This is a genomic window from Streptomyces sp. NPDC006739, from assembly GCF_042869815.1.
Taxonomy (GTDB): domain Bacteria; phylum Actinomycetota; class Actinomycetes; order Streptomycetales; family Streptomycetaceae; genus Streptomyces.
In genome coordinates this window covers 57,672-505,356 of record NZ_JBIAGM010000003.1, presented here as the reverse complement: position 1 = coordinate 505,356, position 447,685 = coordinate 57,672, and the positions used below count along the sequence as shown (strand labels likewise).

At 71.8% G+C, this 447,685-nt stretch carries 454 protein-coding genes, 4 tRNA genes and 6 pseudogenes (2 of these 464 only partly in view); 292 read left to right on the top strand and 172 right to left on the bottom strand.

The genetic code is table 11. The features are described from left to right. A protein-coding gene (locus tag ACFYMM_RS09135; protein ID WP_388385163.1) for a DUF6158 family protein crosses the window boundary here: on the top strand, positions 1-177 show its 3' portion. The gene continues 108 nt to the left of window position 1, outside the view; only the last 177 of its 285 coding nucleotides appear in the window; its start codon lies off the left edge, out of view; it ends in the stop codon at positions 175-177. 147 nt (positions 178-324) lie between these two features. Here the strand turns inward: ACFYMM_RS09135 and ACFYMM_RS09130 are convergent, their stop codons facing one another. The 5 genes from ACFYMM_RS09130 to ACFYMM_RS09110 form a co-directional block, all read right to left on the bottom strand. Then, positions 325-2,430 (bottom strand): catalase, encoded by a 2,106-nt coding sequence (locus ACFYMM_RS09130; protein WP_388385162.1) that lies wholly within the window; start codon positions 2,428-2,430, stop codon positions 325-327. Next, positions 2,430-2,972 (bottom strand): type 1 glutamine amidotransferase domain-containing protein, encoded by a 543-nt coding sequence (locus tag ACFYMM_RS09125; protein ID WP_388385302.1) that lies wholly within the window; start codon positions 2,970-2,972, stop codon positions 2,430-2,432. Before ACFYMM_RS09125 ends, ACFYMM_RS09130 begins: the two co-directional genes overlap by 1 nt. Next, positions 2,972-3,634, bottom strand: a complete 663-nt coding sequence (locus ACFYMM_RS09120; RefSeq protein ID WP_388385161.1) for a diguanylate cyclase — start codon at positions 3,632-3,634, stop codon at positions 2,972-2,974. Before ACFYMM_RS09120 ends, ACFYMM_RS09125 begins: the two co-directional genes overlap by 1 nt. Beyond that, entirely contained in the window at positions 3,631-4,008 is a 378-nt protein-coding gene (locus tag ACFYMM_RS09115) for a DUF2795 domain-containing protein (protein ID WP_388385160.1), read from the bottom strand. The genes ACFYMM_RS09120 and ACFYMM_RS09115 overlap by 4 nt, the downstream gene beginning before the upstream one ends. A gap of 88 nt (positions 4,009-4,096) precedes the next feature. Further along, positions 4,097-5,893, bottom strand: a complete 1,797-nt coding sequence (locus tag ACFYMM_RS09110; RefSeq protein ID WP_388385159.1) for a thiamine pyrophosphate-requiring protein — start codon at positions 5,891-5,893, stop codon at positions 4,097-4,099. Between the two features lie 528 nt (positions 5,894-6,421). Here ACFYMM_RS09110 and ACFYMM_RS09105 point away from each other — a divergent pair. The 3 genes from ACFYMM_RS09105 (at position 6,422) to ACFYMM_RS09095 (ending at position 9,236) form a co-directional block, all read left to right on the top strand. Further along, positions 6,422-6,751, top strand: a complete 330-nt coding sequence (locus ACFYMM_RS09105; RefSeq protein WP_388385158.1) for a hypothetical protein — start codon at positions 6,422-6,424, stop codon at positions 6,749-6,751. Positions 6,752-6,876: 125 nt separating this feature from the next. Further along, positions 6,877-8,124 carry an aminotransferase class I/II-fold pyridoxal phosphate-dependent enzyme gene (locus tag ACFYMM_RS09100; protein WP_388385157.1) on the top strand — a complete coding sequence of 416 codons (1,248 nt, stop codon included), beginning with the start codon at positions 6,877-6,879 and terminating at the stop codon, positions 8,122-8,124. Next, positions 8,121-9,236, top strand: coding sequence for an MBL fold metallo-hydrolase (locus ACFYMM_RS09095; protein WP_388385156.1), 1,116 nt, complete (start codon positions 8,121-8,123; stop codon positions 9,234-9,236). Before ACFYMM_RS09100 ends, ACFYMM_RS09095 begins: the two co-directional genes overlap by 4 nt. A 3-nt stretch (positions 9,237-9,239) precedes the next feature. Here the strand turns inward: ACFYMM_RS09095 and ACFYMM_RS09090 are convergent, their stop codons facing one another. After that, entirely contained in the window at positions 9,240-9,851 is a 612-nt protein-coding gene (locus ACFYMM_RS09090; protein WP_388385155.1) for a DedA family protein, read from the bottom strand. An 11-nt stretch (positions 9,852-9,862) separates the two neighbouring features. Next, positions 9,863-10,645, bottom strand: coding sequence for an MBL fold metallo-hydrolase (locus ACFYMM_RS09085; RefSeq protein WP_388385154.1), 783 nt, complete (start codon positions 10,643-10,645; stop codon positions 9,863-9,865). Between the two features lie 84 nt (positions 10,646-10,729). On the opposite strand from ACFYMM_RS09085, the gene ACFYMM_RS09080 reads away from it, so the two are divergent. From ACFYMM_RS09080 to dnaK, 4 genes are all read left to right on the top strand, one after another. Then, the gene (locus ACFYMM_RS09080) at positions 10,730-11,131 is read left to right on the top strand and encodes a hypothetical protein (RefSeq protein ID WP_388385153.1); all 402 of its coding nucleotides are present in this window, start codon (positions 10,730-10,732) and stop codon (positions 11,129-11,131) included. A gap of 104 nt (positions 11,132-11,235) precedes the next feature. After that, the gene (locus ACFYMM_RS09075; protein ID WP_388385152.1) at positions 11,236-13,374 is read left to right on the top strand and encodes a phage holin family protein; all 2,139 of its coding nucleotides are present in this window, start codon (positions 11,236-11,238) and stop codon (positions 13,372-13,374) included. A 16-nt stretch (positions 13,375-13,390) separates the two neighbouring features. Continuing rightward, positions 13,391-13,816 (top strand): OsmC family peroxiredoxin, encoded by a 426-nt coding sequence (locus tag ACFYMM_RS09070; RefSeq protein ID WP_388385151.1) that lies wholly within the window; start codon positions 13,391-13,393, stop codon positions 13,814-13,816. A gap of 92 nt (positions 13,817-13,908) precedes the next feature. Continuing rightward, positions 13,909-15,786, top strand: a complete 1,878-nt coding sequence (dnaK, locus tag ACFYMM_RS09065; RefSeq protein ID WP_388385150.1) for a molecular chaperone DnaK — start codon at positions 13,909-13,911, stop codon at positions 15,784-15,786. A gap of 31 nt (positions 15,787-15,817) precedes the next feature. Here the strand turns inward: dnaK and narI are convergent, their stop codons facing one another. The 4 genes from narI to ACFYMM_RS09045 form a co-directional block, all read right to left on the bottom strand. Continuing rightward, on the bottom strand, positions 15,818-16,450 hold the full coding sequence (narI, locus tag ACFYMM_RS09060) for a respiratory nitrate reductase subunit gamma (RefSeq protein WP_388385149.1): 633 nt from the start codon (positions 16,448-16,450) through the stop codon (positions 15,818-15,820). Further along, positions 16,450-16,941: a nitrate reductase molybdenum cofactor assembly chaperone gene (gene narJ, locus ACFYMM_RS09055; protein ID WP_388385148.1), complete on the bottom strand. Its 492-nt coding sequence runs from the start codon at positions 16,939-16,941 to the stop codon at positions 16,450-16,452. The genes narI and narJ overlap by 1 nt, the downstream gene beginning before the upstream one ends. A 100-nt stretch (positions 16,942-17,041) precedes the next feature. Continuing rightward, positions 17,042-17,902, bottom strand: a complete 861-nt coding sequence (locus ACFYMM_RS09050; protein ID WP_388385147.1) for a helix-turn-helix domain-containing protein — start codon at positions 17,900-17,902, stop codon at positions 17,042-17,044. 70 nt (positions 17,903-17,972) lie between these two features. Then, positions 17,973-18,824, bottom strand: a complete 852-nt coding sequence (locus ACFYMM_RS09045) for a helix-turn-helix domain-containing protein (RefSeq protein WP_388385146.1) — start codon at positions 18,822-18,824, stop codon at positions 17,973-17,975. A gap of 85 nt (positions 18,825-18,909) precedes the next feature. Between ACFYMM_RS09045 and ACFYMM_RS09040 the strand changes: the two genes are divergently transcribed. Both ACFYMM_RS09040 and ACFYMM_RS09035 read left to right on the top strand, forming a co-directional pair. Next, positions 18,910-19,215, top strand: a complete 306-nt coding sequence (locus tag ACFYMM_RS09040; protein ID WP_388385145.1) for a 4a-hydroxytetrahydrobiopterin dehydratase — start codon at positions 18,910-18,912, stop codon at positions 19,213-19,215. 4 nt (positions 19,216-19,219) lie between these two features. Continuing rightward, positions 19,220-19,981, top strand: a complete 762-nt coding sequence (locus ACFYMM_RS09035; protein WP_388385144.1) for a class I SAM-dependent methyltransferase — start codon at positions 19,220-19,222, stop codon at positions 19,979-19,981. Here ACFYMM_RS09035 and ACFYMM_RS09030 read toward each other — a convergent pair. Next, on the bottom strand, positions 19,960-22,623 hold the full coding sequence (locus tag ACFYMM_RS09030) for a cellulose binding domain-containing protein (protein ID WP_388385143.1): 2,664 nt from the start codon (positions 22,621-22,623) through the stop codon (positions 19,960-19,962). The two genes, ACFYMM_RS09035 and ACFYMM_RS09030, sit on opposite strands and share 22 nt — an antisense overlap. Before the next feature lie 155 nt (positions 22,624-22,778). Beyond that, positions 22,779-25,697: a glycoside hydrolase family 48 protein gene (locus ACFYMM_RS09025; RefSeq protein WP_388385142.1), complete on the bottom strand. Its 2,919-nt coding sequence runs from the start codon at positions 25,695-25,697 to the stop codon at positions 22,779-22,781. A gap of 270 nt (positions 25,698-25,967) precedes the next feature. On the opposite strand from ACFYMM_RS09025, the gene ACFYMM_RS09020 reads away from it, so the two are divergent. From ACFYMM_RS09020 to ACFYMM_RS09010, 3 genes are all read left to right on the top strand, one after another. Further along, entirely contained in the window at positions 25,968-27,440 is a 1,473-nt protein-coding gene (locus ACFYMM_RS09020) for a cellulose binding domain-containing protein (RefSeq protein ID WP_388385141.1), read from the top strand. Positions 27,441-27,483: 43 nt separating this feature from the next. Further along, positions 27,484-29,232 (top strand): glycoside hydrolase family 6 protein, encoded by a 1,749-nt coding sequence (locus ACFYMM_RS09015; RefSeq protein ID WP_388385140.1) that lies wholly within the window; start codon positions 27,484-27,486, stop codon positions 29,230-29,232. A gap of 165 nt (positions 29,233-29,397) precedes the next feature. Next, on the top strand, positions 29,398-30,264 hold the full coding sequence (locus ACFYMM_RS09010; RefSeq protein ID WP_388385139.1) for a class I SAM-dependent methyltransferase: 867 nt from the start codon (positions 29,398-29,400) through the stop codon (positions 30,262-30,264). 39 nt (positions 30,265-30,303) lie between these two features. Here the strand turns inward: ACFYMM_RS09010 and ACFYMM_RS09005 are convergent, their stop codons facing one another. Next, entirely contained in the window at positions 30,304-31,017 is a 714-nt protein-coding gene (locus tag ACFYMM_RS09005) for a glycoside hydrolase family 75 protein (protein ID WP_388385138.1), read from the bottom strand. Between the two features lie 226 nt (positions 31,018-31,243). On the opposite strand from ACFYMM_RS09005, the gene ACFYMM_RS09000 reads away from it, so the two are divergent. Then, positions 31,244-31,855 carry a hypothetical protein gene (locus ACFYMM_RS09000; protein WP_388385137.1) on the top strand — a complete coding sequence of 204 codons (612 nt, stop codon included), beginning with the start codon at positions 31,244-31,246 and terminating at the stop codon, positions 31,853-31,855. 121 nt (positions 31,856-31,976) lie between these two features. On the opposite strand, the gene ACFYMM_RS08995 is transcribed toward ACFYMM_RS09000, so the two are convergent. Further along, the gene (locus ACFYMM_RS08995; protein WP_388385136.1) at positions 31,977-32,813 is read right to left on the bottom strand and encodes an aldo/keto reductase; all 837 of its coding nucleotides are present in this window, start codon (positions 32,811-32,813) and stop codon (positions 31,977-31,979) included. Positions 32,814-33,111: 298 nt separating this feature from the next. On the opposite strand from ACFYMM_RS08995, the gene ACFYMM_RS08990 reads away from it, so the two are divergent. The 9 genes from ACFYMM_RS08990 to ACFYMM_RS08950 all read left to right on the top strand — a co-directional run bounded on the left by ACFYMM_RS08990 (position 33,112) and on the right by ACFYMM_RS08950 (position 44,921). Continuing rightward, positions 33,112-33,252, top strand: a complete 141-nt coding sequence (locus ACFYMM_RS08990; protein ID WP_388385135.1) for a pyrroloquinoline quinone precursor peptide PqqA — start codon at positions 33,112-33,114, stop codon at positions 33,250-33,252. Between the two features lie 100 nt (positions 33,253-33,352). Further along, on the top strand, positions 33,353-33,994 hold the full coding sequence (pqqC, locus tag ACFYMM_RS08985; RefSeq protein ID WP_388385134.1) for a pyrroloquinoline-quinone synthase PqqC: 642 nt from the start codon (positions 33,353-33,355) through the stop codon (positions 33,992-33,994). Beyond that, positions 33,991-34,245, top strand: a complete 255-nt coding sequence (pqqD, locus tag ACFYMM_RS08980) for a pyrroloquinoline quinone biosynthesis peptide chaperone PqqD (RefSeq protein WP_388385133.1) — start codon at positions 33,991-33,993, stop codon at positions 34,243-34,245. Before pqqC ends, pqqD begins: the two co-directional genes overlap by 4 nt. Continuing rightward, a complete protein-coding gene (gene pqqE / locus ACFYMM_RS08975; protein WP_388385132.1) occupies positions 34,242-35,366 on the top strand; it encodes a pyrroloquinoline quinone biosynthesis protein PqqE in 1,125 nt (374 codons plus the stop codon). The genes pqqD and pqqE overlap by 4 nt, the downstream gene beginning before the upstream one ends. Next, positions 35,363-36,562: a glycoside hydrolase family 105 protein gene (locus ACFYMM_RS08970; protein ID WP_388385131.1), complete on the top strand. Its 1,200-nt coding sequence runs from the start codon at positions 35,363-35,365 to the stop codon at positions 36,560-36,562. Before pqqE ends, ACFYMM_RS08970 begins: the two co-directional genes overlap by 4 nt. Positions 36,563-36,566: 4 nt before the next feature. Then, positions 36,567-37,349, top strand: a complete 783-nt coding sequence (locus ACFYMM_RS08965; RefSeq protein ID WP_388385130.1) for a Tat pathway signal sequence domain protein — start codon at positions 36,567-36,569, stop codon at positions 37,347-37,349. An 11-nt stretch (positions 37,350-37,360) separates the two neighbouring features. Next, positions 37,361-40,597, top strand: coding sequence for a glycosyl hydrolase family 28 protein (locus ACFYMM_RS08960; RefSeq protein WP_388385129.1), 3,237 nt, complete (start codon positions 37,361-37,363; stop codon positions 40,595-40,597). Then, positions 40,594-42,879, top strand: a complete 2,286-nt coding sequence (locus ACFYMM_RS08955; protein ID WP_388385128.1) for an alpha-galactosidase — start codon at positions 40,594-40,596, stop codon at positions 42,877-42,879. The genes ACFYMM_RS08960 and ACFYMM_RS08955 overlap by 4 nt, the downstream gene beginning before the upstream one ends. An 11-nt stretch (positions 42,880-42,890) precedes the next feature. Beyond that, a complete protein-coding gene (locus ACFYMM_RS08950; RefSeq protein ID WP_388385127.1) occupies positions 42,891-44,921 on the top strand; it encodes a PQQ-dependent sugar dehydrogenase in 2,031 nt (676 codons plus the stop codon). A 7-nt stretch (positions 44,922-44,928) separates the two neighbouring features. Here ACFYMM_RS08950 and ACFYMM_RS08945 read toward each other — a convergent pair whose 3' ends face one another. Further along, positions 44,929-46,755 (bottom strand): AMP-dependent synthetase/ligase, encoded by a 1,827-nt coding sequence (locus tag ACFYMM_RS08945; protein WP_388385126.1) that lies wholly within the window; start codon positions 46,753-46,755, stop codon positions 44,929-44,931. A gap of 319 nt (positions 46,756-47,074) precedes the next feature. Then, complete coding sequence (locus tag ACFYMM_RS08940) at positions 47,075-47,560, bottom strand: GNAT family N-acetyltransferase (RefSeq protein ID WP_388385125.1); 486 nt, start codon at positions 47,558-47,560, stop codon at positions 47,075-47,077. A gap of 86 nt (positions 47,561-47,646) precedes the next feature. Between ACFYMM_RS08940 and ACFYMM_RS08935 the strand changes: the two genes are divergently transcribed. The 7 genes from ACFYMM_RS08935 to ACFYMM_RS08905 are packed head-to-tail and all read left to right on the top strand — an operon-like array spanning position 47,647 to position 54,984. Then, complete coding sequence (locus tag ACFYMM_RS08935) at positions 47,647-48,426, top strand: SCO2525 family SAM-dependent methyltransferase (protein WP_388385124.1); 780 nt, start codon at positions 47,647-47,649, stop codon at positions 48,424-48,426. A gap of 24 nt (positions 48,427-48,450) precedes the next feature. Beyond that, entirely contained in the window at positions 48,451-50,292 is a 1,842-nt protein-coding gene (locus ACFYMM_RS08930) for an SCO2524 family protein (RefSeq protein WP_388385123.1), read from the top strand. Between the two features lie 3 nt (positions 50,293-50,295). Then, positions 50,296-51,213, top strand: a complete 918-nt coding sequence (locus ACFYMM_RS08925; protein ID WP_388385122.1) for an SCO2523 family variant P-loop protein — start codon at positions 50,296-50,298, stop codon at positions 51,211-51,213. Next, the gene (locus ACFYMM_RS08920; protein WP_388385121.1) at positions 51,210-52,175 is read left to right on the top strand and encodes an SCO2522 family protein; all 966 of its coding nucleotides are present in this window, start codon (positions 51,210-51,212) and stop codon (positions 52,173-52,175) included. Before ACFYMM_RS08925 ends, ACFYMM_RS08920 begins: the two co-directional genes overlap by 4 nt. Further along, positions 52,176-53,150 (top strand): SCO2521 family protein, encoded by a 975-nt coding sequence (locus tag ACFYMM_RS08915; RefSeq protein WP_388385120.1) that lies wholly within the window; start codon positions 52,176-52,178, stop codon positions 53,148-53,150. It abuts the gene before it with no gap. A gap of 1 nt (position 53,151) precedes the next feature. Beyond that, complete coding sequence (locus tag ACFYMM_RS08910) at positions 53,152-54,084, top strand: hypothetical protein (RefSeq protein ID WP_388385119.1); 933 nt, start codon at positions 53,152-53,154, stop codon at positions 54,082-54,084. A gap of 9 nt (positions 54,085-54,093) precedes the next feature. Then, positions 54,094-54,984 carry a DUF6879 family protein gene (locus ACFYMM_RS08905; RefSeq protein ID WP_388385118.1) on the top strand — a complete coding sequence of 297 codons (891 nt, stop codon included), beginning with the start codon at positions 54,094-54,096 and terminating at the stop codon, positions 54,982-54,984. Between the two features lie 15 nt (positions 54,985-54,999). Here ACFYMM_RS08905 and ACFYMM_RS08900 read toward each other — a convergent pair whose 3' ends face one another. Further along, on the bottom strand, positions 55,000-55,884 hold the full coding sequence (locus tag ACFYMM_RS08900) for a LysR substrate-binding domain-containing protein (RefSeq protein ID WP_388385117.1): 885 nt from the start codon (positions 55,882-55,884) through the stop codon (positions 55,000-55,002). Between the two features lie 129 nt (positions 55,885-56,013). Between ACFYMM_RS08900 and ACFYMM_RS08895 the strand changes: the two genes are divergently transcribed. Together ACFYMM_RS08895 and ACFYMM_RS08890 are read left to right on the top strand one after the other, a co-directional pair. Further along, positions 56,014-57,054 carry a bile acid:sodium symporter family protein gene (locus ACFYMM_RS08895; protein WP_388385116.1) on the top strand — a complete coding sequence of 347 codons (1,041 nt, stop codon included), beginning with the start codon at positions 56,014-56,016 and terminating at the stop codon, positions 57,052-57,054. Positions 57,055-57,222: 168 nt separating this feature from the next. Further along, a complete protein-coding gene (locus ACFYMM_RS08890) occupies positions 57,223-57,750 on the top strand; it encodes an isochorismatase family protein (protein WP_388385115.1) in 528 nt (175 codons plus the stop codon). Here ACFYMM_RS08890 and fdhD read toward each other — a convergent pair. Together fdhD and ACFYMM_RS08880 are read right to left on the bottom strand one after the other, a co-directional pair. Then, complete coding sequence (gene fdhD, locus ACFYMM_RS08885) at positions 57,737-58,591, bottom strand: formate dehydrogenase accessory sulfurtransferase FdhD (RefSeq protein WP_388385114.1); 855 nt, start codon at positions 58,589-58,591, stop codon at positions 57,737-57,739. The two genes, ACFYMM_RS08890 and fdhD, sit on opposite strands and share 14 nt — an antisense overlap. Before the next feature lie 7 nt (positions 58,592-58,598). After that, positions 58,599-58,712: pseudogene (locus ACFYMM_RS08880) on the bottom strand (Fe-S-binding domain-containing protein); the annotation flags it as partial. An 89-nt stretch (positions 58,713-58,801) separates the two neighbouring features. Between ACFYMM_RS08880 and ACFYMM_RS08875 the strand changes: the two are divergent. The 7 genes from ACFYMM_RS08875 to ACFYMM_RS08845 all read left to right on the top strand — a co-directional run bounded on the left by ACFYMM_RS08875 (position 58,802) and on the right by ACFYMM_RS08845 (position 64,245). Then, positions 58,802-60,130 (top strand): OFA family MFS transporter, encoded by a 1,329-nt coding sequence (locus ACFYMM_RS08875; protein WP_388385113.1) that lies wholly within the window; start codon positions 58,802-58,804, stop codon positions 60,128-60,130. Next, positions 60,105-60,233, top strand: coding sequence for a hypothetical protein (locus ACFYMM_RS08870; RefSeq protein WP_388385112.1), 129 nt, complete (start codon positions 60,105-60,107; stop codon positions 60,231-60,233). Before ACFYMM_RS08875 ends, ACFYMM_RS08870 begins: the two co-directional genes overlap by 26 nt. A 122-nt stretch (positions 60,234-60,355) precedes the next feature. Then, positions 60,356-61,294: a beta-ketoacyl-ACP synthase III gene (locus tag ACFYMM_RS08865; RefSeq protein ID WP_388385111.1), complete on the top strand. Its 939-nt coding sequence runs from the start codon at positions 60,356-60,358 to the stop codon at positions 61,292-61,294. A 95-nt stretch (positions 61,295-61,389) separates the two neighbouring features. After that, positions 61,390-62,088 (top strand): GntR family transcriptional regulator, encoded by a 699-nt coding sequence (locus tag ACFYMM_RS08860; RefSeq protein WP_388385110.1) that lies wholly within the window; start codon positions 61,390-61,392, stop codon positions 62,086-62,088. Between the two features lie 87 nt (positions 62,089-62,175). After that, positions 62,176-62,260, top strand: a tRNA-Leu gene (locus ACFYMM_RS08855). 157 nt (positions 62,261-62,417) lie between these two features. After that, a complete protein-coding gene (locus ACFYMM_RS08850) occupies positions 62,418-63,779 on the top strand; it encodes a hypothetical protein (protein WP_388385109.1) in 1,362 nt (453 codons plus the stop codon). Between the two features lie 130 nt (positions 63,780-63,909). Continuing rightward, positions 63,910-64,245 carry a hypothetical protein gene (locus ACFYMM_RS08845; protein WP_388385108.1) on the top strand — a complete coding sequence of 112 codons (336 nt, stop codon included), beginning with the start codon at positions 63,910-63,912 and terminating at the stop codon, positions 64,243-64,245. A gap of 67 nt (positions 64,246-64,312) precedes the next feature. Here ACFYMM_RS08845 and ACFYMM_RS08840 read toward each other — a convergent pair whose 3' ends face one another. From ACFYMM_RS08840 to ACFYMM_RS08820, 5 genes are all read right to left on the bottom strand, one after another. After that, the gene (locus tag ACFYMM_RS08840) at positions 64,313-65,245 is read right to left on the bottom strand and encodes a hypothetical protein (protein ID WP_388385107.1); all 933 of its coding nucleotides are present in this window, start codon (positions 65,243-65,245) and stop codon (positions 64,313-64,315) included. Between the two features lie 116 nt (positions 65,246-65,361). After that, the gene (locus tag ACFYMM_RS08835) at positions 65,362-65,940 is read right to left on the bottom strand and encodes a fasciclin domain-containing protein (protein ID WP_388385106.1); all 579 of its coding nucleotides are present in this window, start codon (positions 65,938-65,940) and stop codon (positions 65,362-65,364) included. A gap of 245 nt (positions 65,941-66,185) precedes the next feature. Beyond that, the gene (locus tag ACFYMM_RS08830) at positions 66,186-67,160 is read right to left on the bottom strand and encodes a CorA family divalent cation transporter (protein ID WP_388385105.1); all 975 of its coding nucleotides are present in this window, start codon (positions 67,158-67,160) and stop codon (positions 66,186-66,188) included. Positions 67,161-67,217: 57 nt separating this feature from the next. Beyond that, positions 67,218-67,643, bottom strand: coding sequence for a hypothetical protein (locus tag ACFYMM_RS08825; protein WP_388385104.1), 426 nt, complete (start codon positions 67,641-67,643; stop codon positions 67,218-67,220). Positions 67,644-67,695: 52 nt separating this feature from the next. Then, positions 67,696-68,160, bottom strand: a complete 465-nt coding sequence (locus ACFYMM_RS08820) for an SHOCT domain-containing protein (RefSeq protein ID WP_388385103.1) — start codon at positions 68,158-68,160, stop codon at positions 67,696-67,698. Positions 68,161-68,519: 359 nt separating this feature from the next. Here ACFYMM_RS08820 and ACFYMM_RS08815 point away from each other — a divergent pair, with 359 nt between their 5' ends. Further along, positions 68,520-69,017 carry an ion channel gene (locus tag ACFYMM_RS08815; RefSeq protein WP_388385301.1) on the top strand — a complete coding sequence of 166 codons (498 nt, stop codon included), beginning with the start codon at positions 68,520-68,522 and terminating at the stop codon, positions 69,015-69,017. Between the two features lie 57 nt (positions 69,018-69,074). On the opposite strand, the gene ACFYMM_RS08810 is transcribed toward ACFYMM_RS08815, so the two are convergent. The 7 genes from ACFYMM_RS08810 to ACFYMM_RS08780 form a co-directional block, all read right to left on the bottom strand. Further along, a complete protein-coding gene (locus ACFYMM_RS08810) occupies positions 69,075-69,272 on the bottom strand; it encodes a hypothetical protein (protein ID WP_388385102.1) in 198 nt (65 codons plus the stop codon). Between the two features lie 173 nt (positions 69,273-69,445). Continuing rightward, a complete protein-coding gene (locus ACFYMM_RS08805; protein WP_388385300.1) occupies positions 69,446-72,106 on the bottom strand; it encodes a LuxR C-terminal-related transcriptional regulator in 2,661 nt (886 codons plus the stop codon). A 194-nt stretch (positions 72,107-72,300) separates the two neighbouring features. Then, complete coding sequence (locus ACFYMM_RS08800; protein WP_388385101.1) at positions 72,301-72,654, bottom strand: hypothetical protein; 354 nt, start codon at positions 72,652-72,654, stop codon at positions 72,301-72,303. A 269-nt stretch (positions 72,655-72,923) separates the two neighbouring features. After that, positions 72,924-73,619 (bottom strand): glycerophosphodiester phosphodiesterase, encoded by a 696-nt coding sequence (locus ACFYMM_RS08795; RefSeq protein ID WP_388385100.1) that lies wholly within the window; start codon positions 73,617-73,619, stop codon positions 72,924-72,926. A gap of 186 nt (positions 73,620-73,805) precedes the next feature. After that, a complete protein-coding gene (locus ACFYMM_RS08790) occupies positions 73,806-75,230 on the bottom strand; it encodes a M1 family metallopeptidase (protein WP_388385099.1) in 1,425 nt (474 codons plus the stop codon). Continuing rightward, on the bottom strand, positions 75,227-79,186 hold the full coding sequence (locus ACFYMM_RS08785) for a Pls/PosA family non-ribosomal peptide synthetase (RefSeq protein WP_388385098.1): 3,960 nt from the start codon (positions 79,184-79,186) through the stop codon (positions 75,227-75,229). The genes ACFYMM_RS08790 and ACFYMM_RS08785 overlap by 4 nt, the downstream gene beginning before the upstream one ends. Positions 79,187-79,414: 228 nt before the next feature. Then, positions 79,415-80,470 carry an alpha/beta hydrolase gene (locus ACFYMM_RS08780; protein WP_388385299.1) on the bottom strand — a complete coding sequence of 352 codons (1,056 nt, stop codon included), beginning with the start codon at positions 80,468-80,470 and terminating at the stop codon, positions 79,415-79,417. Between the two features lie 269 nt (positions 80,471-80,739). Between ACFYMM_RS08780 and ACFYMM_RS08775 the strand changes: the two genes are divergently transcribed. Both ACFYMM_RS08775 and ACFYMM_RS08770 read left to right on the top strand, forming a co-directional pair. Beyond that, positions 80,740-81,609, top strand: a complete 870-nt coding sequence (locus ACFYMM_RS08775) for a polysaccharide deacetylase family protein (protein WP_388385097.1) — start codon at positions 80,740-80,742, stop codon at positions 81,607-81,609. A gap of 327 nt (positions 81,610-81,936) precedes the next feature. Further along, positions 81,937-85,284: a lectin gene (locus ACFYMM_RS08770; protein WP_388385096.1), complete on the top strand. Its 3,348-nt coding sequence runs from the start codon at positions 81,937-81,939 to the stop codon at positions 85,282-85,284. 114 nt (positions 85,285-85,398) lie between these two features. On the opposite strand, the gene ACFYMM_RS08765 is transcribed toward ACFYMM_RS08770, so the two are convergent. Both ACFYMM_RS08765 and ACFYMM_RS08760 read right to left on the bottom strand, forming a co-directional pair. Further along, positions 85,399-86,631, bottom strand: coding sequence for an FAD-dependent oxidoreductase (locus tag ACFYMM_RS08765; protein WP_388385095.1), 1,233 nt, complete (start codon positions 86,629-86,631; stop codon positions 85,399-85,401). 81 nt (positions 86,632-86,712) lie between these two features. After that, positions 86,713-87,921, bottom strand: coding sequence for an Ig-like domain-containing protein (locus ACFYMM_RS08760; protein ID WP_388385298.1), 1,209 nt, complete (start codon positions 87,919-87,921; stop codon positions 86,713-86,715). A gap of 301 nt (positions 87,922-88,222) precedes the next feature. Here ACFYMM_RS08760 and ACFYMM_RS08755 point away from each other — a divergent pair, with 301 nt between their 5' ends. Further along, positions 88,223-89,809: a Na+/H+ antiporter gene (locus ACFYMM_RS08755; protein WP_388385094.1), complete on the top strand. Its 1,587-nt coding sequence runs from the start codon at positions 88,223-88,225 to the stop codon at positions 89,807-89,809. Between the two features lies 1 nt (position 89,810). Here ACFYMM_RS08755 and ACFYMM_RS08750 read toward each other — a convergent pair whose 3' ends face one another. The 3 genes from ACFYMM_RS08750 to ACFYMM_RS08740 all read right to left on the bottom strand — a co-directional run bounded on the left by ACFYMM_RS08750 (position 89,811) and on the right by ACFYMM_RS08740 (position 95,324). Next, positions 89,811-90,902 (bottom strand): alpha/beta fold hydrolase, encoded by a 1,092-nt coding sequence (locus ACFYMM_RS08750; RefSeq protein ID WP_388385093.1) that lies wholly within the window; start codon positions 90,900-90,902, stop codon positions 89,811-89,813. A 59-nt stretch (positions 90,903-90,961) separates the two neighbouring features. Next, positions 90,962-92,632, bottom strand: a complete 1,671-nt coding sequence (locus ACFYMM_RS08745) for a hypothetical protein (RefSeq protein ID WP_388385092.1) — start codon at positions 92,630-92,632, stop codon at positions 90,962-90,964. A 271-nt stretch (positions 92,633-92,903) separates the two neighbouring features. Continuing rightward, positions 92,904-95,324 carry a pectinesterase family protein gene (locus ACFYMM_RS08740; RefSeq protein WP_388385091.1) on the bottom strand — a complete coding sequence of 807 codons (2,421 nt, stop codon included), beginning with the start codon at positions 95,322-95,324 and terminating at the stop codon, positions 92,904-92,906. A gap of 273 nt (positions 95,325-95,597) precedes the next feature. Between ACFYMM_RS08740 and ACFYMM_RS08735 the strand changes: the two genes are divergently transcribed. The 8 genes from ACFYMM_RS08735 (at position 95,598) to ACFYMM_RS08700 (ending at position 104,621) form a co-directional block, all read left to right on the top strand. Beyond that, complete coding sequence (locus ACFYMM_RS08735; RefSeq protein ID WP_388385090.1) at positions 95,598-96,269, top strand: GntR family transcriptional regulator; 672 nt, start codon at positions 95,598-95,600, stop codon at positions 96,267-96,269. Positions 96,270-96,277: 8 nt separating this feature from the next. Next, positions 96,278-97,255, top strand: a complete 978-nt coding sequence (locus ACFYMM_RS08730; RefSeq protein ID WP_388385089.1) for a dihydrodipicolinate synthase family protein — start codon at positions 96,278-96,280, stop codon at positions 97,253-97,255. A gap of 165 nt (positions 97,256-97,420) precedes the next feature. Then, positions 97,421-98,665: an extracellular solute-binding protein gene (locus ACFYMM_RS08725; protein ID WP_388385088.1), complete on the top strand. Its 1,245-nt coding sequence runs from the start codon at positions 97,421-97,423 to the stop codon at positions 98,663-98,665. Between the two features lie 14 nt (positions 98,666-98,679). Beyond that, positions 98,680-99,858, top strand: coding sequence for an ABC transporter ATP-binding protein (locus tag ACFYMM_RS08720; protein WP_388385087.1), 1,179 nt, complete (start codon positions 98,680-98,682; stop codon positions 99,856-99,858). After that, a complete protein-coding gene (locus tag ACFYMM_RS08715) occupies positions 99,855-100,763 on the top strand; it encodes an ABC transporter permease (protein WP_388385086.1) in 909 nt (302 codons plus the stop codon). The genes ACFYMM_RS08720 and ACFYMM_RS08715 overlap by 4 nt, the downstream gene beginning before the upstream one ends. Continuing rightward, complete coding sequence (locus ACFYMM_RS08710) at positions 100,760-101,641, top strand: ABC transporter permease (RefSeq protein WP_388385085.1); 882 nt, start codon at positions 100,760-100,762, stop codon at positions 101,639-101,641. Before ACFYMM_RS08715 ends, ACFYMM_RS08710 begins: the two co-directional genes overlap by 4 nt. Positions 101,642-101,670: 29 nt before the next feature. Beyond that, entirely contained in the window at positions 101,671-103,122 is a 1,452-nt protein-coding gene (locus tag ACFYMM_RS08705) for a glycoside hydrolase family 28 protein (RefSeq protein WP_388385084.1), read from the top strand. After that, entirely contained in the window at positions 103,119-104,621 is a 1,503-nt protein-coding gene (locus ACFYMM_RS08700; RefSeq protein WP_388385083.1) for a glycoside hydrolase family 28 protein, read from the top strand. The genes ACFYMM_RS08705 and ACFYMM_RS08700 overlap by 4 nt, the downstream gene beginning before the upstream one ends. A 22-nt stretch (positions 104,622-104,643) precedes the next feature. Here ACFYMM_RS08700 and ACFYMM_RS08695 read toward each other — a convergent pair whose 3' ends face one another. After that, entirely contained in the window at positions 104,644-105,879 is a 1,236-nt protein-coding gene (locus ACFYMM_RS08695) for an MFS transporter (protein ID WP_388385082.1), read from the bottom strand. A 485-nt stretch (positions 105,880-106,364) separates the two neighbouring features. Here ACFYMM_RS08695 and ACFYMM_RS08690 point away from each other — a divergent pair, with 485 nt between their 5' ends. Both ACFYMM_RS08690 and ACFYMM_RS08685 read left to right on the top strand, forming a co-directional pair. Beyond that, entirely contained in the window at positions 106,365-107,018 is a 654-nt protein-coding gene (locus tag ACFYMM_RS08690; protein ID WP_388385081.1) for a hypothetical protein, read from the top strand. Positions 107,019-107,064: 46 nt separating this feature from the next. Next, positions 107,065-107,784: a YcnI family protein gene (locus ACFYMM_RS08685; RefSeq protein WP_388385080.1), complete on the top strand. Its 720-nt coding sequence runs from the start codon at positions 107,065-107,067 to the stop codon at positions 107,782-107,784. 181 nt (positions 107,785-107,965) lie between these two features. On the opposite strand, the gene ACFYMM_RS08680 is transcribed toward ACFYMM_RS08685, so the two are convergent. Further along, entirely contained in the window at positions 107,966-108,727 is a 762-nt protein-coding gene (locus ACFYMM_RS08680; RefSeq protein ID WP_388385079.1) for a CDP-alcohol phosphatidyltransferase family protein, read from the bottom strand. A gap of 121 nt (positions 108,728-108,848) precedes the next feature. Here ACFYMM_RS08680 and ACFYMM_RS08675 point away from each other — a divergent pair, with 121 nt between their 5' ends. From ACFYMM_RS08675 to ACFYMM_RS08655, 5 genes and pseudogenes are all read left to right on the top strand, one after another. Then, positions 108,849-109,838 (top strand): zinc-binding alcohol dehydrogenase, encoded by a 990-nt coding sequence (locus ACFYMM_RS08675; RefSeq protein WP_388385078.1) that lies wholly within the window; start codon positions 108,849-108,851, stop codon positions 109,836-109,838. 112 nt (positions 109,839-109,950) lie between these two features. Beyond that, positions 109,951-110,349 carry a 6-pyruvoyl tetrahydropterin synthase family protein gene (locus tag ACFYMM_RS08670; protein WP_388385077.1) on the top strand — a complete coding sequence of 133 codons (399 nt, stop codon included), beginning with the start codon at positions 109,951-109,953 and terminating at the stop codon, positions 110,347-110,349. Next, a complete protein-coding gene (locus ACFYMM_RS08665; protein WP_388385076.1) occupies positions 110,346-111,527 on the top strand; it encodes a glycosyltransferase family 4 protein in 1,182 nt (393 codons plus the stop codon). The genes ACFYMM_RS08670 and ACFYMM_RS08665 overlap by 4 nt, the downstream gene beginning before the upstream one ends. Next, positions 111,524-112,582: a trans-aconitate methyltransferase gene (locus ACFYMM_RS08660; protein ID WP_388385075.1), complete on the top strand. Its 1,059-nt coding sequence runs from the start codon at positions 111,524-111,526 to the stop codon at positions 112,580-112,582. Before ACFYMM_RS08665 ends, ACFYMM_RS08660 begins: the two co-directional genes overlap by 4 nt. Next, positions 112,579-113,553 (top strand): annotated as a pseudogene (locus ACFYMM_RS08655) (lysylphosphatidylglycerol synthase domain-containing protein); the annotation flags it as partial. The gene ACFYMM_RS08660 and the pseudogene ACFYMM_RS08655, both read left to right, overlap by 4 nt. Before the next feature lie 50 nt (positions 113,554-113,603). Here ACFYMM_RS08655 and ACFYMM_RS08650 read toward each other — a convergent pair. Further along, positions 113,604-114,386, bottom strand: a complete 783-nt coding sequence (locus ACFYMM_RS08650; RefSeq protein WP_388385074.1) for a creatininase family protein — start codon at positions 114,384-114,386, stop codon at positions 113,604-113,606. Positions 114,387-114,424: 38 nt separating this feature from the next. Here ACFYMM_RS08650 and ribA point away from each other — a divergent pair, with 38 nt between their 5' ends. Continuing rightward, the gene (gene ribA, locus ACFYMM_RS08645) at positions 114,425-115,084 is read left to right on the top strand and encodes a GTP cyclohydrolase II (RefSeq protein ID WP_388385073.1); all 660 of its coding nucleotides are present in this window, start codon (positions 114,425-114,427) and stop codon (positions 115,082-115,084) included. Between the two features lie 21 nt (positions 115,085-115,105). Here the strand turns inward: ribA and ACFYMM_RS08640 are convergent, their stop codons facing one another. Further along, a complete protein-coding gene (locus ACFYMM_RS08640) occupies positions 115,106-116,329 on the bottom strand; it encodes a serine hydrolase domain-containing protein (RefSeq protein WP_388385072.1) in 1,224 nt (407 codons plus the stop codon). 140 nt (positions 116,330-116,469) lie between these two features. On the opposite strand from ACFYMM_RS08640, the gene ACFYMM_RS08635 reads away from it, so the two are divergent. Continuing rightward, the gene (locus ACFYMM_RS08635) at positions 116,470-116,916 is read left to right on the top strand and encodes a PPOX class F420-dependent oxidoreductase (RefSeq protein ID WP_388385071.1); all 447 of its coding nucleotides are present in this window, start codon (positions 116,470-116,472) and stop codon (positions 116,914-116,916) included. Positions 116,917-116,928: 12 nt separating this feature from the next. Here ACFYMM_RS08635 and ACFYMM_RS08630 read toward each other — a convergent pair whose 3' ends face one another. Next, positions 116,929-118,290, bottom strand: coding sequence for an MFS transporter (locus tag ACFYMM_RS08630; protein WP_388385070.1), 1,362 nt, complete (start codon positions 118,288-118,290; stop codon positions 116,929-116,931). A gap of 199 nt (positions 118,291-118,489) precedes the next feature. After that, complete coding sequence (locus tag ACFYMM_RS08625) at positions 118,490-119,155, bottom strand: TetR/AcrR family transcriptional regulator (protein ID WP_388385069.1); 666 nt, start codon at positions 119,153-119,155, stop codon at positions 118,490-118,492. A 141-nt stretch (positions 119,156-119,296) separates the two neighbouring features. Here ACFYMM_RS08625 and ACFYMM_RS08620 point away from each other — a divergent pair, with 141 nt between their 5' ends. Both ACFYMM_RS08620 and ACFYMM_RS08615 read left to right on the top strand, forming a co-directional pair. Next, positions 119,297-120,175 (top strand): shikimate dehydrogenase, encoded by an 879-nt coding sequence (locus tag ACFYMM_RS08620; protein WP_388385068.1) that lies wholly within the window; start codon positions 119,297-119,299, stop codon positions 120,173-120,175. 12 nt (positions 120,176-120,187) lie between these two features. After that, positions 120,188-121,969 (top strand): bifunctional sugar phosphate isomerase/epimerase/4-hydroxyphenylpyruvate dioxygenase family protein, encoded by a 1,782-nt coding sequence (locus tag ACFYMM_RS08615; protein WP_388385067.1) that lies wholly within the window; start codon positions 120,188-120,190, stop codon positions 121,967-121,969. Here the strand turns inward: ACFYMM_RS08615 and ACFYMM_RS08610 are convergent. Genes ACFYMM_RS08610 through tkt form a run of 7 tightly spaced genes read right to left on the bottom strand, consistent with a single transcriptional unit; the run spans position 121,966 to position 130,814 of the window. Then, a complete protein-coding gene (locus tag ACFYMM_RS08610) occupies positions 121,966-122,559 on the bottom strand; it encodes a histidine phosphatase family protein (RefSeq protein ID WP_388385066.1) in 594 nt (197 codons plus the stop codon). The genes ACFYMM_RS08615 and ACFYMM_RS08610 overlap by 4 nt on opposite strands. Positions 122,560-122,565: 6 nt before the next feature. Continuing rightward, positions 122,566-123,450 (bottom strand): phosphogluconate dehydrogenase (NAD(+)-dependent, decarboxylating), encoded by an 885-nt coding sequence (gene gnd, locus ACFYMM_RS08605; protein ID WP_388385064.1) that lies wholly within the window; start codon positions 123,448-123,450, stop codon positions 122,566-122,568. 5 nt (positions 123,451-123,455) lie between these two features. Then, entirely contained in the window at positions 123,456-125,096 is a 1,641-nt protein-coding gene (pgi, locus tag ACFYMM_RS08600; RefSeq protein WP_388385063.1) for a glucose-6-phosphate isomerase, read from the bottom strand. 1 nt (position 125,097) lies between these two features. After that, a complete protein-coding gene (gene opcA / locus ACFYMM_RS08595) occupies positions 125,098-126,024 on the bottom strand; it encodes a glucose-6-phosphate dehydrogenase assembly protein OpcA (RefSeq protein WP_388385061.1) in 927 nt (308 codons plus the stop codon). Continuing rightward, positions 126,021-127,562, bottom strand: coding sequence for a glucose-6-phosphate dehydrogenase (zwf, locus tag ACFYMM_RS08590; protein WP_388385060.1), 1,542 nt, complete (start codon positions 127,560-127,562; stop codon positions 126,021-126,023). The genes opcA and zwf overlap by 4 nt, the downstream gene beginning before the upstream one ends. After that, positions 127,559-128,704, bottom strand: coding sequence for a transaldolase (gene tal, locus ACFYMM_RS08585; protein WP_388385058.1), 1,146 nt, complete (start codon positions 128,702-128,704; stop codon positions 127,559-127,561). The genes zwf and tal overlap by 4 nt, the downstream gene beginning before the upstream one ends. Before the next feature lie 19 nt (positions 128,705-128,723). After that, on the bottom strand, positions 128,724-130,814 hold the full coding sequence (gene tkt, locus ACFYMM_RS08580) for a transketolase (RefSeq protein WP_388385057.1): 2,091 nt from the start codon (positions 130,812-130,814) through the stop codon (positions 128,724-128,726). Positions 130,815-130,959: 145 nt separating this feature from the next. On the opposite strand from tkt, the gene ACFYMM_RS08575 reads away from it, so the two are divergent. Further along, positions 130,960-131,886, top strand: a complete 927-nt coding sequence (locus ACFYMM_RS08575) for a helix-turn-helix domain-containing protein (protein ID WP_388385297.1) — start codon at positions 130,960-130,962, stop codon at positions 131,884-131,886. A 50-nt stretch (positions 131,887-131,936) separates the two neighbouring features. On the opposite strand, the gene ACFYMM_RS08570 is transcribed toward ACFYMM_RS08575, so the two are convergent. The 3 genes from ACFYMM_RS08570 to ACFYMM_RS08560 form a co-directional block, all read right to left on the bottom strand. Continuing rightward, positions 131,937-133,343 carry a glycoside hydrolase family 16 protein gene (locus tag ACFYMM_RS08570; RefSeq protein ID WP_388385056.1) on the bottom strand — a complete coding sequence of 469 codons (1,407 nt, stop codon included), beginning with the start codon at positions 133,341-133,343 and terminating at the stop codon, positions 131,937-131,939. Between the two features lie 166 nt (positions 133,344-133,509). Continuing rightward, a complete protein-coding gene (locus ACFYMM_RS08565; protein WP_388385055.1) occupies positions 133,510-134,271 on the bottom strand; it encodes an IclR family transcriptional regulator in 762 nt (253 codons plus the stop codon). Then, positions 134,268-134,687: a MarR family winged helix-turn-helix transcriptional regulator gene (locus tag ACFYMM_RS08560; protein WP_388385054.1), complete on the bottom strand. Its 420-nt coding sequence runs from the start codon at positions 134,685-134,687 to the stop codon at positions 134,268-134,270. The genes ACFYMM_RS08565 and ACFYMM_RS08560 overlap by 4 nt, the downstream gene beginning before the upstream one ends. 240 nt (positions 134,688-134,927) lie before the next feature. On the opposite strand from ACFYMM_RS08560, the gene ACFYMM_RS08555 reads away from it, so the two are divergent. From ACFYMM_RS08555 to ACFYMM_RS08540, 4 genes are read left to right on the top strand one after another with little or no spacing between them, the layout of a single operon-like run. Further along, a complete protein-coding gene (locus tag ACFYMM_RS08555; protein ID WP_388385053.1) occupies positions 134,928-135,845 on the top strand; it encodes an SDR family NAD(P)-dependent oxidoreductase in 918 nt (305 codons plus the stop codon). Between the two features lie 11 nt (positions 135,846-135,856). After that, a complete protein-coding gene (locus tag ACFYMM_RS08550; protein ID WP_388385296.1) occupies positions 135,857-136,732 on the top strand; it encodes an amidohydrolase family protein in 876 nt (291 codons plus the stop codon). Between the two features lie 10 nt (positions 136,733-136,742). Further along, on the top strand, positions 136,743-138,245 hold the full coding sequence (gene menE / locus ACFYMM_RS08545; protein ID WP_388385052.1) for an o-succinylbenzoate--CoA ligase: 1,503 nt from the start codon (positions 136,743-136,745) through the stop codon (positions 138,243-138,245). 8 nt (positions 138,246-138,253) lie between these two features. Next, positions 138,254-138,709, top strand: coding sequence for a MaoC family dehydratase (locus ACFYMM_RS08540; RefSeq protein WP_388385051.1), 456 nt, complete (start codon positions 138,254-138,256; stop codon positions 138,707-138,709). Between the two features lie 16 nt (positions 138,710-138,725). Here the strand turns inward: ACFYMM_RS08540 and ACFYMM_RS08535 are convergent, their stop codons facing one another. From ACFYMM_RS08535 to ACFYMM_RS08490, 10 genes and pseudogenes are all read right to left on the bottom strand, one after another. Then, positions 138,726-139,568, bottom strand: coding sequence for a hypothetical protein (locus tag ACFYMM_RS08535; protein ID WP_388385050.1), 843 nt, complete (start codon positions 139,566-139,568; stop codon positions 138,726-138,728). Then, positions 139,568-141,241 (bottom strand): PHP domain-containing protein, encoded by a 1,674-nt coding sequence (locus ACFYMM_RS08530; protein ID WP_388385049.1) that lies wholly within the window; start codon positions 141,239-141,241, stop codon positions 139,568-139,570. Before ACFYMM_RS08530 ends, ACFYMM_RS08535 begins: the two co-directional genes overlap by 1 nt. Positions 141,242-141,267: 26 nt before the next feature. Next, a complete protein-coding gene (locus ACFYMM_RS08525) occupies positions 141,268-143,097 on the bottom strand; it encodes a LamG-like jellyroll fold domain-containing protein (RefSeq protein WP_388385048.1) in 1,830 nt (609 codons plus the stop codon). A 48-nt stretch (positions 143,098-143,145) separates the two neighbouring features. Beyond that, positions 143,146-146,082 carry a glycoside hydrolase family 2 TIM barrel-domain containing protein gene (locus ACFYMM_RS08520; protein WP_388385047.1) on the bottom strand — a complete coding sequence of 979 codons (2,937 nt, stop codon included), beginning with the start codon at positions 146,080-146,082 and terminating at the stop codon, positions 143,146-143,148. Continuing rightward, positions 146,079-146,513, bottom strand: a complete 435-nt coding sequence (locus tag ACFYMM_RS08515; RefSeq protein ID WP_388385046.1) for an alkaline phosphatase family protein — start codon at positions 146,511-146,513, stop codon at positions 146,079-146,081. The genes ACFYMM_RS08520 and ACFYMM_RS08515 overlap by 4 nt, the downstream gene beginning before the upstream one ends. A gap of 215 nt (positions 146,514-146,728) precedes the next feature. Then, positions 146,729-147,172 (bottom strand): annotated as a pseudogene (locus tag ACFYMM_RS08510) (alkaline phosphatase family protein); the annotation flags it as partial. Positions 147,173-147,257: 85 nt separating this feature from the next. Beyond that, positions 147,258-148,127: a carbohydrate ABC transporter permease gene (locus ACFYMM_RS08505; RefSeq protein ID WP_388385045.1), complete on the bottom strand. Its 870-nt coding sequence runs from the start codon at positions 148,125-148,127 to the stop codon at positions 147,258-147,260. Further along, the gene (locus tag ACFYMM_RS08500) at positions 148,124-149,053 is read right to left on the bottom strand and encodes a carbohydrate ABC transporter permease (protein WP_388385295.1); all 930 of its coding nucleotides are present in this window, start codon (positions 149,051-149,053) and stop codon (positions 148,124-148,126) included. The genes ACFYMM_RS08505 and ACFYMM_RS08500 overlap by 4 nt, the downstream gene beginning before the upstream one ends. A gap of 88 nt (positions 149,054-149,141) precedes the next feature. Next, on the bottom strand, positions 149,142-150,419 hold the full coding sequence (locus tag ACFYMM_RS08495) for an ABC transporter substrate-binding protein (RefSeq protein WP_388385044.1): 1,278 nt from the start codon (positions 150,417-150,419) through the stop codon (positions 149,142-149,144). Between the two features lie 47 nt (positions 150,420-150,466). Further along, on the bottom strand, positions 150,467-151,519 hold the full coding sequence (locus tag ACFYMM_RS08490) for a carbohydrate kinase family protein (RefSeq protein WP_388385043.1): 1,053 nt from the start codon (positions 151,517-151,519) through the stop codon (positions 150,467-150,469). 127 nt (positions 151,520-151,646) lie between these two features. Between ACFYMM_RS08490 and ACFYMM_RS08485 the strand changes: the two genes are divergently transcribed. Genes ACFYMM_RS08485 through ACFYMM_RS08470 form a run of 4 tightly spaced genes read left to right on the top strand, consistent with a single transcriptional unit; the run spans position 151,647 to position 158,105 of the window. Beyond that, positions 151,647-152,411, top strand: coding sequence for a DeoR/GlpR family DNA-binding transcription regulator (locus tag ACFYMM_RS08485; protein WP_388385294.1), 765 nt, complete (start codon positions 151,647-151,649; stop codon positions 152,409-152,411). Next, entirely contained in the window at positions 152,408-153,745 is a 1,338-nt protein-coding gene (locus tag ACFYMM_RS08480; protein ID WP_388385042.1) for a 6-phospho-beta-glucosidase, read from the top strand. Before ACFYMM_RS08485 ends, ACFYMM_RS08480 begins: the two co-directional genes overlap by 4 nt. Before the next feature lie 55 nt (positions 153,746-153,800). Beyond that, positions 153,801-156,851 (top strand): alpha-mannosidase, encoded by a 3,051-nt coding sequence (locus ACFYMM_RS08475; RefSeq protein ID WP_388385041.1) that lies wholly within the window; start codon positions 153,801-153,803, stop codon positions 156,849-156,851. A 3-nt stretch (positions 156,852-156,854) separates the two neighbouring features. After that, a complete protein-coding gene (locus ACFYMM_RS08470) occupies positions 156,855-158,105 on the top strand; it encodes an alpha-L-fucosidase (protein WP_388385039.1) in 1,251 nt (416 codons plus the stop codon). 64 nt (positions 158,106-158,169) lie between these two features. Here the strand turns inward: ACFYMM_RS08470 and ACFYMM_RS08465 are convergent, their stop codons facing one another. Together ACFYMM_RS08465 and ACFYMM_RS08460 are read right to left on the bottom strand one after the other, a co-directional pair. Then, positions 158,170-159,858, bottom strand: a complete 1,689-nt coding sequence (locus ACFYMM_RS08465; RefSeq protein WP_388385038.1) for a carbohydrate binding domain-containing protein — start codon at positions 159,856-159,858, stop codon at positions 158,170-158,172. Positions 159,859-160,032: 174 nt separating this feature from the next. Next, the gene (locus tag ACFYMM_RS08460) at positions 160,033-161,166 is read right to left on the bottom strand and encodes an ATP-grasp domain-containing protein (protein ID WP_388385037.1); all 1,134 of its coding nucleotides are present in this window, start codon (positions 161,164-161,166) and stop codon (positions 160,033-160,035) included. Positions 161,167-161,420: 254 nt separating this feature from the next. Here ACFYMM_RS08460 and ACFYMM_RS08455 point away from each other — a divergent pair, with 254 nt between their 5' ends. Further along, positions 161,421-162,326: a metallophosphoesterase family protein gene (locus ACFYMM_RS08455; protein WP_388385036.1), complete on the top strand. Its 906-nt coding sequence runs from the start codon at positions 161,421-161,423 to the stop codon at positions 162,324-162,326. Continuing rightward, on the top strand, positions 162,274-162,954 hold the full coding sequence (locus ACFYMM_RS08450; RefSeq protein WP_388385034.1) for a 4'-phosphopantetheinyl transferase: 681 nt from the start codon (positions 162,274-162,276) through the stop codon (positions 162,952-162,954). Before ACFYMM_RS08455 ends, ACFYMM_RS08450 begins: the two co-directional genes overlap by 53 nt. A gap of 46 nt (positions 162,955-163,000) precedes the next feature. On the opposite strand, the gene ACFYMM_RS08445 is transcribed toward ACFYMM_RS08450, so the two are convergent. The 3 genes from ACFYMM_RS08445 to ACFYMM_RS08435 form a co-directional block, all read right to left on the bottom strand. After that, entirely contained in the window at positions 163,001-163,228 is a 228-nt protein-coding gene (locus tag ACFYMM_RS08445; protein ID WP_388385033.1) for a hypothetical protein, read from the bottom strand. Positions 163,229-163,307: 79 nt separating this feature from the next. Then, a complete protein-coding gene (locus ACFYMM_RS08440) occupies positions 163,308-163,847 on the bottom strand; it encodes a toxin-antitoxin system, toxin component (RefSeq protein WP_388385293.1) in 540 nt (179 codons plus the stop codon). A gap of 44 nt (positions 163,848-163,891) precedes the next feature. Then, positions 163,892-164,548, bottom strand: a complete 657-nt coding sequence (locus tag ACFYMM_RS08435; protein WP_388385032.1) for a helix-turn-helix domain-containing protein — start codon at positions 164,546-164,548, stop codon at positions 163,892-163,894. 231 nt (positions 164,549-164,779) lie between these two features. Here ACFYMM_RS08435 and ACFYMM_RS08430 point away from each other — a divergent pair, with 231 nt between their 5' ends. Then, positions 164,780-165,451, top strand: coding sequence for a hypothetical protein (locus ACFYMM_RS08430; RefSeq protein ID WP_388385031.1), 672 nt, complete (start codon positions 164,780-164,782; stop codon positions 165,449-165,451). A 76-nt stretch (positions 165,452-165,527) separates the two neighbouring features. On the opposite strand, the gene ACFYMM_RS08425 is transcribed toward ACFYMM_RS08430, so the two are convergent. The 8 genes from ACFYMM_RS08425 to ACFYMM_RS08390 all read right to left on the bottom strand — a co-directional run bounded on the left by ACFYMM_RS08425 (position 165,528) and on the right by ACFYMM_RS08390 (position 174,078). Then, positions 165,528-166,463 carry a PDR/VanB family oxidoreductase gene (locus ACFYMM_RS08425; protein WP_388385030.1) on the bottom strand — a complete coding sequence of 312 codons (936 nt, stop codon included), beginning with the start codon at positions 166,461-166,463 and terminating at the stop codon, positions 165,528-165,530. After that, on the bottom strand, positions 166,460-166,633 hold the full coding sequence (locus ACFYMM_RS08420; RefSeq protein ID WP_388385029.1) for a hypothetical protein: 174 nt from the start codon (positions 166,631-166,633) through the stop codon (positions 166,460-166,462). The genes ACFYMM_RS08425 and ACFYMM_RS08420 overlap by 4 nt, the downstream gene beginning before the upstream one ends. Then, complete coding sequence (locus tag ACFYMM_RS08415) at positions 166,630-167,694, bottom strand: Rieske 2Fe-2S domain-containing protein (protein ID WP_388385028.1); 1,065 nt, start codon at positions 167,692-167,694, stop codon at positions 166,630-166,632. The genes ACFYMM_RS08420 and ACFYMM_RS08415 overlap by 4 nt, the downstream gene beginning before the upstream one ends. 128 nt (positions 167,695-167,822) lie before the next feature. After that, the gene (locus ACFYMM_RS08410) at positions 167,823-168,185 is read right to left on the bottom strand and encodes a DUF952 domain-containing protein (RefSeq protein ID WP_388385027.1); all 363 of its coding nucleotides are present in this window, start codon (positions 168,183-168,185) and stop codon (positions 167,823-167,825) included. A gap of 82 nt (positions 168,186-168,267) precedes the next feature. After that, positions 168,268-169,425, bottom strand: coding sequence for a C40 family peptidase (locus tag ACFYMM_RS08405; RefSeq protein ID WP_388385025.1), 1,158 nt, complete (start codon positions 169,423-169,425; stop codon positions 168,268-168,270). A 184-nt stretch (positions 169,426-169,609) separates the two neighbouring features. Next, positions 169,610-170,146 carry an RNA polymerase sigma factor gene (locus ACFYMM_RS08400; RefSeq protein WP_388385024.1) on the bottom strand — a complete coding sequence of 179 codons (537 nt, stop codon included), beginning with the start codon at positions 170,144-170,146 and terminating at the stop codon, positions 169,610-169,612. Positions 170,147-170,242: 96 nt separating this feature from the next. Next, entirely contained in the window at positions 170,243-170,908 is a 666-nt protein-coding gene (locus ACFYMM_RS08395; RefSeq protein WP_388385023.1) for a M15 family metallopeptidase, read from the bottom strand. 98 nt (positions 170,909-171,006) lie between these two features. Continuing rightward, positions 171,007-174,078, bottom strand: coding sequence for a BTAD domain-containing putative transcriptional regulator (locus tag ACFYMM_RS08390; RefSeq protein WP_388385022.1), 3,072 nt, complete (start codon positions 174,076-174,078; stop codon positions 171,007-171,009). 488 nt (positions 174,079-174,566) lie between these two features. On the opposite strand from ACFYMM_RS08390, the gene ACFYMM_RS08385 reads away from it, so the two are divergent. The 4 genes from ACFYMM_RS08385 to ACFYMM_RS08370 all read left to right on the top strand — a co-directional run bounded on the left by ACFYMM_RS08385 (position 174,567) and on the right by ACFYMM_RS08370 (position 179,146). Continuing rightward, positions 174,567-175,469, top strand: coding sequence for a hypothetical protein (locus ACFYMM_RS08385; RefSeq protein ID WP_388385021.1), 903 nt, complete (start codon positions 174,567-174,569; stop codon positions 175,467-175,469). 186 nt (positions 175,470-175,655) lie between these two features. After that, positions 175,656-176,114: a hypothetical protein gene (locus tag ACFYMM_RS08380; RefSeq protein ID WP_388385020.1), complete on the top strand. Its 459-nt coding sequence runs from the start codon at positions 175,656-175,658 to the stop codon at positions 176,112-176,114. Positions 176,115-176,289: 175 nt separating this feature from the next. Beyond that, positions 176,290-178,338, top strand: coding sequence for a phosphocholine-specific phospholipase C (locus tag ACFYMM_RS08375; RefSeq protein WP_388385019.1), 2,049 nt, complete (start codon positions 176,290-176,292; stop codon positions 178,336-178,338). Positions 178,339-178,357: 19 nt separating this feature from the next. Next, a complete protein-coding gene (locus tag ACFYMM_RS08370) occupies positions 178,358-179,146 on the top strand; it encodes a phospholipid scramblase-related protein (RefSeq protein WP_388385018.1) in 789 nt (262 codons plus the stop codon). 48 nt (positions 179,147-179,194) lie between these two features. Here ACFYMM_RS08370 and ACFYMM_RS08365 read toward each other — a convergent pair whose 3' ends face one another. Continuing rightward, positions 179,195-180,160 (bottom strand): hypothetical protein, encoded by a 966-nt coding sequence (locus tag ACFYMM_RS08365; RefSeq protein WP_388385017.1) that lies wholly within the window; start codon positions 180,158-180,160, stop codon positions 179,195-179,197. Then, on the bottom strand, positions 180,157-180,957 hold the full coding sequence (locus ACFYMM_RS08360) for a phosphatase PAP2 family protein (protein WP_388385016.1): 801 nt from the start codon (positions 180,955-180,957) through the stop codon (positions 180,157-180,159). Before ACFYMM_RS08360 ends, ACFYMM_RS08365 begins: the two co-directional genes overlap by 4 nt. Positions 180,958-181,161: 204 nt before the next feature. Here ACFYMM_RS08360 and ACFYMM_RS08355 point away from each other — a divergent pair, with 204 nt between their 5' ends. Further along, positions 181,162-181,776 carry a TetR/AcrR family transcriptional regulator gene (locus ACFYMM_RS08355; protein WP_388385015.1) on the top strand — a complete coding sequence of 205 codons (615 nt, stop codon included), beginning with the start codon at positions 181,162-181,164 and terminating at the stop codon, positions 181,774-181,776. Positions 181,777-182,015: 239 nt separating this feature from the next. Here ACFYMM_RS08355 and ACFYMM_RS08350 read toward each other — a convergent pair whose 3' ends face one another. Both ACFYMM_RS08350 and ACFYMM_RS08345 read right to left on the bottom strand, forming a co-directional pair. Then, the gene (locus tag ACFYMM_RS08350) at positions 182,016-183,407 is read right to left on the bottom strand and encodes an integrase (protein ID WP_388385014.1); all 1,392 of its coding nucleotides are present in this window, start codon (positions 183,405-183,407) and stop codon (positions 182,016-182,018) included. 439 nt (positions 183,408-183,846) lie between these two features. After that, complete coding sequence (locus ACFYMM_RS08345) at positions 183,847-184,290, bottom strand: hypothetical protein (RefSeq protein WP_388385013.1); 444 nt, start codon at positions 184,288-184,290, stop codon at positions 183,847-183,849. A 173-nt stretch (positions 184,291-184,463) separates the two neighbouring features. Between ACFYMM_RS08345 and ACFYMM_RS08340 the strand changes: the two genes are divergently transcribed. The 28 genes from ACFYMM_RS08340 (at position 184,464) to ACFYMM_RS08205 (ending at position 198,172) form a co-directional block, all read left to right on the top strand. Beyond that, entirely contained in the window at positions 184,464-184,766 is a 303-nt protein-coding gene (locus ACFYMM_RS08340) for a helix-turn-helix domain-containing protein (RefSeq protein WP_388385012.1), read from the top strand. After that, positions 184,717-185,052 (top strand): hypothetical protein, encoded by a 336-nt coding sequence (locus tag ACFYMM_RS08335; protein WP_388385011.1) that lies wholly within the window; start codon positions 184,717-184,719, stop codon positions 185,050-185,052. The genes ACFYMM_RS08340 and ACFYMM_RS08335 overlap by 50 nt, the downstream gene beginning before the upstream one ends. Positions 185,053-185,130: 78 nt before the next feature. Further along, positions 185,131-185,988 carry a hypothetical protein gene (locus ACFYMM_RS08330; protein ID WP_388385010.1) on the top strand — a complete coding sequence of 286 codons (858 nt, stop codon included), beginning with the start codon at positions 185,131-185,133 and terminating at the stop codon, positions 185,986-185,988. Between the two features lie 38 nt (positions 185,989-186,026). Then, a complete protein-coding gene (locus ACFYMM_RS08325) occupies positions 186,027-186,389 on the top strand; it encodes a hypothetical protein (RefSeq protein WP_388385009.1) in 363 nt (120 codons plus the stop codon). After that, entirely contained in the window at positions 186,386-186,952 is a 567-nt protein-coding gene (locus ACFYMM_RS08320) for a hypothetical protein (RefSeq protein ID WP_388385008.1), read from the top strand. Before ACFYMM_RS08325 ends, ACFYMM_RS08320 begins: the two co-directional genes overlap by 4 nt. Further along, positions 186,952-187,200, top strand: a complete 249-nt coding sequence (locus ACFYMM_RS08315) for a hypothetical protein (RefSeq protein ID WP_388385007.1) — start codon at positions 186,952-186,954, stop codon at positions 187,198-187,200. Before ACFYMM_RS08320 ends, ACFYMM_RS08315 begins: the two co-directional genes overlap by 1 nt. Then, a complete protein-coding gene (locus tag ACFYMM_RS08310; protein ID WP_388385006.1) occupies positions 187,197-187,565 on the top strand; it encodes a hypothetical protein in 369 nt (122 codons plus the stop codon). The genes ACFYMM_RS08315 and ACFYMM_RS08310 overlap by 4 nt, the downstream gene beginning before the upstream one ends. Then, positions 187,562-187,795, top strand: coding sequence for a hypothetical protein (locus ACFYMM_RS08305; protein WP_388385005.1), 234 nt, complete (start codon positions 187,562-187,564; stop codon positions 187,793-187,795). Before ACFYMM_RS08310 ends, ACFYMM_RS08305 begins: the two co-directional genes overlap by 4 nt. After that, positions 187,792-187,995 (top strand): hypothetical protein, encoded by a 204-nt coding sequence (locus tag ACFYMM_RS08300; protein ID WP_388385004.1) that lies wholly within the window; start codon positions 187,792-187,794, stop codon positions 187,993-187,995. The genes ACFYMM_RS08305 and ACFYMM_RS08300 overlap by 4 nt, the downstream gene beginning before the upstream one ends. Next, positions 187,992-188,231 carry a hypothetical protein gene (locus ACFYMM_RS08295; RefSeq protein WP_388385003.1) on the top strand — a complete coding sequence of 80 codons (240 nt, stop codon included), beginning with the start codon at positions 187,992-187,994 and terminating at the stop codon, positions 188,229-188,231. The genes ACFYMM_RS08300 and ACFYMM_RS08295 overlap by 4 nt, the downstream gene beginning before the upstream one ends. Further along, positions 188,231-189,145: a hypothetical protein gene (locus ACFYMM_RS08290; RefSeq protein WP_388385002.1), complete on the top strand. Its 915-nt coding sequence runs from the start codon at positions 188,231-188,233 to the stop codon at positions 189,143-189,145. The genes ACFYMM_RS08295 and ACFYMM_RS08290 overlap by 1 nt, the downstream gene beginning before the upstream one ends. After that, positions 189,145-190,257 carry a hypothetical protein gene (locus ACFYMM_RS08285; protein WP_388385000.1) on the top strand — a complete coding sequence of 371 codons (1,113 nt, stop codon included), beginning with the start codon at positions 189,145-189,147 and terminating at the stop codon, positions 190,255-190,257. The genes ACFYMM_RS08290 and ACFYMM_RS08285 overlap by 1 nt, the downstream gene beginning before the upstream one ends. After that, a complete protein-coding gene (locus tag ACFYMM_RS08280; protein WP_388384999.1) occupies positions 190,254-190,871 on the top strand; it encodes a hypothetical protein in 618 nt (205 codons plus the stop codon). The genes ACFYMM_RS08285 and ACFYMM_RS08280 overlap by 4 nt, the downstream gene beginning before the upstream one ends. After that, the gene (locus ACFYMM_RS08275) at positions 190,868-191,617 is read left to right on the top strand and encodes an exonuclease domain-containing protein (RefSeq protein WP_388384998.1); all 750 of its coding nucleotides are present in this window, start codon (positions 190,868-190,870) and stop codon (positions 191,615-191,617) included. Before ACFYMM_RS08280 ends, ACFYMM_RS08275 begins: the two co-directional genes overlap by 4 nt. Next, positions 191,614-191,886 carry a hypothetical protein gene (locus ACFYMM_RS08270; protein WP_388384997.1) on the top strand — a complete coding sequence of 91 codons (273 nt, stop codon included), beginning with the start codon at positions 191,614-191,616 and terminating at the stop codon, positions 191,884-191,886. Before ACFYMM_RS08275 ends, ACFYMM_RS08270 begins: the two co-directional genes overlap by 4 nt. After that, complete coding sequence (locus tag ACFYMM_RS08265) at positions 191,883-192,194, top strand: hypothetical protein (RefSeq protein ID WP_388384995.1); 312 nt, start codon at positions 191,883-191,885, stop codon at positions 192,192-192,194. Before ACFYMM_RS08270 ends, ACFYMM_RS08265 begins: the two co-directional genes overlap by 4 nt. Continuing rightward, positions 192,194-192,682, top strand: a complete 489-nt coding sequence (locus tag ACFYMM_RS08260; protein WP_388384994.1) for a hypothetical protein — start codon at positions 192,194-192,196, stop codon at positions 192,680-192,682. Before ACFYMM_RS08265 ends, ACFYMM_RS08260 begins: the two co-directional genes overlap by 1 nt. Further along, positions 192,679-192,981: a hypothetical protein gene (locus ACFYMM_RS08255; protein WP_388384993.1), complete on the top strand. Its 303-nt coding sequence runs from the start codon at positions 192,679-192,681 to the stop codon at positions 192,979-192,981. The genes ACFYMM_RS08260 and ACFYMM_RS08255 overlap by 4 nt, the downstream gene beginning before the upstream one ends. Then, positions 192,974-193,339, top strand: coding sequence for a hypothetical protein (locus tag ACFYMM_RS08250; RefSeq protein WP_388384992.1), 366 nt, complete (start codon positions 192,974-192,976; stop codon positions 193,337-193,339). The genes ACFYMM_RS08255 and ACFYMM_RS08250 overlap by 8 nt, the downstream gene beginning before the upstream one ends. 577 nt (positions 193,340-193,916) lie before the next feature. Further along, on the top strand, positions 193,917-194,507 hold the full coding sequence (locus ACFYMM_RS08245) for a hypothetical protein (protein WP_388384991.1): 591 nt from the start codon (positions 193,917-193,919) through the stop codon (positions 194,505-194,507). Next, positions 194,504-195,196 (top strand): WhiB family transcriptional regulator, encoded by a 693-nt coding sequence (locus tag ACFYMM_RS08240; protein ID WP_388384990.1) that lies wholly within the window; start codon positions 194,504-194,506, stop codon positions 195,194-195,196. The genes ACFYMM_RS08245 and ACFYMM_RS08240 overlap by 4 nt, the downstream gene beginning before the upstream one ends. Then, the gene (locus ACFYMM_RS08235) at positions 195,193-195,684 is read left to right on the top strand and encodes a hypothetical protein (RefSeq protein WP_388384989.1); all 492 of its coding nucleotides are present in this window, start codon (positions 195,193-195,195) and stop codon (positions 195,682-195,684) included. Before ACFYMM_RS08240 ends, ACFYMM_RS08235 begins: the two co-directional genes overlap by 4 nt. Further along, positions 195,681-196,421, top strand: coding sequence for a VWA domain-containing protein (locus ACFYMM_RS08230; protein ID WP_388384988.1), 741 nt, complete (start codon positions 195,681-195,683; stop codon positions 196,419-196,421). The genes ACFYMM_RS08235 and ACFYMM_RS08230 overlap by 4 nt, the downstream gene beginning before the upstream one ends. After that, on the top strand, positions 196,418-196,555 hold the full coding sequence (locus tag ACFYMM_RS08225; protein ID WP_388384987.1) for a hypothetical protein: 138 nt from the start codon (positions 196,418-196,420) through the stop codon (positions 196,553-196,555). The genes ACFYMM_RS08230 and ACFYMM_RS08225 overlap by 4 nt, the downstream gene beginning before the upstream one ends. A 117-nt stretch (positions 196,556-196,672) precedes the next feature. Further along, positions 196,673-196,876 carry a helix-turn-helix domain-containing protein gene (locus ACFYMM_RS08220; RefSeq protein ID WP_388384986.1) on the top strand — a complete coding sequence of 68 codons (204 nt, stop codon included), beginning with the start codon at positions 196,673-196,675 and terminating at the stop codon, positions 196,874-196,876. 23 nt (positions 196,877-196,899) lie between these two features. Then, on the top strand, positions 196,900-197,589 hold the full coding sequence (locus ACFYMM_RS08215; protein ID WP_388384984.1) for a Bro-N domain-containing protein: 690 nt from the start codon (positions 196,900-196,902) through the stop codon (positions 197,587-197,589). Next, positions 197,586-197,984 (top strand): hypothetical protein, encoded by a 399-nt coding sequence (locus ACFYMM_RS08210; protein WP_388384982.1) that lies wholly within the window; start codon positions 197,586-197,588, stop codon positions 197,982-197,984. The genes ACFYMM_RS08215 and ACFYMM_RS08210 overlap by 4 nt, the downstream gene beginning before the upstream one ends. A 17-nt stretch (positions 197,985-198,001) precedes the next feature. After that, positions 198,002-198,172 carry a hypothetical protein gene (locus ACFYMM_RS08205; RefSeq protein ID WP_388384981.1) on the top strand — a complete coding sequence of 57 codons (171 nt, stop codon included), beginning with the start codon at positions 198,002-198,004 and terminating at the stop codon, positions 198,170-198,172. An 85-nt stretch (positions 198,173-198,257) separates the two neighbouring features. Here the strand turns inward: ACFYMM_RS08205 and ACFYMM_RS08200 are convergent, their stop codons facing one another. Then, complete coding sequence (locus ACFYMM_RS08200) at positions 198,258-198,449, bottom strand: hypothetical protein (protein ID WP_388384980.1); 192 nt, start codon at positions 198,447-198,449, stop codon at positions 198,258-198,260. A gap of 189 nt (positions 198,450-198,638) precedes the next feature. On the opposite strand from ACFYMM_RS08200, the gene ACFYMM_RS08195 reads away from it, so the two are divergent. The 22 genes from ACFYMM_RS08195 to ACFYMM_RS08090 all read left to right on the top strand — a co-directional run bounded on the left by ACFYMM_RS08195 (position 198,639) and on the right by ACFYMM_RS08090 (position 211,180). Next, entirely contained in the window at positions 198,639-199,526 is an 888-nt protein-coding gene (locus tag ACFYMM_RS08195; RefSeq protein WP_388384979.1) for a hypothetical protein, read from the top strand. Then, positions 199,523-200,884: a replicative DNA helicase gene (locus ACFYMM_RS08190; RefSeq protein ID WP_388384978.1), complete on the top strand. Its 1,362-nt coding sequence runs from the start codon at positions 199,523-199,525 to the stop codon at positions 200,882-200,884. The genes ACFYMM_RS08195 and ACFYMM_RS08190 overlap by 4 nt, the downstream gene beginning before the upstream one ends. Before the next feature lie 2 nt (positions 200,885-200,886). Further along, the gene (locus ACFYMM_RS08185; RefSeq protein ID WP_388384977.1) at positions 200,887-201,537 is read left to right on the top strand and encodes a hypothetical protein; all 651 of its coding nucleotides are present in this window, start codon (positions 200,887-200,889) and stop codon (positions 201,535-201,537) included. A gap of 88 nt (positions 201,538-201,625) precedes the next feature. Beyond that, positions 201,626-201,949: a hypothetical protein gene (locus ACFYMM_RS08180; protein WP_388384976.1), complete on the top strand. Its 324-nt coding sequence runs from the start codon at positions 201,626-201,628 to the stop codon at positions 201,947-201,949. Further along, positions 201,946-202,170 (top strand): hypothetical protein, encoded by a 225-nt coding sequence (locus ACFYMM_RS08175; protein WP_388384975.1) that lies wholly within the window; start codon positions 201,946-201,948, stop codon positions 202,168-202,170. The genes ACFYMM_RS08180 and ACFYMM_RS08175 overlap by 4 nt, the downstream gene beginning before the upstream one ends. Before the next feature lie 58 nt (positions 202,171-202,228). After that, a complete protein-coding gene (locus tag ACFYMM_RS08170) occupies positions 202,229-202,756 on the top strand; it encodes a hypothetical protein (RefSeq protein WP_388384974.1) in 528 nt (175 codons plus the stop codon). Beyond that, a complete protein-coding gene (locus tag ACFYMM_RS08165; RefSeq protein WP_388384972.1) occupies positions 202,753-203,229 on the top strand; it encodes a hypothetical protein in 477 nt (158 codons plus the stop codon). The genes ACFYMM_RS08170 and ACFYMM_RS08165 overlap by 4 nt, the downstream gene beginning before the upstream one ends. After that, positions 203,226-203,642: a hypothetical protein gene (locus tag ACFYMM_RS08160; protein WP_388384971.1), complete on the top strand. Its 417-nt coding sequence runs from the start codon at positions 203,226-203,228 to the stop codon at positions 203,640-203,642. Before ACFYMM_RS08165 ends, ACFYMM_RS08160 begins: the two co-directional genes overlap by 4 nt. Then, positions 203,639-204,823, top strand: coding sequence for a hypothetical protein (locus ACFYMM_RS08155; protein ID WP_388384970.1), 1,185 nt, complete (start codon positions 203,639-203,641; stop codon positions 204,821-204,823). The genes ACFYMM_RS08160 and ACFYMM_RS08155 overlap by 4 nt, the downstream gene beginning before the upstream one ends. Beyond that, positions 204,820-205,215 (top strand): DUF4326 domain-containing protein, encoded by a 396-nt coding sequence (locus tag ACFYMM_RS08150; RefSeq protein ID WP_388384969.1) that lies wholly within the window; start codon positions 204,820-204,822, stop codon positions 205,213-205,215. Before ACFYMM_RS08155 ends, ACFYMM_RS08150 begins: the two co-directional genes overlap by 4 nt. Then, positions 205,212-205,694, top strand: a complete 483-nt coding sequence (locus ACFYMM_RS08145) for a hypothetical protein (protein ID WP_388384968.1) — start codon at positions 205,212-205,214, stop codon at positions 205,692-205,694. Before ACFYMM_RS08150 ends, ACFYMM_RS08145 begins: the two co-directional genes overlap by 4 nt. Beyond that, positions 205,691-205,954 (top strand): hypothetical protein, encoded by a 264-nt coding sequence (locus ACFYMM_RS08140; protein WP_388384967.1) that lies wholly within the window; start codon positions 205,691-205,693, stop codon positions 205,952-205,954. The genes ACFYMM_RS08145 and ACFYMM_RS08140 overlap by 4 nt, the downstream gene beginning before the upstream one ends. Then, positions 205,945-206,175, top strand: a complete 231-nt coding sequence (locus ACFYMM_RS08135) for a DUF6011 domain-containing protein (protein WP_388384966.1) — start codon at positions 205,945-205,947, stop codon at positions 206,173-206,175. Before ACFYMM_RS08140 ends, ACFYMM_RS08135 begins: the two co-directional genes overlap by 10 nt. Next, positions 206,172-206,417: a hypothetical protein gene (locus tag ACFYMM_RS08130; RefSeq protein ID WP_388384965.1), complete on the top strand. Its 246-nt coding sequence runs from the start codon at positions 206,172-206,174 to the stop codon at positions 206,415-206,417. The genes ACFYMM_RS08135 and ACFYMM_RS08130 overlap by 4 nt, the downstream gene beginning before the upstream one ends. Positions 206,418-206,451: 34 nt before the next feature. Continuing rightward, on the top strand, positions 206,452-206,823 hold the full coding sequence (locus tag ACFYMM_RS08125; RefSeq protein ID WP_388384963.1) for a hypothetical protein: 372 nt from the start codon (positions 206,452-206,454) through the stop codon (positions 206,821-206,823). 37 nt (positions 206,824-206,860) lie between these two features. Continuing rightward, positions 206,861-207,322, top strand: coding sequence for a hypothetical protein (locus ACFYMM_RS08120; RefSeq protein ID WP_388384962.1), 462 nt, complete (start codon positions 206,861-206,863; stop codon positions 207,320-207,322). Between the two features lie 50 nt (positions 207,323-207,372). After that, a complete protein-coding gene (locus tag ACFYMM_RS08115; RefSeq protein WP_388384961.1) occupies positions 207,373-207,999 on the top strand; it encodes a hypothetical protein in 627 nt (208 codons plus the stop codon). A 32-nt stretch (positions 208,000-208,031) separates the two neighbouring features. Further along, positions 208,032-208,568, top strand: coding sequence for a hypothetical protein (locus ACFYMM_RS08110; protein ID WP_388384959.1), 537 nt, complete (start codon positions 208,032-208,034; stop codon positions 208,566-208,568). 83 nt (positions 208,569-208,651) lie between these two features. Continuing rightward, on the top strand, positions 208,652-208,966 hold the full coding sequence (locus ACFYMM_RS08105; RefSeq protein ID WP_388384958.1) for a hypothetical protein: 315 nt from the start codon (positions 208,652-208,654) through the stop codon (positions 208,964-208,966). Between the two features lie 29 nt (positions 208,967-208,995). Beyond that, complete coding sequence (locus ACFYMM_RS08100) at positions 208,996-210,183, top strand: hypothetical protein (RefSeq protein WP_388384957.1); 1,188 nt, start codon at positions 208,996-208,998, stop codon at positions 210,181-210,183. A 2-nt stretch (positions 210,184-210,185) separates the two neighbouring features. Continuing rightward, positions 210,186-210,443 (top strand): helix-turn-helix domain-containing protein, encoded by a 258-nt coding sequence (locus ACFYMM_RS08095; RefSeq protein ID WP_388384956.1) that lies wholly within the window; start codon positions 210,186-210,188, stop codon positions 210,441-210,443. Beyond that, positions 210,440-211,180, top strand: a complete 741-nt coding sequence (locus tag ACFYMM_RS08090) for a hypothetical protein (RefSeq protein WP_388384955.1) — start codon at positions 210,440-210,442, stop codon at positions 211,178-211,180. The genes ACFYMM_RS08095 and ACFYMM_RS08090 overlap by 4 nt, the downstream gene beginning before the upstream one ends. A 304-nt stretch (positions 211,181-211,484) precedes the next feature. Here the strand turns inward: ACFYMM_RS08090 and ACFYMM_RS08085 are convergent, their stop codons facing one another. The 4 genes from ACFYMM_RS08085 to ACFYMM_RS08070 form a co-directional block, all read right to left on the bottom strand. Continuing rightward, positions 211,485-211,703 carry a hypothetical protein gene (locus ACFYMM_RS08085; RefSeq protein ID WP_388384954.1) on the bottom strand — a complete coding sequence of 73 codons (219 nt, stop codon included), beginning with the start codon at positions 211,701-211,703 and terminating at the stop codon, positions 211,485-211,487. Further along, entirely contained in the window at positions 211,700-211,867 is a 168-nt protein-coding gene (locus ACFYMM_RS08080) for a hypothetical protein (protein WP_388384953.1), read from the bottom strand. Before ACFYMM_RS08080 ends, ACFYMM_RS08085 begins: the two co-directional genes overlap by 4 nt. Beyond that, positions 211,864-212,487: a GntR family transcriptional regulator gene (locus ACFYMM_RS08075; RefSeq protein WP_388384952.1), complete on the bottom strand. Its 624-nt coding sequence runs from the start codon at positions 212,485-212,487 to the stop codon at positions 211,864-211,866. Before ACFYMM_RS08075 ends, ACFYMM_RS08080 begins: the two co-directional genes overlap by 4 nt. 63 nt (positions 212,488-212,550) lie before the next feature. Then, complete coding sequence (locus tag ACFYMM_RS08070) at positions 212,551-212,847, bottom strand: hypothetical protein (protein WP_388384951.1); 297 nt, start codon at positions 212,845-212,847, stop codon at positions 212,551-212,553. A 174-nt stretch (positions 212,848-213,021) separates the two neighbouring features. Between ACFYMM_RS08070 and ACFYMM_RS08065 the strand changes: the two genes are divergently transcribed. The 10 genes from ACFYMM_RS08065 (at position 213,022) to ACFYMM_RS08020 (ending at position 217,020) form a co-directional block, all read left to right on the top strand. Next, a complete protein-coding gene (locus ACFYMM_RS08065; protein WP_388384950.1) occupies positions 213,022-213,159 on the top strand; it encodes a hypothetical protein in 138 nt (45 codons plus the stop codon). Further along, entirely contained in the window at positions 213,156-213,392 is a 237-nt protein-coding gene (locus ACFYMM_RS08060) for a hypothetical protein (RefSeq protein ID WP_388384949.1), read from the top strand. Before ACFYMM_RS08065 ends, ACFYMM_RS08060 begins: the two co-directional genes overlap by 4 nt. Before the next feature lie 130 nt (positions 213,393-213,522). Further along, positions 213,523-213,732, top strand: a complete 210-nt coding sequence (locus tag ACFYMM_RS08055) for a hypothetical protein (RefSeq protein ID WP_388384948.1) — start codon at positions 213,523-213,525, stop codon at positions 213,730-213,732. Between the two features lie 141 nt (positions 213,733-213,873). Beyond that, positions 213,874-214,680: a MerR family transcriptional regulator gene (locus ACFYMM_RS08050; protein WP_388384947.1), complete on the top strand. Its 807-nt coding sequence runs from the start codon at positions 213,874-213,876 to the stop codon at positions 214,678-214,680. A gap of 5 nt (positions 214,681-214,685) precedes the next feature. Continuing rightward, the gene (locus ACFYMM_RS08045) at positions 214,686-215,246 is read left to right on the top strand and encodes a hypothetical protein (protein ID WP_388384946.1); all 561 of its coding nucleotides are present in this window, start codon (positions 214,686-214,688) and stop codon (positions 215,244-215,246) included. Continuing rightward, positions 215,243-215,755: a hypothetical protein gene (locus tag ACFYMM_RS08040; protein ID WP_388384945.1), complete on the top strand. Its 513-nt coding sequence runs from the start codon at positions 215,243-215,245 to the stop codon at positions 215,753-215,755. Before ACFYMM_RS08045 ends, ACFYMM_RS08040 begins: the two co-directional genes overlap by 4 nt. Continuing rightward, complete coding sequence (locus ACFYMM_RS08035; protein ID WP_388384944.1) at positions 215,752-216,366, top strand: hypothetical protein; 615 nt, start codon at positions 215,752-215,754, stop codon at positions 216,364-216,366. Before ACFYMM_RS08040 ends, ACFYMM_RS08035 begins: the two co-directional genes overlap by 4 nt. A gap of 135 nt (positions 216,367-216,501) precedes the next feature. Further along, the gene (locus ACFYMM_RS08030) at positions 216,502-216,642 is read left to right on the top strand and encodes a hypothetical protein (RefSeq protein ID WP_388384943.1); all 141 of its coding nucleotides are present in this window, start codon (positions 216,502-216,504) and stop codon (positions 216,640-216,642) included. Positions 216,643-216,646: 4 nt separating this feature from the next. Next, positions 216,647-216,880, top strand: coding sequence for a hypothetical protein (locus ACFYMM_RS08025; RefSeq protein ID WP_388384942.1), 234 nt, complete (start codon positions 216,647-216,649; stop codon positions 216,878-216,880). A 2-nt stretch (positions 216,881-216,882) separates the two neighbouring features. Continuing rightward, entirely contained in the window at positions 216,883-217,020 is a 138-nt protein-coding gene (locus tag ACFYMM_RS08020; protein WP_388384941.1) for a hypothetical protein, read from the top strand. 56 nt (positions 217,021-217,076) lie between these two features. Here the strand turns inward: ACFYMM_RS08020 and ACFYMM_RS08015 are convergent, their stop codons facing one another. From ACFYMM_RS08015 to ACFYMM_RS07990, 6 genes are read right to left on the bottom strand one after another with little or no spacing between them, the layout of a single operon-like run. Continuing rightward, a complete protein-coding gene (locus ACFYMM_RS08015; protein ID WP_388384940.1) occupies positions 217,077-217,250 on the bottom strand; it encodes a hypothetical protein in 174 nt (57 codons plus the stop codon). After that, positions 217,247-217,618, bottom strand: coding sequence for a hypothetical protein (locus ACFYMM_RS08010; RefSeq protein WP_388384938.1), 372 nt, complete (start codon positions 217,616-217,618; stop codon positions 217,247-217,249). The genes ACFYMM_RS08015 and ACFYMM_RS08010 overlap by 4 nt, the downstream gene beginning before the upstream one ends. A gap of 11 nt (positions 217,619-217,629) precedes the next feature. After that, a complete protein-coding gene (locus tag ACFYMM_RS08005) occupies positions 217,630-217,890 on the bottom strand; it encodes a hypothetical protein (protein WP_388384937.1) in 261 nt (86 codons plus the stop codon). After that, positions 217,887-218,057, bottom strand: a complete 171-nt coding sequence (locus tag ACFYMM_RS08000) for a hypothetical protein (protein ID WP_388384936.1) — start codon at positions 218,055-218,057, stop codon at positions 217,887-217,889. The genes ACFYMM_RS08005 and ACFYMM_RS08000 overlap by 4 nt, the downstream gene beginning before the upstream one ends. Positions 218,058-218,064: 7 nt before the next feature. Further along, positions 218,065-218,538 (bottom strand): GIY-YIG nuclease family protein, encoded by a 474-nt coding sequence (locus ACFYMM_RS07995; RefSeq protein ID WP_388384935.1) that lies wholly within the window; start codon positions 218,536-218,538, stop codon positions 218,065-218,067. Between the two features lie 13 nt (positions 218,539-218,551). After that, a complete protein-coding gene (locus ACFYMM_RS07990; RefSeq protein WP_388384934.1) occupies positions 218,552-218,839 on the bottom strand; it encodes a hypothetical protein in 288 nt (95 codons plus the stop codon). 148 nt (positions 218,840-218,987) lie between these two features. Here ACFYMM_RS07990 and ACFYMM_RS07985 point away from each other — a divergent pair, with 148 nt between their 5' ends. The 14 genes from ACFYMM_RS07985 (at position 218,988) to ACFYMM_RS07920 (ending at position 224,622) form a co-directional block, all read left to right on the top strand. Then, the gene (locus ACFYMM_RS07985) at positions 218,988-219,281 is read left to right on the top strand and encodes a hypothetical protein (protein ID WP_388384933.1); all 294 of its coding nucleotides are present in this window, start codon (positions 218,988-218,990) and stop codon (positions 219,279-219,281) included. Between the two features lie 67 nt (positions 219,282-219,348). Beyond that, positions 219,349-219,690: a DUF6011 domain-containing protein gene (locus tag ACFYMM_RS07980; protein WP_388384932.1), complete on the top strand. Its 342-nt coding sequence runs from the start codon at positions 219,349-219,351 to the stop codon at positions 219,688-219,690. Positions 219,691-219,707: 17 nt separating this feature from the next. After that, positions 219,708-219,893 (top strand): hypothetical protein, encoded by a 186-nt coding sequence (locus tag ACFYMM_RS07975; RefSeq protein ID WP_388384931.1) that lies wholly within the window; start codon positions 219,708-219,710, stop codon positions 219,891-219,893. Positions 219,894-220,002: 109 nt separating this feature from the next. Further along, positions 220,003-220,404 carry a hypothetical protein gene (locus tag ACFYMM_RS07970; protein WP_388384930.1) on the top strand — a complete coding sequence of 134 codons (402 nt, stop codon included), beginning with the start codon at positions 220,003-220,005 and terminating at the stop codon, positions 220,402-220,404. 11 nt (positions 220,405-220,415) lie between these two features. Next, positions 220,416-220,760, top strand: coding sequence for a ParB N-terminal domain-containing protein (locus ACFYMM_RS07965; RefSeq protein WP_388384929.1), 345 nt, complete (start codon positions 220,416-220,418; stop codon positions 220,758-220,760). 83 nt (positions 220,761-220,843) lie between these two features. Next, positions 220,844-221,182 (top strand): hypothetical protein, encoded by a 339-nt coding sequence (locus ACFYMM_RS07960; protein ID WP_388384928.1) that lies wholly within the window; start codon positions 220,844-220,846, stop codon positions 221,180-221,182. A 36-nt stretch (positions 221,183-221,218) separates the two neighbouring features. Then, on the top strand, positions 221,219-221,374 hold the full coding sequence (locus ACFYMM_RS07955; RefSeq protein ID WP_388384927.1) for a hypothetical protein: 156 nt from the start codon (positions 221,219-221,221) through the stop codon (positions 221,372-221,374). A 26-nt stretch (positions 221,375-221,400) separates the two neighbouring features. Further along, on the top strand, positions 221,401-221,643 hold the full coding sequence (locus ACFYMM_RS07950) for a hypothetical protein (RefSeq protein WP_388384926.1): 243 nt from the start codon (positions 221,401-221,403) through the stop codon (positions 221,641-221,643). Beyond that, entirely contained in the window at positions 221,640-222,194 is a 555-nt protein-coding gene (locus ACFYMM_RS07945) for a hypothetical protein (protein ID WP_388384925.1), read from the top strand. Before ACFYMM_RS07950 ends, ACFYMM_RS07945 begins: the two co-directional genes overlap by 4 nt. A 285-nt stretch (positions 222,195-222,479) precedes the next feature. Further along, a complete protein-coding gene (locus ACFYMM_RS07940) occupies positions 222,480-222,986 on the top strand; it encodes a hypothetical protein (RefSeq protein ID WP_388384924.1) in 507 nt (168 codons plus the stop codon). A 196-nt stretch (positions 222,987-223,182) separates the two neighbouring features. Further along, a complete protein-coding gene (locus ACFYMM_RS07935) occupies positions 223,183-223,467 on the top strand; it encodes a hypothetical protein (RefSeq protein WP_388384923.1) in 285 nt (94 codons plus the stop codon). Then, positions 223,464-224,210 carry a hypothetical protein gene (locus ACFYMM_RS07930; RefSeq protein ID WP_388384922.1) on the top strand — a complete coding sequence of 249 codons (747 nt, stop codon included), beginning with the start codon at positions 223,464-223,466 and terminating at the stop codon, positions 224,208-224,210. The genes ACFYMM_RS07935 and ACFYMM_RS07930 overlap by 4 nt, the downstream gene beginning before the upstream one ends. Further along, on the top strand, positions 224,207-224,407 hold the full coding sequence (locus ACFYMM_RS07925; protein WP_388384921.1) for a hypothetical protein: 201 nt from the start codon (positions 224,207-224,209) through the stop codon (positions 224,405-224,407). The genes ACFYMM_RS07930 and ACFYMM_RS07925 overlap by 4 nt, the downstream gene beginning before the upstream one ends. Beyond that, positions 224,404-224,622, top strand: coding sequence for a hypothetical protein (locus tag ACFYMM_RS07920; RefSeq protein WP_388384920.1), 219 nt, complete (start codon positions 224,404-224,406; stop codon positions 224,620-224,622). Before ACFYMM_RS07925 ends, ACFYMM_RS07920 begins: the two co-directional genes overlap by 4 nt. Before the next feature lie 52 nt (positions 224,623-224,674). Here the strand turns inward: ACFYMM_RS07920 and ACFYMM_RS07915 are convergent, their stop codons facing one another. After that, complete coding sequence (locus ACFYMM_RS07915; protein WP_388384919.1) at positions 224,675-224,860, bottom strand: hypothetical protein; 186 nt, start codon at positions 224,858-224,860, stop codon at positions 224,675-224,677. A gap of 52 nt (positions 224,861-224,912) precedes the next feature. Here ACFYMM_RS07915 and ACFYMM_RS07910 point away from each other — a divergent pair, with 52 nt between their 5' ends. The 42 genes and pseudogenes from ACFYMM_RS07910 (at position 224,913) to ACFYMM_RS07705 (ending at position 260,696) form a co-directional block, all read left to right on the top strand. Then, positions 224,913-226,067, top strand: coding sequence for an RNA-guided endonuclease InsQ/TnpB family protein (locus ACFYMM_RS07910; RefSeq protein ID WP_388384917.1), 1,155 nt, complete (start codon positions 224,913-224,915; stop codon positions 226,065-226,067). A gap of 227 nt (positions 226,068-226,294) precedes the next feature. Next, complete coding sequence (locus ACFYMM_RS07905) at positions 226,295-226,453, top strand: hypothetical protein (RefSeq protein ID WP_388384916.1); 159 nt, start codon at positions 226,295-226,297, stop codon at positions 226,451-226,453. A gap of 179 nt (positions 226,454-226,632) precedes the next feature. After that, complete coding sequence (locus ACFYMM_RS07900) at positions 226,633-227,196, top strand: hypothetical protein (protein ID WP_388384915.1); 564 nt, start codon at positions 226,633-226,635, stop codon at positions 227,194-227,196. Between the two features lie 114 nt (positions 227,197-227,310). After that, a complete protein-coding gene (locus tag ACFYMM_RS07895; protein WP_388384914.1) occupies positions 227,311-227,535 on the top strand; it encodes a MerR family transcriptional regulator in 225 nt (74 codons plus the stop codon). 93 nt (positions 227,536-227,628) lie between these two features. Continuing rightward, positions 227,629-228,438 (top strand): glycoside hydrolase family 16 protein, encoded by an 810-nt coding sequence (locus ACFYMM_RS07890; RefSeq protein ID WP_388384913.1) that lies wholly within the window; start codon positions 227,629-227,631, stop codon positions 228,436-228,438. A 155-nt stretch (positions 228,439-228,593) separates the two neighbouring features. Further along, positions 228,594-229,052, top strand: coding sequence for a hypothetical protein (locus tag ACFYMM_RS07885; protein WP_388384912.1), 459 nt, complete (start codon positions 228,594-228,596; stop codon positions 229,050-229,052). Between the two features lie 66 nt (positions 229,053-229,118). Continuing rightward, positions 229,119-229,376, top strand: a complete 258-nt coding sequence (locus tag ACFYMM_RS07880) for a hypothetical protein (protein ID WP_388384911.1) — start codon at positions 229,119-229,121, stop codon at positions 229,374-229,376. Continuing rightward, positions 229,373-229,567, top strand: a complete 195-nt coding sequence (locus ACFYMM_RS07875; protein WP_388384910.1) for a hypothetical protein — start codon at positions 229,373-229,375, stop codon at positions 229,565-229,567. The genes ACFYMM_RS07880 and ACFYMM_RS07875 overlap by 4 nt, the downstream gene beginning before the upstream one ends. A 136-nt stretch (positions 229,568-229,703) precedes the next feature. Beyond that, positions 229,704-230,108: a hypothetical protein gene (locus ACFYMM_RS07870; protein WP_388384909.1), complete on the top strand. Its 405-nt coding sequence runs from the start codon at positions 229,704-229,706 to the stop codon at positions 230,106-230,108. A 28-nt stretch (positions 230,109-230,136) separates the two neighbouring features. After that, on the top strand, positions 230,137-230,382 hold the full coding sequence (locus tag ACFYMM_RS07865) for a hypothetical protein (protein WP_388384908.1): 246 nt from the start codon (positions 230,137-230,139) through the stop codon (positions 230,380-230,382). A gap of 5 nt (positions 230,383-230,387) precedes the next feature. Continuing rightward, positions 230,388-230,540, top strand: coding sequence for a hypothetical protein (locus ACFYMM_RS07860; RefSeq protein WP_388384907.1), 153 nt, complete (start codon positions 230,388-230,390; stop codon positions 230,538-230,540). 23 nt (positions 230,541-230,563) lie between these two features. Then, entirely contained in the window at positions 230,564-230,755 is a 192-nt protein-coding gene (locus ACFYMM_RS07855; protein ID WP_388384906.1) for a hypothetical protein, read from the top strand. Positions 230,756-230,771: 16 nt separating this feature from the next. Further along, positions 230,772-231,143, top strand: a complete 372-nt coding sequence (locus ACFYMM_RS07850) for a hypothetical protein (protein ID WP_388384905.1) — start codon at positions 230,772-230,774, stop codon at positions 231,141-231,143. A gap of 11 nt (positions 231,144-231,154) precedes the next feature. After that, positions 231,155-233,692 carry a hypothetical protein gene (locus tag ACFYMM_RS07845; protein WP_388384904.1) on the top strand — a complete coding sequence of 846 codons (2,538 nt, stop codon included), beginning with the start codon at positions 231,155-231,157 and terminating at the stop codon, positions 233,690-233,692. 138 nt (positions 233,693-233,830) lie between these two features. Continuing rightward, a complete protein-coding gene (locus ACFYMM_RS07840) occupies positions 233,831-234,382 on the top strand; it encodes a hypothetical protein (RefSeq protein ID WP_388384903.1) in 552 nt (183 codons plus the stop codon). A gap of 18 nt (positions 234,383-234,400) precedes the next feature. Next, entirely contained in the window at positions 234,401-235,876 is a 1,476-nt protein-coding gene (gene terL / locus ACFYMM_RS07835; protein ID WP_388384901.1) for a phage terminase large subunit, read from the top strand. 65 nt (positions 235,877-235,941) lie between these two features. Then, on the top strand, positions 235,942-238,614 hold the full coding sequence (locus tag ACFYMM_RS07830; protein WP_388384899.1) for a phage portal protein: 2,673 nt from the start codon (positions 235,942-235,944) through the stop codon (positions 238,612-238,614). A 44-nt stretch (positions 238,615-238,658) separates the two neighbouring features. Next, a pseudogene (locus ACFYMM_RS07825) lies at positions 238,659-238,850 on the top strand (endonuclease domain-containing protein); the annotation flags it as partial. A gap of 72 nt (positions 238,851-238,922) precedes the next feature. Beyond that, a complete protein-coding gene (locus tag ACFYMM_RS07820) occupies positions 238,923-240,620 on the top strand; it encodes a hypothetical protein (protein ID WP_388384898.1) in 1,698 nt (565 codons plus the stop codon). Between the two features lie 65 nt (positions 240,621-240,685). Then, a complete protein-coding gene (locus tag ACFYMM_RS07815) occupies positions 240,686-242,404 on the top strand; it encodes a hypothetical protein (RefSeq protein ID WP_388384897.1) in 1,719 nt (572 codons plus the stop codon). A gap of 70 nt (positions 242,405-242,474) precedes the next feature. Beyond that, a complete protein-coding gene (locus tag ACFYMM_RS07810) occupies positions 242,475-242,744 on the top strand; it encodes a hypothetical protein (RefSeq protein WP_388384896.1) in 270 nt (89 codons plus the stop codon). After that, the gene (locus ACFYMM_RS07805) at positions 242,744-243,001 is read left to right on the top strand and encodes a hypothetical protein (protein ID WP_388384895.1); all 258 of its coding nucleotides are present in this window, start codon (positions 242,744-242,746) and stop codon (positions 242,999-243,001) included. The genes ACFYMM_RS07810 and ACFYMM_RS07805 overlap by 1 nt, the downstream gene beginning before the upstream one ends. Positions 243,002-243,046: 45 nt before the next feature. Continuing rightward, entirely contained in the window at positions 243,047-243,916 is an 870-nt protein-coding gene (locus tag ACFYMM_RS07800) for a hypothetical protein (protein ID WP_388384894.1), read from the top strand. A gap of 4 nt (positions 243,917-243,920) precedes the next feature. Beyond that, positions 243,921-244,454, top strand: a complete 534-nt coding sequence (locus ACFYMM_RS07795) for a hypothetical protein (RefSeq protein ID WP_388384892.1) — start codon at positions 243,921-243,923, stop codon at positions 244,452-244,454. Between the two features lie 50 nt (positions 244,455-244,504). Beyond that, positions 244,505-244,855, top strand: coding sequence for a hypothetical protein (locus tag ACFYMM_RS07790; protein WP_388384891.1), 351 nt, complete (start codon positions 244,505-244,507; stop codon positions 244,853-244,855). Between the two features lie 3 nt (positions 244,856-244,858). Next, positions 244,859-246,103, top strand: coding sequence for a hypothetical protein (locus tag ACFYMM_RS07785; protein WP_388384889.1), 1,245 nt, complete (start codon positions 244,859-244,861; stop codon positions 246,101-246,103). A gap of 77 nt (positions 246,104-246,180) precedes the next feature. Then, on the top strand, positions 246,181-246,576 hold the full coding sequence (locus ACFYMM_RS07780; protein WP_388384887.1) for a hypothetical protein: 396 nt from the start codon (positions 246,181-246,183) through the stop codon (positions 246,574-246,576). A gap of 38 nt (positions 246,577-246,614) precedes the next feature. Next, a complete protein-coding gene (locus ACFYMM_RS07775) occupies positions 246,615-246,797 on the top strand; it encodes a hypothetical protein (protein WP_388384886.1) in 183 nt (60 codons plus the stop codon). Between the two features lie 13 nt (positions 246,798-246,810). Further along, positions 246,811-247,269, top strand: coding sequence for a hypothetical protein (locus tag ACFYMM_RS07770; RefSeq protein WP_388384885.1), 459 nt, complete (start codon positions 246,811-246,813; stop codon positions 247,267-247,269). A gap of 24 nt (positions 247,270-247,293) precedes the next feature. Beyond that, a complete protein-coding gene (locus ACFYMM_RS07765; protein WP_388384883.1) occupies positions 247,294-251,052 on the top strand; it encodes a phage tail tape measure protein in 3,759 nt (1,252 codons plus the stop codon). Positions 251,053-251,099: 47 nt separating this feature from the next. After that, positions 251,100-254,534: a hypothetical protein gene (locus ACFYMM_RS07760; protein WP_388384881.1), complete on the top strand. Its 3,435-nt coding sequence runs from the start codon at positions 251,100-251,102 to the stop codon at positions 254,532-254,534. Positions 254,535-254,576: 42 nt separating this feature from the next. After that, positions 254,577-255,113, top strand: a complete 537-nt coding sequence (locus ACFYMM_RS07755) for a hypothetical protein (RefSeq protein ID WP_388384880.1) — start codon at positions 254,577-254,579, stop codon at positions 255,111-255,113. 7 nt (positions 255,114-255,120) lie between these two features. Beyond that, entirely contained in the window at positions 255,121-255,369 is a 249-nt protein-coding gene (locus ACFYMM_RS07750; protein WP_388384879.1) for a hypothetical protein, read from the top strand. Positions 255,370-255,436: 67 nt separating this feature from the next. Continuing rightward, positions 255,437-256,390 carry a hypothetical protein gene (locus tag ACFYMM_RS07745; protein WP_388384878.1) on the top strand — a complete coding sequence of 318 codons (954 nt, stop codon included), beginning with the start codon at positions 255,437-255,439 and terminating at the stop codon, positions 256,388-256,390. A gap of 2 nt (positions 256,391-256,392) precedes the next feature. Beyond that, positions 256,393-256,644, top strand: coding sequence for a hypothetical protein (locus ACFYMM_RS07740; protein ID WP_388384877.1), 252 nt, complete (start codon positions 256,393-256,395; stop codon positions 256,642-256,644). Further along, a complete protein-coding gene (locus ACFYMM_RS07735; protein ID WP_388384876.1) occupies positions 256,644-257,186 on the top strand; it encodes a phospholipase D-like domain-containing protein in 543 nt (180 codons plus the stop codon). The genes ACFYMM_RS07740 and ACFYMM_RS07735 overlap by 1 nt, the downstream gene beginning before the upstream one ends. Beyond that, positions 257,186-257,404, top strand: coding sequence for a hypothetical protein (locus tag ACFYMM_RS07730; protein ID WP_388384875.1), 219 nt, complete (start codon positions 257,186-257,188; stop codon positions 257,402-257,404). Before ACFYMM_RS07735 ends, ACFYMM_RS07730 begins: the two co-directional genes overlap by 1 nt. Further along, entirely contained in the window at positions 257,401-257,625 is a 225-nt protein-coding gene (locus ACFYMM_RS07725; protein WP_388384874.1) for a hypothetical protein, read from the top strand. The genes ACFYMM_RS07730 and ACFYMM_RS07725 overlap by 4 nt, the downstream gene beginning before the upstream one ends. 14 nt (positions 257,626-257,639) lie before the next feature. Then, positions 257,640-259,133 carry a glycoside hydrolase family 25 protein gene (locus tag ACFYMM_RS07720; protein ID WP_388384873.1) on the top strand — a complete coding sequence of 498 codons (1,494 nt, stop codon included), beginning with the start codon at positions 257,640-257,642 and terminating at the stop codon, positions 259,131-259,133. Next, complete coding sequence (locus ACFYMM_RS07715; protein ID WP_388384872.1) at positions 259,133-259,399, top strand: hypothetical protein; 267 nt, start codon at positions 259,133-259,135, stop codon at positions 259,397-259,399. Before ACFYMM_RS07720 ends, ACFYMM_RS07715 begins: the two co-directional genes overlap by 1 nt. 49 nt (positions 259,400-259,448) lie before the next feature. Continuing rightward, positions 259,449-259,817 (top strand): hypothetical protein, encoded by a 369-nt coding sequence (locus ACFYMM_RS07710; protein ID WP_388384870.1) that lies wholly within the window; start codon positions 259,449-259,451, stop codon positions 259,815-259,817. Between the two features lie 723 nt (positions 259,818-260,540). Further along, on the top strand, positions 260,541-260,696 hold the full coding sequence (locus ACFYMM_RS07705; RefSeq protein WP_388384868.1) for a hypothetical protein: 156 nt from the start codon (positions 260,541-260,543) through the stop codon (positions 260,694-260,696). Between the two features lie 755 nt (positions 260,697-261,451). On the opposite strand, the gene ACFYMM_RS07700 is transcribed toward ACFYMM_RS07705, so the two are convergent. Beyond that, the gene (locus tag ACFYMM_RS07700) at positions 261,452-261,634 is read right to left on the bottom strand and encodes a hypothetical protein (protein WP_388384867.1); all 183 of its coding nucleotides are present in this window, start codon (positions 261,632-261,634) and stop codon (positions 261,452-261,454) included. Between the two features lie 71 nt (positions 261,635-261,705). Between ACFYMM_RS07700 and ACFYMM_RS07695 the strand changes: the two genes are divergently transcribed. Continuing rightward, positions 261,706-262,368 (top strand): HAD family hydrolase, encoded by a 663-nt coding sequence (locus ACFYMM_RS07695; protein ID WP_388384866.1) that lies wholly within the window; start codon positions 261,706-261,708, stop codon positions 262,366-262,368. Here the strand turns inward: ACFYMM_RS07695 and ACFYMM_RS07690 are convergent. Continuing rightward, complete coding sequence (locus ACFYMM_RS07690) at positions 262,349-263,569, bottom strand: helix-turn-helix transcriptional regulator (RefSeq protein WP_388384865.1); 1,221 nt, start codon at positions 263,567-263,569, stop codon at positions 262,349-262,351. The genes ACFYMM_RS07695 and ACFYMM_RS07690 overlap by 20 nt on opposite strands. A 193-nt stretch (positions 263,570-263,762) precedes the next feature. Between ACFYMM_RS07690 and ACFYMM_RS07685 the strand changes: the two genes are divergently transcribed. After that, on the top strand, positions 263,763-264,161 hold the full coding sequence (locus tag ACFYMM_RS07685) for a hypothetical protein (RefSeq protein ID WP_388384864.1): 399 nt from the start codon (positions 263,763-263,765) through the stop codon (positions 264,159-264,161). 340 nt (positions 264,162-264,501) lie between these two features. Next, the gene (locus ACFYMM_RS07680; protein ID WP_388384863.1) at positions 264,502-264,972 is read left to right on the top strand and encodes a hypothetical protein; all 471 of its coding nucleotides are present in this window, start codon (positions 264,502-264,504) and stop codon (positions 264,970-264,972) included. Between the two features lie 598 nt (positions 264,973-265,570). Here the strand turns inward: ACFYMM_RS07680 and ACFYMM_RS07675 are convergent. From ACFYMM_RS07675 to ACFYMM_RS07665, 3 genes are all read right to left on the bottom strand, one after another. Next, positions 265,571-265,801 (bottom strand): helix-turn-helix domain-containing protein, encoded by a 231-nt coding sequence (locus ACFYMM_RS07675; protein ID WP_388384862.1) that lies wholly within the window; start codon positions 265,799-265,801, stop codon positions 265,571-265,573. Between the two features lie 664 nt (positions 265,802-266,465). Beyond that, the gene (locus ACFYMM_RS07670) at positions 266,466-267,479 is read right to left on the bottom strand and encodes a DUF2510 domain-containing protein (protein ID WP_388384861.1); all 1,014 of its coding nucleotides are present in this window, start codon (positions 267,477-267,479) and stop codon (positions 266,466-266,468) included. A gap of 67 nt (positions 267,480-267,546) precedes the next feature. After that, positions 267,547-268,695, bottom strand: coding sequence for an anhydro-N-acetylmuramic acid kinase (locus ACFYMM_RS07665; protein ID WP_388384859.1), 1,149 nt, complete (start codon positions 268,693-268,695; stop codon positions 267,547-267,549). Positions 268,696-268,905: 210 nt separating this feature from the next. On the opposite strand from ACFYMM_RS07665, the gene ACFYMM_RS07660 reads away from it, so the two are divergent. Continuing rightward, the gene (locus ACFYMM_RS07660; RefSeq protein ID WP_388384858.1) at positions 268,906-271,590 is read left to right on the top strand and encodes an ATP-binding protein; all 2,685 of its coding nucleotides are present in this window, start codon (positions 268,906-268,908) and stop codon (positions 271,588-271,590) included. A gap of 57 nt (positions 271,591-271,647) precedes the next feature. Here ACFYMM_RS07660 and ACFYMM_RS07655 read toward each other — a convergent pair whose 3' ends face one another. The 8 genes from ACFYMM_RS07655 to ACFYMM_RS07620 all read right to left on the bottom strand — a co-directional run bounded on the left by ACFYMM_RS07655 (position 271,648) and on the right by ACFYMM_RS07620 (position 279,011). After that, positions 271,648-272,439 carry an SDR family NAD(P)-dependent oxidoreductase gene (locus ACFYMM_RS07655; RefSeq protein ID WP_388384857.1) on the bottom strand — a complete coding sequence of 264 codons (792 nt, stop codon included), beginning with the start codon at positions 272,437-272,439 and terminating at the stop codon, positions 271,648-271,650. Between the two features lie 98 nt (positions 272,440-272,537). Continuing rightward, a complete protein-coding gene (gene pcaD, locus ACFYMM_RS07650; RefSeq protein WP_388384856.1) occupies positions 272,538-273,671 on the bottom strand; it encodes a 3-oxoadipate enol-lactonase in 1,134 nt (377 codons plus the stop codon). Then, positions 273,668-274,999 carry a 3-carboxy-cis,cis-muconate cycloisomerase gene (gene pcaB / locus ACFYMM_RS07645; RefSeq protein ID WP_388384855.1) on the bottom strand — a complete coding sequence of 444 codons (1,332 nt, stop codon included), beginning with the start codon at positions 274,997-274,999 and terminating at the stop codon, positions 273,668-273,670. Before pcaB ends, pcaD begins: the two co-directional genes overlap by 4 nt. Beyond that, on the bottom strand, positions 274,996-275,601 hold the full coding sequence (gene pcaG / locus ACFYMM_RS07640; RefSeq protein ID WP_388384854.1) for a protocatechuate 3,4-dioxygenase subunit alpha: 606 nt from the start codon (positions 275,599-275,601) through the stop codon (positions 274,996-274,998). The genes pcaB and pcaG overlap by 4 nt, the downstream gene beginning before the upstream one ends. A gap of 5 nt (positions 275,602-275,606) precedes the next feature. Then, complete coding sequence (gene pcaH, locus ACFYMM_RS07635) at positions 275,607-276,380, bottom strand: protocatechuate 3,4-dioxygenase subunit beta (protein ID WP_388384853.1); 774 nt, start codon at positions 276,378-276,380, stop codon at positions 275,607-275,609. Between the two features lie 20 nt (positions 276,381-276,400). Beyond that, positions 276,401-277,603, bottom strand: coding sequence for a thiolase family protein (locus ACFYMM_RS07630; protein ID WP_388385292.1), 1,203 nt, complete (start codon positions 277,601-277,603; stop codon positions 276,401-276,403). Positions 277,604-277,608: 5 nt separating this feature from the next. Beyond that, positions 277,609-278,256 carry a CoA transferase subunit B gene (locus ACFYMM_RS07625; protein WP_388384852.1) on the bottom strand — a complete coding sequence of 216 codons (648 nt, stop codon included), beginning with the start codon at positions 278,254-278,256 and terminating at the stop codon, positions 277,609-277,611. Further along, the gene (locus ACFYMM_RS07620; protein ID WP_388384851.1) at positions 278,256-279,011 is read right to left on the bottom strand and encodes a CoA transferase subunit A; all 756 of its coding nucleotides are present in this window, start codon (positions 279,009-279,011) and stop codon (positions 278,256-278,258) included. Before ACFYMM_RS07620 ends, ACFYMM_RS07625 begins: the two co-directional genes overlap by 1 nt. Before the next feature lie 184 nt (positions 279,012-279,195). Between ACFYMM_RS07620 and ACFYMM_RS07615 the strand changes: the two genes are divergently transcribed. Then, positions 279,196-279,660 (top strand): MarR family winged helix-turn-helix transcriptional regulator, encoded by a 465-nt coding sequence (locus ACFYMM_RS07615; RefSeq protein ID WP_388384850.1) that lies wholly within the window; start codon positions 279,196-279,198, stop codon positions 279,658-279,660. Between the two features lie 99 nt (positions 279,661-279,759). Further along, a complete protein-coding gene (locus ACFYMM_RS07610; RefSeq protein WP_388384849.1) occupies positions 279,760-280,950 on the top strand; it encodes a zinc-dependent alcohol dehydrogenase in 1,191 nt (396 codons plus the stop codon). Between the two features lie 34 nt (positions 280,951-280,984). Here ACFYMM_RS07610 and ACFYMM_RS07605 read toward each other — a convergent pair whose 3' ends face one another. Continuing rightward, on the bottom strand, positions 280,985-282,049 hold the full coding sequence (locus tag ACFYMM_RS07605) for an ATP-dependent DNA ligase (RefSeq protein WP_388384848.1): 1,065 nt from the start codon (positions 282,047-282,049) through the stop codon (positions 280,985-280,987). A 94-nt stretch (positions 282,050-282,143) separates the two neighbouring features. On the opposite strand from ACFYMM_RS07605, the gene ligD reads away from it, so the two are divergent. Both ligD and ACFYMM_RS07595 read left to right on the top strand, forming a co-directional pair. Continuing rightward, entirely contained in the window at positions 282,144-283,166 is a 1,023-nt protein-coding gene (ligD, locus tag ACFYMM_RS07600; protein WP_388384847.1) for a non-homologous end-joining DNA ligase, read from the top strand. A 70-nt stretch (positions 283,167-283,236) separates the two neighbouring features. Next, complete coding sequence (locus ACFYMM_RS07595; RefSeq protein WP_388384846.1) at positions 283,237-284,262, top strand: LacI family DNA-binding transcriptional regulator; 1,026 nt, start codon at positions 283,237-283,239, stop codon at positions 284,260-284,262. Between the two features lie 28 nt (positions 284,263-284,290). Here the strand turns inward: ACFYMM_RS07595 and ACFYMM_RS07590 are convergent, their stop codons facing one another. Next, on the bottom strand, positions 284,291-285,082 hold the full coding sequence (locus ACFYMM_RS07590; RefSeq protein ID WP_388384845.1) for a VOC family protein: 792 nt from the start codon (positions 285,080-285,082) through the stop codon (positions 284,291-284,293). Between the two features lie 201 nt (positions 285,083-285,283). Here ACFYMM_RS07590 and ACFYMM_RS07585 point away from each other — a divergent pair, with 201 nt between their 5' ends. Continuing rightward, positions 285,284-285,529 carry a WhiB family transcriptional regulator gene (locus tag ACFYMM_RS07585; protein ID WP_388384844.1) on the top strand — a complete coding sequence of 82 codons (246 nt, stop codon included), beginning with the start codon at positions 285,284-285,286 and terminating at the stop codon, positions 285,527-285,529. A 10-nt stretch (positions 285,530-285,539) separates the two neighbouring features. Here the strand turns inward: ACFYMM_RS07585 and ACFYMM_RS07580 are convergent, their stop codons facing one another. The 4 genes from ACFYMM_RS07580 to ACFYMM_RS07565 all read right to left on the bottom strand — a co-directional run bounded on the left by ACFYMM_RS07580 (position 285,540) and on the right by ACFYMM_RS07565 (position 290,020). Then, positions 285,540-286,514, bottom strand: coding sequence for an acyl-ACP desaturase (locus ACFYMM_RS07580; RefSeq protein WP_388384843.1), 975 nt, complete (start codon positions 286,512-286,514; stop codon positions 285,540-285,542). A 237-nt stretch (positions 286,515-286,751) separates the two neighbouring features. Then, on the bottom strand, positions 286,752-287,528 hold the full coding sequence (gene ddaH / locus ACFYMM_RS07575; RefSeq protein ID WP_388384842.1) for a dimethylargininase: 777 nt from the start codon (positions 287,526-287,528) through the stop codon (positions 286,752-286,754). 156 nt (positions 287,529-287,684) lie between these two features. Next, positions 287,685-289,310 carry an ABC-F family ATP-binding cassette domain-containing protein gene (locus ACFYMM_RS07570; protein WP_388384841.1) on the bottom strand — a complete coding sequence of 542 codons (1,626 nt, stop codon included), beginning with the start codon at positions 289,308-289,310 and terminating at the stop codon, positions 287,685-287,687. A 293-nt stretch (positions 289,311-289,603) separates the two neighbouring features. Then, on the bottom strand, positions 289,604-290,020 hold the full coding sequence (locus tag ACFYMM_RS07565; protein ID WP_388384840.1) for an SsgA family sporulation/cell division regulator: 417 nt from the start codon (positions 290,018-290,020) through the stop codon (positions 289,604-289,606). 204 nt (positions 290,021-290,224) lie between these two features. Here ACFYMM_RS07565 and ACFYMM_RS07560 point away from each other — a divergent pair, with 204 nt between their 5' ends. Genes ACFYMM_RS07560 through ACFYMM_RS07550 form a run of 3 tightly spaced genes read left to right on the top strand, consistent with a single transcriptional unit; the run spans position 290,225 to position 292,479 of the window. Further along, positions 290,225-291,328, top strand: a complete 1,104-nt coding sequence (locus ACFYMM_RS07560) for a WD40/YVTN/BNR-like repeat-containing protein (protein ID WP_388384839.1) — start codon at positions 290,225-290,227, stop codon at positions 291,326-291,328. A gap of 58 nt (positions 291,329-291,386) precedes the next feature. Continuing rightward, a complete protein-coding gene (locus tag ACFYMM_RS07555) occupies positions 291,387-291,716 on the top strand; it encodes a plasmid stabilization protein (protein WP_388384838.1) in 330 nt (109 codons plus the stop codon). Positions 291,717-291,762: 46 nt separating this feature from the next. Beyond that, positions 291,763-292,479: an endonuclease V gene (locus ACFYMM_RS07550; RefSeq protein ID WP_388384837.1), complete on the top strand. Its 717-nt coding sequence runs from the start codon at positions 291,763-291,765 to the stop codon at positions 292,477-292,479. Between the two features lie 244 nt (positions 292,480-292,723). Here the strand turns inward: ACFYMM_RS07550 and ACFYMM_RS07545 are convergent, their stop codons facing one another. Then, the gene (locus ACFYMM_RS07545; RefSeq protein ID WP_388384836.1) at positions 292,724-293,914 is read right to left on the bottom strand and encodes a saccharopine dehydrogenase family protein; all 1,191 of its coding nucleotides are present in this window, start codon (positions 293,912-293,914) and stop codon (positions 292,724-292,726) included. A gap of 186 nt (positions 293,915-294,100) precedes the next feature. Here ACFYMM_RS07545 and ACFYMM_RS07540 point away from each other — a divergent pair, with 186 nt between their 5' ends. The 3 genes from ACFYMM_RS07540 to ACFYMM_RS07530 all read left to right on the top strand — a co-directional run bounded on the left by ACFYMM_RS07540 (position 294,101) and on the right by ACFYMM_RS07530 (position 298,764). Continuing rightward, on the top strand, positions 294,101-295,249 hold the full coding sequence (locus tag ACFYMM_RS07540) for a CaiB/BaiF CoA transferase family protein (RefSeq protein WP_388384835.1): 1,149 nt from the start codon (positions 294,101-294,103) through the stop codon (positions 295,247-295,249). Positions 295,250-295,326: 77 nt separating this feature from the next. Further along, entirely contained in the window at positions 295,327-296,541 is a 1,215-nt protein-coding gene (locus ACFYMM_RS07535) for an acetyl-CoA C-acetyltransferase (protein WP_388384834.1), read from the top strand. 39 nt (positions 296,542-296,580) lie between these two features. Beyond that, positions 296,581-298,764, top strand: coding sequence for a 3-hydroxyacyl-CoA dehydrogenase NAD-binding domain-containing protein (locus tag ACFYMM_RS07530; protein ID WP_388384833.1), 2,184 nt, complete (start codon positions 296,581-296,583; stop codon positions 298,762-298,764). Here ACFYMM_RS07530 and ACFYMM_RS07525 read toward each other — a convergent pair. Next, positions 298,750-299,457: a MerR family transcriptional regulator gene (locus tag ACFYMM_RS07525; RefSeq protein WP_388384832.1), complete on the bottom strand. Its 708-nt coding sequence runs from the start codon at positions 299,455-299,457 to the stop codon at positions 298,750-298,752. The genes ACFYMM_RS07530 and ACFYMM_RS07525 overlap by 15 nt on opposite strands. A gap of 210 nt (positions 299,458-299,667) precedes the next feature. Here ACFYMM_RS07525 and ACFYMM_RS07520 point away from each other — a divergent pair, with 210 nt between their 5' ends. Further along, the gene (locus ACFYMM_RS07520; RefSeq protein WP_388384831.1) at positions 299,668-301,134 is read left to right on the top strand and encodes an amino acid permease; all 1,467 of its coding nucleotides are present in this window, start codon (positions 299,668-299,670) and stop codon (positions 301,132-301,134) included. 28 nt (positions 301,135-301,162) lie between these two features. Here the strand turns inward: ACFYMM_RS07520 and ACFYMM_RS07515 are convergent, their stop codons facing one another. Then, the gene (locus ACFYMM_RS07515; RefSeq protein WP_388384830.1) at positions 301,163-302,659 is read right to left on the bottom strand and encodes a M1 family metallopeptidase; all 1,497 of its coding nucleotides are present in this window, start codon (positions 302,657-302,659) and stop codon (positions 301,163-301,165) included. A gap of 183 nt (positions 302,660-302,842) precedes the next feature. Between ACFYMM_RS07515 and ACFYMM_RS07510 the strand changes: the two genes are divergently transcribed. From ACFYMM_RS07510 to ACFYMM_RS07500, 3 genes are all read left to right on the top strand, one after another. Beyond that, positions 302,843-304,795 (top strand): Xaa-Pro dipeptidyl-peptidase, encoded by a 1,953-nt coding sequence (locus ACFYMM_RS07510; RefSeq protein WP_388384829.1) that lies wholly within the window; start codon positions 302,843-302,845, stop codon positions 304,793-304,795. Positions 304,796-304,926: 131 nt separating this feature from the next. Then, positions 304,927-305,955 carry an oxidoreductase gene (locus ACFYMM_RS07505; protein WP_388384828.1) on the top strand — a complete coding sequence of 343 codons (1,029 nt, stop codon included), beginning with the start codon at positions 304,927-304,929 and terminating at the stop codon, positions 305,953-305,955. A gap of 48 nt (positions 305,956-306,003) precedes the next feature. Beyond that, positions 306,004-307,644 (top strand): ABC-F family ATP-binding cassette domain-containing protein, encoded by a 1,641-nt coding sequence (locus ACFYMM_RS07500; protein WP_388384827.1) that lies wholly within the window; start codon positions 306,004-306,006, stop codon positions 307,642-307,644. 48 nt (positions 307,645-307,692) lie between these two features. Here ACFYMM_RS07500 and ACFYMM_RS07495 read toward each other — a convergent pair whose 3' ends face one another. Both ACFYMM_RS07495 and ACFYMM_RS07490 read right to left on the bottom strand, forming a co-directional pair. After that, a complete protein-coding gene (locus ACFYMM_RS07495) occupies positions 307,693-310,101 on the bottom strand; it encodes a Tex family protein (RefSeq protein WP_388384826.1) in 2,409 nt (802 codons plus the stop codon). Between the two features lie 132 nt (positions 310,102-310,233). Further along, on the bottom strand, positions 310,234-310,989 hold the full coding sequence (locus ACFYMM_RS07490) for an enoyl-CoA hydratase/isomerase family protein (protein ID WP_388384825.1): 756 nt from the start codon (positions 310,987-310,989) through the stop codon (positions 310,234-310,236). Between the two features lie 208 nt (positions 310,990-311,197). Between ACFYMM_RS07490 and ACFYMM_RS07485 the strand changes: the two genes are divergently transcribed. Continuing rightward, positions 311,198-311,692 (top strand): ATP-binding protein, encoded by a 495-nt coding sequence (locus ACFYMM_RS07485; RefSeq protein ID WP_388385291.1) that lies wholly within the window; start codon positions 311,198-311,200, stop codon positions 311,690-311,692. A gap of 3 nt (positions 311,693-311,695) precedes the next feature. On the opposite strand, the gene idi is transcribed toward ACFYMM_RS07485, so the two are convergent. Together idi and ACFYMM_RS07475 are read right to left on the bottom strand one after the other, a co-directional pair. Next, a complete protein-coding gene (gene idi, locus ACFYMM_RS07480) occupies positions 311,696-312,289 on the bottom strand; it encodes an isopentenyl-diphosphate Delta-isomerase (protein WP_388384824.1) in 594 nt (197 codons plus the stop codon). Between the two features lie 201 nt (positions 312,290-312,490). Continuing rightward, a complete protein-coding gene (locus ACFYMM_RS07475) occupies positions 312,491-313,432 on the bottom strand; it encodes a cation diffusion facilitator family transporter (protein WP_388384823.1) in 942 nt (313 codons plus the stop codon). Positions 313,433-313,867: 435 nt separating this feature from the next. Here ACFYMM_RS07475 and ACFYMM_RS07470 point away from each other — a divergent pair, with 435 nt between their 5' ends. From ACFYMM_RS07470 to ACFYMM_RS07375, 20 genes are all read left to right on the top strand, one after another. Continuing rightward, a complete protein-coding gene (locus ACFYMM_RS07470) occupies positions 313,868-315,664 on the top strand; it encodes a DUF5941 domain-containing protein (RefSeq protein ID WP_388384822.1) in 1,797 nt (598 codons plus the stop codon). Then, positions 315,661-316,413, top strand: a complete 753-nt coding sequence (locus tag ACFYMM_RS07465) for a sugar phosphate nucleotidyltransferase (protein ID WP_388384821.1) — start codon at positions 315,661-315,663, stop codon at positions 316,411-316,413. Before ACFYMM_RS07470 ends, ACFYMM_RS07465 begins: the two co-directional genes overlap by 4 nt. Continuing rightward, positions 316,401-317,462: an iron-containing alcohol dehydrogenase family protein gene (locus ACFYMM_RS07460; protein ID WP_388384820.1), complete on the top strand. Its 1,062-nt coding sequence runs from the start codon at positions 316,401-316,403 to the stop codon at positions 317,460-317,462. Before ACFYMM_RS07465 ends, ACFYMM_RS07460 begins: the two co-directional genes overlap by 13 nt. Continuing rightward, on the top strand, positions 317,440-318,219 hold the full coding sequence (locus ACFYMM_RS07455) for a CDP-alcohol phosphatidyltransferase family protein (protein ID WP_388384818.1): 780 nt from the start codon (positions 317,440-317,442) through the stop codon (positions 318,217-318,219). The genes ACFYMM_RS07460 and ACFYMM_RS07455 overlap by 23 nt, the downstream gene beginning before the upstream one ends. A 5-nt stretch (positions 318,220-318,224) precedes the next feature. Next, entirely contained in the window at positions 318,225-319,097 is an 873-nt protein-coding gene (locus ACFYMM_RS07450) for a glycosyltransferase family 2 protein (protein ID WP_388384817.1), read from the top strand. 55 nt (positions 319,098-319,152) lie between these two features. Continuing rightward, a complete protein-coding gene (locus tag ACFYMM_RS07445) occupies positions 319,153-320,082 on the top strand; it encodes an ABC transporter permease (protein WP_388384816.1) in 930 nt (309 codons plus the stop codon). Next, entirely contained in the window at positions 320,075-320,854 is a 780-nt protein-coding gene (locus ACFYMM_RS07440; RefSeq protein WP_388384815.1) for an ABC transporter ATP-binding protein, read from the top strand. Before ACFYMM_RS07445 ends, ACFYMM_RS07440 begins: the two co-directional genes overlap by 8 nt. A gap of 330 nt (positions 320,855-321,184) precedes the next feature. Then, positions 321,185-322,111: a squalene synthase HpnC gene (gene hpnC / locus ACFYMM_RS07435; RefSeq protein ID WP_388384814.1), complete on the top strand. Its 927-nt coding sequence runs from the start codon at positions 321,185-321,187 to the stop codon at positions 322,109-322,111. Further along, the gene (gene hpnD / locus ACFYMM_RS07430; protein WP_388384813.1) at positions 322,108-323,070 is read left to right on the top strand and encodes a presqualene diphosphate synthase HpnD; all 963 of its coding nucleotides are present in this window, start codon (positions 322,108-322,110) and stop codon (positions 323,068-323,070) included. Before hpnC ends, hpnD begins: the two co-directional genes overlap by 4 nt. Further along, a complete protein-coding gene (locus tag ACFYMM_RS07425) occupies positions 323,070-323,210 on the top strand; it encodes a DUF6380 family protein (RefSeq protein ID WP_388384811.1) in 141 nt (46 codons plus the stop codon). Before hpnD ends, ACFYMM_RS07425 begins: the two co-directional genes overlap by 1 nt. Beyond that, a complete protein-coding gene (hpnE, locus tag ACFYMM_RS07420) occupies positions 323,207-324,688 on the top strand; it encodes a hydroxysqualene dehydroxylase HpnE (RefSeq protein ID WP_388384810.1) in 1,482 nt (493 codons plus the stop codon). Before ACFYMM_RS07425 ends, hpnE begins: the two co-directional genes overlap by 4 nt. Positions 324,689-324,756: 68 nt before the next feature. Beyond that, positions 324,757-325,821 (top strand): polyprenyl synthetase family protein, encoded by a 1,065-nt coding sequence (locus ACFYMM_RS07415; RefSeq protein ID WP_388385290.1) that lies wholly within the window; start codon positions 324,757-324,759, stop codon positions 325,819-325,821. A 118-nt stretch (positions 325,822-325,939) separates the two neighbouring features. After that, a complete protein-coding gene (shc, locus tag ACFYMM_RS07410; protein ID WP_388384808.1) occupies positions 325,940-327,931 on the top strand; it encodes a squalene--hopene cyclase in 1,992 nt (663 codons plus the stop codon). Beyond that, complete coding sequence (locus ACFYMM_RS07405) at positions 327,928-328,587, top strand: 1-hydroxy-2-methyl-2-butenyl 4-diphosphate reductase (RefSeq protein ID WP_388384806.1); 660 nt, start codon at positions 327,928-327,930, stop codon at positions 328,585-328,587. The genes shc and ACFYMM_RS07405 overlap by 4 nt, the downstream gene beginning before the upstream one ends. A 5-nt stretch (positions 328,588-328,592) precedes the next feature. After that, positions 328,593-329,615 (top strand): adenosyl-hopene transferase HpnH, encoded by a 1,023-nt coding sequence (gene hpnH / locus ACFYMM_RS07400; protein WP_388384804.1) that lies wholly within the window; start codon positions 328,593-328,595, stop codon positions 329,613-329,615. A gap of 4 nt (positions 329,616-329,619) precedes the next feature. Then, positions 329,620-330,738: a flavodoxin-dependent (E)-4-hydroxy-3-methylbut-2-enyl-diphosphate synthase gene (gene ispG, locus ACFYMM_RS07395; RefSeq protein ID WP_388384802.1), complete on the top strand. Its 1,119-nt coding sequence runs from the start codon at positions 329,620-329,622 to the stop codon at positions 330,736-330,738. A gap of 36 nt (positions 330,739-330,774) precedes the next feature. Then, entirely contained in the window at positions 330,775-332,673 is a 1,899-nt protein-coding gene (gene dxs, locus ACFYMM_RS07390) for a 1-deoxy-D-xylulose-5-phosphate synthase (RefSeq protein WP_388384800.1), read from the top strand. Then, positions 332,670-334,055: an aspartate aminotransferase family protein gene (locus tag ACFYMM_RS07385; RefSeq protein ID WP_388384798.1), complete on the top strand. Its 1,386-nt coding sequence runs from the start codon at positions 332,670-332,672 to the stop codon at positions 334,053-334,055. Before dxs ends, ACFYMM_RS07385 begins: the two co-directional genes overlap by 4 nt. A gap of 94 nt (positions 334,056-334,149) precedes the next feature. Then, complete coding sequence (locus ACFYMM_RS07380; RefSeq protein WP_388384796.1) at positions 334,150-334,761, top strand: helix-turn-helix domain-containing protein; 612 nt, start codon at positions 334,150-334,152, stop codon at positions 334,759-334,761. Then, a complete protein-coding gene (locus ACFYMM_RS07375) occupies positions 334,758-334,883 on the top strand; it encodes a DUF6126 family protein (protein ID WP_388384794.1) in 126 nt (41 codons plus the stop codon). Before ACFYMM_RS07380 ends, ACFYMM_RS07375 begins: the two co-directional genes overlap by 4 nt. A gap of 7 nt (positions 334,884-334,890) precedes the next feature. Here ACFYMM_RS07375 and ACFYMM_RS07370 read toward each other — a convergent pair whose 3' ends face one another. Continuing rightward, a complete protein-coding gene (locus ACFYMM_RS07370; RefSeq protein WP_388384793.1) occupies positions 334,891-335,688 on the bottom strand; it encodes a tyrosine-protein phosphatase in 798 nt (265 codons plus the stop codon). A 172-nt stretch (positions 335,689-335,860) separates the two neighbouring features. Here ACFYMM_RS07370 and ACFYMM_RS07365 point away from each other — a divergent pair, with 172 nt between their 5' ends. Both ACFYMM_RS07365 and ACFYMM_RS07360 read left to right on the top strand, forming a co-directional pair. Then, complete coding sequence (locus ACFYMM_RS07365; RefSeq protein ID WP_388385289.1) at positions 335,861-337,933, top strand: alpha-galactosidase; 2,073 nt, start codon at positions 335,861-335,863, stop codon at positions 337,931-337,933. 186 nt (positions 337,934-338,119) lie between these two features. After that, positions 338,120-338,905, top strand: coding sequence for an SGNH/GDSL hydrolase family protein (locus tag ACFYMM_RS07360; RefSeq protein ID WP_388385288.1), 786 nt, complete (start codon positions 338,120-338,122; stop codon positions 338,903-338,905). Between the two features lie 66 nt (positions 338,906-338,971). Here ACFYMM_RS07360 and ACFYMM_RS07355 read toward each other — a convergent pair whose 3' ends face one another. Both ACFYMM_RS07355 and ACFYMM_RS07350 read right to left on the bottom strand, forming a co-directional pair. After that, positions 338,972-339,577 (bottom strand): TetR/AcrR family transcriptional regulator, encoded by a 606-nt coding sequence (locus ACFYMM_RS07355; protein WP_388384791.1) that lies wholly within the window; start codon positions 339,575-339,577, stop codon positions 338,972-338,974. Positions 339,578-339,624: 47 nt separating this feature from the next. Continuing rightward, positions 339,625-340,794, bottom strand: coding sequence for a Glu/Leu/Phe/Val dehydrogenase dimerization domain-containing protein (locus tag ACFYMM_RS07350; RefSeq protein WP_388385287.1), 1,170 nt, complete (start codon positions 340,792-340,794; stop codon positions 339,625-339,627). Positions 340,795-340,939: 145 nt separating this feature from the next. On the opposite strand from ACFYMM_RS07350, the gene ACFYMM_RS07345 reads away from it, so the two are divergent. From ACFYMM_RS07345 to ACFYMM_RS07290, 12 genes and pseudogenes are all read left to right on the top strand, one after another. Beyond that, on the top strand, positions 340,940-342,127 hold the full coding sequence (locus tag ACFYMM_RS07345) for an MBL fold metallo-hydrolase (protein WP_388384789.1): 1,188 nt from the start codon (positions 340,940-340,942) through the stop codon (positions 342,125-342,127). A gap of 52 nt (positions 342,128-342,179) precedes the next feature. Beyond that, positions 342,180-342,314: pseudogene (locus ACFYMM_RS07340) on the top strand (zinc ribbon domain-containing protein); the annotation flags it as partial. Between the two features lie 166 nt (positions 342,315-342,480). Next, positions 342,481-342,888: a hypothetical protein gene (locus ACFYMM_RS07335; RefSeq protein ID WP_388384787.1), complete on the top strand. Its 408-nt coding sequence runs from the start codon at positions 342,481-342,483 to the stop codon at positions 342,886-342,888. A gap of 201 nt (positions 342,889-343,089) precedes the next feature. Further along, a complete protein-coding gene (locus tag ACFYMM_RS07330; protein ID WP_388384785.1) occupies positions 343,090-344,874 on the top strand; it encodes a sensor histidine kinase in 1,785 nt (594 codons plus the stop codon). A 71-nt stretch (positions 344,875-344,945) separates the two neighbouring features. Continuing rightward, positions 344,946-345,380, top strand: a complete 435-nt coding sequence (locus ACFYMM_RS07325; RefSeq protein WP_388384784.1) for a roadblock/LC7 domain-containing protein — start codon at positions 344,946-344,948, stop codon at positions 345,378-345,380. A 2-nt stretch (positions 345,381-345,382) separates the two neighbouring features. Beyond that, a complete protein-coding gene (locus ACFYMM_RS07320; protein ID WP_388384782.1) occupies positions 345,383-345,754 on the top strand; it encodes a DUF742 domain-containing protein in 372 nt (123 codons plus the stop codon). Next, on the top strand, positions 345,732-346,331 hold the full coding sequence (locus ACFYMM_RS07315; protein WP_388384780.1) for an ATP/GTP-binding protein: 600 nt from the start codon (positions 345,732-345,734) through the stop codon (positions 346,329-346,331). Before ACFYMM_RS07320 ends, ACFYMM_RS07315 begins: the two co-directional genes overlap by 23 nt. Positions 346,332-346,400: 69 nt before the next feature. Continuing rightward, the gene (locus ACFYMM_RS07310) at positions 346,401-346,979 is read left to right on the top strand and encodes a GAF domain-containing protein (protein WP_388384778.1); all 579 of its coding nucleotides are present in this window, start codon (positions 346,401-346,403) and stop codon (positions 346,977-346,979) included. A gap of 173 nt (positions 346,980-347,152) precedes the next feature. Then, complete coding sequence (gene tdh, locus ACFYMM_RS07305) at positions 347,153-348,181, top strand: L-threonine 3-dehydrogenase (protein ID WP_388384777.1); 1,029 nt, start codon at positions 347,153-347,155, stop codon at positions 348,179-348,181. Positions 348,182-348,200: 19 nt separating this feature from the next. Beyond that, positions 348,201-349,394, top strand: a complete 1,194-nt coding sequence (locus ACFYMM_RS07300) for a glycine C-acetyltransferase (RefSeq protein ID WP_388385286.1) — start codon at positions 348,201-348,203, stop codon at positions 349,392-349,394. Positions 349,395-349,442: 48 nt separating this feature from the next. Beyond that, positions 349,443-350,342 (top strand): LysR family transcriptional regulator, encoded by a 900-nt coding sequence (locus ACFYMM_RS07295; protein WP_388384775.1) that lies wholly within the window; start codon positions 349,443-349,445, stop codon positions 350,340-350,342. 46 nt (positions 350,343-350,388) lie between these two features. After that, the gene (locus tag ACFYMM_RS07290; RefSeq protein WP_388384773.1) at positions 350,389-350,748 is read left to right on the top strand and encodes an MmcQ/YjbR family DNA-binding protein; all 360 of its coding nucleotides are present in this window, start codon (positions 350,389-350,391) and stop codon (positions 350,746-350,748) included. 24 nt (positions 350,749-350,772) lie between these two features. On the opposite strand, the gene ACFYMM_RS07285 is transcribed toward ACFYMM_RS07290, so the two are convergent. Both ACFYMM_RS07285 and ACFYMM_RS07280 read right to left on the bottom strand, forming a co-directional pair. Continuing rightward, a complete protein-coding gene (locus ACFYMM_RS07285) occupies positions 350,773-351,690 on the bottom strand; it encodes a transketolase family protein (RefSeq protein WP_388384771.1) in 918 nt (305 codons plus the stop codon). Positions 351,691-351,733: 43 nt separating this feature from the next. Further along, complete coding sequence (locus ACFYMM_RS07280; RefSeq protein ID WP_388384770.1) at positions 351,734-352,441, bottom strand: transketolase; 708 nt, start codon at positions 352,439-352,441, stop codon at positions 351,734-351,736. 125 nt (positions 352,442-352,566) lie between these two features. On the opposite strand from ACFYMM_RS07280, the gene ACFYMM_RS07275 reads away from it, so the two are divergent. Beyond that, a tRNA-Pro gene (locus tag ACFYMM_RS07275) sits at positions 352,567-352,640 on the top strand. A 177-nt stretch (positions 352,641-352,817) separates the two neighbouring features. On the opposite strand, the gene ACFYMM_RS07270 is transcribed toward ACFYMM_RS07275, so the two are convergent. Together ACFYMM_RS07270 and ACFYMM_RS07265 are read right to left on the bottom strand one after the other, a co-directional pair. Continuing rightward, entirely contained in the window at positions 352,818-353,615 is a 798-nt protein-coding gene (locus ACFYMM_RS07270) for a hypothetical protein (RefSeq protein ID WP_388384768.1), read from the bottom strand. A gap of 193 nt (positions 353,616-353,808) precedes the next feature. Then, a complete protein-coding gene (locus ACFYMM_RS07265) occupies positions 353,809-354,336 on the bottom strand; it encodes an NUDIX hydrolase family protein (protein ID WP_388385285.1) in 528 nt (175 codons plus the stop codon). A 186-nt stretch (positions 354,337-354,522) separates the two neighbouring features. On the opposite strand from ACFYMM_RS07265, the gene ACFYMM_RS07260 reads away from it, so the two are divergent. Next, complete coding sequence (locus tag ACFYMM_RS07260; protein WP_388385284.1) at positions 354,523-355,386, top strand: Cof-type HAD-IIB family hydrolase; 864 nt, start codon at positions 354,523-354,525, stop codon at positions 355,384-355,386. Positions 355,387-355,447: 61 nt separating this feature from the next. Here ACFYMM_RS07260 and ACFYMM_RS07255 read toward each other — a convergent pair whose 3' ends face one another. From ACFYMM_RS07255 to ACFYMM_RS07235, 5 genes are all read right to left on the bottom strand, one after another. Further along, positions 355,448-356,275 carry an SAM-dependent methyltransferase gene (locus ACFYMM_RS07255; RefSeq protein ID WP_388384766.1) on the bottom strand — a complete coding sequence of 276 codons (828 nt, stop codon included), beginning with the start codon at positions 356,273-356,275 and terminating at the stop codon, positions 355,448-355,450. 45 nt (positions 356,276-356,320) lie between these two features. Further along, positions 356,321-356,980 carry an endonuclease gene (locus ACFYMM_RS07250; RefSeq protein ID WP_388384764.1) on the bottom strand — a complete coding sequence of 220 codons (660 nt, stop codon included), beginning with the start codon at positions 356,978-356,980 and terminating at the stop codon, positions 356,321-356,323. A gap of 6 nt (positions 356,981-356,986) precedes the next feature. Further along, on the bottom strand, positions 356,987-357,319 hold the full coding sequence (locus ACFYMM_RS07245; protein ID WP_388384762.1) for a DUF3140 domain-containing protein: 333 nt from the start codon (positions 357,317-357,319) through the stop codon (positions 356,987-356,989). Between the two features lie 50 nt (positions 357,320-357,369). Further along, positions 357,370-357,855, bottom strand: coding sequence for a Dps family protein (locus ACFYMM_RS07240; protein ID WP_388384760.1), 486 nt, complete (start codon positions 357,853-357,855; stop codon positions 357,370-357,372). Positions 357,856-357,938: 83 nt separating this feature from the next. Next, positions 357,939-358,748 (bottom strand): alpha/beta hydrolase, encoded by an 810-nt coding sequence (locus ACFYMM_RS07235; protein WP_388384758.1) that lies wholly within the window; start codon positions 358,746-358,748, stop codon positions 357,939-357,941. A 120-nt stretch (positions 358,749-358,868) separates the two neighbouring features. On the opposite strand from ACFYMM_RS07235, the gene ACFYMM_RS07230 reads away from it, so the two are divergent. Together ACFYMM_RS07230 and ACFYMM_RS07225 are read left to right on the top strand one after the other, a co-directional pair. Continuing rightward, positions 358,869-360,056 carry a thiolase family protein gene (locus tag ACFYMM_RS07230; protein WP_388384756.1) on the top strand — a complete coding sequence of 396 codons (1,188 nt, stop codon included), beginning with the start codon at positions 358,869-358,871 and terminating at the stop codon, positions 360,054-360,056. 76 nt (positions 360,057-360,132) lie between these two features. After that, entirely contained in the window at positions 360,133-360,906 is a 774-nt protein-coding gene (locus tag ACFYMM_RS07225) for a sulfite exporter TauE/SafE family protein (RefSeq protein WP_388384755.1), read from the top strand. On the opposite strand, the gene ACFYMM_RS07220 is transcribed toward ACFYMM_RS07225, so the two are convergent. Continuing rightward, positions 360,895-361,695 (bottom strand): HAD-IIA family hydrolase, encoded by an 801-nt coding sequence (locus ACFYMM_RS07220; RefSeq protein ID WP_388384753.1) that lies wholly within the window; start codon positions 361,693-361,695, stop codon positions 360,895-360,897. The two genes, ACFYMM_RS07225 and ACFYMM_RS07220, sit on opposite strands and share 12 nt — an antisense overlap. Positions 361,696-361,718: 23 nt before the next feature. Between ACFYMM_RS07220 and ACFYMM_RS07215 the strand changes: the two genes are divergently transcribed. Then, a complete protein-coding gene (locus tag ACFYMM_RS07215) occupies positions 361,719-362,462 on the top strand; it encodes a cobalt-precorrin-6A reductase (RefSeq protein WP_388384751.1) in 744 nt (247 codons plus the stop codon). A gap of 45 nt (positions 362,463-362,507) precedes the next feature. On the opposite strand, the gene cobF is transcribed toward ACFYMM_RS07215, so the two are convergent. Continuing rightward, positions 362,508-363,302, bottom strand: a complete 795-nt coding sequence (cobF, locus tag ACFYMM_RS07210) for a precorrin-6A synthase (deacetylating) (RefSeq protein ID WP_388384749.1) — start codon at positions 363,300-363,302, stop codon at positions 362,508-362,510. A 55-nt stretch (positions 363,303-363,357) separates the two neighbouring features. Then, positions 363,358-363,885 carry a DUF309 domain-containing protein gene (locus tag ACFYMM_RS07205; RefSeq protein ID WP_388384748.1) on the bottom strand — a complete coding sequence of 176 codons (528 nt, stop codon included), beginning with the start codon at positions 363,883-363,885 and terminating at the stop codon, positions 363,358-363,360. Between the two features lie 103 nt (positions 363,886-363,988). Between ACFYMM_RS07205 and ACFYMM_RS07200 the strand changes: the two genes are divergently transcribed. Together ACFYMM_RS07200 and ACFYMM_RS07195 are read left to right on the top strand one after the other, a co-directional pair. Then, positions 363,989-364,062: transfer RNA gene (locus tag ACFYMM_RS07200), tRNA-Pro, on the top strand. Between the two features lie 143 nt (positions 364,063-364,205). Next, positions 364,206-365,015, top strand: a complete 810-nt coding sequence (locus tag ACFYMM_RS07195; protein WP_388384746.1) for a DUF427 domain-containing protein — start codon at positions 364,206-364,208, stop codon at positions 365,013-365,015. Here ACFYMM_RS07195 and ACFYMM_RS07190 read toward each other — a convergent pair. From ACFYMM_RS07190 to iolD, 7 genes are all read right to left on the bottom strand, one after another. After that, positions 365,012-367,030, bottom strand: a complete 2,019-nt coding sequence (locus ACFYMM_RS07190; RefSeq protein WP_388384744.1) for a beta-galactosidase — start codon at positions 367,028-367,030, stop codon at positions 365,012-365,014. The genes ACFYMM_RS07195 and ACFYMM_RS07190 overlap by 4 nt on opposite strands. Next, entirely contained in the window at positions 367,027-368,340 is a 1,314-nt protein-coding gene (locus ACFYMM_RS07185; RefSeq protein ID WP_388384742.1) for a glycoside hydrolase family 36 protein, read from the bottom strand. The genes ACFYMM_RS07190 and ACFYMM_RS07185 overlap by 4 nt, the downstream gene beginning before the upstream one ends. A 28-nt stretch (positions 368,341-368,368) precedes the next feature. Then, on the bottom strand, positions 368,369-369,262 hold the full coding sequence (locus tag ACFYMM_RS07180) for a carbohydrate ABC transporter permease (protein ID WP_388384740.1): 894 nt from the start codon (positions 369,260-369,262) through the stop codon (positions 368,369-368,371). Then, on the bottom strand, positions 369,259-370,239 hold the full coding sequence (locus ACFYMM_RS07175) for a carbohydrate ABC transporter permease (protein ID WP_388384738.1): 981 nt from the start codon (positions 370,237-370,239) through the stop codon (positions 369,259-369,261). The genes ACFYMM_RS07180 and ACFYMM_RS07175 overlap by 4 nt, the downstream gene beginning before the upstream one ends. Continuing rightward, positions 370,236-371,549, bottom strand: a complete 1,314-nt coding sequence (locus ACFYMM_RS07170; RefSeq protein ID WP_388384736.1) for an ABC transporter substrate-binding protein — start codon at positions 371,547-371,549, stop codon at positions 370,236-370,238. Before ACFYMM_RS07170 ends, ACFYMM_RS07175 begins: the two co-directional genes overlap by 4 nt. 209 nt (positions 371,550-371,758) lie before the next feature. Further along, the gene (locus tag ACFYMM_RS07165) at positions 371,759-372,523 is read right to left on the bottom strand and encodes a GntR family transcriptional regulator (RefSeq protein ID WP_388384734.1); all 765 of its coding nucleotides are present in this window, start codon (positions 372,521-372,523) and stop codon (positions 371,759-371,761) included. Between the two features lie 26 nt (positions 372,524-372,549). Then, positions 372,550-374,439, bottom strand: coding sequence for a 3D-(3,5/4)-trihydroxycyclohexane-1,2-dione acylhydrolase (decyclizing) (iolD, locus tag ACFYMM_RS07160; RefSeq protein ID WP_388384732.1), 1,890 nt, complete (start codon positions 374,437-374,439; stop codon positions 372,550-372,552). Positions 374,440-374,614: 175 nt separating this feature from the next. Between iolD and ACFYMM_RS07155 the strand changes: the two genes are divergently transcribed. The 5 genes from ACFYMM_RS07155 to ACFYMM_RS07135 all read left to right on the top strand — a co-directional run bounded on the left by ACFYMM_RS07155 (position 374,615) and on the right by ACFYMM_RS07135 (position 378,890). Next, positions 374,615-375,634 carry a sugar ABC transporter substrate-binding protein gene (locus ACFYMM_RS07155; protein WP_388384730.1) on the top strand — a complete coding sequence of 340 codons (1,020 nt, stop codon included), beginning with the start codon at positions 374,615-374,617 and terminating at the stop codon, positions 375,632-375,634. Continuing rightward, positions 375,634-376,710 (top strand): ABC transporter permease, encoded by a 1,077-nt coding sequence (locus ACFYMM_RS07150; RefSeq protein WP_388384727.1) that lies wholly within the window; start codon positions 375,634-375,636, stop codon positions 376,708-376,710. The genes ACFYMM_RS07155 and ACFYMM_RS07150 overlap by 1 nt, the downstream gene beginning before the upstream one ends. A 4-nt stretch (positions 376,711-376,714) precedes the next feature. Then, on the top strand, positions 376,715-377,632 hold the full coding sequence (locus ACFYMM_RS07145) for an ATP-binding cassette domain-containing protein (protein ID WP_388384725.1): 918 nt from the start codon (positions 376,715-376,717) through the stop codon (positions 377,630-377,632). A gap of 2 nt (positions 377,633-377,634) precedes the next feature. Beyond that, a complete protein-coding gene (locus ACFYMM_RS07140) occupies positions 377,635-378,537 on the top strand; it encodes a sugar phosphate isomerase/epimerase family protein (RefSeq protein ID WP_388384723.1) in 903 nt (300 codons plus the stop codon). 170 nt (positions 378,538-378,707) lie between these two features. Continuing rightward, a complete protein-coding gene (locus ACFYMM_RS07135) occupies positions 378,708-378,890 on the top strand; it encodes a hypothetical protein (protein ID WP_388384722.1) in 183 nt (60 codons plus the stop codon). A gap of 63 nt (positions 378,891-378,953) precedes the next feature. On the opposite strand, the gene ACFYMM_RS07130 is transcribed toward ACFYMM_RS07135, so the two are convergent. From ACFYMM_RS07130 to ACFYMM_RS07120, 3 genes are all read right to left on the bottom strand, one after another. Further along, positions 378,954-379,958, bottom strand: coding sequence for a Gfo/Idh/MocA family oxidoreductase (locus ACFYMM_RS07130; RefSeq protein ID WP_388384720.1), 1,005 nt, complete (start codon positions 379,956-379,958; stop codon positions 378,954-378,956). Between the two features lie 60 nt (positions 379,959-380,018). Further along, positions 380,019-380,795 carry an SDR family oxidoreductase gene (locus ACFYMM_RS07125; protein ID WP_388384719.1) on the bottom strand — a complete coding sequence of 259 codons (777 nt, stop codon included), beginning with the start codon at positions 380,793-380,795 and terminating at the stop codon, positions 380,019-380,021. 133 nt (positions 380,796-380,928) lie between these two features. After that, on the bottom strand, positions 380,929-382,095 hold the full coding sequence (locus ACFYMM_RS07120; protein ID WP_388384718.1) for a phytanoyl-CoA dioxygenase family protein: 1,167 nt from the start codon (positions 382,093-382,095) through the stop codon (positions 380,929-380,931). Positions 382,096-382,243: 148 nt separating this feature from the next. Here ACFYMM_RS07120 and ACFYMM_RS07115 point away from each other — a divergent pair, with 148 nt between their 5' ends. Continuing rightward, the gene (locus ACFYMM_RS07115) at positions 382,244-383,275 is read left to right on the top strand and encodes a LacI family DNA-binding transcriptional regulator (RefSeq protein WP_388384716.1); all 1,032 of its coding nucleotides are present in this window, start codon (positions 382,244-382,246) and stop codon (positions 383,273-383,275) included. On the opposite strand, the gene ACFYMM_RS07110 is transcribed toward ACFYMM_RS07115, so the two are convergent. Then, positions 383,238-384,416: a Gfo/Idh/MocA family protein gene (locus ACFYMM_RS07110; protein WP_388384714.1), complete on the bottom strand. Its 1,179-nt coding sequence runs from the start codon at positions 384,414-384,416 to the stop codon at positions 383,238-383,240. The two genes, ACFYMM_RS07115 and ACFYMM_RS07110, sit on opposite strands and share 38 nt — an antisense overlap. Positions 384,417-384,557: 141 nt before the next feature. Here ACFYMM_RS07110 and ACFYMM_RS07105 point away from each other — a divergent pair, with 141 nt between their 5' ends. From ACFYMM_RS07105 to ACFYMM_RS07085, 5 genes are all read left to right on the top strand, one after another. Next, positions 384,558-385,592 carry a LacI family DNA-binding transcriptional regulator gene (locus ACFYMM_RS07105; RefSeq protein ID WP_388384711.1) on the top strand — a complete coding sequence of 345 codons (1,035 nt, stop codon included), beginning with the start codon at positions 384,558-384,560 and terminating at the stop codon, positions 385,590-385,592. An 11-nt stretch (positions 385,593-385,603) separates the two neighbouring features. Beyond that, complete coding sequence (locus ACFYMM_RS07100; RefSeq protein ID WP_388384708.1) at positions 385,604-386,116, top strand: hypothetical protein; 513 nt, start codon at positions 385,604-385,606, stop codon at positions 386,114-386,116. Positions 386,117-386,175: 59 nt separating this feature from the next. Continuing rightward, the gene (locus tag ACFYMM_RS07095) at positions 386,176-387,048 is read left to right on the top strand and encodes a dioxygenase (protein ID WP_388384706.1); all 873 of its coding nucleotides are present in this window, start codon (positions 386,176-386,178) and stop codon (positions 387,046-387,048) included. Then, the gene (locus tag ACFYMM_RS07090) at positions 387,045-388,130 is read left to right on the top strand and encodes a maleylacetate reductase (RefSeq protein ID WP_388384704.1); all 1,086 of its coding nucleotides are present in this window, start codon (positions 387,045-387,047) and stop codon (positions 388,128-388,130) included. Before ACFYMM_RS07095 ends, ACFYMM_RS07090 begins: the two co-directional genes overlap by 4 nt. Before the next feature lie 85 nt (positions 388,131-388,215). Next, positions 388,216-388,289, top strand: a tRNA-Pro gene (locus ACFYMM_RS07085). 142 nt (positions 388,290-388,431) lie between these two features. On the opposite strand, the gene ACFYMM_RS07080 is transcribed toward ACFYMM_RS07085, so the two are convergent. The 6 genes from ACFYMM_RS07080 to ACFYMM_RS07055 all read right to left on the bottom strand — a co-directional run bounded on the left by ACFYMM_RS07080 (position 388,432) and on the right by ACFYMM_RS07055 (position 394,090). Further along, on the bottom strand, positions 388,432-389,127 hold the full coding sequence (locus tag ACFYMM_RS07080; RefSeq protein WP_388384703.1) for a GntR family transcriptional regulator: 696 nt from the start codon (positions 389,125-389,127) through the stop codon (positions 388,432-388,434). A 41-nt stretch (positions 389,128-389,168) separates the two neighbouring features. After that, entirely contained in the window at positions 389,169-390,170 is a 1,002-nt protein-coding gene (locus tag ACFYMM_RS07075) for a proline racemase family protein (RefSeq protein ID WP_388384701.1), read from the bottom strand. Between the two features lie 32 nt (positions 390,171-390,202). Next, positions 390,203-391,108 carry a dihydrodipicolinate synthase family protein gene (locus ACFYMM_RS07070; RefSeq protein ID WP_388384700.1) on the bottom strand — a complete coding sequence of 302 codons (906 nt, stop codon included), beginning with the start codon at positions 391,106-391,108 and terminating at the stop codon, positions 390,203-390,205. A gap of 105 nt (positions 391,109-391,213) precedes the next feature. After that, positions 391,214-392,641: an NAD(P)/FAD-dependent oxidoreductase gene (locus tag ACFYMM_RS07065; protein ID WP_388384698.1), complete on the bottom strand. Its 1,428-nt coding sequence runs from the start codon at positions 392,639-392,641 to the stop codon at positions 391,214-391,216. Beyond that, on the bottom strand, positions 392,631-392,933 hold the full coding sequence (locus ACFYMM_RS07060; RefSeq protein WP_388384697.1) for a (2Fe-2S)-binding protein: 303 nt from the start codon (positions 392,931-392,933) through the stop codon (positions 392,631-392,633). Before ACFYMM_RS07060 ends, ACFYMM_RS07065 begins: the two co-directional genes overlap by 11 nt. Further along, positions 392,930-394,090 (bottom strand): NAD(P)/FAD-dependent oxidoreductase, encoded by a 1,161-nt coding sequence (locus tag ACFYMM_RS07055; protein WP_388384695.1) that lies wholly within the window; start codon positions 394,088-394,090, stop codon positions 392,930-392,932. The genes ACFYMM_RS07060 and ACFYMM_RS07055 overlap by 4 nt, the downstream gene beginning before the upstream one ends. 137 nt (positions 394,091-394,227) lie before the next feature. On the opposite strand from ACFYMM_RS07055, the gene ACFYMM_RS07050 reads away from it, so the two are divergent. From ACFYMM_RS07050 to ACFYMM_RS07010, 9 genes are all read left to right on the top strand, one after another. Beyond that, on the top strand, positions 394,228-394,335 hold the full coding sequence (locus tag ACFYMM_RS07050) for a putative leader peptide (protein ID WP_388384693.1): 108 nt from the start codon (positions 394,228-394,230) through the stop codon (positions 394,333-394,335). A gap of 76 nt (positions 394,336-394,411) precedes the next feature. Then, the gene (locus tag ACFYMM_RS07045; RefSeq protein WP_388384691.1) at positions 394,412-395,308 is read left to right on the top strand and encodes a glutathione S-transferase C-terminal domain-containing protein; all 897 of its coding nucleotides are present in this window, start codon (positions 394,412-394,414) and stop codon (positions 395,306-395,308) included. Between the two features lie 142 nt (positions 395,309-395,450). Beyond that, the gene (locus ACFYMM_RS07040) at positions 395,451-395,603 is read left to right on the top strand and encodes a hypothetical protein (RefSeq protein WP_388384689.1); all 153 of its coding nucleotides are present in this window, start codon (positions 395,451-395,453) and stop codon (positions 395,601-395,603) included. A 179-nt stretch (positions 395,604-395,782) separates the two neighbouring features. After that, positions 395,783-396,781, top strand: a complete 999-nt coding sequence (locus tag ACFYMM_RS07035) for an amino acid ABC transporter permease (protein ID WP_388384687.1) — start codon at positions 395,783-395,785, stop codon at positions 396,779-396,781. After that, positions 396,778-397,566 (top strand): amino acid ABC transporter ATP-binding protein, encoded by a 789-nt coding sequence (locus tag ACFYMM_RS07030; protein WP_388384685.1) that lies wholly within the window; start codon positions 396,778-396,780, stop codon positions 397,564-397,566. The genes ACFYMM_RS07035 and ACFYMM_RS07030 overlap by 4 nt, the downstream gene beginning before the upstream one ends. A gap of 16 nt (positions 397,567-397,582) precedes the next feature. After that, positions 397,583-398,602: an ABC transporter substrate-binding protein gene (locus ACFYMM_RS07025; RefSeq protein ID WP_388384683.1), complete on the top strand. Its 1,020-nt coding sequence runs from the start codon at positions 397,583-397,585 to the stop codon at positions 398,600-398,602. A 124-nt stretch (positions 398,603-398,726) separates the two neighbouring features. Beyond that, entirely contained in the window at positions 398,727-398,813 is an 87-nt protein-coding gene (locus ACFYMM_RS07020) for a putative leader peptide (RefSeq protein WP_388385283.1), read from the top strand. A gap of 113 nt (positions 398,814-398,926) precedes the next feature. Further along, the gene (locus tag ACFYMM_RS07015) at positions 398,927-400,168 is read left to right on the top strand and encodes an LLM class flavin-dependent oxidoreductase (RefSeq protein WP_388384682.1); all 1,242 of its coding nucleotides are present in this window, start codon (positions 398,927-398,929) and stop codon (positions 400,166-400,168) included. 19 nt (positions 400,169-400,187) lie between these two features. Continuing rightward, on the top strand, positions 400,188-401,561 hold the full coding sequence (locus tag ACFYMM_RS07010; RefSeq protein ID WP_388384680.1) for an NtaA/DmoA family FMN-dependent monooxygenase: 1,374 nt from the start codon (positions 400,188-400,190) through the stop codon (positions 401,559-401,561). 25 nt (positions 401,562-401,586) lie between these two features. Here the strand turns inward: ACFYMM_RS07010 and ACFYMM_RS07005 are convergent, their stop codons facing one another. Beyond that, positions 401,587-404,151 carry a CHAT domain-containing protein gene (locus tag ACFYMM_RS07005; protein WP_388385282.1) on the bottom strand — a complete coding sequence of 855 codons (2,565 nt, stop codon included), beginning with the start codon at positions 404,149-404,151 and terminating at the stop codon, positions 401,587-401,589. A 160-nt stretch (positions 404,152-404,311) separates the two neighbouring features. Between ACFYMM_RS07005 and ACFYMM_RS07000 the strand changes: the two genes are divergently transcribed. The 3 genes from ACFYMM_RS07000 to ACFYMM_RS06990 are packed head-to-tail and all read left to right on the top strand — an operon-like array spanning position 404,312 to position 406,934. Next, positions 404,312-405,748 (top strand): S8/S53 family peptidase, encoded by a 1,437-nt coding sequence (locus tag ACFYMM_RS07000; protein ID WP_388384678.1) that lies wholly within the window; start codon positions 404,312-404,314, stop codon positions 405,746-405,748. Continuing rightward, positions 405,745-406,383 carry an RNA polymerase sigma factor gene (locus tag ACFYMM_RS06995; RefSeq protein WP_388384676.1) on the top strand — a complete coding sequence of 213 codons (639 nt, stop codon included), beginning with the start codon at positions 405,745-405,747 and terminating at the stop codon, positions 406,381-406,383. The genes ACFYMM_RS07000 and ACFYMM_RS06995 overlap by 4 nt, the downstream gene beginning before the upstream one ends. Beyond that, entirely contained in the window at positions 406,380-406,934 is a 555-nt protein-coding gene (locus tag ACFYMM_RS06990; RefSeq protein ID WP_388384674.1) for a hypothetical protein, read from the top strand. The genes ACFYMM_RS06995 and ACFYMM_RS06990 overlap by 4 nt, the downstream gene beginning before the upstream one ends. A gap of 102 nt (positions 406,935-407,036) precedes the next feature. Here ACFYMM_RS06990 and ACFYMM_RS06985 read toward each other — a convergent pair whose 3' ends face one another. The 3 genes from ACFYMM_RS06985 to ACFYMM_RS06975 all read right to left on the bottom strand — a co-directional run bounded on the left by ACFYMM_RS06985 (position 407,037) and on the right by ACFYMM_RS06975 (position 411,643). After that, the gene (locus ACFYMM_RS06985; RefSeq protein WP_388384672.1) at positions 407,037-408,320 is read right to left on the bottom strand and encodes a cytochrome P450; all 1,284 of its coding nucleotides are present in this window, start codon (positions 408,318-408,320) and stop codon (positions 407,037-407,039) included. Between the two features lie 94 nt (positions 408,321-408,414). Beyond that, the gene (locus tag ACFYMM_RS06980; RefSeq protein WP_388384671.1) at positions 408,415-409,281 is read right to left on the bottom strand and encodes an N-formylglutamate amidohydrolase; all 867 of its coding nucleotides are present in this window, start codon (positions 409,279-409,281) and stop codon (positions 408,415-408,417) included. A gap of 142 nt (positions 409,282-409,423) precedes the next feature. Next, a complete protein-coding gene (locus tag ACFYMM_RS06975; RefSeq protein WP_388384669.1) occupies positions 409,424-411,643 on the bottom strand; it encodes an NADP-dependent isocitrate dehydrogenase in 2,220 nt (739 codons plus the stop codon). Positions 411,644-411,851: 208 nt separating this feature from the next. Between ACFYMM_RS06975 and ACFYMM_RS06970 the strand changes: the two genes are divergently transcribed. Next, positions 411,852-413,423, top strand: a complete 1,572-nt coding sequence (locus ACFYMM_RS06970; RefSeq protein ID WP_388384668.1) for a M1 family metallopeptidase — start codon at positions 411,852-411,854, stop codon at positions 413,421-413,423. A 4-nt stretch (positions 413,424-413,427) separates the two neighbouring features. Here ACFYMM_RS06970 and ACFYMM_RS06965 read toward each other — a convergent pair whose 3' ends face one another. Beyond that, positions 413,428-414,522: a mechanosensitive ion channel family protein gene (locus ACFYMM_RS06965; protein WP_388384666.1), complete on the bottom strand. Its 1,095-nt coding sequence runs from the start codon at positions 414,520-414,522 to the stop codon at positions 413,428-413,430. Between the two features lie 274 nt (positions 414,523-414,796). After that, a complete protein-coding gene (locus ACFYMM_RS06960; protein WP_388384664.1) occupies positions 414,797-415,771 on the bottom strand; it encodes a YbhN family protein in 975 nt (324 codons plus the stop codon). 195 nt (positions 415,772-415,966) lie between these two features. On the opposite strand from ACFYMM_RS06960, the gene ACFYMM_RS06955 reads away from it, so the two are divergent. From ACFYMM_RS06955 to ACFYMM_RS06920, 8 genes are all read left to right on the top strand, one after another. Then, on the top strand, positions 415,967-417,844 hold the full coding sequence (locus ACFYMM_RS06955) for an ABC transporter ATP-binding protein (protein ID WP_388385281.1): 1,878 nt from the start codon (positions 415,967-415,969) through the stop codon (positions 417,842-417,844). Between the two features lie 302 nt (positions 417,845-418,146). Next, positions 418,147-418,689, top strand: coding sequence for a (2Fe-2S)-binding protein (locus ACFYMM_RS06950; RefSeq protein WP_388384662.1), 543 nt, complete (start codon positions 418,147-418,149; stop codon positions 418,687-418,689). Continuing rightward, a complete protein-coding gene (locus tag ACFYMM_RS06945) occupies positions 418,686-419,684 on the top strand; it encodes an FAD binding domain-containing protein (RefSeq protein WP_388384660.1) in 999 nt (332 codons plus the stop codon). Before ACFYMM_RS06950 ends, ACFYMM_RS06945 begins: the two co-directional genes overlap by 4 nt. A 20-nt stretch (positions 419,685-419,704) precedes the next feature. After that, the gene (locus tag ACFYMM_RS06940) at positions 419,705-421,807 is read left to right on the top strand and encodes a xanthine dehydrogenase family protein molybdopterin-binding subunit (RefSeq protein WP_388384659.1); all 2,103 of its coding nucleotides are present in this window, start codon (positions 419,705-419,707) and stop codon (positions 421,805-421,807) included. A gap of 93 nt (positions 421,808-421,900) precedes the next feature. Then, positions 421,901-422,692 (top strand): LytR/AlgR family response regulator transcription factor, encoded by a 792-nt coding sequence (locus ACFYMM_RS06935; protein WP_388384657.1) that lies wholly within the window; start codon positions 421,901-421,903, stop codon positions 422,690-422,692. 95 nt (positions 422,693-422,787) lie between these two features. Next, positions 422,788-423,171, top strand: a complete 384-nt coding sequence (locus ACFYMM_RS06930) for a hypothetical protein (protein WP_388384654.1) — start codon at positions 422,788-422,790, stop codon at positions 423,169-423,171. Continuing rightward, the gene (locus ACFYMM_RS06925) at positions 423,168-424,901 is read left to right on the top strand and encodes a cation acetate symporter (RefSeq protein WP_388384652.1); all 1,734 of its coding nucleotides are present in this window, start codon (positions 423,168-423,170) and stop codon (positions 424,899-424,901) included. Before ACFYMM_RS06930 ends, ACFYMM_RS06925 begins: the two co-directional genes overlap by 4 nt. Then, positions 424,898-426,103: a sensor histidine kinase gene (locus ACFYMM_RS06920; RefSeq protein ID WP_388384651.1), complete on the top strand. Its 1,206-nt coding sequence runs from the start codon at positions 424,898-424,900 to the stop codon at positions 426,101-426,103. The genes ACFYMM_RS06925 and ACFYMM_RS06920 overlap by 4 nt, the downstream gene beginning before the upstream one ends. A 55-nt stretch (positions 426,104-426,158) precedes the next feature. Here ACFYMM_RS06920 and ACFYMM_RS06915 read toward each other — a convergent pair whose 3' ends face one another. The 4 genes from ACFYMM_RS06915 to ACFYMM_RS06900 form a co-directional block, all read right to left on the bottom strand. Next, a complete protein-coding gene (locus ACFYMM_RS06915) occupies positions 426,159-428,738 on the bottom strand; it encodes a CBM35 domain-containing protein (RefSeq protein WP_388384649.1) in 2,580 nt (859 codons plus the stop codon). A gap of 60 nt (positions 428,739-428,798) precedes the next feature. Continuing rightward, positions 428,799-429,611 carry a carbohydrate ABC transporter permease gene (locus tag ACFYMM_RS06910; protein WP_388385280.1) on the bottom strand — a complete coding sequence of 271 codons (813 nt, stop codon included), beginning with the start codon at positions 429,609-429,611 and terminating at the stop codon, positions 428,799-428,801. 56 nt (positions 429,612-429,667) lie between these two features. Then, positions 429,668-430,618: a carbohydrate ABC transporter permease gene (locus tag ACFYMM_RS06905; RefSeq protein WP_388384647.1), complete on the bottom strand. Its 951-nt coding sequence runs from the start codon at positions 430,616-430,618 to the stop codon at positions 429,668-429,670. Between the two features lie 78 nt (positions 430,619-430,696). Continuing rightward, positions 430,697-432,007 (bottom strand): ABC transporter substrate-binding protein, encoded by a 1,311-nt coding sequence (locus tag ACFYMM_RS06900; protein ID WP_388384645.1) that lies wholly within the window; start codon positions 432,005-432,007, stop codon positions 430,697-430,699. Between the two features lie 201 nt (positions 432,008-432,208). Here ACFYMM_RS06900 and ACFYMM_RS06895 point away from each other — a divergent pair, with 201 nt between their 5' ends. After that, positions 432,209-432,385 carry a hypothetical protein gene (locus ACFYMM_RS06895; RefSeq protein WP_388384643.1) on the top strand — a complete coding sequence of 59 codons (177 nt, stop codon included), beginning with the start codon at positions 432,209-432,211 and terminating at the stop codon, positions 432,383-432,385. A 198-nt stretch (positions 432,386-432,583) separates the two neighbouring features. Here ACFYMM_RS06895 and ACFYMM_RS06890 read toward each other — a convergent pair whose 3' ends face one another. Further along, positions 432,584-433,654, bottom strand: a complete 1,071-nt coding sequence (locus ACFYMM_RS06890) for a LacI family DNA-binding transcriptional regulator (protein ID WP_388384642.1) — start codon at positions 433,652-433,654, stop codon at positions 432,584-432,586. A 168-nt stretch (positions 433,655-433,822) separates the two neighbouring features. Here ACFYMM_RS06890 and ACFYMM_RS06885 point away from each other — a divergent pair, with 168 nt between their 5' ends. Then, positions 433,823-435,922: a glycoside hydrolase family 36 protein gene (locus ACFYMM_RS06885; protein WP_388384640.1), complete on the top strand. Its 2,100-nt coding sequence runs from the start codon at positions 433,823-433,825 to the stop codon at positions 435,920-435,922. Between the two features lie 45 nt (positions 435,923-435,967). Here the strand turns inward: ACFYMM_RS06885 and ACFYMM_RS06880 are convergent, their stop codons facing one another. Beyond that, positions 435,968-437,494 (bottom strand): FAD-dependent oxidoreductase, encoded by a 1,527-nt coding sequence (locus ACFYMM_RS06880; protein ID WP_388384638.1) that lies wholly within the window; start codon positions 437,492-437,494, stop codon positions 435,968-435,970. Positions 437,495-437,612: 118 nt separating this feature from the next. Here ACFYMM_RS06880 and ACFYMM_RS06875 point away from each other — a divergent pair, with 118 nt between their 5' ends. Both ACFYMM_RS06875 and ACFYMM_RS06870 read left to right on the top strand, forming a co-directional pair. Next, a complete protein-coding gene (locus ACFYMM_RS06875; RefSeq protein ID WP_388384636.1) occupies positions 437,613-438,089 on the top strand; it encodes an SRPBCC family protein in 477 nt (158 codons plus the stop codon). A 162-nt stretch (positions 438,090-438,251) separates the two neighbouring features. After that, a pseudogene (locus ACFYMM_RS06870) lies at positions 438,252-438,419 on the top strand (SDR family NAD(P)-dependent oxidoreductase); the annotation flags it as partial. A gap of 78 nt (positions 438,420-438,497) precedes the next feature. Here ACFYMM_RS06870 and ACFYMM_RS06865 read toward each other — a convergent pair. The 10 genes from ACFYMM_RS06865 to ACFYMM_RS06820 form a co-directional block, all read right to left on the bottom strand. Beyond that, positions 438,498-438,920, bottom strand: a complete 423-nt coding sequence (locus ACFYMM_RS06865) for a CBS domain-containing protein (protein WP_388384634.1) — start codon at positions 438,918-438,920, stop codon at positions 438,498-438,500. Positions 438,921-439,377: 457 nt separating this feature from the next. Further along, on the bottom strand, positions 439,378-440,367 hold the full coding sequence (locus ACFYMM_RS06860; protein WP_388384632.1) for a glycosyltransferase family 9 protein: 990 nt from the start codon (positions 440,365-440,367) through the stop codon (positions 439,378-439,380). Positions 440,368-440,381: 14 nt separating this feature from the next. Continuing rightward, entirely contained in the window at positions 440,382-441,815 is a 1,434-nt protein-coding gene (gene rfaE2 / locus ACFYMM_RS06855; protein ID WP_388384630.1) for a D-glycero-beta-D-manno-heptose 1-phosphate adenylyltransferase, read from the bottom strand. Further along, positions 441,812-442,441 carry an SIS domain-containing protein gene (locus ACFYMM_RS06850; protein WP_388384628.1) on the bottom strand — a complete coding sequence of 210 codons (630 nt, stop codon included), beginning with the start codon at positions 442,439-442,441 and terminating at the stop codon, positions 441,812-441,814. Before ACFYMM_RS06850 ends, rfaE2 begins: the two co-directional genes overlap by 4 nt. After that, the gene (locus ACFYMM_RS06845) at positions 442,438-443,673 is read right to left on the bottom strand and encodes a glycosyltransferase (RefSeq protein WP_388384627.1); all 1,236 of its coding nucleotides are present in this window, start codon (positions 443,671-443,673) and stop codon (positions 442,438-442,440) included. The genes ACFYMM_RS06850 and ACFYMM_RS06845 overlap by 4 nt, the downstream gene beginning before the upstream one ends. Then, complete coding sequence (locus ACFYMM_RS06840) at positions 443,670-444,632, bottom strand: glycosyltransferase (RefSeq protein ID WP_388384625.1); 963 nt, start codon at positions 444,630-444,632, stop codon at positions 443,670-443,672. The genes ACFYMM_RS06845 and ACFYMM_RS06840 overlap by 4 nt, the downstream gene beginning before the upstream one ends. After that, positions 444,629-445,636 carry a glycosyltransferase family 9 protein gene (locus tag ACFYMM_RS06835; protein ID WP_388384623.1) on the bottom strand — a complete coding sequence of 336 codons (1,008 nt, stop codon included), beginning with the start codon at positions 445,634-445,636 and terminating at the stop codon, positions 444,629-444,631. Before ACFYMM_RS06835 ends, ACFYMM_RS06840 begins: the two co-directional genes overlap by 4 nt. After that, positions 445,633-446,163 carry a D-glycero-alpha-D-manno-heptose-1,7-bisphosphate 7-phosphatase gene (locus tag ACFYMM_RS06830; RefSeq protein ID WP_388384621.1) on the bottom strand — a complete coding sequence of 177 codons (531 nt, stop codon included), beginning with the start codon at positions 446,161-446,163 and terminating at the stop codon, positions 445,633-445,635. Before ACFYMM_RS06830 ends, ACFYMM_RS06835 begins: the two co-directional genes overlap by 4 nt. Continuing rightward, positions 446,160-447,215 (bottom strand): glycosyltransferase family 2 protein, encoded by a 1,056-nt coding sequence (locus tag ACFYMM_RS06825; RefSeq protein ID WP_388384618.1) that lies wholly within the window; start codon positions 447,213-447,215, stop codon positions 446,160-446,162. The genes ACFYMM_RS06830 and ACFYMM_RS06825 overlap by 4 nt, the downstream gene beginning before the upstream one ends. Then, positions 447,212-447,685: the 3' end of a carbamoyltransferase gene (locus ACFYMM_RS06820; RefSeq protein WP_388384616.1), read on the bottom strand. It continues 1,161 nt past the right edge of the window; 474 of the gene's 1,635 nt are visible here — the last part of the coding sequence; its start codon lies beyond the right edge, outside the window; it ends in the stop codon at positions 447,212-447,214. The genes ACFYMM_RS06825 and ACFYMM_RS06820 overlap by 4 nt, the downstream gene beginning before the upstream one ends.

Genomic DNA, 447,685 nt, shown 5'->3' with positions numbered 1-447,685 from the left:
ACTCTGCTGTACGGCTCGAACGACGCCCTGCGGGCCCACAACGAGCGCATGGCGCAGCTCGAGGGCGAGTATCTGCGCCGCAATCCGCGCCGTCTGGTCAGCGCCGCCCGCACTCGGGAGGGCGCCCGGGAGCGCGGCTGCGGCGAGGCGGCGACCCCCGGCCCGTCCGGCACCTGAAACGCCCGTCCGGCACCTGAAACGCCCGTCCGGCACCTGAAACGCCCGTCCGGCACCTGAACGCCCGTCCCGCCCCTCAGGCGACCCGAGACCCGAACGGCGCGGGCCGGCCCCCGGACGTCCGGGGGCCGGCCCGCGGGGACGGGTTCAGCAGCGCGTCGGCGGGCGGTCCCAGTGCCGGTGGGCCGCGATCGCCGATACGAACGCCTGCACGAAATCCGCACCGGCCGTGCCCGGCGCGGTGTCCGTGACCACGCCCCGGTCGCTGACCACGTGGTGGAACTCCGCGGACAGCCTCAGTCCCGCGGGCTCCAGCGACGACAGGATCCCCACGCCCGAACCGAGCGCCCCGACCGGCTTGCCGTGCCGGTAGGCGTCGCGGACGAACCGCACCACGTCCGGATCGGCGGCGAGCGCCGGGGTGCCCGTCGGGCCACCGGGCAGCAGGACCGCGTCGTACAGCACCGACGCGACCGTCGGCAGCGCCCGGTCGACCGCGTACCGTTCCCCGTCGGCCCCCGTCACCGTGCCGTCCTCGGCCGCCAGCGCCTCCACGACCGCGCCCTCGGCGGCCAGCGCCTCGCGCACCGACGTCACCTCCTCGGCGGCCACCCCGTCGGCCACCAGCACCGCGATCTGCCGGGTCCGGATCGAGCCGTCACCGCCCAGCGCCCGAAGGCTCAGTGCCGGCGAGACCTTCTTGCCCGGCTCCACGCCGTTCGCCGACGGGGCGGGCACTCCGATGCCACGTGCCACCTGCTCCGCCAACTCACCGTCCACCTTGGCCAGTTCACCGACCGTCCGGGCCCGCACCGCCCGCGCGTCGACCTTGCCCAGCTCGAACCGGAAGGCCGCCACGATGTGCTGCTTCTCCCAGTCGGACATGCTGTTCCAGAACATCGCCGGCTGGCTGTAGTGGTCCTTGAAGCTCTCGCTGCGCCGCCGGATCGTCGCACCGTCCACCCGCTCGGCATAGTGCGTGTACGCCGAGCCGCCTGCCCCGGCATGCGCCGGGCAGCCGCCGCCGAGCGAGTTGGGGAAGTAGTTGGTGCCCCGGTGGATGGCGCTCTGGTGGTAGCCGTCGCGCTGGTTGGTGCGCACCGGCGCCACCGGCCGGTTCACCGGGATCTGCGCGAAGTTGGGCCCGCCCAGCCGGATCAGCTGGGTGTCCAGGTAGGAGAAGTTACGGGCCTGCAGCAGCGGATCGTTGGTGAAGTCGATGCCCGGCACCACGTTGGCCGTGTGGAAGGCGACCTGCTCGGTCTCGGCGAAGAAATTCTCCGGGTTGCGGTCCAGCACCATCCGGCCGATCGGCCGCACCGGCACCAGTTCCTCCGGGATAATTTTCGTGGCGTCCAGCAGGTCGAAGTCGAACGCGAACTCGTCCTCCTCCGGCACCAGCTGGACCCCCAGCTCCCACTCCGGGAACTCGCCCGCCTCGATAGCGTTCCACAGGTCCCGCCGGTTGAAGTCCGGGTCGCGGCCCTGGCACTCCTGCGCCTCGTCCCACACCAGCGAGTGCACACCCAGCTTGGGCTTCCAGTGGAACTTCACGAACGTGCCACGCCCGTCGGCGTTCACGAACCGGAACGTGTGCACGCCGAAGCCCTGCATCATCCGGTAACTGCGCGGGATCGCCCGGTCCGACATCAGCCACATGATCGCGTGCAGCGTCTCCGGCTGCAGCGAGACGAAGTCCCACAGCGTGTCGTGCGCGGACGCGCCGGTCGGGATGTCGTTGTGCGGCTCCGGCTTCACCGCGTGCACGAAGTCGGGGAACTTGATGCCGTCCTGGATGAAGAAGACCGGGAAGTTGTTCCCCACCAGGTCGTAATTGCCCTCCGACGTATAGAACTTGGTGGCGAAACCGCGCACGTCCCGCACCGTGTCGGCCGAGCCCCTGGGACCCTGCACGGTGGAGAACCGCACGAACACCGGAGTACGGACCGACGGGTCCGCCAGGAAGGCCGCCCGGGTGAACTCCGCGCAGGACTCGTACGGTTCGAAGAAGCCGTACGCTCCCGCGCCCCGCGCGTGCACCACCCGCTCCGGGATCCGCTCGTGGTCGAAGTGGGTGAGCTTCTCGCGGAAGTGGAAGTCCTCCATCAGCGTCGGCCCGCGCTCGCCGACGGTCAGCGAGTCGTCCGTGTGGTCGACCTCGACGCCCTGGTCCGTGGTGAGCGGACCGGCCGCCGGATCGCCGGCCCGGAACTCCTCGCGCTGCTCCTGCTTGCGGTTCGCCGGGGTGCCCATCAGCCGGCCCCCTCGGAGAAGACGTGCAGGAACGCGTCGCAGAACGCCTTCAGATCGTCCGGCTTGCGGCTGGTGACCAGCGTGTTGGACCCGTGGTCGCAGATTTTCACCTGCTCGTCCACCCAGGTGCCGCCCGCGTTGCGGATGTCGGTGCGCAGACTCGGCCACGAGGTCAGCACCCGGCCCCGTACGACGTCCGCCTCCACCAGCGTCCACGGCGCGTGGCAGATCGCGGCGACCGGCCGGCCCTGCTCGAAGAAGTCCTTCACGAACGCGACGGCCTTCTCGTCCGTCCGGAGGAAGTCCGGATTGGCCACACCGCCCGGCAGCACCAGCCCGGTGAACGAACCGGCCGAGGCCTCGCCCACCACCTCGTCGACGGGGAACGTGTCCGCCTTGTCCAGATGGTCGAAGGCCTGGATCTCCCCGGCCTCGGTCGACACCAGCACCGGTTCGTGCCCGGCGTCCAGGGCGGCCTTCCAGGGCTCGGTCAGCTCCACCTGCTCGACGCCCTCGGGCGCCGTCAGAAACGCGATACGCATCATGTCCTCTTTCCGTCGCCGGCCCGCCGCTGCGGGCTCTCGCCCCGGGCGCGCCTCTTCCTTGCCTTGGCCGCGCGCCGGCAGCGCAGCAGTTCCTCGCCGTACGGCAGCAGCACACAGGCGCCGACGGCCACACCGATCCCCGCCAGATAACCCGGCGACAGCGGGCGCCGGCGCGGCACGAGCCGCCAGGCGTCCGGGTCCCCGCGGCCGCCGCGCAGCAGCGACCGCACCTGGTCGGCGTGCAGACACATCAGCGAGGCCAGCCCGCCGAACGGCAGCGACTCCAGAAAGCTGTGGACGTGCTGCTCGACGGGCCTGACCTCACGGTCGCTGTGCACGGCCGTGCGGACGTCCCACAGCGCGGTCGCCTCGTGCACCGCCGCCGCGCCCAGCTGCACGCTCAGCAGCAGCGGGTTGACCTCGTAACGCAGGGTCAGCGCGATGGGGACGCCCACCTCGGCCATCATCAGCGAGTGGATCAGGGACTCCCTCGTCCCCGCCGTCTCCTCGATGCGGGTGCGCCGGTGCATCGCCCAGTCCGCCAGCCCCGGCAGGAACCAGCCCGGCAGCAGCCCGTACAGCAGGAACCGGGTGGTGGCGTCGCCGACGTCGACTGCGCGGCCGGTGGCGCCGGTGCCGGCGGCCTGCCCCTGGCTCATTCGCCGCCCACCAGCGCCTCCGCCAGTTGCTGCGCGTTGGTGTACCGGTCCGAGTGCGGCAGCCGCGCCACCGCGTCGGCCAGCGCCCCCGGCGCGTTGCGGCGGCGCAGCGCCCGCGCCAGCTCGGCCGGCCCGGCCGGGAAGGCGCCGCGCCCCAGGATCCTGCCCAGTTCCAGCCGCACGGTCGCCAGTGACGCACCGGACTGGCCGGGGGCCACCGAACCCGCCCACAGCTCGGGGTCGTCGTCGGCGGTGGGTTCCGGGTCGTGCCACTCCTCGGTCCGCGTCGGGTGCCCGGACCTCAGCAGGCCCTGCAGCTCGTGTTTCATCTCGTCGTCCCGGTGGACGCTCAGCCGGTCGCTGCCTCGCTGCATGTCTCCCTCCAGATCCTCTTGGGTCCGCACCGCGTACCCGAGGACCGGACCCCGACACGGACCGCGCCGGTCGGAATCCGGTCCGTCGCTACTGCTTCTCCCGGCCCGGCAGGAACTCCTGCACCTTGGCCTTCAGACCCTGCTTGATCATCGAGCCGCGGTCGGCGTCGCCCTTGAGGATCGAGGCGGCCGTGGCCTCCATCTGCTCCCAGGTGGCGTGCGGCGGAATGGGCGGTACGGCGGGGTCGGTGAGGAACTCGATCACCACGGGCCCGTCCGCCTCCAGCGCCGCGCGCCAGCCCGCCTCCACGTCGCCCGGCTTCTCCACCCGGATGCCGGTCAGGCCGAGGGTGCGGGCGAAGGCCGCGTACTGCACGTCCGGGATCTCCTGCGAGGGCAGGAACGACGGGGCGCCCTCCATCGCGCGCATCTCCCAGGTCACCTGGTTCAGGTCGTGGTTGTTCCACACCGCGAACACCAGACGCGGATCCTGCCAGCGGTCCTGGTACTTCGCCGCCGTGATCACCTCGGCCAGCCCGTTCATCTGCATCGCGCCGTCCCCGACCAGTGCGATCACCGGCCGGTCGGGGTGGGCGAACTTCGCGCCGATGGCGTACGGGACTCCGGCGCCCATCGTCGCCAGCGTCCCGGACAGCGAGCCGCGCATGCCCGGCCGCATGGTGATGTGCCGCGCGTACCAGTTGGCCACCGAGCCGGAGTCGGAGGTGAGGATCACGTCGTCGGGCAGCAGCGGGTCCAGAGCGGCGGCCACGTACTCGGGGTTGATCGGGTCGGCCGACTGCCGCGCCCGCCGGTCCATCACCTCGTGCCAGCGCCGTACGTTCGCGCACACGGTGTCGTACCACTCGCGTCCGCCGCGATCGGTCTCCAGCATGGGGATCAGCTTCTGCAGGGTCGCCCTGGCGTCACCGACGAGGTTCACCTCGTACGGGTAGCGCATGCCGACCATGTGCGGGTCGATGTCGATCTGCACGGCCCGCGCCTTGCCGAACTCCGGCATGAACTGGGTGTACGGGAAGGAGGAGCCGATGGTCAGCAGCGTGTCGCAGTCCCGCATCAGCTCGTACGAGGGCCGGCTGCCCAGCAGACCGATCGGGCCGGTGACGTACGGCAGCTCGTCGCTGAGGGCGTCCTTGCCCAGCAGCGCCTTGGCGACGCCCGCGCCCAGCAGCTCGGCGATCCGCTCCACCTCCGCCGCCGCGTGCGCGGCACCCTGGCCGATCAGGATCGCCGGCTTGTCCCCGGCGTTGAGGACGTCCGCCGCCCTGCGCAGCGCTTCGTCGGCCGGGGTCATCGTCCACTCGCTCAGGCCCAGGCTGGAGGGCACCATCTTGAACTCGTGCGTCGGCGCCGAGTAGTCCAGCTCCTGGACGTCACCGGGGATGATGACCGCGGTCGGGCAGCGGCGGGCGTAGGCGGTGCGGATGGCCCGGTCCAGCACGTTGGGCAGCTGCTCGGGCACGGTCACCGTCTCGACGAACTCCGAGGCGACGTCCTTGAACAGCGTGTGCAGGTCGACTTCCTGCTGGTAGGAGCCGCCCATCGCGGTGCGGTGCGTCTGGCCGACGATCGCCAGCACCGGTACGTGGTCGAGCTTGGCGTCGTACAGGCCGTTGAGCAGGTGGATCGCGCCCGGCCCGCTGGTCGCCGCGCACACCCCGAGCCGCCCGCTGAACTTGGCGTATCCGACCGCCTGGAACGCGGACATCTCCTCGTGGCGGGACTGGATGAAACGGGGCTTGTCCTCGGCCCGGCCCCAGGCGGCGAGCAGCCCGTTGATGCCGTCGCCCGGATAGCCGAAGACCTGCTCCACGCCCCATTCGCGCAGTCGCTGCAGGACGTGGTCGGAGACCTTGGTGCTCATGAAGGGACCTCCCGGGGGAGTGCGGGGCGGACGATGCGGTCAGCAGGGTCCGAGTCACCTGCGGGGAGGGCGGAAAACCTGTGCGGGCCGGGGACCGTGCCGTCGGCCGTGCGTCCCGCGGGTCACCCGCCCGGCCGTTCGCGTCCCGCTAATGGGGTCCGGCGGCGCGCGGGGCCCGGCCGGGCGGGCTGTGATGGCAACGGAGGCACGACCGCTGTCCCCACTCCCTGTCGCCGAGGAGCTCCCGTCATGCGCCGCACCGCTCACGCCCTGTCCGTCGCCGTCCTGGCCGGTGCGGCCCTCGCCATAGCCACACCGTCGGCGGCCCCCGCGGACGTCCGCCCCGGCACCACCGCCACGGCTCCGGGGGGAGGGGGACGGCAGGGGAGCGCCGTGCCCGGAACGGTGGGCGGTGGCGAGCAAGGCGGACAAGGTCGGCAAGGCGGGCAACCGGGCCAAGGTGATCAAGGGGGACCAGGCGGGCAAGGGGGTGCTGGTGTGCAAGAGGGCCCGGCTGGGCAGGGTGGCATGGATGGCCCGGGCGGACTGGGCGGGCTGGAGGGGCTGGGTGGACAGGACGGGCAAGGGGGTCACGACGGCCTGGAGGGCCGGAACGACCAGGGTGTCCAGGACGGCCAAGGCGGCCAGGGTGGGCGTACCGGTGAGACACCGGAGTGCCGCGACTCGCGGGACGCCTCCTGCGCGCCGCCCACCGTGCAGCGCGGCGTGGAGGCGGGGGAGGGCGGCACCTTCACCGGCTCCGTACCAGCGCTGGTCGCCGGCGGCGTGCTGATGGCGGCGGCCTGCGCCGGCGCGCTGTACCGGCTCTTCGGCCGCAGGACCGGCGCCGAGGGCTGAGACGGGGCACGGCCGGGAGTGTGACGCGGGCGACTCGCACCGGCCGCCATGGACCGGCCGGACCCCGGGTACCAGCGGCCCGGACGAGGACAGCACAGGGCACCACGGACTGCGCGGAGGCGAACATGCGGCGGACGGACCCCGAGGGCCATGGTCCCGTCCGCTACGGGCCGCACCTGCCCGACGACGGCCTCCCCGTCCTGCCCGAACTCTCCGCCGTACTCGCCGCGGCGGCGAACCGCACCCGGGAACAGCCCGTCGGAGGCGGACCCGCCCTGCTGGAGGCCGCCTGCGGCTACTGGGAGCGGCGCGGACTGCCCTGCCCTCCCGCCGGCGTGGCCTGCGGCCCCGGCGCCCCCTCGCTGCTGCTCGCGCTCACCGCCGCGCTCGGCGGCGACGTCCTGGTGCCCCGCCCCTGCGCCGCCTGGTGGGCACCGTACGCCCGGCTGCTGGGCAGGCCGGTCTTCCACGTGCCCACCCCGGCCGAGAGCGGTGGCGTCCCCGACCCGTACGCCCTGCTGGAAACCGTCCGCCGGGTCCGCGCCGAGGGCGGCGAACCGCGCCTGCTGGTGCTCTCCGTGGCCGACGACCCCACCGCCACCGTCGCTCCGCCCGAACTGCTGCACGAGACCCTGGAGGCGGCCGCCGCCGAGGGACTGCACCTGGTCAGCGACGAGACCTGGCGCGACACGCTGCACGCCCCGCACGACACCGTGCTGCTCAGCCCCGCCGAGATGCTGCCCGACCGGGTCACCGTCGTCACCGACCTGGCCGGCTCCCTGCTGCCGCCCGGCTGGCCGGCCGCCGTCGCCCGTTTCCCCGAGGACGAGACGGGCCGGGCACTCCACGCGCGTGTGCTCGACATCCTCACCGCCCTGGGCGCGCGCGTCGCCGGCCCGGTCGCCGCCGTGGCCGGGTACGCGCTCGGCGAACCCGAGCCGGTCACCGAACGCCGCGCCGCCACCGTGCGCCTGCACGCGCGCGTGGCCGCCGCCGCGCACGCCGCGGTCGTCGCGGCCGGCGCGCCGGCCCGCCCACCGCAGGCCGGCCGCCACCTGTACGCCGACCTCGGCCCGCTGCGCTCCGCGCTGGAGGCCCGGGGCGTCGGCGACGCCCAGGAACTGGAGGACTTCCTCACGGCCCGCCTCGGCATGCCCGCGCCCGGCGGCCACCGCTTCGGCGACGACCTCGGTGCGCTGAGGGTGCGGCTCGCCACGGGGCCGCTGCTGGGCGGCACGGACGAGGAACGCATGGAATGCCTCGATTCACCCTCGCCGTTGGAACTGCCACACGTGCAACGCGCGTTGATCTCCTTGAGGTCGGCCTTCGACGATCTCCGCGACGACGCTCAGCGACGGGAGCCCCCTCGATGACGCAGCAGACGGAACAGACGCAGCACCGGGAACGGGGGGAGCAGGGGGAGCAGGGAGAGCGGTCCGGGCCCGCCGTCCCGACGACCGCGGTCGCCACCACCCCCGCGCCACCCCCGCTCGCCGCCCCCCGCCCCCTGGCCGAACACCGGGTCTGGCCGCGGTCCTTCCACGACCGGCTCACCGCCCCGCTGCCCGGCCTGAAGGCCCTCGCCCGCTTCGCCCGCGAGGGCGCCGTACGCCCGGGCCCGGAAGGCCTCGCGGACATCCCCCGACTCCCTTACGAACCCGGCCCGCTGCCCCGCGTCGACGCCCGCACCCTCGCCGTCTCCTGGGCCGGGCACGCCAGTTGGGTCGTGCGGATCGGCGGCCTGACCGTCCTCACCGACCCCGTCTGGTCCCGCCGTATCCTCGGCACCCCGGCCCGCATCACGCCCGTCGGCATCCCCTGGGACGCCCTGCCGCCCGTCGACGCGGTGGTCATCAGCCACAACCACTACGACCATCTGGACGCCCCGACCCTGCGCCGGCTCCCGCGCGAGACCCCGGTGTTCGTGCCGGCGGGCCTCGGCCCCTGGTTCCGCCGCCGGCGCTTCACCGCCGTCACCGAACTGGACTGGTGGGAGGCGGCCGAACTGCGCGGCGTCCGCTTCGACTTCGTCCCCGCCCACCACTGGTCCAAGCGCACCCTCACCGACACCTGCCGCTCCCTGTGGGGCGGCTGGGTCCTCACGGCACCCGACGGCCGGCGCGTGCACTTCGCCGGCGACACGGGCTACGGCCACTGGTTCTCCCGCATCGGCGCCCGTTACCCCGGCATCGACCTCGCCCTCCTGCCCATCGGCGCCTACGACCCCCGCTGGTGGCTCAGCGACGTCCACTGCGACCCGGAGGAGGCGGTACGGGCGGCCCAGGACCTGGGCGCGCGGAGGATGGCGCCGATGCACTGGGGCACGTTCGTGCTGTCGGCGGAGCCGGTCCTGGAACCGCTCACCCGCGTCCGCACGGCCTGGGAGAAGGCGGGACTGGCCAGGGAGGACCTGTGGGACCTGCCGGTGGGCGGATCACGGGTGCTGGAATCCGGCGGCGGGCAGGACGGCGGCAGGCCCTGGTAGACCCTAGGCGGTCGTCGTACGGCGGATCCGGCGCCAGAGGCTGGGCAGCGCGCTGACCAGCACGGTCAGCGCGATCGCCGCCACCACGCCCTCCCACGGCTCGCTGAACAGCGACCCGCCCAGGATCCCGATCAGCTGGTACGTCGCCGCCCAGGCCACACAGGCCGGCAGGTTGCCGCGGGCGAACCGACGCATCGGCCACTTCGCCATCAGACAGGCCAGCATCACCGGTATCCGCCCGGCGGGCACCAGCCGGGACAGCACGAGCACCGCCACCCCGTGCTCGGTGAGCTTCTCCTGGGCCTGCGCGAGCCGGTCCTCGGGCGCCCGCGACCGGATGGCCGCCAGCCACCGGGAGCCGTTCTCCGACTTCATGCCCCGGCGCCCCAGCCAGTACAGCGCCGCGTCCCCGAGGAACGCCGCCACCGACGCGGTGACGAGCAGCAGCACCAGCGTGAACGGCGCCGTCCGGTGGAAGGCGACCACGGCCGCCGAACTCACCAGCGCCCCCGTCGGCACCACCGGGACCAGCGCCCCGAACAACACCAGCAGGAACAGCGACGGATAGCCGACCGCCTGCTGGGTGGACTCGGTCGGCACCAGCGTCGCGCCCACCGCGAGCCACCTCACTTCACGCCCCCCAGCCGCACGCTCTGCCCGTGCCCCAGCTTGTGCACCCGCACGCCCGGCGCGTACTGCGCCGCAAGGCGCACGAACTCATCGCCCGGCGCGTGGAATTCATGGGGGCGCACGGCGTCCATGCCGATCGGCCAGTACGTGCCGTAGTGCACCGGCACCGCACCGCGCGGCGCCAGCCGGGCCAGCGCCCGCGCCGCCCGCCCCGCGTCCAGATGCCCCTCGCCGAGGAAGGGCCCCCAGCCGCCGACCGGCAGCAACGCCACGTCGACCGGCCCGACCTCCTCGGCCATCTCCTCGAACAGACCGGTGTCCCCGGCGAAGTAGGTCCGTGCCCGGCCCTCGACGACGTACCCGAGCGCGGGCGAGCGGTGCGGCCCGACCGGCAGCCGCCGCCCGTCGTGCCGCGCGGACACCGCCCGAACGACGAGGTCACCGACCTGAGTCAGGTCCCCGGGGACCACCTCGCCGATCCGCAGCCGGCGCAGCCGGGCCAGCCGGCGCAGTCCCCCGACCGCCCGGGACGCGCCCCGGGGGACGAGCAGGCGGGTGCCCGGGGCGAGCGCCGCCAGCGAGGGCAGATGCAGATGGTCGGCGTGCAGATGGGAGACGAGCACCAGGTCCGCGCGGCGGGCCTCGGGCGGGGGCGGGGCGCCCCGCCGACGGCGCAGATGGGCGAGCCTGCGGGCGAACAGGGGATCGGTCAGCACACGTATGCCCGAATCCTCGACCGTGCAGGTGGCGTGACCCCACCAGGTGATCTCCACCGGCACCCTCTTTGCCTCCTTCGCGTGACTCCCCGAAGCCTACGGGCAGGAGTAGGGTCGGCGGCGAAACCCGGAGGTGAGGGGGACGCCATGGGACCGGTTCGGGTAACGGCGATCGCGAGTCTGACGCCGCTGGAGGAGCTGGAGGCCGATCCCTTCCTCGTGGACTCCCGCAGCCAGCACGCGATGTGCGGGCGCTGGGCCGCCGAGCGGGGCTACGTCGTCGTACGGGAGCTGCTGGTGCGCGGGCTGCGCGCCGACCACTGTGTGCTCTGGGACGGGGTGCGGCCCGGGACCGACCTGTTCGTCGCGCCGAGCCGGCGGGTGCTGGAGAGCGCGCTGTCCTCCGTCGAGGAGTTCACCGCCGAGTGCGCCCGGCGCGGGGTGCGGGTCGAGACGGTCGGCCGTGCCGAGCCGCTGTACGACGCCCAGATGAAGGCCCGGGTGCACCGGCGCCTGTCCATGCCGACGGCGGGATACGACGGCCGTTAGCCACTGGGCGCGACCGCCCCGGGGGCCGAAGGCCCCGATCGGACGTGTGACAGGGTGGACCCGGCCCGCACCGGCGACGGGCCGGGACGTGAGGTGTGGGGGGCGTGGGCGGCGGGCGGTGGCGGCGGATCGCCGGTCAGATCGGTCGGAGCATCGCGGTGTGGGCGGTCTCCACGCTCACCATGCTCGTGCTCGCCGGTCTGCTGCCCGACTTCCGGCTGCAGTCCTCCGACGGCGCCAGCGCCACCCGCATCGGCGTCACCGCCGCCCTCGGCGCGGGCGCCTTCGGGGTCCTGTCGGCCGTCGTCTGGCCCCTGCTCGTACGGCTGTTGCTGCTGGTGCCCGCCCTGGTCGTCGGTCTGCTGGTGTTCTTCCTCAACGGCTCGCTGCTGCTGCTCGCGCTGCGCGTGGACCCCTCCGGCCAGAGCGAGGCCGCGCCCGAGACCGCCGTCATCGTCGCCGCGGTGATGTCCGCGGTCGCCTCGGCCACCGGCGGCGCCCTCGCCGTACGCGACGACGAGGCCTACCGGCGCAGGCTCCACCGGCTCGCCGACCGCCGCCGCGGATCCCACCCGCCCTGCCCGCCCACCCCGGGCGTGGTCTTCGTCCAGCTCGACGGAGTCGGCCACGACGTGCTCACCGGCGCCGTCGCCAAGGGGCTCATGCCCACCGTCGGCCGCTGGCTGGCCGCCGGCGTCGGGCAGCGCCCCACCCACCGGCTCACCCCCTGGCGCACCGACTGGTCCAGTCAGACCGGCGCCAGTCAGCTCGGCATCCTGCACGGCAGCACCTTCGACGTCCCCGCCTTCCGCTGGTACGAGAAGGACAGCGGTGAGGTCATGGTCTGCAACCGGCCCACCAGCGCCGCCGAACTCCAGCGCCGCGCCGTCGAACGCACCGGCGACGGCGGTCTGCTCGCCCTGGACGGTGCCAGCCGCGGCAACCTGTTCAGCGGCGGCGCCGCCGAACAGGCCCTCGTCCTGTCCATCGCCACCCGCCGCCGCGGCCGGGAGAACCGGTCCCGGGCCGGCTACTTCGCCTACTTCTGCGACCCGGCCAACGCCGTGCGCACCGCCTTGTCCTTCACCGCCGAGGTGGCCCGCGAGATCGGCCAGTCCACCCGGACCCGGCTGCGCAAGCGGCGCCCGCGCGTCAGGCGGGGTGGGCTGTACCCCCTGGTGCGGGCCTTCGCCACCGTGGTCGAACGGGACGTCGTCGTCGCCGCGGTGATGGGCGACATGCTGGCCGGCCGCACCGCCGTCTACGCCGACCTCGTCGCCTACGACGAGGTCGCCCACCACTCCGGTCCGCGCAGCCGGGACGCCGAGAAGGTGCTGCACCGCCTCGACCGGTCGCTCGCGCTGATCGAGAACGTCGCCGGACACGCCCCGCGCCCGTACCGGATCGTCGTCCTGTCCGACCACGGCCAGAGCCCCGGCGAGACTTTCCACGCCCGCTACGGCCTCACCCTCGCCGACCTCGTCCGGGCCGGCTGCGGGCTGCCCGTGCCACGCCGGGCCGAGCGGACCCGCAGCGGCGCCGAGGCCCGCGCCGCCGTGCGCGCCGCCCTGGGCCGGCCCGTCGAGGAGGGCGGCGGCCGGCACCGCTCGGCCGGACACCCGGAGCCGGTCGTGCTGGCCTCCGGCAACCTCGGCCTGGTCTCCTTCCCGGACGTGCCCCACCGCATGTCGAAGGAGGAGATCGACGCCCGCCACCCCGCGCTGCTCGGCACCCTCGCCAACCACCCCGGCATCGGCTTCCTGCTGGTGCGCAGCGAACGCCACGGCGGTGTCGTCCTCGGCGCGCACGGCGCGGAGATCCCCCTGGACCGGCTCGACGAGGAGCCCGGCCCGCTGGCCGGGTTCGGGCCCGGTGCCGCCGACGCCGTCCGCCGTACGCACTCCTTCCCGCACACCGCCGACATCATGGTCAACTCCTTCCACGACCCGGCCGACGGCGAGGTCCTCGCCTTCGAGGAGCAGATCGGTTCCCACGGCGGCCTCGGTGGCGCCCAGGCCCACCCGTTCCTGCTCTCGCCCCTCACCCTGTCCGGCCCCGCCGACGACGGGGCGGACCTGACCGGCGCCGAGCAGGTGCACCGGGTGCTGCGGCGCTGGCTGCGCGAGTCCGAGGGACCGCGGGTGCCGCTCGCCGCGCCGCGCGCCGAGGCTGACCCGTCCTCTGGGTGCGGGGCGCCGGAATGTGATCGGATGGAGGTCACGGAACTCGGAAACGGGCCCTGACGCGAAAGGAACAACCGTGGCTACCACGCGCACCGCTCACACGGTCTGGGAAGGCAATCTGCTGGAGGGCAACGGCGTCGTCACCTTCGACTCCTCCGGCATCGGCGCGCAGCCGGTGTCGTGGCCCTCGCGCGCCGAGCAGGCGAACGGGAAGACCAGCCCCGAGGAGCTGATCGCCGCCGCCCACTCCAGCTGCTTCTCCATGGCCCTCTCGCACGGCCTGGCCGGCGCGGGCACCCCGCCCACCAAGCTCGTCACCGCGGCGGACGTGACCTTCCAGCCGGGTGAGGGCATCACCGGCATCCACCTGACCGTCGAGGGCACCGTCCCCGGCCTGGACGACGACGCCTTCGCCGCCGCGGCCGAGGACGCCAAGAAGAACTGCCCGGTCAGCCAGGCCCTGGCCGGCACGACCATCACCCTGTCGGCCAAGCTCACCTGAGCCGGACGACGGCCGGCCGCACGTCCCATTGACAAGAGCCCACTCAAGTTTTGTGCTGGAGTGGGACAGTGCCCTGACGGAAGGGGACGGCGATGGGACGTGCGGTCGGTATCGATCTCGGGACCACGAACTCGGTCGTGGCGGTACTGGAGGGCGGTGAGCCCACCGTCGTCGCCAATGCCGAGGGAGCGCGGACCACACCGTCGGTCGTGGCCTTCGCGAAGAACGACGAGGTGCTGGTCGGCGAGGTCGCCAAGCGGCAGGCCGTGACCAACGTGGACCGCACCGCCCGCTCGGTCAAGCGGCACATGGGCGACGCGGCCTGGCGCTTCCCGGACCAGGGTTCCGTCGGCGGCACCCGGTTCCGGGCCCAGGAGCTGTCGGCGCGGGTGTTGCAGAAACTGAAGCGGGACGCCGAGGCGTACCTCGGGGAGGACGTCACGGACGCGGTGATCACTGTGCCCGCGTACTTCGACGACACCCAGCGGCAGGCCACCAAGGAGGCCGGCGAGATCGCCGGCCTGAAGGTGCTCAGGATCATCAACGAGCCGACGGCCGCCGCCCTCGCCTACGGCCTGGACCGGGGCGAGGAGCAGACCGTCCTGGTCTTCGACCTGGGCGGCGGCACCTTCGACGTGTCCCTGCTGGACATCGGCGACGGTGTGATCGAGGTGAAGGCCACCAACGGCGACACCCACCTGGGCGGCGACGACTGGGACCAGCGGATCGTCGAGCACCTGGCCAAGCGGTTCAAGGGCCAGTACGGCATCGACCTCACGGGCGACAAGATGGCGGTGCAGCGGCTGCGCGAGGCCGCCGAGAAAGCCAAGATCGAGCTGTCGTCCTCCTCCGAGACCAGCATCAACCTGCCCTACATCACCGCCTCCGCCGAGGGTCCGCTGCACCTGGAGGAGAAGCTGACCCGGGCCCAGTTCCAGGAGCTGACGGCCGACCTGCTGGACCGCTGCCGGACGCCCTTCCATCAGGCGGTCAAGGACGCCGGCGTGAAGCTGTCCGCGATCGACCACGTGATCCTGGTGGGCGGTTCGACCCGGATGCCAGCGGTCACCGACCTGGTCAAGGAACTCACCGGCAAGGATCCGCACAAGGGCGTCAACCCCGACGAGGTGGTGGCGGTCGGCGCGGCCCTCCAGGCGGGCGTCCTGCGCGGCGACGTCAAGGACGTCCTCCTGCTCGACGTCACCCCGCTGTCCCTGGGCATCGAGACCAAGGGCGGCATCATGACCAAGCTGATCGAGCGCAACACCACGATCCCGACCCGGCGTTCGGAGATCTTCACCACCGCCGACGACAACCAGCCCTCCGTCGGCATCCAGGTCTACCAGGGCGAACGCGAGATCGCCGCCTACAACAAGAAGCTCGGGGTCTTCGACCTGACCGGTCTGCCGCCCGCCCCGCGCGGGGTCCCGCAGATCGAGGTGGCCTTCGACATCGACGCCAACGGGATCATGCACGTCTCCGCCAAGGACCTGGCGACCGGCCGGGAACAGAAGATGACCGTCACCGGCGGATCCGCCCTCCCCAAGGACGACATCGACCGGATGATGCGGGAGGCGGAGCAGTACGCGGAGGAGGACCGCAAGCGCCGCGAGGCCGCCGAGACCCGCAACCAGGCCGAGCAACTCGTCTACCAGACCGAGCGGTTCCTGCGGGAAAACGGGGAACGCGTGCCCGCCGAGACCCGCACCGAGGTCGAGACGGCGGTCACCGAACTCAAGGGCCTGCTGGAGCGCAACGCCGAGACGGCCGCCCTGCGCACGGGAACCGAGAAGCTCGCCACCGTCAGCCAGCGGATGGGCCAGGCCATGTACGCCGCGGCCTCCGGCGGTGAGACCGGCGAGGCCGGGGCGCGGAGCACGGCCGGCGCACCGGGCGCGGCCGAGGAGGAGGGCGTGGTCGACGCCGAGATCGTCGACGACGAGCCCGACGCCAAGGGCGGCGCGGCATAGGGCCCGCCCAGCCGCCCAGCCGCTCAGCCGTTCAGCCGCTCAGCCGTTCCCAGCCCCGGCGGTCCGGGCACGGGTCCGGCCGCTGCGGGTCCCGCACCCGGTACACCACGTACGGCCTGGTCAGATACTGCACGGGCGCGCTGAACATCCGCACCAGCCGGCTGTACGGCACGAACGCGATCAGGGACATGCCGAGCACCGCGTGCACCTGGTGCAGCACCGGCGCGCCCGCCATCAGACGCGTCTTCGGCCGCAGGGTGAACAGGCTGCGGACCCACGGGGCGATCGTGGCGCGGTAGTCGTAGCCGTCCCCGACGACATGGGCCAGCTTGGCCGCCATGCCCAGCACGATGGCCGCGAGCAGGACGGCGTACATCGTCCTGGTGCGTCGGCGGTGGATCAGCACCAGGAGGCCGGCGACCGTCAGCAGTCCGGCCGCGTTCGTCCATGACATCGGCACGTACACGCCGAGCAGATGTCCGGCGAGCACGCACAGGACGCCGTAGTGGAAGACGGGGGAGGCGACGGTCAGCAGCCTCGGCTCACCCGTCTGCGAGGAGCGCGGGGCCCGGCCGAACCTGTCGTAGCGGTAGCGCCAGACGAGGCCCGCCACCAGCAGGGTGACGACGACGTAGGGCAGGGCGCCCCACAGCAGGGTGGTCATCAGGGCACTCCGGTGTGTGCGGTCGGCACGGTGGCGCACACCGCGTCCAGGACGGAGGCGTACGGCGTGCCGAAGTCGGTCAGCCCGGAACGCAGCCGCTCCAGGCCGTCGCGGTACTCGGTCAGCAGGCCCGTCTCGCCGGTGCGGGCGGTGAACTCCAGCACCGCCGGCAGGAAGTCCGGCAGCTCCTTGCCGCTGAACTCCAGGCCGTGCGCCCGGTAGACGCCCTCCAGACGGACCAGGGACACACCGCGCCGGGCGGTGTCGCCGTCGTGCCACCGGCTCAGATGCAGGCTGTGCCGGCGCCCGGTGTCGAAGACCCGCACATAGTGCGCGGCCAGCTCCTCGGGCCGGGTGAGTGCCGCGTGGTCGACGAACTCCCGCAGTTGCGGCGCCGCTTCACGAAGCAGCGGCAGCCGGGCGCGGAAGTCGTCGTCGGGATAGGTCAGGCAGAGCGCGGCCGCCTGGTACAGCACGGCGTCCGAGGGCATCAGGCCTCCTTCGCGTCGGCGGGATCGTCCGCCCGCTTCGACGGTAGGGCGACACGCCGCAGCGCACCCGTCCACGGCACCCGTACGGGTCAGCGGGAGGTCAGCGTGCGCGGCACTCGCGCAGGATCTCCCTGGTGCGCCGGGCGGACGCGGCCTGCGCGGTCATGTGGTCGAGGACCTCCAGATGCGTGGAGACCTCGCTGCGCGAGTCCAGGTACAGGGCGCCGGTGAGGTACTCCGTGAAGACCATGTCCGGCAGCTCGGGCTCGGCGAACCGGAACAGCGAGAAGGGCGCGTACGTCCCCGGGTGCGGGCCGCTCGCGAACTCGGCGACCTGGAGGGTGACCCGGTCCCGGTCGGCGTACTCCAGCAGCTTGTCCAGCTGCTCGCGCATCACCTCGGCGCGCACGCTCACCGGCCGCCGCAGCACCGTCTCGTCCATGATCACCCACAGGTGGGGCGGGTCGTCCCGGTCCAGCAGCCGCTGGCGCTCCATGCGCAGCGACACGTGCCGCTCGATGGTCCGCGGGTCGCCGTGCCCGATCGTGCCGGCCTCCATCACGGCCCGCGCGTAGTCCTCGGTCTGCAGCAGGCCGGGCACGAAGTGCGGCTCGTAGGAGCGGATGATCCGGGCGGCCCCCTCCAGGCTGACGTACAGGCTGAACCAGTCCGGCAGCACATCGTGGAAGCGCTGCCACCAGCCCGGCTGGTTGGCCTCCTCGGCCAGCTCCACGAAGGCGGCCGACTCCTCCTCGGACACCCCGTAGGTGGTCAGCAGCACCTGCACGTAGGGGATCTTCAGCGCGACCTCGGCCATCTCCATCCGCCGTACGGTCGCCGACGCCACCCGCACCACCCGGGCGGCCTCCTCGCGGCTCAGCCCGGCCGCCTCCCGCAACTCCTGCAGCCGCTTGCCGAGCACCACCTGGCCGACGGTGGGCGCAGCCCGCCGCTCACTCACGCCACGCCTCCCCTACGCGCCGAAGTACGCGAGCAGTGTGCCACGCCCCGCCGCGTCGCACACGTGCTCGTCACACCACGAGTGAGTGCAGGTACTTGGCGGTGGCAGGGTCGGCGGGCAGGAACGTCTCGATGGCCAGCTCGGCGACCGTCACGTCCATGGGCGTGTTGAAGGTGGAGATCGACGACACGAAGGACAGGGTCCGGCCGGCGTGCTCGATCAGCAGCGGCAGCGCGAAGTAGGCCACGGGCTCTTCCGGTTCCCCGCCGGGCGCCTCCTCCGGCACCGGATAGGCCGCCACCTCCTCGTACAGGGCGCGCAGGGTGTCCGACCGGTGCAGGGCGATCTCCCGCTCCATCTGGGCGAGCAGGTGCCCGCGCCACTCGCGCAGGTTGCGGATGCGCGGCGCGAGGCCCTCGGGGTGCAGGGTCAGCCGCATCGCGTTGGGCGCGGGCCGGAACAACGACTCCGCCACGCCCTCCAGCAGCATGGCGATGCCCCGGTTGGCGGCGACCACCGTGTACGTTCCGTCGACCACCAGCGCCGGATACGGCTCGTAGCCCTGGATCAGCCGTTCCATGCCGTCGCGCAGCGCGTCCAGCGCCGGGTCGCCGAGCGGGGTCTCCGGGTAGCGCGGGGCGTAACCGGCCGCCAGCAGCAGGGAGTTGCGCTCCCGCACCGGCACGTCCAGGTGCTCGGCCAGCCGCAGCACCATCTCCTCGCTCGGCCGGGACCGGCCCGTCTCGATGAAACTGATGTGCCGGGCGGAGGAGTCGGCGCGCAGGGCCAGTTCCAACTGGCTGACCCGGCGCCGCTCCCGCCAGGCGCGCAGCAGTCGGCCGACCCCCTTGTCGGCGGAGGCGGTGCCCGCGGGGCCCGCGGGGCCGGCAGGGGCGGCTGGGCCCGTGGTGAGCGTGGTCATACGGACGACCGTAGTGGAGGAGCGCGCCCGTCGGAGAGCGTGGCAGGCTGGACGGGTACCCGACACCGAGGCAGGGAGCCTGGTCATGGCCGTCGAACCACTGTCGCAGAAAGAGGTCGAGGACCGGCTGGCCGAGCTGCCGGGCTGGTCGCTGGACGGCGACCGCATCACCCGCTCGTACCGGCTGGAGTCGCACTTCGCGGCCGCGGCCCTGGTCGTGCACATCGCGCAGGTCCAGGACGAACTCGACCACCACTCCGACCTCACCCTCGGCTACCACACCGTCTCGCTCTCCGTGCACACCCACAGCGCCGGCGGCGCGATCACCGACAAGGACCTGGCGCTGGCCCGCAGGGTGGAGGACATCGCCCCAGGCCACGGGGCAAACTGAGGGTGTGCTCGACTACGAGAAGGAAGCCGACGGCTACGACGCCTCGCGCGGCGGCGAACCCCGGGCCGAGGCGGCCGCCCGCGCCGTCCTCGGCCTGATACCCGACCGGCCCGGCCGGCTCCTCGACATCGCCTGCGGCACCGGGATCGTCACCCGGCTGCTGGCGGCGGCCCGGCCCGCACTGCGGGTGACCGGCGCCGACCTCAGCCCCCGTATGGCCCGTACGGCGGCTGCCCGGCTGCCCGGCGCGATCCTGCTGGCCGACAGCCGCCGGCTGCCCTTCGCCGACGGCACCTTCGACGCCGTCACCAGCGTCTGGCTGCTGCACCTGATGGACGGTCCCGCCGACGTCCGGGCCATCGTCGGCGAGTGCGCCCGGGTCCTCAGGCCCGGCGGTGTGTACGTCACCACCGTCGACAAGGCCGCCGCGCACGACGTCGGCAGCGACATCGACGCCGTTCTCGCCCCGCGTCCCCGGCGCGCCGCGCAGGACGCGGCCGGCACCGTCACCGCGCACGCCGCCGCCCACGGGCTGCGCCCCGCCGGCCGGGCCTCCTTCCCCGGCCTGGGCCAGGGCCGCAGCCCCCGCGCCACCATCGCCGACCTGCGCCGGGGCTGGTTCACCATGCTGCCGCCCGGCGAGCGGCGCACCGAGGACTTCGCGGAGCGTCTGGCCCGCCTGCCGGACCAGGACCGCCGCCGCCCCGATCCCCGGTTCGGCGTGCGGTCCTTCGTCATGCCGGGTCAGCCCGCGCCGCAGGTCTGACCGCCCAGTTGGAACGACGCCGGCCTGGTGTTCGCACCCGACCAGCTCCCGGTGAATCCGAAGGCCACCGACGCGCCCGGCGCCACCGCGCCGTTCCAGCCGACGTTCTTCGCCGTCACCGCCGTGCCCGACTGGGTGGAGTCGGCGTTCCAGGCCTGGGTGACCTTCTGGCCGTCCGCGAAGGTCCAGCCCAGTGACCAGCCGCTCCAGGCCGCCGAGCCGGTGTTGGTCAGCTGGACGTCGGCCTGGAAACCGCCGGCCCACTGGTTGGTGATCTTGTAGGTGACCGTGCAGGCGCCGCTGGGCGGGGGGTTCGTACCGCCCCCGCCCCCGGTGCCCCCGCCGCCGGTGTCGGAGGTGTCGCCGTAGATGACACCCCGTCCGTTGGTGGAGATGTACACGCGTCCGTACACCCTCGGGTCACCCGTGATGGCCGCGCCCGTCCAACCCCACTGGTGGGCGTCGTCGTTGATTCGGGTCCAGCTCGCTCCCTCGTCGGTCGAGCGGAAGATGCCGCGCACCCCGCCGATCCTCGCGCTCGTGTACAGCGTCTGGTAGGAGGCTCCCGCCGCTGCCTTGCCGAAGCCGACCGTGTCGGCCTGCTCGACGTTCGACAGCTTGGTGAAGCTGGTCCCGCCGTCCGTCGAGTGCCACAGGCCGTACGCGCCGTCCGTGGCACCGCCCGCCAGCCACACGTCGCCCCGCGCGCCCGGCAGCGCCTTGAAACGCACGCTGTCGCCGCTGGGCAGGCCGGTCGCGGGAGAGGCGGTGAAGGTGGCGCCGCCGTCCGTACTGACGTAGAACTTGCCGGACTTGAAACCGTAGAAGGTCTTCGGGTCGACCCGGTCCGACTCCACGCGCGCGCCGGCCGGGATGCCGGACGACGCCGACCAGGACGAGCCGAAGCCCGTCGTGTACTGCACACCGGTGCCTGCCGGGCTCCACACGAACCGGCCGCCGTCCGGCGCGGACGCCACCGTGCCGCCGCCCGAGACGCCCGAGGGGTCCGTGCCGGCGAACCAGTTGGCGCCGTTGTCCGTCGAGAACGCGATGTGCGGGCCGGAGTCGAGGTTGCCGACCCGCACGACGGTGTTCGGGTTCGTCTCGGCGAAGTCCAGACCGGTGGTCGTGGTGAAGGTGGGGGAGGTGTACATCAGCGGGGGGACCTTGGTGAGGTCCGTGTGCCGGAAGCCGCCGATGTCCCCGAGCGCGCTGAACAGCTGGGCGCCGCCGGACGGTGGCGCGGCCAGGTCGTTCACCGACGTCTCCTCCAGCCCCTGCACCATCGGCTTGACGGTGAACTGGCCGCCGCTGTCCCAGTTCGTGAGGTTCTCGGTGCCGTAGAGCGTCGCCCCCGTGCCGTACATCATCCGCGCCGAGTCGAACGGGTCGATCTCCAGCGACTCCGTCATCCACCCCAGTTTGGGGGTCTGCTCGGGCGGGGAGGGGTTGGCGCCGAAGGTCAGCCAGGGGGACGAGGACACGTCGATCGTGTAGCGGTTGGCGCGGTTGGGGTACGACGTGTAGTCCCAGGCCTTCGTCCAGGTGGCGCCGCTGTCGGTGGAGCGGAAGATCTGGGTGTCCGGCCACCAGGAGCTGGCGGCCGTGGCCATGACCGTGCCCGGGTGCTGCCGGTCGACGGTCAGGCCGCTGAAGCCGTAGGAGGTGTCCGCCTCCGCGACCGGACTGATGTTCGTCCAGGTGCCGGTCGCCGTGGCGTACCGCCACAGTTGGCCCTTGCCGCCGTCGTACGGGCCGCCCTTGTCGCTGTAGGCGAGGTACAGGTAACCGTTCCTGGCGTCGAGCACGCCCTTGTGGGCCAGGTAGCCGGTGGGCTGCCCGGGCAGCCGCGACCAGGTGGCGCCCGCGTCCGTCGAGCGGTACACCGCGTTGTCCTTGTCGGCGACCCCGACGTAGATCGTCCGGGTGGCGCTGCCCGAGCTGCCCGTGGACTCGTCGAAGGTGACCCAGACGACGCCCTGGTTGTCACTGGCGTATCCGGTCGTGTCGGTCGGGTCCTGCTGGTAGTTGCCGGGATCGGGGAAGGCCGTCACCTGCGACCAGGTCACCCCGGAGTCCGTCGAGCGCCACAGGCCCTTGCCGCTGGGCGCGCCCAGGTACAGCACGCTGTCCTTGTTCGGGTCGATCGCGAGGCGCTCGCCCATGCCCCGGCCGGGCATGTTCCCGCCCAGCTTGAACGGCAGGTCCGTCTTCTGCCAGCTGGCGCCCCGGTCGGCGGAGCGCAGCACCGCCCCGTTCCCGGGATCCCAGCTGTTGGTGTACGTGCCAGCCGCCACGTACACCTTGTTCGGGTCCACGGAGTCGGAGGCCAGGCTGACGACCCCGGTGTGCCCCCAGTCGTTCCAGCCGACCGAGTCCAGCAGCGGGGTCCAGGTCTTCGTCGACTCCTGCCAGCGGTAGGCACCGCCGATGTCCGTGCGGGCGTACACCAGGTTCTTCTCGGAGCGGTTGAAGACGATGCCGGGGACGAAACCGCCTCCGTCGATGCGGGCGTTGTGCCAGCTGTACGTGTCGGCCGCGACCGTGGTCCTCGGGGCGGAGGCGGCCAGTGCGGGCGGGGTGCCCGCGAGCAGGCCGGCGGCCAGCGCCAGCACGGCCGTGAGGATGCGGGTTCTGCGCACGGTGGGGGTCCTCTCTCACACGGGCGGCTCAGGGTCCTGTCGTCACATCGGAGGAGTACATGACGACCGGGCGGCCCCCTGTGCGGGAGGGGACCGCCCGGTCCGGTGGCCCCGCCGTCAGGTGGCGGGACCTGCACGCGGAGCGTCAGCGGGGACTATTCGAGCAACTCCGCATACGAACCCATGGCCATGGCGATGTCCGCCTGGGCCCAGAACCGGTGGTACGTGAAGCTGGGCGCGGCGCCGCCCTTGAGGTAGGCCTCGATCTTCGACCAGGCCGGGTCGTTCTTGTAGAAGGACCGCAGGGAGCTGAACGTCGAGGACGAGTTGATCGCGTCGCCGTTCGGCATCTTGCCGCTCCAGCCGCTGGGCACGTACACGCTGTCGCCGAACCGGCTGTAGTCGGTGCGGGTCTCCGGGACGGCGATGCCCAGGCTGTCCTGGTAGTTGTTCCACATGCCGTCGAGCAGTGCCTTGGCGGTGGACTTGGCGGTCGCGTCACCGGACTTGGCGCCGTAGTACGTCAGTGTCTTGGCGTACGCGGCGGCCACGCCGACGTCGTTGGTGTAGTCGGCGACGGTGACGTGCAGCCCGCTGTTGGAGCCGGGGCTCGACGGGTTCCAGGTGTCGGGCTGGCCGGACCACTGCAGGGTGGAGGGGATCTGGTAGGTGCCGTCCGGGTTGATCGTGGTCTTGGACAGTGCCCACTTGACCCACTTGTCGAGGATCGACTTCGCCGTGGTGTCGCCGGTCTGCTGGTAGTACTCGGCGACCCGTTCCATCGACCACGCCTGGAAGCCGAACCACTGGTTGGAGGGCGGGTCGTGGTAGACGGGCTCCCAGTCGTAGTACATGCCGTAGAAGGTCGACGTACCGGCCGGCGGGCTGGCGTACCGGCCCTGCCAGCTGTTGGTCGCGCCGCCCGCGATGGCACCCTCGGACGACTGCAGCCACTGGTAGAACTCCAGCTGCCGCTGCAGCGACTTGCTCCAGTCGGTGGCGCCGGTCGCCGACTTGGGCTTCAGGTCGGCGTAGGAGCTGAGCGCGTAGGCCGCCAGGGGGTTCTGGTAGCCGCCGTGGACGTGGCTGGAGCCGATGCGCCAGGCCCAGCCCGAGTTGGTGTCGGTGGCGCCGCCCCAGGCGTAGTACCAGGACAGCAGGTAGTCCGAGGCGTCCTTGCCGGTGCCGGCCGGGCAGGTGGACGGTCCGACGCAGTTGCCGATCTTCTTGAAGTACTTGTCGTACATGGCGTAGCGCAGATAGTCGCCCATCTTCGCCGCCTTGCCGACGGTGGCCGACACGTCGCCGCCCTTGCCCTGCGCCTTCGCCCACACGTCCGCCCAGTAGGCGGCCTGCACCGCACGCGCGTCGGCGTCCGGGGCGTCCGTGTACTTCCACTGCTTGGAGTAGGAGTTGTCGCCGGTGAACAGGTCCAGGTAGCCGTTGGTGCCGCCGTACTTGAAGGCGTCACAGGTCGGCTGCGGGACCGTCTCCCAGACCGACTCCTGGGGTCCGCGCTGGAAGGTGTTGATGTACGACGGTCCGCTCGCCGTCGGCCCGCCCTCGCAGGTGCCGCCGGGAGTGTCGCCGTAGCCGTAGACGTTGTCGACGTCCTCCAGCCAGTGCATGCCGTAGACGTCGTCCGTGCCGTACGCCGACTTCAGTTCACCGGCGATCGGGTCGGAGCCGACCGGGACCGACGTGTCCAGCTTCGCCGGGTACTGGTTCGGGGTGTCCTCCTCGGGCGCGTAGGTCGCCGGCTTGGAGGCGTTGTAGAAGGAGTTGGTGGGCTGGTCGGCGTGGGTGGGGATCATGTACTTCTCCATGAGGCCCCACGCCCCGTTGAACTTCGACCAGTCACCGGTCACCTTGCCGTACATCGCCTGGAGCCACAGCAGGTAGCTGTAGGCCTCCGACGTGGTCTCATGACCCTGGTCCGGGGCCTCGACGATCAGCGTCTCCACCGAGTGGTAGGGGATGCCCTGGGGGGAGAAGTAGCCGTTGGCCGGGTTGGTGATCTTCCCGTAGAGGTCCAGGAAGCGGGCGTCGTACGCCTTCTGTGCGGCCAGCTCCGTCACCGCCACCGCCGCCTTGGCGTAACCGGTCGCCGACGCGGTGAAGGTCGCCACCCCGGTGCCCGAGGAGTCGGCCGTCACGGTCACCGTCTGCGCGGTGTTCCAGTTGGCGGGGGTGAAGGTCAGCGACGAGCCGCCGGTCACCGACAGGCCGGTGTTGCCGTCGGTGCGGGCCACGCCCACCGTCACACTGGCGCTCGGCTGCGTCGACAGCTTCACCGAGAACGTGCCCGTCTTGCCCTGCTGGACGCCCAGCTGGGACGGGGAGGCGACGATCGCGGGACCCGAGGCCACGGTGATGCCGACCGGCGTCGACTCGGCGGAGGCGCCCAGGCTGTCGTACGCCTTCGCCACCAGCGAATGACTGCCCACGGACAAACTGGAGACCGGGAGCGTGAACGGCGCGCTCGTGTCCGTGCCCAGCAGCGTGGTGTCGTCGTAGAACTCCACCTTGCTGATGGTGGCGTTGTCGGCCGCCGCCGCGGTCGCCGCCAGCGGGACGGCGTCCCCCTGCGTGTAGACGGCGCCCGCCGCCGGGCTGGTCAGCACGGTGACCGGCGGCTGGTGCGCGCCGGCACAGGTGGTGCCGTTGACCGCGAAGCTCGTCGGGGCGGTGTTGGTGCCGCTGTAGGTGAACTGGGCGCCCGTGGAGACGGCGGCGCCCGCGGCGATGGTGCCGTTGTACCCGGCGTCCTTCACGGTGATCGACTGACCGGACTGCGACCAGGTGCCGTTCCAGCCGTTGCTGAGCTTCTGGTTGCCGCCGTAGGCGTACGCCAGCGTCCAGCCGTTGATCGGGTCCGTACCGCGGTTGGTGATCGTGAGGTCGGCGGTGAAACCGGAGCCCCAGTCGTTGGTCTTGTAGTCGACGCTGCACTGCAGCGAGGCGGCCTGGGCGGTGGTCGTGCCCGCCGCGAGCATCGACAGGGGCAGGGCCAGCGCGGCCACCACGGCGGTCCACAACCGCCGTACGGCTCTGCGTCTGCGTCCGGGATCCATGTGCTGGTTCCTCCTTGTGCGGCTGGATTGCGGCTCGGGGGGAGAAGTCAAGGCTTGAACCAGTGGGAGCGCTCCCATAGTGCGGACGGGGGTAGGAACGGTCAAGGTGCTTGAAGAGTCGAAATGATTCGACGGATCCGGTTGAGGAAAAGTCAAGCGGCTCCCCTGTCCTTCGCGGGCACTTGGCGATACCTTCCTTCGCACCAGTGGGAGCGATTCCAATCAGTCGACGCGTCCGTCACGGCGCGCCCGAGCTGCAAGGAGTCGCTCATGCGACACCCCCCGCGTTCAGTACTTTTAGCCGTCGCCGGCGCGGTCGCGCTCCTCGGGAGCGTGGCCGTACCGGTGGTGTCGGCGCAGGGAGCCACGCCCGCCTGCACGGTGGAGTACTCGGTCACCAGCCAGTGGGACACCGGCTTCCAGGCTTCCGTGCAGATCACCAACAACATGGCGGCGCTGAGTGGTTGGAGCCTCGGCTTCGACTTCGCGGGCGGCCAGAAGGTCACCCAGGGCTGGAACGCCAAGTGGTCCCAGTCCGGCACCACCGTGACCGCCGCCAACGAGAGCTACAACGGCTCCCTCGGCTCGGGCGCCAGCGTCAGCGCGGGGTTCCTCGGCTCCTGGTCGGGGAGCAACGCCGTACCGACGACGTTCAAGCTCAACGGCACGACCTGCAACGTCGACACCCAGCCGACGCCCCCGCCGACCGACCCGCCCCCGGCGAGCGGCTCGGCACCCGCGCTGCACGTGTCCGGCAGCAAGCTCGTGGACGCCGCCGGCCGGACCCGCAGGCTGCTCGGCGTGAACCGCTCCGGCGGCGAGTTCATGTGCGTGCAGGGCAAGGGCATCTGGGACGGGCCCGTCGACGACGCGGCGATCAGGGCGATCGCCGACTGGAAGGCGAACGCGGTCCGCATCCCGCTCAACGAGGAGTGCTGGCTGGGACTTTCGAACGTCAAGCCGGAGTACGGCGGCACCAACTACATCAACGCCGTCAAGGACCTGGTGGCCCGCGTCGAGGCGCACGGGCTGACCCCGATCCTGGACCTGCACTGGTCCTACGGCCAGTACACCGGCAACTCGGCCGGCTGCTCCGACGTGCACGCCACCTGCCAGAAGCCGATGCCCGACCGGCAGTACGGCCCGGCCTTCTGGTCCTCGGTGGCCGGCACCTTCAAGAACGACCAGGCAGCGGTGTTCGACCTGTTCAACGAGCCCTACCCGGACCGGGCGACCTCCACCACCGCCCAGGCCTGGCAGTGCTGGAGGGACGGCGGCACCTGCCCCGGCATCTCCTACCCGGTGGCCGGCATGCAGGACCTGGTCGACGCCGTCCGCGGGGCCGGGGCGAGGAACGTGATCCTCGCCGGCGGACTCGCCTACTCCAACGACCTGAGCCAGTGGACGGCCTACCGGCCCACCGACCCCACGGGCAATCTGGCCGCCTCGTACCACGTGTACAACTTCAACACCTGTTCCACCGAGAGCTGCTGGAACTCGACCATCGCGCCGGTCGCGGCCCAGGTGCCGCTGATCGCCGGGGAGATCGGCGAGAACACCTGCTCGCACGGGTTCGTCGACGGGGTCATGAAGTGGTTCGACGACCACGACCTGTCCTACCTGGGCTGGACCTGGAACACCTGGGACTGCTCCTCCGGTCCGTCCCTGATCTCCGCCTACGACGGCACCCCCACCGCCTACGGCGCCGGTCTGCGTGACCACCTGCGCGCCGTCAACCCCTGATCCCCCACGCAATCCTCCCGACGGAAGAAGGAAACCCGCACTCATGAGTCGTACCAGAACACCGTTGCTCGCCGCCCTGGCGCTGGTCGCCGGGGCCTCCGGGACGGCACTGACCGCCGCGCCGGCGACCGCCCAGACCTCCGCCATCCCCTGCACCGTCGACTACAAGGTGCAGAACCAGTGGGACACCGGCTTCACCGCCGCCGTGACCGTCACCAACAACGGTGCCGCGAAGTCCAGTTGGGCCGTGAAGTGGTCGTACGCCGGCAACCAGCAGGTCACCAGCGGCTGGAACGCCCAGATCAGCCAGAGCGGAAGCGCCGTCACCGCGGCCAACGAAAGCTACAACGGCTCGCTGGCGACCGGCGGTTCGGTCAGCTTCGGATTCAACGGCAGCTACAGCGGCACCAACGCGATCCCGGCCACGTTCACCCTCGACGGCGTCACCTGCAACGTCGACGACGGTGGCGGCACCGGCGGGGGTACCGGCGGCGGCACCGGCGGAGGCACCGGTGGCGGCACAGGCGGAGGCACCGGCACCCGGGTCGACAACCCGTACGCCGGCGCCAAGGTGTACGTGAACCCCGAGTGGTCCGCCAACGCCGCCGCCGAGCCGGGCGGCAGCCGCGTCTCCAACCAGCCCACCGGCGTCTGGCTCGACCGCATCGCCGCCATCAACGGCGCCGACGGCAAGATGGGCCTGCGCGCCCACCTGGACGCGGCCCTCGCCCAGAAGGGCAGCAGCCCGGAGGTCGTCCAGCTGGTCGTCTACGACCTGCCCGGCCGTGACTGTTCCGCCCTCGCCTCCAACGGCGAACTCGGCCCGACGGACATCGACAAGTACAAGACGCAGTTCATCGACCCGATCGCGACGATCCTGTCCGACCCCAAGTACGCCTCGCTGCGGATCGTCACCACCGTCGAGCTGGACTCGCTGCCCAACCTCGTCACCAACACCGGCAGCCGGGCCACCGCCACCCCCAACTGCGACACCATGCTCGCCAACGGCAACTACGTGAAGGGCGTCGGCTACGCCCTCGCCAAGCTGGGCGCCATCCCCAACGTCTACAACTACCTCGACGCCGGGCACCACGGCTGGCTCGGCTGGGACGACAACTTCGCCCCCTCCGCCAACGTGCTGAAGCAGGCGGCCACCAGCGAGGGCGCCACGGTCGACGACGTGGCCGGGTTCATCACCGACACCGCCAACTACAGCGCCCTGAAGGAGGACAACTTCACCGTCAACGACACCGTCAACGGCACCACGGTGCGCCAGTCGAAGTGGGTGGACTGGAACCGGTACGTCGACGAGCTGTCCTTCGCCCAGGCCTTCCGCAACGAGCTGGTGTCGGTCGGCTTCAACTCCGGCATCGGCATGCTGATCGACACCTCCCGCAACGGCTGGGGCGGCAGCGCCCGCCCGACCGGCCCGGGCCCGAAGACCAGTGTGGACGCCTACGTCGACGGTGGTCGCTACGACCGCCGTATCCACGTCGGCAACTGGTGCAACCAGGCCGGTGCCGGTCTCGGTGAACGCCCGCAGGCCAGCCCGGCTCCCGGGATCGACGCCTACGTGTGGATGAAGCCCCCGGGTGAGTCCGACGGTTCCAGCACCGCCATCGCCAACAACGAGGGCAAGGGCTTCGACCGCATGTGCGACCCGACGTACACGGGCAACCCCCGCAACAACAACAACATGTCCGGCGCCCTGCCCAACGCACCGCTGTCCGGGCACTGGTTCTCCGCCCAGTTCCAGCAGCTGATGCAGAACGCCTACCCGCCGCTGCCGTAGCACGGTGAGCCTTCGCCGGGGCCGGGCCGGAAAGGCCCGGCCCCGGCGGACCGCGAACCCGGGGAGGCGAGCCGCGTCCGGTTTTTTGCCGTACCGGCAACAGGAGTGGCCCTCGTCCGGTGCGTCGGCGCACGCTGACGGCACCCGGACGAGAGGCTGACTCCCATGGCGCACGACCACCACCACACGGATCTCGACTGGAGCGAGATGGCCCCCCTGCTGGAGGCGCAGGCGGAGCTGTTCACGCCGCTCTACGAGCGGGCCATCGCCTGGCTGGCGCGGGAGGTGACCGAGCCGGGGCTGATCGTCGACGCGGGCAGCGGACCGGGTGTGGTGTCCTGTCTGTTCGCCGAGGCCTTTCCCGGGGCGCGGGTCCTCGCCGTCGACAGCGCGCGGCCGCTGCTGGAACGCGCCCGCGACCGGGCCGCCCGCCGGGGCTTCGCCGACCGCTTCGACACCCTCTCCGGTGAACTGCCGCAGGTGCTAGCCGAGTTGGAGTATCCGGCCGACCTGATGTGGGCCAGCCGAAGCCTGCACCACCTGGGCGACCAGCGGGCCGCGCTCGCCGCCTTCGCCGCCCGGCTGGCGCCCGGCGGCACCCTGGCCCTCCTCGAAGGCGGTCTGCCCTCCCGCTTCCTGCCCCGCGACCTCGGCATCGGCCGGCCGGGACTGCAGGCCCGGCTCGACGCGGTGCAGGAGGAGTGGTTCACCCGGATGCGGGCCGACCTGCCCGGCTCCGTCGCCGAGACCGAGGACTGGCCGGCGCTGCTGACCTCCGCCGGCCTCAAGCAGACCCGCACCCGCAGTTTCCTCCTCGACCTGCCGGCCCCGGCCTCCGACCGCACCCGCGCCTACGTCGCCGCGCACCTGTCACGACTGCGCGCCGACGTTGGCGCCGAGAGCCTGGACGCCGACGACCTCGCCACCCTGGACCGCCTCCTCGACGCGGCCGACCCGGCGAGTGTGCACCGCCGCCCGGATCTGTTCGTCCTGACGGCGTACACGGTGCACACGGCTGTCCGTCCGGTGTAGCGGCATCGGGCCGTCCGGTCCCTGGCCCGGCCCGCGCCTTCAGTTGTTGGCGAGGAACTGCTGGGCCAACTGGTCGCCGAGGGACACCGCCGCGCTGTGGCTCTCGATGGGGGACACCTTGGAGTTCTTGAACAGGATGTAGGTCACGCCGGAGTCCGCGCCGCCGGTCGCCGGGTCGGGGTCGATGCCGAGCGCCTTGGCGGTGGCGTACGACGCCTCACCGATGATCTTCGTGGGGCCGGTGTCGCCGACGACGGCGTACTCGACCTTGTTGTTGTAGATGACGGCGACCACGCCACCGCCCTTGATGCCGGCGCTGGAGTAGTTCCAGATGCCGCTGGAGCTGGGCACGACGATGTACGGGAGCGACTCGGCCTTCAGCGGCTTGCCGTCGGACTGGTGGAAGGCCGTGTCGTTCTGGTACCAGGGGTCGCGGTTCTCGTTGCAGTTGGTGGTGCGCTGGCCGTCGCAGTCGATGTCCATGTCGGCCTTCCAGAACACCGCGCCGTTCTTGCCGCACACGGGAACGGTGGCCGAGGTCTCGTCGTCGGTCTTGTACTTGCCGTTGGATATCTGCGAACAGGACTTCACCTTGGCGAGCAGGTCGGCCGCGCTGACCGAGCCCTCCTGGGCGGACGCCGGGGTCTTCGTGCCGGTGGTGGCGCCGGTGCCGCTGGCGTGCGCGGGCAGCACTCCGGCGGCGAGCAGGGCGGCCCCGGAGGCCGCGGCGAGGGTCAGTGTTCGAAGGCGCACTGTGGGGGACCCTTCTGTTAGGAAAGTTTCCTTACCGGGTGCCGTACAAGGTGGCCCCGACTGCATGTCCGCGTCAAGCCCTGGGTGTGAACTCCCGCCCACAGGTGCGGATTCGAGCCTATTCCGGCGTATTGCGACGATTTGTTCGCAGGAGAAGACTGGAAGGGGCGGATGTCTCGCGCCAGGTCCGCCCCGAACTCCGGCCGTTTCCGGGAGGCGAGGCGTGATGTTCGTACGCAGCGTGTACGTGACCGGTGATCCCACGAAGATCGACTCGGCTCTCCGCGCCCTGAACAGCGAGGGGCGCGATCTGCTCGAAGACCGTCCCGGCTACCGTGGCGCGGGCGTCTTCGTCGACCGGGAGCTGGGCAAGCTGCTGGCGATCAGCTGGTGGGACTCGCGGCACGCCCGGCGCAACAGCGACGAGGTGATGCGCGAGCGGCGGCCGGCCCTGCTGGAGCCGTTCGCCGGGACGGTCTCGGTCGAGAACTACGAGGTGCCGGTCTTCCACGCCGCCCAGCACCCACGGGTGGGCGGCGGACTGCGCCTGACCCGGCTGGACTTCGACCCGGCGGACGCCGATCTGCTCGCCGACACCTTCCGGGCGACGGTGGTGCCCCGGCTGGAGACGTTCTCCGGGTTCGCCAGGACCGTCCTGTTCGTGGACCGCGAACGCGGGCGCGGCATGGTCGGCGTGCTCTTCGTCGACCGAGATTCCCTCGCCGCGTCCCGCGCGGGACAGGCGGCGGCCCGGCGCGGAGGGGCGGACAAGGCGCAGGTGACGGTGACCGGGCTGGAGGAGTTCGAGGTCGTCCACGCGGACGTGTGGCCCGACTGAATCGACCGGTTCGGGGGAGCTGCGGCGCAAGCGAGGTGCGGGCGCGAGAACGGCGGCGGTCCGTCCCGGCCGGGACGGACCGCCGCCGCTTTCGCGCGGGCCTCAGCGCACCGTGCGGGCCTCAGCCCACGTCGAAGGTGGCCGGGTCCGGGCCCAGGCGCCGGTCCTCGTTCAGCGCGCTGATCGCCGCGAGGTCCTCGGGGTCCAGGGTGAAGTCGAAGACCTCGATGTTCTCCTTGATCCGGGACGGCGTCACGGACTTGGGGATCACGATGTTGCCGAGCTGCAGATGCCAGCGCAGCACGATCTGGGCCGGGGTGCGGTTGTGCTTCTGCGCGATGGCGACGATCGCCGGCACCTCCAGCAGGCCCTTGCCCTGGCCGAGCGGGGACCACGCCTCGGTCGCGATGCCCTGCGCCGAGTGGAAGTCCCGCGCGGCGTGCTGCTGGAGGTGCGGGTGCAGCTCGATCTGGTTGACCGCCGGGACGACCGACGTCCCGGCGATCAGCCGCTCCAGGTGCTCCGGCAGGAAGTTGGAGACGCCGATCGCCCGCACGCGGCCTTCGGCGAGCAGCTTCTCGAACGCCTTGTACGTGTCGAGGTACTGGTCACGGGCGGGCAGCGGCCAGTGGATCAGGTACAGGTCCAGGTACTCCAGGCCCAGCTTCTCCAGCGACGCGTCGAAGGCGCGCAGCGTGGAGTCGTACCCCTGGTCGCTGTTCCAGAGCTTGGTGGTGACGAAGATGTCCTCGCGGGACAGGCCGGAGGCGGCGATGGCCTTGCCGGTGCCCTCTTCGTTGCCGTAGATCGCCGCTGTGTCGATGCTGCGGTACCCGGCCTCCAGAGCCGTGGTGACGGCGGACTCGGCCTCGTCGTCCGGCACCTGCCAGACGCCGAAGCCCAGCTGGGGCATCTCGACGCCGTTGTTGAGGATGATCGGGGGGACCTTGCTGCTCACGAGCTCTTGATCCTTCGGTTGTCGACAGGTGGTACTCCCATCGTCAACGATCACGAGCCGTGATGCATTCCTGACCGGGAAATCCACCGTCACTGACTGGCGAGTCAGTGACGGGTACCACGAGATTGGCCAGAAATGCATCGGACCTCATCGGTCCGGACCATTGACCGCGGGCCGTCATGCCGCGACTCTGTATCGCGCCACCGAACGTTCTGCTGAACTCGGTGCAGGGATGTGAACAGCCGTGCCTATCTGGCCCGGAAACCCTCCCCACCCTCGGGAAAGCAGGTACTCCCACATGAACGAGACCCTGGTCGAGGACCCTCAGACGGAGCCGTCGGTTCAGGAAACATCGGATGAAAAAGTCTGGCAAAGCCCCGGTTTCCATGTGGTGGAGACCGCCCTCGAAGTGACCGCCTACGCCCTCGCCGACCGCTGACCCCTCGGCGGCCGCACCATGACCACGACACCCCTGCGGGACGGCGGCGCCACCGTCGCCCCCCTGGACGAACGAGGAGTTCACGGGGCGGCTGCGCGCCGTGACCGGGGAGCGCTACCACGACCGGCACCCCTTCAACGTCCGTATGCACCGCGGCGAGCTGACCACCGCCGAACTGCGTCGCTGGATCGCCGCCCGCTTCCACTACCAGCGGCACATCCCCGTCAAGGACGCCCTGATCCTCGCCAAGCTCGACCGGCCGGAGCAGCGCCGCGCCTGGCTGCGCCGCATCCGCGACCACGACGGCACCGCCGAGGGGGAGGGCGGCATCGAACGCTGGCTGCGGCTCGGCGAGGCGGCCGGCCTGACCCGCGGGGAACTGTGGGACGGCTCCCGGGTGCCGCCCGGGGTGCGGTTCGCGGTCGACGGGTACGTCACCTTCTGCCGGCTGCGCCCCGCCCTGGAGGCCGTCGCCGCCTCACTGACCGAACTGTCCGCGCCGGACCTGATGCGCACCCGCATCGCCGCCTTCGAACGCCACTACCCGTGGATCGACCCGGCCGGACTCGACTACTTCCGCACCCGCGTCACCCAGGGTGCCCGTGACGGCGAGGAGGCGCTCGCCCTCGTCCTGTCGTGGGCCCGCACCCGGGAGCAGCAGGAGCGGGCGGTGTCCGCGCTGGCCTTCAAGTGCGAGGTGCTGTGGGCACTGCTGGACGCCGTGGACCGGAGCGGGCCATGACCTGGTGTCCAGCCCTCCGCCGTGGCGTGGTCCTGCGGTACGACCGGGTGCGCGGCCGTGACCTGTTGCTGCTGCCGGAGCGGGTGGTCGTGCTGCACGGCCGGGCGGGCGGTGTGCTCGGGCTGTGCGACGGCAGCCGGGAGGTCGGCGAGATCGTCGCCGAGCTGTCCGCGCGGTTCCCCGGCGCGCCGGTCGCCCGCGAAGTACCGGAGTTCCTCGGACGGTTGCGCAAGGAGGGCTGGCTGACATGACCGTCGCCCCCATCGGTCCCCCCGGCCCCCCGTGGGCGCTGCTGGCCGAGCTGACGCACGGCTGTCCGCTGCGCTGCGGGTACTGCGCCAACCCCGTCGAACTGGTCGGTCGGTCAGCCGAGCTGGACACCGGGCAGTGGGCCTCGGTGTTCCGGCAGGCGGCCGCCCTCGGCGTCGTACAGACCCATCTGTCCGGCGGCGAGCCCCTGCTGCGCCGGGACCTGCCCGGCCTGGTCGCCGCCGCCGACACGGCGGGCCTGTACGCACAGCTGGTCACCAGCGGGGTGGGACTGACCGAGCGGCGGCTCACGGAACTGGTCGACGCGGGTCTGCGCAGCGCGCAGCTCTCGGTCCAGCACACGGACGCGGCGCGTGCCGAACACATCGCGGGCGCCCGCTCCGCCGGGGCGAAGGAGCGGGCCGCCCGCCTGCTCCGCGCGGCGGGCCTGCCCTTCGGTCTGAACGTCGTCCTGCACCACGGCAACCTGGACGCCATCGACGACCTGATCGCCCTGGCCGTGGCCTGGGGCGCGGACCGCGTCGAGCTGGCCAACACCCAGTACCACGGCTGGGCCCTGCGCAACCGCGCGGCACTGCTGCCCACCCGCGCCCAGCTCGAACAGGCCCGGCGAAAGGTGCTGCGCTGGCGCCGGCGTCTCGGTGGCGACCTGGAGTTGATCTGGGTGACCCCCGATCTCCTGGACGCCACGGCGAAACCCTGCATGGGCGGCTGGGGCCGCGTCTCCCTCACCGTCACCCCCGACGGCACGGTGCTGCCCTGCCCGTCGGCGGCCGCCCTGCCGGACCTCGACCCCCCGAACGTGAAGAGCCACCGACTCGACTGGATCTGGCGGGACTCCAAGGCCTTCAACGCCTTCCGCGGCGAGTCCTGGATGCCCTCCCCCTGCCGCGACTGCGCCCTGCGCACCACGGACCACGGTGGCTGCCGCTGCCAGGCCCACGCCCTGACCGGCGACCCCGCCCGCACCGACCCGGCCTGCCGCCACGCCCCCGACCACCACCTCGTGGCAGACCTGGTGCGGGGGCGGGGCGGCGCGGCCGACGATCCTCCGCTCGCGGGCCGACGGCCCGCCTACGTCTACCGAGAAGGAGCAAAATGAGCCGTCGACGTCCGCGCGCGGCGATGACCGCGCTCGGGTTCGCCGCCGTCGTGCTGGCGGCCCTGCCCACGGCGGTCCCGGCGCCCGCCGCCGCGGCGAACGCCTCGCGCCCGGCCGCCCGGCGCACGGTGGCCCCCGACTGGTCCACCGCCGTGGTCGACTCCACCATGGCCCGCTACACGCCGAGCGACATCGGCGGCTGGTCGTACCCGGTCGGGCTGTACCTGTACGGGCAGTACCTCACCTACCGGCGCACCCACGACACCCGCTACCTCACCTACATCAAGAGCTATGTCGACCGCTTCGTGAAGAGCGACGGATCGATCGGCCAGTCCTTCGACAGCCTGGACAGCATGCAGGCCGGCCGGCTGCTGGTGATCCTGCACCACGAGACCGGCCAGGACCGCTACCGCAGGGCGGCCCAGAAGATCCGCGACCGCCTCACCGCCTACCCGCGCACCGCCGACGGCGGCTTCTGGCACGCCGACAGCTCGAGCCGCGCCCACCAGCTGTGGGCGGACGGCGCCTACATGGTGAACCCGTTCCTCGTCGAGTACGGAAAGGAGTTCGGCGACAGCGCCTACACCGACGACGAGGCGGCCGAGCAGCTGTACGTCTACGGCACTCATCTGCAGGTCGCGAACGGACTGCTCCGGCACGCCTACGACGAGTCCAGGACCGCGAGCTGGGCCGATCCGCAGACCGGGCTCGCTCCCGAGCACTGGTGCCGGGCCGTCGGCTGGTACTCCATGGCGGTGGTCAACGTCCTGGACGCCATCCCGGCGAACCAGCCCCGCCGTCGTCCCCAACTCCTGTCGATCTTCCGCAAGTTGGCCGCCGCTCTGGAGAAGTACCAGGACCCCGCGACCGGGCGCTGGTTCCAGGTGATGGACAAGGGGGACCGGTCCGACAACTGGACCGAGACCTCCTGCTCCAGCATGTTCACCTACGCCCTCTCGCGCGGCGCCCAGCAGGGCTACCTCGACCCGCACTACGCCGCCGTCGCGCAGCGCGGCTACCAGGGCGTGCTGGCGAGGCTCTCGGTCGGCCCCGACGGCCGCACCAACCTCGCCGACATCTCCGTCGGCACCAACGTCGGCGACTACGCGTACTACGTGGGCCGCACCCGGGCCACCAACGACTTCCACGGCCTGGGCGCCTTCCTGATCATGAACGAACAACTGCGAGGAGATTAGTGTCATGAGCACGTCTAGAAGGGCACTGCTGGGTGCCGCGGTCGCGGGCGCGGCCGGGACGGCGCTGGGACTGCCCGCCACCGCCGACGCCGCCTCCTGGCAGCAGAAGTGGGCTCCCTCGGCGAGCCGCGACGGCCTCGGCGCCTTCGAGACCGTCGAGGACGACCGCGCGGACTCGCACCCCGCCGGGCATCCCCACATCTTCGCCACCGGCGCCAACTGGCGCTTCAACATGCACATGGTCGACCGGGACACCATGACCGACCGGCAGCGCCAGGAGGTCACCGGTCTGCGCACGAGTTCCAGCGGCTACCTCACGTGGAACCAGGGCCAGACCTGGCGGGTCACCTACTCGATGTACATCCCCGGCTCGCTGAAGGCGACCACCACCTTCACCCACATCATGCAGATGAAACAGCCCGGCACCGGCTCCTCCCCGATCGTCACGCAGTCGCTGCGCCGGGTGAACGGGAAGCAGACCATCGAGCTGAACCTCGCCACGGACGGCATCGTCGTCGGCCGCGCCGACCTGGACCCGCTGCACGACAAATGGACCGACGTCGACTTCCAGATCAGGGTCGGCAACGGCTCGGCGGGCTCGGTCCGCTGGATCCTCAGGTCCGGCGGCTCCACCGTGATCGACGTGTCGAAGACCGGCGTCGACACCTTCCTCGCCGACCGGGTGCGCCCGAAGTGGGGCATCTACCGCTCCCTCGGTGACACCTCCGGGTCCCTGCAGGACACCTACCTGCTGCTCACCAACCTCCGTGGTTACCAACTGGTGTGAGGAGCCGTCCCATGAAGTCCCCCACCGGTTCGCGCCGTCGAGCGGCGGCCGTCCTTCTGTTCGTCGTGGCCGTCGTCCTCGGCCTCGCCCACCCCGCGGCGCTCGCCGCCCCGCACTCCGCCGCTCGCGCCGCCGCCGAGTACAACGTCCGCGACTACGGCGCCAAGGGCGACGGCTCCACCAACGACAGCCCGGCCATCGACAAGGCGATCACGGCCGCGAGCGCGGCGGGCGGCGGCACCGTCCGCTTCCCCTCCGGCACCTACAAGTCGAAGAACACCCTCCACATGAAGAGCCATGTGACGCTCCAGCTCGACAAGGGCGCCACCCTCCAGGGCTCCAACGCCGGCACCTACGACAAGGCCGAGGCCAACCCGTACGACGCCTACCAGGACTACGGGCACAGCCACTTCCACGACGCGATGATCTACGGGGACAGGCTGACCGACATCGGCTTCGTCGGTCAGGGCGTCATCGACGGAGCGGGCAACCTGATCACCGGCAACCCCAAGTCCGGCCAGGCCGACAAGATCATCTCGCTGACCCGGTGCGACGGGCTCAGGATCGGCGACGGTCTCACCCTGCGCCGGGGCGGCCACTTCGCCGCCCTCACCAACGGCTGCACCAACGTGACCTCCGACCACCTGACCATCGACACCGCGAGCGACCGCGACGGCTGGAACGTCATCTCCACCACCGACGCCACCATCACCAACGCCACGATCCACGCCAACGACGACGCCCTCGTCTTCAAGAGCGACTACGCGCTCGGCGCCAAGCTGCCCAACGGCCGTGTGCGGGTGAGCGGTTCGACCCTCGGGGCCAGGTGCTGCAACGCCCTGATGTTCGGCTCGGAAACCTGTGGCGACTTCTCGGACTACCAGTTCGACAACATTGTCATCGACGGCGCCGACAAGTCCGGCCTCGGCATGGTCTCGATGGACGGCTCGAAGATCTCCGACGTCCACTACCGCGACATCACGATGACGAACGTCCACTCGCCGATCATGCAGAAGATCGGCACCCGCGAGCGCTGCGGCAACAGTCCGGGTGTCGGCTCGATCAGCGACGTCACCTACGACAACATCACGGCGACCGGCAACAGCCCCTCCTTCAGCCCGACCCTGTGGGGCGAGACCGGCCACCGCATCAACGGCGTGACCTTCACCGACGTCAACATCACCGTCCCCGGCGGCAACGGCACCCTGTCCACCGGCGTGCCCAGCAACACCGCGACCGACTACAACCCGAACAGCATCGGCACCCGGCCCGCCTACGGCTGGTACCTGCACGACGCCGACAACGTCCAGTTCACCGACAGTTCGGTGAGATTCGCCGCGGACGACGGTCGGCCCGCGTTCATCGCCGACGCGGCCGACGGCATCCGGCTCACCCGGTTCACCGCGCAGAAGGGCGGCAACTCCCCGTTCGACGTGGGCCTCAAAAGCGTCACCGGCGCGTGCCTGACGGACAGTCACAACACCTCCGGCGGCGCCCTGCGGGTCTCGGGGAGTCAGGACTGCGGCACTGCGGCGGCCAAGCCGCTCGACCTGGAGAACCCCCGCCAGGACTTCCTCCGCAACTCCGTCGGCGGCCTCTTCCTGCACTGGGGCCTGCGCACCGCCCCCGCCCACACCAACTGCTCCGCCTGGGAGAACGACGTCACCAGCGGCGGCTGGACCCCCGACTACTGGGTGAACGAGGCCCGGAAACTGCACACCCAGTACCTGGTCCTCGCCACCTTCCACAGCCGCCTCGGCTACGCCCGCCCCTGGCCGTCGAAGATTCCCGGCTCCTGCTCCACCAAGCGGGACTTCCTCGGCGAGCTGATCACCGCCGCCAAGGCCAAGGGGATGAAGGTCATCCTCTACATGACCAACGACCCCCAGTGGCACGCCGAGGGCGGCCACGAGTGGCTCGACTCGGCCGCGTACTCCGCCTACAAGGGCAAGAACGTCGACCTGACCACCAACGACGGCTTCGGGCAGTTCAGTTACGACAACTTCTTCGAGGTCATGGACCGCTATCCCGACCTCGGCGGCTTCTGGATCGACAACGACAACCCCTACTGGGAGAGCCACAACCTCTACCAGCAGATCTACGACAAGCGCCCGAACTACACGCTCAGCAACAACAACGAAGACACGCCCATCATGGACATGATCAGCAATGAGCAGAAGACGGGCATGACCCCGGCCTACGACTACCCGCAGGCTCTCTACACCGCCCAACCCCGCCTGACCGAGGCCGACTTCAAGCTGCCCTCGACCGGCGCCTGGTGGTACGACGGCTCCGACCCGACCGTCGACAAACAGCTCACCCTCGGCCGCCTGATCACCAACGCCGGCTCCTCGGTGAAGGCGCTGATGGCCGAAACAGCCCAGGTCAACGGCAAGTTCCCGTCGAACCAGGCCTCCTTCAACAACTTCGCGAACTCCTACCTCGACCCCGTCTGGGAGTCCCTGCACGGCACCGAGGGCGGCGGCTACATGTACGGCGGCCTCAAGCCCGGCGCCTGGAACGACGGCGCGTACGGCGTCACGACCATCGCCAAGGACGACGCGAACCGGCAGTACGTCCACGTCCTGACCCCGCCCAGCACCAGCACCCTGCGCGTCCGGGACAACGGCTACCGCGTCGCCTCCGTCACCAACCTCCGCACGGGCCAGGCGGTTTCGTGGTCGCAGTCGGGCGGTGCGCTGACCCTGAGCGGGCTCGGCTCCTGGGACCCGTACGACACCGTCTTCAAGGTCACCACCGCCGGCCGCGAGGGCATCCTCACCGGCGTCAAGGTCACCGCGAGCGCCTCCGCGAGCGGACACGCCGCAGCGGCGGCCGGTGACGGCGACTACCTCACCTACTGGGACAACGGCAAGACGCTGCCGGTGAACCTCACCTTCGACCTCGGCTCGGCGAAGAAGGTGCAGTACATCGGGCTCAACCAGCGCGAGGACTCCGTCGCCTACGCCCGCTCCGCCACCGAGCAGTCGGCGCGGATCAAGGACTACAAGGTCTTCCTGAGCGACGACGGCTCGACCTGGGGCAGCGCGGTCAGGACCGGACAGTTGCCCAGCCGCCGAGGAGTGCAGGGCATCGACCTGACCGCCGCGGGCGCCCGCTATGTCCGGCTCGAGGTCGACACCACCTGGGCCGCCTCCACCGACACCACCCGCTACCAGCGACTGCGGATCGACGAGGCGTGGATCGGTACGTCGTACGCCACACCCGCGAACGGGGGACAGTCATGATCCGGGTCAGATCGCTCACGGCCGCTGCGGCGGGCCTGCTTCTCGCTGCGGCGGTGCCGCTCGTGGGCACCGCCCATCCGGCCGCCGCCTCCGACAACGGCCGGTCCGTGCGGCCCGCGATGGGCTGGTCCAGTTGGAGCTTCGTGCGTCGCTGGCCGACCGAGGCGAAGATCGAGGCGCAGGCCGACGCGCTGGCCTCCAGCGGCCTGAAGGACCACGGCTTCGTCTACGTCAACCTCGACGACTTCTGGCAGAAGTGCGACGGCAACGGCTTCGTCGTCGACGACTACGGCCGCTGGGCCGTGGACACCGGCAAGTTCCCCGACGGCATCAAGGGGGTGGCGGACTATGTCCACTCCAAGGGCCTGAAGTTCGGTTTCTACGTCACTCCGGGCATCGCGAAGAACGCCGTCACCAGGAACACGCCGATCGAGGGGACCTCGTACCACGCGAAGGACATCGCGGACACCTCCACGGCCGAGAAGAACTACAACTGCAAGAACATGTACGCCATCGACTACTCCAAGCCGGGCGCGCAGGAGTTCGTGAACTCCTGGGCCAGGCAGTTCGCGTCCTGGGGAGTCGACTACCTGAAGATCGACGGCGTGGGCAGCGCCGACATCCCCGACGTCCAGGCCTGGGACACGGCGCTGCGGGCGAGCGGACGGCCCATCAACTTCGCGCTGTCCAACAACCTCCCGATCGCCGACGCCGCCACCTGGCGCAAACTGGCCAACAGCTGGCGCACCCAGGGCGATGTGGAGTGCTACTGCGGGCCGGGGAGCAACGGCAGCGGCTATCCGCTGACCGACTGGTCCCACGTCTCCAAGCGGTTCGACTCGGCCGCCTCCTGGCAGCCGTACGCCGGCCCCGGCGGCTGGAACGACCTGGACTCGCTGGAGATCGGCAACGGCGACCAGGTGGGCCTGACGGCCGACCAGCGCCGCTCGCACTTCACGCTGTGGTCGATGGCGGCGGCCCCGCTGCTGCTCGGCACCGACCTCACACAACTCGACCCCGTCGACAAGGCGATGCTGACCAACGACCGGCTGATCGGGGTCGACCAGGACGGGGTGGCCGCGAAGCGGGTTGTGAACAGCGGTGTCAAGCAGGTCTGGAGCAAACGGGAGAACAGCGGCGACTACGTGGTGGCACTGTTCAACACCGGGACCTCCGGCACCAGCACGGTCGGTGTGAACTGGTCGCAGGTCGGTTTCACCGGTTCCGGCGATGTCACCGACCTGTGGTCCGGCTCCGACAAGGGCGTGATCGCGGACTCGTACAGCGCGACCCTGCGACCGGGCGAAACACGGCTGATCCGTGTGAAACCGGTTAACAACGTGAACGTTTCCGCGGCATCCGCGGCATCTGAGTCATCCGCGGCAGCCGCGGCCTCCCCCGGTTTCGCCGTGGCCCCCTACGAGTACCTCGGCTGGGGCAACCCCCAGAACCCCACCTCCGTGATGTCCGCGACCGGCGTCAAGTGGTTCACCCTCGCCTTCGTCCTCTCCGACGGCACCTGCAACCCGAAGTGGGACGGCTCCCGCCCGCTGACCGGCGGCAGCGACCAGTCCACGATCAACGCGATCAGAGCGGCCGGCGGTGACGTCGTCGTCTCCGTCGGCGGCTGGAGCGGGAACAAGCTCGGCGAGAAGTGCTCCAGCGCCTCCGCGCTGGCCGGCGCCTACCAGAAGGTGGTCAACGCCTACAAGCTGAAGGCGCTCGACATCGACATCGAGAACACCGAGTGGTCCAACGCGACCGTGCGTCAGCGGGTCGTCGACGCGCTGAAGACGGTGAAGGCGAACAACCCGGGCCTGAAGACCGTCATCACCTTCGGCACCACCTCCAGCGGCCCGGACTCCACCGGCGTCGACATGATCAAGCGGGCGGCGAACTCCGGTCTGGCGAACGACGTCTGGTGCGTCATGCCGTTCGACTTCGGCGGCGGCACCACGAACATGGGCAGTCTCACCACCAAGGCCATGGAGGGCCTCAAGGCCCAGGTGAAGTCGGCGTACGGCTACAGCGACGCCACCGCCTACGCGCACATCGGGCTGTCGTCGATGAACGGCAAGACGGACGACTCCGGTGAGCTGGTGCGGCCGGCCGACTTCAGGACCATGCTCGCGTACGCCCAGCAGCACCACATCGGGCGGCTCACCTACTGGGCCGTCAACCGTGACCGGGGCTGCGGCTCGGGCACCGCCGGGGACTCCTGCAGCGGCGTGACGCAGCAGCCGTACGACTACCTCAAGGTCTTCACCCAGTACACGGGCTGAGGGGAACATCCGTGAACATCAGAAGAGTTCTGCCGTACGGCGTCGCGGTGGCCCTGGCGCTGCCGCTCGCCGGTCTCGGCCAGGGCACCGCCCTCGCCGCCACCGACTACCAGGCCGAGGACGCCCAGATCTCGCAGGGCACCGTCTCCACCAGCCACACCGGGTACACCGGCACCGGCTTCGTCGACTACACCAACGTCAAGGGCTCCTACGTGGAGTTCACGGTGAGCGCGGCCTCCGCCGGCACCTCCGCCCTCACCCTGCGCTACGCCAACGGCACCTCCGTCGACCGGCCGATGGACATCTCCGTGAACGGCACGGTCGTCGCCCCGGCCGTGTCCTTCCCGGCCACCGCCGACTGGAACACCTGGGTCACCAAGACCGTCGACGTCCCGCTGACCGCGGGCACCGACAAGATCCGGGCCACCGCCACCACCGCGGGCGGCGGCCCCAACCTCGACCGCGTCAGCCTCGACGCGGCCACCGACACCCAGGCCCCGACCCGCCCCGGACAGCCGAGCTGCTCGGACATCGGCGAGAACGCGCTGACCCTGGCCTGGGGCGCGTCCACGGACAACGTGGGCGTGAGCGCGTACGACATCTACGAGCACGGCAACAAGATCGGTGAGGCGCCCGGGAGTTCGACATCCAAGGCGCTGACCGGGCTCACGCCGAACACCGACTACAACCTCACGGTGATCGCCCGGGACGCGGCGGGCAACACCTCCCTCGCCAGCCCGGTCGTCGACTGCACCACCGAACCCAGCTCCGACACCACTCCGCCCAGCAAGCCGGGCACGCTCTCCGCGAGCAACGTCACCGCGAACAGCGCCGATCTGAAGTGGGGCGCCTCGACCGACGACAAGGGGGTCGTCGCCTACGACGTGCGCAGCGACACCACCGTCTACGACACGGTCACCAGCGGCACGTCGACCACGCTCACCGGGCTCGCCTGCGACAGCCCGTACAGCCTGAACGTCGTCGCCCGCGACGCGGCCGGCAACGTCTCCGAACCCAGTGACACGGTCACCTTCACCACGAAGGCGTGCGCGACCGACGGCGGAGTACCGTCCTCGATCGCGCCGCTCTCCACCGGCTGGACCATCCCCTGGGGCACCTACTGGATGCCCGACGGCAAGACCGCCCTGGTCACCGAGCGGGACGACTTCCGGGTCTTCAAGGTCACCAAGGACGGCACGAGGACACAGGTCGGCACCGTCCCCAATGCCGTCACCACCAACGGGGAGGGCGGGCTCCTCGGCGTCGCCGTCGACCCCAAGTGGGACACGAACCACTACGTCTACTTCATGCACACCGCGTCCGAAGGCAACCGCGTGGTCCGCATGACCTACGACGGCACCAAGCTCAGCGACTACAAGATCCTGCTCCAGGGCATCAAGAAGAACCGCTATCACAACGGCGGCCGTCTGGTCTTCGGCCCCGACGGCTACCTCTACGTCTCCACCGGTGAGGCCCAGACGCCCGACCTGGCGCAGGACAAGACCTCACTCAACGGCAAGATCCTGAGGATGACGACGGACGGCAAGCCGGCCCCCGGCAACCCGTTCGGGAACTACGTCTACAGTCTCGGTCACCGCAATCCGCAGGGTCTCGCCTTCGACCGCAGCGGGCGCCTGTGGGAGGCCGAGTTCGGCAACAGCTCCAAGGACGAGCTGAACCTCATCAAGCCCGGCGCCAACTACGGCTGGCCCACCTGCGAGGGCATCTGCGGTGTCGCCGGCATGACGAACCCCAAGGCCACCTGGAACGTCTCCGAGGCATCTCCGAGCGGCATCGCCATCGTCCGCAACGTCGTCTACATGGCGTCCCTGCGCGGCGAACGGCTGTGGCGCATCCCGATCAACGGCGACACCGAGAGCGTCGGCACCCCGAGCGCGTACTACGTGGGAACGTACGGCCGGCTGCGCACGGTGACCAAGGTGCCGGGCGCCGACCAGCTGTGGCTGTCCACCACCAACTGCGACAACAACGGCAACCAGCCGGACGGATCCGACCAGATCTTCCGCGTGAACATCGGCTGACGGGCCCTCACGCCCGGTAGAGCGCCTCGACCTCGTTGGCGTAGGCGTTCTCGATGGCCTTGCGCTTCAGCTTCAGGGACGGGGTCAGCAGACCGTGTTCCTCGGTGAAGGGCTGGGCCAGTATCCGGAACGTGCGGATCGACTCGGTCTGCGAGACGAGGGTGTTGGCGGCGACCACCGCGCGCCGCACCTCCGTCTCCAGGTCGGCGTCGCGCACCAGCTGGACCGGGGACAGCTTCGGCTTGCCGCGCATCTGCAGCCAGTGCTCCACCGCATCCTGGTCGATGGTGACCAGGGCGGCGATGTAGGGGCGGTCGTTGCCGACCACGATGCACTGGTTGACCAGCGGATGGTCGCGGACCCGCTCCTCCAGCACCCCGGGCGAGACGCTCTTGCCGCCGGAGGTCACCAGGATCTCCTTCTTGCGGCCGGTGATGGTGAGGAAGCCGTCCTCGTCGAGGGAGCCCAGGTCGCCGGTGGCCAGCCAGCCGTCGTGCAGGGTCGCGTCGGTGGCCTTCTGGTTGTTGAGGTAGCCCTGGAAGACGTTCTGGCCGTGCAGCCAGATCTCCCCGTCGTCGGCGATGTGCACGGTGACGCCCGGGATGGCCTGGCCGACCGTGCCGTAGCGGGTGCGGTCCGGCGGGTTGGCGGTCGCCGCCGCCGTCGACTCGGTCAGACCGTAGCCCTCGTAGATCTGCACGCCCGCGCCCGCGAAGAACAGACCCAGCCGGCGGTCCATGCCGGAACCGCCGGACATCGCGTTGCGGATCCGGCCGCCCATCGCCGCACGAACCTTGGAGTAGACCAGCTTGTCGAACAGCTGGTGCTGCATCCGCAGGCCCGCGGAGGGTCCAGGACCGGTGCCCCAGGCCTTCGCCTCCACCGCGTCCGCGTACCTGACCGCGATCTCGACGGCCTTCTCGAACGGGCCGCCCTTGCCCTCCTTCTCCGCCTTCCGCCGGGCCGCGTTGAACACCTTTTCGAAGATGTACGGCACCGCCAGGATGAACGTGGGCCGGAAGGCCGCCAGGTCGGGCAGCAGGGCGGCGGCGTTCAGCTGCGGCTGGTGACCGAAGCGGACGCCGTGACGGATCGCGGCCACCTCCACCATGCGGCCGAAGACATGGGCCAGCGGCAGGAACAGCAGGGTCGAGACGTCGTCGCCCTTCCTGGCGTGGAACACCGGCTCCCAGCGGTCGACGACCGTGTCCGCCTCGAACATGAAGTTGCCGTGCGAGATCACACAGCCCTTGGGACGGCCCGTGGTGCCCGAGGTGTAGATGATCGTGGCGACGGAGTCGGGGGTGACCGCCTGCCGGTGGCGGTGCACCAGGTCGTCCTCGATGTGGGCGCCCGCGTCGTACAGCTCCTGCACGGCTCCCGAGTCCAGCTGCCACAGCTGGTGCAGCCGGGGCAGCCGGTCGATGACGGTGGCGATGGTCATCGCGTGGTCCTCGTGCTCCACGACGGCCGCCGTGCACTCGGCGTCGTAGAGCATCCAGAAACACTGTTCGGCGGAGGAGGTGGGATAGACCGGCACCACCTGGGCACCTATGGTCCACAAGGCGTAGTCGAACAGGGTCCACTCGTAGCGGGTGCGGGACATGATCGCGACCCGGTCGCCGAACCGGATGCCCCGCGCGAGCAGGCCCTTGGCCAGGGCGAGGACCTCGTCACGGAACTCGGCGGCGGTCACGTCCCGCCACTGCCCGGAGTCGTCCTTGCGGCCGAGCGCGATGTGCAGCGGGTCCGACTGGGCACGCTCGAAGACGGTGTCGGCCAGACCGCCCACCGGCGGCGCCGACGCCAACGGAGGGTTGGTGAACTCGCGCAAACCCGCTCCCCGCTTCTGCTCCTCAGTGGCGCTCCGCACAGCGCCGTGAAAGCTACCCCACCGACCGAGCGGGCGGGAGGGGGTGCGAAACCGAGCAATCCTCACCTTTGGGGCCGTCAGCGCCCCGTAAATGCGCTTGTACGCGGAGGAGTCGGGCAGATTACTTACGGTGCAGTAAGTTCCGGTGCCGTAATCTCCACCGAATCTGCCCGACCCGATTACCGGGCGCGTCCCGTCGCGATCGCCTCGCCGGGGCCGGGCGCCCGGCCGGGGTGTCCTCTCGGTCAGCGTCGCGGCGGCGGATTCCGTCACTCCGGTTTCACACCGGGCGGACCATGATCAGGCGGTGCTGGCCGGGGCCGAAATAGTCCGCGCGGTCGTCGGTCTGGACGAAACCGAACGAGCCGTACAGCGCGAGGGCGGGCGCGTTGGCCGGATCCACCGTCAGGGCCGCCTCCACCACGCCCTCCGCGCGCATCATCTCCAGCGCGGCCTCCATCAGCCGGCGCCCCATGCCCTGCCCGCGCAGCCGCTCGTCCACGCCCAGCCCGAGGATCCAGCTCCGCTTGCGGTCCGAGCGGGTGCCGGCGAGCACGTATCCGAGCAGGTCGGTGCCGTCGTCGAGGACGAGGAAGTCGTCCCCGCAGACGTCCATCAGCTGCCGCAGCACGAAGAACGGGTAGGCGAACTCGGTGAAGATGTGGGCGTCGAGGCGGGCCAGCCGGGGCAGGTCCTGCTCGGTCGCGGCGCGCATCCGCACCTGGGCGGGATCTGCGGCGACGGTGTCACCGATGGGTCGAATCATTGCCGTTCCTCGAAGCGTGAGTTGATTGTGGCCCCGAACGGGGCATTCCCTCATACCATGAGACGATCGATGCGAGGGGGCAGAGAGTGCGTGAGCCGCTTGTACAGGTGCTCAATGACGACGCTCCGTGGGATTCATTCGACGCACGTGCGTACGTGGATGTCAACTACCGCTGCGTGACCGCCGAGGATTCCTTGATCCTCGCGATCGTACGTGATCATTTCGCCACTCATTTCGACGCTGACGGGCGTATTCCGTTACGCGGAATCGATGTCGGCACCGGCGCGAACCTCTATCCCGCGCTCTCCCTGCTGCCCTGGTGTCACGAGATCACCTTGTGCGACCGGTCGGCGGCGAACGTGGAGTGGCTCAAGCGGCAGGACTGGGCGCTGATGTCGGAGCGGGGGGAGTGGCTGTGGAGCCAGTTCTGGGACATCCTCGCCGAGCGCCCGGCCTACGGCGCCATAGCCGAACCCCGCTCCCTGCTGGGCTCGTTGAGCCGGGTGGAGCACGGCAACCTGTTCGACCTGCCCCGGGCCGGCTGGGAGATCGGCACCATGTTCTTCGTGGCCGAGTCGATGTCCACCTCCCGCGAGGAGTTCGAACGGGCCGTGGCCTGTTTCCTCGGCTCGCTGGAGCCCGGCGCGCCGTTCGCCGCCGCTTTCGTACGGGGTTCCGCCGGATATGACGTCGGCGCCGAGTCGTATCCGGCCTGCGACGTGGCGGAATCCGATGTGCACGCCACGCTCGCCCGGTACAGCGAGCGGTGCGAGATCACCGTCGTGGATCCCTCGGTCCCCCCATTCCGTTCCGGATACAGCGGAATGATCGTCGCCTGCGGGCGGCGGAACTCCCATTCCGCATAAGCGAAAGAGAAAGGGGGGTGGCAGGTGCAGATCGATCCGCGCCGGCAACTGCTGGACATCTGGTCGAGTATCGCGCGGCATTCCGTGGCCGACGGGAAATGGGCCTGGGGTCCGCAGCGCGGGCGCAGCAGCGTCGAGGACGCCGAGCGCCTGCTGTGCCTCATGTATCCCGCCACCGAGATCCGCGCCTTCCAGCTCAGCGACCCCGATCTGCTGCAGGGCGACGTGGAGGCCGTCCTCAGGGGCCTGGGCGGCCGGCTCGACCTCGCGGAGGTCTTCTGCCGCATCCTGCGGGAGTTCACCGAGACCCACACCGCCGACGACGGACGGCCCACCTTCCACGGCGGCAGCTACTTCACCTCCCTCGACCCGCGGCGCGCGCCCACCGGGGAACAGCGCGCGCTCGGTGTCGTGGACTCGTTCTCGATGTCCATCACCCTCTGCCTCGCCGCCCTCGGCTTCCTCAAGGACCTGGCCGGCCGAGGCCCCTGGGGGAGGTTCGGCGCCCTGGCCGCCGAACTGCGGGAGGCGGCCCGGACGCGGCTCACCGCCGCCATGGCCAGCCTGCTGCGCTGCTTCACCGTCGACGTCTTCGCCGCCGACTCCGAGCGCGGCCGCCGACTGTGCGGACTGCTCGGCCAGGGCAAGGTCGCCGACCGGATCGTGCTGGAGGAGTTCCAGCGGCTGTTCGGCCCGCTGCGGGCCACCCTCCGCGACCACTTCGACCTCGGCGCCGACGTCGTCGGCAGCCTCGACCAGCGCAACCAGCTCTTCGAGTGCGGCTGGACCTGGGGCATCGTCCGGGGCGCCCCGCCGGTGGTGACCGGCGAGGACATCGGCGTCCAGCCCGAGGGATGCGCCACGGCCGTCCCCTCCCCGTACTTCACCGTCGTCGCCCTGGACGGCATCGTGGACCTGTTCTCCGACCGCACCCTGCGGCTCGGGCTGCTCACCCCCGAACAGCAGCGGCTCGCCGAGGAGCTCAGGCTGCGCCGGCAGGTCGCCCAGCAGTACTGGTCGGGCATCGCGCGCTTCCAGCCCGCCGGCTGGCCGCTCGCCGACATCCCCTGGCGCTGCGCCGCCGACGGGCCCGTCGCCGAGTACTCCACCCTCGCCGTCACCTCGATCCTGGTGCACGGGCTCGCCCGGGAACGCACCGCCGACGACGACGTCCCCCGCGTCGCCGACGTCCTCGAACGCCTCGCCGAGCGCGGGCGCGTCACCAGCCGCATGACCCGCGACGCGGACACCGCCCTGCGCCTGCACAGCCCCGGCGTCACCCTGCCGCTGGACGGCAGCGATCTGCTCGGTCCGCCGCTGGCCTGGACCGTCAACGACTTCTCCGCCCAACTCCTCAAACGCGCCGTCCAGTTGTGCGTCCTCGGCCGTGCCCTGCCGGCCCAGGAACGGCTGCTGCGGCTGGCCGAGCAGACCATGGAACACCTGTGGCGCCGACGCAGGCGGGACGGCACCGGCGCCGGCCTGTGGGACGACCCGCGCGGCGTCCACCCCGGCGCACCGGCGCCGGCCGAACCCTCCTGGGGCCTGACCGAACGCGTCGTCGAGGCCATGGTCGCCGCCGGCCTGCTGCTGGCCCAGCAGCCCATCCGCAGCATCGACCTCCTGGAGATCGCCCGCGACCTGATCAGCGAGGCCGGCCACATGCTCGGCGTCGAACGGCAGGGCCCCTCGGTGCGCGCCGACGGCCCGCAGGGCCTCGAACTGGCCGGCATCGAGGCCAGGCTGCGCCGGGCCGGCCGTATAGCCGAGGAGAAGCCGGGGACCGCCGCCGCCCTCGCCCTGCGCGCCCTCGACGACCTGGACGCGCTGGCCCGGGCCCGGCAGAGCGCACTCGGAGGCGGATGAGCCGTGATCCTCTTCGCCGCGTCCGACAAGGGCGGCACCGGCCGCTCGGTCACCACCGCCAACCTCGCCTACCGCCGGGCCCTGCGCGGCGACGACGTCGTCTACGTCGACTTCGACTTCGGCTCGCCCACCACCGCCGCGGTCTTCGACGTCCCCCTCGCCCAGCGCGGCGTCACCCACGCCGGACTCCACTCCTACCTGCGCGGCGACAGCGGCGAACCGACCCGGATCGACGTCTGGGCGCACACCCAGCACCCGGCGCTCAGGCTGCGCCCGCCAGGCTCCGGCCGGCTGGAGCTGCTCCCCGGCGACCGGGGCGGCGGCGAGTTCGCCGTCGACGCGGACGCCCTGCGCCGCTGCGCCGATCTGCTGCTCTCCCTCAGCGGCGAGTTCGACCTGGTCATGGTCGACCTCAGCGCGGGCCGCAGCTTCGCCCTCGACATGGTCCTCGCGGTGACCTCCCGGCCCGAACTGGACGGCCTCCAGGCCCGCTGGCTGGTCTACCACCGCTGGACCCGTCAGCACGTCATGGCCGCCGCCGGGCTGGTCGACGGCGACCGGGGCATCGTCGCCGCGGGCATGCGGCGGGGCCACGACGGGGAACGCCTGCGCGCCGCCATCCGGTTCGTACGGGCCGCCGTACCCGACCTGGACGCGCCGCCCTGGTCCCAGCTGCCACCCACCCAGTCGGCGTGGATGCGCCTGTGCGACCAGACCCTCGCGGCGCTCGCGGCCGAACTGGGCGTGGGCTGGGCCAGAGTGCTCGGCTGCACCCCGCTGGAGCCCGTCCTGCAGTGCCGCGAGCAGCTCATCACCGACGAGGACGTCTTCGACAGCGGCATCGTCGCCGTGCAGACCCGGCAGGCGTTCGAGGACCTGGCCGGCCGGCTGACCGACGCCGAGGCCTGGGGGCGGCCGTGACCGGGCCGGCCGCCCGCGTGTTCCAGGAGACCGGCGCGGGCCCGCGCACCCGGTCCGTGCCGCTCGCCCATGTCTCCCTGGAGGTCGGCCACCTGTACGCCGAGGACCACCTGGCGGGCCCCGAGCGGCTGCGCGCCCACTTCGCCGCCGTACGGCCGTGGATCGACGCGGTGCGCGCCTCGGTGACCGGTCCGGCTGGCCGGCCCCGGATCAGCACCTGTTTCCTGGTGGACGACTACTTCACCCCCTTCTCCTCGCCCGCCGAGGTGCTGCCCGTGCTGCTGGCCGAGGCCGAGCGGGCCGGGGTCACCATCGACTACCTGGCCCGCGAATCGGCCTGCGCCGAGGCCGACGGCGTCCCCCTGGCGCAGCACACCCTCCAGCGGCTGGTCGAGTCCCCGGTGCCCGGCAGCGACGGCTCCCGGCCGCCCGCCCGGCAGACCGGCTGGCTGGCCAACGGCGCCCGCGGTCCCGGCGGCGCGCCGGCCCAGGCGATGGCCGAGGCGCCCGGCTGGCGGCCGCCCGCCGAGACCGCCGCCCGCCGGCACTCGATCTTCACCGACGTCGAACTCTGGGACGACCGCGAGGGACGGCGCACCTGGTCCTGCCCCTTCCTGGCCGCCGTCTGGCAGCTGGCCCGCCTCGGACTGCTCCGCGAGGACGGCAGGCCCGTTCCCGAGCCGGCCGGCCCCGGCGACCGGCCCTGGCCCGACCACTGGTCCGCCCTGCCGCCGCTGACCCGGCTGGTACCGGACGCGGCCCCGTTCACGGCCTACCTGACCTGGTCCGTGCTCGGCGCCCGCTTCCTGCCGGTGGAGAACGCGGTCCGGGTCGTCCTGGACCAGGTCGCCGTGGACCCGCAGGCGCTGGCCCAGACCGCCGAACGCTCCGCGAGGGAGGGCCTGCCCGTCCCCGCCTCCGTCGCGGAGCGGGCCTCCTACGTCTTCTACCGGGAACCCTGAATGGCGCCCGGGAGGGAGGTCACCGTACTGGCCTGGGGCGAGGTGCGCACCGGTCTGCTGGCCACGTCCCGCTCGCTGACCGGGCCGGAGGCGGAGCGGGTGCTGGCGCTGCGGCCGGGGGAGCGGGTGCGGGTGTCGGCGCGGCCGTCGCCGTACGCCGTCTCGCCCGACGTGCTCACCGGTGTGGACTGCGTGCTGCCCGCCGCGTCCGGGGCCCGGGTCCGCGGGGTCGGCACCGTGGTCGCCCGTGCCGCCCTGACCGCGGGGCGCGTCCTGCAGTCCTCCGCCCGGGTGAGCGCATGCGCGGCCGGCCCGCACGAACGGACGCCCTGGGGACGCCACTTGGCCGAACCAGGGGTCGTACGGCCCTGGGGGCGGCTGTCCGCCGAGGAGGTCGCCGGGGGCTGGCTCGGCGGCGGACACCGGCCCGGGGAACTCGCGCTCGGCGCAGTCGCCGAGCGGCTGGTGGCGGAGGTGACCCGGCATCCGCTGCTGGACCGCCGGCCGCCCTTCGTCTCCCGTCCCACCCGGCTGCGCTGGGCCGCCCTGCGCGAACCCACCGGATCCGAGCCGTCGTTGGCGGCCTTCACCCTCGCCGAGGGCGGGCTGCGCACCCTGCGCCTCCGGCTGCCCGAGGACCTGGACTGGGAGGCGGCGGCCGGGTTCGGCGAGGACCTCGCCCTGCACGACTGGCTCCTGACCACCCTCGTGACGCTGATCGACCGCAGCCGGCTGGGCTCGGTCGAGGGGCCGCGGGCACTGCCCGTCCTGCGGCTGGCCGTCGACCATCTGCTGCACCTGTGGATGCCGGCCGCGCGCGTCGACCCGGCGCTGGCACCGCTGTGGCGGCCCCTGGAGGAGGCGCCCGGTTTCAGCAGGCAGTGGCAGGCGCTGGCACAGCGGATCAGGGACCAGATGGCGTTGCTCGCGGTCGCCCACCTCACGGGCCGCCCGATGACCGGAAGCGGGGGATGAGATGGCGGAGTCCGGCGGGACACAGTCGGTGCTGCTCAAGGTCGCCGTCACGGGCGCCCTGGGCACGGGGACGTACGTGGTCACCAACCTCTTCCAGGCCTCCGAGGTCGCGAAGATCACCCTGACCTTCCTGATCGCGGGCTCGGCGCTCATCGTCCAGTTCATGATCGACTTCGAGAAGGGCACCAGACGGCTCGCGGAGGCCCTGGAGGCGCACGAGAGGGCCGTGGAGACCCGGGTCCGGGACGGCTTCGTCCGCATGGGCGACATCTCCGAGTTCCTGGGACGGCTCGACGACGACACCGACCGGTTCAAGGAGGTCGAGCGGCTCGTCCGCAACGTCGCCGCCCTGGACCCCCGGCCCGACCCCCTGGTCCAGGCCTTCGCCGACGCCGAACTCAAACGGGTCGCCAAACTCATGGGCGACCTGTCCGGCAGCCATGTCGACTACGAGGGGGAGGACCGGGACTGGCTGCTGACGCTGGTGACCAAGGTCCGCCGGACCATCGACGCCGCCAGCACCCACGACGACCTCGACTTCTGGAAGACCGACCTCGGGCGCCGCTATCTGATCGAGCAGCACCGCGCGATCCGCACCCGCGAGGTGGAGATACGCCGGCTGATCATCGTCGACTCGCCCGACCGCATCGACGACATGCTGCGCAGACTGAGGGAGCAGCAGGAACTGCTGGGCATCAAGGTGAAGTTCGCGGCGCTGTCCACACTGCCGCACCACCTGCGCATCTCCCCGGTGCACAACTTCGTCGTCTTCGACGGGGCGATCAGTTACGAGGTGAGTCCCGAACTGGAGGGGCGGGGCGCCGAGGCGGATCCGGTGCCGCCGCTGATCGCCAGCACGAAGCTCGTGCTCGGCCTCGACGAGGTCGCCACGCGGGTCGTCCGCTTCGATGAACTGTGGGCCGAGGGGAACTAGGGAGGCGAGATGAGCACCAGGTTGGCGCTGACGTCGAAACTGCTGGTCACCGTGATCGTCGGCGGCGCGGTCTATCTGATCGCCGGTGCCTCCGGCCGGCCCGAGGAGTGGCGGATCACCCTGGCGGTCGTCGGCGGTGTCGCGGTGCTGATCATCCAGTACATGATCGGCCTGGACCGGCGGCTGACCGCCCTCGGCGCGGAGCTGCGCACCGACCGCGGGGACACCTTGCGGGTCATCGAGGACAGCTTCGCCCGGATCAGCGAGGCGACCGAACTCTACGGACAGGTGGAGACCTCCCCGCTGCGCCGGCACGGGGTGGCCAAACTGGTCAGCAACGCGACGAACGTGCTCTCCAGCGGGCCCGACATCGTGCGCGTCTTCGCCCGGGAGGAGGTGAACCGGGTCGCCGGGCTGCTGGAGGCCATGAGCGACAGCTCGGTCGAACGCGCGGGCGAGGACCACGACTGGATCGTGGCCCTGACCGAGTGCGCCGCCTCGACCGTCGACGCGATCAGCACGTCGATGGACAAGGACTTCTGGGAGACCGAGACGGCGGCCCGTTATCTGCGCGCCCAGCGCGAGGCGATCCAGCTGCGCGGAGTGCGGATCAGGCGCCTCTTCCTGCTCACCGAGGCCGGTATCGACGCCGAACTCGAACGCCAGCGCGACATCCAGCAGGGTCTGGGCATCAACGTCCGCGTCCTGGCGCTGGAGGAGACACCGCACGCCACGCTGCTCGGCGCCACGAACGACTTCATCCTCTTCGACCAGGAGCTGTCCTACGAGGTCGTCTTCGATCCCGGCGGCTTCAACGCCACCACCAGCCTCAACTTCGAACCGGAACGCGTCTCCCAACGGGTCCGCCGCTTCGACGCCCTGTGGGCCGCCGCCCGCTGACCGGGCGGGCCGGGATCAACGCCCCCCGGCCCGCCCGCCCACCGGCACCAGCCGGTTCCCCCCGGCCAGGATCGCCGCCGCCAGGGCGTCCGCCGCCTCCTGGGCCGGGGCACGGCGCTCGGCGTGCAGCAGGACGAAGTCGACCGTGCCCAGCTCCGGCAGGGCCGCGCGGTCCGCCACCCGGAACAGACCGGGCGGGATCACACCGCGGGAGTGGGCCATCACGCCGAGGCCCGCTCGGGCCGCCGCCACCAGGCCGTTGAGGCTGCCGCTGGTACAGACGACACGCCACTCGCGGCCCGCCCGCTCCAGCGCCTCCAGGGCCAGCGCGCGGGTGATGCCGGGCGGCGGATACACGATCAGCGGCACCGGACGGTCGGCGTCCAGGCGCAGCCGCTCGGCGCCGATCCACACCAGGTCGTCGCGCCACACCAGCTCACCGCGCCGGTCCCGGGCGCGCCGCTTGGCCAGCACCAGGTCCAGCTTCCCGGCGGCCAGCTGCTCGTGCAGGGTCCCGGACAGCTCCACCGTCAGCTCCAGGTCGACCTCGGGATGGTCGTGGCGGAAGGCCTCCAGGATCTCCGGCAGCCGGGTGAGCACGAAGTCCTCCGACGCGCCGAAGCGCAGCCGGCCCCGCAGCCGGGTGCCGGTGAAGAACGCCGACGCCTGCTCGTGCACCTCCAGGATCCGGCGGGCGAAGCCCAGCATGGCCTCGCCGTCCTCGGTCAGCTCCACCGAGTGGGTGTCCCTGGAGAACAGCTGCCGCCCGGTCGCGTCCTCCAGCCGGCGCACATGCTGGCTGACGGTCGACTGACGCAGCCCGAGCCGCCCGGCGGCCTGCGTGAAGCTGAGCGTCTGCGCCACCGCCAGGAAGGTGCGCAGGTGGGAAGGGTCGTACATAGCGCCAGGTTATCGCGGAACGTGATGACAGTCAGAGTGGTGTACGGGATTCCCGATCGGCTCGACGGACAGGAGGATGGAAAGGGCCCCCGGGCCCGACAGAGACCACAAGAGAGAAACCGGAGCACCGTGAAACGCCTGCGCTGGCCGAGCCGGCTGCCGATCGACCCGTACATCCTGCTGCTGCTCGGTACGGTCGGCCTCGCGGCGCTCCTCCCGGCCCGGGGCACGGCCGCCGATGTCGCCTCCGGAGCCTCCACGGCCGCGATCGCCTTCCTGTTCTTCCTCTACGGCGCCCGGCTCTCCACCCGCGAGGCGCTGGACGGATTGCGCCACTGGCGGCTCCATGTCGCCGTCCTGGGCTGCACCTTCGTGATCTTCCCGTTGCTCGGCCTGGCCGCGCGCGGGCTGGTGCCGACGCTGCTGAACCAGCCGCTGTACGAGGGGCTGCTGTTCCTCACCCTGGTGCCGTCGACCATCCAGTCGTCGATCGCGTTCACCTCGATCGCCCGCGGAAACGTCCCTGCGGCGATCTGCGCGGGCTCCTTCTCCTCCCTGGCCGGCATCGTGCTCACCCCGCTGCTGGCGGCCGTCCTGCTCGGGAACAGCGGCGGGGGCTTCTCGGCCGACTCCCTGATGAAGATCGTGCTCCAGCTGCTGGTGCCGTTCCTCGCCGGGCAGCTGCTGCGCCGGTGGATCGGGGGCTTCGTCGCCCGGCACAAGAAGGTCCTCGGACTGGTGGACCGGGGCTCGATCCTGCTGGTCGTCTACACCGCGTTCGGCGAGGGCATGGTCCAGGGCATATGGCACCAGGTCAGCGTCGTGCGGCTGGCGGGACTGATGGCCGTCGAGGCCGTGCTGCTGGCCGTGATGCTCGCCCTGACCTGGTACGGCGGGAGGGCGCTCGGCTTCGGCCGGGCGGACCGGATCGCCATCCAGTTCGCCGGCTCGAAGAAGTCCCTCGCCTCCGGCCTGCCCATGGCGAGCGTCCTGTTCGGCGCCCACGCCTCGCTGGCCGTACTGCCGCTGATGCTCTTCCACCAGATGCAGCTGATGGTGTGCGCGGTCATCGCCAAGCGCCGGGCCAACGACCCGCGGGAGGCCGCGCCGCGGCCCGCACCGCCCCCGGCGGCGCACCCCGCGACCGGCACGGGCGCCCACGCCCGTTGACCGCTGACCGCTGACCACTGACCGCTGACCGCAGAGGGCTGACCGCTGACCGCAGAGGGCTGAGGGCTGACCGCTCACGGCGGGTCCTTCCGCCCGAACGCGTCCCTTTCCCCGGCCTGTTGAGCCGGATCACCGGTACGGAGCGCTGACGGCGGCTAACGTTCCGTCATGACCGCTCCGCTCGCGCTCGATCCGGCGCGCACCGCCCTCGTTCTCGTCGACCTGATGGACCGCGTCGTCGCGCTGCCGGTCGAACCCCGCGAAGGCGCCGACGTCCTCTCCGCTGCACGGGAACTGGCCGACGCCTTCCGCTCGGCCGGCGCACCCGTCGTGCTGGTCCGCGTCGAACGCCCCGGCGTCGCCGAACAGCCGCCCGGCAGCGGTCTCGTCGCGGGTCTGGCACGGGAGGGCGACATCGAGATCGTCAAGCACACCGTCGGGGCGTTCCAGGGCACGGGCCTCGACGACCGGCTGCGCGCACACGGGGTCACCACCCTGGTCCTCGGCGGCATCGCCACCAACCTCGGCGTCGAGTCCACCGCCCGCGCGGCCGCCGACCTCGGCTACGACCTGGTCTTCGCCGAGGACGCCATGGCGGCGCTCACCGCACCCGAGCACGAGGCGTCGGTGCGGCTCGACTTCCCCCGCCTGGGCACGGTGGCCCGCGCCGCCGACGTGCGCCTCACCCCTGGCTGAGCGCGGTCGGACTGCCCACCGCCACGCGGTCCTCGCCCGCGTACACGTTCATGGAGGCGCCGCGCAGGAAGCCCACCAGGGTCAGACCGGTCTCGGCGGCCAGGTCCACCGCCAGCGAGGACGGTGCCGACACGGCCGCCAGCACCGGGATGCCCGCCATCACGGCCTTCTGCACCAGCTCGAAGGAGGCCCGGCCGGAGACCAGCAGGATCGCGCGGGACAGCGGCAGGTCCTCGTTGCGCAGCGCCCGGCCCACCAGCTTGTCCACCGCGTTGTGCCGGCCCACGTCCTCCCGTACGTCCAGCAGCTCCCCGTCCTCGGAGAAGAGGGCCGCCGCGTGCAGCCCGCCGGTCCGGTCGAACACCCGCTGGGCGGCCCGCAGCCGGTCGGGAAGGCTCGCCAGCAGGGCCGGGGTGATCCGGAGCGCGGGTGTGTCGGCGATCGGCCAGCGGGCGGTCGTCCGCACGGCGTCCAGGCTCGCCTTGCCGCACAGACCGCACGACGACGTGGTGTACACGTTCCGCTCCAGCGTGATGTCGGGCAGCACGACATCCGGAGCCGTCCGCACGTCCACCACGTTGTACGTGTTCGAACCGTCCACGGTTGCGCCCGCGCAGTACACGATGTTCCGCAGCTCGTGCGCACCGCCCAGCACCCCCTCGCTCACCAGGAACCCCGCGGCGAGCGCGAAGTCGTCGCCGGGCGTACGCATGGTGATCGCGAGGGGCTTGCCGTTGAGCCGGATTTCCAGGGGCTCCTCGGCGACGAGCGTGTCCGGGCGGCTGGAGACGGCCCCGTCCCGGATGCGGAGCACCCTGCGTCGTTCCGTGACTCGTCCCATGTCCTGATCAGTCCCGGTTCTGTACGTGCTGGTGGCCGAAACGGCCCCTGATGCGAGGACCGCCGTGGGTCACCGGGCCGTCGTACGGGCAGGTGACCCTCACGATCTCATTGTCCCGCATGAACCGCTCGGCGCGTTCTGCATGTCGTTCACCGCATACGGCAGACCGGTTTCCTTCCCAACTCCCTTGCCGCGCCCTACCGTCCGGGCATGAGCAGTCCCCCCCTCGCCCCACCGGGCTGGAGCCGCTGGCTCGTGCCGCCCGCCGCCCTCTCCGTCCACCTCTCCATCGGCCAGGCCTACGCCTGGAGCGTGTTCAAGGTGCCGCTGCAGTCCGCGCTCCATCTCGACGGCACCCAGAGCGCCCTGCCCTTCCAGCTGGCGATCGTCATGCTCGGCCTGTCCGCCGCGTTCGGCGGCACGCTCGTCGAGCGCAACGGGCCCCGCTGGGCCATGACCGTGGCCCTGATCTGCTTCTCCTCCGGCTTCCTGATCTCCGCGCTCGGCGCCGGGACGAGGCAGTTCTGGCTGATCGTCCTCGGCTACGGCTTCGTCGGCGGGATCGGCCTCGGCATCGGCTACATCTCGCCCGTCTCCACCCTGATCAAGTGGTTCCCGGACCGGCCCGGCATGGCCACCGGCATCGCCATCATGGGCTTCGGCGGCGGCGCGCTGATCGCCTCGCCCTGGTCGGCGCAGATGCTCCAGTCCTTCGGCACCGGCCACTCGGGGATCGCGCTCGCCTTCCTCGTGCACGGACTGTCGTACGCCGTCTTCATGACGCTCGGCGTGCTGCTCGTGCGCGTGCCGCGCACCGCGAAGCCGGTCGAGAGCGGACCGAGCGCCGTCGAGGGCGTGCAGGTGTCGGCCCGCGGTGCCGTGCGCACCCCGCAGTTCTGGCTCCTGTGGATCGTCCTCTGCACGAACGTCACCGCGGGCATCGGCATCCTGGAGAAGGCCGCCCCGATGATCACGGACTTCTTCTCCGGCACCTCCACCCCGGTCTCGGCCGCCGCCGCGGCCGGCTTCGTCGCCCTGCTGTCGGCGGCCAACATGGCCGGCCGCATCGGCTGGTCGTCCACCTCCGACCTCATCGGGCGCAAGAACGTCTACCGCGTCTACCTCGGCGTCGGCGCGCTGATGTACCTGCTCATCGCCCTCCTCGGCGACTCCTCCAAGCCGCTGTTCGTCCTGTGCGCGCTGGTGATCCTCTCGTTCTACGGCGGCGGATTCGCGACCGTCCCCGCCTACCTGAAGGACCTCTTCGGCACCTACCAGGTCGGCGCGATCCACGGCCGGCTGCTCACCGCCTGGTCCACGGCCGGCGTCCTCGGACCGCTGATCGTGAACTGGATCGCCGACCGGCAGGCGGCGGCCGGCAAGCACGGCCCGGCCCTGTACGGGCTGTCCTTCGGCATCATGATCGGGCTGCTCGTGGTGGGCTTCGCCGCCAACGAGTTCGTCCGCCCGGTCCACGCCCGCCACCACGTACCCGCCCCGAGGGAGGCCGCCGATGCCCAGCGACACCAGTCCGCCTGAGAGGCGGGGGCTGATCGCCCTGGCCTGGCTGTGGGTGGCCGCGCCGCTCGGCTACGGGGTCTACGAGCTCGTCCAGAAGGCCAGGCAGCTGTTCACGGGATGAACTGACGGAAGCCGACAACCCCGGCGCCCGATTCCTGTGGCTTCACCTGCCCTCGTACCGGTCAGTCACTGAACAGACTGGTGGGTCCCGCGACACCCGATGCAACAAGGGGGACCCATCCCATGAACGGCTCGCGCATCGCCGCCGTCGGCCACTACCAGCCCGCCAGGGTGCTCACCAACGAGGACCTGGCGGGCCTGGTCGACACCAGTGACGAATGGATCCGCAGCCGTGTGGGCATCGAGACCCGGCACATCGCCGGACCCGACGAACCGGTCGACGAACTCGCCGCCCACGCCGCCGCCAAGGCCCTCGCCGCGGCCGGACTCGCCCCCGGCGACATCGACCTGGTACTGGTCGCCACGTCCACCGCCGTGGACCGCTCGCCCAACATGGCCGCCCGGGTCGCCGCCCGGCTCGGCATCGGCTCGCCCGCCGCCATGGACATCAACGTGGTCTGCGCCGGGTTCACGCACGCGCTGGCCACCGCCGACCACACGGTGCGCGCCGGCGCCGCGACACGGGCCCTGGTCATCGGAGCCGACAAGATGTCCGAGGTGACCGACTGGACCGACCGCTCCACCTGCGTACTGGTCGGCGACGGCGCCGGGGCCGCCGTCGTGGAGGCCGCGCGCGAGCCCGGCATCGGGCCGGTGCTGTGGGGCTCGGTGCCCGAGATGGGGCACGCCGTGCGCATCGAGGGCCAGCCGGCGCGGTTCGCCCAGGAAGGGCAGAGCGTCTACCGCTGGGCCACCACCCGGCTGCCGCCGCTCGCCCGGGAGGCCTGCGAGCGGGCCGGACTCACCCCCGAGGACCTCGCCGCCGTCGTCCTCCACCAGGCGAACCTGCGCATCATCGAGCCCCTCGCGGAGAAGATCGGCGCCGTCAACGCCGTCGTCGCCCGCGATGTCGTCCGCTCCGGCAACACCTCGGCCGCGAGCATCCCGCTCGCCTTCTCCCGTCTGGTGGAGCAGGGGCGGATCTCCACGGGCGATCCGGTGCTGCTGTTCGGCTTCGGCGGGAACCTGTCCTACGCCGGGCAGGTCGTGCGCTGCCCCTGAGCGGCCGTGGCCGGCCCGGTGCGAGGCGTCCATACTGGAGGGCGCGTCGCAGCGGCCCCGCGCCCGCGCCGCCCGCCCAGGAGGGGGACCGACCGATGTCGTCGACCGGACTGCCGCAGGGCGCGGTGCCCAGGCTCGAACGGCCCGGCCCGCTGCGCGACCGCGTCTACGAGGCGCTGCTCGAACTCATCACCACCCGCGCCCTGCGGCCCGGCCGGCATCTGGTCGAGAGCGAACTCGCCCGTCACCTCGGGGTCTCCCGGCAGCCCGTGCGGGAGGCGCTGCAGCGGCTGAACACCGAGGGCTGGGTCGATCTGCGGCCCGCCCAGGGCGCCTTCGTGCACGAGCCGACCGAGGCGGAGGCCGACCAGCTCCTCACGGTCCGTACGCTCCTGGAGGCCGAGGCCGCCCGGCTCGCCGCCGCCCACGCGGGCGACGCGGGCCTCGCGGTGCTGGAGGAACTGTGCGCCGAGGGCGAGAGGGCGGTGGCCGCCGACGACCTGGACGGCGCGGTCGTGATGAACGCCCGCTTCCACGCCAAGATCATGGAACTGGCCGGCAACGCGGTCCTCGCGGAGCTGGCGGCCCAGGTGGACCGCCGGGTCCGCTGGTACTACCCACCGGTCGCCCGGCGGCGCGGCCGGGAGTCCTGGGCCGAGCACCGGGCGCTGACCGCCGCGATCGCCGACCGGGACGAACAGCGCGCGGCCCACCTGATGCGCGAACACACCGAGCACACGCGCCGCGCGCACCAGGAACGCCCGGCGCCCTGGGCGACGGCACGCACCCGCTGAAAAACGCAGTTCAAGGGCACACCGAAAGCTTGGTATTGTTGTCCGTGTCGCCACCGGGTACACCCCCGGCCAGGCGGCAGACACCTGGTCCGGGTGGCGGAATGGCAGACGCGCTAGCTTGAGGTGCTAGTGCCCTTTATCGGGCGTGGGGGTTCAAGTCCCCCCTCGGACACAACCACCGACGACACGGTGACGAGGACCTCGACCTGACGGTCGCGGTCCTCTTTGCGTGCTCGTTGTGACTCGTTCACCCGCGTGACGCGACCCGGTCGCACGGACGGGCTCCGCGGGGTCTGCTGGTCCCACCGCACGTATCAAGGGGACACCAGATGCCGGAAAAGCCACCCACGAACCCCGGCGCCGAGCCGCCGCCGGGACACGACGCGGCAGCCGAGCGCAACGTGCTGGAACAACTGCGGGCCAGAGTCGCCGCGTTGGAGTCCGGTGGAGCACCGCGCGCGCGACATCACCGGTGGAGATCCTTCTTCTCGGCCCTGCTCATCGTCATCGGCTGCGTCCTCGCCCCGCTCGGCGCCGTCGCCGCGTGGGCGTCGAGCCAGGTGAACGACACCGACCGGTACGTCGCCACGGTCGCGCCCCTCGCCTCCGATCCCGCCGTCCAGGCGGCGGCGGCGAACCGGGTGACCGACGCGGTCATGTCGTACATCCACATCCCCGACCTGCTCCAAGGTGCCGCCCCCCAGGACAGGCCACGGCTGGAGCAGGCGCTGGGCGCGCTCGGGAACCCCCTGGAGAACGCGGTCCGCAGCTTCGTCCGCGGCAAGGCCCAGGACGTCATCGCCTCCGACGCCTTCCAGCGGTTCTGGGTGAACGCCAACCGTCAGATCCACACGGCTCTCGACAAGGCACTGACGGGCAGCGGCGGCGCGGTGAAAATCAACGACCAGTCCGTGACCGTCGACCTCGCTCCGATCGTGGACCGCGTCAAACAGCGCCTGGTCGGCGCGGGCATGGGGTTCGCCGCGAGGATTCCCCAGATCCACACCGACTTCACCGTTCTGCGCTCCGACGAACTCGGCAGGATGAAGACCTATCTCCGACTGCTCCGGCTCGCCGGAAGCTGGCTGCCGGTGCTCGTGGTGGTGCTCGTCGTCGCCGGTGTGCTGCTGGCCGTCCACCGCCGACGCGTCCTGGTCGCCGCGGTGCTCGCCGTCGGGTTCGCGATGCTGGTCCTCGGTGCCGGCCTCACCGTCTTCCGCGAGGTCTACCTCAACTCGCTGCCGGACACGGTCTCGCAGCCCGCCGCGGCTGCGGTCTACGACACGCTGGTCCGGTTCCTGCGCTCGTCCGTGCGGAGGGTGGTGGCGCTCGCCGTCGTCATCGCGCTGGCCGCCTGGCTGACCGGCCCGGGTCGGCGCGCGACGTTCGTGCGGGAGGCGTGGCGCTCGGGCAACAGGGCGGTCCGCGTCGCGGCCGACCGAGCAGGCTTCCGTACCGGCCCGGTCGGACCCTTCGTCCACCGGTACCGGACCTGGATCACCTGGATCCTGGTCGTCGCGGCCGTCCTCACGTACATGACGTGGAGCTATCCCACAGGGCTGGTCGTGGTGGTCATCGCGCTGGTGCTGCTCCTCGCCATGGCGGTGGTGGACTTCCTGGACGAGCCGGCGGAACTCGCGGACGGCGCGGTCTCCGGCCAGGGGCCCGGGACGGCTTCCGCGGCCGGCTGACGCGACGGACGTCAGCCGGCCGGCGGCCGGACGTGGCAGCGATGGCCTGTCCCACGTGCGGGCCCTTCGGATCTGGCGAATAGTGAAGGAGGGCGATGTTCCCGGCAACTCCCCGACCCCGGGAGGATTCATGCCTTCTTCACGACCGCTGGCCGCGCTCCTCGGCATCACGTTCCTCGGCCTCGCGCTCGGCGCCTGCCAGGACCAGGCGTCCGGTCAGGTCGTGGCGCGCAACGGTGTCAGGGTCGTGGAGACCCTCACCAACCCGTCCACCCACGGATGCCACCGTTTCCCCGAGGGCGTGACGCACGTCAACAACCAGACGCAGAGCAGCCTGCTTCTGTACACGACACCCGACTGCACCACGCCGCCGGGAGGGCAGAGCAGCTATCTGGACTTCGGAGCGTCGGACCAGGTCGTCATGGCCTCCGGTCCCTGGCGCAGCTTCTCCGTCGCGCCCGAGTGACACCGGCGGCTCACCGGCGCCGCTGCCGTACATGGCGGCCGTGCGCGGGTCGAGGCGGCCGGCGCTGTCAGGGGTGCTGGGCCCGGTCCAGCACCGGGGGCGGACTTCCCAGGCGGCGGGCCAGCGCCGGCTCCTGGGCCGCGACGGCACCCGCGCTGATGCCGATCGCCACAGCGACGCAGACCACGATCAGCCACGACAGCATGATGAACACCGAGCCGAGGGGGCCGTACTCGGCGACGGCCTTGTTGAGCGCCTGCGGTAGGTACAGCCGTGCGGTGACGGTCAGCGTGCTGAGGGCGATCGCGGTGATCACCGCTCCGGGCAGCAGGGGTTTCCAGCCGATCAGGCCGCCGAGCAGCAGGTGCTGGGTCCACCACCACAGACCCGTGAGACCGGCCAGGCCGATCGGGATCCCCAGCCAGGCCCCGACGCCGAACCCGTTGCGCAGGGGTCCCTGCACCAGGAGAGCCCCCAGCCACAGAGCGAGCCAGGCGAGCCAGCGCCAGGGGGCGATGTGGGTCCCTGCCCGGGGAATCCCCCACGCCCGTTTGCACAGCCGTTGCATCGCCCTGCTGACCGCGGTGGCCGAGAGCAGCACCATCAGGGCGCTGACCACGCCGGTCGCCTGCCGCAGATCGCCCGTCGTGGGGGTGAGCGCGTGTACGAGTTGGGCATCCGTGGCGCTGCTGATCCCGAAGACGGTGCGGAGGGACGTGATGAGCTGGCGCCGTACCGGAGCGGGAGCGTAGGTGCCGATCATGAAGAGCAGCGGGACCGCGGTGAGGAAGCACTGCGCCGCCAGACGTGTGGCGGAATCGAAGATGTTCACCGACACCATGCGGTCCGCGAGGTGGGTGAGCACCGGGAACCGAGCCGCCGCCCGCGCGTGCGCGGACCGCGCGGACGCGACCAACCGACGCGTGGCGCCGCGCCGGCGGGCGGACCGGCGCCGCGAGCGGAGCGTGTCCCCCGCGAGTACCCTCCCTGTACCGCGCATGACGTCGCTCCTTCGAGGTGCTGGGCACCACCGGGTCCGCCTCCCAGAAGCCGCGATGCACCGGCCCCGCGGACGTCGCGGAGCCGGTGCATCTGTCCCCTGTCGACCGCTGCCTCTCAGGACGGGGGCTGCAGGACCGCGTCGATGACGTAGATCGTGGCGTTCGCGGCCTTGATGTTGCCGCACACGATGTTCGCCTTGCCGTTGACCTTGAAGCTGGTGCCCGAGCCGGACGTGGTCAGTTTGCCGCCTTCAACTGTCTTGAAGGAGCCATTGGACAGGTCGTTCGGGGTGATCTTCTGGTCCACGACGTGGTAGGTCAGCACCTTCTTCAGCTGCCCCTTGTCGGCGAGCAGCGAGGTGAGCTGCGACGTGGTCACCTTCTGGAACGCCTGGTTGTCGGGCGCGAAGATGGTGATGTCGGGCTTCCCGTCGAGTTTGCTGGTCAGCTTCGCCCTGACCGCGGCCGCGACCAGTTGGCTGAGCTGCGGATACGCGGCCGCAGCCTCTGAGACCTTGTCTCTGGCCGTGCTGGCCTTCTGGGCGAGCGCCGAACAGCCGGAACCGAACGTGCCCGACGGGCTGGGAGACGCGTCCTGAGCGTGGCTCTGCGACGCCACACCTCCCAGCGCGAGGGGGATGGCGAACACGGTGGCCGCAGCGGCCTTCGCCGTACGCATGCGGGTGGACCTCATCGCAACCTTCCTCTCATGGAGGTACGAACACTTCTGAGGGTTGGACTGCGCAAGTCGTCGTTTCCGCCGGGCGGGTCGGGGCGGGATGGGATGGGGTGGGGTGGCTTCTGCGCCTGGCCATGGGCCACCACCCGGCCACTCAGCGAGCGTACCCAGCGGGTGCCGGTGGCCGCATCTCGAAGCCCCGGGCCACGCATGCGGCGCCGCACCCGGGGAGGGTCGCCGTTCCCACTGTCCATCAGTCATCAGTCCTCGTCCCGCAGGCTCCGCCAGACACGGGTGCGGTGCAGTATGTAGACGGCGACGAGCAGGACGACCACCTGAAGTCCTATGGCCAGGAGCCAGAAGACCACCCTGCTCTCCAACTCGTCGGTCAGGTAGGTGAAGTTCATTCCGAAGAACCCGGTCAGAAACGACAGGGGCAGGAAGATCACCGACACGATGGCCAACCGGTTGATCACACTGTTCTGCTCGCCGGCGACCAGGGACCCGTAACTGGCCAGGGCCCGGCGAACGGCCTCCTGCAGGGACTCGATGTCCGCGAGTACCAGCCGGCCGGAGCGCTGGAACTCCTGGGCGAGCCGCTGTCGCTCCACCGGAAAGGCGCGGCTCATCATCCTGCGCGTGATCACCTCCTCGACCGCCTGCAGGTACGGCAGCAGCGAGTGGTGCAGCAGTGCGGACCGGCGGCGCAGCTGGGAAAGCCGGTAGATCTGCTCCGGGCGCCGCTGCTCGAACATGTCGTCCTCCAACTCCTCCGCCTGGAGCAGCGCGTCGACCGCGGCCCGGCGGAACGTGGACAGCGCCTCCTGGAGCACCAGGAACAGAGTGGCCATGGCGTCAGGGGGCTTCTCCCGCCGCAGGTGCGTCGTGATGTCCGAGGCCAGGGCGGCCCGGCCGCGGTGGGACACGACCAGGAAGTGCTCCCCGGCCAGGGCGTGCACATGCGCTACCTGCCCCTCACGGACCACCGGCAGGACGACGCCGCTGATGGCGCCGAAGAATTCGGCCCGGGCGGGCTCGCCCTGTCTGCCGAACCAGGCCAGTTCCTCCGCGCCCAGTCCGAGCCGGCGGGCCAGTGGACCGTCCGCCGGGCCCTCCTCGTCGGACAGTTCGACGTCGAGGAGCAGGAAACGGTCCAGGGCGAGCCGCTGACGTGCCTCCGGCACGGACAGACGAGTGCTGGCTCCCTCCGGCAGCGACACCATCGTCAGGATCATCGCCCTCACCGCGATCCTCGCCCCGCGCGCCCCGGCGTGCGTGTCCCTTCAGTCGCGTCAGTCGAACATGCTGGAAGCGCCGTCCCGCGCCACGCAGAGGGCCCAGATGATGAATCCCGAGAAGGCGATCAGGACGATCGACCAGACGGGGTAGTACGGCAGGGAGAGGAAGTTGGCGATGATGACCAGCGAGGCGATGGCCACACCGCAGACGCGGCTCCACAGGGCGCCCCGCAAGAGGCCGAAGCTCACGAGCACCGCGATGACGCCCAGGATCAGATGGACCCAGCCCCAGCCGGTGAGGTCGAACCGGAAGACGTAACTGTGTGTCACGAGGAACACGCTGTCGTGCGCGATCGCCATGATCCCGCGGAAGAGGTCCAGGATCCCGGCGAGCAGGAGCATGACGGCGGCGAAGGCCGTGAGGCCGGTCGCCCATTGCTGCTTGGCGGCGGGTGGGGGTGCGGTGTGTGTGGCGGTCATCGTCCGGCCTCGTTTCTGTCGCGCTGTGCCTGTGCCTGTGCCTGTGCCGTGTTCAGTGGGCGGAGGAGCGGGGCGCGTCGGTCCGTCCGGACGGCGCGCTGCCGGCGAGGACGAGTTCCTTCGCCCGCCGGAACTCGTCGTCGGTGATGTCGCCGTGGGAGCGCATCTCGGACAGCTTCGTCAGCTCGTCGGCGCTGCTCATGCCCGTGTCCGCCCGGGCGGTCCGGCGGATGTAGTCGTCGACCGCCTGCTGCTGCGCACGGGCCTGCTGGGCCTCCCGGCGGCCCATGTTCCTTCCGCGGGCGATCAGGTAGACGAAGACACCCAGGAAGGGCAGGACGACGACGAACACGAGCCAGCCGGCCTTGCCCCAGCCGCCCAGGTCGTCGTCACGCACGATGTCGGCGACGACCCGGAAGAGGAGGAGGAACCACATGATCCACAGGAAGAACACCATCATGGACCAGAAGACACTCAGCGCCGGATAGTCGTACGCGAGGTAGACCTGCGCACTCATGTCTCTCTCCGTTCCAGGGCTGCGCCCTCGTACCGTGTGCTTCCCAGCGTGCGCGGCGCGGTGCGGCGGCCACCTCACCCGGGGCGGGTGAACGTTCCTCACACGATCGGCGGATCCGCCTGCCCGGCGGTCAAAGGGCCGCGTGCGGCACCTCACCGGGCCGGCGTGCCGCCGGCCGGCCGCCGGGGGCGTCACCCCTGGCGGGTGATCCGGGTCGGGGAACGTGACGATGGGGTGGGTAACCGGCCGGAGGTCGGCCCGTGACGGTGCGGAAGAAGAAGGACCAGATGACCGATCCAGTCGCTGCCGGGAAGCAGCCGGAGCCGGCGGTGGGTTCGGGCCGGCCGGGTCCCTGGGCCGTGGCCGTCTCCCTGGCCCGCTCGGTCGGCGCCTCGGTGGGCCTCGTCACCGCGTACTACCTGTTGCCCATGGACCGGCACCTCGAGGCCCTCACCGCACTGGCCCTCGTCGGTGGTCTGCTGGCGGTCGGCCTGTTCCTCGGATGGGAGGTGTGGCTCATCATGCGCTCGCCCTGGCCGCGGCTGAAGGCCGTCGAGGCGGTGGCCGCCACCGTGGCCCTGTACCTGGTCCTCTTCGCGAGCGGCTACTACCTGCTCGAACGCGCTGTGCCCGGCTCCTTCACCGAGTCCCTGAGCAGAACCGACGCGTTGTACTTCACGTTCACCACGTTCACCACCGTCGGCTTCGGCGACATCGTCGCCGTCTCCGAGACGGGCAGGGTGCTGGTGATGTGCCAGATGACGTGCAGCCTGCTGCTGGTGGGTCTCGCCGTACGGGTGATCGGGGCCGCGGTCCGCCTCGGTCTCAGACGCCAGGGGCGGGGCAGGCCGGAGTGAGGCGCGAGGAGCGGGGCGGGCGGACGAAACAGAGCGGCCGGCGTGGCGATGGCCGGATCACGAGGGCATCTGGCGCATCTCGAGCACTCGCAACCCCAGTGACTGGCAGCGGGCCAGCAGCCCGTACAGGTGTGCCTCGTCGAGGACCGCTCCGAAGAGGATGGTCTGACCGGCCACCAGCACGTGGTCCAGCTCGGGGAACGCCTTGACCAGCGTCTCGGTCATCCGTCCCTCGACGCGAATCTCGTAGCGCATGAGCTGTTCTGCCCCCACATCGACCCGAAGGGCTGCCGGTTCCTTTCCGTGCGATCCTCCGGCCCCTGTCACTCCACCGCTTCACCCGGGGCAGGTGATACCGCCGGCCGTGCGGGCGTTCGACGGGGTGGCGGCCCTCCGGCCGTCCGGCGCGCCGGCTGTGACGGGTTCCGTCACAACAGCCCCAGCTCCCGTGCGCGGCGTACCGCGTCGTGGCGCCGGTTCACGGCCAGTTTCCGGTAGGCACTCTTGAGGTGGGACTTGACCGTGTTGACCGACACGTACAGATCGGCGGCGATCTCCTCCGTCGACATCATCTGCGCCAGCCGGCCGAGGACGTCGCGTTCGCGTCCGCTCAGCTCCTCGACCACCGGCAGCGCCGGCGGCTCCTCGGCACGTCCCGGGCCGCCGGGCGTCGTCGGCCCGAAGGGGGACCAGTCCTCGGCCAGTGCGCCCAACGGCACCGCGCGCAGCCACGGCCCGGCGTCCACGAAGGGCCGTCGCAGCCGCTCGCGTCCGGCTTCCCGCAGCGCCCGGGACACGAGCCTGTGCTGGGACACCCGGTCCCCGCGCTCGGCTGCCAGCTGGGCCCTGACCAGTGTGGCCCGTACCGTGATGGCGGGGCCGACGTCGCTCTGCGGCCGCACTCTGTCGATCAGTTCCGCCGCCGCCTCGGGTCTGCCCATGGCAAGCTGTGCCCGCGCGGCCCCCACCAGGCACACCGGCTCGTCGTCGGGCGCCTCCTCCAGCAGCCTGACGGCCACCTCCGGCCGTCCCTCGGCGAGGTGGGCGGAGGCCGCCACGGACGCCGTGTGCGCTTCGGCCCAGGGGGACGCCACCTCGGCCGCGACGGCCCGTTCCGCCGCCTGGATCGCGGCCCGGGTGTCTCCCCGGGCCAGCAGGACCGTCCCGGTGACGATGGCCTGCCCCGCTCGCGTCACGGGGTCCGGCGGCAGGTGCTGTGCGTCCGTCGCGGCGTCGAGGAGGGCCTGGGCCCGGTCCAGCTCGTCGCGTTCGACGGCCACTGCGGCCAGGACCAGCGACGCCAGCCCCGGCCCGGGGGCCGGGGGAGGGCCGCTGCCGTTCCCTGCGGTGACCGTGGCCAACGCCTTGCGCTCGGCTCTGGCCGGCCAGCCCCTCAAATAGTCCATCAGGGCCAAGTGCCCCAGACACTCCTGACGCGCCTGCGTCGTCGCGACCGCCCGGCCCGAGTCGACCACCGCTGTCAGGGCCGCACGGGCCTCCCGGACACGGCCCGCCCACAGACGGACCGAGCCGAGGTGGGTGAGCAGGAGCGCGATCAGCTCGGGGTGCGCCTCGAGGAGCCTGTCGGGCACTTCGCGCCGCAGCTGCTCGACTGCCCGCGCCGCGGTCTCCGCGCGCCCGGGTGCACCCGTCAGACGCGCCGCGAGAGCTTCCAGGAAGGCGCAGCTCAGCCGGATCGCGGGCAGGTCGGGCAGTTGGTCCTCGGACGGCCCGTCCTGCGCCGCCAGAGCCCGTGCCGCCCGTTGCAGGCGGGCAGAGCCCCGCTCGACGTCGCAGCGCGCCAGTGCGCGCGCCGCGCGGACGAGGTCCGTGGCGGGGCTGGCGGGGTCGGGCCCCATGCGGGAGAACAGCTGGGACAGATCGCGGGAGTGCGCGCCCGTGAAGATCTCCCCGATGGCGAGATCGCCGACGAGGGCGCCGGCGGCGGTCTCCCAGTCGTCCGCCGCGGTCGCGTGGCCGAGCGTCTCGCCCAGGCACCCCGAGCGCCGCAGCCAGTGTGCCGCGTGCCGGTGGAGTTCGGCCTCCAGCCCCGGGGAGCGCACCCGGAGGTGGGCGCGGAGGATCTCCCCGAACAGCGGGTGCAGACGGAACCAGGCGTGCCCGAGGTACTCCACGAAGGCGTTCTGGCGGTGCAGGGCGGCCAGGACGCCCTCGGCGTCGGAACGTCCGGTGAGAGCGTCGGCGAGATCGGGGCAGAAGCGTTCGAGGACGCTGACCCGCAGCAGCAGATCCTGCGTTTCGGCTGTCTGCCGCCTGAGCACCTCGGCCAGCAGGAAGTCGGCGATCGTGGTCCGGTCGGCCTCGAACTCCTTCAGATACGTCCGCGGATCCGGCTCCCCCTGCGCGGCCAGCGCGCACAGCCGCAGTCCGGCGGCCCAGCCCCGGGTGCGCTCCACGAGCGGGCCCACGTCGTCGGTCGAGAGGCGCAGGCCGTGCAGGGCCAGGAGATCGGCCGCCTCGTCAGGGGTGAAGGCCAGCTCGGCGTTCCTGATCTCCGTGATGGTGCCGCCCGCCCGGTAGCGGTGCAGCGGGAGGAGCGGCTCGGTTCGCGTGACGAGGACCAGACGCATGCCGTGTCCCGCGTGCTGGAGGACGAAGTCCAGCTGGTCCGCGATCTCCGGGTCGGTCACCCGGTCGTATTCGTCGATGACCAGGATCACCGGGGTGTCCCGGGCACTCAGTTCGGCGGCGAGCCGCGTGAGCAGCCCGTCGTCGAGCCGGCCGGCGTCGGCGGTGGCTCCCGCACCGGCGCGGCGCAGGGTTTCGAGGAGGTACGCCCAGAAGACACCGCGGCCCCTGTCGGCCACCTGAGCGGTCAGCCAGGCGACGGGCCCGTCCCGGGCCGAGGCCCAGTCGGCGGCCAGCAGCGTCTTGCCCGCTCCCGCGGCACCATGGACCACCGTCAAGGGGGTCAGAAGGGCCTGGTCGAGATGGGTGACCAGCCGGTCCCGCCGCAGGAACGTCACGGGACGCGCCGGCACGGCGAACTGCGTGCGGAGAAACGGATCCCCTCCCGGCCCGGCGCGCGACGCGGTCGGTTCCGTTCCGTTCGTACCCGCTACGCCCATGCCGGTCACCACCTCGATCGTCGTGCCGCGGACGACGTTCCTCCTGGTCACCAGCTTGTTCCCGCACTGTCACGCGCGACGGGGGCCGATGGTCCCTGAGAGGGGCGGAACAGCCCTGTCACCATGATGACCCGCCGTTTCCCGACGCGCCCTGTGTCCCTGGAACACCTGGCGGCCGCACATCGAACGCGGAATCAGGGCGGAACCCGACCGGCGGGCCCGCTGCGGGACCGCGGGCCGAGACGGATGGTCAGCCGGTGCTTCGCGGCGGCTGCCAGCTCGTCGAGACGCCGCTGGAGCGCGGTCAGGTCCGGGGCGAAGTCCCCCTTCGCCACCTGGCCCAGGACGGTGGCGACTTCCTGGTCGAGGCAGGCCATGGCCGAGCCCACCTCGCCACTGTCGATGTCCGTGCGGGCGGTGTCGCAGAGCGTGTGGCACTCATGGTCGCGCCTGACGGCCTCGTCCTGGATCTGCCTACGGCGCTCGGGCGAACCCGGTGTGCCGCCCGACGGCGCCAGCCCGGCCACCCAGTCCCTCGCCGCGCACACGCACTCGAACTGCCGGCGGACGGCTTGTCGCTGTGCCAGGAGCCCCGATCTCTCGTCCCTGCGGTGTTGTCCCACAGACCTGACCGCGTAGTGGGCAGTCGCTCCGAGGAACCCTCCACCAAGGGCTCCGCCGAGACCCGCGAGCACCGTAGTAAGACTGATCACACCTTCCAGTGAACGACCTGCGGTAGTCCGTACGGCGTTCCACGCCGGGCGGATCACCCGTTGTGCCCTGCGCACGACCGAGGCCACGGTCCGACCCCCATGGGTCAGGCCGTGGCCTCGATCAGCCGCTTCATGCCGGGCTGGTCGGTCACGCAGCCCACCAGGCCGAGCGCCCGGGCCAGCGCCAGGTCCCGCTCGTCGTTGACGGTCCAGGCCATCACGTCGATGCCGGCGGCGCCGCACTTCTCCACGACGACCCGGTTCAGCTGGCGCAGCTCCACGCTGACCAGGGTGCAACCGACGTTCTGGGCGCGGCCGACGAAGGTGTCGCGGTGCGCGCTCGGGCCTGCCACCAGCACGATGCGGGCCTCGGGCAGCAGGCGGTGCATCTCCTTCAGCGCCACGTCGTGGAACGACAGCACCGAGACCCGGTCGAGCAGACCGCGGTCGGTGAGCACCCTGGCCAGTGACTGGGCGGCGGCCACGTCCTTGATCTCCGCCTGGATCGGCAGCGTCGGTCCGACCGCGTCCAGCACCTCCTCGAACGTGGGGACGCGCTCGCCGAGGCCGGCGTCGAGCTTCTTCAACTGCCGCAGCCTCTGGTCGGCGATCGGACCGGAACCGTCCGTCGTGCGGTCCAGCGTCTCGTCGTGCATGACGACCAGCTCGCCGTCCTTGCTCAGGTGCAGGTCCAGTTCGATGCCGTCCAGCCCCTCGCGTTCGGCCCGCAGGAAGGAGCGAAGGGTGTTCTCCGGTTCGGCGGCCATGACACCGCGGTGACCGATGGTGAAGAAAGACACTCGGTTGCCGTCCTCGGGTGGAGTGGTTCCGGGGCAGCCGCACGAGCGCCGTCCCCCCGGCTGACCGGCGGGCGACCACCCGTCGGAGCGCCCCAGCCTAATCGGCCCCTCCGGCCGAGCGTTCGGGGCCCGCACCCGGGCCCTCCTCCGTGCCGTCCGCCGCCGCCGGCGGAGCGGCAGCCGGTCTCAGCTCCGCACGGCTCCCGGTCCCGGCGGTGGCAGGGGCGGCAGACGGGATTCGTAGAGCCAGGAGCGCAGCAGGGGCTCCACCGCCCCCGGCCTGGTCCGGCCCGCGTGGGCGACGAAGGCGGCGGTGTCGGCGCTCTCGCCGCGGTGGGCGTGGTGCCAGCCGCGCAGCATCGCGAAGAAGCCGTCGTCGCCCATCGTCAGGCGCAGCGCGTGCAGCGTGCACGCGCCCCGGTTGTACACCCGGTCGTCGAAGATGCGGTCCGGGCCGGGGTCGGCGATCCGCAGCCCCTCGCCCTGCCGGGCGAGGGTGTGCCAGGCCGCCCGGGCGAGGGTGTCGGCGGAGTCCTCGCCCAGGTGCTCGGACCACAGCCATTCCCCGTAGGTGGCGAAGCCCTCGTTGAGCCAGATGTCCCGCCAGTCGCGCAGGCTGACGCTGTTGCCGTACCACTGGTGGACGAGTTCGTGGGCGACCAGCGTCTCCCAGGTGCGCTCGCCGTCGATGTGGTTGCGACCGAAGACGGACGCCGTCTGGTTCTCCACCGGCTGGTCCAGGTCGGCGTCCACGACGACGGCGCCGTACGTCTCGAAGGGGTACGGCCCGAACCACCGGGTGAACGCCTCGAACATCTCGGGCTGGCGGCCCAGATCGTGCCGGGCCCGGCCGGACAGGTGGACGGGGTAGGCGTTGCGGCCGGTGACCCGGCGGCCGGTCGCGCTGTCCGTGGCCCGCCAGGTCTGGTGCGCGAAACGGCCGGTGTACACCGCGGCGAGGTAGGGCGCCATGGGGCCGCGATGGTGGTACGTCCAGCACTCGGTGGTGTCCGAGCGGCGCCGCTCCAGCAGGGCTCCGTTGGCGAGCGCCTGGTGGCCGCGGGGCACGGTCACCCGGAAGGTGAACTCGGCCTTGTCGTCCGGGCGGTCGTTGCACGGGAACCACGACGGGGCACCCAGCGGCTGGGCGGCCACCAGGGTGCCGTCGTGGGCGTCGCCCGTGCGGTCCCAGCCGATCTGCCCGAACGGCGTGCGGACCGGGCCGGGCCGGCCGCCGTAGCCGATCTCCAAGGTGAACGGAGTGCCCGCCGGGATCGGGCGCGGCGCGGGCAGCAGCAGTTTGTGCCCCGTCCGGCCGGGCCGTACCGCGGCCCCGTCGACCAGCGCCTCGTGCACGGAGAGCCTCGCCAGGTCGAGGCGGACCTGACGCAGCGGCCGCTCGGCCACCGCGCGGATGTGCGCCCGGCCCGCCAGCCGGCCGGCGGCCGGGTCGTAGGCCAGGTGGAGGTCGTAGGCGAGGGTGCGGTGATCGTAGCTGCCGTGGCCGGCGAAGTAGCGCCGGGCGGGTCTCGGCAGGCCGTCCGCGGCCATCGCCGCCAGTGGGGCGAGCGACGCGCCCCGGATCAGGGCGCGGCGGCTGCACCAGGTCATGCCGTCTCCTCCGCGGCGGGCCGGGCGGCGGGGACGGCCGCGGGGACGCCGGCGATGGGGTTGCCGGCCCAGCGGGTGCCGTCGGGCACCGTCTCCCCGCGCATCACCAGGGAGGCCGCGGCGATGGACGCGCCGTGGCCGATCGCGGTGCCGGGCAGGGCGATGCTGTGCGGGCCCAAGGAGGCGCCCGCGGCCAGGCGCACGGTGTCCATGCGCATGATCCGGTCGTGGAAGAGGTGGGTCTGCAGCACGCAGCCGCGGTTGACGGTGGCGCCGTCGCCGATGCTGACCAGGTCCGTCTCCGGCAGCCAGTACGTGTCGCACCACACCCCGCGTCCGATGCGCGCGCCGAGGCTGCGCAGCCACCAGTTCACCACCGGCGTGCCCAGGTGCGCGGCGATGCCCCAGGGCACGGCCAGCACCTCCACGAACGTGTCGAACAGTTCGTTGCGCCACACGAACGACGACCACAGGGGCCGTTCCACCGGCCGGAACCGGCCCACGAGCAGCCACTTGGCGGCGGTCGTGGTCAGTCCGGCCGCCAGGGACGCGGCCAGGAGCAGCGGGACGCCCGCGAGCGCCGCCAGGGACAGTCCGCCCTCGTCCAGGGCCCTCTGCTGGGCCAGCAGCAGGCACTCGGCCAGCAGCGTGCCGAGGATCACCGGAAGCACGCGGCACGTCTCGACGGCCGCGCGGGCCGCCACCAGCCGCCTCGGCGGGGCGAACGTCCGCGCCGAGTCGCCGGCGGTGGCCACCCGGGGCAACGGCATCGCGGGCCGGCCGATCCACGACGACCCCGGTTCGGTGCGCACCGGCGCGTCCGACAGCACACCCACCAGCGCGTGGTCGGCGACCTCGCGGCCGGGCCCGACGACGCCGGAGTTGCCGACGAAGGCCCGCCTGCCGATCCGCACGGCTCCCAACCGCATCCAGCCGCCCCGCAGTTCGAACGGCGCCACGAGTGTGTCGTCGGCGAGGAACGCCCCGTCCTCGACCCGTAGCAGCGACGGCAGCGGCAGCACGGTCGAGATCTCGGCGCCGCGGCCGACCCGGGCGCCGAGCAGGCGCAGCCAGGCCGGTGTGGCGAGGCTCGCGTAGAGCGGGAACAGGGTGCCGCGCGCGCTGTCGAGCAGCCGTGTCACCAGCCACGCCCGCCAGGCCACGCCTCCGTCGGCGCGGTGCAGGCCGGGCGTGATCGCACGGCCCAGCAGGCGCACGGTGAGCGCGGTGAGGAGCATGCCGGACACGGTGGTCAGCACCGCGAACAGGGGGGCGGCGGCGAGCAGCCGCCAGGCCGCCCCGGACAGCGTGGCCGTACCGCGCACCAGCAGCCAGGTGACGGCCAGGGCAGGGACGGCGGCCAGCAGCGACAGGAGCGGCAGCAGCGTGAGGGACAGCGCGTAGGCGAGATGCCAGCGGCGCCGGCGGCCGGCCGGCCGGGCGGGCGGGCCGGGCTCCGGGAGGTGTTCGGCGGGTGCGGCCGGCCGGGCGGGGGATCCGGTCCACACCTGGCCGTCGGGGATACGGCCGTCCAGGCAGCCCCCGGCGTCGAGTTCGGCACCGCGCCCGAGGACCGCGCCCGGCAGCAGGGTGCTGCGGTGGCCCACCCGGGCGTCCGCGCCGACGACGACCTTGCCGACGTGCAGCCGGTCGCCGTCCAGCCACCAGCCCGCGAGGTCCGCCCCCGGTTCGACGCTGCACCCGTCGCCCAGCTCGGCCAGGCCCGTCACCGGGGGCATGGCGTGCAGCCGTATGTCCCGCCCGGTGCGGCAGCCGAGGATCCGGGCGTACAGCGGGGCCCAGGGTGTGCCGAGCAGGGCCGGCACGCCGAACGCCGCGACCGCGCGCTCCGCGCTCCACAGGCGCAGATGGACGCTGCCGCCGCGCGGATGGGTGCCCGCCGTGATCGAGCCGGCCAGCGCGCGGGCCAGGGCCGCCCCGATCAGGCAGCGCACGGGGGCGCTGAACAGCAGCACCCACCCGGCCAGCACCAGCCACCAGGAGGTGTGCGGCGCCCACCGGTGCGGCGCGATCCAGCCGAGGACGTCGTCCGCGGCGGCCAGCCCGACCAGGCCCCGCAGCCCGGTGACGCCGTAACCGGCCAGCGAGACGAGGAACTGCGCCACGGCGGTCCGCCGGGGCACCGGCCGGGCTGGGCGCACCTGCACGGCGGCACCGGCCAGGGAGTCGAGATGACCGGCCATGCTCGTGAGCACCGGGTGCCGGTAGAGGTCGGCGACCGACAGGCCCGGGTGGTCCCGGCGCAGTATCGATGCCATCCGGGCGGCGGTCAGGCTGGTGCCGCCCAGTTGGACGAAGTCGCTGTCCGGGCCGGGCCGCAGGCCCAGCAGCTCCTCCCAGAGGTCCGCCAGCCGGGCCGCGGTCCCGTGCAGCCGGTGGGCAGACTCGCCGCCGAGGCCGGCGCCGGCCAGGGGCGCGGGCCAGGGCAGCGCCTTGCGGTCCACCTTTCCGGACGCCCGCGTGGGCAGGTCCGCCACCTCGGTCAGAGCCGGCACCAGCGGTGCGGGAAGCCGCTCGCCCAGCAGCGCCCTGGCCTTGTCGGCGTCGAAGGCCGAGCGGCCGTCGGCGTCCTCGCGCGCGACGATGTAGCCGACCAGCACCTGCCCGCCGGCCGCGGTGGCCTGCACGGCCGCCGCCGCGCCGCGCACCCCGGGCAGGGCGAGCAGGGCCGCGTCGATCTCGCCGAGCTCGACACGGCGTCCGCCGAGCTTGACCTGGTCGTCGGCGCGGCCCAGGAACACCAGTCCCTCGGCGTCGGCGCGCACCAGGTCGCCCGAGCGGTAGGCGCGCGGCGCGTCGAGCGCCGGGCACGGCCGAAAGCGCTCCGCGTCCTTGACGGGGTCGAGGTAGCGGGCGGTTCCGGCGCCGGCGATGACCAGTTCGCCCTGCTCGCCGTGAGCCACCGGGTTCCCGGCCTCGTCCACCACCGCCAGTTCCCAGCCGGCGAGCGGCAGACCGATGCGGACCGGCTGCCCCGGTTCCAGCCGGGCGGCGCAGGCCACGACCGTGGTCTCCGTGGGGCCGTAGGTGTTCCACATCTCCCGCCCGGGACGGGCGAACCGTTCGACGAGTCCCGGCGGGCAGGCCTCGCCGCCCAGGATCAGCAGCCGGACCCGGCGCAGCGCCTCCTCCGGCCACATCGCGAGCAGCGTGGGCACGGTGGATACGGCCGTGATGCCGCGGGTGTCCAGCCACGGGCCGAGTTCGAGCCCGGCGCGCACCAGGGACCGTTCGGCCGGCACCAGGCAGGCGCCGGAGCGCCAGGCCAGCCACATCTCCTCGCAGGAGGCGTCGAACGCGACCGACAGGCCGGCCAGCACCCGGTCGCCGGGGCCGAGCGGCCGGTCGCGCAGGAACAGCGCGGCCTCCGCGTCGACGAAGGCCGCGGCCGAACGGTGGCTGACGGCCACGCCCTTGGGCGCGCCGGTCGAGCCGGATGTGAAGATGATCCAGGCGTCGTCGGCGGGGGCGGGCGTGGTGCCCGCCGCGGCTCCGGACGCGGGCCTCAGGGCTGCCGGTTGCGGGTGCGGGCCGAGGACGTGGCAGACGCCGGCCTCGCCGAACACGGTCGCGGCGCGCTCCTCGGGGTCGTCGGCGTCCACCGGGACGTAGGCCGCGCCGCAGCGCAGGACCGCGAGGATCGACAGGTACAGCTCCGCGGTCCCCGACGGCACCCGCACGCCCACCCGGTCGCCGGGGCCGACACCCCGCTCGGTGAGTCTCCGCGCCCGGGCGTGGGCCTCGTCGCACAGCTCCCGGTAGGACAGCACCTCGGCGCCGGTGTCCAGGGCGGGTGCGTTCGGGTACAGCGCGGCGGTCGACTCCAGGACGTCGACGAGGGTGCGGGGCGGCGCGGCCGCCCGGGAGCGGAAGAGGGCCCCCTCCCCCGGGATCTCGGGGGAGGGGGGCGAGGTACCGAGTGCGGTCGGTGTCAAGGTCGTGCCTCTGGATTTCCATGTCCGACGGGCCGTCAGGCCCTTTACGGACTGTCAGATACCGTTTCCCGCACGGCACGTTCACCAACTCGGTGCAATTGATTCACAACCTGCCCATGGGAGGAAATTGAGGAATCAAATACCAGAATTCACTCGATCGTGTTCTCCGTCGGCGTCAATGCGGCCGCCGCGCGCCCCTCGTCGCCCCGCGTCCCTTCTCGTCGCCCCTCATCCCTTCGGCGCGTCGGTGTGCCGGCTGAGGAAGTTGAAGGCCGCAGGGTACAGGCGTGTCCAGGTGTTGTAGTTGTGGCCTCCGCTGGGCAGCACCAGGGTCTGGGCCCGCACGCGGGTGCCGGCGGCGGCCTTGGCGAACTGTTCGATGTAGCGCGGCGGGCTGAGCCGGTCCTCGGCCGAGGTGGCCAGGAAGAGGCTGACCGGCACGGGGTTGTGCGTCACCATGTACGTGGGGCTGGTGCGCCGCCGTACCGCCGGGTCCGTGATCACGCCCTTGTCGCCGGTCAGCGGGTCGGGGTCGAGCGCGGCGCCGGCCCCGAAGACCTTGGGGTAGGCCAGCGGGAGCCGGGCGGCGCAGAAACCTCCGGTGGAGAAGCCCATCACACTCCAGCCCTTGGGGCCCGTCAGGGTGCGGAACTTGTGGCCGATCAGTTCCGGCACGTCACGCGACATCCAGGTGGCGACCTTCCGGTTGGGCTGATCGGTGCAGTCGGTGTCGATGCCGCCCGGGTCGACCACCGGCATGGCCAGGATGAACGGGTGCGAGGTGCCCGCGGTCATCAGCTGCTGGAAGTCCTGGGGCATGCCGCCGTGTTCCAGCCAGGACGCGGGGCTGCCCGGTACCCCGTGCAGCAGCAGCACGACCGGGAAGCGGGTGTGGCGGTACCGGGGCTGACCGTACTGCGGTGGCGTCCAGACGATGACCTGCCCGGACAGCGTGGAGTGCTTGCCGCGGAAGTAGGTGTCCAGCAGCCCTGTGTCGGTGTTGGTGAACTTGGCGCGGTCGGCGGGCGGTCCGGGCATGGCGACCGCCCCGGTGTTCCGTCCCAGCAGGTCGTCCCAGGAGGCGTACAGGCCGTAGTCGTTGTTGATCCACGTGGCCACCACCGAGATCGCGGTGAGCTGGCACAGGCCGATCATCAGCAGCCGTAGCAGCCACCGCAGCGTGTGGGGTCCCCGGAGCCGTGACCACAGCAGCATGGTGCCGGCCACGCACAGTGTGGTGGCCGCGATCAGCACGACGAAAAATGACGTCCCCGTCAGACTCATGGTCAAGCCCCCAGTATCGGTGTTCCTCCATGGTCATGTGCCACGGAATCACATCCTCACCACTGCGTGCGGGGGTGCCCCCGGCCCGGAGCGGAGCCCGCCGTGCGCCCCGCGGCCGACGCGCCGCACGCCGCGGCCACCCGGCCGGCTCCCTCGGCGTCCGGGACTTGGGCCGTTTTCTTACCTTCCGTTGAACTTCGCCTTTCATGCCGCGGTTACCCTCCAGCAGCAGGTTCAAGATCGGCTCTGCGGACAGGAGGATCAGCGCGGTGAAGCGACGCAACGCGGTCGGCAGGCCGTACGTCCCGCTGGCCGGCGCGATCCTCGCCCTGTGCGTCAGCGGCTGCAGCACGAGCGGTGGCGGCCCGGCTCACCCGGCGGCCACCCCGTCGGCGTCCGCCTCCGGCGGAGGCGAGTCGGGAAACGCGACGCACGTCACAGCCGATGGTGCCGCCTGGCGCAAGTGGGGCCTGACACCGCTGCCCGCGGCCCCCGAACCCCCGGCGGACAAACCCGTCAAGCTGTCCAAAACTGGCCCGGTCCCGGTCTTCACGCACGTACCGACCTCTCAGAAGGTCGTCTTCATCACCGTCGACGACGGGCTGGAGAAGGACCCCAAGTTCGTCGAGATGCTGCGGGACCTGAAGGTCCCGATCACGATGTTCCTGATGAACGACGCCATCAAGTCGGACTACGGGTACTTCAAGCCACTGCAGGCGATGGGCAACCACATCCAGAACCACACCCTGCACCACCCCGCGATGAACACCGTCCCGCTGGCCCGCCAGAAGGAAGAGGTGTGCGGCGACCAGAAGATCCTCACCCGGCAGTACGGCACCGCGCCCTTCCTCTTCCGGCCGCCCTACGGGGCGTACAACAACAACACCAAGATCGCGGTGGGGGAGTGCGGGCCGCGGGCGATCGTCTGGTGGCGCGAGTCCATGCAGATCCGCAACATGCAGTACCAGGAGTCCGGCAAGAAGCTGCGTCCCGGCGACATCATCCTCGCCCACTTCCGCGGGCCCGCGGAGCTGAAGGGCGCCACCATGACGGAGATGTTCGGGAACATGCTCAAGCGCATCCGGGAACAGGGCTTCGCGGTGGCCCGCCTGGAGGACTACATCAAGCCCCCGGCCTGAGCCGCCCGCGTCCTGCGGTGCCGTGACGTGCCGTCACCTGCCCTGACGTGCCCCGCCGTCACCCTGCCGGCCTCGGCGTGAACTTCCCGCTCAGAAAGTCCGGTTGACGTCGTTGACATGCCGTAAGCACACACGTTTCACTCGTCACTCGTGCATGGCAACGTTGTCAGGCCGTGGGAGCGGTCGGAGCCGTTGCCTGTGGCCGGCGTTCCGGCGTTCGCCGGCACCTGATGTGCGAAGCACGAACCGCTGCGGAGGCAACCGATGGTGAGACCCCGACGTTCAGCCGCGCCACGCAACCGTAAGAGACTGAGCCGACGCCTGGCCGTGATCTCCGTCCTGGGCATGGCCGCGCTCCCGCTCCCGGCGACCGGGAGCGCCTATGCCGCGAGCGCCGCGAGACCGGCCTTCGTCCAGGACCCCGCGTCCCTCGTCAACCCCCTCATCGGCACCTCCGGTGCGGTGGACACCTTCCCCGGCCCCGACATGCCGGCCGGCATGGTGCAGTGGGGACCCGACACGACGCCCCACCGCCCCGACGGCGGCGGTTACGAGTACAACGACAAGAAGATCTCCGGATTCAGCCTCACCCACCTCTCGGGACCCGGCTGCCCCGTCGCGGGCGACCTGCCCGTCCTGCCCGTGACCGGCGCGCTGTCGGGCACCCTCGGCAGCACGTCCGTCGGCTTCAGCCACGACGACGAGCAGGCCGGCACCGGGTACTACAAGGTCACCGACGCGGACGGGGTCAGGACCGAGCTGACCGACAGCACCCGCGCCGGCCTCGGCACCTTCACCTTCCCCCCGGGGCAGCAGTCGAACCTGCTGTTCAAGCTCAGCGGGGGCGCCACCCAGGTGGACGGGACCCGCGTCCAGGTGGTCAACAGCAAGGAGATCAGCGGCGCGATCGACAGCGGTCACTTCTGCGGCGCGAAGAACAGGTACACCCTGCACTTCGACATCAAGTTCGACCAGCCGTTCACCGCGAGCGGCACCTGGGTCGGCGGCACGATCAACCCCGACGCCAGGTCGCTGAAGGCGGGCGAGGTCCGGCCTGCCCCGCGGGCGTCCACGCCGGCGCCCTTGAAGGAGAGGCACTTCACCGTTCCGGCGAAGCCGGCCCCGACGGTCCACGGGAGCGGCGGCGAGACCCCCGGCACGCCGTCCCCGGCACCGGGCGCCGGCACCGCGCCCCGGTCGTCCGCCGCGCCCGGGGCGGCCCAGCCCCCGACCACGGGCGCGAACGGCATGTACCTGACCTTCGACACGTCCTCGAACCCCACGGTGAGCGCGAAGGTCGGCATCTCGTACACGGACGACGCGGGCGCTGCGGACAACCTCGCCACCGAGATCAGGACGTGGAACCCCGCCACCGTCGAGCGGGCCAACCACGAGGCCTGGAACGCGGTGCTGGGCAAACTGCGGATCGGCGGCGGCTCCACGGACCAGCAGACGCAGTTCTACACCGCGCTCTACCACGCGCTCCTGCACCCGAACGTCTTCTCGGACGAAGACGGCCGGTACATGGGCATGGACAACCAGGTGCACAGGCTGGCCAAGGGGCAGAAGGCCCAGTACGCCAACTACTCGGGCTGGGACACCTACCGCTCCCAGACCCAGCTGATGGCGATGGTGGAGCCCAAGGTCGCCAGTGACGTCGTCACGTCCATGCTCAACGGTTACGACCAGACGGGTCTGCTGCCCAAGTGGGCCTCCAACAACGGCGAGAGCTATGTGATGGTCGGTGACCCGGCCGCCGGCATCATCGCCGACGCGTACGCCTTCGGCGCGACGGGCTTCGACACGGACAAGGCGCTCGCCGCCCTGCAGCACGAGGCCACCGCCCCCAACAACGACCGCCCCGGCGAGCCGGTGCGCGACGCCAAGGGCTACCTCCCGCTGGACGAGAACGACTACGGCTGCTGCAACTTCTACGGCCCGGTCTCCACGCAACTGGAGTACGACTCCGCCGACTACGCCCTCGCCGCCTTCGCGAAGTCGCTGGGCAGGACGGAGGTGTACCAGAAGTTCGCCACCCGCGCCCAGGACTGGATGAACGTCTTCAACCCGCAGACCGGCTATCTGCAGGCCAGGAACAAGGACGGCCAGTTCGCGGGCGGCTTCACCCCGGGCACCTCCAGCGGCTTCGTGGAGGGCACCTCCGCCCAGTACACGCCCATGGTCCCGTTCAACCTCAAGCAGCTCATCCAGGCACGCGGCGGCGACCAGGCGTACTCGTCCTTCCTGGACAGCCTGCTCGACAACATCACCGACCCCGGCAACACCAACGCCGACCTGAGCAACGAGCCCAGCGTGGAGATCCCCTGGGAGTACGACTACACGGGCCGGCCGTGGAAGACCCAGGCGGCCGTCCGCGCAGCCCAGCAGAAGCTGTACTTCAACGCTCCGGTGGGCTCGTTCGGCAACGACGACCTCGGCGCGATGAGTTCGTGGTACGTCTGGTCCGAACTCGGCATGTACCCCGAGACCCCGGGCACGGACACCCTGGCTCTCGGCAGCCCGGTGTTCCCGGTGGCCGAGGCGACCCTCGCCGGCGGCAAAACCGTCCGGATCAACGCGCCGCAGGCCGCGACCGACGCGCCGTACGTGCAGTCGCTCGACGTCAAGGGCAAGGAGTGGAACGCCTCCTGGCTGACGTACCGGCAGTTCAAGGGCGCGGGCACGGTCGACTTCACGCTCGGCACCCAGCCCGACACCTCCTGGGCGTCCGACCCGTCGGCGGCGCCGCCGTCGGACACCACGGGCGGCGGCCGGATGCTGGCCGCGACCGGTCCCAGCGGCGGCCTGGTGCTGCAGCCGGGCGCGTCCGACGACGCCACCCTCGACCTGACCAACCTCGGGGACGCGGCCGTCACGGTCGACTGGCAGGCGACGGCGCCCTCCGGCGTCGCTCTCGCCCCGGCGTCCGGCTCGCTGACGGTGCCCGCCTCGGGCGGCGCGGAGACGAAGGTCCACGTGACGGCGGGCGCGAACGAGGGCACCTACCCGGTCACCTTCGCCCTGACCGACCACAGCACCGGCGCGGCGCTGAGCGGGGCGACCCTCCGCGTGGCCGTGGCCAAGGCCGGTGCGCTGTGGCCGTACGAGACCAACGAGGGCATCTACCCCGACGGCACCCACTTCTCGGGCGGCTTCGACAACGGAGGCTGGGCGTTCTCACAGAACGCGCTGTCGGCGGCGGGCGTCACGAGTGGCTCCGCCCTCACGGTCGACGGCGTCTCCTACACCTGGCCGGCCGTGACGTCCGGTCAGCCGGACAACCTGGAGACGGCCGGCCAGACCATCCCCATGCCGGCCGGTACGTCGGGCGCGTCGCTCGGCCTGCTGGGCAACGCGACCAACGCGCCGACCGACGGCAGCGGGGTCTCGGGGAAGCTGACCGTCACCTACACCGACGGCACCACGACCGAGGCGACGGTCGGCTTCTCGGACTGGACGCTCAACGGCGGGGCCACCAAGCCGCTCGCGGCTGACACGACGGCCGTCACCACCGGCTACCGCAACACCGGCAGCGGGGGCCGGGACAACGTCAAGACCTACGTCTTCGCGACGAAGGTCCCGCTGGACCCGTCCAAGCAGGTGGCGTCGATCACGCTGCCGGTCACGGGCTCGACAGGCACCGACCACCTGTTCGCCTACGGCTTCGGCCAGTAGTGCGGTAATCCGGTCGGTGAAGGGCACGGCGGACGCTCACCACGGCGTGGTGGCCCGGTGAGCGTCTGCCGCCCGGCGCCCAACAGCCCGGCACCCCACAGCCCACCCCACAGCTCAGCGCACCGACTCGGCGGGCGGACGCTCGCGCAGGGCGCCGTAGCCGATGAAGTACGCCGGCACCCGCTTGAGCCACGGGGCGGTGGCGAGCAGTTCGCTCACGCGCTCCGCCCGCCCGGTGTGGCCGAAGGCCGGGCCTCCCGCGAGCACGGGCGCGATGACCCGCGCGTGGGCCGCGCGTTGCAGTGCCTGTGTCAGTGCCGTGGTCGGCCACCGGCGCCGCTGGACGCCCCGCACGTCCCGCAGGCCGACCGTGCCCGCGCGCAGCGGTCCGACCAGGTGGCGGGCGGCGGCGACCGCGTCCTCGACGGCGAGGTTGACGCCGATTCCGAAGACCGGTGACATCGCGTGCGCCGCGTCGCCGATGCACAGCAGTCCCGGGCGGTGCCAGCGCCTCAGGCGGTCGAGCCGTACATCCAGCGTCTTCACCTCGTCCCACGACCGCAGTGCGTGCGCCCGGGGGCCGAGCCAGGGTACGGCGGCCGAGAACTCGGCCCTGAACCGCTCCAGACCGGCGGCGCGGCGCTCGGCGTCGGTCCCCTTGGGGATCAGCGCGGCGCACTGCCAGTAGTCGCCCCGGTCGATCATGGCGGTGAGGAACCGGTCGCCGGCGCCTCCCACCAGCCCGTGGGGGTCGTCCGGCCGGCGCGGCAGCCGGAACCACCAGGCGTCCATGGGGCAGGCGAACCGCCGCAGTCCCAGTTCGGGCAGCGACCGGGCCAGCGAGCCGCGGCCGTCGCAGGCCACGGTGAGGGTGGCGCGCAGCTCACCGTCGCGGCCGTTCGCCGTGCGGTACCGGACCCCGGTGACCCGCCCGCGCTCCACCAGGAAGGAGGTCGCCTCGGTGCTCATCCGCACGGCGAACGACGGCTCCTTCCCCGCCTCGTCCGCGAGGAGGCCGAGCAGGTCCCACTGCGGCACCATGGCCACGTAGTTGTACGGGGCCGGCAGCGCGCCGATGTCCGAGACGGTGATCAGCGAACCGTCCGCGCCGATCGGCAGCTGGACCTCGGTCACGCGGCGTTGCGGCAGCCGGGCGAAGCGCTCGGCCAGGCCGAGATCGTCCAGCAGCGCCAGGGTGGACGGATGCACGGTGTCGCCGCGGAAGTCCCGCAGGAAGTCGGCGTGCTTCTCCAGGACGGTGACGGCCACGCCGGCCCGGGCCAGCAGCAGACCGAGGAACATTCCGGCGGGACCGCCGCCCACCACGCAGCACGTCGTCCGCTCCATCGCAGCCCTTCGTCCGGGATCCGCGAACCGTCCTGGCGGCCCGGTCCAGGCCGCCGGGTCCGTGCCTCCCAGCGTAGGGCGTCAGCCGGCCGACCTGCCCGAGACCCACTCGGACCACGGCATGTTCCAGTCGCTGAGGCCGTTGTCCGGGGCGAGCGCCTTCGTGTCCGCCGAGTTCTTGACGACCACGACGTCACCGGTCATCGAGTGGGCGAAGAACCACGCGGCGGGCTGCTCGGCGTCGCCGCCGCCCTTGACGTCCTTCAGGCCCACGCAGCCGTGACTGGTGTCGACCCTGCCGAAGACCGAGTCGGCGGCCCAGTAGTTGCCGTGGACGAACGTGCCCGAGTCGGTCAGCCGCATGGAGTGCGGTACGTCGCCGATGTCGTACGCGGGCTTGCCGTCCTTCTTCAGGAGGCCGACGCTCGCACCGTTCATATGGATCTGTCCGAACTTCTGGGAGATGACCATCTGGCCGTTGTACGTCGGATGCTCGGGGCTGCCGGACGAGACCGGGAGGGTCCTGATCGTCCTGCCGTCCCGTACGACGGTCATCGTCTTCGCCCGGGCGTCGACCGTGCTGACCTGGCTCCGGCCGATCCTGAACGTGACCGTCTTCCGGATGCCCTGGTGGGTGAGCCTGACGGTGACGGTGGAGCCGGGCTGCCAGTAGTTCTCCGGGCGGAAGTCCAGGCGGCCGTCGTCGAGCCAGTGGCCGACGACCCGCTGGCCGCTGCTGGAGCTGACCTGGATCTCCGACTGCACGGCGGCCTCGTCGGCGACCGCCCTGTCGAAGGCGACCTCCACCGGCATGCCGACACCGACGGTCGAGCCGTCCATGGGGGAGAGGTGCCCGATGAAGTCGTTGGCCGGGGAGACCGTGGTGATGGTGGCGTTCTCGGAGGCCGGGCGGCCCTTGGCGTCCTGGGCCTCCGCGGCCACCTGGTAGACGGTGGCCTTCTGCAGGGGGCCGTTCGGCCTCCAGGACGTGCCGTCCGCGGACAGGGTTCCCGGAATCTCGGCGCCCGTCGCCACGGCGGTCATGGTGACCCTGGTGAGCTTGCCGGCGCGGACGGTGACGGAGACCGGGTCGTTGACCCCGACGCCGTGGGTGCCCTGCACGGGAGTGATCCCTATTCGGGCGTCGGAGGCGTCCTGGGCGGCCGTCCGAACCACTGGGGGCTGCGATGCCGGAGGGCTCCCGGTGCCGTTGCCGCTGGTGGCCGCGTTGCTGGTACCGCCGAGGGCCGTGAGCGCCAGTACGCCGCCGAGTGCGCCGGCCGCGGTCATCAGGCCGGTGCGTCGCTTACGTAGCGTGATCAAACGCTTCTCCCATGCCACTGGTCGTGTATTTCTGAGGCCGATTCCGGAGGGGTGGAACCGGCCCGAAAGACCACCTTTATGTCCATCGACGGGTAATGGGAGTGGATTGTGGCGAATCCCACGCGTTCGCGGAGGACGGGGTGCGCGGAGGCGGTCTTGGACGAGGTGGTGCAAGCTCGAAGAGCAGGCGGCACCTCCCCCTGCCCTCGGCGATGCGCTCCGTCCCGCGGTCCGGGAACCCTGACCGTCGACCCACTGGGGACGCTCCATGACCGGCCTGACCGTTGTCCTGCTGCTCGTGGTCCTGGCCACAGCGGTGGCGACCGGTGCCCGGCGCTGGAGCCTGCCCGCTCCCTCACTCCTCGTGATCGCCGGCGTGGTCGTGGGGCTGATGCCCTGGGTTCCCGAGGTGCGTCTGCCGCCCCAGGTGATCAACGTGCTGGTGCTGCCTCCCTTGCTCTACGCCTCGGCCGGGGAGATCTCCCTGCGCGACCTGCGCACCGTGTGGAGACCCGTGAGCGGGCTGGTCTTCGGTCTGGTCCTCGCCTCGGCCCTCGCCGTCGGGTACGTGGGCGCCGCGATCACTCCGCTCACCGCCGCGACCGCCCTGATCCTCGGCTCCGTCCTGGCCAGCACCGACCCCGTGGCCGTCACCGCGCTCGGCCGGCGTCTGTCGCTCCCCCCGCGCGTGCAGGCCCTGGTGCAGGCGGAGAGCCTGTTCAACGACGCCACGTCGCTGGTCCTGTACAAGGTCGCCGTGGTGACCGCGGTGACCGGCAGCACCATCAGCGTGGCCGGGACCGCCCTGCAGTTCCTGATCCTCGCGGGCGGCGGAGCCCTGCTCGGGGCGGCGGTCGCCGCGCTGGTGACCCTGATCCGCAGGCGGACCGACGACCCCATGCTGGAGACCGTCATCGCGCTGGTCACCCCCTACGCCTCCTACGTCGTCGCGGAGCAGTCGCACACCTCCGGCGTGACCGCCGTCATCGTCTCCGGGGTCGTCCTCGGCAGCACCGGCCACAAACTCAGCGACGCATCCGTCCGCCTCCAGGTCCACACCGTCTACGAGACCGTGACCTTCCTGCTGGAGAGCGTCGTCTTCGCCCTGATCGGCCTGGAACTGCCCTCGGCCGTACGCCATCTCGCGCGTGACGAGTACGGCTGGCCGCTGTGGGTGCCGGTGATCGCGTTCACCCTGCTGGCGATCCGCCTGCTGTGGATCTTCCCGCTGTCCGCCCTGATCCATCGCCGGCACAGGATCGGCGACAACCGCCTGTCCTGGCGCGTTCCGGCCGTCCTGTCCTGGGCGGGCACCCGGGGCGTCATGCCGCTGGCCGCCGCGCTCTCCATCCCCCTGGTCACCCACACAGGGGCGCCGCTGCCGCACCGGGCACTCGTTCTCACCCTCACCACCGGGACCGTCGCGCTCACTCTGGTCTTCCAGGGCTTCACCCTGGTCCCCGTCGTCCGCCGCTCCGGCATCGCGCTGGAACCGGAGCACACCGCTCGCGAGGAGGCGCGGACCCGCCGGCACATCGCCCACACCGCTCTCGAGGAGCTCAAACAGCTCGGCGATCTGGACGAACTCTCCGATCTGGGTGCCGCCGCCGAGACCGCCCTCAAACAGGCCCGCCGTCAGCTGGAAGCGCGCATCCACCAGGTCGAGGACGCCCACTACAGCGACCCGGACGCGCGTCCCGCCGACGCCTACCGGGAGATCCGCCGGACACTCATCGCCGTCGAGGCGGCCGAACTCCAGCACCTCTTCGAAGCCAACAAGATCAGCAACGCCACCCGGCGCCGGATCCAGTACGAACTCGACCTGGAGGAGGCCAGCCTCCACCCCCGCGACTGACTCAGCGGGATGCCGCGAGCGAGACCGTCGTGAGTCCGTCCACGGCCCGCGCCACCGCCTCGGGGCTGGAGATCATCGTCAGGTGCCGGCCGCCCGGGATGAGCGTCGGGGGCGGTGCGCCGATGCGCCGGGCGGTCTCCTCGGGCGTCCGCCGGGTGAACACGTCGTCCTGGGCACCGAACACCACCGACTTGGGCAGGCGCACCCCCGCGAGCCGGCCCACCTGACCGGCGGGCAGACCCGGCACCCCCGCGGCCAGCATGCTCCACAGCGCGCTCTCCGCGCCCGGCACCCGCAGCGGGCGGCGCCACTGATCCAGACCCGCGGCGTCCAGGCGCGGGCAGGCCGGCCCGCACTGGGCGTCGTACACGCTGCGGATCACCGCGTCGATGCCGAGACCGAGCCGCAGCAGGCTGGTGCGGTACGGATCGACCAGCACGTACTTGAGAGCCGACGGCGGCCCGGCCCCCGTGTCGAGGGCGTCGCCGTCCAGGAGCATCACACCCCCCAGCCGGCCGGGGGCCCGCAGCGCCGCCTCGGTGACCACGGCGGCTCCGCTGGAGTGCCCCACCAGCAGCGGGCGCCCGCCCGGACCGCCGAGGCGCATGGCGTCCAGGAAGCCCAGGAGCTGCCGGGTGAAATGGTCCACGGTGTACGGGCCGCGGCGCTCGCTGTATCCGTCGCCCGTCAGGTCCAGCGCGTACACCCGGTGGTCGCGGGCGAGCAGCGGAGCCAGCCGCGACCAGGTGTCCACGGTCTCGAACGCGCCGTGCACCAGGACGACCGGCGGGCCCGCTGTGCCCCAGGTCTGGTAGCGCGTGCGGATGTCGGCGGCCTGCACGTACCGCAGACCCCGGGGCGGCGCCGCGCGCCCGGCCGTGACGCCGTTGTAGACGAACGAGGCCGCCGTGACGGCCACCAGCACGCCGGCACAGCCCAGCGCGGCGCGCCGAAGCCACCGCCGCGGCCGGGAGCGGCGGGGGCGGGGCGCGCGCTCGGCGGGGGGCGGCGGCGGAGGAGGCGCGGGACGGGCGCCTTCCTCTCCCTCGCCGTCCCCGGGTCCGGCTCCGGGCCGGCGAAGATCAGCTGTCACGGTCCACAGCATCGCCCACCCGCACACCCCCGGTCATCCTGCCGGGGGAGCCATCGCGCCTACTGCGCCGGGTGTACGGCGGTGCCGTTCCCATGGGACCGCGGTGCCGTCGAGGACGGGGAGGCCGAGGCGCCGGCCGGCGCGGTGGCCGCGGTGGTGGCGGCCGTCGGGCTCGCGCTCGGACCGCCCGACGGGGTGCTCGGCGCCGTGGTGCCCGGCGAGGCGGACGGGAAGGCGCTCGGCGTCGGAGCGGACGGGGAGGCGCTCGTGGTGGGGGTGGCCGACGGCGCCGTCCGGCCGAGCGCCGTCAGCGCCGCGTCGGTGACCAGGCCGTCCGCGTTCGTGGTGAGGATGACGGGGTCGGCGGCACCCAGGAGCCGGTCGCAGCCCAGGTTGGTGAACGTCTGGTTCGCCCGCGAGGCGAGGAAGCCGAAGAGGTTCGGCGCCGTGGCCGGGTCCGGGGAGGGCGCCTTCTCGAAGAGCGCCTTGTCCTTGAAGACCCGCCGGATGCCGGCCGGGTCGCCGAAGAGGGTGGTGCAGAAGGCCGCTCCGTCGCCGTCGGCGCGGGCCCGGACCGGGGGCATGTCGACGCCGGCGCGGTAGGCGTCGGTCTTGGCGACGCTGTCACGGCCGTCGACGAGCGTCATCGGGTCGTTGCGCGGGACCAGCGCGACCGGCGCCTTCTGGTCCGCCGCGGCGGACAGTTCGTCCAGCGCGAGGGCGGACGCGGCCCGGCCGTCGCCGGACTGGTCGGGCGCGGTGAACGGCTTGCAGCCGAGAGCGGGGTCCATGAACTGGGTCAGCAACAGGTTGTCGCTGCCGTTGGCCAGATCCTTGGGGGCGCTGGTCTTCGCCGACCCGGCCTTGCCGTTGTGCCGGTGATGCCGGTCGCCCCGGTTGGCCAATTGGGCGGCCTTCTTGAGCGCGGCCCTGCTCGCGGCGTTGTTCTGGGCGATCCGACCGTGCGCGTCGGCGAGGTAGTGGGTCACCACGTTGTCGCTGCCGTCCTGGTCCACCACGGAGAAGTCCCGTGTGGTGGGGCAGGGCAGGCCGTCCTTGGCGGTTCCGAGCGCCGGGATCCTGAGGTGCTTCTTGGCGATCTGGGCGTTGGCGGCCCGGAAGAAGGCCGGCGCGTTGCAGTAGGCGAACTGTCCGAAGACCGATCCCCGCAGGCCGTTGACGCACTTGCCCTGGGCGAGACCGTCCGGACGACCGCTGGTCCGCAAGGTCAGGTTGGCGTTGTTGAAGCCGAACCAGATGCCCACGGCCGAGCCGCGCGGCACCGAGGGCCGGACCGTGCGCGCGGCCGGTCTCGTGCCCTTGTCGATCACCAACGGGTTGTACACGGTCAGCTTGCCCTGCGGGGTGAGGATCGCGGCTTCCACGAACGCCGACTGGTCGGGGTTGGCCTCGTGGCAGGGGCCCTGTGCCGGATCGGTCGCGACGAGTCTGTACGGCGTGGCCAGGCCGCCGGCGGAGAGCGGGTTGGGCGGCACCAGCAGCGTGCAGTCCGGATCGGGTTTGACGGCCGCCGCGGCCTGCGCGGCGGCCGCCTGGTCGCCCTGCGTGCCGTGCCGGTCACGGCCTTGCGCCGCGAACACCGTGCCCGCGACCACGGCGAGGATCACCGGGCCGCCGATCAGCGCGAGCGACATCTTCGACCGCTTCCAGCGCCGAGCGCGCTCCCGCCGCGCGGTACGCGACGACTGTGTCAGGTTCTTGCGGGCCACTGAGCTGCTCCTCACTGTGCGTCCTCCCGTGGGGGCGACCCACGGCCGCGCGGGCGCACGACGGTCATGACAGTGCGGACCCTTCGCGTCGTTCACGCGGGGACGACCAACCCGATCGCCCGGCACGACGGATCCACTCGCGGTACGCGCCGAGCCCGCCGGACGTTCAACGGCCGCACCGGTCATTGCCGAAGCTTGACCCGAGGGGGTCGCCGGAGCGGGGCGGGGTGAGTGTGGTCCTCGGGGCGTCGAACGTCCGGCGGCCGGGCTCTCAGCGGTTCGGGAACGCGGGGAAGCGGCAGGTCATCGGCGTCGGGCCGCCGCCGGTCGAGGTGACCGTGACGCCGGGGCCGCTAGGGGACAGGTCGGTCCGGGCCAGCGTGATCCGCGCGTACTTCGCGGTGACCGCCGTGGCGTCGAGGCCCACGTCCCGCAGCGTGATGCCGGAGGGCTGGTCGGCGCTGTAGCCCTCCAGGTCGGAGGAGGCGCCGGCGACGGAGTGCACCGCCTTGGCGTGGTCGATCGTCACCGACTTGAACCAGGGGATCGTCGTACCGGTGGCCGCCGCGTAGTTCGGGGTGACGACGAGCAGGTTCTGTACGCCGGTCATGCAGGTGTCGCGGTACGTCGTGTTGGTCACGGTGCCGCCCGCGCCCGGGTAGCTCTTGACGCGGATGCCGTTGTTGAAGCTGCTGGTGTTGCCCCAGATGTCCTTGCCGTCCAGGGTGTTGTGCTCGATCAGCATCGCGTCCAGGCCGTAGGTGGTGCCGCTACCGATGGACAGGCCGTGGCTGCCGTAGCAGTGCAGACGGCTGACGGTGACGGCGGATTCGGCGCTGTTGTTGGTGGTCATGGCCACGCAGTCGTCACCGTTCATGATCCAGGACCGGGTCACGGTGACCTCGGTGCTGGAGTCGACGTTGACGCCGTCCGTGTTGAGGGTGTCCGCCGGGGTGGCGACCTCGATGCCCCAGACGGTGGCACCGATGCTCTGGCTGATGAAGAGGTGCTGCTTGGCGGCCTCCTTCAGGGTCAGGTGGTAGAAGGTCACGTCGTCGGCGTTGTCCGACTGGATCAGCCGCGGGTTGACCTGCTTGAGGCCTTCCGCCTTGGCGGTGTCGGCCTGCTGGTACCAGGTGGTGCCGGTGCCGAGGATGGTCTGGTCGCCGCGCCCGTCGATGGTGCCCTCGCGGCCGTGGCGCCGGACGCCTTCCACGCCCGCGTCCCGGCCGACCACGTGGATGAACGGGCCGCAGCCGGGTGAGCTGCTCCCGATGGAACCGCAGGTCGCCCGGCCCGCCTGCTGGTAGGAGGCGGCGTCGCGGGTGGCGTAGAGGGTCGCGCCCGCGTCCACCACCAGGTACTCCCCTTCGCGCACGGTCAGCGGCGAGGACAGGAAGGACGCGTGCGCGTGATCGGTGGTCAGCAGGACGCTGCCGCCGGTTCCGGCGCAGGCGTCCAGCGCCGCCTGGATACGGCCGGTGTCCGGCGGGGCCGCCTCGTCCGCCGCGCCGAAGGTGCGGGTGCCGCCGGGCAGCTCCGCCCCCAAGGTGCGGCAGGTGGCGGGCAGCCGGGGTTCCCGTACGACCCGGCGGTCACCGAGGGCGGGGGCGGCCGAGGAGATGGCGGCCACGACCGGTTTCCAGCCGTCCGACCCGGCCAGGTACGAGGCGGCCGTGTGGCGCGCGGCCGTGGCGGCGTCCAGCACGGGGCGTACGGCGGAGCCCGCGCCGGACGCCCCCGGGCCGGTGTCGGCGTACTCGCCGTAGCGGCCCGGCGACCAGGTGGCGCCGGAGATGCCGAGCCAGGGGCCGGAGGAGTTGACGGCCTGCGGCAGCACCGTGTTCCGGATGACCACCTGCGGGTCGGAGCCGGCGTTCGGCTTCCAGGCACGGCCCAGGTAGAGCGCGCCGCCCGGGAGCGTGGTGTTGACGGTGGAACCGGTGATCAGAATGCCGTACGGCTGCCCGGCGGGTGTGGCCGGCGCGGTCAGGTAGGCCTTCGAGTAGATGCCGTCGTTGAGCGCGTCGACGGTCGAACGGTCCACCACCAGGCTGCCGTTGCCGAAGATGAAGTCGACGTCGCCGTCGATCTCGGAGTCGTAGACGTACTGGCGCAGCTGCTTCGACGCGCCGGCGCCCCAGGTCAGCAGGGTGTCCTGGTGGCCGTAGAAGACGTCGTGCAGATAGCGCTGCCGGTCGCCCTCCATCGCGATCGCCACCGCCTGGGTGCCGGTGACGCCCGGGTGGGCCCTCTTGTCGAAGGTGTTGGCGAAGGTGAGGTACTCGGCGGTGAAGTCGTTCGCCGCCACATGGACGGTGGCGGAGCCCTCGGTGCCGTAGGGGCCGCCGGTGGCCGGGTCGGTCTCCTGGTTGTAGTCGGCGGCGGTGATGACCACGTCCTTCGCGTTGTGGTCGGAGCCCTCCAGGGTGAGGTGGAGCTTGGCCGCCGGGACCGTGACGCGCTCCTTGTAGGTGCCGGGGGCGATCGAGATCACGTACGCCGTCGACGAGTTGTCGGGTACGGCGTTCACGGCGGCCTGCACGGTCCGGTACTGGGCGCCGCTCCTGGCGACGGTGAGCGTGACGGTGGCGAGGGGGGACGTGGTGCCGGCGGTGGCCGTGCCGGTGAACCCGCACATCAGCAGTGCGGGCACACCGAACAGCCCCGCCGTCAGGCGGCTCAGTCTCATGGTGTCCTCGGGAGAGGTGGGTGGGGGCGAGGGGAAGGAAGAGGTCGGCCTTGATGGCATCTCATATATGAGTGGGCAGGCCGTCAATGGGCCCGACCGGCCTTTACCGCTTCCTTACCTACCGTGCGCACAAAGCGAATTCATTACCTGCGGGTGCCTTGACGGTGGTCGGCGTCGAGCCTAGCTTCGTGGCGCATCGTATATGAGATCTCGCATACACCATCCGGACGGGCGTCCTGGCGCCCTTCCGCACGCACCACAGGAGCCCGTTCAGTGGCCGACATCCTCGCAGCGCACGGCAGTCCACGTCCGGGGGCGCTGCCGCCCTCCCGTACCGAGGCGGTCCTGGAGACCATCAAGCACGCGATACTGACCGGCGAACTCAAGCCCGGTCAGGCACTGGTGGAGGCCGAACTCGCCGAGCGTCTCGGGGTCTCCAAGACCCCGGTGCGCGAGGCACTGAAGACGCTGGCCGGGTCGGGCCTCGTGGTGATGCTGCCCTACAAGGGCGTCACCGTCCGTGCGGTGGACGAGGAACTGGCCCGCGCCGTCTACGACATGCGCCTGCTGCTGGAGCCGGTGGCCGCCGGCCGCGCCACCCTCTCCAGCCGTGCGCTGGAGGAGGCCGGCGCGGCCCTGGACGCCGCCGACCGGGCCGAGGACGCGGCCGACCGCTCGCTGGCCAACCGGGCCTTCCACCGGGCCCTGTACGCCGGCTGCGGCAACCCGCTCCTGGTCAAGACCCTGGACGAACTGCGCGACCAGACCGCGCTGGTCTCCAGCGCCGCCTGGGCCCGCCAGCCGTCCTGGGAGCAGGAGGCCCGCGAACACCGGGAGATCCTGGCGGCGGCCGAGGCGGGCGACTCCCGGCAGGTGCGGGCCCTGATGCGGGGTCACATCAGCGCCTTCGTGGCACGCAACTTCCCCGAGAACGAAGCGGAGTAGGCCCACCCATGACCGTGGAACCGCAGGACAGCCCCATCTCCCTCGACGAGTTACCCGCGCTGTACGACCCGCGGCACCTGAACGGCCTGCGCGCCACGCTGTCGACCACGGTGGCCATCCCGGTGACGCCTTTCCGCCCGGACGGCAGCGTGGACTGGGACGCCCACGCCACGCTGATCGGGCGGCTCGTGGAGCACGGCGTCGAGGTGGTCACCCCCAACGGCAACACCGGCGAGTTCTACACCCTCACCGAGGCGGAGACCCGGCGGGCCGTGGAGTCGGCGGTGGCCGCCGTCGCGGGCCGCGCCGAGGTGCTGGCCGGGGTCGGCCTGGACATCGACAGCGCGGTGGCCGCGGCCCGGCACGCCCGGGAGGCCGGCGCCGGCTCGGTGATGGTGCACCAGCCCGTCCACCCCTACCGCTCCGCCGAGGGCTGGATCGACTACCACGGCGCCATCGCCGACTCAGTACCCCAACTCGGCGTCGTCCTCTACGTCCGCGACCCGCGCGTCAGCGGGGAGCAGATCCGCACCCTGGCCGACCGCAGCCCGAACGTCGTCGGCGTCAAGTACGCCGTCCCCGACCCGGTGCGCTTCGCCTGCGTCGCCCGGGACGCCGGCCTCGACCGCCTCACCTGGATCGCGGGCCTGGCCGAACTGTCCACACCCGGCTACTGGGCCGTGGGCGCCACCGGCTTCACCTCCGGACTCGTCAACGTCGTACCGCGCCTGTCGGCCGCGCTGCTGGAGGCACTGCGCGGCGGCGACTACGCCAAGGCCATGACGGTGTGGGAGCAGGCCCGGCTCTTCGAGGAACTGCGCGCGGCGGACGCCGCGGCGGACAACGTCAGCGTGGTCAAGGAGGCGCTCGCCCAACTGGGGCTGTGCGGACGGGAAGTGCGGCCGCCGTCCCGCAGTCTGCCACCGGACCTGCGCGAGCAGATCGCCGGACTGATGTCCCGGTGGCGGGAGGGCGGCTGGCTGTGAGCGCGGACAGCGCCCCGGCTCCGGCGCCGTACGCCGGGCACCACGACCGCGGCGATCCGCGCCACCGCTCGCGGCACCTCCCCGCAGCACGACCCGCACGACCGCTCGCACCACGCCGGAGCCCCTCCGCTCCCGGCCGTCACTGACGAAGGGCCGCAATCCGCCATGTCATCCGCCATGCCCGAGTTCCGCAGAAGCCTCTCCCGCCGCCGTCTCCTCGGCACCCTCGCCGCCTCCGCCGCCGCGGGCCCGGTGCTCGCCGCGTGCAGCGCCCCCAGCAGCGGCACCACCGGCAAGGCGGCGGCGCCCAGCGCCCTGGCCACCAAGCCGGCCAAGCCGGTCACCCTGAACGTCCTCGACGTCGCGGGCAACCTGGCGCTCACCCGGCCGGTCATCGACGCCTTCAAGGCCAAACACCCCGACATCGTCTCCCAGATCACCACCACCACCGGCACCGCACCCGAACTGGCGCCGAAGGTCCAGGCCCAGCAGCAGGCCGGGAACGTGCAGATCCAGCTGGTGCTGACGGGCACCGACGGTCTGGCGGCCGGCATCCAGAAGGGTCTGTGGTACGACCTCAAGCCGTACTACGACCACTTCTTCCCGACCCTGATGGCCGACTACAGCAAGCCGGCCGCGGCCATGGCGGCCCTCGCCCAGGACCAGGGCATCGAACTGGTCACCACCCCGGGCGGCCCGCTGCTGGAGTACGACCCCGCGAAGGTGAGCCACGTGCCCACCACCCCGGACGCCCTGCTGGAGTGGGCCAAGGCCAACAAGGGGAAGTTCCAGTACGCGCAGCCGCGCAACTCGGGCCCCGGCCGCACCTTCCTGATGGGCCTGCCCTACCTGCTCGGCGACAAGGACCCCACGGACCCGACCAACGGCTGGGCCAAGACCTGGGCGTTCTTGACCGAACTCAACAAGTACACGGCCGACTACCCGGCCAAGACCTCGGCCACCATGACCAACCTGGCCCAGGGCACGGTCCACGTCATCGCCAGCACCATGGGCTGGTACATCAACCCGCGCGCCCTCGGCACCGTGCCGCAGGGCATGAAGGTCGCCAAGTACGACAACATGACATGGGTGACCGACGCCCAGTACGGCGTCATCCCCAAGGGCGTCTCCAACGACGAACTCATCGCCACGATGCGGCTGCTGGCCTTCGCGCTGACCCCCGAGCAGCAGGCCGTCACCTTCGACCAGGGCTACTTCTACCCCGGCCCCGCGGTCAAGAACGTGAGCCTCGGCCAGGCCCCGGCCTCCTCGCAGAGCGCGATCAAGAAGTACGGCGACCCCGATTTCGACAGCTGGATCTCGGCGAGCCCGGCCAGGAACTCCCTGCCCGCCACCGCCCAGGTCACCGCCTTCGACCTGTGGGACAAGAAGATCGGCTCGACCAAGTGAGCACGGTGACCGACATGACCACCACGAAGACGTCCCCCGCCCGAGCGGCGGGGGAGCGCCCCGGCTCCCAGCTGGGCGAACTCCAGCTGCGCGGCATCAGCCGCGCCTACGGCGCGCACACCGCGCTCAAGCCCCTCGACCTCACCGTCCGGGGCGGCGAGTTCATCGCCCTGCTCGGCCCCTCCGGCTGTGGCAAGACCACCGCCCTGAACTGCCTCGCCGGCCTGCTCCCGCTGACCGCGGGCGAGATCCTCCTCGACGGCAGACGGGTGGACACCCTGCCGCCGGAGAAGCGCGGCTTCGGCATGGTGTTCCAGAACTACGCCCTCTTCCCGCACCTGACCGTGCGCGCCAACGTCGCCTTCGGACTGAAGATGCGCGGCGTCGGCAAGGAGGAGACGCGGCGCCGGGTGGACCAGGTGCTGAACCTGGTCCGGCTGACCGAGCACGCCCACAAGCACCCCGGCCAGCTCTCCGGCGGCCAGCAGCAGCGCGTCGCCATCGCCCGCGCCATCGTGATGGAACCGCCGCTGGTCCTGATGGACGAGCCGCTGTCCAACCTGGACGCCGCCCTGCGGCTGCAGATGCGCAGCGAGATCCGCCGTATCCACCAGGAGTTCGGTCTCACCACCCTCTACGTCACCCACGACCAGGAGGAGGCCCTGTCGCTCGCCGACCGCCTGGTGGTGCTGCACGACGGCACGGTCAGCCAGATCGGCACCCCCGCCGAGCTGTACGAACACCCCGCCGACCCGTACGTCGCCGGGTTCATGGGCTACCGCAACCTGCTGCCGCTGGAGATCACGTCCGTGGACGGCGCGGTGGCCGAGGGCCGTGGCCTCACGGTGCGGGGCACCCGGGTCGGGGACGTGCCGCTGCGGACGGGGCGGAAGGTGACGGTCGCGATCCGTCCCGAGGACCTGCGGCCCGCCGAGGAGGGCGAGCAGACGGTCACCGAGGCGGTGGCCGAGATCGTCGAGTACCACGGCCGCGTCCTGCACGTGGAGGCGGTCACCCCGCACGGCGACCGCCTGCACCTCAAGTCCCGCCGCCAGGTCCACCCCGGCGACACGGTGTCCGTCGCGGTCGACCCCGAACGCGCCCTGTTCTTCCCGGAACCGGAGCCGGAGCCGGCCTCGTCCTCGGCGTCGCAGCCGGTGTCGGCGCCGCCCGGCGAGGAGGCCTCGCCGTGACCGCCCTGGCCGCCGCCACCGGGCCGGTGCCGAAGACGGCACTGCGGCACCGGCTCGCCGAACGCGGCGTGGACCGCATGCTGCTCCTGCTGCTGCCCGGCGCGCTCGCCGTGATCGCCCTGTTCCTCTACCCCTTCCTCTACGGCCTCCAGCTCTCCTTCCAGCCCGCCAAGGGCGGCGCGCTCGGCGCCTACCACCAGTTCTTCGCCGAGCCGTTCTCCCGCAAGTCGGTCTGGGCCACCTTCTCGCTGGCCGTCCCCGCCGCGCTGATCAACGTCGGCGCCTCCGTGCCCATCGCCTACCACATGCGCCGCGACTTCCGGGGAAAGCGGCTGCTGCTGGCCCTGCTGGTCGTCCCGATCACCCTGGGCACGGTGCTCACCGCCGAGGGCATCCTGGAGTTCTACGGCCCCTCCGGCTGGTTCAACCGCACCCTGCACCTGCTGGGCATCGCCGACTCGCCGGTCAAGCTGACCATGAACTACACCGGCGTCCTGCTGTCCCTGATCATCAGCGGCTTCCCGTTCGCCTACCTGCTCACCCACTCCTACCTCTCGGGTATCCACCCGAGCCTGGAGAAGGCCGCCTCCACCCTGGGCGCCGGCTGGTGGCAGCGCTTCCGGTACATCACCCTCCCGCTGCTGATGCCCGGCCTGATGACCACGTTCTGCCTGACCTTCGTGATGGCCTTCGCGGTCTTCCCCTCGGCGATGATGGTCGGCGACCCGAACGGCAGGACCCACGTCATCTCCATCGAGGCCTACGAGTCGGCGCTGCAGCGCTTCGACTACGCCCAGGGCTGCGCCGACGCGATGATCATGACGGTGCTGATGCTCGCCGTCATCGGCGCGGTCACACTGCTGCGCTCCCGGCTGTACACGGGATCCACGGGAGGCAAGGGATGACCGCCGTACTCGACCCCGCACCCACCGCCGGCCCGCGGCCCGAGGAGCCCCCCGCGCGCCGCCGGATCGCGATGCGGCCCGGCGCCTGGCTCACCTGGGCCGCCCTGGCCTTCTTCTTCCTCAACCTGCTCGGCGTCATCACCACCGTGCTGCTGAACTCCTTCGGCGGCCACTGGTTCGACAGCTGGCTGCCCAGCGGCTGGACCGGCCACTGGTACGGCGACTCCTGGACGGAGTTCCACCTGGGCCAGGTGCTGTGGACGACCGTCGAGGTCTCGCTGGCCGTGGTGCTGATCTCGCTCGTGCTCGCCGTGCCGGTCTCCTACGCCCTCGCGCGCCGGGACTTCCCCGGCAAGAGGTTCGTCACCGTCCTGTTCGTGCTGCCGATCCTGGTACCGCCGATCGCCTACGGCATCCCGCTGGCCACCGTGCTCTACAAGTTCCAGCTGGCCGGCTCGGTGACCGGCGTGATCCTGGCGAACCTGGTGCCGTCCATCCCGTTCGTGGTGTTCACCATGACCCCGTTCATCGAGCAGATCGACCCCAAGATCGAGCACGCGGCCCGTATGTGCGGCGCCTCCACCTGGACCGTGCTGACCCGGATCCTGTCGCCGCTGCTGCTGCCCGGCATGCTCGCCGCCGGAATCCTGGTCCTGGTGCGCACCTTCGGCATGTTCGAGCTGACCTTCCTGACCGCGGGACCCACCAGCCAGACGCTGATCGTCGCGCTGTTCTCGGCCGTCAACTCGGCCGGCATCCGCTCCACACAGTCGATCGACGCCATGGCCGTCCTCTACACCGCCTCCATGGCCGTCCTGCTGCTGGTCGCGCTGCGCTTCGTCAACCCCACCCAGCTGGTGGCCCGTACCAACGACTGACGCCACCCCCGTCCGAGAGGCCGTCGACGATGACCGAGCCCACCCGTAGACAGCTCCTGCGTTCCGCCGTCGCGCTCGGCGGCGCGGTCACCGTCTCCGCCCTGCTCGGCGGCCCCGCCTTCGGCTCCCCGCCGCCGGCCTGCGCCAAGACCGATGCCGAGCGCGCCGCGGACCGTGCCGCCGACCGGGTGATCGCGGGAATACGGCGCCCCGTGATCCCGCGCCGGGACTTCCCCGTCACCCGCTTCGGCGCGGTCGGCGACGGCACCACCGACAACACCGCCGCCCTGGCCGCCGCCGTCCGGGCCGCGCACCGGGCCGGCGGCGGCAGGGTCGTCGTCCCGGCCGGCGACTGGGCCACCGGCCCCGTCCACCTGCTCTCCCGGGTGGAGCTGCACGTCGAGGCGGGCGCCACCCTGCTCTTCTCCACCGACCCGGCCGCCTACCTGCCCACCGTGTACAGCCGCTGGCAGGGCATCGAACTGATGAACTACTCGCCGCTGGTCTACGCCTACGGCCTGCACGACATCGCCGTCACCGGCGCGGGTGTCCTCGACGGCCGGGCGTCGACGGCGAACTGGTGGGCCTGGAAACCGCTGGGCGACGCCGACTTCGCCACCTTCGAGGCCACCGTCGACGCCGGACTGCCGGTGGCGCGCAGGGACGGCACCAAGTACCACTTCCGCCCGGCCTTCGTGGAGCCGTACCACTGCCGCAGGGTGCTCATCGAGGGGGTGACCTTCAAGAACTCGCCGTTCTGGTTCCTGCACCCCACCCTGTGCCAGGACGTCACCGTGCACGGTGTCACCGTCCAGGCGAACGGCCCCAACACCGACGGCTGCGACCCCGAGTCCTGTGACGGCGTCCTCATCGACTCCGTGTCCTTCGACACCGGCGACGACTGCGTCGCCGTCAAGGCCGGACGCAACACCGACGGACGGCGCGTCAACACGCCCAGCCGGAACATCGTCATCCAGAACTCGACCTTCGCGAACGGCCACGGCGGGATCACCATCGGCAGCGAGATGACCGGCGGTGTACGCGACGTCTACGCCCGCGACCTCACCATGACCTCCACGGGCCTGCAGTCCGGCCACCGCCTCAAGACCAACTCGGTGCGCGGCGGCTACATCGAGGGCACGCACGTCCACCGGGTGAACGTGACGGCTCTCGGCGGCCCGCTCCTGCTCATCGACTACACCTACGGCGAGGGCGACACCGGCGCGTACCCGCCCACCGTCAACGACATCAACCTCAGCCACTGGAACGTCACCTCCGCCACCCAGGGCTGGAACATCCAGGGCTACGCGAACGACCCCGTCGGCACGGTACGGCTCAGCGACATCACCGTCGACGGCCCGCTCGGCAAGTCCAACACCGCCACCCATGTGACGGACCTGGAACTGACGAACGTCGTCATCGACGGAGTGACCCAGCCGGCGGCCGCGCCGCTCGGCGCAACCGGAAGGAAACCGCGATGAGCCGCACCAGCAGGAAACCCCGTCCGGCCACCGGCGCCCGACGAGGGCTCACCACGGCAGCGACGGCCACCGCCACCGTCCTCGCGACCGGGGCGCTGCTGTTCGCGAACACCACGACCGCCGCCGCCACGGCCCCGGTGCCCGCCCGGGCCACCGGTGACACGCGCACCGTCTCCGAACCGCGCGTGCCCACCACCGTCTGCGCGAAGGTCACCAGCGGGCTCGCGATGCCCGGCCGCACCGCCGGCACGGCCGCCGAGACCACCCCGCCGGACACCTCCCGCATCCAGTCCCACCTGGACTCCTGCGCCCAGAGCGGCTCCGCCCAGGTCGCGGTCGAGCTGTCCGCCGCCGACACCTCCCGCACCGCCTTCCTCACCGGGCCGCTCACCGTGCACAAGGGCGAGGTCCTGCTGCTCGACAGCGGTGTGACGCTCTACGGCTCCCTCGACCCGGCCACCTACCAGGTCAGCGGCAAGCCGACCTGCGGTACCGTCGCCACCGACTCCGGCGGCTGCAGGCCGCTGATCACCGTCTCGGGCGCCGACGCGGGGGTGGAGGCGGTCCGTTCCGGCAGCGGCGGTCAGGGCCGCATCGACGGCCGCGGCGACCTGGCCCTGCTGGGCACCTCGACCACCTGGTGGGACCTCGCCACCCAGGCCAAGAACCAGGGCAAGAAGCAGAACAACCCACGCATGATCCAGGCCGACAGCTCCGACGACTTCACGCTCTACGACATCGACCTGGTCAACTCGCCCAATTTCCATGTCTATTACAGCGGAAACGGCTTCACCGCCTGGGGCGTCCGCATCAAGACCCCGGCCACCGCACGCAACACCGACGGTATCGACCCGGCCGGCGCCACCAATGTCACCATCGCCGACTCCTACATCCAGGACGGCGACGACGGCATAGCCATCAAGGGCGGCTCCGCTGCGGCCAGGAACATCACCGTGGAGAACAACCACTTCTACGGCACCCACGGCATTTCCATCGGCTCCGAGACCAACAGCGGCGTCACCAACGTCCTGTTCGAGAACAACACGCTGACCGGCGTCGACAGTTCGGGCAACGCAGGCGGAAGCACCAACGGCATACGCATCAAGTCCTCGCCGGCCAACGGCGGCACGGTCAAGCAGGTCACCTACGACAACACCTGCCTCACCCGGCTCAAGTACCCGCTGGTCTTCGACACCCATTACTCCAACGGCACCGGCTCGTACACCCCGTACTTCACCGACATCGTGGTGAACGGGGTCAGGTCCACCGGCTCCGTGTCCGGCGCCACGTCGACCTTCGTCGGCCTGGACTCCGCCCACCCGCTGGGCCTGACACTGGAGAACGTCAGCCTGGACGCCACCGCGTCCACGGCCTCCTACGCGAACGTCGGCCTGTACGCCAGCGACATCACCCCGTCCGGCACCGGCGTGAGCACCACCGCGGTGAGCGGCGGCGGCTCCGTGCCGTCCTGCTCCTTCCCGTCCTTCCCGGGCCTGTAGCCGCGTTGCCGGGACCGGCCGCTCAGCCCGAGGTCTCCGGCAGCAGGGGCTCCTTGCGGCGGACGAGGACCAGCATCGCCCACAGCACCGACAGCAGCGGAATCGCGCCGGAGACGATCACCTGGCCCCGGCTGGACACCCAGTCGTTGGGGGTGCCCAGCAGATAGCCGAGGCCGATGCAGGACCGGGACAGCGCCTGGAAGCAGGCCCAGGCGCTGCCGTGCACCTCGGCCGGGACGTTGCTGTGCACCGCGTTGCGCAGACCGACGTTGCAGGCGCCGTTGCCGAAGCCGCCCACCAGGAACAGCGGGAAGATCACCGCGGCCACGGGCACCAGACCGGCGAACAGCAGCCCGACGGAGATGCCCAGCACCCCGCCCAGGATCAGCGCGGTGTGCCGGTCCGCCCAGCCCGGCCGGCCCGCCAGCAGGGCGCCGGGGATGGCACCCAGCGCCCAGGTCGCCAGGATCAGACCGAACACGGTGTCGTTGCCGTCCGCGACACCGCGCAGATAGAAGACACCGGCGACCGTCTCGATGCTGGTGGCCAGCATCGCCGCCGCCAGCGCGGGCAGCAGCGGGCCCACGACCGGCGCGTGCCGCAGCGCACGGTAGCCGTCGGAGAGCTTCGACGCCGGGCGGCGGCCGATGCTCACGTCCGCGCCGCGCGGCACCGCCAGTGCCGTGCACCCGGCGAGCACCAGGAACGACAGGGCGTCGACGCCGAGCAGACCGGCCGTGCTCCACGCCGAGTGCAGGAAGCCGGCCAGCGGCGGACCGACCAGGGTCGCGGCCGACATCCCGGCCGTGAGCAGGCTGTTCGCCCGCACCCGGTGCTTGTCGCCGGCCACCAGCGGAAGCATCTTGAAGCCGGCGGCCACCGAGGCGACCCCGGCCAGACCCGACAGCGCGATGAGCGCCACCCTCAGGTGGAAGCCGTCGACCGAGCAGGCGGCGCCGAGCGACGCCGCCTGCACCACCAGCGCCCACAGGCACACGGACCGCGCGTTGAACCGGTCGACCAGGGTGCCCATGAAGGGCGCGGCGAGGACCGTGGGCACCAGGTCGGCCAGGAACACCTCGGTCACGCCGAAGCGGATGTGCTGGTCCGCCGCTGCCAGCGCCATGCCCAGGGAGGCGAGGGAGTCGCCGACGCGGGAGAAGAGCGTGCCCGCGATCAGTACCAGGGCCGAGGCCGGGACCGCCGTTCTCGGGCGAAGCGCGGCGAACGCGGTCTTCCGCGTCTTTTGCGTGTCCAATCGAGTCCAATCCATCCGCTTGCCGCGTCCATTCCGGCGGGCTGCCGAACAGATTAGGCCTGTGCCGCTCGGCGGAGGGCGTCGACCGGCCACCCGAACGCGGCGCCCCCGTACCGCGACCCCACACGATTTCTCCACACAATGCGGGGCGGTTGAACTCGCCCTCCATGCGGGGGCCGTGCTCTTTCCGGCACAAGGGACGAGAGCCGCCCGGTTCCCGGCGAAAGGCCTCGGCCACTCCAAAGGGACCGGCCGAATGAATGTCTGGAAAATGTCGACGAAAGATCGGCGGAAAAGGACCGAATCGGAAACGAAGGACCTTCCGCGGGATCCGTGCGGCAGGCAATTCCGGACGGCGGCGAAAACCCCCGGGCCGCACCGGACCGGGGGCGCGGGCACGGGCGGCCGGCCGAACGGCGTCCGGAGGGGAGTGAACACGCCGTCGGTGGCGCACGTATCACCCGACCGTGGGAGGATCCCTCACGATGAGTGCGTCCCCGGCGGTGCGGAGCCTGCGGGCCGCGGTGTTCGCCGCGGTGTGCGTGCTGCTGGCCGCCGCCGGGCACGGGCTCGCCATGGGCGACATGCCGCCGGTGCCGGTCGACGCGGTCGGCTGCCTCGGCGTGTTCGCCCTCGGCTGGCTGCTCGGCGGCCGGGAGCGGTCCCTGCCCGGGATCTGCGCGGCGATGCTCGCCACCCAGGCGGCCCTGCACGTCGCCTTCGACGCGGCGCACCGCTCGGCCCCGCCGCCCGCGCACGCGCCGCACATGGCGTCGATGCACATGGCCTCCATGTCCTCCACGTCCTCCACGTCCCCCATGGACATGGCCGGACTGGACCGCCCGCACCTGGTGATCACCCAGCTGGTCACCGCGCACGCCACGGCCGCCCACCTCCTCGCCGCGCTGATCGCCTCCTGGTGGCTGCGGCGCGGCGAGGCCGCTCTGTGGTCGCTGCTGCGGCGGGCGGTCGCGCTCGTCCCCGGCCTCGCGGCCTGGTGGCGGGACGCCCCGCTGCCCGCTCGCGCCGGGCGCCCCCTGCGCGCCACGGCCGGCCCCGGCACACCCCGTCCGCTCCCGCTGCTGCGGCACGCGGTGAACCGGCGCGGGCCTCCGCACCCGATCCCGTACCCGATCTGACACCCACGCACGTTCGCCTGTCACCAGTACGGAGATCCACACACCCATGTCCCTGTACCGCTCCACCCTGCGCCGCGCCGCGGCCGTCACCGCCCTCGCCGCCGGCTCGGTCCTGCTCGCGGCCGGTACCGCCGCCGCGCACGTCACCGTCCACCCCGACAGCTACGCCAAGGGCGCCACGGACGGCGTGCTGACCTTCCGCGTCCCCAACGAGGAGGACTCGGCGAGCACCACCGAGGTGCAGGTCTTCCTGCCCACCGACCACCCCGTCCTCGGCGTGCTCGTCACCCCGCAGAACGGCTGGACCGCCAAGGTGACCACCACCAAGCTCAAGACGCCCGTGAAGACCGACGACGGCACCATCACCGAGGCGGCCTCGGAGATCACCTGGACCGGCGGCAAGATCGGCGCCGGCCAGTACGAGGACTTCGACGTCGCCTTCGGCCAGCTGCCCGAGGACGCCGACCAGCTGGCCTTCAAGACCCTGCAGACCTATTCCGACGGCAAGGTCGTCCGCTGGATCGAGGAGCCCCAGGGCGGACAGGAGCCGGAGAACCCGGCACCCACGCTGAAGCTCACCGCGGCCGGTGCCGCCACCGCGGCGCCCTCGGCCGGCAGGACCACCTCCACCTCGGCGTCGCCGAAGGCCACCGGCTCCAGTGACTCCACCGCCCGCGGCCTCGGGATCGCCGGCCTGGTCGTGGGCGTACTCGGCCTGGCGGCCGGGGCGTTCGCGATCGTACGGAGCCGGTCGGCACGGCCGTAGCCACGCGAGCTGGTCCAGGGCCCGTCCGCCGAACCGGCGGGCGGGCCCCGCCCGTTCCCCCCCCCCGGACCACCGGCCCGGCACCGTCCCCGCCCCCCGTCCACGCCGAAGGGCCCGGACCGGTGACCGGACACCACGTGTCCGGTCACCGGTCCGGGCCCTTCCGCAGGCGGCCGCCCGTCTACCGCACCGCCAGCTCCAGCATCTCCTGGGCCGGGGCCTCGCGGACCACCCGGGAGGTCTGCCACAGCCACAGCACGTCCCGGCCGAAGGACCACAGCAGCGAGCCCAGCGCCAGCAGCACCACGCCCAGGTCCGCGAGCGGCGGCAGCAACTGCGCGCCCGCCAGCAGGAGGCAGATGCCCTGGAGCGCGGCGACCGTCTTGCGGGCGACGGACGGCGGGAGCGGGGCGTTCAGCCAGGGGGCGACGCGGGCGGCGGCGACGAAGGCGTAGCGCATGCCGCCGATCAACAGCACCCAGGCGCCGAGCCGCGTCGACACGTACACGCTCAGCACCAGGATCAGGAACGCGTCGACCTCCATGTCGAACCGGGCGCCCAGCGCCGTCGACGTCCCCGTCCGGCGTGCCACCTTGCCGTCGACGCCGTCGAGGATGAGGGCGACCGCCGTCAGACCCACCAGCAGGGTGACCGGCGGGGAACTCTCGAAGGAGTCCGCGACCAGCGCCGTCACCCCGCCGACCAGCGTGGCCCGGCCGAGGGTCACGCGGTTGGCGGGGCCGAAGGAGCGCAGCCGGGAGCGGTGCAGGGCGCGGGAGAGCACGGCCCAGGTGGCGATCGCGAACGTCAGGCCGGTCAGCCAGCCGGCCGGTCCCATGCCGATCGCGGAGCCCAGCAGGGCCAGCAGCAGGATCTGGACGCCCGCTCCCACAGCGGTCTCCTGCTGGACCAGCCTTGCGTCGTACGTGTTGTTCAGGGCCACCGCACATCCTCCGGCCGAGTGACAGAGTCGATCAACGCCGCGTACTGTGCGCGGCCTGTGCACATCTCCCAGTGCACATCTCGGTACGTGAACCACCACCCGATCGTTCAGGAGGATGCCGATGAACCGCTCGGCCCGCGCGTTCTGGCTGCGCTCGCCGGGGCACGGTGAGATCCGCGACGTCACCCTCGCGGCGCCGGCCGACGGCGAGGTCCTGGTCCGCACGCTGTACTCCGCGGTGAGCCGGGGCACCGAGACGCTGGTCTTCCGGGGCGGTGTTCCCGAGAGCCAACACGCCGTCATGCGGGCGCCGTTCCAGGAGGGCGACTTCCCCGGCCCGGTGAAGTACGGGTACCTCAACGTCGGCGTCGTCGAGGAGGGACCCGACGAGCTGGCCGGCCGTACGGTCTTCTGTCTGTATCCGCACCAGAGCCGTTACGTCGTTCCGGTGAACGCGGTGACCGTGGTGCCCGACCGGGTGCCCGCCGCCCGGGCGGTGCTCGCCGGCACCGTGGAGACCGCCGTCAACGCCCTGTGGGACGCCGCGCCCCTGATCGGCGACCGGGTCGCGGTGGTCGGCGGCGGCATGGTCGGCTGCTCGGTCGCCGCGCTGCTGGCCCGCTTCCCGGGCCTGCGGCTGCAACTCGTCGACGCCGACCCGGCCCGCGCCAGGACCGCCGAGGCCCTCGGCGTGGACTTCGCCGCCCCCGCCGACGCCCTCGGCGACTGCGACCTGGTCGTGCACGCCAGCGCCACCGAAGGGGGCCTGACCCGGGCCCTGGAGCTCCTCGCCGACGAGGGCACGGTCATCGAACTGAGCTGGTACGGCGACCGGCGCGTGGCGCTGCCGCTGGGCGAGGCCTTCCACTCCCGCCGGCTCACCGTGCGCAGCAGCCAGGTGGGCACCGTCTCCCCGGCCGGCCGGGCCGGCCGCACCTACGCCGACCGGCTCGCCCTCGCCCTCGATCTGCTCGCCGACCCCGCCCTCGACGCGCTCGTCACCGGGGAAAGCGCCTTCGAGGAGCTGCCGGAGGTGCTGCCCCGGCTCGCCGCGGGGGACATTCCGGCCCTCTGTCACCGAATCAGGTACACCGGCAACGGCCTGACCTGAGAAAAGAGTGAGAGAGGGCTGAACACGGGGAAGCGAAGAGCCGTACTAGTCGGCAGCCCCCGGCGGGGAAACGCGGGGGGCGTCAGACGCGCCGCACCTGGAGGGTCGTCCGTTGTTCAGCATCACCGTCCGCGATCACATCATGATCGCCCACAGCTTCCGCGGCGAGGTGTTCGGGCCCGCGCAGCGACTGCACGGCGCCACGTTCCTGGTGGACGCGACGTTCCGCCGTGAGCAGCTGGACGACGACAACATCGTCGTCGACATCGGACTGGCCACGCAGGAACTCGGAGCGGTCGTCAGCGAGCTGAACTACCGCAACCTCGACAACGAGCCCGACTTCGCCGGCGTCAACACCTCCACCGAGTTCCTGGCCAAGGTCATCGCCGACCGGCTCGCCGAGCGCGTCCACAAGGGCGCCCTGGGGGAGGGCGCCAAGGGGCTGGCGGGCCTGACGGTCACCCTGCACGAGTCGCACGTCGCCTGGGCGAGTTACGAGCGTGCGCTGTGACCGACGCGACGCTGGAGAAGGCGCCGCTCGCCTACGTTCCCGCCCAGACGACCGTTCCCAAGACGGGCGACCTCATTCCCATGTCCCTCAGCTCCGTGCACTTCGTCATGCCGGGCGGTGTCCACGACACCACCAACCCCAGCGGCGGCAACGCCTATGACCGGCGGGTCTGCCTGGACCTGCCGGGTTTCGGCTGGCAGGTCCACAAGCACCTGGTGCCCGGCTCCTGGCCGCGTCCGCAGACGGCCGCGCGCACGGAACTGGCACGCACCCTGGCCGAGTTGCCGGACGGCACGGCCGTGCTGATCGACGGCATCGTGGCCTGCGGCGTCCCGGAGATCGTCGTGGCGGAGGCCGAGCGGCTGCGGCTCGCGGTCCTCGTCCACCTCCCGCTCGGTGACGAGACGGGTCTCGCGCCCGAGGTGGCCGCCGAACTCGACGCCAGGGAGCGGGCCGTGCTGCGGGCCGTGCCCGCCGTGATCGCGACCAGCGACTGGGCGGTGCGCCGTCTGGTCTCCCACCACGGCCTGGCCCCCGACCGGGTGCACGTCGCCGCCCCGGGCGCGGACATCGCGCCCCTCGCCCCCGGCACCGACGGCGTCTCCCACCTGCTGTGCGTGGCCTCCGTGACCCCGCGCAAGGGGCAGCACCGGCTGGTGGAGGCCCTGGCGGCGGTACGACACCTGCCGTGGACCTGCGTGTGCGTGGGCGGCCTGAACCACGACCCCGAGTACGTCGCCGGTCTGCGGGCCCTCATCGCGAGGCACGGACTGACCGACCGTCTGCACCTGGCCGGCCCGCGCTCCGGCGCCGACCTGGACGCCAGTTACGCCGCCGCCGACCTCATGGTCCTCACCTCCTACGCCGAGACCTACGGCATGGCGGTGACCGAGGCCCTCGCCCGCGGCATCCCCGTGCTGGCCACCGACGTCGGCGGCCTGCCCGAGGCGGTCGGCCGCGCCCCCGACGGAGGCGTGCCCGGCATCCTCGTCCCGCCGGAGGACCCCGCCGCCCTCGCCGCCGAACTGCGCGGCTGGTTCGGCGAGGCCGACGTACGACGCCGTCTGAAGGCCGCCGCACGCGGTCGGCGCGCGGCACTCGACGGCTGGGCGGCCACCGCCCGCAGCCTGGCCGGAGTCCTGCGGCGGCTCCCGGAGACACCTGGGAGGGTGGCATGAGCGGGACCACGACGTCGACGACCTCCTCGACCGGGGGGATCCCGGCCCAGCCCGGCCCCAGGGAGCTGACGGCGGCCGTACCGAGTGAGGAGGTGGCGCCGGTGAGCGGTACCCAGGGCGCGTCCGGTGAGCCCGACACCGTGATCGCCGGAGCCGGACCCGTCGCCCGGCCCGGTGAGCGGGCCACCCTGCGGTTGCGGGAGGGCGCGGGCACGGACGACGAACCGCCCCGGTACGCGCCAGAGTGGCTGCAACTGCGGGAAGGGGCCGACGCCGACGCCCGGGCCGGCGACCTCCTCGACCCGTTGCGGATCCGGCTCGCCAACCTGCCCGGGCGGCCCGGCGGGCTGGTCGTGCACGACCTGGGCTGCGGCACCGGCTCGATGGGCCGCTGGCTGGCGCCCCGGCTGGACGGCCCCCAGCACTGGATCCTGCACGACCGCGACCCCTACCTCCTGCACTTCGCGGCCGTGGCCTCCCCGCGTGCCGCCGCCGACGGCAGCCGGGTCACGGTCGAGACCCGGCGCGGTGACGTGGCCCGGCTGACCCCGGACGCCCTGTCCGGCGCCACCCTGGTGACCGCGTCCGCGCTCCTCGACGTCCTCACCCGCGCGGAGGTCGAGACCCTCGCCGACGCCTGCGCCGGGGCCGGCTGTCCGGCGCTGCTGACCCTCTCGGTCGCCGGCCGCGTCGAACTCACCCCGTCCCATCCGCTGGACACCGAGATCGCCGAGGCGTTCAACGCCCACCAGCGGCGCGACGGGCTGCTCGGCCCGGACGCGGTGACGGTGGCCTGTGAGGCGTTCGCCGAGCGCGGGGCGACGGTGCGGGTGCATCCGAGCCCGTGGCGGCTCGGGCCCGCCGAGTCCGCGCTGACGGCCCAGTGGCTGCGCGGCTGGGTGGGCGCGGCGGTGGAGGAGCGGCCCGGACTGCGCGAGCGCGCCGAACGCTACCTGCGGGACCGGCTGGCCGCCTGCGAGGCCGGCGAGCTGCGGGTCGTCGTCCACCACAGCGACCTGCTGGCCCTGTCCCGTCCGACGGGCGGCACCTCATGAGCGGGCCGGCGGCGACCGCGACGGCGGAGCCGGACACCGCGCCGGACACCGGCGCCCAGCCGCCGGTGGAGCCGGCCGCCGCGCCCCGCTCCCCGCTGTCCCGCCTCACCTCCCCTGCCGTTCGCACCCACGTCGGCACGGTCGCCGGAGTCGCCATCCTCGCCGTCCTGCTGTGGCGCCTCGGCACCGGTGTCTTCCTGGACGGACTGCGCCGGATCGACACCGTGACCCTGCTGGCGGCCCTCGGCATCGGAGTCGTCACCACCGTCTTCAGCGCCTGGCGCTGGCAGCTGGTGGCCCGGGGCCTCGGCCTGCGGCTGCCGCTCGGACCGGCCGTGGCCGACTACTACCGCGCGCTGTTCCTGAACGCCGCCCTGCCCGGCGGCATCCTGGGCGACGTGCACCGCGCGGTCCGGCACGGGCAGAGCGCCGGTGACCTCGGCCGAGGGGTCCGCGCGGTGGTCCTGGAGCGGGTCGCCGGGCAGGTCGCCCTCGCCGTGGTCGGCGCCGGCGTGCTGCTGACGCTGCCCTCCCCGGTCCGCGGTGAAGTCCGCGACTTCGCCCCGCTGGTGGGTCTGGCAGCGGCGGGCGCGCTCGCGGTCGTCCTCGCCCTGCGGATGAACCGGGCGCCCTCCGGCCGGGCCGGCGCCCTGCGCACCACCCTGGCGGAGGCGCGCGCGAGCCTGCTGTCCCGGGCCAACTGGCCGGGCGTGACGCTGTCCTCGGCCGTCGCCCTGGGCGGCCACCTCGCGATGTTCGTGGTGGCGGCCCGGGTCGCCGGCTCCACCGCCTCCGTGCCGGTGCTGCTGCCGCTGGCGGTCCTCGCCCTGGTCGCCATGGGCCTGCCGCTGAACGTCGGCGGCTTCGGCCCCCGCGAGGGCGCCACCGCCTGGGCGTTCGGCGCCGCCGGCCTCGGCGCCGGCAGCGGCCTCGCGGTCGCCGTCGTCTACGGCGTGCTCAGCTTCGTGGCCGCCCTGCCCGGCGCGGTCGTCCTCGTCGCCCGCTGGTACGCAGGCCTGCGCTACCCCCGCTCGTCCGCGGACGCGCCGGCCGACACGGAGGCGAGCAACTCCATGTACGGGCCGAAGGATTCCACCAGGCTCGCCAGCAGTTCCTTCCCCTTTTCCGCGGAACCCAGGGAAGGGCGGCCGATGACACCCGACTCGGTATAGGCGGACATTCCCACGGTGAGCAGATGACGACGGTCGTCCGCGGTGAAATCGGCGGACTCATAACCAGGGCGGACGAATTCGGGATGAGCGTGCAGCAGAATGGAGGTCTCGATTTCCCCCGCGTGCATGTCGGTGAGCAGCGAGGTGAGCACCCCGGCCCGCTCCCGCGCCGTCTCCCAGTCCTCGGCGGCCGGGAACAGCGCCATCCGCTCCCCGCGCGCGGAGGCCTCCTGGACCACGTTGCCCAGCACGTAGTTGCCGCCGTGCCCGTTGACCACGACGAGCACGTCGACGCCCGAGCGGCGCAGCGACGCCGCGATGTCCCGTACCACCGCATGGAGAGTGACCGAGGAGATGCTGACGGTTCCCGGCCAGCCCGCGTGCTCGTGCGAGCAGGAGACCGTCACCGGAGGAAGGAGGTGCACCGGGTACGCGGCGGCGATCTCCCGCGCCACGGCACAGGCGACCAGCGTGTCGGTGGCCAGGGGAAGATGGGGGCCGTGCTGTTCGAAGCTGCCGACGGGAAGGACGGCGACCTGAGTTGAAACGCCCGCCCCCCGCGTCCGTACGTCTTCCGTGGTGTCCGCCGGCAACAGACCGTGTGCCGCCGTACGCGCGCCCGAACCACTCATCTTTTCCCGGCCTTTCGTCTCTGCTTAGGAATCAGATCATGACAGAAAACATCGGCGTACTCGGCAAGCAGACCGCACGGCGTTCGGGCACGGAACGCGTCGTGAATGCCCCGCTGCCCACGGTGTACGGGAAATTCCAGGCGGTCGGCTACCTGGACCACGACCGCGGTGACGAGCAAGTGGCCCTCGTCTACGGCGACATCGGCACCGACCGGGTACTGACCCGGCTGCACTCCGAGTGCCTGACCGGTGACGCGTTCGGCTCCCAGCACTGCGAGTGCGGCGACCAACTCGCCTCCGCCCTGCGCGCGGTCGTCGCCGAGGGCAGCGGCATCGTCGTCTACCTGCGCGGCCACGAGGGCCGCGGTATCGGCCTGCTCGCCAAGCTGCGCGCGATGGCCCTCCAGGCGGAGGGCCTGGACACGGTGGAGGCGAACCTGGCGCTCGGTCTGCCCGTCGACGCCCGCGACTACGGTGTGGCCGCCGAGATCCTGCACGACCTCGGGGTGCGTTCGGTACGCCTGATGTCCAACAACCCGCGCAAGCGGGAGGCGCTGGTACGGCACGGCATCGAGGTCGCGGAAACGGTGCCGCTGCTGATCGAGCCGTGCGAGAACAACATCACCTATCTGCGGACCAAGCGGGAGCGGCTGGACCACAACCTGCCCCATCTGGACGCGGTCGCCCACTGGTCCTGAGCCCTGGAGGCCGGTCCGCGCTCAGTCGATGAGCGCCTCGTGGACCAGGCGGCGCAGTTCGGGGAAGACCTTCAGGGTCTTCGGGCGGACCTGGGTCATGAACTGCACGGTCAGGTCGCGGCCGGGGTCGATCCAGAAGGTGGTGGTGGCGGCCCCGGACCAGCCGTACGTGCCGAGGCCGGAGGGGGCCGGGGTGCGGCTCGGGTCGACGACGACGGAGACGTTGAAACCGAAGCCGAGGCCGTCGTTGGCCGCCTCCCGGTGGACGGGGGCGCCGAAGGCGCGCAGGTCCGCGCCGCCGGGGAGCTGGTTGCGGGTCATCAGGGCGACCGTGTCCGGGCGCAGCAGGCGGGTGCCGTCCAACTCGCCGCCCCGGCGCAGCACTTCCATGAACCGGTGGAAGTCGTACGCCGTCGCCACCATGCCGCCGCTGCCGGACAGGAACCGCGGGCGGCCGTGCACCGGCAGCCCGGGGACCGGCTCGATGCCGCCGTCCGCCGTCTCGCCGTACAGCTCGGAGAGCCGGCCCGCCTGTTCGGGCACGATGTGGAAGCCGGCGTCCGGCATGCCGAGGGGACGGAAGACACGGTCGGCGAAGAAGGCGTCCAGCGGCCGGCCGGAGACGATCTCGATGACGCGGCCCAGCACGTTCGAGGCGACCGAGTAGTTCCACTGCGTGCCCGGGTCGAACTGCAGCGGCAGCCGCGCGTACACCTCCATCGTGCCGGCGAGGTCCGCGCCGGGCGGCACCGACGACTCCAGGCCGGCCTCGCGGTAGAGGGCGTCGACCGGGTGGTGGTGGTAGAAGCCGAAGGTCAGGCCCGCGGTGTGGGTGAGCAGATGGCGCACGAGTACGGGCCCCGCGGCCGGGCGGGTACGTACGCCGGCGCCCTCGCCGCTCTCGTACACCCGGGGCTCGGCGAAGGCCGGCAGGTAGCGGTCCAGCGGGTCGTCGAGGGACAGCCTGCCCTCCTCGACCAGCAGCAGCGCGGCGACGGCGGTGACCGGCTTGGTCATCGAGTAGATCCGCCACAGCGTGTCCGCCTCGACCGGCAGCCCGGCCGCGCGGTCCCGCAGCCCGTGCGTGGTGAGATGGGCGACCCGGCCGCCCCGGGCCACGGCCACCAGGAAGCCGGGCAGGCGCCCCGCGTCGACGAGGTGGGCGAAGTGCCGGTCGAGGCGGTCGAGCGCCTTCCCGTCCAGCCCCGCCTCACCCGGATCGACCACTTGTTCCAGCCGTGCCATCGCTCTCCTCCAACCCGCCGGGACCTCTCGGACCTGATCGTTCCGCAGGAACGCCCGACGGAACCCTCCGGGCGGGCAGCGGTGCCCATGGCGGCCGGCAGCCGGGGAATGGGCCGTCCCTCGGGCGAGTTGATCCGGATATGACTCAGGACTCGACGCAGGACGCCCTGCTCAAGCTGTTCTCCGAGGGACACGGCGGGGTGCTGGTCACCCTCAAGCGCGACGGCCGCCCCCAGCTGTCCAACGTCAGCCACGCCTACTACCCCGACGAGCGGATCATCCGCGTCTCGCTCACCGACGACCGAGCCAAGACCCGCAACCTGCGCCGCGACCCCCGCGCCTCGTACCACGTCACCACCGCCGACCGGTGGGCGTACGCCGTCGCGGAGGGCACGGCCGACCTCACGCCCGTCGCCCAGGCCCCCCACGACGACACCGTCGAGGAACTGGTCCGGCTCTACCGGGACGTCAACGGCGAGCACCCCGACTGGGACGACTACCGGGCCGCCATGGTCCGCGACCGTCGGCTGGTGCTGCGGCTCGCCGTCGAGCGGGTCTACGGCATCCCGAAGGGCGACCGGGCATAGCGCGAGGATCCCTCAGGAGGCCCTCACCGTCTCCGGCCGTGAGGCCCCTCGCCCCGGCCGTTCGCCGAGCCGCTCCGTCGCGACGGTGTGGGTCTCGCGGGCGGTGAGGGCGGCGACCACCGGCGGCACGCACAGCGCCGCCGTGAACAGGGCGACCGCCCCCCAGTCGTCGCCGTTCGGACCGGCGATCCCGGCGGCGAAGGTGACCGCGAACCCGGCCACCGCGAAACCGCTCTGGGTGCCGATCGCCAGGCCGGACAGCCGGACCCGGGTGGAGAACATCTCGCCGTAGAACGAGGGCCACACGCCGTTGGCCGCGCTGTAGACGATGCCGAAGGCGACGATCCCGAGGACCAGGGTGAGCGGGTAGGAGCCGGTGGAGATCGCCCACAGGTAACCGCCCATCGCCGGCACGCTGCCGACCGCGCCGATCAGGTACACCGGGCGGCGCCCGATCCGGTCCGAGAGCGTCGCCCACAGCGGGATCGCGACCAGGGCGACCAGGTTGGCCAGGGCGCCCACCCAGAGCATCGAGGTACGCGACATGCCGACCGAGTCGCTGGTGGCGTACGCCAGCGCCCACACCGTGAAGATCGTGGAGACGGAGGCGATGAGCGCGCCCGCGATCACCCGCAGCACGTCCGCCCAGTGCTCACGCAGCAGCACCAGCAGCGGCAGCCCGAGGACACCCTCGGCCGCCGCCTGCCGGGCGAAGACCGGGGTCTCCCGCAGCGTGCGGCGGATGACGTAACCGGCGACGGCGACCGCGAGGCTCAGCCAGAACGGCACCCGCCAGCCCCAGGACAGCAACTGGTTCTCGGGCAGCTGGGCGACCGGGATGAAGACCAGGGTGGCGATCAGCTGGCCGCCCTGGGTGCCGCTCAGGGTGAAGCTGGTGAAGAAGCCGCGCCGGTCCGGTGGCGCGTGTTCCAGGCTCATGGAGCCGGCGCTGGCCTGCTCACCGGCCGCCGAGACGCCCTGCAGGACGCGGCACAGGACGAGCAGGACCGGAGCCAGGCCGCCGACCTGGGCGCGGGTGGGCAGACAGCCGATGAGGAACGTCGACAGTCCCATCAGGACCAGCGTGAAGACCATGATCTTCTTACGGCCGAGCCGGTCGCCGAAGTGCCCGAGGAAGAGCGCGCCGACGGGGCGGGCGGCGTACGCGACGCCGAAGGTGGCCAGCGACAGCAGGGTCGCGGTGGCCGGGTCGGAGGCGTCGAAGAACACCTTGGGGAAGATCAGCGCGGCGGCGCTGCCGTAGACGAAGAAGTCGTAGTACTCCAGGGCGCTGCCGATCCAGGCGGCGGCTGCCGCCTTCCTCGGCTGCCCGACGGCCTCGGCGGGGTCGCGGGGTGCGACGGCATGCGTCACGGCTTGCTCCTTGGGGAGGGCTCCGGCACAAGGCGGAGTGAGCGGAGGGGAGAGGAGGGGAGGGGAGAGGCGCAGGCGCCGGATCGCGGCTACCGGGTTTGCGGCTAATTAACCCACTGGATAGTTAGTACCGGTGAGAAGGGATGGTGCGCGCACGTCTCCCGGGTGTCAAGGGTTGCGGCACGCCCGCCGGGCGGCCTCAGCCGGCGGACCGCTCGGCCGTCAGATAGGCGATCACCATGTCGCCCAGCATGGTCCGGTAGTGCTCCCGCTGCGCCGGATCCACCAGGTCCCGCCCGAACAGGGCGCCGAAGGTGTGCCGGTTGGCCACCCGGAAGAAGCAGAACGAGCTGATCATCGCGTGCAGGTCCACCGCGTCCACCTCGGCCGTGAACAGGCCCGACTCCTGGCCCGAGGCGAGGATCCGGCGGATCACGTCGAGCGCCGGCGAGCCGATCCGGCCCAGCTTCTCGGAGGCGGCGATGTGCTCGGCGCCGTGGATGTTCTCGATGCTGACCAGCCGGATGAAGTCCGGGTGCCGCTCGTGGTGGTCGAAGGTCAGCTCGGCCAGCCGGCGGATCGCCGCCACCGGGTCCAGGTGCTCCACGTCCAGCCGCTGCTCGGCCTCGCGGATCACGCCGTAGGCCCGCTCCAGAACGGCCGTGAACAGCTGCTCCTTGCCGCCGAAGTAGTAGTAGATCATCCGCTTGGTGGTGCGGGTGCGGGCGGCGATCTCGTCGACCCGGGCCCCGTCGTACCCGGCCCGCGCGAACTCCTGGGTCGCCACGTCGAGGATCTCGGCCTGGGTGCGGGCGGCGTCACGGGTGCGCGCGCCTGGTCGTACCGGTTCGTCGACGCTGGTCATCGGGTTCCTTCGGAAGTGGGCCAGTGCGCCAGATTCTAGAAGCCGGGCCGGCCGCGGCCGCCGGGGTCTTCCAAGGAGTCGCCCGGACTGATATAGCTAACGTACTAGTTCGTACATTAGGGCTCGGCTCAGGAGGTCCATGTGGCCAAGGACTCGTATCTCGTCGGACTGATCGGGTCAGGCATCGGCCCCTCGCTCAGCCCGGCCCTGCACGAGCGGGAGGCCGACCGGCAGGGCCTGCGCTGCCTCTACCGGCTCATCGACATCGACAGGCTCGGCGTGCCGCCGCACGCGGTGGGCGACCTCGTACGGGCCGCGCGGGACCTCGGCTTCGACGGACTGAACATCACCCACCCGTGCAAGCAGCTCGTCATCGAGCACCTGGACGCGCTCGCCCCGCAGGCCGAGGCGCTGGGGGCGGTCAACACCGTCGTTCTGCGGGACGGCCGGGCGATCGGACACAACACCGACGTCACCGGCTTCGCCGCGTCCTTCGCCCGCGGGCTGCCCGACGTGCCGCTGGAGCGGGTCGTACAGCTGGGCGCGGGCGGCGCGGGCGCGGCCGTCGCGCACGCCATGCTCACCCTGGGCGCCGGGCGGATCACCGTCGTGGACGCGCTCGCCGACCGGGCGGCCGGTCTCGCCGCCTCGCTGAACCGCCACTTCGGCGCGGGACGGGCGGCCGCCGCCACACCCGACGAGCTGGCCCCGCTGCTCGGTCCGGCCGACGGCATCGTGCACGCCACCCCCACCGGCATGGCCGCCCACCCCGGCCTGCCCCTGCCCGCCCACCTGCTCCACCCGGACCTGTGGGTCGCCGAGGTCGTCTACCGCCCCCTGCGGACCGAACTGCTGCGCACCGCCCGCGCGATCGGCTGCGCCACCGTGGACGGCGGCGGGATGGCCGCCTTCCAGGCCGCGGACGCGTTCCGGCTGTTCACCGGGCGGGAGCCCGACAGCGCGCGGATGCTCGCGGACATCGCGGAACTGGCCGGGTCCGTCGACAGCCCGACAGGCTGAGGGAGCACGGTCATGCGTACGTCCATCGCCACCGTTTCGCTGAGCGGATCCCTCACCGAGAAGCTCACGGCCGCCTCCCGGGCCGGCTTCGACGGCGTCGAGATCTTCGAGAACGACCTCCTCGCCAGCCCCCTCACCCCCGAGGAGATCCGCGCCCGCTGCGCCGACCTCGGCCTCACCATCGACCTCTACCAGCCGATGCGCGACATCGAGGCCGTCCCCGAGGACGAGTTCGCCCGCAACCTGCGCCGCGCCCGGCACAAGTTCCAGCTGATGAACAGACTCGGCGCCGACACCGTCCTGGTCTGCTCCAGCGTCTGCCCGCACGCCGTGGACGACGACGCCCTCGCCGCCGCCCAGCTGAGCCGACTGGCCGACCTGGCCGAGGACTTCGGCATCCGGGTCGCCTACGAGGCACTCGCCTGGGGACGGCACGTCAGCACGTACGACCACGCCTGGCGCCTCGTCGAGACGGCCGGCCACCCCGCGCTCGGCACCTGCCTGGACAGCTTCCACATCCTCTCCCGGGGCTCGGACCCCAAGGGCATCGAGGACATCCCCGGTGAGAAGATCTTCTTCCTCCAGCTGGCCGACGCCCCGCCGCTCGCCATGGACGTCCTGCAGTGGAGCCGGCACTACCGCTGCTTCCCCGGCCAGGGCGGCTTCGACGTCACCGGACTCCTCGGCCACGTGCTGCGCACCGGGTACGCCGGACCGCTCTCCCTGGAGGTCTTCAACGACGTCTTCCGGCAGGCCGAGGCGGGCCCGACGGCCGTCGACGCCCACCGCTCGCTGCTGATGTTGCAGGAGGCGGCCGGCACCGTCGCCCCGCCGGCGCCGGTGGTGCCCACCGGGGTCGCCTTCGCCGAACTGGTCACACCGGACGCCGAACCGGTCGCGGCGGTACTCGGCGCGCTGGGTTTCGCCCGCACCGCACGCCACCGCGGCAAACCGGTCGACCTGTGGGAACAGGGCGAGGCCCGGATCCTGGTGAACACGGGCGCGGCGGCCCGCCGGGACGGCACCACCCTCGCCGCCGTGGGTCTGGAGTCGCCCGACCCGGCGGGCGCCGCCCGGCGCGCCGAGGCACTCCTCGCCCCGGTCCTGCCCCGCCGCCGCGGCCCCGGGGACGCCCCCCTGGAGGCGGTGGCGGCACCCGACGGCACGGAACTGTTCTTCTGCGCCACCGGCAGGCCGGAGCTGCCCGACTGGCGAGCCGACTTCGCGGACGTGCCGGGCGCCCGCCGACCGGACCGCGCGGCCCGGGTCGACCATCTCGCCCTCACCCAGCCATGGCACCACTTCGACGAGGCGGCCCTCTTCCACCGGGGCGTGCTCGGCCTGGACGCCCAGGACAGCGTCGACCTCGCCGACCCCTACGGCCTGCTGCGCAGCCGCGCCGTCCGCAACGCCGACGGCAGTGTCCGCATCGCCCTGGGCGTCGGCGCGGCGCCCACCGACGACACCGTGCACGCCCAGCACATCGCGCTGGCCGTCGACGACGTGGTGACGGCCGCCCGCCGCTTCCGTGCGGCGGGCGGCCGTCTGCTGCCCATCCCGGCCAACTACTACGAGGACCTCGCGGCCCGCCACGACTTCGCCGCCGGGGAGCTGGAGTCGTACCGCGAACTCGGCATCCTCTACGACCGGGACGCGGGCGGCGCCTTCCGGCACTGCTACACGTCCACCGTCGGCCGGGTCTTCTTCGAACTGGTCCAGCGCGACCCGGGATACCGCGGCTACGGCGCCCAGAACGCCCCGGTGCGCCTGGCGGCCCAGCACACGCAGAGCTAGGCCCTGGTGTTCCACTCCGCGATCACCGGGCGCCCGTGCTCCGTGGACAGGCGGCTGAGCGTGCCCGTGGCCAGCTGGAACAGGCGGCCGTCGGCGGGTGGCAGACCCAGCCGGCGGGCGGTCAGTACGCGCAGGAAGTGGGCGTGGGCGACCAGGACCACGTCGCCGTCGTCCCCGGCGAGGGCGCCGTCCAGAGCGGCCAGCACCCGGTCGGCACGCCGTCCCACCTCCTCGGGCGACTCACCGGCGTGGCCGTCGGGGCCGGGCGGTACGCCGTCGGTCCACAGGTCCCAGTCGGGCCGGGTCCGGTGGATGTCCGCCGTCGTGACGCCCTCGTAGCCGCCGTAGTCCCATTCATGCAGGTCGGGGTCGGGGACGACCCCGCTCAGGCCGGCCAGTTCGGCGGTGCGTATCGCACGGCCGAGCGGGCTGGCCAGGGTCAGTGCGTAGGTCCGGCCGGTCAGGAGGGGAGCGAGTGACTTGGCCTGTTCCTCACCGTGCTGGGTGAGGGGCAGGTCGGTCCAGCTGGTGTGCTGGCCCGACACGCTCCACTCCGTCTCACCGTGGCGGACCAGGAGAAGGTCCCCCACGGCGGCTCAGTCCTTCTTCGCGGACTCGACGGCGTGACCGCCGAACTGGTTGCGCAGCGCCGCGATCATCTTCATCTGCGGGGAGTCGTCCTGCCGGGACGCGAACCGGGCGAAGAGCGAGGCGGTGATCGCCGGCAGCGGCACCGCGTGGTCGATGGCCGCCTCGACGGTCCAGCGGCCCTCGCCGGAGTCCTCCGCGTAGCCGCGCAGCTTGTCCAGGTGCTCGTCGTCGTCGAGGGCGTTGACCGCGAGGTCGAGCAGCCAGGAGCGGATGACGGTGCCCTCCTGCCAGGAGCGGAACACCTCGCGGACGTTGTCCACGGAGGACACCGACTCCAGCAGCTCCCAGCCCTCGGCATAGGCCTGCATCATCGCGTACTCGATGCCGTTGTGGACCATCTTGGAGAAGTGCCCGGCACCGACCCGGCCCGCGTGCACGTAGCCGTAGGGCCCCTCGGGCTTGAGCGCCTCGAAGATCGGCTGGAGCCGCTCGACGTGCTCCTTGTCGCCGCCGACCATCAGCGCGTAGCCGTTCTCCAGGCCCCACACTCCGCCGGAGACGCCCGCGTCGACGAAGCCGATGCGCCGGACGCCGAGTTCGGCGGCGTGCTTCTCGTCGTCGGTCCAGCGGGAGTTGCCGCCGTCGACCACCATGTCACCGGGCGACAGCAGATCCCCGAGTTCGTCGATGACGCCCTGGGTGGCCGTGCCGGCCGGCACCATCACCCACACCACACGTGGGGCGTCGAGCCGCTCGACGAGTTCGGCGAGGTTCTTGACGTCGGAGACCTCGGGGTTGCGGTCGTAGCCGACCACGGTGTGGCCCGCGCGGCGGATCCGCTCGCGCATGTTGCCGCCCATCTTGCCGAGGCCGATGAGTCCGAGCTGCATGTTCTTCACTTCCTGAGAGTGCGGTACGCGGCGACGAGATTGCTGGTGGAGGGGTCGAGACCGGGCACGTCGGCGCCTTCGGTCAGGGCGGGCTCCACGCGCCTGGCGAGGACCTTGCCGAGTTCGACGCCCCACTGGTCGAAGGAGTCGATGTTCCAGATCGCGCCCTGGACGAACACCTTGTGCTCGTAGAGGGCGATCAGCTGGCCGAGGACCGACGGGGTCGGCTCGGTGGCGAGGACGGTGGTGGTCGGGTGGTTGCCCCGGAAGGTGCGGTGCGCCACCTGCTCCTCGGGCACGCCCTCCGCACGGACCTCCTCGGCGGTCTTGCCGAAGGCGAGGGCCTGGGTCTGGGCGAAGAAGTTCGCCATCAGCAGGTCGTGCTGGGCGGCCAGTTCACCGCTCAGCTCGGCGACCGGCCGGGCGAAGCCGATGAAGTCCGCCGGGATCAGCTTGGTGCCCTGGTGGATCAACTGGTAGTAGGCGTGCTGCCCGTTGGTGCCGGGCGTGCCCCACACCACCGGACCCGTCTGCCACTCGACGGGGTTGCCGTCCCGGTCCACCGACTTGCCGTTGGACTCCATGTCCAGCTGCTGCAGATAGGCGGTGAACCTGGACAGGTAGTGCGAGTACGGCAGCACCGCGTGCGACTGCGCGTCGAAGAAGTTGCCGTACCAGATGCCCAGCAGGCCCAGCAGCAGCGGGGCGTTGGCCTCGGCCGGGGCGGTGCGGAAGTGCTCGTCGACGATGCGGAAGCCGTCGAGCATCTCCCGGAACCGGTCCGCTCCGATGGCGATCATCAGGGACAGCCCGATCGCGGAGTCGTACGAGTAGCGCCCGCCGACCCAGTCCCAGAACTCGAACATGTTGTCCGGGTCGATACCGAACTCGGTGACCTTGCCGGCGTTGGTCGACAGCGCCACGAAGTGCCGGGCCACGGCCTTCTCGTCGCCGTCGAGCCCGTTCAGCAGCCAGCCGCGGGCCGAGGTGGCGTTGGTGATCGTCTCGATCGTGGTGAAGGTCTTGGAGGCGACGATGAACAGGGTCTCCGCCGGGTCCAGGTCCCGTACCGCCTCGTGCAGGTCGGCGCCGTCCACGTTCGACACGAACCGGAACGTCAACTCCCGTGCGGTGTAGGGCCGCAGGGCCTCGTAGGCCATCGCGGGACCCAGGTCGGAGCCGCCGATGCCGATGTTGACGACGTTCCTGATGCGCTTGCCGGTGTGGCCGGTCCAGGCGCCGGAGCGGACCCGCTCGGCGAAGTCGGCCATCTTGTCCAGGACCGCGTGCACCGCCGGGACGACGTTCTCGCCGTCGACCTCGACCACCGCGTCCCGGGGGGCCCGCAGCGCGGTGTGCAGCACGGCCCGCCGCTCGGTGACGTTGATCTTCTCGCCGCGGAACATGGCGTCCCGCAGGCCCGAGACGCCGGTGGCGGTGGCGAGTTCCTGGAGCAGGGCCAGCGTCTCGTCGGTGATCAGGTGCTTGCTGTAGTCGATGTGCAGGTCGCCGACCCGTACGACGTAGCGCTCGGCGCGGGCCGGGTCGGCGGCGAACAGCTCGCGCAGATGCGGCCGCCACTCGGCGCGGTGGTCGGCGAGGGCCGCCCACTCGGGGCGCCGCGTCAAAGCGGGGGAGTCAGACATGTCAGACGTTCTCCTTGATGCCCTCGCCGCGCAGGGCGATGGCGTACATCTCGTCGGCGTCGAGGCGGCGCAGTTCCTCGGCGATGAGTTCGGCCAGGGACCGGACCTTGAGCGCGAGGGTGCGCGGCGGCTGGTCCGGGAGGGTCAGGGTGGCCAGCGGGCCCTCGGGACGGTCGATGACGATCTCGCCGTTCGCGGTGCCCAGCCGGACGGCCGTGACGACCGGCCCGGCGGTGACCACACGGTCGACCGTGACCTGCAGCCGCGCCTCCAGCCAGCGGGCCAGCAACTCGGCGGCCGGGTTGTCCGCCTCGGCCTCCACCGCCGCGGAGATCACCCGGGTACGGGCCTGGTCCAGGGCCGCGGCCAGCATCGAGCGCCACGGAGTGAGCCGGGTCCAGGCGAGGTCGGTGTCGCCGGGCGCGTAGGAACGGATCCGCGCGGCCATCACCGCGAGGGGGTTCTCGACGGCGTACAGGTCGGTGATCCGGCGCTGCGCGAGGGCGCCCAGCGGGTCCTTCGCCGGGTTCTCCGGCGCCTCCACCGGCCACCAGACGACGACCGGCGCGTCCGGCAGCAGCAGCGGCAGCACCACCGAGTCGGCGTGGTCCGAGACCTCGCCGTAGGTGCGCAGCACCACCGTCTCGCCGGTGCCCGCGTCGGCGCCCACCCGGACCTCGGCGTCCAGCCGGGAGGCCTGGCGGTCGCGCGGGGTGCGGGCGTGCCGCTTGATGACGACCAGGGTCCGCGAGGGGTGCTCGTGCGAGGCCTCCTCGGCCGCCTTGATCGAGTCGTAGGCGTTCTCCTCGTCCGTGACGATCACCATCGTCAGGACCATGCCCACGGCGGGCGTGCCGATGGCCCTGCGGCCCTGCACCAACGCCTTGTTGATCTTGCTTGCCGTGGTGTCGGTCAGGTCGATCTTCATGGCCTGCGCCAGCTCCGTCCGTCTCGTGCGAGCATCTCGTCGGCTTCCCCGGGTCCCCAGCTGCCCGAGGCGTACTGCGCCGGCCTGCCGTGCGCCGCCCAGTACTCCTCGATCGGGTCGAGGATCTTCCAGGACTCTTCCACTTCCTGGTGACGGGGGAACAAATTGGCGTCGCCGAGCAGTACATCCAGGATGAGCCGCTCGTACGCCTCCGGGCTGGACTCGGTGAACGACTCGCCGTAGGCGAAGTCCATCGACACGTCCCGGATCTCCATGGAAGTGCCCGGCACCTTGGAGCCGAACCGCACGGTCATGCCCTCGTCGGGCTGGACCCGGACGACGATCGCGTTCTGGCCCAGTTCCTCGGTGGCGGTGGAGTCGAAGGGCGAGTGCGGGGCCCGCTTGAAGACCACCGCGATCTCGGTGACCCGGCGGCCCAGCCGCTTGCCGGTGCGCAGGTAGAAGGGGACGCCCGCCCAGCGGCGGTTGTCGACGCCCAGCTTGATCGCCGCGTAGGTGTCGGTATTCGACGCCGGGTCGATGCCCTCCTCCTGGAGGTAGCCGACGACCTTCTCGCCGCCCTGCCAGGCCGGCGCGTACTGGCCCCGCACGGTGTGCGCGCCGAGGTCCTCCGGCAGCCGCACCGACTTCAGCACCTTCAGCTTCTCGGTGAGCAGCGACTCCGCGTCGAAGGCGATCGGCTCCTCCATCGCGGTCAGCGCCATCAGCTGGAGCAGGTGGTTCTGGATGACGTCACGGGCCGAACCGATGCCGTCGTAGTAGCCCGCGCGGCCGCCGATGCCGATGTCCTCGGCCATGGTGATCTGCACGTGGTCGACGTAACTGCGGTTCCAGACCGGCTCGTACATCTGGTTGGCGAAGCGGAGCGCCAGGATGTTCTGGACGGTCTCCTTGCCGAGGTAGTGGTCGATGCGGAAGACCTGGTCGGGCTCGAACACGTCGTGCACGACCCGGTTCAGCTCCTGCGCCGACCTCAGGTCGTGGCCGAACGGCTTCTCGATGACCGCGCGCCGCCAGGCGCCCCGCGGCGGGGAGGCCAGGCCGTGCTTCTTCAGCTGCCGCACCACCTTGGGGAAGAACTTCGGCGGCACCGAGAGGTAGAAGGCGAAGTTGCCGCCGGTGCCCCGGGAGGCGTCCAGCTCCTCGACGGCGTCGCGCAGCTGCTTGAAGGCGGTGTCGTCGTCGAAGTCGCCGGGGATGAACCGCATGCCCTCGGCGAGCTGCTGCCAGACCTCCTCGCGGAACGGGGTGCGGGAGTGCTCGCGCACGGCGTCGTGGACGACCTGCGCGAAGTCCTGGTCCTCCCAGTCCCGGCGGGCGAAGCCGACCAGGGAGAAGCCCGGCGGCAGCAGACCGCGGTTGGCCAGGTCGTAGACGGCCGGCATCAGCTTCTTGCGGGACAGGTCGCCGGTCACCCCGAAGATGACCAGGCCGGACGGGCCCGCGATGCGGGGCAGCCGCCGGTCGCGCGCGTCGCGCAGCGGATTGCTCCAGTCGGTGGCAGGAACGGCGTTCATTCCCCGTCGACCCCCTTGCTGTCCAGGGACTTCGTCACGGCGTCCAGCAGTTCCTGCCAGGCCGCCTCGAACTTGGCGACACCCTCGTCCTCCAGCTGCCGCACGACCTCGTCGTAGGAGATGCCGAGCGACTCCACGGCGGCCAGGTCGGCGTGCGCCTGCGCGTAGCCGCCGGTCACCGTGTCCCCGGTGATCCCGCCGTGGTCGGCGGTGGCGTTCAAGGTGGCCTCCGGCATCGTGTTGACGGTGCCCGGGGCGACCAGCTCGTCGACGTACAGGGTGTCCTTGTACGCCGGGTCCTTCACTCCCGTCGAGGCCCACAGCGGGCGCTGCCTGTTGGCCTGCGCGCCGGCGAGGGCGGTCCAGCGCCCGCCGGCGAACGCCGCCTCGTACACCTCGTACGCGAGCCGCGCGTTGGCCAGGGCCGCCCTGCCCTTGAGGGCGAGGGCCTCGGCCGTGCCGAGGACCGTCAGCCGCTTGTCGATCTCGGAGTCGACACGGGAGACGAAGAAGGAGGCCACGGAGTGGATGACCGAGAGGTCCAGGCCCTTGGCGGCGGCCTTCTCCAGACCGGCCAGATAGGCGTCGACGACCTCGCGGTAGCGGTCCAGCGAGAAGATCAGCGTGACGTTGACGCTGATGCCGAGACCGATGACCTCGGTGATGGCCGGCAGGCCCGCCCGGGTCGCCGGGATCTTGATCATCACGTTGGGGCGGTCCACCAGCCAGGCCAGCTGCCTGGCCTCGGCGACGGTCGCCCGGGTGTCGTGGGCCAGGCGCGGGTCGACCTCGATGGAGACCCGGCCGTCCCGGCCGCCGGTCGCGTCGTACACGGGCCGCAGGACGTCGGCGGCGGCGCGCACATCGGCGGTGGTCATCATCCGTACGGCCTCGTCGACCGTGACACCGCGTACGGCCAGGTCGGCGAGCTGCTCCTCGTACCCCTCGCCGGAGCCGATGGCGGCCTGGAAGATCGAGGGGTTGGTGGTGACGCCGACGACGTGCTTCGTCGCGACCAGTTCGGCGAGGTTCCCGCTGCTGATCCGCTCGCGGGACAGGTCGTCCAGCCAGATGGACACGCCCTGGTCGGACAGGCGCTCGAGGGCTCCCGCGGTCGCGGTTGCTTCGGTCACTTTCATCATCTTCTTTCTGGCGTTCTGATCAGCCGCGGGCGGTGAGGGCGGAGGCCGCGTCGATCGAGGCCCTCGCGGCGGCGGCGACGTTCTCGGGGGTGAATCCGAACTCGGCGAACAGGATCTTGGCATCGGCGGAGGCGCCGAAGTGTTCGAGGGAGACGATGCGTCCTGCGTCACCCACGAAGCGGTACCACGTCAGACCGATTCCGGCCTCGACGGCGACGCGGGCCCGCACGGACGGGGGAAGCACCCGCTCACGGTAGTCGCGCGGCTGCTCCTCGAACCACTCCACGGACGGCATCGACACCACCCGGGCGCCGATCCCCTCGGCCTCCAGCCGCTCCCGGGCGGCGACGGCGAGCTGCACCTCGGAGCCGGTGGCGATCAGGATCACGTCCGGGGTCCCGGTGGAGGCGTCCCGCAGGACGTAACCGCCCTTGGCCGCGTCCGGGTTCGGCGCGTAGGTCGGTACCCCCTGCCGGGTGAGGGCGAGGCCGTGCGGGGCCGGTTGGGTGGCGTGCCGGCGCAGGATCTCGGCCCAGACGGTGGCGGTCTCGTTGGCGTCGGCCGGGCGGACCACGTTCAGGCCCGGGATGGCGCGCAGCGAGGCGAGGTGCTCGACGGGCTGGTGGGTGGGGCCGTCCTCGCCCAGGCCGATGGAGTCGTGCGTCCACACGTACGTCACCGGCAGCTGCATCAGCGCGGACATGCGCACGGCGTTGCGCATGTAGTCGGAGAACACCAGGAAGGTGCCGCCGTAGACACGGGTGTTGCCGTGCAGCGCGATGCCGTTCATCTCCGCGGCCATGGAGAACTCGCGGATGCCGAAGTGGACGGTGCGGCCGTAGGGGTCGGCGCCGGGCAGCGGGTTGCCCTCGGGCAGGAAGGACGACGTCTTGTCGATGGTGGTGTTGTTCGAGCCGGCCAGGTCGGCGGAGCCGCCCCACAGCTCGGGCAGGACCGCGCCGAGCGACTGGAGGACCTTTCCGGAGGCGGCCCGGGTGGCGACGGAGCCGCCCTCCTCGAAGACGGGCAGGGCGTCCTGCCAGCCGTCGGGGAGCTGACCGGCCACCACCCGGTCGAACAACTGGGCGCGTTCGGGCTGGGCGGTACGCCACTCGGCGATCCGCTTGTCCCAGGCCGCGTGTGCCTCGGCACCCCGGCCGAGCGCGCCGCGTGCGTGGGCGAGGACGTCGTCGTCGACCTGGAAGGTGCGCTCGGGGTCGAAGCCGAGGACGCGCTTGGTGGCGGCGACCTCGTCGGCGCCGAGCGCGGAGCCGTGGGCGGCCCCGGTGTTCCGCGCGTTCGGGGCCGGCCAGGCGATGATCGTGCGCATCGCGATGATGGAGGGGCGTCCGGTCTCCGCCCGGGCCGCCCGGAGCGCGGCGTACAGGGCGGCCACGTCGACGTCGCCGTCCTGCGTGGGCTGGACGCGCTGGGTGTGCCAGCCGTAGGCCTCGTACCGCTTCAGCACGTCCTCGGAGAAGGCGGTCGCGGTGTCGCCCTCGATGGAGATGTGGTTGTCGTCGTAGAGGAAGACCAGGTTGCCGAGCCTCTGGTGGCCGGCGAGGGAGGAGGCCTCGGCGGAGACGCCCTCCTGCAGGTCGCCGTCGGAGACGATCGCCCAGATGGTGTGGTCGAAGGGGGAGGTGCCCTCGGGGGCCTCCGGGTCGAACAGGCCGCGCTCGTAGCGGGCGGCCATCGCCATGCCGACGGCGTTCGCGACGCCCTGCCCGAGCGGGCCGGTGGTGGTCTCCACACCGGCGGTGTGCCCGTACTCGGGATGACCGGGGGTCTTGGACCCGTGGGTGCGGAAGGCCTTCAGATCGTCCAGCTCGACCTCGTATCCGGCGAGGTACAGCTGGGTGTAGAGGGTCAGCGAGGTGTGGCCGGGGGACAGCACGAAGCGGTCGCGGCCGGTCCATTCCGGATCGGCCGGGTCATGGCGCATCACCTTCTGAAAGATCGTGTACGCGGCCGGGGCCAGGCTCATCGCGGTGCCGGGATGCCCGTTGCCGACCTGCTGCACGGCGTCTGCCGCCAGCAGGCGGGCGGTGTCCACGGCACGCCGGTCGAGGTCGGTCCACTCGAAACCCTCGGTTGTCTGCGTGCTCATCTTCAAGAAGTCCTCTTCGAAGCGTGATTGCTGACCGGACGTGTTCAAACCTAAAAGTCTGACTTTTACGAGGGAAGGTCGCGGTGTGTCAGCCTGTGGTGAAAGTGGGACAGTGATCGCGCGACAAGGACGGCACGAGAAGGACATGGCGGACGAAGCGGCCGGAACCGGCCCACCCCCGAACGCGGGCGACGGCGGCGACGGTGACGACGGCGCGATCAGAACCTTCCCCTTCCCGGTGGAACTGGCCGTGGGCGGCGTCGGCATGCAGATCGGCTCCATGGGCACCGGCCACACCTGGCACTCCGACGCCCCGCTGCACCGCGTCCACCGCATCGACTTCCACGTGGTCATGCTCTTCACCGGCGGCCCCGTCCGGCACATGGTCGACTTCGCCGAGTACGAGGCACACGCCGGCGACCTGCTGTGGATCCGCCCCGGACAGGTCCACCGGTTCTCCCGGGCCGGCGAGTACCGCGGAACCGTCCTGACCATGCAGCCCGGCTTCCTGCCCCGCGCCACCGTGGAGGCCACCGGCCTGTACCGCTACGACGTCCCGCCGCTGCTGCACCCCGGCGAGTCCCAGCTCGCCGCCCTCAGGGCCGCCCTCGCCCAACTGCGCCGCGAGTACGAGGACACCACGACACTGCCGCCCGCCCCGCACACGGCCGTGCTCCGGCACACCCTGACCGCGTTCCTGCTGCGCCTGTCCCATCTGGCCACCAGCTCCGCGGAGGCGGTCCGGCGGCAGGCCGACACCACCTTCACCCTGTTCCGGGACGCGGTCGAGAAGGACTTCGCCACCAACCACAGCGTCAGCGCCTACGCCGACGCCCTCGGCTACTCCCGGCGCACCCTCGTCCGCGCGGTCCGCGCCGCCACCGGCGAGACACCCAAGGGCTTCATCGACAAACGCGTGATCCTGGAGGCCAAACGCCTCCTCGCCCACACCGACCTCCCGATCGGCCGGGTCGGAGCGGCCGTGGGCTTCCCCGACGCGGCCAACTTCTCCAAGTTCTTCCAACTGCACACGGGACAGACGCCGGTGGGGTTCCGGGCGGAGCTGGGATGAGAAGAGGGGCCCCGCGTACGGGGCCCCTCGGGCGGTCGAGCGACGGTCCGTCAGTGACCGAAGTCGAACCAGTTCACGTTCACGAAGTCCGCCGGCTGGCCGCTGGTGAAGGTCAGGTACACGTCGTGGGTGCCGGTGACCGGGGCGATGTTGGCCGGGACGGTTCTCCAGGACTGCCAGCCGCCGGTGTTGGCGATGGCGAAGCTGCCCACGGGGGTGCTGGTACGGCTGTCCAGGCGGACCTCGACCAGGCCGCTCACCCCGGATCCGGCGCCGCTCGCCACCCGTGCGTAGAACTGGCGGGCCGCCGTGGAGCCGAAGTCGACTCCCTTGTACAGCGCCCAGTCGCCGTTCGCCAGCGAGCCGATGTCCTGCCCGCCGCCGGTGTCCGTGGTGGACTCGGTGCTGACGCCGGACTGGCCGTCGTAGGACTCGCCCTGGACGGCGCTGTAGGCGTCCCGGTTGCCGGTGGGCGGAGGGGTGGTGCCGCCGCCCCCGCTGCCGGAGGACTGGAGCACCTGCACGTAGTCGACGGCCATCGAGTGGCCGGACTCGGTGCCGCTGTCCGGTCCGCCGCCGAAGGCCGCCGGGAAGGCGCCGCCCATCGCGACGTTGAGGATGACGAAGAACCCGTGGTCGGTGGCGTTGGCCCAGGTGGTCGCGTCGACCTGGTTGGCCTTCACCGTGTGGAAGTTGACGCCGTCGAGGTAGAAGCGGATCTCCTCCGGGCTGGTCGAGCGGTCCCACTCCATGGCGTAGGTGTGGAAGCCCGCCTGGCAGGTGGTGCCGGAACAGGGCGTGTTGTTGCCGATGCCGGTGGTCTCGTTGCAGGGGCCGCCCGGGTTGGTGCCGCAGTGCATCGTGGCCCAGTCGGTGTTGACGCCCTGGACGTTCTCCATGATGTCCAGCTCGCCGACGCCCGGCCAGTTCTGGTAGTTGCCCCGGTAGGGCGCGCCGAGCATCCAGAACGCCGGCCAGTAGCCCTTGGCCGCGCTGCCGGTGACGTCGGGCATCCGGATGCGGGACTCGACGCGCAGCTTGCCGCCGGCCGGGGGCCGGAAGTCGGTGCGGGTGGTCTCGATACGGCCCGAGGTCCAGTTGCCCGAGGCGTCGCGGCGCGGGGTGATGAGCAGGTTGCCGTTGCCGTCGAGCGCCACGTTGCTGGTGCTCGACGTCATCGACTCGACCTCGCCGGTGCCCCAGTTGGCCGCGCCGCCGGGGTACGAGGTGCCGGTGTCGTACTGCCAGTCGGAGGTGTTCACGCCGGAGCCGGCCGAGCCGTTGAAGTCGTCCAGGAAGACCTGCGTCCAGCCGGACGGGGGAGTGGGCGCCGAGGCGCTGGCGGGGAGCGTGGCGGCCGAGGCGGCGGCCGCCGCCAGACCCAGGGTGGCGAGGACGGCGACGACGGCCCGGCGCAGCGGGCGTCGTCGTCCGGGTATGCCGGAGGTTTCGCTCATGGGGACCTCTCGGGGTACGGGGGTGGGGGTGCGGGTGCCCTGAGAGCGCTCTCAAGGTGCGCACAATGTGCTCCTCGGGCCCGCCGTCGTCAAGACTTAAAACAAGGAAAGTGCTTTGGGGGGCGAGGAGTTCACTCACTGAACAAGCCGTCCGCGCCGCGCCCGCCTAAGGGGCCGGCGCCGGGGCCGGCTGCCAGCCGAGTGCCCGGGAGATGCCGCGGGCGGCCAGCCGGACCGCCGGTACCAGTGCCGGCACCTGGGCGTCGACGTGGGGTACGACGACCGACACGGCGGCCACCACGTCCCCGCCCGGCCCGCGCACCCCGGCCGCCACCGACAGGGCGTCGTCGGTGACCTGGCGGCTGCTCACCGCGACGCCCGTGCGCCGCACCTCGGCCAGCACCCGGCGCAGTCGTACCGGATCGGTGATCGTGTACGGGGTGAAGGCGGCGAGCGGGCCGGCGCAGTACGCGTCCTGGAAGCCGGGGTCGCCGTGGGCGAGCAGGGCGAGGCCGACGCCGGTGGCGTGCAGCGGCCAGCGCGCGCCGACCCTGATGTGGACGCCGACCGCCGAGCGTCCCGACAGCCACTCGGTGTAGACGACCTCGCCGCCGTCCCGGACCGCCAGCTGCACGTTCTCGTGGGTGGCCTCGTACAGGTCCTCCAGGTACGGCAGCGCGACCTGTCGCAGGGCGAGCCCGCGGGGCGCGAGCGCGGCCAGTTCCCACAGGCGCAGCCCCACGTGGTAGAGGCCGTCCGCGTCCCGTTCCAGGGCGCCCCACCCGGTGAGGGCGGCCACCAGCCGGTGCGTGGTGGTCAGGGTCAGTCCGGCCCGCCGGCTGATGTCGGTCAGGCACAACGCCGGATGCCCGTGGTCGAACGCGGCGAGTACGGACAGCAGTCGTTCGGGGGCGGACAGGGCGGTCATGGCTGGTCGGCGACCCGGAGGAGGAGGGTCTGGAGCGTCTCGCGTTCGGCGGGGTCGAGCGGGGCCAGCAGTTCGTTCGTCACGCGCAGCCCCGCCTCGTCGGTGTCGCGCAGGAACGCGCGGCCGTCCTCGGTGAGCACGACGATACGGCTGCGGCGGTCGTCGGGGGCGGGGCGGCGCTCGGCGAAGCCCAGCTTCTCCAGGTCGTCGACCAGGCCGACGATCGCGCTGGGGTCGTAGCCGAGCCGGGTGCTCAGCTCCCGCTGCAGGGCGCCCCGCGAGGTGGCGAGGAAGCGCAGCACGGCGTAGTGGCGCAGCCGCAGGCCCGACTCCTGGAGGAAGGTGTTGAACAGCTGACCGGAGCGCAGGCCGAGGCGGTAGAGCAGGTAGCCGGTGTCGGCGTGCAGCCCGCGCATCCACGGCTCGTTCGCGTCGATGGGCGCGTCGATGGGCTTCGGAGTGACGTGCTGGCGTGTGATGGCGTGCTCCCCTGTGCTCGATGCGGCTGTGCTCGGTGCGGCTGTGCTCGGTGCGGCCTGGAGATTCCAGCATGTCGCACCCGTGGGTCTCCAACAACTATTGACGTCAACAATTATTGCTCTTAGCTTCGATCTCGGCAGCCGCAGTACCCGATCAGCTCGTGAAGGGACCCACCCGTGCCCACCATCGATCTCACCGGCAAGGTCGCCGTCGTCACCGGCAGCGGCCGGGGCCTCGGCCTCGCCTACGCGCACGCCCTGGCCGCCCACGGCGCCTCCGTGGTCGTCAACGACGTCGACGAGGCCGTGGCCGAGGCGGCCGTGAAGTCCATCGCCGAGGCCGGCGGCACCGCCGTCGCCGAGGTGGTCCCGGTCGGTACGAGCGAGGCCGCGGACCGGCTGGTCGGCCGGGCCGTCGAGGAGTTCGGCCGGCTCGACGTCCTGGTCACCAACGCCGGCATCCTGCGCGACAGGGTGCTGTGGAAGATGACCGACGACGACTTCGACGCGGTGGTCACCACCCACCTCAAGGGCACCTTCACCTGCGCCCGCGCCGCCGCCGTCCGGATGCGCGAGCAGGGCGGGGGCGGCACCCTGATCCTGGTCGGCTCCCCGGCCGGGCAGCGCGGCAACTTCGGGCAGACCAACTACGCCGCCGCGAAGGCCGGCATCGCGGCCATGGCCCGTACCTGGTCGATGGAGCTGGGCCGGGCGGGCATCACCGTGAACGCGATCGTGCCGGTCGCCGCGACCGCGATGACCGAGACGATCCCCGCCTTCGCCCCCTATGTCGAGGCGCTGAAGAACGGCGAGCCGTTCCCCGCCTTCCTGCGCCAGGGCGAGGGCTTCGGCACCCCCGAGGACTGCGCGGGCCTCGTCGCCTTCCTCGCCTCCGAGGCCGCCCGGGGCATCACCGGCCAGGCCATCGGCATCGGGGGCGACAAGGTGGCACTCTGGTCGCATCCGCAGGAGATCAGGACGGCGTACGCGGACGGCGGCTGGAGCGCCGAGGCCCTGGCCGACGCCTTCTCCACCTCGGTCGGCGCCGAGCCGCAGAGCGTCGGCATTCCCGCCCCGAAGTTCCCGGAGGCCTGACCATGACGAGCATCGACGTCGGGGATCTCGTCGCGATCGACGTCCACACCCACGCGGAGGTGTCCGCCAAGGGCCACTCCTCCCTGGACGACGACCTGCACGACGCCTCCTCCGCCTACTTCAAGGTGCAGGGCAAACGGAAACCGACCCTCCAGGAGACGGCCGCCTACTACCGCGAGCGGAAGATGGCCGCCGTGATCTTCACGGTGGACGCCGAGTCCGCGACCGGCACCCCGCCGGTGCCGAACGAGGAGGTCGCCGAGGCGGCCGCCGCCAACGCGGACGTCCTCATCCCCTTCGCCTCCATCGACCCCTTCCGGGGGAAGGCGGGCGTGCGGCAGGCCCGGCGCCTGGTCGAGGAGTACGGGGTCAAGGGTTTCAAGTTCCACCCCAGCATCCAGGGCTTCTTCCCCAACGACCGCTCGGTGGCGTACGACCTCTACGAGGTCATCGAGGAGACCGGCACCATCGCCCTGTTCCACACCGGGCAGACCGGCATCGGCGCCGGGGTCCCCGGCGGGGGCGGGATCAGGCTGAAGTACTCCAACCCCCTCCACGTGGACGACGTGGCCGCCGACTTCCCGCATCTGAGGATCATCCTGGCGCACCCGTCGTTCCCCTGGCAGGACGAGGCCCTCGCCGTCGCCACGCACAAGCCCGGCGTGCACATCGACCTGTCCGGCTGGTCGCCGAAGTACTTCCCGCCGCAGCTGGTGCAGTACGCCAACACGCTGCTGAAGGACAAGGTCCTGTTCGGCTCCGACTTCCCCGTCCTCACCCCGGACCGCTGGCTCGCCGACTTCGAGAAGCTGTCCATCAAGGACGAGGTCCGGCCGAAGATCCTCAAGGAGAACGCCGCCCGTCTGCTCGGGCTGACGAAACCGTAAGGGGTGCCGGATGCGCAATGAGGGACTGGGGTCGTGGCCCGCACGCCGGGCCCGCAAGACCCCGCACCGCACCGCCCTGATCCACGGCGGCACCTCGCTCACCTACGCGCGGCTGCACGACCGCACCACCCGCCTCGCGCACGCCCTGCGCGCCCGGGGCGTGCGGCGCGGCGACCGCATCGCCTACCTCGGCCCCAACCACCCCGCCTACCTGGAGACGCTGTTCGCGGCCGGCACCCTCGGCGCGGTCTTCGTCCCGCTCAACACCCGCCTCGCCGGCCCGGAGATCGCCTACCAGCTCGCCGACTCCGGCTGCAAGGCCCTCGTCTACGGCCCGTCGCACGCCGGGCTCGTCGCCGGGCTGCCGGGCGGCACCGACATCCGCACCTACCTGGAGGTCGGCGCCGAGTACGAGGAGGCGATGGCCGCCGCCCCGGCGGAGCCCGTCGACGAACCCGTCACCCCCGACGACACCTGCATCATCATGTACACCTCGGGGACGACCGGCCGCCCCAAGGGCGCGATGCTCACCCACGGCAACCTCACCTGGAACGCGGTCAACGTCCTCGTCGACCACGACCTGATCGCCGACGAACGTGCCCTGGTCTCCGCGCCGTTGTTCCACACGGCGGGCCTGAACATGCTCACCCTCCCGGTGCTCCTGAAGGGCGGCACCTGCGTCCTGGTCGAGGCCTTCGATCCGGACGCCACCTTCGACCTGATCAAACAGCACCGGATCACCTTCATGTTCGGGGTGCCGACCATGTTCGAACAGATGGCCAGGCACCCGCGCTGGCCCGACGCGGACCTGTCCTCCCTGCGCATCCTGACCTGCGGCGGCTCCCCGGTCCCGACCCCGCTGATCGCCGCCTACCAGCAGCGGGGCCTGACCTTCCTCCAGGGTTACGGCATGACGGAGGCGTCCCCCGGCACGCTGTTCCTGGACGCGGAGCACGCGGTCAGCAAGGCGGGCTCGGCGGGGGTGCCGCACTTCTTCAGCGACGTCCGGGTCGTACGGCCGGACCTCACCCCCGTGGACGTCGGCGAGACCGGCGAGATCATGGTGCGCGGGCCGCACGTCATGCCCGGCTACTGGGGGCTGCCCGAGGAGACCGCCGCATCCTTCGCGGACGGCTGGTTCCGCAGCGGGGACGCGGCGCGCGTCGACGAGGACGGGTACGTCCACATCGTCGACCGCATCAAGGACATGATCATCTCCGGGGGCGAGAACATCTACCCCGCCGAGATCGAGGACCTGCTCCTGTCCCACCCGGACATCGCCGAGGCAGCGGTCATCGGCGTGCCGGACGAGAAGTGGGGCGAGGTGCCGCGGGCCGTCGTCGTGCCACGCGAGGGCGCCTCGCTCGACCCGGACGACGTGCTGGCCTCACTGGCCGGACGCCTCGCCAAGTACAAGATCCCGAAATCAGTGGTGCTGGCGGACGAACTCCCGCGCACCGCCTCCGGAAAACTCCTCAAGTCCCGTGTCCGCAACCGGTACGGCAACAGTTAAGGAACTCCATGAGCATCACCGTCAACGGCCTGGACGAGCTGAAGAAGCTCGCGGGCGGCGATCTGGGCACCAGCGAGTGGATCGAGATCACCCAGGAACGCATCGACACCTTCGCCGACGCGACCGGCGACCACCAGTGGATCCACGTCGATCCCCGGCGCGCCGCCGAGGGACTGTTCGGGGCGCCCATCGCCCACGGCTACCTCACCCTCTCGCTGTTCATCCCGCTGTTCACCGAACTGCTGGACGTCCAGGGCGTCACCACGAAGGTCAACTACGGCCTCAACAAGGTGCGTTTCCCCTCCCCGGTGAAGGTCGGCTCCCGCATCCGGCTGGTCGCGAGGCTCGCCGAGGTGGAGGACGTACCGGGCGGGGTGCAGATAGCCGTCGAGGGCACGATCGAGATCGACGGCGGGGCCAAGCCCGCCGCCGTCCTGCAGAGCCTCTCGCGTTTCTACGCCTGACCTCTCCCGACCCGCGCTATCCCTGCCGGTAGGAGTAGACGCTGGTCGAGACCACGCACGCGCCGGGCTGGACGACCTCGGCGCGCAGCGTGCCGCTGCGCACGTCGTAGTCGACGCCCTCCGCCTCGAAGGTGCCCGTGCACAGGCTGCGCTGCGGCAGCGCGAACAGGCTCGTGACCGTGCCGGTGACCGGCTGCCCGTCCAGCCGGTGCGGCAGGTCCACCTGGAGGAGCGGACGGACCTCGGGGAACAGGGTCCCCGAGGCGTCGTCCGAGACGCACACCAGCCGGGTGTCGGTCACGAAATCGCAGCCCTGGACGTCGCGCACGGGCCGGTCCAGGCTGATCTGGCCGGCCTGCGGCAGCGCCCCGCCGTTCGCCGGGGTGGACGGGTTGAGCAGGGGAGCGGGGAACACCTGGAGCCTGCTCTCGTCGCCCCACTCGCCCGACACCAGCCAGCGCGCGTCCGGGGAGACGGCGGCGAAGGAGTTGTTGACCTTCTCGCCCGGGTCGAGCTGGTGGACGTAGTCGTAGCGCTGCCCCGACGGCGTGGTGACGGCGAACATCTTCGACGTGGCCGTGTCGGCGCCCTGGTAGGCGTCGAAGACATAGCCGTTCGCGATGTCCGGGTCGCCGACGTGGTTCCAGCCCTGGACTCTGAGGTCCAGCGGGATGGTGGCGAGGCCGCGGTAGAGCAGCGAGCCGTCGGCCCGGCTGGCCAGCCCCTCGCCACCGGTGAGCGAGCCCGTGTACGCCGTACCGGTCTCGGTCCAGTGGCTGCCGCCGTCGGCCGACGCGCTGCCCGCGCCGAGGACGAGCGCACCCAATAAGGCTGCCGCTGCTGTTAGTTGACGCTTCATCAGGCTCCTGCCACGTCGACGAAGATGGGGTTCGAATAGAACCACGTATCGGCCCACGGGTCACCGTTGCCGGGCTCGTGGGGGATCGGGCCGTGCGGGTCGACGGCCGCGCCGAGGTAGCCGGCGCCGTGCCGGTTGCCGTCGCTGCCGCGCAGCCGGACGTAGAACGACTCGTCCCCTGCGGTCAGCGGGACGCGCAGGGTGTACGTCCCCACGCGGCCGGACACGTCCGCCGTGTGGACCACCCTGGTGTCCGGGGCCTGCCAGGTGTCGGGGTCGGTCACCGGGCCGCGCACCGCGCCCCGGATCACGTCGACGTGCGCCGGCCCCGGCAGGATGCCCTGCGGGTTGGCCCGGGAGGCGGTCGTCACCGTGACGTACAGCGTGATCTTCTCGCCCCCGCGGACGCGCAGCCGGCCGCCGAGCGTGACACCCCGGCCCGCGTCGCAGTCCCGCCTGAGCCGCACGTCGAGTCCGTCGAGCAGATGCCCGTGGTCGAGCCAGACGCGGCCCGCCCGCAGGCCCGCCATCACGGCCCGGTAGCCGTAGCGGGTCACGCCGACGTGGGTGCGGCTGAACTCGCCGGGCCAGAAGTCGCTGCCCGGCTGCGGGGTGTCCGTGTTCACCGGGTCCGGCAGCCTGCCGGTGTTGTCGAAGTTCTGCCCGGCCGGCCAGTCGCCGTTCTTCCAGGTGTCGAAGACGGTGCGGTGGTTGTCGGAGTTGGTGGTGATCGTGAACAGCCGGCCCTCGGCCAGCATCGAGTCCCACAGGCCGCCGACGGTCGCGGTCGCCCAGTCGAAGCCGCCGTAGGTGAGGTAGGCGTCCGCCGGATAGCCCGGCCACGACTGCGCGGACGGCTTGTTCTCGTACTCGCCGCGGATCGACGTGGCTCCCCGCCAGCCGGGCAGGGCCGCGCCCTGGGCGCCGGGCGCGCCCTCCATCCCGATCATGATCTCGGGGGCCGCGTCCCGCCAGCCGCGCATCTCGTGCGGGGAGTCGATACCCAGCCGCAGCGGGTGGTTGGCGAGGACCAGCACGTCGTCGACGTAACCCGAACGACGCTGCTCCGCGAGCCACTTGACGGCCTTCACGGCGTGCGCCTCGTTGCGGGCCGTGTCCGTGCCGGTCGCCGAGCCGTCGGTGTAGCCGAGCAGCTTGCCGTCGTAGGCCAGCTCGAACCGCGTGAGCAGGTCGGTCTCGTGCGGGCCGGGCGCGGCGAACACCGTGCAGTGCTCGGCGGCCGGGATGTACCACTCCAGGCCCTGGAAGATCAGCTGGCGCGGGTTCTCGGCACGGGCCTTGAGGATCTCCGCGTGCTCCAGTTTCGCGCCGTAGTAGGCGTGCCCGAAGTTGGAGTGCTCGTTGAACACCATCCAGTCCAGGCCGTACTTCGCGGCGGCCTGCGCCTGCTGGCTGAACGTGTACTTGGCGTCGTGGCTGTAGACGGAGTGGACGTGGTGGTCGCCGACGAGGTAGGCGAGACGGGGGTCCTCGCCGCCGAAGCCGGGAAAGCGGTCGGCGGCCAGGGCCGGGGCGGCCGCCGGGCCGAGGGCGAAGGCCGCGCCGAACAGGCCCGCACGGCGCAGGAGTCCGCGACGGGAGACGCCCTGGGGGTCGAGGGCGGCGGGGGAGACGGACGGGTCCGCCCAGGAGGGCAGCTGCTGCTCTGTCATGGTCGTCGAAGGTCCTCTGCGTGGCGTCAGTGAGTCATGAAGGACGAGACGGGCAGCGCCCGCGAGACGATCCGGACATCGCCGAGCCGGCCGTGGAAGATCTGGTCGATCTTGTCGGCGTACGTGTAGCCGCCCAGCAGCCACGGCAGCCCGACCGAGGTGATCCCGACAGCCGTCGCCTTCGGGTTGCGCACGACCGGGCAGCCCTGCACGTACAGCGTGGTGTGCCTGCCGTCATTGACGACGGCGAGGTGCCACCAGGTCTCCAGTGGTGTCTCCTGGCCCCAGTTGGTGGCGATGCCCTCCTGGTCGAGCGGACGCATGGCCCACTGCGGCTCGCGGTCGTTGGACAGCGACAGTGTGGCGAGCGGCTCGTCGGGGTCGTCGCCGGTCTTGCCCGCGGCGCCGCCCGTCCCCCGCCGGCTGACCAGTCCCGACCAGGCGTTGTGGTCCGGGTCCCAGTCGGCGGGCATCCGGTAGAACGCCTCGATGGTGTAACCGTCCCTGAACTCCGCCGAGTTGAGCGGCGCCTTGTCGACCGTCTGCAGATACGCGCCGGTCAGCGGCGACTTGTAGCCCTGGAACTCCAGGCTGCCGTGACCGGGCTGGTCGGGGTGATGGTCCGCGGACCAGCCGAGCGAACCGCCGCCGACCGACACGACGGTGAGGTCGTTGCCCCTGCCGGACCGGTCGCGGACCGTGCCGCCGGAGACCGGGGAGTCGAAACGCCAGTAGGCGACCGTGCCGGGGATCAGCATCTCCGAGGCCGGCCGCGCCGGACGCGCCGGCACCGGAGCGAAGCCGGAGAAACGGTCCGCGAAGTCGATGTCGACCGAGAAGCGGTCGGCGTCCCCGCTCAGCTCGATCTCCTGCCGCTCCAGCTCGTTGAGGCCCTTCGCGGCCCGGCCGAGTATCCATGGGGAGACGGTCTCCACGTCGATGACGTCGCGGTCCAGGTCGAAGCGGTAGAGGCGGATCATCGCGGCGCCGCCGAAGTACCGGTTCTGGTAGTTCGTCAGGTGGAGGTGGACGTCGTGGCCCGCCGCGTTCTTGCGGACCGCCCGGCCGGCGGGCCAGTAGTGGCCGCCCAGCGCGAGGAAGATCTGGTCGTGGTCCGCGATCAGCTGGTCCCACAGCTGCTGCCCGTACTCCGACAACCGGTCGTCCTGGACGACCAGTTCGTGTGTGGTGAGGATGACCGGCGTCCTCGGGTGCCGGGCGAGGACGTCCTTCGCCCAGGCGTACCCCTTGGCCGACAGCCGCCAGTCCAGGGCGAGCACCATCCACTCCCGCCCGGCCGCCCTGAACAGGTGGTAGGTGTTGTAGCCGTCCGCCGAGGCGCCGCCGAACGTCGGGCTGTGCCGCGAGCGCCGCGGCCCGAACGCGTCCAGGTACGGCGTCGGGCCGCGCTGGTCGTCCGTCGAGGACTTCACGTCGTGGTTGCCGGCCAGCACGCTGTAGCCGACGCCCCGCCGGTCGAGCAGCCCGAACGCCTCGCCGATCGCGGCGAACTCCTGCGGGGCCCCGTTCTGGGTGAGGTCGCCGAGGTGGGACAGGAAGACGATGTTCTCCTCCCTCCCGTGCTCCAGCAGATAGCGCAGGGACGCCTCGACGGGCGCCTTGTCGATGCTCGGCCCGTCGAAGAGGTACTGGGTGTCGGGCATCACGGCGAGGGTGAAGCGGCGGCTGTCGGGGTCGGGACGCCGGCCGCTCGCGGACGCCGCCTCGGCGACGGCCGGCAGCGCGGCCCCCGCCGTGGCCGCGGCGCCGAGCAGCGCGGTGGCTCTGAGGAAACTGCGTCGTGCGGCGCCGGCCTGCGCGGCCTCGCCCTGGCTGTGGTCATGCGACGTACACACGTGTGCTCCGTAAGGGACTTCGGGCAGAAGGGGGTTCGCGGAGGGAGGTCAGAGAACGCGCAGGGTCCAGCTCCAGCGGTGGACGCCCGGGGTGACGAGGTAGGAGGGGAAGGTGTCGGGGCCGCACGAGGCCGTGCCGAGACCCCGGTGCGCCGCGTCGAGGTGCACCACGCAGCCGGCGCGCGGCACCAGTTCGTCGTGGTGGGCGGCGGCCGTCAGGTCCTCGGCGCGGTAGCGGGTGACGGAGACCTGGCGCGGCTCGTCCAGGGTGACGGTGAGACCGGTGGCGTCCGGCGCGGACAGGGTGAAGCTGCGCACGCCGTAGCGGCCGCCGCTCTCCTGCGGACGCAGATACGGGGTGAACAGTTCATCGACGGGCACGGCGTGGTGGCCGACCGGCGCGCCCACGCTCCGGTCCGGATACGACTCCCACGGCCCCTGCCCGAACCACTCCAGCAGGTCGAGTCCGGCGACCGTCTCGAAGACCGAGCCGACCCGCGCCACGTCGTCGAACCCCGCGGGCAGCTCCGCCTGTTCCTCGACCCGCACACCGCCCTCGACCGGTGTGAACACCTGCCGGTGCCGTACGACGCCGGTCGTGCCGGCGTACTCCGCCACCACGCTCACCCGGTCCCCGTGCCGCCGCACCGTCACCGGCTTGCGCACCAGCGAGTCCAGGCCCCAGGCCCGCCAGCGCGAGGCGATCCCGCCCAGCTCGTCGTTGTCGGTGGGCGCCCGCCACAGCGACAGCGTCGGCGCCGCCGTCAGCAGGGGGTGGACGAGGTGCCCCTCGGCGTCGACCTCGACCCGCCCGGCGACGACGGGCTCGGCCGGTGGCGCGGCGGCGCGCAGCCGCAGCTGCGGCGCGCACACCTCGGTGCCGCGCGGTGCCCAGGCCAGATCCTCGGCCGTCGTCACCCTGAGCGTCAGCCAGGCCTCGCCGCCGTCCTCGGGCAGCTGGAAGGGCAGCGGTACGGCGGCGGTCTCACCCGGCCGCAGACCGGGCAGGCGGGCCGGGGCGGTGAGGGTGCGGCCGTCGGCGAGGGACAGCTCCCAGGTCGCGGCCAGCCACTGAAGGCCGCGGAAGTGCTGGTGGTTGGCGAGGACGATCCCCTCGTGCCGGAAGCAGCGGATGCGGACCGGCGCCGCGATCTCCCGGTGCTCGTACATCGCGGGCTTGGGCGTGCGGTCCGGGAAGACGACGCCGTCCGCGACGAACGCCCCGTCGTGCAGGGCCTCGCCGAAGTCGCCGCCGTACGCCCAGCGGTACCCGGGCGCGGTGACACCGTTGTCGTACAGTCCGGCGCCCGCGCGCCCGGCCGGTCTTCCGTCGCTCACGCGTTGCAGAATTCCGTGGTCCCAGAACTCCCAGATGAAGCCGCCCTGAAGACCCGGGGTGGACTCGATGGCCGCCCAGTGGTCGGCGAGGGTGCCGTTGCTGTTGCCCATCGCGTGCGAGTACTCGCACTGGATCAGCGGTTTGGTCTGCTCGCCGGAGAGCGCGTGCGCCACGCAGTCCTCCAGCGGTGCGTACATCGGGCAGGCGATGTCGGAGGCCAGGTCCGGGTCCGCCCAGCCGCGCTTGGCCGCCCCCTCGTACTGGACCGGCCGGCTCGGGTCGTGCCGCCGCACCCAGCCCGCCGCCGCGTCGTGGCCCGCGCCGTAGTCGGACTCGTTGCCCAGGGACCAGACGATGACCGACGGGTGGTTCTTGTCCCGCAGCACCATGCGCGAGACGCGGTCCACGAAGGCGTTCAGGTAGCGCGGGTCGTCGGCGATCTCGTGGGCGTGGTCGTGGGACTCGATGTCCGCCTCGTCCACCACGTAGAAGCCCAGCTCGTCGGCGAGGTCGTACAGCGAGGGGTCGTTCGGGTAGTGCGAGGTGCGGATCGCGTTGAAGCCGAACCGCTTCAGCAGGACGAGGTCGGCGCGCATGTCGTCGTACGACACCGTCCGGCCGGTCAGCGGATGGAAGTCGTGCCGGTTCACGCCCCGGATGAACACCCGCTCGCCGTTGACCAGCAGGTCCCGGCCGCTGATCTCGACGTCGCGGAAGCCGACGCGGTGGGACGAGGAGTCGGCCACGCTCCCGTCGGCCCGGTGCAAGCGCACGGTCAGCCCGTACAGCTCGGGCTCCTCCGCGTTCCAGGTGCGCGCCCCGGGCACGACGGCCCGGATCCGGGCCTCGCCCAGGAAGTCGGAGACCCGGTCGTCCTCGATGTTGACCCGGTCGAACTCCGCGTCCTGCGCGAGCGGTTCACCGTCCAGGTCGGCGCTGACGTACCACCCCTCGGGCAGCGCCCCGCCCGCGTCCCGCACCTGGCAGTCCACCCGCAACTCGCCGTCCCGCCGCGCCCGCACGGTGACGTCGGCCAGGTACAGCGGGTCCGTCGCGTACAGCAGCACCGAGCGGGTGATGCCCCCGTGCCACCAGTGGTCCTGGTCCTCGATGTGGGACGCGTCCGACCACTTGACCACGGTGAGCCGCAGCACCGACCGCTCACCGGGGCGCACGACGTCCGTCAGATCGAACTCGGCGGCCAGATGGGAGTCCTTGGAGACGCCGACGGGCCGCCCGTCCACGTGCGCCAGGAGCACGCTCTCCGCCGCGCCCACCTGGAGCACGATCCGGCGTCCCGCCCACTCGGCGGGGACGTCCAGCTCACGCTCGTACACCCCGGTCGGATTGGCGGCGGGGGAGCGCGGCGGGAACTCGGGGAACGGCATCCGCACATTCGTGTACTGCGGCAGGTCGTCCGTGTCCTGCATGGTCCACGCGCCGGGGACGTGGGCCGTCGACCAGGCACCGCCGACCGGCGCGTCCGGAGCTGGCAGCAACTGGAACCGCCAGTCGCCGTCCAGGGGGAGTGCTCCGGAGCGCCGGTCGACGGCGTTCATGGGCAGCCGGCGCCAGGAGGTCACCTCGGGTGTCTCCCAGGGGCGGAGGGCCGGCAGCGGGTCCATCGGCGGATGTGCGTCGGTCATGACCATTCCGAAGTCGGTGCGGGCGGCGGCAGGACCCGGCCCGGAAGGTTGTGGCCGGGGTCGGCGGGGATGCCGAGACGGTCCAGGACGGTCGGGGCGATGTCGATCAGGCGGGGCGCGTCGAGGCGGGCGCCGCGCGGTGCGCCGGGCTCGGCGAGGACGACGAAGACCTCCCGTTCGGCGCGCGTGTCGCCGCCGTGGCCGCCGGTGTCGAGGTGACCGTGGTCCGTGGTGACCAGCACGGTCCAGCGCTCGTCGGCGCCGCGGGCGTCGATCGCCGCCAGCAGCCGCCCGAGGTGGCCGTCCTGGGCGAGGAGGGCCTCGTCGTAGGCGGCGGAGAGGGGACCCGAGGCGTGGGCGGCCTCGTCGGTGGCGCCGAAGTACACGAACAGGACGTCCGGGGCGTCCTCGGCCAGTGCCGCGGCAGGCAACGTCTGCCCGTCAAGGAGCGGCGTCCGGTGCGTGCTCTGGGGGTCCCCCCGGCCGAAGGCTGGGGGAGTGCCGGGTGCGGGCCCTCGTACTGGACGTACGTGGGCCTGTGCCCGGTGCGGCGAAGGGGGTTCCCCCGCCCGCGGCGAAGCCGGTTCGAGGGAGGGGGGCGTGCCGGGCGTCGCGACGGGGCGAACGTCGCCTGTCGCGGCACGAGCCAGCGGGCGGCGGTGCGGGCGACGCGGCGGTCCGCGGCCAGGTAGCCGTCCGACTCGCCGTCGTGGTGCACCCGCCGGCCGACGGCCGGGCCCAGGGTGCCGCGGTGGACCAGCTCCGGCCAGGACACCGCGGCCGCGGCGCGCAGACCGGGCCGGGCGGCCACGGCGCGGCTGAGGAAGTCGGGGCAGCGGGCGTAGTCGGCGCCGGTGAAGTCATTGCCGGTCACCCCGTGCCGGTCGGGCCACACTCCGGTCAGGACGCTCGACCAGCCGGGCCCGGAATCGGTGTACGCCATGCCGGTGAGCGGGCCGTCCGCGGCCCCGCCGTCCGCCTCGCCGTACGGCAGGAGGCTGGTGCCGACGGAACCCGCGGCCATCAGGCCGTGCAGCACGGGCGCCGTGGACGGCGACCGGACCAGCCGGTCGAAGCGCAGCCCGTCCATGCCCACCACGAGCACCCGGCCGGGCCCGGGCCGCGTTCCACCGCCGTGGTACGTCACTGTCCACCTCCTCTCTCGTGGCCGCGGTTCAGCTGCCCTGGACGGCGCCTTCGGTGGCGCCCGCTATGAACCCGCGGGCGAAGACCGCGAAGACGACGACCAGCGGGAGCGCGGCCATCAGCACACCGGCCATGACCATGCTGTAGTCGGTGGTGTGGCCGACGTTGAGCTGGGCCAGCTCCACCTGGAGCGTCACATGGGCGGGGTTGGTGAGCACGATGAGCGGCCACACGTAGTCGTTCCAGGCGCCGACGAAGGCGTAGATGGCGAGGAAGGACAGCGCGGGCCTGATCATCGGCAGCGCGATGTTCCAGTACTGGCGGAAGAACCCGGCGCCGTCGATGCGCGCGGCGTCGAGCAGTTCGTCGGGAACGCCGTTCTCTATGTACTGGCGCAGCCAGAAGATGCCGAAGGCGTTGGCGAGGGCGGGCGGCACCAGCGCCTGCAGCGTACCGACCCAGCCGATCTTGGACATGAGGATGAACTGCGGCAGGACCGCCAGCTGCAGCGGCAGCATCATGAACAGCAACAGCGTGCCGAAGAGCACCTTGCGCCCGGGGAAGTCGAACTTGGCGAACGTGAAGGCCGCCAGCGAGTCGACGAACAGCACCAGGACGGTGGTCACGCACGCCACGACGACGGTGTTGAGCATCGATCCGAAGAAGTCGATGGTGTTCAGCACATGCCGGATGTTCTCCAGCAGATGGGAGCCCGGGGTCAGCTTCGGCGGGCTCTTGTAGATGTCCTGGGTGGTGTTGGTCGCCATGACGATCGTCCACACGAACGGGAAGACCGAGACGACGACGGACAGCATGAGCAGGATGTGGGCGGTCAGGCCCTTGGGGCGGCGCCACCGCCGCGAGCCGGTGGCCGGCCGGATCGTGTCCGCCGTCGTCATGGCTTCCTCCCCCGTTGTGTGATGCGCCAGTTGACGGCGACCAGCACGATGATCAGTACGAAGAAGGCCCAGACGATGGCCGCGCCGTAGCCGTAGTCGTTGTTCAGGAAGGCCGACTGGTAGAAGTACAGCAAGGTGGTCAGGCCGGCCTGGCCCGGGCCGCCGAGGTTCGCGTTGGCGGCGTTGTTGGCGAACAGGACCTGCGGTTCGCTGAAGCTCTGCAGGCCGTTGATGGTCGAGATGATGACCGTGAACAGGATGATCGGCCGCATGATCGGGACAGTGATCTTGAAGAAGGTGCGAACGGGACCGGCACCGTCCATCTTCGCGGCCTCGTAGATCGAGGTCGGGATCGCCTGGAGACCGGCCAGGTAGATGATCATGTTGTAGCCGGTCCACATCCAGGTCATCAGCAGGGCGATGACCACTTTGATCAGCCACGGGTTGCTCAGCCACGGCACCGGCGAGACGCCGACCGTGCCCAGGATCGCGTTGACCAGGCCGAAGTTGTTGCTGAAGACCGCGCCGAAGAAGATCGCCACGGCCACGATCGAGGTGACGTTCGGAACGTAGAGGGCGATGCGGTAGAAGCCCTTGAAGCGGCGCACCGAGTGCAGCAGCGTCGCCAGCACCAGGGCGCCGAAGAGGGTGGGCACGGTGGACAGCACCCAGATCACCAGGGTGTTGCGGATCGACAGCCAGAAGACCGGGTCCGACCAGAGGAACCGGAACTGCTGCAGGCCCACGAACTGCATGTCGCCCAGGCCGTCCCAGCGTTGGAAGGCCAGATAAAGCGAGTAGAAGACGGGGAAGAAGGAGAACGCGACGAAGACCAGGTAGAACGGCGAGATCGCCAGGTACTGCCGCCAGTACGACAGCGGACCGCGCCGGGGGGCCCGGGTGGGCCGGGCATGGCCCGCGGGCACGGCGCGCCGTGGACGGAAACGGGCCGGGCCCGGGCCGCCGCGGTGGTCGGGCACCGCGGCGGCACCGGTCACCGGAGGTGACGACACCTCAGCTCACCCCCTGTCGGCGGGCGATCTGCTTGGCCTGGCTGACCGCGTCGTTCCAGGCGTCGTCGGGCTTCTTGCCCTTGGTCTCGATGTTGGTCAGTTCCGTCTTGTAGGGGGCCATGACGGCGGCATCGGCCGGGGCCTCGTAGCTGTCCGGGACGGACTTGGCGGCCGGCCCGAAGATCTCGATGATCTTCTGCCCGCCGAAGAAGGCGTCGGGGCCCGTCATGGCCGGCATGGCGTAGGCGGCCGGGGCGGCCGGGAAGATGGCGGCGTCGGTGAAACCTCGGGCGTCGTTGGCGGGGCTGAGGATCCAGCTGATGATCTTGAACGCCTCTTCGGGGTTCCGGCACTGCGTGGGCAGGGCCAGGTAGGAGCCGCCCTGGTTGGCCGGTCCGCCGGGCATCGCGCACACCCGCCACTTGCCCTTGGTGGCCGGGGCGGCCTGCTCGATGTCCAGCGCGTGCCAGGCCGCGCCCAGTTCGGTGAGGAGGTTCTTGCCGACGGCGGCGTTCCAGGTGTTGTCGTTGATCTTGGCGTCGAGTCCCAGGGTGTAGGGGCGCACCGACGTGGTCCATGCGGCGCGGATGTGGTCCTGGTCGCCGATGAAGTGGTTGTTCTTGTCGATGAACCGCTGGGTGCCCTGGCCGACGGTCATGTCGAACATGGAGCCGAGGTTGTTGACCAGGTAGGTGCCGGGGTTCTTCTTCTGCACCTCGGTGCCGAGCGTGAAGTAGTCGTCCCAGGTCGTGACGAGGGCGGCGACCTTGGCGGGATCGGTGGGCACCCCGGCCCTGGCGAACAGGTCCTCGCGGTAGAAGAGCGCGGTGGGGCCGATGTCGATCGGGAAGCCGATCTGCTTGCCGTCCTTGGTCTGGGCGAGCTTGGTCTTCCAGGCCAGGTACTGGGACGAGATCTTCTTGAAGCCCAGGTCGTTCAGGTCGAGGAAGCGGGAGGCGTTGGGCAGGAAGGACGCCATGTCCTCGCCCTTGATGCCGGTGATGTCGGGCACGGACGTGCCCGCGGCGAGGGTGGTGGTGAGCTTCTGCTTGAAGTCACCGCCGATGGAGGCGGAGGTCAGGTTGATCTGGCCGCTGAAGTGGGTCTTCGCCTCGGCCACCACCTTGTCGCTGAGCGCGCCGCCCCAGTACCACAAGGTGAGGTTCTTGCCGTTCTTGGTGCCGCCCGATCCGGAGCCGCCGCCGCACGCGACGGTGAGGCCGGACGCGGCCGCGGTGAGCGCGGCTGCCTGGAGGAAGCCTCTACGTGAAAGGTCCACGGGTCACTCCTGTTGTTCCTGTTCGACGTGCCAAGGGGATTCGGGAGTCAGATCCGCCGTTCGCGGGCACGGGGGCCGGTGAGCGGGCGAGGGGCGGGCGGCGTCACGGGGGCAAGGCGCACCGGCGGGCCGACGTCGGCCGGAATCCGGTCCGCGAGGAAGCCGTAGGCGCGCTTGAGGCCGGGGTCGGTCAGCGAGCGCCACCAGCGGTCGACGCCGTACCAGCCGGGGGCCGCGAGCGCCCCGCCGTGGTGGCCGACCGAGAGTCCGGCGGCGAGCACGGCGAACCGCAGCCGCTCGGACAGCGGCCAGCCGCCGAGGGAGGCGGCCACGAAACTCGCCCCGAAGACGTCACCGGCGCCCGTCGCGTCGAGCACGTCCACGTCCAGGGCGGGGACCTCCGCGTACTCGCCGGTGGTCTGGTCGACCGCCAGCGCGCCGTCCCCGCCGCGCGTCACCACGGCCACCGGGACCAGCTCGGCGAGCGTGCCCAGGGCGGCGGTCGCGGTGTCGGTGCGGGTGTAGGCCATCGCCTCGCCCTCGTTCGGCAGGAAGGCGTGGCACAGCGCGAGCTGGTCGAGGAGGTCGCGGGACCAGCGCTGGGTGGGGTCCCAGCCGACGTCGGCGTAGACGTGGGTGCCGTTCGCGGCCGCCTTGGCGATCCACTCGCGCGGTTCGGCCTCGATGTGCACGAGGGCGGTGCGGGCCTCGGGCGGGTCGCCCATGAGCTCGTCCTGCGAGTACGGCGGCTGCCGGCCGTGGGTGACCAGGGCCCGGTCCTGACCGTGTGCGAGGGAGACGGTGACGGGGGTGGCCCAGCCGTCCGCGGTGCGCGACAAGGAGACGTCGACGCCCTCCTGGCCCGCGAGGATCTCCCGGCAGTGGGCGCCGTAGAAGTCGTCGCCGAAGACCGTGGCCAGCGAGGTGCCGAGGCCGAACCGGGACGCGGCCACCGCGAGGTTCGCGATGCCGCCGGGGCCGCAGCCCATGCCGGACGTCCAGATCTCCTCACCCGGCGTCGGCGGCTTGCCGAGCCCGGTGAGGACGAGGTCGTAGAAGAGCAGCCCGGTCAGCAGCACGTCGGGCCTGTCGCCGTCCACGTGCACCGCCTCTCGTCAAAACTCGTCATTTCGATGACCGGAATCGTGCGCCGCTCCGCGAGATTGGTCAATAGTCGAGCAGAACTGAGCATGGAAATGATTGAAGATGACGAGTAGTGTTCACGCCGTGCTGGCAGAACGACGACACCAACTCATCCTGCGGGCCCTGCGCTCCGGCGGCCCCGCGGCCGTGACCGATCTCTCCGAGCAACTGGGTGTGAGCCCCGCCACGATCAGGCGCGACCTGGTCAAGCTGGAGGAGGACGGGCTGCTCACGCGGGTGCACGGCGGGGCCGTCGTGGAGGAGGGCGACCAGCCCTTCGCCGAGGTGGCCGAGATGCGCGTGGCCGAGAAGGACGCCATAGCGGAGCTGGCGGCGGCCATGGTCACCGACGGCCAGTCGGTGCTGCTCGACATCGGCACCACCGCCTTCCGGCTGGCCCGTCAGCTGCACGGCCGCCGCCTCACGGTCATCACCAGCAACCTGGTGGTCTACGAGGAGCTGGCCGACGACGAGGGCATCGAGCTGGTGCTGCTCGGCGGCATGGTCCGCCGCGAGTACCGCTCCCTGGTCGGCTTCCTCACCGAGGACAACCTTCGCCAGCTGCACGCCGACTGGCTCTTCCTCGGCACCAGTGGGGTGCGTCCGGGCGGGCAGGTGATGGACACGACGGTCGTGGAGGTGCCCGTCAAGCGCGCCATGATCAAGGCGAGCGAGAAGGTCGTGCTGCTCGCCGACTCGGCCAAGTTCCCGGGTACGGGCATGGCGAAGGTCTGCGGTCCCCGGGACCTGGACATGGTGGTGACCAACGCGCCGGTGGACCCGGTGACCCGGTCCTCCCTGGAGGAGGCCGGCGTCGAGGTGGTCCTGGCAGGAAAGGCTCTAGCGTGAGACTGACGATTCTGGGCGGCGGCGGGTTCCGGGTGCCGCTCGTGTACGGGGCGCTCCTCGGGGACCGCGGCGAGGGCCGGGTCACCCGCGTGGTGCTCCACGACCTGGATCCGCACCGGCTGTCCGCGGTGACCCGGGTGCTCGCCGAGCAGGCCGCCCGGTACGCCGACGCCCCCGAGGTCACCGCGACGACCGACCTCGACGAGGCGCTGCGCGGTGCCGACTTCGTGTTCTCCGCGATCCGCGTCGGCGGCCTGAAGGGCAGGGCGGACGACGAGCGGGTGGCGCTGGCCGAGGGCGTGCTGGGCCAGGAGACGGTCGGCGCGGGCGGCATCGCCTACGGGCTGCGCACGGTCCCCGTCGCCGTCGACATCGCCCGGCGGGTGGCCCGCCTGGCCCCCGACGCCTGGGTCATCAACTTCACCAACCCGGCCGGCCTGGTCACCGAGGCCATGTCCCGCCACCTCGGCGACCGCGTCATCGGCATCTGCGACTCCCCGGTGGGCCTCGGCCGCCGTATCGCCCGTGTCCTCGGCGCGAACCCCGGGGAGGCGTGGATCGACTACGTCGGTCTCAACCACCTCGGCTGGGTGCGCGGTCTGCGCGTGGCGGGCCGCGACGAACTCCCCCGCCTGCTCGCCGACCCGGACCTGCTCGGCTCCTTCGAGGAGGGCAAGCTCTTCGGCGTCGACTGGCTGCGGTCGCTGGGCGCCATCCCCAACGAGTACCTGCACTACTACTACTTCAACCGCGAGGCCGTCCGCGCCTACCAGCAGGCCGAGAGGACCCGCGGCGCGTTCCTGCGCGACCAGCAGGCGCAGTTCTACGAGCAGGTCGAGGACCCGGGGGCCAGGGCCCTGGAGATCTGGGACCGCACCCGCGCCGAGCGCGAGGCGACGTACATGGCCGAGAACCGGGAGACGGCGGGCGCGGGGGAGCGCGAGGCCGACGACCTCTCCGGCGGCTACGAGAAGGTGGCCCTCGCCCTGATGCGGGCCATCGCCCGCGACGAACGCACCACCCTCATCCTCAACGTCCGCAACCGCGGCACCCTCTCGGTGCTCGACTCCGAGGCCGTCATCGAGGTCCCGTGCCTGGTCGACGCCAACGGCGCCCACCCGGTCGCCGTCGACCCGCTTCCTGATCACGCCACCGGTCTTGTCTGCGCGGTGAAGGCGGTCGAGCGCGAGGTGCTCGCCGCCGCTGAGTCGGGATCCCGTACGACGGCCGTGAAGGCCTTCGCGCTGCACCCGCTGGTCGACTCCGTGAACGTGGCCCGACGGCTGGTCGAGGGCTATGCCGAGGTCCACCCCGGCCTGGCATATCTTAGGTAGACGCCCGCTGGAAAGCGCTTTCCACCCGCTTGCCTCTCCCTCTCTGGAGACCCTGATGCACGACGAACGCCGCCGGATCGAGGAGCGCGTCGAGCGCGCCCACAACCAGCGCATCAAGCCCGCCGTCTACGCGGCCGCCGTCCCCCTCGCCGTCGAGGCCTGGCAGGCGCCCGGGGAGCCGGTGCCCTTCGCCGAGGCCGCCGTCGCGGCGTACGAGCCCTTCGCGATGGGCACGCCGTGGGGGCCGCCCTGGGGCACCACCTGGTTCCGGATGCGCGGGCAGGTGCCCGCCGAGTGGGCCGGCCGGCGCGTCGAGGCGGTCATCGACCTCGGCTTCGTCGGCGACTGGCCCGGCAACCAGGCCGAGGCCCTGGTCCATCTGACCGACGGGACACCGCTGAAGGCGGTCAACCCGCTCAACCAGTACGTGCCGATCGGCAACCCGGCCACCGGCGGCGAGGAGATCCACTACCTCGTCGAGGCCGCCTCCAACCCCGACATCCTGGCGGGCGAGTTCGCCGCCCCCACCCCGCTCGGCGACGTGCTGACCGCCGGCTCCGAGCCGCTGTACGTCTTCCGGCGCGCCGACCTAGCCGTCCTCGACGAGCAGGTCTGGCACCTCGACCTGGACCTCCAGGTGCTGCGCGAGCTCATGGTCCACCTCGGCGAGCACGAGCCGCGCCGGCACGAGATCCTGCACACCCTGGACCGGGCCATGGACGCCCTGGACCTGGACGACGTCTCCGGCAGCGCCGCCGCCGTCCGCGAGGTCCTCGCCCCCGCCCTGGCCCGGCCCGCGCACGCCAGCGCCCACACCATCTCCGGGGTCGGCCACGCGCACATCGACTCCGCGTGGCTGTGGCCCATCCGCGAGACCAAGCGCAAGACGTCCCGCACCTTCTCCAACGTCACCGCGCTCGCCGACGAGTACGACGACTTCATCTTCGCCTGCTCCCAGGCCCAGCAGTACGAGTGGGTGCGCGACCACTACCCCCGGGTGTGGGCGCGCATCCAGGAGTCCGTGAAGAAGGGCCAGTGGGCGCCGGTCGGCGGCATGTGGGTCGAGTCCGACGGCAACCTGCCCGGCGGCGAGGCGATCGCCCGCCAGCTCGTCCACGGCAAGCGGTTCTTCATCGAGCACTTCGGCATCGAGACCAAGGGCGTCTGGCTGCCCGACTCCTTCGGCTACAACGCCGCCTACCCCCAGCTCGCCAAGCTCGCGGGCAACGACTGGTTCCTGACCCAGAAGATCTCCTGGAACCAGACGAACAAGTTCCCCCACCACACCTTCTGGTGGGAGGGCATCGACGGCACCCGCATCTTCACCCACTTCCCGCCGGTCGACACCTACAACGCGCGCTTCAGCGGCGAGGAGATGGACCGCGCGGTGCGCAACTACGCGGAGAAGGGCGCCGGAACGCGCTCCCTCGCCCCCTTCGGCTGGGGCGACGGCGGCGGCGGCCCCACCCGCGAGATCATGGAGCGGGCGCGCAGGCTCGCCGACCTGGAGGGCTCGCCCAAGGTCGTCGTCGAGCACCCGGACGCCTTCTTCGCCAAGGCCCGCGAGGAGTACCCGGACGCCCCGGTGTGGAACGGCGAGCTGTACCTGGAGCTGCACCGCGCCACCTACACCTCCCAGGCCCGCACCAAGCAGGGCAACCGGCGCAGCGAACACAGGCTGCGCGAGGCCGAGCTGTGGGCGACGACGGCCGCCCTGCACGCGCCGGGCTACGCCTACCCGTACGAGAAGCTCGACCGGCTGTGGAAGACGGTCCTGCTGCACCAGTTCCACGACATCCTGCCGGGCTCGTCGATCGCCTGGGTGCACCGCGAGGCGGAGGCCGAGTACGCCCGCGTGGCCGGGGAGCTGGAGACGCTGACCGCCGAGGCGATCGCCGCGCTGGGCGGCGGCGGGGCCCGGGTCTTCAACACCGGCCCCTACGACCGCGCCGAGGTGGTCCGCACCGCCGAGGGCACACCGGTGTACGTGCGGGTGCCGGCGAGCGGCAGCGCGCCCCTCGCCGCCGCCGCGCCGCCCCCGGCCCCGCGGCCGGTGACGGCCGAGGGCCGGGTCCTCGACAACGGCCTGGTCCGTGTCGAGGTGGCCGAGGACGGCACCCTGTCGTCGGTGTTCGACCTCAGGGCGGACCGCGAGGTCCTCGCCGGCCAGGGCAACCTGCTACGGCTGCACACCGACCTCCCCAACTACTGGGACGCCTGGGACATCGACAAGCACTACCAGAACCGGTACACGGACCTGCTGGGGACCGAGTCGGTCACCGTGGTCGAGGCGGACCCGCTGGTCGGCGCGATCCGCGTCGAGCGCTCCTTCGGCAAGGGCTCGAAGATCACCCAGACGATCACCCTGCGGGCCGGAAGCCCCCGGATCGACTTCGAGACCGACATCGACTGGCACGAGGCCGAGAAGATCCTCAAGGCGGGCTTCCCGGTGGACATCCGGGCCCCGCACTCCTCGGCCGAGATCCAGTTCGGCCACGTCCAGCGGCCCACCCACACCAACACCAGCTGGGAGGCGGCCCGCTTCGAGGTCTCCGGCCACCGCTGGGTGCACATCGGCGAGCCCGGCTACGGCGTCGCGGTCGTCAACGACTCGACGTACGGCCACGACGTCTCCCGCACGGTCCGCGAGGACGGCGGTACGACCACCACGGTCCGGCTCAGCCTGGTGCGCGCCCCGCGCATCCCGGACCCGGAGGCCGACCAGGGGCGCCACCGCTTCACCTACGCGCTGCTGCCGGGCGCGAGCATCGAGGACGCGGTGGCCGAGGGGTATGCCCTCAACCTCCCGCTGCGGGTGGCCGATTCGGCGGGGGAGCCGCGGCCGGTCGTCTCGGTGGACGGCGAGGGCGTGACCGTCGAGGCGGTCAAGCTCGCCGACGACGGGTCGGGCGACGTGGTCGTACGGCTCTACGAGTCCCGTGGCGGCCGCGGCCGGGGTGTCCTGCGCACCGGCTTCCCGCTCGCCGGCGCCCAGGTCACCGATCTGCTGGAACGCCCGCTGGAGGAGGCCGGGTCCACCGACGGCGCGGTACCCGTCTCGCTGCGCCCCTTCCAGATCCTGACCCTCCGACTGCGCAGGGGCTGACCCGTGCCCATGCAACCCTGGTTCACCGACGCCAAGCTGGGGATATTCGTCCACTGGGGCATCTACGCCGTCGACGGCGTCCAGGAGTCCTGGTCGTTCTACGACGACATCGTGCCGCACGAGAGGTACATGTCCCAGCTGGACCGCTTCACGGGCGCCCGGTACGACCCGCGCGCCTGGGCGGACCTGTTCGCCCGGGCGGGCGCGAGATACGCGGTACTGACGACCCGTCACCATGACGGTGTGGCCCTGTGGGACACCGCGTACGGCGACCTGAACCTCGGCAGGGACTATCTGTCCGGTTATGCCGAGGCCCTGCGCGAGAGGGACCTCAAGGTCGGGTTCTACTACTCCCACTCCGACTGGAACCACCCCGACTACGCCTCCACGCGCAAGCCGGGCCGCCCGCCGGAGCAGGAGGACAACCGCTACTCCGAGTGCGCGGCCGAGGACGAGGACCTGGCGGCCTGGGAGCGGTTCATCGCCTACCGGGACGGCCAGGTCCGCGAGCTGGCCTCCCGCTACCGCCCGGACCTGATGTGGTTCGACGGTGAGTGGGACCGCAGCGAGGAGCAGTGGCGGATCCCGGAGCTGGCCGCGCTCATCCGTTCGTACGTCCCCGACGTCGTCTTCAACGCCCGGATGCTCGGCGAGGGCGACTACGCGACGCCGGAACAGGGCGCTCCCGTCGTGCCGCCCGAGGGCCCCTGGGAACTGTGCCTGACGATCAACGACTCGTGGGGCTACCAGCACCGCGACCACAACCACAAGTCGCTCGCCCAGCTGATCCGCTACTTCACCGAGACCATCGGGGGCGGCGGGAACCTGCTCCTGGACGTCGGCCCGATGGAGGACGGCACCATCCCGCGGCCGCAGGTGGAGCGCCTGGAGGGGCTGGGGGAGTGGATCCGTCGGCACGCGGAGGCGGTGTACGGCACGGTGCGCGGGCTGCCGGCCGGGCACCACTACGGGCCCAGCACCCTGTCCGCCGACCGCCGCACGCTCTACCTCACCCTGTTCGACATCCCGCGTGCCGAGATCGGCGTGCGCGGACTGGCCACCCTGGTGCGCCGGGTCACCGTGCTGGGCACCGGCGCCGAGCTGGCCCACCGGGTCGTCGGCGGGCTGCACGAGGCGGTGGGAGTGCTGTGGATCGACCCGCCGGAGCGGGCCGACCTCGACCCGTACGCGACCGTGCTCGCCGTGGAACTGGACGGTGAACTGGAGCTGTACCGGGGGTCGGGCCGCTTCTGACGCGCCGGGGCGGCCGGCCCTCGTGGGACCGGCCGCCGCTTCGGGGGCCCGGGTGGCCGGCCGCTCAGCCGGTGAACCCGGCCGTGATGGACGTGAACTGCCAGGTGTCCTGGCTGATGCCGGAACAGTTGCTGACCACGCCGCCGCCCGCGCAGGGCCGGTCGCGGTTGACCGCCCAGAAGGCCAGGCGGCCGATGTGGTGGGAGTCGGCCCAGTCCCGGATCTGGGTCCAGATCGCCGGGGTGGTGTTCTCCTGCTGGTCGGAGAGGCCGTTCATGCCGGAGATGCCGATGTGCGCGTAGGCCGTGGCGTCGTCCCAGCCGAAGGTCGACTTCAGCTTGGCCTTCAGGCCCTCGGCCGCGTTCACCGTGTTCCCGTACATGTCGGAGCCGCCGCCGAAGTCGAACGGCATGATGGTGAAGACGTCGATGTCCGCGCCGAGCGACTGCGCCTGCTCGATCAGCCGGTTGCCGTAGTAGGTCGGGCCGGTGGTCGAGGTGCCGAAGGTGACGATCGTCCTCAGGCCCGGGTTGGCGGCCTTGACCGTCTTCAGCGCGGTCAGGATCCTCGCCTGCACGGCCTCGTTCTCGAACTCGTCGGTGTTCTCGATGTCCATGTCGACGGCCTTGAGACCGTAGGCGTCGATCACCTTCTGGATCGCCCCGGCGAGCGCGCTCGCGGAGGAGCAGTTTGCGCCGAGCTTGCTGCCCTGCCAGCCGCCGAACGACGGCACGACGTCACCGCCGGCCGAGCGGATCTGGTCGACGGCGCTCTGGTCGGCGCCGCCGGTCAGCGGCCGGCTGCCGTCCCAGGCGGGGGTGCAGCCGCCGGAGTCCAGCACGAACGCCATGGTGAACGACTTGACGCCGGTCGCGCTCATCACCGTGCTCGGGTTCGGCGGGTCGCCCCAGCCCTCGTACAGGTACGGCGCCGCCTGCCGGAACCCGCTGCCGCCGCCGCTGCCCGCGTCGGTCGTCACGCTCACCGCGTTGGAGGCCCCCGAGACGTTCCCGGCCGCGTCCCGCGCCTTCACGGTGAAGGTGTAGCCGGTGCTCGGGGACAGGCCGCCGACCGTGGCCGCCGTACCGGATACGCTCAGCACCCGGTTCGCGCCGCTGTAGATGTCGTACGCCGTCACGCCCACGTTGTCCGTGGCGGCGTTCCACTGCAGCGACACGCTCGACGAGGTCTTCGCGGTGGAGGTCAGCCCGGTGGGCGCGGTCGGCGCCTGGGTGTCCGAGCCGCCGCCCCCGCCGCCGGGGCCGTCGAGACTGATGTCGTCGGCGTAGTAGGCGCCCTGCGCGTACCAGCCGTGGACCCAGACGGTGGCGCTGGTCTGCGAGGCACCGGTGGTGAAGGAGACACTGAGCTTGCTGTACGCCGACGGGGAGGTCGTCCAGGTCGAGGCGCCGCCGTCCACACCGAGGTAGACATAGGAGCCGCGGACCCAGCCGCTGAGGCTGTAGGTCGTGTTCGGCTGGACGGGGACGGTCTGGCCGCACTGGGCGTCGTCGCTCGAACTCGGGTCTCCCTGAAGGGCCTTGGAGCCGCCGTGCACCGGGGAGGAGACGACCGAGCCGAGGTTGCCGGTGCAGGTCCAGGGGGAGAGGCCGCCCGACTCGAAGCCGGCGTTGGCGAGGATGTTGGCCGCCTCGGCGGTGCCGGGGAGCGCGATGGCCCCGCCGAGGGCGAGGGCACCGGAGGCGAGCAGGGCGAGGAGGCGGGGTCTGGGGCGTCCGGGTGTGTTGCGCACGCGATCTCCCTTGGGGAATGGGGGTGTTCGGGAGTGCACGAAGGTGCCGGGGAGTGCGGAAGGGTGCGCAACAAAGTTGGTATGGACCAATCCCGGTGTCAAGGGGATGCGCCGAGATTGGTCCAGACCGGTGGACCGGAGTGGCGGTGAGGAGCGCCGGGGAGGGGTGGCGGCTCAGGCGGTCGCGGCGGCCGGGGCTCCGGCCTCCGTGCCCACCGGCGGGGCGGGCGCGGGCAACGCCGGCAGCAGCACCTCGGTCTCCTCGATCCGCTGCTGGGGCAGCGACACCGGCCGCAGCGGGCGCGGCCCCGACACCACCGTGTAGTCCTGGCCAAGGAACGGCGGTTCCATCGCCCCCGGGTCCTCGCCGAGAGCCAGCTGCACCGCCGCCCACGGCGCGTTCACCCCGCAGAGCGACAGCTGGTGCAGGCCGCCGGCGGGACGCGTGTTGACGTCGAGCAGCACCGGGCGGTCGCCGAGCATCCGGAACTGGATGTTGGACAGGTAGTGCAGCCCGAAGCCCTCGGCGATCAGCCGGGCCGGCTCCAGCCACCGCTCGTCCAGCGTGAACCCGCGCCGACGGCCGTCCTTGGTGCGGCCCACCGCCAGCCGCACCCGGTTGTCCGGGCCGGTGAGACAGTCCACCGACACCTCCGGCTGCTCCAGACGGGGCATCACCAGCCAGTCGACGGGCTCCTCCGCCCGCCGCAGCGCCTCGACGACCAGGTCCAGCTGGACGTGCGGCCCCGGGAAGCCGCCCAGATGCGTCAGCGAGAAGGGGGCGCGCGTGATCATCCGGAAACCGACCCCGCCCGCACCGGAGGCGGGCTTGAAGCACGCCCTGTACCCGGCCGCCTCCAGCTCCTCGACCGCCGCGAGGAGTTCCTCCGCCGTGCGCGCCCGCCACCACGGCGGCACCGGGACGCCGACCGAACGGACCGCCTCGTACGCCGTCGCCTTGTCCTCGAAGACGGCCACCGCCTGCGGCGTCGGCGCCAGCAGCACCGTGCCCACGGCCGCGAAGTCGGCGCGGTGCGCCACGATCGCCGCCTGGTGCAGCCGGGGCACGAACACGTCGATGCCGCGCCGGACGCACTGGTCCAGGGCGTACTCCACGTACCCGGCCGGGGACAGGCCCTCCGGCTCCAGGTCCGCGGTGTCGGCGGCGGCCAGCACGGGGGAGTCCGGGTCACCGTGCGTGGCGTGGATCTCCACGGCCCGGTCGCTGGGATTTCGCCGCAGCTGGTCCATGAAGAACACGTTCTCCGCGTACGTGCGGTTGAGCCAGACGCGTACGCGAGAGAGCATGCAGGCCGCCTTCCGGGGGTTTTCGGGCAGGACTCAGCGGCCCGTGCCCGGGCAGGATGAAGGGAGGTACACCAAACCGCCCTGTGCGAAGGGAAGTTCACGGCGGTGGTGTCGGGGCGATCATACGGCTTTCAAGGGCCCCGGCGTGCAACGCCGGTGTTACGGATTTCCGGCCCCGGCCCGCCGGGCTCCCTTGTCCCTCGTCCGCGAATGTGTTCTCGTGGTCCCATCGTCATGATCGGAAGGGGCGCGGGGTGGAGTCGAGAGCCGGTTCCGGACAGCTGCTCGCCATCAGCGACCTGCACGTCTCGTACCCCGAGAACCGGGCGCTGGTCGAGGCGATGCGCCCCCACTCGGACGAGGACTGGCTGATCGTGGCCGGAGACGTGGCGGAGACCGTCGAGGACATCCGCTGGACCCTCGCCACCCTCGCCGGACGCTTCCGCAAGGTGCTGTGGGCCCCCGGCAACCACGACCTGTGGACCCACCCGAACGACACCGTCACCCTGCGGGGCGTGGCCCGCTACGAGCACCTGGTGGCCCTGTGCCGGGAACTGGGCGTGACCACTCCCGAGGACCCCTACCCTGTCTGGGAGGGCCCCGGCGGCCCGGTGGCCGTGGCGCCGCTGTTCCTGCTCTACGACTACACCTTCCTGCCGGCCGGCTGCGCCACCAAGGAAGAGGGCCTGGCCTACGCGCACGAGACCGGCATCGTCTGCACCGACGAGTACCTGCTGCACCCCGACCCCTACCCCAGCCGCGAGGCCTGGTGCCGGGCCCGGGTCGAGGCGACGGGCCGCCGGCTCGCCGAGCTGCCGCCGGACCTGCCGACCGTCCTCGCCAACCACTATCCGCTCGACCGCCACCCCATGGACGTCCTGTGGCACCCCGAGTTCGCCATGTGGTGCGGCACCCGGCTGACGGCCGACTGGCACCGCCGCTTCCGGGTCGGGACCATGGTCTACGGCCATCTGCACATCCCGCGGACCACCTGGCACGAGGGCGTCCGCTTCGAAGAGGTCTCCGTGGGATACCCCCGCGAGTGGCACAAGCGCCCGGAGCCGCCGGGAAGGCTGCGCCGCATCCTGCCGATGGAGGTCGAAGCCGGTGATCGAGGAGCTGCTCCCGGAGTCGGTGGTGGCCGTGGAGAGCCACGGTGACGACGCCCCGTGGGACGCCCCGCTCTATCCCGAGGAGGAGGCGCTCGTGACGCGCGCGGTGGCCAAGCGCCGCCGTGAGTTCGCCGCCGTGCGCGCCTGCGCCCGCCGGGCCATGGAGAAGCTCGGGGTACCGCCGCAGGCCCTCGTGACCGGCGCGAGCGGCGCCCCGCGCTGGCCGGCCGGCCTGGTCGGCAGCATGACCCACAGCGAGGGCTACTGCGCCGCCGCCCTGGTCCGCGCCACCGACCTGGCCTCCCTCGGCATCGACGCCGAGCCGCACGAGCCGCTCCCGCAGGAGGTCGTCTCCTACGTCTTCCTGCCCGCCGAGGCCGAACGGCTCGCGGTGCTGGCCGCCCGGAGCCCGAACGTGCACTGGGACCGGATCCTGTTCAGCGCCAAGGAGTCGGTCTACAAGGCGTGGTTCCCGCTCACCGGCGAATGGCTCGACTTCTCCGAGGCCGACATCGAGCTCCTCCCCGGTCCCGGTGACCTGCCCGGGGGCCGGCTGCGGGCCGAACTCCTCGTGCCGGGCCCGCTGGTCGGCGGCCGGCGCCTGCAGACCTTCGAGGGCCGGTGGAGCGTGCGCGGCGGAATGGTGACCACGGCGATCGTCGTACCGCACGGCTGAGAGCGCGGCGGCGGGGCGGCCCGGGCCCGGGATCACGGTCCGGGGGTCAGGCGGGCGGGCACCAGCCGTGCAGCAGCCGGAAGAACGCCTCCTCGTTGCCCGCCAGTCCCGCCCGCGCCAGGGCCCGTTCCGCCTCGGCGAGGACGGTGGGCGGGACGACGACGGGCCGGCCGTCCCCGGGTGACCCGTCGAAGGCGGCGCGCACCGTGTGCAGCAGCCTCAGATAGGCCTGGACGGCGGTGCGTTCATGGTCGGTCAGTACGGCGGTGGACATCGGTCGGCTCCCCCGGACGGTCATGTGCAAGGACCCCTCAAGCATGCCGCCCGGCACTGACAACGCCCCGGGCACGAGCTCAGCCCTGCGGCCCCAGATACCCCAGCGACGCCTCGATCCGGCCCGCCACGTCGTCCCGCCGGGCGGGTCCGCGCAGGGCCGAACCCGCCAGCCGGGTACGGCACTTGCTGGCCAGCAGCAGACCGAAGGTCTCGGCCTCGCGCTCCTCGGTGAGGTCGAAGCGGGTACGGGCGGCGGCCCGGTGCACGGTGGCCTGCAGGGCGTCCTGGTCGGTGTCGTCCTGCAGCAGACGGGTGGCGACGCCGACCCCGTCGACGTGGTGGCCCGAGTGGTCGGCCTGCATGTGCCACAGCTCGTGGCCCAGGATCACCAACTGATGGTCGGGCGCGGTGCGTTCCTCGACGACGACCAGGTCACGGTCGGTCATGTCCAGCCACAGCCCGCTGGCGGTGTCGGGCGGGAAGACGGCCGTACGGAAGTGCACGGGACGGCCCCGGCGGCGGCTCATCACCTCGCACAGCGCGGTGTACAGCTCGTGCGGCGGCGCCGGCGCGGGCAGGGTCAGCCCGCCCACCAGCTCGGCGCACAGCCGGCGCATGTCCTTCCCGATGGACCTGCCGATGCCCACAGTCCTCCCCCGGTTCACTGCTCGGGCCGCTTGACGCTCTCCAGGAGCATGTCGAGCCACTCCGCGACCTTGTCCCGGTGCTGGTCGGTGGGCAACTGCGCGGCCCGCCAGGCGATTCCGCGCACCCCGTGGTCCTGCAACAGCCGCTCCAGCGGATCCTGCGCGGCCCCGGCCAGGGCCCGCTCCCGGTCGGCGAGCTTCTGCAGCAGTTCCTGCTCGACGCGCTGGAGTGCTCCCGCGAGCGCCTCCGGGTCCTCCGCGGTGAGGAAACCCGCGTGCACCCGGAAGAACCGCTGGAGCGCGTCGCAGTGCTCCATGGTGGGCCGCCGGTCGCCGTTGATCAGGGCGCCGGCCTGCTGGCGGGACATGCCCGCGCCGTCGGCGATCTCCTGCTGGGTGTATCTGCGCCCGTTGGGCTTCAACCGGGTGCGCCGCAGCAGGTCCAGCCGCTGCAGGAAGCGGGCCTGCACATCGGGCTCGCCCGCGGGCCGTCCGCTCAGCAGGGCCCGGACCACGGGCTCGGGCACCCCGCAGGCGACCGAGAGCCGCGCCACCTCGTAGACCTCGGTGTGCGGCACGCCGAGCCGGTCGGCGAGCGCGGTGACGCGGGCGACGACGGCCGGCAGCTGGGCGGTCGCCGAGGCGCCCCGATCCTCGTAGCCATCCGTCACCGACAGAACTCCTACGTCTCTCAGAGGAATCAGGGGCTCCGCACATGCGGTTGCCGTGGACTTCCGGAGAGTATCCGGTGCTTCGAACTCACATCCAGGTCTCGCCACAACTGTGGCCAATTTCAGCCGTCAACAGGCATGAAATGCCACGATAGTTGACACGACTCTTGCCTGGGCAGGAGGATCACAACGCCGCGTGAAGGCCGCAGAGGCAAGAGGGGTGACCTCCCGATGGCATATCAGGCAGGTGGGCAGCGGCCGGCGCCGCGGCCCGTCCCCGAGGGCCGCGAGGCCCAGGCGTACCTCCAGGACTACGCCGTGCTTCTCGACGCCGTCCCCTTCCCGTCCCTGGTCGTCGACCACCGGTGGGACGTGGTCCTCGCCAACGGCGCGTTCGAGTCACTTTTCCGCGCGGTCGGACCGCACCCGACGGCCATGCCTTCCGACAACTTCCTGCGTTTCGTCCTGTTCCACCCGGACGCCGGGTCGGTCCTGGGCGAGCACGAGGCGGGCTGGTGCCTGCCGATGCTGGCCCACTTCAAGACCGCCGTGGAGCGCTACGGCCACGACCTCGGACTCCAGACGATCCGCCGGGACATCGCCCAGGACCCGCTGATGGAGGCCGCCTTCCGGCAGGGCCTGCCGCACTGGATCCGCGCGGTCGGCGAGAACGCCGCGGAACTCGACGGCGCCGTACGCCTCCTGGTCCACCCCGACCCGCGCCGGGGCACCGTCGAGTGCCGCATCGTCGCCGAGACCCCGAGGACCCTCCAGGACCTCGGGTACACGCGCCTGACCATGGTGCTGCGCGACACCCGCCGCCCCACCGCCGCCCCGCGCCGCCCGCGCCGCGCCCGCACCGCCGGCAGCCATCTCACCGTGGTCCCGGCACCGGAGGCCTGACCCGGCACCGCCGGCGTTCAGGTCGCCGACGGCGCCGGGCCGGACGGCCGCCCCGAGAGGGCCCGGACCGCGCGCCTCACAGATCCAGCACCAGCCGGGCACCACGGCACCGGGACACGCAGATCATCATCGTGTCGCCCGCCGCCCGCTCCTCCTCGGTGAGGACCGAGTCCCGGTGGTCCGGGGCGCCTTCCAGCACGTCCGTCTCGCAGGTGCCGCAGGTTCCCTCGGTGCAGGAGTAGAGCACCTCGACCCCGGCGGCGCGCACGGTGTCGAGCACGGAGACGCCGGGCGCGACGGTGAGCGTACGGCCGCTGCGGGCCAGCTCGACCTCGAACTCCGTGCCGCCGGCGTCCTGTCGGGTCTTGGGCTGGAACCGTTCGAGCCGCAGCGCCCCGGCCGGACAGCGCTCCTCCACCGCGTCCAGCAGGGGGCCGGGACCGCAGCAGTAGACGAGGGTGCCGTCGGGCAGCCCGTCGAGCACGGCAGCGAGGTCCAGCAGACCCGTCTCGTCCTGCGGGGCGAGGGTGACCCGGTCGCCGTACCGTGCCAGCTCCTCGGTGAACGCCATGGACCCGCGGGTACGGCCGCCGTACAGCAGCGTCCACTCGGCGCCCGCCGCCTCGGCCGCGGCGAGCATCGGCAGGATCGGGGTGATGCCGATGCCGCCCGCGACGAAGCGGTACGCCGGCGCGGGCCGCAGCGGGAAGTGGTTGCGCGGCCCGCGCACCCGTACCTTGTCGCCCTGCCGCAACTCCTCGTGCACATGGGCGGATCCGCCCCGCCCGTCCGGCTCGCGCAGCACGGCGACCCGCCACCGGGCACGGTCGCCCGGATCACCGCACAGCGAGTACTGCCGCTCCAGCCCCGGACCGAGCACCAGGTCGACGTGGGCCCCCGGCTCCCAGGCGGGCAGCTCCTCGCCCAGCGGGTGGCACAGGCTGAGGGCGAGCACGCCGTCGGCCGCCGGCTCCCTGCCCGCGACGACGAGTTCGGCTTCGTACAGGCTCATCGGGAGGCCTCCGCGCGGGGCTGGTGTCCTTCGGGATGGCCGAGCATCCACTCCCACATCTCGACCGGGTCCTGCGCGGTGTGCTCGGCTCCGCAGTGGCAGGTGCCGTGCAGGACGTCGGTGCCCGGCAGCCAGTCGACACGGTAGACCTCGCCGGTCGGCGCGCTCACAGGACCTTCTCCACGGGCTTGTCGCCCTCCTCGACGAGCCGGGCGAGGATACGGCGGGCGGCCAGACCGCCGGTGTCGATGTTGATGCTCAGCTCCTGGTATCCGGCGCGCTCCGTGCCGAGCGTCCGGTGCAGCAGGTTGAGCGCGTCGACGTCCTGCATGACGACGGTGTGGTTGTTGCCCCGCAGGAACTCGGTGACCTCGGGGTCGTCCGTCGCCCAGTCCCGGGAGACCATCCAGAAGTCGTACACCTTGCCGTCGGCGGACGGCGTGATCGCGTACGTGATCTCGGTGTGGAAGCCGTTCGGGTCGCTGCCGTCGGCCTCCGGCGCCACCCCGACCGGCGCGATCCGGCTGTGCAGCAGGTACAGGCAGGGCGCGTGGTACTCGATGTCCTGCCAGCGGGTGATCCGGCCCTCGATGCCGGTCGACCTGGCGTAGAACGGCGGGCACTCGGCATCGTCCATGTGCCGGCTCACCCGGACGATGCCCGCCCCCTCGTCGACCTCCGTCGTGATCGGTGTCTCGGCGACCTCGGGAGTGCCGATGTAGCCGCCGTGCAGATACGTCTCGTGGGAGAGGTCGAGGAGGTTGTCGACGAGGAGCCCGTAGTCGGCGTCGATCGGCTCCATGCCCCGGACCGTCGTCCAGCCCGGCGAGTTGAGGTGCCGGGCCCGGGGAATGGTCCCGGCGTCGGCGAGCGCCGGGTCACCGATCCACACCCAGATCAGCGAGTCCTGCTCGACCACCGGGTAGGACAGGACGCGCGCGGTGCGCGGGACGCGCTTCTGCCCCGGCACGTACACGCAGGCGCCGGTGCTGTCGTAGGTGAACCCGTGGTAGCCGCAGACGATCCGGTCACCGTCCAGCCCGCTCTCGGAGAGCGGGTAACGACGGTGCACGCAGCGGTCGTGCAGGGCGACCGGGGTGCCGTCCTCCTCGGTGCGGTAGAACACGATCGGCTCACCGAGGATCGTGCGGCCGAGCAGCTCGCGCCCGACCTCAGCGCCGTAGGCGGCGACGTACCACTGGTTCCTGGCGAAGGCGGTCATGTGAGGCATGGCGTTCCCGTCCCTGTCGGCGGGGCGCCGTCGCCCCGCGTGCCGTGGTCGGACTCAGATTCGTGACGCGCGCGGGGCCTCGGCAAGGCGGCTTCTGCCAGACGGAAGAGCTTGCGGAGCGGGCCGGGTCAGCCCGCGTCCGTCAGCCCCGTGGCGCGGCCCCCGGCGTCCCAGCGGACCTCCAGGACACGGGTCACGGCGGCACGGTCGAGCGGCCCGAAGACGTGCGGGAACAGGGTGCCTTCCGGGACTCCGGGCGGCGGCGCCGGGGCGGCCTCCTCGAAGACGCACTTCGCGGTCAGCCGGCTCTCGTCGAGCAGCAGCGCCAGCAGCGGCCTCGGCGCGTCGCGGTAGAAGGCGTTGACGACGGCGAGCGTGGTCCCCTCGTCGGGGGAGCAGTGGACGAAGCCGTCGTCCTGGAGGGAGGCGGGGGCGTACGGACGGTCAGGACGGGCGTTCCACTCGTCGGCCGTGACTACGTGATAGATCATGACGTCGATTTATATCCCGGACGGAGCATGGCCGAGGCCGTCCCGCGCGCCGTGCGGCGCCCGGGACGGCCTGCGGTGCGTGTCAGCAGGTGGGCACGTCCGACAGCCAGGCCGGGCCCTTGACGTAGATGTTGGTCAGCCACGAGCCGTCGGTCAGCTTGGCCCAGGCGTCGTTGGTGTAGCCGTCGGCCGTCACCTCCTGGGCGTGTGCCTGGCAGACCACGTTGACCGTCGTCGGCTGGGCGAAGTAGTCGACGACACCGGCGTTGACGTTGGGCTGGCTGTGCGTCCGCACTCCGGTGCCCCAGGTCTGGAACGCCTTGCTGCCCCCGCTCGGCGGCGGCGGGGTGCTGCCCCCGCAGTCCGGGATGCCGGGCAGCCAGGCCGGGCCCTTGACGTAGATGTTGGTCAGCCACGAGCCGTCGGCCAGCTTGGCCCACGCGTCGTTGGTGTAGCCGTCGGCGGTCACCGTCTCCGCGTGCTCCTGGCACTGCACGGACACCTGGGTGGGTCCGCCGAAGGTGTCCACGACGGACGACCCCACGCTCGGCGAGGAGTGGGTGCGCACACTGGTGCCCCACGTCTCGAAGGTCGTACCGCCGTCGGCCGGCGGGGGAGTGGGCGAGCCGGACGGGTTGATCCGGATCGCGCCCGCGTAGTCGCCGCCCGTGCGCACCGGCGTCACCCGGATGTGGGTGCCCGACTCGTAGGCCTCGACCATCTGCCCGGCGCCCAGGTACATGGCGACGTGGTGGATGTGGCCGCTGCCCCAGAACATCAGGTCGCCCGGGAGCAGCGGCGCGCTGCCCTGGCCGGCGGAGAAGCGGGCGGCGGCCTGGGAGCTGTGGAACTGGTCGTCGGCGGTGCCGTTGAGCAGGTCCCTGCCGGTGGCCTGGTAGTACGCGTACCGGGTAAGGCCCGAGCAGTCGAAGCCCTTGCGCTCGTTGTCGTGCTGGCTGGCCGGGTCCTGGCCGTCGTAGTAGCCGTAGGTGGCGCCGGGGGTGGCGCCGTGGCCGCCGCCCCAGCTGTACCAGACGCCGATCTGCGAGCAGGCCGCGGCGACGGCGGCCTGCGCGGTGGCCGAGGCCCCGGGGGCGAGGACACCACAGCTCGCGTCCTGCGCGGCCGCGGGCTTGGCGGTCGCCGCGTGGGCGGCGGCGGGAAGGAACGCGGCGAGAGCCACCGTCACGGTGGTCGCCACGGCCCTGCCGATGATCCGGCGCGTGTTTCTGATCTTCACTGCAGCACTTCCTTGGTCGACAGCGGAGGGTCCGTCACCGGAGAGACCGGAGCGGGCGGGCGGAGGTATGAGCGCCCCGGTGACCGGGTGAACCCGGTCACCGGCCGGGGCGCGGGAGGTGACCCGGTGCCGCGCCCCACCCCCGTAGGTGCGCGGCACCGGTGATCAGTGGCCCGGTCCCGGGCTAGTTGGACAACGCCGCCCGCATCTTGGCCAGGGCGCGCATCCGGTTGCGCTGGACGGTGCCGCGGTGGGCGCCGAGCTGTTCGCCGGCGGTGTCGTGGCTGAGGCCCTCCAGGTCCACGAGGATCACCGCGGCGGCCTCCTTCGGGGAGAGCGTCCTGAGCAGGGCCAGCGCGGTGGCGCTCGCCTCGTATCGGTCTAGGCCGCCGTCCCAGCCCGCCTCCGGCAGCCGGTCGGTGGCGCGTTCGCGCCGGGAGGGGTGCTGCCAGGAGTCGCGCAGCAGGTTCAGGGCGACGGTGCAGGTGTAGGCGTACGGGTGCCGCTGGTGTGCCAGGTTCCGTTCGCGGGCCCGTCGGGACAGCCGCAGGTAGGTCTCCTGGAGCAGGTCGTCGGCGTCATGGGGATTGCCGGTCATCGCCAGCAGCCGCCTGCGCAGCCGCGGCATGTCGGCGGTGAAGGAGTCGTCGAAGTCTCCCGGGCTCATCCGGTCGTCCTCGGGCGGGGCAGGAGGCAGGCACGCGCCGCCGCTGCTTTCCATGGTGTTCCCCCGTCTTCCGCGTTCTTCGGGTCTTCGGTGCTTCGGTCTGCCGGTGCTTGGGTGCTTCGGTGCTTCGTGGTGGTGGCGGGCCGCTGGTCATGCGGCCCGCGCGGGCGGGGCGGCCGGGCCGTAGCGGGCGGCCGGGGCGCCGCGCAGCAGCGCCCAGTACCGGTCGCCGTACGACCAGTGCCACCATTCGGTGGGGTAGTTGACGAACCCGGCGGCGGTCAGCGCCCGGCACATCAGGGCCCGGTTGGCGCGCGCCTCGGCGCTGATGTTCGGCGCACCGGTGCGGCAGGCGCCCGCGCTCTCCTCCGGGGTGGCGTTGACCTCGGTGCCGAGCGGCAGTTCCGTACCGTCCTCGGCGCACAGCGTCAGGTCCACCGCCCCGCCGCTGACGTGCGGGGCGACCTCCGGCGGGGAGATGTAGGCGCTGGCCAGCTCACGGATCCGGGCCGGCCCGGCCTCCGGGTGGGCGTGCCGCATGGTGGCCGCGTACTGCTCGTAGTAGCGCCGTTGCAGATCCGGCGGCCGGTACCCCTCGACGACCAGGAACCGGATCCCCACGGGCAGCAGGCGCTGCGCCTCGAGCAGGCGGCCCAGCGCCCCGGACCTGAGGTGGGCGTAGGCGCCGGCCTCGTCGGCCTGGCGCGGATCGAGCCGGAGTTCGGCTGCCTCGCGCAGGTCGACGAGCAGGTCACCGCAGTCGTGCTCGGTGATCTCGGCGACCCGGGAGTCGGAGAGCGGGATGATGTCCGTCACGAGAGACAGCCTGGCGGCACCCGCTGCAAATGCTCTGCAGGTTCCCTGCAAGCGGCTGACCAGCCGTGCTGCAGACGTGCTACGGCCGCCCTCGACGGTCAGTCCACCCGTTCGCGTGCCTCGCGGCAGTCCAGGGAGCGGAACACCTCCAGCGCCTCGGACCGGGCCGCCCGTGCGGCGCCGTCGTCGCCCCGCGCCTCGGCCAGGTCCCACAGGGTGCGCGCCCGCCACAGCGGCAGACGCAGCTCCGTCCAGAGCGCCAGGGCGTGTTCCAGGGGTTCGCGGGCCCGGCCGGGCTCACCGGCCGCCAGATGCGTCTCGCCGAGCGTGCGCAGCACCAGCGCCTCACCGAACCGGTCCTGCCGCTCCCGGGCCACCGCCAGGCACCGGCTGAGCCGCTCCCGCGCCCGCTCGGTCCGTCCGGTGCGCAACTCGACCTTGGCCAGGGACTGTTCGGTGTACATCACGCCGAAGGTGTCCTGCAGGGAGGCGAAGACGGCGAGCGCCTCGTGCAGCAGCCGTTCGGCCTCGGCGTGGGCGTCCTCGGCGCGGTGGCACAGGGCCAGCGAGCGCAGGGTGAGCGCCTCGCCGTTGCGGTCGCCGGCCGCCCGGTACAGGTCCAGGGCCTGGAACAGCGCCTCGCGCGCCTCGGCCGCCCGGCCCTGCTCGCGGTGCACATAGCCGATGCCGTACAGCACTCCCGCCCGGGCATCGAGATCGCCGGAGGGGCCGTACCGGTCCAGGGCGGTCTCCAGCAGCGTCAACGCCTCGCCGTACAGCGCCTGTTCGCGGCGGGCCGTGCCCATTCCGGCGAGCGCCTGCGCCTCGCCCTGGGGGAGGTCACCGCGCTCTTCGAACAGCCGCAGCGCGTCGCCGAAGTAGGCGTACGACGCCTCGAAGTCGTCCTGCTCGTAACGGAGTTGCCCGAGCCCGGTGAGCAGCCAGGCCTCGCCCTCGGTGTCCCCGCCACGGCGCACCGCCTCCATGGCCACGGTGTGCGACCGGGACCAGGCGTCGAACTGGTTGTACAGGGCGGCCGAACTCGCTATCAACGCCCCGGCGAGGTCCCGGGCGGCGCGGGTCATCCGCTGCTCGGCGCAGTGCGCCACCGCCGCCAGCAGACAGGCCTGCTCGGCGGCGAACCAGGCCGCGGGCCGCTCCAGCAGCTCCTCCTCGGTCTCCGGGTCCAGGGGGCGTACGACGGCCGGCTCGGGAAAGTGCCGGGCCGCGCCGCCCGGGCCCCGCGCGGCGGCCTGCTTGGCGAGCCCCAGCCAGCAGGCCACCAGCCGTAGCACCGCCGCCTCGCGTTCCTCGGCGCTCTCCTCCGACAGGCACCGCTCCCGGGCGTGCTCGCGGGCCAGGTCATGGATGCGGTAGCGGCCGCGGCCGGTGTCGTCCACCCCGATCACGTCGATGAAGTGGCAGTCCACCAGGCGCTCGACGGCCTCCTCGGCCTCCTCGGTGCCGATGTCGAGCAGGGGTGCGGCGATCCAGCCCGCGAAGTCCGGCAGGTCCAGCAGCGCCAGCCGGCGCAGCGCCCGCCGCTCGTGCGGGTCGAGGTCGGCGTAGCCCAGTTCCAGGCTGGTGCGCAACTCCAGGTCGCCGGCGCTGAGTTCGTTGAGCCGGCGGCGCTCGTTGCGCAGCCGGGCGGCGAGCCGGCCGGGCTGCCAGTGCGGCCGGGCCGCGAGCCGCGCGCCGGCGATGCGCACGGCGAGCGGCAGCCGGCCGCACAGGGCGACGATCTCGGCGGCCCGCTCCGGGTCGGCGGCCGTACGTTCCTTTCCGGCCACCCGCCGGAGCAGTTCGAGGGCGTCCTCCTCGTCCGGCACGGTGAGATCCAGATGGGCGGCGCCCTCCAGCGCCACCAGCCGGCGCCGGCTGGTGACCAGCACGGCGGAGCCGGGCCCGGACGGCAGCAGGGGCCGTACGTGCGCCTCGCCGGCCGCGTTGTCGAGGATCAGCAGGACGCGCCGGTGCCCGATGTGGGTGCGGTAGAGCCCGGTCAGTTCCTCCACGCCGCTGGGCAGGGTCTCCGGGTCGGCGCCCATGGCGCGCAGCAGCCGCGCGAGCGCGTCGGCGGGCTGCAGCGGGGTGGTGTCGGCGGCCCGCAGGTCCACGAACAGCCGTCCGTCCGGGAAGAGTTCGGCGGTGCGGTGGCCGACGTGCACGGCGAGGGCCGTCTTACCCATGCCCGAGCGTCCGGAGATCACCCCGATGGGCGGGGCGGTCCGGCCGGCCCCGCCCACGCCCCTGAGCAGGGTGGTGGCCCAGGAGACCTGCTCGGCGCGGCCCACGAAGTCGGCGATGTCGGGCGGCAGATGGGAGGGGGCGGGCCGGGCCGTCCCGTGGGCCGGGGCGGGCGCGGGGCGGGGCTGCGGCACCTGGACGGTGGACCGGTCGGCGCGCCCGGGGGTGCCCAGCACCCGGGTGTCGTTGGTGAGGACGGCCTGGTGCAGGGCGCGCAGTTCCGGACCGGCGTCGATGCCCAGTTCGGCGCGCAGCGCCTCGCGGCCCTCCTGGTAGGTGCGCAGGGCGTCGGAGACCCGGCCGGTGCGGAACAGGGCGGTCATCAGCTGGCCGCGCGGACGCTCCCGCAGCGGATGCGCGGCGACGTGCGCGAGCAGCGGGGCGATCGTCTCGTCCGCCCGGTCCAGCCGCAGCCGCAGACCGAAGGACTCCTCCTGGGCCACCAGCCGCAACTCGGCCAGCCGGGCCGCCTCGATCCGGGCGAACGACTGGCCGAGCCCCTCCAGGGCCTCCTGTCCCCGCCACAGCCCCAGCGCCTCGGCGAGGACGTCCGCCGCCTCCCGGGTGCGTCCGGCGGCCGCCTCGGCCCGGCCCGCCGCGAGGAGTTCCTCGAAGCGACGGGAGTCGACCCGGTCCGCGCCGAGGTCGGCGACGTACCCCGGGGGTCTGGTCCGGATCAGCTCCGGCGCGCCGACCTGGGCCAGCGCCCGGCGTACGGCGGAGACATGGGTGGCGACCAGGGCGGCGGCCGTGGCCGGAACGTCCTCGTCCCACACGAAGTCCATCAGCCGTTCGGTGGACAGCACCTCGCCGAGGTGCACGACCAGCGCGCCGAGCACGGCGAGGGGCCTGGAACCGCCCAGGGGGGCGCGCCGGTTCCCGTGCCACACCTCGACCGGGCCGAGCAGACGTACCTCGAACATGGGACCCCGATCGCCGCACCGTCCGACCCCTCGCGGATGGTCACAACGATATCCGGGAACCCCGTCAGGACATGCCGAAAGCCGGGCCGACCTGTCCGGAACCGGTCCGTCCGACTCGTCGGGCAGGGCCTTGTCCGGCGCCCGGCGGCCGGAACGGGGCCATGCCCGTGTCGTGCGGGGAGCGGCGGCCCGCCGGCCCTTCGTCCGGTCGGCAGTTGGCTGGATCTCGCGGGTACGCGCCGCGCTCCCGTACGTGGACGGCGTAGGGGCCGCCCTCGTATGACAGGCGGCCCACACAAATCCGTCACCGTATCCGCTGAACCGGAATCCCCGGGGCGCGACGGAATCGCGTGACGGAATCTTCAGGACGCGGGCATACGGACGGGACTCCTGGAGCGTCAACGGGCCGAAAGCACAAGCCTGTTCGACGACCGTGCCGAGATCGGCACCACATCCGACACCGAGATCGATGCCGAGGGAGTCGCCCGATGCCACGCCGTGCCCCGGCCCTCGTGGCCACCGCTCTGCTGGCGGCCACCGTCGCGGGATGCGCCGCCGCCGGCGGGGCGTCCGCCCCCGTCCCCGCCCCCGCCGGTGCGAGCGGCCGTCCCGCCCCGGGCGGCGACGACCGGACCCTGCAACTCGCGGAGCAGCTCCTGATCAAGGGCTGCATGGAGAAGCGGGGGTTCGCGTACTGGACCGAGGAGCCGAGGACGGCGGCGGACGGGGCGCGCCGCTTCCCGTACGTCGTCGACGACCCCGCCTGGGCCAGGGCCCACGGTTACGGCACCGACCTGTACCGCGCACGGCAGCGGGAGGTGTTGCGCGACCCCAACCAGCGGTACCTGCGCTCGCTGCCCGCGAGCCGTGGTCCCGCGCTCGTCAGCGCCCTCAACGGCGCCCGCCCGCAGGGGCTCTCGGCCCGCCTGCCGAACGGCGTCCGGGTCACGCACAGCGACCAGGGCTGCGCGGCCGAGGCGCAACGGGAGTTGTACAAGGACCTGCCGGCCTGGTTCCGGGCCACCCGGGTCCGCGACAGCCTGGACGGCATGCGTGTGGGCCTGGTGCTGGGCGACGCGAAGTACCGGGCGGCCACCGAGCCGTGGGCGCGCTGCCTGCGGGGCCGGGGCTACCCGTACCGCAGTCCCGCCGAGGCCCGGGCCGCGGCCACCGAACCGGGCCGGGAGTGGCCGCACGCCCGGGAGGTGCGGCTTGCCTCGGCCGAGGCGGCCTGCGCCGAGTCCACCGGGCTGGCGTCCGTGGCGAAGTCGCTCGACGCGAAGTACCGGACCGAACTGCGACGGCGCTACCCCGAGGAGGCGGCCGACCTGGCCCGCCTGCGGCGCGAGGCCCTGCCCCGGGCCCGCGCGATCGTCGCACGCGGCGACTGAACCGGCCGGCCGCCGCAGCCGCCACCACGGCCGGCCACCACGCCCGATCACCCCCCATCACCACCTCCCACTCACCACCTCCCACTCACCACCTCCCACTCACCACCCCCCAATCACCCCCCCATCACCACCCCCCATCACCACCTCCCACTCACCAGTCCCACCCATCACGAAACGAGGGAACCCATGTCCGTCAAGCGTGTCCTCACCCTCGCGGCCTCGGCCGCGACCGTCGCCGTTCTCGTCTCCCCGGTCTCCAGTGCCAGCGCGCTGGAGTCGGGTGCGCAGGGCGCCAAGGCGCCCCGGCTGGCCTCCGCCGACGGGTACCTGCACGTGTTCACCCAGCCCAACGGCGGCGGCCGGGAGTGCAGCTGGGCCGGCAACTCCGACAACTGGGGCAGCTGCCGCAACCTCACCTCCGACATCTGGAACAACGGCTACGCGGGCGGCAACGACGCCGTCGACCTGTACTGGGGCCTGAACGCCACCGGCGCGCACGCCTGCATCAGCCAGGGCGACCGCTGGAACGACACCACCCAGGACGACTACCACTTCACCTACGGAGCGGGTCTCGGCGGCTTCGGGGCCACCGTCAACAACAACATCTCCTCGCACCGCTGGGTCGACTACTGCAGCCAGGGCTGACCCCGGGACGCTCCGCACGGCGGTACGGGGGCAGCACGGCACCCCCCGTACCGCCGAGTTTCACACCGATGCCACCAGACCCTTCCCTGACGTTCGCTGCTCTTGGAACACTCGCACCGCGCAGATTCCGAAATGTTCCGGCATCCCGTACGTCAGGATGAGAGGTCTCTCACCCATGCCCGAAGTAAACCGGCGCCGCTTCCTCCAACTCGCGGGCGCCACCACGGCGTTCAGCGCGCTGTCCAACAGCATCGAGCGCGCGGCCGCGCTGCCCGCGAACCACCGCACGGGATCGATCGAGGACGTCGAGCACATCGTCGTCCTGATGCAGGAGAACCGTTCCTTCGACCACTACTTCGGCTCGCTCAGAGGCGTCCGCGGCTTCGGCGACCCGCGCCCGGTGACGCAGAACGGCAGGTCCGTCTGGCACCAGTCCGACGGCACGAAGGACGTACTGCCCTTCCACCCCGACGCCGACGATCTCGGCCTGGCCTTCATCCAGGACCTCCCGCACGGCTGGAACGACGGGCACGCGGCCTTCAACGGCGGCAAGTACGACAAGTGGGTGCCCAACAAGTCGTCCACGACGATGGCGTACCTGACCCGCGACGACATCCCGTTCCACTACGCGCTGGCGGACGCCTTCACCATCTGCGACGCCTACCACTGCTCGTTCATCGGCTCGACCGACCCGAACCGCTACTACCTGTGGACCGGGTACACCGGCAACGACGGCCAGGGCGGCGGCCCGGTCCTCGGCAACGACGAGGCGGGCTACGCGTGGACGACGTACCCCGAGCGCCTGGAGAAGGCCGGGGTCTCCTGGAAGATCTACCAGGACGTCGGCGACGGCCTGGACGCGGCCCACTCCTGGGGCTGGATCAAGGACGCCTACCGCGGCAACTACGGCGACAACTCGCTGCTCTACTTCAAGCAGTACCAGAACGCCCAGCCCGGCGACCCCCTGTACGACAAGGCGCGCACCGGCACCGACGCCGCCAAGGGCGAGGGCTTCTTCGACCGGCTCAAGGCCGACGTCAAGGGCGGCAAGCTGCCGCAGATCTCCTGGGTCGTCGCCCCCGAGGCCTTCACCGAGCACCCCAACTGGCCCGCCAACTACGGTGCCTGGTACGTCTCCCAGGTCATCGAGGCGCTCATCTCGGACCCCGCGGTGTGGGCGAAGACGGCCCTGTTCATCACCTACGACGAGAACGACGGGTTCTTCGACCACCTGATCCCGCCGTTCCCGCCGGGCTCCGCCGCGCAGGGCAGGTCCACGGTCGAGGTCGGCCCGGACCTGTTCAAGGGCGACGCCGCCCACCCGGCCGGTCCCTACGGACTCGGCCAGCGGGTGCCGATGCTGGTCGTCTCGCCGTGGAGCAAGGGCGGCTTCGTCTGCTCCGAGACCCTCGACCACACCTCCGTCATCCGGTTCATGGAGCGCCGCTTCGGTGTGCACGAGCCGAACATCTCGCCCTGGCGGCGCGCCGTCTGCGGCGACCTGACCGCGGCCTTCGACTTCTCCCGCAAGGACACCCGGCCGGTCTCCCTGCCGAGCACGGCCGGCTACCAGCCGCCGGACCACGACCGCCACCCGGACTACGTCCCCACCCCGCCGGCCCACCCGGCCCTGCCCAAGCAGGAACGCGGCAGCCGCCCCACCCGCCCGCTCCGCTACGCGCCCGTGGTGGACGGCGCGGCCGACGCGGCGGCCGGGAAGTTCACGCTCAGGTTCTCCTCCGGCGCGGGGGCCGGCGTCGCCTTCCTGGTGACCTCGAACAACCGCACCGACGGCCCCTGGAGTTACACCACCGAGGCCGGCAAGTCCCTCTCCGACACCTGGAACACGGCGTACTCGGGCGGCTCCTACGACCTGTCGGTGCACGGCCCGAACGGCTTCCTGCGCGTCTTCAAGGGCCCGGGCAAGGCCGCGGGTCCGGAGGTCACGGCCCGCCACCGGGGCGACGACGTCGAACTCACCTTCACCAACAGGGGTTCCGGCACCGTGCGGCTGAAGCTGGTGAACGGATACGGCGGCAGGCCGCGCACCTTCACCGTGCGGGCCGGGGCGACGGTCAGGCACACCGTGGGCCTCGCGCCGAGCCGTCGCTGGTACGACCTCACGGTCACCTGCGACACCGAACCCACGTTCCTGCGCGGATTCGCCGGGCACGTGGAGAACGGGCGCCCCGGGGTCAGCGACCCGGCCATCGTCACGCGGTGAGCGAGGGTACTGTGCCCCGGTGACCACACAATCGAACACTCCTGCAGGCTGGTACCCGGATCCGCACGGCGCGTCCCAGACGCTCCGGTACTGGGACGGCGCGCAGTGGACCGAGCAGACCGACCGGGCGCCGCAGCAGACCGGTGACGCCCGGGTGGAACGGCAGGTCCGGCAGCAGGCCGGGGTCGCGGCAGGCGGCCCCGGCGGCGGCACCCTGTTCACCGAGCCGGTGCTGGTGGTGAACCAGAAGGCCAAGCTGATCGAGCTGACCAACGAGTACAAGGTCATGGACCAGGGCGGCCGGGAGATCGGCTCGGTCGTGGAGGTCGGGCAGAGCGTGCTGAGGAAGATCGTGCGCTTCCTCTCCAGCCTCGACCAGTTCATGACGCACAAGCTGGAGATCCGCGACGCCCACGGCCGGCCGCAGCTGGTGCTGACCCGGCCCGGGAAGATCCTCAAGTCCCGGGTGATCGTGACGCGCCCGGACGGCTCGCCGGTGGGTGAGATCGTCCAGCAGAACGTGTTCGGGAAGATCAACTTCGCGATGAACGCCGACGGCCGGCAGGTCGGCGCGATCAAGGCGGAGAACTGGCGGGCGTGGAACTTCGCGATCGTCGACCACGCGGACAACGAGGTGGCCCGGATAACCAAGACCTGGGAGGGCCTCGCCAAGACGCTGTTCACGACCGCGGACAACTACGTCCTGCAGATCCACTACCAGCTGCCCGAGCCGCTGCTGAGCCTGGTCGTCGCCACGGCGCTGACCGTCGACACCGCGCTCAAGCAGGACTCGCGGGGTTTGGGCTGAACCCCGGTTTCCCGGTTTCCCGGTTCGCGGGTTCACAGGTCCACAGGTTCACAGAGCGGTGAGGTGCCCCGTCTCCGGCCGGCGTGGTGCCAGCGCCGGTTCCGGGGTGGCGGTGCCGGGCTCCAGGGCCAGCACCGCGGCCACCGGGTGTTCGTCGTCGTGGTCGGCGGGGCCGTCGGGACCGTCGTGCGCGGGGCCGGACGGCGACCGGGTGAGCAGGACCACGCCCCAGGACGCCAGCCCGGCTCCCGCCAGCGCCAGCGGGACTCCCGCTGCTCCGCCCCGCAGGCCCTGTCCGAGCAGGGTGAGGCCGATGACCGCGGCCGCCACCGGGTTGGCCAGGGTGACCACCGCCAGCGGGGCGCCGAGACCGCCCCGGTAGGCGGTCTGCGACAGCAGCAGACCGCCCACGGCGAACGCGGCCACCAGCAGGGTCACCACGACCACCTCGGCGCTCAGCACCGGACCGGAGCGGTCCGTGGCCGCCACCGTCACCGTCTGGGTGAGCGCCGAGGCGACCCCGGAGGCGAAGCCGGAGGCGGAGGCGTGCCGCAGGCCGGGCCGGGCGCCGGGCCGGGCGAGCATGCCGACCAGCGCGGCGGTCGTACCGGCGACCGCCACCGCCTCGGGCAGGCTCAGCGCCCGCTCCGGCGCCGGACCCGAGGCGGCGACCAGCAGCGACCCCAGCCCCAGCAGCGTCAGGGCCGTACCCCGCCACTCGGACCCGCTGACCCGCCGCCCGGCCGCCCGGGCCCCCATCGGCACGGCCGCGACCAGGGTCAGGGCCCCCAGTGGCTGTACGACGGCGAGCGGGCCGTACCGCAGCGCCACCACGTGCAGCAGCGCGGCGCCCGCGTTCAGCCCGACCGCCGACCACCAGGCGCCGGTGCCGAGCAGCCTCAGCAGAGCCGCGTCGGAACTGCGCGCCGCGAGGCGCTCCTGGGCCACCGCGGCGGCGGCGTAGGCGACGGCCGAGACCAGGGACAGGGCGACGGCGACCAGGGTGGCGTTCACCGGCCCGCTCCGACCAGGACGGGCTCCTCCGGCACGCGCACGCGTGCACGCGCGCCGCGTTCCGCCGTGCCGGCCGCGCGGTGCGGCGGACGGATCACCGCGAGGGCGACGCCGAGCATGGCGGTGGCCACGACCGCGTCGAGCCAGTAGTGGTTCGCCGTGCCCACGATGACCACCAGCGTGATCAGCGGATGCAGCAGCCACAGCCAGCGCCGGCGCGAGCGGGTGGCCACGATCAGGCCGACCGCCACCATCAGCGCCCAGCCGAAGTGCAGCGAGGGCATCGCCGCGAACTGGTTGGACAGATGGTCGCTCGACGGCGGCCCGTACACCGAGGGGCCGTACACCCGCGCGGTGTCCACCAGACCGGTCGCGGCCAGCATGCGCGGCGGGGCCAGCGGGAACGTGAAGGGCAGTACCAGGGCGGCGGCGGTCAGCACGGCCAGCACCCGGCGGGCCCAGACGTAGTGCGCCGGCCGCCGCAGATACAGCCAGACCAGGAAGGCCACGGTGGCCGGGAAGTGGACCGTCGCGTAGTAGGTGTTCGCCAGGTGCACGAGGGTGTCGCCGTGCAGCAGTGCGGACTGCACGGAGTTCTCGCCCGGGAGGTGCGCCGCCCGCTCCCAGCCCCACACCCGGCCGGCGTTGCGCAGGGCCTCGGCGGTGTGGCCGGTGGCCAGCTGCCGGCCGAGCTTGTAGACGAGGAAGAGCCCTGCGACGAGCAGGAACTCACGCAGAAGCGGCGGCCGCGCTATGGCGCCCGGCTCCGCTTCGGCAGGCTCGGTTCGGGCATTCATCCCCCGGCCCCTTCACTGACGGTCGTGCGTGGAGAACTCATCGATACGTCACCGTACCGAAACGCCAGTGTACCGATACGCTGGAGTACCGGTACACTCACGTATCGATAGACGTACGCCACACTGGATTCGGGTTTCGGAGAGGACGCCGGTTTCGAAAGGCGCCGGCTTCGGGAGACAACGGCTTCGAGAGAGAGGAAGCGCATGACGTCGCAGGCCGCGGACGGACCGGACACGGTCGCCGCCTCGCGCCGCTCCAAGATCACGCCGGAGCGTGAGAAGGAGTTCTTCGACGCCGTGCTCGAACAGATCCGCGAGTGCGGCTATGACTCCGTCACCATGGAGGGCATCGCCGCCAGCACCCGGTGCAGCAAGTCCACGCTCTACCGGCAGTGGAAGACCAAGCCCCAGTTCGTCGCCGCCGCGCTGCGCGCCCGCCGGACCGTGCGGTTCGCCGGCATCGACACCGGGTCCCTGGCCGGCGACCTGCGCCAGACCGCGCGGGCCGCGGGGGACTGGTCGGGCAAGGACACCAAACTGCTCCAGGCGCTCGGCCACGCGCTGACGTCCGACCACGAGCTGCAGCAGGCGCTGCGCGAGACGCTGATCGACCCCGAGATCCGTGCCCTGCGGGCGATCCTCGGGCGCGGGGTGGAGCGTGGCGAGATCCCGGCCGGGCATCCCGCGCTGGAGTACGTGCCCGCGATGATGTTCGGAGTCCTGCGTGTCAGGCCGGTGCTGACCGGCCAGTACGCCGACTCCGACTACCTGGTCCGCTTCGTGGAGGCCGTCGTGCTGCCCGCGCTCGGGCTGACCTAGAGGACTCGGGCTCAGGCCGCCGTCCACGGGATGACTGGACGACGGCCTGCGCGCGCCGCACCGTGGGGACGGGGGCGGCGCGAACCACCCGGCCGGGTGGGGCTCCCCCATGAGCGGAGGGGTGCCCCACCCGGCCGACGGCTGCACCGCCCGGTCCGCGCCCTGGCCGACCGGACGTCAGACGTTCTGTCCGTCGCCGTCGCCGGACGACACCTTGATGCCCTGGGTGATCGTGTCGATTACAACTCACCTAGGACCGGCAGCCCACTGAACTGCGGCGCAGCCTCACCCGAGACCCCTGATGGGAGAGAGATGGGAAACGGAGGGACCCAAAGCCCCGCAGCCAACACCTTCTTCTCCCACACACCCTGCAGGTACTCGACGATACGCATCTCCATGCTGATCGTCACGTTGCTGTAGACGCCCTCCATGCCCGGCAACTCATGCCCCATCCGGGCCTCCTTCGCCACCGTCGCAATGTCCGCCCCCGGCTCATCCAGCAACTCGCGGTGCCAGTGCCGCAGCCGATACAAGTCCTGGCCGGCCATCTCGGGGACAGCAGGGATCGCAGGCCTCACGTAACGCATGTACCGCGCCCGCGGCTTGCGCTCATCAGCACCGTCACGGATCGGCCGCCAATAGCTCTCCGTGAACACGCCACACGACAGCAGATGCTTGCCCGCCATCGACGGAAACACCCACGGCGAGGCGTGCGACGCCAGGAGCGCAGCGTGGATTTCATGGAGAAATGGCGGGATCACCAAGGTTCTATAGCTGTCGTACTTCGGTCCCGCGAGCGTCGGCACGCTCTTGGGCTCGCTCGCCACGTAGTACGCCTGATGCTGCACACGGAGCGCGTGCAACTTGGCATAGCGCTTCGCTGCCTCACGACCGCGCGTGACAACAGGATCTGTGGCCGGCCAGTTCGGTGACGCGAACCCCCGCTGTAAACCGACCATTTCGCCGGGCGGACGCATGCCCGTGAAGGCGATGGTGAGGATGTAAGCCCAGCCGGTGTAGCCCCACACGTGGTAGGCGTTGACAGCAAGCTGGTGCACGGCCTCGATGGGAAGCTCGGATTTGACACGGCGGGTCTGCTTCTTGCGATAGCGGCCTCGCCGCCGCTGCTCGATCACCGGGGACTCGGTCCGCAGCCGGTACTTGGTGACCGCGTCTTCCATCAGCATCTTGAAGACACCACGGACGGCACCCGAGTAGTTCTCCGAGTACTCCTGGCTGATCTTCCGCTTCCAGAAGTCGTACTCGACTGGGCTGATGTCCCCGACCGGCCGGTTCCCCCAGTACGGCTCGATGACCGAGCGCAGGATCGACCGGTACGTTTTCATGGAGTTCGGCCGAATGTCGGCGGCGTCGAACCACAGCCACATGTACTCGGACATCGGGGTGGCCGCGCTGGCGCGACGGACTCCCTTGCCATGCCGCTGCTCGTACTCGCGGTCCAGGCCGTACGTGTACGCCTCGTCCTCGTCCTGGAACTTGACGCCGGGCGCCGGACCGGAGGCGCTCTCGTACTTCTTTGCCTTCGTCGGCTTGCCGTCCGGGCCGAGCTTGTACTCGCCGCCCCACCACTTCACGCGGATGTTCTGGCCGCGCACCTCTACGTAGGGCATGCGCCCTCCCCGTTGTGCAGGTTGAGACGCGGATACGCCGGCAGGCACCCCTACCACCGGCCTCCGCGTGCTGACTGCTCTACTCTGCCTGCCCCACGGGGCATTGGCGGCAGGTTTTGCAGTCGATTCCCTGACTGGACATCAGTCTCCGTACGCGTGCCTGACTCACGCGGTCGGTGGCTGTGTCTGTGGCCAGGATGCAGACGATTTCTCCCGCCGTTTCGACTACCTGGCCTATGAAGCCGGGCGCGTCGTACGTGATGATCGTTGCCATACAGGTTCCCCCTGTCCTGCGGTGGAGAACCCCTCAGGTGGACCGTCAGCCTCGCATGGGGAACGGCCGTGCGGGAAGTGGCGATTGAGGATTCACCCAACCCGGAAGATAACAATCCGGTAACGGCGAAAAGGTTGTATATCGAGAGCCACCAGTCCATGTGGACTACGGGATCAAACCCCGCCTCCGCAACTCCTCCGCAACCTGTTCATTCAACTCACGGATCTGACGCCCGGTGAGTTCCGGAGCGACGAGCATCGCGGACTTCGTCACCGCATCGGGCAGCCCGTCAGCCAAGGCCTCCGCATCGAAGCGCGCGATCTGGCCGCCCTCGATCAGCTCGGTGCCGTCCTGGAGGGTGATGGAGTCGACGGTGCCTTCGAGGACGGCTCTGCAGGAGCCGGCGCGCATGCTGAAGCCGACTTCGAGCTTGGCGTAGCTGGAGTCTCTGACGCTCTGGCCGTCCTCGATCTTCCAGTACGTCATATAGGAGATGCCGCAGGTCGGTCCTGCTGCCTGCTTCGTGAGACCGAGCTGGGCGCGTCGCTGGGCCACGAGCGCGGCTAGGCGCTTCAAGTGGCGGGCGTCCTGCTCGCTGGGGGGCGTCATGGCGCCATCATCGCAGCTACCTCCAGCTACCGCTATACGCACCTTTATGCATGGCCGAATACACGGGGTAACCGGCCGGTATCGAGCAGCCAAGCTATGGCCAGCTATACGACTTTTTAGATTACCCACGAGTACGTCTAGTTCCATCTAGATTCGTGCGCTAGATTCCTCGCATGGAGAGACCCCAACCCACCTTCCAGGTGGCAGGGGCGGCCATCCGCACCCGCCGCATGCAACTGGGCCTCACCCAGGCCCAACTCGCCCAACGCGCCCGAATCAGCAGGCCCTACGTGACCCAGCTGGAAAACGGCGACCGAAGCGACATGCGGCCCCCCACATACACGCGACTGCGCTACGCCCTCCGGATCCAGACCAACGACCGCCAACTCCTCACCCCGCCCGAAGATCAGCACGGAAAGGACGACCATGCCCGCCACGACGGGAACCCCCACCCGCACCCGGAAGACCCCGGCTGAACCGGTCCTGGAGAACTTCTACACGGTCTCCGAGGCCGCTGTCCGGCTCCGGCTCCGCGACGAGGACGACCCCACCACCAAGGGCGAAAAGGTCCTCCGCGACGGCGTCAATCTGCACGGCTGGCCGTGCCACCGGTACCCCAACCGGCTCCTGTTCAGCGACTCCGACCTCGCCCAGATCGCCGAGCTGCACCGCAACCGCAAGGACAAGCGGGCCGGCCGGCGCAGCCCCACCTCCGGGTACAGGCCGCGCCGCACACGGGCGACGGCGCCGGCGACTCCCTGAACGAAGCGGGGCCGCCCCGGACACGACCCGGAGACGACCCCTCGCAGCACCATCCCACCAACCGAAAGGAGAGGCCGCGTGTCTCTCATTCTCCCCGATCAATCCGGTGAGCTGGTACTCACCGAGTCCCGCACGATGCGGGCACAGACCGCCAGCCGGGTCGACGTCCTCGACAAGGTGAAGGCGCTCGCTCTGCTGCCGGACGGCGTACACGCCACCACCGACGGCGTCGCCGCGTACTACGAAGTCGGCCTGGACGCCATCGAGAGTGTCGTCCGCCGCTACCGCGAGGAACTGGTCGAGAACGGCATGGAGACGCTCCGCGGCGATGCGCTCCGTTCCTTCAATGAGACTGCCAAGCTGACAGTCTCATCTCGCCGCAACTCGCTGCGCGTCTTCACCCGCCGAACGATCCTGAACGTCGGCCAGCTGCTGACCGAGTCCGACGTCGCTCGCAAAGTGCGCACCTACCTGCTGGAGGTCGAGGCCCAGGCCACACCGCAGCAGAAGTCGGAGGCGCTCCAACAGCTGGAGCTGGCCGAGGCCCGCATGCGGGTCCTGAAGGTCGCCGAGGGCATCGTCGACGATGCGTGGCTGGAGACGAAGGCCCGTCTGGTCGCCGCGAAGGCGCTGGGTGAGGAGCCGGAGGTCGACCCGCTCGACGTGCCGCTGTACGTCCCGGACTTCCTGAAGACGCTAGGGCTGAAGCGCAAGGACATCGAGTTCGCGCAGTCCTGGTTCGGCCGGCACGCGTCGGCGATCTGCAAGGAGCTGCGGATCGAGCTGCCGCAGGAGCGTCAGTCGGAGTTGCCGAACGGGTCGGTGCGGTCGACGAAGGCGTGGACGGAGCGGCATCGGCCGGTGTTCGAGCTGACGTGGGCGCGGCACTACGCGCACAAGTTCCCGGGCCTGTTCGACCTGGGCGGTGCGGCATGAGTGCTTCTCCGATTGAGATGCCGGGCCGGAGTGTCCCGGTGTTGTCGCTGGCCGAGGCTCCGTTGCCGGATGCCGCGATGTGGCGGGCGCTGGCGCAGAACCGGAACGCTCTGACGATCGACGTGTTGATCGACGACTCCGGGCTTCCAGCGCCGGTGCGGATTCCGCGCCCGGAGTCGGTGCACGTGATGGTCGCGGACGTGGACGACCTCGGCGAGTGGCTGCGGGTCCTCGGTGGTGAGATCCACGTGTCGCCGGAGTTCGAGGGCGTGGAGCTGTGGACGCTGCACGCGCAGACCGAGCCGGGTGAGAACGGTTCGACGACGTCGGTTCTGGTGTCGGTGCCGGTGCCTTCGGGTGAGCTGGTCATGGAGTGGATCCGCGCGGCGGTGAAGCGATGAACACGAGGGCGTTGAATTCGCTGGCGGATTTGATCTGTCGGGCGCTGGGGCAGGGCCGGACGCCGATGGGGATCGCGATGGCGATCGATTCGGCTGGCCGGCACATGTCGCCGGAGACGGCTGCCGAGATCGAGCGGCTGCGGGCTCGCGTCGATGAGGTCGAGCGGGCGTACATCTTCGACACGGCCGAGTTGAAGCGGCAGATTGCCGAACTGCAGGCGGAGCGGCACGTCACGAACGAGGCGCTCGCGGATGTGACCGTGGCGCTGCGGGGGGCGCAGGCGGAGACCGATCCGGGTGCATGCCAGGGGTGTGGGTCGCTGCCGGAGCAGTGGTGCCCGGACTGCGCGGCGTGTGAGAAGGGCTGTTTCGGCGGGTTCGACGGCAATGAGTGCACGCACGCGAACGCGGGGTGGCGTCAGCCGTCGGCCGAGGTGCCGGCGGACAAGCTGACCCAGCTGCTGGCGCCGACGCAGGTGTTGCGTGAGGACCCGCACGACAGCCCGCTCCACCACTCCTACCGGCTGTCGCATGACCTGCCCGAGTTGGGCGGTGCGTTGTGATGGCCGCTGCCTCCCTCTCCGACTGGGCTGCGTTCCTCTTCCTCGGTCTGTCGATCTCCGCTGCCGGTGCTGTCCCGGTCGTGGCGTGGGTCGACGCCGACTACCTGCTCGTCGCGGACTGGACCCCGCTCACGGACCCCGTGCTCGTCGAGACCGCGCGGCTGCGCGACGCCCTCCGCGACGTCGGCCGTGACGCCGCCGCCCTCGTCATCCTCCTCACCACCTCCCCGAAGGGAGCCCTGGCGTGAACTCGAATAAGCCCAGCCTCTCGTTCAACCTCGGCAGTAACGGCCTGCACTCCGTGCTCCGCGTCGACCAGATCCGCAACGACACCCTGATCCAACTGGTGCAGCACTGGGCGGAACCGCGCGACCGGGACGCCATCATCGACGCCCTCGACGAGCTGGCTGCGGTCGTCACCGGTGTTGCCCGGGAGGGCGAACTGGACGCGGCGATCGAGCAGGTTGAGGACGCCTGCGGGATGGACACCGCGCAGGTCGAGGTGTCGATCCCAGACACCCGTCGGCTCCTGGACGAGCTGACGGTGGTGGCGCGTCGGCTGTCGCGGTTCAACCCGAAGCGGCTCATGCCGGGACAGCGGGGTGCCGCATGAGTGCCCGGGCTCGTTTGGAGCGGATCTGCGGGCCGCAGATCCCGCCTGAGTTGATCACCGAACTCGACACATACCGTGCCGAGGTCCGCGCTGAGGTCCGCCGTGAGGACGCTGTCCGTCTCCTCGCCGAACGCGCTCGGTATGTCTCCCGCGAGATTTTCTGCCAGGGCATCACACACGCCGCCCAGAGCCTGCAGACGTGGGCCGACCAGACCGGGAGCACCCAGTGACCGGCCGTCATGCCATCCGTCAGGTGGCCGCCGCCCTCGCCATCGTCGCCGCCGCGATCCTGGCGGCCGCGCTCGCCTCCCTCCTCGCTACCGACCCGGTCACCGCACGCCTCCTCTGGATCGCGGTAGCAGGGGTCGTCGCGGTCGGCGGCGGATCCCTCTACGCCAGCAAGCCCGCACGGAAGGGGGCCCGCCGGTGACCGACTCCGCCCGCGAGGCCCGACTCGCCCAACTCCTCGCCACCATCCGCACCCACCCCGACGAGCGGTGGACGTCCGGCCGCGTACAAGACCTGCGGCGCCTGACCGGTGAGGCCCCGTGCCGTACCACCGCCCGCCGGGACCTGATCGAACTCGCCGCGCGCGGCCACCTCGCGCAACACGGCCCCGACGACAACCGGTTCTACACCCTCAAAACCAGGAAGGACGGCGCCTGATGGCGACAGCTGCGCAGGCCGGGGCTCAAGCCCCGGCCGCCGGCCGCGGCTCCCGCACCAAGCAGGAGCCGACCGGCACCGACCGCATCCCGAAGCCCTCCCAAGGCTGGTACCGCGTCCCCGGCACCGACATCAAGCTGCGCCGGGTCACCACCATCCTCAACCAGGGCTTCCCCAAGCCCCAGCTCGTGTTCTGGGCCGCCAACCTCACCGCTGCCGACGCGTTCGCCACCCTCCCCAAGCTCGTCGCCGCGTCCCTGCGCCCCGAGGACAAGGAGGAGGCCTACGACTGGCTCCGCAAGGGCCACATCCGTAAGAAGGACGAGCGCGGCGAGATCGGCGGCGCCGTCCACGACGTCATCGAAGCGCACGTCCTCGGCCAGCCGATCCCGGAGAACTTCCTCTCCGACGAGGAGATCGCCCCGTTCATCGACCACTTCCTCCGCTTCGTCTCCGACTGGGAGATCGAGTTCGAAGCATCGGAGATGACCGTCGGCAACTTCACCGACGGCTGGGCCGGGAAGCTCGACTACCTCTTCCGCTCCGCCCCTATCGCTTACCTGCTCAAGGTGCCGCCGCAGACGCTGTTCATCGGCGACACCAAGACCGGCGGGGAGCTCGACGAAAAGGGCGTCTACCCGGAAGCCGGCGCGCAGATGTCCGCGTACCGCAGGGCCGAGGTGTGCTGGCTGCGGGACGGGACTCAGCTGCCGATGCCGAAGATCCACGACGTCGGGATCGTCCTGCACCTGCGCCCCGAGGGCTACCGGCCTATGCCGCTGAAGTGCGGCGACGACGTGTACGAGGCGTTCCGTCACGTCCACGCGCTCGCCGAGTTCCAGCGCGTCCTTGCCAAGTCCGTCGTGGGCGAGGCCCTCACCCTTCCCACCCGCACCGAAGAGAGGGCCGCCTGATGCCCATCCTCACCCTGCAGCAGCGGCTCCGCGAACTGGGCCGCATCCGCATCGGCCAGAAAGTCGCCACCTCCAACGGCAAGACCCGGCCTGGCAAGCTCGACCGGTTCCGCCTCACCTCCCCGTCGAAGGAACTCCTCGACCGGGTCGCCGCCAAGTACGGCGGCACCGTCACCCCCTGGACCCCCGAGGGCGGCGCCGGCCAGTACGAGGTCATCACCGAAGCGAAGCGCATGCCGATCCACGTGCCGCCGCAGCCCGTCTCCCAGTACTTCGAGCTCTGGAGTGGGGGCGGATGCCAGCGCCGCTGCGACGGCGTCACCGAGCTGCTGAAGGACCGGCCCTGCATCTGCGGTCCGGACCCCGAGCAGCGCTCGTGCAAGCCCACCACCCGGCTCAACGTCGTCCTGTCCGAGATCGAGGGCGTCGGCGTGTGGCGGCTGGAGTCCCACGGCTACTACGCCGCCCTCGAACTGCCGGGCGTGGCCGAGTTGCTTGCGCAGACCGGCGGCTACGTCGAGGCGTTCCTCGGCCTGGAGCAGCGCACCGCGAAGCGGGACGGACAGACCCGGCACTGGATGGTCCCGACCATCGACCTCGCCGTCACCCCGGCCGCGCTGATGGCCGGTGCCGCGTCGGTCGGAACAGCGGTCGCGGCTAGCCCGCAGCGCGCTGCGATCGAGGCGCCCCGGCCGGACTACCTGCGGCTCGCCTCGGTGGCCAAGACTCCGGACGAGGTTCGTGAGCTGTACGAGCAGGCCGTCGCGGCGGGCCACATGACCAAGGCGATCGCTGACGCGCTGACCGCGCGGGCAGCAGCGCTCGGCGCCCCGGCCAAGACGAAGCCCGAGGCGACGCCCCAGCAGGAGACGCCGCCTCCGCCAGTGCCGGACGCGGAGGGCGTGTACGACGCCGAGGTCGTCGACGACGACCCGGCCGAGGTGCAAGAGGTCTGGTTCCAGGTCATTGCTGCCGCCGGCGCACGTGGTCTGAACACGGAGCAGGTCGAGGCCGGGTTCGCGCGGCTGAACGGCGGCACGCACCCGTCGTCCGGGACCGTCGCGCAGATGACCAAGTTCCTCGCTGCGGTGAAGGCGGGTGAGGTCCGGTGAAGATCCGCATCATCCCCCGCGGGGAGCGGGTGGGACGACTCGTCGCCGTCGAGGAGCGAAGCACCACGGATCAGACGATCATCGTGCGCTGCGACTGCGGAACGGAAAAGACCGTCCAGCTCAAGCACTGGGGAGAGACCCAGTCCTGCGGGTGCCTCAACCGCGAAGCGCTCCTTTCGGCCCGCACCAAGCACGGCATGACCGGCACGCCGGAACACCGCACCTGGATGGGCATGCTCAACCGCACTTCGAATCAGAACGACCCCGCGTGGTCGGACTACGGCGGCCGTGGGATCACGGTGTGCGAGCGGTGGCGTAACAGCTTCGAGAACTTCTACGCCGACATGGGGCCGCGGCCCGAGAGCCACAGCATCGACCGGATCAACAACGACGGTCCCTACTCGCCTGAGAACTGCCGGTGGGCCACGCCACGCGAGCAGGCCCTGAACCGTCGCAAGCGCGAGCCTCGTCCGCCCCTTGCCACCTGCCAGGCCGGCCACGAGATGACCGAGGCCAACACCTACACGCATCCGCGCACCGGGCGTGGCAAGTGCCGGAAGTGCCGCAAAGCGCGCACCGCCGAATACCGAGCCAGGAAGGCGGCAGCAGCGTGAAGTTCACCGACATCCGCAAGATCGCGTTTGACACCGAGACCACCGGGCCCAACCCGAACGAGGACCGCATCGTCACCGCCGCGCTGATCGTGCGCGGCGGCGGCCGGGACGACAAGGTCATGTCCTGGCTCATCAACCCGGGCGTACCCATTCCCCCCGAGGCCACCGAAGTCCATGGGGTTGACGACGCCCAGGCCGCTCAGGGCGCCGATCCGAAGGAAGCCCTCGACGACATCGCCGGGAACCTCGCGGCCGGCCTGCGGTACGGGATGCCGGTCGTGGCGTTCAACCTGTCCTTCGACTGGACGGTCCTCGCCCGTGACCTCGCCCGGTACGGGCTGCCGTCCATGCCGGAGCGGTTGGCCGGTCTCGGGACGCCCGCTCTGGTGGACCCGCACGTCATCGACAAGCAGGTCGACAAGTACGTCAAGGGCAGCGGCATGCGGAAGCTGCAGCCGACCTGCGAGCGGTACGGCGTGCAGCTGGAGAACTGGCACACCGCGGAGGCGGACGCGCTCGCCGCGCTGCTGATCGCCGAGGCCCAGTTCGAGCGGTACCCGCAGCTGAACGACATGGGCCCGCAGCAGTTGTTCGCCGCGCAGAAGGCGTGGCGGGCGGAGCAGCAGGCCGGCCTCCAGGACTGGTTCCGGAAGAAGGCGACGCCAGAGCAAGGCGGCGATCCGAACAAGATCATCGACGGCTCCTGGCCGCTGATCCCGCAGCAGCGGGGCGGTGAGTCCGCATGAGGTGGCCGCTCATCGCCCGCCGCACACACGACGCCCTCGCCGCAGACCGACAGCGCGTCATCGAAGAACGCGACGAAGCCCTCGAAGACCTCGGTGTCACCGGCCGCGCCTTCGACTGCATCGCCGTCGAACTGGACCAGGCAAAAGACGTCCTCGCCCACCACATCATCGCCAACTCCGACACCGCCCTACGCGACCAGCTGGCCGCCGCCGGGGTCGACATGCGACTGCACCTCGCCGACGCGCAGAAGCAAGGAGCCCGACCGTGAACGACCGCATCACTGGCGGCATGGTCTTGATGACCACTCTCGCCTCGGCTACCGGGCTCGTCAGGTGGGCGGTCAGCCCCGCCTCGGCGGGCCGGCATCGGGCGCCGAAGTCGGTCGACGTCACCCTCGACGATCTGCTTGGCCCGCCGACCGCGTACACGACCGGTTTCGAGCACGCGGACAACCCGATCAAGACCGGGTTCGCGTACTGCGCGCCGTGCGGGCGTACGACGGCGGGCTCGCTGAACAAGGACGGCTGGCTGTGCGGCGAATGCCTCACGCCCGCCGCGGTGGGAGGTGCCGCGTGATGCAAGCCGACGCCCCCGCTCAGGCCCTTCTCCCGGCCGCGCACACGACACCCGACCAGCAGCACGCGGCGGCCCTGTTCGTCGCCTCTCAAGCCCACGACGCGGACGACTGCCGGGCCCTGCTCGCCATGCTCGGGCTGACGCCCACGCCCAAGCGGAAGCGCGGCCGGCCGAGGGGGAACCACGGTCACGGCCATCCCGCGAGGTACGCCCAGGGCTGCCGTTGCCCGGAGTGCCGGGCCGCGAACGCCGACCGGTGCCGGGGACTGCAGGAGCGGCGCGTGGCCGACCCGGAGGCCGCCGACCGTGCGGGCCACGGCAACGCCTCGACGTACCAGAACTACGGCTGCCGCTGCCGCCCCTGCACGGAGGCGAACAGCGCGAAGAGCCTCGCGTACAAGCAGGCGCAGCGGGCGAAGCGAGCCAGCGTTCCGGCGACAACAACCGTGGACTGCCCCATCAACACCGTCCGGGGAGCTGCCTCGTGAGTACCACTCTCATCAACTGGGCTGTCGTTGTCGGGCTCCTCGTACTTGCTGTGCTGATCCTCCGCTGGCAGATCCGTGGCGCACGCGCGTTCGACGCCAAGCAGGCTGAGTTCCTCAACACGGCCACCCCGCCGATCATGCCGACCACCGCGGTCCTCGAAACGGAGCCGGGCATCAATCTCGCCGACCGCGACGCGTGCGAACTCCTGATCGCAGATGACCCCGAGTTCGCCGCCCGCTGCGACCGACTGTGGGCCGCCATCCGCGACGAACAGAAGAAGGAGGCTGGTGATGCCTGAGCCCACCGACACCCAACTCGACCAGCTCATCAAGGCAATCGGCCTGAAGGACCCCCGCCGTGGCCAGGCCATCGCCCCCTGCGGTACCCAGTCCGCGTACACCCGGCACGTGAGGAACGGCGAGCCGATCGACGAGCCGTGCCGCCGCGCCAACACCGAAGCCAAGCGCACCAAGGGCACCCCCACCCCCAGCAGGCGCCAGCCGATCGAGCACGGCACGCTCAAGGGCTACCAGCAGCACCGGTACCGCAGCGAGACCGCATGCGCCGAATGCCTGGAAGCCCACCGGCTGTACAAGCGCAACCGGTCGCGGAAGGACGCGGCGGCCCGCTGGGCAGCGCAGGGCGGTGCCCAGTGAGCACCCGACCCCGTCCGGTCATCGTGTGCGCTGCCTGCAGTGAGACCCGCGAGCATCGCGCGCACGGCTGGTGCCAGCCCTGCTACCGACGCTGGCGCTACCACGGCCGCCCCGCCGACGGCCCGCCACCGGTCCACCGCATGGAGCACGACGACGTGCAGGGCACAGTCCAGGGCTGGGACCTGCACGTCCGCCGCCAGGAACGCGCCTGCGACCCGTGCCGCAAAGCACACGCAGACGACGCCCGCGCCCGCTACGGAGGCCGCAAGACACCGCTCGCACCATGCGGCACCGAAGCAGCCTTCCAACGCCACCTTCACCACGGCGATGAACCGTGCCAGGCCTGCCGGGACGCCCACAACGCCAAGCAGCGGCAGCGGTACGCGACAGCCCCGTCCGCTCTGAACAAGCAGCGCCATTACACCGAGCCCACGAGTATCTGGGGCCCGGAGCAGAAGGCCGCTGCTCTCACGGTGGCTCGCCGGTCTACGGACCGGGAGGACTGCCGGCTCGTTCTCGAAGCCCTCGGCCTGGCGCCTTCTACGGCACCGCGCCGCTCACACATGGGGAGGGCAGCGTGACCGCGCCCGCTCTGTCCACGCCCGAGGTTCCGGCCGCCACCCCGGCGGCCGGGCCCCGGCCGGCGCTGATGGTGATCGGCCTTGACCTAAGTCTCACCTGCACCGGTGTGGCCGGGGTCGGCTGGACCGACCGGATCCGCACCAAGCTCCGCGGCGACGAACGCCTCGCCTACCTGGAGAACGAGATCGTCTCCTTCATCCGGTCCGCCGACCTCGTCGTCATGGAGGGCCCGTCGTACGGGCACTCGGGACCGCGTTTTCACGAAGACAACGCCGGGCTCCGTGTGCTGGTCCGCCGCTACTGCCACCGTCACCAGCTGCCGTACGCCGTCGTCCCGCCATCCAACCTGAAGCTGTACACCGCCGGGCGCGGCAACGCGACCAAGGGCGAAGTCCGGTCGTCAGTAGCCGACCGGTACGGCGTCCACACCGAAAACCCTGGCCGGTACGACCAGGCAGACGCGTACGGCGCGCTCGCCGCGGCCTCCGACTGGCTCGGCCAGCCCCTCGCCACCGTGCCGGACAAGAACCGGACGGCACTGGCCGGCTGCCAGTGGCCCGACCGCGAGGCGGTGATCGCGCGATGACCCGCCTCACCTACCGCGTCCACGGCTCCAACCGCACCGACGACTGGCGCAACAACGCCGCCTGCCGCTCCAAAGACGTCCACCCCGACGCGATGTTCCCCGACAGCGACAAACAGCGCATCGCCGCAGCCCGCGCCATCTGCGCCGGCTGCCCGGTGTCAAAGGCCTGCCTGCGGGACGCCATCACCTCCGGCGACAGATGGGGTATCCGCGCCGGGCTGACACCGGATGAACGCCGGTTGGTGAAGCGGGAACTCAACCGCCGCCAGAAGGCCGCAGAAGCACAGCAGGCGGATGGAGAGAACGCCACGCCGGACGCGCCCGTGCTGCCGCGACGGAAGCCGTACACCACTCTCCGTGCGCTGTTCGACGACAACACGAAACGCGTGACCCACGGGCACCTCGCCTGGACCGGCCCGGCCAAGCCGTCGTTCAAGAACCGGTCCTACAACCCGAAGCAAATCGCATTCGTTCTGGACCGTGGCCGTGAGCCGGCGGGCCGGGTGCTGTCGACGTGCAGTCTCAGCGGCTGTGTGGAGCCCACCCATATCGCGGACGACGCGGAGCGGATGCAGTGCGGAACCCGGGCTGGGTACGAGCGGCATCTGAAAATCGGTGAGAAGCCATGCGAGCCGTGCCTGCAGGCGAACCGGATGCGGCGTACCGGCAGCACGAAGGCCGCGGCGTGAGCGCCCGCGTCCCGGAGCCGTGCGGCGGCCTCACCGGCGCGCACGACGGGCCGGTCCGTTTCTACCGGACGGGCTGGAAATGCAACGCGCACAGTCCCTGGGCCGAAGCCGGACAGGACGAACCCCAGCCCGGCCCAGGCATGCCGGCCGCCGCGTGGACCACGCCGTCGCCGCAGTCGGCGTCTGCGGTGTTCGACAACCGGGCGATCGCCTCCGGAAAGCGCCGGTCGAGTCCCGCCGCGTACCGGGCGGCGCGGGCTGCGGTCGGCCGCGCGCCCGCTCTGGCACCCGGCCTGCAGCTCGACCTCGGCCAGCAGGACGCGCACGGCCGATGGATGCGTATCCCCGCCGCCGACTACCTCTGCCCGGCCTGCCACGAAACCGAGTCCGCGTCCGGGGACCAGGTCGCCCACTTCGCCGCCCACATCGAAACCGAACACGCCGAACGCTGCACGGCCAACACCACCCTCACTCAGGAGAACTCGTGAGTCTCTTCCGCAAGAACACCACCACCGCGACCATTGCCGTCCCGGCTCCAGCCGGCCAGGGCCCGGCGATCAGCCTGGACAAGGTCCCGACCGGTCTCGTCTCGCTGGCGAAGACCGCCGCGGTCAGCCTGGAGAAGAAGGGCCTGACCGGGCAGCGCGCGGCCGTCTACCTCGTGCTGGACCACTCCGGCAGCATGCAGCCGTTCTACCAGGACGGGTCGGTGCAGCGTCTCGCCGAGCAGGCGTTGGGCCTGTCCGTGAACCTCGACGACGACGGCCAAGTGCCGCTTATCTACTTCGAGTCGTTCGTCAACCAGGTCGGAGACGTCCGCCTCGACTCCTACCAGGGCGTCATCAACCGCACCCACTCTGGCGCCCGTTGGGGTTCCACGGACTACGCCCGCGCCATCGACTACGTCACCGACCTCCACCACGGCAACCCACTGCCCGGCTTGGTGATCTTCCAGACGGACGGCGAGCCCGACTCCCGCCGCGAGGCCGAAACCGCGCTACGCGACGCGTCCCGTGAGCCGCTGTTCTTCGCGTTTGTCGGCTTCGGCAACCACATCTCCTTCCTACAGAAGCTCGACAACCTCCGCGGCCGGACCATCGACAACGCCAGCTTCTTCCACGCCCGCGACCCGCACCGCGTGACCGACGCCCAGCTGTACGACGGCATCACCCACGAATACGCCAGCTGGCTCACCGCCGCGACCGCCGCGGGCGTCCTGCGGTGAACCGCTTCGTCCTCGGTGTCGTCTTCGGCGGCTGCGCGTACGCCATCGCCTGGGGCGCGGGCGCCTCACCGTGGCTCGCCGCCGTCATCGCCACGGCCATCGCATGCCTCGCCTGGGCCCTCGCCCACCACTGACCCCTCTGACCGGCCGCGCGCCTCCCCACCCGCGCGGCCACCCCGGGCGCCGAGCCCGCACTTTCCCCCCCCGCCCTGCGGGCTCGGCGCCCCACCACCACGGCACAGGAGACCCGTATGGCGTACGGCAGAAACCCGGTCCTCACCGGCCTCGAACGCGCCGCTGTCGCCGCAGACTGCGCCGCCCGCTACCGCAGGGGCTGGACCATCCGCGCCATCGCCCTCTACACCGGCCGCTCATACGGCCTGATCCAAAAACTCCTCCACGAAGCCGACGCACTCCCAAACCCCCACCGCAGCACCCGCATCCACACCCACTGACCCGGCCGCCCCGAAGGATCCCCATGAACATCGAACGCTTCACCAACGCCGAGTTCGACATCGAAGTCCTGCCCCGCGACGGCTCGTTCATCGTCCTGGCATCCGGGCTCGCCCGCGGACTCGGCTACCGCGACGCACACAAGCTCGTTGCTGCGCTGCCTACGGAGGACAAGGGGTACACGCTGACGGGTACCCCTGGAGGTGACCAGCAGGTTTGGTACGTCACTGAGCCGGGCTTCTACCGAGCCATCGGGCAACGGCAGGTCTCCCGTATCAAGGACGCCTACATCCGCGACCAGGTGGACCGTTTCCAACGCTGGATCTTCCACGAGGTGTTGCCGTCGCTCCGCAACGCCGGCCACTACGCCGTCCCCGTCCCGGGGAACTTCCCGGAGCCCGTCGTCCTCACCTGGGACAGCGCCGCCGCCCACCTCCGCCAGCGCTACGGCCTCCCCGTCGAAGACGCCACCGAGCTGATCGACCGGCTCAAAGACGCCGGAATCCTCAAGCTCACCGGCACCCCGTGCAAGGAGTACCGCGACCTGTTCTGGCCCGTCGGCCGCCGCTTCGACATCCACGCCCACGCCCTCCCGATCCTCGCCGGCCGAGTCACCAAGACCCTCTACCAGCTGGCCGAGGCCCAGGCCGGGGTGCAGACCGCGCTCGAACTGGACGCCATCGGCCGGGCCGCGCTGGAGAGGGGCACCCGGTGAGGTTCTTCCACGGGGGCATCTCCGGCCTCAAGCCCGGCGACCTCATCCTCCCGCCGGCCGCCACCGGCACGACGCGGACGCTCGCCGAGTACAGCGAGCAGCTCGGCGCCGCGCACGTCCGCCGAGACCGCGTGTACCTCACCACCGGCCGCGACGTCGCCAAGGTGTACGCCGCGTTCTACCCCGACGGATCCCTGTACGAGGTCGAGCCCGACGGCGACCTGACCTCGGACCCGGACTGTGCCGTTGCTGGCGTGTCCTTCGAATGCCCGGCCGCCCGCGTGCTCCGCGTCGTCAATCCGGTCGTCCTCCTCCGGGACCGCACCGTCGACGCCTGGGTGCGGCTACTGAACCGGGCCACCGACACGGCCGGGCAGACGGCAGGCGCCCGGTGAACAAGGACGTCCAGCACATGATCCGCACCATCCGCCGCCAAGGCTTCACCGTCCGCTTCTCCGGCTCCGGCCACTACCTGTGCACCGCACCCGACGGCCGGCGCGCATCCATCCCATCCACACCCCGCGGCGGACGAGCCGTGACCGGCATACGGAGCGCGCTCCGTCGGCTCGGAGCCGACCTGTAACCGGCCGGATCCTGCCGAAACGGTTCCACAACATCAGAAAACCCCGCACATGGCGGGGCTCGGAGAACGAGAGGAGGAGACGGTGTCAGGACTCGGCGATGTTCCGCGCGGCGCCGGCGTCACGCTGCCGGCGACGCCAGGCGTTGACCTCGCGGACGACGTACATGCGAATGTCTGCGGCGCGCGCGATCCCCTTCTCCTTGCACGCCTTCTCGTAGTCCGCCCACACGTCGTCCTCGATGCGGACCATGCGGCCGGGCGTCCCCTTCGTCGTCATGTCGACAGGGTAGCCGACTGGTCACCGGCCACACACCCCACCTCGCTTGATCGTATTGCTTATGTATTGCGGGTGACTACACACCCTGCGGTAGACTCAGCACCAGGCAAGGCACCAGCCAAGCCGCCCTGACATGGGGGTTTCTTCGCCATGCCCTAACCGCACCCTCATGACTTGAGAAGAGAGCACGTGAGCCTTGACGCGCAGGACTGGGTCTGGAACCACTCCCAGTCCAAGGGCACCGCCCGCCTGGTGCTGCTGGCCATCGCAGACCGGGCGTACGGCAAGGGCTGCACCGCGTACGCCGGCACGACCATGCTCGTCCAGCGCAGCAACGCGGCCCGCTCCTCCGTCGTAGCCGCTGTCGACAAGCTCATCGAACTCGGCGAACTCGCGATCGTCGACGGTCAGCAGGGTCCGCGCGGAGAAACCGTCTACGCACTACCCAAAGCGAAGCGTCACCGCAGGTCAGCCCCGGAAGGGGGTCCGGAATCCGGACCGGTACAGATTCCGGACCGGTCCGAAAACCGGACCGGTACAGATTCCGGACCGGAGGGGTCCGAAAACCGGACCGGCAGGGGTCCGGATTCCGGACCCCATAACGCAAGAAACACAAGCACCAACCAACCCACCGGCCGCGCACCCCAGGAAGGAGACAACGAACGCCGGATCCCGAGGGCCTTCGACTACATCCAGCCCCTCATCCAGGCCATGGGCGACGCAGACATCCGCGTCTCCTGGCAGATGCAAGCCGAAGACCTCCAGGCAATCGCCACCGTCCTTGAACGAGCTGGCGTCGAGCAGATGGTCACCTTCGCCCGCAACATCAAGGCCCGCACCCGCGAGCCCATCAGCTTCGCCACGTTCTTCCTCAAAGCGGGTTGGCGCGGCCTCCCGCCCGCCTCCGCCGCGCCGCCCCCAGCCCACGACCCGTCCGGCAGCAAGCCTCCGTACTGCGGTGACCCGGACTGCGACGAGATCACCCGGATGCGCGAAACCGAAGACGACCACGGGCTCCGCCGCGTCCACCCCTGCCCCATCTGCCACCCGAACAGCGCGAAAGGCACCGCCGCATGACCGAGCCCCACTGGGAGCCCGAACCCGCCCACAGCGACCAGGCGATGCCCCACAACCCCGAAGCCGACGAGGCCGTCCTCGGCTCAATGCTCTTCGACCTCAAGGCCATCGACCTCGTCGAACGCGTCCTCGCCGGACCCGAAGACTTCTACGAAACCCGACACCAAATCATCTACCGCACCATCACCGGCCTGTACTCCCGCAGCCGCAACCCCAAGATCGACCCCATCACCGTCGCCGCTGAACTCCTCGCCACCGGCGAACTCGCCAAAATCGGCGGAGCCCCCTACCTCCACCACCTCGTCCAAACCGTCCCCGTCATGGGCAACGCCGACGGCTACGCCGAAATCGTCCGCGAACACGCCCAACTCCGCGCCGTCCTCACCGCCACCCGCAAAGCCAGCCAACGCGCCCTCACCGCAGCCCACACCGCCGCCGAAATCCTCGAAGCCGCCATGGCCGACCTCCAAGCCGCCGCCAAAGGCGTCCCCGCCGCCGAGGAGAAGCTGTCTGTCGCCGACCGATGGATGGGCTTCATCGACGAACTCGAAACCGGCCACGACCCCCGCGCCCTCGACACCCCCTGGTACGACCTCAACGAAGTCATCGAACTCAAACCCGGCCAACTCATCACCGTCGGCGCCGGCACCGGACAAGGCAAATCTCTGTTCGGCATGAACCTTGCCGCGCACATCGCCCTCACCCGCGGCAAGCCCGTCCTCGTCGCCTCCCTCGAAATGGGCGGCAGCGAACTCATGGCCCGCCTCACCGCCGCAGAAGCCGGAGTCAACGTCGACCGGCTCATCCGCCGCAAACTCGACCCACCCGACTGGGACAAGATCTTCCGCGCCGCGCCCAAGCTCCAAAACGCCGCGAACTTCATCCTCGACGACTCCCCGAACCTCACCCTCGGCAAGATCCGCACCCGCATCCGCTGGATGGCCGGAACCTCCCGGCCCCCCGCGATCGTCGTCGCCGACTACCTCCAGCTCCTCACCCCCGAACCCGGCGGCAAAGACCGCAGCCGAGCAAACGAAGTCGCCGAACTCTCCCGCGGCCTCAAGCTCCTCGCGATGGAGTTCGAAATCCCCGTCGTCGCCCTCGCCCAGTTCAACCGCGGAGCCTCCGGACGCCAGCCCCAAGTCACCGACTTCAAGGACTCCAGCGCGATCGAGCAGGACTCCAACGTGATCATCCTGATGCACCGGCCCCTCGCCGAAGACGGCTCCGACACCGGCCCCCGCGCCGGCGAGATCGACCTCATCGTCGCCAAAAACCGCAACGGCGCCTCCGGACGCGTCGTCGCCCTCACCTTCCAAGGCCACTTCGCGCGACTCCGCTCGATGGGACGAGGCTGACCATGACCATCACCGCGATCGACACGTACTACGCCGGGCACTACTTCCGGTCCCGCCTCGAAGCCCGCTGGGCCACCGTCTTCAACGACCTCGGCCTCCGCTGGGAATACGAACCCCAGGGCTACCTTGTCGGCGAACAGCGCCGCCCCTACCTGCCCGACTTCTACCTCACCGACCTCGGCTGGTGGATCGAAGTCAAAGGCGATCCGGAACGCCTCGACGTCAGCCTCCTCGTCGACGCCGTCCACCCCACCCACGGCATAGGCCGCACCGACCCCTGGCACCGGACGAACCTCCTCGTCCTCGGCGCGATCCCGGCGTACGGCGACACCGTCCCCGCGCACTTCAGCATCAGCCGCTCCGCCGCCCTCGGTCGCGGCCCGCTCACCTGCGACAGCGGGTGCCCGTACACCAGCCCGCTGTTCGGCCTCCACCACTTCGTTCCCGTCGCCGACCTTCCCCGTAAGGGCGTCGAGCCGATCGAGAGCCGCATCAAGGCACTCCTCGTGCCCTCCTGCCGGCCGACCACACAGCAGCCGGACCGCGACCTCACGGAAGCCATCCCGATCGTGGACGTGGACCCCATGCCGCACCTCGAAGCCGCCTACCTCCTCGGCCGCACCGCCCGGTTCGAACACGGAGCCGCCGCATGACCCGCGGTCGGCGCCTCGCCATCGAATCCCACGACGCACGCAAAACCGCCTGGAACGCCCGCCAGGACCAGCAGACCGGAGACACCGAATGACCACCAAGCCCAGCGGCCTCACCGTCACCGTCGACGGCCAGCCCGTCCCCCTCGACGAATGCGGCTGGATCCAACGCCGCCCCTGCGGCTGCATCGTCTCGGCCGTCGTCGCCGTCGTGGACGCCAAGAACAACAGCGGCTGGGTCATCGCGACCGCCCAGCAGGCGCACGAGCACCTCAACCGGACCAAGCGCGAACGGACCGCCGCCGAACGCGAGGGCATCACCGTCGCCACCACGGAGCTGATCACGATGGACCACTACCGCGAGCACATCGGCGCCAACTGGGAGGGCGACGCCCACCAGACGGCCAAGTCGTGAGCACGCCGTACGAGCGGCTCATGGCCGAGGCCATCCCCACGAAGCCGACACCGCCACTGAAACGAGACCGGGCGCTAGAACTTCCCGGCTGGTGGACACCCCAGGAACAAGCACAGCACCTCGCCGACATGCTCGCCGCCCTCGACGGCTGGGTCTGGGACGAAGAGCAACGCGACGAGGAGCGGCGGCACCTCCGACTCCTCAACGACGACGCCGCCTGAACCTTCCTGACTCCCGAGTAAGAAACCTCACCGATCGAACCCTCGAAAGCAGGACCCGATGACAACCGCCCCAGACGCCCCTCTCGCGGCCAAACAGGCCCCGACGCGACCCGAGACCCGCAACGACCCGTCCGAGCCGTCTGGCGGGTCACCGGAAACCCACCACGAGGCCGCTACGGATCCCGGGCCCGTCGCCGAACTCCGTGACGCCGCCGCGAAGCTCCGCAACCTCATCGCCAACGCGTCGTACGGTCCATGGCGCACCGAGTGGCACGGTCAGGAGTACCAGCTCCAGGGCAACCACCCCGACCCGACGCCCATCGCCGAGTGGACCTACGCGATCGCCACGTGGGAGCCGAAGGCCAGCGAGCACCGCGCCGAATGCGACACCGCCGACGCGGACTACATCGCCGCCATGCACCCCGGGGTCGGCGCCGCGCTCGCCGAGCTGCTGGAGACCGAGGCCGACGTCGCCGACGAGGTCCGCCGCCAGAGCCCGGACCTCACCGACGCCCAGCTCGCCGCGCACGTCCACGGGCCGCTTGCGATCGCCCGCGCCCTCAACGGCGAGGAGGCCGGCCGATGAGCGCCCGCGCCGATATCCATCGCCTCTTCGAGAGTGGCCGCACCTCGTACCGGCTGGACGAGTACCTCGACGCCCACCGGGCCGAGGTTGTCGCCGAACGCGACGCCGAGATCATGTGCTGGCTGGGCAAGAAGGCCCGCGAGTACCGCGCCACCGGCAGCAGCCAGCACGCCTTGCAGGCCGACACGATCGAGCTGATGGCGTCGAAGATCAGCCGCGGTGCAGTACGCCCGAACAACACGCTCATGCTGCCCGACGCCGGGTTCTTCGAGGTCGGCCGCACCTACACCCGGCCCCACCACGGCGAGACGATCACCTTCGTCGTCGAGGCCGTCAGCACCTCGCCCGACGGTCGAACCACCGTGGCGCAGGGGTGGCGCATCACTCCGTACACCGACGGCGGGTGGGAGCCGGCTGACTCCGACGACTTCACCGGCTGGACCGACGTCACCGAGGCCGGTGAGAGCCGGTGACCGCCGACGAGTTCAACGCCCTGTACCCGGCCGGTACACCGGTCCTCGCCTACCCGGGCGCCCGCCCCGAGCAGGTCCCGACCACACGGAAACTCATCACCCGGACCCGCACCGCTGCCTGGGTGGCCGACCACGGCAAGCCCGTCGTCATGGTCGATGGCCTGGCCGGCTGGATCAGCCTCACCCACGTCGACCCCTTCCGTGCGACGGACACCAGCCCGGAGGCCAGCGCCGCCCGCTGGGTGCCCAACAACCCGCGCCCGCTCTGCCTCGACTTCCAGCAGAAGCCCGACCCCGCCGCCTACTGGTGCGCCAACTGCGGCTGGAACCAGACCATGCACGCCGACGAGGCCCGGCGCACCGCCATCGCCGCCGCCCTGGAGTGCCTTCCCGAGACTGAGGTGACCCGATGACCGAGCAGATCGAGGACGACTTCTGGGCCGAGGAGCGCGCCCGCGCCGCGGCCGAGCGCGGCCGGCAGGCCGACCCGTCCGCGTGCGGCACATGCCGTGGCAACGTGGAGGCTGGCGGGCAGGTCGAGCACGACGTGTGCGCGCAGCGCGCCCTGCTGCTTCCCGCGCCGGACGCGCCCGGGTACGAGCTGATCACCGGCATGACCGAGGAAGAAGTCCGGGCGCTCCCGGCCCGCTTCCACATCCCGGTGTTCGTCGAGCCCGTGAGGGCGTGGGTGTGCGCCGTGTGCTGGGGCGACGGCTGGTCCACACGGTGGCCCTGCAAGACCGCCACAGAGCAAGGCCTGAACGTGTTCACTGCGGAGGACTACGCCGAGTCCAGGGCGAAACGAGAGACGGCCGAGCTGGCGGCGTACCGGGCCCTCGACCTCGGCGACGTCAAGGGCCGTGTCTCCGCCTCCTGCGACAACCCAGAGCATCCGACCTGGCTGCGCGCGAAGGACGACGACCGTGGCTGCCCCTGGTGCACCATCGCCGAACTCGAAGAGCAGCGCGAGCGGCGCCGCCTCCGGCTGATCGCGCTCCAGAACGACGCACTGAACATCCGCGGGTCACTGTCCCCGGCAGATGAGGACCGCAAGGTTCCGTTCCCGCTCGGCGAGACGCTCACCCCCGCCGTCGACTGGCTGATCGCGCGCGTCGCCGAGCTGGAAACCGAACTCGCCCGGGCCCAGCGCCCGTCGTACAGCAACCGTCACGTCTGGTCCGTGTGGCGCGAAGACCAGCCCATCCACGCCTTCTACGCCACGATCGAGGATGCCTGGCAAGGCTCCATCGACTGCTGGGAAGAAGACGAGCCGGTCTGCCCGGACTACAGCTGGCGGCCCGATGGCGGGCGCCTCGAACTCGTCGTCGGCGGCGAAGCCGGAGGGGTCTACATCAGCCGCCACGACGTGTTCGGCACGCTCGGCCCCGCCCTGCCGTGGGCGCACGCCATGACCGACGACGACCTGCACCTGTTCCTCGACGACCTCGTCTCCGCCGCCATCGACCGCTGGCGCTCCGACCCCAACGTCCCGGACCGGGACATCCTCGCCAACATCGAGAAAGTCTGCTCGAACTGGCAAACCCCCGGCCAGGGCTACCGAAGCGACGAGGACACGGCAGGTGACGCCCCGTGAACCGTCAGATCGCACTCGGCGCGCCCGCCCGTATGCAGCGCCTCCGGAAGAAGGGCTGGCGCGCCCCGGACGGCGCCGTCTACGTCGGCCGCCCAACCCGCTTCGGCAACCCGTACCGTCTCCTCCGCCAGAGTGGCGGCTGGGCCGTCCAGTTCGGAGACCACGGCGGCAGCGTCGGCACCTTCCCCACCGACGCCGAAGCCCGCCGGTACGCCACCGAAGCGTTCCGCATCTGGATCAACCAGCCCGAGCAGGACGACACCCGGCGGCTCTTCCGCGCGCTCCTCCACGGCCGCGACCTCACCTGCTGGTGCCCACTCCCCGAACCCGGCCAGCCCGACCACTGCCACGCAGCGGTGCTCCTCGAACTCGCGAACGGAACCACCCCATGACCCAGCCCCTGACACCCGAACGCGAGCAGGAGATCCGTAAGCAGTTCGAGTCTTGGCCCGCCCACGCCACGATCCCGACCCTCCTCGCTCAGATCGACCACCTACGCGACGAGCTCGCCGAGGTACGCGCCGGCCAGGACCCGCGCCTGCGCTGCCTCCTCGTCAAAGCCGCCAAGGACCGAGACCTGTACATCGGCTGGTCGAACATCTGCGAGATGCCCGCCGGCGCCTGGACCCGCGCGGAGGCCCTCGCGTACGGCTTCCCCCGCTCCCGACTCGACCGGGCCGACCAGAACGGCAGCAGCGATCTCTCCTGCGGCGACGGCCACTGGGACGACAAGGACTTCATCGCCGAGCAGCGCGGCTGGCTCAAGCGGGACCGGCTCGGCGACTACGCCCTCCTCTGGCTCAACGACCGCCAGGACGAAGCCTTCGACCTGCTGGAGCCCTTCGAGGGCGAGACCGAGGTACGCCGATGAGCACCGACACCCCGCTCGACATCATCCACCGCCAGTTCGGCCCCAAGGTCGCAGCCCTCCTCACCCCCGAGCAGCAAGCCGACGCCGTGCAGGTCTTCCGGCTGATCGCCGATCGCGAGACCGAGGCCATCGCCCGCGCGTGGATGATCGGCCAGAACCCGCACCTCGGCGACCAGCCCCCGATCCTCGCCATCCGCGACGGCCGGGCCCATGACGTTGAGGGCGCCGCCCGCGCCTACCTGGATGGCATGTGGACGTAACCGCCCCGCCCGCCGAGGAGGAGCCCGTCCGCTGCACGTGCGGGCACCTCCTCACCGACGACCTCTCCCGCTCGCGGAAGCTCGGCCCCGTCTGCTGGCGGAAGCTTCACGGCCGGCCGGTCCGTCAGCCCCGCCGCCCAACCCCGGCCGCCACCCCTCCTGGTCCGGGCCAAGCCGAGCTGCCCCTCGATGACCAACTTCCGCTCTGGAGCCCCACATGATCGTTCACGATGCGGCAGCCGCATTCATCACCATCATCACCGCCGCCACCACCTGGATCGAAGGCCTCGCCGCCGCGCTCGTCTTCGTCCTGGCCGTGATCGCGTTCGCCGCCGCACCCCTCATCGCACCCACCACCAGGGCCGCCCGCCGTCCCGCAGACCAGCCGGCCGTCCCTGCACGCCAGCGCCCTGTCCCGTCGTGGGCCCACACCCAGCCCTACGACTACGACGAAGCCGCCTGACCCGCCACCCGGCACACCCACAACGGAGACCCACGTGAACCAGACCTGGAGGCCGCGCGACTCTCGCGGCCACTACCTCGCCTCGAAGGACGTCCACACCACCCTCGGCCCCGAGGACTGGGACGACACCTGCCGCCACAAGCCCGCGCCAACCGAGCTGGGCCCGTCCGCCGAGGACTTCGGCCACCAGCCCGTCAGTAACGACGTCGACTACTGGGGCGAGACCAACGACGACCCGCCCGTCTGCGCCCGCTGCACCCGCACCGTCCGCGCTTGGCTGCCCGTCGTCATCGGTCAGCACCCCGACGGCCGGGTCATCACGACGGAAGACCGACGCGTCAGCTTCGAGGTCGCCGTCCTCTGGCCGTGCACGTCCGCGATCGTCCTCGGCCTCACCTCCGCCTGACCTGTCTCAGGCCACCACCCGAAAGGACACCCGCACCATGACCGACCACCGCTCCGAGCCCTGGTACTGGGAAGCAGGCAGCGATCACTGCCCCCACGGCCCCGAGCCGGAGGATCGTGACAGCGACGCCTGGGACGACTGGGCCGAACGCCACACCGGCAGCCCGCAAGACGTCGTCATCTGCCTCGACGCACCCATGGGCGACCACTGCCCGGAGTGCTCCGCCGACCACAGCGCGCCGGTGCCGTGGGCCGACTGCCCCGAGAACTCCACCGACGAGCCCTACTGCACCGGCGACCGGTGCGCCGACTGCACGCCCAACGAGGAGTGCTGCGAGGCGACCTGCGGCTGCTGCCCCCGCGTTGACGAGCACGACCACTGCCGTCTCGCGCCCGGCAGCGAAGAGGACTCCCGCTACTGCGACCAGCACGGCGAGGGCTGGCTGTTCGACCGGTCACCCGAGGCCGAGCGGATGTACCAGATCCTCCGCAACGCCTAACCCCCGCCACCCCGTCCGCCTGACCCGGCCCGTCACCCAAGGAGCACCCGATGACCCAGCCCCTCGACCTCGACCAGATCGAAGCCCGCGCAGCAGCCGCCACCCCCGGACCGTGGACCACTGACGGGTGGGAGATCTACCAGGGCGACGGCAACAGCGCGCCCGACCTCATGGCGTGGGTCGGTGAGACGTGCCGGGCCGACGACTACGACGGCTCTCGGAACGACGCCGCGTTCATCGCCCACGCCCGTGAGGACGTCGCCGCGATGGCCGCCGAGATCCGCCGCCTCCGCGCCGAACTCGACTCCCTGCAAGCTCATTTCGATCAAGCCATCAAGGGCTTCAACGCGTCCGCACTGGAGATCACGCAACTCCGCACCGAACGCGCCCGCACCCGAGCGGAGGGCGCCATCGAAGCCCTGCGCTCCGCAGCCGAGAACGTCCGCCTGGGAACGGCGGTCGGCCCCATCCCGGTCGAGGTGCGGCCCACGGTCGACGCCTGGCTGTGCCGACTCGCCGAGCAGCGCCTCACTCGCGCCCGCCGAGACGCCGCCGCCGGGCCTGCCGCCGTGGAGACGCACATCGTCGCCGACGACAGCAGCGACCCCGAGCACATCGACGACTGCCCCGGCTGCGAAGCCTTCACCCTCACCGGCCACCGAGCCGCCCGGCCGTGACCGCACCCACACCAACCACCAGGAGCAGCAACATGACCGAGCTCAGCCCCGCCTCGCAGAAGCTGCTGCGGGAGATCGCGAAGTACGACAGCGGCGCCGGCGTCCAGTTCCGGTACGCCAGCCGCGGCCGGTACTCGCACCCGAACACCCTCGCCTGCTACAACCGCGCGTCCTTCTTCCCGCTCTACCAGTGCGGGCTGGTGGACGACGGCGGCAACGACTCCGCGCCGGTCCGCGTGACGGAGGCCGGCCGGGAGCTGGCCGTCGAACTGGAGGAGAAGCACAAGGCGGAGCAGGCCAGGAAGAAGGCTCGCCCGAAGCCGTCCGCCGACGGTGCAACCGCGCTGCGCCTCCTGCGGGAGATCGCCAAGCACGAACAGCCGCTGGTCTACGACGACGGTCTGCGCCGGGTCTGGCGGGTCGCCTCCCGCGACGGGCACCGGGCGTCCATCGGCATCTGGGTGGCGCTGGAGAAGGCCGGCTACATCCGCACCGACCGCGTGTCCAGCATCGGCGGTCTGCGAGTGACCGTGACCGACGCCGGCCGCAAGCGCCTCACCCGGCCGTGACCACCCCACACGCAAGGCAGCCCGGCGGTGCGCCTAACACCGCCGGGCCGGCCCCAGCCTCCCACACGACCGAAAGGACCGCCGTGACCCAGCCCCGCTACACGCTGACGATCACCTGCCGTCGGCCGTCGAACCGGGCCCGCGACGACTTCCACGTCCAGCCCGAGCGCATCGCCCGCACGCTCGCCACGTTCATCGGCGGCGCCGCCGAGCTGACCCTCACGGCGCGCACCGCCCGCCTCACCGTCGCGGATCTCTCCCAGCTGCCGAACCCGAAGTACTGGCAGCAGCGCATGGGCGACGTCCTCGACTGCCTGTGGATGAACGTGCCGCGCATCCGCGGCGACTACCAGCTGCCGTCGCCCGTCCGGTTCGACATCCGCGAGACCGCCGCCTGACCGCCCGCCCGCACCAGCCAGGAGTGACCGTGACCGAACCGACCGAGACCGAGGACACCTGCCGCCACGTCGAGATCGACGGCGAGACCATCCGAGTCCGCGGCGCCGCCGAGATGAGCGACCAGAGCCGCGAGGCCCTCGGCGCGCTGATCCGAGTGGCTAAGGAGAAGTTCGCCGCCGAGAACCCGCCGACCGTGGTCACCGACCCGGAGCGCCGCGAGCGGTACGCCGCCGCCCTGTACAACACACTGGAGGTGTCGCCCGCTCGGCATCCGTGGGAGACGCTGAGCCCGCTGCGTCGCGCCGTCTGGTACGCCCGAGCGGACGCCGCCATGAGGCTCGCCGACGACGAGTTGCAGCAGGAACGGGACCGCCTGTTCGCGCCGCTGCACCGCGCCGAGGCCGACAACGCGAGGCTGCGCGCCGCCGCTCCTGCCGTCCCGGCGCCCGCCACCGGCCAGACCGCCGCGCCCACCGACTGGATCGACGGGCACCCGCAGTTGGAGGCCATCGCCGCCGCCGTGTGGGAGCACTGCGGGCGCAGCGACAGCGGCACGTGCGTGGAGGACGACCCGCGGAACATCGCCGTGGCCGCACTCGCCGCCGTGCTGCCCGCGCCCGACCCGACCATCGCCGCCGAGCGTGACTCCCTCGGAGGTGAGGCCGACCGGCTCCGCAAGGACTGGGTGAAGATGCGCGACCGAGCGGAACGGGCCGAGGCGCGGCTGGCCGTGGTGCGCGCCGAGGCGCTGCGGGAGGCAGCCGACGCGCTGCCCGGGGCGGACCTGCCGTTCGTGCCGCCGATGGACCGCAGGCGGGTCGCGGACTGGCTGCGTCGTCTGGCTGGCGAGGCGCGGCAGGACCCGCACTCCTGCGGCAACTGCGACGGCGTCGACCCGGACAGCTGCCTGTTCAACCCCGACCGGCCGGCCGGCCGAGCAGCTGAGGCCGAGCTGTACGTCCTGCTGCGCAAGGCGGGCGAGGGCCGATACGAGGCACAGGCGTGCATCGACCGGCACCGCGACGAGGTACTGCGCCGCCAGGCCGCAGCCGACGAACTCGCCCGCGAGGCGCAGGACCCGACACAGGACGGCGCGGACGTCTGCTCCGGCTGCCGGTACGTGCCCTGCGGCACTTGCCCCACCGCCGTGGCGCGGCCCGGCCAGCCCGAGACGGACACCCAGCCCGCCGACACGCAGCAGCCGAAGGAGGCCTGATCGTGAGGAACCCCGGCGTCGAGGGCCAGCCCCTCAGCCCCGGCCAACTCGCCGCGCTCCGCCTCACCGCCAGCGGCTACACCAGCCAGCAGATCGCCCACCGCCTGGGGACTACCGAGGACGGCATTCATCTGCGCCTCAAGGAGGCCGTCGTCCGACTCGGCGCCCGCAACCGCACCCACGCCGTCGCCATCGCACTCCGCCGGCACATCATCCGCTTCGACGAGATCGACACCGAGCCCGCCAGGAGGGCAGCATGACCGAGCCGGCCACCGACCCCGAACTCCGTTCCCAGCTTGCCGACGTCATCGCCGCCCTCGGCAAGGCTGAGACCGAACTCGCTGCGCTCCGGCAGGTCGCGCGCGGCTACTGCCCCCACTGCGGACGCGGCGACGCCGCACCCACCGTCGAAGACTGGGAGCAGCAGCGAGACCGGGCGAACCGGGCCGAGGAAGAGCGGGACGGCGCGTACCGTGAGCGCGCCCAACTCCTCGGGCTACTTGCCGCACTGCACCCCTCGGTCATCGCCCCAGCACCCGACGTCGACGAGTCCGGATGGCAGATCCTGTACCTCCGCATCGGCGGCCGACAGGCGTCATGGCACATCGCAGCCCGCGACGCCGACCTGTACACCCACGTGGAACACGTCCCCGCCGACGACCGACGGGCGCAGTGGGACGGCCACACGACCGAAGAGAAGTACGCACACATCGGCCAGTTCGCCACCCGGCTGTACGCCGAAGCTCGCGGCCGGGGCGAGACCCTGCTGATGCCCGCCGAGCCCGTGCCGGCAGCGACCCAAGCGACCCCCGACCGTCTCGCCCTCATCCGGGCCGCCGCTGACCGTGCCGACCACGCCGCCACCCAAGCCGACACCGACACCGCCCGTGCCGTACACCACGGCTGGGCCGCCGGCCTCCGCGAAGCACTCCGACTCCTCCACACGGAAGCGACCCAAGCGACCGACCACCAGGAGCAGCCCACGCGCCCGGCTTGACGGACATGGCATCCTGAGTGCTGCGCCCGTCCGTCTGTCGCTGGTAACAGCGTCACCCGGGGAGGTCCGGTCACGCCGGGCGGGCGCCAACCGCCCGGCGCCAACCGGGCACAACAGGGACATCTCACAGCCTGAGACCCCCGAGCGCCCCGCCACCACCACGGCGGGGCGCTCCCATTGTCAGACCCGCCACGTACCCTGGACCAGGCAGGCCGCCTCAATGCTGCTGCCGACGCCCGGCGCTACTCACGACGAGAGCCCCCCGGAACAGGTGACCGGGGGGCTCTCGTCCGTCTGGGCGCGGCTACGACGCCTTCACGCCCGGCACGATCTCGCGGTAGACCGCCTTGCGGTGGATGTAGTCGACGGTCATGACGCGGCCGCTGCTGTAGTCCCACTTCACGATGCCGTCCGCACTCCGCCGCGCGGCGCGCTGGGCGGCTGCGACCTGTCGAGAGTAGACGCGCTTCGTGACCGAGTGGCCCGTCTTCTTGTCGGTGAACGTGGCGTCGTAAGCGGTCATGACTCCTCCAGCGGCCCGTACCCGGCCGACTCCAGCTCGTGCTGCAAGTCCCCGACGTCCGAGCCGAGCCCGTCGTTCGCGTCCTCGATCCACTTCCACACGATCGTGAGGATCGCACGGGCGTCCGCGCCGAGAGGCCTCGCCTCCGTCTGCTGCTGCGTCACTGCTTCTCCTTGCCTATCTTGATCGTTACGAAGTATCGGGTTCCTGACCCTGCACCCTTCGTCTCCACGTCGCCTGATGCGACAAGTCGCCGGAGCGCACGTCGCACGGTGTTGACGGAGACCCCGAACCTGTTGACCAGTTCGGTAGCCGATGGCATCGGAGCGCCCTCCAGCAGCTTGCCGTCCGCGATGTCCTCAGCGATGGTCTCCGCGACAGCAGTGTCCATGTTCCGCCAGGGACGTCCCGGCAGTTGGAACCCGCCTCTGGTTGCCTCGTGAAAGCGCTCCATGTTCACCCGAGGGCACAACCTCTCGCCGGGCGCTCGCTCCCGATGCGGGGAAGGCGCTCCACCTGAGTTGTACAGCGGAGCGGCCGTGCGGATGAGTCGCAACTCCGCAGCGCCAGCTTCTGCGCGGGCAGCGAACCAGTCGACCGTCACACGCGCGGCCAAAGGCCACCATGTCGTAGCCGCATAGCGCCTGTGGTCCGCCCAGCGCGTCTGAGGGTTGTCGGTAATGCCGACGTAGAGCAGCAGATCGGCATCGTTGAAGAACTGATACAGCGCCGTCTTGCCCGGCCGCGCGGCTGGGACAGCGAAGCGGTCATTCGGTACAGTCACAGTGCACTGACTCCAATTTGGTGCTCGCGGCCCGGGCGGTCTCGACCACCGCTCGGGCTTCTTTCATTCGGCCTGCTGTTCGGGATCCTTCTTTGGGCGCTTAGCCCAGCGCGAGTGCTCCGAGGCGATGTCCTGCACCGTGCTTGGTGCCACACCCAGTTCCTTTGCGACATTCCGGAACGAGGCCTCCTTCGGCGCGAGGAGTTCGAGCACGGCTTGACGCCGGATCTCTCGTAGCTCCTTGCTGCGGGTAGGCCACTCCTTCAGCACCTTCGCCACAGCGAGCGCGCGCGCCTTCGGGTCCTCGATGTCGGCGAGACCTGCGAGAGCGTCGAACACGCGCTGCACCTCCTCTTCCATGCCCCTGTCCCTTCCATGGGCAGGCCGCGTTGCCAGTGTACGGGATATCCCGTACGCTCGGTACTGAGCAGCCCACCGCTGTTCGCTCCAACAAGAAGCCCCCGGTCCGTTGATTTGGCGATCCCGGGCCGGGGGCGGACCCACCCACAACCGTGACGAAGGAGCAGGTCCGCCATGGAGCGTACCGACACGCACCCCCCGAAGCACGACCCCCGCACTGAGCCGCTCAACGCCACCGCGCAAGCCGCACTCCAACGACTGGAGCAGGCGTTCCCCGCGCGGCCCGACACCCGCCCGGCGGTGAACCGGTGAGCCGTCCGACGCGTGCCGAAATGCTCGAACTGGCCGCCGACCGCGAGAAGTGCGCCGCCCGCTGCGACCGAAACGCCGCCAGCGGCGACCGCGCCGCCGCCGATCCCACCAACAGCCTCGCCATGCGAACCCAAGCGGAGACCGCCGCCAACTTCGCCCGCAACCACGCCCGCGAGTACCGCGAAGAAGCTGCGGCCCTCCGCGACGGCCGCCTGCCCGGGGAGGACGCATGAGCTACCAAGGCCCCACCTGCACCGGCTGCGGCGGCCAAGGCGGCCACCCCGAAACCACCCCCACACCCGACGGAGGACAAACCACCGTCTTCCGCACCTGCACCAGCTGCAGCGGACGAGGACACGCCTGATGAGCTTCCTCGACAAGGTCTTCGGCAACGACCGTCAACGCGCCGCCACCCAATACGCCGGCCAAGAGTCCGCCAGCGAACAGGCCGCCAGACAACGCCGCACCGGACACCGGCGCAGCATCCGAGGCGCCGCCGACGCAGGCGAAGCCTGGGAACAAGCCGACCGCGCCCGCGACCGCCGAGGCGGATGGCGCCGCACCACCTGGTAGCCCCACAGGCCGCCGCGCTGGCGGTACTCCAATCCCCCCGTCCCGCCAGCGCGGCACGCCGTCCCTCCCGCAATCCGTTCCCCCACGGCCGGGAGGGACGGCACCCCGACCGCCGACAGCAGCCGCTCCTGGAGGAGCACCGTGAAGACCCGCCTGCAACGCCTCCGCCGCCGCCTCGCGCCCCGCCCGGGACGCCCGTCCCACGCCGCGTCTCACCGCGTCCCATGGTGGGTGCGCTGGTTCACCAACGCGGGACGCCCCGTCGTTGCCGTCGTCGTCCTCATCATGTGCGCCCCCGGCGAGCACCACCTCGCGCAACTGGCCGGGTGGGACGGGCGTCTCGCCTGGGGCATGGCCGCAGTCCTCGCCGCATACGCGGGCATCGCAGCGTCCGTCGCATCGAACCGGCCGGCCGGATCCCCGGGCAAGGTCTCGGCGGTGGTCGGCGCTTTCGTCTCACTCGGCGCAGCCATGGCAGCCCAGCCCGTCTCACACCTCTTCGTCACCGGCTGGTTCTCCGCCGATCCCCGCCCGCCAGCCGCCCTGGTGATCGTCGTCTCATGCGTCCCGCCCCTCGTGTTCGGGCACCTGCTGCACCTCGCCGCGACCCCGGTCACGCGCGCCGCTGAGACGCTGGACGCCGTACCCGTCCCGGCCGCTGTTGCGCGCCCTGCGGCGGTCGTCTCGCGCAGGCCGTCCTGGGACACCCTCGTGCCCGGCCGCGCGCAGCTCCTTCCGATCGTCCCGGCCAGCGGTGAGACGCCACGCGGCAACCCTGAGACGCACCGGTTCCTCACCACCAGCGAGGTCGCCGAGAAATACGGCAAGACCGTCTCAACGATCCGCACCTGGAAAGACCGCGGCCGAATCACCCCCGCGTTCGTCGACCCGACACGCGGCGCCATGTACGACCCCGAGACGCTGCCCCGTCTCACCTCGGCCGGGTGAGACGGATGCCCGAGACGCCCTCGTCCCGCCGCCCGGTCACCCCGACCCGTGTCATCCCCGCCGGCGCGCCGCTGCCCGCACGTCCGCCGCAGCCCGATGAAGCTCCGCCGTGGCGGCCACCACCGCCCCCGCCGCCCGTCATCACAGCCCCACCGCCGCCCATACCGCCGCCCCCGCCGCCGCCCGCCGAGGTCGTCGTCCGCCACGTTCACGAGGTCGTCGTTGCCCCCGCCGAGGAGGACCGCAGGCCGCGCCTCTGGGAGCGGCTGTGGGATGCCCTGGTCACGTGGCGGATGCTCGCCGCGATCCTCGCCGCGCTCACCCCGTGGTACGGCGGCCGCAGCCCCGTCGGGATCTGGGCGCACACCGTCCACCAGGCCCGCACCGACGCCGGAATCGGCGCCGCCTACGTCATCGCCGGGATCGCGCTCGCCGCCGCGTGGACGCTCGACCGGCGCACCGGCCGCGTTGTGCCCCGCTTCCTCCTCGTCACCGCCATGCTCGGCGGCCTCGGCGTCCTCGACTGGTTCGACCCGATCCTCGCCCTCACCGGAGTCCAGCGTTGAACGGCACCACCACCCTCACCCTCGGCGGCCTCCTCGCCGCCCTCCTCGTCCTCGTCGCCAACCTGCACCCCTGGTACCGCGGTGGCCGCGAGATGAAGCACCTCGCCGCGTTCGGGAAAGGGTTCTTCGCCGCCGCATGCGCCGCCGCGTGCCCGGGCGGCCTTCTGGGCTGGGCCCACAATCACACCGGCGGCATCGCCAACGGTGCAGGCCAACGAGCCGGATCCGCCGCCACCGGCACCACCCCAGGCAGTGGACTGACACGCGGACAGCTCACCGGGCTGTCGGCAACCGGCGCTGTCGTGGTCGTTGTCGCCGTGTTCCTCGTGGCCCTGGCGTACAAGACCGCAGGCAAGACGGACAAACGGCGGATCGTCGGCGGCTTCTTCGTCGGCTCCGTCTTCCTCCTCACCGCCGGCGTAGCGGGCGCTCTGTCCTGGCTGCCCGGCGCGCTCAACGGCGCCGGGGCCGGGGTGGTCGGCGCCGTGCAAGGATCGGGGCTGCTGTGAGCCGCCTCGCCCGGGCTGCCGGACGCCTCGCCGACGGCTCTGTGACTGTCCGCCGCCGTCTGGGCGCACGCCTGGCGGCGTGGGTCGCGCGCGGTCGCCGTCACGACCTCACGGGGTGGCGGGCCGCGTTGGGCTGCTGGCTCCGCATCGCCATCCTCCTGCTCGGCCTGTATGCGCTCTGGCGGCTCGTCCGCGCCATCCCCAACCTCATGTGGCTGATCTCCGCAGGCTGGACGATCGCCGCCTGGCGGGCCGGGAAGGCGTCCGCAGACGCGGTCAAGGAGGAGGCCGAGGGAGGCCCCTCGGGGGCTACTCCGCCCCTCGATCGGAAGGCCGTCCGCACCCTCCTCCTGACCCTCATGGGGGACGGCTCCGGCGTGCACCTGCGGACTGTCCTCACCCACCTCCAGCAGCACCCCCCGACGGCCGCCCTGACGGCCGCCTGGAAGGTGCCGGATCTGCGCGCCCGGCTGGTGGCCCTACAGATCCCCGTCGACCGTGGTGTGAAGGTGGCCGGCGTGCCGACGTGGGGGGTGCGTCGGAGGGATCTCGAAGCCCCTTCCCCGACTGCCGCCGGGGAGCCGTCTACCGAGGCGTCTACCGATGCTTGACCTGCACGTCTACCGGCTCATCTACCGCCATCTACCGCCCGTCTACGGGCCCATCTACCCCGGGGCGGCTGTTCCTCCGCCAAGACGTCCAGCCGCCCCGGTTCCTATCCCGATACGAGACAGGAGACCGCCATCATGGCACTCGGCTGGACGAAGGCCCCCGAGCCTGACGATGAACGCCTCGACGGCTTCGAGACCGTCTACCAGGCGTCGAGGGGCGGGCATTTCCCGCAGGAGGAGAAGCCCGTCCCGGGTACGCCGCAGCAGGAAGACTGAACCCATGACCTACACCGAGCCGTACGACGACCCCGAAGCCGCAGACCTCGCCGAGGTATGGGCCGACGATCAGGATGACGAGGAGTGGCAGGAAGGCCAGTGCGACATGTGCTTTGGCTCAACGCCGGAGGATCTGCAGCGCGCCGCTGAGAGCCCGGGCATCGTCCCGGTGTGCGCGTGCGCGATCGGCCAAGGAGCGCCGGCGGACGAGTGCCGGTGCGGCCCGGAGGAGGACTGACCGTGGACTTCGACGACAGCGAGCCGTGCGGCGAGAACATGTGCCGCTGCCACTGCGGTGGCGGCCACGTCTGCGGCTGTGACTGCCCGCGCTGCGACGACTGCATGCAGATCCCGGAGAACTGCTACTGCAACGACTGAACCAGGGCACACTGAGCCCAGGCCCCGCCGGGCCCCCCGTCCTGGCGGGGCCGTCGTCATGCGGTGGGATGGTGGGTCGGTAGCTCGTCCTCGGTCCACTGGCCGAGGATCTCGTCTTCGTGGACGTCTGCCGGTTCGTGGCCGGGCGGCCGGATGCATTCGGCTTCGCACGCTTCGTCGTCCGGCCAGAACGTGGCCTGCGCGCCGCAACGCTCAGCGGCCTCGCTCATGCGAGTTCCCAGTTTCCGGCGTCGTTGAGGACCATGGCCCGACCGCAGCCGGCGCACGTGCCCGAGCTGGTCGGTGCGTCGAATGTGAGCGTCGCGATCGGCTGATGGTTGAGGCAGTGCCCGGCGCTACGGACACCGACAGCGAGAGCCGCGCCAGTGCCAGGATCGGGCTGCATGCCGCAGAGGTCGTGTTCCAGGACCGCGATCCGGATGTAATTCGGACGCGGAAGCACAGGCTTCGGGCGCCGCCAGTCGTGGGCGATTCGGTTCCAGATCGGCATCGGCCAGGACAGCCACCGGGGGGCGTCTCGTTCGCCGCTGAGGATGCCGCTGGCCGCCCCGTACAGGAAGACCAGGCTGAGGATCACGGGAAGCAAGGTCATGTGGACTCCTCGTCCGGGCGCACCGGGCCGTCGCCGTAGAAGCCTTCGAGTTGCACGTTCAGCTCGGCCAAGTCTGGATGCTCGGACAGTTGGCGCACCTCGGCTTCCGTGAGCAGCTCGGCGAAGCGCCGCATGGACCGGGTGGCCAAGGCTGCTTCGGCCGCCATATCCAGCTCGGCGGCCCGCTTCCGGTGCAGGCCTGCCAGGATGCGGAGTTGGCGCGCTCTCAGCTCGTATCGGTCGGGCTGTTCGCTCATCGGGTCGTCTCCTCGCTGCCCACCGGGCGCTCCGGGGCGGGGGTCTTGCGGAGGCGTTCGGCGCGCTCCTTGTACCGGGGGTCGACGGGCACGGCGGCCTTGCGGGCCTTCCGCCGGAACACCTCGGGCAGCATCCCAGTCTCGGCTGCGAGGTGGGCGATGGTCATATCCCGCTCAACTCCCCAGTGTCGATGTGATCCGCCGTACTTGCTTGTCACTCAGGCCACTGAGTCGTGCCAGGTCGTAGTACGAAAGGCCTGCTGCTCGACCATCGCGGACTGACTGTTCGAGGCGGAGTTCGGCCGCCGCCAGCGACTTCCGGTGACGCCGGATGTCCCTGCGAGTCTTCGCCGACGGAACGAACGATGCTACGTCGCTCGGCAGGGCGAGTGGCTCGTACTCTGGACCGTGGCCAGTGCTCCTGTTGAACTTCGGAGCTTCAGCCTTGATGGCCTTCGCCTCAGTCTGTTCCGCTTCGGACCGGGTGTTGAGCCATTCGACTTCCCGCAGAACCATCAGCGGCCACCACTCGGCGGTCGTCTGGTGCTGCTTGAAGCGGACAGTGGGACTGTCCGTAATGCCGACGTAGAGCAATGCGCCGTCGGCGTCGAAAGCCCGGTACAGGGCGGTTCGGCCCGTGGCAGCCATGTGTGTCTCCGTTCTAGCCGGAGGCGTCGCCCCCGGCTGCCTTCTTGGCGCTCACTACAGTTCGCTCGCGCAGCGGCGGGATGCCGGCTGCTTTGGAGATGCGACCGACGTGCTGGCGCTCGTAGGGGACGAGCCGGGTGACCTCGGAGGGGCCCAGTGTGCGGGCCTTGAGGATGTCGACGATGCCCTCATTCAAGGCGGTGCGGGCGGCCTCCAGTTGCTCCTCGGCTGCCTGGTAGGCAGCTCCGAGCTTGGTGAGCCTTTCGCGTGCGGCCTGCTGCTTCTTCTCGGTCGCGGTCATGCCCCTGATGATGCCATGTCCCGTCGCATCTCCACTAGGCATCCTATCGGTGCATCTCATAGTTGTCATCTCATGGTGCATATTGACGATGCAACATGAGGATGCAATGATGGAGTCATCGCCAGGAAGACCAGCAGGGGAGACGGAAATGAACATCACTCGTAGCGACATCGAAGGCGCCGTCAACTTCCTGGCCGCCAACCCCGACGGCGCCACCGACCTGGAACGCGACGCCCTCGCCGCCTACCAGGCCGACCCCGAAGCCGCGATCGAGCGAGCCCTGACCCGGACCAACCCGGCCGGCACCGTCGAAACGACCGTGATGTTCAGCCGCGAGCAGCTGCGCCACGCGGGCGCCCGCTTCCTCGCCATCCAGACCACGGAGCCCGGCCTGACGACCGTGGACTGGACCGACTGGGGAACCGGCCGGACATCCCACTGACCCGCCCCGCCCGGCCTTTCGGGGCCGGGCTGCCCGACCACCGCACATCCGCACCAAGGGGGACCCGATGACCGCAGCCACCACTCACCAGCACACCAACTGCCTCCGCTGCGGCCGCACCCTCACCAGCGCCAAGAGCCAGGCCACCGGCTACGGCCCCACCTGCGCCCGCCACATCCGCCACGCCCAGGTCGACGCCACCGACTACAAGCCCCACCAGATCACCAGCGCCCGCGAACTCATCGAGGACGGCGCGATCATCCCCCTCCGCTCCATCGTCTTCATCGCCGTCTCCACCGACGGCACCGAGACCTACAAGACCGCCCCCACCGGCTGCACCTGCCCCGCCGGCCTGAAGGGCTCCCGCTGCTACCACCAGCTCGCCGCCCGCATGCTGCTCGCCGCCTGACTGAGAGGAAGACCACCATGACCAGCATCGCCACCGCCGACAGCCTCACCCGCAACGACCGAGTGATCCGCGAGGGCGACCCGTTCCCGTACCTCGTCGACCGGGTCGAAGACCAGGCGGACACGGTCGTCGTCACCTACTCCAGCGGGGACAAAGTCACGTACCCCAAGCGCCAGCCGGTGATCGTCGTAGGCAGGGACTGAGCCGCTACGCCCGGCCCTTCGGGGCCTCGCCACGGTCACCGTGCTGTACCCCGTCGACTGCCCCGCCACCGCCCGCGTCCAGATCCGCGCCGCCTGAACGGAGACCGATATGACCGTCCGTCTTTGCTGGACCTGCAAGCAGCCCGCTACCCACGCGCTCACCCGCGACGGCTCCATCCCGCTGGACGCCTGCGACAACTGCACCCGCATCGACCGCGCCGAAGCCGAGTCGCGCGGCTGGACCATCACCCCCATCGACGGCACCGCGCCCGTGAACCTCAAGCCCATCAACACGGTCGGCGGGTTCCGCCTGCACTGGCGGTCGTTCGCCGCACACCACGACCCGGCGCCTGGCCATCAGCGGGTCATCGGCCGGCACGTCTACATCTTCCGGACCCTCCCCGACCGGATCGACGTGTGGCGTGCCGACATGGCCGACGAGCAGGGCGGCTACCGGTGGACGCTCGTCCACCGCTGGCCCACCACCCACCCCGACACCCTCGCCGTGTAAGGAGTCCTGTCATGCTCGGCATCATCCCCACCGCGGACGTCCTGGACATGCTCACCGTTGACGACGGCGAGACCCCCGACGCCCTGTACGTCCGTGACGTCCTCGACCACAAGCGGCGCTCTGACCATTACTCGGAGCTGCTGGAAGAGATCCGCCGGGACGGCATGGCACTCCCCGTCATGATCCGCACCTACAACGGGCAGCCGTGGCTGGTCGACGGACACCATCGAGTGGCAGTAGCTGTCGACCTCGGCATTCCCATGCTGGTCTGGTCCGACCTGCCGATGGAGTTGGAGGACCGCCCGCACAATCCGATGCTGCGCGACGGCTGGGGCCCCTACCGGCCCGCCGCCTGACCCCCGGCCCTACCCTCAACCCGCCGCGCGCCAGCCCGCCCATCCGGTAGACCAGACACCAGCCACCCGACGAAAGGCCCACCATGACCGCCACCGCCGCCCAAATCATCGCCCGAGCCCGCGAAGCCTGGACCAACGACCCCGACACTCAAGGCGGCGCCGACGCCTTCGACCACCACATCTCCATCGTCGGCGTCCAGGCACACGGCGACCTGTACCAAGAGGTGTACGCCATCGCCAACGAAGGCCACGACGTGGTCCCGGGCGGCGGTCAGGCGCAGCTCGACGCCCGGAAGGAGCGCGCGGCACGGCTGTGGGCTGAGGTGCTGCCTGAGCTGGAGGCGTACGCGGCCGGCTGCCGCAGCGCCAGCTACACGGGCTGGAGCCGGGAGTCCAGCGGCCCGATCCGCCGCGTCCGCTGACCCCCGCTCAACCCACCGCCACGAAAGGATCCTGTCGTGACCAAGCTGCGGACCATCCTGGCCCGAAAGAACGAGAGCGCGGCCGAAGAGCAGACGGACGCGCGGGAGACGGGGCCGCGAGGCTACCGGGACCCCGTCGTGCGCCCGGTCATCGCGGCGAACCGGATCTACAAGCGCCGCTACGCCGCCTGACCGCCCGCCACGACAGGACGAACCCCATGACCACCAAGCCCCGCAAGCCTTGGCGGGTGATCCTCACCGGCCCCGACGTCCGCGCCGAGTCCGACCACACCAGCGAAGCCAAGGCCTACGCCCTGATCCGCTCCGCCCTCGGAGGCGACAGTCCCGCCGACACCGCTCGGGTCATGCAGTGGGAGGGAGGTCGCTGGTGGCACTTCGAAACCGTCCACGCCGACGAAATCCGTGCCGCCGCCCCGACCGAGACGACAGGAACCCCATGACCGCTGTCACCGCCTGGCCGTTCGGCACCGACGCCAAAGAAGACGACCCGCTCACCGCGCTCCGGATCCCCGTGGTGAACAGCTTCCGACCGTCGTGGTGCTACGTCGCCGCATACCTGGACACGCCCGCGACCGGCACCCCGGACTACCTGAAGGGCCCGCCGTTCGCCAGCCTGGAACGGCCCACCGACCGAGAAGCCCGCATGCTGGCCTCCTACCTCCAGGAACACCGCCACTACTGGTTCGGGAACCAGGGCTACGCCCGCCAGATGGACGCCCGGCCGCTCGACATCGACTCCGGATGGAACACGGTCGTCTTCGTCAAGTACGGCGAGGACGACTGGGGCTACGGCCGCGTCTCGTGGCAGTACGGCCACACGTTCGTCCCCGGGCCGCCGCGCAGCCGGGGCACCGAGTACGCCCACCCGAAACACCCGGGACCGCTGTCCCTGGACCGCGTCATGGATCTGGTGCACACGATCGGCAGCGACGGGCCGATGGAGCACTGGACGCGCTGGAAGACGGAACACCCAGACGTGTTCACCATCTGACCCCTGCATGCTGGAGCCCCCGCCTCACCCGAGGCGGGGGCTTCGTGTCTGTCTTCTGCCACGTTCGTGTCACGGATTATCCGCTTCACCTTTACGTGAAGCTCACAACGGCTACATTCACCCCTCACGTAAAGAACGGCGCCAATGGGGGGCATCGTGAGCCAGCAATACCCGCAGCAGCCCGGATGGGCAGGCCAACCGCAACAGCCACACCAGCCGCAGTGGAGCGGACCAACACAGCCCGGTTGGGGCGCACCGCCACCCCAACCACCCAAGAAGAACCCCGTGGGCAAAATCCTGGGCCTCGGCTGCCTCGGCATCATCGGCCTGTTCGTCATCATCGCGATCGCCGCAGCAGCCACCAGCAGCGGAGGCAGCAAGAACAGCAGCAGCACAGCCAGCACCTCACACAACACCAGCAAGACCAGCGACAGCAAGGCGAAAACAGGCGGCCCCGCGAAAGCCGGCGGGGACAACAGCGACACGGCCACCCACACCGTGACCTTCAAGGTCTGGGGCACCGCCCCGGCCGGCGCGCTCGGCGGACTCGACATCAACTACGGCTCCGACAGCGACACCCGCAAGGGCACGTTCGCCAACGGCCAGTTCACCGGCAGCGTGCCCTTCAAGAAGGACGCCATGTACTACCAGGTGAACGCCCAACTGCAGGGCTCGGGCGACATCCAATGCTCGGTGACCGTCGACGGGCACACCAAGACGGGGCACGCGTCGGGCGGCTACAACATATGCTCAGCCCAGCTGAGTAGCACCCTGTTCGGCGACTGGGGCTGACAGGTCAGATAGCGGAGGCCGCAGGGCACCACCCCTGCGGCCTCACCACGTCTGGACCCACCACGGCTCAGACCCGCCCTTTCAGCATGCACCAGGCTGTAGGGGTAGATAGCCGCTCTCCAGAGATAGGGCAGTGAAAACCCCCGTGGCTGGGGGATTCACGGGGCGAATGTCTGCGGGCGCGCATACTGGCCGCATGACCGATCTGTCGCCGCTGTTCCCCGAAGACGCGGACGCGGGCCAGCTGCTCCATGCGCTCGTCAACGCGCCGCCGCAGGACGGGCCGCCGTACACGCACTCGTTCGCGGCCGCGCGGTGCGAGGCGTGCGCCACGGCCGGGGATCCGGAGTGCCGTGACGGGCTGCTGTACCGGGACGGTGGGGAGGAACTCGACTACGCCGACGTGTACGTGGGGCGTTGCGCGCACGCCTGCCACCAGGTGAAGCCGACACTCACGATCGACGGGGCGGCGCAGCGGTGAGCGACGAGGAGCGGGAGAACCTGCTGCAGCACCTGTACAAGGTGCTGTGCCAGGACATACCGGCGTGCGGCTGCGGTGACCCGCAGGCGTCGCACACGCTCGTTCACGACCTGCTGCGCCTCACCCCGTTCTACGAGGACGGCCGTTGGCGGGATGCCGAAAAGCTGATCGGCACCAGCGGCGCGGTTCAGATCGTTCTGTCCGCGCTCACCGACGCCGACCTGCTGGAGCACGGCGGCACCGTCGGCGGCTCATGGATCACCGACAAGGGACGCTGGCTGCTGTGGGCCATCGACCAGAGCGGCGGCATCCACGGCCTCGACGAACGCCTCGACGATGCGGGACTGCCGCACTGGGACCACGAGGCCAAGAAGATCGGGGGCTGCACGGCAGAGTGCTGGCGAGTTCCTGCGGACAGCGAGCCACAGCCCGAACCGCCATCGCTGGACGCGCTGGTGGCGGAGCAGCAGTCGGCGAAAGCCGCGTGGCTGGACTCGATGCCCGCAGAGATGCGGGATGCGTGGCAGGCGGCGGACCAGGCGGTGGAGAACATGCTGCTGTGGGGCAACCTCGACGGGCCGCCGCCGGACGCCAAGCCGGGTCCGCTGTTCGACGGGATCGCGGGATTCTTCGGCCTCGACCAGGCGGTGACGCTCGCCGCGCCCTTCCCGGCCCAGCCGAGTCCTCCAGGGCCGACGCGGATGCGCTACAACACGACGACGAAGAAGTGGGAGCCGAAGTGACCGAGCACCCTGAAATCACCGACGCCCACGTTGCCCTCGTAGAGCAGGCGTACCGTGTGACCCGCGCCGACGTGGCGGCAGGCTGGGAGCGGATCCGGCACGACGCGGACGCGATCGCCGAGCAGTTGACGGAGACGCTGCTCCCGCCGGACATGCGCGCCGCCGGGATGCGGTTCGCATGGGCGGAGGAACGATGAGCAACGTGACCCAGGTCGGCACGACCCCGGAGGGCTTTCCGAATTACAGGCGCGCGCCTGAGCCTGCCACGGTCCCGGCACGGTTCTGGTTTGACGGCTCGTGGATCAAGTGCGGTCGCGACGGCTGCACCTGGGACCACTGCACGGACCGCGAGGCGTTGACGGAGATCGTGGCCGTCGCGCGGGAGCATCTGGAAGAGGCGCACCGTGGCTGACACAGACCGGATGGTGGTGTGGCTGCGGGGGTAAGGGGGCAGGGCCCTTCCTTCAGGGCGCGGTATGCCCAGATCCGGCCTCAGCCTGCTTCTCCTGCCACCAGGCGTAGGGGACCACTACGGCGCGAGGTTCGCCATTCTTCTCGACGACGAGGTGAGCGCCCCGGAAATGGGCTTCGTCGATGCGACGGCCGAGCTGGGTGCGAAGGTCGTTGGTCGCGATGTGTTCGGTACTCATGGTTCTGAGCGTACAGACAGGACCGTACAGTACAGGTGGTACCATCGGTACTGTGCAGCTCAGATACAACTACCGTCTCGACCCGACACCGGGTCAGCGCATCGCGCTGTCCCGGGCGTTCGGGTGCGCGCGGACGGTGTTCAATGACGGGCTGCGGATCCGGCAGGAAGCCCACGCGGCTGGACTGCCGTACATCACCGACGGCGACCTGGAAAAGCTGGTTGTCACCGCCGCAAAGCGAACCTCCGGGCGGGAATGGCTCGGCGAGGTGTCGTCCGTAGTACTCAAGCAGTCCATTCGGGACCTCAACACGGCCTACCGAAACTTCTTCGCCTCAGTCACTGGTAAGCGCAAGGGGCCGAAGATGGCGCCACCTCGCTTCCGGTCCCGCAAGGACAACCGGCACACAATCCGCCTCACCCGCAACGGCTTCTCGATCCGGCCGAGCGGTCGCCTGTACGTGGCCAAGGTCGGCGAGATCCCCGTCCACTGGTCCCGCGGGCTACCGTCGACTCCGTCCTCGGTCACCGTCATCAAGGACGCGGCCGGGCGGTACTTCGCGAGCTTCGTCGTGCAGACCGAGCCGTCCGAGGTGCTGCCGGAGACGACGGCCGAGATTGGTGTCGATCTCGGCCTGACGCACTTCGCGGTCCTCTCCGACGGCCGAAAGATCTCTTCGCCGAAGTTCCTGCGCCGGGCGGAACGCAAGCTCCGCAAGGCGCAGCAGTCCCTCTCTCGCAAGGAGAAGGGCAGCAACAACCGCAAGAAGGCCGTCGCCCGCGTAGCGCGCCTTCACGCTCATGTCGCGGATTCGCGGCGGGACCACCACCACAAACTCTCTACGGCGATCATCCGCGAGAACCAAGCGGTGTACGTGGAGAACCTGTCGGTGAAGGCCCTCGCCCGCACGCGCCTCGCGAAGTCCGTCCATGACGCTGGCTGGGCGCAGTTCGTGGCGTACCTGGAGTACAAGGCGACCCGCTACGGGCGCACCTTCGGCAAGGTCGACCGGTTCCTGCCGTCCTCGCAGACCTGCTCAGTGTGCTTCGTCATCGATGGGCCCAAGCCCCTCAACGTCCGCATGTGGACGTGCTCGGGGTGTCAGACTATCCACGACCGGGACGTCAACGCGGCCCGAATCATCGTCGCGGCCGGACGGGCCGAGACTCAAAACGCCTGCGGAGGGACCGTAAGTCCTGCCGTGTGAGCGGCAGGCAGGACCCGGTGAAACAGGAACCCGCCTCAAGGCGAGTCGCTACGGCGGACGCCAGGGAGGAATCCCACTCGTCGAGAGAGGGAGGACGTCAATGCGGGAGACGCTGGACGCGTTCGGCTGGGCGCATGTCAAGCCCCGCTGCCGCTGACCAACCAGCGAGTGATCACCGGCTGTGCACACTAGGCCTCACCACCCTCAGCACACCCGGGAGGCCAGCCATGCCCGACTCCCCGCAGGACCCCATCACCGACCTCGCCGCAGGCGCAGCCCAGGTCCATGAGCTGTACCTGGCCTACATCGGCGCCGGATTCAACGAGCACCAGGCGCTCCGCCTCGTCATCAGCATCCTGACCGCAGGAATCGGAGGCGCACGGTGAGCCCCGCTCCGTGCCCGGGGCCGTGCAACAACGCCTGGCGCAAAGCCGAAGCCGCTCGCGAACTACACGGAACGGAACACCACATACGGCCGGCCTGGGGCGACCCCGTCCAATGCTGGGGCTGCATCGAAGGAACCCGCGCCGATCTCGCCGCGCTCCCGAGGCTGCTGGTCGACGACATGCATCTCGAAGCCCTGTACGCCACCGCGGCCAAACTCACGGGGACGATCGGCCGCATCCATGCAGCCTCGTGGCCCGGTCAAGCAGCAATGCTGTTCGTCGACGAGATCGTCAGCGGCATGGAAGAACTCCAGGCTGACATCCTCAAACTCCGGGGCATCTGGGCCGCCGACTACGAGCCGGCTCCCGTCGTCCGCAACAGGGAGAACATCAAGGGGATCACGGGCGTACTCCTCGCCCACTGGGAGTGGGCCATGCAGAAGCATCCCGCCGCAGACGAACCCTACGGTCAGGGCAACGCCAACCCTGGAAGCCAGGTTTCTGGCTGGTACAGGGCTGCGCTGCGGTTCACCAAACAGGACGAGCAGCGGGAAGTGAAACGTCTCGCTCCGTGCCCCGGCTGCCGAGGCCCCTACCTCGTCGAGTCCCGCGAACTCCGCCTCGTCAACGACCAGCCGTACATCGAATGCCGAGACCCCGACTGCCAGCGCATCCTCACCAGCGCCGAGTACGACCGGTACGTGAAAGAGCTGAACGCGGCCATCCTCAGACCCGCAGCTTGACAGGGCCGAGCATCATGCATGACGATCTCCAGCGGAGAACCATGCGCGCTTTCGAAAGGCCCCGCAACCTGCGGGGCCTTTCGCTTTTCCCACCGCGCACGAGCGGAGGTAGCCGTGATTGACCTGTCGGTAGACCTCCAGACGACACGCTGGACCGTGAAGCAGGCCGCCGAGGCCGCCCAGGTCTCCGAGAACGTGATCCGCAACTGGAAGTACCGCGGCCTCCTCACCGAGGCAGGCCGCGACTTCCGCGGGCGCCCCGTCTTCTTGGCGATCGACGTGATCCGCGCGGAGAAGACCACCCGCGAGCGGGCACGGCGGACCTACGCCGCCGCATAGTCGTCCGCCGCCGTGCCGCGTCGAGGGTCGCGGCCGGCGGCGGATAGCAGCCCTGGGGGCCGGGGAGGTGCCGTGCTTCGTCGTCTCGCTGCCGTGGCCGCTGCGGTCACTGCGCTCCTCGGCGTCAACGCCACGCCGGCCCGGGGAGCTTCGGCGGGGTTCGGCTTCCTGTGGTCCGACTCGTTCAACACGCGGGTCCCGCTCGGCGGGTTCTCGGACTGCGGCCACAACGCGGACACGCCGGTCGCGTACTGCGGTGGTCTGTCGGGGGCGATGCGGGCCGCCTGGTGGGCGTACCCTGCGGGCTGGCCGGACACGGCGGCGCAGCGCGGGTACCCGGTTGGTGGCTACTACGACCCAGCTTCCACGCTGTGGATTGCGCCCTCGCCGTGGGGTGACGGGCAACTCCACATCCGCATGTACCGGCCGCGCTCCGGCGGCGACAACCACTCCGCGACCGTCGTGCCGAAGAAGGCGATGGGCCTGCGCTACGGCCGGTACGTCATCCGGGAGCGCGTCAGCCACGTCGGCCGCGGCTTCAAATCGGCGCAGTTGCTGTGGCCGGTGACGAACGTCGACGGACAGTGCCCAGAGATCGACTTCCCCGAGAACAGTCACGACACCGCCCCGACCGCGTTCGATCACCCGGCGAACTGCGGCGGGCAGGACGCCTTCGACTCCCAGGTCTCGTGGGCGAACTGGCACACGTACTCCACGTCCTGGACGCCGTCGTCCGTGACCTTCGCCGTTGACGGCCGGACGATCGGCAGCAGCCGCCACGGCCCAACCGTCGCCATGGACTGGGACATCCAGAACGAGTCCAGCCTCGACGGCGAGCAGGCCGCACCCGGCACCTGGGATCAGATAGACATCACCTACGTCGAAGTCGACACCTGGTCCTGACCCCCACCGTCTCCCCGCTGTGAGCCGCCCATTCGCGCGCGGCCGGCAGGGCGCCCGCCGTGAGGGCGGCGGGCAGCGTCTCGCGGGCCCGGACGACTCTGCCGGGCCCGCGAGAACAACCACCAACACCACCACCGCAACCACCTGGAGAACCCATGCCGACCAAGCCCCCAATGCGGGTCTTCATCGCCACCGTTGCTGACGGTGAACGAGTCGACGGCACCGACGTGCGCGCGCCTCGCGCCCACCGTGTCGACGCCGCGTACTTTCAGACCGACGGCCTGTTCACGACGTTCAAGGACTCCGACAACCAGGCTGTTTTCATGGCCCGCAACGACGTCCTGACGAGCGTCGCCCGGGTGCCTTCCGGTGCTGCTTTCTCGGCGCGCGTCGAACTCAGCAAGGACTTCGGCGACCTTGGTGATCTTCTGTGCGTGGCCGACGAGAAGGGCCACGCACAGGGCCGCATCCTCCAAGCCGAGAAGGACCCCAACGGCCGCACCTACGGATACGGCTACGACATCCGGGTGTCGACCATCGCCCAGCACGGGCAGGTCGTGGGCCCGGACGACGACTCTGCGCCCGGGCCCACGAGAACAACCGAAAGACGGTGAACCGTGGCTGCCATCCCACCTCTGCAGATTCCGTGCCCGGCCTGCGGCAACACGATCGAAGTACCCGTGACCGCGACATTCGAGGGCGCCTCGGACGGCTCCGATCAGTTCACTGTCACGATCGCCCGCGAGCCGATCCGCGAACACGCCGCCCAGCATGTCCCGCAGGACGCTGAGACGGTGACGCCTGCTGTCTGCGCGGACTGCGGCGGCAGCCGAGAGTGCGCTCGCTGCGAAGGCCACGGCCACCTCGACGGCGAACGCTGCACCGCCTGCGACAGCCTCGGCATCTGCCCCACCTGCCGCGAGCGGGAGACAGAGTGACCGCCCGCACCCCCGCCGAGTGGCAAGCGATCGACGCGCCGTTCGTCCCGCTCGGCGACTGGGACCCGATCCCCGGCACCTGCTCCCGCTGCGGCCAGCCCGCATGGCTGGGCGAGACCCGCTGGTGGCATGACGGCCAGCCGTGCCCGTCACGCGGGCGGACCGCCGAATTCCTGCCCGATCCCCGCTGACCCCTGCTGCCCGGACTTCACCCAACGCCGCCGAACAGCGGGCCAACCACCGCAGCGCCTCCGGCTGATCCCCGGAGGAAGGAAGCCCCGACGCGTCCCGAGCGCCGGGGCTTCCGCTTATCTCGGGAGAACCCTCATGCGCTTTCACTGCGCCGCATGTAACAAGTCCTTCACCAAGACACCGGACCTCGGCGAGGTCCCATTCGAGGTAGACGGCTACGAGGGACTGTTCCTGTCCGGCTTCAAAGGGCGAGAGGCCGACGGCAAGATGATCATTGAAGCGGCGACATGCCCGGAGTGCTGCCTGTTGGCTCCTCGCACCTGTGCGGCCGCGCCCGTGCCTGGCGAATCCCCAGGCACGCCCTGCGCCGACTGCGGTCACGCCGTCCTCCTCCACGTCGGCGTCGACCACTGCCCCGTCTGCGAAATGCTCGACCTGAACAGGCAGCTCTACCGGATCGTCGAGGGCGGCCCAAACAAGGCCCTCCAGCGCGCCGCGTTCTATGCGGGCGGCCCGTACCCCCATGTTCTTCGCCGCTGAACCACCTACCCTCACCGAGGAGACCCGCATGTCCGCTTTCACCGACAAGCTCCACAGCTTCTTCTCCCGCTTCGCCGAGGTCTCCCACGAAGACCTCGCCAAGGTCGAGCAGGCCGTCGAGGAGAAGCTCCACCCCTTCGTCAACGACGTCCGCGCCGAACTCAAAACCGACGTCGCCAACCTCGAAGGCGAACTCCGCCGCGACCTCGACGCCCTCAAGGCACAGGTCGAGGCCCTGCTCAAGGGACAGACGACCCCGCCCACCGCGAGCTGATCCCGATGCTCGAAGTTTTCTGCTACACGATCGGCTTCGTGCTCCTGCTCCTGGCCGCCGTCCTCCCGGCCACAGTCCCGCACCGAGACCGCATGGCCTACGCCGGGCTCGCACTGTGGCTGCTGCCGACGACCGTGCACACGCTGCAGGCGCACTAGCCACAGCGGAGTAGGAGCAGCCCATGGCACCCGACGGAAACTCCACCCCAGCCGCCACCACGCCGCTCACCGCGGACAGTGCCCTGGCCCACGCCGCCCGGCTGCTACAGAACGCCGAGCTGGTCACCGATCACTCGCTCATGCAGCGGCTGGAGAGCATCGCCGACTCCTGGATCGCGATCGCCCGCACCATCGCCGAGCGCGAACGAGACTGACTGGGAGGCGGTGCCAGTGGCCAGCCTGCCGAACCAGTGGAACGCGTCCAGCCCGGCCGGGAGCCAGTGGGCGCAGGCCTTCCAGCTCGTCAACGACGACGGCACCCCGGTGAACGTCGCCGGCTGGACGTGGGAGTTCGTGATCCGGCCGTCCGTCACCGACAGCGCGAGCCCCGCCCTCGTCCAGATATCGACCACGGTCAGCGCGCAGGGCTACATCACCGTCAACACCAGCACCGCAACCGTGATGGTCGTCCTCAACCCCGCCGCCACCAGCCTCCTCGGCAAAGGCGCCAGACCCTACGCCCTGTGGTCCAACCCCGGCACCACCACGGCGGTCGCCTGGCTAGAAGGCGTCTTCAACAGCCAACTCATCGCCAGCCCCTGAAGGGAGACCCGGTGCCCAACGTCATCGTCTCCCCAACCGGAGTTCAAGGCCCCCGCGGCAACGCTGTCCTCCACGGCGCCGGTGCACCCGGCCCGACGGTCGGAATCGACGGGGACTACTACGTCGACACCACCAACTACCCCACCTCGGCCGTCCTGTACGGGCCGAAGACGTCCGGGGCGTGGCCGGGCTCCGGGATCACGTTCGGCGGGGGTGCGGTCGGCGCGCTCCTCGCCGCGAACAACCTCTCCGACGTCGCGAACGCGGCCACAGCCCGCACCAATCTCGGTCTCGGTAGCGCTGCCACCCGCGCCGTCGGCACCACCACCGGAACCGTCGCCGCCGGCGACGACACCCGCCTCTCCGACGCCCGCACACCGCTCGCCCACGCCGCCACCCACGCCAGCGCAGGCAGCGACCCCGTCACCGTCACCCAATCCCAAGTCACCGGCCTCGCCGCCGCACTCGCCGCACTCCTCCCGCTTGCGGGCGGCACCATGACCGGCGACCTCACCGTCAACGGCGCCAACCTCACCGTCAAACGCTCGGACGGCACCGGCGCCTACCGACTCCGCGTCACCGGCAGCGGCCTCGACCTGGACATCGCCGGACTCGACGTCTTCGTCTCGAAATTCGCCAACGGCGACTTCACAGGCACACAGTCCAACGTGCTCAGGCTGGAAGCCGCAGGCCCGCACCTGATCGGACGTACCCAGTTCGGGACCGGCCCGTTCGATGACGTACACGACATCGACGCCACCACCGGCGTGGCATCGCTCGGCGCGAAGAACGGCCTGAGCAACGTCCGCTTCTGCGGACGCACCGCCACCGCCGGCGCTCCGACCACCGGCACGTGGTCGGTCGGCGACACCGTCCAGGACTCGGCCGGGATCCTGTGGCTGTGCACGACCGCTGGCACTCCCGGCACGTGGACCAGCTCACTGAAGCCGTGGATCTTCGACGTCACCACGTACGGGGCGAAGGGGGATGCGCAGGTCGTCAACGACGGCGCCATGGCCTCCGGATCCGCCATCCTCACCTCCACGACCGCCTCTTTCGCGGCAGGCGACGTCGGCAAGGCCATCTCCGTCAAAAGCGCCGGCCCGACCGGCGTCACCACGCTGGTCACGACGATCGCTTCCCGGCAGTCCGCCACCCAGGTCACCCTCACCGCAGCCAACGCCTCCGGCGGGGCCGTGTCCGGAGCGGTCGTCATCTGGGGCACCGACGACACCGCGGCGATCCAGGCCGCCACGGATGCTGCCGAGGCCTACCTCGGCAGCCACAGCTACGCGCAGGTGTACTTCCCGCCCCGGCCCTACGTCGTGGCCGGAGCGCTCAACACCAGCAAGAGCGGCAACGGACAGATCGTGTTCGGCGTCTACGCGACCACGGCCAATAAGCGGATCTTGGAGTTCTGCGGTGCGACCGACGGCACCGCCGCGGTCCGGCACTGGCAGCAGACCGTCCCCCAGTACGCCGGATCCTGCCTCATCTCGTTCGGCGTGTACTCGTCGACCACCGCACAGATCAACGACATCAACGCACACGGCAACCCGGGCGTGATCTGCGGCCCGAACGAAGGGGCCGGATACGGCGCGGCCGGCGTGTTCTCCAACGTGATGGCCGTGATCAAGGATCTGGCCATCGCCACCACCCATAGCGCGTACGGCCTGACCTACGGCGGCCTCAACTTGTACGGCTGCGCCAACGCGTTCGTCGAGAACGTGGGCGTCGGTACCCTCGGTACGGTCGGGGGCTCTTCGACCGACTACACGAGCCCTGGCGTTTTTGGTACTGGCCTGTCCGTCGCGGCGCTGCTGCCTGCGAACGGCAACAACGATCACAACCTGGTCCGCAACCTGGGCGTTGGCGGCGGCTACACGTTCGGCCTGTATCTGACTGAGCACGGGCTGGTCGACCGCTATATGGCTTTGTATTGTTTTGCCGGGTTGTGTCCCGTCGGCACTTACGCCGGGTCCGGTGGCGCCACCCACGCGATGAAAGTCCTGCAGGCGTCGATCGAGTCGTGCACGCACGAGCTGTACATCGTCGGCTACGGCTCGCAGGGCGTCGGCCCGATCATCGACATCGACCAGCTGCAAACCGAATCCGGCAACCCGAACGTCACCGGGAACTCTGCGCTCGCCATCCAGTCCGCAATCGGCACCGTCAAACTCACCGGCCTGTTCACGCCCGCTGGTTTCTCGACATCGAGTCCGTGCGGCATCGAATTCGTCAACGGCCAGGTCCCACGCGCCATCGCCCTCAAGACCAACGCTTTCACAGCCAACCCGCTCGACCGGACCCTGATCTGTGACACCAGCAGCGCAGGGTTCACCGGGACGCTCCCAGATGCGACGGCCAACCCGGTCCAGTACGTCCTCAAGAACGTCGGCGGCAACACGCTCACGGTCGCCACGACCAGCAGCCAGCTCATCTACACCACCAGCGGCACCGGCGCCACCACCACGACCGTCACCACCGGCGGGACCCTCCGCGTCCAGGCGCTCTACAACGGCACCACCTGGGGCTGGTACTCCGTCTGACCCGGAAGGAGACACCCCATGGGCCAACGCGGACGCGGATGGGACCGTCAAATCCCGGAGGGTTTCGAGGAGTACCGGGCCGACGGCAAACGCCGCTGCTGGAGCCGCACGAAAAAGTCCGGCCTACAGTGCGCCAGCATGGCGATGACCGGCCAGAACGTCTGTCAGATGCACGGTGGGAAAGCACCACAGAACCTCGCGAAGGCCAAAGAACGGATCACCGAGCAAAGGGCAGCGGAGATCGTGGCAACCTACGGCCGGAAGATCGAAACCACCGCCACCGAAGCCTTGCTGGACGAGGTGCAGTGGACCGCCGGCCACGTCGCCTGGCTCCGCGAACGCGTCCAGGAGATCGAAGCCGGAGAGGTGTCCGGCGCCGACGGCGAACACCCGCTCGTCTGGGGCAAAACCCGAGAGAAGCGCGGCGGCGAGGACTTCGGTACGACCGAGGAAGCTGCCCCCAGCATCTGGCTGAAGCTGTACCAGCAGGAACGCGCGCACCTCGTCAAGGTCTGCGCGGAGGCGATCAAGGCGGGGATCGAGGAGCGCCGGATCCGGCTTGCTGAGCAGCAGGGCGCGCTCGTCGCCCAGGCAATCCGCGCCATCCTCGAAGACCTCGGGCTGAGCCCCGAGCAGCAGGCCCGAGTCCCGGACGTCGTCCCGCGACACCTGCGGGCGCTCGCATCCTGATGGCGGGAGGCGGTGACCATGACCGCCACCCTCGACTGGGCCGAGTACGCGGCCCGCGAGTTCGAACCTGCCAGCACGCACCAGCGGTGGGCGACACCAGGCTCGCTGGCCCGGCACATGGACCCGAACACGGTCCAGACCGAGGCCCTCGACCTGCTCGACGCCAACCTCGTCGACGTCGCCGAGGGGCACTGCCGGAGGCTGATCTGGTCGATGCCGCCACAGGAGGGCAAGAGTGAGCGGACCAGTCGCCGCTTCCCAACGTGGCTGCTCACGAGGAACCCTGAGCTGCGGATCGCGATCGTCTCGTACGAGATGGGCGTGGCCCGCCGCTGGGGCCGGGCAATCAGGAACGACATCACGGAACACCCCGAGCTTGGTCTCGTCGTACGGCAGGACACTTCGGCCGCGCACGAGTGGCAGCTCGACGGGCACCGCGGCGGCGTCTACTCCGTCGGTATCGGCGGCGCGCTCACCGGCCGCCCAGTCGACGTACTCCTCATCGATGACCCACTCAAGGGCCGCAAGGAAGCCGACTCCGCCACCTACCGGCAGGCGTGCAAGGACTTCTACACAGACACGGCCCGGACGCGTCTCGCGCCGGACGCGCTGCAGATCATCATCCAAACGCGGTGGCACGAGGACGACCTGTCCGGATGGCTCCTGTCCGGGCCGTCCGGAAGCGAGTGGCGGTACATCAACGTCCCCGCCCAAGCCGAGGACGACAATGACCCGCTCGGACGGCGGCCGGGCGACTACCTGATCTCGGCTCGCGGCCGTACCGCAGCCGACTGGGAGGCCACGAAACGGGATGTCGGCGCCCGCACCTGGGCCGCCCTGTACCAGGGACGACCGGCGCCGGCGGAGGGCGGCCTGTTCAAGCGATCGCACTGGCGCTGGTACAACGCCCCCCGCGGCGTGCGGCACGACGACGGCACGTGGTGGGTGCACGGCGCGGACGAGGTCATCCAGTCCTGGGACATGACCTTCAAGGACACCCGGGTCAGCGACTTCGTGGTCGGGCAGGTGTGGGCCCGCTACGGCGCCGACGTCTTCCTCCTCGACCAGGTCCGTGACCGGCTCGACTTCCCCGCCACCGCCCAGGCCGTGCGTGCCCTGTCGGCGAAGTGGCCGCAGTCGCACGGGAAGCTCGTCGAGGACAAAGCGAACGGCCCGGCGATCATCGCCCAGCTGAAAGCCACCGTGCCCGGGCTGATCCCGGTCACACCGAAGGACTCCAAGTACGCCCGCGCCAGCAGCGTGGCCCCGTTCGTCGAGTCCGGCAACGTCCACCTGCCCGACCCGGCACTGGCGCCGTGGATCGACGAGTTCGTTGTCGAGCACACGTCGTTCCCGAACAGCCCGCACGACGACCAAGTCGACTGCACCAGCCAGGCCCTGAACCGGCTGCTGGCCGGGCAGGCCGGCGCCGAGCAGGCGATGGACTACCTGCGAGCCCTGCAAAGCGCGACACAGCCCGGATCGGCTGCCTGATCACCAGGGGGTGAAGCGTGGCCCGCTGGTTCCCTTCTCTGCGCCGCCCGAAGGACGAGCCGGACGTGACGAAGGCCGCGGGCACGCCCGCGCCGGCGACGTTCACGCCGTCTCAGGTGGCAGCCCTGCTCGGCTCGGTGTCCGTCAACGGGCAGGTCGTCGGCACCATCAACCCGCTGCCTCGAACGGACCCGATGGTGGCGTTCGGGCCCGGCGTCCCACTGATCCCGGCCCCGCTCGACCCCGTCCGGCAGGACACCGGCCGGCCCGAGCCGCGTCTGACCGAGTATCCCGTCAGTACAAACATTCCGGGCGTCAGCGACAGGCTGGTGCCGTGGAAGGTACTCCGGGACGCGGCCGGCGTGGGCGGTCTGGCGCGGCGCTGCATCGAGATCCGCAAGGCCGAGGTGGCAACGCTCGACTGGACGATCGCGATCTCCCAGGGGGCCGCGGAGAAAGCGCAAGCCGACCACCCGGGCATGTCCCGGTCGGAAATCGAAGCCGACCTCGGCAAGCGGCTCGGGCCGGACATCACCCGCTGTACCGAGTTCTGGAGCGAGCCGAACCCGCGCGAGGGCGAGAACTTCTCCGAGTGGGTCTCCAAGTTGCTCGAAGAGCACCTCGTCCTCGATGCGATCGCGATCTACCCGCGGCGCACGTACGGCGATGACCTGTACGCGCTGGAGATCATCGACGGCAGCACGATCAAGGTGCTGCGCGACAACACGGGCGGCCGTCCGCAACCGCCGCAGCCCGCGTTCCAGCAGCTGCTGTGGGGTTTCCCCCGCGGCGAGTTCGTCGCCGACACCGACGCCCAAGGCCAGGTTCTCAACGGCTACCGCTCAGACCACCTCATCTACAAGCGCCGTAACGTCCGCACCTTCACCCAGTACGGGTACTCCGCGGTCGAGCAGGCGTTGGAAGACATCGACGTCTGGCTGCGCCGCCGCAAGTGGATCCGCGACGAGTACACCGAAGGCACCGTTCCGACCGGCCTGATCCGCAACGACGGCACCACCGGCTGGACCGCCCAGCAGATCCTGGAGTACGAGCGCAGCCTCAACGACGCCTACGCCGGACAGACCGGCGAGCGGCACCGGCTGCGCGTCCTGCCCCCCGGCTTCTCCCTTGAGACGCCGCAGGCCGACGTCGCGGAGAAGTACCGGCCCGAGTACGACCTGTACCTGATCAAGCAGATCGCCGCCCACTTCGACGTCACCATCGCCGAACTGGGCTTCACCGAGGCTGGCGGGCTCGGCTCGACGGGCTGGCACGAGGGCCAGGCCGACGTCCAGCACCGCAAGGCCACGCTGCCCACGCTGCGCTGGCTGCAGCAGCTGCTCACCACGATCAGCCGCAAGCACCTCGACATGCCGCCCGAGCTGGAATTCCGATTCCTCGGCCTGGAAGACGAGGACGAGGCGGCTGCGGACCAGGTGGCGCTGCAGCGGATCCAGTGGGGCCGGATGACCCTGAACGAGGACAGGGACCGGGTCGGCCAGCCGCGCTATCCGTTCCCCGAGGCGGACATGCCGATGGTCATGACCACCCGTGGCGTGATCTTCCTTGAGGGCGCCTCGGACTCCGCCACCCCCGGCGTGCCGCTCACGCCAGGCAGCGGCGACACCGGCGCCCAACCTGTTCCGGGCGAGTCCGCTGCCGGAACCGGCAACGAGGACGAGGAAGAGCCCGGGCCGGCCGTTGAGGGCGTCCAGTCGGAGGCAGTGAAGGCCGAACTGGCCGCGTTCCGCCGCTGGTCGCGGAAGAACCCGAGCCCGCGGCGGCCATTCGAGTTCCAGGTCGTCACGAAGGCCGACGCTCCCGCTCTCGTCTTCGACAGCCGGGTGGTCTTCGCGGGCGGTGACCAGGGCCCAAAAGCCGCTGACCTCACCTCGGCCAAGAACTGGCCGGGGTGGGGACCCGACCAGAAGGCAGTCGCCTACTGGGTGCCACGCATCCGCAAGGCCATGCGCGGCACCATCGACACCCGGCGCTTGGCCGAGGCGTGGATCGCCGAACGGGCCATCGTCACCAAAGCCGACGAACCCGACCTTGATGACGTCGACGACTTCGAAGACGACAGTAATGACGGCGACAATGGGGCCGTGATCCGCACCGACCACGATGCGGTCGGCTGGCTCACCAACCACGGCGTCAACCTCACCGCCGCTCTGGCGTTCATCAACGAACTGCATGCCGAGGGCTACACCATCGGAGAGCGCTCGGCGACAGCCGTCGTCGGCGGGCACACCACGGTCGACTGGTCCACCTGGAAACCCGGCCATGCCAGTGCGGCCCGGCTCGTCCAGCCCGGTGGCGGCGCCAACAGCCTGGAACGGCTACTGAACGAGGCTGGGATCACGATCGGATCGGTGGCCGCGCACCGCATGGACAAGCTCGCACGGACCCTGTCCGATGCGCTCGCCAACGGAGACGACACAGACACGCTGGCCGGGGACCTGGAAGACGTCCTCGACGACGAGGCGTGGGCCGACATGGTCGCCGTCACAGAGATCTCCCGTGCCGTGTCCGCAGCCACCATCGATATCTATCAGGCCAACGGGATCGCGACGGCGTCATGGACGACCGCAGCGGACGAGCGGACCTGCATGCCGTGCTCGATCAACGAGGACGCCGGCCCGATGCCGGTCGGCGCCTCCTTCCCCAGCGGAGCCGCCTACCCACCACAGCACCCGCGGTGCAGGTGCTGCCTTGTCGCCGAGGCAAGCAGTTTCTGACCTTCAAGACGTCATAAAGCGCCTGATCAGGAGAAGCACAGCGAGAACGCTGCGCGATCTGCGGAGTCCATGAATCGGAGGCGCCTAAGGGGCGTCTCCACGTCGACCACGACCACAGGTCCAGTGCTGTGCGCGGCCTGTTGTGCTCCCGCTGCAACACGGGTCTCGGTCAGTTCAAGGACGATCCCAGCAGGTTGCCTGCAGCCATCGGGTACCTCAAACGCACTGCCGCATAGCCAGAGAAGATCACCTAGGGGCGTCCGGTCGGGCGCCCCTTTCGCATGCCCAGGAAAGGAGGAGTCCGGCGCATGTCGACGATCACCTACGCCTGGGCCCCTATCACCAAGTCCGAAGAACAGGACGACGGCACGATCATCGTGCACGGACCAGCGGCGTCATCTGCCCTCGATCGGGACCAGCAGATCTTGGCGCCGGACTTCCTCGATCGCGCGATGCCCGAGTGGTTCAGCAGCGGGGCGAACGTACGAGAGCAACACGATGCCAAGAAGGCGGTAGGCGTCGGAGTCGGACTGACCAAGGGCGACGACGGAGCCCACTACGTCAGCGCGCGAATTGTAGATCCGGTCGCCGTCGCCAAGGTCAAGCATGGCGTCCTCAGGGGCTTCTCCGTAGGGATCAAGAACCCGAAGATCGAGATGGGTAAGGCCGAGGCGCCGAACGGCATCGTGACTGACGGAACGGTCTGCGAGCTCAGCGTGTGCGACCGCCCGGCAAATAGCGAGTGCATGTTCCAGCTCGCGAAGGCGGACGGGGCCGGTGAACTGGCTCTCGTCGAAGACCCGAAGGTCGTCGAGAAGGCAGACACCGAGACGTTCGGCCTGCCGGCTGAACTGTACGAGCGGCTCGCGACTCCTGTGAAGGAGGCGCTGGCTGGGCTTGTGGCGAGCGGCGCCACGGTCGCTGCGGAGTCGGCCAAGGCGGATGGCGCCGAGACTGTCCCCGTGGTCGTGAACGTGACGGTGAAGTCGGCCGAGCCCGACCTGGGGAAGGCGTACAGCACTGCGGACCGGAAGCGGATGGCGGCCGCCGGTCAGGCCATGGACGACGGCAGCTACCCGATCAAGAGCAAGGCGGACCTGCGGAAGGCCATCAAGGCTGTCGGCCGTGGCAACGCCGACCACGACGACATCCGCAAGCACATCATCACCAGGGCCAAGGCCCTCGGACTGGAGGCCATGGTGCCCGAGAACTGGCAGGCGGACGGCTCGCTGAAGAAAGCCGACGCCGACGAAGAGCTGGTCGCGAAGGCGGAGCAGGTGCTGCGCGACGTGCGCGCCCTCGCTCCGTCGCTGACGAAGGCCGACGGCGGCGAGGGAGGCGACGGCGGCGAGGACGAGACCGAGGACATTACGGGCGCCGAGCAGGCCATCGCCGTGATCGCCAAGCTCATCATCGCCGAGGCGGAATCCCTCGCCATGGGCAACCTCAACGAGGCCTGCGACATCGACCTCCTGCTGTCGGCCGTCCGCTCCCTGGCCTGGTTCAAGCAGCGCGAGGAAGCCGAGCAGCAGGGCGGCGCAGACATGGAACTCGCCGACAAGCCGGCCAGCAAGCCCACCCCGAAGACTTCCGGCCCCGCCGCCTCCGATGGCGGCGAGGACGAAGAGGAGGGCGAGGACGACGACGAGGCCAAGACCACGCCGAAGTCCGACGCTCCCACGCTCACCAAGGCAGACGTCACCGAGTTGGTGAAGGCAGCCGTCGCAGAGGCCACCACCGCTTCCGAGGAGCGCGCCAAGGCGCTCGAAGCGGACCTGGCGAAGGCGAACGCCGCCATCACCGAACTCCGGGCTCTGCCGCAGCCGGGCGGACCGGTGCTCACCCGCACCACCATTCAGGAGGCCGAGGCCCGCAAGAGCGATGCCGCCCTCCTCCGCGCTCAGGCGAACAAGTACCTCGCCAAGGCCGACCAGTGCAGCGACCGCTACCTCGCGGACGGCTACCGCGAGAAGGCCAGCGAACTCCTGGCCAAGGCCGACGCCTGACCGCTCTCCACCCGAACGCTTCCCGACCCCACATGGTGGGGTCTTTTTCATGAAGGGAGCCCGCTGTGGCTCTGCCCAATGCAGAACTGTTGTTCGGCGACGCGCCGGATGCCCCCAAGCTGTCCAAGGGCGAAGTCGCCACCCGCTTCGACGCCCTGATGAAGGCCGTCGACACCGCCCCCATGCGCACGCTCGGCCCGCAGGACGTTACCAGCGCCTTCGGCGCCGGCCACGGCATCGACTTCCGTGCGCAGCCGACGAACGCCTACGGCATGCTCACCAAAGCCCTGGAGGCTCCAGAGCTGACGAAGGGCATCAGCGCAGAGGCCCTCGCCTCCGTCACCTCCGCCCTGGACGAACTCAAGGCGCAGCAGCCCGACCTCGTCAAGGACATCACCACGTCCTCTCCGGTGGGCACTGGCCTCGTCGCCTTCGACCTCGAAGCGCCAGCCAAGATGCTCACCCCGCGCCCCACGCCGCTGCGCAACCGCATTCCGCGTAAGAAGGGCGTGGGCCTGTCCCACCGCTTCAAGCGGATCACTGGCTTCACCGGCACCGGCACCGGCGGTGTCAGCACCTTCCGCGCCGGCATCACCGACACCACCCAGAACAACTTCGCCCCCTCCGGGGCGAGCAACGCCCTGTACTACGCGCGCGGCCCGAAGATCAGCTACGCGGGCGACGACCAGACCGTGCCCTACTTCCAGTTCTCCGTCTCCGACGAGGTGACGTGGAGCGCGCAGTACGCCGGCCAGGGCTACCAGGACATCCGTCAGCTGTCCCGCACGAGCCTGATGTACTCCAGCATGCTCATCGAGGAGCGGCAGCTCCTGATGGACCGGGGCACCGCGTCCGGGTTCCTCGGCGCCCTCTCCGCGCCGACCAGTGTGACGGGAACCGCCCGATCGGCTGCGGCAGGCGAGACCGGTATCTCCGGCGCTACGACGAGCCTGTACATCAAGGTCACCGCCGATGCTGGCGACTTCGGGCAGTCCGTCCTGTCCTCGGCCGCGACTGTCGCGGTCAGCAACGGCCAGGTCGTCGACGTCACGGCTACCCTTCCGGCCGGCGCGACCGGCATGCGCGTGTACGTCTCCACCGGCGCTTCCGACCCCGGCGACGCCTCCCGCTGGTACGTCGGCCGCTCGGGCTACAACACGTTCACCGTCCAGGGCGCGCTGCCGACGTCGGGCACGGCGGCGTCTGCGGTCACCGCCGACACGTCCGCGTCGGCCACGAGCTACGACGGCATCCTGCCGATCTGCACCGGCGCGAACTCCGGCTACACCAAGCAGCTCAACGCTGCGCTGTCGACGTCGAACCCGGGCTCGGAATGGCAGGCCGCGTTCTCGTCGCTGTACGCGGCGGTGAAGGCGGACCCGGACCGCACGCTGCTGAACGGCAGTGACAGGAAGCAGCTCTCCGACGCCCTCAAGACCAGCTCGTCGTCGAACTACCGGATGACGATCACCCAGGACGAGGTGTCCGGCGTAACCCTCGGCGACGTGGTCAACACCATCGTCAACGAGGTCACCGGCAAGGGCGTCTCCGTCGAGGTCCACCCGTGGATGCCGCAGGGCAACTCGGTGATCCTCTCCGACACCCTTCCGGTACCCGACTCCCAGGTCTCCGAGTGCTGGGCCGTCTACAACGTGCAGGACCTCATGGGCATCGACTGGCCGGTCACCCAGTTCGCCTACGAGTCCTCGTCTTACTGGTTCGGCACGTTCTTCTGCTATGCACCCGCGTGGCAGGGCGCGATCACCGGCATCAAGCTCGTCTGATCCCCCTGACCGCTGGGCCCGCGTCCCCGCTCCGAGGCGCGGGCCCAGCACCCTCAACAAGGAGGCCGGTATGGCGCGCATGTGCCTGCCCGATGGCGCCGTACGCGGCGTCGACTTCGAAGGCGCCCGCACCGGCGCCCACACGGGCTCCTACACGCCCGGCAAGGACGGCACCGTCACCGTCGACAACCCCCGCCACATCCGCGCGCTGCGTGAGATGGGTGCGTTTCCGGCGAACCTCGGGGGCCGCGCCAACGGCGGGTTCCGTTGCGAGTGCGGGTTCGGCTCGTACTTCAAGACCTGCTCCCGCTGCGGCGGGACCTGCGAAAGGGATAGCTGATGCCTCCGAGGAAGCGCGCTACGGCAGCGCCCGAATCCGTCGCGGACGACCAGCAGACCGACGGCTCCGACGCCCGGGCGAACGACGACGCCGGGCCCGGCTCGGCCGACACGGCGCCCGGGACCGAGAACAGCGACGAGCTGGAGCGCAGCGAGCTGCAGGCCGTCGACGAGCCGTGCACCGAGTGCTTCCCGCGGGGCTGGCCCGACCACTCCTTCGCTGTCGGCTGCGAGCACGGCACCTGGACGCGTGACTGATCTGAGCATCGGGACGGGGGTGGGCTGATGCCGTCAATCCCATACGTGTCCGCAGCGTCCTTCAAGGCGCACCCCACGTACCTCGACCTGGACGATCTGCGGTCCGGATCCAACCTCGACAGCGACCAGACCGCCGAGCTGGTCAACCTCCTGTTGATGGCGTCGGACTGGGCCGACAACCGGGCCGGACAGAACCTCGGCGCCCACGTCGTCACTCAGCGGTGCCGGGCGCGCTTCGGCCGCGACGGCAGCCTGAAGGTCCACGCAGACAACACGCCCGTGATCTCGGTGCTGTCTGTGGGCTACGGCTATACCCCGACGGCCCTTACGACTGTGGACGCCTCGTCCGCGTGGGTTGAGGACGGCAGCCAGATCGTCATCCCCCTCGGCGGCGCTACCGGCCCGTGGTCGGGGAGCCTGCAGTTCGGGAGCCCGGTCGGCGGCGGCGAGGTGTACGTACAGCTTGTCTACGTCGCGTGCTGGGTGGCTACCGCGCTGTCGCAAAACGCCGCCGTGAGCGCGAACACGCTCACGGTCGCCGACCCGACGGGCATCGTCCCGGGTGGCAGTTACCGCATCTGGGACCCCGGCTACGAGGAAGACGTCACCGTGTCGGCGACCTGGACGCCGCCAGCCGCGTCGGTGCCGGTCGTGCCCACGGCTGTGACCCTCGCGGCGCCGACGGTGTATGCGCATGCGGCTGGCCATGACGTGTCGGGGATGCCGTCGGACATGCGGCTCGCGGTCACCAACTACGCCGTCAGCGCGCTGATGCGGCCGGACACCGCCTCGGAGGACAGCTATCCGGACACCGCCCTGTCGTCAGGGACGCGGCAGAAGGACCCCCGCAGGGACGGCTCTGGCCTGGTGAAAGAGGCCGAGCGGATCCTGTCCCGTTACAGCAGAGTCAGGTGATCTGGTGAGCGTCGCTACCGCGTTGGACGGGATCTGCCGCTACTTCGGCGGCCCGTACGACCCGGACACCCGCACCTACCGTGCCTCCCCCGTAGCGGGTGTCGGGGTGGTCCGGCGGGCGTTCCCGAAGCGCGATGACCACGCCGACTACTTCCGGGGCATGGAACTGGGGACGCGCACGGGCTGCCAGATCGTGGCCACGATCTACCGGCAGCAGGAGTTCCGTATCGCGCTCGGCGGGGAGCACGGCGGCTGGAAGCAACGCAACTTCGACGTCGAACTCGCGTGTTTCATCCGCAGCAGGACGTCTCACGCGGAGGACGCGCAGGACGACGTGTACGACCTCCAGGACGCGCTGTTGGAGTGGATGCGCCTGGACCGCACGTTGGGCGGTGCGGTGTTCCAGGCGGGGGAGCACATGACGAACGGCTCCAACGTGATCGGCATCTCCTACGGCCAGCCGGAGACCAAAGCCGAACTCACCAAGTCGTTCATGTCGATCACGTTCTCGGCATGCGAGCTGATCCCCAACGCCTGACGGCGCCCGCCCACTTCCTCATCCCCCCTTTTGTCTCCGGGAGATCCTTCATGCCTCCGTCCAAGGACGCGCCGCCCGAGCCGGCCACCACTACCAAGGAAGCCCCCGCAGAGACGGGGGCTTCGCCATCAGCCGAGGCCGACGAGACGCCGGCCGGTCTGCTGCCTGCGGGCGTGTACGAGTACACCGCCCCGTTCACCACCGTCTACGGCCTGCCGCTGACCGCCCGCCCGGACAACCCCGGCCGGCCCGCTGAGGGCGATGACCCGGGCGAGCCCGCCGCGCCGGCGACGGTCTTCGCCTGGGACTTCGGCTGCCCCGACGACGGCCGCTGGCGGCCCACCAAGAAGAAGCCCAACCAGCAGCCGGACAACGCCCCGGCCAACTCCGGAGGGGAGTGAGCCGTGGTCGCCACCTTTGCACCCGCCAAACAGTTCCTGGTCATCGGCAACGAGACAGCCCAGGGAACCGCTGTTGCGGGCACGTTCACGCAGCTCATCGACAGTCTCAAGCCGTCCGACAAGCCCACCTTCCTCAAGGATCGGGCCTGGCGCGGCAGCATGGGCACCGATGCCTTCAACCAGATCGCGGGTGTCAAGCACGCCGAGGTGGATCTCGGCGGCCCTGTTTTCGCGGACGGCATCGGGTTCCTCCTGCGGAACATCCTCGGGGATGTCGCCGTCGTCGGTACCTCTACCGGTTCCGGTGGCACCACCCTGTCCGCGCAGGCTGCGGCGGGGGCGACGTCGATTACGACGGTGGCGTCGATCCCGGCGTCCACGGTCGTGCAGATCGGGTCGGGCGCGACGGCCGAGGTCTTCACCACGGGTACGCCGACCGGAACCGGGCCTTACACGATTCCGCTGACGACGCCGACGGGCGGCCTGGTGTACGCGCATGCCTCCGCGCAGGCCGTGCAGCCCGTCACCGGCCCGTACACGTACGCGTGGTCGCTCCTCAACTCGGGTGGCGGGCAGCCGATCTCTCACACCCTCACCCACTACCTGGGTCCCACAGCCACGGTGGGCGCCCGCGCCTACCCGGGGTTCTGCATGACCGGCCTTGACCTGAAGTTCAACGCCGAGTCCGAGCTGCTGGTGTGGTCCGGGAAGGGGGTGTCGTGGCCGTCGGTGGCGGCCGCGGCGACGCCGACGGCGAACGGCACGGCGATCAAGCCGATCGCGTCGTGGCAGACCACGGTCGGTATCGGCGGCCCCGCCTCGGGCGGCACGCTGGTTTCGACCGTGACGGACGGAGAAATCAACCTGGTCCGCCAAGCCGTGCCGATCTTCACGGCGACGGGTGTGCAGACGCCGTACATCATCCAGCGCGGCGAGTTCAACGCCACCGGCAAACTCAACTTTTCGGCCGTGTCCGACGAGTCGGCGCTGAACTACATGCTGAACAACACTCAGCCACAGGTGCAGATCATCACCAGCAACGGTCTGACCGGCACGAACCTCCTGTCCGTGCAGATCGACATGCAGCAGTGCGCGTTCGTCACGTCCGACCCCGACACCGCGAAGACCGCAGTCGGCTACCAGACGTCGTTCGAGCCGCTGTTCACCACCACCAACGCGGGTGGCTCCGGCGGTATGAGCCCCATCAAGATCTCGGTGACGTGCAACGTCACCCCCGGCACCTACTAACCCGCCCCCTCGATCGGCCGTCCCGGGGTGGAAGGGCTCCGGGACGGCTTCCTCCCTTCCACTGAAAGGCCCCTCCCATGTCTCAGCGTCACCCCCTCGCCACACCCGGAGCGTGGGTCGAACTCCGCGACCCGTCCGAACTGCGCTACGGCGACAAGCAGGCCGTCCAGAGCGGCATCGCCGACGTCGAGAACAAGGGGGCTCTCGGCGTCAACCTCAACACGAGCCTGATCAGTCTCCTCGTCGTCAACTGGGAGATCCCCGGCCAGATGCTGCCGTTGCCCTCGCAGGACCCGTCGGTCATCGGCATGCTGACGATCGCCGACGGCAACGCCCTGGAGAAGCTGATCACGCCCGCCCGGGAGTTGCTCTTTCCGGGAGATCCCGAGTCTGCAACGGCTGAGGAGCAGACTGCCGCCGCAGCCGACCCGGCGTCCCCTACCGCGCCTACCGCAGGCTCGTCGCAGCCCTAGACGGTAGGCCCATCCCAGGCACCCACCCGAGCACGCCCATGGAGCGAGCGTCGTTCTACGGATGGTTCGCCGAGAAGTACCAGTGGCCGCCGTCGGTGGTGGACGCGCAGCCGTGGTGGGTCATCGAGCAGATGCCGTACATCGCGCGCGCGTACGCCGAGGTGCAGGAGATGCAGATGGAACGCGCCCGCGCCGAAGCCGAGCGGGAAGCCAGACGCTGACCAGGGGGTGGCGATGGCCGGCGCGTTCCTCCATATCTCCGGCGTCGACGAACTGATCGCCGCCATGAGCGCGATGCGCGAACGGGTCTCCGCCGCCACTCCGCTGGCTGTCGTGGCGGCGCAGGCCGTCATCGAGGGCCGCGCGCGGGCCGAACTCTCCCGCTACTCCCACCCACGCGGTACCCCCACCCCGGCACCGCCCGGCGGGCCGCCGGCGCGCATCGACGGCCGCCTCCGCGACTCGTTCGATCTTGCCGGTCCGACGGCGGCGGGGGCCGGGGTGTGGCGGGCGGTGATGGGGCCAACGGCGGTGTACGCGCGGATCCAGGAACTCGGCGGTACCGCTGGCCGCGGTCACCACACCACCCTTCCTGCCCGGCCCTACCTGCATCCGGCCGCGCAGTCGGCCATCGATTCCGGCCTGGTCCGCGACCAGTTCGTCCGCCTGTGGGGCAGCGCCATCGCCCGATAGCCCAGCGTGCGCAGGAGGTGTCTGGTGTCGGAAAGCTTCCTGCCTCCGGTCATGGTCGAACTTGGCGGCTCGGACGACGGGTTCATCAAGACCCTCACCCGCGCCACCACTGCCCTCGAGCGTTTTGCTGAATCAGCTCGTGTTTCGGCTGCCGCCGTCGAAGGCTCTTTCGCGCAGCTGGCCGCCTCGTTCAAGTCGCTGGCCCCGGCGATCGAGACCGTCAACGCGGCGAAGAAGGAACTGCAAGGGTTCTCCCGCTCCGCAAACGCTGTGGCCAAGGCCACCGACAAGGCGGCCGCTGCCACCGATAAGGCCATGGCCAGCATCGCCGCCTCCGCCAAGACCATGGGTGAAGCGGTCAGCACCTCCGCAGCAGCCGCGGAGACCGGAATGGCCGCGATCGGCGCCGAGGCGAAAGCGACGGCGACGGGTCTGAAGGTGACCGCCGACGAGTCAGTGGTCGCGGGCACGAAGATGAAGGCTGCGGGCGCCGAAGCCGAAGCCGCGGGCGGCAAGTTCCTCGGTCTCGGCCCCGTCTTCGACAAGGTCAAGAAGTGGGGTGTGATCGGTCTCGCCGGGATCGGTATCGCCTCCGTGGACTTGGCGTCGAAGTTCCAGACGGAGATGACGCGCCTGTCCACCGCTGCCGGGGCGCCGGCCGCGCAGGTGAAGGCGATGCGCGGTCAGGTGCTGGCGACGGCGGACGCGGTCGGCGTGTCCGGCACGAGGATGGCCGAGGCCCTCTACCACCCTGTGTCGGCCGGACTGGATCTGAAGACGGCGTTGCAGGCGGTGAAGTACGCGGCGGAGGAGGCAAAGATCTCCGGGGCCAGCCTGGAGGACACCACCTACTCGCTGTCCAGCGTGATGAAGGCGTTCAACCAGCCCGCCAGCCAGGCGGAATCGACGATGGCCAGCCTCAACGCCATCGTCGGCCAAGGCGACATGCGCTTTCAAGATTTTAACCAAAGCGTAAAAAACTGGGCGCCCACTGCCTCCCAGATGGGCATCTCCATCAACAGCATGGGCGCCGGCCTCGCCTACCTCACCGACCGCGGCAACAGTGCCGAGGTCGCGGCCACCCGCATGACCATGGGCATCAGCATGATGACCACGCCGTCCGCGAAGGCGACGGCAATGCTGAAGGGGCTCGGCCTCGCATCGACAGACGTGTCCGCGTCGTCGGCGGCGATGAAGCAGGCCATGGAGAAGGCGGGCATCACCCAGAACAAGCTGGCCATGGACCTGAAGCGGCCTGACGGCCTGTACGTGGCGCTGAACGACCTGAAGACGAGCTTGGAGAAGGCTGGCGTCTCGGGCACCCAGGCTGACAGCGTCCTGTCGAAGATCTTCGGCGGCGGCCGGTCCGACAAGGCGATCATGTCGCTGATGCAGAACCTCGACGGGTTGAAGACCAAGTTCGAGGACATCCAGAAGGCATCGAACACCAAGAACTTCGACGCCGCCTGGGAGAAGACCCAGCAGACGTTCTCCGCGCAGATGGGGCGCCTGAAGGCCGCCGCAGAGAACACGGGCATCAGTATCGGCAACGCGCTGCTGCCGTCGGTCACCGGGCTCGTCAAGGGCATCACGAACGTCGTCACCGCGGTCGGCCCATTCATCAACCAGCACAAGCAGCTCGTTGGCCTCATCGCGTCCCTCGCGGGCGGCCTGTTGGCCGGGGCGATAGCGCTGAAGGCGTGGGCGGTCGCACAGGCTGCGGTGAACGCCGTGATGGCGGTCTTCGACGCGGAAGCCGACGCCAACCCGATCGGCGCGATCGTCATGGCGATCGCCGCGCTCGTCGCCGGACTGATCTACGCCTACAACCACTTCGCGAAGTTCCGGGCCGTCGTCAACGACGTCGGCCGGTTCCTGATGGGCGCCTTCAAGGTTGCCTGGCAGCAGGCGGCGGTTGTGGTTCGCGGACTGGAAATCGCCTGGTCCGCCACTGTGCACGCCATGCAGGCCCTCGCAAGGTGGCTGGACGCGAATGTCCTGTCGTGGGTGAAGGCGCGGATGGCGGACCTGTCGGCGTGGTGGAAGCTCCACGGCGCGCAGATCGAGGCGATTGCGAAGGCTGTCTTCGCGGCCATCGGCCTGTACGCGAAGGCGTGGTGGGCCACGATGCAGCCGCTTCTGGCGGTGCTGGCGGCAGCCTGGCGGGATACCTGGGGGGTCCTCCGGGACACGGCAAGGGTCGCCTGGTCGGTGATCTCCGGCGTGACGACGACGGCGATGCATCTGATCCTGAACACGGTAGGCCTCGTCCTCGACTTGATCACTGGGAAGTGGTCGCGGGTCTGGTCCGATCTGAAGCAGCTGGTCGGGCAGCAGCTCCACGACGTGGCGTCCACCATCTCCAGCGTTGGCAGTGGGTTCGCGAACCTGCTGTACAACGCGGGCGCCTCGGTGATTCACGGCCTGATTTCCGGGATCGAGTCGGCGATGGGCGGCTTGGGGTCGACGCTGAGCAGCATCACCTCTTTCATCACCTCCCACAAGGGGCCGCCTTCCTACGACCGGGTGATGCTGGCCCCTGCAGGCCGCATGATCATGCAGGGGTTGGTGGACGGCCTCAACAGTCACCTTCCGGTGCTCGCCGCCGCTACCGCCAATGTGGGCGCCACAGTCGAGTCCTCGTTCGCCCAGCGCATGGGCATCGCCTCTCCGAGCAAGGTGTTCCGGACGCTCGGGATCTACCTGAACGAGGGCCTCATCGACGGCATGACCGGGTCCACGGCGAAGGTGAAGGCGGCGACGAAGCGCATCGAGAGCCTGCTCATGGAGACCTACAACAAGGTCTCCGACCTGCGCGGCACTCGGGGTGTCTCCAACCGGTGGGTGGCCGCTCACGAGGCGACACTGAAGCATCTGGAGTCGTACGCCGGCCGGGAAGACAGGCTGATGCGGTCGCTGGCGGCGAAGCGGGACTCGGTCGCCAAGCGGATCAAGGATGCTCAGAAGGCGTTGGCTGCTGTGCAGAAGCAGTGGAACGCCGAGGTCAAGACGGTCGCCGATGGCGTGATGCAAGGGTTCAGTATCGTCACGCAGGCCCCGCAGGAAGGGTTCGCCCTCAGCGCGCAGGACGTCGTCAACAACATGCAGGCCCAATATCAGAAGGCCCAGGAGTTCGCGGCCGAGCTGCAAACCCTGCAGAAGAAGGGCCTGTCCTCCACCCTGATCCAGCAGCTCGCCGCCGCGGGTGTGGACCAGGGCGGGGCGACGGCGGCCGCGCTGGCGGGGGCGTCGAAGGGGCAGATCAAGCAGCTCAATAGCCTGCAGTCGGCGACGCAGAACGCCGCGAACGGCGTCGGCGTGGCGGTCGCCGACAGCATGTACGGGGCGGGCCTCAAGTCCGCTCAGGGCCTGGTCAAGGGCTTGCAGTCGCAGGAAAAGGCGATCGAGGCGCAGATGATGCGGATCGCCAAGTCCATGCAGAAGGCCATCAAGTCCGCGCTCGGGATCCGCAGCCCGTCGCGGGTGTTCACCGAGATCGGCACCTGGATCCCCAAGGGATTGGCCAAGGGCGTCGACGGCAGCGCGCACCACGCCACGGACGCGGTGAACCGGCTCGCCGGGGCGATGACCTCGACAGGGGCGCGCGGCGGCGCCGGGCTGGCCATGGCCGGCGGCGGAACCACGGTGGTGAACCAGTACACGGTGAACGTGACCGTCGAGGGCTCGGTCCGCAGTGACCGTGACCTACGAGACGTCGTCGAGCAGCAGATGCTGCGCCTCGGCATGCGCAACCCGGCCACGTATCCGTCGTACAGGCGCTGACCAGTAGGTTCGAGGGCGCCGCCGGGCGCCAGATTGGCGGTGGCCCGGTGGCGAACCCCAAGCTGTTCACGCTCAGCGACCAGTTCGGCGGTGCGACGCTCAACACGGCCGTGTGGAATGCGTCGTCGCCGTCGCCGAACGTCCAGGTCGACACTGCCTTGGACCGGGTGGCGGTGTCGTGCACGACGAACTACTACGGCCTCGCGAGCACCCCGTGGGACGCGACGGGCAGCAGCATCTACGCCCGGGTCGTACCCACGCCGGTCGGCAACGGCAGCACCCAGACCTTCTTTGAGATCTTGCTGGACGCCAACAACAAGGCCACCATGTCCGTGTCCGGCGGCACGTTCGCCGTCTCGGTCACCACTGCGGGCGTCGCCAACACGACCACGGTCGCTGTAAACTGGGCCGCCTACGATCAGTACAACTACGCGTGGTGGCGCATCACCGAGGCTGCTGGGTCGTTTGTGTTCGCGACCAGCCCGGACGCGTACACGTGGACCACCCGCGCCACGATCGCCTACACCTGGAACGCGACCGCGGTGAAAGTCCAGTTCGTGACCGGCTACTACGCGACCGAGTCCGCGGGCATGTCGGCGTACATCGACCACGTCAACACCACCAGCTCGGCGCCTGGCCAGCCGAATCTGAACTGGCCGTTGGTCGAAGATGGATGGGCGCCGTACTGGAACGCGAACGCGGGGACCATGCCGCTCGACCGGTATGTCGAGGTGACGGACCGGACTCGGGGCACGGTGACGGTCAGTCGCGGCCGGCAGTACGAGCTGGACCAGGTCCGCGCCGGCGAGGCACAGCTCACCTTGGCCAACACGGACGCCGCCTTGGATCCCAGCAACTCGAGCGGTCCGTGGGCTGGCCACATCCAGCCCTACCAGCCGTACCGGCGGCGTGCTCAGTGGCCGCCTACCCGGAATTTGCTCGATCAGGTGGCGGCAACGGGTGGGGACCTCGGCGGCTACGCGCTGGGCACGATCCCCCAATCTGCGGCCGGGCCGGCCATTTTTTCCACGACGGACAGTTCCGGCGGCAGCTTCGTCTCCTCAACCTCAGCGTGGCAGGGCGGCACGGTCATTCAGGCGTCCGTGCCGTCCGGATCGGCTACCGGTGCGCGGCCCTGTCACACGCCGCGCTGGTCGGTGATCCCGGGCCAGACGTACACGGTGCAGCTGCGGGTCCGGGACGTCACAGCGTCGACGACTCTTTCCGTGCAGGCGGTCATCGGCTGGTACACGGTCGGCGGGGGCGGCACGCCGACGTCGTTCGTGTACGGCTCCAGCAGCACTTTGACTGGTGCGTCGACAGCCGGGTGGACGACGATCACGGTCACCGCGACCGCTCCAGCGAGCGCGGCCGGGATTGATGTGGGTGTGGCGCTCGCGGCTACTGCTGCGGCTACGTGCTCGCTGCAGGTGGACGGCTGGCAGCTTGAAAAGGGCAGCACGGCGACGACATGGATGTGCCCGGGTGTGTGGTTCCCTGTGTATGCGGGCTGGACGGAGCGGTGGACGCCAGCCTGGAATATGTCGGGGACGTACGGCGTCGTCGCGCCGACAGCGGTGGACACGTTCAGCCTGCTCAGCCAGCAGCAGCTGTCGGACCCGCTGACCGAGGAGATCAGCTCCAACTCGCCCCGGTTCGTGTACAAACTGGACGATCCCGCAGGGTCCACGAGTGCTACGGACTGGACGGGCAACTATCCCGCTGCTCAGCTTGCCGTCTCCAAATACGGGGCTGGAAGCCTGACTTTCGGCAACCAGATCACGGCCACAGACTCGACGGGCACATACACGGGAAGCACCGGCACCGTCGTCACACTCAACAACCCCAACCCGGGCACCGCCGTGCCCAGTGCGGCCACATTCATCAAGCTCCAAGGCGCCGGGATCGTTGGCCCGGCGAACCCCATGCTGTGGACGCGAATGATCGCTTTCCGGTACACGGGACCCACTCCTTCCTCAGCCGCCTACTTCTGGTCCAGCATGGACAACATCAGGTCTGGGGGAGCCCCCGCCGGCAGCCGCGTCAACGCATTCCTGGATTCAACAGGAAGACCGGTTGTGGCCATTGGCGGCCCCACAAACTCTTTCGGGTATCTGGCTGGCGGCGCGACGAACTGTGTAGATGGCGACTGGCACTTGTTGCTTTTCGGCTACAACCAGGCTACCCAGCAAGTGATGGTCTCCCAGGATGGTTCGATCGTCGCCTACTATGGTTCTGTGCCCACCAGTGTCACCCCGACCGGGCTGGTCAGCGATAACCTGGGTAATTTCGTTGACCCGACAGTAGGAAACGGTACGGACCTGAATTTCAAGGGTGACATCAGTTTCGCCGCCGAGTTCCCAACCTTTTTCACGGCTTCCCAGATCACCAACATGTATCAGGCGTGGAAGTCAGCGTGCGCAGGTGAGTCCAGTGATGCCCGGTACGCTCGGATCCTGCGGTACGCGGGCTACAGCGGCGTCTCGGCCATCGATACCGGACTGACGACGTCCATGGGCCCGGCGAACATCAGCGGCCAGGACGCCATGAGCGCGTTGCAGAGCGTCGTTGACACGGAGAACGGCGCGCATTACGTCGACCGGTCTGGTGCGGTCACGTTCAAGGCCCGCAGCGCCAGGTATAACGCCACCACTCCGGTCTATACGTTCGGAGAGAACACGTCGTCGGGCGAGTGGCCGTACGAGGACTGCCAACTGGATTACGACAGTACCCACTTGTCGAATCAGGTCACTGTCACGCAGGAATCCACGTCGCAGAACTTCTATGCCACCGACGCCACGTCGATCGCCTCTTACTTCCCGCGCACGATGACCCGGAGCATCAATGCGTCGAGCAGTAGCGAATGCGCGGACGCCGCGAACTACCTGCTCTCCCGCTACAAGCAGCCAGCGCAGCGGGTCAGCTCGATCAAACTCCACCCGAGCGCCTTCCCCGCTATGTGGCCGGTGTGCCTGAGTTTGGAACTCGGCACACGGGTGCGGGTGATGCGACGGCCGCCCGGAGTCCCGGCGATTCAAATCGACTGCTTCGTGGAGAATCTTGCCTGGGATTTCGGGGACGACGGCGAGGCATTCGTCACTCTGCAGTGCAGTCCGGCGGACCTCACCCTCTACGGCATTTTCGCCAGCTTCCACACGACGCTGAACGGCTCCCCGGCAGCGGGTGTCACCACGATCACCATCAACGCTGGCGCCGACAACACCAATCCGGCGGCAGCACAGATCGGGCAAGGCCAGCAGCTCGTGTTGGGGCTCGGCACCGCCAACCAGGAGACCGTCACCGTCCTCAGCGTGGCCACCACCACCGCCGGATGGACCACCGCCACGATCACGCTGCAGGCCGCCACCACCAAAGGCCACACCGCCGGTGACGTCGTCTGCGAGCCGCTACCGACCGGCGTTACGAGCGCCACGACATACGACTCCAGCGCCCTATTCGACAGCACGGCGTTCGCCTACTGAGCGACCAGCTCGGCGCCTTCTCACCAGAAAGGAGGCGCCCGTATGGCGAACCTCCCCGTCCCCGTACCCGCGTCCGAGGTCCCCGGCGCTTTCATCACCAGCGCCTTGTGGAACGCGAACGTCTACAACGGGCTCACCTACCTTCTCAACCCGCCTGTTTTCTTCGGCTATCAGACCAGCGGCCAGTCCCTCACTTCGGGCACCGGCATCGCCGTCACGCTGGATACCGAAACCATAGACACCTACGGCGGCCACTCCACCACCACCAACACTTCCAGGTACACGGCGCAGGTAGCCGGCACCTACCTCGTCTCGGGCGGCGCCAGCGTCAACGGCGCGACCAGCCAGACCTACCTCGCCGCCTACATCTGCAAGAACGGCGTAGAGCAGCCTGGGTCACGTGGCATGGTCCCCGGGAACTCCAGCCACACCTACACCGTGTCGGCGATCACGATTTCCGTTGTCCTGGCCGTCGGCGACTACGTCGAGATTTTCGTGCAGGCGGACGGCACTTCACCCACCACCCATGGCAGCGCCACTCAGACCAGCTCGATGTCCGTCACCTGGATCCACGCATAGGAGCGCAGTGCCTACCACTCAGAACATCGGCGGCTACACCACCAACGTGTACAGCGACAACGGCGCTGTCAGCTTCCAGTTCGGCACTGCCGACTCCATGGCCAGTGACGCCGAAATGGCCGCACTCGTCACGGCGATCAAGGCACTGCCGTGGCCGGCTGGTTTCGGCACGATCAACATTCAGGCCTTCAAGCAGGAATCGACGGTCGTCACGACGACCTATGACGGCAAGGCCACCCCGCCGAGCTACGACTGACCACCTCGCCCCTTCTCGCCCTCACGCCCTCGGTACCGCCGGGGGTTTTCGCATGCCCAGGAGCACCATGACCAGTCCCGTCCGCCAGTACGGCCGCCGCGCCCCGAAGCGCGCTCCCGCCCTGTCCCTCTCCCGACTCCTCACCGGGAAGATTCCCGCGCACCCGGCTGCGGCCGACTACCTCGCGCGTCTCGCCGCCTGGCAGATGTTGGGCAACGACGTCGCCGGGGACTGTGTCGCGGTGACGTGGGCCAACGTCCGCCGCCTCGTCTCCTCCATCGCCGGGGCGGAGAACTACCCGTCGCAGGACGAGGTGTGGGCGGTCTACCGCACCCAGAACCCGGACTTTGACCCGAACGGCGATCCGAACGTCAACGGGCCGGGCTCGGCGGCGGACGGCGGCATGGATATTCAGACGCTGCTGGAGTACCTCGTCAAGGTCGGCGGCCCGGACGGGAAGAAGGCCCTAGCGTTCGCGAAGGTCGATCCGTCGTCGCCAGACGAGGTCAAGGCCGCCATCAGCATCTTCGGGTTCGTGTGGACGGGCCTCGTCGTCCAGGACGCCAACATGCAGGACTTCGACGACGGCAAGCCCTGGGACTACCACGCTTCCTCCCCGGACGACGGCGGCCACTCCGTCATCACCGGCGGCTACGGCGCCCCCGGCGGCGGCCCGCTCGGCGGCGACGAACGGTTCATCACCTGGGCGCAGGAGACGTCGTTCACCGACAAGTACTGGTCGCGGAAGGTCGAAGAGGCATGGGTCGTCATCTGGCCCGAGCACCTCGCCCATCCGGCGTTCCAGACGGGCGTCGACCTGGCGCAGCTCGCCGCGGACTACACCGCGCTGACCGGGAAGCCGTTCCCCGCGGTCGTCCCGCCCGTGCCGGCTCCGGTGCCGACCCCTCCTCCGGCGCCCACTCCTTCTCCGGCTCCTGGCCTGGATCCTCGGCTGGTTCAGGCGGCACAGCTGATGGGCGAGTGGGCGCACGACAACCACGTCACCACGAAGGGGGCCTGACCATGGCCGAGCAGCAGCCAAGTGTGGGACGCGTCGTCCACTACGTCAGCTTTGGCACGCCGGGCGGCGAGTACACCTCGCAGTGCCGGGCCGCCATCGTCACGGCCGTCGCCCCCGGCACTGAGGGGCGCGGGGTATCGCTCGCGGTGCTGAACCCGGAGGGCATGTTCTTCAACCAGCAGTGCGCGCACTACGAACCGGACGGCGCCGGCATGCCGCCCGGTGGTTCCTGGCACTGGCCGGAGCGTGTGTGATGGCCCTTCCTGATCTGTCGGTCCTCGACCGGCACAAGACCGGCGGGTTCGCGCCGGGCTACCCGCCGAACGTCCGCACCTTCTACAGCCCCGTCGACCAGGTCCATGCGGCGCTCGTCGAGCTCATCGCGTCTGCGCAACGCTCCCTGTCGATCGGGATGTACGGCTTCGACGATCAGGAGCTCGCCGACATCATCAAGGCCAAGCTCATGGACCCGACGATCGTCGTGCAACTCACCCTCGACTCGTCGCAGGCCGGCGGCGTCCACGAGCGGGCGATCCTCGCTGAGGAGGCGTATCCGGCGTCGTCGATCGCGATCGGCCGCTCCGAGAAGTCGCAAATCATGCACTTGAAGGAGGTCGTCATCGACGGCCTCGACGTTCTCACGGGCAGCACGAACTGGTCTGCGTCGGGTGAGGGGTTGCAGGACAACGCCCTCGTGCTGATCCGTGACCCGATGGTCGCTGCGGAGGCGCGGACGCGCCTGGACGCGATCCACCACCACATGCTGGCCGTCGCCGCAAAGAAGGCCGCAGCCTGATGGCCTGGCTCACCTCCACCTGGACGGCGACGTGGCCGAACTTGCTGGCGAACGTCCTGTGGATCCCGATCGTGGCGATCCACCACAAGGTCATGTCGCGGCGCATCCGGGCCCTGCGGCAGCACGTCACCGCACTGCACCAGCAGCACGAGGTCCTCCTCGTCCAGCACGTCCTCGGCCCGGCCGCGGAGACGGAGCAGGAGGGTGGTGCGGCGTGACTGCGTGGCGCTGGTACTGGCTGCTGTGGCTGGGGGCCTTCGTTGTCCCCGAGACGATCGCCCTGGTCCGGAATCCGAAGAACACCCTCAGCTATGCCGTCTGGGACTGGTTCGGGGTGCAGGAAGGTGTGCCGCTCTCGCACTGGACTGTCCTGCACGTCCTGCTGCTGGCTTTCATGTGCTGGTTGTTCTTCCACTTCGTGTTCGGCATCTGGCGCTGAGAGAGGAGGGTGTGATGCTCAAAGGGATCGACGTCTCCTCGTACCAGTCCTCGGCCTACTCGACGGCCGGGCTCGCCTTCGTGGGGATCAAGGTCACTGAAGGCTTGTCGTACGTGAACTCCAAGTGGGTGGCACAGCGGGCGACCGCGCGCGCCGCAGGGCTGGTGACGATCTTCTATCACTACCCGCACATTGGTAACTCGCCTGCGGCGGAAGCCGACTACTTCCTCTCCCAGATCGCCCTTGTCCCGGGCGACGTCCTCTGCTTGGACTGGGAGTGGTACGGGCAGACGGTCACCGACGCCCAGGCCCGCGCCTACAAGGACGCGTGGCTCGCGTACGTCAAGGCTAAGGTCCCCGGCCACAAGGTCGGCGTATACGCGGACACCAGCAGCTGGAAGAACGTCGACACCAACTCCAACTGCGGCGACTTCCTGTGGATCGCCGACTACGTCACGGCCGGCCAGCCTCGGGTCAGTCACGCGTGGACGTTCCACCAGTACTCGGACTCGCCCCAGGACGAGGACGTTGCGAACTTCGCAACGGCGGATGCCCTCAAGGCCTGGGCTGGCATGGCGGGCGGCGGATCCGGCGGCGGCTCGACGGGCGCCGAGATCTACCCGGGCGCCTCGAAAGCCCACTGGTACTCCAGCGCCTACCCGGGCGATCCGATGCAGGTCAACACGATCGTCTGGCACTCCACCGAGACGACCGCCCTACCCGATTACTCGGGCGGATCGATCGCCCCCACCCTCACCGCCGTGCCCGACTTCGCCGCTCAGCGGCTGGTCTGGTACCAGCACTTCGCGTTCGACGAGAGCGCGCGCGCCCTCGTCCACGCCGCCGGCCAGATGGCCACGAACACCCTGAACTGCGCCCAGGTGGAAATCGTCGGCACCTGCGACCCGGCCACGCACGCCACCTGGGCGAAGGCCGGAACCCCGCACCTGTACATGTCGGAACTTCCCGACTGGGCGATCCGCGACCTGAACGCGTTCGCTCACTGGGCGCATGACCAGCACGGCGTGCCGCTCACCTCCGGGCTTGCCTGGAAGCCGTACCCGGCCAGCTACGGCAACAACGGCGTCCGCATGACCGCCGCGGCCTGGTCCGCCTTCAAGGGCCACTGCGGACACCAGCACGTCCCCGAAAACGACCACGGCGACCCCGGCCAGTTCCCGATCGCCCAGATCCTGGAGGCAGACATGCCCCTCACCGACGCAGACGTCAACAAGGTCGTCATGGGCGTCCTCACCTACCGCAACGCCGACGCCGCCAAGAAGGACCCCAATCTCCCCGACGTGTACGGCTACATCGCCGGAACCAACGGCGCCGTGGCGAGCCTGACCGCTCAGGTCGGCGCCCTGTCCGGGGCGATCACCGCGCTGACCGCGGACGTCACCAAGGCAGGCGGGCTCACCGCCGAGCAGGTGCAGGCCGCGGCCGAGGCCGGCGCGAAGGCGGCTCTCGACGAGCTGGCGGCCGCGCTCGGAAAGGCAGGCGCGTGATGGCGATGAACCGCACCTACTGGCTGGACCTCGGTGAGCGCGTCGGTGCCACCGCGGGTGAGGCTGTGCTCGGCGTCGCTATCACCGAGTTCAGCAGTCTGCCCGTGTGGTGGGCGGCGCTTCTCGTGCCCGTCCTGTCTGCGGCGAAGGGTGCCTTGGCCCGCTACGTCGGCAGCCCCACCTCGGCGTCCCTGCTTCGCCGACGGCCGCCGATCGCCCCCGTGCCGGGTCCCCCGGACGGCCCGGGTGTTACCCCGGCCGCGTAGCGGGACTGTTGTCGGCCGCGTACTGCTGAACTGAAAACGAGGGGTGACGGTGGCCGATGAGGGAGTCTCGAGCGGCGAGGTATACCGGCGGCTGGCGGACCATGAGCGGCGAACGGACACGATCCACGCCGCTCTGGATTCCCGGATCACCGACGTCGCCAGGGACATGGTCCCGCTCACCTTGTACAACCAGGCCGAGCGGGACCGGGACCGGGAGATCCAGCGGCTCGAAACGGAGCATGACCAGGATCTCCTCAACCTCCGCGACAACCTGATCAAGCCGTTGGCGGACCGTGTCCGGGCTCTGGAGGACCGGCCGGCGATGACGCTGGGCCGCTGGCTGGGGGTTGTGACGGTGGCGATCGCGCTGGTTGGCCTGTTGGTCCAGGCGTATGGCACGTTGAAGGGGGCTAAGTGAGGCGGCGGAAACGTTCGCGAGGTCCCCGGGCGGCACGGATCGCTATCGGTGGTGTGTGGGTGCTGGCCCTGGTCGCGGTGGCGTTCGCTGTGCTCGTGCTGCGGATCGCCGAGGGCGAGAACCAGAGGCTGCAGAAGGCGCAGGATGCCCAAACCGAGGTCATCGGCAAGTTGGCCAGCGGCCTGGACGTCACGCGTCGGCAGCTCAAACAGCATGGCGTGACACCGTCCGCGCCAGCCGCTAGCAGCATCGTCCGCGGCGTTCAGGGGATAGCGGGCCCGGCCGGCCCGTCTGGAAGCCCTGGCGCCGCGGGGAGTCCTGGTCCGTCGGGTGCGCCGGGTCAGGCGGGGAGGAACGGTTCTGCGGGTGCCGCGGGTTCGCCTGGCCCGGCCGGCCCGACCGGGGCTGCTGGCGCGCCGGGTGCTACGGGAGCAGCCGGCGCGGCTGGACCCGCTGGCCCTGCGGGGCCGAGAGGCGACACCGGCCCGGCTGGCCCGAAGGGCGACACGGGCGAGCAAGGCCCCGCCGGGCCGCCGCCGTCCGGGTGGACCTTCACCTACACCCCGGCCGTTGGGCCGTCCACAACGTACAACTGCACGCCTGACGCGGATGGTTCGACGCACTACACGTGCACCCCAGCCAGCTCGTCGGCCCCGCTGAAGGCCACCAATCCCGAGGCCGCGGCGCTGCTCCTCAGTGCTGCGCTTACTCGTAGGAGGCTGCATGCCCCACCCCGTCGTGTCCGCGCGCGTCGGCGCCGCCACCGCCGCCCAGTCGGCCGGTATCGTCCCGCGCACCGCTGACCCGGCCCCGCGCCCGCAGTGGCAGGGCCTGTTCCGGGAGCCAGACTGGCCGTCCGAGGACGAGCCGGAAGCGTGACCTGAGCAGTGCCAAATGGCCCCTGTCGCAGCCCTATCGTGGGCTGTGGCGGGGGCCGTTTTTGCGTTGGACGGGTACGGCGGGGCGTACCCTGCCGGGGTAGGGGCGTCCCGTGCGTGATGCGCAGCGCGCGCCCGAAGTGCAGCCTCGTGCCAGGGAAACGGGTAGTACCCGGGCCTTGGCCGCTGCAGCCGTCCGACGGCGGGACCCGGACGGCCCTACCCGAGCTTGCTGCGGCTACCACCGGGGGTAGCGGCCGCGCGCCGGCCGCGGGCGGCCCGCCGGTTGATGCGTCCCCTGCGGGGTTCGCCTTCCAGCCCGTTTGCGCGGCGGACCAGTTCTCCCAGCTTTTCCTCCGACAGCCCCGACAGTTCCACGGCCTCACGGACTGCGCTCTCGCATCCGGGCCGGGAGCAGTGCGCGGGTGACGGGGCTGGTCCGGTGGTGGGGTTTTCGGGGGGGAGGTAGGTGGCTGCGCATCCGATGCATACGTAGATGGGCCGCATCAGGGTCTCCGTTCTGGGTCAGCTGACGCCGCTGCCGTGGCAGGTGCCGCATGGTCCGGTCCAGGAGCGGGTGACGGGCTGCTGGTTGCCGTTTTGGTCGGTTTCGACGGTGTGTTCGGTGTGCTCTGTGACGCCAGCGCCGCCGCATGCGGAGCAAGGGGAATCAGGCATGGGGTCAGGATGCCCGATAGGGCCGGAACGTGTCAGGCACCTGGACGAAACCGGCCGCTTTCAGGTGACTGCGCACGGTCACGCCGCTTCGACGTCTTCGGCGCGGTCGGCAGCCGCCCATTCCACGACCAAAAGTTCGTACCGGGCGCGTTCAGCGTCGGTGAACGGCCGCCCCCACGCGGCGCAGGCCAGCTGCCGGATCTCCTCGTTCACCACGTCAGCAGACCGCATGGAGCCAGGGCTGGCAGGGTCGGGGGACATGCTCCAAGGCTACGGGGCGGCACTGACAATCCACTCGGCAGACCGCCGCAGAGGGCCGATACGCTGCCCCCATGATTCGCGCTGTGATCTTTGATGTTGGCGAGTGCCTTGTAGACGAGACCACCGAGTACGGCACCTGGGCCGACTGGCTCGGCGTGCCCCGCCATACCTTCCACGCGATGTTCGGCGCCGTCATCGCCCAGGGTCGCGACTACCGAGAGACTTTCCAGGAGTTCCGTCCGGGCTTCGACCTGTACGAGGAGCGGGAGAAGCGCGCGGCGGCCGGGAAGCCAGAGCACTTCGGTGAGCCCGATCTGTACCCGGACGTCCGCGACGCGTTCGCCGCACTGCGTGCGGATGGCCTGTGGCTCGGGATCGCTGGGAACCAGACGGTGCGGGCGGGCCGGATACTGCGTGAGCTGTTCTCCGGCGACGTCGACCTGATCGGTACCTCCGACGACTGGGGCGCCTCGAAGCCGGACCTGGCGTTCTTCGACCGGGTCGCCGAGGTGGTGCCTGCCGAGGTGGACGAGATGCTGTACGTCGGCGACCGCGTCGACAACGACATCCGGCCCGCAGTCGCGGCGGGCATGCACACCGCGCTCGTGCGCCGCGGCCCGTGGGCGACGATCCAGTGGGGGTCCGAGGAGGCGGAGAAGCTCCCGACGTTCAGGGTCGAGAGCCTCCTCGAACTGTCCGGGCTGATCGCGCAGTTCAACGGGCAAGGGCGCTGACGGTCGTCGACCAGCCGTAGAGGCGGTCGTCGAGGTCACGGACGCAGCGTTCGTGCTGGTGCGGTGCCAGGGTGCGCCGCACCTCACGGACTCGGTCCATGCCCATGGCGTACCAGGTCCGCTCCAGCTGGTCGAGCGCGCGGACCGCGTACCCGCAGGCGGCCTCGGGCTCGCCGGCGGCGGCCTCGACGGCAGCGAGGTCACCGAGGATCACTGTGGACTGCTTCTCGTCCGAGGGGCCCAATGCGTCGAGGACGCCGAGGAGCGTCGTCCGGGCCTGCGGGAGATGCCCCGCCTTCAACTGCGTGTTCCCCTTGAACGCCGCCAGGCGGACCGCGCTGAACCAGTCGAGCCACTCGGCGCTGTCGTGCTCGGTGCCGCGGGCGAGGACGTCTTCGGCATGCCCGATCAGGTGCAGCGCGGTCCTGGTGTGGCCGCACCGGGTCTCGCACTCCGCCTCCACCGCATCCAGCCAGGCGAGCAGCCCGGCGGAGGCCGGGCCGCGCCGGGCGTACGTACGCGCAGCCACCATCCGCTCGACGGCCGCCTCACGGTCACCCGCCCAGGCCGGGATGAACGCGGCGTGTGCGAGGATCGCCGCCCCAAGCAGCGGGTCGTCAGCCTCGCCCGCAGCCTGAAGCGCCCGGAGCAGGGTCTGCTGCGCGCGGTCGGCGTCTCGCATGTCGAAGAATTCGATCCGCCCGGCAAGGAGGTAGCTCTCGGCGAGCGCTGCCGCGACCCGTGCGCGGGTCTGGCCGGCGGTCTCCTGGAGGAGGGCGCAGCCGAGGGTGGCGTGCGCGACTGTAGCCGGGTGCAGGGTGGCGGGGGCGACGGACCAGTACAGGCGCCGGTGTGAGCGGGTGACGGCTGCGTAGTCATCGGCTGCGGTGGCGGGCTGCACGGCGACGGCCTGCGTGGGGACGGCTGCGAGACCGACGGCTACAGCGGTCGCAGCGAGGACGGTGCGACGGCCGCGGTCGGCTACCGCGCCGTCTGGTGGGGTGAACCCGAGAGCTTCCAGGCTTTGGCTGAGCACGCGCGTGAGAGCCTGGGCTTGATCGGGGTGCGGCCAGGGCGGGGTGGCTGACTCCCAGCGCCGTACCTGCCGGACACCTACGCCGAGCGCGTCGGCAAGGTCCTGCTGGGACGGGTAGCCAGCGGCGATCCGCGCCGCCTTCAGTCGGGCGTTTCCTGCGGCCACTGCTGCACCTCCGTGGAATTGAAGCCGTCGCCGCAAGTGTGCAGCGAGGCCCTGCAGTAGGCCACCCTTCACCCGGTCAGGGCAACGAAAGTCCTCTTTGGTGCCGCGAAGAGTCCTCTCAAAGTCCTCGGATTGATGCCGTGTCAGGTCCAATCTTGACCACACCCGATCACGCCCGTGTTCTGAGGAGTCCATGATGCCGAGCGCCCGACTACCGTCCGCCGCAGGGGTTATCCTGCGCGACGCCGGACACGACTGGGACGTCATCCGCGTGCCCCGCAGCGTCGGCCTCGCGGCTATGGCCATCCTGGGTGCCCGAGCCGGCGCCGTCATCGAGGACTCGCTTGCCGCGGCGGGTGTCGTCTACTTCTTCGCTCCGGTCGGCACCGCGGAGAGCTGGGACGTGGTGAACACGCGGGCGCTCGGCGTCGGGGCCACGGTGACAATCCCGCCGGCGCGTCGTACAGAGGGGCCGGGCCCGCACTGGCGGATCTGCCCGGGCGACGACGGCTGGCTCACTGATCCGGACGCGCTGGCCGCAGCAATCGGGGATGCGTTCGGGCCGCGCATCGGCGAGGAGTGTGCCGGATGACCGCGCGGGTTGATCTACCGCCTGTGACGGAGATCCGGCCTGAGGTGCTTGCCGTGCTGGCCAGGCGCCTCCCGGCGTTGGTTGGACTACCCGACAACCGGGCTCGCGGCCGTAATTGCGTGTGGTGCGGCACCCTTCTGACCCCCGAGACGGCGATCGCCCTCGGCGAGCGGACCGCCCCCTGCTCGTTTCCTCGCGGTTGCCGCGGCTGTACCGGGCTCCACGCCCACCGCACGCTGCTCGATCACTGCTCTCAGTGCGCGCTGTGTGGGTCCGAGGCGACTGCCGCGGACTGCGTCGTTGGCCGGGGCCTGTACCGCCTCCAGAGGGAGTGCCGCCGATGACCGTCTTGAGCCCCGAGGAGATGGAGCGGCTGCACCGGCTCATCACCTGGGAGTCCCCGTCGGTAATGTCCGAGGCAGCAGCTGCGGGCGACGCCTGCGTCTGGTGCGGTGGTCCGCTCGGCGAGGACGCCGCGCGTCTTCAGACGGTCGTGCCCCGGCTCGGGTGCAGGCGCTGCTACAGCGCTCACCTGGCTTGGTACACCAGCTGGTACCACTGGCACGACCATGTCGCCGGCTGCACCACGGCGTGCAAGAGGGCCCGCGTCTGTTACGTCGGCTACGGAATGCGCGCCGCCCACGACGCCGCCAGGATCACCGCCGGCCGGGAAGAACCGCACTGCGTTAGCTGCCACCACCCCATCCATGCGCGAGAGCTGGCTGTGCCTGTGCGGTGGGAGGGCACGTCCCAGGACCACCTGGGCTACGGCCACACCCAGTGCCTGATGACCGTGGAGGCCGCCCAGTGACGAGGAAGAAGGATCTCGCAACGCGACTGGCGGAGGCCGCACGGTCCGGCGCCCGCGCGGCCGGCTACTGCGGATTGGCGCACCCCAGCGAGCTGGCGTCCTGCACGAGGCCGCCCCACACGGATGATCGGCACGTCGACTACTACAACGGCCGGAAGTCGCCGACCGATGCTTCCGGTACCGAGTGGACCGAATGAACCCCCCGCTCCCGGCCGCGCCACCGACCGGGAGCGGATAGGCCTCCAGCAGGCTCCCTCGACGGCGAATCGGGGAGGGGCCAACGCTGGAGAAGCAGGGCCGCCCCTGCCCCCGCAGGGGCGGCCCACCGAAGCGGCGAAACACGTCGGGATCGGAGCAACTTGTGACCTCTAGCCGGAACCCCATCCCGACCTTGCGTGACCTCGCGCACGAGGACTTGGTGACCGACACGTACCGGGGCCGCCGGTACTGCCCTAGGCATCCGCGACAGCAGATGATCCCGATCGGCTGGACGGACGTCTGCCCGCTCGAGCAGGACGCGCGGGATACGGACTGCTAGCGGCCCCCTTGGTCGGCCCCGTCCGTCTGCTGCCCCCGTGGCGGATGGGCGGGGTCCATGTCAGCGGACGAGGTCGGCGAGGGGCACGTTGAGGGCGTCGGCGACGAGGAGCAGGTCGGTGAGGTCGGGGGCGGTAAGCGCGTTCTCCCACCTTGAGATCGTCTTGTGGTCGCGGCCGATGCGGTCTCCGAGTTGTATCTGGGAGAGCCTCGCTGTGCGGCGGGCGGCGCGGATCTGTAACCCGATCTGCTGCCGGCGGTGGGGCACCCAGTCGGGGATGGGGTCGTGCACCTGCTCACGTTGGAATGATCTTGACGGAAAGTCTTTACCACCAGTGGTAAATCTCGAAGACCCGGGTACTCGACAGATATATGCAGCTCGGGTTCCAATTACATCTCAACAGCGTGTAGCCAGAACGCATCGCCGTGTGATCCGATAGGCGCATGCCGAACCGCACGCTTGTTCGATATGGCGACCGCTCTGTGGTGCTGTCGCCAGCCACCCCCCTCTGTGGCCCGGCGCGGGCGAGATCTCGGCCCGAGCCGGACAGGCCGCCCGCCCGTCGTGAGCACCCCCTCGTCGACGGGCGGACGGCTCCTGCTCGTTCCCGACCGAATCATGCGCAAACTCGCCCGATCGAGCGACACGTTTGATCGTGTCATGCACAGGCTGCCGTCGTTGGTCCCAGTAGCCAGGGCGGGGGCGAGGTCTACCCCTCAGGTGAAACCCCCGTCCTGGTCCACGCCGGCCGATGACGGCAAACCGAAGGCCCCCACGGTCGCTCGTGGGGGCCTTCAAGCTTTCCCATGGGAGACGCATGGGAGACGATCACATCGAGCCCGGCCTGAAGAGATCCATTCCCATCTAGTCTCATCTAGATTCTAGATCTATGGCCTCCCCTTCACTGAACCGACTGCAACGCCACTACCTCCCACGTCAGAGCCCTCATCAGGGTCTATACGCTCTGCCCCGACCCCTCTTCGCCGGACGACACCTTAATGCCCTGGGTGATCGTGTCGATGACGGACTCCTGCTTGCCGACGTCCACGCCGAAACGCACCACGACCATCCGCTTGGCGTCGTTGGGGGAGGGCAGGGCGAGCGACTCGACATAGCCGTCGGCGCCCTTGCTGGTGACCGCCTTCCAGCGGACCAGGTAACCCTTCTGCCCGGCCACCGTGACCGCCTTGGAGGCGAGCACCTGGTGCGAGGTGATCCCGCCGTAGCTCTTCCCGCCGTACGACTCCTTGGCGTTGGCCGCGATGTCCGCCTTGGCGACCTCCTCGGCCGTCTCGCCCGAGGTGCCGAGCGCCACGGCGGGGGCCGAGTAGGCGCCGCCGCTGGTGCAGGTCTGCTGGGTGTCGCCGGGGCACTTGTAGGAGTCGTCGGACGTCACCTGCGCACCGACGCTGATCGCCTGCCCGGTCCAGCCGTCCGGGACCGGGAGGCTGATCCCGTCGACCGAGTCCGGCACCGTGCCGCCGCCCTTGATCTTGGGCGCCTGGGACTGACCGGGCCCGGGCGACTGGCCGTCACCCCCGCCGGGCCCGCCCGACCCGCCGAAGGGGTCGCCCTGGCCGCCGCTTCCGCCCTCGGGGCCGCCCTGCCCGCCGGGACCCTGCCGCGAACCGGCCCGGTCACCGCTCCCGCCCGTGCCGTCGTTCTTGGCGAGCGCGTACACGCCGACGCCGATGCTCGCCAGCACCGCGGCCGCCACCGCGACGGCTATCCCGGTGCGCAGCCCGCGCCGGGAACCGGCCGGCGGCTGGGCCGGATACCCGGGATACCCCTGATACCCCGGGTACGCGCCGGGGGCCGACGGCTGTGCCGGGGGACCCCAGACGGCGGCCGACCCGGAGGGGCGGGTCTGCTCCGTCCATGCCTTGCCGTCCCACCAGCGCTCGGTGGGGGGAGCGTCATTCGTCTGGCCGGGATCGGGGTACCAGCCGGGGGGAGTCACCTGCGTCATGCTCCCACCGTATGAGGTGTGCGTGAAAGGCGGATGAGAGGATCGCGTCCGCTTCCGGTCCCCGCTCTCACTCCAGCCTCAGCCGTACCGGGCCCTGCCGTGCGGGCGGGGGCAGCCGCAGTCCGCCCCGGCCCGGCGTCAGCGATCCGAGGACGCTGGGGTGCCTGGCCCCCGTGCCGGCCGGGTCGGTGCCGGGCAGGCCGTGCGCGGTGAGGAAGCCCAGCACGGCGAACGCGTACGCCTCCTTGGCCGCCGGATCCAGCCCCAGCTCGTCGGAGGTGCGCACCGGCACTCCCGGCAGCCGGCCGCGCAGCAGCGACATGAGGACCGGGTTGCGGGTGCCGCCGCCCGAGGCGATCACCTCCGTCGCCCCCACCGCCCGTACCGCGTCCGCGACCGTGCGGGCCGTCAGCAGGGTGAGCGTCGCCAGGGCGTCCTCGGCGGTCAGGCCGCCGAGGCCGGCCGCCCGCAGATAGCCCGCGTGGAACAGCTCCTTGCCGGTGGTCTTGGGCGGCGCCAGCGTGTAGTAGGGCTCGGCCAGCAGCCGTTCCAGCAGCGGCCCGTCCGGCCGGCCCCGGGCGGCCAGCGCGCCGTCGGCGTCGTGGTCGAGCCGGCCGCCGCTGAACTCCCGTGCCGCCGCGTCCAGCAGCGCGCACCCCGGCCCGGTGTCGAAGGCCGTCCCGTCGGGCGCCGTCAGGTTGGCGATCCCGCCGATGTTCAGCGCGACCGGCGTGCCCGGCCTGCCCCGCAGCCACAACGTGTCCACCAGAGCCACCAGGGGAGCTCCCTGACCGCCGGCCGCGACGTCCCGGGGCCGGAAGTCGGCGACGACCGGCAGTCCCGTCGCCTCGGCGATCCAGGCGGGCTGCCCGAGCTGGAGCGTGCCGCGCACCCGGCCGCCGTCCACCCAGTGGAAGACGGTCTGCCCGTGCGAGGCCACCAACTCCGCCTTCCCTTCGCAGAGTTCGGCATCGGCCCGCACGGCCGCCGCCGCCAGGGCCTGCCCGATCCGGGTGTCGAGCCGGCACACCTCGCCGACCGGCACGGCCGCCGGGGGAAGCGCCGACGCCAGGGCATCCCGCAGGTCGTCGTCGTAGGGCGCGCTCACCATGCCCAGCGGCCTGAGCCGCAACGTGTCCCCGTCGAGGCGCACCTCGGCCGCCGCCGCGTCCACCGCGTCGTACGACGTCCCGGACATCAGCCCGATCACCAGCACCCGTCAACCCGCCTCTCTCTCCGTGCGCGAGGACCGCGGCGAGAATGCCGTGCACGCCGAACTCGCCTGGTCGGGGGCCGCGTCCGTCGCCTCCCCGCCCCTTCGTTCACCCATCACGGCAACACCTGCCCGGACCGGCCTCCACACAGCCAACCGGAGGGCTACGCTCGTGGTCTGTACGTCATTCGGGCGACTTGGGGAGGTAACGGGATGACGGAGGAACGGCCGCCCGCGGCCGCCTCGGCCTCCCTGTGGGAGCGCGACACCGAGCTCGCCACCGTCACACGGGCGCTCGACGTCCTGTGCGCCGACCGGTCGTCCTCGGGCAGCCTGCTGGTCTTCCGGGGCGAGGCCGGCCTCGGCAAGACCGCGCTGCTGGCCGAGACCCGCCGCATGGCGGAGCGGCGCGGCTGCACGGTGTGGTCCACGCGCGGCGGCGAGACCCTGAAGTCCGTTCCCTTCAACGTCGTACGGCAGTTGCTGCAGCCCGCGCTGGTCTCCCTGCTCCCCGGGGAGGCCCGCGAGTACCTGGGCGACTGGTACGAGATCGCCGGCCCCGCCCTCGGCATAACGGAACCCGGCGAGCGGCAGCCCGACCCGCAGAGTGTGTGCGACGGCCTGGTCGCCGCCGTACGCCGGCTCGCCAAGCGGGAGTGGCCGCTGGTGCTGCTGATCGACGACGCACACTGGGCCGACGAGGAGACCCTGCGGTGGCTCGCCGCGTTCGCCGAGCGCCTGGACGACCTGTCCGTGCTGGTCCTGGTCGCCCGCCGCCCCGGCGAGGTCGGCGGCGACAGCGCCCGGCTGCTCGAGTCGGTGGCCGCCGCCGCGGGCGGCCCCGTCAGCAACCTGAGCGCGCTCACCCCGGACGCCGCCGCGGGGCTCACCCGCGCCACCCTGGGCCGGCACGCCGACGCCCCGTTCTGCCGCGAGGTCTGGGCCGTCACCGGCGGCAACCCGTACGAGACCGTCGAACTCCTCGCCAAGGTCCAGGACAGCGAACTCGAACCGGTCGAGGCCCGCGCCGCCGAACTGCGCGCCCTCAACCGCGCCGCCCGGGGCGGCGGCCTGGTCGCCCGCCTGGAGGGCCTCGGCATCGACGCCGTACGGTTCGCCTGGGCGGCCGCCATCCTCGGCGCCGGGATCAGCGTCGACCTGGTCGCCCAGCTCGCCCCGATGAGCCTCGACGACGCCGTGCGCTGCGCCGAACTGCTGCGCAACGCCCGCATCCTCACCGAACCCGACCCGGCCGGCACCCGGGTGGACCCCGGCGCCCTGGAGTTCGTCCACCCGCTCATCGCCTCCGCCGTCTACAACTCCATCCCGACCGCCATGCGCACCGCCCTGCACGGCATCGCCGCCCAGATCGTCGCCGACTCCGGGCTGGGCGCCGCCGAGGCCTCCCGCCATCTCCTGATCGTGCACCCGGACGACGACGAGGAACTCGTCGAGCAACTGCGCGAGGCCGCCCGGGAACACCTCGCCGTCGGCGCCCCGGACGCGGCCCGCCGCTGTCTGGAGCGCGCCCTGGTCGAGCCGCCCCGCGCCGAGGTCCACGCGCACGTGCTCTACGAACTGGGCTGCGCCACCCTGCTGACCGCGCCCGCCACCACCATCGGCCATCTGCGGACCGCCCTCGCCATGCCCGGCCTCGAAGGCGACCAACGGCTCGACGCCGTCGTCCGCCTCTCCCAGGCCCTGCTCCACAACGACCAGCTGGAGGAGGCCGTCCGCACGGTCGAGGCCGAGGCCGCCCGGCACGAGCCGGGTCCGGCCCGGATGCGGCTGCAGGCCGTGCAGTACATGTGGGAGGGCATCTACGCGGGCGAGGGCACCTCACCGGAACGCTCGGAGCGCCTCGTCGAACTCGCCCGGATGTGCTCCGGCCGGGACAACTCCGAGCGCGCGCTGCTCATCCTGCGCGGTTTCGACGCCATGACCCACGGCGAGAGCGCCGAGGAGGTCGTCGAACTCAGCGACCGCGCCCTGGTCAACGGCCGGCTGGCGCCGGGACTCGGCTGGACCGACACCGAGTGGGGCATCGAACTCCTGCTGATGCTGGCCAACTCCTACGCCTACACCGACCGGCTCGACCGCGCCGAGGCCCTGTACACGGAGGCGCTGCGCACCTACGAGAGCGCCCACTGGAGCGGCGGCCACCTCGCCCTGGCCCACGCCTACGTCGGCTTCGGCCACCGCAGGCGGGGCCGGCTCAGGGAGGCGGAGGCGTCGCTGCGCGAGTCGCTGAACCTCGCCGAGCACGTCGGACGCGGTCTGCCCCTGTACTGGACCGCCACCTGCAACCTCGTCGACACCCTGCTCGCCCGGGGCAACGTCGCGGAGGCCTGGTCGATCGCCGAGCAGTACGGCTTCACCCCGCCCTACCCGTCCACCATCGTGCTGCCCGACCCCCGTTCGGTGCGCGGCCGACTGCTGCTCGCCGTCGGCCGCACCGAGGAGGGCATCAACGAACTGGAGGCCGCGGGCAAGGCGGCGGCGGTACGCGGCCACCACAATCCGGTGCTGGTCTCCTGGGCGGTCGACCTCGCCCGGGCCCTCGCCGTCAAGGACCCGGTCCGGGCCGCCCAGCTCGCCGCCGACGCCCGCCGCCACGCCGAACGCTTCGGTACGGACACCGCCATCGGCGAGGCCCTGCGCTGCGCCGCCGCTCTGGAGACCGGCCAGCGGGCGGTACGGCTCGCCGCCCAGGCCGTCGCCTACCTGGAGGCCTCGCCCTGCCAGTACGAACACGCGGCGGCCCGGGTCGAGTACGGCATCGCCGCCCGCTCGGTCGCCGAACTGAACCGGGGCCTGGCGCTCGCCCGCTCCTGCGGGGCCGACGGTCTGGTGGCGCAGGCCAGGGAGGTGCTGGAGTCGGGACGGGGGCTGCGGTGACAGGGGTGTGCTCCGGACTCACGGGGTACCCCGGGACCCAGCCCGCGGGGCCCGGTGTCACACGGTCAGCAGCTGGTCGGTGACCACGGCCAGCCGCCTGCGCACCCGGGGGTCGTACGCCGCCTCGTGCGCCCGCGCCGGGCGGGTGCCGTCGAAGTAACCGCCGGAGCCCACCTCGCCCGTGGCCAGGGCCAGCACGCCCGATGCCCCGTCGGCGACCGTGTTCCACGGGGTGATCCCGCTCTCCCGGACCATCCCGGTGTCCATGTAGGTCGCCGGATGCAGCACATTGACCGACACACCGCTGCCCGCCAGCTCCTCGGCCAGCGTGAAGGTGTGCGCGGCCAGGGCGAACTTGCTGCGGCAGTACGCCGACACACCGCTGTAGCCGCGCGTCAGTTCCGGGTCCGCGAAGTCGAGCGGCTCCTGGCCTGCCGAGCCGACGTTGACGATCCGGGAGGGCGTGTCGGCGCGCAGCACCGGCAGGAGCGCCCGGGTCAGGGCGACCGGCGCGAGGTAGTTCACCGCGAGCCGCAGCTCGTGCCCGTCGGCGCTCAGCTCCCGCCCCGAGCCGGGCGGGCCGCCCCCCACTCCCGCGTTGTTGACCAGCACGTCCAGCTCGGGATGGGCCTCGGCGACCTCGGAGCCCAGCTCGCGCACCCGCGCCAGCGAGGCCAGGTCGGCGACGAACCCCTCGGCCGTGCCGTGCGCGCGCAGCTCCTCGACCAGCTGCCCGGTACGCTCCGGATCACGGCCGTGGGCGAGGACGACATGGCCGGAGCGGACCAGCGCGAAGGCGACGTACCGGCCCAGGCCGGAGGTGGCGCCGGTGATCAGGACAGTGGACATGCCTCCAGCGTAGGCACGGCACGACGGCCGGTGGGTGGTCCTGTCGTGGCTACGACCAGCGGGGGCACCCACGGATCCCGGCAGATAGGCGGCTCACGTCAGCTCTCGGCGGGGCCTTCCTCCTCCTCCGCGAGCACTCGCTGGGCGGTCGCGAACGCCGAGTTGGCCGCCGGCACCCCGCAGTACACGGCCGTCTGCAGCAGCACCGCGCCGATCTCCTCGGGCGTCAGCCCGCCCCGCCGCGCGGCCCGGACGTGCATGGCCAGCTCGTCGTAGTGGCCGTGCGCGACCAGCGCGGTCAGCGTGATCATGCTGCGCTCACGGCGCGAGAGCGTCGGATCGGTCCAGATCTCGCCCCAGGCGTAGCGCGAGATGAAGTCCTGGAAGCGGGCGGTGAACGGGGTCTGCCGGGCCTGCGCCCGGTCGACGTGCGCGTCGCCGAGCACCTCCCGGCGCACCGCCGTCCCGCGCCCCGGCACCCCGTCGAGGTGCGAGCGCAGCGCCGCCACGACCGCCCGGGGACACTGCGCGGGCGCCAGATGCGAGGCGCCCGGCAGCTCCACCAGCGTGGCCCCGGGCACCGCGTCCGCGATCTCCCGCAGATGGGCGGGCGGGGTCGCCGGGTCCTGCCGCCCCGCCACCAGCAGGGTGCGTACGGCGATGTCGGCGAGCCGCTCGCGGACGTCGAAGGCGGCCAGCGCGTCGCAGCAGGCGGCGTACGCCCGCGGATCCGCGTCCCGCTGGTCCCGGACGAGCCGGGGGACGGTGAAGCCGGGAGTGAACCAGCGGGCGTCGGCGTTGTCCGCCAGCCACCCGACCCCCTCCCGGCGCACCCGCTCGGCCCGCTCCTGCCACGGTCGCGCGCCGTTGAAGTGGGCGGAGGAGCAGATGACGGCCAGCGAGGAGAGCCGCTCGGGGTGGTGCACGGCGAGATGCAGCCCCACCGCCCCGCCGAGGGACACACCCGCGTAGGCGAACCGCTCGATGCCCAGCGAGTCCGCGAGCGCCAGCACCAGGCCGGCGAGGTCCGCGACCTCCGCTCCGGGGCCGATCAGTTCGGCGGGCGAACCGCCGTGCCCGGGCAGGTCCCAGCGGACCACCCGGTGGGTCGTCGACAGCTCGGGCGCCACCTCGTCCCACAGGGCGTACGAGGTGCCCAGCGAGGGACCGAGCAGCAGCGGGGGAGCGGAGGCCGCCCCTTCGGCGCGGTGGTGGAGGAGGAGATCGGTCACGGTCGCTCCAGGGCACGGTCGGTCAGGGCGGCGGCGGAACCGGTGTAGCGGGCCGGGTCGGTGATGGCGTCGAGGTCCAGGTCCGCCGACTCGGGCTGCTCGCGGAGGAGTTCGGGAAGAGTGCGGTCCTCGGTGTGGGCGCGGCGGACCAGCTCGGTGAGCAGTTCCTTCGCGCGGGCGCGGCCGAGCAGGGGGGCCAGTTCGACGGACAGGCGTTCGGAGACGATCAGCCCCCGGGTGAGGCCGAGGTGCCGTGCCATCGCCTCCGGACGCACCCGGAGCGCCTCGGTCAGCTCGGCGGCGTCCCGGGCCGCGCCGCCGGCCAGCCGCAGCAGGTCCCGCAGCGGCTCCCACTCGGCGTGCCAGGCGCCGGCCGGCCGCTCGTCCTCGGCCGCCAGCGATCCGTACAACGTGGCCGCGAGCTGGGGCGCCCGCCGGGCCGCCGCCGCGATCACGGTGGCGCGCACCGGGTTCGCCTTGTGCGGCATGGCCGAGGACCCGCCGCCGCTGCCCTCGGCGACCTCGCCGATCTCGGTGCGGGACAGGGTGAGCACGTCCGCGGCGAGCTTGCCCAGGGCGCCGGCGGTCACGGCGAGGCAGCCGGCCAGGTCGGCGATCGGCGTGCGCAGGGTGTGCCAGGGCAACAGGGGGGCGGCGAGGCCGAGTTCGCGGGCGTAGGCGTCCGGCAGGGCGAGCGGGTCCCCGGCGCCGTACGCCCCGAAGGCGGCCAGGGTTCCGGCGGCACCGCCCAGCTGGACGGGAAGCGCGTCCCGCACCCGCGTGACGCGGTCCCGTGCGTCGAGGACGAGCGAGCGCCAGCCGGCCGCCTTCAGCCCGAACGTCGTCGGTACGGCGTGCTGGGTGAGTGTGCGTCCCGGCATCGGTGTGTCCCGGTGCTCTGCGGCCAGCCGGGCCAGGGCGCGCTCGGTGCGGGCCAGATCGGCCAGCAGCGGGTCCAGGGTGCGCGCCGCGACCAGCATGGTGGCGGTGTCCATGATGTCCTGGCTGGTGGCGCCCCGGTGGACGTAGGGACCGTACTCCTCGCCCACCGCCTTCGTCAGGTCGGCGGCCAGCGGGATCACCGGGTTGCCGCCGGTACGGGCCCGCTCCGCCAGCGAGCGCGGGTCGAAGCGGGCCGGGTCGGCCGCCTCCGTCACGGCCGCGACGGCCTCGGGCGGGGCGAGCCCCAGCGCGGCCTGGGCGCGGGTCAGGGCGGCCTCGGCGTCGAGCAGCGCCCGCAGGAAGGCGGTGTCGCTCGTCGTGCTCGCGGCCGGGGAACCGGCCCACCCGGGGGCGAGCAGGCCGGCGTCGGACTGTGCGGGGTTCACCGGAACTCCAGGAAGACCGTCTCGCCCTCGCCCTGAAGGCGGATGTCGAAACGGTAGGCCGCCTCGCCCTGCTCGGCGGCGATCAGCGTGGCGCGCCGCCGTTCGTCCAGCCCGGCCAGCAGCGGGTCGGCGGCGAGCGCCGTCGAGTCGCCCGGCAGATAGATCCGGGTGAACAGGTGGACGAGCAGTCCGCGCGCGAACACGCAGACGCTGAGGTACGGCGCGCTGCGGCCCCGGGCGCCCGGTCGCAGCGTACGGGCGTACCAGTGGCCGTTGGCGTCCGTCTGGATCCGGCCCCAGCCGGTGAACTCCACGCCGTTGCGGCCCAGATGGCCGCCGGTGGCCGGGTCACGCCGGAGGGAGCCGTCGACCTGCGGCACGTCGCCCTGCGGGTCGGCCCCCCACAGCTCCACCAGGGCGTCCGGGAGCGGTCGCCCCTCGCCGTCGTACACGTACCCCTGGAGGGTGATGGTGTCCGGGTGGCCGATCGGGGCGATGTCACCGCCGCCGGGGAAGGGCAGCGCGTACCCGTAGAAGGGGCCGACCGTGTGCGACGGGGTGGGGAGCACGTCATCCGGGGCGCTCGTGTCGATCTTCGTCATGGTGGTCAGCGTCCTTCCTCGATCCAGGTGGCCCGCGGGCCGTCCAGCACGATGTCCCAGTGGTAGCCGAGGGAGAACTCCGGCACCGACAGGCTGTGGTCGTACGTCGCGACCAGCCGCTGCCGGGCCGCGTCGTCCGTCACCGACTGCAGGATCGGGTCGTACGCGAACAGCGGGTCGTTCGGGAAGTACATCTGGGTGACCAGCCGCTGGGTGAACGCCGTACCGAACACCGAGAAGTGGATGTGCGCCGGACGCCAGGCGTTGACGTGGTTGCGCCAGGGGTAGGGGCCGGGCTGGATCGTGGTGAAGCGGTAGCGGCCGTCCGCGTCGGTGAGGGTGCGGCCGACGCCGGTGAAGTTCGGGTCCAGCGGGGCGTCGTGCTGTTCACGCCGGTGGGCGTAGCGGCCGGCCGAGTTCGCCTGCCAGACCTCGACCAGCTGGCCGCGCACGGGGCGGCCCGCGCCGTCCAGGAGGCGGCCGGAGACGGTGATGCGCTCACCGATCGGCTCGCCGGTGTGCTGCCGGGTCAGGTCGTTGTCGATCTCGGTGATGTCGCGCTCCCCGAAGGCCGGGGAGCGCAGCTCCACCAGCTCCGGGTCCTTGCCGGTGTCGATGGCGACCAGCGGTTGGAGGGGGTGGCGCAGTACGGAGGAGCGGTACGGCGCGTAGTCGCGGCGCGGGTGGTGCTCGACGGGCGCGCCGCCGGCGACGCGCTTCTCGTACGCGGCGCGTTCGGCCGCGATCTCCTGGTCTATGTCCTGCTGGGTGAGAGCCATGGGGGTTCCTGGTGCTTCCTTCAGCGTTCGAGGACGAGGGCGAGGCCTTGGCCGACGCCGATGCAGAGGGTGGCGACGCCGGTGCCGGAGCCGCGCCGGGCGAGCTGGTGGGCGACGGTGCCCGCGAGCCGGGCGCCGGAGGCACCGAGCGGATGCCCGAGCGCGATCGCCCCGCCCTGGGGGTTGAGGACGGCCGGGTCGAACTCGGGCCACTCGGCGAGACAGCCGAGCACCTGGGCGGCGAAGGCCTCGTTCAGCTCCAGGACCGACAGGTCGTCGAAGCCCCGGCCCGCCTTGGCCAGGGCGCGGTTGACGGCCTCGACGGGCGCGAGTCCGAAGTAGTGCGGGTCGAGGGCCGAGACGCCGGTGGCGGTGACCCGGGCGAGCGGCTCGCGTCCGGTGGCCCTGAGGCCCTCCTCGTCGGTGAGGAGCAGGGCCGCGGCGCCGTCGTTGAGCGGGGAGGCGTTGCCCGCCGTGACCGTGCCCCGCTCGGTACGGAAGGACGGCGGCAGCTTCGCCATCGCGGCGAGGGACGCGTCGGGCCGTACGCATTCGTCGGCGTCGAGGACGACCGGGTCGCCCTTGCGCCGGGGGATGCTCACCGGCGCCAGCTCGGCGTCGAAGAGACCCTCCGCCCGCGCCCGCGCGGCTTTGTGGTGGGAGGCGAGGGCGAACTCGTCCTGCCGTTCGCGGCCGATCCCGTGCTTGTCGGCGATGAGCTCGGCGGACTCGCCCAGCGGAACGGTCCACTGCGGGTCCATCCTCGGGTTGACCATGCGCCAGCCCAGGGTGGTCGAGTACAGCTCGGCGTGCCCGGCGGGGAACGGCCGGTCGCTCTTGGGCAGCACGTACGGTGCCCGGGTCATCGACTCCACCCCGCCGGCCAGCGCGATGTGCGCGTCGCCGAGGGCGATGGCGCGGGCGGCCTGGATCACCGCTTCGAGGCCGGAGGCGCACAGCCGGTTGACGGTCACCCCGGGGACGCTGGTGGGCAGGCCCGCGAGCAGGGCGGCCATCCGGGCGACGTTCCGGTTCTCCTCGCCGGCGCCGTTGGCGTTGCCGAAGTAGACGTCCTCGATCCGGGCCGGGTCCAGCTCGGGGGTGCGGGCGAGGAGTTCACGGATCGCGTGGGCGGCCAGGTCGTCCGGGCGGACGGTGGCCAGGGCGCCGTTGTACCGGCCGACGGGCGTGCGCACCGCGTCGACGACGTAGACGTCCTTCAGGGCCGTCATGACGCGATCTCCTCCGGGACACGGACCTCGGCGGCCGTCTTCGCCACGATCTCCTCGACGCCGACCCCCGGCGCCGTCTCCACCAGCACCAGGCCCTCGTCCGTCACGTCGAGCACCCCGAGATCGGTGATGACACGGTCCACGCAGGCCCTGCCGGTGAGCGGCAGCGCGCACTCGGCGAGGATCTTCGGCGAGCCGTCCTTCGCCGTGTGCGTCATGACGACGATGACGGTACGGGCGCCGTGCACCAGGTCCATCGCGCCGCCGATGCCGGTGATCAGCTTGCCGGGGACGGCCCAGTTGGCGAGGTCGCCCTTGGCGGACACCTGCATGGCGCCGAGCACGGCGACGTCGATGTGCCCGCCGCGGATCATCGAGAACGACAGCGCCGAGTCGAAGAAGGAGGCGCCCGGCAGGACCGTGACCGTCTCCTTGCCCGCGTTGATCAGGTCCGGGTCGACCTGGTCCTCGGTGGGGTAGGGGCCGGTGCCGAGGATGCCGTTCTCCGACTCCAGGATCACCTCCACGCCCGCCGGGAGGTGGTTGGGGATCAGCGTCGGCAGGCCGATGCCCAGGTTGACGTACTGGCCGTCCCGCAGCTCGCGCGCGGCCCGGGCGGCCATCTGCTCACGTGTCCAGGCCATCAGCCGCTCACCGTCCGCCGCTCGATCCTCTTGTCCGCCGCCTGCCCGGGGGTCAGGGCGAGCACCCGCTGCACGAAGATGCCCGGCACATGCACCGCGTCCGGGTCGATCCCGCCGGGTTCGACGAGTTCCTCGACCTCGGCGATCGTCACCCGCCCGGCCATCGCCGCCAGCGGGTTGAAGTTGCGGCTCGACCTGTTGAAGACCAGGTTGCCGTGCCGGTCGCCCCTGGCCGCCCGGATCAGCGCGAAGTCGGTGCGGATGCCCCGCTCCAGCACGTACTCCACGCCGTCGAACTCCCGCACCTCCTTCGGCGGCGAGGCCAGCGCCACCCCGCCCGCGCCGTCGTAGCGCCACGGCAGTCCGCCCTCCGCGACCTGTGTGCCCACTCCGGCCGGGGTGTAGAAGGCGGGGATCCCGGCGCCGCCCGCCCGCAGCCGCTCGGCGAGCGTGCCCTGCGGGATCAGCTCCACCTCCAGTTCGCCGCCCAGGTACTGGCGGGCGAACTCCTTGTTCGCGCCGATGTAGGAGCCGGTCACCCGGGCGATCCGGCCGGCGGCCAGCAGCACCGCCAGACCCGAGTCCATCGCCCCGCAGTTGTTCGAGACCACGCCCAGACCGGTCGTCCCGCGCTCGTACAGCGCCTGGATCAGTACGTTGGGCACACCGCTCAGTCCGAAGCCGCCGACCGCGAGCGTCGCGCCGTCCGGCACATCGGCCACCGCCTCCAGGGCCGTGGCGACCACCTTGTCCATCCGTGAAGCCCTATCTCTGCGAATTAATCAGCGCACTGAGTATTTCAGCGAGGAGTCTCACGCTGCCACCGGACCAGGCGACCGTCAAGACCTGCCAGACCGATGGGCAGCGGCCTTCGTAACACGCTGGGCGCCGCCCCGAGTATTGTTCAGTGCACCTATCAATTCGGTGGAGGGAGTGCACATGGCCGCGGTGGACATCACCACCCACCCCGGGCACCTGGCCCGGCGGCTCCAGCAGGCGCACTACCTGCTGTGGAACACGATGGTCTCCGAGGAGATCACCTCGCCGCAGTTCGCGGTCCTGAACGCACTCGTCGCGGAACCCGGCCTGGACCAGCGCACGGTGGGGGAGCGGGTGGGCCTGGACCGGTCGACCATCGCCGAGGTCGTCAGCCGGCTCGGCCGCCGGGGGCTGCTGGACAAGGTGCGCGACGCACGGGACGGCCGCCGCTTCCTGCTCCGCCCGACCGAGGACGGCCTGCGCACCCACCGCAGGCTGACCGTGCGCACGGCGCGGATGAACCAGGTCTTCCTCGCCCCGCTCTCCGCCGAGGAACAGTCCCAGTTCCTCGACCTCATCCGCCGGGTCGCGGACGCGGCGGAGGGGCTGCGCAACCCCGCGGAACCGCTGGTACCGCACGGCTGAGCCGCCCGGCCGCGACCGGTTCGCGCCGAGCGCCCTTCGGTTCGGCGGGGGCGGTACGGGTACCCGGCCGCCACCCGGAGACCGAAGGGAGCGGGACCCATGAAGGCAGTGACCTGGCAGGGCAAGCGGGACGTGCGGGTGGACACCGTGCCCGATCCGCGGATCGAGCAGCCCACCGATGCCGTCATCCGCGTCACCAGCAGCGGCCTGTGCGGCTCGGACCTGCACTTGTACGAGGTGCTCACCCCGTTCATGACACCGGGCGACATCCTCGGCCACGAACCGATCGGCATCGTGGAGGAGGTCGGCTCCGAGGTCACCGGCCTCAAACCGGGCGACCGGGTCGTGGTGCCGTTCCAGATCTCCTGCGGGCACTGCTTCATGTGCGCCGGCGGGCTGCAGACCCAGTGCGAGACCACCCAGGTCACCGGGGAGGGCATGGGCGCCGCCCTGTTCGGCTACACCCGCCTGTACGGCGCCGTGCCCGGCGCCCAGGCCGAGTACCTGCGCGTCCCGCAGGCCCAGTACGGTCCGATCAAGATCCCCGAGGGCCCGGCGGACGACCGCTTCGTCTACCTCTCCGACGTGCTGCCCACGGCCTGGCAGGCGGTCGCCTACGCCGACGTCCCGGCCGGCGGCACCCTCGCCGTCCTCGGACTCGGCCCGATCGGCGACATGGCCTGCCGGATCGCCCGGGCCCGGGGCGCGGAGCGGGTGTTCGGCATCGACCTGGTGCCCGAGCGGCTGGAGCGGGCGCGCCGACGGGGCGTGGAGACGTACGACCTGCGCTCCTTCGACGACGAGAAGGCCCTGGTCCACGCCATCCGGGACGAGACCGACGGCCGGGGGCCGGACGCGGTGATCGACGCCGTCGGCACCGAGGCCCACGGCAGCGCCGTCGCCCGCCTGGCCCAGCAGGCCTCCACCATGCTGCCCCGCATGCTGAGCGGCCCCCTCGCGGAGCGCTTCAGCGTCGACCGGCTCGCCGCCCTGCACACCGCCATCGAGCTGGTGCGGCGCGGCGGCACCCTCTCCCTGACCGGCGTCTACGGCGGCACGGCAGACCCGCTGCCGATGCTCACCCTCTTCGACAAGCAGATCCAGATGCGGATGGGCCAGGCCAACGTCCGCCGCTGGAGCGACGACATCATGCCCTACCTCACCGACGAGGACCCGCTCGGCGTCGACGACTTCGCCACCCACCGGCTGCCGCTGTCCGAGGCACCGCACGCGTACGAGATGTTCCAGTGCAAGCAGGACGGCGCGATCAAGATCCTCATGCGGCCCTGAGGACCGCTGCGGCCCCGGCGGGGATCCCGGCGGCTCACGGTCCGAGGATCTCCGCCAGGTCGTAGCGCACCGGCTCCTCCAGCTGGGCGTAGGTGCAGCTGCGCGGCGTACGGTCCGGGCGCCAGCGGCGGAAGCGGGCCGTGTGCCGGAAACGGGCCCCGTTCTCCATGTGGTCGTACGCCACCTCGGCCACCCGCTCGGGCCGCACCGGCACCCAGGACAGGTCCTTCTTGCCCGACCAGCGGCTCGGCGCCCCGGGCAGCCGGGCCGACTCGTGGGCGGCCTCCTCGGACCAGGCCGCCCAGGGGTGCCCGGCCACGTCGTCCATGCGCAGCGGCTCCAGCTCCTCGACCAGTTCGGCCCGCCGCTTCATCGGGAAGGCGGCGGACACGCCGACGTGCTGGAGGGCGCCCCGGTCGTCGTACAGCCCCAGCAGGAGCGAGCCCACCACCGGCCCGCTCTTGTGGAAGCGGTAACCCGCCACCACCACGTCCGCCGTCCGCTCGTGCTTGATCTTGAACATGGCCCGCTCGTCCTGCAGGTACCGCAGACCGAGCGGCTTGGCGACGACCCCGTCCAGGCCCGCCCCCTCGAACCGCTCGAACCATTGCCGGGCCACCTCCAGGTCGGTCGTCGCCGGCGCCAGGTGGACGGGCGGCCCCATCCCTTCCAGCGCCCGGGCCAGCAGCGCCCGGCGGTCGGCGAGGGGCACGTCCAGCAGGGACTCGTCGGCCAGCGCCAGCAGGTCGAAGGCGATGAACGACGCCGGGGTCCGCTCCGCGAGCGTCCGCACCCGGGAGTCCGCCGGATGGATGCGCTCGGTCAGCGCGTCGAAGTCCAGCCGCCCCTCCCGCGCGATCACGATCTCCCCGTCCAGCACACACCGCTCGGGCACCCGCTCCCGAAGCGCCGCCACCAGCTCCGGGAAGTACCTGGTCAACGGCTTTCCGGTGCGGCTCCCCAACTCCACCTCGGCGCCGTCGCGGAACACGATCGCCCGGAAGCCGTCCCACTTCGCCTCGTAGTGCATGTCCGGCGGGATCCTCGCCACCGACTTGGCGAGCATCGGCTTCACGGGGGGCATCACCGGCAGATCCATGGGTCCGATTCTGCTCGCATACGTCACGCGTCGCCTGGCATGGGCCGGTGCCGCCCGGTATGCGAGCCGTGCGGGGGGCGCCTACCGTGGCCGCATGGGTGATGCGGTGGAACTGGAGGTGGCCGGCCGGAGCGTGCGGCTGTCCAGCCCGGACAAGGTCTTCTTCCCGGAGCGCGGTTTCACCAAGCTGGACCTGGCCCGGTACTACACCGCCGTCGCCCCCGGCATCCTGCGCGCCCTGCGCGACCGCCCCACGACCCTGGAGCGCTACCCGGACGGGGTGGGCGGCGAGTGGTTCTTCCAGAAGCGGGCGCCCAAGGGCATGCCCGCCTGGATCCCGACCGCGCACATCACCTTCCCCAGCGGCCGCACCGCCGACGAGATGTGCCCCACCGAGGAGGCCGCCGTGGTGTGGGCCGCGCAGTACGGCACGCTCACCTTCCACCCCTGGCCGGTGCGCCGCACCGACGTCGACCACCCCGACGAACTCCGCATCGACCTCGATCCGCAGCCCGGCACCGACTACACCGACGCGGTCCGCGCCGCGCACGAACTGCGTGCCGTGCTCGACGAGTTCGGCGGCCTGCGCGGCTGGCCCAAGACCTCCGGCGGCCGTGGCCTGCACGTCTTCGTCCCCATCGAACCGCGCTGGACCTTCACCCAGGTGCGGCGCGCGGCGATCGCCGTCGGCCGGGAGATGGAACGCCGGATGCCCGAGCGGGTGACGATCAGGTGGTGGAAGGAGGAGCGCGGCAGCCGCATCTTCCTGGACTACAACCAGACGGCCCGCGACCGCACCATCGCCTCCGCCTACTCCGTACGGCCGCGCCCGCACGCCCCGGTCTCCGCACCGCTGCGCTGGGAGGAGGTCGGCGTCGCCCAGCCCCAGGACTTCGACCTGGCCACCATGCCCGCCCGGTTCGCCGAACTCGGCGATGTGCACGCCGACATGGACGATCACGCCTACTCCCTGGACGCGCTGCTGGAACTGGCCCGCCGCGACGAACACGACCACGGTCTGGGCGACCTGCCGTACCCGCCGGAGTACCCGAAGATGCCCGGCGAGCCGAAACGGGTCCAGCCGAGCCGGGCCCGCCGCGAGCAGCCGGAGCGGTGATCGCCGGGCGCACCGGGCCGTCGGGCCCCGGGACTATGCTGATCGACAGCCGCCGAGGAGGAGTCCCGAAGTGACCGAGGCAGTGTCGCGCCCCACGCTGGAGGCCGTGGCCGCGCGGGCGGGGGTGTCCCGGGCCACCGTGTCGCGCGTGGTCAACGGCGGGGACGGGGTGCGGGAGCCGCTGGTCGCCCGGGTCCGGCAGGCCGTGGAGGAACTCGGGTACGTCCCCAACCAGGCCGCCCGCAGTCTGGTGACCAAGCGGCACGACGCCGTCGCGGTGGTCATCGCCGAACCGGAGACCCGGGTCTTCGCCGACCCCTTCTTCGCCCTGCAACTGCGCGGGATCAGCAAGGAGCTGACGGCCCACGACAACCAGCTGGTGCTGTTGCTGACCGAGGGCCGCGACGACCACGCGCGGGTGGCCCGCTATCTCGCCGGCGGGCACGTCGACGGTGCCCTCGTCTTCTCGCTGCACCTCGACGACCCGCTGCCCGGGCTGATCCAGGGCGCGGGCGTGCCCACCGTGTTCGGGGGGCGTCCCGGCTGGAGCGACGGCAGTCGCGGCGCCGTGTACGTCGACAGCGACAACCGGGGCGGGGCCCGCGCGGCCGTACGCCACCTCGTGGACCTCGGCCGGAGCAGGGTCGCGCACATCACCGGTCCCCTGGACCAGACCTCGGCGGTGGACCGGCTGGAGGGCTACCGGGACGTGATGGCGGACGCCGACCCCCGGCTGATCGCGGCGGGCGACTTCACGCCGGGCGGGGGCGAGCGCGCCATGCGGGAACTCCTCGACCGCTGCCCGGAGGTGGACGCCGTGTTCGCCGCCAACGACCTCACCGCGCTCGGCGTCCTGCGCGTGCTGCGCGAGAGCGGCCGGCGGATACCCGAGGACGTCGCCGTGATCGGCTTCGACGACATGCTGCCCGTCGCCGAACAGAGCGAGCCGCCCCTGACGACGGTCCGTCAGGACATAGAGGAGATGGGCCGCCTGATGGCCCGCCTCCTCCTGCGCGAACAACCCACCCGGGGCCCCGGCCACCCCCCGGCGGGCGTGATCCTGCCGACCACCCTGATACACCGAGCCTCGGCCTAGGGCCGCCCTGCTGCCTCACGCGTGCGCCTCAGCCCTGGGGCGGCTCGCTCCTGATCACCGCGAAGCGGGCGCCGTAGGGGTCGGCGAGCTTGGCCATGCGGCCGACTCCCTGCATGGTCGTCGCGGGCATGCGGACCGTGCCGCCCAGCCGCTGGGCCTCGTCGACCACGGCGTCCGTGTCCTCGACCTCGAAGTACGGCAGCCAGTACGGGCCGGCCTCCGCCTCGGTCGGGTCGTCGGCCAGCGGCACCAGACCGCCGAACATGGCGTCCTCCCCGCCCTCGGCCGGGTTGACGCAGGTGTAGGTGCCGCCGGGGAAGGGCACCGCCGAGGTCTCCAGGCCGAGCACCTGGCGGTAGAAGGCGGCCGCGGCGGCGATGTCCGGCGTGTACAGCTCGACCCAGCACAGCGCACCCGGTTCGTTCGCCGCGTCCACGCCCTTGGTCTGTCCGGGCTGCCAGATCCCGAAGGGGACGCCCGCCTGGTCGGCGAACACGGCCATGTGGCCCTGCCCCATCACGTCGACCGGCTGGAAGAGCACGCTGCCGTGCGCCTGCTCGGCGGCCTTGGCGGTGGCCTGCGCGTCCGCGCTCTGGAAGTACACGGTCCAGGCCGGCGGACCCTGCCCGGCGGCGGTCTGCATACCACCGGCGACGGTCCGGCCGTCCAGCTGGAAGAAGCCGTAACCGCCGGCGTCCGGCCCCGCCGACCGGAACCGCCAGCCGAAGAGGCCGCCGTAGAAGGAGACGGCGCCGTCGATGTCGGGTGTGCCGACGTCGATCCAGTTCGGAGCGCCGTTGACGAAACGGGTGGTGAGCATCTTCGCCCTCCTCGCAAGGGTCCCGTTCTCTGCACCCCCGAGTCTGGCACCGCCCACTGACGATCGCCGCCGGAACGCGACGGCGCGCCGCCGTGCGCGGCCGGGCTCGTCCGGAGCATCATCGGGGCGGCCGACGGCCCCGGGCGCGGCGTTGACCCGGCGTTGATCGAACGTTTTTCACCGCGCGGCACGATCCTGGCCATGCACATCGAAACGATCACCCCGGCCGACACCGCCTGGCAGACGCAGGCCCTGTGCGCGCAGACCGGGGCGGACTTCTTCTTCCCCGAGCCCGGCAGCTCGGTACGCGAGGCGAAGCGCATCTGCGGCATGTGCGAGATACGCTCCGTCTGCCTGGACTACGCCCTCGACAACGACGAACGCTTCGGCGTCTGGGGCGGCCTGTCCGAGAAGGAACGCCTGGAACTACGGCGCACCGCCCACTGAGCCGCCAGGGTCAGGCTCCCGCGCGGGCCGCCATCCGGGCCTTGCGGGCGGCCAGCTTCTCGTCGAACTTCAGTGCCTCCGCGTCCAGGCCGCCCATGAACATGCCCAGCTCCTCCTGGGCCTGGCGGCCCTCGGGGCCGAGGCCGTCGATCTCCAGGACCTTCAGGAAGCGCAGGACGGGCTGGATGACGTCGTCGTGGTGGATGCGCAGGTTGTAGACCTCGCCGATCGCCATCTGCGCGGCGGCGCGCTCGAAGCCGGGGATGCCGTGGCCGGGCATGCGGAAGTTGACGACGACGTCCCGGACCGCCTGCATGGTCAGGTCGGGGGCGAGTTCGAAGGCGGCCTTCAGGAGGTTGCGGTAGAAGACCATGTGGAGGTTCTCGTCGGTCGCGATGCGCGACAGCATCCGGTCGCAGACCGGATCGCCGGACTGGTGGCCGGTGTTGCGGTGCGAGATCCGGGTCGCCAGCTCCTGGAAGGCGACGTAGGCGACCGAGTGCAGCATCGAGTGACGGTTGTCGGACTCGAAGCCCTCGCTCATGTGGGCCATGCGGAACTGCTCCAGCTTGTCCGGGTCCACCGCGCGCGAGGCGAGCAGGTAGTCGCGCATCACGATGCCGTGCCGGCCCTCCTCCGCCGTCCAGCGGTGCACCCAGGTGCCCCAGGCGCCGTCCCGGCCGAACAGCGAGGCGATCTCGTGGTGGTAGCTGGGCAGGTTGTCCTCGGTGAGGAGGTTGACCACCAGCGCGATGCGACCGACCTCGGTGACCTTGGACTGCTCCTTGTCCCAGGCCTCGCCGTCCTCGAACAGGCCCGGGAAGTTGCGGCCGTCGCCCCACGGGACGTACTCGTGCGGCATCCAGTCCTTGGCGACCTTCAGATGCCGGTTGAGTTCCTGCTCGACCACTTCCTCCAGGGCGTACAGCAGCCGCGCGTCGGTCCAGACGGAAGAGCTGCCGAGGTGAGGGGAAGTGATCGTCATGGAGACTCCAGGGGACGCCGAACAGGGAGGGAGGGACCCGGTGGCCCGGGGGACGGACCGGCGAGCGGTGCCGGAACCTACGCGATCGTAGGCTACGAATCCGTAGGTTATGACGCCGCGGTTTAAGTTCGTTGTAAAGATCGCTGATCAGGCCGTGTTCCCCAGGCTTTCGCGGACATGCCAAGAAGCCCCGGGACGCGCAGGTCCCGGGGCTCGACGGGCCGGGGCATCACCCGGTCAGGCGTACAAGTCCCGCAGCCGCACCGAGAGGCATGTCACACAGCCTTCCAGCTTCTCGAACTCGCCGATGTCCACCGTGACGACCTCGAACCCCAGGTCGGTGAGCAGCTCCGCGGTCTTCGGGGCGCTCGCCGACATCAGCAGCTTGCTCCCGCCGAGCAGCACCACGTGCGAGCCGGCCTCCTCGGGCACCGACAGGAAACCCGGGAACAGCGAGGGCCGGTCCACCTTCGGGATGTGCCCGATGACGGTCCCGTCCGGCAGCGCGGTCACCGCCGACTTCAGGTGCAGCACCTTGGTCACCGGCACCGCGACCACCCGCGCGCCCAGCGGCTCGAAGGCGGCCCGCAGCTGCTGCACGCCCGCCGCGTCGGTGCGCCCGCCCCGGCCGACGTAGATCGTGTCGCCGACCTTCAGGACGTCACCGCCGTCCAGCGTGCCCGGCTCCCAGATCCAGTTCACCGAGCACCCCAGGCGCGCCACCGCCTCCTCGACCCCGGCCGTCTCCTCGCGCCGGGACTCGGCCCCGGGCCGGGTGATCAGCGCCACGTTCTTGTACATGACGACGGTGTCCTCGACGAACACCGAGTCCGGGCAGTCCTCGGCCGGGTCGACCTCGATCGTCTCCCAGCCGTGCGTGCGCAGCGCCTCGACGTACGCCTCCCACTGCTCGACGGCGAGGTCCACGTCGACCTTCTCCCGCTCGATGTGCGTCACCAGCCCTTCGGCGAGGCGCGGGCTGGGGCGGCGGACGAGGGCCTTCTTGCTGGGCACTGGGGTCTCCGTATCGGCGGTCGGTCCGGCGCCCATCCTTTGCGGCGCCGGTCCGCCATCATGCAGGGCCGGTCGGCGACGGCAAAACCGTCGTCGTCAGGCTGTGCCCCTTCTGAGACGCGCCGGTCCGCACCCCGCCGGGGCCGCCCCGGCCGGCTACTCCGGATCCCCGAGCGTGTCCGGCGTGGTCTCCGTCAGCTCCCCGTCCGCCATCAGCAGCCACCGGGTGATCCCGATCGACTCCAGGAACGGCACGTCGTGGCTGGCCACGATCAGGGCGCCCTGGTACGACTCCAGGGCCGTGGTCAGCTGCCGCACGCTCGCCATGTCGAGGTTGTTCGTCGGCTCGTCGAGCATGAGCAGCTGGGGCGCCGGCTCGGCCAGCAGCAGCGCGGCCAGGGCGGCCCGGAAGCGTTCGCCGCCGGAGAGCGTGTCCGCCTGCTGGTCGGCCCGGGCGCCCCGGAACAGGAAGCGGGCGAGACGGGCCCGGATCCGGTTGTTGGTGGCGTCCGGCGCGAACCGGGCCACGTTCTCGGCGACCGTCAGCTCCCCGTCGAGGACGTCCAGCCGCTGCGGCAGGAAACGCAGCGGCACATGCGCCCGCGCCTCACCGGCCACCGGCGGCAGCTGACCGGCGATGGTCCGCAGCAGCGTGGTCTTGCCCGAGCCGTTGCGCCCGACCAGCGCGATCCGCTCCGGCCCGCGCAGATCGACGATCCCCTTCACGCGCGCGCCGTAGGCCGTCTCCAGGCACTCCAGGGTGAGGACCTCCCGGCCGGGCGGTACGGCCGTGTACGGCAGGTCGACGCGGATCTCGTCGTCGTCCCGTACCGCCTCCACCGCCTCGTCGAGCCGCTCCCTGGCCTCGGCGAGCTTCTCCTCGTGCAGGATGCGGTGCTTGCCCGCGGACTCCTGGGCCGAGCGCTTGCGCGCCCCCATGACGATCTTCGGTTCGCGTTTGTTCTCCCACATCTTCTGCCCGTACCGCTTGCGCCGGGCCAGCTTGACCTGGGCGTCGGCCAGTTCGCGCTTCTGCTTGCGGAAGTCGGCCTCGGCGACGCGCATCATGCGCTCGGCCGCCTCCTGCTCCACGGCCAGCGCCTCCTCGTACGCCGAATAGTTGCCGCCGTACCAGGTGACCTCCCCGGAGCGCAGTTCGGCGATCTGGTCGACCAGGTCGAGCAGCTCGCGGTCGTGGCTGACCACGACCAGCACCCCGGGCCAGGAGGCGACGGCCGTGTACAGCCGCCGGCGGGCGTACAGGTCGAGGTTGTTGGTGGGCTCGTCGAGCAGCAGCACGTCGGGGCGGCGCAGCAGCAGCGCGGCCAGCCGCAGCAGCACCGACTCGCCGCCGGACACCTCGCCGACGGTGCGGTCCAGGCCGATGTGGCCGAGACCGAGTTCGCCGAGGGTGACCAGGGCGCGTTCCTCCACGTCCCAGTCGTCGCCGACGGTCTCGAAGTGCTCCTCGGCCACGTCGCCCGCCTCGATGGCGTGCAGGGCGGCCCGCCGGGCGGCGATGCCGAGCGCCTCGTCGACGCGCAGGGCGGTGTCGAGCGTGACGTTCTGCGGGAGGTACCCGACCTCTCCGGTCACCTTGAGGGTGCCGTCGGCCGGCAGGAGCTCACCGGCGATCAGCCTCAACAGGGTGGACTTGCCCGAGCCGTTGACGCCGACGAGCCCGGTCCTGCCGGGGCCGAAGGCGACGTCGAGGCCGTCGAAGACGGGGGTGCCGTCGGGCCAGGTGAAGGACAGGGACGTACAGGTGAGGGAAGCGGACATACAGGCCTCGCGATTGCTTGATGCGGTCAGGGCAAGCGCGTGTGGAGACACCGCGAGGCGGAAACCGGAGGCCCTGGGCACGGGAAAGGCCCTGTGCCCGGGAGGACGGCTCGAACGCCGAGGTCGCACGCCACGCACACACCTGACCGGTGTGACGCGGTGTCTCGTGACCTCAGACGAGCAACGTCCTTCTCCAATCGACGGCAACAGGACCGGAATACAAGCTACGAGGGGCGCGCGGGGCCGTCAACGCATTTATCGGGGGAGGAGCGCCCGCGCCGTGAACGGGCGGTTCAGCAGGCGTCGCGCATCAGCTGGGCCAGGTCGTGGTCCAGGTCGAGCTGGAGGTGCTCCAGGCCGGCCGGCACCAGGTCGCCGCTCGCCTCCAGGAAACGGCGTATCTCGCCGGAGCGCACATGGACGACGGCGGTGCCCTCGGGGGCGTGGAACTCCAGGACCGTGCGGTCGTAGCCGTACGGCCGCACGCGTACGTCCCCGTGGCCCTCGGGGCCGTGCAGACCGGCCGAGAGCAGCTCACGAGCGAAGGTCCAGCAGACCTCGACGCCCTCCAGGGTGGCCGGAGCGGGGAACGTCATGCGGACGGCGAAGGGGTCGGTCCGGTCGTAGCGCAGCGTGGCGGGAATGCTCGGCATACGGGGGGCGGCGGCCACGAGACGGGCCTCTACGGACTGCTCTACGACGGTGGACAACGCCTTGCTCCCTCGTTGCGGCTGGACGGACTTTCCGGGGCGGGTGGGACCTGGCACTGGAGGAGACGAAGGAATCGGCCAATCCGTGCACATGAATGACTAGTGACCTCTGTCACCGTCTTCAATCACCCGAGTGGCTCGGGATGCGCGAGGGGTGCGCGGGCCTCTGGACGGCATCGGGGGAGTGGGCTAGCTTCGCCCGCCATGAGGCGCTTGGGGATCACGCGACGCAGGGGACGGCTGGGCCGAGCGGTGGCGGCGGGGGTGGCCTGCGGGGCGGCGCTGGCCACGCTCACGGTGCCGTCCGCGCAGGCCGGAACGCTTCACCACCCGGCACCGCACTGGGAACTGAAGAACAGCGGCACCCCTCAGGTGCGGTTCCGCGGGCTGTCCGCCGTCGACCGCGACACGGCCTGGCTGGCCGGCACCGGCGGCACCGTCCTGCGCACCACGGACGGCGGGGCCGACTGGCGCGACGTCTCGCCGCCGGGCGCGGGCGACCTGCAGTTCCGGGACGTCCAGGCGTTCGACGCGCGCCGCGCGGTGGTGCTCGCCATCGGCGAGGGCGAGACGTCCCGCGTCTACCGCACCGACGACGGCGGGACCACCTGGACGGAGTCCTTCCGCAACACCGACCCGAAGGCGTTCTACGACTGCCTGGCCTTCTTCGACCACCGCCACGGCCTCGCCCTGAGCGACCCGGTGGACGGGAAGTTCCGCATCCTGTCCACCGGCGACGGCGGCCGCTCCTGGCAGCTGCTGCCGGCCGACCGCATGCCCGCCGCACTCGACGGCGAGGCGGGCTTCGCGGCCAGCGGCCAGTGCCTGGTCACCTCCGGGCCCAGGGACGTGTGGCTGGCCACCGGCGGCGGCGCCCACGCGCGCGTGCTGCACTCCGCCGACCGGGGCCGCACCTGGACCGCCACCGACACGCCCGTCCCGGCCGGCGACCCGGCCCGCGGCGTGTTCGCGCTCGCCTTCCGCGACCGCGCCCACGGCCTCGCCGTCGGCGGCGACTACCGCGCGAACCAGCCTTCCCCGAGGGCCGCGGCGCTCACCCGGGACGGCGGTCGCACCTGGCAGCCCGCCACCACACCTCCGCCCGCCTACCGCTCCGGCGCCGCCTGGCTCCCGCACAGCCGCACCGCCGCGCTCGCCGTCGGCCCCACCGGCAGCGACCTGACCACCGACGGCGGCCGCACCTGGCGGACGTTCGACACCGGCTCCTTCGACACCGTGGACTGCACCGCCGACCTGAGCTGCTGGGCGGCGGGCGAACAAGGGCGCGTGGCCCGGCTGGAACCCTGAGGTAGGAGGACGGAACGCGGGTACTCGTCCGCCACCGCACACGAGGAAGGGAGCGGTCATGCCACGCGGTTCCAGCCCCAAGCGGGAGCGTCAGTACGAGCACATCAAGGAGAGCGCGCAGGACCGGGGCGAAAGCCCCGGGCGCGCCAAGGAGATCGCCGCGCGGACGGTGAACAAGGAACGTGCCCGCTCCGGTGAGTCGAAGACCGCGAGCCGCACCTCGACCCAGGACATGTCGTCCGGCAAGCGCGGTGGACAGCGGTCCGGCCAGGGCTCCCAGGGCCCGACCTACGACCAGCTCTACGAGGAGGCCAAGAAGCGCAACATCCACGGCCGCTCGGACATGAACAAGGCGGAGCTGCAACGCGCCCTGGGCGACAAGGGTTGACCCGCGGTCACCGGCCCGCGCGGTGCGCCGTACGCTCGTCGGCACCATGACGACCGTACGCGTACCCGCGGGCTGGCCCGCGACCGAGGAGCAGGCCCGAGCCGTCCAGGACGAACTGCGCGAGCTGGTGGTGCTCGACGAGCCGGGTCCGCCGCCCGGGACGGGCCACGTCACCGGCGTGGACGTGGCCTACGACGACGAACGCGACCTGGTCGCGGCGGCGGCCGTCGTCCTGGACGCGGCCACGCTGGAGGTGGTCGCCGAGGCGACCGCCGTCGGCCGGGTCTCCTTCCCCTACGTCCCCGGACTGCTCGCCTTCCGGGAGATCCCCACCGTGCGGGCCGCCCTGGACGCGCTGGAGTGCCCGCCCGGCCTGGTCGTCTGCGACGGCTACGGCCTCGCCCATCCGCGCCGCTTCGGCCTCGCCGCCCACCTCGGCGTGCTCACCGGCCTGCCGACCATCGGCGTCGCGAAGAACCCGTTCGTCTTCACCCACGAGGAACCGGGCACGCGGCGCGGCGCGCATGCTCCGCTGCTCGCCGGCACCGAGGAGGTGGGCCGCGCCCTGCGCACCCGGGACGGCGTCAAGCCGGTCTTCGTCTCCGTCGGCCACCGGACCGGCCTGGACAACGCCTGTGCCCATGTGCTGGCGCTGACACCGAGGTACCGGCTGCCGGAGACCACCCGCAGGGCCGACTCGCTGTGCCGCCGGGCGCTTCGGGAGGCGGCGCGACGGCCGGATCCGGCCGAGGAACGCGCCTGACGCCCCGCGCCGTGCGGGAGCGTCCGACTGATGCGCCGGCCGCTGAACGCGGGCACCGCGCTGCCGGGCACCGGCGACTCGGACGTGCCGTACTGCATCCACCGGGCCGAGGTGAACGAGGCACCGCCCGTCCTCACCCACGTCCCGCCGCTGACCCAGAACCTGTCAACGGACGGGCGAACTCCACCACCGGCACGCGCGTGGTCTTCTCGCTGGTGCCGCCGGCCTGAGCGGTCGCGTCACCTCAGGCCCTGTCGTCCCGCTCGGCGGCCACCCGGAAGGTGATCCCCGCCGAGCGCAGGCGCCCGGTCAGCGCGTCGCCCATCGCCACGGCCGTCGTGAGCTGGCCGGCCCGGGCCGGCAGGTCGTCGAAGGCCAGGCACAGAGCCGCCTCGGCGAACATCTTCGCCGTCTCGTCGTAGCCCGGATCGCCGCCCGCCACCTCGGTGAACACCCGCCGCCCGCCGCCCTCGCCGACGAAGCGCACCGAGAACCAGCTCTTCGCCCGCTTCTCTGCGCTCGGCCCGTCCCCGGGCCTGAGCCGGTCGGACAGCCAGCGCCGGGCGGGCGGCAGCTGGGCCGCCGCCGCGACCGCGGTGACGGCCGCGACCCCGCCCAGGGCGACGGGCAGACGCCGGAAGGCCGCATAGTGCCGGTAGCGGAAGTCGGGGCCGTAGCGGTCCAGGGCCCGTGCCGAACGGGCCACGATCTGCGGGTCGATGGTCGGCAGCGGCAGCGCCCAGGCGCCGACCTCCCCGGCGAAACGCGGCGCGCCCGCCGGGGCCGTCACCCGGCGTCCCGCCGACCGGGGCTCGTACCGGGCGCGGTCGCGGGCGGCGGCCAGCATCTGCCGCCCGCGCGCGAACTGGTTCAGCGCCGAGGCGAGGGTTCCGCCGGAGAAGGCCGCGTCGGCGGTGACGAACCCGTCCACGGTCAGCGGTACGCCCTCCGGCAGCCTGCCGACCGTGAAGTGGACGCCCAGGTCGTGCGGCACCGAGTCGAAGCCGCACGCGTGCACCAGCCGGGCGCCCGTCTCACGCGCGCGTGCGTCGTGCCGGACATACATCAGGTCCACGAACTCGGGCTCGCCGGTGAGGTCCAGGTAGTCGGCCCCGGTCTCGGCGCAGGCGGCGACGAGTTCCTCGCCGTAGCGGATGTAGGGCCCGACGGTCGAGGCCACCACCCGCGCCTGCCCGGCGAGGGCGCGCACGGTCGCCGGTTCGTCCACGTCGGCCCGCAGCACCCCGGGCGCCGACCCGCCGGGCAGCCGCTCGCGCAGCCGCTCCAGCCTGCGCTCGTCACGGCCGGCGAGCGCCCAGCGCAGACCCTCGGGCGCGTGCGCGGCGAGGTACTCCGCCGTGAGCGTGCCGACGAAGCCGGTGGCTCCGAAGAGCACGAGGTCGTACGGACGGTCGGTCGTTTTCAGCCTGCTCATGACACACCCCTCGGTCGTGCAGCCCGCGCCGCTGTCGGTGGCCGAGGCTAGCGTGAGCAGTGCGACTCCGGACGGCCGGCCCGGTACCTTGGCTAAGCGCTTGCTCGTTCAGGTCTTGTGCCCGGTGGAGCACGTTCTTAGCATCACCGGTGTTACAGCACTTGTGTCACATCGACTGGGGGCGGCATGACGACGGCAGGGACGCCAGGACAGGGCCCGCTCACCGGCGTGCGCGTGGTCGAGCTGGCCGGCATCGGCCCGGGCCCGTTCGCCGCGATGCTCCTCGCCGACCTGGGCGCCGACGTGGTCCGGGTGGACCGCCCCGGCGGCCCCGGTCTCGGCGTCGACCCCGCCCACGACGTCACCAACCGCAACAAGCGCTCGGTCGTCGTCGACCTGAAGGCCCCGGACGGCCCAGCGCGCGTCCTGGACCTCGCCGAGCGCGCCGACATCCTCCTCGAGGGCTACCGCCCCGGGGTCGCCGAGCGCCTCGGCGTCGGCCCCGACGCCTGCCACGCCCGCAACCCCCGCCTGGTCTACGGCCGGATGACCGGCTGGGGCCAGCAGGGCCCCCTCGCCGGCCGGGCCGGCCACGACGTCGCCTACATCGCCCTCACCGGCACCCTCGGCATGATCGGCGACCCGGACCGGCCCCCGGCGGTCCCCGCCAACCTGCTCGGCGACTACGCGGGCGGCTCGCTCTACCTGGTCGTCGGCGTCCTCGCCGCCCTCCACCACGCGCGCGTGAGCGGCACCGGCCAGGTCGTCGACACCGCCATCGTGGACGGCACCGCCCACCTCTCCACCATGATCCACGCCATGCTGGCCGCCGGCGGCTGGCAGGACCGGCGCGCCGCCAACCTCCTGGACGGCGGCTGCCCGTACTACGGCACCTACGAGACCGCCGACGGGAAGCACATGGCGGTCGGCGCCCTGGAACCCCGGTTCTACGCCGAGTTCGTACGCCTGCTCGACATCGGCGACTTCGCGGACGCCCGCCGCGACCAGGCCCGCTGGGGCGAGCTGCGCGAACGGATCGCCGCCCGCTTCAGGTCCCGTACCCGCGACGAGTGGACGGCCGTCTTCGAGGGCTCGGACGCCTGCGTGGCCCCCGTGCTGTCCCTGCGCGAGGCCCCCCACCACCCGCACCTCGCCGCCCGCGGCACCTTCACCGACCACGACGGCATCACCCAGCCCGCCCCGGCACCGCGGTTCTCCGCCACCCCGGCCACCGTCCGTACCGGCCCCGCGAGACCCGGCACCGCCACCGAGGAGGTGGCCCGCGACTGGGACGTACCCGCCCTGCTGGAGGACCCGGTCGGGGACGCCCCCTGACGGCACCCCCGCCCGCCCCCGCCACCTCCGCCCACCCGGCCCCACCGCCGCGACAACCCTCGTTGAAAGGCCCCTCAGTGAGCACCGAAGCGTACGTGTACGACGCGATCCGCACCCCGCGCGGGCGCGGCAAGGCCAACGGCGCCCTGCACGGCACCAAGCCCATCGACCTGGTCGTCGGCCTCATCCACGAGATCCGCGACCGCTTCCCGGGCCTCGACCCGGCCGCCGTCGACGACATCGTGCTCGGTGTCGTCAGCCCCGTCGGCGACCAGGGCTCCGACATCGCCCGCACCGCGGCCATCGCCGCCGGACTGCCGGACACGGTCGCCGGCGTCCAGGAGAACCGCTTCTGCGCGTCCGGTCTGGAGGCCGTCAACCTGGCCGCCGCCAAGGTCCGTTCCGGCTGGGAGGACCTGGTCCTGGCCGGCGGCGTGGAGTCGATGTCCCGGGTGCCGATGGCCTCGGACGGCGGCGCCTGGTTCAACGACCCGATGACCAACCTCGCCGTCAACTTCGTGCCGCAGGGCATCGGCGCCGACCTCATCGCCACCATCGAGGGCTTCTCCCGCCGGGACGTCGACGAGTACGCGGCGCTGTCCCAGGAGCGCGCGGCCACCGCCTGGAAGGAGGGCCGGTTCGACCGCTCCGTCGTCCCCGTCAAGGACCGCGCCGGCCTGGTCGTCCTCGACCACGACGAGCACCTGCGGCCCGGCACCACCGCCGACTCGCTCGCCCGGCTGAAGCCGTCCTTCGCCGACATCGGCGAGCTGGGCGGCTTCGACGCCGTGGCGCTGCAGACGTACCACTGGGTCGAGAAGATCGACCACGTCCACCACGCGGGCAACTCCTCCGGCATCGTGGACGGCGCCTCCCTGGTCGCGATCGGCTCCAAGGAGGTCGGCGAGCGCCACGGACTCACCCCGCGCGCCCGGATCGTCTCCGCCGCCGTCTCCGGCTCCGAGCCCACCATCATGCTCACCGGCCCCGCCCCCGCCACCCGCAAGGCGCTGGCCAAGGCCGGGCTCACCATCGACGACATCGACCTCGTCGAGATCAACGAGGCCTTCGCGGCGGTGGTGCTGCGCTTCGTCAAGGACATGGGCCTGTCCCTGGACAAGGTCAACGTCAACGGGGGCGCCATCGCCCTCGGCCACCCCCTCGGCGCCACCGGCGCGATGATCCTCGGCAGCCTCGTCGACGAACTGGAGCGCCAGGACAAGCGCTACGGCCTGGCCACCCTGTGCGTGGGCGGCGGCATGGGCATCGCGACCATCGTCGAACGCGTCTGAGAACCCGGCGGAACAAGAGACTTCTACGGAGACCCTGTCATGACCGAGAGCACCACCATCCGCTGGGAACAGGACGACACCGGTGTCGTCACCCTCGTCCTCGACGACCCGAACCAGTCCGCGAACACCATGAACCAGGCGTTCCGCGACTCCCTCGCCGCGGTCACCGACCGGCTGGAGGCCGAGAAGGACTCCCTGCGGGGCGTCATCCTCACCTCCGCCAAGAAGACCTTCTTCGCCGGCGGCGACCTGCGCGACCTGATCCGGGTCACCCCCGAGACCGCGCGGGAGCTGTTCGAGGGCGGCCTCGCCATCAAGCGGAACCTGCGCCGCATCGAGACCCTCGGCAAGCCGGTGGTCGCCGCCATCAACGGGGCGGCCCTGGGCGGCGGTTACGAACTCGCCCTGGCCTGCCACCACCGGGTCGCCCTCGACACGCCCGCCACCAGGATCGGCTGCCCCGAGGTCACCCTCGGGCTGCTGCCCGGTGGCGGCGGGGTCGTGCGCACCGTGCGCCTGCTCGGCATCGCCGACGCGCTGCTGAAGGTGCTCCTGCAGGGCACGCAGTACAACGCGCGGCGCGCCCAGGACAACGGCCTGGTCCACGAGGTGGCCGCCACCCCCGAGGAGCTGCTGGCCAAGGCCCGCGCCTTCATCGAAGCCCACCCCGAGTCCCAGCAGCCCTGGGACCGGCCGGGCTACAAGATCCCCGGCGGAACGCCCGCGAACCCGAGGTTCGCCGCGAACCTGCCCGCCTTCCCGGCCACCCTGCGCAAGCAGACGGCCGGCGCCCCCTACCCGGCGCCGCGGGCGATCCTCGCCGCCGCCGTCGAGGGCGCCCAGGTCGACTTCGAGACCGCGCAGGTCATCGAGGCCCGCTACTTCGTGGAGCTGGCCGCCGGACAGACCTCGAAGAACATGATCCAGGCCTTCTTCTTCGACCTCCAGGCCGTCAACTCGGGCGCCAACCGCCCCCGGGGCGTCGAGCCGCGCCAGGTCCGCAAGGTGGCCGTCCTGGGCGCCGGGATGATGGGCGCGGGCATCGCCTACTCCTGCGCCCGCGCGGGCATCGAGGTGGTCCTCAAGGACGTCTCCCTGGAGGCGGCCGTCAAGGGCAAGGGCTACTCCGAGAAGCTGTGCGCCAAGGCCGTCGCCAAGGGCCGTACCAGCCCGGCGAAGGCGGAAGCGCTGCTCGCCCGGATCACCCCCACCGCGGAGGCGGCCGACCTCGCGGGCTGTGACGCGGTCATCGAGGCCGTCTTCGAGGACACCTCGCTCAAGCACAAGGTCTTCCAGGAGATCGAGCACGTCGTGGCCCCCGACGCGCTGCTGTGCTCCAACACCTCCACCCTGCCCATCACCGCCCTCGCCGAGGGCGTGGAACGCCAGGGCGACTTCATCGGGCTGCACTTCTTCTCGCCCGTCGACAAGATGCCCCTCGTCGAGATCATCAAGGGCGAGCGGACCGGCGAGGAGGCCCTCGCGCGCGCCTTCGACCTGGTCCGGCAGATCAACAAGACACCGATCGTCGTCAACGACTCGCGCGGCTTCTTCACCTCCCGGGTGATCGGCCACTTCATCAACGAGGGCGTCGCCATGGTCGGCGAGGGCATCGAGCCCGCCTCCGTCGAGCAGGCGGCGGCCCAGGCGGGCTACCCGGCCAAGGTGCTCTCCCTGATGGACGAGCTGACCCTGACCCTCCCGCGCAAGATCCGCCGCGAGTCGCGGCGGGCCGTGGAGGAGGCCGGCGGCACCTGGACGCCCCACCCGGCCGAGGCCGTCATCGACCGGATGGTCGACGAGTTCGGCCGCACCGGCCGCAGCGGCGGCGCCGGCTTCTACGAGTACGGCGAGGACGGCGGCCGGGCCGGACTCTGGCCCGGCCTGCGGGAGCACTTCACGCGGCCGGACGCCTCGATCCCGTTCCGGGACATGCAGGAGCGGATGCTCTTCGCCGAGGCGCTCGACACCGTCCGGCTCCTGGAGGAGGGCGTCCTGACCTCCGTCGCCGACGCCAACATCGGCTCGATCCTCGGCATCGGCTTCCCCGGCTGGACCGGCGGTGTGCTCCAGTACATCAACGGCTACGAGGGCGGCCTGCCCGGCTTCGTGGCCCGCGCCCGGGAACTCGCCGGCCGCTACGGCGAGCGGTTCACCCCGCCCGCCCTGCTGGTGGACAAGGCGGAGAACGGGGAGCGGTTCGGCGACTCAGCCCGCTCGTGACCCGATGAGCCACTCGCTCAGCTCTTCGCGCAGCGAGCGCTGGAACGTCGTCAGCAGCGCCTGCACCACCAGCGGGTGCATGTACGCCGACAGGGACTTCACGTCCCGGGCGTCACGTTCCGCCACCTCGCCGCGGAAGAGCTGGGCGAGCGCGTGAGCCGCGGCGCGCGAGTGCTCGACGAGCACCGTGCGCGCCGCGAGGATCGCCTCCTGGGACAACGGCACGTCCAGCAGCTGCACGCCGAGCCGGAGCAGCCCCACATCCACCCGGAACGTCTCGTCGTCGGCGGCCGTGACGACGTTCATCGCCGCCAGCCGCTCCATGTCCTCGTCGGTGAGCGAGCGCCCCGCCCGCCGCTCCAGCTCCCGCCGGGACAGCGTCCGGGCGGTGTCCGGCGACCAGGAGGCGACCACCGCGCGGTGGATGGCCAGCTCGTGCGGGGACAGGTCCGAGGGCAGCTGCCGCAGGTACCGCTCGATCGCGGCCAGCGTCATGCCCTGCTGCCGCAGCTCCTCGATGAGAGCCAGCCGCGCCAGGTGACCGGGCCCGTAGTGACCCACCCGGCGCGGACCGATCTCCGGCGGCGGGAGCAGCCCCTTGCCGCCGTAGAAGCGGACGGTGCGGACCGTCACGCCCGCCCGGGCGGCCAGCTCGTCGACGGTGAGGGTCGGCTCCTCGGCATCGGTCGTCATGTGCAGCAGTATCGCTGTCCCACCAGTGCTGTGAAACATGTGACGACCTTGTGAGAAGAGCCGCTCTGTGAGGTGCGACATCGCATATCGGGTGATCCGTCTGGGAAGGTGCTGCGTCGGTCTGTGCCGCGACACAAGGGTGGTGCGGGCCGAGACACATTCGGACACCCGGGTCACGAGCCCGCGGCGCACCAGAAAGTGGAACCACCCGTGAGCAAGGAAGCCGTGCACTCGGCACAGGTCACCGCCCACCCCCGGCCGGCCGGGACGCCCGCCGACGCGGGCGACGCCGGCTACAGCAAGGACCTCAAGCCCCGCCACGTCAACATGATCGCCATCGGCGGGGCCATCGGCACCGGACTCTTCCTGGGCGCCGGCGGCCGCCTGCACAACGCCGGCCCGGCGCTCGCGGTGGCCTACCTGGTCTGCGGCGTCTTCGCCTTCTTCGTCGTACGGGCCCTCGGTGAGCTGGTCCTCTACCGCCCCTCCTCCGGCTCCTTCGTGTCGTACGCGCGCGAGTTCCTCGGCGAGAAGGGCGCCTACGTCGCCGGCTGGATGTACTTCCTGAACTGGTCGACCACCGGCATCGCCGACATCACCGCGATCGCCCTGTACACCCACTACTGGAGCCTGTTCACCTCCATCCCGCAGTGGGTGCTGGCCCTGACCGCCCTCGCGGTGGTGCTGGCCGTGAACCTGATCTCCGTGAAGATCTTCGGCGAGATGGAGTTCTGGTTCGCGATCATCAAGGTCGCCACCCTCGTCGCGTTCATGCTGGTCGGCATCTTCCTGCTGGCCACCCGGCACCCCGTCGACGGCCACACCCCGGGCGTCGGCATGATCACCGACCACGGCGGTGTCCTCCCGCACGGCCTGATGCCGGTCGTCCTGGTCATGCAGGGCGTGATCTTCGCCTACGCCGCCCTGGAGCTGGTCGGCGTCGCCGCCGGCGAGACCGCCGAACCGGAGAGGATCGTCCCGCGCGCGGTGAACTCGATCATGTGGCGGGTGGGCCTGTTCTACGTCGGCTCGGTCGTCCTCCTCGCCCTGCTGCTGCCCGGCTCGGTCTACTCCGCCGACGAGAGCCCCTTCGTCACGGTGCTGTCGAAGATCGGCATCTCGGGCGCGGGTGACGTGATGAACCTGGTCGTGCTCACCGCCGCCATGTCCTCGCTCAACTCCGGTCTGTACTCCACCGGCCGCATCCTGCGCTCCATGGCGACGGCCGGCTCCGCGCCGAGATTCACCGCCCGCATGAACCGCAGCCAGGTCCCCTACGGCGGCATCCTGCTGACCTGCGCGGTGTGCGTGGCCGGCGTGGTCCTGAACTACCTCATGCCGAGCCAGGCCTTCGAGATCGTGCTGAACGTGGCCTCCCTCGGCGTCATCAGCACCTGGGTGATCATCATGGTCTGCCATCTGGTCTTCGTGCGGCGCGCCCGGGCGGGCGAGGTCACCCGGCCGCACTTCCGTCTGCCGTTCAGCCCGGTCACCGAGATCACCACGATCGCGTTCCTGCTGGCCTGCCTCGGCATGATGTGGAACGACCCCGAGGTGGGCCGCAGGACCCTGTTCCTCATCCCGCTGATCGGGCTCCTCCTGGTCGCCGGCTGGTTCGCGGTGCGCCGCAGGGTGTCCCGGGGCACCGGCCCACGACCGACCGGGGCAACGAGGTAGCGGCCCCGGCGCACCGGGGCCGCCCCCGTCAGCGGCCGTGCACGTCGTCGGTGGTGGCCTCGATCTTCTTCCAGGACCTCGGCCGGACCGGGGCGGCGGCCGCCCTCGCCGCGGACGCCGGGCCCCCGGCGGGGGACGCCGGCTTCGACGGCTGGAACAGCCAGGTGTCGAAGAGCGCGGCCAGCGGCTTGCCGGACACTTGCTCGGCGTACCGCTGGAAGTCCGCCACCGACGCGTTGCCGTACGCGTGCTCCTTCGGCCAGCCCTTCAGGATGGCGAAGAACGCGTCGTCGCCGACCTCGTCGCGCAGCGCCTGGACGGCCGCCGCGCCCCGGTCGTACACGGCCGCGTCGAACTGGTCGTCCGGGCCGGGATCACCCGGCTTCACGGTCCAGAACGCGTCGTCGGCCGGGTGCGAGGCGTACACGTAGTCGGCCAGCTGCTGCGTGGTGCCCTCGCCCTCGTGCTCGGACCACAGCCACTGGGCGTACCGCGCGAAGCCCTCGTTGATCCAGATGTCCTTCCAGCCCTTGAGTGACACGTCGTCGCCGTACCACTGGTGCGCCAGCTCGTGCACGACCACCGAGGTGTTCGAGCCGCTCGCGAACTGCTTCGGGCTGTAGTACACGCGGGTCTGCGTCTCCAGCGCGTACCCGGTGGTGGTGTTCGGGACGTAGCCGCCGGCCGAGCCGAACGGGTAGGGCCCGAAGTAGCCGCTGAGCCAGTCGACGATCTCCCCGGTCCGCTCCACGCTGGCCCGTGCCGCGCCGTCGTTGTCGCCGAGGTCCTTGCTGTAGGCGTTGACGATCGGCACACCCCCGTCGGAGGTGCCGGTGGTGATGTCGAACCGGCCGACGGCGAGGGTGGCCAGATAGGTCGCCTGCGGCTTGTTCTGGCGCCAGTTGTAGCGGGTCCAGCCGAGTTTGGAACTGGTGGACTGGAGCGTGCCGTTGGAGATGGCCTGGGTGCCGTCCGGGACCGCGACCGACACGTCGTAGGTGGCCTTGTCCAGCGGGTGGTCGTTGCTCGGGAACCACCACCAGGCGGACTCGGGCTCGTCGGCCGCGACCGCGCCGTCGGGCGTGCGGTGCCAGGTGTTGAAGCCGTACGCGGTCTTGGTCGACGGCACTCCGCTGTAGCGGACCACGACGGTGACCGGCGTACCCTTCGCCAGCGGCGTCCTCGGGGTGATCACCAGCTCGTGCTGGCCCGAGGTGGCGAAGGACGCCTCGGCGCCGTTGACCCGCACCTCGCTCACGTCCAGCAGGAAGTCCAGGTCGAAGCTGGACAGGTCCTGCGTGGTCGTCGCCAGGATCGTCGCCGTGCCCTGCAACTCGTCGGTCTTCGGCTGGTACTGCAGCCTCAGGTCGTAGTGGGAGACGTCGTAGCCGCCGTTGCCGTAGTACGGGTAGTAGGGGTCGCCGATGCCCGGCGCGCCGGGGGTGTAGCTCGCGGCCGATGCCGGGATCGCCAGCAGGACGGAGGCGGCCGCGAGTGCGCCCGGTGCGAAGATTCTGCGGTGCACGTCAGCTCCAAGTCGTCGGGACACGAAGTCTGTTCGGAGCCTATTCAGTCCCTGTGGCCCCCGGCCTGTCCACGGCCCCTCCCGTCACACGATCGCCATTCGGCCGTCATGTGCGTGGCCCGCTACTGACGGTTCGTCTGGTGCGCGTTGGTGCACGGGAGTTGCCCGTTGTACCGTCCGCGCATGCCGATACGCACGCGCTTCACGACCTGGAGAACGCTCGTCGCGGCGGCCGTCACAGCCCTGACGGCCGCCCTGCTCACCCCCGTCGCCGCCCAGGCCACCGCCGCGCCGCGGGAGAGCGAACCCGTCTACTCGTACGCGAACGCAGTCCGCGAGACGGTCTGGGTGGACACCGGCCTCGACTCCGACGGCGACGGGCGCACCGACCGCGTCGCCGCCGACATCGTCCGGCCCGCCGAGCCCGCCCGGCAGGGCCGCAAGGTGCCGGTCATCATGGAGGCCAGCCCGTACTACTCCTGCTGCGGACGCGGCAACGAGAACCAGACCAAGACCTACGACACGCGTGGCCACGTCGTCCGGATGCCACTGTTCTACGACAACTACTTCGTGCCCCGCGGCTACGCCTTCGTCGGCGTCGACCTCGCCGGCACCGACCGCTCCGACGGCTGCGTCGACGTCGGCGGCCGCTCCGACATCCGGTCCGCGAAGGCCGTGATCGACTGGCTCAACGGCCGCGCCCGGGCCTACAGCAGCCGCACCGGCACCACGAGCGTCAGGGCGACCTGGACCGACGGCGCGACCGGCATGATCGGCAAGAGCTGGGACGGCACCATCGCCAACGGGGTGGCCGCCACCGGCGTCAAGGGGCTGAGGACGATCGTCCCGATCAGCTCCATCTCCTCCTGGTACGACTACTACTTCGCCCAGGGCGCCCCACTGGGCGCCGACGGTCCCGCCGACCTGGCCGGCTACGTCCAGAGCGACGCGGCGCAGGCCCACTGCGCGGCCGTACACAAGGAACTCACCGACGGCGCGCCACGCAGCGGCGACCGGACCCCCCTGTGGACCGCCCGCGACTACGTCAAGGACGCGGCCCGGGTGCGGGCGAGCGTGTTCCTCGTGCACGGCATGCAGGACCTCAACGTCCGCACCCAGCACGTCGGCCAGTGGTGGAACGCCCTCGCGAAGAACGGCGTGCGCCGCAAGATCTGGCTCTCCCAGACCGGCCACGTCGACCCCTTCGACTACCGGCGCGGCGCCTGGGTCGACACCCTGCACCGCTGGTTCGACCACGAACTGCTCGGCTACGACAACGGTGTCGACCGCGAGCCGATGGCCGACATCGAGCGCCACCCCGACCACTGGGTCACCTCGGCGGTGTGGCCGCCGCACGCCACGCGGACCACGATCATGTACCCGGCCGCCGGCACCCGGGCCGGCCTCGGCACCCTCGGTCCGCGCCCCGGCACCGGCACCGAGACCTTCACCGACGACCCGAAGCTCGGCGAGACCGACTGGGCCGCGCACCTCACCACCCCCACCCCGGAGAAGGCGGCCTTCCTCACCGGCACCCTCACCCACGACGTGCGCCTGTCCGGTTCCGCCCGGGTGACCGTGACCGCCACCCCGACCACCTCCACCGCCCACCTCACCGCCGTCCTGGTGGACCTCGGCCCGGACACCATCCGGGACTACGCCGACGACGCCGAGGGCATCACCACACTCACCGACCGCACCTGCTGGGGCGAGAGCACCGCCGGTGACAGCGCCTGCTTCAAGGCCACGGCGGCGAAGACCGCGGCCGTCGGCCACACCGTGTTCAGCCGTGGCTGGGCCGACCTCGGTCAGTACGCGGGCGACGGCACGGGCCGTCCGCTCACCCCCGGCAGGGCGTACACGATCACCCTCGACCTCGCGGCCACGGACCACGTCGTACCCAGGGGCCACCGCCTCGCCCTGATCATCGCGGGCACCGACAAGGACCTCGTCGACCCGCCGTCCACCACCCCGGCGCTCACCCTGGACCTGTCCCGCACGGCGGCCGGGCTCCCGCTGGTGGGCGGCGCCCCCGCCGTCACCCGCGCCACCTCCGGCACCACCGCCCCCACCGCGGCCCTCCGCTCCGGCGTTCGCGCACCGCACCCCGCCGCCCGGCACATCCCGGCGAGCTGAACCCGCGAGCCGACCCCCTGAGGCGGCCGGGCACACCGGCCCGGCCGCCCCTCGCCCACCCCCGGCCTCCCGCCGCCCGGCGCATATGTCATGCCGCGCTCATATCGTCCCGTTCTGGGGATACTCACAGCATGTCTGCCGCATACGCGACCTTCGGCCTGGCACCGGCGATGCGCGCCGGCGGCGTCCTCGCCGACGGCGGCTACCGGATCCACCGCGACTTCATGGACTTCCTCGTCGACGGCCGACCGCTGCTCTTCCAGCTCTCCGACCTGGACGCCGTCTCCCCGCTCGCCTCCGACATCCCACCCGCGATCTTCACCGCCCAGGTCCGCGGCCTGCTGCTGGAGACCGGGGCCCCGCTGCCCGAGGGCCGGTACGTCCTCTACGGCTGCCCCGAGTGCCAGGACCTGGCCTGCGGCGCGGTCACCGCCGTGATCGAGCGGGACGGCGACGACTACGTCTGGCGGGACTTCGCCTGGCAGACGGACGACCACGCCGACCTGGAGCTGAACGGCTACCACGGCATCGGCCCCTTCCGCTTCCACGGCGCCGAGTACCGCGCCTGCCTCGGCGCCCTGCTGGACGTCCCCGGCCGAGCCGCCGCACCCGGCCGCCGCGTCCTGCTGATCGGCGCCCGCGTCGCGGTCCTCGCCAAGCTCGCCGCCGCCCTGCGCGCCATCGGCATCGGCGCCGACATCACCCACGGCGCCACCGACGTGCCCGCGGAGGAACTGCGCCAGTACGGCGCCGTCGCCTTCGGCCGGACGGTGACCGAGCCGGAACGGACCGCCGTACGCCGCTGCTTCGAACGGGCCGGCCTCGACGTCGCCCACGTCGACGCTCTCGCGCCGATCGTCCCGCTCCTCGTCGCCCAGGTCGAACAAGCCCTGGACCGCAGCCCCCTGGACCAGCGCCGGCTGACCGCGCTGGCCGCCGCCGACGGCGCCGCGGACATCGAGGTCACCTCCTCCTGCCGGGTACGGCTCACCGCGTACCGTCTCGACCGCCTCCAGCGCGCCCACGCCCGGGAGGTGTTCGACGGCCTCCTGGAACCGGGCCGGCACCGCGTCGCCCTGGACCCGAGAGCCGTCAGGGGCCGGGCCTTCCTGGTGGCACGAACCCCCGGAAGCGTCCTGGTGGAGGCCGTGACCCGGTGAGGACCCGGACGCGGGCAGGGACGCGCGCCCATTAGGATCGGCGTCCTGATGACTGCCACCCTCGTCGCCAAGAACCTCGCCGCCGGGCACGGCGACCGCTCCCTCTTCTCCGGCCTCGACCTCGTGGTCGCGCCCGGGGACGTGATCGGTCTGGTCGGTGCCAACGGCGCCGGCAAGTCCACCCTGCTGCGGCTGCTCGCCGGGCTGACCGCCCCGGAACAGGGCGAACTGAGGCTCTCCCCGCCGACCGCCACCGTCGGCCACCTGCCGCAGGAGCCGGAGCGCCGGCCCGGCGAGAGCGTCCGGGAGTTCCTCGCCCGCCGCACCGGTGTCGCCGAGGCCCAGCGGGTGATGGACGAGGCCACCCAGGCGCTGGTCGACGGGGCGCCCGGCGCCGACGACGCGTACGCCACCAGCCTGGAGCGCTGGCTGGACCTCGGCGGCGCCGACCTGGAGGAGCGGGCCGAGGAGGTCGCCGACTCACTGGGCCTGGCCGTGGACCTGGACCAGCCGATGACCTCCCTGTCCGGCGGCCAGGCGGCCCGCGCGGGCCTCGCCTCGCTCCTGCTGTCCCGGTACGACGTCTTCCTGCTCGACGAGCCGACCAACGACCTCGACCTGGACGGCCTGGAGCGCCTGGAACGCTTCGTGTCCGGCCTGCGCGCCGGCACGGTCGTCGTCAGCCACGACCGCGAGTTCCTCACCCGCACGGTCACCAAGGTCCTCGAACTCGATCTGGCCCAGCAGCGGACCACCCTCTACGGCGGCGGCTACGAGGCCTACCTGGAGGAGCGGGAGGTGGCCCGCCGGCACGCCCGGGAGGACTTCGAGGAGTACGCCGACAAACGGGCCGCGCTCCAGGACCGGGCGCAGACGCAGCGGTCCTGGATGGACAAGGGCGTCAAGAACGCGCGCCGCAAGGCGGGCAACGACAACGACAAGATCGGCCGGAAGTTCCGCAGCGAGGCCAGCGAGAAGCAGGCCGCGAAGGCCCGGCAGACCCAGCGGATGATCGAGCGCCTGGAGGTCGTCGAGGAGCCCCGCAAGGAGTGGGAGCTGCACATGGAGATCGCGGCCGCCCCCCGCTCGGGCGCGGTCGTGGCGACCCTGCGCGACGCCGAGGTACGGCGCGGTGACTTCACCTTCGGGCCGGTGTCCCTGCAGATCGACTGGGCCGACCGGGTCGCGGTGACCGGCGCCAACGGCGCGGGCAAGTCGACCCTGCTCGGGGCGCTGCTCGGGCGGGTCCCGCTGGACGCCGGCCACGCCGGGCTCGGCCCGGGCGTCCTGGTCGGCGAGGTCGACCAGGCCCGCGGGCTGTTCCACGGCACCGAGGCCCTGCTGGACGCCTTCTGCGCGGCCGTGCCCGACACCGAGCCGGTGGAGGTGCGCACCCTGCTCGCCAAGTTCGGCCTGAAGTCCGGCCACGTCCTGCGCCCGGCCTCCTCCCTCTCGCCGGGCGAACGCACCCGGGCCGCGCTGGCGCTGCTCCAGGGCCGGGGCGTCAACCTCCTGGTCCTCGACGAGCCCACCAACCACCTCGACCTGCCCGCCATCGAACAGCTGGAGTCGGCCCTCGACTCCTACGAGGGCACGCTGCTCCTGGTCACCCACGACCGCCGCATGCTGGACGCGGTCCGGGTGACCCGCCGCCTGGAGGTCGCCTCCGGCAAGGTGACCGAACGCTAGACCGGGGCCGGGGCCGGGCCCTCGCCGGGAAGGCCCGGCCCCGGTCGCTCAGCGCCGTCCGTTCTTCGGGTCGACCAGGCCCGCGCGCCGCAGCGCGTCGGCCATCGCGCTGTTGGCGGGCGGCGGGGCGGCCTGACGGGAACCGCCGCCGCCTCCGCCTCCTCCTCCGCCGCCACCGCCACCGCCACCGCCGCGGCCCTGGCGCTGCTGCGGCGGACGGCCACCGCGCTGACGCCGCTCGCCGCCCGGCTGGCGCTCCTGCGGAGCGGCCTCGTCGTCCAGGCGCAGGGTCAGCGAGATCCGCTTGCGCGGGATGTCCACCTCAAGGACCTTCACCTTGACGATGTCACCCGGTTTGACGACGTCGCGTGGGTCCTTGACGAACGTCTTCGACATGGCGGAGACATGCACCAGGCCGTCCTGGTGCACACCGACGTCCACGAAGGCACCGAAGGCGGCGACATTGGTGACCACGCCCTCCAGCACCATCCCGGAGGACAGGTCGGAGATCTTCTCCACGCCGTCCTTGAAGGTGGCCGTCTTGAAGGCGGGCCGCGGGTCGCGGCCCGGCTTCTCCAGCTCCTTGAGGATGTCGGTGACGGTCGGCAGACCGAAGGTGTCGTCCACGAAGTCGGCGGCCCGCAGCGAGCGCAGCACCCCCGTGTTGCCGACCAGCGAGGCGACCTCCTGGCCCGTGGTCTTCACCATGCGCCGCACCACCGGGTACGCCTCCGGGTGCACGCTGGAGGAGTCCAGCGGGTCGTCACCGCCGCGGATCCGGAGGAAGCCCGCGCACTGCTCGTACGCCTTCGGGCCGAGCCGGGCCACCTTCTTCAGCGCCGGGCGGGAGGTGAACGGCCCGTTCTGGTCCCGGTGCGCCACGATGTTCTCGGCGAGTCCCGAGGAGATGCCCGACACCCGGGAGAGCAGCGGCACGGACGCCGTGTTGACGTCCACCCCGACGCCGTTCACACAGTCCTCCACGACCGCGTCCAGCGAGCGGGACAGCTTCACCTCGGACAGGTCGTGCTGGTACTGGCCGACACCGATCGACTTGGGGTCGATCTTCACCAGTTCGGCCAGCGGGTCCTGCAGCCGGCGCGCGATGGAGACCGCGCCGCGCAGCGACACGTCCATGTCGGGCAGCTCCTGGGAGGCGTACTGCGACGCCGAGTACACGGACGCGCCCGCCTCCGACACCATCACCTTGGTGAGGTTCAACTCCGGGTGCTTCGCGATGAGTTCCGCGCCCAGCCGGTCGGTCTCCCGGGACGCCGTGCCGTTGCCGATCGCGACCAGCTCGACCGCGTGCTCCTTGGCGAGCCGGGCCAGCTTGGCGATCGCCTCGTCCCACTTGTTGGCCGGGACGTGCGGATAGATGACGTCCGTCGCCACCACCTTGCCGGTGGCGTCGACCACGGCGACCTTCACGCCCGTACGGAAACCGGGGTCGAGGCCGAGCGTCGCACGCGTGCCGGCCGGCGCGGCCAGCAGCAGGTCCCGCAGGTTCGCGGCGAACACGTTCACCGCCTCGTCCTCGGCCGCCGTGCGCAGCCTGAGGCGCAGGTCGATGCCGAGGTGCACCAGGATCCGGGTGCGCCAGGCCCAACGGACCGTGTCCGTCAGCCACTTGTCGGCGGGGCGGCCCCGGTCGGCGATGCCGAACCGGTGCGCCACGATGCCCTCGTACGAGGACGGGCCCTCCGTCGCCTCCTCCGGCTCCAGGACGAGGTCGAGGACCTCCTCCTTCTCGCCGCGCAGCATCGCCAGCACACGGTGCGAGGGCAGCTCGGTGAAGGGCTCGGTGAAGTCGAAGTAGTCGGCGAACTTGGCGCCCGCCTCCTCCTTGCCCTCCCGCACCCGGGCGGCCAGCCGTCCGCGCACCCACATGCGCTCGCGCAGCTCGCCGATCAGGTCGGCGTCCTCCGAGAACCGCTCGGTGAGGATCGCCCGCGCGCCGTCCAGCGCGGCCTGCGGATCGGCGACGCCCTTGTCGGCGTCGACGAACGCGGACGCGGCGGCGAGCGGTTCGACGCCCGGGTCGCCCAGCAGTCCCTCGGCCAGCGGCTCCAGGCCGGCCTCCCGCGCGATCTGCGCCTTGGTGCGCCGCTTGGGCTTGTACGGCAGGTAGATGTCCTCCAGGCGCGCCTTCGTCTCGGCGGCCCGGATCCGCGCCTCCAGCTCCCCGGTGAGCTTGCCCTGCTCGCGCACCGACTCCAGGATCGCCGTGCGCCGCTCCTCCAGCTCCCGCAGATAGCGCAGCCGCTCCTCGAGCGTGCGCAGCTGCGCGTCGTCGAGCATCTCGGTCGCTTCCTTGCGGTAGCGGGCGATGAAGGGCACGGTCGAACCGCCGTCGAGCAGCTCGACCGCGGCCTTCACCTGCCGTTCCCGCACGCCGAGCTCCTCGGCGATCCTGCCTTCGATGGACCCTACTTCGAGGGCCCCGGGTGTCGTCACGATCCCGTACCGCCTTCTCCACTGAGGTTGCGCGGCAATTGTGGCAGGTGACACCGACAACCGGGGATCAGGGCCGCACCGGGCGGGGCGCGGCGCGGCGCCCCCCGGGGGTCAGGCCCGGCGCGGGCACCTTCAGCCCGACGTGGGCACGCTCCAGCCGAAGCGCGGCTGCCGGCGCTCCAGGAAGGCGGCGACCCCCTCCGCGGTGTCGCCGCTGCCGTCGGCCTGGTCCGCCCAGTAGGCGTCCCGGCCGTCGGCGCCGCCCGCGAACTCCTTCGCCGCCGCCTGGGTCAGCTGGGAGCGCGAGACGAGGATCCGGGTGAACTCCGCGACCCGCTTGCCGAGGTCACCCTCCGGCAGCACCTCGTCGACGAGTCCCGTGCGCAGCGCCCGCCCCGCGTCGATCAACTCGCCCGAGAACAGCAGGTACTTGGCGGTGGCCGGGCCCACCAGCGACACCAGCCGCCGGGTCGAGGAGGCCGGATAGACGATCCCGAGCTTGGCCGGCGTCACCCCGAACAGCGCTCCTTCCTCGGCGAACCGCAGATCGCAGGCCGCCGCGAGTTGCGCGCCACCGCCCACGCAGTGACCGCGCACCGCCGCCAGCGTCGGCTTGGGAAACGCGGCGAGGGCGTCCTCGGCGCGTACGGCCAGCTCCTGCGCCCGCCGGGGCGAGTCCCGCAGCGTGGAGATGTCGGCCCCGGCGCAGAACGTGCCGCCCTCCCCGGTCAGCACCAGCGCCCGTACTGCCGGGTCGGCCGCGAGCGCCCCCAGCAGGGGCGGCAGGGCGCTCCACATCGCCGCCGTCATGGCGTTGCGCTTGGCCGGGTGGCTGATGACGACGGTGGCGACCGAGTCCTCGACCCGGTGCAGCAGCTGGGGCTCCATGCGCCGGATGCTATCCGCCGTACAACCCGAAGAGTTCGCAAGGGCGGCCCGAGCGGGACAGGACCAGTCCCACAACTGACCTTGTCATACGCCAACGGTCAGAACCGTTCGATAGTTGCTGACTTCTTTTCAGTCCCGGTGACCGGAGCGCCTCGTTACCAACACTCGACGTGTGGTGACAATCGAGCGCGAGGGTGGCGACCGGACGATGGACAACCACGGGCGTGGGGACGGCCCGCGCCCAGCGGGAGGCGCCGGACGGCCGCCTGATCCACTGCCGTACGAGGGCGTGTGGCGGTTCACCGCCGCCGCCGTGGACGCGTCGGTCCCGCAGGCGCGGCACGCCGTACGGGACCTGCTGCTGCGCCAGGGCGTCCCGGTCTCCGACGATCTGGTTCACGGACTGCTGTTGATCGTCTCCGAACTGGTCACCAACGCGGTCAAACACGCGGCGCTGCTGTCGCCCGTGCTCGCCGTGGAGGTCGCCGTGGGCGCCGAGTGGGTGCGGGTGTCCGTGGAGGACAGCCACCCCTACCGCCCCACCGCGCTGGAGGCCGACCACGGCCAGACCGGCGGCCGGGGGCTGCTCCTCGTCTCGGAGGTGGCCCGGGAGGCGGGCGGGGTGGTCGACGTGGAGCACACGGCGAGCGGCGGCAAGGTGATCTGGGCCGCCCTGCCGCTCAAACCCGTGCGGCTGGCGTGAGGGCTACCAGCCCGTGGACGGGCCCGTCAGTTCCCTGATCGCCGGACGGGCCGCGTCCAGCACGGTCATGAACCAGGACGAGAAGGTGTCCCTGGCGTGCCGCTCGGCCAGCTCGGCCGGAGTCACGAAGGCGGTCTGGCCGACCTCCTCCGGATCCGGCCCGAGCGGGGCCTGTACCAGGCCGACGAACAGGTGGTTGTACTCCTGCTCGACCAGTCCCGAGGCCGGGTCCGGGTGGTTGTAGCGCACCGTGCCCGCCTCCGCGAGCAGCGACGGGGACACCCCCAGCTCCTCGTACGTCCGCCGGGCCGCCGCCGCGAAGGGCGCCTCGCCGGGGTAGGGGTGGCCGCAGCAGGTGTTGGACCACACACCGGGGGAGTGGTACTTGCCCAGCGCGCGCTGCTGGAGCAGCAGCCGCCCGCGCTCGTCGAAGAGGAACACCGAGAACGCGCGGTGCAGCTGACCCGGCGGCTGATGGGCGGCGAGCTTCTCCGCCGTACCGGTCGTGACACCCTTCTCGTCGACCAGTTCCAGCAAAATCGGCTCTGCGGTGCCGTTCGACGAGCTGTGCGTCGCGGTGGCAGGTGTGATCGGCATACCCATCCTTCGCCTCGGTCTTGGCACCCCAAGTCTGCCGTACGAATCCGGCACTCCCGGCACTTTCCCGGCATGCCCGCATGTCCCGCGCGGGGCGTGGTAGCGGGCGTCACCGGCAGCCACCGGAAGGGGGCCCGGTAGGTGATCGTGCCCGGCGCCGACGGCCGGGAACCGCCCGTGGGCGTGCTCAGACGGGTGGTGTCAGTGGCACAGCCGTGCCTCGTGCTCCGCGTGCCCGACGGGCTCCAGCTGGAAGGTGCAGTGCTCCACGTCGAAGTGGTCGCCCAGGCAGCCCTGCAGTTCGTGCAGCATCTTCTCGTTGCCGATGGCGTTCAGCACGTCCGAGCGCACCACCACGTGCGCGGAGAGCACCGGCAGACCCGAGGTGATCGTCCAGGCGTGCAGGTCGTGCACGTCCTGCACGCCGTCCAGCGCCAGGATGTGCGCCCGGACCTCGGACATGTCGACGTCCTTGGGGGCGGACTCCAGCAGCACGTCCAGCGTCTCGCGCAGCAGCTTCAGCGTCCTCGGTACGATCATCAGCCCGATGACCAGCGAGGCGATGGGGTCGGCGGTCTGCCAGCCGGTGCTCAGGATCACCGAAGCCGAGATCAGGACCGCCACCGAGCCCAGCGCGTCCGCTGCCACCTCCAGGAACGCGCCGCGCACGTTCAGGCTCTCCTTCTGCCCGCGCATCAGCAGCGTGAGGGAGACCATGTTCGCGACCAGGCCGATCAGACCGAACACGATCATCAGACCGCCCGCGGTGTCCGCGGGCGCGAGGAACCGCTGGACCGCCTCGTACAGCACATAGCCGCCGACGCCGAGCAGCAGCAGACAGTTGGCCAGGGCGGCCAGGATCTCGGCCCGGGCGAGGCCGAAGGTGCGGTTGGCGCTCGGCGGCCGGTTGGCGAAGTGGATGGCCAGCAGGGACATGCCCAGGCCCAGCGCGTCCGTCGCCATGTGCGCGGCGTCCGCGATCAGCGCGAGGGAGTCCGCGAGCAGACCGCCGACGACCTCGACCACCATGATGCCCAGCGTGATCGCCAGGGCGACGCGCAGCCGTCCCCGGTAGGCGGCCGCGGCCGTACCGGTGGGCGGCGCGTGGCCGTGCGCGTGGCCGTGATCGTGCCCTGCCCCCATGATGAGATCGCCCTTCCGTGGTCCGCCCGGGCTCACAGTGAACTACGGGTGGGGGGTATCCGGCAACGCGGCACTGAACACCGTTGTCATGTGCCTTGACCTGCGCAAACGAAGCGCAGGTCAGCGGCGCGTCCCCCGGGTGGCGCCGCGCGGTGACGGCCGGCCGACGTGCCCCCTTCCATAGGGTGTGTGACTCATGTTCCCGATGCCCGGGTTGTGGCCACGGGTTTGTGGGCCGGGCCCCGGATCACCGATGATGATCGCGGCGAAGGCCCGGGCAGACGCCGTGGTCCGGCCCGTGAACGGCCGGTGAACGCGGACTTCGCGCCATCCGATAGCCTCTGCCGACATGCCGCCCGGGTGCCGCAGGCAAGGGGCGTGCCCACCACACAGAAGACCGGCGCCCCCGCGTCGGCACCCAGGGAGTGAGTTCGGTTGTCGACCGCCATCGTCACCGGTCAGCCGGTTCCCGGATCGTCCCTGGAACACGATCTGCGGTCCCTCGGCTTCGACGTACGGACGGCCGCCGACGCCTCCGAGGCCGAGAGCCTCCTCGCTGCCGTCCCCGCCGGCCGGCGCGTGGCCCTGGTCGACGCCCGCTTCGTCGGCCACCCGCACGCCCTGCGCCTCGGCCTCACCGACCCCCGCTTCCCGCTCGCCGCCGTCCCCGGCGCCGTCACCGCCCAGCCGGACGGCCGCCCGAGCCTGACCCGCGCGCTGGCCCGCGAGACCTCGGCGGGCGGCGGAGCGGCGATAGCCGTCGCCGGCGTCGTCGACCGGGTGGTCACCACCCTGGACGCCGAGGACGGCGCCGTGCACCACCCCGAGCTGGGCAGCCTGGTCGCCGCCGTCCCGGCCGACCCGCAGGCCCGCAACGAGGCACGGCAGGCCGTCGCCGCCGTCGACGACGAGGCCGTACGCCTGAAGTCGGCCGTGAAGGCCCGCGACGGATTCTTCACCACCTTCTTCATCAGCCCTTACTCGCGCTACCTCGCCCGCTGGTGCGCCCGGCGTGGCCTGACCCCCAACCAGGTCACCACCGCCTCCCTGCTCACCGCGCTGATCGCGGCCGGCTGCGCGGCCACCGGCACCCGGACCGGCTTCGTCGCCGCCGGCGTCCTGCTGATCGCCTCCTTCGTGCTGGACTGCACCGACGGCCAGCTCGCCCGCTACTCGCTCCAGTACTCCACCCTGGGCGCCTGGCTGGACGCCACCTTCGACCGCGCCAAGGAGTACGCGTACTACGCGGGCCTGGCGCTGGGCGCCGCCCGGGGCGGCGACGACGTGTGGGCCCTCGCCCTCGGCGCCATGGTCCTGCAGACCTGCCGGCACGTCGTGGACTTCTCCTTCAACGAGGCCAACCACGACGCCACCGCCAACACCAGCCCCACCGCCGCCCTCTCCGGCAAGCTCGACAGCGTCGGCTGGACGGTCTGGGTGCGCCGGATGATAGTCCTGCCCATCGGCGAACGATGGGCCATGATCGCCGTCCTCACCGCGGCCACCACCCCCCGCATCACCTTCTACGTCCTGCTCGCCGGCTGCGCCTTCGCGGCCACGTACACCACGGCGGGCCGCGTGCTGCGCTCGGTGACCCGCAAGGCGCGGCGCACGGACCGGGCGGCGCGGGCGCTGGCGGAACTGTCCGACAGCGGGCCCCTGGCCGAGCTGCTGACGAGGTCCGCGCGCCGGGTGTCCTGGCGGGCACCCGCGTACACGGCGCTGGCCGGCGCCGCCGTCGTCCTCCTGACGGCCTGGTTCGGCGGGTACGGCAGTTGGCTGCCCGTCCTTGGCGCCGTCTTCTACGTCCTGCAGTCCCCCCTCGCCCTGGCCCGCCCCCTCAAGGGCGCCCTCGACTGGCTGGTCCCCCCGCTCTTCCGCGCCGCCGAGTACGGCACCGTCCTGATCCTCGCGAGCAAAGCCGGGGTGAACGGAGCCCTCCCCGCGGCTTTCGGCCTCGTTGCCGCCGTCGCCTACCATCACTACGACACGGTGTACCGCATCCGCGGCGACGCCGGAGCGCCCCCGGCCTGGCTGGTGCGCTCCATCGGGGGGCAGGAAGGGCGGACGCTGCTCGTCACCCTCCTGGCCGCGGCACTGACCGCCGCGCAGTTCACGACCGCGCTCACGGTGCTCGCCGTGGCCGTGGCCCTGCTGGTGCTCGCCGAGAGCATCCGCTTCTGGGTCTCCACCGGAGCCCCAGCCGTACACGACGAAGGAGAACCCGCATGATCGGCCTCGTGCTGGCGGCCGGCGCCGGACGCCGTCTGCGCCCCTACACCGACAGCCTGCCCAAGGCTCTGGTGCCGGTGGGTCCCGCGGGCATAGAGGGCGAACCGACGGTCCTCGACCTCACCCTCGGCAACTTCGCGGAGATCGGTCTGACCGAGGTCGCGGTCATCGTCGGCTACCGCAAGGAGGCCGTGTACGAACGCAAGGCCGCCCTGGAGCAGAAGTACGGCCTCAAGCTCACCCTCATCGACAACGACAAGGCCGAGGAGTGGAACAACGCCTACTCCCTGTGGTGCGGCCGTGACGCGCTCAAGGACGGCGTGATCCTCGCCAACGGCGACACCGTCCACCCGGTCTCCGTCGAGAAGACGCTGCTGGCCGCGCGCGGCGAGGGCCGGAAGATCATCCTCGCCCTGGACACGGTGAAGTCCCTGGCGGACGAGGAGATGAAGGTCGTCGTCGACCCCGAGAAGGGCATGACGAGGATCACCAAGCTGATGGACCCTGCCGAGGCCACCGGCGAGTACATCGGCGTCACCCTCATCGAGGGCGACGCCGCCGTGGAGCTGGCCGACGCGCTGAAGACGGTCTGGGAGACCGACCCGCAGCAGTTCTACGAGCACGGCTACCAGGAACTGGTGAACCGGGGCTTCAGGATCGACGTCGCGCCGATCGGCGACGTCCGCTGGGTCGAGATCGACAACCACGACGACCTCGCCCGGGGACGGGAGATCGCGTGCCAGTACTGACCCGGCTCATTCCCTCGCCGCTCGTCGTCGACATCCGCGCGGGTGCCCTCGACGACCTCGGCTGTGTGCTCGCCGACGAGCGCATCTCGCACTCCGGGAAGCTGGCCATCGCGGTGAGCGGCGGCTCCGGAGCCCGGCTGCGGGAGCGCATCGCGCCCTCGCTGCCCGGCGCCACCTGGTACGAGGTGGGCGGCGGCACCATCGACGACGCGGTCCGGCTGGCGAGCGAGATAAAGGCCGGCCACTACGACGCGGTCGTCGGCCTCGGCGGCGGAAAGATCATCGACTGCGCCAAGTTCGCGGCGGCACGCGTCGGCCTCCCCCTGGTCGCCGTGGCCACCAACCTCGCGCACGACGGACTGTGCTCGCCGGTCGCCACCCTCGACAACGACGCGGGCCGCGGCTCCTACGGCGTGCCGAACCCGATCGCGGTGGTCATCGACCTCAACGTGATCCGCGAGGCCCCGGTCCGCTTCGTGCGCTCCGGCATCGGCGACGTCATCTCCAACATCTCCGCGGTCGCCGACTGGGAACTCGCCAACCGCGTCAAGGGCGAGAAGATCGACGGCCTCGCCTCGGCGATGGCCCGCCAGGCCGGCGAGGCGGTGCTCCGGCACCCGGGCGACATCGCCGACGACTCCTTCCTCCAGGTACTGGCCGAGGCACTGGTCCTCACCGGCATCGCCATGTCCGTGTCGGGCGACTCCCGCCCCTCCTCCGGCGCCTGCCACGAGATCAACCACGCCTTCGACCTGCTGTTCCCCAAGCGGGCGGCCGCCCACGGCGAGCAGTGCGGCCTCGGCGCGGCCTTCGCGATGTACCTGCGCGGCGCCCACGAGGAGTCCGCGTACATGGCCGAGGTGCTGCGCCGGCACGGGCTTCCGGTGCTGCCGGAGGAGATCGGCTTCACCGTGGACGAGTTCGTCCGGGCGGTGGAGTTCGCTCCCGAGACCCGGCCCGGCCGCTACACCATCCTCGAACACCTCGACCTCAAGACCGAACAGATCAAGGACTCCTACGCCGACTATGTCAAGGCCATCGGTAGCTGAACTCCGTCCGGTCGTCCACCCCGCGGGGGTCAAGGACCGGCGCAGCGGTGAGCACTGGATGGGACGCCTCTACATGCGTGAGGTGTCCCTGCGGGTCGACCGCTACCTGGTGACCACCAGGGTCACGCCCAACCAGCTCACGTACCTGATGACCGTCTGCGGCGTGCTCGCGGCCCCGGCCCTGCTGGTGCCGGGGATCTGGGGCGCCGTGCTCGGCGTGGTCGCGGTCCAGCTCTACCTGCTGCTGGACTGCGTCGACGGCGAGGTCGCGCGCTGGAAGCAGCAGTACTCGCTCGGCGGGGTCTACCTCGACCGGGTCGGCGCGTACCTCACCGACGCCGCCGTGCTCGTCGGTTTCGGGCTGCGCGCCGCCGACCTGTGGGGCAGCGGCCGTATCGACTGGCTGTGGGCGTTCCTCGGCACCCTGGCCGCCCTCGGCGCCATCCTGATCAAGGCCGAGACCGACCTGGTCGGGGTCGCCCGGCACCAGGGCGGACTGCCGCCGGTCAAGGAGGCGGCCGCCGAGATGCGCTCCTCCGGCATGGCGCTGGCCCGCCGGGCCGCCGCCGCCCTCAAGTTCCACCGGCTCGTCCTCGGTATCGAGGCGTCCCTGCTGATCCTGGTGCTGGCCGTCGTCGACCAGGTCCGCGGCGACCTGTTCTTCTCCCGGCTCGGCGTGGCGGTGCTGGCCGGCATCGCGCTGCTGCAGACGCTGCTGCACCTGGTGTCCATCCTCGCGTCGAGCAGGCTGAGGTGAACGGCATGAAGGTCGGCGCGGTGATCATCACCATGGGCAACCGCCCCGAGGAACTGCGCGCCCTGATCGACTCGGTCGCCAAGCAGGACGGCGACCGGGTCGAGGTGGTCGTGGTCGGCAACGGCTCGCCCGTCCCGGACGTCCCCGAGGGCGTGCGGACCGTGGAGCTGCCCGAGAACCTCGGCATCCCGGGCGGCCGCAACGTCGGCATCGAGGCCTTCGGCCCCGGCGGGCGCGAGGTCGACATCCTGCTCTTCCTCGACGACGACGGCCTGCTCGCCCACCACGACACGGCCGAGCTGTGCCGCCGGGCCTTCGCCGCCGATCCGCGGCTCGGCATCATCAGCTTCCGCATCGCCGACCCGGACACCGGTGTCACCCAGCGCCGCCACGTCCCCCGGCTGCGGGCCTCCGACCCGATGCGCTCCTCCCGGGTCACCACCTTCCTCGGCGGCGCCAACGCCGTCCGCACCCAGGTCCTCGGCGAGGTCGGCGGGCTCCCGGAGGAGTTCTTCTACGCGCACGAGGAGACCGACCTGGCCTGGCGGGCCCTCGACGCGGGCTGGATGATCGACTACCGGTCCGACATGGTGCTGTACCACCCGACCACCGCGCCCTCGCGGCACGCCGTCTACCACCGCATGGTCGCCCGCAACCGCGTCTGGCTCGCCCGCCGCAACCTCCCCGCCCTCCTGGTCCCCGTCTACCTCGGCGTCTGGATGCTGCTCACCCTGCTGCGCCGCCCCTCGCGGCCCGCGCTCAAGGCCTGGTTCGGCGGGTTCAAGGAGGGCTGGACCACCCCCTGCGGCCCCCGGCGACCGATGAAGTGGCGCACGGTGTGGCGGCTCACCCGGCTGGGCCGGCCCCCGGTCATCTGAGAAGCTTCTTACCGGAACAGTAAGCTTCTTACTTAGAGAGTCCGGGTTTCCACTCGTGAGTCACACAACGCATGACGACGGTGTCGCGGTGAGCGCGACGCCGTCGCCCGACGGGGGACTGACGGCGGCCCAGCTCGCCGCCAAGTACGGGCTCGCCGTGAGCGGCGCCAGGCCCTCCCTCGCCGAGTACGTCCGCCGGCTGTGGGGGCGGCGCCACTTCGTCCTCGCCTTCTCCCAGGCGAAGCTGACGGCCCAGTACAGCCAGGCCAAGCTCGGTCAGCTCTGGCAGGTGGCGACCCCGCTGCTGAACGCGGCGGTGTACTACTTCATCTTCGGTGTCCTCCTGCACGCCAGCCGCGGCCTGTCCCAGGACGTGTACATCCCGTTCCTGGTCACCGGGGTCTTCGTCTTCACCTTCACCCAGAGTTCGGTCATGTCGGGCGTCCGCGCGATCTCCGGGAACCTCGGCCTGGTGCGCGCGCTGCACTTCCCGCGCGCCGCGCTGCCGATCTCCTTCTCGCTGCAGCAGCTGCAGCAGCTGCTCTTCTCGATGATCGTGCTGTTCGTGGTGGCGACCGGCTTCGGCAGCTACCCGAGCCTGTCCTGGCTGCTGATCGTGCCTATCCTGCTGCTGCAGTTCCTGTTCAACACCGGACTCGCGCTGATCGTGGCCCGGATGGGCGCCAAGACGCCGGACCTCGCCCAGCTGATGCCGTTCGTGCTGCGCACCTGGATGTACGCCTCCGGTGTCATGTTCTCCATCAACAAGATGATGGAGGGCCGTTCGGAGCTGGCGGTCCGTCTGCTGCAGGTCAACCCGGCGGCCGTCTACATGGACCTGATGCGCTACGCGCTCATCGACGGGTACGGCGCCTCCAACCTGCCGCCGCACGTCTGGGCCATCGCCCTGTTCTGGGCCGTGGCCGTCTTCGCCGGCGGCTTCGTGTACTTCTGGAAGGCGGAGGAGCGGTACGGCCGTGGCTGAGCAGAACACCGGGGAACCCGTCCCCACCGTCATCGCCGACGACCTGCACATCGTCTACCGGGTCAACGGCGCCAGGACCGGCAAGGGCAGCGCCACGGCGGCCCTGAGCCGCATAGTCGGGCGCGGCGAGGAGCGCGGGGTGCGCAGGGTGCACGCCGTACGGGGTGTCTCCTTCGTCGCCCACCGGGGCGAGGCGGTCGGTCTGATCGGCTCGAACGGCTCCGGCAAGTCCACGCTGCTGCGCGCCATCGCCGGTCTGCTGCCCGCCGAGAAGGGCAGGGTCTACACGGACGGCCAGCCGTCCCTGCTCGGCGTCAACGCGGCCCTGATGAACGACCTCACCGGGGAGCGCAACGTCATCCTCGGCGGCCTCGCCATGGGGATGTCCCGCGAGCAGATCAAGGAGCGCTATCAGGACATCGTCGACTTCTCCGGGATCAACGAGAAGGGCGACTTCATCACCCTGCCCATGCGCACCTATTCCTCCGGCATGGCGGCCCGGCTGCGCTTTTCCATCGCCGCCGCCAAGGACCACGACGTCCTCATGATCGACGAGGCGCTGGCCACCGGCGACCGCAAGTTCCAGAAACGTTCCGAGGAACGCATCCGGGAACTGCGCAAGGAGGCCGGCACGGTGTTCCTGGTCAGTCACAACAACAAGTCCATCCGCGACACCTGCAACCGCGTGCTGTGGCTGGAGCGCGGTGAGCTGCGCATGGACGGACCGACCGAAGAGGTCCTCAAGGAGTACGAGAAGTTCACCGGCAAGTAGCCGGTTTCGGCCAGGGCCCCGCCGGAACCCTTCCGGCGGGGCCCTGCGTCTGCAAAGGAAACGTCAACTCCGGCCCGCCTTAGGAATCTTGACGCCAATCGGTGTGTTGTTGTGATGTGCAGGACACCCCGACGGACCGTGCTGCGTTGTACAACGTAAGCTGTACCGGTCCCGGAAAGCGGCAAGTGGGGCGATAATGCGCGACACCCTCCGCCGGGCCCGCCCCGCGGACAGCTGGGCGGCGTGTCCGAAATAGTGTGTATTGGGTCGGCAGTGTAGAACGGGAGATGTGACGGCAATGGCTACGGAAACTCCCCAGCTCAACGCAGCATGTGCCGTCCCCGCCCCGGGCAGCGCGCGGTGACGGGAACCGACACGGAGCGCGACACCGAGCGCGCGACACTGGACAAGGCCGCGGCGGAGAACTTCCCCGTGGCACCGTTCTTCCTGCCCCGGGCCTGGCGCGACGATCTCATGGCCGTCTACGGCTTCGCCCGCCTCGTCGACGACATCGGCGACGGCGACCTCGCCCCCGGGGGCGCCGACGCCCGCCACCTCGGCGTGCCGGCCGCCGACGCCGAGGACCGGCTCGCCCTCCTCGACGCCTTCGAGACCGACCTCGGCCGCGTCTTCGACGGCAGCCCGCGCCACCCCCTGCTGCGCCGCCTGCAGCCCACCGTGCGCCGCCGCTCCCTCGCCCCCGGCCCCTTCCTCGGCCTGATCGCCGCCAACCGCCAGGACCAGCTCGTCACCCGCTACGAGACCTGGGACGACCTGCTCGCCTACTGCGAGCTGTCCGCCAACCCCGTCGGCCGTCTCGTCCTCGCCGTCACCGGCACCGCGACCCCCGAGCGGATCCGCCTCTCGGACGCGATCTGCACGGCTCTCCAGATCGTCGAGCACCTCCAGGACGTGGCCGAGGACCTCGGCCGCGACCGCGTCTACCTCCCCGCAGCCGACATGAAGAGCTTTCACGTCCAGGAGGCGGACCTCGCCCGGAAAACCACGGGCGCATCGGTGCGCGCACTGGTTGCATACGAAGCACAACGCGCCCGCGATCTGCTGAATGAAGGCGCCCCCCTGGTGGGTAGCGTCCACGGCAGGTTGAAGCTGCTGCTCGCAGGGTTCGTGGCGGGGGGAAGGGCGGCGATCGACGCGATCGCCGCCGCCGATTACGACGTACTTCCCGGCCCGCCCAGACCCGGCAAGATCCAGTTGCTGCGTGAGGTGGGCGTGACTCTGCGAGGAGAGAGGTGATCCGGACCGTGGATTCTCCACCGCACGTGTCCGCACCGGTACTCGCCGCCTACAGCTACTGCGAGGCCGTCACCGGGCAGCAGGCCCGCAACTTCGCCTACGGCATCCGGCTGCTGCCGACGGCCAAGCGCCGTGCCATGTCGGCGCTCTACGCTTTCTCCCGGCGCGTCGACGACATCGGCGACGGCGCGCTGCCCGGAGAGGTCAAGGTCGAGCGCCTGGAGGACACCCGGGCGCTCCTCGGCCGGGTCCGCGAGGGCGGCGTGGAGGAGGACGACACCGACCCGGTCGCCGTCGCCCTCGCCCACGCCTCGCGTGCCTTTCCGATCCCGCTCGGCGGCCTGGACGAGCTGATCGACGGCGTCCAGATGGACGTGCGCGGCGAGACCTACGAGACCTGGGACGACCTGAAGGTCTACTGCCGCTGCGTGGCCGGCGCCATCGGCCGCCTCTCGCTCGGCGTGTTCGGTACGGAACCCGGCGCGCGCGGCGCCGAGCGCGCCCCTGAGTACGCCGACACGCTCGGGCTCGCGCTGCAGCTGACCAACATCCTCCGGGACGTCCGCGAGGACGCCGAGGGCGGCCGCATCTATCTGCCCGCCGACGACCTCGCGAAATTCGGCTGCTCGGCCGGTTTCGACGGGCCGACCCCACCGGAGGGCTCCGACTTCGCGGGCCTGGTGCACTTCGAAGTGCGGCGGGCCCGCGCCCTGTTCGCCGAGGGCTACCGGCTGCTGCCCATGCTCGACCGGCGCAGCGGCGCCTGCGTGGCCGCCATGGCCGGCATCTACCGCCGGCTCCTCGACCGCATCGAGCGCGAGCCGCAGGCGGTCCTGCGCGGCCGGGTCTCGCTGCCCGGACGCGAGAAGGCCTACGTCGCCGTGCGCGGCCTGTCCGGACTCGACACCCGTCATGTGTCCCGCCACATCTCCCCGCGGTCCGTCAGGAGGCGCGCCTGATGGAGCGGGTGGACGGCGGCGACGACACCGGGGAAATGCGGCAGGCAACCCTCCGGTGCGGCGTGGCGTCCCTGACAGCGACGGTCTCCCGTGCACCGTTCAACCAGCACGGCGGACCCGCACGGAAGGACGCACGATGACCGAGGGCACGCGCCCCGGGGGGACGCACCCCGACGCCCCGCACCCCGAGGCCCCGCACCCCGAGGCCCCGCACCCCGACGCCCCGCACCCCGAGGCCCCGCACCCCCGCAGCGCCGTCGTGGTCGGCGGCGGCCTCGCCGGGATCACCGCCGCGCTCGCCCTCGCCGACGCCGGTGTCCGGGTCACCCTCCTCGAGGGCAGGCCGAGGCTCGGCGGTCTCGCCTTCTCCTTCCAGCGCGACGGCCTGACCGTCGACAACGGACAACACGTCTACCTGCGCTGCTGCACCGCCTACCGCTGGTTCCTCGACCGCATCGAGGGCACGGCGCTGGCACCGCTGCAGGACCGCCTGGACGTGCCCGTCCTCGACGTCGCCAAGCCCGCGGGCCGGCGGCTCGGCAGGCTGCGGCGCGACCCGCTGCCCGTCCCCCTCCACCTGGGGCGCAGCCTGGCCACCTATCCGCACCTCTCGCTCGCCGAGCGTGCCGCCGTCGGGCGGGCCGCGCTCGCGCTCAAGGGGCTCGACCTCGCCGATCCGGCCCTGGACACCCAGGACTTCGGCAGCTGGCTGGCCGGCCACGGCCAGTCGGCGCGTGCCGTCGAGGCCCTGTGGGACCTGGTCGGGGTCGCCACCCTCAACGCGGTCGCGGGCGACGCCTCGCTGGCGCTCGCCGCGATGGTGTTCAAGACCGGTCTGCTGTCCGACCCGGGCGCGGCCGACATCGGCTGGGCGCACGTCCCGCTGGGCGAACTGCATGACCGGCTGGCCCGCAAGGCTCTCGACTCCGCGGGCGTGCGTACCGAGGTCCGTACACGCGTCACCTCCGTCTCCCCTTACGAAAACGGGACCTGGAGCGTTCAGGTTCCCGGCCGGACGCTGCACGCCGACGCCGTCGTCCTCGCCGTACCGCAGCGCGAGACCCACGACCTGCTGCCGGCCGGTGCCCTCGACGCCCCCGGCCGGCTCCTGGACATCGGCACCGCCCCGATCCTCAACGTGCACGTCGTCTACGACCGCAAGGTGCTCGCCAAGCCCTTCTTCGCCGCCCTCGGCACCCCGGTGCAGTGGGTGTTCGACCGCACCGGGGCGTCCGGCCTGACCGAGGGCCAGTACCTCGCGCTGTCCCAGTCGGCCGCCCACGACGAGATCGACACGCCCGTCGCGGCTCTGCGCGAGCGCTATCTGCCCGAACTGGAACGGCTGCTGCCCGTCGCGCGCGGCGCCCGGGTGAGGGACTTCTTCGTGACCCGGGAACGCACGGCGACGTTCGCCCCGGCCCCCGGCGTCGGCCGCCTGCGGCCCGGCGCCCGCACCAAGGCACCCGGCCTCTACCTGGCCGGAGCGTGGACCGCCACCGGGTGGCCCGCGACGATGGAGAGTGCGGTCCGCAGCGGAGTGAGCGCGGCCGACGCCGCGCTGAGCGCCCTGGGCCGGCCCCGCCCGCGTCACCTCTTCGAGTTCGAGGAGGCGGCCTGATGCCCGACCGGCACGCGGCAGGCCCCCGCACCCCCCGTTCCGCAACAAGAGGAGAGACTGTGCCCCCTGTGCCCCCGGCCTCGACGCCCACGCGGCGGACCGCGGTGGACGTGACCGCGCTCCTGGAGCGCGGCCGGACCCTGGCCACACCGGTACTGCGCGCGGCCGTCGACCGACTGGCGCCTCCCATGGACACCGTCGCCGCCTACCACTTCGGCTGGATCGACGCGCAGGGCAACCCGGCCGACGGCGACGGGGGCAAGGCCGTGCGCCCCGCGCTCGCCGTGCTCTCCGCCGAGGTCACCGGCGCCGCACCCGAGGCCGGCATCCCGGGCGCGGTCGCCGTCGAACTGGTCCACAACTTCTCGCTGCTGCACGACGACCTGATGGACGGCGACGAGCAGCGCCGCCACCGCGACACCGTCTGGAAGGTGCACGGCCCCGCCCAGGCCATCCTGGTCGGCGACGCCCTGTTCGCCCTCGCCAACGAGGTCCTGCTGGAGCTGGGCACCGTCGAGGCGGGCCGGGCCACCCGCCGGCTGACCACCGCCACCCGCGCCCTGATCGACGGTCAGGCCCAGGACATCTCCTACGAGCACCGCGACCGCGTCAGCGTCGAGGAGTGCCTGGAGATGGAGGGCAACAAGACCGGCGCCCTGCTCGCCTGCGCCTCCTCCATCGGCGCGGTCCTCGGCGGCGCGGACGACCGTACCGCCGACACCCTGGAGAAGTACGGCTACCACCTCGGCCTCGCCTTCCAGGCCGTCGACGACCTCCTCGGCATCTGGGGCGACCCGGTCTCCACCGGCAAGCAGACCTGGAGCGACCTGCGCCAGCGCAAGAAGTCCCTGCCGGTGGTGGCCGCGCTCGCGGCGGGCGGTCCCGCCTCCGAGCGGCTCGGCGAGATCCTCGCCGCGGACGCCAAGAGCAGCGACTTCGAGAACTTCTCCGAGGAGGAGTTCGCGGCCCGGGCCGCCCTCATCGAGGAGGCGGGCGGCCGCGAGTGGACGGCCGAGGAGGCCCGCCGGCAGCACACCGTCGCCGTGGAGGCCCTGAACACCGTCGACATGCCCGAGCGGGTACGGGCCGCCTTCACGGCGCTCGCCGACTTCGTCGTCGTACGAAAGAGATGATCACTATCGGTCGAACAGTCCTCGCGTAGTCGCCGGCCGGTGCGGCAACAGCACACGCGTACCGGCCGACGGCGGACCCACAGCAGCACGACTCGCACGACTGCACGAAGGGGAAGCCATGACAGCGACGACCGACGGAAGCACCGGGGCAACCTTGCCGCCCCGCGCAGCCGCGGCCAGCGAAACCGACATCACCACCCCCGTGGCGGCCGGGGTACAAGAAGCCGCCGCACGCGCCGTCCGTCGCGCCACCGACTTCCTGCTCGCCCGCCAGGACGCCCAGGGCTGGTGGAAGGGCGACCTGGAGACCAACGTCACCATGGACGCCGAGGACCTGCTGCTCCGTCAGTTCCTGGGCATCCGGGACGAGTCCACGACCAGCGCCGCCGCCCTGTTCATCCGTGGCGAGCAGCGCGAGGACGGCACCTGGGCCACCTTCTACGGCGGCCCCGGCGATCTCTCCGCCACCATCGAAGCGTACGTCGCCCTGCGCCTGGCCGGCGACGCGCCCGAGGCCCCCCACATGGCCCGGGCCGCGGCCTGGGTCCGCGAGCGGGGCGGCATCGCCGCCGCCCGCGTCTTCACCCGGATCTGGCTGGCCCTGTTCGGCTGGTGGAAATGGGAGGACCTGCCCGAACTCCCGCCCGAACTCATCTACTTCCCGAAATGGATGCCGCTCAACATCTACGACTTCGGGTGCTGGGCCAGGCAGACCATCGTCCCGCTGACCATCGTCTCCGCGAAGCGCCCGGTGCGTCCGGCGCCCTTCCCGCTCGACGAGCTGCACACCGACCCGGCCGACCCCAACCCGGCCAGACCCCTTGCGCCGGTGGCCAGTTGGGACGGCGCCTTCCAGCGGCTGGACAAGGCGCTGCACCAGTTGCGCAAGGTCGCCCCGCGCCGGCTGCGCCGCGCCGCGATGAACTCCGCGGCCCGCTGGATCATCGAGCGGCAGGAGAACGACGGCTGCTGGGGCGGCATCCAGCCGCCCGCCGTGTACTCGGTCATCGCCCTGCACCTGCTCGGCTACGACCTCCAACACCCGGTGATGCGCGAGGGACTGGCCTCGCTGGACCGGTTCGCCGTCTGGCGCGAGGACGGCGCCCGGATGATCGAGGCCTGTCAGTCACCGGTGTGGGACACCTGCCTGGCGACCATCGCGCTGGCCGACGCGGGCCTGCCCGCCGACCACCCGCAACTGGTCAAGGCGGCGGACTGGATGCTCGGCGAGGAGATCGTCCGGCCCGGCGACTGGGCCGTGAAGCGGCCCCAGCTCCCGCCCGGCGGCTGGGCGTTCGAGTTCCACAACGACAACTACCCCGACATCGACGACACCGCCGAGGTCGCGCTCGCGCTGCGCCGGGTCGCGCACCACGACCCGCAGCGGGTGGCGAACGCGGTCGGGCGCGCGGTGCGCTGGAACCTGGGGATGCAGTCGAAGAACGGGGCCTGGGGCGCCTTCGACGTCGACAACACCAGCCCGTTCCCCAACCGGCTGCCGTTCTGCGACTTCGGCGAGGTCATCGACCCGCCCTCGGCCGACGTCACCGCGCACGTCGTGGAGATGCTGGCCGCCGAGGGGCTCGCCCACGACCCGCGCACCCGGCGCGGCATCCAGTGGCTGCTGGCCGAACAGGAGCCCGACGGCTCGTGGTTCGGACGCTGGGGCGTCAACTACCTCTACGGCACCGGCTCGGTGGTGCCCGCGCTGACCGCCGCCGGGATGCCCGGCTCCCACCCGGCGATCCGGCGGGCCGTGCGCTGGCTGGAGAGCGTCCAGAACGAGGACGGCGGCTGGGGCGAGGACCTGCGCTCCTACAAGTACGCCAGGGAATGGAGCGGGCGCGGCGCCTCCACCGCCTCCCAGACCGCCTGGGCGCTGATGGCGCTGCTCGCGGCGGGGGAGCGGGACTCCAAGGCCGTCGAGCGTGGCGTCGAGTGGCTGGCCGGAACCCAGCGGGAGGACGGCGGCTGGGACGAGCCGTACTTCACGGGCACCGGCTTCCCCTGGGACTTCTCCATCAACTACCACCTCTACCGGCAGGTCTTCCCGCTCACCGCGCTCGGCCGTTACCTGCACGGTGACCCCTTCGAGAAGTTCGGCGCATGAGCACCCCGCCCGCCCCGGCCCCGCTGCTGATCGCCTGCGCGCTCGGCATCGAGCACCTCGCGTTGCGCACCGGCGACCGCGGTGGCGCCGGCGGGACGGGCGGCGCCGGCGGGCCGGTGACCTTCGTCCGTACCGGCATGGGGCCCCGGGCGGCGGAACGGTCCGTCGGCCGGTTGCTGGCGGACCCCGCGCTGGCCGACGCCGCCGTGCTGGCCACGGGCTTCTGCGCCGGCCTCGCCCCCGGCATGCACCCCGGTGACCTGGTCGTCGCCGAGGAGACCCGGGACCCGCGCGGGAGCGTCCCGTGCGTGGGCACCGACCTGCTGGTCGAGGAACTCGCGCGTACCGTCCCCGCGCGCGCCGTCCACATCGGCCCGCTCACCGGCTCCGACCACGTGATCCGCGGTCCGGAGCGGTCCGACCTGCTCGCGACCGGCGCGATCGCGGTCGACATGGAGTCGGCGGCCACGCTCCTGAGCGCCGTACGCGAGGGCGAACGCCCGGTTGCGGCCGTCCGGGTGGTCGTGGACGCTCCTGAACATGAACTCGTCCGGATCGGCACGGTGCGCGGTGGAATATCGGCTTTCCGCGTTCTTCGTTCCGTACTTCCCGCTTTCTTCGAATGGCACCGTTCTTTGTTGCTCCCCCGGAGGTGAGCCAGATGGCCATGCCGCTGCGTCAGTCCATCAAGGTCGCTACATACCTGGCCGAACAGAAACTCCGTAAGCGGGACAAGTTTCCGCTGATCGTGGAGCTTGAACCGCTGTTCGCCTGCAATCTGAAGTGTGAGGGCTGCGGCAAGATCCAGCATCCGGCCGGGGTGCTCAAGCAGCGCATGCCGGTCGCGCAGGCCGTGGGGGCGGTGCTGGAGTCCGGCGCGCCGATGGTCTCCATCGCCGGCGGTGAGCCGTTGATGCACCCTCACATCGACGAGATCGTGCGCCAGTTGGTGGCGAAGCGGAAGTATGTCTTCCTGTGCACCAACGCCATGCTGCTGCGCAAGAAGATGGACAAGTTCAAGCCCTCGCCCTACTTCGCCTTCGCGGTGCACATCGACGGGCTGCGCGAGCGGCACGACGAGTCGGTGGCGAAGGAGGGCGTGTTCGACGAGGCCGTGGCGGCGATCAAGGAGGCCAAGCGGCGCGGCTTCCGGGTCACCACCAACTCGACGTTCTTCAACACCGACACCCCGCAGACCATCGTCGAGGTGCTCAACTTCCTCAACGACGACCTGCGCGTCGACGAGATGATGATCTCGCCCGCCTACGCCTACGAGAAGGCGCCCGACCAGGAGCACTTCCTGGGTGTCGAGCAGACCCGCGAGCTGTTCCGCAAGGCCTTCGCGGGCGGCAACCGCCGCAAGTGGCGGCTCAACCACTCCCCGCTCTTCCTGGACTTCCTGGAGGGCAAGGTCGACTTCCCGTGCACCGCCTGGGCGATCCCGAACTACTCCCTCTTCGGCTGGCAGCGCCCCTGCTACCTGATGAGCGACGGGTACGTGCCGACGTACCGCGAACTCATCGAGGAGACGGACTGGGACAAGTACGGCCGGGGCAAGGACCCGCGCTGCGCCAACTGCATGGCCCACTGCGGCTACGAGCCCACCGCCGTCCTCGCCACCATGGGCTCGCTCAAGGAGTCCCTGCGGGCGATGCGCGAGACCGTCAGCGGAAACCGGGAGTGACGTCGTGACCGCCGTTCCACTGGGCGTCCCCGAGGTCCCGGCCCGTCCCGTCGCCGCGCGGCGTCCGTCGCGGCGGATCCAGGTCGGGCCGGTGGCGGTCGGGGGCGGGGCCCCGGTGTCGGTGCAGTCGATGACCACGACCCGTACGTCCGACGTCGGCGCCACCCTGCAGCAGATCGCCGAACTCACCGCGTCCGGCTGCCAGATCGTCCGTGTGGCGTGTCCCACGCAGGACGACGCGGACGCCCTGGCCACGATCGCGCGGAAGTCGCAGATCCCGGTGATCGCGGACATCCACTTCCAGCCGAAGTACGTGTTCGCCGCGATCGAGGCCGGCTGCGCGGCCGTGCGCGTGAACCCGGGCAACATCAAGCAGTTCGACGACAAGGTCAAGGAGATCGCGCGCGTCGCGAAGGACCACGGCACCCCGGTCCGGATCGGCGTCAACGCCGGCTCGCTGGACCAGCGCCTGCTGCGGAAGTACGGCAGGGCGACGCCGGAGGCGCTCGTCGAGTCCGCCCTGTGGGAGGCCTCCCTCTTCGAGGAGCACGACTTCCGGGACATCAAGATCTCCGTCAAGCACAACGACCCGGTCGTGATGATCGAGGCGTACCGGCAGCTCGCCGCCCGGTGCGACTACCCGCTGCACCTCGGCGTCACGGAGGCCGGCCCCGCCTTCCAGGGCACGATCAAGTCCGCCGTCGCCTTCGGGGCGCTGCTGAGCGAGGGCATCGGGGACACCATCCGGGTGTCCCTGAGCGCTCCCCCCGCCGAGGAGGTCAAGGTCGGCATCCAGATCCTGGAGTCGCTGGGCCTGCGGCAGCGCGGCCTGGAGATCGTCTCCTGCCCGTCCTGCGGGCGTGCCCAGGTGGATGTGTACAAGCTGGCCGAGGAGGTCACCGCCGGCCTCGACGGCATGGAGGTGCCGCTGCGCGTCGCGGTGATGGGCTGTGTGGTCAACGGCCCCGGGGAGGCCCGCGAGGCGGACCTCGGTGTCGCCTCCGGCAACGGCAAGGGCCAGATCTTCGTCAAGGGCGAGGTCATCAAGACCGTCCCCGAGTCGAAGATCGTGGAGACCCTCGTCGAGGAGGCCATGAAGCTCGCGGAGCAGCAGACGAAGTGAGCCCGAAGCGAGGTACGGACCGAGAGGGGGCCGAGCGTGACCATTCTGGAAACCATCCGGGGACCACGCGACCTGAAGGCGCTGTCCGAGGCGGAACTCGGTGAACTGTCCGAAGAGATAAGAGAGTTCCTGGTCCAGGCGGTGGCCAGGACCGGCGGCCACCTCGGGCCCAACCTGGGGGTGGTGGAACTCTCCATCGCGCTCCACCGGGTCTTCGAGTCCCCGGTCGACCGCATCCTCTGGGACACCGGCCACCAGAGCTACGTGCACAAACTGCTGACCGGACGTCAGGACTTCTCGAAGCTGCGGGGCAAGGGCGGCCTGTCCGGCTACCCCTCGCGCGAGGAGTCCGAGCACGACGTCATCGAGAACAGCCACGCCTCCACGGCGCTCGGCTGGGCCGACGGGCTCGCCAAGGCCCGCGAGGTGCGGGGCGAGCAGGGCCATGTCGTCGCGGTCATCGGCGACGGCGCGCTGACCGGCGGCATGGCCTGGGAGGCGCTGAACAACATCGCCGCCGCCAAGGACCGGCCGCTGATCATCGTCGTCAACGACAACGAACGCTCCTACGCGCCCACCATCGGCGGTCTCGCCAACCACCTGGCCACCCTGCGCACCACCGACGGCTACGAGAGGGTCCTCGCCTGGGGCAAGGACGTGCTGCTGCGCACGCCGGTCGTCGGCAGCACCGTCTACGAGTCCCTGCACGGGGCGAAGAAGGGCTTCAAGGACGCCTTCGCCCCCCAGGGCATGTTCGAGGACCTCGGGCTCAAGTACCTCGGTCCGATCGACGGCCACGACGTGGGCGCGGTCGAGTCGGCGCTGCGCCGGGCCAAGCGCTTCCACGGCCCGGTGCTCGTCCACTGCCTCACCGAGAAGGGGCGCGGCTACGAACCCGCCCTCGCCCACGAGGAGGACCACTTCCACACCGTCGGCGTGATGGACCCGCTGACCTGCGCGCCGCTCACGCCCTCGGGCGGGCCGTCCTGGACCTCGGTGTTCGGCGACGAGATCGTCCGTATCGGCGAGGAACGGGACGACGTCGTCGCGATCACGGCGGCCATGCTGCACCCGGTGGGACTCGGCGGGTTCGCCGAGCGGTTCCCGGACCGGGTGTGGGACGTCGGCATAGCCGAGCAGCACGCCGTCGTGTCGGCGGCGGGACTGGCCACCGGCGGACTGCACCCGGTCGTCGCCGTCTACGCCACCTTCCTCAACCGTGCATTCGACCAGCTGCTCATGGACGTGGCCCTGCACCGCTGCGGGGTCACCTTCGTGCTGGACCGGGCGGGGGTCACCGGCGTCGACGGGGCCTCCCACAACGGCATGTGGGACATGTCCGTCCTCCAGGTCGTGCCGGGCCTGAGGATCGCCGCACCGCGCGACGCCGACCAGTTGCGCGCCCAGCTGCGCGAGGCCGTCGCCGTGGACGACGCGCCCACCCTGGTCCGCTTCCCGAAGGAGTCGGTGGGCCCGCGGATCCCGGCCGTGGACCGCGTGGGAGGCCTGGACGTCCTGCACCGAGCCGAACACCCCGAGGTGCTGCTGGTGGCCGTGGGCGTCATGGCGCCGGTGTGCCTGCAGGCGGCCGAGCTGCTGGCGGCGCGGGGCATCGGCTGCACGGTCGTCGACCCGCGCTGGGTCAAGCCCGTCGACCCCGCCCTGCCCGTCCTCGCCGCCGCACACCGGCTGGTGGCCGTCGTCGAGGACAACAGCCGCGCGGCCGGCGTCGGCTCCGCCGTGGCGCTCGCCCTCGGGGACGCAGACGTCGACGTGCCGGTACGGCGGTTCGGCATCCCCGAGCAGTTCCTCGCGCACGCCAAGCGCGGCGAGGTGCTGGCCGACATCGGGCTGACACCCGTCGAGATCGCCGGACGGATCAGCGCGAGCCTGGTGGTGAAGGACGTCGACGGCACAGCCAAGGAGACCGGATGACCAAGGAGTTCGACCTCGGCGCCCTCCTCGCCGAGCGCGGAGCCGAGCGCTACGAGCTGCACGCGAAGTACCTCAACCCGCAGCTCCCGCGCATGCTGCACACCATCGGCTTCGACAAGGTCTACGAGCGGGCCGAGGGCGCCCACTTCTGGGACGCGGACGGCAACGACCACCTGGACATGCTCGCCGGGTTCGGGGTGATGGGCCTGGGCCGCCACCACCCTGTCGTCCGCAAGGCGCTGCACGACGTCCTCGACGCCTCCCTCGCCGACCTGACCCGCTTCGACTGCCAGCCGCTGCCCGGCCTGCTGGCCGAGCGGCTGCTCGCGCACAGCCCGCACCTGGACCGGGTGTTCTTCGGCAACAGCGGCACGGAGGCGGTGGAGACCGCGCTGAAGTTCGCCCGGTACGCCACCGGGAAGCCGCGCGTCCTCTACTGCGACCACGCCTTCCACGGGCTGACCACCGGATCCCTCTCGGTCAACGGAGAGGACGGCTTCCGCGACGGCTTCGCCCCGCTGCTGCCCGACACGGCCGTACCGCTCGGTGATCTCGACGCGCTGGCCGGGGAGCTGCGGAAGGGGGACGTCGCCGCCCTGATCGTCGAGCCGATCCAGGGCAAGGGCGTGCACGAGTCGCCGCCCGGCTATCTGCGCGCCGCCCAGGAACTGCTGCACCGGCACAAGGCGCTGCTCATCGCCGACGAGGTGCAGACGGGCCTGGGCCGCACCGGGGACTTCTACGCCTACCAGCACGAGGACGGCGTCGAACCCGATCTGGTGTGCGTGGCCAAGGCACTGTCCGGCGGCTACGTACCGGTCGGTGCCACCCTCGGCAAGGACTGGATCTTCAAGAAGGTCTACTCGTCCATGGACCGCGTGCTGGTCCACTCGGCGAGCTTCGGCGCCAACGCCCAGGCCATGGCCGCCGGGCTGGCCGTCCTGTCGGTCATGGAGAACGAGCAGATCGTCGCGAACGCCCGGGCCACGGGCGAGCGGCTGAAGTCCCGGCTCACCGCGCTCGTCGACACCTACGAGCTGCTCGCCGACGTCCGCGGCCGGGGCCTGATGATCGGCATCGAGTTCGGCAGGCCCACGTCCCTGCGGCTGCGCAGCCGCTGGACCATGCTCCAGGCCGCCCGCAAGGGACTGTTCGCGCAGATGGTGGTCGTACCGCTGCTGCAACGGCACCGGATCCTCACCCAGGTCTCCGGCGACCACCTGGAAGTGATCAAGCTCATTCCGCCGTTGGTCATCGGTGAGGCCGAGGTGGACCGCTTCGTCGACGCCTTCACCGCCGTGATGGACGACGCGCACAGCGGCGGCGGCCTGATGTGGGACTTCGGCAGGACACTCATCAAGCAGGCGGTGGCCAACCGCTAGCCCGGCCGGCCGGGGCCCTGCCCGGCCGAGCCACCAGTTTTGCCTCTGAGGCAAGAAATTTGCCGCACGGGCAAGGCTGCGGCTCAATGGAGACATGAACGCTCCCGAGCCGGGGCCCGGTGACGAACTGCCCGCCGTCGCCCCGCAGCTGCGCGCGCTGCGCCGCCGTACCGGCCTCACCCTGGAGGCCGCGGCGCGGGCCGCCGGACTGTCCCCCGCCCATCTCTCCCGACTGGAGACCGGGCTGCGCCAGCCCTCGCTGCCGATGCTGCTCGCGCTCGCCCGTATCTACGGTACGACGGTCGCCGAACTGCTCGGCGAGAGGGTCGCCGACCGGGACGCCATCGTGCGCGCCGCCGACATGGAGCCGACCCGGGCGGGCGGCTGGACCTACTGGCAGGCCGGGGCGCCCGCGCGGGGCATGCAGGCGCTGCGGGTCCGGGTGCCGTACGGCTCGCAGGGCGACATCGTGCGCGTGCACCCCGGCGAGGAGTGGCTCCACGTCCTCGGGGGCCGGCTCAGGCTGCGCCTGGGGGACACCGCGCACCTGCTCGGTCCCGGGGACAGCGCGCACTTCGACTCGCTGACCCCGCACCGGCTGGCCGCCGAGGACCACGACGGCGTCGAGCTCCTGTTCGTCCACACCCTGCTGCAGAGCCCCACGGCCGCACTGTGCCTGGGCCCCCTGACCGGAGAGCTGCCATGAGTGACAACGTGGAAGAAAAGTTCCCGCGCGCCCTGTGGGTGCGACTGGTCGTCTACGGCGCCGTCGGCCACGTCCTGGCCGCCTTCCTCTACCTGCTGTTCGCGGTGGGCGGCAAGCAGTGAGGCCCGCTCAGTCGAGAAGGCGTGCCCGCAGCCGCTCCCGGCTCTCCGGGGAGAGTCCGAGGCCCCGCTCCAGGTAGGCGTCGACCCCGCCCCACCGCTCCTCGACGGTTTCGAGCGCCGCCGTCAGATACTCGGCGCGCGCGTCGAAGAGGGGGCTGAGCAGCTCCATCACCTCGGGCGTGTAGGCGGACTCCGCGCTGCCGTTGCGACGCACCTTGTAGCGCCGGTGGGTGGCGTTGGACTCCAGGTAGTCGGCCAGGATCGCGTCCCGCTCGACGCCCAGCGCGAGCAGCGTGACGGCGATGGACAGACCCGCGCGGTCCTTGCCCGCCGCGCAGTGCATCAGCGCGGGCACGCTGTCCTCGGCCAGTGCGTGCAGCACCCGGGAGTGCTCCGCGGTGCGCTCGGTGACGATGGTGCGGTAGGAGGTGACCATCCGGGCCGCCGCCCTGCCGTCCGAGAGGATCCCGCGCAGTTGTTCGAGGTTGCCGTCGCGGACCATCTTCCAGAACTCGGCGCCGTCCGCCGGGTCGCTCAGCGGCAGGTTCACGTTCCGCACGCCGGGCAGCTCGACGTCCGGCCCCTCCAGCTTCTGGTCGGCCGCGTTACGGAAGTCGAAGATCGTGTGCAGGCCCAGCGAGCCGAGGAACGCCGCGTCCTGATCGGTCGCGTGCGCGAGATGGCCGCTGCGGAACAGCACTCCGTACCGCACCCGGCGGCCGTCCACCGTCGGCAGTCCGCCGACGTCCCGGAAGTTGCGCACTCCGGACAGCTCCGGCTCGGTCGACGGGACCTGCTGCGTCACGGGGGCTCCTCCCGGTCGGTCCCGGCGGCGCGGCTCGTCGACGGGGCACTCGGTCGACGATACGACATTGGTTTGATCGGGCAATGAGTTGTCCACAGGCGTTGCCTCACACCCCCGCCGACCTCGATGATGTCGACACTTGAGTGAGTCTGTTGGCACCTGTGAGGTCTTTGTGGTGGACATTGCCGAAAACGGTCGTACGTGGCTCCTGTCGGGCCCGACCAGCAGCTATGCCCTGCATCTCACCGAGGCGGACGAACTCCTCCACCTCCATTGGGGGCCGCGTCTCGCCCTGGCCGACGCCGAGGCCCTCGCGGTGAGCCCGCTGCCCGGCTACTGGCCCTTCGAGTCCCCGCTCGACGGCCGTGAGGAGTACCCCGTCGAGGGCGGCCCCCGATTCGTCCGCCCCGCCCTCTCCGTGCGCACCGAGGAGCGGCGCGGCACCGAGTGGCGCTTCGTGTCGTCCGACACGGAGGACGGCGAGCTGCGGCTGCGTTTCGAGGACGACGGCCTGGCCGTCACCCTGCACTACCGGATGCGCGGCGACGTGGTGGAGCGCTGGGTGACCCTGGACAACGAGGGGCACGCGCGCGTGGAGCTGCTGCGCGCGGACGCCGCCACCTGGACGCTGCCCGACCGCGAGGGCTGGCGGCTGTCCCAGCTGCACGGCCGCTGGGCCGCCGAGTCCCAGCTGCTGCGCACCCCGCTCGGCCACGGCGACCAGGTGATCGGCAGCCGCCGCGGCCACACCGGCCACCAGCACCTGCCCTGGGTCGCGCTGGACACCGACGCCACCGAGGAGCACGGCGAGGTCTACGGCTGCGCCCTCGGCTGGTCCGGCTCCTGGCGGATCGCCGTCGCCCAGCTCCCGGACGCGCGGGTGCAGATCACCGGCGGCGCCGGCTACGACGACTCGGGCCTGCTGCTCCTCCAGCCGGGGGAGTCGTACACCAGCCCCGTCTTCGCGGGCCTGTGGAGCGACGGCGGCTTCGGCGGCGCGAGCCGCGCCTGGCACGCCTACCAGCGCGCCCACGTCATCCCGGACGCGGACCGGGACCGGCCGGTGCTCTTCAACTCCTGGGAAGCCACCAACTTCGACATCTCCGAGGAACAGCAGGCCACCCTCGCCCGGCGGGCGGCCGCCATCGGCGTCGAGCTGTTCGTCGTCGACGACGGCTGGTTCGGCACCCGCACCAGCGACCGCGCCGGACTCGGCGACTGGACGCCCAACCCCGACCGCTTCCCGAAGGGCCTCAAGCCCCTGGCCGACTACGTGCACGCCCTCGGCATGCAGTTCGGCATCTGGGTGGAGCCCGAAATGGTCAACCCGGACAGCGAGCTGTACCGCGCCCACCCCGACTGGGTCCAGTTCCAGCCGGGACGCAGGCGGACGGAGTTCCGCAACCAGCTCGTCCTCAACCTCGCCCGCGAGGACGTCCAGGAATACCTCTGGCAGCAGCTCGACGGGCTCCTGACCAACGCCCCGGTCGACTACGTGAAGTGGGACTTCAACCGCTGCTTCACCGACGCCGGCTGGCCCGGGGAGCCGTACCCGCAGCGCCTGTGGGTCGACCACGTCCGCGCCCTGTACGCCCTGCTCGACCGGCTGCGCGCGGCCCATCCCGGCGTGGCCTTCGAGTCCTGCTCGGGCGGCGGCGGCCGGATCGACCTCGGGGTCATGAGCCGTACGGACCAGGTGTGGACCTCCGACAACACCGATCCGCTCGACCGGCTCGCCATCCAGCACGGCTTCAGCCAGATCCATCCCGCGCGGGTGATGGCCGCCTGGGTCACCGACAGCCCGAACACCCAGCTCAACGGCCGCGTCAGCAGCCTGCGCTTCCGCTTCGTCAGCGCCATGGCGGGGGTCCTCGGGGTCGGCGGCGACCTCGCGGAGTGGAGCGAGGAGGAACTGGCCGAGGCCCGGGAGTGGGTGGAGCTGTACAAGGAGATCCGCCCGGTCGTGCAGCGCGGCGAGCTGTACCGGCTCAGGCCCCCGGAGGGCGGACTGAGCGCGGTCCAGTACGTGCTCGGGGACGAGTCGGTCGTTGTCGCCTGCCTCCAGGCGCAGCGCCACGGCGAACCGGTGCCGGCGGTGCGGCTGCGCGGGCTCGACCCGGCGGCGACGTACGAATGCCGCGAAACGGGCGAAGTTCACCGGGGTGCCGTCCTGTTGCACCACGGTCTGCGCACGGGGCTGCGCGGCGACCTGGACGCGACGGTCCTCCGGCTGCGCCGCGTCTGAGCCGGGAGCCCGGGAGCCCGGGAGCCCGGGGGGTCGGGAGGCCAGGAGACTATTCCTCCGTTGGCAAATTATTTAAGGGTGTCATATCTCACCGCTCGTCAACCCCGCCTTACGGTCGCGTAGGTCACATCCCAAGGTGAATCATGGTCCGACGTGGCAGACGATTCGAAGAATGACAACAGATCAGTGATCGGGTCGTACGTGGCGGTGGGGGACAGCTTCACCGAGGGCGTGGGAGACCCCGGCCCCGACGGGGCGTTCGTCGGCTGGGCCGACCGGTTCGCGGTACTGCTCGCGGACCGCCGGCCCGAGGGCGACTTCGTGTACACCAACCTCGCCGTGCGCGGGAAGCTGCTCGACCAGGTCGTGGCCGACCAGCTTCCCCGGGCCGTGGAACTGGCCCCGGACCTGGTCTCCTTCTGCGCGGGCGGCAATGACATCATCCGTCCCGGCACCGACCCGGACGAGGTGGCCGAGCGTTTCGAGCGGGCCGTGGCCCAGCTCACCGGCGTGGCCGGCACGGTCATGGTGACGACCGGATTCGACACCCGTGGCGTGCCCGTGCTCAAGCACCTGCGCGGCAAGATCGCCACCTACAACGGCCATGTGCGGGCCATCGCGGACCGGTACGGCTGTCCGGTGCTCGACCTGTGGTCCCTGAAGGCCATTCAGGACCGCCGGGCCTGGGACGGCGACCGGCTCCACCTCTCGCCCGAGGGCCACACGCGCGTGGCGCTGCGCGCCGGGCAGGTCCTCGGCCTGGAGGTACCGGCCGACCCGGAACAGCCCTGGCCGCGGCTCCCGCCGCGCGGCACCCTGGAGGTCCGCCGGGACGACGTCCACTGGGCCCGCGAGTTCCTCGTCCCCTGGATCGGCCGCCGTCTGCGCGGTGAGTCCTCCGGCGACCATGTGACCGCCAAGGGCACCCTGTCCCCGGACGACATCAAGATGCGGATCGCGTCGGTGGCCTGAGCGAGCCGGCCCGGCCCCGGGGGCGGTACGCGGTCCAGTGACGACCGCGTACCGCCCCCGCCGCCGCTACAACGCCTCCGGCCCCAGCCCCAGTTCGCGGGCCAGCGCCTCGTCGGCCCATCGCTGTGCCCGGGAGCGGGGCACCGCGCCCGCGTAGCAGGTGAGCTGCACGGCGAGCCCGTCGAGCAGTGCCGTCAGCCGCAGTGCCGCGGCCGCCGGGTCGGGGCAGTGGAACTCGCCCGCGGCCACGCCTTCCGCGATGACCTCGGTGATGGCCGCCTTCCACCGCCGGTCCAGGTCCCGGGCGGCGTCCCTGAGGGCGGGCTCGCGCAGCGCCACCGCCCAGCCCTCGATCCACAGCCGCCAGCCCTTGGCCTGCCCCGTCGGCGCGTACCAGCGCACGGCCGCCCGCAGCCGGCGCAGCGCGGACGTCCGCCGGTCCAGCAGTCCCCGCAGACGCGCCAGGTCGTCCTCGGCCGCGTAGCTGAACGCGGCGGCGACCAGCCTCTCCTTCGTCTCGAAGTGGTAGAGCACCAGCGCGTTGCTCACCCCGAGGACCGAGGCCACGTCGGCGATCCTGACCGCCGCCACGCCCCGCTCCTCGATCTGCCCGATGGCGGCCCGCAGCAGTTCCTCCCGCCGCTCCGCCACGCTCAACCGCACTCTCGCCACGCCGTCACCCTAATCCGTGGTCACGGGCGGTGCCGCCCGGGCCGGGGTCAGCCGGACCGATACCAGCCAAAGCGCTCGGCGATCACCGGCAGCCGGTCGCCGGCCAGGGCGTGCGCGGCCGCGCGCGGTGTCGTGGCGTCCGCCTCGGCGCGGTCCAGCATCAGGCCGACCAGGGCGCGCATCGAGCGCCGGGTGTACGCGAACGCCTCGTCCGCGTCCGCGCCGATGTCGCCGAACAGCGTCCACCACCACCAGGCGTTGGTCCCGGAGTTGACCACCACGTCCGGCAGCACGGTCACCCCGCGCGCCGCAAGCAGGGCCTCCGCGTCCGGGAGGACGGGCATGTTGGCGGCCTCGACGATCCAGCGGGCGGTGATCCGCTCCTGGACGCCGGCGTCGATCGCGTACGACACCGCCGCCGGCACCAGCACCTCCGCCTCGGCCGACAGCCACGCCTCATCTGGCAGTTCACGGTCGCCGGGCCGCAGCACCGAGCGGTCGACGGTGCCGTGGGCGTCCCGCGCGGCGAGCAACGCCTCCACGTCCAGCCCCGCCGGATGGGCGATGGTGCCCTTGACGTCGGCGACGGCCACCACGGCGAGCCCCGCGCGCGCCAGGAAACGCGCCGTGGCCCCGCCCATCGTGCCCAGCCCCTGCACCGCGACCCGCGTGCCCGCGTACGGCACCGAGGCGCGGTCCAGGGCCGCGAGCACCGACTCGGCCACCCCGCAGCCGCCCACCAGCGCGTCCAGTCCGATGCCGTCCACCTCGACCGCGAACGCGTCCGCCAGCCGCCGCCGGGCCGCCGCCTCGTCGTCCAGCAGCGGGAACACGGCCTGGACCGTGGAGACCAGCCCCGCCTCGCGGGCCGCCCGGTCCACCAGCTCCTGGCTGAGCCCGAGGTCCTCGCCGGTGGTCCAGCAGCTCTCGACGTACGGCCGCATGGCGCGCAGATAGCGCACGAGCAGCCCGTACGCCTCCGGGGCCCGCGGATCGCAGTCGATACCGCCCTTCGCGCCGCCCAGCGGGACGTAGCGGCTCTCGGGGTCGTAGTGCAGGGCTTCCTTCATCGTCATACCGCGGGCGAGCCCGGCCACCTCCGCCAGGGTGCAGCCGGGCCGCATCCGCAGACCGCCACTGGCCACGCCCCGCACCAGCCGGTCGACGACCAGGAACCCCTGGCGGCCGGTGACGTGGTCGGTCCAGACGAGCGACATCAGGGGGGCGGCACCGGGCGGGGTCACGGAGGTCTCCTCATTTACTGAACGATGGGTCAGTATCCGGAGGTGTGTCCCGCGCTGTCAACGCGTCATCCGGCGAGTGTGACAATGGAGGGCCTCAGCGAGTCCACCTGGAGGTACCGTGACCGGTTCGCGTTCCCTGAGCCACGGGCTCCGCGCCTTGCGGCCCGTGGCCTTCGGCGCCGACCCCAGCGGTGAGCGCCTGGCGCGCATCCGCAGATCCCCCCACTTCGGGGACGGTGTCTTCCAGAACCCGGGAGGCCCCGCCCGGACCCGGCCCTCCGGGTCGATGCTGGACTTCGCGAAGGTCTTCCTCGACAAGGACGAGCGGCCCCGGCGCGCTCCCCGGGGCACGGTCCCGGTGCACCCCACCACCGTCGCCGACCTCGCCAGGCCCGCCGCCACCGGACTGCGGCTGACCTGGATGGGCCACTCCAGCGTGCTCGCCGAGATCGACGGACACCGGGTGCTGTTCGACCCGGTCTGGGGCGAGCGCTGCTCCCCGTTCCCGTTCGCCGGCCCCAAGCGGCTGCACCCGGTGCCGCTGCCGCTGGCGGCGCTCGGCCCGGTCGACGTCGTCGTCATCTCGCACGACCACTACGACCACCTCGACCTGCCCACGATCAGGGAACTGGCCGGCACCGACACCCTGTTCGCCGTGCCGCTCGGCGTAGGCGCCCACCTCGAACACTGGGGCGTCTGCGCCGACCGGATCCGCGAGCTGGACTGGCACGAGTCGACCAAGGTCGGCGGGCTCACCCTGACCGCCACCCCGGCGCGGCACTTCTGCGGCCGGGGCCTGCGCAACACCCAGCACACCCTGTGGGCGTCCTGGGTCGTCGCCGGTGAGGAGCACCGGGTCTACCACAGCGGTGACACCGGCTACTTCGAGGGCTTCCAGGACATCGGCGCCGACCACGGCCCGTTCGACGCCACGATGATCCAGATCGGCGCCTACAGCGCGTTCTGGCCCGACATACACATGCGGCCCGACGAGGGTCTGCGCGCCCACCTCGACCTCCAGGGCGGACAGCCGCACGGGGTGCTGCTGCCGATCCACTGGGGCACCTTCAACCTGGCCACGCACGCCTGGGCCGAGCCGGGGGAGTGGACCAAGGACGCGGGGGACGAGGCGGGCCAGGCGGTCGCGCTCCCACGGCCCGGCGAGCCCTTCGAGCCCGCCGGGAAGCTCCCGGCACAGCCCTGGTGGCGGGGCGTCTGCGAGCCCGTGCCGCAGCTGTGGCGCGGTGTGGAGGCGATGGCGGCCCGGACCGCCCAGAAGGAACTGGGCCTCGCCGACGAACACTGACCCTCGAAGAGGGCAAACGCGACATTCAGCGCAATGACGCAGGTTCCTCCGCATCGGACGATTCGAGCCGGCCTCCCAGGTCTGCTCGCAGTGCGGCGTCAGGGACGGCCCCAAGCCCCTGCACATTCGCGTGTGGGAATGTGGGGCATGCGGGACCGTCCTCGACCGGGACATCAACGCGGCGGTCAACGTCGCCAAGGCCGCCGGACTGGCGGTGTCAGCCTGTGGAGCGAAGGCAAGACCGGTACTCGTACCGGCCCAGCGCGGTGAAGCAGGAACCCACCGAGACGGTCGGCCGACCGTGGTAGGAATCCCTGGGCTTTGGCCCGGGGAGCGGAAGTCAATCCGAGGACATGCTGTACGTCTGGGGCGACGACGACCAGTCCGACGACCCCGAACAGAACTTCCTCAACAGCCTCTTCGACGGCAAGCGCGGGATCCCGTCGGACCCGGCCCACGCCGAGTACATCCCGAAGTCCGACGCGGACGACTCCGTCGTGCCCGTCGAACGGTTCTGCGTGGGCCTGCAGGGCGTACGGGGCCGCGCCTGCACCCCGATGTCCGGGTTCCATCTCTACCCGACCTGCGGCACCAGCGACGACTACGCCTACTCCCGGCACTTCGCCGACGAGCGCCAGGGCAAGGTCCTCGCCTTCACCGTGGAGTGGGGCAAGAGCTTCCAGCCGCCATGGGCGGAGATGGCGGAGATCGTCCTGGACGTCGACGCCGGGCTCGTGCAGTTCTGCCGCACGGTGGCCTGAGCGGCGCCTCGGGCCAAGAGAATTACTGTCCGTCACATCGCTCCGCAGGAATTTGCGACAGGTTTATCGGTCTTTCGTACGACGCCTCATACCAGAGCGGGACCCTGTCGGGGGGACTTTGTCAACTGCCCACCGCACATGATGCGCAGGCGACTACGGTGAGTGTCCGGATGGCCCCGACGGATCAGTACGAGGACGCAGATGTCTCAGCTCCGAGCACCGGCCGCACGTCCCGACCGCCGAGAGGGCGGCCGGCACGGGCGACCGGTCGCCCGACCCGCTCCCGCGCTGCCCGAGACGCACATACGGCCTCAGCTCATGCGCCTGGCCGTGCTGCCGCCGGTCGCGGTCGCCCTCAGCGGCAGCGCGGCCGTCCTGTTCACCATCCGGTCCACCGGCGCCCGGCCCGGCCTGACCCTGTGCGCCGTGCTCGCCGGGGCCGTCTCGGTGACCATCGCGGGAATCCTCATCGCCGCCGTGGCCGCCGGCCGCGCCGCCCGCACGGTGAGCGACCGCGTCGGCGCCCTGCGCCGCGGCGCCGCCCGCGGCGAGGCCGACCTGCGCGCCCTCGTCGAGGCGCTGCGCCGCGGCCAGACCCCGCCCCCGCGCGGGCCGCGCGGCAGACCGGCCGAGGACGCCGACGACTTCGAGCTGCTCGCCGCCGACCTGGCCCGCGCGCACGACGGCGCCGTCACCGCCGTCGTGCAGGCCTCCCAGCTCTCCAGCCAGGCCGGCAGCGAACAGAAGCTGGAGGTCTTCGTCAACCTCGCACGCCGGCTTCAGTCCCTCGTGCACCGCGAGATCTCGATCCTCGACGAGCTGGAGAACGAGATCGAGGACCCGGACCTGCTCAAGGGCCTGTTCCACGTCGACCACCTGGCCACCCGCATCCGGCGGCACGCCGAGAACCTCGCGGTGCTCGGCGGCGCCGTCTCCCGGCGGCAGTGGAGCAACCCGGTGTCCATGACCGAGGTGCTGCGCTCGGCCATCGCCGAGGTCGAGCAGTACTCCCGGGTCAAGCTGGTGCCCCCCGTCGACGGCGAACTGCGCGGCCACGCCGTCGCCGACGTCATCCACCTGCTCGCCGAACTCGTCGAGAACGCCACCGTGTTCTCCGCCCCGCACACCCAGGTACTGCTGCGCGCCAACCTCGTCACCTCCGGGCTCGCCGTGGAGGTCGAGGACCGCGGACTCGGCATGCCCGTCGGCGAGCAGAACAAGATGAACGCCCTGCTCGCCGACCCCGACCAGGTCAACGTCGCCAGCCTGCTCGCCGACGGCCGCATCGGCCTCTTCGTGGTCTCCCAGCTGGCCCGGCGGCACGGCATCCACGTACGCCTGCAGACCAACATCTACGGCGGTGTCCAGGCCGTCCTCGTCGTCCCGCAGGCACTGCTCGGTACGGCGCCGGACGCGTCCGGCGCCGTACCGCAGCCGCACCTCCCGCCACCCCCGCCCGCACCCCCGGCGGACGCGCCACCCCCGCCCCGCGACCCGGACGCGGGCCCCACGCGCGGGCGGCACGCGCAGCCCGCGGCCGTACCGAACGGCGCCCCGCCGCCCCCACTGCCGGTGCGCGGCGCCCACGAGGCGCGGCCCACCCCCGCCGTGGCCCTCCCCGGCATCCGGCCCGACGACCGGCACATCGTCGAGGACAACGCGGGCAACCCGCCCGTCCCGCGCGTCGGCACGGTGCGCGGCACCATGGGCAAACCCCAACTGCCCCGCCGCCGCGCCCAGGAACACATCGCGCCCCAACTGCGGGGCGGCCCGGCCCCACGCCAGGACAGCGACACCCTCGTGGGCCACGACCCCGGTCTCATGGCGGCCTTCCAGCGCGGCATCGGCCTTGCCGAGGCACAACAGCACCTGGAGTCGGACGGGACGCTCCTCGACACGACCACCACCCCCATGACCCAGGCGCACGCCCACGCGCCCGCACCCGAGGTCACCGTTCGCCCCGACGGGAGCGCACCGGCCGGATGACCCCCCACTCCAGCTCCACCCCCACCCCCAGCGCTCCCGCAGACCTTCGTACCCCAAGGAGTCGATCCACCATGGCGAGCGATGCGCAGACCGCCCAGGTATCCGACCTCGACTGGCTGATGAGCGGCCTCGTGCAGCGCGTACCGCACACGTCCAGCGCGGTGCTGCTGTCCTGCGACGGACTGGTGAAGTCCGTCCACGGCCTCGACGCCGACAGCGCCGACCACATGGCGGCCCTCGCCTCCGGCCTGTACTCCCTCGGCCGCAGCGCCGGCGTGCGGTTCGGCGACGGCGGAGAGGTCCGGCAGGTCGTCGTCGAACTCGACTCGACCCTGCTGTTCGTCACCACCGCGGGCTCCGGCACCTGCCTCGCCGTACTGGCCGGCCGAGAGGCCGACGCGGCGGTCCTCGGCTACGAGATGGCCATGCTGGTCAAGAGCGTCCGTCCCTACCTGGTGACCGCGCCCCGCCAGCACGCCGTCGAACCCACGGCGATGAGGTCTTGAACGTGGCGACAGCCGGTGACGGGCCCTGGCTCGACGACGCGGCCGGACGGCTGGTGCGCCCGTTCACGGTCAGCAACGGCCGCACCCGGCCCAGCATCGCACTCGACCTGATGTCGCAGGTGATGGCCACCGGAGCCACCCCGCTCGGCTACCTCGGCCCCGAACACGCCCAGGCACTCGACCTGTGCCGGGCGCCCGTCTCGGTCGCCGAGGTCGCCGCACACCTCAAGCTGCCGGCGGTGGTCACCAAGGTGCTGCTCTCCGACCTCGTCGACTGCGGGGCGCTGACCACCAAGCCCCCCGTGTTCCACCACAACCCCACTGACCGGTCTCTGCTGGAGGCAGTGCTCGATGGACTACGACGACAGCTCTGACCCGTTCCCCACCGCGCTCAAGATCCTGGTGGCGGGCGGGTTCGGGGTCGGCAAGACCACCTTCGTGGGCGCGGTGAGCGAGATCGCCCCGCTCAGTACCGAGGAGCTGCTCACCACGGTCAGCGCCGCCACCGACAACCTCGACGGCATCGAGAACAAGGTCGAGACCACCGTCGCCATGGACTTCGGCCGCATCACCCTCGACCCGGAGCACGTCCTGTACCTGTTCGGGACGCCCGGGCAGGAGCGGTTCTGGTTCATGTGGGACGAGCTGTCCGAGGGCGCGCTCGGCGCGGTGATCCTCGCCGACACCCGGCGCCTGGAGGAATGCTTCGCCGCCGTCGACTTCTTCGAGGAGCGCGGCCTCGGCTTCATCGTCGCCGTCAACGAGTTCGACGGGTCCTACCGCTACGACCCCGAGGAGGTGCGCTCCGCCCTCGACCTCGACCCGGGGATCCCGGTCGTCCCCTGCGACGCCCGGATCTCCAGCTCCGGCGTGCAGACCCTGCTCACCCTCGTACGCCACCTCATCGCCCACACCCCGGCGCCCGCGCCGAGCCACGGCGCGCACAGGTGATCCCCGCACCCCGTCCGACCGTCTACGGAGCCCGTATATGAGGTACGCCCACAGCGACGGAGTCCGGCCATGACCTATGAGCCGCCCCGTCCCGCCAGGGGACTGCTGCTCACCCCCGAGGACAAGGAAGCGCCCGCCCGCGTCCGCCGGCTGGACCGCCTGGGCCTCGGCCAGTGGCCCGAGCCCGCGCTCGACGCCTTCGCCGTCCACCTGGCCGACCTCACCGGGTCGCCGTACGCCATGGTCAACTTCATCGGCGAGGACCACCAGTTCTTCGCGGGCCTGTCCATACCCGCGACCGGCCCGGTCGCCAAGCCCGACGGCACCCGGCCCCAGGTCGGCCGTCTGCTCCCGCGCGACCACGGCTTCTGTCCCCACGTGGTGGTCCGCCGCAAGGCACTGGTCCTGGAGGACGTCCGCGACTACCCCCGGTTCGCGGGCAACCCGGTGGTCGACGAGTACGGCATCCGCTCCTACCTGGGCGCCCCGCTCATCGACAGCTCCGGAATGGCCCTGGGCACGGTGTGCGTCGCCGACGTGGGGCCGAGGCCCTGGGGGAGGTCCGGCCTGGAGACCATCAAGGCGTCGGCGGCCGGACTGGTGGTCCAGCTGGAGGGACGGGAGACCGACGGGCTCACGCTGCTGTGACACCCGGCCGGCCGGGGCGGGTGTGAAGCGGAGCTGCGGCGCGGCTTAAGAAAACCTCGATGGACCGGAGGCGGTGCCGTACGGCAGATTGCTACGCGATTCCACCCCTCGCCCCGGAAACGGGCTCCTTCGGCATGCCCGCGACCGGGATCTCACGCACAGGAGCCGTCGCGTTGAAAGCGCTGGTCAAGGAGAAGGCGGAGCCCGGTCTGTGGCTCGCGGACGTCCCCGAACCCGCCGTCGGACCCGGCGACGTACTGATCAAGGTGCTGCGCACCGGCATCTGCGGCACCGACCTGCACATCCGGTCCTGGGACGGCTGGGCGCGGCAGGCGATCCGCACACCGCTGGTGATCGGGCACGAGTTCGCCGGCGAGGTGGTGGAGACCGGGCGGGACGTCACGGACATCGCGGTCGGCGACCGGGTCAGCGGCGAGGGCCACCTGGTCTGCGGCAAGTGCCGCAACTGCCTGGCCGGGCGCCGCCATCTGTGCCGGGCCACCGTCGGGCTCGGCGTCGGCCGGGACGGGGCGTTCGCCGAGTACGTGGTCCTGCCGGCCGCCAACGTGTGGGTGCACCGGGTGCCGGTGGACCTCGACGTCGCCGCGATCTTCGACCCGTTCGGCAACGCCGTGCACACCGCCCTGTCCTTCCCGCTGGTCGGCGAGGACGTCCTGATCACCGGTGCCGGGCCGATCGGCCTGATGGCCGCCGCCGTGGCCCGGCACGCCGGCGCCCGCAACGTCGTCATCACCGATGTCAGCGAGGAGCGTCTCGAGCTGGCGCGCAAGATCGGTGTGAGTCTGGCGCTGAACGTCGCCGGGACCCCGATCGCCGACGGGCAGCGGGCGCTGGGACTGCGTGAGGGCTTCGACATCGGCCTGGAGATGTCCGGCCGGCCCGAGGCCCTGCGGGACATGATCGCCAACATGACCCATGGCGGCCGTATCGCCATGCTCGGCCTGCCCGCCCAGGAGTTCCCGGTCGACTGGGCCCGGATCGTCACCTCGATGATCACCCTCAAGGGCATCTACGGCCGGGAGATGTTCGAGACCTGGTACGCGATGTCGGTGCTGCTGGAGGGCGGTCTCGACCTCGCCCCCGTGATCACCGGCCGGTACGGCTACCGCGACTTCGAGGCGGCGTTCGCCGACGCGGCGAGCGGCCGCGGCGGCAAGGTCATCCTCGACTGGACCCTCTGACGACCTCCAAGGACTGATGATGTTCGACTCCGTGCGCGACGACCTGCGCGCCACCCTCGACGAGATCCGGACCGCCGGACTGCACAAGCCCGAGCGCGTCATCGGCGGCCCGCAGTCCGCGACCGTCAACGTCACCGCGGGCGGCCGCCCCGGCGAGGTGCTCAACTTCTGCGCCAACAACTACCTGGGCCTGGCCGACCACCCCGAGGTCGTCGCCGCGGCCCACGAGGCGCTCGACCGCTGGGGCTACGGCATGGCGTCCGTGCGCTTCATCTGCGGCACGCAGGAGGTGCACAAGGAGCTGGAGGCGAGGCTGTCGGCCTTCCTCGGCCAGGAGGACACGATCCTCTACTCCTCCTGCTTCGACGCCAACGGCGGTGTCTTCGAGACCCTCCTCGGCGAGCGGGACGCGGTGATCTCCGACGCCCTCAACCACGCCTCGATCATCGACGGCATCCGGCTGTCCAAGGCCCGCCGCCTCCGCTACGCCAACCGCGACCTGGCCGACCTGGAACGCCAGTTGAAGGACGCGTCCGACGCACGGCGCAGGCTGATCGTCACCGACGGCGTCTTCTCCATGGACGGCTACCTCGCCCCGCTCCGCGAGATCTGCGACCTGGCCGACCGCTACGACGCGATGGTCATGGTCGACGACTCGCACGCCGTCGGCTTCGTCGGCCCCACCGGCCGCGGCACCCCCGAACTGCACGGCGTGCGGGACCGCGTCGACATCGTCACCGGCACCCTCGGCAAGGCGCTCGGCGGTGCCTCCGGCGGCTACGTCGCCGCCCGCGCCGAGATCGTCGCCCTGCTCCGCCAGCGCTCGCGGCCGTACCTGTTCTCCAACACGCTCGCCCCGGTCATCGCCGCGGCCTCCCTGAAGGTCCTCGACCTGCTGGAGTCGGCGGACGGCCTGCGCGTCCGGCTCACCGAGAACACCGCCCTGTTCCGCCGCCGTATGACCGAGGAGGGCTTCGACGTCCTCCCCGGCGACCACGCCATCGCGCCGGTGATGATCGGTGACGCGGCCCGGGCGGCCCGCATGGCGGAGCTGCTGCTGGAGCGCGGCGTGTACGTGATCGGCTTCTCCTACCCGGTGGTCCCGCAGGGCCAGGCCCGCATCCGCGTCCAGCTGTCCGCCGCGCACTCGGCCGCGGACGTGAACCGCGCGGTGGACGCCTTCGTCGCGGCCCGCGCGGAGCTGGAGGGCTGAGCGGAGCCTGCGGGCCGGGCGGTCCGGACATGTTGCGATAATCGAGCCATGATCGAGGCGCGGCGGCTGCACATCCTCCGTGCGGTGGCCGACCACCGCACGGTGACCGCCGCTGCCGCCGCGCTCTACCTCACCCCCTCGGCCGTCTCCCAGCAGCTCGCGGCCCTGGAGCAGGAGACCGGCCACCGCCTGGTGGAGCGCGGCGCGAAGGGCGTACGGCTGACCCAGGCCGGGGAGATCCTGCTCGCCCACACCCATGTGGTCCTCGCGCAGCTGGAGCGGGCCGAGGCCGAGCTGGCCGCGTACGGCTCGGGCGAGGCCGGCACGGTCACCGTGGCCGCCTTCGCCACCGGCATCGCCCAGGTGGTGGCGCCCGCCGTGGCCCGGCTCGCCCGTGCCGCGCCCGGCATCCGGCTGCGCGTCCTGGACGCCGAGGGCGACGCCAGCCTGCCGATGGTCCTGGACCGCCAGGTGGATGTCGCCGTCGCCGTCGAGTACCGGGGTGCGCCGCCCGCCGACGACCCCCGGCTCACCCATGTCCCGCTGTACGCCGAGCCGTTCGACGCGGTCGTCCCGGTCCGGCACCGTCTCGCGGACGCCGCCGAGGTCCCCCTCGCCGAGCTGGCCAAGGACCCGTGGATCGGCCCCTATCCGGGCAACCCCTGCCACGAGGTGGTCGTCCTGGCCTGCGAGGGCGCCGGGTTCCAGCCCCGTCTCGAGCACTCCTCCGACGACTTCCGCGCCGTCGTCGCGCTGGCCTCGGCCGACGCGGGCGTGGCCCTGGTACCGCGCTCGGCGCTGCGCGGCATGGACCTGGCCGGCGTGGTCGTCCGCCCGGTCGACGGCGTGGCCCCCACCCGCCGGGTCTTCGCGGCCGTACGGCGCGGAGCGGAGGGCCACCCGCTGATCCGCCCGGTGCTGGTGGCGCTGGGGGAGGCGGCCCCGTAGGCGTGCGGGCCAGGCGTTGTCACTGGGACCGGTTACGGTGCGGAGCATGCCGGATGCCGAAGACGTACGCCGTGTCGCCCTGTCCCTGCCGGACACCAGCGAGAAGACCGCCTGGAGCATGCCCACGTTCCGGGTGGCCGGGAAGATGTTCGCCACGCTGCCGGAGGAGGAGACGTCCATCGCCGTGCGCTGTCCCAAGGAGGAGCGCGGCGAACTCGTGCTCTCGGAACCGGAGAAGTTCTGGATCGCCGGTCACGAGGCGCAGTTCGCGTGGGTGAGAGTGCGGCTGGCCGCCCTGGAGGACGAGGACGAACTGCGCGCCATCCTCGCCGACTCCTGGCGCCAGGCGGCCCCGACCCGGCTCCTCGACGCCTATCCGGAGCTGGGGCTGCCGGGCGGCGGATGAGACGACCGGTCCCACGGACCCCGCTCAGCCGCCGGCCGCCACCCGCCCCCGGATGAACCCCGAGATCCGCTCCCGCAGACCACGTGCGTCCAGCCCGTGGGCCGCCGTGTGTTCCTCGACGGTCCCGTACCGGCGCAGCTCGCGCCGGCCCACGCCGAGGCCCAGCACCCGGTGCGGCACGTCGGACAGCGCCTCGCTCACGGCGGCCGTGGACGTCCCGGCCAGGTACGGCTCGACGAGGACGACGTCCGTGCCCGCCGCGCGGGTCGCCCGGCGCAGCGCGGCCGTGTCGAAGGGCCGTACCGTCGTCGCGTACAGGACGGTCACGTCCAGTCCCTCGGTGGCGGCGAGCACCGCGTCCAGCATCGGACCGACGGCGACCACGACCCCCGAGCGCCCTTCGCGCAGGGTCAGCAAGCGCTGCCCGTCGACCGCGTGCCCCTGCCCGTTGGCCTGCACGGACAGGCGGACGTACACCTTGTCGTCGCCCGCGGCGACCGCGTGCCGCAGCAGGGCCTCCGCCTCGTCGGGGTGACCGGGCACCTGGACGGTCCAGCCGTCCAGGGTGTCGAGCAGCGCCACGTCGCCGGGCGCCATGTGGGTGTAGCCGCCGGCCGGCCAGTCGAACGAGGCCGCCGCGCTCACCAGCACGGCCCCCGCGTCCTGGTGCCCCAGGTCGAGCTTGACCTGCTCGAAGGGGCGCTCGACGAGGAAGCTGGCGAAGGTGTGCACGACCGGCCGCAGCCCGGTGAGAGCCAGCCCGGCCGCCGCCCCGACCAGCAGTTGCTCACGGATCCCGACGTTGATCACCCGGTTCGGATGCCGGCGCATCGCCTCGGCGAAGCCGTCTGTGCCGATCTCGGCGAGGACGACCGCGACCCGCGGGTCCTCCTCCAGCAGCCGGGAGACGACGGGGGCGAAACGGTCACGCATGGTGTCCATGGGGGTGCGGTCCTTCTTCTGGGAGGGTGGCTGGGGGAGGAGGTCAGGCGGTCTTGGGCTCGACACGGGCCACCACCACGTGCGGCCGGCCCGGATGCGGCACGGTGAACGCGTCGTACAGCGCCTCGTGGTCGCGCCCGTCGACGGTCACCGCGGACCAGCCCGCGGCCTCGAACCGGGCGGCGATCCCGCCGGGCCGGGCATGGCTGGCGGAGGAGTTGTCGACGACGACGGTGTGCAGCCGCTCCAGAGCGGCGGGTCCGGCGAAGGCGATCGCCTCGTGGTTGCTGCCCTCGTCGAGTTCGGCGTCCCCGATCAGCGTCCACACCCGTGGCTCGTCGAGCCCCTGGGCGCGCAGCCCCAGCGCGGTGCCCACCGCGATCGGCAGCCCGTGTCCCAGCGACCCGCTGCCGATCTCGGCGCCGGGCACCAGCACCCGGTCCGGATGGTGCCCGAGCGGGGAGTCGTACGTGCCGAAGCCCGGCAGCCACTCCACCGGTACGAAGCCCTTGGCGGCCAGCACCGCGTAGTACGCCATCGGTCCGTGCCCCTTGCTCAGCAGGAACCGGTCCCGGGCCGGGTCGGCCATCCGCTCCGGCCCGACCCGCAGCACCCGGTCGTAGAGCACCCACAGCACGTCGAGCGTGGAGGTGGCCGCGGGTCCGTGCTTCTCGTCGCCGGTCATCAGCCCCATCAGCCGGGGCAGGTCCTGGTAGTCGTGGGTACGGCCGGCGTCCGCTGTGATCGTCATGCTCACGATCGTGCAACCTCAACCAAGCTTGAGGTCAACCCGAAAGGGGTGCGCGATCACCGACCCGAGTGCGGTATTGTTTCCCTGCGCGTTTCGACCGGGGAAAATCCCAGGTCAGACGGCACCGGGACGTGGCGCAGCTTGGTAGCGCACTTGACTGGGGGTCAAGGGGTCGCAGGTTCAAATCCTGTCGTCCCGACGGTGTCGACCAGCGGGCCTGCCGATGACGGCAGGCCCGCTGTCGCGTTCGTGCGGCCGCTCCTCACGTCCGGCTCTCCGTGCGGGCGGTCGCCCGGATCCCGAGGCGGTCGACCCGCCGGGAACGAGAAGGGGCCCCGCGAGCGGTGGCTCGCGAAGGCCCTTCGGGGTGGGTGGGTCAGGCGGTCTCGGTGTCCCGGCGGGACACGGCCAGGTAGGCGACGAAGCCGAGGATCGCCACCGTCCACGACAGCGTCACCGGGCCGAGCCCCCAGTCCAGGCCGCCGCGGCGGGCCGGCAGGGCCATCCAGTCGGCGATCGAGGCGCCGAGGGGGCGGGTGATGACGTACGCGATCCAGAAGGCGGGCACCGCGCCCAGGATGCCGAAGCGGTGGGTGAGGGCCGGGACGCAGATGGCGACCGCGAACAGGACCGCCGAGCCCAGGTAGCCGAGGCCGATCGTGGCCGTGAGGTCGCCCGCGGCCGTGCCGAGCGCGAAGGTGGCCAGGACGGCCGCCCAGTAGAAGGTCTCGCGCCGGCGGGTGCGGATGGAGTGGATCGACAGGGTGCGCTCGCTGGCGTACCAGAGGGCGAACACGGCGGCCAGGGCGACGAGGAAGAGCGGGGTGGAGAGCGTGTAGGGGACGCCGAGACCGACGTGCAGGACGTCGGCGGCCATCGTGCCGAACACGCTCACCATGACGATCGCCGTCCAGTAGATCCACGCCACGTACCGGCGCACGGCGAACTGGAGCGCGAGCGCGGCCACCAGGCCCACCCCGCCGAGACCGACCGCGGGGATCGGGCCGAGCAGATGCGCGAGGAAGTCGGACGCCGTCTCGCCCATGCCGGTGGTCAGGACCTTGATGATCCAGAAATAGACGGTGACCTCGGGCACCTTGTTCGCGGCGTTGGCGACCTCGCGTATGCGGGCGTGCGTGGGGGGCCGTTGGCCGAGGACGTGCTCTGTGCTCATGGTCCGCACGATCCCATGGTCAACTGTCGATTCCCCAGCCCACTTTGCCATTGTTTTGAGGCTTCTGGTGCAGGTGTTGCCCACCGGTCCCGGGAGCCTGAACGCAACCTGAACGCTCCCCGGGGAACCCTGGCCCGGGCGTTCCGAGGCCTGTTATGAAGGTCGGTTCGTGAAAGCCGGTCGCACACCGCCGTCAGGCGACGTGGCCCACATGGGCGAGCGCCTGCTTCAGCAGCACCCCGTGGCCGCCCGGCATCTCGCTCTGCAGGGCCTGTGACGCGGCCTCCTGCGGGCTGAACCACACCAGGTCCAACGCGTCCTGCCGGGGACGGCAGTCACCGGCCACCGGCACGATGTAGGCGAGGGACACCGCGTGCTGGCGCGGATCGTGGTACGGGGTGATGCCCGCGGTCGGGAAGTACTCGGCGACCGTGAACGGCTGCAGGGAGGCCGGGACGCGGGGCAGCGCGACGGGGCCGAGGTCCTTCTCCAGGTGGCGCAGCAGTGCGTCCCGGACCCGCTCGTGGTGCAGGACACGGCCGGAGACCAGGGTCCGGCTGACCGTCCCGTCGGGCCCGATGCGCAGCAGCAGGCCGATGCTGGTGACTTCGCCGCTGTCGTCGACACGCACGGGCACGGCCTCGACGTACAGGATCGGCATGCGGGCCCGGGCCATCTCCAGCTCGTCCGTGGACAGCCAGCCGGGCGTGGTTTCGGTCATGTCAGACATTGCTTGATCATACTTTCCGGGAACCGGGAATGGCGTGTACTCGCTCCCCCTGAGGGGGTTCGGCCACACCCTAGGCGTCCGAGCCGTAGAGCGGTCCGCGCGGCGGGCGTGATCTGGCCTACCCGCCGCGATGAGGAACACTGGATGCGTACGCCCGCCCCCGACCGGAAGCAGGACATGCCCGCCTCGCCCGCGTCCCTCGCCACCACCCCCGGCCTCCCGGCCGGCCCCGCCGACATACGGCTCGTCGTCACCGACATGGACGGCACGCTCCTGGACGACGCCAAACGGGTCCCCGAGGGACTGTGGCCGATGCTCGCCGAACTGCGCCGGCGCGGGGTGCTGTTCAGCCCGGCGAGCGGCCGCCAGTACGCGACGCTGGCCCGGGAGTTCGCCGACGTGTCCGAGGGCATGGCGTTCATCGCGGAGAACGGTGCCTATGTGGTGCGCGACGGCGTGGAGCTCGGCTCGGACCCGCTCGACGCCGCCGTCACCGCCGACCTCGTGCGGGCCGTACGGCGGCTGGTCGCGGACGGCGTCGACGTGGGCGCCGTCGTCTGCGGCAAGCGCTCCGCCTATGTGGAGCGGACCGACGAGCCCTTCCTCGCCGAGGTGCGCAAGTACTACGTCGAGAACCGGATCGTCGAGGACGTCACCTCCGTCGACGACGAGGTGCTGAAGGTGGCGCTGTTCGACTTCGGGCCGGCCGAGCGGACCACCGCCCCGGCGCTGGCCGGCTTCGCCGACACCCACCAGGTCGTCGTCTCCGGCGAGCACTGGGTCGACGTGATGACCCGCACCGCCAACAAGGGCACCGCCCTGCGCGGCCTGCAGCGGGAGCTGGGCATCACCCCCGCGCAGACCATGGTGTTCGGCGACTACCTCAACGACCTGGAGATGCTCGACGCGGCGGAGTGGTCCTTCGCGATGGCGGGCGCCCATCCGGAGGTCGTCCGCCGGGCCCGGCACCTCGCCCCGTCCAACAACGACAACGGAGTGCTGCGCACCATCGGCCGGGTGCTGCGGCTGCCCGGATACTGAGCCGGATCGAAGAGCACCGCCGGTTCGACGGCCGGGGCGCGGGCGACGGCCACCCGTTCCCTCAGCGGCGGACGGCGACGCCCCCGTACAGCGAGATCGGTCCCGGGCCGAGGTCGGCCTCGAAGTCGTCGGCGAGTTCCGGGCGCCAGTCCGCCACCGACACGATCCCCGGGTCCAGCAGCTCGAGTCCCGTGAAGAAACGGCTCACTTCGCCGTGCGAGCGGGCCACCAGCGTCACCCCGCCCGCCGCGTACGCCGCGATGCCACGGTGGACGTTCTCCGGTTCGAGGTCGGCCGTCATCATGGACATCACCACACAGCTGCCCGGGACGAGCGCGTCGGTGAGGGTGTCGACCAGGTCCCGTGCCCCGTCCTCGTCGGCGACGAAGTGCAGCAGCGCGATCAGGGACAGGGCGACGGGCCGGCCGAAGTCCAGGACGCGGGCCGCCTGTTCGAGGATGGCGCGTGGTTCGCGGGCGTCGGCCTGCACGTACTCCGTGACGCCCTCGGCGGTACCGCGCAGCAGGGCGTGGGCGTGGGCCAGCACGATGGGGTCGTTGTCGACGTAGACCACGCGGGCGTCGGGCGCGGCCGACTGGGCGACCTGGTGGAGGTTGGGTTCGGTGGGTATGCCGGTGCCGATGTCCAGGAACTGCCGGATGCCCCGCTCCCGGGCCAGCAGCCGGGTCGCGCGCCGCATGAAGGCGCGGTTGGCGCGGGCGGCACGCGGGGCGCCGGCCTCGATGGCCGTGATCCGGCGCCCGAGTTCCTCGTCGACCGGGTAGTTGTCCTTGCCGCCGAGGAACCAGTCGTAGACACGGGCCGGATGCGGCCGGGTGGTGTCGATGGTGCTGTCGACCCGCTGGGCGGCCGGATCGGTCGCGGTCACGCGCTGCTCCTCTGCTCGACTGGGTGTGCGAGCAGTTTCGCATGGTCAGCCGGCCCGGCGGAGACAGTCCTCGGCCACCCCTGTGTCGAGTGCGGCCCGCACCAACGCGGCGGCCAGCACGGCGGGTTCGGCGTCACCGGCCAGTTCGGCCAGCCGGTCCCGGTCCTTCGGCAGGCCGAGGCGCTCCGCCCCGGACAGCGCCTTGCCGTCCAGGAGCGGGGCGACTTCCGGCCACACGCCCTGCGCCTCCCGCAGGAAGATGTCCGCGCCGGCCGGTCCGATGCCCGGCAGTTTCCGGAGCAGCCGCGCGAGTTCGTCCGGGTCGCCGTCCGCCTCCGCCCGCAGCCGACGCAGATCGCCGCCCCACCGCTCGGTCAACAGCCGCGCGCCGTCCCCGAGCTGGGTGGCGGTACGTTCGTCGTAGCGCCGGTAGCCGCCCCGGCCCAGCGCGTCCACCCGGTCCTGCCAGGAGGCCTCGGCCATGCGGCGCGGGCTGTCCAGCCGGTCCTCGTGCAGGGCGCGGGCGGCGGCCACGGCGACCGAGGCGCGGATCCGGGCGCTGAGCAGGAGGGCCAGGACGAGGAGCCGGTACAGCGGCTGCGGGGTGTTGCGGAGGCGGATGCCCGCCTCCTCGGCGTACGTCCGTCCGTACTCGGACACCAGCGTCCGGGCGACCCGTTCCTGTGCTTCCCGCGCCCGGCTCATGGCCGTCTACGGCTTGAGCGGGTCGTGGCCGAGGGTCATCAGCCGGTGCCGGAGCCGGGTGTCCTCGGGCTCGGGCTCGTCGTCCACGTCCACCAGGTCCGAGACCCGGTCCACGACCCTGTACATCACCCGCACGTCGTCGTCGGTGAGGTCCGTGCGCCGCTTCTGCAGGATCGCCAGGACGTGCTGCCCGGTGGGCGTGCCCGCGTCCTCCGGCAGGGGCTCGGCCTCCTCGCCGGCGTCCCGGACCCGAAGCCAGGCCGCCAGTTCCTGCGAGGTCATGTTCACCACGCGGTGGAAGTCCTCCCACAGCGCGTCGAGTTCGAGGGCGTCGGCCATGGTGTGTTTCCTTCCGTACGTTCGTGGAGCGCGCCGTGCGCCCGCCGCCGTCAGCTCTCCTCGCGCGGCCAGTTCTCGGCCTCGAACATCCAGCGCTGCTTCTCCAGGTCGGCGGTGATGCCGATCAGCAGGTCCTGGGTGACCGGATCGGCCTTCTCGGTGGCGGCGATCCTCGCCCGCAGCCGTCCGATGGCCGCCTCCAGCGACTCCACGAGCAGCCGGACGGCCTCGGTGTCCCGCAGCCAGCCGTCCTTGGTGCCGGGCAGCGCGAACGTCGCGGCGATCGTCTCCGGCCGGCCGTCCGGCGACACGCCCAGCGCGGCGGCGCGCTCGGCGACGGTGTCGGAGTGGGCGCGGGCGGTCGCGACCACCTCGTCGAGCTGCAGATGGATCGAGCGGAACCGCGGCCCCACGACGTTCCAGTGCGCCTGCTTCCCGATCAGCGACAGCCCGAGCAGGTCCACCAGGGTCTCCTGCAGGGCGTTCCCGGTGACTTCGATTGCCTCGTCGGGCAGCGTGCTCTTCACCACGGTCATCGTGCGCTTCTCCCCATGGTCGTTGTGGGCCGTTTTCTTCACCGGCGCGGGTGCCCCGCGCCGATGGTCGCAAACGTGCCTGATCAGCGGGGGAGCGTACGGTCCAGGAACGCGGTGACCTCGGCGAGGACCTCCGTCCGGTTGGTCTCGTGGAACACCTCGTGCCGGGCCCCGGGGAAGATCCGCTCGGTGAGCCGGCCGCCGCTGAGCCGCTCCACCCCGATCCGGCTGCCGGGCAGGGGGACCAGCCGGTCGTCGTCGCCGTGCAGCCACAGCAGCGGCAGCGGGCCGACGTCGCCCGCCTCCTCGACTGTCTCCAGGGTGCGTACGAACGCCTCCAGCGTCGGCCGCTTCATCGGGCCGTGCCGGACCAGCGGGTCGGCGGCGTAGGCGGCACCCACCGAGGGATCCCGGGAGAGCGCGCCCGGGCTGATCGGGGTGTCGGGGATCTCGTCCAGGGCGAGCAGCCGTCCGGGCAGGTCCCAGGCGCCGATCACCGGGCCGGACAGCACCAGCGCGGTCAGCTCCGCGCCGTACCGCTGCGCGTAGCGGGCCGCGATCAGGCCGCCCATCGAGTGGCCGACCATGACCAGCGGCACGCCCGGGTGGGCGGCGCGGGCCAGGGCGGCCACGGCGTGCACATCGGTGACGACGTCCTCGAAGTCCTCGATCACCGCGCGTTCCCCGGCCGACGTGCCGTGGCCGACGTGGTCCGGTGCGAACACCGCCGCACCGTGTCCGACCAGCACGCCGGCCAGCTCCGCGTAGCGGCCCGCGTGCTCGCCGTAGCCGTGCACCACCAGGGCCAGGTAACGGGGCCGCGGGCGAGCCCACTCGCGGACGCCGACCGCGCCCCGGGTCCCGGCGAGCACCTGCGCGCGGACGTCGGTCATGCCGTCTCCTCCAGCTGCCTCGGCGAAGGTCCGGGGGGATCTTCCCAGGGGCCGGGGCGGAGGTCTATAGTCTAAAACTAGCAGTGCTAATTAAGGTTCGTGCCGAACGGAGTCCCTGTCGTGCGTTCCGTCCATTTCGCGGCCGCCCGCCGCACCCCCATCGGCAAGCTGCGCGGAGCCCTGTCCGGCGTACGCCCCGACGACCTCGCGGCGACCGTCGTGCGCCGTCTGGTGGCCGACGTCCCCGCACTGGACCCCGCCCGGATCGACGACGTCTACTGGGGCGCCGCCAACCAGGCGGGCGAGGACAACCGCAACGTCGCCCGGATGGCCGCACTGCTGGCCGGCCTGCCCGAGTCCGTGCCCGGCGCCACCGTCAACCGGCTGTGCGCCTCCGGCCTCGAAGCGGTGACCACCGCCGCCCGTGCCATCGCCTCCGGCGAGGCCGACGTCGTCGTGGCGGGCGGTTCGGAGTCGATGAGCCGGGCCCCCTTCGTCCTGCCCCGCCCCGACGAGGCACTCCCGCACCGCATCGAGACCGTCGACACCCGCCTCGGCTGGCGGCTGGTCAACCCGGCGATGAGGGAACTGCACGGACTGCTGTCGATGGGCGAGACGGCCGAGGAGGTCGCCGAACGCCACGGCATCCCGCGCGCCCGGCAGGACGAGTTCGCGCTGCGCAGTCACCAACTGGCCGCCGCCGCACGGAAGAACGGCCACTTCGACGACGAGATCCTGCCCGTCGAGCGGCCGGACGGCATCGTCGTCGACAGCGACGAGTGCGTCCGCGAGGACACCTCACTGGAGAAGCTGTCCCGGCTCAAGCCGGTCTTCCGCGCGGGCGGGACGGTCACCGCGGGCAACGCCTCGCCGATGAACGACGGCGCGGCGGGACTGCTGCTGGTCAGCGAGGAGGCACTGAACGAGCTGGGCCTGGAGTCCCTGGGCCGGTACGTCGCCGGCGCCTCGGCCGGGGTCCATCCGGACGTCATGGGCATCGGTCCGGTACCCGCCACCCGCAAGGCGCTGGCCCGGGCCGGCTGGGACATCGGCGACGTGCGGGAGGCCGAGTTCAACGAGGCGTTCGCCGCCCAGGCCCTCGCCTGCGTCGACCAGCTCGGCATCGACCCGGACCTGGTGAACCCGACCGGCGGTGCCATCGCCCTCGGCCACCCCCTGGGCTGCTCGGGCGCCCGCATCCTCACCACCCTGCTGCACCGCATGCGCCGCACCGGGGCGGACCGGGGGCTGGCGACGATGTGCGTGGGGGTCGGGCAGGGGAGCGCGGTGCTGGTCGAGCGGCACTAGGACGGGACCTGGCAGTTCCGGCCTGCGGGACGCGCCTTACGCCGCCGGGATGCGTGCGCATAGCATCGGTCCCCGCATGAACACGATGACGCTCTGGCACATATCCGGCTGGGAGTTCGCCGCCCTCGCCTTCGCGGCGCTGCTCGTGGGCTTCTCCAAGACCGCCGTCAGCGGGGCCAACACGGTCAGCCTCGCCGTCTTCGCGGCGGTCCTGCCCGCCCGCGCCTCCACCGGCGTCCTGCTGCCCCTGCTGATCGTCGGTGACGTGCTCGCCGTCCTCACCTACCGGCGGCACGCCCACTGGCCCACGCTGTGGCGGCTGTTCCCGGCGGTGGCGGTCGGCGTGGTCGTCGGCACCCTGTTCCTGGGGTGGGCCGACGACGCGGTCGTACGGACCTCGATCGGCGCGATCCTGCTGCTGATGGCCGGGGTCACGCTCTGGCGGCGGCGCCGGGCGGGGACCGAGGACGGCCCGGACTCGGTCGCCACCCGGGCGGGCCGCGTGAAGGCCCGCTCGTACGGCGTGCTCGGCGGCTTCACCACGATGGTCGCCAACGCGGGCGGCCCGGTGATGTCGCTGTACCTGCTGTCGGCGGGGTTCCGGAAACTGGGCTTCCTGGGCACCTCCGCCTTCTTCTTCCTGATCGTGAACCTCTCCAAGGTGCCGTTCAGTGCCGCACTCGGACTCATCGACGGCCGCTCGCTGCTCCTCGACGCCGCGCTCGCCGCGTTCGTGGTGCCCGGGGCGTTGATCGGGAAATGGGCTGTGAACCGGATCAACCAGCGACTGTTCGAGCAGTTGGTGATCGCCGCGACGGTGGTGGGCGGCGCCCAGCTGCTACTGCGCTGACGGCTGCCGCAGCCCGAGCAGCCCGGGCAGGCCGGCGAAGGAGTCCAGCACATGGTCCGGGCTCCCGCTCGCCCGCTCCACCGCCCGCGCCTGGTACTTGCCGGTCCGCACCAGCACCCCGGTGATGCCCAGCCGCTGCGCCGCCAGGACGTCCGACTCGACGTCGTCCCCGATCATCAGCGCGTCCCGCGCGGCCACCCCGAGCCGGCCGAGCGCCGCCTCGAAGAAGGCCCGGGACGGTTTCCCGGTGACCTCGGCCTCGACCCCGGCGGCGGCCTCCAGCCCCGCCAGGAAGGCCCCCGAGTCGAGCCGCAGCCCCTCCTCGGTGCGCCAGTACAGGTTCCGGTGCATGGCGACGAGCCGCGCGCCCCGCTGCAGCCGCCCGAACGCCCGGTTCAGCGCGGCGTAGTCGAACTCGGGGCCGGCGCCGCCGACGAGCACCACATCCGGACCCCCGTTCTCGTCCTCGTCCTCGTCCCCGACGAGGGTGACCCCCTCCAGGTCCTCCCCGACGTCCCCGCTGTTCAGCAGCGCGCACCGGGCCCCGGCGAGATGGGCGGCCGTGGCCGCGGGTGCGGTCAGGATGTCCTCGGCACCCACCGGGAACCCCGACTCCGCGAGCGTCCCGGCGATCGACGCCCGGGTCCGGGAAGTGGTGTTGGTCACCAGCACCACCGCGAGCCCCGCCTCCCGGATCGCCCGCAGCGCCTCCACCGCGCCGGGCAACGGCCGCCACGACACGGTCAGCACCCCGTCGATGTCGATGAGCACGCCACGCACGCAGGCCATGACTGGACCTTAGGCTCACCCCCATGTCCCCGCACGTCCTCGTCCTCGGCGGTACCACCGAGGCCCGCCGGCTCGCCGCCCGGCTCGCCGCGCTGCCCGGTGTCCGGGTCACCACCTCGCTCGCGGGCCGGGTGTCCCGGCCGGGCGCGCTGGCGGGGGAGGTGCGCATCGGGGGCTTCGGCGGGGCCGACGGACTGACCGCCTGGCTGCGCGAGCACCGCGTGGACGCGCTCGTCGACGCCACCCACCCCTTCGCCGAGTCGATCACGGCGAACGCGGCACGGGCCGCGGCGGCCACCGGGGTGCCCACGGTCGTCCTGCGCCGCCCGGGCTGGCGGCCGGCCCCCGGCGACCGCTGGCACACCGTGCCCTCGCCGGCCGCGGCAGCGCAGGCCCTGCCCGGCCTCGGCCGCCGGGTGTTGCTCACCACCGGGCGCCTGGGCCTGGCGGCCTTCGCCCACCTCACCGGCCTGCACTTCGTCGTACGGTCCGTGGAGCCGCCCGAGCCGCCGGTGCCGCCGGACACCGAAGTGATCCTCGCGCGCGGCCCGTTCACCGTCGCCGGCGAGACCGGGCTGCTGCGCGACCACCGCATCGACGTACTGGTGACGAAGGACAGCGGCGGCGAGGCCACCTCGGCCAAGCTGACCGCCGCCCGGGAACTGGGCCTGCCCGTGGTCGTCGTACAACGGCCCCCGCTGCCGGACGGCGTCACCGCCGTGCCCGACGTCCGGGCCGCGCTGGAGCGGCTGGGCCTCGGCCCGTGACCGGCCGGGCCCGTGACCGGCCGATCACGGGCCCGCCCGGGCGCGTCAGTCCCCCGGCGGCGCGGGCGGGGTGTCCCGTGGGTGCCGGCGCAGCAGATACGTGTCCATGATCCAGCCCTTGCGCTCCCGCGCCTCGGCCCGCAGCCGCTCGATGCGCGGGCCGGCCTCCGCGAGCGGACCGGAGACGAGTATCTCGTCCGGGGTGCCCAGATAGGCACCCCAGTAGATGTCGATGTCCTGGTCCGCGTACCGCCGGAAGCTCTGGTGCGCGTCCAGCATGACGACCACGTCGTCCACCCCGTCCGGGAACCCCTCCGCCAGCCGCCGCCCGGTGGTGATCTGCACCGGCCGGGCGACCCGGTTGAGCCCCGTGCGGTGCCGGGCGACGAGCGAGGAGACGCTGCTGATGCCGGGCACCACGTCGTACCCGAAGGCGACCCTGCCCCGGGCGAGGACCTCCTCCAGGATGCCCAGCGTGCTGTCGTACAGCGACGGATCCCCCCACACCAGGAACGCCCCGCGCTCCTGTTCGCCCAGCTCCTCGGTGATCAGCCGCTCGTAGATGTCGGCCCGGGCGCTGCGCCAGTCCCCGACGGCCGGCGAGTAGGCGGCACCGCCCGCGCTCCGGTCGCGCTCCGGATCGCTCGCCCGGACCACCCGGTAGGAGCCCTCGGGCAGGTGCGCGTCCAGCATGTCCCGGCGGAGCTGGGTCAGGTCGCTCTTCACCTCGCCCTTGTCGAGCACGAAGAACACGTCCGTGCTCCGCAACGCCTTGACCGCCTGAAGGGTCAGCTGGTCGGGGTCGCCCGCGCCGATACCGATGACATGAATCTCTCGCACGTCCCCGAGTCTGCCGCACGCCACCGACAGCGGGCGCACCGCCTCCGCGGCCGGGCTACGACCCCCCGCGCAGCCGGGGCGCCTCCGCCCGGGCATCCACGTCCGCGGCCCCGCCTTCCACCCGCTCCGCCAGCCCCACCGCCCACGCGGCGAGCCCGGCCGGATCCATCCCGTACGGCCGCGGCTCACCGGCCCGGGCCGTCCACTCCCGCAGGGCGCCCGCACCGCGCCGCAGCAGCCGTGCCCCGCCGGTCGCGTTCCCCCGGGCCGCGTGCGTGAGCCCCACGGCCAGCTGGGCCAGCCCCCGCCACAGGGCGCGCTCGCCCTTCGGACCGGACTTCCAGGCGTCCTCGAACACCTCGTGCGCGTGGAACGGCTTGCCCGCGTCCAGCAGCTCCTGCGCCTCGGCCACGCTCTGCGAGGGAGTCCGTACGACCCCCTCGGGCTGCCGCGCGACGCCCTCGGCGCCGTACGGCAGGGGCCGCCCCAGCCCGTCCCTGGGCCGGGCGTTGCGCGCCCGCCCCGCCACGTCCCGGTCCCGCGTCCGCGCCGACCGCCCGGATGATCCGCCCGCTTCTCCCATACGACCGATTGTCCCCCCGCCCCGACGCCCCCTTCGGCGCACCCCCGCCCGTGGGGTAAAGTGCTGTTCGCGCGATCACGCGGACCACCGCGGGTGAACGCACCGGGACGTGGCGCAGCTTGGTAGCGCACTTGACTGGGGGTCAAGGGGTCGCAGGTTCAAATCCTGTCGTCCCGACACGAGGAACACTTCGTAGTCGCAGGTCAGGGCCTTGGATCACATGACGTGAGCCAAGGCCTTCGATCGTTGCGGACGGCCCGCTGAGGAAGCCGGACTTCCCCGTTCCGGCGTACGCTCCTGAGTGAGCCCAAGGAGCGGGTATGACCACACTCCCCACCGACCGGAACGTCCGCAGCACCCCTCAGGGCATCCTGTGGGAGCCCAGTGACCGCTGGGTGCGCGGGGTGAAGGGCGAGGTCACCGTCGTGGACAGCCGGCATCCCGTGCTCGTGTGGGAGCCCGGGGTGCAGGTGCCCCAGTACGCCTTCCCGCGCGACGAGGTGCGCGCGGACCTGCTGCGCCCGGCGGCCCGCCCGCCCGACGGCGCGCACGCCGGGGCGCGGATCTTCTACGACCTCGACATCGGCGCCGGCCCGCTCGCCAACGCGGCCTGGACCTACCCCGGACGCGACCTCGCCGGGCACATCGCCTTCGCCTGGTTCATGAGCGCGGGACAGGGCCTGGACCACTGGTACGAGGAGGAGGAAGAGATCTTCGTCCACCCCCGTGACCCGCACAAACGCGTCGACGCCCTGCCGAGCAGCCGGCACGTCGTGGTCGAGATCGACAAAACGGTGGCGGCGGACACCCGACGGCCCGTACTGCTGTTCGAGACCGGCCTGCCGACGCGGTACTACATCCCGCCCGAGGACGTCCGCCTCGACCTGTTCCGTCCCACCGACCACAGCAGCCGCTGCCCCTACAAGGGTCTGGCCTCCTACTGGTCCTGGCACGGCGACGCGGACGTGCCCCCCAACATCCTGTGGAGCTACCCGGACCCCCTGCCCGCGGTCGGCACGGTCAGGGGGCTGCTCGCCTTCTACAACGAGGCCGTCGACATCACGGTGGACGGGACACCCCGGCAGCGTCCCGTCACCCTGTTCACCTGGGCTCTGCTGAACCGCGCCTAGACCCTCGCACGCGGCTCCCGTACGACGGCCACGTCACCCGGCGCCACGGTGACCGAGCCCACCGTCTCCTTGCCGGTGAGGAGTTCCAGGGCGCCCGGCGCCACGGAGACCTCGGCGCCCCGGCCCGAGTGGTCGATCACGAACACGTAGTCCGCGTCGGCGCCACGCCGCCGCACGACCTCCACGCCCTCGGGCGCGGTGCGGACCGGCTCCACGCCCGCCTCCGCACGCACCCGGCCGAGCAGCGCGGCGAGGGTGGCCGGGTCCGGGAGCGTCGCGAGGTACCAGGCGGTGCCCGCGCCGTGCGTGTGCCGGGTGACGGCCGGCACGCCCGCCAGGGGGCCGTCCGTGTAGGTGGCGACCGCCTCGGCGCCCGTCAGGCACAGCCGCTCCGACCACAGCGTGCCGGTCGCCGCGGCCGGCACCTCGCCGCCCAGGCCGACCGGCTCGCCGGGCAGCAGCGGGAACGGCTCGTCCGCGCGCACGCCCAGGGCCTCCCGGAACGCGCCCGGGTAACCGCCCAGCCGCACGTGGCAGTTCTCGTCCACCGCCCCGCTGTGGAAGCCCACCGCGAGGGTGCCGCCCCGCTCGGCGTACGACGTGAGGTTGGCCGCGCCCGTGTCGTCCACCAGGTAGAGGCTGGGCGCCAGCACCACGCGGTACGCGGACAGGTCGGCGTCGGGACGGACGAAGTCCACCGCCACCCCGGCCCGCCACAGCGGCTCGTACCAGGCCCGCACCAGGTCCAGGTAGCGCAGCTCGCCGCTCGGCTGCGAGGGCAGCTCCACCGCCCAGCGGGCGTTCCAGTCCCAGACGATGGCGACCTCGGCCGTGCCGGTGCTGCCGCGGACCTCGGCCAGTGCCTTCAGGTCGGCGCCGAGCCGGACCACGTCCCGCCAGATCCTGCTGTCCGTGCCGGCGTGCGGCAGCATCGCCGAGTGCCACTGCTCGGCGCCCGCCTTCGCCGCCCGCCACTGGAAGTAGGCGATGCCGTCCGCGCCGCGCGCCACGTGCGCGAGGGCGTTGCGGCGCAGCTCGCCCGGGCCCTTGGCGCGGTTGACCGGCTGCCAGTTGACGGCGCCCGTGGAGTGCTCCATCAGCAGCCACGGTCCGCCCGCCAGCGAGCGCATGAGGTCGCCGCTGAGGGCGATGTCGATGTGCGACCCGGTGTCCGTGGACTGGAGGTAGTGGTCGTTGGAGACGATGTCCAGCTCCGGGGCCCAGCGCCAGTAGTCCAGCGCCTCGAAGCTGAAGTTCACCATGAAGTTGGTGGTGGCGGGCACCGACGGTGTGGCCGTGCGCAGCACGTCCCGTTCCGCCGTGTACAGCGACAGCAGCTCGTCCGAGCAGAAGCGCCGCCAGTCCAGCTGGTGGGTGGGGTTGGGGACGGCGCCGGTGGCGCGCGGCGGCAGGATCTCGTCCCAGTCGTAGTACCACTGGCTCCAGAAGGTGGTGCCCCAGGCGTCGTTGAGCGCGTCCAGGTCCCCGTAGCGGGCGCGCAGCCAGCCGCGGAACGCCTCGGCGCTCGTGTCGCAGTAGCACTCCGCGTTGTGGCAGCCGTACTCGTTGTGGACGTGCCACATGGCCAGCGCCGGATGGCCGGCGTAGCGGCGCGCCAGCTGGTCGGCGATGCGCAGGGCCGCCCGGCGGTAGGCGGGGCTGCTCGGGCAGAACGTCTGGCGGCTGCCGTACGACAGCTTCCGGCCGTCCCGGTCCACCGGCAGCGCCTCCGGGTGGGCCCGGAAGAACCAGGCGGGCGGGGCCGCCGTGGGGGTGGCGAGGTCGGCGGCGATGCCGTTCTCGTGCAGCAGGTCCAGGATCCGGTCCATGCGCGAGAAGTCGTACACGCCCTCCGCAGGCTCCAGCAGGGCCCAGGAGAAGATGCCGACGCTGACCATGGTCACCCCGGCCTCGCGCATCAGGCGTACGTCCTCGGCCCACACCTCCTCGGGCCACTGCTCGGGGTTGTAGTCGCCGCCGTAGGCGATGCCCGGGACGGACAGGGTGGGCTTCATCGGGCGGCTCCGGAAAGCAGGCGGCGCGTGGTTTCCACGCCCCACTGGTCGAGGGAGAGCAGACGGTCGCTGGAGGCCGTCAGGCCGCCGGTGGTCTCGACGTGCTCGGCCCAGCGCTCGCGGGTCTCCACCGCGGGGCGGGCCATCAGGCAGTCGGGGTCGTTGACCCAGAGCCGGCCGTGCTGCCACTGGCGGGCCGCTCCGGTGAACTCGGCCGGGTCCTGGCCGGGCTGGCTGTAGTCGTCCGCCTCGGGGCGCCGGTGCGGGGCCGTGTCGGGGCTGACCCGCATCGCGTCGAACAGGCCGATGGAGGGCAGGATCGGCGCTCCGCAGCCCAGCAGGTAGGCGTCGGCGCCGATGGCCTCACGGATCAGTTCGATGCCGGAGCGGTACGCCGTCAGCGCGTCGACCGGGGCGTGCCGTACGCCGTCCAGCGCGCCCGCGTACAGGAAGTCGACCTTGAAGTAGTCGTAGCCCTCGGCGCGCAGCGTCCGGAAGACGTCGGTCACAAAGGCCGCCGCCCCGGGGTGCGTGGTGTCCAGCACCCGGAGGTCGTGGCCCCAGTTGCGGCCCGCGTGCGCGAAGCCGCCGGCCGCGTCCCGGACCAGCCAGTCCGGGTGGTCCGCGGCCAGTTCGCTGTCCGGGTCCACCAGGAACGGCGCCGTCCAGATGCCCGCGCGCCGGCCCCGGGCCCGGATGGCGTCGGCGATGCCGGCCCGGGAGCGGAAGCGGCCGGAGAGGGTGAGCCAGTCGCCCAGGGCGCTCTGGTAGCCGTCGTCGATCTGGACGACGTCGACGGGCAGGTCGAGGGTGTCCATCGCCCGCAGGTTCTCGTGGATGTCGTCCTCGGTGACGTCCGTGAAGTACTCGTACCAGGAGCACCACACGGTCGGCGCCGGGCGCGGGGCGGGCAGGCCCAGCGCGGCGGCCCAGTCGGCCAGCACCGACCCGATGTCCGCGCCGGTCCACTCCTTGACCGGGCCGTCGGCCTCGATCTCGGCGAGGTCACCATGGACGGTGAGGCGGATCGAGGGCACCTCGCGGGTCGGGTCGGCCGCGGCCCACAGCCGGGCCGGTGAGCCGTCGCCGGGGTCGAGGGCGAGCAGGCCCTCGCCCTGGAAGGTCCCGTCCGGGACGGTGACGCCGGGGCGGTAGCAGACGGTCGCCCAGTTGCCGTCGGCCGGACGGTACGGCGCCTGGTCGAGGGCGTAGGCGCCGCTGGGGCTCCAGGACTGCCAGCCCTCCTCGTGGACGCGCGCGGTGCGCGGATCCACGAGTACCGAGGCGACCTGGGTGAAGGGGGGGTGCACGGGGTTTCTCTCTCTTGAAGTGAGGGGTTCAGCCCTTGTTGGCGCCGAGGGTGAGGCCGCTCACGAACTGTCGTTGGAGGACGAAGTAGACGATCAGGGTGGGGATCGCGGTGAGCAGGGCGCCGGCGGCCACCAGGTTGGGGTCGGTGAAGTACTGGCCGGAGAGGTTGTTCAGCGCGGAGGTGATGGGCATGTTCTCGCCGGTGGAGATCAGGACGATGGCCCAGAAGAAGTCGTTGTAGATCCAGATGGACAGCAGTGTCGCCAGCGCGGCCATCGCGGGCTTGCACAGGGGCAGCACGATCTGCCAGTACATGCGCCATACCGAGGCGCCGTCGACGAGGGCGGCCTCGGTCAGTTCGTGCGGGAGCATCCGCATGTAGTTGGACAGGACGAACGCGCAGAAGCCGGACTGGAAGGCCACGTGGATGAGGACCAGGCCGAGCGCGGAGTCGTAGAGCTTGCCGCTGACGGTGATGCCGGGCAGGTTGACCAGCAGGTACATGCGGTACAGCGGGGTGATGATGACCTGCTGGGGCAGCAGGTTGCCGGCGGTGAACACCAGCAGCAGGAACACGTTGAGGCGGAAGTCGAAGCGGCTGACGTAGAAGGCGACCATCGACGACAGCAGCAGCGTCAGCAGGACGGCGGGCACCGCGATCAGCAACGTGTTGCCGAAGTAGTGCATCATGTCGGACTGCTTGAACGCGTTGGTGAAGTTGTCGAAGTTCAGCTTGTCCGGCCAGGACACGTAGCCCTTGGCGCTGGTCTCGGCGTAGGGCCGCAGGGCGGCGAAGACGGCCCACAGCAGGGGGGCGAGCCAGGCCAGCGAGGTGACGACGAGGAAGGTGTGCAGCAGGACGCGGGCCGGGCGGACGGGCGTGCGCTGCTTGGTGCCGAGTGCGGCGGTGGTTGTGCTCATGCGCGCCGCTCCTTGCGGAAGGTCGCGATCAGGTACGGGATGATGACCGCGAGGGAGATGACGAGCAGGACGACGGCGATCGCCGAGCCGTATCCGATCCGGCTGGACTCGCCGATGATGTTGTTGGTGATCAGGATCGACAGCAGTTCGGTGCCCTGGGCGCCCTTGTTGAAGACGAAGACCAGGTCGAAGGCGCGCAGTGCCTCGATGATGGTGACGACCAGGACGACGGTGTTGGTCGGGCGCAGGGTGGGGAAGATGACGTTCTTGAACGTCTGCCACTCGTTGGCGCCGTCCAGCGAGGAGGCCTCGCGCAGGGACGGGTCGACGCCCTTGAGGCCGGCCAGGTAGAGGATCATCATGTAGCCGGCGTGGCGCCAGGACGCGGCGATCAGGACCGCCCACAGGTTCAGGTGGGGGTTGCCGATCCAGTCGATGTAGTGGCCGGGCTTGTTGGCCCCGATGAGGCTGTTGATCAGGCCGGTGTCGGGGTTGTAGACGAGCTGCCACACGAAACCGGTGACCGCCAGGGAGACCACGACGGGCAGGAAGAACGCGGTCTGGTAGACGCGGCTGAAGCGGATCTTCTTGTCCAGCTGGACGGCCAGGAACAGGCCGAACGGGGTCGGGATCAGGATGAGCACGACGAACCAGATGATGTTGTGCTCGACGGCGGGCCAGAACTGCGGGTTGCTGGAGAACAGGTCGTGGAAGTTCTGCAGGCCGACCCACTTGATGGAGCCGAAGCCGATGCCGTCCCAGCTGGTGAAGGCCAGCGCGATCGAGGCGAGCGCGGTCAGCCAGACCAGGGCGACGTGCAGGACGGTGGGCACGCCCGCCATGAAGGCGAGCGTGACGCGGTCACGGCGGGTCAGCAGGCGCTTGTGGCCCTTGGGGACCCGCTTGGCGGCAGGCGCGGGGCCCGGAGGCGGCACGGCCGCCGCCTCCGGGCTCTTCATGGGAGTGTCAGTGGTCATGAGGAGGCGAAGATCGTCTTCTTCTGGCGCTCGATGGAGGACAGCAGGCTGTCCACGCCCTTGGGGTTCTGGAGGAACTTCTGCAGGCTGGGCTGCATCACCGTGGACGTGAAGTCCGGCCGGGAGTCACGGTCCATGAACTGCGTCAGGCTCTTGGCGCCACTGATCATGGTGTACGCCTTCTTCTGCAGCGCGGTGTACGAGGAGGTGTCGGCCTTGCTGGAGGCGGCCACCACGCTGGAGTCGGCCTTGAGGTAGATCGCCTCGGCCTCCGGCGTGCCCAGGTACTCCATCAGCTTCACGACACCGGCGTGGTTCTTCGGGGACTTGCTGATCATGAAGCCGTCGGTGGGGGCCTCCACGGTGTCCTGGCCGTAGGTGGGGTTCAGCTCCGGGAAGGCGAAGAAGTCGAGGTCCTCCACGTCGGCCGGGTTGGTGAACTGCTGGGCCACGAAGGACCCGAGCACGTACATGCCGGCCTTCTTCGACACCAGCGACTGCGCCGCGTCCTGCCAGGTGCGGCCCATGAAGCCGTCCTGGTGGTAGGGGAGCAGCTCGGCCCAGTGGTCGAAGACGGCCTTCACCTTGGGGTCGGTCCACGACTCCTTGCCCGCCATCAGGGACTTGTGGAAGTCGTAGCCGTTGAGGCGGAAGTTGATCTGGTCGAAGGTGCCCATCGCCGGCCAGGCGTCCTTGTCGCCGAAGGCGATCGGGACCAGGCCGTCCTTCTTCATCTGCTTGCACAGCGTGACGAACTTGTCCCAGGTGGTGGGGACTTCGTAGCCGTGCTGCTTGAACAGGCTCTTGCGGTAGAAGACCGCCCACGGGTACGTGTACAGCGGCACGAAGTAGTACTTGCCGTCCTCGCCCTTGCTGAGCTGCTTCATCGCGTCGGGGAAGTTGTCCCCGATCTTCGCCCACACGTCGTCGATCGGCGAGGCGAGGCCCTTGGCCGCGAAGAACTGCATGCGGTAGCCGGCGAACCAGGTGAACACGTCGTCAGGCGTGCCCTGCAGGTAGGAGTTGATCTGCTCCTGGAAGGTGTTGTGGTCCTTCGTGTTCACGCTGACCTTGACGCCCGACTGCTTCGTGAAGGCCGCGTAGATCTCCGCGAACGCCTTCTTCGGCACCGCGTCCGAGGCGTTGGAGCCGAGGGAGACGGTCTTCGGGTCGGACGACGAACCGCTGCCACCGCAGGCGGACAGCAGGGGTATGCCGGCACCGGCGAGGAGGGCGGCACTGCCGGCTCCGCGCAGCACGGAACGGCGGCTCGGTCCCGGGACGGAAAGACCGGAGGGGGAGAGGCGCATGGCGGCTCCTGAAGAAACAGGGTTCAGTCAAGGGGATGAGCTGGCGCTCCGAAAGGTCTTCGAAACCGATCAGAAACCAACTCGACCGAACATCGTGGGCGTAATAACAGCCCCATGTCCGCTCATGAGTCAATAGCTCCGGTCTCTCTCGGGCTGTCTCTTGCCCGAAACGTAATCGACACGGTCGCGTGGAGGTTTGCCGACGGCTCCTACGACCTGACCAGCAGCTGGAAGTCGAAGGCGTAGCGGGAGGCCCGGTAGATGTGGGTGCCGTACTCCACGGGCCGGCCGGTGACGTCGTAGGCGGTGCGCCGCATGGTCAGCAGGGCGGCACCCTCCGCCTCGTCCAGGCGGGCGGCCTCCTCGGCGTCGGCGCGGCGCGCTCCGATGGTCTGGCGGGCGCTGTGCAGGGTCAGGCCCGCCGAGCGCATCATCCGGTACAGGCCCGTCGACTCCAGCCGCTCGTTGTCGAGGTCGAGCAGGTCGGCGGGCAGGTAGTTGCACAGGACGGCGACGGGCTGGCCGTGGGTGAGCCGCAGCCGTTCCAGCAGGGTGACCTCGGTGCCCTGGGCGAAGCCGAGGGCGGCGGCCACGTCCGGCGCCGCCGGGACCCGTTCGTTGCGCAGCACCCGAGTGGCCGGGCCCTGTCCGGCCGATTCCAGGTCGTCGTAGAGGCTGCTCAGCTCCAGCGGCCGTTTCACCTGGCTGTGCACCACCTGGGTGCCCACGCCCCGCCGGCGGACCAGCAGCCCCTTGTCGACCAGGGTCTGGATCGCCTGGCGCACCGTGGGGCGGGACAGACCGAGGCGCACGGACAGGTCGATCTCGTTGCCCAGATGGTTCCCCGGCGCCAGGACCCCCTGCTCGACGGCCGCCTCCAGCTGCTGGGCGAGCTGGTAGTACAGCGGCACCGGACTCTTGCGGTCCAGGGCGAAGTCCACCGAGTCGACGGCCGAAGCGGTACCGGGCCGCATGCGGGGGCCTCCCGGGCGGGCGGATCTCACAGGTGGTGGCGGCGGCCGGCCACCTGGCGGTCGTAGTCCGCGCGGGCGCGCACGGCGGCCTCGCGGGTGGCGGTCTCGGCGACCGGCACGTCCCACCAGGCCTCGGCCCCGGGAGCGGCCGGGTGGGGACGGCCGGGATCCGTCTCGACGTGCACACAGACCGGCCGGCCGGACGCGCGGGCCGTGACCAGCGCCTCGCGCAGCTCCCGCACGGTCCTGGCGCGCAGGACCTCCATGCCGAGGCTGGCCGCGTTGGCGGCGAGGTCGACGGGCAGCGGGGCGCCGGTGAACGTTCCGTCCGGCGCCCGGTACCGGTAGGCGGTGCCGAACCGCTCTGCGCCCACCGACTCCGACAGACCGCCGATGGAGGCGTACCCGTGGTTCTGGACGAGCACCAGCTTGACCGGCAGCCCCTCCTGTACGGCGGTGACGATCTCGGTCGGCATCATCAGGTACGTGCCGTCGCCGACGAGGGCCCACACCACGGTGTCCGGCGCCGCCTGCTGGACGCCGATCGCGGCCGGGATCTCGTAGCCCATGCAGGAGTAGCCGTACTCCAGGTGGTACTGGCGCCGGGAACGCGCCCGCCACAGCTTGTGCAGGTCGCCGGGGAGCGATCCGGCCGCGTTGATCACCACGTCCTCGTCCCCGACCACCGCGTCCAGCGCGCCCAGCACCTGGGTCTGCGTCGGTACGGCGTCCTCGTCCTCGGCCCGGTAGGCGGCCTCAACGACCCGCTCCCAGCGCTCCTTGCCGGCCAGGTACCCCGCCTCGTACGCCGGATCCACCCGGTGGCCGGCGAGCGCTTCGGTCAGCGCCTCCAACACGGTGCGGGCGTCGGCCACCACGGCCCGGGCGGCCAGCTTGTGGGCGTCGAAGCCGGTGATGTTGAGGTTGAGGAAGCGCACGCCGGGGTGCTGGAAGAGGGTGCCGGAGGCGGTGGTGAAGTCGGTGTACCGGGTGCCGACGCCGATGACCAGGTCGGCGGTGCGGGCGAGGTGGTCGGCGACCGCCGTGCCGGTGTGCCCGATGCCGCCCAGATCGGCGGGGTGGTCGTGGCGCAGCGAGCCCTTGCCCGCCTGGGTGGAGGCGACCGGGATACCGGTGGCGTCCACGAGCGCCCTGAGGGCCTCCTCGGCCCCGCTGTGGTGGACCCCGCCGCCCGCCACGATCAGCGGGCGCTCGGCGGCCCGTACGGCGCGCACCGCCTCCGCCAGCTCGACGGGGTCCGGGGCGGGACGCCGTACCCGCCACACGCGCTCGGCGAAGAACTCCCGCGGCCAGTCGAAGGCCTCCGCCTGCACGTCCTGGGGCAGCGCGAGCGTGACGGCGCCGGTCTCGGCCGGATCGGCCAGCACCCGCATGGCGTTCAGCGCGGAGGGGATCAGGGCCTCCGGGCGGGTGATCCGGTCGAAGTACCGGGACACCGGTCGCAGGGTGTCGTTGACGGACGTGTCGAAGGCGGCCGGGTGCTCCAGCTGCTGCAGCAGCGGGTCGGGCGCGTGACTCGCGAAGTAGTCGCCGGGCAGCAGCAGTACCGGCAGCCGGTTGATCGTCGCCAGCGCGGCGCCGGTCACCAGGTTGGTCGCGCCCGGCCCGATGGACGTCGTCACCGCCTGCGCGGAGAGCCGGTCCAGCTGGCGCGCGTGACCCACCGCCGCGTGCACCATGGCCTGCTCGTTGCGACCCTGGTGGTACGGCATCACGTCGCCGTACTCCAGCAGGGCCTGGCCGATCCCCGCCACGTTGCCGTGGCCGAAGATCCCCCAGGTGCCGGCGATCAGCCGGTGCCGTACGCCGTCGCGTTCGGTGTACTGGACGGAGAGGAACCGCACCAGCGCCTGGGCGACGGTCAGACGGCTCGTTCGCCGGGATGAGTGGCTCATGGCTCTCAGGTGTAAGTGTGTGGAGGTGACCGTGTCAATGGTTTGTACTTACATTCGGACCTGTTCGTGAAATGATGTCTTAACAAAGTATTGACAGCGGGCCCGACAAGGACTTTGATCCGGTCCCAGCGCAACAGCGTCCTTTCCCCCCGTCGCACAGTGAGGTGCAGGACAGATGGACCGCTCTTCCCACGCACGTCCCCGGAGACTGGCCCCCGTCGTGGCCCTGGCCGCCGCGGCCGCCCTGACCCTCGCCGGCTGCTCCAGCAGCTCCGGGGGGAAGAAGGCCGAAGAGGGAGGGGCCGCCGCCTCCGCCGGCAAGGCGAACACTCCCCGTATGACGGTCGCGCTGGTCACCCACCAGTCGCCGGGCGACACGTTCTGGGACATCGTCCGCAAGGGCGCCGAGGCCGCCGCGGCCAAGGACAACATCAAGCTTGTCTACTCCGCCGACCCCAACGCCGGCAACCAGGCCAACCTGGTGCAGAACGCCATCGACCAGCATGTCGACGGCATCGCGGTCACCCTGGCCAAGCCGGACGCCCTCAAGGACGTCATCGGCAAGGCCACGGCCGCGAAGATCCCCGTCGTCGGCCTCAACTCCGGCCTCAGCGACTGGAAGAGGCTCGGACTGCTGGAGTTCTTCGGCCAGGACGAGACCGTGGCCGGCGAGGCCTTCGGCAAGAAGCTGAACGAGGTCGGCGCCAAGAAGGCCGTCTGCGTCATCCAGGAACAGGGCAACGTCGGCCTGACCCAGCGCTGCGACGGCGTGAAGAAGACGTTCTCCGGCACGACCGAGACGCTGTACGTGAACGGCACCGACATGCCGTCCGTGCGGTCGACGATCACGGCCAAGCTGAAGCAGGACAGTTCCATCGACTACGTCGTCACCCTCGGCGCCCCGTTCGCGCTGACCGCGGTGCAGGCGCTGGGCGACGCGGGCAGCAAGGCCAAGGTCGCCACCTTCGACCTGAACAAGGACCTGACCACCGCGGTCAAGCAGGGCACCATCCAGTTCGCGGTGGACCAGCAGCCGTACCTGCAGGGTTACCTGGCGGTCGACTCCCTGTGGCTGTACAAGAACAACGGCAACTACAGTGGCGGCGGCGAGCAGCCGGTGCTGACCGGCCCGGCCTTCGTCGACAAGTCCAACGTCGACAGTGTCGCCGCGTTCGCCGCGAAGGGCACCCGGTGATGAGCATGACCCAGCAGGCTGAGCCGGCGGTGGGGACACCGCCGGCGCCCGGCCCCAGGGAGTCCGACGGCCGCACCCGGGAACGCCCCCTGGCGCTCCGGGTGCTGGCCCGGCCCGAAGTGGGCGTCTTCCTCGGTGCCGTCGCCGTCTTCGTGTTCTTCTTCGTGGCGGCGCCCTCGGTCCGCCAGGGCGGCTCGATGGCGACGGTCCTGTACCAGTCGTCCACCATCGGCATCATGGCCCTGCCCGTGGCCCTGTTGATGATCGGCGGCGAGTTCGACCTCTCCGCAGGCGTCGCGGTCATCACCTCCGCGCTCACCGCGAGCATGCTCGCCTACCAGCTGACCATGAACGTGTGGGTCGGCGTGATCGTCGCGCTGATCGTCTCGCTCGCCGTCGGCGCCTTCAACGGCTGGATGGTCGTCAGGACGGGGCTGCCCAGCTTCCTGGTCACCCTGGGCACGTTCCTGATCCTGCAAGGCGTCAACCTGGCGGTGACCAAGCTGGTCACCGGGAACGTCGCCACCGACGACATCAGCAACATGGACGGCTTCGACCAGGCCAGGAAGATCTTCGCCTCCTCCGTCGACATCGGCGGCGTCGAGGTGAAGATCACCGTCTTCTACTGGCTGGTCTTCGCCGCCCTGGCGACCTGGGTGCTGCTGCGCACCAAGTACGGCAACTGGGTCTTCGCGGTCGGCGGCAACAAGGACAGCGCGCGGGCCGTCGGCGTCCCGGTGACGTTCACCAAGGTCTCGCTGTTCATGCTGGTCGGCTTCGGCGCCTGGTTCGTCGGCATGCACCAGCTGTTCTCCTTCAACACCGTGCAGTCCGGCGAGGGCGTCGGCCAGGAGCTGATCTACATCTCGGCGGCGGTGATCGGCGGCTGTCTCCTCACCGGCGGTTACGGCTCGGCGATCGGGCCGGTCTTCGGTGCCTTCATGTTCGGCATGGTCAACCAGGGCATCGTCTTCGCCGGCTGGAACCCCGACTGGTTCAAGGCCTTCCTCGGCGTGATGCTGCTCGGCGCCGTCCTGATCAATCTGTGGGTCCAGCGCACGGCGACCCGGAGGTGACCCGATGACCACAAGCAACGGAACCGGAACCCACGGAGCGGTCCTCGCGGACGCCGTGCCCGAGGGCGAGGACCAGCCGATCGTCGAACTGCGCGGGGCCGGCAAGTCGTACGGCAACATCCGCGCGCTGCACGGTGTCGACCTGAGGGTCCACCCCAGCCAGGTGACCTGCGTGCTGGGCGACAACGGCGCCGGCAAGTCCACCCTCATCAAGATCATCTCCGGGCTGCACCAGCACACCGAGGGCGACTTCCTCGTCGACGGCGCCCCGGTCCGCTTCAACACCCCCCGCGAGGCCCTCGACAAGGGCATCGCCACCGTCTACCAGGACCTCGCCACCGTCCCGCTGATGCCCGTGTGGCGCAACTTCTTCCTCGGCTCCGAGATGACCAAGGGCCCCTGGCCCGTGCGCCGCCTCGACATCGACAGGATGAAGAAGACCGCCGACCACGAGCTGCGCGAGATGGGTATCGTCCTCGACGACCTCGAGCAGCCCATCGGCACCCTCTCCGGCGGCCAGCGCCAGTGCGTCGCCATCGCCCGCGCCGTCTACTTCGGCGCCCGCGTGCTGATCCTCGACGAGCCCACCGCCGCCCTCGGCGTCAAGCAGTCCGGCGTGGTCCTCAAGTACATCGCCGCCGCCCGTGACCGCGGCCTGGGCGTCATCTTCATCACCCACAACCCCCACCACGCGTACATGGTCGGCGACCACTTCAGCGTCCTGCGCCTCGGCACCATGGAGCTGTCCGCCGAACGCAGCGAGATCACCCTGGAGGAACTGACCAACCACATGGCCGGTGGCGCCGAACTCGCCGCCCTCAAGCACGAACTGGCCCAGGTCCGCGGCGTCGACGTCGAGGAACTCCCCGAAGAGGGAGACCTCACCACGCCCGTGGCGGCCTCCCCGGAAGGGACCTCCTGACCATGGCGAACGCCCTCGACCGCATCCGGGTCGGCTCGGCCCCCGACTCCTGGGGCGTCTGGTTCCCCGACGACCCGAAGCAGGTGCCCTGGGAACGCTTCCTCGACGAGGTCGCCGAGGCCGGTTACGAGTGGATCGAGCTGGGCCCGTACGGCTATCTCCCCACCGACCCGGCCCGGTTGGCCGACGAGGTGGCCAGGCGGAACCTGAAGGTGTCGGCCGGCACGGTCTTCACCGGCATGCACCGGGGCCCCTCCGTCTGGGACGCCACCTGGGAGCACGTCAGCCAGGTCGCCGCGCTCACCCAGGCCATGGGCGCGCGGCACCTGGTCGTCATCCCCTCCTTCTGGCGGGACGACAAGACCGCCGAGATCCTTGAGCCGCCCGAGCTGACGGCCGAGCAGTGGGCGCACCTGACCAAGGGCATGGAGCGGCTCGGCCACGAGGTCAAGGAGGCCTACGGCCTCGACCTCGTCGTCCATCCGCACGCCGACACCCACGTCGACACCGAGGACCACGTCGAGCGCTTCCTGGACTCCACCGACACCGAGCTGGTCAACCTGTGCCTGGACACCGGTCACTACGCCTACTGCGGCGGCGACAGCGTGAAGCTGATCGAGACCTACGGTGAGCGGATCGGCTACCTGCACCTCAAGCAGGTCGACCCGGAGATCCTCGCGGACGTCGTGGCGCACGAGGTGCCGTTCGGGCCTGCGGTCGCGCGCGGTGTGATGTGCGAACCGCCCGCGGGAGTACCGGAGTTGGGTCCGGTGCTGGAGGCGGCGCAGCGGCTGGGCGTGGAGCTGTTCGCGATCGTCGAGCAGGACATGTACCCGTGCGACCCGGACAAGCCACTGCCGATCGCGGTGCGGACCCGGCGGTTCCTGAGGTCCTGCGGGGCCTGAGAACCGGCCTTCGACGAGGAGCGAGCGGCAAGCGGCGAGTGGCGGGCGGCGGACACGCGGAGGTGTCCGCCGCTTCGTCGTACCGGCCCGTGCCGCCCCCGGGAACCTCGGGCGGCGCGCGAGCGTTGGGGAGGGTGACGGGGGAGCACCCCCCTTGCCGGGAGGACCAGATGACGCATCCTGAGCACCGGACGCCGGACACCGAGCAGGCCGCCCTGCGCCGTGAGCGCTTCGGCACGCTGCCCGAGCGGATACGGCCGCAGGACACCGTGGAGACCAGCCCCGCCACGCTGCCGGACCCGGCACGGAACACCTACAACGCGGACGAGTGGCTGGTGCGGTACTGCCTGTGAGCAGGGGCCGGCACAACGGGACGGGGGGCACGGCAGGCCGCCGTACCCCCCGGTCCGCAGCCGTCAGGCTCCGCGCACCTCGGCGATCGTCACCGGCCGGTGCTCGCGCAGCGACAGCGTGCAGGCCTCCGCGATCCAGCCCGCCTCCAGGGCGTCCTCGATCGTGCACGGGGACGGGCGGCCGCCGGCGACGACCTCGGTGAACGCGGTGAGCTCGGCTCGGTAGGCGTCCGTGAAGCGGTCCATGAAGAAGTCGTGGGGTGTCCCGGCGGGGAAGGTCACGCAGGGCTCCACCGAGCGCAGCGGGAGCTTGTCGTCCAGGCCCACGGCGATGGAGTCCGTGAAGCCGTGCAGCTCCATGCGGACGTCGTAACCCCGGGCGTTGTGGCGGCTGTTGGAGACCACCGCGATCGTGCCGTCGTCCAGGGTGAGTACCGCGCCGGTGGTGTCGGCGTCGCCCGCCTCCCTGATGTAGTCGGCGCCCCGGTTGCCGCCGACCGCGTACACCTCGGTGACCTCGTGGCCGGTCACCCAGCGGATGATGTCGAAGTCGTGCACCGAACAGTCGCGGAAGATGCCGCCGGACGCGGCGACGTACGCGGCGGGCGGCGGCGCCGGGTCCAGCGTGGTCGAGCGGACCGTGTGCAGCTTGCCCAGCTCACCGGCCCGGACGGCGGCCCGCGCGGCGGCGAAGCCCACGTCGAAGCGCCGGTTGTAGCCGATCTGGATCGGCACGCCGCTGCCCTGGACCGCCTTCAGCACCTCCACGCCCTCCGGCATGGTGCGGGCCACGGGCTTCTCGCAGAAGACGGGGACGCCGGCCTCGACGCCGGCCAGGATCAGGGCGGGGTGGGCGTCGGTGGCCGCCGCCACCACGAGGCCGTCCACCCCGGCCGCCAGCAGCGCCTCCGGGGAGTCGGCGACCTCGGCCCCGAACCGCTCGGCGGCGGCCTTGGCGGCGTCCGCGAACGGGTCGGCGACGACGAGCGACTCGACGGCGTCCAGTGCGGAGAGGGTCTCGGCGTGGAAGGCGCCGATGCGGCCGAGGCCGAGGATTCCGATACGCATGGTGCTCCTTGATGCGAAAGTGCCGGTCGTACGGGGTCGTACGGTCGTGCAGTCCGACGGTCAGTCGAGTCCGCCGAGTACGTTCTGGTCCCAGTCGATCACCGAACCGGTGACCACCCCGGACCGCTCGGACAGCAGGAGGACCACGAAGTCGGCGATCTCGTCCGGCCGGCCGAGCCTGCCCATCGGCAGCTTCGCGGCGGCCTGCTCCCGCCAGTCGTCGCCCGCGCCGTGGAAGGCGCGCTGCGTGGCGTCCTCGCCCTCGGTCGCGGTCCAGCCGATGTTCAGGCCGTTGATCCGGATCCGGTCCCGGCGGTGGGCGTGCGCCGCGTTGCGGGTCAGGCCCATGAGCCCGGCCTTGGCGGCGACGTACGGCGCCAGGAACGGCTGACCGCCGTGGGCCGAGGACGTGATGATGTTGACGACGGTGCCGGGCGCCCCGCGCGCCACCATGTCGGCCACCGCCGCCTGCAGGGCGAAGAACGGCCCCTTGAGGTTGACCGCGATGTGCGCGTCGAACAGCTCCGGCGTGGTGTCCAGCAGGGTGCCCCGGGAGGTCAGTCCGGCCGAGTTCACCAGGCAGTCGACCCGGCCGTGGGCGGCCACCACCTCCGTGACCGAGGCCCTGGCCTGCTCGGCGTCGGCCAGGTCGGCCCGCACGTACAGGGCCTTGCCGCCGGCCGCGGTCAGCTCCGCCACCAGGGCCTCGCCCGGTTCGGGGCGCCGCCCGGTGACGGCCACCACCGCGCCCTCGCGGACGGCGGCCCGGGCGACGGCGGCGCCCACCCCCTGGGTGCCGCCGTTGACGAGGACGACCTTGTCGTCGAGAAGTCCCATGCGTGTCCCGCTCTCCTGGCTCGGTCCGGCCTGTCCGGCCTACCTGGTCTGTCCGGCCTGTCCGGCCTACCTGGTCTGTCCGGCCTCTCCGGCCTGTGTGTCTGGTCTGTGGCCTGCTGGTCTGTGTGGTCTGTCAGCTCTCGCGCCGCTGGGCGGCCGCCCGCAGTTCCTCGCGCAGCGCCCGCGCGGGCCACCTCTCGCGCAGCGCCCGCCGCACGACGTCCGCCTGCGCCGGCGGGGCCAGTCCGCCGGCCGGCGGATCGCTGTCCAGGTTGGTCGGGAACGGGTAGCCCTCGGCGCTCGCCGCGATCACCCGCTCCAGCCACTCCTCGGAAGCGCCGTCCGCGCCCCGCGCGAGGAGCACCGGGTAGACCGCGTTCGCCACCGCCTCCCGGTCCACCGTCTCCATCGCGCGCCCGAAGGCGGAGGAGACCTGCAGGAGGTTGGCGACGCGCCGCACGTCCGCCGTGCGGTTCGGGCCGGCCGCGTGGAAGAGCGCCGGGTTGAAGAAGACCGCGTCGCCCAGCGCCAGCGGCAGCTGGACGTGGTGCGCCTCGAAGTACTCCTGGAACCGCGGCAGCCGCCAGGCCAGGTAGCCGGGCTCGTAGCGCTGCGAATGGGGCAGGTACAGCGTCGGTCCCGTCTCGACCGGCATGTCGCAGTGGGCGACAGCGCCCTGGAGGGTGAGGGCCGGGGAGAGCCGGTGCACATGGGCGGGGTAGGCGGTGGCGGCCTCGTTCGAGAGGAAACCCAGGTGGTAGTCGCGGTGCACCCGCTGCGCCGCGCCACCCGGGTTGACCACGTTCACCTGAGAAGTGACCTGGTAGCCGGGGCCCAGCCAGGCCGTCGAGACCAGCGCCAGCATGTCGTTGGCGTAGTAGTCCGCGAACGCCTCCGGGTCGTACAGGGCCGTCTTCTCCAGCGCGTTCCACACCCGGTCGTTCGCGCCCGGCCGCGCGAAATGGTCCCCTGTGTCCGCGCCCGAGGCCCGCTGCTCGGCGATCAGCGCCTCGAACACGGCCGTCACCGCCTCGACGACCGACGGCCGCGGGAAGGCGCCCCTGAAGACCACGATCCCGGGGCCGTCGGCCAGCGCCCGCACCAGCTCCGCCCGCACCGCGCGCCGGTCATCGGCGGCCCGCAGCCGTTCGCTGTCGTAGACGAGGACCTCGCGCTCCACCGACGCGGCGTGCGGGTAGTCCGCGAGGTCAGTGGTCCGCTCCACGACCGACCGGAAGACGTCGAGGTCGCAGTCCTCCTCGGACAACCAGGCAGCGCCCGGTACGGCGGTGACGGACATCGGTGTCCTTCTCTCGGTCGGGGGAGCCACGCGCCCGGGTGTCGGTCCGGGGAGCGGCGCGGCCCTGCCATTCTTGTCAGTACAAACCCCTCGAACAACCAGCAGTGAGCCATCAAAAACCCCTCAGGCAGCCGAGGAGTCCGCCACCATGGGCCATCCCTTCCCGATTCGCGAGATCGCACGTCAGGCCGGTCTGAGCGAGGCCACCGTGGACCGTGTGCTGAACGGCCGGGGAGGCGTGCGGGAGAGCACCGAGCAGGAGGTGCGCCGGGCCATCGCCGACCTGGACCGCCAGCGCACCCAGGTCCGGCTGGTGGGCCGCACCTTCATGGTCGACATCGTCATGCAGGCACCCGAACGCTTCACCACCGCCGTGCGCGCCGCCCTGGAGGCCGAACTGCCCGGGCTGCACCCGGCCGTGCTGCGCTCCCGCTACCACTTCCGGGAGACCGGGCCGGTCCAGGAACAGGTCAGGACCCTGGACCGGATCGGCCGGCGCGGCTCGCAGGGGGTGATCCTCAAGGCGCCGGACGTCCCGGAGATCACCGCCGCCGTCGGCCGGCTCACCGCCGCGGGCATCCCGGTCGTCACCCTCGCCACCGACCTGCCCGCCAGCGAGCGGCTCGGGTACGTCGGCATCGACAACCGGGCCGCCGGTGCCACCGCCGCCTACCTCATGGGACAGTGGCTCGGCGAGCGGCCCGGCAACGTCCTCACCAGCCTCAGCAGCGGCTTCTTCCGCAACGAGGAGGAGCGCGAGATGGGCTTCCGAGGCGTCATGCGGGCCCGGCACCCCGAGCGCACGCTCGTCGAGAGCACCGAGGGGCAGGGCCTGGACGCCAACCAGTACGACCTCGTCCGCGCCGCCCTGGAACGCGATCCGGAGATCCGGGCCGTCTACTCCATCGGCGGCGGCAACATCGCGACCCTGCGGGCCTTCGCCGACCTGGGCCGGGAGTGCGTGGTGTTCGTCGCCCACGACCTCGACCACGACAACACCCGGCTGCTGCGCGAACACCGGCTGTCCGCCGTCCTCCACCACGACCTGCGGCACGACCTGCGCGAGGCCTGCCACCTGGTGATGCGCGCCCACGGCGCCCTGCCGCCCGCCGGGCCGACCCGGCCGTCGGCGATCCAGGTGGTCACCCCGTACAACCTGCCTGTGCCGACGGCACCGTGACCCACGCCCCGCTTTCGGCCGACCGTGCCATCGCGTCCAGCGCGGCGGCGCTGTGCACGGCGTCCGTGAGCGTGGCGCCGTACGGCCTGTCCTCCGCGACCGAACGCAGGAAACGGTAGGCCTCGATCACCTTCAGGTCGTCGTAGCCCATGGCGTTGGCGGCGCCCGGCTGGAACGCCCGGTACTCGCCCTCGCCCGGGCCGACGTACACCGTGCTGACCGGCTGGTCCTGGTAGGCCGTGCCCCGGCTGACCGCCAGCTCGTTCATCCTGCGGAAGTCCCAGAACACCGCGCCCCTGGTGCCGTGCACCTCGAAGCCGTAGTTGTTCTGCTCGCCGACCGAGACCCGGCAGGCCTCCAGGACACCCCGGGCGCCGGAGGCGAAGCGCAGCAGGCAGCTGACGTAGTCCTCGTTCTCCACCGGGCCCAGCTCGCCGCCCGTGGCCCGCGAGTGGCCCGCGGTGGCGCCGCTGGGGCGGGCCCGCTCGGGCACGAAGACCGCCGTGTCGGCGGTCAGGGAGACGATGTCGCCCAGCAGGAAACGGGCCAGGTCGGCGCCGTGCGACGCGAGGTCGCCCAGCACCCCGCTGCCACCCCGCTCACGCTCGTACCGCCAGGTCAGGGCGGACTCGGGGTGGGCCGCGTAGTCGCTGAACAGACGGATGCGGACGTGGGTCACCGCGCCGATCTCACCGGCCGCGATCATCGTGCGGGCCGTCTCGACGGCGGGCGCGTTGCGGTAGTTGAAACCGACCGCCCCCCGCACGCCCGCCTTCGCCACCGCGTCGGCCACCGCCCGGGCGTCCGCCGTGCCCAGCCCCACCGGCTTCTCGATCCAGATGTGCTTGCCGGCCTCGGCCATCGCCACCCCGATCTCCCGGTGCAGGAAGTTCGGGGCGGTGATGCTGACCGCCCGGACCCGCGGATCCCCGGCGATCTCCCGCCAGTCACGGGTGGCGCGGGCGAAGCCGAACTGCTCGGCCGCCTGCTCCGCCCGGCCCGGCACCTCCTCGGCGACGGTCACCAGCTCCGGACGCAGCGGCAGCTGCGGATAGTGGTGCCGCACGCGCGCGTACGCCTGGGCGTGCACCCGGCCCATCCAGCCGAACCCGACGACGGCGACACCGAACGCATCCACCATGACAGCCCCTCTTTGGACCGGTCCATTTTCTGTCCAGGCCACCCTGGGCGCGCTCCCTGCCCGCTGTCAACCTCCCTCGATCGCCTTTGCCGCCTTCGGCATCCTTTGACAAGGGGAAGCAGCTCATGGAACGGTCCAAGCATGAAACCGCCGACGATCCGTGACGTGGCCGAACGGGCCGGGGTGTCCAAGTCGCTGGTCTCGCTGGTGCTGCGCGGCTCCGGCCAGGTCCGGGCCGAGAAGCGGGAGGCGGTGCTGCTGGCCGCGCGCGAGCTGGGCTACCGGCCCAACGCCGCCGCGCGCAGCCTCAGCGAGCAGCGCACCCGAACGGTCGGCGTCCTCCTCGACGACCTGCGCAACCCCTGGTTCGTCGACCTCCTCGACGGCCTCAACTCGCTGCTGCACGCGGCCGGTCTGCGCATGCTGCTGGCCGACGCCAGGCTGAACCGCCGGCTGGGCGACGACCTCACCGGCCCCTTCGCCGAGCTGGGCGTCGACGGCCTGGTGGTGGTGGGCACGCTGCCCGACGCCGGCGGTCTCGCCGCCCTGGCGCGGCGGATGCCGGTCGTGGTGGCGGGCGCCCGGGAGCCGGAGCTGCCCGGCGTGGACGTCGTCGCCGGGGACGACGAGCACGGCGCCCGGCTCGTCACCGAACACCTGCTCGGCCTCGGCCACCGCCGGATCGCCCACCTCGCGGGCCACGGCGCGGTCGGCGAGCTGCGCCGGCGCGGCTTCGAGGCGGTGATGCGCGAGCACGGCGCCGAGGCGCTGGTCGAACCCGGTGACATGACCGAGGAGGGCGGCTACCGCGCCACCGTACGGCTGCTGAGCCGGCCCGACCGGCCCACCGCCGTCCTCGCCGTCAACGACATGACCTCCGTCGGCGTCCTGTCCGCCGCCGAGGAACTGGGGCTCCGCGTCCCCAGGGACCTGTCCGTGACCGGCTACGACAACACGAGCATCGCCCGGCTGCGCCACGTCTGGCTGACCACCGTCGACACCGCCCCGCACGAGGTCGGCCGCCGCGCCGCCCGCTGTCTCCTCGACCGGCTCGACGGCCGCGGCGGACCGGCCACGCTGCGTCTCGCCGCCCCGGCGCTGGAGATCCGGGGCACTACGGCGCCACCCCGCCGCGAGCGGGCCGGGCCGAGTGGCGACGGCACCGCGCGCGGGTGATCGTGGAGGGCATGGCTGACTCCACGGCGACCGCCGCCGGGCCGCGCGGACACGGCACCCGGGAGGCCGTCCTGTTCGGCGGGGTCTACGGCGCCGTCCTGGCCAGCTCGATGGTCGCCGCGCTCAGCCAGTACGGCCACACCTCCCGGGCCAGCCGCCGCTACGACGCCCTGTGGCTGCTGGTGACCGCCCTCGCCTCCGCCCTCGCGCACGGCTACGCCCACTTCATCGCCGAGCGCGCCCCGCAACGCCGCTGGGACGGCCTGCGCTTCCTGGTCGACGAATGGCCGCTGGTCGCGGCCGTCCTGCCCACCGTCCTGATCCTCGCCGGCGCCGGCTGGGGGTGGTGGCCGGCGAACGACGTCGAATACCCGGCGTTCGCCCTGAACATCGCGCTGCTGTTCGGGATCGGCCTGGTCACCGCCCGCCTGTCGCGACGCGGATGGCTCGCCGCCCTGGCGATCGGCGCGGTGGACGCGCTGCTCGGGCTGCTCGTGGTCGTGGCCAACGCCCTCATCAAGTAGGGGCGAACGCCCTCACCGCGCCGGGGGAGGACCGGGCTCCCCCGGGGCATGGAGCTGGTATGACCACCGAAGACACCGTCACCGAAGACGCCGTCACCGCCCAGGCCCTCGACAGCCTGCGCGGCACGGCCGACCCCCGGCTGCGCGAACTGCTCACCGCCCTGGTCCGCCATCTGCACGCCTTCGCCCGCGAGACGCGGCTCACGCGGGCGGAGTGGGGGCGGGCGATCGGCTTCCTCACCGCGACGGGGCAGGCCTGCACGGACACCCGGCAGGAGTTCATCCTGCTGTCGGACGTGCTCGGACTGTCGATGCTGGTCGAGACCGTCCACGGACACGACACCCCCGGCACCACCGCCTCCACCGTGCTCGGCCCCTTCCATCTGACCGAGTCCCCGGCACGCGACCTCGGCGCCACCCTCGACCTCGTCGGCGACGGCGAACCCTGCGTGGTCAGCGGCCGGGTGCGGGCCGCCGACGGCACCCCGCTGCCCGGTGCCGTCCTGGACGTCTGGCAGGCCGACGCGCACGGCTTCTACGACGTGCAGCGCCCCGACGCGCAGCCGCCCGGCAACGGCCGGGGACTGTTCACCGCGGACGACGAGGGCGGCTTCCGGTTCCGCACCTGCGTACCCAGCGCCTACCCCATCCCCACGGACGGCCCGGTGGGCGCCCTGCTGAGGGCCACGGGCCGGCACTCCTACCGCCCCGCCCACATCCACTTCATCGTCTCCGCCGACGGATACGCCCCCCTCACCACGCACATCTTCGTGGCGGGCGGCGACTACCTGGACTCGGACGCCGTGTTCGCCGTGAAGCACAGCCTCGTCAAGGACTTCACCCCGACCGACGACCCCGCCCTGGCCCGGGAGTACGGCGTGCCGAACCCCTTCCGGCACGCCCGCTTCGACCTCGTACTGGAGCGCTCGTGACGGACATCCTCGACTTCACCCACGAGACACCGCCCACCCGGGTGGTCCTGCGGCCCGGCGCCGCCCTCGACGCGACCCCCGAGGAGGCGCGGCGGCTCGGCCTGCGGCGGCTGCTGGTGCTCTCCGGGGAGCGGGGCGCGCGGACCGCGCGGGCGGTCGCCGACGCGCTCGGACCGGCCTGCGCCGGCGTCCACACCGGGGCCCGTATGCATGTGCCCGCCGACGTGGCCGACCGGGGCGTCACGGTGGCGCGGGCGGCGGGCGCCGACGGCTGCGTGGCCGTCGGCGGCGGCTCGGCCATCGGGCTCGGCAAGGCGATCGCCCTGCGCACCGGGCTGCCGCTGATCGCCGTGCCGTCCACCTACTCCGGCTCCGAGATGACCCCGGTGTGGGGCCTGACCGAGCACGGCGCCAAACGCACCGGACGCGACCCGGCGGTGCTGCCGCGCACCGTCGTCTACGACCCCCTGCTCACCCTCTCCCTGCCCGTCGCGCTCTCCGTGACCAGCGGCGTCAACGCCCTCGCGCACGCCGTGGAGGCGCTGTACGCACCCGACGCCTCGCCGCTGACCGCGCTGACGGCCGAGGAGGGCATCCGCGCGATGGCCGCCGCCCTGACGTCGGTCGTCGCCGGCCCGGAGTCGGTGCCGGCCCGCTCGCGCGCCCTGTACGCCGCCTGGCTCTGCGGCTCCTGTCTGGGCGCCACCACCATGGGCCTGCACCACAAGTTGTGCCATGTCCTCGGCGGCACCTTCGGCCTCCCGCACGCCGAGACCCACACGGTCGTGCTGCCGTACGTGCTCGCCTTCAACGCCCCCGCCGCACCCGGGGCGGCCGCCGCCGTGGCCCGCGCCCTGGACGCCCAGGACGCCCCCGAAGCCCTGCGGGACCTTTCCGGCGGCCTCGGCGCACCCCGCTCCCTGGCCGAACTGGGCCTGAAAGAGGACGACTTGGAAGTGGCCGCGGCCCAGGCGGCCGGGCAGGCGTACCCCAACCCCCGGCCGGTCACCGTCCAGGACGCGCTGGCCGTCCTGCGGGCGGCGTACCAAGGACGGCCTCCCGGGCCGGGGCAGGCGTTCTGACGGCGGCACGTGTACGGCGGCACACGTGCGGGTGCGGTAAGGTTGACCTGCGCGATCACGCGGTCCAGGCCGTGTGACACCGCACCGGGACGTGGCGCAGCTTGGTAGCGCACTTGACTGGGGGTCAAGGGGTCGCAGGTTCAAATCCTGTCGTCCCGACTTCGCGAAGTCGCCGGGCAGGGGCCGTTCCAGAGAGATCTGGCACGGCCCTTCTGCATGTCACGGCTGCTCGGCGCGGTGACGAGCCGTCAGCGGCGAACCGTCAGTGGCGAGCCTCGGCGTCCGGCCTGGGCGCCGGGCCTCAGCGCCGGGCCGCCCACAGCCCCCGCACATGGCCCAGATGGCGGGTCATGATCTCGTGCACGGCCTTCTCGTCACGCTCCAGCAAGGCGTCGAGGAGTTCCAGGTGCTCCTCGGCCGAGGCCAGCAGTCGGCCCGCCTCCACCAGGGCCGTCAGCCCGTAGAGACGCGAGCGGCCGCGCAGGTCGGCGACCACCTCCACCAGGTGCGCGTTGCCGGCCAGGGCGAGCAGACCGAGGTGGAAGCGGGTGTCCGCCTCCACGTAGGCGATCAGGTCGCCCGCGGCCGCCGCGGCGACGATCTCCCGTGCGGCCGGGCGCAGCGCCTCCAGGGAGGCCCGGTCGGCCGTGCCGGCCAGCGCCGCCACGGTCGGGATCTCGATGAGCGCGCGGATGTGCTTGTACTCGTCGAGCTGCCGGTCGGAGACGGCGGTGACCCGGAAGCCCTTGTTGGGGACGGCGTCGACCAGCCCCTCCTTGGCCAGGTCCAGCATCGCCTCCCGCACCGGCGTCGCCGAGACGCCGAAGCGGGCGGCGAGCGAGGGTGCCGAGTAGACCTCGCCGGGCCGCAGCTCGCCCGCGATCAGCGCGGCCCGCAGCGCGTCGGCGACCCGCTCCCGGTAACTGCTGCGCCTGCCGCCGAGACGGGGGAGGGCCGGGCCGGTCGGCTCCTGCGACTGTTGTGCCATGTCACGCATCACCCGGGGGAGTCTAGGCCCTGTCGGACCTGGCGGAACGCCTAGAGGACGAACCCCTGCGGGAAGGGGTCGGTGGGATCGAGCAGGTACTGGGCGGTGCCGGTGATCCAGGCGCGCCCGGTGAAGCTCGGCAGCACGGCCGGCAGGCCGCCGACCTCGGTCGTGTCCAGCAGGCGGCCGGTGAACCGGGTGCCGATGAAAGACTCGTTCACGAACTCGGTGTGCAGGGGCAGTTCACCCCGCGCGTGCAGTTGTGCCATGCGCGCGCTGGTGCCCGTACCGCAGGGGGAGCGGTCGAACCAGCCGGGGTGGATGGCCATCGCGTGCCGCGAGTGCCGGGCGGTCGCGCCGGGCGCGTACAGGTGGACGTGGTGGCAGCCGCGGATGGACGGGTCCTCGGGGTGCACCGGCTCCTCCTCGGCGTTGATCGCCTCCATCAGGGACAGGCCCGCCGCCAGGATGTCGTCCTTGCGGGCCCGGTCGAAGGGCAGCCCGAACTCCTCCAACGGCAGGATGGCGTAGAAGTTGCCGCCGTACGCCAGGTCGTAGGTCACCGTGCGGCCGTCGTCGAGCGTGATCCGGCGGTCCAGGCCGACGGCGAACGACGGCACGTTGCGCAGGGTCACATGGCGCGCGGCGCCGTCCTCGACCGCCACCTCGGCGACCACCGGCCCCGCCGGGGTGTCCAGCCGGATGGTGGTGACCGGTTCGACGACCTCCACCATGCCGGTCTCCACCAGCACGGTCGCCACCCCGATGGTCCCGTGCCCGCACATCGGCAGATAGCCGGAGACCTCGATGTAGATCACGCCCCAGTCGCAGTCGGGGCGGGTCGGCGGCTGCAGGATCGCGCCGCTCATCGCGGAGTGGCCGCGCGGCTCGTTCATCAGCAGTTGCTTGATGTGGTCGCGGTGTTCGCGGAAGTACAGCCGCCGTTCGTTCATCGTCGTGCCGGGCACGGTGCCGATCCCGCCGGTGATCACCCGGGTGGGCATGCCCTCGGTGTGCGAGTCGACGGCGTGCAGGACGAGTGTGCTGCGCATGAACTGGCCTCCTGGCTGTGCGGGTCCGGCGGCTATCCGAGTCCGGCGGCGACGGCCTTCTCGGTGGCCGCGCGGACGGCGGCCTCCTGCTCGGGCAGGAGCGGCACCCTGGGTGGCCGTACCCGGCCGCCGTGCCGTCCCACGATGTCCATGGACAGCTTGATGGCCTGCACGAACTCGACCCGGGAGTCCCACCGCAGCAGCGGGTGCAGCTGCCGGTACAGGGGCAGGGCGGTGGTCAGGTCCCCGGCCACGGCGGACCGGTACAGCTCGGCGCAGGCGGTGGGCAGGGCGTTCGGGTAGCCCGCCACCCAGCCCTTGGCGCCGGCCACGGCCAGCTCCAGCAGCACGTCGTCGGCGCCGATCAACAGGTCGAGTTCCGGGGCGAGTTCGGCGATGCGGTAGGCCCGGCGGACATCGCCCGAGAACTCCTTGACGCCGTGGATGTACCCCTCGGAGTGCAGTCGCGCGAGGAGTTCGGGCACCAGGTCGACCTTGGTGTCGACGGGGTTGTTGTACGCCACCACGGGCAGGCCGGCCTCGGCGACCTCCGCGTAGTGGGCCAGCACCGCGCGTTCGTCGGCACGGTAGGCGTTGGGCGGCAGCAGCATCACGGCCCCGCAGCCGGCCTCGTGGGCCTGCTCGGCCCACCGGCGGGCCTCGGCGGAGCCGTACGCGGCCACGCCCGGCATCACCCGCGAGCCGCCGATCGCGGCCACGGCCGTCTCCACCACCCGGGCGCGCTCCTCGGGGGTGAGCACCTGGTACTCGCCGAGGGAGCCGTTCGGTACGACCCCGTCGCAGCCGCGCGCGACCAGCCAGGCGCAGTGCTCGGCGTAGGCGTCGTAGTCGACGGAGAGGTCCTCGCGCAGGGGGAGCGCGGTGGCCACCAGGATGCCGTGCCATGGCCGGGATCCGGGGAGGGGCGTGACGGTCATCGGGGTTCCCTTCACGTGACGTGTGACATTTTACTGAGACTTGCGCAGAACCGCGGGGGTGCTGGGAGAAGCTGGGAGGTACGGACAGCGGGGCCGGACTTCAGGTCACGACACGTCCTCCTCCGGGAGATCGGCGAGGACGCCCAGCGGTACCGGCCGGGCGAGCGGCCGGCGGGACGGCGTGAGCGGGCAGCCGGCCACCGCCGCGACCGCCGGCGCGCACACCCGGCCCTGGCACCAGCCCATCCCGGCCCGGCTGAGCAGCTTCACCGTGCGCAGGTCACCGGCGCCGAGTTCGCCCACGGCCGTACGGACCTCCCCGGCGGTGACCTCCTCGCAGCGGCACACCACCGTGTCGTCCGTGACCCGGTCGGCCCACCGGCCGGGTGGCGCGTACACCGCGTCCAGGGCGGCGGAGAACGCCCTGAGCCGGGTCCGGGAGCGGGCCGCCGCGGCCCAGGCGTCCGGGTCGGGGACGGTGCCGTGCAGACGGGCGGCGATCGAGCGCCCGGCGATGTGGCCCTCGGCGAGGGCCAGGGCGGCTCCGCCGACTCCGGTGGTCTCGCCGGCCGCCCACACGCCCGGGACGTCGGTGCGCTGTTCCCCGTCGACCCGGACGTCCGTCCCCGACAGGGCGCAGCCCAGCGTCTCGGCGAGGTCGGTGTGGGGGAGCATGCCGTGTCCGACGGCGAGGGTGTCGCAGGGGATGCGGTGCCCGCTGCCGGGCCCGACCCGCCCCCGGCGGTCGAGCGCGGCGACGGTGACCGCCTCCAGCCGGTCCGTTCCGTGCGCCTCGACGACGGTGTGACGCCACAGGATGCGCACCCGGCGCCGGGCCAACCCGGCGGCGTACCGGGCGGCTTCGGCGAGCTTGCCGGGCTGCGCGGCCAGCGCCGCCGGGTGGTGCCGCAGCAGGTCCGTCGGGTCGGCGGACTCGACGAGCGCGGCCACCCGGGCACCGGCCGCCGCGAGTCCGGTGGCCACGGGCAGCAACAGCGGCCCGGTGCCGGCGACGACGGCCCTGCGGCCGGGCAGCACCAGGCCGCCCTTGAGCATGGCCTGCGCGCCACCCGCCGTGACCACGCCGGGGAGGGTCCAGCCCGGGAAGGGCAGCACCCGCTCGTAGCCGCCGGTGGCGAGCAGGACGGCGTCGGCGCGTACGGTGACGCCGTCCTCCTGGGCGGGCCCCCACAGCGCGTGCACGGTCAACGCGGCACGGCCGGAGGGGGAGGGGGAGTCGGGGTCGCGTTCCACGCACCAGACGTGATGGTCGCTCAGGTGGGTGATGCGGCCGGCGGTGACCTGGCGTTCGAGGCCGTCCCGCAGCCGCTCCCAGGTGCGCCACTGGTGGTGCAGGCGCTGCGGGCGGCGGGCGTTCAGGGCGGTGGCGGGCTGCCGGTAGAACTGGCCGCCCGCCTGCTCGCCCGCGTCGAGGAGGGTGACGCGCACCCCGTGCGAGGCGGCCGCCAGCGCACCCGCCAGCCCGGCCGGACCCGCGCCGACGACGGCGAGGTGCCGGCGCTCAGTCGTCATCCCGTCCCGTCCCCTCCTGCGTGCGGATCACGTCGCCGGGCCGCGCCGGGATCAGACAGGCCCGCTGGTTCGGCCGGCCGTTGACCGTGACCAGGCAGTCGAAGCACACCCCGATCCCGCAGAACACCCCGCGCGGACGGCCCGTGCGGCGGGTGCTGCGCCAGGCGGTCACGCCCGCGCTCCACAGGGCGGCCGCGACGGTCTGCCCGGGCAGGGCCGCCAGGGTCCGGTCGTCGAAGGTGACGGTGAAGGCGGATCCGGGCCTGGCCCGGGCCAACTCCATTGGATTCACGGGGTGTTGCCTCCGTCTTCCTCGAACCGCTCGGGGCGGAAGGGCGTGAGGTCCAGCTCGGTCGCCTGGCCGCCGAGCACCTGGGCGAGCAAACGCCCGGTGCCGGTGGCGAGTCCGATGCCGGCGCCCTCGTGTCCGCAGGCGTGGTAGAGCCCGGGCGCCCGCGGGTCGGGGCCGATGGCGGGCAGGTGGTCGGGCAGGTACGGCCGGAACCCAGCGTACGTGCGCAGGGCGCGTACGCGCCGCAGGAACGGGAAGAGGCCGACCGCCCCGGCCGCCAGGGCGCGTACGGCGGGCAGCGAGAAGGACCGGTCGAAGCCGACCCGTTCACGGCTCGCGCCGATCAGCACCGGTCCCGCGGCGGTGCCCTCGACCACGGGTGAGGTCCGCAGCGCGGCCGAGTCGCTCGCCACGTCGGCGACGTAGTCCGCGGCGTACACCTTGTGCCGGATCAGCCGGGGCAGCGGCTCGGTGACCAGGACGAAGCCGCGCCGGGGGAGCACCGGCAGACGGACGCCCGCCAGCGCGGCGACCTCCCCACCCCAGGTGCCGGCGGCGTTCACCACGGCCGGGGCGTGGATGTCCCCCCGGTCGGTACGGACCCCGAGCACGGCGCCGCCCGTCCCGCGCAGCACGCCGGTCACGGTCCGGCCCGTGCACAGGCGGGCCCCCGAGGCGCGTACCAGGTGGGCGGCGGCCAGGGCCGGCATCACCTGGGCGTCCTGCGGGTAGTGCACTCCGCCGGCCAGGCCGGGCGCCAGGTGCGGTTCCAGTTCGGCGAGCCGGTCCGCGTCCACCGGCTCGGCGGTGACACCGGCGGCCCGCTGGCCCGAGGCGAACTCCTCCAGGACGGTGAGCGTCCGGGGGGTGGAGGCGACCACCACGCCGCCCTTGGCCTCGTACTCGATCGCCTCGCCGGTCTCCTCCGCCAGCCGGGCCCACAGCCGGGCCGAGAGCAGCGCGAGGTCCAGCTCGGGGCCCGGTTCCTTGTCGGAGACGAGCAGATTGCCCTCGCCGGCGCCCGTGGTGCCGCCCGCCACCGGGCCACGGTCGACGACGGTCACGTCCAGGCCGGCCCGGGCGGCGTACAGGGCGCAGGCCGCACCCACCATCCCGGCACCGACGACCACGACATCGCAGGTCAGTCGCTTCGCCACAGCAGTACTATGTCACATGGCGCAGCTCCTGGGGAGGGTTCGGCGTCGGCGGGCCGACCGCAGGGTGGACGCCCCCTTGACGCCGTGCGGAGCCGGATCGACACTCCTTAGGAATCCTAGTGAACAGGTAGGGAAACATGGGGCGCCCTGAGACGGTCACCGGCCGAGCGAGCCTCCCCCTTCTCACCTCCCGCCTGCACATCGACCTGCAGCGAGTCTGCAGCGCCATCAGCCGCCGGAGCTGAGCCGGGCCCCTCGCGCCCTTCGACCGACGCCGCTTTCGCCGCGCGTACGTCCGCGCGCCCTCACCCGGGGAGACGCATGTCCATCGCACCGCTCGCAGCCGTCCCGTCCGCCCCTCGCACCCCGGCCCCCGCACCCGTTTTCCGGGGGCGGATCGGCCGGGACGCGCGCAGCGGCCACTACGCCGTGCCGCACCGCTACCGGCTCCATCTGTCGACCGCCTGTCCCGACGGCCTCCGCATCGCCGTCGGCCACAGCGTCCTCGCCCTCGCCGACAGCTGTCCCGTCACCTTCCTGCCCGCCGTCCCGGACTGTCCCGGCGGCGGCCACCGGGCGCTGCGGCCGCTGTACGAGGCGAGCGCGCACCGCTACACCGGGCCCGCCCTCGCGCCGGTGCTCAGCGACGACTGGTCCGGACGGATCGTCAGCACCCACGCCCCCGACATCCTGCGGGACCTGGACCGGTTCCGCGCGGACGGCCGTGCCTCGCTCTATCCGCGCGGCGCGGAGGAGGAGATCGCGGCCGTCGAACTGCTCTGCGCCGAGGGCATCGAGGAGGCCGCCCAGGGCGCCGGACGGGCCGGCGCCGGTCCGGCGGAACGGGCCGCCGCCCTCGACGTCCTGCTCGACGCGCTGGGTTCGCTGGAACGGCGGCTGGGCCGCGGGGAGTACCTCGTCGACGACCGGCTCACCGCCGCCGACATCGAGGTGTGGGTGGCCCTCGTCCAGCTCGACACCGTGCACCGCCACCACCTGGACGCGCGTGCCGTGCAGCGCGTCGCCGGTCACCCCGCGCTGTGGGCCCATGCCCGGCGCCTCGCCGCCCGCCCCGCCTTCGGCGCCCACCTGGACCTCGACGGCATCGCCCGTCGTCACCACGGCCGCTGCCAGGGCCTGGAGGCCGCCGGAGCTGCTGTCCAGATCCTGGACTGGGAGCGTCACGCGGCGGACGCCCCGGGCGCTTGGCGCAGGTGAGAGCGGCTCCGACCTCGTCCAGCCAGTGGACGGCCGTTGACATCGCAACGGCCAACTGACTTACTTACGGCTCGGAATGGAGCGCCCGCCCCCAGGGTGGGCGCGAGGGCCCCGCGGGGCCGGAACAGTGACAGGTGACGTGATGTACGCAGCTCCCAGGACGGCCCCGAGCCGCTCCCAGAGCCGCGTCCGGCTGTACGCCGGCCTCCTCGTCGCGGACCGCGCGGTCGATCTGCTCCGCGTGAACAGCGCGTTGTGTACCGCCTCGGGCGCTGCCGCCCGCTGTCTGGGCTGACACCACTTCCCAGCCCCTCCCCGCGTTCCCGACGGACACCGCTGGTGCGGTGTGCCGTCGCCCGCCCAGCCCCGGTTCCCGCGTGTTCCCGTGTGCCGCCCCGTGCCGTAGCGCCGTCGCGGCGGCCCCCACGTGACCCGCCACGGCCCGGGGCGTCCGACTCCCCGCCGGAGCCCGCCATGAGTGAACCCCCAGGCACCGCCCTGTCCCTCGCCGAGGCGCAGGCACCACCATCGCCGACGGCATCTGACACTCCATCAAAGCCATTGACGGCCCAGCGGGTTCAGCCGCTGCGCCGCCCCGGGCGGTGGGTCGCCACCGCCGTCGTGCTGGTGCTCGTGGCACAGATCGCGCACGGACTGGCCACCAACCCCTTCTACCAGTGGGACCGCTTCCGCTACTGGTTCCTGCGCCCCACCATCCTCGACGGCCTCCTCGTCACCCTCGAAGTCGCCGCTCTCAGCGCGGTGCTGGGACTGCTCGGCGGCATCCTGCTGGCCCTCGGCCGGCTCTCCGGAAGCCCCGTCCTGCGCGCGGTGAGCTGGACCTACACCTGGCTGTTCCGCTCGGTGCCGCTGATCGTCGTCCTGATCTTCCTGTACAACTTCAGTGCCCTGTACAAGACCCTGAGCCTCGGGGTGCCCTTCGGACCGGCCTTCGTCAGCTTCGACGAGTCGAAACTGGCCACCGACATGACGGTCGCCGTGGTGGGCCTCAGCCTCAACGAGGCGGCCTACGCGGCGGAGGTCGTACGCGGCGGCATCCTCTCCGTCGACCAGGGCCAGCACGAGGCGGCCGCCGCGCTCGGCCTGCCCAGGGGCTACCAGTTCACCCGGATCGTCTTCCCGCAGGCCCTGCGCTCCATCACCCCGAACTACGTCAACCAGCTGATCGGCCTGGTCAAGGGAACCTCCCTGGTGTTCTACGTCTCGCTGCTCGACCTGTTCGGCTCGGTGCAGACCATGGGCAGCACCTACCCGGGCGACATCGTCCCGCTGCTGCTGGTCGCCACCGTCTGGTACCTGATCCTGACCAGCGCGGTGTCCGTCGTCCAGTTCTACGTGGAGCGGTACTTCGCCCGGGGCGCCACCCGCACCCTGCCGCCGACCCCGCTGCAGAAGGCACGGGCCGGTCTGACCGAGCTGCGGGCCAGGCTGCGCAAGGAGGCCGCCGTATGACCGGCACCGACACCCTGGAGACCACCCCGGCCGCGCTGGAGGTGCACGACGTCCACAAGTGGTACGGCCGCCACCGCGTCCTCGACGGCATCGACCTGACCGTCCGCCCCGGCGAGGTCACCGTCGTCATCGGCCCCTCCGGCTCCGGCAAGTCCACGCTGCTGCGGGTCGTCAACCACCTGGAGAAGCCCGAGATCGGCCACGTCAGCGTCGGCGGCGAACTCATCGGCGTCAAGCGCGACGGAGGACGGCTGAAGGAACTCGGCGAGCGGGCCATCCTGGCCCAGCGCAGCCGGATCGGCTTCGTCTTCCAGAACTTCAACCTCTTCCCGCACCTGACCGTCCTCGACAACGTCGCCGCCGCCCCCGTCGCCACCGGCAAACTGCCCCGGCCCCAAGCCCGGGAACTGGCCCGGGAACTGCTCACCCGGGTCGGCCTCGGCGACCGTACCGGCGCCTACCCCCGGCAGCTCTCGGGCGGCCAGCAGCAGCGTGTCGCCATCGCCCGCGCCCTCGCCCTGCGCCCCGGCATCATCCTGTTCGACGAACCCACCTCCGCGCTCGACCCCGAACTGGTGGGCGAGGTGCTCTCCGTCATCAAGGACCTGGCCACCAGCGGCACCACGCTGGTCATCGTCACCCACGAGATCGGCTTCGCCCGCGAGGTCGCCGACCGGATCGTCTTCATCGACGGCGGAAAGATCGTCGAACAGGGCCCGCCCGCCCAGGTGCTGGACCAGCCACAGCACGAACGCACCCGGGACTTCCTCAGCAAGGTCCTCTGAAAGACAAGGAACAGCCATGCCCATCCAGTTCCCCCGACGCGGCCTGACCCGAGGTCTCACCGCGGCGACCGTCGTCGCCTCCCTCGGCGCCTCCCTCGCCGCCTGCGGAGGCGACAGCAGCGCCGCCACCACCACCGACGCCGCCGGCACGGTGACCGTGGGCCAGGTGTCCAACGGCGCGGCCCGGCCGGCCGCGCTGAAGGTCTCCGAGGTCAGGTCGATCAGCGCCGAGCTGCCGGCCGCCGTCCGCAGGAGCGGCACCCTGAGGATCGCCGTCGGTGCCCTGCCCGACGGGTTCCCGCCCCTGGCGTACATCGGCGCGGACCAGAAGACCCTCACCGGCGCCGAGCCCGACCTCGGCCGCCTGGTCGCCGCGGTCCTCGGCCTCAAGCCCCAGATCGCCAACTACACCTGGGAGAACCAGTTCGTCGGCCTCGACAGCGGCAGGGCCGACGTCGGCTTCTCCAACATCACCGACACCGAGGAGCGCAAGAAGAAGTACGACTTCGCCTCCTACCGCAAGGACAACCTCGGCTTCGAGGTGCCGAAGAAGAGCACCTGGAACTTCGGCGGGAACTACGAGAACCTCGCCGGCCGGACGGTCGCCGTGGACAGCGGCACCAACCAGGAGAAGATCCTGCTCGAGTGGCAGGCCAAGCTGACGAAGGAGGGCAAGAACCTCACCGTCAAGCGCTACCAGAGCAAGAACGCCACCTACCTGGCGCTGGCGGGCGGCCGGATCGACGCGTACTTCTCCGCCAACCCGGGGCAGGCCTACCACGAGCGGCAGACCGCGAACACGCCCGACGCGACCCGCAGCGCGGGCACGTTCTCCGGCGCCGGCGCCTCCCTCCAGGGACTCATCGCGGCCACCACCAAGAAGGACAGCGGGCTCGCCAAGCCCATCGCCGACGCGATCAACCACCTGATCGACGACGGGCAGTACGCCAAGTGGCTGGCCGCCTACAACCTCTCCACCGAGGCCGTCGCCAAGTCCCAGGTGAACCCGCCCGGACTGCCGCTCGACAACTCCTGATGAGTATCCGGACGAAGGCCGGCGCGGGAACAACCGGCGCGCCCGCGTGGTTGGCAGTCGACGACGGGGCATCGCCCCTCGACGGGACCCGGCCCCTCGCGGCCCGCGAACGGAGGTGACGGACATGACGTGTGTCCGCCGAGCCGTCCGCCTGTACACCCGGCCGCACATCGATCTGCTGCGCGTGGCCGGCGCGCTCTGTCGCTCCTGACCGTCCCCCAGCCGTCGGCCGGGGACCCCGAACTCCCCGCGGTCGCCCACCGGCCCGGCCCCCGTCCGCGCGGGCCGGATCCCTCGTACGGACATCCAGGAAGGCACCCACTCGTGTCCGCATCCTCTTCCGCACCCCTGCACCTCGCCGTCGCCCTGGACGGCACCGGCTGGCATCCGGCGTCCTGGCGCGAGCCGGTGGCCCGGCCCCGGGACCTGCTCACCGCCGGCTACTGGGCCGACCTGGTGGCCGAGGCCGAACGCGGCCTGCTCGACTTCGTGACCATCGAGGACGGCCTCGGCCCGCAGTCCTCCCACCTCCTGGAGCCGGACGACCGCACCGACCAGGTACGCGGCCGTCTCGACGCCGTACTGATCGCCGCCCGGATCGCTCCGCTCACCCACCACATCGGACTGGTGCCGACGGTGGTGGCCACGCACACGGAGCCGTTCCACATCTCCAAGGCGATCGCCACCCTCGACTACGTCAGCACCGGCCGCGCGGGCCTGCGCGTCAGGGTCACCGCCCGGCCCGACGAGGCCGCCCACTTCGGCCGCCGCACCATCGCCCCGGTCGAGGCCCCCACCGGACCCGCCGCCCAGGAACTGCTCACCGAACTGTTCGACGAGGCCGCCGACCACGTCGAGGTCGTCCGCAGGCTCTGGGACAGCTGGGAGGACGACGCGGAGATCCGGGACGCGGCCACCGGCCGGTTCGTGGACCGCGACAAGCTGCACTACATCGACTTCGAGGGACGGCACTTCAGCGTCAAGGGCCCCTCGATCACGCCCCGGCCGCCCCAGGGCCAGCCGCCGGTCAGCGCGCTCGGTCACGGGACGGCGCCGTACCGGCTGATCGCCCGCCAGGCCGACGTCGGGTACGTCACCCCGCGCGACGCCGCACAGGCCCGGGCCGTCGTCGCCGAGATCCGCGCCGAACAGGACGCGGCCGGCCGGGCCGGGGAGCCCCTGCACGTCTTCGGTGACCTCCTCGTCCTCCTCGACGACAGCGCGGCCGACGCCGAGGCCCGGCGCGAGCGGCTGGACACCGCCAACGGGGAGCCGTACGCCGGTGATGCTCCCGTCTTCACCGGTACCGCCGTCCAACTGGCGGATCGCCTGGAGGAGTTGGCGACGGCGGGGCTGGCCGGGTTCCGGCTGCGGCCGGCCGTGCTCGGCCACGACCTGCCCCGGATCACCCAGGACCTGGTGCCCGAACTCCAGCGGCGCGGCCGGTTCCGGCACGCCTACGAGGCCGACACCCTGCGCGGCCTCCTCGGGCTCGCCCGCCCCGCCAACCGCTACTCCCCCAGGCTCTCGGCTTCGCTCGAGCCCGGGGGCACCCCCATCGCCTGAGCCGGAGGGACCGTACGACATGAGCAAGCCGCTGAAGCAGATCCATCTGGCCGCCCACTTCCCCGGTGTCAACAACACCACCGTGTGGAGCGACCCGGCCGCCGGCAGCCACATCGAGTTCAGCTCCTTCGCGCACTTCGCGCGCACCGCCGAACGCGCCAAGTTCGACTTCCTCTTCCTCGCCGAGGGACTGCGCCTGCGCGAACAGGGGGGCCAGATCTACGACCTGGACGTGGTGGGCCGCCCCGACACCTTCACCGTGCTGGCCGCGCTGGCCGCCGTCACCGAGCGGCTCGGGCTGACCGGCACCATCAACTCCACCTTCAACGAGCCCTACGAGGTGGCCCGCCAGTTCGCCAGCCTCGACCACCTCTCCGGCGGCCGGTCGGCATGGAACGTGGTCACCTCCTGGGACGCCTTCACCGGCGAGAACTTCCGCCGGGGCGGCTTCCTGCCGCAGGACGAGCGCTACTCCCGCGCCAAGGAGTTCCTGGCCACCGCGCACGAGCTGTTCGACTCCTGGAGCGGTGACGAGATCGTCGCGGACCCCGCGACCGGTGTGTTCCTGCGGGACGCGAAGGCGGGGGCCTTCGTGCACGAGGGACAGCACTTCGACATCCACGGCCGCTTCAACGTCCCCCGCTCCCCGCAGGGCCGGCCGGTGATCTTCCAGGCGGGCGACTCCGAGGAGGGCCGCGAGTTCGCCGCCGCCGGCGCCGACGCGATCTTCAGCCGGTACGCCACGCTCAAGGAGGGCCAGGCCTTCTACACCGACGTCAAGGCCCGGCTCGCCAAGTACGGCCGCCGCCCCGACCAGCTGCTCATCCTGCCGGCCGCGACCTTCGTCCTCGGCGACACCGACGCCGAGGCGGCGGAACTGGCCCGCGAGGTGCGCCGGCAGCAGGTCAGCGGCGCGACCGCGCTCAAGCACCTGGAGTTCGTCTGGAACCGGGACCTGTCGGCGTACGACCCGGAGGGGCCGCTGCCCGACGTCGACCCGCTGATCAGCGAGGAGCACATCTCGCGCGGCCGGGCCCAGGTGCGGATGTACCGCGACCCGGTCGCCGTCGCCCGGGAGTGGCGCGAACGCGCCGCCGCGAACAACTGGTCCATCCGCGACCTGGTGATCAACACCGGCAACCGGCAGACCTTCGTCGGCTCCCCGGCCACGGTCGCGCGGACCATCGACGACTTCGTGCAGGCCGACGCCAGCGACGGCTTCATCCTGGTCCCGCACATCACCCCCGGCGGCCTGGACCCCTTCGCCGACCGGGTCGTCCCCATCCTGCAGGAAAAGGGTGTCTTCCGCGCCGACTACGAGGGCACCACCCTGCGCGACCACCTCGGCCTGGAACACCCCGACGGGGCACGGAGCGAGCGGGCGGCGTCGTAGCCCCGCGCCGTCGGCGCCGGTGGCCTCAGGCCGCCCCGAACGCGGCGAACGCCCACCCCGTCGCCTGATGGACCGCGTCCCCGGGCAACGCGGCCCGGGCGTCGCGCAGGGACTCGGCCAGGGACAGGCCCGCGTCGAGGCCCTTGTGCAGGGCGAGCATCAGCGGCACCACCGCGGCGTCGTTGACCGGCGCACTGCTCGCCACCACCCCGGCCGTGCCCAGCGGCAGCAACGCCGTGACCAGGCCGAGGAGTTCGTCGGCGCCGACCGAGGCGAGACGGGCGGTGTCGCAGCTGGAGAGGATGATCCGGTACGGGCTGCGGCGCAGCCGCTCGAAGTCGTGCACGATCAGCGGACCGTCCGCCATCCGCAGCGAGGAGAACAGGGGGCTGTCCGCGCGGAACGTGCCGTGCGCGGCGATGTGGGCCAGTTCCGCGCCGTCGAGTTCGTCCAGCACCCGGGGCACCTGGGCCAGGCCGCCCTCCAGCACCGTCGCGGTGCCGTACCGGTCGGCCAGTTCGGGAACCTCGGCGCCGCCCGTGGCCAGGCCCGGGCCGCGCACCAGGACGGGCCGGCCGCCCGGTGGCGGCTCGGTCTCCCGGGCGCGCAGCCAGCTGCCCGCCGACGGCGACACGCTGAGCACCCGCTCGCGCAGCGAGGGCAGCAACGCCCACGGCACCCGGTGCAGCGCCCCGGGCGGTACGACCACCAGCGGCCCGCCGCCCAGGTGCGCCGCCGCCCCGCCCAGCAGCAGTTCCTCCAGCCGCCGGCCCGCCGCCTCCACCAGCGGCAGCCTCGCCTCCGCCCCCGGATGGGCCAGCCGCCGCAGCCCCGCCTGCACGTGCTCGGCCTCGGCCATCGCCGCCGCCGTCGGGCCGCCCTCGAAGCGGCGCACCCTGCCCTGCCCGCACAGCAGCACATGCACCCGGCCGCCCAGTACGGCGAGTTCGACCAGTTGGGTGTCGCCGAGCCGCGCCAGCAGCCGGGCCGGATCGAAGCGCCGGCCGTCCCCGGGGGAGTCGCCGCGCATGTGGTGGGTGCGGGAGCGGATCTCCCGTTCCAGGCGCCGCTGTTCGCGCTCCAGGGCGGGCACCGGGCGGCCGTCCATGCGGGCGGCCTCGGCGCGGGCCGCGATCTCCCGGAACGCGGTCAGACCGCTGAGCAGCGCCGGGTCGGCGGGCGGCCGGGCGGGCGGCGCCGACAGCACGGTGGCCCGCCAGCGCTCGCTCCACACCAGCAGCCGCCGCGGCCCGCCGAGCGCGAGGCTCGCCTCCTGGGCCAGCGCGGCGAGTTCCGCGCCCTGCGCCGTGGCCCGGGCCCGCAGCTCCGAGGCGCCCAGCGTCGTCCGGTGGTCGTCCAGCACGTCCAGACCGCGCCGACAGGCCTCCAGCACCCCGCGCGGGGAACCGGCCGCCCGGGCCCGCAGCGCCTGCGCCGCCCAGCCCGTCATCCGGGCCGTTGCCGGACCGCCGTGCCGGCTGCGCGCGGCCACCGCCAGATGCCGTTCCGCGTCCGCCGTCCGGCCCAGGGCGAGCGCGATCCGGCCCGCCAGCAAGGACGCCTGGGGAGCGGCCGGCGACCCGAAGGAGGCCAGCCGCTCGGCCACCGCCGCCGCGTCCGCCACCAGCCGCCCCGACCTGCGGCCCGCCGCCGACCGGGCCTCGGTCAGCACCAGCCGGGCGTGCGTCTGCCACCACGGCCGCCGCTGCCCCGCGAACAGCCGTACGGCGACGGCGGCCCGGTCGATCGCGGTGTGCGGGTCGCCGGCCGTGAGGGCGGCCCGCGCGGCGGCCAGCAGCAACTCGGCCTTGCGGGTGGACTGCCCGCCGATCCGGTCCAGCAGCGCGGTCGCCGCGTCCGCCTCGGCGAGTGCCTCCGGGGCCAGTCCGGCCGCCATCAGCACCTCGCAGCGGCGGACGGAGAGCATGAAGGTGGGCGTACCGAGCCTGGCGTACCGCTCCGCGGCATCGTCCAGCAGCCGCAGCGCCGCCGGGATGTCCCCGGACCGGAAGGCGGCCAGCCCCCGGCTCTCCACCGCGTCCGCCTTGTCGTGCTCCTGGCCGGTGGTGTCCCACAGCCGCTCCGCCGCAGCGAAGTCGGCGTCCGCCCGGTCCACCGCGCCCAGCGCCAGATGCACGGTGGCCCGCAGGGTCAGCGCCCGCGCCGTCCAGATCACGTCGCCGGCCTGCCGCAGCACCGGTATCGCCCGCCGTACGTCCTCCAGCGCCTCCCGGTGCCGGCCCAGCACCCACCAGACGTACGCCCGCCGGTACAGCACCCGGGCCCGGGTGTGTCCGCCGCCCCGCGCGACCCCCCGCTCGAAGGAGGCCAGTCCCTGCCGCGTGCGCCCCGCGTGCACCAGTGCGACCCCCAGGGTGGCCAGGACGTCCGCCTCCCGCTCGGCCGACTCCGCGCGCGCCGCGAGATCGCGGGCCCGCCGCAGATGGCGCAGGGCGACGCGCAGGTCTCCGAAGTCCCGCTGCCAGATGCCGAGTACCTGGTGGGCGACGCAGGCGTGCAGCGGCGACGGCCCGGTGCGCAGCACCTCCTCCGCGCGTGCCCGGGCCTCGCCCGGGTCGGCGAACACCATCGGCAGCAGTTCGAGAACCGGATCGCTTCCCGCCGTCACGCCTCGGATGGTAGTGGTCCCGGGATGTCCCGCACATGGGGCGGCCGACGCGCCGGCTGTATCAATGGACGGGGGCGCGGCTCTGACTGACGAAGACCGCCTCAGGGGGAGGGGACCCGCGATGGCACCTCAGCGATTCCACGAGCAGTTCGACCAGATCCAGCGTTCGATGCCCGACGTCCCGCTGGCGATGGGCCCGGACGACTCCGCAGAGTTCCTCTACGAGAAGGGCCACGTCCTCGCCCGCGACGGAGCGGAGGCCCACCTCGTCGAGGACACCGTGCGCGCCCACTTCGCAGCGGCCCCCGACCTGGCCGCCGACCAGGTGCGGCGGGCGGGCCCGCGGACCAACCGCACCGGCGTCACCCGCATCCGGGTCGGCGACCCCGGCCACGGCGACCGCGCCGGCGACCACGCCGTCACCCACGCCCTGCGGGCCCTGCGGGAGGCCGAGGGGCGCCGCGGGCACCGGCTGGTCAGCCGCAACCACGTGGTCTCCGTCGCGGTCAACGCGTGTCCCGGCGACGAACCCGTACCCGCCCCGCTCACCGGGCCGCCCAACCCGGCGCCCGCCGAGGGGCCGTACGACCCCGGCACCGCCGTCGGCGTCCTCGTCATCGACACCGGCCTGGTGCACGACTACCGCTCCTACCCGCCGCTCGCCCACACCCGGGGCGACGCACAGGTCCGGGAGACGGACGACCGGGGGGTGCTCCGGCAGTACGTCGGCCACGGCACGTTCATCGCCGGGATCGTCGCCGCCGTCGCACCCAACACCGACGTCACCGTGAGCAACGCGCTCGACGACGCGGGCGCCGTACTGGAGTCCGAGTTCGGCGCCAGGCTCTTCGAGGCGGTCGACCGGGACGGCTGGCCCGACATCATCAGCCTCTCGGCGGGCACCCCCAACGGCCGCCCCGACGGCCTCCTCGGCGCCGACGCCTTCATGCGGGAACTGCGTGACCGGGGAAGCCTGTTGGTGGCCGCCGCCGGGAACAACTCCAGCGCCGCGCCGTTCTGGCCCGCCGCCTACGCCGCCCTGCCCGACTACGCGGACTGCGTGCTCTCGGTCGGCGCGCTGCGCGGGGACGGCGAGTTCGGCGCCTGCTTCAGCAACCACGGCCTCTGGGTGAACGTCTACGCCCCCGGCGAGCGCCTCACCAGCGCCCTCACCGGATTCGACACGCCCGTGCCGTACGTCTACCAGCACTCCACCTACGACGCCTGCCGGTTCGGCTTCACCTACGCCTGCACCTGTCAGTACCCGCGCCACACGGGCGTGCTGAGCGAGGCGCGGCAGGACACCTCCGGCAAACCGGACCAGGTCATGTTCGAGGGGGTCGCGCAGTGGAGCGGGACGTCCTTCGCCACACCGGTCGCCGCCGCGCTGGTCGCGGCGCACATGACAGCGCACAAGGAACGCGACCCGCGCGCGGCGCGCGCCCAGCTCCTTCGGACCGAGACCGGCTACGCGGAGGTGCGCGGGGCGCACGTGCCAGCGCTCAGGCCACCCACCTGGCGCCCGGTGTCCGTCCTCCGGCCGGGTCCGCGGACATGAGGGCCGGAACCGTCTCCTCCACGGCGTACGATGACATGCCGTACACGAGGGGTGGGACCGTGGACCGAGCAGAGGTCGGCGCGTTGGTCCAGTCCGCCGTCGACGGTGACGCGGCGGCCTGGAAGGCGCTCGTGGAAAGGCTGAGCCCGCTGGTGTGGTCCGTGGTGCGCGCGCACCGGCTCTCCGACGCCGACGGGCACGAGGTGTACCAGACGGTGTGGTTCCGCTTCGCCCAGCACCTCGGCAGGATCCGCGAGCCCGACAAGGCCGGGTCCTGGCTGGCCAGTACGGCCCGCCACGAGTGTCTGAAGGTGCTCAGGGGACTGAAGCGGACGATGCCGACGGACGACCCCCAGCTCCTGGACCGGCCCTGCGAGAACCGTACGCCCGAGCAGTCGCTGATCGACTCCGAGGAGGCGGCGGCCCAGGCCGAGCGGATCCGCAGGCTGTGGCAGGAGTTCGAGGAACTCGGCGACCGGTGCAGGCAGTTGCTGCGCGTGCTGATGGCCTCGCCGCCGCCCACCTATCTGGAGGTGTCCGCCGCGCTCGGCATAGCGGTGGGCAGCATCGGCCCCCTGCGCCAGCGCTGTCTGCGCCGCCTGCGGGCCCGTCTCGAGGCGCGGGGTGCGGTATGAGCGGCCTGTACGGGAACCCCGGGGACGAGTTCCCCTCCGACGAGCCCGACGACACCGGTTTCGACGACACCGGCTTCGAGAGCACCGGTTTCGACGACACCGGTGTCGACGGCATCGATTTCGACGGCGGGCCGCTGGAGGAGGAGTTGCGCCAGGCCGCCGCCGTCCTGGACCCGGTCCCCGCCGATCTGCTCCAACTGGCCCTGGAATCCTATGTGTTCCACGACCTCGACGCCCGCATCGCCGAACTCACCTTCGACTCCCTGACCGACGCCCTGCCGGTCAGGGGCATGGCGGACCCGCCGCGCATGCTGACCTTCCGCGCGGGCGAGCTGACGGTCGACGTGGAGGTGACGGGCGAGGGCCTGCTGGGCCAGGTCCTGCCCCCGCAACCGGCCCGGATCGAGATCCTCGGCGGCTCCCGGGCGACGCTCCCGGTCGCCGCCGACACCCTGGGCCGCTTCACCAGCGACACTCCGCCCGCGGGGCCGTTCGCCCTGCGACTGCGCACGGACGCGGACGTGATCGTCACGGAGTGGCTGCGGGCGTAGTACGAGGAGCCCTGAGACCGACTGGCCTTCTACGGATGGTGGTTGGGTTGATTTCGGCTGTGATGAGGGACGGTCGCGGTCCCGGTCGTCTGCCGCCTGCGGTCACCAGGTGACCGGCAACGTCCGTGGCCCCCGGATCAGCGTCCGGTGGCGCCACTCCACCCGCTCGGGCGGGACGGCCAGGCGCAGGCCCGGCAGGCGGTCCAGGAGGGCGTCGGTCAGCAGCTCCGTCTGGAGGCGGGCGAGGACCGCGCCGGTGCAGTAGTGCGGGCCGTTGCCGAACGCCAGGTGCGGGTTCGGGTCGCGGTCGGGGTCGATGCGGTCGGGGTCGGGGAAGACGTCCGGGTCGCGGTTGGCGGCGAGGTAGGAGACGTAGACCGGGTCGCCCGCCGCGATCAAGCGGCCACCGAGCCGCACGTCCTCGAGGGCGATCCGGGCCAGGCCCACCGAGCTGCGGTGCGGGATGTGACGCAGCAGCTCGTCCAGGACGGTGCCGCGCGCCTCGGGCCGGGCGCGCATCCGTTCCATCAGCTCGGGGCGGGTGAGCAGCAGGAACAGCATCTGGCCGCAGTTGTGGGTGACGGCCTCGCCGCCGATCTGCAGCGGCCCGGCGAGCCCGACCGCCTCCTCCTCGCCGATCCGCCCGGCCGCCACGGCCACCCCGAGCAGCGAGTACACGTCGTCGTCCGTGCTGCGGGCGCGGTCCCTGATCGTCTGCGCGATCCACGCGTACATGTCCTTCTTGGCCCGGTCGGCGGTCTCCGCGCCGCCCGAGGTGGAGATGATCCGCCGCGTCCAGGCGTGCACCCGTGCCCGGTCGGCCGCCGGCACGCCCATCACCTCGCTGACGACGGCGACCGGGAAGGGGACCAGCACCCGCTCGATCAGATCGGCGGGCGGCCCGTCCCGTACGACGCCGTCCACCAGCTCGTCCAGGATCTCCTGGGCGCGGGGCCGCAGCCGCTTCATCGCGCCCACGGTGAACGCCCTGGCGACCGGCTTGCGCAGCCGGTTGTGGTCGGGCTGGTCGGCCCAGGCGAGCGAGCCCGGGCGGGGCGCGAAGCTGGGCGCGACCCGGGTCACCTGGCGGCGGGTCACTTCCGCACGGCTGAACCGCGGATCGTTGGTGATCAGCTTCACGTCCTCGTACCGGGTGGCCAGCCACGCCCAGCCCTCACCGAACGGCAACCGGATCCGGGTCAGCGGGCCCTCCCGCATCAGGTCCGCGAGGACCGGGTCGAACTCCGTGCCGTCCAGGTCGAGCGGAGGCCACTCCCGTACCGGCGGCGGGGTCGGACCGGCGACCGGGCCGGTGTGCCCGGCCAGGCCCTTCACTCGCACGGGCGGCGGGTTACCGCCGGGGAGCGCGCTGATCTCCTGCGTCATGCACTCCACCCTGGTACGCGGACCGCGCCGTGTCCTGCGGAAGTGCTCCGGGCGGAGGGTGCCCCGGCCGGAGAGCGCCTGCCGAGAGCCGAGGTCAGCCGTCCGTCCCGTCGATGCCGTCCGTCCCGTCGATGCCGTCCGCCCTGTCGATGCCGTCCGCCCCGTCGACGAGGGCCGCCAGCGCCCGGGCGAGCGCGAGGGCACCCGGACCGGGCGCGCCGCCCGGCTCGGTCATGTAGAGATCGCGCCGGATCTCCACCATCAGGGCGCTGACCCGGGGCTCGCGGCCGTGGAACTCCAGCGGTACGTACGCGCCGCTGAAGGGGCTGTCCAGCCCGGTCTGCCCGCACGTCCGGAACGCCTCCCGGGCCAGCCGGGCGAGCATCGGCGGGGTGTGGAAGGCGTCGGTGCCCAGGCACACCGGCGGGCGGGGTCCGGCGCCGTGCAGCTCGTAGGGCAGCGGCGCGCTGGGATAGGAGTGCACGTCGATCACGACGGCCCGTCCGGTGGCGGCCAGCCGGTCGCGCACCGCCTCGGTCATCGCCCGCGCGTACGGCCGGAAGTAGCGCTCGATCAGCGCCCCGGGGTCGGTGCCGGCGGGCCGCAGCGGAGCCCGGTGCGTGGTCCGGGTGTAGACGGCGCCCATGCCGACGGCCAGCATCTCCTCCCGCTCGTCCGGGAACCGCTCCGGATCGACGACCAGCCGCGACAGCCGGTTGTGGAACCGCCAGGGAGCCGCCCGGCACAGCCCCGCCGCGCGCTCCGCGATGTCCGCGGTGTGCGCGTCGGTGATGTGGTCCAGTTCCGCTTCGAGCGCGGCGTCGTCCAGCAGGACGCCCTGCCGTACGTCCGGCGGTATCTCCCGCGCGGAGTGCGGCACGTGCAGGATCACCGGCGACCGGGCCGCGCCGGCCAGGAGTTCGAACGACGGGGCGGGCGTGGCACGGGACGAGGTCTGCACGGGCTGCTCCAGGGGCGCTGTCGGTGATCCGGTACCAACTCTCGCACCGGCGGCCGCACCTGTTCCGGGGACGGCTCCGCCCCGGCCGGGAAGTGCCGGCCGGGGCGGAGCCAGGTGCGGGGCGACCGTCGGGCCGGCCGGGTCAGCTCAGGACGGCGAGCGCCTCGTTCCAGGTGGCCGACGGGCGCATGACCGCGTCCGCCTTGGCCTTCTCCGGCTGGTAGTAGCCGCCGATGTCGGCCGGCGAGCCCTGGACCGCGGCCAGCTCCCCGACGATCTTCTGCTCGTCGGCCGTGAGGGTCTCGGCGAGCGGCGCGAACGCCTTGGCCAGGTCGGCGTCGTCGGTCTGCCGGGCCAGCTCCTGCGCCCAGTACAGGGACAGGTAGAAGTGGCTGCCGCGGTTGTCGATGCCGCCGACGCGACGGGTCGGGGACTTGTCCTCGTCGAGGAAGGTCGCCGTGGCGCGGTCGAGGGTGTCGGCGAGGACCTTGGCACGGGTGTTGCCGGTGGCCTGCGCGTACTGCTCGAAGGACGGCACCAGGGCGAAGAACTCACCCAACGAGTCCCAGCGCAGGTAGTTCTCCTTGACCAGCTGCTGGACGTGCTTCGGCGCGCTGCCGCCGGCACCGGTCTCGAACAGTCCGCCGCCCGCCATCAGCGGGACGACCGACAGCATCTTGGCGCTGGTGCCCAGCTCCAGGATCGGGAACAGGTCGGTGAGGTAGTCGCGCAGGACGTTGCCGGTCACCGAGATGGTGTTCTCGCCGCGGCGGATGCGCTCCACCGACAGCTTGGTGGCCTCCACCGGCGCCAGGATCCGGATGTCCAGGCCCTCGGTGTCGTGCTCCGGCAGGTACGCCTTGACCTTCTCGATCAGCTGGGCGTCGTGGGCGCGGGTCTCGTCCAGCCAGAACACGGCCGGGTCGCCGGTGGCGCGGGCGCGGGTGACGGCGAGCTTCACCCAGTCCTTGATCGGCGCGTCCTTGGTCTGGCAGGCGCGGAAGGTGTCGCCGGCCGAGACGGTCTGCTCCAGGACGACGTTGCCGGCCTGGTCGACCAGCCGGACCGTGCCGGTGACCGGGATCTCGAAGGTCTTGTCGTGGCTGCCGTACTCCTCGGCCTTCTGCGCCATCAGGCCGACGTTCGGTACGGAGCCCATGGTGGCGGGGTCGTAGGCGCCGTGGGCCCGGCAGTCGTCGAGTACGGCCTGGTAGACGCCGGAGTAGGAGGAGTCCGGCAGCACCGCGAGGGTGTCGGCCTCCTGGCCGTCGGGGCCCCACATGTGACCGGAGGTGCGGATCATGGCCGGCATGGAGGCGTCGACGATCACGTCGGACGGGACGTGCAGGTTGGTGATGCCCTTGTCGGAGTCGACCATGGCCAGCGCCGGGCCCTCGGCCAGCTCGGCGTCGAAGGAGGCCTTGATCTCGTCACCGTTCGGCAGGGACTCCAGGCCCTTGAAGATGCCGCCCAGACCGTCGTTCGGGGTCAGACCGGCCGCGGCGAACGTCTCGCCGTACTTCGCGAAGGTCTGCGGGAAGAAGGCGCGCACCACGTGGCCGAAGACGATCGGGTCGGAGACCTTCATCATCGTGGCCTTCAGGTGCACGGAGAACAGGACGCCCTCCTCCTTGGCGCGGGCGACCTGCGCGGTGAGGAACTCGCGCAGGGCGGCCACGCGCATCACGGAGGCGTCCACGACCTCGCCGGCCTGGACCGGCACGGACTCGCGCAGGACGGTGGTGGAGCCGTCGTCGCCCTTCAGCTCGATGCGCAGCGAACCGGCCTCGGAGACGACCGTGGACTTCTCCGTCGAGCGGAAGTCGTCGACGCCCATGGTCGCCACGTTGGTCTTGGAGTCGGCGGACCAGGCGCCCATGCGGTGCGGGTGGGTCTTCGCGTAGTTCTTGACCGAGGCGGGGGCGCGGCGGTCGGAGTTGCCCTCGCGCAGCACCGGGTTGACGGCCGAGCCCTTGATCTTGTCGTAGCGGGCGCGGATCTCGCGCTCCTCGTCCGACTTGGGGTCGTCCGGGTAGTCCGGCAGCGCGTAGCCCTTGCCCTGCAGTTCCGCGACGGCGGCCTTCAGCTGGGGGATGGACGCCGAGATGTTCGGCAGCTTGATGATGTTGGCCTCGGGCGTCTTGGCCAGCTCACCCAGCTCGGTCAGCGCGTCCGGGATGCGCTGGTCCTCGTTCAGGTACTCCGGGAAGACGGCGATGATGCGCCCGGCCAGGGAGATGTCGCGGGTCTCCACGGAGACACCGGCCTGTGCGGCGTACGCCTGGATCACCGGCAGGAACGAGTGCGTGGCCAGGGCCGGGGCCTCGTCTGTGTAGGTGTAGATGATGGTCGAGTCAGTCACCGGGTGCTCCGCTCCACGTCTGCAACATTGCTCGACATCAAGATATCTCGTGAACCCCGCCCACTCGACAGCGGTCCACCCCCACGCCGGAATCACACTCGTGTCGCCGAGGCGCAACCGGGGTGGCCGATTCTGTGGTCCAGGAAGTTGATCGCCCCATCACCGACGGCCGGATCCGACCGCCCGGCCGTCCGAGCGAAAGCGGACCATGAGATATCGCAGCAGAGTGACGGCCCCCGCGGCCGCCCTGATCGGCACGGCGACCGCACTGACCCTCGGCCCCGCCGCCCAGGCGCGCCCGATGACCGGCAAGGACACGGGGAACCCCGGCAAGGACACGGGGACCCCCGGCCCGGAGACCCTCGGCGACCCGGTCTTCCCGGCCCTCGGCAACGACGGCTACCGCGTCTCCTCCTACCACCTCGACCTCGCCTACGACCCGACGACCAAGCTGGTCGAGGGCACCGTGACCCTGTGCATACGCACCGACCGGTGTCTGACGCGGTTCTCCCTGGACTCCCTCGGCCTGGACATACGCTCCGTGGACGTCGACGGCAGCCCGGCCCAGTTCGAGCAGGCCGACGAGAAGCTGCGCGTCACGCCCGCCCGGGAGCTGCCGGCCGGCCGCCGGGCCACGGTGTGCGTCGCCTACTCCGCCGACCCGCACCGCAGCCTCCCGCACACCGGCTGGGTCGTCACCCCGGACGGGTTCGCGGTGTGCGGCCAGCCGAACTCCTCGCACACCGTCTTCCCGTGCAACGACCACCCCTCGGACAAGGCGGACTTCACCTTCCGGCTCACCGTGCCGGACCCGCTGCGCGCGGTCGCCAACGGCCTGCTGGTGGGCACCGAGAGCCTGTCCGGCGGCCGTACCGCGTACTCGTACCGCTCCCGCTCGCCGATGGCCACCGAACTGGTCCAGATCACCGTCGGCGACTACGTGGTCAAGGACCGGCAGGGCCCGCACGGCCTGCCCCTGCGCGACGTCGTACCGACCGCCCGCGCCACCGCCCTGGAACCGGCGCTCGCCCTCACCCCCGGCCTGGTGGACTGGCTGGAGGGGCACCTGGGCGCGTTCCCCTTCGAGACGTACGGCCTGCTGCCGTGCAACTCCGACGACCCGAACGCCTTCGACTTCACCGGCCTGGAGACCCAGACCCTCACCCTGTACAAGCCGAACTTCCTGCTCCAGGAGGAGAAGAAGATCGGCTCGCACATGATGCACGAGCTGGTCCACTCCTGGTTCGGCAACATGGTCAGCCCCGCCACCTGGGCCGACCTGTGGCTCAACGAGGGCCACGCCGACTTCTACGGACTGCTGTACCGCTACGAGCGCGGCTGGACCGACTCCCTCGGCTACAGCACCTTCGAGGACCGTATGAAGTACACGTACGGCGTCGGCGACCAGTGGCGGCACGACTCGGGCCCGGTCGCCGCGCCCAACGCGGTCAACCTCTTCGACAGCCAGCGCTACACGGGCGGCGTGCTGGTCCTGTACGCGCTGCGCCAGGTCGTCGGCGAGGACGTCTTCCACACGATCGAGCGCTGCTTCCTGGACCGGTACCGGAACTCCTCGGCGACGACGGAGGACTACATCGCCGTCGCCTCGGAGGTCTCCGGTCAGGACCTGTCCGGCTTCCTGCGGGACTGGCTCTACGGCACCAAGACCCCGCGGATGCCCGGCCACCCGGACTGGACGGTCACGCCGGTGACCCCGTCGCTCGCCGCGCCGCACAGCCGCAGGGGCGGCCACTGGCACGAGAACTCGGCGACTCTCTGAGCCGTCAGTCGAGGTGGGCGGCGCGCGCGTCGCCCACCTCCTCGCCACTGCGCTGGTGCGGGATCACCACCGTCCCCTGCTGCAGGGCCACCGTCCGCGCCGGGGCCGGGATGCGGATGCCCTCCTCGCGGTAGCGGCGGTGCAGGCGCTTGATGAACTCGTGCTTGATCCGGTACTGGTCGCTGAACTCGCCGACCCCGAGGACGACCGTGAAGCCGACGCGGGAGTCGCCGAAGGTGTGGAAACGGATGGCCGGTTCGTGGTCCGGGAGGGCGCCGGCGACGTCGGTCATGACCTCGGTGACGACCTCGGCGGTCACCCGCTCGACGTGGTCCAGGTCGCTGTCGTAGCCCACCCCCACCTGCACCAGGACCGTCAACCGCTGCTCGGGACGGGTGTAGTTGGTCATGTTCGACTTGGCGAGCTGCCCGTTGGGCACGACCACCAGGTTGTTGGAGAGCTGCCGCACGGTCGTCTGGCGCCAGTTGATGTCCACGACGTACCCCTCCTCACCGCTGCCGAGCCGGATGTAGTCGCCCGGCTGCACGGTCTTGGAGGCGAGGATGTGGATGCCGGCGAAGAGGTTGGCGAGGGTGTCCTGCAGGGCCAGGGCGACGGCCAGACCGCCCACGCCCAGGGCGGTGAGCATCGGCGCTATCGAGATGCCCAGCGTCTGCAGCACCACCAGGAAGCCGATCGCCAGCACCAGCACCCGGGTGATGTTCACGAAGATGGTGGCCGACCCGGCGACGCCCGAGCGGGACTGGGTGACCCGCTGCACCAGCCCGGCGATCACCCGCGCCGCGGACAGCGTCACCACGAAGATGAGCCACACCTGGAGCGCCTGGTTGACGTGGTGCTGGACGGTTCGGGTCAGCGGCAGCACCGCCGCGCCCGCCGCCGCACCGCCGGCGATCGCCGCCCAGGGCACCACACCGCGCAGGGCGTCCACGATGACGTCGTCGCCGCTCCACCGGGTCCGCTTGGCGTGCTTGGCCAGCCAGCGCAGCAGCGTCCGGGACAGGAAGGCCAGCAGCAGGCCCGCCGCCAGGGCGATCGAGGCGAGCACGCCGTCGTCCAGGGTCGGCGTGCGGTTCACCGGTCGCCTCCGGGAAGACGGTCCGCTGCGGTCCGTGCCGCCGTCGGCCGGATGTGAAGTCTCGTCACGTGGTCACCTGTTCGTTTCCGGGATGTGCGGTCGCGTCCGCCGGCGCGCCAGGTACGACGTCGCCGGCGGCCGCGACTGTTCATCCTGCCGTATGGCGAACGGGAGTTCGTATCCTGGGTCGGGCGGGCGGCGGACACACGGATCCGTGACCGACCCCTGCCGCCCCGCGCTCCGCGCCCCGCCCCGGTCGGCGCGGCACCCTCCCTCAGATGACCTTCCAGCGCACCAGCGCGCCCAGCGTCAGCGCGCCCGGCAGCAGCGGCAGCCAGACGGTGATGATCCGGTAGGCGAGTACGACCGCCGTGGCCACCGCCGCCGGGCCGCCCGCCGCGACCAGGGCCACGATCAGCGCGGCCTCGACGGAACCGAGACCGCCCGGTGTGGGCACCAGGGCCACCGCGGCCGTCGCCGCCAGATAGGCCAGCGCGATGTGCGCGGGCGGCACCGGCAGGTCCATCGCCCGCCCCACCGCGACCAGCCCGGCGGCCTGCAGCGCCGGGAAGGCCAGCGACCCGCCCCACAGGGCCAGGGCGCGGGCCGGCCGCGTGTGCACCGCACGGGCCTCGCCCAGCGCGGCCCGCAGGAACGAGGACACGGCCGTGCGCAGTCGTCGTACGAGCGCCAGCGCGGCCACCGCCCCGACGAGCAGGCCGGCCGCCCCCAGCAGCAGCCAGGCCGCCGCCCCGCCGGGCAGCAGGCCGCCCGGGCTCAGCGCGCCGGGGAAGGCGATCAGCAGGGCGGCCAGCAGCGCGAGCCGGCCCACGCACTCCGCCAGCATGTAGAGGGCGAGGGCGGCCGAGGAGCGGGCCAGGGGGACCCCGCACACGGTCATGAAGCGCAGGTTCACCGCGCCGGCGCCGAGCCCGGTCGGCAGCAGGTGGTTGGCGGCGCCCGCCGCGAACTGGGTGGCGAGCAGCCGCCGTTTGGGCAGCGGCTGCACCACCGCGCCCTGCCGGGTGACCGCGGCGGCCACCCAGGTCAGGCAGGTCGCGCCGCAGGCCGCCAGCAGCCATGGCCAGGAGGCCGTCCGCAGCTGGCCGAAACCCTCCGCGAGGACGGAGCGGTTCCGCACCGCCGCCACGGTGACGAGCAGGAGCGGGACCAGGCACAGCACCTGGCGGACGGGGACGCGTCGGGGGAGCCGTCCCGGGGGCGCGGGGGGAAGCTGGACCGCTGTCACATCCGTAGAGGTTTTCCGGGCCGCGCCAACGGCGGGTGGCGGAATCGGGGACGGGGGCTGAACCGGCGGCGGAGGCTTCAGGACGGGCCGCGGACGAGGGCGCCGCGGCCGGGTCCGCGGCTCCCTCGGACGGGTGTGCGCCGAGCGGGCATTGACCTCAATGACGCTTGAGGTCTTACGTTCTCCTGCATGAGCATGGAGACCACAGCCTGGACACAGCTGCACAGCGTGATGACCGCGCAGCAGGAGCGCCGCCCGTTCGAACGGGCCACCCTGCGCCGCATCGCCGCCTTCGCCCGCCCGCACCGCCGGGGCATCGCCCGTTTCGTGCTGCTCGGGGTGGTGACCGCGCTGCTCGCCGTCGCGACCCCGGTGCTGGCCGGACGCGTCGTCGACGCGATCGTGTCGGGTGACGACTCCGGCCGGGTCGTACGACTGGCCCTGCTCATCGCGGGGGTCGCGGTCGCCGAGGCGGCGCTCGGCATCCTCGGCCGGCGCCTGTCGGCGACGCTCGGGGAGGGCCTCATCCTCGACCTCAGGACGGCTGTGTTCGATCATGTGCAGCGCATGCCCGTCGCGTTCTTCACACGTACTCGTACGGGAGCGCTGGTCAGTCGGCTCAACAACGACGTCATCGGCGCCCAGCGGGCGTTCAGCAACACCCTGTCGGGTGTGGTGAGCAACCTGGTCACGCTGCTGCTCACGCTCGTGGTCATGCTCACCCTGTCCTGGCAGATCACCCTGCTCGCGCTGGTGCTGCTGCCGGTGTTCCTGCTGCCCGCCCGCCGGATGGGCAGCAGGATGGCGGGCCTGCAGCGGGAGGCGGCGGCGCTGAACGCGGCCATGGGCACCCGGATGACGGAGCGCTTCTCGGCCCCCGGCGCCACCCTGGTCAAACTGTTCGGGCGGCCCGAGGAGGAGTCGGCGCAGTTCGCGGCGCGCGCCGGTCTGGTGCGCGACATCGGGGTGCGCACGGCCACCTCGCAGTCGGTGTTCATCACCTCGCTCACCCTCGTCTCCGCCCTGGCGCTGGCCCTGGTCTACGGCCTCGGCGGCTGGTTCGCCCTGCACGGCACCCTGCAGCCGGGCGCCGTGGTGTCCCTGGCCCTGCTGCTGACCCGGCTCTACGCGCCGCTCACCGCGCTCGCCGGCGCCCGGGTCGAGATCATGTCCGCCCTCGTCAGCTTCGAGCGGGTGTTCGAGGTGCTCGATCTCGAGCCGCTCATCGTGGAGAAGCCGGAGGCGCGCGAGGTGCCCGAGGGCCCGGTGGCGGTCGAGTTCGACGAGGTCCGCTTCGGCTACCCGGCCGCCGACAAGGTCTCCCTCGCCTCCCTGGAGGAGGTCGCCACCCTCGACACCAGAGGCGGCGCCGAGGTCCTGCACGGCATCTCCTTCCGCGCCGAACCCGGCCAGACCATCGCCCTCGTCGGCTCCTCCGGCGCCGGCAAGTCCACCATCGCCCAGCTGCTGCCGCGCCTGTACGACGTCGACGCCGGCGCCGTCCGCGTGGGCGGGGTGGACGTCCGCGACCTGAGTGCCACCTCGCTGCGGGCCACCCTCGGCATGGTCACCCAGGACGGCCACCTCTTCCACGACACCGTCCGCGCCAACCTGCTGCTGGCCCGGCCCGCCGCCACCGACGACGACCTCTGGGACGCCCTCGGCCGCGCCCGCCTGGCCGAGGTCGTACGGTCCCTGCCCGACGGCCTGGACACGGTGGTCGGCGAGCGCGGCTACCGGCTCTCCGGCGGCGAGCGCCAGCGCATGACCATCGCCCGGCTGCTGCTGGCCCGCCAGCGCGTGGTCATCCTCGACGAGGCCACCGCCCACCTGGACAACACCTCGGAGGCGGCCGTGCAGGAGGCCCTCACCGAGGCCCTGGAAGGACGCACCGCCGTGGTCATCGCGCACCGGCTGTCCACGGTCCGGGCCGCCGACCAGATCCTCGTGGTGGAGGCCGGCCACATCGTGGAGCGCGGCACGCACGACGAACTCCTGGCGGCCGGCGGACGCTACGCGGAACTGCACCGCACCCAGTTCGCCGGCCACGACGACGAAGTGCCGACGGCCTGAACCCGCGGCGCCCACGGCGCCGCGCAGCCGCCGCGAGGGCCTGGGCCCTGTCGTCCCCGCCTGTCCGGCGACGCCTGGCACGCACGCTCGCCCGTGTTGCCGAAACGCCCACGTGGCTCCGCCACGAGGGCGCTCCGGCGCCCTGCGATCGCACGCACCAGACACCGCCGGACCCACCCTCCGGGCGGACGACGGGAATGTGACGACAGGACCTCGCGGTGCGGGGCGGGACGTGTGAGCCGGCGCGGTCTGGATACGCGGTCCGCACGGCACCACGGCCCCTGCGGAAGGCCCACCCCGCCATGACCAGTGCGAACGACCGGCCCGGCCCGGAATCGGAGATCACCCTCCGGGTCAACGGCAAACCCCACACCCTGCTCGTCGACCACCGGCGGGTCCTGCTGGACCTGCTGCGCGAGGACCTCGGCCTCACCGGGGCCAAGAAGGGCTGCGACCACGGCCAGTGCGGCGCCTGCACCGTGCTCGTCGACGGGCGCCGCCTGGACAGCTGTCTGCTGCTCGTCGTCGCCCTGGACGGCGGCGAGGTCACCACCATCGAGGGCCTGGGCGGGGACGGCGAGGAGCCGCACCCCCTCCAGCGGGCCTTCCTCGACCGGGACGCCTTCCAGTGCGGCTACTGCACCCCCGGCCAGATCTGCTCGGCCGTCGGCGCCCTCGCGGAGGCCGCGGCCGGACACCCCTCGCACGTCACCGACCCCGCCGCCCCCTCCGGCCGCCCCGTCCCGCTGGACCGGGCCGAGATCGCCGAGCGGCTCAGCGGCAACCTCTGCCGCTGCGGCGCCTACCCCCGCATCGTCGATGCCGTGCGGGACGTGATCCCGTGAAGCCCTTCGGATACGTCCGGCCCGGCAGCGTCCAGGAAGCGGTGGAGGCCTTCGCCGCCCACCCCCGCGCCCACTACCTGGCCGGCGGCACCAACCTCGTCGACCTCATGAAACTCGGCGTCGAACAGCCCGCCGTCCTCATCGACGTCGGCCGGCTCCCGCTGGACACCGTGGACGAACTGCCCGACGGCTCGCTGCGCGTCGGCGCCACCGTCCGCAACAGCGACCTCGCCGCCCACCCGGCCGTCCGCGACCGCTACCCCGCGCTCTCCCAGGCGCTGCTCGCGGGCGCCTCCGCCCAGCTGCGCAACGCCGCCACCACCGGCGGCAACCTGCTCCAGCGCACCCGCTGCCCCTACTTCCAGGACCCGGACAAACCCTGCAACAAACGCGCGCCCGGCAGCGGCTGCGGCGCCCTGGACGGCGTACACCGCGACCACGCCGTCCTCGGCCACTCCCCGCACTGCGTGGCCACCCACCCCTCCGACATGGCCGTGGCCCTGGCCGCCCTGGACGCCCGCGTCGAGCTGTACGGCACCGACGGCACCCGCAGCCTGCCCGTGGCCGACTTCCACCGGCTGCCCGGCGACCACCCCGAACGCGACACCGAGATCCGCCCCGGCGAACTCATCACCGGCGTGCTGCTCCCGGCCGCCACCGCGTTCGCGCCCTCCGCCTACCGCAAGGCCCGCGACCGGGCGTCGTACGCCTTCGCCCTCGCCTCCGTCGCCGTGCTGCTGCGGGTGTCGGACAGCGGTGTGATCACCCAGGCGGGCCTCGCCTTCGGCGGCCTGGCGCACCGGCCCTGGCGGGCCCGCCACACCGAACGCGCCCTGCTGGGCGCACCCGCCACCCCCGCCGCCTTCGAGGGCGCCGTCGCCCTGGAACTCGACGCCGCCGAACCCCTGCGCGACAACGCCTACAAGGTGCCCCTCGCCCGCAACCTCGCCCTCGACGTCCTGGCCCGCCTCGCCCCGGCCCACGCCACCGCCTGAACCGCCACACTGGAGGACCCATGCCCCGCACCGGCACCGCGCTGGGCGCCCCGGCCGAGCGCCGGGAAGGACGGGAGAAGGTCACCGGCGCCGCCCGCTACGCCGCCGAGTACCCGCTGCCGGGCCGCGCCTTCGGCCGGGCGGTGCCCGCCTCGGTGGCCCGTGGCCGGGTCACCGGCGTCGACACCGCCGCCGCCCTCGCCCTCCCGGGCGTCCTCGCCGTCCTCACCCACGAGAACGCCCCGCGCCTCGCCGAACCCGACGACGCCACCCTCGCCGTACTGCAGGACGCCCGCGTCCCGCACCGTGGCTGGTTCGTCGCGCTGGCCGTCGCCGAGAGCCCGGAGGCGGCCCGCGCCGCCGCCCGGGCGGTCCGCGTGGACTACGCCACCGAGGAACACGACGTGCACCTCACCCCGGACCACCCGGCCGCCCGCGACGCCGAGGAGACCGGCAGCGGCCAGCCGGGCCGCACCCAACAGGGCGACCCCGAGGGCGCGTTCGCGTCCGGCGAGGTCCGGGTGGACGTCGAGTACCGGGTGCCGCCCCTGCACAACCACCCGATGGAACCGCACACGAGCACCGCGCACTGGCAGGGCGACCGGCTCACCGTGTACACCTCCAGCCAGGGCGGCACCACCGCACGCGCCGTCCTCGCCCAGGTGTTCCGGCTGCCCGAGGAGCAGATCACCGTCGTGGCCGAGCACGTCGGCGGCGGCTTCGGGTCCAAGGGCACCCCGCGCCCCGACCTGGTGCTCGCCGCACTGGCCGCACGGCACACCGGCCGGCCCGTCACCGTCGCCCTCCCGCGCCGCCAGCTGCCCGCCGTCGTCGGACACCGCGCGCCCACCCTGCACCGGCTGCGCCTGGCCGCCGCCCCGGACGGCCGGCTCACCGCCCTGCTGCACGAGGTGACCACGCACACCTCCCGCGTGAAGGAGTTCGTGGAACCGGCCGCGGTGCCCGCCCGCGTCATGTACGCCGTGCCGAACCTGCGCACCGTCCACCGGGTGGTGGCACTGGACGTCCCCACCCCGTCGTGGATGCGCGCGCCCGGCGAGGCGCCCGGCATGTACGCCCTGGAGTCGGCCGTCGACGAACTCGCCGACACCCTCGGCATGGACCCCGTGGAGCTGCGCGCCCGCAACGAACCCGAACGGGAGCCGGACAGCGGCAGGCCGTTCAGCAGCAGGCACCTCGTCGACTGCCTGCGGGAGGGCGCCCGGCGCTTCGACTGGGCCCGCCGCGACCCGCGCCCCGGGATCCGCGCCGAGGGCCCGCTGCTGGTCGGCACCGGCGTGGCCGCCGCCACCTACCCCGTCCAGGTGGTCCCGTCCAGCGCCACCGCGACCGCCCTGCCGGACGGCACCTTCGTGGTGCGGACCAACGCCGCCGACATCGGCACCGGAGCCCGTACCGTCCTGGCTCAGGTGGCCGCCGACGCCCTCGGCGTGCCGCTGGACCGGGTCAGGACCGAGGTGGGCCGCAGCGACCTGCCCCCGGCCCCGCTGGCCGGCGGGTCCTCCGGCACCGCCTCCTGGGGCTGGGCCGTCCACGACGCCTGCGCGCGCCTGGCCGGACGCCTCGCCCGGCACACCGGCCCGCTGCCCGACGGCGGACTCGGCGAGCGGGCGGACACCACGGGCCGGGCCGACGCCGACAGCCCCTACGCCCGGCACGCCTTCGGCGCGCACTTCGCCGAGGTCGCCGTGGACACCGTCACCGGCGAGATCCGGGTGCGCCGACTTCTCGGCGTCTACGCCGCCGGACGGATCCTCAACGCCCGTACCGCCCGCTCCCAGTTCGTCGGCGGCATGACCATGGGCCTGGGCATGGCCCTCACCGAGGGCAGCACGACGGACCCGGCCTTCGGCGACTTCGCGGAGTCGGACCTGGCCTCCTACCACGTGCCCGCCCACGCCGACGTCCCGGACATCGAGGCCCACTGGATCGACGAGGACGACCCCCACCTCAACCCCATGGGCAGCAAGGGCATCGGCGAGATCGGCATCGTCGGCACCGCCGCCGCCATCGGCAACGCCGTCCACCACGCCACCGCGGTCCGCTTCCGCGAGCTGCCCCTCACCCCGGACCGGGTGCTGACCGCCCTGTCCGGCGGGTGACCGGGCCCGCGAGGTTTGCCGGTGCCGGGACCCTGGAAGGCCGCTGGAAGGCGACCCGTCCGGGGCGGCCCTCCAAGGCAAGGGAGCGGGGAGATGCGCGAGGCGGCGCTGCGCGTGCTGGCCGTGGACGACGAGGAACCCGCGCTGGAGGAACTGCTGTTCCGGCTGCGCGAGGACCCGCGGGTGGGCAGCGTCCAGTCCGCGCCCGAGGCCGGCGAGGCGCTGCGGCGACTGGACCGGGCCCGCCGGGAGCGGGCCGGCCCGGACGCGGCCGACGCCATCGACGTCGTCTTCCTCGACATCAACATGCCGGGTCTCGACGGCCTCGAACTGGCGGGCCTGCTGGCCGGCTTCGCCCGCCCGCCGCTGATCGTCTTCGTCACCGCCCACGAGGACTTCGCGGTACGGGCCTTCGACCTCAAGGCCGTGGACTACCTGCTGAAACCGATCCGCCCGGAACGCTTCTCGGAAGCCGTGCGGCGGGTGGCCGAACTGACCCGCGCCGGACAGGGGCCGGGCCGGCCGAGGGCCCTGGGCGAGCACGTCCCGGTGGAACTGGGAGGGATCACCCGGTTCGTCGGCGTCGCCGACATCACCTACGTCGAGGCGCAGGGCGACTACGCCCGCCTGCACACCCGGCGGGGCAGCCACCTGGTGCGGATCCCGCTGGCCACACTGGAGGAACAGTGGCGCCCCCACGGGTTCGTCCGCATCCACCGCAGCCACCTGGTGGCCCTCGGGAGCATCGAGGAACTGCGCCTGGAGGCGGGCAATCTGACCGTCAAGGTCGGCGACCGCGTCCTCGCCGTGAGCCGCCGCAACGCCCGTGAACTGCGCGATCTGCTCGCCGTACACGCCAAGGGCGCGGTGAGCGGGCCACGTTGACCCGTCGTGCACCGCGCGCGGTGGCTACCTCGTGGCCGCCGCGCTGCGTACACTCGCCGCAACAAAGGTGATCACCGCGGTGTTTGGGGTGCGTCATGGGTGCGGAATCCGTCCCCCGCCGAGAGGTGGTCACCGGGGAACCGCGCCCGGCCCGGGGGGCCGAGGCACCGCACCTCCCGGGAACCGGATCCCCACCCGCCGACGACGACACCACCCTGCGAAAGTTGATGCGCCGTCAACTACGGGCCGCCCTCACCGCCACCGCGCTGCTCGTCCTCGCCCTCGGCCTGCTCCCCGTCGTCTTCCGGCTGCCACCGCTCACCGGCACCCTGCCGCGCGCCCCGATCGCCGTCTGGATCGTCCTCGGCGTGGCACCGTACCCGGCGCTGATGGGCATCGGACGCTGGTACGTGCGCCGCGCCGAACGCAACGAGACCGAGTTCGCCGCCCACCGGGCCGGACCCGGAGCCGGCCGTTGAACCAGACGTACGGCATGGTCGGCGTGTCGGCCGTGGTCCTCGCCACGGTGCTCGTCGGCGCGCTGGGTCTGCGTCTGTCCCGGACCACCTCCGACTTCTACGTCGCCTCGCGCAGCGTCCCCCCACCGCTCAACGCGGCCGCGGTCAGCGGCGAATACCTCTCCGCGGCCTCCTTCCTCGGCGTCGCCGGACTCGTCCTCGCCCAGGGCGCCGACATGCTGTGGTTCCCCATCGGCTACACGGCCGGATTCCTCGTCCTGCTGGCCTTCGTCGCCGCCCCGCTGCGCCGCTCCGGCGCCTACACCCTGCCGGACTTCGCGGAGGCCCGGCTGGAGTCCCGGGCGGTGAGGCGGACCGCCGGCGCGCTGGTCGTCGGCGTCGGCTGGCTCTACCTGCTGCCCCAACTGCGCGGCGCCGGACTGACCCTGCGCCTGCTCACCGGCTCACCGGCCTGGCTGGGCGGCCTGGTCGTGGCCGTCGTGGTGACCGCGGCCGTGGCCGCCGGCGGCATGCGCAGCATCACCTTCGTCCAGGCGTTCCAGTACTGGCTGAAACTCACCGCCCTGCTGGTGCCCGCGGTGTTCCTGCTGCTCGCCTGGCGCTCCGACCACACCCCGCCCCCGGCCTGGGACGAGCGGCCCGTCTTCCACCGCTCCACCCAGATCCGCGTCGACCGGGCCGTGCGCGTCACGTTCCACGAGCCGGTGCGGGTGCGGGCCACCGGCACCGTCGACGGCCGCCCCCTGCACGAGCGCACCCTGTCCCTCGGCGAGGGAGCGCACCGCCTCGCGGCCGGTACCACCCTGCGCTTCCCGCCCGGCGCCCAGGTGCCCCTGCCGGACGACGGCCCCGGCCGCGCGGCACCCTCCAGCTGGGCACGGCCCCTGTCCGCGAACCGCGAGGAACACGGCCTGTACGCCACCTACGGGCTGATCCTCGCCACCTTCCTCGGCACCATGGGCCTGCCGCACGTGGTGGTCCGCTTCTACACCAGCCCGGACGGCCGCGCCGCCCGCCGCACCGCCGCCGTCGTGCTCGCCCTGCTCGGCGCCTTCTACGTCCTGATCCCCCTCTACGGCGTCCTCGGCCGCGTCTACGCCCCCGACCTCCTCCTCACCGGCGACACGGACGCGGCGGTGCTCGTCCTGCCGCAGCGGCTGATCGGCGGCGTGGGCGGCGACCTGCTCGGCGCCCTGGTCGCCGGCGGCGCCTTCGCGGCGTTCCTGTCGACGGTCTCCGGACTCACCATGTCCGTCGCGGGCGTGCTCACCCAGGACGTGCTGCCGAGTCTCGGCATCCGGCACTTCAGGCCGGCCACGGTCCTGGCGATCGCGGTGCCCACCGCCGCCAACACCGTGGTCAGCGAGCTGCCCGTGGCCGACGCGGTCGGACTCGCCTTCGCCGTCTCCGCCTCCTCCTTCTGCCCGCTGCTCGTGCTGGGCATCTGGTGGCGCGGCCTGACCGCGCCCGGCGCGCTCGCCGGACTCGTCCTCGGCGGCGGCTCCGCGCTCCTCGCGGTGACGGCGACCATCGCAGGCGGAGCCCGCTCCGGCTGGCCGCACACCCTGCTGGCCTGGCCCGCCGTCTGGTCGGTGCCCGTCGGGTTCGCCGCCATGGTGCTCGCCTCCCTGGCCACCCGGGGGCGGGTCCCCGCCGGTACCGGGGCCACGATGGCCCGGATCCATCTGCCCGAGACACCGGCCGGCTGCGCCGCGGGACGCCGCCCATGAGCGCGCTCGCCGCCGTCGCCCTCGCCGCCGCCGCGCTCGCCCTGTTCACCCTGGGCGCCGGCGTCGGCCATCTCGCCGCACGCCGGCAGCAGGAGGACCCGGCGGGCCTCGGCACCCCGGTCGAACGCGCCACCTTCCACACCCTGCACCGGGCGGCGCTCGCCGCGCCGCTGCTGCGCGCGGGCCTCACCGCCGACACCGCCCGCAGGGCGGCCCGGCGCCTGCGCCCGCTGCTCGGCACGGTCGCCCTGAGCCTCACCGACGAGGAGACCGTGCTGGCCTGGGACGGCGTCGGCGACCATCACCGCGACGAACTGGCGGCGCAGCTCGCCCACGCCGTACGCACCGGCCGCACCCAGTCGTTCAGGACGACCTGCGACAACGCAACCTGCCCGGTCCGCTGGGGCGTCGTCGCGCCGCTCGTCGTCGACAGCCGGGTGCCCGGCACGCTGGCCGCGTTCGGCGACCGGCAGTCCGCGGTGATGATCCGGGCCGCCGAGGAGGTGGCCCGCTGGGTCTCCGTCCAGCTGGAACTCGCCGACCTGGACCGGGCCCGCTCCAGCGCCATCGAGGCCGAGATCCGCGCCCTGCGCGCCCAGATCTCGCCCCACTTCGTCTACAACTCGCTGGCCGTCATCGCCTCGTTCGTCCGCACCGACCCCGAGCGGGCCCGTGAACTCCTCCTGGAGTTCGCCGACTTCACGCGATACTCGTTCCGCCGCGACGGCGAGTTCACCACCCTTGCGGAGGAACTGCGCTCCATCGAGCAGTACCTCGAACTCGCCCGCGCCCGCTTCGGCAGGCGGCTGGAGGTGACACTGCGGGTCGCTCCCGAGGTGCTGCCCGTCACCCTGCCCTTCCTCTGTCTGCAGCCCCTCGTCGAGAACGCCCTCAAGCACGGCCTGGAGGAGTCCGTCGACCGCAGCCGCATCACGATCTTCGCCCAGGACGAGGGCACCGAGGCCCGGGTCGTCATCGAGGACAACGGTGTCGGCATGGAACCCGAGAGGCTGCGGGGCCTGCTGCGCGGCGCCGCCGACCCGTCCACCGGCATCGGGCTGCGCAACGTCGACACCCGGCTGCGGCAGCTGTACGGCGACGACTACGGGCTCGTCATCGAGACGGGGGTCGGCGCCGGCACGAAGATCACGGTGCGGGTACCGAAGTTCCGGCCGGGGATCCACCCGCCCCGGCAGGCGTGAGCCCCTCCCCGGTACGGCAAGGGAGGGGCCCACGCCCGGTGGCCGGCCGTCGCCGTCAGCCCGAGACGGGGGCGACGGTGACGCGGTCGATGTTGGGCGCGTACGCGTCGGCGTTGCCGAAGGAGACGGTGTTCGTCCCGGCGGCGAGGTCGACCGGGACGGGCAGGTCCCAGTACGCGGACCAGCCGTAGGTGTTGCGGAACATGACCGTCCGCGCCGTGCCGTCGACGGTGACGGTGGTCGCCCGGGAGACGACGTTGGTGTTGTAGTTGCCCGATCCGGAGACCTGGTCGTTGGCGTAGCGCACGTTCAGCACGTAGCGCCCGGCGGCCGGTGCGGTGACCTTCAGGGTGAGGGTGTTCCCGGAGCCGTTGCCGATGTAGCCGACGTAACGGCCGCCGGACGCCCAGGTGTCGGAGGTGACGACGGCCGTGCCGGCCAGAGTGCCGTTCTCCGCCTCGTACGTGGTCGCGCCCGAGGTGTCGCCCGAGCCGTCCACCCGCAGGTCCCGCAGGGTGAGCGTGGTGGAGCCGGCCGGTGCGGCGGTGATGCGGTTGTTGCCCGCGTGCAGGTAGAGACGCGCGGACCGGTCGGTGAGCGAGCCGCCGGTGGAGGGCAGGGTGGCGGCGGTGGCGCCGTCCATGGCCAGGGTGCTGGAGCCGCCGGTCGAGGAGTAGTCGCCGTGGACGGTGTAGTAGCCGTCCTTCGGGGCGTAGGCGTCGATGGCCGCCTGGGAGCCCGGGGTGAGGACCAGGGCGCCGGCGCCGGTGGTGCCGGAGGCGGAGTAGGAGTAGCCGGGCGAGCCGGTGATGTCGGCGTAGGTGGCCGGGTAGACGGACTCCGGGGTGTGCGAGGCGGTCAGGTCGATCTTGTCGAGGGTGACCTCGCCGGTGGCCTTCGCCAGGGTCAGGGTGTGCGTTCCGGCGGTCAGGGCCACCGGGGTGCTCGCGATGGAGCGGTAGGTCCAGTTCAGGGTCGGCGCGTAGGTGAGGGTGGTGGCGGTGCCGCCGTCGACGGTGAGGGTCTGGGTGGACGGGGAGCCGGACTGGTTGCCGTAGAAGACGTCCAGGTCGTAGGTGCCCGTGCTGGGGACGGTGACGCTGAAGGCGACCTTGCTGGTCGGCTTGTCGAGGCTGCCGACGTCCTGGGTGCCCGAGGTGGTGTAACCGTTGGGGTTGGAGACCGTGGCCTGGGTGTAGACGGTGCCGTCGGTGATCGTGGCGTTCTCGGCCTCGTACGTCCTCGACCAGGGGACCGAGGCCGCGGCGGGCGAACCGGTGCCCGCGGGGTTGACCGTGATCCGGTACGCCGACAGGGCGTCGAGGCCGGTCAGCGGCACGGTGACGCTGCCGTCGGCGGCGACGGCCCGGGTGCTGCGGGACAGCACGGCGGGCGCGGCGCCCGCACCCTCGTAGCCGCTCCAGCCGGTGCGCTCCACGGTCACGTTGACCCGGGTGCCGAACGACGGGGGTATGTGCCGGATGACCGTGTCGGCCGAGCCGGCCGCCCCGCCGAGCAGGACCTGGGCCTGCTTGCGGCCGGTGTCCAGGGAGGCGAGGCCCTGCAGGGTGTCGATGACGTCCGACTGCGGCGGTGTCACCCGCACGGTCTGTCCGGTCAGGCCCGCGTACCAGCGCAGCAGCCACCAGTCGCCGTTGGGGATGTTGGTCTGGGCGACGTTGTCGTCCAGGTTTCCGGCGATGTCCCAGTAGGCCTGGTCGGCGTGGACCTTGTTGCGTTCGAACATGGAGATCCACTGGACCATCTGGCCCGGGACGGACAGGTCTCTGCGGTCGCCGTACTCGTCGATGTTCACCGGCAGCCTGCCGATGCCCGCGCCGGTTTCGATGGCGCGGTAGGCGGCCAGGTTGGACTCGAAGTCCCGCAGGGAACCCGGGGACAGCTCATGCCAGGTGGTGACGTCCGGCAGTACGCCGTTGGCCTTGGCCCAGGGGTAGAAGTCGCCCAGCAGACGCCTGTCCATGTGCGTCTCGTTGGGGCCGGCGATCCTGGCTCCGGGCAGCTTCGCGCGGATCTCGTGGTAGACGGTCTTCCAGTCGCTCTCGAAACTGCCGAGCGCGCCTGCGTACGTGGTGCTGTCGGAACTGCCCAGGCCGGTGTACCAGTTGCCGTCCGGTTCGTTGAACGGCACCCAGACGAACCGGTTCGCGTCCGGACTCGCAGCGACCTTGGCGACCATGGTGTCGACCTTGGCCAGATAGTCGCTCAGCCCCGGGTTCTCGTACGGCCAGGAGGCGTAGACGTCCTGCATGTAGACGTAGTCGTCGCCGCCGCCGGTGCGGGCGAAGAAGGGCTCGACGGTCAGCGCGTCGCCGTTGGGGTGCTGCGCGCCGTCGGGTGCCTTCTGGGCGATGGAGGTCATGTGCAGCGGAGCGACCACGCTCGCGCCGGGAACACCGTCGTCACTCAGTCCGTACAGGGCGCCGTTGGCCCCGTGCATGACGGCGCCGGTGGTCTGTCCGAGGTCGACGGTGAGCTGGGGGTTCGCCGCCTGTGCCGCCGGGGCGACCAGGGCCGATCCGAGGAGGGCGGCGGCGGTCAGGGCGGCGCCGGACAGGGCGCGCAGCCGCCCCGGGCCACGGCGGCCGGGGGGCGTTGGTGCGGTAGCGGGCATGGCTGTCCTCCTCCTCCCGCGACGGTGCGGGAGGTCTCCGGGGGTGGGGGTGCTTCAGGGCTACTTGACGGCGCCGCTGGTGATGCCGGACACGATGCGGCGCTGCGCGAGGACGAACACGAGGACCATCGGCAGGCTCATCAACACGACGTAGGCGAAGATCAGGTGCCAGTTGTCGAGGTAGAGCTGGGCGTTGGCGACCTGGTAGAGGTTGAGCGGCAGGGTGGCCTTGTCGCCGCCGCCGAGGACGAAGAACGCGTAGAAGATGTCGCTCCAGGCGAACAGCATCACCATGATCGTCGCGGTGGCGATGACCGGCCGCAGCAGCGGCAGGATGATGCGCAGGAAGATCCGCACCGGTCCGGCGCCGTCCATGCGCGCGGCCTCCTCCAGTTCCTCCGGCAGGGCTCGGATGAACCCGGTCATGAAGAAGACCGACGTCGACAGGTACATCCCGGCGTAGACGCCGATCATGCCGGGGCGGGCGCCGGCCAGGCCCAGTTGGCGCAGCTCCATGACGATGGTGATCACCGCCGGGGGCAGCAGCAGACCGCTGATGCTCACCGCGTACAGGACGTTGACCAGGCGTCCCTCGCGGCGGGCGAACACCCAGGCGGCGCCGGCGCCGAGGAGCAGCACGAGGACGACCGACGGGGCGACGACCAGCAGGCTGTTGACGAAGCCCTGGACGACCTTGCCCTCGTCGAAGGTCTGCCGGTAGTTCGCGGCGGCCTGCACATGGTGGGGCAGCGAGAGGTTGGGCTTGATGGCCTCGGCCTGGGGTTTCACCGAGGTGACCGCGACCAGCCACAGCGGGACGCCGATGGTGACGGCCGCGACGGCCAGGACGGCGAGGGGCTGCACCCAGCGCAGCGGGCGCCGGGGGTGCCGGGAGCGCCGGGGGAGGGGGGTGGGGGCGGGAAGGGCGGTCACTGGTTGTTCTCCCTCCGCCGCAGGCCGACGATGACGGGCACGGCGAGCACGACGACGATGAGGAAGAGCACCAGGCTCATCGCCGAGGCCTGGGCGTACAGACCCTGGCCGAAGATGCGGAACATGTAGATGTTGAACACCTCGGTCTCGCTGCCGGGGCCGCCCGCGGTGGTGGCCTGGACGATGTCGAAGGTGTTCATGGACCCGATCAGGGCGGTGGTGACGTTGAACGTCACGGCGGGGGCGAGCAGCGGGAAGCGGATCGACCAGAAGGTGCGCCAGGCGCCGGCCCCGTCGATGCGGGCGGCCTCCAGGACGTCACCGGGCATGCTCTTCAGGCCGGCCAGGTAGATCAGCATGGCCAGGCCCATCCACTTCCAGCCGTGGATGAGGGTCACCACGACCAGCGTCCAGGTCGTCGAGCCCAGCCACGGGGTGTCGACGGGGTGTCCGGCCAGGGACGACAGCACGCTGTTGAGTGCCCCGTCCTGGGCGAGCAGGGCCCGGAAGATGTAGCCGACGGCCAGCGCGGAGATCAGCACGGGAAGGAAGAAGACCGCGCGGAAGAAGCGGTTGAAGCGGCTGTCGCGCTCCAGCAGCAGGGCGAGGCCCAGACCGAAGGCGTTCTGGAAGAGGGCCACGAGGACCGCGTACTCCAGGGTGATGCGGATGTCCCGGGCCATCGACCCGTCGTGCAGGATGGTGCTGAAGTTCGAGAAGCCCGCGAAGGCGATCTGCGCGTGGAACGCCGACCAGTTCGTGAACGGGTAGACGAAGTTCAGCAGGTTCGGCAGCAGGAAGAACACGCCGAACACGGCGAGCGCGGGCACCGCGAACCACCACGGCTGGTCGGCCCGGCGGCCACGGCGCCCGGGGCGGCGGGGCGGCGGGTCCTCGGACTTCGCGCGCGTGGCGTCGAGGGCGCCCATGGTGGCGGTGTCCACCACTTGATTACCTCCGGTACGGGCCCCGGGCGCGCCGTCGGCGGGCGGCCCGGGGGCGGGCTGGGCCAAGGGGGCGCCCGGTCAGAAGCCGGGGACGGCGCGGGCCTTGAGGACCTGCTTGAACTGGTCCTCGGCGGCCTGGGCGACCTCGATCGGGGTCTTCTTGCCGTAGATCATGTCGGCCAGCGCCAGGTGCATGTCGGGCGCGGTCAGCGCCTTGACCTGGAAGACGCCGGTGGCGGTGGGCAGCGCCTTGGCCTGGGCGACGGCGGTCTGCGGCAGACCGTCGGGGTTCGGCACGGACGGCTCGACCGAGACCAGCTTGCCGGCCTTGATGTAGGCCGGGTAGTCCTTGCCGAGCCAGTACGACAGGAACTGCCGGGCGGCGTTCTCCCGCTTGGTGTCGCCGGTGTTGAAGGCCACCACGCCGTTTGTCTGGTCGGGCGAGTACTCGGCGTTGGCGGAGCTGTTGGCGATGGGGAACCAGCCCAGCTTGCTGTCCATCTCCGCGGTGCTGGAGGTGGCCTGGATCTCGGACTGGAGCGAGGTGACGTTCAGGGCCATCGCGGCACTGCCGTCCATGATCGCCTTGCCCTGGTCCACGAAGGTCGCGGTCCTGTAGTCCTTCTGGGCGAGACCGCCGTCGAGGATCTTCGTCTTGTACTTGGTGATGGCGTCGACGATCGTCTTGTCGGTCCAGCTGTCCTTGTTCTTGTTGAGGTTGTCCCAGAACGACGGGGGCAGGTCCGTCATCTGCGCCTGCACCTGCCACTGCAGGGGCCACTTGTCGCCGCCGACCTCGAAGAACGGGGCCACACCCGTCTTGGCCTTGATCTTCGCGGCGTCGGCCAGCATGGCGTCGTAGCCGGTGGGCATGGTGGTGATGCCCGCCTTCCGGAAGACGTCCTTGTTGTAGTAGACGCCGAGGACGGCGGGGCTGGTGACGATGGCGGCGTAGCGGTGGCCGTCGACCTGGCCGAGGCTCTGCTCCGTCTTGCCGAGCTTGGAGACCCAGTCCTCGTTGTCGAGCCGCAGCAGGTTCTTGGCCGGCTGGACGAAGGGCAGGGTGCTGCCGGTGGGCTGCCAGAACATCAGGTCCGGCTTGTCGCCGGAGGCCAGCTTGGTGGGCACGTTCGACTCGTAGGGGTCGGGGATCACCTGGGTGCTGACGGTGGCCCCGGTGGCCTTCTCGAACGCGGATATGACCTGCTTGGGTTCCGCGACGCTGTTCTGCGCGACCCACATGGTGAGCTTGACGCCCTTGAGGGAGGCGGTGGGGTCGACCGACCCCTGGGGCGCGGCGCCGCCGGCGCCGGCGGTGCTGTCACTGCAGGCGGTCGCGGTCAGCCCGAGAACACAGGCTGCGGCAAGGACGGAGACGGCTCTTCTCATGGCGGGATCCTTGGTCGTACAGGCGGAACGGGGCGGGAGGAACGGTGCGGCGGAGCTGGGTGATGGCGGTGGGCGGGCGGGTCGGGTGCGGGCGGTGCTGGGGGGCTGACGATGGGTCGCGTACCAGGGGTGACTGGGAACTGACGGTGTGTCGGGTATCTCCGGGTGCGGGAGGTGCGGGAGGTGCGGGAGGTGCGGGAGGTGCCGGAGGTAGTGCTGAAGTTGCAGGAGGTGCAGGAGTTCCAGGAGGTGCGGGAGGTGCGGAAGGTGCGGGAGGTAGTGCTGAAGTTGCAGGAGGTGCAGGAGGTGCAGGAGGTGCAGGAGGTGCAGGAGGTGCGGGAGGTGCAGGAGGTGCTGGCGGGGCGGGAGGCGCGCTAGATCTGACGGTGTGTCGGTGTGTCGGGTGCCGGCCGTGCGTCGGATACGGGTGGTGCCTGCGGTGATCGGTGGTGCGGGAAACAGGTGGTGCCTCAGGTGTCGGCCGTGTGCCGAGTGCTGACCGTGCGTCGGGTGCCGGCCGTGCGCCGATCGCGGCTCAGATGCCGGGCACGGACGGACCCGTTCACGGGGTAGGGCTCATGCGTGGCGCGCCCCGGCGCTCTCCCGCAGGACGAGTGCCGGTTCGGCCGGGGCCGGCGCCGGCTCCTGGAGGCCGGCGTCGAGTTGCGCGCGCAGCAGACCGAAGGCGGCGCGGCCCAGCCCCTGGAAGTCCATCCGGACCGTGGTCAGGGACGGGGTGACGAAACCGGAGTGCGGGGCGTCGTCGAAGCCGATCACGCTCACGTCCTCGGGGACCCGCCGCCCCGCGTGGTGCAGGGCGCGCAGCACGCCCAGGGCCAGGTCGTCGTTGCCGCACAGGATCGCGGTGACGGCCGGGTTCCGGGCCAGCCTGCGGCCGGCCTCGTAACCGGCCGGGGCGTCCCAGCCCTTGCCGGCCGGCGTGGGCGGGGTGACGCCGGCGGCCTTCAGTGCCTGACGCCAGCCCTCGGCTCGGGGTCCCGCCGAGCGCCGGGTGCCGGTCGAGGCGGGGATCGCCACATAGTGGACGGTCTCGTGACCGAGCGCCAGCAGATGCTCGGTGGCGGCGCGGGCCGCCTCGCGGTCGTCGGCCCATACGGCGGGACGCCCGGGCTCGTGGCCCGGCGCCGGCGCCTCCACGACCGCGGCGCACGGCACGTCGGCCGGGACGCGGTCCAGTGCCTCGGCTCCGAGCTGGTCGAAGCCGATGACCACCATCCCGCCGCCGGCGTCGACGGCCGCGGCCACCGTACGGTCCAGGTCGTCCTCCGGCGTCAGGACCCGCACACCGAGCGCGTACCCCGCGGCGCGGGACGCCTCCTCCAGGCCCTGCAGGGTCGCCGCGTAGCCGTACAGGACGGTGTTCGAGGTGAGCACGGAGATCGACCGGGTCACGCCGCTGGCCAGCGCGAACGCCGTGGCGTTGCGCCGGAATCCCAGGCTCTGGATGGCCGCCTCGACCCGCTCGCGGGTCTCCTGACGGACATTCGTACGGCCGTTGATGACCCGCGAGACGGTCTGGTAGGAGACTCCCGCCGCCTGGGCGACATCGCGGATGCTGGCGGCTTTCTGCTGTCCCGGGGGAGCGGCGGCGCCACCTCCGGAGGTTGTGTGACCGGTCACATGCATGCGAGGATTGTGACCGGTCACATAGGGGGCGTCAAGAGACCCGTAACTGGCGATTCACTTCTGGAACACACGGACGGAACGGACAGCGCACCGCCGTCGAGAGGGAAGACCCAGCTCATCGCCGCACAGTGCCACCGAGAGACCCACCGTCCCAGAAGGGAACAACCGTTGAGCACAGCCGCCGGAACAGTCGAGGGATCCCTTCTCTGGTCGCACCCGACGCTCGGGCTGCACATCGTCGTGGACGCCGCCGGGTCGGTCCGTCTGGGGACGCCCGGCCAGGGCCGGACCCGGCTGCTCCCGCTCGTCGAGGTCACCGCCACCGGTCACGGCCGCACCTGGTCGGGGGAGCGCTTCATCGACACGGCCATCGGCGAGCGCCTGGCCTACCGCGGCCACGACACGGTCCAGGACGGCCCCTGGGAGCGTACGACCGTCCAAGTGGCCGACCCCGACACGGGACTGGCCGCCCAGGTCGTCCTTCACGCGGCCCCCGGTACCGGATTCCTCCGCGCCCACGTGCGCCTGGTGAACGAGGGAGCCGTCCCGCTCCAGCTGGAGAGCGTCTCCACGCTGACCCTCGGCGGCATCCTCGACGCCGACGGCGGACTCGACGGGCTGACCGTGCACTGGGCGGACAACGACTGGCTCGCCGAATGCCGGTGGCGCCAGGCCCCGTTCCGGGACGAGAACGTGGCGCTCGGCCGGGCGGCGCACGGCCACGAGGGCCGCGGCTGCTTCGAGCGGTACTCCCAGGGCAGCTGGTCGACCGGCCGGCATCTGCCGGTCGCCGCCCTCACCGACCGGGCGGGCCGCGCCTGGCTGTGGCAGATCGAGTCCAGCGGCGGCTGGCGCTTCGAGACCGGCGAGCGCGAGGGCGCGGCCTACGTCGCCCTGTTCGGACCCGACGAGGCCCACCACCAGTGGCGCCAACTCCTGTCCCCCGGAGAGGAGTTCAGCACCGTACCCGCCGTCCTCGTGCGGGCGGGGGCCGGCGGTCTCGACGCCGCCTTCGGTGAACTCACCGACTACCGCCGCCGCATCCGCCGCGACCACCCCGACCACCGCACCCTCCCGGTGATCTACAACGACTACATGAACACCCTCATGGGTGACCCCACCACCGCCAAGCTGCTGCCGCTCGTCGACGCGGCGGCCCGGGCCGGCGCCGAGGTCTTCGTCGTCGACGCGGGCTGGTACGACGACGACGCCCAGGGCTGGTGGGACGCCGTCGGCGCCTGGGAGGCCGCGCCCGACCGCTTTCCCGGCGGTATTCAGGAGGTCCTGGACGCCGTCCGGCTCCGCGGTATGACGCCGGGGCTGTGGCTGGAACCCGAAGTCGTCGGCGTGCGCTCGCCGTTGGCCCGCACCCTGCCGCCCGAGGCGTTCTTCCGCCGGGGCGGTGTGCGGGTCACGGAGCACGGACGGCACCACCTGGACCTGCGCCACCCGGCCGCCCGCGCCCACCTGGACCAGGTCGTGGACCGGCTGGTCGGCGAGTGGGGCGTCGGATACCTCAAGCTCGACTACAACATCAACATCGGGCCCGGCACCGAGTCGGGCGCCGAGAGCGCGGGCGCCGGACTGCTCGGCCATCACCGCGCCCACCTCGACTGGATGAACGCCCTCCTGGACCGGCACCCGGGCCTGGTCCTGGAGAACTGCGGCTCGGGCGGCCTGCGCATGGACTACGCCCAGCTCGCCGTGGCCCAGATCCAGTCCACCAGCGACCAGCAGGACCCGCTGCGCTACCCGCCCATCGCCGCCGCTGCCGCCACCGCCGCCACCCCCGAGCAGGCCGCCGTGTGGGCCTACCCCCAGCCCGGCCACACCCTCGACGAGATCGCCTTCACCCTCACCGGCGCGCTGCTGGGCCGTATCCACCTCTCCGGCTTCCTCGACCGCATGAACGACGGGCAACTGGCCCTCGTCCGCTCCGCGCTGAGCGTGTACAAGGAGATCCGGCCGCAGATCCGCGAGGCGCACCCCTTCTGGCCGCTCGGGCTGCCGGCCTGGGAGGACGCCTGGATCGCCCACGGACTCCGGGGACCGCGAGCCACGTTCCTGACGGTGTGGCGCAGGGACACCGGTACCGGACAGCGCACGCTCACCGTCCCGCATCTGCGCGGCGTCCACCTCGTACCGGAGGTGCTCCACCCCGGCACGTCCGGGGTCACCGCGCACTGGGACGCGGCCGAGGGGACGCTGACCGTGTCCCTGCCCCGCCCCCGTACGGCGGCTCTGCTGAGGCTGGCGGGCGCCCGCTGAGGCGGCGCCCGCCGAGGTGACCGCCGTGGGAGGGGCGGGCCCGGGTCAGAGGTCGCGCTGTTCCAGCGGGCGCACGGCGGGCCCCTGCAGGACGCGTCCGTCCGGGGCGAAGCGGGAGCCGTGACACGGGCACTCCCACGCCTGCTCCGCACGGTTGAAGGACACGATGCACCCGAGGTGGGTGCAGCGGGCCGAGACCGCCTGGAGCCGGCCGTCCGCGTCCCGGTGGACGGCGCACTGCCGGGCGCCCACGCGCACCACCGCGCCGTCGCCCGCGGGGATGTCGTCCGGCGCCGGCCCCGTCGCGGCGGACAGCCGGTCGCCGACGAAGTGCCTGGCCACATGGGCCTGATTGGTCAGGAAGGACGCTCCCTCGCGGATCACGGACGCCAGCCGGCGCGGGTCGTAGAGCCCGGCCCAGTCGGGCGTGCGGCCGTTGATCAGGTCGCTGAGCAGACGACCGGCCATGATGCCGCCGCTCAGCCCCCAGCCGCCGAACCCGGTGGCCACGTAGGTGTGCCGCCCGCCGGCGTGGAACGGCCCGACCAGCGGCACGGAGTCGGTGGAGTCGTTGTCCTGCGTGGCCCAGCGGTGCGTGAACGTGAGCGCGCCGAAGCGGTCCTCGGCCCAGGCGGACAGCCGGGCGAACCGCTCCTCGACATCGGCGCCGCCGGGCGTGAAGTGCTCCCCCGTGACGATCAGCAGGCGTTTGCCGTCACGGTACGGCGCGGTGCGCAGCGAGCGCGTGGACTGCTCCGGGGTGATGTACATGTCGCGCGGGGCCCGGTCCTCGTCGACGGGGGCGGTCACCACCAGTTCACGGCGCGGGCTGAGACGGGTGAACAGCAGCGCCCGGTCGAAGACGGGGTAGTGCGTGGCGATCACGACCTCGCGGGCACGGACCTCCACACCGGTGTCCGTCACCAGCACACAGGGTTCGCCCTCGGTGAGGCCGACCACGCGCGTCCCCTCGTGGACGGTGCCGCCGCGGCGGCGCAGATCGTCGGTGAGGGCCAGCAGGTACTTGCGCGGATGGAACTGCGCCTGCCCGTCGACCCTGACCGCGCCGGCCACCGGGAAGGGCAGCTCGGTCTCGGTGACGAACTCGGCCGGCAGACCCGCCTCGCGCGCCGCCTCCGTCTCCGCCCGGAGCACCCCCACGCGCCGCGGGTTCTCGGCCCAGGTGCAGGACGCCGCTTCCTCCCACTCGCAGTCGACACCGAGTTCGTCGACGATGTCATGGGCGTGCCGGATCGCCTCGCTCTGCGAGCGCGCGTACAGCCGTGCCCCCTCGGCGCCCCGGGTACGGCGCAGATGGTCGTAGACCAGCGTGTGCAGGGCGCTCAGTTTGGCCGTCGTGTGGCCGGTGACCCCGGCGGCGACGCGGTCGGCCTCCAGCACGGCCACCTCGCGCCCCTGCCGGACCAGTTCCCAGGCCGTGCTGAGCCCGGCGATGCCGCCGCCGACCACGGCGACGTCGACGGAGAAGTCGGCGGAGGGCGGGGGACAGGGGGTGGGGGGCGGAGCGGTCTCCAGCCAGTAGGAACCCAGGATTCCTGGCTCGGTGTTCATGGCCGCCGAGTGCCCATCGTGGTGCGTGATACGCCGCTACCGGGTTACCCGGTGCGGCGCAGACGCGCGCGGTGGCCGACCAGGCCCGGCGCGGACGACCGCCAGCGAGGAGGTACTGATGAGCACGGTGAAGGAAGCGGTGGACGTCGAGGTTCCGGTCCACACCGCCTACAACCAGTGGACGCAGTTCGAGGACTTCCCGAACTTCATGGAGGGCGTCGAGGAGGTGCGGCAGCTCGACGACCGGCACAACCACTGGACCACCAAGATCGGCGGGGTACGGCGTGAGTTCGACACCGAGATCGTCGACCAGCTGCCGGACGACCGGATCACCTGGCGGGTGATCGACGGCGAGACCCGCCAGCGGGGCTCGGTCAGGTTCGAGCGGCTGGACGAGACGCACACCCGGGTCGAACTGACGATGGAGGTCGAGCCCACCGGCGTCGCCGAGAAGGGCGCGGACATGCTCGGCATGATCGACCGCCGGATCAAGGGAGACCTGCGCCGCTTCAAGGGCTTCATCGAGGAACGCGGCGGCGAGACGGGCGCCTGGCGCGGCCGTATCCGCCCCGGAGACCCCGGGTCGACCCTCTGACGCCCTCGGACACCCTCCGCTCACGGGCCGGAGCGCCCCGGGCGGGCCCCGCACACCGGCGGCCCGCCCGGGGCGCGGCCGTCCCCGTCGGCGGTCCCGGCCGTTCGTGACCACGCGCGGGGACCCGTTCGCCCGGACCCCGGCCACTCGCTCGGAGGCCTCATGCAACCGCAGCACGTAGAAGTCCCAGGCCGCCCGCACACCGCCCCCGTGGCCGTGATCACCGGATCCGACTCCGGCATCGGCCGCGCCACCGCCGTCCGGCTGGCCCGCGACGGCATGGACATCGGCATCACCTGGCACCGCGACGAGGAAGGGGCGCGGCGGACCCGGTGAGACCCCGCCCCCCGGTTCGAGTCCCGGGGTCCGGCCGGGCTCCGGGTCGGGAGTCGTCGTGGCGCGCACTCCTCACTTGTTGGGCCTGGCGGCGCTGATGTCCCCGAGGGCCGAGCCGGGATCGCGCTCGATGGCCAGGTCGGCGATGGAGACGATGCCCACCGCGTGATCGCCTTCGTCGACGACCGGGACACGGCGGACGGAATGCGTACGCATCAGTTCCACCGCCCGGTCGAGATCGTCGTCGGGCCTGACCGTGACCAGGTCGTCGCTGCACGCCCGGGCCACGCTGGTCCGGTCGAGGTCGCCGCCCTCGGCCAGCGCGCGCACCACCAGGTCGCGGTCGCTGACCAGCCCGCGCAAGTGCTCGCCCTCGGTGACCAGGACGACACCGATGTCCTCGTCGCGCATCATCCGCGCGACGGCGGCCACCGAGGTCTGCGGCTCGACGGTCACCGGATCACTCGTCATGATGTCGCTGACATGCTGGGTCATGGAAAACACCCCCTCCGGGGGACCGGGGCGGCGCCCTGCACCGCCACTCGGCAACCGAGTACCCGGAGGCGATCGGTCCCCACGCCGAGCCGGGGTACCGCCGTCGCCGACGCGGCCGGGGTTTCCGTTACCTCGACGCCCAGGGCCGGCCACAGCGCGATCGCAGGGCGGCGGCGCGGGCCGGACCCGCGCTCGCCCGCAGGGCCACCGGACAGGGGCGCCGCAGCCACAGGGTGAGCACCTACGTAGTGGTGTGACCGGAAAGGTTTGCCGAACAGCTCGCGGCGTCCGGTGCTGGGGGCACCTCCCACGCCGTTCAGGCAGTGGGGGAGCGTCGCAGGGCGGAGCGTCGCAGGGCGGAGCGTCGCCCGCGTACCGGATGTGCTCGGGTGATGCGACAACGCGGAGAGGTGCCGGGCCGGGCGTCGCGACGGGGCGAACGTTGCCTGCCGCGGCACTAGTTACGTTCCCCCCGGGTGAGCAGGGCCAGCGACGCGGCGGCCGTCTCCTCCACGCCGATCCGCAGCAGCTGTGGGTCGGGGCGGTCGCCGTGCGGGTCACCGGGCGGTCCCGGCTTCCACAGCGCGCGATGCCGGTCGCAGCGGGGCGGTCCCCACAGACGCGGTGACACCGGGCCGAAGAGGGTGACGGACGGCGTCGCGTGGGCGACGGCGAGATGGGCCGGGCCGGTGTCGCCGCTGACGACCAGCGAGGCCCGGGCGACGAGTGCCGACAGCTCGGCGAACGGCAGTCCGCCGCGCAGCACTTCCCGCGCCGGCAGGCCCGCGCGCGCTGCCACGTCCAGGACCAGCGCGTCCTCCGCCGGACCGCCGGTGACGACGACCCGGTGGCCGGCCTCCCTCAGCCGCCGGGCGAGCACGGCGTAGCGCTCGGCCGGCCAGCGGCGGGACGCGGACTCCGCCCCCGGATGCACCACCACCGCCCCGGGCGCCGGCGACGGCACGGCGGGCACCGGCAGCCGTACGTCCTCAGGGTCCGCGCTGATGCCGTAGGCCGCGAGGAAACCGCACCAGCGGGCCCGCTCGTGCTCGTCCGGCCGCCAGGCGGGCGGCGCGGCGCGGCCGGCGGGCGCGCCCCGGGAGGGGGCCCGCTCGGCGTAGGCCAGCAGTCGGCGGGGGGCCAGGGCGGCCAGCGCGTCGCGGCTCTCCGGGCCGTTGCCGTGCAGGTCGATCGCGACGTCCGGGGGCGGCCCCCGCCAGCCGTCGAGCGCCGGCACGCCCCGGTTCGGGGCCTGGGCCGGAAGGACGGCGTCGACGGCACCGGTGGCCAGCGCGGCCTCTTCGAGCGCGGCCGGCACCGCCAGGACGACACGGTGCCCGGGGAAGGCCCGGCGCACCCCGCGCAGCGCGGGCACGCCGGTGAGGAGGTCACCCAGGCCCAGCGCGCGCAGCACCAGCACCGCCGGCCGGGACGACCGGTCCGTCACCGTCACCGGCACCGTCACCGCGGTCGTGGGGCCGAGGCGGCCCGCCGCGCGATGCCGGTGGTGGAGCGGCCGTCCAGGTAGGGGAACAGCACGACCTGCCCGCCCCAGCTCTCCACCAGCGACGCCTCCGGCAGCCGGGCGAGGGCGTAGTCGCCGCCCTTGGCCCAGATGTCCGGCCGCAGTTCGCCGAGCAGCCGTTCGGGCGTGTCCTCCTCGAACACGGCGACCGCGTCGACGCACTCCAGGGCGCGCAGCACCCGGACCCGGTCGCGCAGTGGGACCAGGGGCCGGCCGTCGCCCTTGCGGCGGCGCACCGACGCGTCCGAGTTGACGCACACCACCAGACAGTCCCCGGCCCGTCGGGCGGCCTGCAGCAGGGCCACATGACCGGCGTGCAGCAGGTCGAAGCAGCCGCCGGCGGCGACGACGGACCCGCCGGCGGCCCGGACCCGGGCGGCCGTCCGCAGGGCGTCGTCCGCCGGTTCCCGGCCGGCCGGCCGGTCCGGGGGCGGCGCGGCCCCTTCCGGGAGCGAGCGCACCCCGCCCTCGGTGACGTACCGGGTGGCGGCGTGCACGGCGGCCCGTACGGCGGTCTCGGTCAGCTCACCGTCCGCGAGCCGTCCGGCCGCCGTCGCCGCGAACCGGTCACCGGCGCCGCAGGCGTCACCCTCGGCGGTGGCCGGCGACGGCACCAGCAGCGGCGTCTCCCCGTGCGACAGCAGCGCGCCCCGGCCGCCCAGCGTGACGGCCACCGAGGCCGCCCGCCAGACCCGCACGAGCGCGCCCGCGTCCCGGGCGGCACCCTGCAGCCCGCCGCCGCTCCCGCCCTGCCCGGCCGTGCCGGTGTCCGGTCGGGCGGCGAAGGCGCCCGGTCGGGCGGCGAAGGACCGTGCCTCGGCCGTGGACGGCGTGACCAGCCGCACGCCCGGCACGGGCGGGCTTCCGCGCGGGTGCGGGTCCCAGACGACGGGCACCCGCGCCGCCGCCCCGGTCAGTGCCTCGCGCAGGACGTCTGCCGTGCCCCGGCCGTAGTCGGCGACCAGGACGGCGGACGCCTCGGCGACCGCCCGGCACGCCTCCCGCGTCGCCTGCGCCGCCCGGCCCTCGCCGTCGTCCAGGCGCAGCAGCGGCCTGCCCTGCGCGAGGATCCGGGTCTTGCTGGACAGCGCGCCGGTCAGCGGCAGCCGTACGAGACGCACCCGTCCGGCCAGCAGCCGGGCCAGGGTTGCGCTGGCCTCGTCGTCGCCCAGCGCGGTGACGAGGGTGACCGGCCGGCCGTCGGCGGCGGCCAGGCAGGCCGCGAGGGCCGCCCCGCCGGGCCGGGACGTGCGCCGGGCCCCGCTGACCACCGGCACGGGCGCGTCGGGAGCCAGGCGTTCGGCGCGGCCGCACAGGTCGTGGTCGAGCAGCGCGTCCCCGACGACCAGCAGCGGGACCGGGGTCCTCATCGGCCGTCCCCCCGCGTCACGGCCCCGGTCCACCGGTGGTCCACGGACGGCCGGAGCCGGCCGGCGGCCTCGTCGAAGGACTCGCAGAGCATGTGCACCGCCACCAGATGGAGTTCCTGGACCGTCGCGGCGGTCGCCGCGTCCACGCACAGTGCCTCGTCCCCGGCTCCGGCCAGCGGGTTGGGCGCCGGGCCGGTCAGCGCCCAGACGGTCAGGCCGAGGCGCCGGGCCCGGTTCGCGGCGACGAGCAGGTTGGCGCTGGCGCCGCTGGTGGACAGCAGCATCAGCACATCGCCGGCCCGGCCGTGCGCGGCGACCTGCCGGGCGAAGATCTCCTGGACGCCGTAGTCGTTGGCGATGGCGGTGGTCGAGGAGGTGTCGGCGTGCAGCGCGAGCGCGGAGAACGGCGGCCGGTCGTCGCGGTAACGGCCCACCAGCTCGGCGGTCAGGTGCTGGGCCTGGGCCGCGCTGCCGCCGTTGCCCGCGACGAGCAGCCGGGCGCCCGTGCCCAGCCGGTCCGCAAGGCCCGTCCCCCAGCGCCGCAGCACCGGGGAGGCGTACCGGCGGAATCCGTCGAGTGCCTTCATCAGGTCGTCGCAGTGTGTGGCGTCGGTGGCGAGTTTCATCGGACGGCTCCCGAGAGCGCGGGGACACGGGACACGGCGCCGTAGACCCGGAGCACCGCGTCGGCCACCCGGTCCCAGGTGTAGTGCGCCAGGACCCGGCGCCGGCCGGCGGCGCCGTACCGGCCGAGGCGCACCGGGTCGTCGAGCAGCCCGCGGATGGTCCCGGCGAGGTCGTGGTCCTCGTCGGAGGGCACCAGGACGCCGGTGACACCGTCCACGACGGTGTCCAGCTGTCCGCCCACGGCGGTGGCCAGCACCGGCGCGCAGCAGGCCATGGCCTCGACGGGGACGATGCCGAACGGCTCGTAGCGGGGCACGGACAGGACGAGGTCGGCGCCGGACATCAGCCGGGGCATCAGCGACCGGCTCACCCCGCCGAGCAGTGTCACCCGGTCGGCCACCGCGCACTCCTCGGCGGTCGCCCACAGCCGCTCCGCCTCCGGTTCGGCGCCGAGCAGGGCCGGTTCGGGTCCTCCGGCGACGAGGAGTTCGGCGTCGGGGACACCGGCGAGGGCGCGAATCGCCCGGTCGAAGCCCTTGCGGGGCACGAGCCGGCCGACGGTGAGCAGCCGGCGGGGCGACGAGGGGGCCCGCCGGGCTCCCGCGACCGGCGCGAACTGCTCCGGGTCCACCCCGCAGGGCACGACGTGCACCTGCCGGCGGGGCAACCCCATCGCCACCAGCTCGGCCACCTCGTCCTCGCAGGTCGCGATGATGCCCGCGCACTCCCGCCCCACGGCCGTCTCGATCGAGATCCGTTCGCGCGGGCTGGTGTCGGCGGCGCCCTGGTGACGTCTCTTCACCGTGCCGAGGGCGTGGTAGGTCTGCACCACGGGCAGGCCCAGGGCGCGCGCCCCGGCCACCGCCGCCATGCCGGACATCCAGAAGTGGGCGTGCACCACGTCGGGCGGCTCGGCCGCCCACCTGCGCCCCAGCCACGCCCCGAACTCCGGCATGTACGGCAGGAGTTCGTCCTTCGGGATCGGCGCCGGCGGTCCGGCGGGCACATGCACGACCTGCACGCCGTCGTCCGTCACCACCCGGTCCGGCAGCCGGGGGTCGTCACGCCGGGTGTAGACGACGACCTCATGGCTCCGGTGGGCCAACTGCCGGGCGAGCTGGGCCACGTACACGTTCTGGCCGCCCGCGTCCGGGCCGCCGAGCTCGGCCAGCGGGCTGGCGTGCTCGGAGACCATGGCGACGCGGCCGGCCGGCCGATGGCTGCGGCTCATGGGGCGACCTCCTTGATCAGACGTTCCCAGTCGTCCCGGAAACGGCGTTCCGAGTAGCGGGCCTGTGCCGCGGCCCGGGCGGCCTCGCCGGTCCGCCGGGCGTGGACGGGGTCGGCGAGGAACCGGCGGACGGCGTCCTCCAGTACGTCGAAGCGGTTGGAGACCACCCCCGCCCCCTCGGGCACGGCCTCCCGGACCTCGGTCGTGTCCAGCGCGACCACGGGCATCCCCAGGAACATCGCCTCCAGCAGGGAGAGTCCGAGCGAGGTCCACCGCACCGGGTGCAGGTACAGACGGCGGCGGGCCATCGCCGGGTGCAGTTCGGCCTGGGGCAGGTCACTGCCGCGGCAGCGGCCGGGGGGCAGCCCCAGGTGGCGGTCGAGTCCTTCGGTGCGCATGCCGAAGACGTCCAGCGGGACCGTGCGCGCGAAGGCCGGCAGCAGGTCCGTGCCGGTCGTACGGCCGCGTCGCACGGGGTCGTTGACGACGACGGCCGCCCGCGGCTCCTCGCCGGTCCACAGCGGGCCCGGGTCGATGACGCCGTGCTCGATCACCTCGGTCGGCGCCCGGCCGTTGTCCCACATCAGCCGGTTGAAGTGGGTGACGTGCACGAGCGGGATGTCGGTGCGGTCGGCGAGCGGGTGCCGGGTGCCGACGGCCGACTCGTGCGGGCTGTTGTGCTCGACGTACACGGCGGGCACGTCGGTGCCGGGCCGTCGGCCCGTCCACCGCCGGGCCAGGGCCAGTTCGTGCGGCCGTTGCAGCACCATCAGGTCGATGGGGGCCTCCCTCAGCTGCTCCGGACCCAACTCCCGTACCGAGGGCGGCCATTGCCAGGTTCTGGCCCGGCCCAGCCCGTCCGGTCCCCGGTCCGGTGTCACCGGGACGAGGAAGTCGTAGGGTCCCTGGACGAACGAGGTCAGCCACGAACCGTGCACATGCCAGACCAGGATGTTCATGAGCGCTCCTCGAGCAGCTTGTGGACGGCCGCCACCACGTCGTGCCCGGTGACCTCCTCCAGACAGGGATGACCGGGCACCGGACACCGCCGCGCCCGGCTGCCGGCGCACGGCGCGTACTGGTCGCCGAGGACCACGCACGGCACCCCGTACGGCGCCCACCGCTCGGCCGGCACGACGGGCGCGAACAGGGACACGACCGGGGTGCCCACGGCGGCGGAAAGATGCGCCGGACCGGTGTTGCCGCTCACCACGACGTCGGCCGCGCGCAGCACGCCCGCCAGGGTGCGCGGGTCGGTCCGGCCGCCCAGGTCCACCGCCGTGTCCCCGCTCACCAGCCGGGTCAGTTCCCGCTCGCCGGGGCCGCCGGTGACGACGACCCGGTGCCCCGCCTCGGCGAGCAGCGCGACGGCCTCGGCGCACCGTCCGGGACTCCACGCCCGGGCGGGCGCGCTGGCGCCGGGGTGGACCACGACGTAAGGGCCGTTGCCGGTCAGCGCGACGGTGTCCGGCGGCGGCAGGACCCGCAGCCGGCCGTCGTCCCCGGGCGGCGGCGCGAAACCCAGCGCGGCGGCCGTGTCGAGCGCGGCCTCGGCCTCGTGCCGGCCGGGCAGCCGCCGGTGCCGTACGTCGAGCAGGCGGCCGGGGTGGTCGACGCTGTCGGCGCCGATCCTCGGCACGCCCGCCAGCCGCAGCACCAGAGCCGTCGGCAACGGGCTCTGATGGGAGGAGGCGAGGACGAGCGCGGTGTCGAACGCGGCGTCCCGCAGCCGGCGCACCAGGCCGTCGACGTCCGCCTCCGCCACCGACGGCCCCTCGAACCCCTCCCAGGGCGCGGCCCACACGATGACCTGGTCGACGCCCGGCAGCAGGTGGGCGGCCGGTTCGCCGAGCGGGCCGCAGAGCAGGGTCACCCGGGAGCTGTGCGCGGCGACCGCGCGGATGGCGGGCCCGGCGAGCAGGACGTCGCCGAAGCTGTCGAGCCGTACGACCAGGGTCCTCACGGCCGCTCACCGTCCAGGAGGATCAAGCGCACCGCGGCGAGCAGGTCGGGAGCGGTGCGGGGCGCGGCCTCGATCTCCTCGGGCAAAGTCGCCGCGGTGGGCACCAGCACGCCCCGCGCGCCCGCCGCCCGGGCGGCCAGCACGTCGGCCGCGATGTCCCCGACGACCACGCAGTCGCACGGTGCCACGCCGAGGCGGCGGGCCGCCTCGATCACCAGTCCCGGGCGGGGCTTGCGGCAGTCGCAGCGGGCGTCGGGGGCGTGCGGGCAGTAGACCCAGGTGCCGAGGCCGCCGAGCAGCGCGTCCGCACGCCGGTTCACCCGCCGGACCTGGTCGTCCGTGAGCAGTCCGCGGCCGATGCCCGACTGGTTGCTGACCACACCGGTGGCGATGCCCCGGGCGCGCAGCAGGTCCAGGGCGGCCCGGGCGGCGGGCAGCGGCCGTACCCGGTCGGGGTCGCCGTTGTAGGGGACGTCCTCGACGAGGGTGCCGTCGCGGTCGAAGAGGACGGCGGCGGCCCGGTTCACCGGGGGCTCCCGAGCGGGGCGGCGGCGAGGGACACCGTCCCCGGCGCACCGGTGGCGGTGACGGTCCCGAGCGGGGTGGCACGGCGGTGGCGCACGAGGCCGGCGAGCCAGTGGCGGACCGCCAGCGGCGGGATGAGCACGCTGGTGGCGAGCATGGTGGTGATCTCGGTCCCGGTGCGCGGGCCCGGCCCGATACGGGCCAGCGCGAACTCGGCGGTGCCCAGCGCCCACCCGGCGCCGGCGACGGCCGCGGCCCGGCGCCGGCCGGTCACCGCGCAGCCGACCGCGGTGAGCGCGGCCGCGGTGACGAGCGTGTGCGCGGGGAGCCGGCCACGGGGCGCCTCGGCGCGCCGCCACCAGTCGCGGCCGTGCAGACGGGTCATCAGGACGTCGTCGGCGTTGCCGCGCTGGGCCCGCACCGACACCCAGCGGTCCGCCGCGCGCACCGGGTGGCGGGTCGTCCGCCGGCCCCGCACCAGCCGCCAGCCCGCGCCCCGCACCCGCAGGGCGAGGTCGGCGTCCTCCCGGAAGGCCCGCCGGAACCGCTCGTCGAAGCCGCCGGCCCCGGCCAGCGCCACCGTGCGGTAGGCCATGTCGGCGGTGGCCCAGGCGGCGTGCTCCAGACCGGCCGTGCCCCGCTCCCAGTCCGTCGGCCTGCGGTCCCCGGGGAGCGGGACGGTCAGCCGCCCCTGGCTGCCGCCCGTGTCCGGGCCGGCCGAGGCGAGGTCGTCGGCGAGCAGCCGGGACCAGTCCGGCAGCACCTGCACGTCGTCGTCGAGGAAGACGGTCCAGGGCGTGGTGACGGTGCGCCAGCCCGCGTTGCGGGCGGCCGCCGGTCCCCGTCCGCCGGTCCGCAGGGTGCGCACCCGGTCGCGCAGCATCCCGGCCGCGTCCAGCGGCAACTCCCCGACGGGACGGGGGCGGTCGTCGACCACGACGATCTCCTCGGGCGCGGGGCCGTCCTGGGCCGCGGCGAGCGCGCGCAGACAGTCGGCGAGGCAGTCCCGGCCGATCGTCGGGATCACCACGGAGTAGGCGGTGGCGTGGGTCATGCGAACACCTCCGCACGGCGCACCGCGAACGGCCCGAGCGCGAGCAGGTCCACCGGGGCTGACCCGAAGCACTCCAGGGCGTCCCGGGGGTCGTCGACCATCGGCCGGCCGGCGGTGTTCAGACTGGTGTTGACCACCACGGGCAGTCCCGTACGGCGCTCGAAGCCGTCGATCATCCGGGCCACCAGCGGCTCCTCGGCCCGGTCCACGGTCTGGATCCGGGCCGTGCCGTCCACGTGGACCACCGCCGGGATCCGCTCCCGCCAGGCGTCGGCGACGTCGTGCACGAACAGCATGTAGGGGCTGGGCAGCGGCCCGTCGAACAGCTCGGCGGCCCGTTCCGCCAGCACCATGGGGGCGACGGGACGGAACTCCTCGCGTCCCTTCACGGCGTTGAGCCGTTCCAGGTTCCCGGCGCGCCCCGGATGGGCGAGCAGCGAGCGGTGCCCGAGCGCCCGGGGGCCGTACTC

Excerpts from the sequence above, each read along its gene's own strand:
- ACFYMM_RS09130 (WP_388385162.1), bottom strand. The coding sequence starts at position 2,430 with ATGGGCACCCCGGCGAACCGCAAGCAGGAGCAGCGCGAGGAGTTCCGG.
- ACFYMM_RS09125 (WP_388385302.1), bottom strand. The coding sequence starts at position 2,972 with ATGCGTATCGCGTTTCTGACGGCGCCCGAGGGCGTCGAGCAGGTGGAG.
- ACFYMM_RS09120 (WP_388385161.1), bottom strand. The coding sequence starts at position 3,634 with ATGAGCCAGGGGCAGGCCGCCGGCACCGGCGCCACCGGCCGCGCAGTC.
- ACFYMM_RS09115 (WP_388385160.1), bottom strand. The coding sequence starts at position 4,008 with ATGCAGCGAGGCAGCGACCGGCTGAGCGTCCACCGGGACGACGAGATG.
- ACFYMM_RS09110 (WP_388385159.1), bottom strand. The coding sequence starts at position 5,893 with ATGAGCACCAAGGTCTCCGACCACGTCCTGCAGCGACTGCGCGAATGG.
- ACFYMM_RS09105 (WP_388385158.1), top strand. The coding sequence starts at position 6,422 with ATGGATGGCCCGGGCGGACTGGGCGGGCTGGAGGGGCTGGGTGGACAG.
- ACFYMM_RS09100 (WP_388385157.1), top strand. The coding sequence starts at position 6,877 with ATGCGGCGGACGGACCCCGAGGGCCATGGTCCCGTCCGCTACGGGCCG.
- ACFYMM_RS09095 (WP_388385156.1), top strand. The coding sequence starts at position 8,121 with ATGACGCAGCAGACGGAACAGACGCAGCACCGGGAACGGGGGGAGCAG.
- ACFYMM_RS09080 (WP_388385153.1), top strand. The coding sequence starts at position 10,730 with ATGGGACCGGTTCGGGTAACGGCGATCGCGAGTCTGACGCCGCTGGAG.
- dnaK (WP_388385150.1), top strand. The coding sequence starts at position 13,909 with ATGGGACGTGCGGTCGGTATCGATCTCGGGACCACGAACTCGGTCGTG.
- narI (WP_388385149.1), bottom strand. The coding sequence starts at position 16,450 with ATGACCACCCTGCTGTGGGGCGCCCTGCCCTACGTCGTCGTCACCCTG.
- narJ (WP_388385148.1), bottom strand. The coding sequence starts at position 16,941 with ATGCCCTCGGACGCCGTGCTGTACCAGGCGGCCGCGCTCTGCCTGACC.
- ACFYMM_RS09045 (WP_388385146.1), bottom strand. The coding sequence starts at position 18,824 with ATGACCACGCTCACCACGGGCCCAGCCGCCCCTGCCGGCCCCGCGGGC.
- ACFYMM_RS09040 (WP_388385145.1), top strand. The coding sequence starts at position 18,910 with ATGGCCGTCGAACCACTGTCGCAGAAAGAGGTCGAGGACCGGCTGGCC.
- ACFYMM_RS09025 (WP_388385142.1), bottom strand. The coding sequence starts at position 25,697 with ATGGATCCCGGACGCAGACGCAGAGCCGTACGGCGGTTGTGGACCGCC.
- ACFYMM_RS09020 (WP_388385141.1), top strand. The coding sequence starts at position 25,968 with ATGCGACACCCCCCGCGTTCAGTACTTTTAGCCGTCGCCGGCGCGGTC.
- ACFYMM_RS09015 (WP_388385140.1), top strand. The coding sequence starts at position 27,484 with ATGAGTCGTACCAGAACACCGTTGCTCGCCGCCCTGGCGCTGGTCGCC.
- ACFYMM_RS09010 (WP_388385139.1), top strand. The coding sequence starts at position 29,398 with ATGGCGCACGACCACCACCACACGGATCTCGACTGGAGCGAGATGGCC.
- ACFYMM_RS09000 (WP_388385137.1), top strand. The coding sequence starts at position 31,244 with ATGTTCGTACGCAGCGTGTACGTGACCGGTGATCCCACGAAGATCGAC.
- ACFYMM_RS08990 (WP_388385135.1), top strand. The coding sequence starts at position 33,112 with ATGAACGAGACCCTGGTCGAGGACCCTCAGACGGAGCCGTCGGTTCAG.
- pqqD (WP_388385133.1), top strand. The coding sequence starts at position 33,991 with ATGACCTGGTGTCCAGCCCTCCGCCGTGGCGTGGTCCTGCGGTACGAC.
- pqqE (WP_388385132.1), top strand. The coding sequence starts at position 34,242 with ATGACCGTCGCCCCCATCGGTCCCCCCGGCCCCCCGTGGGCGCTGCTG.
- ACFYMM_RS08970 (WP_388385131.1), top strand. The coding sequence starts at position 35,363 with ATGAGCCGTCGACGTCCGCGCGCGGCGATGACCGCGCTCGGGTTCGCC.
- ACFYMM_RS08965 (WP_388385130.1), top strand. The coding sequence starts at position 36,567 with ATGAGCACGTCTAGAAGGGCACTGCTGGGTGCCGCGGTCGCGGGCGCG.
- ACFYMM_RS08960 (WP_388385129.1), top strand. The coding sequence starts at position 37,361 with ATGAAGTCCCCCACCGGTTCGCGCCGTCGAGCGGCGGCCGTCCTTCTG.
- ACFYMM_RS08955 (WP_388385128.1), top strand. The coding sequence starts at position 40,594 with ATGATCCGGGTCAGATCGCTCACGGCCGCTGCGGCGGGCCTGCTTCTC.
- ACFYMM_RS08940 (WP_388385125.1), bottom strand. The coding sequence starts at position 47,560 with ATGATTCGACCCATCGGTGACACCGTCGCCGCAGATCCCGCCCAGGTG.
- ACFYMM_RS08915 (WP_388385120.1), top strand. The coding sequence starts at position 52,176 with ATGGCGCCCGGGAGGGAGGTCACCGTACTGGCCTGGGGCGAGGTGCGC.
- ACFYMM_RS08910 (WP_388385119.1), top strand. The coding sequence starts at position 53,152 with ATGGCGGAGTCCGGCGGGACACAGTCGGTGCTGCTCAAGGTCGCCGTC.
- ACFYMM_RS08905 (WP_388385118.1), top strand. The coding sequence starts at position 54,094 with ATGAGCACCAGGTTGGCGCTGACGTCGAAACTGCTGGTCACCGTGATC.
- ACFYMM_RS08900 (WP_388385117.1), bottom strand. The coding sequence starts at position 55,884 with ATGTACGACCCTTCCCACCTGCGCACCTTCCTGGCGGTGGCGCAGACG.
- ACFYMM_RS08890 (WP_388385115.1), top strand. The coding sequence starts at position 57,223 with ATGACCGCTCCGCTCGCGCTCGATCCGGCGCGCACCGCCCTCGTTCTC.
- fdhD (WP_388385114.1), bottom strand. The coding sequence starts at position 58,591 with ATGGGACGAGTCACGGAACGACGCAGGGTGCTCCGCATCCGGGACGGG.
- ACFYMM_RS08875 (WP_388385113.1), top strand. The coding sequence starts at position 58,802 with ATGAGCAGTCCCCCCCTCGCCCCACCGGGCTGGAGCCGCTGGCTCGTG.
- ACFYMM_RS08870 (WP_388385112.1), top strand. The coding sequence starts at position 60,105 with ATGCCCAGCGACACCAGTCCGCCTGAGAGGCGGGGGCTGATCGCCCTG.
- ACFYMM_RS08865 (WP_388385111.1), top strand. The coding sequence starts at position 60,356 with ATGAACGGCTCGCGCATCGCCGCCGTCGGCCACTACCAGCCCGCCAGG.
- ACFYMM_RS08860 (WP_388385110.1), top strand. The coding sequence starts at position 61,390 with ATGTCGTCGACCGGACTGCCGCAGGGCGCGGTGCCCAGGCTCGAACGG.
- ACFYMM_RS08850 (WP_388385109.1), top strand. The coding sequence starts at position 62,418 with ATGCCGGAAAAGCCACCCACGAACCCCGGCGCCGAGCCGCCGCCGGGA.
- ACFYMM_RS08845 (WP_388385108.1), top strand. The coding sequence starts at position 63,910 with ATGCCTTCTTCACGACCGCTGGCCGCGCTCCTCGGCATCACGTTCCTC.
- ACFYMM_RS08840 (WP_388385107.1), bottom strand. The coding sequence starts at position 65,245 with ATGCGCGGTACAGGGAGGGTACTCGCGGGGGACACGCTCCGCTCGCGG.
- ACFYMM_RS08835 (WP_388385106.1), bottom strand. The coding sequence starts at position 65,940 with ATGAGGTCCACCCGCATGCGTACGGCGAAGGCCGCTGCGGCCACCGTG.
- ACFYMM_RS08830 (WP_388385105.1), bottom strand. The coding sequence starts at position 67,160 with ATGATCCTGACGATGGTGTCGCTGCCGGAGGGAGCCAGCACTCGTCTG.
- ACFYMM_RS08825 (WP_388385104.1), bottom strand. The coding sequence starts at position 67,643 with ATGACCGCCACACACACCGCACCCCCACCCGCCGCCAAGCAGCAATGG.
- ACFYMM_RS08820 (WP_388385103.1), bottom strand. The coding sequence starts at position 68,160 with ATGAGTGCGCAGGTCTACCTCGCGTACGACTATCCGGCGCTGAGTGTC.
- ACFYMM_RS08810 (WP_388385102.1), bottom strand. The coding sequence starts at position 69,272 with ATGCGCTACGAGATTCGCGTCGAGGGACGGATGACCGAGACGCTGGTC.
- ACFYMM_RS08805 (WP_388385300.1), bottom strand. The coding sequence starts at position 72,106 with ATGGGCGTAGCGGGTACGAACGGAACGGAACCGACCGCGTCGCGCGCC.
- ACFYMM_RS08790 (WP_388385099.1), bottom strand. The coding sequence starts at position 75,230 with ATGACCTGGTGCAGCCGCCGCGCCCTGATCCGGGGCGCGTCGCTCGCC.
- ACFYMM_RS08780 (WP_388385299.1), bottom strand. The coding sequence starts at position 80,470 with ATGAGTCTGACGGGGACGTCATTTTTCGTCGTGCTGATCGCGGCCACC.
- ACFYMM_RS08765 (WP_388385095.1), bottom strand. The coding sequence starts at position 86,631 with ATGGAGCGGACGACGTGCTGCGTGGTGGGCGGCGGTCCCGCCGGAATG.
- ACFYMM_RS08760 (WP_388385298.1), bottom strand. The coding sequence starts at position 87,921 with ATGACCGCGGCCGGCGCACTCGGCGGCGTACTGGCGCTCACGGCCCTC.
- ACFYMM_RS08755 (WP_388385094.1), top strand. The coding sequence starts at position 88,223 with ATGACCGGCCTGACCGTTGTCCTGCTGCTCGTGGTCCTGGCCACAGCG.
- ACFYMM_RS08740 (WP_388385091.1), bottom strand. The coding sequence starts at position 95,324 with ATGAGACTGAGCCGCCTGACGGCGGGGCTGTTCGGTGTGCCCGCACTG.
- ACFYMM_RS08730 (WP_388385089.1), top strand. The coding sequence starts at position 96,278 with ATGACCGTGGAACCGCAGGACAGCCCCATCTCCCTCGACGAGTTACCC.
- ACFYMM_RS08725 (WP_388385088.1), top strand. The coding sequence starts at position 97,421 with ATGTCATCCGCCATGCCCGAGTTCCGCAGAAGCCTCTCCCGCCGCCGT.
- ACFYMM_RS08720 (WP_388385087.1), top strand. The coding sequence starts at position 98,680 with ATGACCACCACGAAGACGTCCCCCGCCCGAGCGGCGGGGGAGCGCCCC.
- ACFYMM_RS08710 (WP_388385085.1), top strand. The coding sequence starts at position 100,760 with ATGACCGCCGTACTCGACCCCGCACCCACCGCCGGCCCGCGGCCCGAG.
- ACFYMM_RS08705 (WP_388385084.1), top strand. The coding sequence starts at position 101,671 with ATGACCGAGCCCACCCGTAGACAGCTCCTGCGTTCCGCCGTCGCGCTC.
- ACFYMM_RS08700 (WP_388385083.1), top strand. The coding sequence starts at position 103,119 with ATGAGCCGCACCAGCAGGAAACCCCGTCCGGCCACCGGCGCCCGACGA.
- ACFYMM_RS08690 (WP_388385081.1), top strand. The coding sequence starts at position 106,365 with ATGAGTGCGTCCCCGGCGGTGCGGAGCCTGCGGGCCGCGGTGTTCGCC.
- ACFYMM_RS08685 (WP_388385080.1), top strand. The coding sequence starts at position 107,065 with ATGTCCCTGTACCGCTCCACCCTGCGCCGCGCCGCGGCCGTCACCGCC.
- ACFYMM_RS08675 (WP_388385078.1), top strand. The coding sequence starts at position 108,849 with ATGAACCGCTCGGCCCGCGCGTTCTGGCTGCGCTCGCCGGGGCACGGT.
- ACFYMM_RS08660 (WP_388385075.1), top strand. The coding sequence starts at position 111,524 with ATGAGCGGGACCACGACGTCGACGACCTCCTCGACCGGGGGGATCCCG.
- ACFYMM_RS08650 (WP_388385074.1), bottom strand. The coding sequence starts at position 114,386 with ATGAGTGGTTCGGGCGCGCGTACGGCGGCACACGGTCTGTTGCCGGCG.
- ribA (WP_388385073.1), top strand. The coding sequence starts at position 114,425 with ATGACAGAAAACATCGGCGTACTCGGCAAGCAGACCGCACGGCGTTCG.
- ACFYMM_RS08640 (WP_388385072.1), bottom strand. The coding sequence starts at position 116,329 with ATGGCACGGCTGGAACAAGTGGTCGATCCGGGTGAGGCGGGGCTGGAC.
- ACFYMM_RS08635 (WP_388385071.1), top strand. The coding sequence starts at position 116,470 with ATGACTCAGGACTCGACGCAGGACGCCCTGCTCAAGCTGTTCTCCGAG.
- ACFYMM_RS08625 (WP_388385069.1), bottom strand. The coding sequence starts at position 119,155 with ATGACCAGCGTCGACGAACCGGTACGACCAGGCGCGCGCACCCGTGAC.
- ACFYMM_RS08615 (WP_388385067.1), top strand. The coding sequence starts at position 120,188 with ATGCGTACGTCCATCGCCACCGTTTCGCTGAGCGGATCCCTCACCGAG.
- gnd (WP_388385064.1), bottom strand. The coding sequence starts at position 123,450 with ATGCAGCTCGGACTCATCGGCCTCGGCAAGATGGGCGGCAACATGCGC.
- pgi (WP_388385063.1), bottom strand. The coding sequence starts at position 125,096 with ATGTCTGACTCCCCCGCTTTGACGCGGCGCCCCGAGTGGGCGGCCCTC.
- opcA (WP_388385061.1), bottom strand. The coding sequence starts at position 126,024 with ATGAAGATCGACCTGACCGACACCACGGCAAGCAAGATCAACAAGGCG.
- zwf (WP_388385060.1), bottom strand. The coding sequence starts at position 127,562 with ATGAACGCCGTTCCTGCCACCGACTGGAGCAATCCGCTGCGCGACGCG.
- tal (WP_388385058.1), bottom strand. The coding sequence starts at position 128,704 with ATGATGAAAGTGACCGAAGCAACCGCGACCGCGGGAGCCCTCGAGCGC.
- tkt (WP_388385057.1), bottom strand. The coding sequence starts at position 130,814 with ATGAGCACGCAGACAACCGAGGGTTTCGAGTGGACCGACCTCGACCGG.
- ACFYMM_RS08575 (WP_388385297.1), top strand. The coding sequence starts at position 130,960 with ATGGCGGACGAAGCGGCCGGAACCGGCCCACCCCCGAACGCGGGCGAC.
- ACFYMM_RS08570 (WP_388385056.1), bottom strand. The coding sequence starts at position 133,343 with ATGAGCGAAACCTCCGGCATACCCGGACGACGACGCCCGCTGCGCCGG.
- ACFYMM_RS08565 (WP_388385055.1), bottom strand. The coding sequence starts at position 134,271 with ATGACCGCCCTGTCCGCCCCCGAACGACTGCTGTCCGTACTCGCCGCG.
- ACFYMM_RS08560 (WP_388385054.1), bottom strand. The coding sequence starts at position 134,687 with ATGCGCGGGCTGCACGCCGACACCGGCTACCTGCTCTACCGCCTCGGC.
- menE (WP_388385052.1), top strand. The coding sequence starts at position 136,743 with ATGCGCAATGAGGGACTGGGGTCGTGGCCCGCACGCCGGGCCCGCAAG.
- ACFYMM_RS08540 (WP_388385051.1), top strand. The coding sequence starts at position 138,254 with ATGAGCATCACCGTCAACGGCCTGGACGAGCTGAAGAAGCTCGCGGGC.
- ACFYMM_RS08535 (WP_388385050.1), bottom strand. The coding sequence starts at position 139,568 with ATGAAGCGTCAACTAACAGCAGCGGCAGCCTTATTGGGTGCGCTCGTC.
- ACFYMM_RS08530 (WP_388385049.1), bottom strand. The coding sequence starts at position 141,241 with ATGACAGAGCAGCAGCTGCCCTCCTGGGCGGACCCGTCCGTCTCCCCC.
- ACFYMM_RS08520 (WP_388385047.1), bottom strand. The coding sequence starts at position 146,082 with ATGACCGACGCACATCCGCCGATGGACCCGCTGCCGGCCCTCCGCCCC.
- ACFYMM_RS08505 (WP_388385045.1), bottom strand. The coding sequence starts at position 148,127 with ATGACGACGGCGGACACGATCCGGCCGGCCACCGGCTCGCGGCGGTGG.
- ACFYMM_RS08475 (WP_388385041.1), top strand. The coding sequence starts at position 153,801 with ATGCACGACGAACGCCGCCGGATCGAGGAGCGCGTCGAGCGCGCCCAC.
- ACFYMM_RS08460 (WP_388385037.1), bottom strand. The coding sequence starts at position 161,166 with ATGCTCTCTCGCGTACGCGTCTGGCTCAACCGCACGTACGCGGAGAAC.
- ACFYMM_RS08445 (WP_388385033.1), bottom strand. The coding sequence starts at position 163,228 with ATGTCCACCGCCGTACTGACCGACCATGAACGCACCGCCGTCCAGGCC.
- ACFYMM_RS08440 (WP_388385293.1), bottom strand. The coding sequence starts at position 163,847 with ATGCGCCGGCTGTGCGCCGAGCTGGTGGGCGGGCTGACCCTGCCCGCG.
- ACFYMM_RS08430 (WP_388385031.1), top strand. The coding sequence starts at position 164,780 with ATGGCATATCAGGCAGGTGGGCAGCGGCCGGCGCCGCGGCCCGTCCCC.
- ACFYMM_RS08425 (WP_388385030.1), bottom strand. The coding sequence starts at position 166,463 with ATGAGCCTGTACGAAGCCGAACTCGTCGTCGCGGGCAGGGAGCCGGCG.
- ACFYMM_RS08415 (WP_388385028.1), bottom strand. The coding sequence starts at position 167,694 with ATGCCTCACATGACCGCCTTCGCCAGGAACCAGTGGTACGTCGCCGCC.
- ACFYMM_RS08410 (WP_388385027.1), bottom strand. The coding sequence starts at position 168,185 with ATGATCTATCACGTAGTCACGGCCGACGAGTGGAACGCCCGTCCTGAC.
- ACFYMM_RS08400 (WP_388385024.1), bottom strand. The coding sequence starts at position 170,146 with ATGGAAAGCAGCGGCGGCGCGTGCCTGCCTCCTGCCCCGCCCGAGGAC.
- ACFYMM_RS08390 (WP_388385022.1), bottom strand. The coding sequence starts at position 174,078 with ATGTTCGAGGTACGTCTGCTCGGCCCGGTCGAGGTGTGGCACGGGAAC.
- ACFYMM_RS08385 (WP_388385021.1), top strand. The coding sequence starts at position 174,567 with ATGCCACGCCGTGCCCCGGCCCTCGTGGCCACCGCTCTGCTGGCGGCC.
- ACFYMM_RS08380 (WP_388385020.1), top strand. The coding sequence starts at position 175,656 with ATGTCCGTCAAGCGTGTCCTCACCCTCGCGGCCTCGGCCGCGACCGTC.
- ACFYMM_RS08375 (WP_388385019.1), top strand. The coding sequence starts at position 176,290 with ATGCCCGAAGTAAACCGGCGCCGCTTCCTCCAACTCGCGGGCGCCACC.
- ACFYMM_RS08360 (WP_388385016.1), bottom strand. The coding sequence starts at position 180,957 with ATGAATGCCCGAACCGAGCCTGCCGAAGCGGAGCCGGGCGCCATAGCG.
- ACFYMM_RS08355 (WP_388385015.1), top strand. The coding sequence starts at position 181,162 with ATGACGTCGCAGGCCGCGGACGGACCGGACACGGTCGCCGCCTCGCGC.
- ACFYMM_RS08350 (WP_388385014.1), bottom strand. The coding sequence starts at position 183,407 with ATGCCCTACGTAGAGGTGCGCGGCCAGAACATCCGCGTGAAGTGGTGG.
- ACFYMM_RS08345 (WP_388385013.1), bottom strand. The coding sequence starts at position 184,290 with ATGACGCCCCCCAGCGAGCAGGACGCCCGCCACTTGAAGCGCCTAGCC.
- ACFYMM_RS08340 (WP_388385012.1), top strand. The coding sequence starts at position 184,464 with ATGGAGAGACCCCAACCCACCTTCCAGGTGGCAGGGGCGGCCATCCGC.
- ACFYMM_RS08335 (WP_388385011.1), top strand. The coding sequence starts at position 184,717 with ATGCCCGCCACGACGGGAACCCCCACCCGCACCCGGAAGACCCCGGCT.
- ACFYMM_RS08320 (WP_388385008.1), top strand. The coding sequence starts at position 186,386 with ATGAACACGAGGGCGTTGAATTCGCTGGCGGATTTGATCTGTCGGGCG.
- ACFYMM_RS08315 (WP_388385007.1), top strand. The coding sequence starts at position 186,952 with ATGGCCGCTGCCTCCCTCTCCGACTGGGCTGCGTTCCTCTTCCTCGGT.
- ACFYMM_RS08305 (WP_388385005.1), top strand. The coding sequence starts at position 187,562 with ATGAGTGCCCGGGCTCGTTTGGAGCGGATCTGCGGGCCGCAGATCCCG.
- ACFYMM_RS08290 (WP_388385002.1), top strand. The coding sequence starts at position 188,231 with ATGGCGACAGCTGCGCAGGCCGGGGCTCAAGCCCCGGCCGCCGGCCGC.
- ACFYMM_RS08285 (WP_388385000.1), top strand. The coding sequence starts at position 189,145 with ATGCCCATCCTCACCCTGCAGCAGCGGCTCCGCGAACTGGGCCGCATC.
- ACFYMM_RS08270 (WP_388384997.1), top strand. The coding sequence starts at position 191,614 with ATGAGGTGGCCGCTCATCGCCCGCCGCACACACGACGCCCTCGCCGCA.
- ACFYMM_RS08260 (WP_388384994.1), top strand. The coding sequence starts at position 192,194 with ATGCAAGCCGACGCCCCCGCTCAGGCCCTTCTCCCGGCCGCGCACACG.
- ACFYMM_RS08250 (WP_388384992.1), top strand. The coding sequence starts at position 192,974 with ATGCCTGAGCCCACCGACACCCAACTCGACCAGCTCATCAAGGCAATC.
- ACFYMM_RS08240 (WP_388384990.1), top strand. The coding sequence starts at position 194,504 with ATGACCCGCCTCACCTACCGCGTCCACGGCTCCAACCGCACCGACGAC.
- ACFYMM_RS08220 (WP_388384986.1), top strand. The coding sequence starts at position 196,673 with ATGGCGTACGGCAGAAACCCGGTCCTCACCGGCCTCGAACGCGCCGCT.
- ACFYMM_RS08215 (WP_388384984.1), top strand. The coding sequence starts at position 196,900 with ATGAACATCGAACGCTTCACCAACGCCGAGTTCGACATCGAAGTCCTG.
- ACFYMM_RS08205 (WP_388384981.1), top strand. The coding sequence starts at position 198,002 with ATGATCCGCACCATCCGCCGCCAAGGCTTCACCGTCCGCTTCTCCGGC.
- ACFYMM_RS08200 (WP_388384980.1), bottom strand. The coding sequence starts at position 198,449 with ATGACGACGAAGGGGACGCCCGGCCGCATGGTCCGCATCGAGGACGAC.
- ACFYMM_RS08190 (WP_388384978.1), top strand. The coding sequence starts at position 199,523 with ATGACCGAGCCCCACTGGGAGCCCGAACCCGCCCACAGCGACCAGGCG.
- ACFYMM_RS08185 (WP_388384977.1), top strand. The coding sequence starts at position 200,887 with ATGACCATCACCGCGATCGACACGTACTACGCCGGGCACTACTTCCGG.
- ACFYMM_RS08180 (WP_388384976.1), top strand. The coding sequence starts at position 201,626 with ATGACCACCAAGCCCAGCGGCCTCACCGTCACCGTCGACGGCCAGCCC.
- ACFYMM_RS08170 (WP_388384974.1), top strand. The coding sequence starts at position 202,229 with ATGACAACCGCCCCAGACGCCCCTCTCGCGGCCAAACAGGCCCCGACG.
- ACFYMM_RS08165 (WP_388384972.1), top strand. The coding sequence starts at position 202,753 with ATGAGCGCCCGCGCCGATATCCATCGCCTCTTCGAGAGTGGCCGCACC.
- ACFYMM_RS08155 (WP_388384970.1), top strand. The coding sequence starts at position 203,639 with ATGACCGAGCAGATCGAGGACGACTTCTGGGCCGAGGAGCGCGCCCGC.
- ACFYMM_RS08145 (WP_388384968.1), top strand. The coding sequence starts at position 205,212 with ATGACCCAGCCCCTGACACCCGAACGCGAGCAGGAGATCCGTAAGCAG.
- ACFYMM_RS08140 (WP_388384967.1), top strand. The coding sequence starts at position 205,691 with ATGAGCACCGACACCCCGCTCGACATCATCCACCGCCAGTTCGGCCCC.
- ACFYMM_RS08130 (WP_388384965.1), top strand. The coding sequence starts at position 206,172 with ATGATCGTTCACGATGCGGCAGCCGCATTCATCACCATCATCACCGCC.
- ACFYMM_RS08120 (WP_388384962.1), top strand. The coding sequence starts at position 206,861 with ATGACCGACCACCGCTCCGAGCCCTGGTACTGGGAAGCAGGCAGCGAT.
- ACFYMM_RS08115 (WP_388384961.1), top strand. The coding sequence starts at position 207,373 with ATGACCCAGCCCCTCGACCTCGACCAGATCGAAGCCCGCGCAGCAGCC.
- ACFYMM_RS08110 (WP_388384959.1), top strand. The coding sequence starts at position 208,032 with ATGACCGAGCTCAGCCCCGCCTCGCAGAAGCTGCTGCGGGAGATCGCG.
- ACFYMM_RS08090 (WP_388384955.1), top strand. The coding sequence starts at position 210,440 with ATGACCGAGCCGGCCACCGACCCCGAACTCCGTTCCCAGCTTGCCGAC.
- ACFYMM_RS08085 (WP_388384954.1), bottom strand. The coding sequence starts at position 211,703 with ATGACCGCTTACGACGCCACGTTCACCGACAAGAAGACGGGCCACTCG.
- ACFYMM_RS08070 (WP_388384951.1), bottom strand. The coding sequence starts at position 212,847 with ATGGAAGAGGAGGTGCAGCGCGTGTTCGACGCTCTCGCAGGTCTCGCC.
- ACFYMM_RS08065 (WP_388384950.1), top strand. The coding sequence starts at position 213,022 with ATGGAGCGTACCGACACGCACCCCCCGAAGCACGACCCCCGCACTGAG.
- ACFYMM_RS08055 (WP_388384948.1), top strand. The coding sequence starts at position 213,523 with ATGAGCTTCCTCGACAAGGTCTTCGGCAACGACCGTCAACGCGCCGCC.
- ACFYMM_RS08045 (WP_388384946.1), top strand. The coding sequence starts at position 214,686 with ATGCCCGAGACGCCCTCGTCCCGCCGCCCGGTCACCCCGACCCGTGTC.
- ACFYMM_RS08030 (WP_388384943.1), top strand. The coding sequence starts at position 216,502 with ATGGCACTCGGCTGGACGAAGGCCCCCGAGCCTGACGATGAACGCCTC.
- ACFYMM_RS08025 (WP_388384942.1), top strand. The coding sequence starts at position 216,647 with ATGACCTACACCGAGCCGTACGACGACCCCGAAGCCGCAGACCTCGCC.
- ACFYMM_RS08015 (WP_388384940.1), bottom strand. The coding sequence starts at position 217,250 with ATGAGCGAGGCCGCTGAGCGTTGCGGCGCGCAGGCCACGTTCTGGCCG.
- ACFYMM_RS08005 (WP_388384937.1), bottom strand. The coding sequence starts at position 217,890 with ATGAGCGAACAGCCCGACCGATACGAGCTGAGAGCGCGCCAACTCCGC.
- ACFYMM_RS08000 (WP_388384936.1), bottom strand. The coding sequence starts at position 218,057 with ATGACCATCGCCCACCTCGCAGCCGAGACTGGGATGCTGCCCGAGGTG.
- ACFYMM_RS07995 (WP_388384935.1), bottom strand. The coding sequence starts at position 218,538 with ATGGCTGCCACGGGCCGAACCGCCCTGTACCGGGCTTTCGACGCCGAC.
- ACFYMM_RS07990 (WP_388384934.1), bottom strand. The coding sequence starts at position 218,839 with ATGACCGCGACCGAGAAGAAGCAGCAGGCCGCACGCGAAAGGCTCACC.
- ACFYMM_RS07985 (WP_388384933.1), top strand. The coding sequence starts at position 218,988 with ATGAACATCACTCGTAGCGACATCGAAGGCGCCGTCAACTTCCTGGCC.
- ACFYMM_RS07980 (WP_388384932.1), top strand. The coding sequence starts at position 219,349 with ATGACCGCAGCCACCACTCACCAGCACACCAACTGCCTCCGCTGCGGC.
- ACFYMM_RS07975 (WP_388384931.1), top strand. The coding sequence starts at position 219,708 with ATGACCAGCATCGCCACCGCCGACAGCCTCACCCGCAACGACCGAGTG.
- ACFYMM_RS07970 (WP_388384930.1), top strand. The coding sequence starts at position 220,003 with ATGACCGTCCGTCTTTGCTGGACCTGCAAGCAGCCCGCTACCCACGCG.
- ACFYMM_RS07965 (WP_388384929.1), top strand. The coding sequence starts at position 220,416 with ATGCTCGGCATCATCCCCACCGCGGACGTCCTGGACATGCTCACCGTT.
- ACFYMM_RS07960 (WP_388384928.1), top strand. The coding sequence starts at position 220,844 with ATGACCGCCACCGCCGCCCAAATCATCGCCCGAGCCCGCGAAGCCTGG.
- ACFYMM_RS07950 (WP_388384926.1), top strand. The coding sequence starts at position 221,401 with ATGACCACCAAGCCCCGCAAGCCTTGGCGGGTGATCCTCACCGGCCCC.
- ACFYMM_RS07945 (WP_388384925.1), top strand. The coding sequence starts at position 221,640 with ATGACCGCTGTCACCGCCTGGCCGTTCGGCACCGACGCCAAAGAAGAC.
- ACFYMM_RS07935 (WP_388384923.1), top strand. The coding sequence starts at position 223,183 with ATGACCGATCTGTCGCCGCTGTTCCCCGAAGACGCGGACGCGGGCCAG.
- ACFYMM_RS07920 (WP_388384920.1), top strand. The coding sequence starts at position 224,404 with ATGAGCAACGTGACCCAGGTCGGCACGACCCCGGAGGGCTTTCCGAAT.
- ACFYMM_RS07915 (WP_388384919.1), bottom strand. The coding sequence starts at position 224,860 with ATGAGTACCGAACACATCGCGACCAACGACCTTCGCACCCAGCTCGGC.
- ACFYMM_RS07905 (WP_388384916.1), top strand. The coding sequence starts at position 226,295 with ATGCCCGACTCCCCGCAGGACCCCATCACCGACCTCGCCGCAGGCGCA.
- ACFYMM_RS07900 (WP_388384915.1), top strand. The coding sequence starts at position 226,633 with ATGCATCTCGAAGCCCTGTACGCCACCGCGGCCAAACTCACGGGGACG.
- ACFYMM_RS07885 (WP_388384912.1), top strand. The coding sequence starts at position 228,594 with ATGCCGACCAAGCCCCCAATGCGGGTCTTCATCGCCACCGTTGCTGAC.
- ACFYMM_RS07870 (WP_388384909.1), top strand. The coding sequence starts at position 229,704 with ATGCGCTTTCACTGCGCCGCATGTAACAAGTCCTTCACCAAGACACCG.
- ACFYMM_RS07865 (WP_388384908.1), top strand. The coding sequence starts at position 230,137 with ATGTCCGCTTTCACCGACAAGCTCCACAGCTTCTTCTCCCGCTTCGCC.
- ACFYMM_RS07860 (WP_388384907.1), top strand. The coding sequence starts at position 230,388 with ATGCTCGAAGTTTTCTGCTACACGATCGGCTTCGTGCTCCTGCTCCTG.
- ACFYMM_RS07855 (WP_388384906.1), top strand. The coding sequence starts at position 230,564 with ATGGCACCCGACGGAAACTCCACCCCAGCCGCCACCACGCCGCTCACC.
- ACFYMM_RS07840 (WP_388384903.1), top strand. The coding sequence starts at position 233,831 with ATGGCGATGACCGGCCAGAACGTCTGTCAGATGCACGGTGGGAAAGCA.
- terL (WP_388384901.1), top strand. The coding sequence starts at position 234,401 with ATGACCGCCACCCTCGACTGGGCCGAGTACGCGGCCCGCGAGTTCGAA.
- ACFYMM_RS07820 (WP_388384898.1), top strand. The coding sequence starts at position 238,923 with ATGTCGACGATCACCTACGCCTGGGCCCCTATCACCAAGTCCGAAGAA.
- ACFYMM_RS07810 (WP_388384896.1), top strand. The coding sequence starts at position 242,475 with ATGGCGCGCATGTGCCTGCCCGATGGCGCCGTACGCGGCGTCGACTTC.
- ACFYMM_RS07805 (WP_388384895.1), top strand. The coding sequence starts at position 242,744 with ATGCCTCCGAGGAAGCGCGCTACGGCAGCGCCCGAATCCGTCGCGGAC.
- ACFYMM_RS07790 (WP_388384891.1), top strand. The coding sequence starts at position 244,505 with ATGCCTCCGTCCAAGGACGCGCCGCCCGAGCCGGCCACCACTACCAAG.
- ACFYMM_RS07780 (WP_388384887.1), top strand. The coding sequence starts at position 246,181 with ATGTCTCAGCGTCACCCCCTCGCCACACCCGGAGCGTGGGTCGAACTC.
- ACFYMM_RS07775 (WP_388384886.1), top strand. The coding sequence starts at position 246,615 with ATGGAGCGAGCGTCGTTCTACGGATGGTTCGCCGAGAAGTACCAGTGG.
- ACFYMM_RS07770 (WP_388384885.1), top strand. The coding sequence starts at position 246,811 with ATGGCCGGCGCGTTCCTCCATATCTCCGGCGTCGACGAACTGATCGCC.
- ACFYMM_RS07755 (WP_388384880.1), top strand. The coding sequence starts at position 254,577 with ATGGCGAACCTCCCCGTCCCCGTACCCGCGTCCGAGGTCCCCGGCGCT.
- ACFYMM_RS07745 (WP_388384878.1), top strand. The coding sequence starts at position 255,437 with ATGACCAGTCCCGTCCGCCAGTACGGCCGCCGCGCCCCGAAGCGCGCT.
- ACFYMM_RS07740 (WP_388384877.1), top strand. The coding sequence starts at position 256,393 with ATGGCCGAGCAGCAGCCAAGTGTGGGACGCGTCGTCCACTACGTCAGC.
- ACFYMM_RS07735 (WP_388384876.1), top strand. The coding sequence starts at position 256,644 with ATGGCCCTTCCTGATCTGTCGGTCCTCGACCGGCACAAGACCGGCGGG.
- ACFYMM_RS07730 (WP_388384875.1), top strand. The coding sequence starts at position 257,186 with ATGGCCTGGCTCACCTCCACCTGGACGGCGACGTGGCCGAACTTGCTG.
- ACFYMM_RS07720 (WP_388384873.1), top strand. The coding sequence starts at position 257,640 with ATGCTCAAAGGGATCGACGTCTCCTCGTACCAGTCCTCGGCCTACTCG.
- ACFYMM_RS07715 (WP_388384872.1), top strand. The coding sequence starts at position 259,133 with ATGGCGATGAACCGCACCTACTGGCTGGACCTCGGTGAGCGCGTCGGT.
- ACFYMM_RS07705 (WP_388384868.1), top strand. The coding sequence starts at position 260,541 with ATGCCCCACCCCGTCGTGTCCGCGCGCGTCGGCGCCGCCACCGCCGCC.
- ACFYMM_RS07700 (WP_388384867.1), bottom strand. The coding sequence starts at position 261,634 with ATGTCCCCCGACCCTGCCAGCCCTGGCTCCATGCGGTCTGCTGACGTG.
- ACFYMM_RS07695 (WP_388384866.1), top strand. The coding sequence starts at position 261,706 with ATGATTCGCGCTGTGATCTTTGATGTTGGCGAGTGCCTTGTAGACGAG.
- ACFYMM_RS07685 (WP_388384864.1), top strand. The coding sequence starts at position 263,763 with ATGATGCCGAGCGCCCGACTACCGTCCGCCGCAGGGGTTATCCTGCGC.
- ACFYMM_RS07680 (WP_388384863.1), top strand. The coding sequence starts at position 264,502 with ATGACCGTCTTGAGCCCCGAGGAGATGGAGCGGCTGCACCGGCTCATC.
- ACFYMM_RS07670 (WP_388384861.1), bottom strand. The coding sequence starts at position 267,479 with ATGACGCAGGTGACTCCCCCCGGCTGGTACCCCGATCCCGGCCAGACG.
- ACFYMM_RS07660 (WP_388384858.1), top strand. The coding sequence starts at position 268,906 with ATGACGGAGGAACGGCCGCCCGCGGCCGCCTCGGCCTCCCTGTGGGAG.
- ACFYMM_RS07655 (WP_388384857.1), bottom strand. The coding sequence starts at position 272,439 with ATGTCCACTGTCCTGATCACCGGCGCCACCTCCGGCCTGGGCCGGTAC.
- pcaG (WP_388384854.1), bottom strand. The coding sequence starts at position 275,601 with ATGACGAAGATCGACACGAGCGCCCCGGATGACGTGCTCCCCACCCCG.
- pcaH (WP_388384853.1), bottom strand. The coding sequence starts at position 276,380 with ATGGCTCTCACCCAGCAGGACATAGACCAGGAGATCGCGGCCGAACGC.
- ACFYMM_RS07625 (WP_388384852.1), bottom strand. The coding sequence starts at position 278,256 with ATGGCCTGGACACGTGAGCAGATGGCCGCCCGGGCCGCGCGCGAGCTG.
- ACFYMM_RS07620 (WP_388384851.1), bottom strand. The coding sequence starts at position 279,011 with ATGGACAAGGTGGTCGCCACGGCCCTGGAGGCGGTGGCCGATGTGCCG.
- ACFYMM_RS07615 (WP_388384850.1), top strand. The coding sequence starts at position 279,196 with ATGGCCGCGGTGGACATCACCACCCACCCCGGGCACCTGGCCCGGCGG.
- ACFYMM_RS07610 (WP_388384849.1), top strand. The coding sequence starts at position 279,760 with ATGAAGGCAGTGACCTGGCAGGGCAAGCGGGACGTGCGGGTGGACACC.
- ACFYMM_RS07605 (WP_388384848.1), bottom strand. The coding sequence starts at position 282,049 with ATGGATCTGCCGGTGATGCCCCCCGTGAAGCCGATGCTCGCCAAGTCG.
- ligD (WP_388384847.1), top strand. The coding sequence starts at position 282,144 with ATGGGTGATGCGGTGGAACTGGAGGTGGCCGGCCGGAGCGTGCGGCTG.
- ACFYMM_RS07590 (WP_388384845.1), bottom strand. The coding sequence starts at position 285,082 with ATGCTCACCACCCGTTTCGTCAACGGCGCTCCGAACTGGATCGACGTC.
- ACFYMM_RS07585 (WP_388384844.1), top strand. The coding sequence starts at position 285,284 with ATGCACATCGAAACGATCACCCCGGCCGACACCGCCTGGCAGACGCAG.
- ACFYMM_RS07580 (WP_388384843.1), bottom strand. The coding sequence starts at position 286,514 with ATGACGATCACTTCCCCTCACCTCGGCAGCTCTTCCGTCTGGACCGAC.
- ACFYMM_RS07570 (WP_388384841.1), bottom strand. The coding sequence starts at position 289,310 with ATGTCCGCTTCCCTCACCTGTACGTCCCTGTCCTTCACCTGGCCCGAC.
- ACFYMM_RS07560 (WP_388384839.1), top strand. The coding sequence starts at position 290,225 with ATGAGGCGCTTGGGGATCACGCGACGCAGGGGACGGCTGGGCCGAGCG.
- ACFYMM_RS07555 (WP_388384838.1), top strand. The coding sequence starts at position 291,387 with ATGCCACGCGGTTCCAGCCCCAAGCGGGAGCGTCAGTACGAGCACATC.
- ACFYMM_RS07550 (WP_388384837.1), top strand. The coding sequence starts at position 291,763 with ATGACGACCGTACGCGTACCCGCGGGCTGGCCCGCGACCGAGGAGCAG.
- ACFYMM_RS07545 (WP_388384836.1), bottom strand. The coding sequence starts at position 293,914 with ATGAGCAGGCTGAAAACGACCGACCGTCCGTACGACCTCGTGCTCTTC.
- ACFYMM_RS07540 (WP_388384835.1), top strand. The coding sequence starts at position 294,101 with ATGACGACGGCAGGGACGCCAGGACAGGGCCCGCTCACCGGCGTGCGC.
- ACFYMM_RS07530 (WP_388384833.1), top strand. The coding sequence starts at position 296,581 with ATGACCGAGAGCACCACCATCCGCTGGGAACAGGACGACACCGGTGTC.
- ACFYMM_RS07525 (WP_388384832.1), bottom strand. The coding sequence starts at position 299,457 with ATGACGACCGATGCCGAGGAGCCGACCCTCACCGTCGACGAGCTGGCC.
- ACFYMM_RS07510 (WP_388384829.1), top strand. The coding sequence starts at position 302,843 with ATGCCGATACGCACGCGCTTCACGACCTGGAGAACGCTCGTCGCGGCG.
- ACFYMM_RS07505 (WP_388384828.1), top strand. The coding sequence starts at position 304,927 with ATGTCTGCCGCATACGCGACCTTCGGCCTGGCACCGGCGATGCGCGCC.
- ACFYMM_RS07500 (WP_388384827.1), top strand. The coding sequence starts at position 306,004 with ATGACTGCCACCCTCGTCGCCAAGAACCTCGCCGCCGGGCACGGCGAC.
- ACFYMM_RS07490 (WP_388384825.1), bottom strand. The coding sequence starts at position 310,989 with ATGGAGCCCCAGCTGCTGCACCGGGTCGAGGACTCGGTCGCCACCGTC.
- ACFYMM_RS07485 (WP_388385291.1), top strand. The coding sequence starts at position 311,198 with ATGGACAACCACGGGCGTGGGGACGGCCCGCGCCCAGCGGGAGGCGCC.
- idi (WP_388384824.1), bottom strand. The coding sequence starts at position 312,289 with ATGCCGATCACACCTGCCACCGCGACGCACAGCTCGTCGAACGGCACC.
- ACFYMM_RS07475 (WP_388384823.1), bottom strand. The coding sequence starts at position 313,432 with ATGGGGGCAGGGCACGATCACGGCCACGCGCACGGCCACGCGCCGCCC.
- ACFYMM_RS07465 (WP_388384821.1), top strand. The coding sequence starts at position 315,661 with ATGATCGGCCTCGTGCTGGCGGCCGGCGCCGGACGCCGTCTGCGCCCC.
- ACFYMM_RS07455 (WP_388384818.1), top strand. The coding sequence starts at position 317,440 with ATGTCAAGGCCATCGGTAGCTGAACTCCGTCCGGTCGTCCACCCCGCG.
- ACFYMM_RS07450 (WP_388384817.1), top strand. The coding sequence starts at position 318,225 with ATGAAGGTCGGCGCGGTGATCATCACCATGGGCAACCGCCCCGAGGAA.
- hpnC (WP_388384814.1), top strand. The coding sequence starts at position 321,185 with ATGTGCCGTCCCCGCCCCGGGCAGCGCGCGGTGACGGGAACCGACACG.
- ACFYMM_RS07425 (WP_388384811.1), top strand. The coding sequence starts at position 323,070 with ATGGAGCGGGTGGACGGCGGCGACGACACCGGGGAAATGCGGCAGGCA.
- hpnE (WP_388384810.1), top strand. The coding sequence starts at position 323,207 with ATGACCGAGGGCACGCGCCCCGGGGGGACGCACCCCGACGCCCCGCAC.
- shc (WP_388384808.1), top strand. The coding sequence starts at position 325,940 with ATGACAGCGACGACCGACGGAAGCACCGGGGCAACCTTGCCGCCCCGC.
- ACFYMM_RS07405 (WP_388384806.1), top strand. The coding sequence starts at position 327,928 with ATGAGCACCCCGCCCGCCCCGGCCCCGCTGCTGATCGCCTGCGCGCTC.
- hpnH (WP_388384804.1), top strand. The coding sequence starts at position 328,593 with ATGGCCATGCCGCTGCGTCAGTCCATCAAGGTCGCTACATACCTGGCC.
- ACFYMM_RS07385 (WP_388384798.1), top strand. The coding sequence starts at position 332,670 with ATGACCAAGGAGTTCGACCTCGGCGCCCTCCTCGCCGAGCGCGGAGCC.
- ACFYMM_RS07380 (WP_388384796.1), top strand. The coding sequence starts at position 334,150 with ATGAACGCTCCCGAGCCGGGGCCCGGTGACGAACTGCCCGCCGTCGCC.
- ACFYMM_RS07375 (WP_388384794.1), top strand. The coding sequence starts at position 334,758 with ATGAGTGACAACGTGGAAGAAAAGTTCCCGCGCGCCCTGTGGGTGCGA.
- ACFYMM_RS07350 (WP_388385287.1), bottom strand. The coding sequence starts at position 340,794 with ATGTCGCTCGTCTGGACCGACCACGTCACCGGCCGCCAGGGGTTCCTG.
- ACFYMM_RS07335 (WP_388384787.1), top strand. The coding sequence starts at position 342,481 with ATGCTGTACGTCTGGGGCGACGACGACCAGTCCGACGACCCCGAACAG.
- ACFYMM_RS07330 (WP_388384785.1), top strand. The coding sequence starts at position 343,090 with ATGTCTCAGCTCCGAGCACCGGCCGCACGTCCCGACCGCCGAGAGGGC.
- ACFYMM_RS07325 (WP_388384784.1), top strand. The coding sequence starts at position 344,946 with ATGGCGAGCGATGCGCAGACCGCCCAGGTATCCGACCTCGACTGGCTG.
- ACFYMM_RS07315 (WP_388384780.1), top strand. The coding sequence starts at position 345,732 with ATGGACTACGACGACAGCTCTGACCCGTTCCCCACCGCGCTCAAGATC.
- ACFYMM_RS07310 (WP_388384778.1), top strand. The coding sequence starts at position 346,401 with ATGACCTATGAGCCGCCCCGTCCCGCCAGGGGACTGCTGCTCACCCCC.
- ACFYMM_RS07300 (WP_388385286.1), top strand. The coding sequence starts at position 348,201 with ATGTTCGACTCCGTGCGCGACGACCTGCGCGCCACCCTCGACGAGATC.
- ACFYMM_RS07295 (WP_388384775.1), top strand. The coding sequence starts at position 349,443 with ATGATCGAGGCGCGGCGGCTGCACATCCTCCGTGCGGTGGCCGACCAC.
- ACFYMM_RS07290 (WP_388384773.1), top strand. The coding sequence starts at position 350,389 with ATGCCGGATGCCGAAGACGTACGCCGTGTCGCCCTGTCCCTGCCGGAC.
- ACFYMM_RS07285 (WP_388384771.1), bottom strand. The coding sequence starts at position 351,690 with ATGGACACCATGCGTGACCGTTTCGCCCCCGTCGTCTCCCGGCTGCTG.
- ACFYMM_RS07280 (WP_388384770.1), bottom strand. The coding sequence starts at position 352,441 with ATGACGATCACAGCGGACGCCGGCCGTACCCACGACTACCAGGACCTG.
- ACFYMM_RS07270 (WP_388384768.1), bottom strand. The coding sequence starts at position 353,615 with ATGAGCACAGAGCACGTCCTCGGCCAACGGCCCCCCACGCACGCCCGC.
- ACFYMM_RS07265 (WP_388385285.1), bottom strand. The coding sequence starts at position 354,336 with ATGACCGAAACCACGCCCGGCTGGCTGTCCACGGACGAGCTGGAGATG.
- ACFYMM_RS07260 (WP_388385284.1), top strand. The coding sequence starts at position 354,523 with ATGCCCGCCTCGCCCGCGTCCCTCGCCACCACCCCCGGCCTCCCGGCC.
- ACFYMM_RS07250 (WP_388384764.1), bottom strand. The coding sequence starts at position 356,980 with ATGAGCCGGGCGCGGGAAGCACAGGAACGGGTCGCCCGGACGCTGGTG.
- ACFYMM_RS07245 (WP_388384762.1), bottom strand. The coding sequence starts at position 357,319 with ATGGCCGACGCCCTCGAACTCGACGCGCTGTGGGAGGACTTCCACCGC.
- ACFYMM_RS07240 (WP_388384760.1), bottom strand. The coding sequence starts at position 357,855 with ATGACCGTGGTGAAGAGCACGCTGCCCGACGAGGCAATCGAAGTCACC.
- ACFYMM_RS07235 (WP_388384758.1), bottom strand. The coding sequence starts at position 358,748 with ATGACCGACGTCCGCGCGCAGGTGCTCGCCGGGACCCGGGGCGCGGTC.
- ACFYMM_RS07225 (WP_388384755.1), top strand. The coding sequence starts at position 360,133 with ATGAACACGATGACGCTCTGGCACATATCCGGCTGGGAGTTCGCCGCC.
- ACFYMM_RS07220 (WP_388384753.1), bottom strand. The coding sequence starts at position 361,695 with ATGGCCTGCGTGCGTGGCGTGCTCATCGACATCGACGGGGTGCTGACC.
- ACFYMM_RS07215 (WP_388384751.1), top strand. The coding sequence starts at position 361,719 with ATGTCCCCGCACGTCCTCGTCCTCGGCGGTACCACCGAGGCCCGCCGG.
- ACFYMM_RS07205 (WP_388384748.1), bottom strand. The coding sequence starts at position 363,885 with ATGGGAGAAGCGGGCGGATCATCCGGGCGGTCGGCGCGGACGCGGGAC.
- ACFYMM_RS07195 (WP_388384746.1), top strand. The coding sequence starts at position 364,206 with ATGACCACACTCCCCACCGACCGGAACGTCCGCAGCACCCCTCAGGGC.
- ACFYMM_RS07190 (WP_388384744.1), bottom strand. The coding sequence starts at position 367,030 with ATGAAGCCCACCCTGTCCGTCCCGGGCATCGCCTACGGCGGCGACTAC.
- ACFYMM_RS07180 (WP_388384740.1), bottom strand. The coding sequence starts at position 369,262 with ATGAGCACAACCACCGCCGCACTCGGCACCAAGCAGCGCACGCCCGTC.
- ACFYMM_RS07175 (WP_388384738.1), bottom strand. The coding sequence starts at position 370,239 with ATGACCACTGACACTCCCATGAAGAGCCCGGAGGCGGCGGCCGTGCCG.
- ACFYMM_RS07170 (WP_388384736.1), bottom strand. The coding sequence starts at position 371,549 with ATGCGCCTCTCCCCCTCCGGTCTTTCCGTCCCGGGACCGAGCCGCCGT.
- ACFYMM_RS07165 (WP_388384734.1), bottom strand. The coding sequence starts at position 372,523 with ATGCGGCCCGGTACCGCTTCGGCCGTCGACTCGGTGGACTTCGCCCTG.
- iolD (WP_388384732.1), bottom strand. The coding sequence starts at position 374,439 with ATGAGCCACTCATCCCGGCGAACGAGCCGTCTGACCGTCGCCCAGGCG.
- ACFYMM_RS07155 (WP_388384730.1), top strand. The coding sequence starts at position 374,615 with ATGGACCGCTCTTCCCACGCACGTCCCCGGAGACTGGCCCCCGTCGTG.
- ACFYMM_RS07150 (WP_388384727.1), top strand. The coding sequence starts at position 375,634 with ATGAGCATGACCCAGCAGGCTGAGCCGGCGGTGGGGACACCGCCGGCG.
- ACFYMM_RS07145 (WP_388384725.1), top strand. The coding sequence starts at position 376,715 with ATGACCACAAGCAACGGAACCGGAACCCACGGAGCGGTCCTCGCGGAC.
- ACFYMM_RS07140 (WP_388384723.1), top strand. The coding sequence starts at position 377,635 with ATGGCGAACGCCCTCGACCGCATCCGGGTCGGCTCGGCCCCCGACTCC.
- ACFYMM_RS07135 (WP_388384722.1), top strand. The coding sequence starts at position 378,708 with ATGACGCATCCTGAGCACCGGACGCCGGACACCGAGCAGGCCGCCCTG.
- ACFYMM_RS07130 (WP_388384720.1), bottom strand. The coding sequence starts at position 379,958 with ATGCGTATCGGAATCCTCGGCCTCGGCCGCATCGGCGCCTTCCACGCC.
- ACFYMM_RS07125 (WP_388384719.1), bottom strand. The coding sequence starts at position 380,795 with ATGGGACTTCTCGACGACAAGGTCGTCCTCGTCAACGGCGGCACCCAG.
- ACFYMM_RS07120 (WP_388384718.1), bottom strand. The coding sequence starts at position 382,095 with ATGTCCGTCACCGCCGTACCGGGCGCTGCCTGGTTGTCCGAGGAGGAC.
- ACFYMM_RS07115 (WP_388384716.1), top strand. The coding sequence starts at position 382,244 with ATGGGCCATCCCTTCCCGATTCGCGAGATCGCACGTCAGGCCGGTCTG.
- ACFYMM_RS07110 (WP_388384714.1), bottom strand. The coding sequence starts at position 384,416 with ATGGTGGATGCGTTCGGTGTCGCCGTCGTCGGGTTCGGCTGGATGGGC.
- ACFYMM_RS07105 (WP_388384711.1), top strand. The coding sequence starts at position 384,558 with ATGAAACCGCCGACGATCCGTGACGTGGCCGAACGGGCCGGGGTGTCC.
- ACFYMM_RS07100 (WP_388384708.1), top strand. The coding sequence starts at position 385,604 with ATGGCTGACTCCACGGCGACCGCCGCCGGGCCGCGCGGACACGGCACC.
- ACFYMM_RS07095 (WP_388384706.1), top strand. The coding sequence starts at position 386,176 with ATGACCACCGAAGACACCGTCACCGAAGACGCCGTCACCGCCCAGGCC.
- ACFYMM_RS07080 (WP_388384703.1), bottom strand. The coding sequence starts at position 389,127 with ATGCGTGACATGGCACAACAGTCGCAGGAGCCGACCGGCCCGGCCCTC.
- ACFYMM_RS07075 (WP_388384701.1), bottom strand. The coding sequence starts at position 390,170 with ATGCGCAGCACACTCGTCCTGCACGCCGTCGACTCGCACACCGAGGGC.
- ACFYMM_RS07070 (WP_388384700.1), bottom strand. The coding sequence starts at position 391,108 with ATGACCGTCACGCCCCTCCCCGGATCCCGGCCATGGCACGGCATCCTG.
- ACFYMM_RS07065 (WP_388384698.1), bottom strand. The coding sequence starts at position 392,641 with ATGACGACTGAGCGCCGGCACCTCGCCGTCGTCGGCGCGGGTCCGGCC.
- ACFYMM_RS07050 (WP_388384693.1), top strand. The coding sequence starts at position 394,228 with ATGGGGCGCCCTGAGACGGTCACCGGCCGAGCGAGCCTCCCCCTTCTC.
- ACFYMM_RS07045 (WP_388384691.1), top strand. The coding sequence starts at position 394,412 with ATGTCCATCGCACCGCTCGCAGCCGTCCCGTCCGCCCCTCGCACCCCG.
- ACFYMM_RS07040 (WP_388384689.1), top strand. The coding sequence starts at position 395,451 with ATGTACGCAGCTCCCAGGACGGCCCCGAGCCGCTCCCAGAGCCGCGTC.
- ACFYMM_RS07035 (WP_388384687.1), top strand. The coding sequence starts at position 395,783 with ATGAGTGAACCCCCAGGCACCGCCCTGTCCCTCGCCGAGGCGCAGGCA.
- ACFYMM_RS07030 (WP_388384685.1), top strand. The coding sequence starts at position 396,778 with ATGACCGGCACCGACACCCTGGAGACCACCCCGGCCGCGCTGGAGGTG.
- ACFYMM_RS07025 (WP_388384683.1), top strand. The coding sequence starts at position 397,583 with ATGCCCATCCAGTTCCCCCGACGCGGCCTGACCCGAGGTCTCACCGCG.
- ACFYMM_RS07020 (WP_388385283.1), top strand. The coding sequence starts at position 398,727 with ATGACGTGTGTCCGCCGAGCCGTCCGCCTGTACACCCGGCCGCACATC.
- ACFYMM_RS07010 (WP_388384680.1), top strand. The coding sequence starts at position 400,188 with ATGAGCAAGCCGCTGAAGCAGATCCATCTGGCCGCCCACTTCCCCGGT.
- ACFYMM_RS07005 (WP_388385282.1), bottom strand. The coding sequence starts at position 404,151 with ATGGTGTTCGCCGACCCGGGCGAGGCCCGGGCACGCGCGGAGGAGGTG.
- ACFYMM_RS07000 (WP_388384678.1), top strand. The coding sequence starts at position 404,312 with ATGGCACCTCAGCGATTCCACGAGCAGTTCGACCAGATCCAGCGTTCG.
- ACFYMM_RS06995 (WP_388384676.1), top strand. The coding sequence starts at position 405,745 with ATGAGGGCCGGAACCGTCTCCTCCACGGCGTACGATGACATGCCGTAC.
- ACFYMM_RS06990 (WP_388384674.1), top strand. The coding sequence starts at position 406,380 with ATGAGCGGCCTGTACGGGAACCCCGGGGACGAGTTCCCCTCCGACGAG.
- ACFYMM_RS06985 (WP_388384672.1), bottom strand. The coding sequence starts at position 408,320 with ATGACGCAGGAGATCAGCGCGCTCCCCGGCGGTAACCCGCCGCCCGTG.
- ACFYMM_RS06970 (WP_388384668.1), top strand. The coding sequence starts at position 411,852 with ATGAGATATCGCAGCAGAGTGACGGCCCCCGCGGCCGCCCTGATCGGC.
- ACFYMM_RS06955 (WP_388385281.1), top strand. The coding sequence starts at position 415,967 with ATGGAGACCACAGCCTGGACACAGCTGCACAGCGTGATGACCGCGCAG.
- ACFYMM_RS06950 (WP_388384662.1), top strand. The coding sequence starts at position 418,147 with ATGACCAGTGCGAACGACCGGCCCGGCCCGGAATCGGAGATCACCCTC.
- ACFYMM_RS06940 (WP_388384659.1), top strand. The coding sequence starts at position 419,705 with ATGCCCCGCACCGGCACCGCGCTGGGCGCCCCGGCCGAGCGCCGGGAA.
- ACFYMM_RS06935 (WP_388384657.1), top strand. The coding sequence starts at position 421,901 with ATGCGCGAGGCGGCGCTGCGCGTGCTGGCCGTGGACGACGAGGAACCC.
- ACFYMM_RS06930 (WP_388384654.1), top strand. The coding sequence starts at position 422,788 with ATGGGTGCGGAATCCGTCCCCCGCCGAGAGGTGGTCACCGGGGAACCG.
- ACFYMM_RS06920 (WP_388384651.1), top strand. The coding sequence starts at position 424,898 with ATGAGCGCGCTCGCCGCCGTCGCCCTCGCCGCCGCCGCGCTCGCCCTG.
- ACFYMM_RS06915 (WP_388384649.1), bottom strand. The coding sequence starts at position 428,738 with ATGCCCGCTACCGCACCAACGCCCCCCGGCCGCCGTGGCCCGGGGCGG.
- ACFYMM_RS06900 (WP_388384645.1), bottom strand. The coding sequence starts at position 432,007 with ATGAGAAGAGCCGTCTCCGTCCTTGCCGCAGCCTGTGTTCTCGGGCTG.
- ACFYMM_RS06890 (WP_388384642.1), bottom strand. The coding sequence starts at position 433,654 with ATGCATGTGACCGGTCACACAACCTCCGGAGGTGGCGCCGCCGCTCCC.
- ACFYMM_RS06880 (WP_388384638.1), bottom strand. The coding sequence starts at position 437,494 with ATGAACACCGAGCCAGGAATCCTGGGTTCCTACTGGCTGGAGACCGCT.
- ACFYMM_RS06875 (WP_388384636.1), top strand. The coding sequence starts at position 437,613 with ATGAGCACGGTGAAGGAAGCGGTGGACGTCGAGGTTCCGGTCCACACC.
- ACFYMM_RS06865 (WP_388384634.1), bottom strand. The coding sequence starts at position 438,920 with ATGACCCAGCATGTCAGCGACATCATGACGAGTGATCCGGTGACCGTC.
- rfaE2 (WP_388384630.1), bottom strand. The coding sequence starts at position 441,815 with ATGAGGACCCCGGTCCCGCTGCTGGTCGTCGGGGACGCGCTGCTCGAC.
- ACFYMM_RS06850 (WP_388384628.1), bottom strand. The coding sequence starts at position 442,441 with ATGAAACTCGCCACCGACGCCACACACTGCGACGACCTGATGAAGGCA.
- ACFYMM_RS06845 (WP_388384627.1), bottom strand. The coding sequence starts at position 443,673 with ATGAGCCGCAGCCATCGGCCGGCCGGCCGCGTCGCCATGGTCTCCGAG.
- ACFYMM_RS06840 (WP_388384625.1), bottom strand. The coding sequence starts at position 444,632 with ATGAACATCCTGGTCTGGCATGTGCACGGTTCGTGGCTGACCTCGTTC.
- ACFYMM_RS06825 (WP_388384618.1), bottom strand. The coding sequence starts at position 447,215 with ATGACCCACGCCACCGCCTACTCCGTGGTGATCCCGACGATCGGCCGG.